The organism is Methylophilus glucosoxydans, from assembly GCF_042676145.1.
In the GTDB taxonomy this organism is placed as follows: Bacteria; Pseudomonadota; Gammaproteobacteria; order Burkholderiales; family Methylophilaceae; genus Methylophilus; species Methylophilus glucosoxydans.
In genome coordinates this window covers 115,343-576,715 of sequence record NZ_JBHTJW010000002.1, presented here as the reverse complement: position 1 = coordinate 576,715, position 461,373 = coordinate 115,343, and the positions used below count along the sequence as shown (strand labels likewise).

Genomic DNA, 461,373 nt, shown 5'->3' with positions numbered 1-461,373 from the left:
TTAATCTACCCTTTTGAGGTAACAGTGAGTATAAAACTTGAGTCGCGATTATACATTTTTCGCAGAAACAAGCCAAATTTATTTCAATAAGTCATTGATATTAATCAATTAAACAGGGTTACCCAACTCAACATAAACATGCTCCAAGCCATGCGTTTGTGCAAGCCACTGCCCAAGCGCCTGGACGCCATAACGCTCAGTGGCATGATGCCCGGCACTGAGGTAAGCCGTGCCTGATTCGCAGACGGTATGCCAGGTTTGCTCGGAGACTTCACCACTGATAAACAGGTCCATGCCAGCAGTGACCGCCTGTTGAATATAAGATTGGGCAGCGCCAGTACACCAGGAGACAGTGTGTACTAACTTATCAGGGGCCCCAAGCACTTGTGGCTGCCGCCCCAATCGTTGGGCAACATGCTCTGCCACCTGCGCCAGCGACATCGGTTGCGGCAAGGTGGTCACAGGCAGCATATTCTTATCATCGAGATAGCGTGTCACCGGCCAGCCGAACACCTGTCCCAGTTGCACATTGTTTCCCACCTGCGGATGTGCATCCAGCGGCAGGTGATACGCCAGCAGGCTGATATCATGTGTGAGCAAGCGCTTGAGGCGCTGACGCTTGAGCCCAGTCACCTCTGCTGGCTCGCCACGCCAGAAATAGCCATGATGCACTAGAATCGCATCCGCATTGGCGGCAATGGCCGCCTCAATCAGCGCCTGACTGGCAGTCACGCCACTGATAATGCGCCGCACTTGGGGCCGCCCCTCCACCTGCAAGCCGTTGGGGCAATAGTCCTGGAATTTGCTTACTTGCAAAAAATTAGCCAATTCACTAACAAGAAGATTCAATTCCATCTCTGAGTCTCATATACTAGTCGTTGTTAAAGACATTCACTTATTGCACATTTCTCTTTTGGCATCTATGCGACATCTCTGGTCTATCTTCTCACAAGCAGTCACCGTTTGTCTGGGCATTTTGTTTGTCTTAAAACTTTTTTATCCCACCCTGCTCACGCAACCCGTGAACAAAACCCTGGTGATCAAGGAAACGGCCGCCACTAGCCAGGCCATGGTCGCGAAGTCCGGCTACCGCAATGCCGTGAGCAAGGCCATGCCCTCAGTGGTGAATATTTTCACCACTGCCCGCATGAGCCAAGATCCACACCGCGCATTGAAGAATGACCCATTGTTTCGTCATTTTTTCGGTGATGAAATTGAAGAAGAGGATGAACAACCTGAAAACAGCCTCGGTAGCGGCGTGATTGTCAGTGCCGATGGCCTGATCCTGACCAATAACCATGTGATTAGCTCAGCCGATCAAATTGAAGTTGCGCTTAGCGATGGCAGCAAGTCCTCAGCCACAGTGGTCGGTACCGATCCCGAGACCGACCTGGCCGTGCTCAAAATAGACCGCAAACAACTCCCTGCCATCACATTCAGCAATAGTGACCAGATGAAGGTAGGGGATGTCGTCCTGGCGATTGGCAACCCGTTTGGCGTTGGACAAACCGTGACCCAAGGCATTATTAGCGCACTGGGACGCAACCATCTGGGCATCAATACATTTGAGAACTTTATTCAAACCGATGCCTCCATTAACCCTGGCAACTCCGGTGGCGCGCTGATCGACGTCAACGGCAACCTGATAGGCATCAATAGTGCCATTTATTCCCGCAATGGCGGCAGCATGGGGATAGGCTTTGCTATTCCGGTCAGCATCGCCAAACAGGTCATGGAACAAATTACTTTTAATGGGTCGGTGACGCGTGGCTGGATAGGCATAGAAGCGCAAGACATTACGCCAGAACTCGCGGAATCCTTTAACCTCAAGAACGTCAATGGCTCCTTGATTGCTGGTGTGTTGTTAGACAGTCCGGCTGATCGCGCCGGCTTGCGTCCTGGCGACATCCTCATTGCCATCGACAACAAACCTGTGTCTGACAGCCAGGCAATGCTAAATATAATCGCCATGCTCAAGCCACGTGACAAGGCAACATTGGCAATCTTGCGCGCAGGCAAGAAAATGGAGATCAGTCTGATCGTAGGTAAGCGCCCACTACCAAGCAAAGTAGCGCAATAAATAGAAAATGGAATTAAGTCGGCGTAGCACTGTCCGCTGGCGATTGCGGTAACCAGCGTACCACCAGCAGGCCCAGTTCATAGAGTAACCACAACGGGATGGCCAGCATGCATTGGGAGACAATGTCCGGGGGCGTAAAAATGGCGCCCAACACAAAAGCGCCTACGATTACATAAGAGCGCGCCTCCTTGAGTTGCGCCAAAGTCACCCACCCCATCAATGATAACAATATGACGGCGATGGGCACTTCAAACGCAAAACCAAACGCCAGAAACATGCCGATGACAAAGTCCAGATACTCAGCAATATCGGTCATCACCGCGACACCTGCTGGTGCGCTACCCACCAGAAAGCCAAACACAACCGGGAACACGGCAAAATAGGCAAAGGCCATGCCCATAAAGAATAACCCGATGGCCGCTGCAAGCAGGGGCCGAATCAATCGTTTTTCATGTGCGTATAACCCCGGTGCGATAAATGCCCAGCACTGATAAATCATCCATGGCAACGCGATTAAAAAAGCTGCCATCATGGTCACTTTCATCGGCACGAAGAAGGGCGTGGTGACTGCTGTCGCTATCATTTGCGCCCCTTGCGGCAACTTTGCCAGCAAGGGTGCCGCCAGCAAATGATAAATGCGATCAGCAAACGGAAATAAAGCCACAAAAATGACCAGCCAACCCGCAACCGCACGCAACAAACGGTTACGCAGCTCAATCAGGTGGGAAATAAAACTTTCAGTAGGCGTCATAATTTATAAAGCGCGATCAAACAACAAACGCTTAGAGGATGGGTTCATTCGGTGGCGTATCGTTTGCCGTCTTCGCCGCCTGCCGTGCGCGGCGCTGTCTCGGCTTTGCCGCAGGGGCTTCTGCAAATAACTCGGCTTGTGGCGCTGGCGCAGATTCAGAAACCACCAATGCGCTAGGCACTGCTGCTTCAGCAGGCTGCTCATCGTTCACCGGTGATGACTTGCGTTGACGTGGTTTGCGTGACGGTTTAACCGGCTCAACAACCTTCTCTGGCTGGACACTGGTTTCGGCGATCGAATTCTCAGGCAAAATATGCTGTGCCGCATCGTCATATACCGACTGCAAGCCCGATTTTACTTCGTCTTGCAGTTGTTGCAACTCGGCAAACCTGGCTTCACGATTAACCTCATCTTTTACCTGGCTGACAAAGCGTTGCATGCGCCCAAAAAAAGCGCCCGCAGTGCGGGCGACTTTAGGCAGTTTTTCCGGCCCGATCACCACCAAGGCAACCAGCGCAATCACCAGTAATTCTGAAAACGAAATATCAAACACAATCGGTCAGTACTCACTTACTTTTGTCAGAAATCTCATCAGGCTTAGAACCTTCTTTGCCGTCATTCATTGCTTTTTTAAACTCATTGACCGCGCCACCTACATCACCGCCAATATTACGCAGCTTTTTGGTACCAAACACCAGCACCACGATCAGTAACACGATCAGCCAATGCCATAAACTGAATGAACCCATTGCAATCTCCTTAACGCGTCAACTTTTAAGCGGCAGGCCCGCCACCAAAGACATGCAGATGGATATGGAACACTTCCTGGCCACCCTCACGCCCGACATTCATCACTGTTTTATAGCCAACCAACCCTTGCTCAGCAGCCAGCTTGGCACCCAGCAACATCATTTTACCAAGGAGCGCCTGATGCTCAGCAGTACATTCTTTAAGCGTTTCAATATGTGCTTTGGGGACAATCAGAAAATGCACCCGCGCCAGTGGCCGAATATCATGAAATGCGATGACCTCGTCATCTTCATACAGCAATTTCGCCGGAATAGTGCCAGCAACAATTTTACAAAAAATGCAGTCTGCACTCATTCTTTTCTGCTCGCTTTCTCAACGATGCCCGACAGCCCTTCACGCCGCGCAAGCTCATTAAGCACATCCTGCGCCTGCAAGCCGGCATGACTTAACATCACCAGGGTATGAAACCATAAATCGGCGGTTTCATAAATCAGCTCTTCCTTGTTGCCGCCTTTGGCCGCAATCACTGTTTCCGTCGCTTCTTCACCCACTTTTTTGAGGATGCTGTCCATGCCTTTGGCATAGAGTTTGGCGACATAGGAGCTGGCCGGATCGGCACTTTTACGCGCTTCCAGCAACTCAGACAAGCGGCTTAATACGTCATCACTCATGGTAAATCGCTTTCGGATCTTTGAGCACAGGCTCTACAGTCACCCAGGTATCGCCCTGTAATTGCTGAAAGAAACAGTTATGCCTACCTGTGTGACAGGCGATGCCACCCAATTGTTCGACCGTGATCAGCACGACATCATTATCGCAATCGAGACGAATGTCGTGCACGATTTGCGTGTGCCCAGACTCTTCACCTTTATGCCACAGTTTGTTGCGCGAGCGCGAATAGTAAACCGCATGACCAGAGTCCCTAGTCAATTGCAAGGCTTCGCGGTTCATCCAGGCAAACATGAGAATTTTACCTGTGTCTTTTTCCTGGGCGATGACCGGCACCAAGCCTTCTGCCGTCCAGGCCACTTGCTCCAGCCAGCTCATCGCACTTCTATCCCATGTTCACGCATATAGTCTTTCGCTTGCTGCACAGTGAATTCACCATAGTGAAAAATACTGGCAGCCAGAACAGCGTCGGCGCCACCAACGGTGACACCCTCCACCAGATGTTGTAGATTCCCCACGCCGCCGGAAGCAATCAATGGCACATCCACTGCTTCGCTGATCGCTTTGTTGAGCGGGTTATTAAATCCGATTTTGGTCCCATCGCGGTCCATGCTGGTGACCAGCAACTCACCGGCCCCCAGACTCACCATCTTTTGCGCCCATTTGACGGCATCGAGACCGGTCGGATTACGCCCGCCATGGGTGAACACTTCCCACTCAAACGGCTGGTTATCCACTTTTTTGGCATCAATCGCAACCACTATACATTGCGAACCAAAACGACCGGCAGCATCTTCAACCACTTGCGGATTAACCACGGCAGTGGTGTTGATGCTTACTTTATCGGCCCCCGCATTCAGCAGCCGACGCACATCTTCAACCTTGCGCACGCCGCCACCGACGGTTAACGGGATAAAGATCTGCTCGGCCACACGCTCAATAATGTGCAGAATCAAGTCACGATTGTCTGAGCTGGCGGTAATATCCAGAAACGTCAGTTCGTCCGCGCCCTGGTCGTTGTAGCGCTGTGCGATTTCCACCGGATCGCCTGCATCGCGCAATTCCAGAAAGTTCACGCCTTTGACGACACGACCGTCAGTCACATCCAGGCAAGGAATAATGCGTTTGGCGCAGCCCATTTTTATTGACCACTCAGCTGGTCAGCTAATGCTTGCGCAGCAGAAAAGTCCAGTGTACCTTCATAAATGGCGCGGCCGGTAATGGCACCCATGATGCCTTCATCCTGCACGGCGCACAAGTTGCGCACATCATCCAGATTGGTCACCCCGCCACTGGCGATCACCGGAATCGTTAATGCCTGCGCCAATGCTACAGTCGCTTCAATATTCACGCCGGTCAACATGCCATCCCGGCCGATATCCGTGTAGACAATACTTTCCACACCGTAATCTTCAAATTTCTTCGCCAGGTCAATCACGTCATGCCCCGTCAACTTGGACCAGCCATCCACGGCTACTTTGCCGTCTTTGGCATCCAGCCCCACCATGATCTGGCCTGGGAAAGCGTAGCAGGCCTCATGCAGAAAACCCGGATTCTTCACAGCGGCGGTCCCAATAATGACATAGCTGATACCATCATCCAGATAGCGCTCTATCGTATCCAGATCACGGATGCCACCGCCCAATTGAATAGGGATATCCCCACCTATTGCAGCCACAATAGACTTGATCGCACCTTCATTGACAGGCTTGCCCGCAAAGGCCCCATTCAAGTCCACCAGGTGTAAACGCTTACCGCCTTTATCTGCCCAATGTCTGGCCATCGCTGCAGGATTTTCGGAAAATACGGTGGACTCTTCCATCAGTCCCTGCTTCAAACGCACGCAGTGGCCATCTTTTAAATCAATTGCTGGAATGATTAACATGTTGTTTTCAGTAGATAAATAACGAGTAGTGACTAAAACGACTGTAGCCCGTCTTAGGGCTTCCAGTTTACAAAATTACGTAAAAGTTGCAAGCCTGCACTGGCGCTCTTTTCCGGGTGAAACTGCACGGCAAATACATTGTCACGTGCAATCGCGCCGGTAAAATCAAATGGATAGGCGGTGGTCGCAGCGGTCAATGCCGTCTCATCCGGGACCACATAGTAGCTATGCACGTAGTAAAAACGGGCCTGGTCAGGAATCTCCTGCCACAAGGCATGCGGCTGAGTCTGATGTACCTGGCTCCAGCCCATGTGCGGGACCTTGAGCTTTTCACCATGCACATCCACCATTTTTGCCTGAGGAAAGCGCTTGACCTCGCCGGCATACACGCCTAGCCCAGGCACATTGCCTTCTTCAGAATGCTGAAACAACATTTGCAAACCAATACATATGCCGAGGAAAGGCTTTTGCTGTGTTGCATCCATCACTGCCTGACGCAAACTGCGCGCATCCAATTCACGAATGCAATCCGGCATGGCGCCCTGCCCCGGAAACACTACCCGCTCCGCCTGGGCAATTTGCGCAGGATCGCTGGTGACTGCAACCGTGGTATCAGGCGCTACCGCTTTGAAAGCATTGGCAACTGAACGGAGGTTTCCCATGCCATAATCAACAATGGCGACTTGCAAACGATTCATCATAAACAATCGGGCTATAACGCACCTTTGGTTGATGGCATCAAGCCGGCCATGCGAGGATCCTGGGTGGCCGCCATACGCAAGGCACGGCCAAACGCTTTAAAAATCGTTTCCGCCTGGTGATGAGCGTTTTGGCCTTTGAGATTATCAATGTGCAGCGTGACCAGTGCATGATTGACAAAGCCCTGGAAAAATTCGTGAATCAGATCTACATCAAACTCACCGATCATGGCACGCGTAAAGGTGCAATCAAACGCCAAGCCCGGACGACCGGACAAGTCCAGCGCCACACGGCTCAAGGCTTCATCCAGCGGGACATAGCTATGCCCGTAGCGCGTCAAGCCTTTTTTGTCGCCCAACGCTTTGCTGAATGCCTGACCCAAGGTAATCCCGATATCTTCAACCGTATGGTGGGCATCAATATGCAAATCCCCCTTGGCATGCACTTTCAAATCTATCATGCCATGACGGGCGATTTGATCTAGCATGTGATCCAAAAAGCCCAGCCCACTGTCCAGTTCAGACTGCCCTGTACCATCGAGATTAATCGACACAGTAATTTGGGTTTCTAGCGTATTACGCGTAACTTCGGCTTGACGTGACATATGAGAGAGGAAGGTGATCACTGAGAGTTTGCAAGTATTACACGCATTTTACAGCAAGTCTTGGCAGACAGGCAAAACCAGTTGTGAAAAACAAAAAAGCAGCCCAATGGACTGCTTTTTTGAATCGTGCATTTATCAGAAATAAAAGCGGATTATTTTGCTTCTTCAGTCGCTGGTGCAGCTTCTGCAGCAGGCGCTTCAGCGGCTGGAGCAGCTTCTTCAGCAGCAGGTGCTTCGGCAGCAGGCGCCTCAGCAGCTGGGGCAGCCTCTTCAGCAGCTGGTGCTTCTGCAGCAGGCGCAGCTTCTTCAGATTTTTTACCCAACAAAGAGAATACCAATACTGCAGCAACTGCAGCAATAATCCATGGCAGCAACTTGTTACCACCTTTAGCAGCACCAGCACCTGCACCGTGTGCAATTTTGGTGATTTCTGTTGCAGCAGCAGCAGGATCAGCAGCACCGTAGATCGCTGCACCAGCAACGACGATATCAGCACCAGCGTCAACCACTTGTTTAGTCGTTGCAGCTTTTACACCACCAGCCACAGACACTTTAGCGCCTGTTTTCAGACCGGACACCAAGCCCAAGTCAGCGAATGGAGTTTGACCAGCCGCTTGTTGGTCCAAGCCAGTGTGCACGCCGATGATGTGTGCACCCAACTTAACAACTTCCAGCGTACGGGCTTTTTTGTCTTTTACGTTGATCAGGTCGATTTGCGCTTCTTTGCCATATTTGTTGGCAGCATCAATCACGCCTTTGATGGTACCGATGTCAGCAGTGCCCAAAACGGTACAAATGTCAGCACCTGCTTTGTAGAATGGCTCAGCTTCGTAGAAGCCAGCATCCATGGTTTTCAGGTCAACCAAAATTTTGTTGTTAGGGAATTTTGCACGCAGTGCTTTCAACAGTTCGATACCGTTGTGCTTGATGCAAGGGGTACCGATTTCCAAGATATCAACGTGTGGCGCCACTTTAGCTGCTAAAGCGATCGTCGCGTCAAAATCCAATGAGTCCAATGCCATCTGGGTTTGTGCCATTTTTCTTCCTCCGAGTTTGCTCTATTTTCAATCCAATGAATCTATGCGCAGCAATCATGCAAACGCAACCGTCACTGCACATTATGTACAATAGGGTGCATCATAACCGGATTTGCCACACAATGACAATATTCGCTGGATATTTTTATGTGCGATTACAATCAATTAACCGCGATTAGCCCGTAATTTAGTACAAATCCCGCGCTTTTGACGACATCAGGCTTGCACAAGCGCACGTATTGCCTGCATCAAGGCCTGATTTTGCGACTCGTTGCCGATGGTAATCCGTAAAAAATCGGAAATTCTAGCTGGTTTTTTGAAATGGCGGACGATCACGGCGCGTTCACGCAGCCCTGCGGCCAACTGCTCACCCACATACGCCGGGTGACGGGTAAAAATAAAGTTTGCCCCGGAAGGCAACACTTCAAATCCCAACGCTTCTAGTGCACTGACCAGGCTGGTACGCGACGTGATGACCTGTTGACGCGTTTGCTGAAAGTAAGCTTCATCCTGCAATGCCGCAATGGCACCCGCCTCGGCAAAACGATCAATCGGATATGAGTTAAAGCTGTCCTTGACCCGGATTAATGCCTCAATCAACGCGGCATTGCCCAACGCATAGCCCACGCGCAAGCCTGCTAACGAACGTGATTTCGAATAGGTATGCGTCACCAGCAGATTTGGGTAACGATGAATCAGTGCGACCGCGGACTCGGTGCCAAAGTCAACATAGGCCTCATCGACCACCACCACAGATTGCGTATTGTGGGCCAGCAAGCGCTCAATTTCGCTTAATGGCAGCGGAATGCCGGTTGGCGCGTTGGGGTTAGGGAAAATAATCCCGCCATTGGGGCGCAAATAATCGCCTATCGCCACTTCAAACTGCGCATTGAGCGCAACGGTTTCAAAGTGGATGCCGTACAAGCCGCAGTAGACCGGATAGAAACTGTAACTAATATCAGGAAACAACAAAGGCAAGTCGTGCTTGAGCAAGGCCTGAAACACGTGCGCTAACACCTCATCGGAACCGTTGCCGACAAACACCTGATTGGCTTGCAGCCCATGATATTCAGCCAACGCCGCCTTGAGGCGACTGGAATCCGGATCGGGATACAGGCGCAAACTGTCTGCAGCTTCTGCCTGCAAGGCAGCAATCACCTTGGGGCTGGGACCATAAGGATTTTCATTGGTATTAAGCTTGACCAGATTTTGCAACTTGGGCTGTTCGCCCGGCACATAAGGGGTCAACTCATGAACAATCTTGCTCCAATATTGACTCATGGCTGCCTCTTATTTCAAGCGATACTCAGCACTACGCGCGTGCGCCTGCAGGCCTTCGCCATACGCCAACGTCGCAGCAATCTTGCCCAGCGTTTGCGCCCCCGCAGACGACACCATAATCAGGCTGGAACGCTTCTGGAAATCGTAGACCCCCAACGGCGAACTGAATCGGGCGGTACGTGAAGTCGGCAGCACATGGTTGGGGCCGGCGCAATAATCGCCCAGCGCCTCACAGGTGTCACGCCCCATAAAGATCGCCCCGGCATGCTTGATCTGCTTACTAAAGGCCAAGGCATCGTCCATGGATAACTCCAGGTGTTCTGGCGCGATGTAGTTGCAAATATCGGCGGCCTCAGCCAGGTCCTTTACTTGTATCAGTGCACCCCGGTTTTGCAGCGAGGTACGAATAATCTCCTGGCGCGGCATGTCGACCACCTGACGGGCAATACTGGCCTCCACCTGATCCAGAAATTCTGCGTTTGGCGACAGCAATATCGCCTGTGCCAACTCGTCATGCTCCGCCTGACTGAACAGATCCATGGCTGTCCAGTCTGGATTGCTCTTGCCATCGCTGATGACCAGAATCTCAGAAGGGCCTGCCACCATATCAATGCCGACGACCCCGAACACCCGACGCTTGGCCGCAGCCACATAGGCATTGCCTGGCCCGACAATCTTGTCTACCTGTGGCACGGTTTCAGTGCCATATGCTAGCGCCCCCACGGCTTGTGCACCGCCAATACAGAACACGCGATCAACGCCACAGACCGCTGCCGCAGCCAGCACCAATGAATTTTTCTCGCCATTCGGCGTAGGCACAACCATCACCAACTCTTGCACACCCGCCACCTTGGCAGGGATCGAATTCATCAGCACAGAAGAGGGATAAGCCGCCTTACCGCCAGGCACATACAAGCCCACGCGATCCAGCGCCGTCACCTGTTGACCAAGCAAGGTGCCATCAGCCTCGGTATATTGCCAGGACTGCATGACTTGCTTTTCGTGGTAGCTACGCACCCGGTCAGCTGCTGCCTGCAAAGCCTCGCGCTGTGCCGCCGGCAGGCTGGTTAAGGCCGCTTGCAACTCCGCTTGAGGAATTTCCAATGCCGCCAGACTGGAGGCATTGGTTTTATCAAAGCGGTTGGTATATTCAAGCACAGCCGCATCACCGCGTGCCTTCACATCCTTGAGAATATTGGCAACCACCAGGTCTATGCTGTCATCTTGCGCGGTCTCAAAAGCCAGCAATGCCTTCAACTCGGCATCAAAGCCCTGATCCTGTGTATTTAAGCGTTTAATCTTCATCATTTTCTAAACATTAATCTTTGCGGACAGCGCCCGCAAAGCTATCAATAATCGGCTGCAACAAAGGCCGATTCACTTTGTAAGAGGCCTGATTGACCACCAGCCGTGAGCTAATAGCGCCAATCTCTTCTACTGCTTTGAGCTTGTTGGCGCGTAAAGTTCCGCCGGTACTGACCAGATCGACGATGGCATCTGCCAAACCCACCAGCGGGCCCAGTTCCATCGAACCATACAGCTTGATCAAATCGACATGCATGCCTTTGGCGGCAAAATGCTCGCGTGCGGTTTTCACATACTTGGTCACCACCTTGAGGCGCGCGCCCTGACGGATGCTGGCTTCATAATCGAAGTCATCACGCACCGCCACCATCATTTTGCAGCGCGCAATATTCAAGTCCAGCGGTTGATACAAGCCTTCACCACCGTGCTCATCCAACACATCCTTGCCGGCAATGCCAATATCTGCTGCACCATATTGCACATAGGTAGGCACATCGGTCGCACGGACAATCACCAACCGGACATCCTCACGGTTGGTCGGCAAAATCAGCTTGCGGGAAGACTCGGGGTCTTCTAATGCCTGAATCCCTGCTGCGGCCAACAATGGCGTGGTTTCCTCAAAAATACGCCCCTTGCTGAGTGCGATAGTAATCATGATTAATTCGATCTGCGCACTTTGGCGCCCAGTTGATTCAATTTTTCTTCGAGTTTTTCGTAGCCGCGATCCAGATGGTAAATCCGATCTATCACGGTTTCCCCCTCAGCGACCAGGCCAGCCAGAACCAAGCCGGCAGACGCACGCAAATCGGTGGCCATCACATTTGCGCCTTCCAGTACGGAGACACCTTTCACCAGTGCAGTATTGCCCTGCACATCAATATTGGCCCCCATGCGCTGCAACTCTTGCACATGCATAAAGCGGTTTTCAAAAATGGTTTCAATCACCGTAGATACGCCCTCTGCCACCGTATTCATGGCCATGAACTGCGCCTGCATATCAGTAGGAAAGGCAGGATGCGGCGCCGTACGCACATTGACGGCTTTAAGTTTGCCATCACTTTTGACCGTAATACTGTTCGCGTCATGACTGATTTGGGCACCGGCTTCACGCAGCTTTTCGATCACCGCCTCGAGCAAATCAGGACGTGCGTTTTTCAAGGTCACTTCACCACCGGTCATGGCAGCGGCTACCATATAGGTGCCGGCTTCAATACGATCACACACAATATGATGCTGTGCGCCAAGCAAACGCTCCACCCCTTCGATGGTAATCGTGTCTGTGCCAGCGCCTTTAATGTTGGCACCCATTTTATTCAGGCACTCGGCCAGATCAACCACCTCAGGCTCTTTGGCGGCGTTTTCCAGCACTGTCGTGCCCTGCGCCAGCGCAGCGGCCATCATAAGGTTTTCTGTGCCGGTGACAGTGACCAGATCCATATAATACTTAGCGCCTTGCAGGCGGCGGTTAGGCAAGTGCAAGGTGCTGGCCTGGATGTAGCCATGCGTGATGTGCATGGCAGCTCCCATGGCTTGCAGTCCTTTGATATGCAAATCGACAGGCCGCGAACCAATGGCGCATCCGCCGGGCAAAGACACGCGGGCAGTGCCAAAACGGGCCAGCAATGGCCCCAGTACCAGAATCGAGGCACGCATGGTTTTCACCATGTCATAGGTGGCTTCAAAAGAGGCGACATCGCTGGCATCCAGTATGACCTGATCCGCCTGTTTGCTGACCTTGACGCCCATAGTGTCCAGCAGCTTCAGCGTAGACGCCACGTCACGTAACTCAGGCACCCCCGTGAGCGTAAAAGGCGTTTCCGCCAGCAAGCCAGCGCACAAAATTGGCAACGCGGCATTCTTGGCGCCAGACACGACGACTTCGCCGTGCAGAGGCACGCCACCTTCAATAATCAGTTTATCCAAAATTACGCTTTCGCCAACAGTTCTTGCAATTCACCACTCTGGTACATGCTGCGCATAATGTCGGCACCGCCGATAAACTCCCCGCCTACATACAGTTGCGGAATAGTCGGCCAGTTAGCAAATTGTTTGATGCCTTCACGCACCTCCATGTCTTGCAACACATCTACCGCAACAAACTCGGCACCACAGGCGTTGAGGATTTGCGCAGCCACGCTTGAAAAACCGCATTGCGGAAACTTGGGGCTACCTTTCATATACAGCACCACCTTGTTACTGGTCACTGTCTCTTTGATTTTTGCTTGTACATCCATGATTCATCACTCCATCGTGTTAAGAACGCTTCAGGCCTGCAGTTGCTGCCATTGCGTCGGGGTATAGGTTTGCATAGACAACGCATGAATTTCCGCACGCATCCGGTCTCCCAGTGCGGCATAGACAAGCTGGTGCTGCTGCACCATGCGTTTACCTTCAAATGCCGGACTGACTATCACCGCATCAAAATGCGTGCCGTCATCGCCATTGACTTTCAGGTAATCGCACTCCAACCCGTTGCGGATATAAGCCTCTAATTGCGCTGCTGTTAACACAAAACCTCTCTTGTTCTACAAAATACAGTTGAATCTAGCCAGGGGTCTGACCAGCTAACTGCGTAATTTATAACCGGATTTTAACATCTTTAGGCATAGCCACGCCAATCCGAGCAAGAAGCTAGCCACCACTGCCAAACTCAGCCATGGCGACACGTCCCCCTGCCCGAAGAAGCCATAACGAAAACCGTCTATCATGTAAAAAAATGGATTCAATTGCGAGACCGCCTGCCAGAAAGAGGGGAGCGAGTGAATCGAATAGAAAACACCGGATAAAAACGTCAGCGGCATGATGACAAAGTTTTGAAAAGCGGCCATCTGGTCGAACTTGTCCGCCCAGATACCGGCAATCACACCAAACGTGCCCAGCAATGCGCTACCACAAAGTGCAAACGTGATAATCCACCCGGGATGCACCGTTGGTACCGACACAAAACACAACGCAACCAGATAAATACTCAACCCAACCACTAAACCACGGATCATGGATGCCGCCAGAAAAGCGATAAAAAACTCCATGGTCGTCAGCGGCGTGAGTAGCAGGAAGACAATGTTGCCCATCACTTTAGACTGGATCAGGCTCGATGAGCTATTGGCAAAGGCATTCTGCAACAAGGACATCATCATCAGGCCAGGCACCAGAAACGCGGTATAACTGACCTGATCGTAGACTTTGACGTGGGACTCCAGCACATGCGAAAAAATCAGCAGGTATAACAATGCTGTCAGAATGGGCGAAGCAATGGTTTGAAATGCCACGCGCCAAAAACGCAACAGCTCTTTTTTAAACAGCGTATAAACGCCGCGACGCTGCGGGCTGATTTTGTCATCCAGCCAAAAAAATGGATTCAGCCACTTCATGCCAGCACCCCTTGCTGATTCCCCACCAGGTTAAGAAAGACATCTTCCAGATCCGCCTCCTGCAGTTGCATGTCCAGCACCTGCACGCCCGCCTGACGCAACGCAGTCAGCACCGTTTCCACCTGCGTTAACTCCGTGATCGCCAGGACGACCTCCTCCCCGTTTTGCTGCTTGAGTAGCGGCTGTAACACAGCAGGCAAGGCCGCCGACAAGCGTAACGACAACTGCTTTGCGGCATGGCTCTTGAGCAAAGCGCGCGTGCTGTCTAGCGCCACAATGCGGCCTTGCTTCATCATTGCCACGCGCTGACACAAAGCCTCAGCCTCTTCGAGATAATGCGTGGTCAAAATAATCGTATGTCCTTGCTGATTCAGTTTTTGAATAAACGCCCACAGCATTTGCCGCAATTCGACATCCACCCCTGCGGTTGGCTCATCGAGCACGATGACGGGGGGCTTGTGCGCCAACGCCTGCGCAATCAGGGCCCGACGCTTCATGCCGCCTGACAGTTTTCGCATATTGGTATAGGCTTTGTCAGTGAGCCCCAACCCTTCGATAATCTCATCGACCCAGACATCATTTTCGGGGCCATGCCCGAAATAACCAGCCTGGAAACGCAGCATTTCACGCACATTGAAAAACGGATCAAATACCAGCTCTTGCGGCACCACGCCCAATGCCTGACGCGCACGCTGATAATCAGACTGCACATCGTGCCCCATGATGCGGATGCTGCCGCTCGTGGGTTGCAACAACCCCGCCATCAAATTGATCAGCGTGGACTTACCTGCCCCGTTAGGGCCAAGTAAGGCAAAAAACTCGCCTTGCTCAATCTGCAAATCCACGCCCCTTAGGGCTTCAAACTGACCAAACCGTTTGGTAATTCCTGTGATTTCTATGGCAGCGGCCACGTCTATCCTTTCGCTATCCCAAAAAAACGAAACCCCACCTCGTCTGAGCTGGGGCTGTTCGATTTTGTGAGTGGTTAATTCAACAAGAATCCATCGACACCGTATAGCTGCATTAAACTTCGCAGATTGTCTGGCACCCCGACGACTGACATGTTACCCGGGTGCGTATAGTCATGATTAAGTCTGCGCTGTATCTCAAGAATCATACTGATCGCCACCGTATCTACCTCTTTCACCCCTGAAAAGTCCAGGGTCAGTGGCGAGGCCAACTGCAATTTTTGCAAGTCAGCTAAAGTTTCGCTGACATTGGCAATCAGCAAATCACCTTTAAAGTGCAAACTATTTTGTTGTTGCGTCAGTTGAGCCACCCATTTCTCCCGATTTTTTCAGACCACGCAGTTATTTACCTGTGGCTGCCTTGTTCTTGTCCGCCAGTTTTTTCGTCAGGCTATCCAGCCCATTTTGGCGAATTTCTTGTGCAAACTGGCTACGGTAGTTGGTGACCAGACTCACGCCTTCAATGACGATATCAAACACTTTCCAGTCATCGCCTTTTTTACCCAACGTGTAATCAACGGCAATCGGATCGCCACCAGGCTGCTGTATCGCCGTTTTGACCGTTGCTGTATCCGCCCCGGACTCCATGCGGAAAGGCTTGTATTCAATTACCTGATTTTTATATTTAGACAATGCAGTAGCATAAGTGCGTAACAGCAGCGTCTTGAATTCCGCCTGGAAAGCTGTTTTCTGATCTGGGCTCGCATTGGTCCAGTTTTTACCTAACACCAGACGTGACACTTTCTCAAAATCAAAGTTTGGCAGTATCTTTTCTTCTGCCAGACTGAAAATCTTTTGCTGGTTGCCCGCTTGAATATCCTTATCGCTTTTGATGACTTCAATCACATCGTCGGCGGTCTTTTTCACCAGTTGATCGGGTGCCATTGCTGCCATTGCTACACCACTGACCAACCATATGGCTGCTGCCATCCACCACTTTTTCATCGCTATCCCTTTATATCGTTTGAGTTATTTGCCCACTTTATCAAGCGGGCTGGCATCTAACGCATCAACTGTACTTTCGGTTGATGCAGCTGCCGTTTTATTTCCATTGTCGTTACTTTCTGTCGCCTTGCTATACAAGAACTGACTAATCAGTTTTTCCAGCACAACCGCATCCTGGGTCTGTGTGATCTTGTCCCCATTTTTGAGGTTGATCTCGTCACCACCGGCTTCGAGCCCAACGTATTGCTCACCCAGCAAGCCTGCAGTGTAAATGTTGGCGAACGTATCTTTGGGGAATGCATAACGGGAATCAATATTGAGACTCACGACGGCCTCATAAGTTTTAGGATCAAACACAATATCATTGACGCGACCGACAACCACCCCTGCGCTTTTCACAGGGGCGCGAGGTTTGAGGCCGCCAATATTCTCAAAGTTCGCCGTCACGGTATAGGTCTGGCCGATATTGCTGGTGGTGAGATTGCCCACTTTCATGGCCAAGCCCAATAAAGCGGCCAATCCTAATGCCACAAAGATCCCTACCCATAAATCAATTGTTGTTCTTTCCATTGCTGCTCCCGCAAATATCTCGTACGTTGTCCTGCTAAACCGCGATCATGAACGAGGTTAATATAAAATCCAGTCCCAATACCGCCAGTGACGAACTCACCACTGTGCGTGTCGTGGCCCGGCTGACCCCCTCAGCGGTCGGCGGTGCATCATAGCCCTCAAACAAGGCAATCATGGTACAAGCCACGCCAAACACCAGGCTCTTCAACACGCCATTCAGGATGTCATACTGCCAGTCCACATTGGCTTGCATCTGTGACCAGAATGCGCCAGCGTCGACGCCAATCAAGGGCACTGCCACCAAATAGCCGCCCAAAATACCTACCATCGAGAACAAGGCCGCCAATATCGGCATGGCAATCACCCCCGCCCAGAAACGCGGGGCAATGACGCGTGCGATGGGACTGACCGCCATCATTTCCATGGCAGAAAGCTGCTCTGTCGCCTTCATCAACCCGATTTCAGCAGTAATGGCGGTACCGGCACGTCCCGCAAATAACAAGGCGGTAACCACCGGCCCCAACTCGCGCACCAGGGCCAACGAAACCAATACGCCAATCGCTTCCGACGAGCCGTATTTTTGCAACGTGTTATAGCCCTGTAACGCCAGCACCATGCCGACGAAAAACGCGGAGACCAGAATAATGATCAGCGAGAGGACGCCAGTAAAATAAACTTCGCGGATCGTGAGCCGAAAGCGGCGAAAACTCTCGCCGGAGGAAATCAGCGTTAACCACAACAAGCGACCACCCGCTCCCAGACGCCAGATTTTATTGATAAAGCCCGCCCCCAGCTTGGTCAGCAGCCGTTTGATTTTATGCACAATCATTAACGCGCCCCTCTTAACAAACTGGCATGATATTCAGGCGCCGCATAATGGAAAGGAACCGGACCGTCTTTTTCACCATGCACAAATTGATGGATAAACGGCAACTCGGACTGACGCAGCTCATCGGGCGTGCCCTCGGCAGCGACAATGCCGTCGGCGACGAAATAGACGTAGTCAGCAAACTGGAACGTCTCTTCAACATCATGCGTGACGATGATAGAAGTTGCCCCCAGCACGTCATTCAGGCTGCGAATGAGGTCGCAAATAACGGCCATGGAAATCGGATCCAGTCCGGCAAATGGCTCGTCATACATGATAATGCTGGGATCCAGGGCAATTGCGCGCGCCAGTGCAACACGTCTGGCCATACCGCCTGACAGCTCTGTAGGCATCAGGGCATGCGCACCCCGCAAACCAACCGCATTCAACTTCATCAGCACCAGGTCACGAATCATGCTTTCGGGCAAGCTGGTATGCTCACGCATCGGAAACGCAACATTTTCATACACGGATAAATCGGTGAACAAGGCACCATGTTGAAACAACATGCCCATTTTCCGGCGCAGTCGATAGATGCCTTCACGATCTTGCTCATGAACGACCTCACCAACCACTTTGACTTGCCCCTTGGTCGGCTTTAACTGCCCACCGATCAAGCGCAACAGGGTGGTTTTACCGCTTCCACTGCCGCCCATGATGGCAACCACCTTACCTTTGGGAAACGTCATGTTGATGCCTTTATGCAACAATCGGCCTTTGTAGCCGAAAGACAGGTCTTGAATTTCTACAATTGCGTTCGCCATAGGAAGTGGGAGTTGTAAATCGGCTCTTATTCTAAAACAGATTCAAATTGAAAAGATGTATGTAAACCTCATAATACAAAAAGCCTGAAAAACCAGGCTTTTTGTATCAGCAATCTGTTGTATTCTACACTAAAAACTCATGCACACTAAGTAAGCCGTGCCGGGTAGCGGGGCGGCAACACCGGCACTAGGTGTGCCATTTAGGACAACACGCATGGCGCCAGTATTGCCCACACCGTCATCCAGCATGGTATCCAATTGCGCCGCATAACGCCCTAAAATCGCATCGGAACACATGGCGTGCGCACTGCTAAACGCGCCTGCGGTGACCGCTGTTAAAGCGGTCACGTTGCTGACACCCAACTGCCCGCCTTCACTATTGCGCGGCACATATTGCGTACTGGTGGGGTCGGTTGATCCGATAGCCAAGCCCGCCAATCGCAGGTGTTGCCAGATTAAAAATGATTCATCCGTATCTGTGTTTGAATTCCAAGCACCTTGAATCAAGCCATTTTGTGTTTGCCCGTTCGTAGTCGCATTGGTGCCGTTGACATGGATATCCGCCGCATGATCATCCCCGGGTAAGACGCGAAAACGGTCTTGATAGCCATAAAAATAAGTGGGGATATTTCTAAAGTCACTGGCAAGGCTTTTCACCTTGGCGTTGGCAATCAATTCTTGCCCGCGCATCACCCCGGCCAATAGCAACCCGGCGATCACCAGCACAATCGCCAATTCAATCAAAGTAAACCCTTGTTGTGTTTTCATGTTAAATCCTCCTGATAGCTTAAACCTGTTGTTAAAAGCATGACCCGAGACGCTTCTGCACCGACGCCATGAATAGCCCGGCACAGCAATTACTTTAACATTAATTAAATATATTTAACAAATAAAACACCAGGAATCTAGCAAAAAGACTAAAGAAAACGGGCAGATGTTTACACATCTGCCCGTTGAAATGGCTACTTAAAATTAAAGCGTACCGTAAGAATGCAGCCCGCTTAAAAACATATTCACGCCCAAAAATGCAAACGTTGTCACCAGCAAACCGACCAGCGCCCACCAGGCCAACATGCTGCCGCGCAAGCCTTTCATGAGACGCAAATGCAGCCATGCCGCATAGTTTAGCCAGACAATCAGTGCCCAGGTTTCTTTAGGGTCCCATGACCAGTAGCCTCCCCAAGCCTCTGCGGCCCACATTGCCCCTAAAATCGTTGCAATCGTGAAAAATGCAAAACCGACCGCAATCGCTTTATACATCAAATCATCCAGCACATGCGGCGCGGGCAAGCGACTCGCCAGAATGCCCCGCTTTGCCAGCAGGTAAGCCCCGGCGACCATCGCCGCCAGCGAGAAGGAACCATAGCCAATAAAGTTGGCGGGTACATGAATCTTCATCCAGTAACTTTGCAAGGCAGGCACCAACGGCTGAATCTCGTTGGCATGACGATCAAAGGTATACCAGAGAATAAAGCCCACCGCCGCATTGATCACCACCAGCACAAAACCACCCAATTGGCGTGTTTTAAACAATTGCTCATAGTGCAAATACAACAAAGCCGTGATCAGGCAAAACAGGATAAACACTTCGTATAAATTGCTGATCGGAATATGGCCGATATCGGGTGCAATCAGGTAGGACTCATACCAGCGCACCATCAGGCCGACAAACCCAAACAAGGTCGCCGTCCACGTGAGGGCCGAGGCCACTTTGGCGGTGAACTCTGATTTTTGGAACATGGCCAGCCAATAGGTCAGCATAGCCAATACAAACAGCACATTCATCCACATGATGGCAGACTGGCTGGCCAACAGAAACTTGAGCAAGAAGCGTTGACCACCCTGACTCAAGTCGCCCTGATAAACGTAGACGCCAATCAGGCTCAGCACAGCCACACCCAAGACCAGGCGGGCAATGGCTGACCAGCGCCAGCCCAAATAACTAAATACCGCGACTGCCCCAAACAGAAAGCTGACCTCGTAAATATCCATGAAGCCTGCATAGCGCTGATACGAAAACACCGCACCCGCCAGCAATAGAATGGCATAGACCCAATCAAACTTGCTTAACGACTGCCAGAAGGATACTGGCTTGGATAACGTTGACGTATTCATCTTATTCCCCGATTCAATAACGCATTATGCTGAAGGTGCTTGCAACAGCGTTGAAAGTTGCTGGCGCGCACGCGCAAAATCCTGATCCAAGTCCATATTTTTACGGTTAGACGACATGGCCACCAGGACTTCATGCTGTGCAGGTTTGATCAATAACCACAAGCGACGTTCCTTAATATAGAACATGGCAAAAATACCCAGTACCAACATCACCGAACCCAGATATACCCAATTCTGCCCAGGCGAGCGCGTAAGTTGGAAACCACTGGCTTGTTTCAGCGTGTAATTCTTGAGCTGAAAATAATACGGTGTGCCATAAAAGAATAAGTCATTCATGGCATTCAGGCTATCCTGTATAAAGATGGCGCTGGTCTGATCCTCTGCGATAGGCTGCAAGTGACGTTGTGCACGGCTCATTTGATATGCCTGCATCGCTGCACGGTTCAACAATTTGAGATAAGTTTGTGCCGCTTGCTCGCGCTGGTCTTTGGGCACAGCGCTTTCAATAATGCGCGACAACTCACTGTAGCCGCCACGCTTGAAGGTCATCAGTAGCTGCTGCAAGCTTTGCTCAAACTGCGCTCGTAATGTGGGATTATTACCTGGCATTTGCGCGGCCACCTGCTGCGCGATCGCCTGAATAGACTTGTCATCGCGTAAGGTTTGGCGCAATCGCATAAAACCGGTGATTTCCATATCGTCATCTGCGGGAATGCGCAAGTACTTGAAGTCCTCCTGCACGGTCTCACGCATGCCAGAGACGAAATAAGCGCGGCCATCCAGCATCAGAGGCTGCATGTAATTGACATACTCACGGGCCTGGCCACTGGCATTGCGCAATTTGAACGTGGTGTTTGGCCCCACATTGTGCGGCTTACCTTTACCATCCGCCGACAGATTCAGGATATTAAACTGGCGAAACTCGTTGAATTCGACTGTCAGCTTTTGCGCGCCGTCACCGAGCGAGCCTTTTTGCAAGATCACGCCATCCACATCAAATCCATCCTGCTGGTTAGCGGCCAAATCCCAGAGTTTGAATTTGAGCTGTGAGCCACCATCCTGAAAGTCAGATTGGTAAATCGCAATCCCTTTGTAAATAAAAGGATGATTCACTCTGACCGTCGCCTCAATCGGTTGCTTCAGGTCTGAATCAGTGATGAGGATATCGCTTTCAAACGATTTCGGCATCCCGGTCGGGTAATGCTCGATACGAAAGTCCTTGAGCATTACCGTAAAAGGTAATTCTTGGACCAGATAGCCATCACGCACCCGCAAGAAAGACACGTTATCACGTTCGCCTTCCGGCAAGGTCATATTGGCGCGGAATGAAAGGTTGCCCACTCCCAGCCGACTCTCAGGCGGCACCTGGCGTGAAGGAATATCGCGCGTCTCAACCTTTTTATAACCCAGCAATTCCTGAATCTTGAACGGCAAATTGCCATCGAGCAGGCCACCAAAACAAATCACCACAATCGCGGCATGCGTAAAGATATAGCCCAAGCGCTGATGCGTCCCCAATTTGGCCGCAATCAGCACATCGCCATTACTTTGTGGCGTCGCCTTAAAAGTGTAACGCTCTGCCGTCAACCAGGCGGACAACTGTGAATGTAAGGCGGTTGCTGCCGAAGCCGTCGTCAGACTGGCCTGATGCTCAAATAAACGTAAGGATTTTTCAGTCGCATGCTCTTTATAGGTTTTCCATTCCTTGAGCATGAGCGGTGTATTCCGCAGCACGCACAAGGTGGTTGAAATCACCAAAAACAGTAAAATCACCAAAAACCACGCCGCATGATAGACATCCAGCAACCCCAGCAATTCGAACAATTCAAACCAGAATTGACCAAACTTGACGATGTAATTGGTATAGGGCTCATTCTGCTTGAGTACGGTACCAATAATCGACGCAACACCCAACAGCGTTAACAAGCTCACAGCAAAACGCATGGAACTCAGTAACTCATAAACACGCCGGGAAAATGAAGCTGGAGATTTCAAATCGTTCTCGTCAAAAAGATGGATAAGTTTGGTTGCTGGTCAGTCACGGTCTTAACGCAAGGCCCGCTGTTGTGGACGACACAAAACTGCAAAGGTTGCATACGGCTACAGTAAAAAAGGTGGCCAAAGCCACCTTTTTCGAGCAGTCAAAAATTAACGCAAACCTTGGATATAGTCTGCAACAGCCTGCATCTCGGCATCGCTCATTTTACCGGCGATGGTCATCATCATTGGTGCATTGGCGCGCTCACCCGTGCGGAAAGTACGCAGTTGCTGCAAGGTGTAATCTGCATGCTGCCCGGCCAAGCGCGGAAACTGCTTGGGCAACCCGGCACCCGTCGCGCCATGACAAGCTGCACAGGCAGGCACTTGCGTTGCAGCAATCCCGCCACGATAAATCTTCTCGCCCAGTGAGCCTTTGCCATTACTTTTCGCCTTGTTCAGCTTAATGCTTTGGGAAGAAAAGTATTTTGCCAAGCCTTCCATGTCTTCCTGACTTAAGGCACCGGCCATGCCGGACATCACTGCGTTGGCACGCGTGCCTTCTTTAAAATTAGTCAACTGCTTGACCAAGTACTCAGGATGCTGACCCGCCAACTTGGGGTTGGTCGTAATCACACTGTTACCATCTGCGCCATGACAAGCCGCACAGACGTTCTGCACGATTTTCTCAGGGCCATTGACCGCTGGTGCCGCCGCCGCAGGGGCCGCTTCCTCAGCAAAAACAGGCTGCAAGCCAGTTGCCAGCAATAAAAACAATCCCGCTTTAAAACTCTTTAACATATCTGAATGCCCCAACGTTTTTATTCTGCAGCATTTTATCAAACAAAGCCTGTTCGTGATAGCATGCAAGCCTGAATAGTCCACAAATCTTGAGTCAGCTCAACGCCATCATGCCTGTTTTCCAAAATGCCAGCTTTCACCTCTCTGCACACCACCTGCGGGACTTGCCCCCAGCCAGTGGCATTGAAGTAGCGTTTGCCGGCCGGTCTAACGCCGGAAAATCGAGCGCGCTGAACACTTTGGCCAACCACAACCGGCTCGCGTTTGTGAGCAAGCAACCAGGCCGCACACAGCTGATTAACTTTTTCACCCTAGGCGATGACAAGCACCTGGTTGACCTGCCTGGCTACGGTTACGCCAAGGTGCCTGAAGCCATGCGCATGCATTGGCAAAACGTGCTGTCCCGCTACCTGAGCGAACGCAGCAGCCTGGCCGGCCTGGTACTGGTCATGGATAGCCGTCACCCACTCACACCACTAGACCGGCAAATGCTGGACTGGTTCTGCCCCAGCGGCAAACCTGTGCACGTACTGCTGACCAAAAGCGACAAATTGTCGCGCAGCGAATCTACTATCACCTTAGGTAAAGTCCGCAAAGAGCTCCAAGCCAACTGGGGAAATGCCATCACCGTGCAACTCTTTTCCAGCCTGAAAAAGCAAGGGGTGGATGAAGCAGAAAAAGTGCTGGGCGAATGGTTTTTTGGCGGCGACACCCAAACGGAAGCGGTGGCGCCAGCCAGCGAATAAAAAAGGCAGACGCACAGTCTGCCTTTTTAGTGGGCCTTAAACGCGCCTGAATACCAAATCCCACACCCCGTGTCCCAACTTGAGACCCCGGTTTTCAAACTTGGTGAGCGGACGGTAGGCCGGTTTCTCGGCGTAATCTGCCGCAGTATTCTGCAACTGTGGCTCTGCGCGCAATACCTCAAGTACCCACTCGGCATACTCCTGCCAGTCAGTCGCCACATGAATGTAAGCGCCCGCTTTCAATTTTGAGCACAACAGTTTTACAAACTCAGCCTGGATCAATCGACGTTTGTGATGACGTTTTTTGTGCCAGGGATCGGGAAAGAAAATGTGTACGCCATCCAGCGAACCGTCTGCCAACATCTGCTGTAACACCTCAACCGCATCATGCTGAATAATACGGATATTCTGGATATCCCCCTCCTGCATCAACTTGAGCAGACTCCCCACGCCTGGAGTATGTACCTCGACTGCCAGAAAGTCATAGTCAGGCAAGGTTTGTGCAATCTTTGCCGTCGCATCCCCCATGCCAAAGCCGATCTCAAGGATTTTTTTGCTCTCGCTGCGCGCGAATGCCTGATCCAAATCGAGCGGCTGCGCTGCATACTCGATCCCGAATTGCGGCCAGGCCGTTTGTAATGCGCGCTCCTGGCCCTTGGTCAAGCGGCCCTGACGCAGCACAAAACTGCGGATACGGCGTTGATAAGGCGCTTCGTCAATCGGGAGGGTTTGGTCTAATTCACTCATGGGGCGCATTATACTTGAGAGGCATGATTTTGATTTTGTGATTTTTACGGTCTGTGCTTTCAGCTTCATTGCAACCAGTCGCGAGACAACAATGTGTCAATCAAGGTTGCGTGCACTCAAGCGCAAACATGGCTGATTCAAGCATATACGGCCTCCATCAACCAGCCCAAACTTAAAGCTGATGCCGCTTATCCCCTTGCAAAAAGCCCAGCAATGGCAACGAGATCCCTTTACTCAAAGCCAATACCTTGAATAATTCACCCATCTCCGCTGGTGACAACAGCTTTTGCACCGCAGCCACCTGCGGCAAATAATGGGCACTGTCTTCGGGATTGATCTGCTGTAGCAATTGCAGAATGCCGCAATTGATCAAAAACTGGGCTTGATTGGTGTATCCCGCGCAATCGAGTCCATGTGCCAATGCCGTTTCGGCCATGGCGGTAAAATCGACGTGGGCGGTGATGTCTTGCAAGCCGGGATACCGCAAGGGATCATCATGCGCATAGTGCTGATAATGACACATCAGTGTGCCCTGGTTGCGCTGCGGGTGATAGTACTCGCGGGCACTGAAGCCGTAATCAGGCAGCAAGATCAATCCTTGCTGCAACATCGCGGCGAGACTGGCGATCAATCCTTGTGCTGCAGGATTGATTTCGGTGAGATACCCTTCTGGCAACTGAGCGGCGTCGATGTGTGCGACGTCTGCTTCATTTTGCAAAGGGCGCGTTTGCCATACAAAACCATGTTCATAGCCAACCCCGCGCTCCAGCCAGCGGCCGCCATGCCACTCCACCAGCTGTACCGGGATTGCATCCAGCACTTCATTGCCAATCACCACGCCCGTGAATTGCTCAGGCAAACGATCCAGCCATTGCACCCGTGCATAAAGTTCGGCTGGCAAGCCTGCCTGCAAGCTTTCTTGCTGGCGCATCCGTAAGTTGGCACTTACCTCAAGGATGTAGTAGTGTGGGTGCAGCTGGTGCTGGGTATGCAGCGCCCGCAGCAAGCCTTGCGCCAATCTGCCAGTGCCTGCACCGAGCTCCAAAATAGCCCCCCCGGTTTCTAACAACACTGGAGCAAGCTGGTTGGCGATGGCGCGCGCAAAAAGTGGCGAAATCTGCGGGGCGGTCACAAAATCGCCGCCTATACCGAACTTATTGCCGCCGCCGCTGTAATATCCGAGGTGTGGCGTATACAAGGCTTGCTGCATGTAATCCGCAAAGGAAATCCAGCCGCCTTGTTGCTCAATATGCGCTTTGATCTGTTGGTGCAGGGCGTCGCTGTGCGCCTGCATCAGCGCATCCGGCACAGGCAAGCGGGAAGAAGTGGGTTGAACAGTCATTCAATCATTATAATGTGAGCCGTTTAGAAAAGAGTACAACGTGAAATTCAGCCCTAACAATAAAGTAGTATTGATTACTGGCGGTGCCAAGCGGGTAGGCGCAGCCATCACCCGCGCCTTGCACCAGCAAGGGGCCAATGTGATGTTGCACTACCACACCAGTCAGCAAGAAGCCGAAACACTGCAAGCAGAGCTCAACCAGACGCGTGCCGACAGTGTAGCGATCATGCAGGCCAACCTACTGCAAACGGCAGATTTACCCAAACTGATCCAAGCCACCTTGCAACAATTCGGCCGACTCGATGCACTGGTCAACAACGCTTCCAGCTATTATGCGACACCCCTCGGTGGCATTAGCGAAGCACAATGGGATGAACTCACCGGCAGCAACCTTAAAGCACCCTTATTTTTAAGCCAGGCCGCCGCCGATGCCCTGTTCGCCAGCCGGGGGTGCATTGTCAACATCACGGACATGCACATAGAGCGCCCGAAAAAGCATTACATCGTTTACAGTGCCGCCAAAGCCGGCCTGGTCAACCTGACCAAATCGCTGGCGCAGGAGTTGGCGCCCAATGTACGCGTCAATGCGGTTGCACCAGGGCCAGTGTTGTGGCCAGAAGACAATCAGGAGTTTGATGAAACCTACCGGCAACAGGTCGTCAACCAGACCCTGCTTAAGCGCACAGGCGAACCGGATGACATTGCCAAGGCGGTCAAGTTTCTGGTGTATGACGCGCCGTTTATCACCGGCCATGTGCTGGCCGTGGATGGCGGCCGCCATTTAAGTATTTAACTTAGCGATGCGGATTAAAGAGCAGACCATCACTATCCATGCTGCTGCGCCCCCCAAACCCGAATTGGGTGCAGCCTGTAATGGCTGTGGTGTCTGTTGTGCGGCCGAGCCCTGCCCGGTGAGTCTGACCCTGCTCTGGCCGCATCAAACCCCGTGCCGCGCCCTGATCTGGAGTGAAGTTGAAAAACGTTATTTTTGCGGCATGGTCAGTGCGCCGGCGCAATTTTTAAGCTGGCTACCGACCAGGCTCAACCGTGCGGCCAGCCGATTATTCAGACGCTGGATTGCTGCAGATACGCGATGCGATGCAGATGTTACGCTGGAATAAACAAAATCACCTCAAATAATCAAACACTTACCATTTTTACGCCCGGCTTTCCGCTATAATGCGCGCCTATGAAGATCAAACATTACCCTGACGATGTCAGCCAGAATTTTTTAAAGCTGCGCAACCAGTTGATTAGTGCCACCGGTAAAGCCATTGGTGACTACAACATGATTGAGGAAGGCGATACCGTGCTGGTGTGCATGAGTGGCGGCAAAGACAGCCATGCCATGCTCATGATTCTGCTGGCGCTGCAAGAACGCGCGCCAATCAACTTCAAACTGATTGCGATGAATCTGGACCAGAAGCAGCCGGGCTTTCCAGCCGACATTCTGCCGGCCTACTTTGAAAAACTGGGTGTGGAATATCGCATCGTCGAGGCCGACACCTATTCCATCGTCAAGGAAAAAATCCCTGAGGGTAAAACCACTTGCAGTCTGTGTTCACGCCTGCGTCGTGGCATTATCTACACCACGGCGCAGCAATTGGGTGCCAACAAGATTGCGCTGGGACACCATCGCGATGACATTGTGCAAACCTTGTTCTTAAACATGTTTTACGGGGCCAAGATGAAGGCGATGCCGCCCAAGCTGGCGACCAACCGTGGCGAATTCATGGTGATCCGCCCGCTGGCCTATTGTGCCGAAAAAGACATTGCCGCTTATGCACGCGGCATGCAGTTTCCGATTATTCCGTGTGATTTGTGCGGCAGCCAGGAAAACTTGCAGCGGCAAAAGGTAAAAGACATGCTTAACAACTGGGAGCGTGAACAACCCGGGCGCATCAATAATATTTTCCGTGCCATTGGTAATGTGGAGCCCTCACACTTGGCAGATTTTGACTTGTATGACTTCAAGCATTTGAGCCAGGCTAAAGAGGAGGATGAAGATCCCATGTTTGACCATGAGAAATTTTCGAGCAACGACATGGCGCTGACCATTGCCACGCAAGACGAAAAACATATTGCCTTTGCACGCAAACCGTTTCCAGTTGCGGTGTCCACTGAAGAATAAAACAACTATTTGAGGATGGCAGGTGTATAAAACGGCACTTTCTTGTATGGAAGGTTGTCTAGCCGTTGCAACGCTTGCTATTATCTAGCCAACGCTTAAACAGACTACGCAATGTCCAAACTACTGATTGTAGAATCCCCTTCCAAAGCCAAAACCCTAAAAAAGTATTTGGGCGGCGACTTTGAAGTCTTGGCCTCTTACGGGCATGTACGAGACCTGATTCCGAAAAATGGCGCCGTCGATCCAACCCAGCAATTTGCCATGAAGTACGGCATTATCGACCGCAACAGCAAGCACGTAGATGCGATTGCCAAAGCAGTCAAAAATGCAGACAGCATTTATCTGGCAACCGACCCGGATCGCGAAGGCGAGGCCATCTCCTGGCATATTGCCGAGATTCTGGCTGAGAAAAAGCTGATCAAGAACAAATTGCTCAAACGCGTTGAGTTTAACGAAATCACGCAAACCGCCGTCAAGTATGCGATTGATCATCCGCGCGACATTTCGATGGACTTGGTCAATGCGCAGCAGGCGCGCCGCGCGCTGGACTATCTGGTTGGCTTTAATTTATCGCCCCTACTATGGAAAAAGATCCGCCGCGGCCTCTCGGCTGGCCGCGTGCAGAGCCCGGCCTTGCGCCTGATTGTTGAACGCGAGCTCGAAATCGAAGCCTTTACCAGTCAGGAATACTGGAGCATCCATATGGGTGCGCTCAAGCATGCGCATGGTTTTGAAGCCAAGCTGGTGCAGCTCAATGGGGCAAAAGTCGAACAGTTCACCGTCATCAATCATGACCAGCAAGCCGATATCGTCGGCAAACTGCTGCTGGCGTCTGCCGGCAAAACAACGGTCACCCGCGTTGAGAAAAAACAACGCAGCCGGAGTCCGGCCGCCCCATTCACCACTTCAACCTTGCAACAAGAGGCCGTGCGCAAGCTGGGCTTTACCACCAGCCGCGCCATGCGTGTTGCACAACAACTGTATGAAGGGGTAGACGTGGGTAGCGGCACCGTCGGTTTGATTACCTACATGCGTACCGACTCATTCAGCCTGGCCACTGAAGCAGTCATGCAAATCCGCGACTACGTGAAAAAGCATTTTGACGCAGACTACCTGCCAAAAGCGCCCATCATGTACAAAACCAAAGCCAAGAATGCCCAAGAGGCACACGAGGCGATCCGCCCAACCGATATTACACGGACGCCAGCCAGTGTGCGTCAATATCTGAATGACGAGCAGTTCAAACTGTATGAAATGATCTGGAAGCGCACGCTGGCTTGTCAGATGACACAGGCCAAATATGACGCGGTCAGTGTTGATCTGGCCGTCGGCTCCGAGGCTAATCTGTTCCGTGCCAGTGGGCAAACGCTGGTCTTCCCTGGCTTTATTGCCGTCTATATGGAAGGCAAGGACGACGACAAAGACGACGAAGATGCCGAGGCCAAACTACCGCACCTGGAAACAGGCGAAGTGCTGAACGTTGAGCGTATTTATGGCGAGCAACATTTTACCGAGCCGCCGCCGCGTTACTCTGAGGCCAGCCTGGTCAAAGCACTGGAAGAATACGGTATTGGCCGCCCCTCGACGTATGCGAGCATTATCTCCACCTTGCAAGACCGCGAGTATGTGCTACTGGATAAGAAACGCTTTACCCCTACGGACGTAGGTCGTGTCGTCAACAAGTTTTTGACCGAGCACTTTACCCAGTATGTGGACTATGACTTTACCGCCAAACTCGAAAACGAGCTCGATGAAATTGCGGAGGGGAATTTAGACTGGGTGCCCGTCATGGACAAATTCTGGCAAGGGTTTAACCAGCAGATTCAGGTCAAGGCCGATGTCGAACGTCCGGGCAATGAGCTCATCGATGAACAATGTCCCAAATGTGGCCGCCAGTTGCAGAAACAACTGAGCCGCTATGGTAGCTTTATCGGTTGTACCGGCTACAACGCCACCCCCAAATGTGATTACAAACGCAGCCTGGATGGTGAAACCAATGCCGCCGCCGAACCGGTCGTCATCGGTCAGGACACGGAAACCCAAAAAGACATTTACCTGATGAACGGCCCTTATGGCCCCTATTTGCAGGTAGGTCAGCCCGTGGAAGGCGAAAAGAAAAAACCAAAACGCGTCAGCATCCCCAAAGAGATTCCCCTCAGCCAGATCAACATTGATACGGCGCACATGCTGCTCAGCCTGCCTCGGGACCTGGGCGCACACCCGGAAACCGGTAAAAAAATCGTCGCCAATATTGGCCGCTTTGGCCCCTACGTCAATCACGATGGCAAGTTCAAGTCCATCCCAAAAACTGAAAGCGTGTTCAGCATTACGCTGGAAGGCGCAGTCGCACTGTTGGCGGCTGCCGGGGGCCCGGCACCGCTGGCTGATTTGGGGGCGCACCCTTCAGGCGAGGGGCGTATTGAGGTATTCTCAGGACGTTATGGTCCTTATGTACAACATAGCGGGATCCGCGCCACACTGCCAAAGAGTGTGACGCCGGAAGAGTTAACCGTTGAGCAAGCGCTAGAGTTATTGGCCGAAAAAGCAGCGAAAGACGGCGGCACTAAAACTGGTAAAAAAACGACAGCTAAAAAAGCGCCTGCCAAAAAGACAACAACCAAGACAACCACCAGCAAACGCACAAAAAAAACCGAAGCAGAATAAATAAAGGGAGCTAAGCTCCCTTTATTTATTGTTGGTTGCTGCGATGGCGAGGACTAATGATTCGTCCATAAATGATCAATGTTGTCTACGCCCCAGGCTGCAGCGGACTCATTGCCTACAATCTCATCCATTCCCTTGGATAAATCTAATTCAACCACGGGAATACGCGTTTTGGATTTTGTGGAGAAAAACACCTTCACGACCGGCTTGAGTAAACTGTCAGGCGATTGCCTGACCACGACAGCCAAACGGCCAGACTTCAAAATTACCACAGTCCCCACAGGATAAATACCCAAGCTCTTGACGAAAGCCTTAAAGATGACCGGATCAAAATGCCCGGCCCAACTGGCCATACGTTTGAGTGCCATACCTGGCTCCCAAGCCGGTTTATATGAACGGGTCGACGTAACGGCGTCATACACGTCACAAATAGCGCCCATCTTGGCAAAAATACTAATGCGGTCTCCAGACAGTCGCTTGGGATAGCCGCTTCCGTCCACTTTCTCATGATGATGCAAACAAACATCGAGCGTGACTTCATCGGCAACATTCGCTTTAAGCAACATATCGTAGCCCAACTGCGGATGCTGGCGGACGATATCAAACTCCTGATCAGAGAGTGCGCCAGGTTTATTCAAAATATCCAGCGGAATCGCAGCTTTGCCCATATCATGCATTAATCCGGCCAATCCGGCTTTACGGATCTCTGCATCAGAAAGTTTGAGCTCTTTTGCCAGGGCCGCCATCAGTGCGCATACCGCCACCGAGTGCATATACGTGTAATCATCTACCGTTTTTAGCCGTACAAGACTAATCAGCGCATGCGAATTACGCGTAACAGAGGCAGAAATTTCTTCCACGATGGGCATCACTGCTTCCGCCTCTATTGCTTTACCCAGGCGCAAATCCTGAAACATTGAGTTAATGGCTTTGCGCGAAGAAGCAATGATCTTAACCGCTTGCTCTCGCTCAGCCTCCATCGTGGTCGGGGTGTGTCTATTCGGATCAGGTGAGGCGGGCGGTGGGGAAGGTGCCGGACCATCCAGCTCAAGCATGACCAGCTCCTTATCGGACAAGGCTGGCTGCGGAGGGGGTTCGGACAAAGTTTTTCTGACCTTAGCAATATCCAGGCCTTGGCTGACATCAATCACCACTTCTTGGATGCGGCTGGCAAGAAGCTTCTGCAAGTCTTCCGGGTCCTTGAGCACAAACTTGCTGCGCCAAAATGGATGATCCATCCACGGCCCCTTGAGCTCATGAATGTACATGCCTAGGCGCACGTCCTTCACTTTAATTGTTTTAAGCATCCCGTTTACAACCCCCATACAACTGCTAACAATTTTACAATTGATTCAGGTCAAATAGCCATAAAAAAAGAGGGCAAATGCCCTCTTCAAAATTACTTTTACGTGAATGTTGTTTACAATCCTGCCGCCGCGCGCAGTGCTGCCGCCTTGTCGGTATTTTCCCAGCTGAACTCAGGTTCATCGCGGCCAAAGTGACCATATGCTGCTGTTTTGCTGTAAATAGGTCGCAACAGGTCCAACATTTTGACAATGCCTTTTGGACGCAAGTCAAAATGCTCGCGTACCAATTGTGTCAGACGTTCATCAGACACCTTGCCGGTACCATAGGTCTCGACCATGATAGAGGTCGGTTGCGCCACGCCAATCGCATAGCTCACCTGTACCAGACACTTATCTGCCAAACCTGCAGCCACAATGTTTTTGGCGACATAACGACCTGCATAAGCGGCTGATCGGTCGACTTTGGAAGGATCTTTGCCTGAGAATGCGCCGCCACCATGGGGTGCAGCACCACCATAGGTATCCACAATAATTTTTCGGCCAGTGAGGCCGCAATCACCTTGCGGACCGCCTATGACAAAACGACCGGTCGGATTGACCAGATACTTGATCTCGCCTTTGATCAATTCTGCGGGCAAGGTCGGTTTGATAATTTCTTCAATGACAGCTTCACGAATGGCTTCTAAAGTCATCTCAGGGGCATGTTGGGTAGACACCAGCACGGTGTCAATTTTATGCGGTTTGCCATCGACATACTGGATTGTGACTTGTGATTTGGCATCTGGACGCAGCCAAGGCAAACGGCCATCTTTACGCAGTTGCGATTGACGCTCCATGACACGGTGGCTCAACCAGATGGGCAAAGGCATCAGTTGTGGCGTTTCGTTCACGGCATAGCCAAACATCAGACCCTGATCACCCGCGCCCTGATCCAGAGGATCATCATTGGCGTTATCGACGCCTTGCGCAATGTCCGGGGACTGTTTGTCATAAGCCACCAGTACCGCGCAACCTTTGTAGTCAATGCCGTAATCCGTATTGTCGTAGCCGATGCGTTTCACCGTATCGCGCGCGACTTTGATGTAATCAACATTGGCTGTCGTCGTAATCTCACCGGCCAACACAATCAGGCCGGTATTTGCCAGAGTTTCCGCCGCCACACGTGCTGTCGGATCTTGGGCGAGAATGGCATCGAGAATGCTGTCAGAAACTTGATCGGCCAGTTTGTCAGGATGACCTTCGGAAACGGATTCCGAAGTAAAAAGATATTCACTCATGTTTGACGCCTTGAAAAGTATAAAGAGTTGATAAAAGCGATCGACTAAAGGCTAAAGCCGACCGCAAAATTGGGAACGAAGATTCTACCCGAGTTTAACGGCAACAAGGAATAAATATGCGGACCATGGATGCCTTCAACGGCGTGATAAGGTATTATCTTGAGCTATGAAATTAAGATTCACCAAAATGCAGGGCGCCGGCAATGACTTTGTCGTCATTGATGCGACTCGCGCCCCAGTCAACCTCTCCCATGCCCAAATCCAGCACATCGCCAACCGCTATTTTGGCGTGGGTTGCGACCAGTTATTGATGGTCGAGTCGACGACCACGCCTGACGTGGACTTTCGTTACCGCATTTTTAATGCAGATGGTGGCGAAGTTGAGCAATGCGGCAATGGGGCCAGGTGTTTTGTGCGATTTGTCGTGGATAAAGGGCTCACAGACAAACACGAAATCAAAGTCGAAACCGCCAGTGGCGTGATTACGCTCAAATTACAAGAAGACGGACAAGTCACCGTGAATATGGGCGCGCCTCGTTTTACACCCGCGCAGATCCCTTTTGAGGCTGAGCAACAAGCAACCACTTATGAATTGCCATTGGCGAGCGAAACCATCACAGTCAGCGCAGTATCCATGGGCAACCCACATGCAGTCATGCTGGTAGACAATGTGCATACGGCCGAAGTCGCCAGCCTTGGTCCGCAAATAGAATCGCATCCTCAATTTCCGCAACGCGTGAATGCTGGTTTTATGCAGGTCCTGAACGAGCATGAGATCAATTTGCGTGTCTATGAACGCGGCAGTGGTGAAACGCTGGCTTGCGGCACTGGCGCATGCGCGGCAGCCGTCAGTGGCATCCAACTGGGTACACTACAAAGCCCGATCAAAGTCCATACCCGTGGCGGCATCCTCACCATCCAATGGGCAGGCGGAGAGTCGCCCGTCTTGATGACCGGGCCGGCAGAGATTGTATTTGACGGCGAAATTGAAATTTAAAACAAAGAACTTAAGATAAAGAACAGCAGTATCATGGAAGAAAGCATCAACGAAAACGACATCAAGCATTACCTCAAAGCACACCCTGACTTCTTTGAGCGTCATGCCCACTTACTGGCAGAGCTGTTCCTGCCCAGCCCACATGGCAAAGGCACCATTTCACTGGCAGAACGTCAGCAAATCGCCCAGCGCGACAAAATCCGCGTGCTGGAATCCAGATTCACCGAGCTGATTCTGACCGCAGAAGAAAACGAAACCACCGCCAACAAGGTGCACGAGCTAACTTTAGGCTTGCTGTATGCCAAAGACGTGCCAGCCTTGCATGCGCATCTGGTCGAGTTTTTGTCCAGCCAGTTTCAGTTGCCAAATACGCAACTCAAACTATGGGCCAATGACGCCCATGCGCCAGACAGCCTGTTTATTGCGGCAGAAGACTCGCTCAAAAACTGGGCCAAAGACTTGAGTCAACCTTACTGTGGCACGCTGCCGACCATGGATATTGCTGGCTGGTTTAGTGAAACCCCGGCTTCGCTGGCCGTGATTCCGATGCGCTACCAGGAAGTGACGTTTGGTTTGATGGCCATCCCCAGCGAGCAACGCAGCCGCTTTTATGCGGGCATGGGCACCCTGTTCCTTAACCGCATTGGTGAACTGGTCAGCGCCTCGCTGGCACGCTATATCGTATGAAAGCCCCCGCTGAGGTTTCCGCCAAGAGGGATTTTCTTGCGGCAATTGTCAGCGTAAATCAACCATGGCAACGCGGCCAGATTGCCGCGTTGGCTGTGACCCAGCGTCCGCATGAACAAGCATGGTCACTCCAACTGCGGCGGGCACTGGCTGCCGCTGACTCATCGTTAAAGTCCTGCGGATACTCGCATGCATGAATTGCTAGATGACTACCTCGATTTTCTGCATTTCGAGCGTGGTCTCAGTGAACACACCCGCAACAACTACCAGCGTGACCTCGAACAACTGCTGGCGCAACACGGGAACGCGCTGCAATCGATCACCCCGCAACACATCCGTCGAAGCATCGCCACCCTGCATAGCCAAGGCCTGAGTGGCCGCAGCATCGCGCGCATGCTCTCCAGCTGGCGCGGCTTCTTCCGTTATCTGGTCCTGCATCACCAATTCCCCTCCAATCCGGTCATCGGCTTGCGCGCACCCAAAGCCGCCAAAACGCTGCCACATGCCTTATCCATCGAGCAAACCATCAAACTGGTTGAACTGGAGGGCGATACCGCCATCGTTGTGCGCGACCGCGCCATGCTGGAACTGTTCTACTCCTCAGGCTTGCGACTGAGCGAACTGGTCGGCCTCAATCTGGACCGGCTGGATTTAAACGAAGGCATGGTCACCGTCACCGGCAAAGGCAATAAAACACGGATGGTCCCGCTGGGGAGCAAAGCCGTTGCTGCACTGAAGGCCTGGTTGGCCCAGCGACCACTGTGGCTGCTCAAACAGCCACAGCAACCCGCGGTCTTCATTAGCCAGCAAGGCCGCCGCCTCAATGGTCGCAGCATCCAAAAGCGCATTAGTGACTGGGCCATCAAGCAGGGCCTGCATAACCATGTGCATCCTCATATGCTGCGTCACAGCTTTGCCAGTCACGTACTCCAAAGTAGCGGTGACTTACGTGCCGTACAAGAAATGCTTGGGCACGCCAATATCAGCACCACCCAGGTGTATACACATCTGGATTTTCAGCATTTGAGCAAAGTGTATGACGCTGCACACCCGCGTGCCAAAAAAAAATAAATGGCTGAATCAATGGCCTAGCCTTTACCCTAGTCCTCACATGGTTTTGCAAGTGCATAAATTGTGGCAAAATAACCCTACTAAATTGGTAAACTTTCTACCAGTCTCGTGACTCTAAAGTCACATCGCCTGCGTTTAGTCATGACAGGCAGTTATTTCAATCAAACCTAAAAAAGGAAATTCCATGGAACACGTCTTACCAGCATTGCCTTTTGCAAAAAATGCATTAGCCCCACACATGTCTGAAGAAACTTTTGACTATCACTATGGCAAACACCACCAAGCCTACGTGACCAACCTCAACAACCTGATCAAAGGCACCGAGTTTGAAAATGCCAGCCTGGAAGAGATTGTAAAAAAATCTTCTGCTGGCATCTACAACAACTCTGCACAAATCTGGAACCATACCTTCTTCTGGAACTGCCTGTCTCCAAACGGTGGCGGTGAGCCAACCGGTGCATTGGCTGCAGCCATCAATGCCAAATGGGGCTCTTATGAAGAGTTCAAAAAAGCCTTCCAAGCTTCAGCAGTCGGCAATTTCGGTTCTGGCTGGACCTGGTTGGTGAAAAAAGCTGACGGCTCTGTAGACATCGTTAACATGGGCGCCGCGGGCACCCCATTGACCACAGGCGACACTGCATTGTTGACCATCGACGTTTGGGAACACGCCTACTACATCGACCACCGCAATGCCCGTCCTAAATTCGTTGAAACATTCCTCAATCACCTGGTTAACTGGGAATTTGCAGCAAAAAACTTTGCTTAATTCGCAGAGTCGTTATTTAATGATAAAAAATACGTAATCCGTATAAAAAATACGTAATCTTTTAAACACACTGTTTTAAAAAATACGTAATCCTAAGCCTCGATTTTCGAGGCTTTTTTTATGTATTCATTTTTGACTTGAAATCTGATGGCTCATTTGAATCTCCTAAATGAACCCGTGACTACACCCGTGATTTCAAACTCCATCTGATTTGTGATTAAGATAGGTGCATATTTACCTGAAGAGTTTTCTGGTAGAAGTTTAGGTAAGCCGTTGGGCTGTTTGGATAGAGTTTTGACGGTGAACTCACCATCAACCATCACAAGTACGATATCTCCCAATGAAGCTTGCTTGCCTTTAACGACGATAGCTTTATCACCAGGCATCAGACCGACTTCAATCATAGACTCACCCTGAATTGTGACAATAAATGTGTTTTCCGCTTCATCGATCATGAAGCCACTCACGTCGATAAAGCCCTCTAAGTGTTCATCCGCTGGAGACGGTAAGCCAGCTGGCACTTTAGATTCAAAAGCTGGCAGTTCTATAGGCGGAGAAGCCATCTTTGGACGAGTAATCAAGCCAACCGAGTCTAAGCTGTCCTTGATTTGGCTGAGTCGTAATTTTTTTGCGTGTGCTTTTACAAGGTCCCCCACCACTTCCTTCTGACTTTTAAAGATGCGGACAACCGTGGTCTCCTCCATATTGATACGGAATCCGACCTTACGGCCAGCACCTGGCCGTTTACCACCTTTCCTATTTAACTTTTCATCGCTCATTGATTAATTGTAACACTTAATCAATTTGATGTAAGCTTGCGACTGATCGCTAATACAAAAAAGTAATCGGCGGATTTTGCAACACAAGTATATAATATGTATATACAAATAATTTACATATAAAATATTTTGTATTGTAAATTGCTATACATTTTGTACAATTCAGATATGGCTAAACCCAAACAAAAGCTAAAGACTGTGCAGGTATCAATGCGTATGGAACCGTCCATCAAGGAAGTTGCAGACCGTGTAGCAAAAATTGAGCACAGAAACTTTTCCAACCTCATTGAGAAGTTGGTGCTTGATCATGGAAAAACTCTAGGTATAGAGCCAGACAACAAAGTTAGCAGGAGTGCAAAAAATGAAGCGGAAACAACCTAAGCAAGCTACGCCTGAAACGGAAAACGAGGCAGCGATTGTTCAAGTGCCGTCGAATGAAATTCATTTCTATCGTTCAAATGAAAAACCTTATGGGCCACTGAGTAATCTGTACAGATGTTCTGTTATGTTTGAGGGCATCATTTTCCCGACCTCAGAGCATGCATACCAAGCTGGTAAAGCCAGGAAGCCGGAAGTGCGCGATTGGTTACTCGCGGCCCCAAGTCCCGCATTGGTGGCAATGGCTGCCCATGGACTGTATGTGTGGGATGTGCACCCAGACTGGTCAAAAACAAAGTTTGACCGTATGAGGGGTGTTTTGTATGCCAAATTTACCCAGCATCCTAAACTCAAGGAGTTATTGCTTTCAACTGGCGATAAACGATTAGTAGAAGCAGCGACCGTAGATAATGCGGTGAACAGACTGTGGGGCGAGGTAGACGGCAAAGGCAAGAACATGCTCGGCGTGCTTTTAATGGAACTTAGAGATAAACTGCGCACTGAAAATATGGCAGTTGCATCCACCCAAATACAACAACCAGTTGCAACAACCCAGGGACAACGTGAACAGCAATATGCAGCTGTATAAGCTGCAATAAGGAAATGAATGACGCCTAGCCACTACGAAGAAGAGCTCTCAAAGCTTCGTGACACTTACACGCAGGCATTGTCCTCTGACATAGACGCACTAAAAGTAGCAATCGCAGGGGTAAGTGAATCCAGTATTATAGGTGTTGGCTCAGGTGGTTCCTACACAGTCGCTTCCCTGTTGTGTAGCTTGCACGAAGCATATACTGGTCGAGTATCACGACCGTCCACTCCACTGGAACTCATCTGCAACCCTAACCTGGCATCCGCCAGCCCAGTTTTTTTAATCTCAGCTGAAGGTAAGAATCCGGATATTTGTGAGGCTCTGGACAGAGCACGCCGTCAAAGCGCTAGAACGGTCCATGTATTGGTCAACCGGGAAAATTGCCCATTAGTTAAGAAAGCTGAAGAACTATTTGAAGTAAAGCGGCATGTCTTCGACCTACCTTACAAAGACGGTTATCTAGCCACCAATAGCCTACTGTATGACGCCATTCTGATTGCGCGTGCGTACAGTGAACTAGATGGCGTCCAGTCTCCGTTCCCTCAGTCATTTGATGATCTGAAGATTGGCGATAAAAGCATCATCGAATGGGCAGCCAGCATTGGAGACTTTGCTCAGCATGCAATCAAGGCAGGCGCAGTATTTGTCACCTATTCGCCCATACTAAAAGCAGTCGCAGCGGACCTGGAATCAAAATTGGCAGAAGCAGCATTACTGCACTGCCAGTTGGCGGATCTTAGGTCTTTTGCGCATGGTCGCCACTTGTGGCTGGCTGAACGCCCAGACGATTGCGTAATCTTGGCGCTCATCGACCCCTCACTTGAAGCGCTATGGTCACATACAACATCACTAATTCCCAAACCAGATAGTTGCCTTGCAGTGAATGTGGGCGGTTCGGCACCCGTGGATTTGGTCAAAGGTATTGTGACAGGAATGTACCTGGTGTCAGTCATCGCTAAATTGCTAGGTAAAGATCCTGCAAAACCAGTGGTGCAAAAATTCGGCCGGGACTTGTACTACGCAGACGTGAATAACTTGGTCGGCAAACCCGATGATGAAAACAATTTTGGGGTTCACTCAAAAGCAGAAGTATTGGGTGCACACTGGCCTGCAAAAACACAACGGGTTGCCATCACTCGCGCCATGGAAGCAGCCCGCGATGACATGCTGCAACAGCAGTTCAAAGCGATTATCTTTGATTACGATGGCACCCTTTGTCCCTCACAGCGCAAAGAAATCGCTCCCTCACGGGAAATCGCTGATCACATAATCGCATTAGTGAGAGCGGGTGTCGTTGTGGGAGTGGCATCTGGTCGTGGAGGCTCTATGCAAGATGCTCTCAAGGAGGTCATCCCTGAAGAGCTATGGCCTGAGATTCATTTGGGACTGTATAACGGTGGCCGCAGGACAAGACTCAATGGGGAGGTTCCCAAAGAGACAGCGTCCAGCGAATTTATCAGTCATGTCACGCGTATTGTCAGACGCCTGCAGTCCCTGGGTGCGCCAATTGTAGATATTCGATCCACGCCACCTTATCAGGTCAGTGTCCGTTTCCGTGAAGGGATTGCGACTGAACCGATGTGGTTTGTGCTGGCGGATGCTCTCCGTGAAGCAGGGCTTGACTTATATCGTATGGTCAGAAGCAAGCATTCGATTGATGTTCTTGAAGAGAAAGTAAATAAATCCTTATTGCTTGCCGACATAATCCAACAAAATAAGATAGAACCATATAAAATCTTAACAATGGGAGATCAGGGCGCTTGGCCTGGGAACGATGCTTCACTTCTCGAGCATAGATATTCGTTAAGTGTAGATATCCCATCAAGAAGGATGGATCGCGGCTGGAAATTTGCGCCAGATCATAAGCGTTATGTAGACGCAACCCTTTGGTATTTAAGTCACATCAGAATTGAGAACAACACTTTTAGAATTGATATATAAAACTAACTTACAAAAGCAATAAATATGAAAGACATTAATGCGCGGTCGTTATTGGTCAAAGTCATGGGTTGGAATAGCCAAGACGACTATTTAAGCCATGTCCCTGAATTATTATTGCTAGCAAATCAGAAGTACGACTTCTACCAGCGCTTTGGGCCTGGACAACGCTTCATAGAAAGCCTGGCCTTATGGCTTCAGCAATTCGATCCTCAAGACCGACAACAAGCCCTTGAATTAGTCAGAAGCAAACTTGTATTTGTCTCAGACGAAGAGTTCTCACACTTAGTACAAACCTCCTATCCTGACTGGATAGTACAAGAGCGCGTGCGGTTAGTCGCTGAAGAGTCTGGTATCCCGGACTATCAGGTAACCAAAATTTCTAAAACTGATAGGTTCAAGGAATTAGGCCTCAAGAGTTTATACCTGGGATTGAGTGATGGCGCACGCACCAACGAAGTTCGGCGTTCCAGTGAGGGTCAAATCGGTAACGAGCAAATCTGGCAGGCGTATGAGCTGAGTGACGAAAAAGCAGATGACATGGTCGAGGAATTAGCCGGCGCATTGAAAAAAAATGGGTTTACCAATAGTAAACCCCGGTTCAATCTGATCTGGCTGCTTGATGATTTCTCCGGAAGTGGCAACACATACATTCGCTTTGCAGATAACAAGTTCAAGGGCAAAATCAAAAAGATATATGAGCGGCTGACCCGTGGCGATTTGATTGATACGAACCACTATGAAATCTTCCTGCTTCTGTATATCGCTACTAGGCAAGCCCTTAATCACATAGAATACTGGTCTGAGCGGTTTACGTCTGAAAACGGATTTAAACCACTCAAAATTAAAGTGCTGCATATCATCGAAGAAAACACCTCATTATTATCAGCTTCCAATGCTAGTTTCCATGCACTGTTGGCCGAAGATAAATACTATGATCATGCCTACTTTGATAAGAACATCGAGGTTGGTGGTACGCTCGATGCGAAATACGGCTTTGCAAATTGTGCTTTGCCAATAGTGCTGTCACACAACACACCAAACAATTCAGTTTATATGCTGTGGGGGCCAGAGACATCTGATAAATTTCAGGGCCTATTCCCCAGGGCAAGTCGTCACCGAGAGTTTTAATGGCTGTATCCGGAAATCCATTCAAAGAAAGAGCGACCGAGCGAACTGCTTCGGACGATGCTTTTGTACGTATTTTCTCCCCCAAGATTTTAGAAAATTTAACCGAAGACGAATTCAAAGGTGGTGTACACCTGTTCGTCAGTCCGCCTGGAGGTGGGAAAACCACGCTTTGCAGGGCATTTACCCCGTCTGTTCTAAACTCATTCTGGAAAGCCAAAGACTTTCCTGACATGAAAGAATCTGCCAACGTATTAATTGAACTGGGCGTATTGGACGTTAATGAGGGCCCTAAACTGCTGGGAGTACAGTTAACCTGTTTGAGCGGATATGCTGATTTACCCACTGATGTTACTATCCAGCATGATGGGCTTTTCAGAGCACTAATGAACTGCCGTATTGTATTACGCGCTTTGCGAAGTCTGATGACTGTATTGAAGGTCAACTCCATTGATCAGCTCTCCAACATTACCTTAGTATATCCAGGCGAGTTACAGGAACTCTCCGCCATTCCTAAAGAAAGTTCACCCATCATATTAGCTGAGTGGGCAGAGAAATGTGAAAGAGAAGTCTATTCACACCTGGATGCTTTGAATGAGACCGATGCCACCGGAAAAATGCCTGCCCATGTGCGCTTTGAAGGCGTTCTCTGGTTACAAGGGGTTAAATTTATCCAGGATGGTACCGAGCTAATTCCACGCCGTTTACTCATGGTCGATGACTTGCAGGCACTTCGGCGCAAGCAACGAGACTTGCTAATCAGGGAATTGATGGATATGCGGCCTAAAGAACCAATATGGCTTGCGCAACGTACATCGGCTTTAAATGATACGGAGGTACTTTCCGCAGGCGCTAGGGAAGACAGGGACATCAGTATTCATTCAATTGACTCTCTTCTCAAAGGCAGGAATGGTTTTCCGTCATTTGCACAAAACGTGTTAGAACGCCGTTTTGAGACACAAACACTCTTTCCAGGTGCCAAGTTTGAGCAATTTTTGGAAAGCAACATTCCCCTCAAGGAATTAAAAGAGCCCTTCAATAAAGCGACAGAAAGTTTTAAAAAGAGTGTCGCTCGCATCAAGAATGTCAGTCAGTATCAGGAATGGATTGCTAAGGCAGAAAGTGTCTTTAACAAAAATACCCCGGTGCTTGAAGATATACGTACCCTGTATTCAACCAGGATTTTAATCTCACGAAATGAGAACAGCCGACAACTGTCTTTCATTCCGCTAGCGGCTGAAGAAATTGAAGAACGGGACAGCTCTGCATTGCAGGGAGCAGCAGACCTGTTTGCACATTATGAATCCAATCTGCCTTACTACTTCAGTATGGACACTCTGTGTGCAATGGCGACTAACAATATTGAAGAACTGATCGGCTTGGCTTCCAGACTTTATGACGGCATAGAAGCAAATCAGATGCTCAGGAGAACTGATCCTTCGCTGACCGTGATTGAGCAACAGAAGCTTTTTATAGAAGCTGCCCGTAAGAAGCGCGAGTTCATTCCGCGATCACATGCAGAAGGCACCCGTGCCCAATCATTGATCGATTCAATCGGTAGTTTCTGTACGGAAAAAACCATCTTGCCGAATGCACCTTATGCGCCTGGCGTCACCGGTATTCGCCTGTCGTTTTCAGAGCTAGACCGGTTGATGAACCCTCAAGGCGGCGCAGTGGATCAAATGAAAATGCTCAGAAGAGTATTGACTGAATGTGTCGCTGATAATCTTTTGTTTATCAAGCCAAGCCAAGCCACCACAGGCAGAGAAGGCGGACAAGTGTTCTACCTGAATAGAACATTGTGCGTGCATTATGGATTGCCATTAGCATTAGGTGGCTGGCAGGACATAAAAGTCAATCAGCTTATCGAGTGGGCACAAAAAGGTAGAAAACACTCTAGTAAAAGCCTTGAACTATGACTCAGATGATCTGGCAACAATATGTGTATAGACGGGGTAATGAAGTTCCGGAGTTATGGGACTCCCTGTTCAAAAAAAGAAAACCTAAGCTGCTATACATAGCAGGACAAGGCTTTGATGTCAGGGTCATCAAAGTTATGGAAAAATTTCTTTCAACACTAGATGAAGTGGGGATCGAAGTTGAAAATGCCAAATTATTGCTGATTGAAGTCAATGGCTATGAACTCAGTGATGAACTAAAGAAGCAAACTGAAGAGAACGGCAAGCAGCTTGAAGCGCTTTTCAGCTCAATTGGCAGCATCTCCAGACTGCCCATCGGCGCCCCTGAATCATCCGACGATGATGAGGAAAACGATGCCACGGCGACGCAGATACTGACTGCTGGCGTCCGTAGTGTAATTGCACAAATTGATCAGTACACAGACATCATTCTGGATGTCAGCTCACTTCCAAGAGTTGTTTACCTCAGCCTACTGGTGGGGATATTGGGTAAGTTAATCCCTGATAAAAACAAGCCTGATGCGTTGTATGCCAATGGAATCAACTTTCAGGTTCTGGTGGGTGAAGACCCCAATCTCGACGGGCAAATCAAGTCTGAGGACCCAAGTAACGAATTCATTAATATTCCTGGATTCTCCAGCGCTCTAAACCTTGAGAGTGCAAGGGACTGGCCGTTTGTCTGGTTCCCTGTCTTGGGTGAGAACAGATCTGGCCAACTGGACAAAATCATCTCAGAAAAAGTACAGGGTAATGCTGAGGTATGCCCGGTGCTACCGCATCCATCCAAAAACCCCAGACGCGCAGATAGTTTGATCCTTGAGTATAGAGAGACGCTATTTGAAAGAATGGGTGTTGCTACCACCAATGTTATGTACACACATGAGGCGCATCCGTTTGAAACATACCGGCAAATGTTCAAGGCGATGGAACGTTACCGCATCAGTTTTCAATTACTGGGGGGATGCAGGCTGGTAGTGACACCTCTTTCCAGCAAGTTGATGACCTTGGGTGTTGGCCTTGCTTGTTTCAATATGAAGCCTCAAGGCCAAGATGAAAATCATGTTCTGGCAATTCCTTACTCCGAGCCGCACCGCTACAGCGTGACTGGTGCAGAGCTAAAGGCATCCAAACCGGAAATCTTTTCCCTGCTGCTCACCGGCAGCGCTTATGAAGCATGATGGCTATGGTATTCACAGATTTACCACCACTTGAAACTGTCTTCGATTGGATCGAGTTACATAAAACCACGGTAGATCTGCTCAAATGGGCAATGCTTTTACTCGTCGCCTGGATAGCAGGCGTGTTCAAATTTCTACGGATGAGGTTGCGTAGACCAAGCATCGCTATCGTGGAAGATACTAGTCGTTGCCTGATTGAAGAGTTGAGCCAGTTAAACGGGTACAGCGATGTGCTGAGAGCTACGTTGCTGGTAGAGGTTGGTGTATTGAATCCCACCAATGAGCGTATCAATGTCAAAGGCTTCACACTTGCTGTTGCTCGTAGAAGATACTTTAAGCGTTGGAAACGTGAGCAGATAGCCTTATCTCTTCCAAGTCGCCCCAGATTTCAGACAGGCAGTGGAATGAAAATTTCACAAAACTGGTTCTCGAAGTTCCCTGATGAGTATCAAGAGGCGACCATTACCAGTGTGATTGAACCGAAAGAATTTCCATCAGGCTATTTATTGTTCGTTTTAGCAGCTACCGGCAACGCCAAGCCCAAAATTGAAGATGGGCACGTATTCGTAAAGGCTAGGGTTAATTTAACCACTGGAGAATCATTCAGGGTGTCTGGGAAAATTAAGATAGTCCTCGATTCAGATCTGTTTGAAAGCTGGTTGCCTGGTATTAATGATCATATCAGTCACGATTCTGTCCTTGGCTCATCAATTGAATGAAAAAGGCATCTGCGCCAAGAATGCATGCCAGAGTAATTGCCACCACTGCAACTGCATGTTTTACCACATGCATCATGCTTGTGAAATGTAAAACAAATTAAATTCCACGTGTATTACGGAAGATGATTTTGCTTCCCAAAATTGCCATTTTCAGACCCCATAAATGACTGAAAAAATCTCCCCAAATTTCTTTGACTATCAATGAAAAAATGGGATTGAAATTTGAGCAAAATTTGGCTGAAAAAATCAGTCATTTTTTGTCGAAAATTTAACTGATTCTAAGTAAATGTTAGCCCGGCCAGGTGTTTTCTAAATCGGTTATTTCGATTAGTATTTTTTTATGACTCCGTTCTCCATCGCCCTTAAAGAAATACGCTCAAGCAGAGATTTGAAGCAAAGAAAGTGCGCCGAAATTATTGGGTGGGAACCGAGTTACCTAAGTTCACTGGAAACAGGATATAGACCACCGCCACAAACTAAGGGTATTAATCACCTGGTAAAAAAACTAGGCTTGAGTATAGAAGAAGCCCAGATGATACGTGAGGCCGCTGACCGCTCTAGAGAGGTCCTGAAAATTCCCCGGCAAATTGACCTTAAAAAAAGAGAAGCGTTACTCAGGTTTGCTGAATACCTCCCGAGAATGACACAAGATGAGCTTGCCATTATCAGTCTCACTTTGAACATCTCAGCCAAGACACAGTGGGAGGAACACAAAATGTAAAAAGGCGAACCCTTGGGAGGCCCGCCTTTTTGGGAACAGATATCTGTCGCCGTGCAAAGCCAGTATCTTAGTTTTCCGATCAGCCGTCAAGCCCATCCCACACTCATCAATCGATAGAACAGCCGTTTTTACACGTCTGATGGTTAAGTTTTGCCAGCATTTCTATCTCCATAAAAAACAATAAATATCCTGTAATGCCATGAGCGATGCGCCTTGGCCGAGATTTGACGATGATGAATATTGAAGCCCACTGCTTCTCTTTGATCACTCTGGAAAAGTTTTTAATAGCTTTGAGAGGGATATCAGGGGAGCGCTATGCCTAGACCAAAAATTAAATGGGACTATTTGGCGAAAAAGATTGCGGACAAAGAAGGAACAGGCTTTGGAAATGATTATCGGCCATGGATCAAACTGGAGCGATGGAATACTTCGAAAGTATCTACGCAGTGCACGAAGTCCATTCCACCATTGTCAAGAGCATCGCATTTCCTAAGTTTGAGTGAATACAATTTGGCACTTGCATTTGCATGGGCTGGCGCGGAAATACGGGAGCAATTTCCGATTTGGCCGTGGGACCATCCGCATCCAGAGTGTGGTCGAAACGTTGCCATAGATCGCTTTCTTCCCCATGCCATGGGCACAAATAACATATGCGAAGTGATAGGGATCACTCCTGGCGTATATCCGGGGACAAACATCCCCTTCATCTGGAGCATGGACATGTGCCTACATCTGCCCTGGGTGAAAGATCCGCTTAAGTCGAGTGCAATGATCTCTGTTAAACCTGTCAGTCAGGTCAGCACAGATCAGGGGATTTCATTAAGTAGAGTGAGTGAAAAACTGGAAATTGAGCGCAATTACTGCAAAGTTATTGGCATGCATTATATCTGGGGCGACGATGACGCTTTTCCCAAAGCATTATTCGCCAATCTGGACAATTTTCGTGGCAGTGCAGTGATTCCTGTTCATCATCCCGCCAACAGGATCATGCAGGCATTTCTTGATAAGCATGCTCACAAGCTACAGGATGAGGCCATTGAGTTCACCCAACTCGTGCTCCAGCAAGACTACAAGTGCAATCAAGATACCAGCACTCTAATCCAAAATCATCTTCTCTGGCATCAAGTCATAGACGTCAATCTTGCGGAAACCCTGGTAGCCAGACGTATACCTAAAGCTGGTGGCCGAGAATTGATAGCCAAGATTCGTAGAATTCTGGAGGGCCATCACGGTGAAGAATAAACACAATATCTTTCCTGGCATGGCGATCAGCCCCGTTAATCAGTCGAGTAAGCTCATCAAGGGGCTAATGCGCATATTAATGCTTAATCTCGAATCTGGGACTGTGATTTGTATCCAGGCAACCCCACAGCAGAGACATAACCGTAATTACTACTTGCAACCAATAATAATTACCGTAGCAGCAATAAATGATGAAATTGATCAGAACAACATTGCTCTTCACCATCTTGGAATTAAAAGCCGAGCTGATGTTCTTTTGTCTGATGAGGAGCTGGATAGGAAATATGGTAGTAGTCCATGCCCTGCGGTCGTTGCCAGACGGGAGAGACTGGTTATTCTCAACGCGTTAGTCCCTGAAGGGATGGACTACTCTGTACTGCTAGACCCTCAACTGAGGAATGAGATTGTAGCGAATTACCTCACCAAGCATGGCAAAACACAAAATCAAAAGCAAGCTAAAGCAGCCGTTGTTCAGCTCATTTACCAATTTTTTGCCGAGGGCAGTACCCCCAATGCCCTGACACCATACTTCAGTCAAAGAGGCGGTAGAGGTAAGGAGAAAAAGCAAACAAAGAAATCTGGCGCACGCAATTCCCCTACAAAAAATGGCATCAAAGGTGTTGAAGGCTTCGTCATGACGCAAAGAGACAAAGAGATTTGTGGCTATTGCATGAAACACTATGCCCATGGCAAGAACTCTATAAATAAGGCATTGAGTGATATGTGGCGTCACTTTTATTCAACCCCGGTCCAGTCACCTAATGGACAGGTGACACCTGAACTCTATCCAAAATTCTTGCGACCTACAAAGTCTCAATTCGAAAGATGGGGGCAAAAATATAGTGGCCTGAACTTAATGACAAGGCATTTGAATTCACAACAATTGGCTCGGTTTGACCGCGCTTTACTTGGTACGGCTCAAGATGGCATCGTCGCTGTCGGACAAGTTGCCTCTATCGACTCGACATCCACTGATGTGCATTTTGTTTCTATGTTGAATCGACAGACGCGGATTGGCTTGATGAACAGGATACTCGTTGTAGACAGCTTGTATGGCTACATTGCAGGTTTCTACATGGGTACTGAGGCTTCTAGTACGGAGACTGTCAAACTTGCTATTTTGCATGCCGGTTCAGAGAAGTCAGACTGGCTGAAGTGGTTGGGACTTGAAGATGAAATTCCTTCTGAAGATTGGCTTGGGTTGAAATTTGACACGTTCAATGCAGATAACACCGAAGCCAGAACAATGGAAATTATAGACTCAATCACCGCACTTAATGGTGGTATGAGATATGTACCGGTTGCAAGATCCGACTTAAACTCTATAGTGGAGACTGCCCATCACTCGTTACACAGATCAGTAGACCACAAGGAACCAGGCACTACACGTGGCAAAAAAACGGATCGAGGGGATATAAAGCCTGAGTTAGAAGCGCGCATTACAATCATTGAGGGGATCAGGGACATTGCACGTGCAATACATGTTCATAACACCAAATCGTTGACCCATATCACCCCAAGTTTGAATATGCGGCAGGAAATACTGGATAAGGGATTGAAGTTGAGCCGGTTGAACCTGACACGCCTAGCCATGCGACAAGGCAGATTTAACAGTAATGGCATCCATTTTGATGACTTTGTCATCAAGTTCTCAATGCCGATTAAAGGCACATTTACAGCCAAGGGCGTAAAACTTCATAACCCTAAGGCCAATCGAAGAGAGTTTATTGGATCCTTACGTTTTGTATCAAATGACCCGATCATGGTGGAGAAATTCACGCGCGCCAAAACGGCCAGGAAAGGTTCGCCCGAAAACTTCGACGCCACCTTCTTTCACAACCCTTATTGCCTGGACAAGATTTTTTACCTGGATGTACAAACGGGTAAGACATACACGCTGTATCAGGTCGCTTGGGAGGAAGACTTCAAGGAATACACGCTGGATGATCACATGGATATGCAAAATCAGGACGCAGTGCGACATCACTTTGAAGACGAGGACAATGAGCAACTGGTCACTGTGTTGGATCATCGTATTGAGGTAACCGGCAACAATGCCAAGAAAGCTTATCAGGCGGATATAGCGGTCAATCCCCCTTTATCTAAATCACAAATTGCCAAGGGTAGGAATGAAAATCGACAAAAGGAAAGGCCGTTGCTGAAGCATGGCATAGTGATCCCTGTCGAAGCACTAGCAGATGTTGCTCCAGAAACTATGCCTTTGCCAGAGGTGGTTGCCAATCAACCACCTCTGATTAATCAGACACCACCTGTGTTGAATCCGTCACAGCGGTTGGATAGGGATTTTTCCAGTCGTAAGATGCGCAACCTCCTTAATGCCATTATTGCGGAGGATGATTAATGTTTGGTGAACCTAATCCGCTATTGGACCTTGTGCCCATGTTCAATGATCCGAAAGATCTCCATGCGGCACTGACCCATAATCCATTGAAGGATGTGGATGTTTCCAAATTGAATTTCATGCAAAAAAAGATACTCCTGGCAACGCCTCAAGTCATGCTCAAACCTACCACGCAAACTCTGATGGCTGCCCTGACTTGGTATTCAATGATGGTAGGTAGTTTGAGCAACCGTAACCCGTTGCGAGCAGAAAATCGCCGACTGTACTGGGAAGCGCTCAATGCAGACCCTAACAGAGACAAGCCATTCGAAAAGCCTCTTTTGACTGGTATTTCAGCCAATGTGTTCAAGGGGCCTGCCGGCACAGGAAAAACAGTCACATATCAACATTTTTCCAATTGTTTCCAGCAGGTCATTGAACATGGTAGAAATGATGCGGCGGGTTGGGTAAGTATCAAGCAACTGGTGTATTTTCATGTTGATATGTCTCATGACGGCAGTAGAAAAGGCTTCCTTACGGCCATATTGATGAAGCTGGATAGCCTGCTTGGTACAGACTATGGCACCACTCTTCCACGCGCACACAAAACTGTCGAAACGCTTGCAGTCGCCACCATACAACGCCTACTCGCACACTTTACCGGGATTATCTTCATCGATGAAATTCAGCTAAGAAATCTGGTTAAAAACAGTAGCGCTGATTTGATGCAAACCTTCTTGCTGTCATTAATCAATAGCGGAATTCCGATAGTGCTCACTGGAAATGAACGCGCCATGGATTGGGTTTCTTACTCGCAGGACATCACCAGGTTATTGATAACCAACCCGATACATGCGCATCCGATAGGCGCGTTAGACGAACCTGGCTGGGAAGCTGACTGGAACGCAATGTGTGACCGGGGTGTCATGAGGTTCTATCTTCTAGACGAACCGGTAGCAAATCCTGCTGCTTGCTCTGAAATGCTCTATCGCTGCAGTGGGGGTGTGGCCCGACTTGCGCACTCACTCTGGACCCAAGCCCAATCGCACTGCTTGATTACGGCAAAGCCAATGGTAGCCCCAGAAGATATAGAGGCGGTCTTCAACAGCATTCACTACGACTCCATCAGGAATTTCGTCAATGGCTTCCATTTCAAGAATGCTGATCTTTTAACGCTGTATCCGGATGTAGATTCGAATTTTTACAGGCGTCACTGGCAACCGAGCCTGATGCCATCAGACTCGCACATAGATACGATAACAGCAGTTGAACCCCCAACGACTAAAAAGAAGCCGCCTAGAACCCTCAGTGAACAATCTAAATTCAAAAGTCAGGAGACGCGTAAGAAGACGACTCAGGCGCATGCAGCCCATTTGAAGCGTACGCTATCGCCCGATGATATGCGCCGTGAAGGACATGTCCAGAATAACCTGAACCAGCTGATGAAGCTCAAGGACGCGGCAGAGTCATGAAATCGAATTCATTGATACTTCCCAGTCTTCACAAAGACATGACCTTCTTCTCGTGGATGAGCACAACGCAGGTTCTCAATGGAGCGATATCTGGATACAGGCTCAGTCAGGTGCTCATGCAAAATGGTTCTGCCGGTTGTCGCTTAGATTTCCCCTCACACCTCGATGCATTTTGCCGTTCAACGTCTTATGCTTTTGGTCATCCAGAGGATATCGCACTCGGACATACCTCCCTGCCATACTTTCTTGCTTTCCGCCGACAGTCTCTTACTGGAGAATGCATTCAGGTTATGCAGGGTGATTCCGTTGAAACCCTTAAATTCAAACTAGGGATTGCGCCAGCCCATTACAGGGACTCTTCAGATTTGAAGTTCTGCCCGGCGTGTAGGGATGAAGATATGGATACCCTGGGCTATTCGTATTGGCATCGAGAACATCAGCTACCTAGCGCGCATCTATGTCACAAGCATTCTACTGGGCTTTGGACGATTCCCTTCAGGTCTGTCGGACTTCAAAAAAATGCTTTCATCGTGCCCTCTCGTGCGGTAATCGAACAAGCCATCTCTCCATTGAATAAAGCCAGTGTGTTAAAAGCAATTACAGACATCTCAAACCATTTGTTGGTTGATCAGTTACCTGGTGGTTTTGATGCTCTGCAACTGCATTTCACATATCAACATGGATTGAGGGAACAGGGTTTACTGACCAAGGCTGGACGCATCAGGGTGGAGGATTTTTTAGAGAGGTTTGAACAGTATTTCAGACAGTTAAAACAGATCCCCCCTTATCAGCGCTTGTTACTTGCTGACAATATCCCTCACTTCCTAAAACTCATCAGAAAACCAAGGGGTCATCATTTAACGCTAGCGCATATTCTCTTGATTGAATTTCTGTTCGGCAATTGGGAACTCTTCAGTGCCACATATGCTTGGGAAAGCCAGTTCCAACTGGATCTTCAGATACGCGGTGAAGAAGAACATTCATTGCATGCAGTCGATGACAGGCTGATTGTCATCGCCCAGCAATACAACAATGGAGCATCGCTTAGAAGCCTAGCCAGTCAATATTGCTATGACATTCAAACCCTGATGAGGTTGTTAGAAAAATCCGGCTTGGCCCAAATAAAAAAACGACCCAAAGTGCTGACCTCTGAGAAAGTGGCTGAGGTGTTGAGGCTACTGGAGGCGGGCAAACCATTGGTCGAGGTGCAGTCCCTCACACAACTCTCAAAATCTTCTATCGACAGAATTTTAAACAGCCAACCCGACATTAAAACTGCTTGGCAGGAAAGCAAATTTAAGAATTCGCTTGAATTAAGGAGACAGCAGTTTTGTGAAGTAAGAAAGCAATATCCTGAATACAGTGCCAATGAAATCCGGGGTGAGATCCTCACCTCATATAAATGGCTACTTAAACATGACTTGTCATGGTTAAAGTCACAACTAGCACTACTCCCAAAAGGCAGGTTAGTTAGAACCAAAAGTCCAAGCAAAGACCGTATTGATTGGGTTAAGCGTGATCAGATATGCCTCTCCGCCTTGATGCAACTAGATGTATTTATCATAGATAGCTGGGAACGCCAGACGCCCAATATCTTTCTTCGCCGCCTTCCAACGCTGAACTTCACACCGAGATTAGAGAGGCTACCACTGTCAAAAAAGTGGATTTCAGAAAAACTAGTGATGCTGCAAACCAACTCAATTGAAAAGTTCGACTTGAGAGTAGGAGGTAGCGGATGATTGTTCCTGCCATACTACCTGATGAACTCATACACGGTTACTTGGTGAGATTGAGTTCAATCAATGGTTTAAAAATTAGTGACTTTCTACTTTATGTTAATGATGAGGTTAAGGCTTCAAAAAATAACCAGATACCTTCGGGCTTTAATGATGTGATTTCAAAAATAGTACGTATGCCTCAGGCGTATCTGCTGAAACACCATAGCTTAATTCATCTCCTAAGGCATAAGCATCAATTAAAAAATCCTACGAAGTTAGGGTATATATACTTTAATACCCCCTCCTTCTTCAAGGAGGAAAATTACTTTTGTAGATCATGCTGTCAAGAAGATGTTGAATATCATGGATACAGTTATTGGAGAGTGACACATCAGCTACATGGTTTAGAGTTTTGTTTAAAGCATAGGGAGCTTTTAATACAAGTGCGCCGGGATCGGTATTTCAGAACCATGCCGAATGTGATCCGTTCGGATGATTACATCTCAGCTGTAAACGTTGATGCCTCAATATTAAAGTGCTCTGCCGCGCTAAGATTTTTCGAGTTATGTGAAGACTTTCAGACTAACGAAATCTATTTGAACCGAAACACTCTTACTCCACATTTGAGGATGCTGGCGGGAGAGCTTAGCATCAACACTACAAAAAGAAATGGGAGTATTCATTTAAGCGAATATTTGGCTCAAACCTACCCAACGGTTTGGTTATGTAAATACTTTGATTACTGGCGAAAGAGGGAAAATCATTATTCCGACAGTAGAACTATGCGAGGTTTTCTAACCAGACATTACAGTCATCTCGATATTTTCAATTATTTGCTGGTCATAGCTGCAATAGATCCAAATATAAATTTGAAAGATTATGCGGTTTAAAGAAACGCACTTGTCTTGTAGATCCAAAGGTCACGGCAATAGGGCTAAACTCAATAAATAATCATGCAGAGAGTGAGAAATGATTTCAACACTTTGGACAAAACTCATCACTAAAATCAAGCTAAAGCTATCTAAGAGCAGTGCTGAGGCAGTCGAACTTAAGGCACTTATTTCCAAAATCACCGATAAGAACAAACATAATTTAATTTTTCCTAATGCCTACGAATCCCACCATACACACCATACAAAAAATGAAGATGAAACTTTTACCGTTCAAATTAGCGTAGAGTCATGTGAACAAGTTATGAAGCGTTGGGCTAAAGAAATGAAAGCTTTAGATGATGGAGTATTTCAGGAACCTTCTAAGCGGCTTAGCTTTGAAACATGGGAGGATTTTTATGATATTTTCTCAGACAAAGGTAAAGCAATGATTGAAGAACTCAGGAAAGACCATGAAGACCGTCCTTAACATTGGTGTTAAAACATGCTTACCCTTGCCTACATTATTCTTGTAATAACAATAATATCAACCATCGCAGCAATCACTGGTGCATACATACTTAGAAAAAGAAATATAAAGCGAAGACTTGAGTTGAGCAAAAAGCGTTGAAAGTTAAAAAAACCTACTTCTAGCATCTCTTGTGAAAGTGAAAGTATGAAGCAAAAATTATGTACTAGCTCAGACCTGATCTGACAGTTACCGAGTTTTAGTGGGTGTCTGTCAGGTTAGATTTGGTTCAGGTTTTTGCCATCCCAAATCAATTTCCCACTGAGCAAAGTTTCCATCGGCGTTCTGCCGTTGCAAATCTTGCCCTGATGAGTTCTTTCATTATTGTAATAATCCAGCCAATCGTCCAGATCTTTCTGCAAGCTATTAATATCCTCATAGAGCTTCTTGCGGAAGGTGATTTGGTAAAACTCCTGCAGTATTGTTTTATGGAAGCGTTCGCAGATACCGTTAGTTTGCGGTGACATGGCCTTGGTTTTGGTATGGTCGATGTCATTGATTGCCAGATAGAGCTGGTAATCATGCTGTTCTACTTTTCCGCAATACTCGGTACCACGGTCAGTCAGAATTCGCAGCATTGGCAGGCCTTGGCTGGTATAGAACGGCAGCACTTTGTCGTTGAGCAAGTCGGCAGATGTAATCGGCATTTTCGTAGTGTAGAGCTTGCAATGCACGACCTTGCTGTAATCTCAAACTAATTTTAAAGAGATGTCCCATTCCGGCTCTTCGTAATCAACAGTAGAGACGGCATCAAAACTACATTGGCCATCACCGCAAACAACAAACCACTGACAACAACCAAAGCCAACGGGTACTCAATTTCATATCCTGAAATTGGCCCTTTAAATATGATCGGCATTAAAGCCATGGTTGTTGCTAAACTTGTCATGGCGATTGCTCTAGTGCGGCTTGATATGGCGGATATTAGAATTTCCTTTGTTATCGCGGAATTCTGGGACTGTTGCTGAACATTTGAAATAATCAAAATGCCATTTCTAGCTGCAATCCCAATCACGGCGATTAATCCGATCATGGCGCCGAGAGATGTCACTCCCCCGGAAAACCATATTCCCAGAACACCACCAGCAATCGCAAAAGGAAGCATTGCAAACAACATCAGCGTTAATCGTACTGATTTAAGAGATGTTTTAATCAGTATAAAAACAACCAGAAGTGCCAAGGATGTGTATGCAATCAGCGTTTTAGTTGCAGTTCTCTGCTCTGCGTACTCGCCCATGAATTTAATGTAATAGCCATCTGGCAACTTGATATGTGAGAGCTTATTTTCAATAGACGAGGCAACGCCACCACTATCTTTTCCAGCCACATTGGCAGAGATGTCAATTTTTCGAGAAGCAGATTCTCGTTTCACCTCGTTTGGTGTTGGTTGAATATAGATATCAGCAACATCCGATAGCTGCACAACTGCCCCTGTTGGGCTTAATATTTGCAACTGTCTAAGTGACATCAAGTTATCACGTACTGGGTGATTGCTGATGAGACGCACATTAAATCTTGCCTGATCCATCAATATTTCGCCCTGAACTTTGCCTTGCGTCATCAAAGTCAGTGCCTGCTTGATCTCAGCTTCATTGATTCCATATTTTGCAGCGTGCGAATTTTTAATACGCACATGAATTTGTGGCACCAATACTTGCGATTCAACTTTCAGATCAATCACGCCAGGCTCTGTTGCTATTATTTGACGTATTTCTTCGGCTTTACTTCTAAGTGTCTCCAAGTCATCGCCAAATAATCTAATCACGATACTCGAACTGTTACCAGACATTACCTCCTTAGTGCGCTCCTTCAGATAGGTTTGTACATCCGTAAAAATGCCGGTGTACCCAGAGATTGTTTGATTGATTTTTTGCACCGTTTCTTCGTAAGGGACGTTTGGAGTAATGCTTACCCAGAGCTCACCAAAATTCGGACCGACCACTTCATCAGCGACTTCAGTGCGCCCGATATGTGCCCCCAAGTTTCTGACACCATCGATTTGCATCAACTCCTCACTGGCACGAACAGTCATTTTTTTCATCTGTTCAACGGATGTCGTTGGGCGCGAAACAAAGTGCATCAAAAAATCTCGCTCTTTAAAAGCCGGTATGAATTCGGAACCAAGAAATGGGATGCTACACATGATCAAACACAATCCAATCATCGCACCGAGCACGACTTTTTTTGGTTGTTCCAACATGCGAGATAACCATTTGTTCACAACGGTAAGCTCTGGTGAATTGGCGTGAGGAATATGCCGTGTGTTCTTCAATAGGCAATATGCCAGCGCGGGTGTCAATATGAGGGCTACCAGCAGTGAGGCTGAGATGGCTAACAAATAGCCATATGCAAGTGGTTTAAAGAATGCACCGGCAATGCCTTCAAGGAAAAAGACCGGAATGAATACTGACATCACAATAAGCGTGGCATAGATCACTGCGCCTCTCACTTCATAAGAGGCTTGAACAATCACTTTCAGAAGAGATTTAGGATGCTGGCTGTTTTGATTCTTTTCTACCGCACGCAGTATATTCTCCAAATCAATAATCGAATCATCGACGACCTCACCTAATGCAATCACCAGACCTGCAAGCACCATGGTATTAATTGATATTCCCAACCAGGTAAGAATTAAGATGGCGGTGACCAAAGATACCGGAATGGCAACCAGACTAATCACGGCTGGACCGGGCTTGCGTAAGAACCAGAATAAAATGATTGCAACTAACGCAATGCCAACCAGAATGGCTTGTTTTAGGTTGTCGATGGCTTGCTCAATAAACGATGCTGGCCTGAAGATGGTGGCATCCAATGTGACATCTTTTAAACCCGGCTTCAATTCTTTAAGCGCCCGATCAATGTCTGCGGTCACTTTCAGCGTGTTGGCATCAGGATGTTTTTCGACAATCAACAACAAACCGTCTCCACGATTGATGACGGCATCGCCAATAGGCATCGCATGATGCCACTCAACCTCAGCTACTTGCCCAAGCTTAATGGGGATGCCATTATTAATCCCCACTACCATGTCCATAAAATCTTCTTTTGAGATTGTGGGCCGGTCATAAGTGACAGCCAGTCTTTGCTGATCCGTATCGAGGTAACCTGATCCCTCGGAACTGATTGCAGACGTGACTTGTTGACCGACTTGGGAAACAGAGAGTTGGTATTGTGAAAGTTTGAGCGGGTTAAATTGAATATGCAGTTCAGGCTCGCGTAATCCCCAGATCGCAACATTGGCCACACCTGGAATAGACATCAAACGAGGTCGTATTGTCCACAATGCTTTCGTGCTTAACTGTTGGATGGATAGTTGACCTGAGGTTAAGCCAATTTTTAATACCCTGGAAAGCGAAGATAAGGGCGGTAGCATTACAGGTGTTTTAGCGGTTGCAGGCAATCGCTGGCTAACTAGCAATAGTCTCTCTTGTACAGCCTGTCTGGCCACGTCAATCTGGGTGTTGGGCTCAAACAGCATGACAACAGATGAAAGGCCAAGCACCGACTTTGAACGCAATGTTTTAAGATGCGGAATTCCATTCATGGCATGCTCAACAGGAATGGAGATCAGTTGTTCTGTTTCCAGACTCGATAGCCCTGGTGCTTCAGTTTGTATCTCCACTTTGACTGGAGAAAACTCAGGGAAGACATCCATCGGCGTTTCTGGAATCCACCGCAATCCCGCCAAAATAAGCATGATTGCCAGGGCAATTACAAGGTGGCGTAGCTGAATAGCCCGCGTCGTCAGTTTTTTCAACATATTCAGTTCTGCCCTAATGCGTGTAGCCTGTTTCAAGCGCAAATAATTCTTGAGCACCCTGAGACACAACAAATCGTCCTGTCAGATGTGGCTTCTTAACTACACAGGCGTTTGAGGTCTTGTCTGAGACAAACACTCGTTCACGCCGAAAATGCGTTTCATCCTCTTTGAGGTAAATCCATTCACCTCCATACATATCGACCACAATTGACGAACAGGGTATGCCCAATGCCATCAGTCTTGGTGCTCGCTCAAAAATGTTGACACTAAGTTTTTGCATGACGGCAAGCTCTTCTATATCCGAGGATATATACATCACCTTGCGCATCCCTGTTTGCGGATCTGCATCTAGGGGCAGCATCACTTTCTTTAAATGAATTTCTTTATCGCTTACCGTATCATCTGAAATCCAGGCATCGTTTAATTGCAAATTTTTAATCTGCTCTTGTGGAACGAAAACGGTGATCAGTAATTGATTGGTACTCACGATATCCAGCAATTTACTACCTCCGGCCAAGAGTTGGCCGGAAGTAAAATTGACACTAGCAATGACACCGTCTCTCGCTGCTTTAATCTCATATACGCCGCTTGCGCCCTCTGCGACGGCTTGTTTCAGCAGCGCGTGTTTCTGCTTGACGGTATTGAGATTGGTTTCTGCAATCGCTAAATTAGCTTGTGCATCATCGACACTCTTTTGACTGCCTACGTGCTGCATAAATAACTGCCTGGCTCTGTTAAATACCAAGCGATTCGCTTCTACTTGTTCCTGCGAGGATTTGAGTTGTCCTTCCGTATCTGAAAGGTTGGTTAGCAAACTCAGTCTAGTTTCTGGTGTCACCACGGGTTTGATTTTGAGTAGCAGTTGTCCTGCTTTGACCTTATCTCCCAAATGCAAATGAGCATTCAAGTCGACATACCCATTAAAAGGAGTAATGTAATTAGTGAGCGCTTGAGGCGCATAGCCGATTTGTGCTGGAAATAGTTTTGATGAAAGTGCTTTTACCGAGCGTATTTCTCTTACTTCCAATCCCAATTTCTTGATTGCACTGTTTGATAATTCGACCTGATTGAACTGATTTTCATTGGCAGTGATTGTTTCGGATAGAGCAAATAATGGGCACAGCATCAACAATCCTAACAGGCATGTTATAAAGCGATGTGATTTGATGACTATCATGTGGTGGTTGATCGACATGACTTCTCTTTCAATGATGATTAATCGTGAGACTTTGGGAGGTGCTGGTGCTGCGCATGAGGTCCGACCAACTCAGAATCATGTCTGCTTTCAGTTGGGTCTCTCGCAGTTTAAGATTGAGATATTTTCTGGTGCTTTCCAGCACACTTAAATAAGCAATCTCACCGTTCTGATAGGCGGTTTCAGCGTCATGAATGACTTGCACTGAATTGGGAAGTAACGCCGTCTGCAACTGTTGCCACTCTTGGCAATCACGCTGGTATTTGAATTGACTGACTTGAATATCAAGGGAGGCCTTCAGTTTGGTCGCCTCAGCCTCGTGCATGGTTTTTAGTAGCTCAGCATCAATACGTTCGACCTGTCCCTGGTTTTGATTGAAGATAGGCAAATTGAATCTAAGGGCGGGCGCCAGAACATGACCATTGGTTTGGCCACTGGTTGCATCTGCAATAGCAGCAGGCGCTAACCAGTTTAGCCCGTTCAAACGGCGCTTCTCTTTCACAGCCATGATCGCAGCTTCAGCAGCAAGGACATCTGCTCTGCTAGAGATCGCAGCAGTTTTTAATTGGCTAATGTCTTCCGCAGAACAGGAAGGTAACAGTGCATCGCTTAGTGATAACTTCCGTGTCTCATTTGCGTGATTAAGCATATGCATGAGTTGTGTATTCGCAATCCGTGCTTCAATCCATGCAGATTGCAAGTCTCGCTCGACTAATAACATTTCGTTTTCTGCAATCAGCGAATCTTGAGCGCTGGTATCCCCTAAATTCTCACGAGTTTTAGCTAATCGGGTGATCGTGTTGTTAACACTTAAAGCCTCCTCCAGTCTTTTAACTTTTTCCTGGCTAATAACGGCTTGTGCGTAAGCGACACGCGCGTCGCGCACAAGTGAGAATCCAGTTTGCATTAATTGGAGTTGCGTCTGTTTTGATTGAGCTTGCATTTGCTTAAGTCGTAACGGCCTGAGCAATAACGCCTCAAGTGGAAACTCTATGGCATACCGATAAGGTTTATTCGCTACTCCAAAAGCATAAAATACTGAAGGATTGCTGATTTGACTGGCGAGTTGCAAGTCTGCCTGCGCAATCTCCAGTTCTGTTAATTGCGCTTGAAAAGTAGGATTGTTACGCAAGGCGAGTATGACTGCAGCATACTCAGAAAGAAACTCATCTGTTTCATTAAGTTGCTCATGTTGCTTTGATTGCAATGACCGGTCTTGGGACACGATATTGGCAACGAGTTCTTTAGGTTTGATAGACTGTGGACCCTGACAGGCAGTCAGCAGCGCTACGAAGAACGACAAAGCAATCCTGGTGCAGATTATTCGGTTCATAAAGAGTGTGAAATTAATCATATTAGACGGCATCTTGCAGTGCTTTTCTTAAGGCAACCTTAAGATTGAGTGTTTAATCTGCTCGTAAATGTCATGGAGAGACGCAAAGTGAAACTTCTGCTGGTGGAAGACGACGCGATGATAGGCGAAGGATTGCAACAGGCTATGCGAGCGCACGCCGTATATTGGGCTAAGGATGCGATGCAGGCCGAACAGGCAATCATGCAAGAGGTATTCGATGCAATTTTGCTCGACATTGGATTACCCAAAAAAAACGGGATTGAATGGCTTACTGAATTCAGAAAGGCAGGTAATCAAACACCTGTGATCGTCATTACCGCCAGGGATGCAATAGAGCACCGAATTGAGGGGTTAGATGCCGGGGCAGATGACTATGTACTCAAGCCATTTGCAATTGAAGAACTGGAAGCCAGACTGAGGGCTATTTTCAGGCGCAAAGAAGAACGGCTCACCAATCAGATTGAAATTAATGGCGTGGTATTAAATACCGCAAATTACACGTTATCTGCTGGTGCTTTAAGTCACAGGCTTTCCAGTAAAGCATTCGCAATCATGTATCACCTGATGTCGCAGCCAGGAATGATTTTTTCTAAATCACAATTGGAAGAGAAGCTCTATGGCTGGGGTGAAGAGATCGACAGTAATGCGGTTGAAGTGCATGTGCATCATATCCGCAAGAAATTTGGCCCTGACATCATTCAGACCATTCGAGGCATAGGTTATGCCTTTCCTGACAAAAAGGAAAAGTAAATGCGTTCTATTAAGTTTGAACTGACTATTTATCTTTCTTTGGGCATCGTCTTCATTATTGGGCTGCTTTCTTTTTTATCCTATCACTCTGCAGAAGACGAGTTAGGGGAGCTATATGACGCGAATATGGAGCATTTAGCATCGGCTATGATTGAGAATTTTGCTGAAAATGCGGCACCTGAGGAGAACTTCATTTCCGGACTCAGAAAATCTAAGCTGCATGGAGAGCAAGATTATCTTATCCAGATTAAACAAAATAACCAGATTATTTACCAATCGCATCGAGGCGTCTTTGCAGCCAAAACCGACAAATCTGGTCTATTTACAGAATGGATAGATCACAAACGCTGGCGCATTTTTATCTTAAGCCAAGAGGGTCTGACTTGCGTAGTGGCTCAGGACTATAAATTACGCCAACGAACCATTCGAGATGTAGCCATCAAGCTGATTATTCCCCAATTGCTGGTGGTGCCCTTTTTAATTATTGTGACGTTGTTAATCATTCAAAAAACATTTAAGCCGCTGACTGTAATGTCAGAAGAAATGGCCAAAAGAAATGTGGATGAGCTGAATCTATTTAATGAAAATAAACAGCCAAATGAGTTGATTCCAATCATTCGATCTTTAAATGTTTGGATGAAAAATGCGAATGCATTTATTACGCTCAGAAAAAGATTTACCAGCGATGCAGCCCATGAACTAAGAACGCCAGTCACCGCTTTGAGGCTACAGCTCTCGTCATTAAATCATGCTAACCAAAAAGAACTGCAAGATCGACTACCGCGTGTTTTTGACAGTCTTAGTCGAATGGAACGTTTAGTAGAACAATTGTTGACCTTATCAAAGGTCGAACCTGATTCGCGACCAGGATCAGTTAGCAAAGTAGACTTGAACGCGCTCATCGTCAGGGTATTGAATGATCTTCGATCTATCTACATGGCAAAAAGACTGGATGTTGGCATGACTTACTCTGATGATGTTCATATTTTTGGAGTTGCTGATGAAATTGAGATTCTATTCAATAATCTTCTAGTGAACGCAATCAACTATTCCCCCGAAGATGGATTGATTAATATTCAAATAAGATCACAGCATCATGCCATTGAAATAGAAATTGAAGACTCAGGACCAGGTATTCATCCAGAGGATATTCACAAAGTGTTTGAGCGATTTTATCGCGCTCATAGTGACAAAGCATCTGGGTCTGGGCTAGGTCTTTCAATCGCTCAGGAGATCGCCCAGAAGCATCATGCTGAAATCATATTAATCAATAAACAACCTAAATCGACAGGGCTGATTGTTAAAGTGATTTTTAATACAGACCTCGAGTCTACTGTTGACCTCTAATTTCAATCTATGCGAACACTGTTACTCTCATCAGAGATAGCGTAGTTCTTTAAGTTCTTATTCTTGGTTAGCATTTTATTCTTGCCTCCACACATACCTGACTCTAACTCATATGCAATCATGACTGAACAGAATAAGTCATCGTGTGAAAGCGCTTGGTTTTTAAATGGTTTAATATCGTCAATGTTGTAATCAAAATTGTTCCCTGTCCATAAAATGGCAGGGACATGCTTTTGTTCTTTTGGGGCCAGCATGTATGGCGCTGCATGCAAGTAAAACCCATGCTCACCGAGTGACTCGCCGTGGTCTGCCACATATAGCATTGCAGTCTCGAATCTATCGTCATGTTTCTTTAGAAAGTTTATGACCTCTGATAAAAAGTAATCCGTATATAGAATACCGTTATCGTAAGCATTGTCAATTTCCTGCTTACTGCAATCTCTCAACTCACCAGTTTGGCAAGCTGGTTTAAATTTTTCGAATTCTTTGGGGTAGCGCCGATAATACTCAGGGCCATGGTTGCCCATTTGATGCAATACAATAAATATATCTTTGCCTTTATTCTGATTAATATAATCATCCAGTTTGTTTAACATACCAATATCTCTGCATTCTCCATGGCACACAGGATTAAGGGTTGGAGATTTAAAGTCTTCGTAACGAACACGAGTTGCAACCCCTTTTGAGTCAGAGTTGTTATCTCTCCACAAAACTGCTATTCCATGATCGTTTAGTACATCAAGGACATTCTTTTGAGCTAAAGCTTTTTCTTTTTCATAGTGTTCTCGCCCCAAAGACGAGAACATACAAGGAACTGACACTGATGTTGAGGTACCACACGAGGATACGTTACTGAAGCTAACTACATTTTCTTTTGATAGCCGAGGGTTAGTATCGCGTTTATAACCGTTAAGTGAGAAACGATCGGCCCTCGCCGTTTCACCGACAACCATAATGATCAGCTCTTTTTTACTATCTGCGAGGTCAAGGTTTTTTATATCGCCAGCAATATTGATTAAAGGCCCATTGTTTGTTTTTACACTCAACTTACTTGTTAAAAACTTAATCGATGAATAAGTGGCATAGGTTGGATTTGCATAAAACCTAACAATCTTGTGCTCGCGGATGAATGTCGCATAGTCGGCTGTAAACGGTACCACCAAAACAACGACACCTAAAATCAGAAACCCTATGGTTTTAAGTCTGGAAATTAATTCATTCTTAAAGTTGGTATTTTTGGGAAAATACTTAATCACACACCAAGCCGGAATTAAGCCAAAAATAAATGTCCTGCCAATTAAGCTGCTAGTTATTAAACCAGAGATTTCATTTCGGTTCGTTTGTATGATGTTATCAATCATTACTGTATCAATGATCACACCCAAGTGATCCATGTAATACGCAGCTTGAGAGGAAACAATTATTAAGAAGGCTAGGATCCAGCGTGCATATTTCCCCAAGCAAACAGAAAGAAAAAAGATTGCTGTTAAGAATGTGAAAAATAGGGAGATTGATACTAGAAAGGGGATGTTGTGTATCGTAAGTGGATATATTTTTGAAATGCCATGGAACAGTGAGTAATTCCCACTGACCATTATAAAAACAACCCACAGACTGATTGCTGTTACTTCTGACTTATCTGTTAAATATGAAAAATTTGATTTTATTATGTTTGCCATTAATATCTTCCTCTCTAGAGGAAGGACTGGCAATAATTATTCCAAATTATAAGATATTGATTATGAATGACTAATTTTATATTCGATTGAATTTTTCTGCAAAACTTGCATAAACTTGAAGTTTTGTATGCAAATTTTGCAGTTTACATAATTAATTTCTACACTTTAAATAGTTGTTACTTCACAAGCCCTTGACGCTTGATCTGACGACCCCATGGCGATCGTTTTATACCTGCTTATGTTTAATAATGATGCAGCTACTTGGATTGCTCTAAGAAACTCAAGCAACTTGCGTTAACATCGAGAACTGGGGTACGTATTTTTTAGCTCAACTTTAGTGATATTCAGCGAAAAAATCGACAGGATTACGTATACTCAGTATTAGTAATTAATATCACGTCTTAAGCGACCCATTGTTTTCTATATCTAGGATTACGTATTTTTTAATAACAAATAGTCGTTGGCGACAATAAACTAAAAGTCGCAAACATTAACCTGTATATTAAAAGCGTTGTTTGGTGATACCAAACACCTGCGCTAAAGCCCCGGACCTTCTGGGGCTTTATTTTTTCCTAGTTGATCAGTTTGAATAGAGACGCTTGGTAAGCATGCCTTTGTGAGGTGAGGCTGACTTTCTCTGAAAGTATTTTCTCTGTCATTTACAAGTGAATGATTGCATTTTTATCGTATTGCACGATTTTAATCACGCCCAAACTTGGACTTAACGCACTATCGAAGTGCATAAATATTGATCACTTTTATAGGAATTCCATTTAAAACAAGGATTTACTGACTGGCATATTAGTTGCTAGTTTAGTCATGTGGGGCAGCAGGTATGAACGCTGCATTACCTAATGGTTGGCTAGGGTTCCGACTTACGTGAGTGAGTGCTGGTCCGAGAGCTGACGACCTCCAAGAGGTTACACGGCGGGATAAAAGCCCGGGAGATAGCAACATTTTGAATGTTAGCTGCTCCCTTGCCGAATAATTTACTTGGAGTTCTCCTATGCTAGTTCGACGCTTTACAATCGCACTGACGCTGCTTTGCTTTTCTCTGTTCAATACCACAGCATTCGCTGCTGACTCAAAAAAACAATTCAATATTTGCTGGACCATTTATGCTGGATGGATGCCATGGGATTATGCGCAAGCAAAAGGCATCGTCGCCAAATGGGCAAAGAAATACGGCATCACGATTAAAGTTACTCAGTTGAACGATTATGCTGAGTCCATTAATCAATACACCGCGGGGCAGTTTGATGGTTGCAGTATGGCCAATCTGGATGCGTTGGTTGTGCCAGCGGCGGGTGGCGTTGACTCCACCGCATTAATTGTCGGCGACTATTCAAACGGTAACGACGGTATTGTCATTAAAGGCGCGAATAAACAGATCAAGGACCTCAAGGGGCAAAGCGTACACTTGGTTCAATATTCTGTATCGCATTACTTACTGGCAAGGGCTCTGGAACAGGCCGGACTCACCCAGAAGGACTTGAAGTTAGTCAATGTCTCAGATGCAGATGTTGTCGCCGCCTTTAGCACACCCTCTGTGAAAGCAATGGCAACCTGGAACCCTCAACTCTCTGAGTTAGCCGCGCTGCCAAATACCTCAAAAGCATTCACCTCCAGCCAGATTCCTGGCGAAATCATCGACTTGATGGTCGTCAATACAGACACTTTACGAAAAAACCCATCGCTAGGGAAAGCTTTAACGGGCGCATGGTTTGAAGTGATGGCACTCATGAAAGCAAAAGATAAAGAGGCGTTGCAATACATGGCAAAGCACTCTGGCACAACCCTGGATTCATACATGCAGCAAATTTCCACCACAGCCCTGTTTTATGAACCTGCTGCCTCACTGGCCTTTGTCAGGGACGCGAAACTGCCAACGGTGATGCAAAAGGTTTCTAGTTTTTCTTTCGAGAATGGTTTGCTAGGGCCTGCAGCAAAATCCGCAACCGCCATTGGCATTGAATATCCCAACGGCGTCGTCACCGGTAACAGCAAAAATATCAAGCTCAGATTCACTGACACGTATCTGCAAATGGCTGTGGATGGCAAGCTCTAAACAGGTCAATCATGAGATTAATTAATCAATACCCCAGCAGGGGGACGAGATGGATGCTTGCCGCCACACCAATGATCTTGATCATTGTTGTGTATTTGGTGAACTCACATCTTCGCCTGGTTGAAAATCCAGAGGACAAGCTCCTTCCTAGTGTTTCTCAAATGTGGGAAGCCCTGAAGCTGATGGCATTTACAGAAGATCCCTCCACTGGGACCTTTCTGATGCTGGATGACACCTTGTCCAGTTTGAAGCGACTAGGGATGAGCTTGGCCATTGTTGCATCGCTTGGGTTAACGCTCGGTATTTTATTAGGGTCGATCCCGTTGTTACGGGCATCACTCTCCCCCTTGGTCGCGATTATCTCCATGGTGCCGCCGCTGGCGATTCTTCCCATCCTGTTTATCGTGTTTGGCCTGGATGAGCTCTCTAAAGTCATGCTGATTGTGATCGGACTCACGCCCATGCTGGCGCGCGACCTGGAACAACGGGCACGAGAACTGCCCAAGGAAATCATCATTAAAGCGCAGACATTAGGCGCTAACTCATGGACGTTAATGATACGGGTGGTACTACCGCAATTACTGGCAAGATTGATGACTTCCCTGCGCTTACTGATGGGCTCAGCCTGGTTGTTTCTGATTTCTGCGGAAGCCATCTCATCCACAGAAGGCCTGGGATATCGCATCTTTCTAGTGCGTAGATATCTGGCAATGGATGTGATCTTGCCCTATGTTTTGTGGATCACCTTGCTCGCTTGGCTGACAGATTATGCCCTCAAAAAACTGCATCAAGTCTGCTTTCCTTGGGCTGAAGGAGCGGACGCATGAGTTTTATAGAGTTTAAGAATGTGTGGCGAAGCTACGGAGACCATGTCGTTTTAGAAGGCCTGAATCTGAAGGTTGAAGAAGGCGAGTTTTGCACGCTGGTAGGCGCTTCCGGATGCGGAAAATCTACATTCCTGCGCATGTTGCTGGGCCAGGAAACCCCCACCAAAGGTGAGATTCTTTTGGATGGGCAAAAACTTCGGGCAGAGCCAGACCCATCCCGCGGGGTGGTATTCCAAAAATACTCGGTGTTCCCGCACCTGACGGTTCTGGAAAATGTAGTCATAGGTATGGAGTTTTTAGCATCGCCTTTTTGGGGGCGCCTGTGGGGAGCTAAAAAGAAAGAAGCAAGACTGAGGGCCACGCAAATACTCACCCGTGTCGGTCTGGATCACCATTTACATCAATACCCTTCTGCGCTATCGGGCGGCATGCAGCAACGCCTCGCCATCGCGCAGGCATTGATTGCTCAACCTCGCATCCTGTTGCTGGACGAACCCTTTGGCGCGCTGGATCCCGGCATTCGCAAAGATATGCATGCACTCATGTTAGAACTATGCAAAGAGACAAAATTGACGGTCTTCATGGTCACCCATGACTTGTCCGAGGGCTTTCATTTGGGCACCCGATTGATGGTATTTGATAAGGTCCGAGTCGATCCACATGCGCCCAAAGCCTACGGTGCGCATATCACCTACGACATCAAGCTCAATCAGGACAGACTCCAGCAACAAGCACAGGTGGCGACATTGCCCACCCATGTGCTTAATCAAACGAATTAAAAGGTTTACCCATGAACAATGATACAAATACATCTAACATCCTCTACGAAGAGCTTGTTCCAGGGGGCGGTCACATCTCCTTCATCCTGAAAAAAGACCAGGTTTTGCGCATGACAGACGTCGAAGGTCACGCCAATGTCAGCCTCATGATGTTGAATGCACATCAACACAGCGAGCGACTGAACTTACCAGACACCTTAAAAGCACAACACACGGCCAAGCTCACAAAAGGACATTGCTTTTACTCGGACATGGGGAGAGTACTCGCCGCCATCACTGAGGACACATGCGGCTGGCATGACAGTTTGGGCGGGGTTTTGAACGCTCAAGAAGTTGAAACGAAATATGGCGTTGGCCGCTATCAGGAACTCAGAAATAATTTCTATCGCAATGGCACGGATAATCTGTTGGTGGAGATGGGTAAATGGAATCTTGATCTTCAAGACTTGCTCATGGTCGTCAACTTTTTTAGCAAAGTGACCGTGGATGACGAGGGATCCCTGTTCTTTGAGCCCAACCATTCTTGTGCAGGCAATTACGTGGAGTTGTATGCCCCAATGGACACCTTGGTGATTCTGACCGCCATTCAACATCCATTGGACCCCAATCCTGAGTATCACCCCCGCCCCGTGCAACTGTCATGGCGCAAGGCAGAGAGTGAAAGTATCAGTGAAGTGTGTCGACAGTCTAGGCCGGAAAACGGTCGTGCTTTCCATAACACTGAACGCTTCTACCTGTGAGGAAGGAATCAATATGAACATCATCTCAAGCCCATTAGTTACTGAAAATGCCTTTTTCCACCATGTCATTCCGGCTGGCGAACCTTATTTGTTTGAAGTCAAAGCAGGACAGACATTCAGGCTGTTAGACACTGAAGGTAACCAGGCTGTGGATACCCTTTTTTATAGCGCGAGCAATCCAAGAGAGCGTTATGACGCGCAACGGACCATGCGTAATCAGAATAAGGTTTACCTGACGACGGGTACAACGCTGTACTCAAACCTGGGCAACCCATTAGCCACGATTGTGGCAGATACCTGCGGTCGCCACGACACGCTGGGAGGCGCATGCGCCCAGGAAAGTAATACCGTACGTTATTCACTCGACAAGCGCTACATGCATAGTTGCAGAGACAATTTCATGTGCGCCTGTTTGCATGATGGCAGACTGAACAAGCGGGATATTGGCGCAAACATTAACTTCTTCATGAACGTTCCGGTCACTCCGGAGGGCGGCTTGACCTTTGCAGATGGCATTTCAGCGCCAGGCAAATATGTGGAATTAAAAGCGCACCAGGATTTAATTGTGTTGATCTCGAATTGCCCACAACTGAACAACCCATGTAATGGATGGAACCCAACCCAAGCGGAGGTATTTGTATGGAACTAACATTCAAAAAGAAGATGATACGCGTCTTTCGAAAAGTGCTTGATGCCTTGTATCAAGGCATGACAGCAAGAGCAGACTTCTCTAAATAGCGCGCTTTTAGCAAGTCACGCCGGCTACCCAAACGATCACCTAGCCAGTGGATCCCGCTGTGGACGACCTCAGCGTGGTTTCGTATATGCGGGACGACCCGCCCTCAGAAGATCATTTGTATGTTCAATAAACTACTGATTGCAAATCGAGGGGCAATTGCTTGCCGCATCCTCCGCACCCTAAAAGCCCTGAACGTGAAAGGGGTGGCGGTTTATTCAGAATCGGACATTGCCAGTTTACATATTCAGCAGGCCGACGAGGCGATTAGCCTTGGGGAAGGCCCCGCTGCAAATACGTATCTCAATGTAGCGCGAATACTTGAAGTCGCAAAAACCACCGGGGCGACTGCCATTCATCCTGGGTATGGTTTTTTATCTGAGAATGCAGCGTTCGCAGAAGCTTGTGAACAAGCGGGCATCGCCTTTATTGGCCCAACCCCGGAACAATTACGCGTATTCGGGCTTAAGCACACGGCAAGGGCGATTGCAAAAGCCCATCAGGTGCCCATGCTGGAGGGCACTGAGTTGTTGGAGAGCGTGCGCGAGGCGACCGCTGCAGCCAAGCAGGTAGGTTACCCGGTCATGCTGAAAAGCACCGCAGGGGGTGGTGGCATAGGCATGCGCGTGTGCTGGAACGAACGCGACCTTGCCGAAGCGTTTGAAGCCGTGAGGCGCCTGGGACAGAACAACTTTAGTGACTCTGGCGTGTTTATTGAAAAATACATTGAACGCGCCAGACATTTAGAGGTGCAGGTGTTTGGGGATGGCAAAGGCGAGGTCATTGCCTTGGGGGTGCGTGATTGCTCTGTGCAGCGCAGAAACCAAAAAGTATTAGAAGAAACCCCGGCGCCCAATTTGCCGGACGGCATGGCGCAGGCGTTGTGTGAAGCGGCGATTAAATTAGCAACAGCGGTTAATTACCGCAGTGCGGGCACCGTAGAATTTGTGTATGACAGCCTTGCCGAGCAATTTTATTTCCTGGAAGTGAATACCCGCTTACAGGTAGAGCATGGTGTTACCGAGCAAGTATGGGGCGTTGACCTGGTGCGTTGGATGATTGAATTGGCAGCTGGCGACTTACCGCCTTTGTCAGAAATTCGCCAAACACTGCAACCCCATGGCCACGCAATACAAGCCCGCCTGTATGCGGAAGATCCTGGAAAAGACTTTCAACCCAGCCCTGGTTTGTTGACCAATGTTGCGTTTCCAAATGCGGATGGAAAAGCATTGCGTGTAGACACATGGGTTGAGGCAGGCTGCGAAGTACCGCCCTATTTTGACCCTATGATTGCAAAAGTGATTAGCTGGTCAGCCACCAGGGAAGAGGCCAGAAAGCGTCTGGATGACGCGCTCGCAGAGACCGTGCTATACGGCGTAGAGACCAACCGTGACTACCTCAGACAAATATTATCCGACCAGCCATTTTCAGAAGGCCATCCCTGGACACGCTGTCTTGAGGGTTTAGCCTATCAATCTCACACATTTGAAGTCCTTGTTCCGGGCACGCAAACCACCATTCAGGATTATCCTGGTCGGCAGGGATATTGGGCAGTCGGTGTTCCACCCTCAGGCCCAATGGATAGCCTGGCTTTCCGTTTGGGGAACCGTTTGCTGGGGAACGAAGAACGTGCCGCCGGATTGGAAATCACCATGAGTGGTCCCACCTTGCGCTTCAATACGGATGCCGTTGTCGCTATCACGGGTGCAAACATCCCGGTAAAAGTGGATGGCGAGCAGGCGCCACAACATATCTCTCTCCACATCAAGCGAGGGTCAACGTTAACCTTAGGCAAAATTGCCGAAACAGGCGCCCGCAGCTATTTGCTTTTCAGGGGCGGCCTGGAGATTCCTGAATATTTGGGCAGTAAAAGTACGTTTACGCTGGGCCAATTCGGCGGGCATGCGGGGCGCGCTTTAAGGGCCGGGGATGTCATCCACCTGCCAGCATTAGAGGATGCTGCTGCGGGCATCGCGCTACCGCCAGACCTCTACCCTCCCCTTGCTGAGACCAGACAGATCCGAGTCATTTATGGGCCGCATGGCGCCCCGGAATATTTCACCCAGCGCTACATCGATCAGTTTTTAAACACAGATTGGGAAGTGCATTTCAACTCCAGCAGGACTGGTGTTCGCCTGATTGGACCGAAGCCTGAGTGGGTCAGAGAAAGCGGCGGTGAAGCGGGTTTACATCCTTCCAATATTCACGACAATCCCTATGCGATTGGTGCGGTTGATTTCACCGGTGACATGCCGGTGATTCTCGGGCCTGATGGGCCCAGCCTGGGTGGCTTTGTCTGCCCGGTGACGATGATTGAAGCAGATTTATGGCACTTGGGACAACTCAAGGCAGGTGACAAAGTTCGCTTTATCCCGGTGACCATCGCCGCCGCCAGAAAGGCTTTTAAAGAACAACAGCAACAAATCGCAGGCCTGAGTCCAATCACTGCATCTTGGCAGGCGGCAGAACTGCAGACCCCTATCGTGCTGGAAATTGGGGAAAAGGAGTCCAAGCTCGTCGCAAGACTATCTGGCGATACGCACTTGTTGATTGAGATCGGCGCGCCTGAGCTAGACCTTGTCTTACGATTCAAAGCGCATGCTTTGATGCAAGCCATCGAACAAAGTAATCCTGCAGGCATTATTGACCTCACCCCTGGCATACGCTCCTTGCAAGTGCATTACCAGCCTGAACAGCTGCCATTAAAAACATTATTGGCGTTGATCCAAGAAATTTGGGGCAAACTCAGTTCAACGCAAGACATTACCGTGCCATCCAGGGTAGTGCATTTGCCATTGTCCTGGGACGATCCCGCTTGCCAATTGGCGATCGAAAAATATATGACCACCGTGCGTAAAGATGCGCCTTGGTGCCCGAGCAACCTGGAGTTTATCCGCCGCATTAATGAATTGCCGGATATTCAAAAAGTGCAGGAAATCGTTTTTGACGCCAGTTACCTGGTCATGGGGCTGGGTGATGTTTACCTTGGCGCACCAGTCGCGACCCCTTTGGATCCAAGGCACAGATTAGTCACTACCAAATACAATCCGGCCAGAACCTGGACTGCAGAGAACTCCGTTGGGATTGGCGGCGCTTACATGTGCGTTTACGGTATGGAGGGCCCAGGGGGTTACCAGTTTGTGGGCCGCACCCTGCAAATGTGGAGTCGCTACAAAAATGTGGCTGCGTTTGAAGGAAAGCCATGGTTACTGAATTTCTTTGACCAGATTCGCTTTTACCCCGTGTCGGCCGAAGAATTACTTGTCATCCGGCGTGATTTTCCACTCGGTCGCTATCCATTAAAGATTGAAGAGACCAGCCTCAATCTTTCGCAATATCAGTCCTTCTTGGCGCGGGAAGCATCATCGATTCAAGCGTTCAGAACCCATCAAAAAAAGGCATTCGATGCGGAGCGTCAGCGCTGGATTGACACTGGGCAGGCGAATTTTGAAATAAATGAACAGTTAGCCAGTGACACGGAAGAATCCACCTTAGCCGAGGGGCAGGTTGGCGTGGAAAGTCACATTGCCGGCAATTTGTGGCAAGTCGTTGTGCAGATTGGGCAACAGGTGACCGCTGGCGAATCTTTAGTCATTCTTGAATCCATGAAAATGGAAATTGAAATCCAAGCACCTGTCGATGGTGTCGTGGCAGAGATACGGGTCTCCTCTGGCTCACCAGTCAACGCCGGGCAGTGTGTGGTCGTGATTAACGAAGCTTAAAGGACATTGAAATGAAACACCCATATAACCTGCAATTGGATGCCCTTAAAAGTGCGTATGCCAACCATGCATTCTCACCCCGTGAACTCATTCAAGCATTGCGCGAAAGAGCCCTCCAGTTAAATCCAGAATACAAGCTCTTCATCCACATTCTGACCGAAGAAGAGTTAGCGCCTTATCTGGCAAATCTAGAGGCGACCGGGCCGGAAAGCTTACCGCTGTATGGCGTCCCATTTGCGGTCAAGGATAACATCGACCTGGCCGGTGTCCCGACCACGGCGGCATGTCATGCGTTTAGTTACATCCCGGCAAAAAATGCCACCATTGTTGCGCAGTTGATCGCACTAGGCGCGATCCCCATCGGTAAAACGAATCTTGATCAGTTCGCGACTGGCCTGAACGGCACCCGCTCCCCCTATGGACTCTGCCGCAATAGCGTTCTTGCTGAATATCCCAGTGGCGGCTCCAGTGCAGGCTCCGCGCTGGCAGTGGCATTGGGACTGGCATCGTTTGCACTCGGGACGGATACCGCAGGCAGCGGGCGTGTTCCGGCAGCGCTCAACAACCTGATTGGATTGAAAGCCACCAAAGGCTTAATTTCAACAGCTGGTGTTGTACCAGCTTGCCGCACGCTGGATTGCACGACCTTTTTTACCGCGACCGCATTGGAAGCAAGCAAGCTGCTCGCACTCACTGCGCGCAAGGATCCAGAAGACGAATACAGCCGAGCCAATGTTGGCTGGAACACGGGCAGATCGTTTGGCATCCCCGCCAGCGGATTTAAGTTTGGCGTCCCTAAACAATTAGAGTTTCTAGGTTGCGCTGAAAGTCAGGCCCTCTTTGAGCGTTCAGTCTCCACCCTTGAGACCATGGGGGGCATCGCCATTGAAATAGACTTCAGTGCCTTTCTGGAGGCTGCGAAGCTTCTTTACGAAGGCCCATGGGTCGCTGAGAGATACAGCGTCGTTGGCGAGTTGATTGAGAACAATCCAGAAGCGGTACTGCCCGTCATCAGAGATGTGCTACAAAAAGCACCAACTGCCACAGCGGTGCAAGCGTTTAGAGCACAATACAAATTACAAGCCCTAAAAGTCAAGACGGATGCCATTCTTGCCAACCTGGATTTCATGATCACGCCGGCCTATCCGCGCCCGGTCACCTTGGCCGAGCTAGCGGCAGAGCCTGTGAAACGTAACTCTGATTTGGGGACTTACACCAACTTCATGAATCTGCTCGACTATGCGGCGGTAGCGGTTCCGGCTGGATTCATGCGGAATGGCCTGCCTTCAGGGGTGACTTTGTTTGGGCGGGCATTCTGTGACCAATATCTTTTAAGTATTGCGGACAGTTTTCAGCGCACCTCAAAACTACCGCTGATTGGTCAATTCGAATTCACGGCCGCGCCCCCTACCACCTTGGCAAAAAATGATCGCTCACAGCTGCTGGTGTGTGGCGCACATTTAGACGGTTTGCCCTTGAATTGGCAATTAAAAGATAAAGGCGGGCAATTGCTCAAAAAAACACAGACCTCCTCTGCTTACCAGTTTTATGCCTTGGCGGGCTCACCGCCCAAACGACCAGGGTTAAGAAGAGTTGCAACCGGTGGCCGGTCATTTGAGGTGGAAATCTGGGAAATCCCCACCCAAGAGCTAGGCGCCTTTCTAAATGATATTCCGGCGCCATTAGGACTGGGCAAGGTTGAACTGATAGATGGCTCATGGGTCACCGGATTTATTTGTGAGGATTACGCACTGGAAACTGCAGATCAAATCTCTCAGTTTTCTGGATGGCGAGATTACTTGCAACACCAATAGCTTTGCTGGGTCTGTCAGCGAACCGTTGACGTTTCCCTGATTCATTCAAAAATCTTTTTTGCTTTTAATAGGGATGTTGCACAAAAAGATGACTATCTTTAGCGCAGTGGGGAAGCCATCCAGCCATTGCGTTTTCACAGGACAGCTTGGCTTCACTTTAGGACAATTTATGGCTTGGTTACAACTTTTCGCCGCTGGCATTCTGGAAATCATCTTCGCTTACGCGATCAAAGAGTCTGATGGTTTTTCAAAACTGCTACCATCACTTATGACGCTGCTTACAGTGATAGGAAGCTTTTGGTTGCTGTCTTCAGCGATGCGCACGATCCCCATGGGCACTGCTTACACTGTTTGGACGGGGATTGGTGGCGTTGGTGCATTTATCGTTGGCATCACGGTGCTCTCTGAACCCATCACAATGTTGCGATTACTTGCGGCAACCTTAATCATTTCTGGGCTGATACTCATGAAAGTTGGCGGATCATAAGCCATGAAATGGCAACAGCACTCGCCCTAAAGGGGTCGTTCACTTAACGCTCACCTTGCGTGAGACGACGTATTTATTCTTTTAACAGCACGTCTGTGATCAAGCAGACTCTGCTGATGTAGCTTACTTCGTTGCAATTACCCAAGCTTGTACGATTCAAGCCCAACCTTAGGCAATCTATAGCGCGCAACCCATCATTGCGAAAATGGGATAGTTGAATTCACACGAAACTCGCATGATACGACCATGATTTTAATTGCTAGGGGAAGCTGTCATGAGCGTATCGTTAAAGCCAACGCTGAATGGTTGGCATTTATGGGGACTGGCCGTCGGGCTGGTGATTTCCGGCGAATATTTTGGCTGGAGTTATGGCTGGGATAAAGCGGGAACCTTGGGTTTTTTGGTGACCACGCTATTTATCGCGCTGATGTACACCACCTTTATTTTCAGTTTTACTGAACTGACTACTTCTATTCCGCATGCCGGTGGGCCGTTTGCTTACGCCAGACGGGCTTTTGGTCCTAAGATGGCGTATGTGGCCGGTTATGCCACCTTGATTGAGTTTTTATTCGCACCGCCGGCTATTGCGATGGCGATTGGCGCCTATCTGAATGTGCAATATCCGGGCATAGACCCCAAGCTTTTTGCCGTGGGTGCTTATATTGTATTTGTCAGTTTGAATATTGTTGGGGTGCATATCGCTGCCACCTTTGAACTGCTGGTCACCTTGCTCGCAATTATGGAGTTATTGGTGTTTATGGGCGTGGTTGCCCCCGGTTTCTCAATGACAAACTTTGTCGCACATGGCTGGGCAGGTAATGACGTTTTTAGTAGCGCAGCGATTCCAGGCATGGTGGCGGCGATTCCATTTGCCATTTGGTTTTTTCTCGCAATTGAAGGTGTTGCCATGGCTGCAGAAGAGGCCAAAGATCCGAGAAGAACGATCCCCAAAGCTTATATTGCCGGGATTCTGACGCTGGTGTTTCTGGCCATTGGCGTGATGTTATATGCAGGTGGCGTGGGCGACTGGAGAACCCTGGCCAATGTCAATGATCCTATTCCACAGGCAATGAAAGTGGTGGTGGGTGAGAACAGTGGCTGGTTACATATGCTGGTTTGGATTGGCTTGCTAGGATTGATCGCCTCTTTTCACGGAATTTTGCTTGGTTGCTCACGGCAGATTTTTGCCCTGGCACGCGCCGGATTTATGCCGAAATACTTTGAAGCCACGCATGCGCGCTTTAAAACCCCACATCGCGCGTTGATCGCTGGGGCCGTGGTCGGCCTGGCAGCTATTTTGAGTGATGACTTACAGTTTAATGGCATGACGCTCACGGCAAACTTGATCACGATGGCGGTATTCGGAGCCATCGTCATGTATATCGTTTCGATGCTGAGCTTTTTTGCGCTGAGAAAAAACGAGCCTGCGCTGGATCGCCCGTTCCGTACCATGGGTTATCCGCTGTTTCCGGCAATTGCCTTGAGCCTTGCCGTGATCAGTTTGCTGACCATGATCTACTACAATCAGGCATTGGCGCTGGTGTTTGCCGTGCTGATGGCAGTGGGCTATATTTATTTCAGCCTGACAAAAGGGCAACGCGACACAGCGACTGACCGTTAAACGCGGACAATCCATGCAAGGTACGTAAAGGAGTCCCCTGTTGATTCCTTGGAGAGTGAGAAAAAGATGGCTTACAGTTACAGCGTCGGAGTACATCAGTATCAGTTTAAAGACTTGAAAGAAGTGCTGGCAAAAGCCTCACCGCCGCGCTCTGGCGACTTTCTCGCAGGCGTGGCTGCAGAGACTTATGTCGAACGGATGGCCGCCAGAATGTGCCTCGCCAGTGTGCCGCTCAAACGCTTTTTAGAGGAGTTGCTGCTGCCTTATGAACAAGACGAAGTGACGCGCTTGATCATTGATACGCATGATGCGCAGGCATTTAGTGAGATCAGCCATTTAACCGTAGGCGATTTTCGAGACTGGCTGTTGCTGGATACCACGGATACCGCCACGCTGACGCGGGTTGCCAAAGGCATCACACCGGAAATGGCGGCTGCGGTCAGCAAGCTGATGCGCAACCAGGACTTGATCCTGGTTGCCAAAAAATGCCAAGTGACGACCGCATTTCGAAATACCATCGGCCTGCCAGGTCGTTTGTCTGTGCGCTTGCAGCCCAACCACCCGACCGACGATGCCCGCGGTATTGCCGCTTCTCTGCTAGACGGATTATTGTATGGCTCGGGGGATGCGGTGATCGGCATCAACCCGGCCACCGATAGCATTCCTGGCTTGATGAACTTATATTACCTGGTTGATGAAGTCATTAACCAATATGAGATTCCCACCCAGTCGTGCATCCTGACCCATGTCACCAACCAGATTCAACTGATTGAAAAAGGTGCGCCGATTGATTTGGTGTTTCAGTCGATTGCCGGCACCGAACAAGCCAATAAAACGTTTGGTATTAATCTTTCGATTCTGGATGAAGCGTATTCTGCAGCATTGTCACTGCAACGCGGCACGGTAGGCCAGAACGTTATGTATTTTGAAACAGGCCAAGGCTCGGCACTCTCGGCCAACGCCAATTTTGGCATGGACCAGCAAACCTGCGAGGCACGTGCCTATGCGGTTGCCCGCCACTTTTCGCCCTTACTCACCAATACGGTGGTGGGCTTTATCGGGCCTGAATACCTATACGATGGCAAACAAATTATCCGTGCCGGCCTGGAAGACCATTTCTGCGGTAAGTTGCTGGGCCTGCCGCTGGGGTGTGATGTCTGCTACACCAACCATGCCGAGGCAGATCAAGACGACATGGACACCTTGATGACCTTGCTGTCTGTGGCAGGCATTACCTTCATCATGGGCATTCCAGGGGCGGATGACATCATGCTTAATTATCAGACCACTTCCTTTCACGATGCGCTCTATTTGCGTAAAACACTCAACCTGAAGCCAGCACCGGAGTTTGAGCAGTGGCTACAACGCATGAACCTGATGGATCACACCGGCATGATCCGCCCGGTAGACAATAGCCATGCCTTGTTACAAAATAAACCCAAGCAATTAATGAGTGTCCCTTAATATGCATCAGCCTCCTGCAGCCCCTAGCACAGGCATCGTCAGCGAAGATCCCTGGTCACAGCTTAAAAGCTTTACGCAAGCGCGGATTGCCCTCGGCAGGGTAGGTAGCAGCCTGCCTACGCAAGAAGTCCTGGATTTCAGCTTGAGCCATGCATTGGCCAGGGATGCGGTTCATCTTGGCCTGGATACCCAGGCTTTGATGGCGCAAATTCAAGCGACATTGTCAGTCGATGTCCATCAGGTTCATAGCAAGGCACCAGACCGGGCTTCTTATTTATTAAGACCCGATTGGGGCCGTCAACTGAGTGAGGACAGCGGGCTACACCTCAAAGCTGCCAAACCAAAACAAGCGATTGATTTATTACTGGTGGTGGCGGATGGCTTGTCTTCACTGGCAATCAAAAATCACGCGCTGCCATTATTGCAAGAAATTCATGCGCAAGCCCCTGCGGAATGGCATCTGGGGCCGGTGGTGATTGCCTCCCAGGCCAGGGTTGCACTGGCCGATGAAGTGGGCGAAATGCTAGGCGCAAACATGGTGGCCATGCTGATTGGTGAACGGCCTGGACTCAGCTCGCCGGATAGCCTGGGGATTTATTTGACGCATCAGCCGCGGCGTGGCCGGAGTGATGCGGACAGAAACTGTATTTCCAATGTCAGGCCAGATGGCCTGGGTTATGCCGCCGCCGCAAAAAAATTGTTATGGCTGGCAAAAGAAGCCAACCGTTTAAAATTGTCAGGCGTTGCGCTCAAAGATGAAAGCGATGTCGTTATGATTCAAGACGCGCCTTCCGACCAATGACGCAAAACCGCCACCTCATCCATGAAAGCGCTTGAAGGTGGTAGAGGGAGCTTCACCAAACATCTTTTTATATTCCTGCGAAAAATGTCCAAAATGCCAGAAGCCCCATGAAGTGGCTGCCTCCGTCACAGAATTGGCGTGCCTCAGCATTTGGCGGACACCATTGAGCCGCTCGGTGCGCAGGTAGACGATCGGACTTTTCTCCAGGGTTCTTTGAAAATGATATTGCAAGGTGCGGTGGCTCATGGCCAAAGACTCGCACAACTCGACGACAGTGATAGGATCATCCTGGCGTTCACGCACGATTTTCCGGGTTTTGGTGACCACTTGCCATGATTGATGCTGATAATAAACCGTCCTTGGCGCCGAATCGTCACAGAGCAGTGTATCGGCCACCATTTGCAAAGCCATCATTTGTGTTTCTTGCACCAGCGTAGGGTATTGAATAAAGCCGGGCAATGCCTTTAGCGTCGCAAATACTGAACGTAAAAAGCGCACCAGGTTCAGATACTTCGTTTGGTTCAAATATAAAATCTTGGCACTCTTGCACTGCTGGTCCAGTCGCTCCTGATCGTCATCTGACAAGTACTGCATCAGAAATTTTCTCGAAATCACAATCAGGCCGATGGTGAGGTTTGCGGGCGAGACAAACTCAAAACCGTTTCTGCCAGAAAAAATATGCACTGCCTGCTGCTCGCAGAGGCTGCCACAAAACATGCCCTTTTCAATGCTATTCATCGGCACCCCGATGGAGATTTTCTCCTCATCCAGATAGCCTTGTTGATGGAGTTGCTGATTAGTAAACTCAAGGAATAATGACACCTCAGGCAAGTGCACATGGGTCAAAAAGCCATTAAAGTGCCCGGCCGAGAGCTGTGAGTAATCTTGATGCCAGCCTTGCAGGAACTGAGACTGCTCATCAAAATCCTGACTTTCCCTATGCAAATAGTTTGACTGTGGCAGCGTCAATAATGCCGCAGTGCGCGCGCAGTGTTCTAACATTATGGTATCCCTGAGTCTGCTTTATTATTGTGTGAGCTAACTGTAGTGCTGTGTTAGCAAATAACATTCCAACTCTCCTGTTTTAGCACACCGCCCAGCATTCAGCTTGCCATGCAGGTTTACAAAGCATTTCCTGCGCGCTTTTATTTCGTAGCATTGGTTACCCTCATCACAAAGTTATCAATCCAGGTGCAATTAGGCATGCTGCGCCTATTTTTAGTGCATTGCATGGGCGCAAAAAGCACTGTCTGCGCATCAGGCTGCTCACCTAATCCTCAAACCTCCCATCACCATTTTTATCTGCATCTTTGCCGATTTGGGATAGCCGCAGGGGACTGCAATCCGCAGAATGAGCTCACATTATTCATTAACAGGGACCCTATTTATGCGTAAATCTATCCTTTTTGCTCTTGCACTCGTCTCCGCAAGTTTCGTCTCCACGCTTAGCCAGGCAGAAGAAAAATCTGCCTGGACATTGTCCAGAAATGTGGCCTTTGTGTCGGACTACTACTCCCGCGGCATCTCTCAGTCATGGCACAAGCCTGCCGTTCAGGCCGGGATGGATCTTGCCCATGAGAGCGGCTTTTATGCAGGCGTTTGGGGGTCTAGTATCACGCCACAAACCTATGTCGACAGCACCACCGAGATTGATATTTACACGGGCTACAATGGCAGTTTCGCTGCAGTTGAAAAGCTCGCCTGGTCAGCTGGGCTGATTGGCTACCTCTATCCCGGCGGCAATTGGAACAAATGTAACTGTAAACGCAGCGACGGGGTTACCAGAGTGGGTAGCCAGCGCTTTGACACTTATGAAGCAAATGTTGCCCTCAGTTATGACTGGATTAGTGCAAAAGCCTCTGTCACGCTCACGGACTGGTTTGGCGCCAATAAGAGTACCGGTTTTGACAGCGATAGCCGTGGCTCCACTTACATCGAGTTAAATGCCAACTATCCGCTGCCGTTTTATGACCTGATTCTGGTGGGACACGTTGGTATGCTTGATGTAGCGGCCAAGGTAACACCACTCTCTTATGGTGACTACTCTGCTGGTAAAGGGAATCCAGACAACACTGACTACAAAATTGGATTGAGTAAAACGCTGGCAGTAGCGAATACGACTGGGCTGAACCTTGGCGTGTACTATGTGGGGGCGAATGACACTGGCTACTGGAGTCCCCAAGGTTACGGTGGCTCCAGTTTTAATGGCGGAAGCCGGTCCAAAGACCTGACAGATAATCGCTGGATAATCACGCTGAGTTCTACCTTCTGATCAACACCGCGTTTGATCCGTGGTCGCGCGTCAGTCTGATGCGACTGGCGCAGCCTGGAGCGCCACTCCAGGCCGTTAGCGACCAATCACAGTCCTCTCTCATACTCCCGGTTAACCGGGAGTTTTTTTATGTAAGGTGCGTGAGAGGCTGGCGCTGCTAAGCATCAGCCTGTCATGACAGACCGTCCGGTTGCGACTAAACGTTCAAAATCCTGCGTACGCTGCGGGACTGAGAAATAATAGCCTTGGAACGTATTACATCCCAAACGGGTGAGAAGGTCGAGCTGCGCCTCGGTCTCCACCCCTTCGGCCAATACGTCGAGTTGCAGGCTGATCCCTAGTGAAATAATGGCATTGACGATACTTTGGTGATCCTGCCCCTGTAACATGTCGCGTACAAACGACTGGTCAATTTTGAGCTGATCAAACGGGAAGCGCTTGAGATAAGACAGGGAAGAGTAGCCCGTGCCAAAATCATCCAGCGAGAAACTGACACCTGCTGCTTTGAGCGCGGTCATTTTGGCGATGATATCTTCCACATTGTCGATCAACATGCTTTCCGTCAACTCAAGTTGCAGTCGGCCCGGGGCAATATTGGCCTCGGTCAGCAATTGCTGCACCTCCGTGACAAATGCTGATTGCAGGTACTGCTTGGGGCTGACATTCACGGCCAGCACCATTTGACTGAGTTGCGGATGAAATGCCCACTGCTGCAATAAGGCACAGGCCTGCTGTAAGACCCAGCGTCCCAGGGCGACAATTTGTCCGCTAGACTCGGCGAGGGCAATAAACTCACCGGGCATGATCAGGCCACGTTCAGGATGTTGCCAGCGCAACAGTGCTTCTGCACCGACCATCTGGTGCTGTCTGTTATATTGTGGCTGCAAATGCAAGACAAACTCCTGTTTTTCTATGGCCTCATGCAACTCCGCCTCCAGCGCCACGCGCTGACGGAGCTCGATTTCCATCTGCGCATCAAAAAACCGGTAGCCATTTCTGCCGGCCTCTTTGGCTTTATACATGGCCATATCGGCGCGTCTGAGCAGCTCATCGGTCTGACTCATGTCAGGATCAAACAAGACGACGCCAATGCTGGGGGTCGTGTAATGCTGGTAGTGATTGAGTTTGAACGGCTTTTTAAAGGCGCCTACGATTTTTTCACAAATTTTGCGCGCCTGCTTTTCCGCTTGGTCCGCTGCGGATGCCAAACTATCGAGCACGACCACAAACTCGTCGCCGCCCAGGCGGCTAACCGTATCCTGCCGCCGCACAGAGTGTTTAATGCGTTTGGCGACCTCAATCAGCAAGGCATCACCTACCGCATGGCCATGCGTATCGTTGAGTGTTTTGAAGTTATCAATATCGATAAACATCAAGGCACCACCGGTTTTTTTAAGTTGGGATTTACGGATATGTGCCGCCAGCCTGTCTTGCAGCAACAGCCGGTTGGGGAGGCCGGTCATGGTGTCGTAGTACGCCAATTGGCGAATTTGCGCATCGGTGCGCTTGCGTTCACTGATGTCCCTGAGTACAGCCACCCAATGCGTCACACGGCCACGCTTGTCATGCAGCGGCAAGGCATCCATTTCCAATGAAATGCCGTTGCCTTGATGGTCGACAGTCACCACTTCCGTTTTAATCGGTAATTGCTGCTGCCAGGCTTCCTTAATGCGTTGCAAATCGTTGGCAGGCGTACTGTTTTTAAACAGCTCAAACGGCGAAAGATGATTGTACTGGTCCACGGCCAAGCCGGTGATACGTGTAAACGCTTCATTTAAAAACACAATTTTTTGCTGTAACGGGGTGTGTACCGGCGCCTCAGTGATCATCACCATATCATTCAGCCGTGACACACCGCTTTGTAACAGCTTCAATTGTTCGTCTGCCTGCTCGCGCTCAATCGCCAACCCCAGAATATGGGCATAACTCTCGACCATGTCCAGCTCGGCTGTCTCTGGCAGGTGGCGAGACTGACGATACATCGCCAGCATGCCAAGCACCCGTTGGCTGCGTGAGAAAATGGGCAAACTCCAGCAGGCACGCAAGCCATGTTTCAGCGCAAGGTCCGCATAGTCGGCCCATAGCGGATGCGTGCTGATGTCTTCGGCTATCACCCGGTTCTGTGTCAGACTGAGCATGCCATAGCCTGCAACAGGCAGCTGGCTCATCGCTTGTGCGTAGCTGGCTGGCAAGCGGTGCGAGGCAGCATGATGCAGATGCCGCCCATCCTGGTCCATCTGCAAAATCACACAATAGACCTCGGAAAAATGCGCCTCGATGAGCTGCACGGCCGCATGCAAAATCTCAGGTAACGGGATATCTGCCAGTAGCATCGCCTGTATTTTGTCTTGTCCCTGCTTGATCGCTTCGAGTTGTTTTTGTGCCGTAATATCCTGTAACGAGCCTTGCACCTGAACAATCCGGCCGTGCTCATCGCGCAACGCCTGTCCCATTGCGCGCACCCAGAACCGGCGACCATGCACGGTGACCTTTTCCAGCTCCAGATCGTAGGGGACTCCCTCCGACATGCATTTTTCAAGCGCGCTGGACATGATCGCCCGATAGGCTGGCACAAAAAGACCCATGCCTTCCTCAAGGCTGGGAGAGTATCCAGGTGGCAATTCATGTAAGGCCGCCACTTCGTCAGACCAGCGCATGCGCTTTGTGGGTAGGTCTATGACCCAGCCACCGATTTTTGCCACATTGCCCGCCACTTTGAGCAAATACTCAGTCTGGCGCCGCTGATCTATTTCCTCTTGCAAGGCCCGCGTTCGCTCAGAGACCTGCCTGCGCATTTGCAGGTTCCACAACACGGTGACAGCCACCACCAGCACGAGTGTAAACACCCCGCGTATTAGCCAGTTCACATAGGGGCGTTCTATAGAAACATCATGGTGGTAGATAAAGCCTTGTAGTTGCGCATTGGCAGGAACCAGCCCCAGCGCGGCATAGGTCTGGGCAATCGACTGCCAGCGCTCTTCATTCATATGTCCCCAGGGCACCACCTCAGACAACACATAAGGCGCCATTAAACGCGCCTCCTGCAACAGAGACTGTTGATTGATGTCGCGTTGCGCAACGCCAGGCATGCTGGCTATCGCATTGGCCATGGCCTCTTGATGATTGAACGCGTACTTCCAGCCTTTTTTGGTGGCGCGCAAAAAAGCCTCAACCCGTGCGGGATGTTGCAACAGCTCCTGTTCAGTCGTGAACAGTACATCGCCATAAAAATCTGCGCCATAGGCCTGGTTGCTAAGAATAGCGGGGGCATAGCCTCTTTGCTGTAATTGCATGGGCTCATCCATCGCATAGGCCATCATGGCGTCCACGCGCCCCTCAATCAAATCATCCAGATTTGAGCGATAAGGCAGAAGCGTCATTTGGTGAATATCCAGATGTTGCTTGAATAGCATGGCCTGAAATTGCAAACGGCCATGTTCACCCGAAAGCATAATACGTTTGCCGATCAGGTCTTGAGGCCGCTTGATTCCGCTGTTTTGCAAACTCAGTAACACATACGGGGAGTGCTGAAAAATGGCGGCCAGTGCGATTAGCGGCTGGCCAGACAAGCGTGAAATCAGAATTTCGGAATCGCCGATGGCGTAATCTGCTTGATCAGACAAGACCTGCTTTAAGGGATCGATGGACTGGTTACCCTCGATAATCTCGACCGCCAACCCTTCATCACGGTAGTAACCCTGTTGCAAGGCAGCGTAATAACCAGCGAATTGAAACTGGTGATGCCATTTGAGTTGTAAGCGGATAGGCTCAGCCGGGGGTGCCGCATAGGCGAATGCTGACCAAACCATGGCCAGCAGCGAGGTGCAGACTAAAACAATCCATCGGCGTGTCATGCGGATCCAGACAACATGAAAGATATCCTGACTGGATGCGAGGTGTTCTGTCAGGCCCAACTGCATTTATACGGCAGTGATATGCAAACAGATTGCAGAAATAAACACAGAATCCATGAGGTATCCGGAGAATTGATCTCATTAATGCTCCGGGTGTGAGTTAACAAGCCGGTTTAGACCGACATGCAGGCATTGCCTGTGATCTCAGTTGCTCGTGTAAAATAGCGGCAAATCAACGCCAGCACGGCTTGTTGCACTGAATTTAAGGGGAAGATGGTTGAAACTCGCTACTTGGAATGTTAACTCGCTGACCGTGCGTTTGCCGCATGTGCTGGACTGGCTCAGTGCAAATCAACCGGATGTACTGTGCTTGCAGGAAACCAAACAGGAAGATAGCAAGTTTCCGTATGCGGCGCTCAAAGAGGCTGGCTACAATGCCGTGCATAACGGCCAGAAAACCTATAATGGCGTGGCGATCCTAAGCCCGCATGCAATAGAGGCTGTTCACCTGGACTTGCCAAACTATGCCGACACGCAAAAACGCATTATTGCGGCCACCATACAAGGCATTCGGGTGATTTGCGCCTATGTCGTCAATGGCCAGGCAGTAGACTCGGACAAATACCATTACAAGCTGGCATGGCTTAATGGACTGCAAAGCTGGCTTCAAGCAGAACTGAGTCAACATGAAAAACTGGTAGTTCTTGGCGATTACAATATTGCACCAGACGACCGTGACTGCCACGACCCGCAGGCCTGGCTGGGCCAGGTGCTGGTAAGTCCGGCTGAGCGGGCCGCCTTTCAGCAATTGCTGGCCTTAGGCTTGCATGATAGCTTCAGGTTGTTTAATGATCAGGCAGGCGAGTTTAGCTGGTGGGATTACCGCATGGCCGCCTTCCGCCGCAATATGGGCATGCGGATTGATCACATTCTCGTCAGCAACGCCCTCAAACCACACTGCGAAAGCTGTGTGATAGATAAAACACCACGCAAGCTCGAACGCCCCAGCGACCATACGCCCGTGGTGCTGACCCTGGCCAACGCAAGCCCTTAAACCGTTGGCATCACAAACTTGATGCCCTGCAACACCTCCAGAATGCGTGACTTAAGCCGTTTGTTCATGTCGTCTTCCATCGCCTGCAGTTGCATCGCCACCAAGGCAGCGACTTTTTCTTGCATGCTGGCCGCATTGACCGACAAGTCGTCCTGCATGCCTTGCTTGAAGGCCTCCAGTTGTTGTGCAGACAGTTCGTTAAACACTTGCTGCAACGATTGTTTATAGTCTGCAGCCAGAGTCGCCGCAGCCAGCTCATGGCTGGCGGACAAACGAGACTTGGCTTGTTCCTGTAATTGCTGCAAATGCGTCTCCAACGCTGCTTCCAGTTGGCTACGCAATGCCAATACTCTGCTTTCGAGTTCGGTTTGCTGTTGCGCCAACAAACTGGCGAGCCGTTCATCCAACCATTGCTGGCTATTGGCCTCCAACCGCTCAAGCAGTGTTTGTTCGGTGGCGGCAAATGTGGCCTGCTGCGACGCATTCAGCTGTAACAGCTTATCTTCGACCGCCTGCAACTGTTGCTCGGACTGGCTTTCCAGCGCCTCGGTAAACGCTTGTTCCCGTTGTTGCATCTGAGCGAGCTGCCCCTCTGTCAGCGCGCTCAGGCGCGCCTCCAGACCCTCCACCTGTTGCTTGCTGACATTGCCCATCGCTTCACGAAAGGCTTGCTCAATCGACTGTATACTTTCGCCGATTTGGGTTTGCGCCTGTGATAACACGGTCTGTTGCAACGCGTTGGCATACTGGGTCAGCCCTTGCTGGTGCTGCGCGAGCGACTCACTGGACTGCTCGGCCAACTGCGTCGTGATGAGTTGCGTGATCTCAGGCAATAAAGCCTGTTTGAGCTGTGCCACCAGTTCGTTCATGTCTGGCATCACCACCTCGGCCACTGGCGCCGCAGATTTTTGAACAACTTTGGTTAACACCGGAATTTCTGAAGTTTCCACACACCCTCCCCGTTATGCTTGTGACTGCATGGACTTGATATGCTGAATCTCATAGCCCCGATCACGGTAAAACGCCCAGCGCTGGCGACCAGCCGCTTTTTCAGTTTCGTCTTGCCCAATGATTTCGAACACATGCCGAAAACGGCTAAAAAACTTGGGCAATGCTGTTTGGCAGTTAAACAATAAATCATCCTGCCGGATCTGCTCAGGCGCCCAGGCAATCTGCACAGGCGTCAGCGCTGCATGGTCGGCATCGGCGAGCACATGCGGTAAAAAGCCTTCAACCGGCTGCTGCCAAAGCTGAGTACTCAACTGCTCAGCCTGCTGACGATCTGACAAATAGACGGTGACACTGCGCTGCCTGGAAAACGCCTGCGATATTAAATGTTGCATCAATGCAGGCGTATCAGGCACATCCGTATAAAAACGAATTTTGGTCATGCCTTTTATTGTGCGGCTTGCGCCAACAGATAACTCATGAGCAAAGGCACTGGCCGGCCAGTGCCGCCTTTTTCCTTGCCTGATTTCCAGGCAGTGCCTGCGATATCCAGATGTGCCCAGTCATACTTTTTGGTATAGCGCGACAGGAAGCAGGCGGCTGTAATACTGCCCGCGGCGCGCCCGCCAATATTTGCCATGTCGGCAAAATTGCTGTCCAGTTGCGCTTGATAGTCATCCCACAAGGGCATTTGCCAGGCACGGTCACCGGCTTGCTCACCCGCCTCCAGCAACGCTTTGGCCAGCTGGTCATTATTGGCAAACAAGCCACTGACATGATGGCCGAGTGCAATCACGCAGGCACCGGTCAAGGTTGCAATATCAATCACCGCGGCAGGCTCAAAGCGCTCGGCATAGGTCAAGGCATCACACAGAATCAAACGGCCTTCGGCGTCGGTATTCAATACTTCTATTGTTTGGCCAGACATACTGGTCAAAATATCGCCAGGTTTGGTCGCGCGGCCGCTTGGCATATTCTCACAGGTCGGGATCAAGCCAACCACGTTGAGTGGCAGCTTCAACTCACCCAAGGCCTTGAACACGCCAAACACGGATGCCGCGCCGCACATGTCATACTTCATCTCATCCATCTCAGCGCCTGGCTTGAGTGAAATACCGCCAGTATCAAACGTAATGCCCTTACCCACCAGCACCACCGGTTTTTGCGATTTTTTACCGTGCAAATGCTGCATGACAATAAAGCGCGGCGGCTCTTCGCTGCCACGGGTCACGCCTAAAAATGAGCCCATATTCAGTTTTTCAATCGCAGCCTGATCCAGCACTTCGACCTTGAAGCCATATTCCTTGGCTAACTTTTCAGCCTGCTTGCCCAAATAGCTGGGCGTACAGATATTTGGTGGCAAATTGCCCAGATCCTTGGCCAACGCCACGCCCTGGCCAACGCTCTGCCCTTGTTTCAGCCCCAGCTCGGCCTCGGCTTGTGCGGATTTTTCAAGCAACACGCTGACGGATTGCAGCGGATGCGGCTCCACCGATTTCTCTTTGACCGCATTCACTTTGTAAGTGGCATCGAGCGCCACCTCAGCCAAAGCTGCCGTTTTTTGCTGCACACTGACTTTTTTCAACGCAAGCGCGGCAAAGTCGGTGGCGAGGTGATCTACGCCTGCTGGCAACGCTTTAATCGCGGCGCGGAAACTGGCACGCAATCCTTTGAGATTCAGCTCATCGGCTTTACCCAAGCCGACCAGCAGCACTCTGGGCGCCGCGACGCCTGCCAACTGGCGCAACATCAGAGTGGTACCAGCCTTACCTTCCATATCGCCAGACTTGACGGCCGCCGAGATGGCTTTCTCAGTGGCGCCATCCAGCAGCTTGGCTAAATCGCTGAGTTTACGGCCTTCAAAAATGCCCACCAGCAAGCAATCTGTACGCAATTTTTCCGGGGAAGTGCTTTTTATGCTAAATTCCATCTTTATCCTTTTTGGTTCCATGCAACTAGCTTAAGTGATGGTTGTATTATCTAGTGTTTTATGCTGATTTCAAAGCGGTGCATTTAAATTGAAAATTTTCAAACGTGCATTGTCTGCAGAGCTCATGTCTTCTGCCTCTGCCATCTTCCTGATTATCCTCGGCATCGTTGTCGCCCAGCGCGCTGGCAATATCGTACGCCAGGTCTCCAGAGGCATTTTACCTAACGATGCCATTGGCACCATCCTGACCTTTAGCCTGGTGCAATTCATGCCCATGATGATGTCGCTCGCCGTTTTTCTGGCCGTGCTATTGACGCTGACACGCTGGCACCGCGACTCGGAAATGGTGATCTGGATGTCCGCAGGGCTGAGTTTAAGACAATGGGTCTTGCCTATCATGCGGTTTCTGGCGCCGATTGTGCTCATCATCAGTCTGTTCAGCCTGATAATTATGCCTTGGGCCAGTGGCAAGGCTGACAGCTACCGCGAGCAGCTCAAAAAACGGGATGAACTGTCATCAATCAGCCCCGGGACCTTTAAGGAGTCGAGCGCGGGCGATCGCATTTACTTTATTGAGAGCTTTGACAAGCTTGGCTACGAAGTCAAAAACGTGTTCGTCCAATCCAAACAAAACGGCAAAATTGGCATTATTACTGCGAATCGTGGCAGCCGCTACAAAGCCAGCAACGGTGATAATTTTTTACGGCTGGAACATGGCCGGCGCTATGAAACCACGCCCAACAGTCTGGAGGTCATGACCACCGAGTTTGAGCGCTATGATATCCGGGTCGAAGCCAAAGAGACTGCGCCCGCCACCACCACCGCGCAGATTAAGTCCACGCAATCGCTGCTGAGCGATGCCAGCGCCGCAGACCATGCCGAGCTGCACTGGCGTATGGCGATTCCGATCTCAACCATCGTCATGGTCCTGCTTGCCATCCCGCTCAGTTTTGTCGATCCACGTGCAGGCCGCTCGCTCAACATCATGTTTGCGATCCTGATCTTTATCATCTACAACAACCTGCTCAGCATTTTTCAGGCCTGGATTACGCAAGGCAAAATTTCGGTACTGGTGGGATTGTGGCCCGTGCACCTAAGCTTTATCCTGCTCGGCTGGTATCTTTACCACCGACGCAAACATCTGAAACCGTTGATGCCGGGCTGGCTCAAACGCACCCCCAAAATCGCTAAGCCATGACCCTGACCCGTTTAAACCGTTATTTCTGGCAAGAGATCAGCTTCAGCATCATGCTGGTGCTGTTGGGCCTGCTTGCCATGTTTTCGTTCTTTGACCTGCTACAGGAGCTGGACAGCCTGGGACGAGGTCACTATGGCATCAACAGCATGCTCACCTATGTCGCCCTGAGTATCCCTGGCCATATATACGAGGTGGCACCAGTCGCCGTATTGCTGGGCATCGTCTACACATTGGGCGCGATGGCCGGGAACTCGGAGCTGATTGTCATGCGCACCAGCGGCATTTCGTTGCAATCCATTGCCATGATTCTGCTTAAAATCGGCCTAGTGTTTGCATTAGTGACCTTTCTGATTGGCGAGATCATTGCGCCCATCAGTGAAAAACTGGCGCAGCGCATCCGTATTCAAGCCACTGATTCCGTCGTCGCGCAGGACTTTCAATCCGGACTCTGGATTAAAGACGGCAGCAGTTTTGTCAATGTCAGCTCGGTCATGCCAGACACCAGCCTGGTCGATATCCGCATTTATGATTTCGACCCCCAGTTCAAGTTAAAGCACATCAGCTATGCAGAGAAAGGCTACTTTCAGGATGACCACTGGGTACTGTCTAACGTCACCCAGACCAATATCAATCACAGCAAACAGATTCAGGATAACTCGATCACCTCACAGTTTTTCAAGCAGACGCGCTGGGAGTCACTGATCCGGCCAGAACTGTTGAATGTGCTGCTGGTATTGCCAGAAAAAATGTCGGCCTGGAACCTGTATAGCTTCATTCAATACTTACATCAAAATGGACAACGCAGTACCCGCTATCAGGTCGCACTGTGGGCTAAGCTGGTCTATCCACTGGCCTGTTTGGTGATGGTGGTACTGGCCTTACCATTTGGCTTTTTGCAACAGCGTGCCGGTGGTATCAGCGCCAAAATCTTTGCCGGTATTTTTCTGGGCGTGGTCTACCAAATCATGAACCGCGTATTTGTGCACTTGGGTGTGCTCAATGACTGGCCACCGCTGGTGAGTGCCATCAGCCCGACGCTACTGTTTTTGCTGGTCGGCCTGGGCATGCTTTACTACGTAGAGCGGCGTTAAAACGCGCCTGACTCGTGCTTATGTGATGCGGATTATCCGCGTGCCAAGCAGCCGGTCATGCAAAAACTGCTGCTCGCGATCCAGTACTGCCCACCAAAATGTCAGCCCAGCCGGGAGCAACAACAGTGTTGCCACCCCATAGCGCAGCAAAGCCAGGCGCCAGTCCAGCAAACTGCCGTCGGCATCTATCACTTTCAGCTTCCAGGTCTGGCTGGCCAGCGTTTGGCCGGTCACCACCCAACAGCGCACAAAGTAAGCGCCTATCGACAGCCACAACAGCATCTGCAAGCCTATACGCCGCCAGCCATGACTGGCATCCCCCACCACCAGCACATAAGCGGCGGTCAGTGCCAGGGCCAAGGCCAGCATCAACAAGGCTTCATAAATCACGGCCAGATATCGTTTAATTAAATATTTCATTGCGCGTCTGCCCACTTTCGCCGGATAACAAAAACCCCGCACATGCGGGGCCTATTTCACACAGGATAAACAGGGGATCCTGACTTATTTCTGATCCCAGCTATCTTCCCACATGCAGTGCTTGATTTTGTGACGGTTAGCAATCAGCTCATCGATGCTAGGCTCGTCGTTCAATGCGCGCTTCAAGGCCAGCTTGATCGCTTCGTAGTTGTTTTTGTACAGATCGGCTTTGTCCAGATTGGCTTCTTTGGCACAGCCCGGATCAATCCACAGCAAGGCAATAATGCACAGATCATTGACCAGCTCTTTAGGAACAATGCCTTCGATCACTGCATCGGTAATGCCATCAGCCACACCGGCTTGCACCACACCACCGAACAATTCGATATTCAAGGAGTCTTTCAAGGTGACTTTTGGCACCATCATGGTCGCTGGACGCACCATCTGGTTGATGTCACGCACGGCAAACATGGCTGTGTGGCCTTTGGTTTGCGCCATCATGTTCGCGAAAGCCGTACCCACTGGGCCGTCCACGGCACCGATCACGATTTCTGGCATCGCGGCAGTCACGTCCTTGCCTTCGGAAAACACGGTAGCTTCACCCGCTTTAAATACGATTTTTGACATGAGAATTCCTTTGTATGTCTGGATGTTGGAGAAAATTCAAACCGTGATTATATCAGTTCAAGCTGCATATCGACATGCAGGATATTGGCATCCAGATACGGCTCGCTGCAAACAACAAACCCGGCTTGCTCATAAAAACCAATTGCATGCCTCTGCGCCGACAAGCGCACATCGCTGAGCTCCCATTGCCGACAGATCTGTATTGCCTGCAACAGCATGGCCTCGCCAATTCCTCGCCGCCGCCATGCGGGCAATACCGCCATGCGGCCTATATAGCCCCCGGGCAGAACGCGGGCGCACGCCACGGCATCATGCGCGTAATGCGCTAACAGATGCACTGCAGTGTCATCCGCAGCATCCCACTCCAGCGCTTCGGGCACCTGTTGTTCATCTATGAAGACCTGTTGCCGTATCCGGCTACAGTCTGCCCATAAAGGATCTTGCTTACTCAGTGTACTGATTCGGAGCTCAACGCGCTTTACAGACATGACAGTCTCCAGAGCAAATATTGCAATTGTCACAGCCCGCAGGCATCATACATCCTTTATTAAAACAGGATTTGAGGAAAAGTTATGTGTCGTTTTCAAACCGCAGCGGCCAGAATTTTACTGGGGCTGGTGTTTTTTGGGGTGGTGATTTTAAAGCTGATGGCCATTTTAAATACGCCTGATGGTTATCTGCAATACCAAATGATGTTAGGGCAATTTGGCCTGCCAGCCGTCTTTGCACCACTGCTGATTTTCATTCAGTTTGTGTTTGGCCTGTTGCTGATCGTGGGGTACAAAACCCAACTCTCTGCGCGCGTTTTAGGCGTGTTGGCGGTATTTATGGCACTGGTGCTGGGCCAGGCTTCGCTGGACGCGTTTTTTGCCTACCTGGGCATCGCCGGTGGCATGTGGTTGTTGAGTATTTATCCGCAAACTGCTTGCAGTCTGGATAACCGCAAAAAATAAACGATTCAGTCGTAAAAAGCCGGGTTAGCCCGGCTTTTTTTATCCCTTGATTTTGATCCCCAGCTGTTTGAGCTTGCGATAGAGGTGTGTCCGCTCCAGCCCCGAAATTTCTGACAACCGGCTCATATTATTTTTGACCAGCCGCATGTGGTACTGGAAGTAAAAACGCTCAAAGTCATCGCGCGCTTCACGCAAGGGCTGATCCAGATTAAGCGGCATATGCTGCTCGGACGACTCGCCGCGCTGTCCTTGAAAATTGGCCAGAACACGCTGCACATCGGTCTGGGTAATGCTTTCACCCAAACTCGTCATGAGCAGGTTCTGTACCACGGACTCCAGCTCGTCCAAATCACCTGGCCAGTCAGCATTGCGCAGCGCATTCAGCGCCGCCACATCAAACGCCTTGTAGTCAATCTTGCTGGCTTCAACCATCAGGGTCGCCATCGCATTGACCAGATCGGGAATATCCTCTTTGTGCTCATCCAGGCAAGGCACCTTCACCGCTGACCCGGCCAGCGTTTGCAGCAAGGCCTGCTCCAGCATGGCTTTTTCAATCAGTTGCGGCAAGCCATGCTCACTGGCGCAAATCACGCGTACCCCGTATTTTTCGGATTTATTGATGAGCAGGTGCAGGCCTTTTTGTTCGGTCTTGCCCAGTCTGGTGACTTCATCGACAAACACCACGCCTTCACGGGCCTGCTCGAGAATTTCCATCGGTGCGGTGACCAGCTTCTCATACTCGGTCAAGGCCACCCACGGCGTATTCTGCGGACGCAAAAACTTGGCGCACAATGGCACACTGCCGCCTTTTTTACCAATCAGGAACAAGGTGTTTTTATGGCGCGCCAGCTGCTCCAAGCGCTGCTTGAGCTCCTGAATGACGGCACTTTTGCCAAAGCTGGACAGGTTAATTTCGGTATGCGCCAGATGCTCGGTATGCTTGATCGCTGCGCCTACGGTTTTGAGCAGCTTTTGCAAGGCAATCGGTTTTTCGAGGAAGTCGAACGCCCCGAGGCGAGTGGCCTCGACCGCGGTATCTATGGTGCCATGCCCAGACATCATGATCACCGGCATGGTCAGCAAGCCGGCATTGGCCCATTCTTTAAGCAGACTGATGCCATCGCAATCAGGCATCCAGATGTCAAGCAACACCAGATCCGGTCGATGCTTGAGCCGCTCGTCCCTGGCAATTTGTGCATTTTCTGCCAGGCGCACGACGTGCCCCTCATCCCGCAAGATATCGCTTAATAACTCCCTGATGCCGATTTCATCATCGACGACCAAAATATTACGTGAAGCCATGGTACTTCCTTACACGATGCGCTCAACGCGCCGACGTTGTTGTTGTTTATCGACCGGCAAGCTGATGGTGACGCTGGCGCCCCCTTGTGGCAGATTATCAATGCGTATCTGTCCACGCTGCTCTTCTATCATTTTTTTGACAATGGCTAATCCCAACCCGGTACCGTGTGACTTGGTTGTGACGTAAGGTTCGAACACCCTCGCCATCACCTCGGTGGGAAAACCACTGCCGTTATCCGTCACTGACAATTTTATACGCTCGCCATCATAATCGGTCAAGATCACAATTTGCGGTTGTTCAGTTTGCACCAATGCATCCTGGGCATTTTGCAGCAGGTTATGCAGGATTTGGCGCATCATGGTGGCATCGGCATAAATCTCGGGCAGCTGCTCATGCAGGGACAGTACCAGCTTGACCACAGAGGCGTTATAAAGGCGGCTCACATCGCGGATCAAGGCATTCAAATCCAGCCTTACCAGTTGGGCGGCAGGCGTTCTGGCATACTCACTAAATTCGTTGACCATATTCTTCATCGCCTGCACCTGGTTGACGATGGTATCGGTAGACTTAAACAGCATCTCCGCATCCTTTTCTTCCAGTTTGTCGCGCAGCTTCAGCTGCAAGCGCTCGGCAGACAGCTGTATCGGTGTCAGCGGATTCTTGATTTCGTGCGCCAGCCGTCTGGCTACCTCGGCCCAGGCGGCATCGCGCTGGGCTTGCGCCATGGCGGTCACATCATCAAACACCACTACCAGGCCGTGCCCCGCCCCTTCCGGCAACCGCGTCACCCGCAGCATCAGCATCTGCTTGCCATGCACCCCTTCAATTTCGATCTGGCTGCTTAAATGCCGCTCATGGTGGTCAAATTGCAACGTGTCTTCATAGTGCTGCATCACCAACGCTGTAAAAGGCGTGAGGTAATCATTTTCGGCCGCAATGTCGGTAAAGACTTTGTTTTTAAAGCCCACCAGCGAAATCCCCAAAATATTGGTGGCAGCCAGATTGTAAACACGCAGCTCCGCCTGTTCATTAATGGTCATCACGCCTGAGCTTAGGTGCGACAAAATAGCTTCCAGGTAGGCACGTGCAGACTCCACATGCTGACGGCTCTGTTCGGAGGCATTTTTCGCTTCCTGCAACTGTCGCGTCATGCTGTTGAACGACTTCACCAGCACACTCAGCTCATCCTTGCCAAATGAGGGCAGCTGCTGCGAATAATCGCCACTGGCAATCAGCCGGGTCCCCTCCGCCAGTACCGTCAAGGGTTGCGCCATGCGCCGACTCAGTGCAAATGCGATGGTCAATGCGCCCAGCATGGACAGCAGCAAAATCATGGTCAGCGTAAGCATGAAAATGTCTTTGAGTGACTGCCGGCTGTACGACAAGGTCTGGTACTCGCGGTAGACCTCCTGCACCGATTCGGCAGTATTCGAGAGCGCCTTGGGCACCGGTTGCATCAATTGCAGAATCCGCATCTCGCCCGTGATCCCCAAGGACTCCACCGGAATCAGCACACGCATGTAGAGGCCTTTGCCGGGGATAGGCTCGATTTTGCCGTAGATACGGCTACGTGCCTGGCGCAACTGCGGCACAGAAGGCAGTTCGGGTAAAAAGCTGCTGGGGTCAGAGCTGCTGACAGCCAGAATCGCACCTTGCGGGGTCAGCAATGCCGCATCCTGAACGCCGGCTTTTTCACGCAGATCGTTCAGTTGTCCATAATGTGAGCGGGCCGTTTGCAGTGATAGCGAGACCGCCATGCTTTGCGCCTTTTCCTTGACGTCCTCCAGCATGATATCCAGCGCCCGTTGCCCCAGATTCAGCCCCCCATCCAGTGCGGATTCGACCTTAACGTTAAACCAAGACTCAATCGAGCGTGACAGGAAGTTCACGGAAACCAGATAGACGATCATGCCTGGAATCAACGCCATCAGGGCAAAAGACACCAGCAATCTGAAATTCAGCTTGCTGCCTACCTGTTTGGCTTTGGTGGTCTGGTAAAGATGGCGTAACTGATAGGCAATCACCCCCAGCAACAACACGGCGAGGCCAGCATTGATATACAGCAGGATCAGGTAATAATCCCCACTGATGGCGGTGTTGGCACTGGCGAGAGACAGCAGGTACAGCAGGGCTGCCGCCAGTAGAATGGACAAAATCAGGACATACCGCATAGGGCTAACGCTGGGTGTCCTTTACCCACCAGCTAAACGTCGGCGTGACCAGCTCCCAGTCACTTTCGCCCAGGGCATCCAGCTGCAAGGCTTTAGGCAGCTTGCTGGTATCCAGATGCATTTTGAGCGCCGCCTGATAGGGCTGATTTTTTTCTAGTGTGGCATGCGGCGTCAAGCGCCAGTCGCGGATCAGGCCCAACTCACGCCTGGCTTCAGCCAGGCTGTCGAATCCTTTTTGCTGTTGCGGATAATTAAGCAGATATTGCTTGGTCAGCGCGTGATAGTTGAGCGTGACGGCGCGACGCTCGGTCACCACCTCATCATCAAACCAGTACTTCATGGGTTTGATGATCTGGCATTCATACAAAAATGTCAGGGCGATGCCCTTACTCAAAGCTTCCTCAAGCGCGCGGCCAAAATGGATGTCCAGATCCGCATCCAGCGCCCAGGTATCTTCACGCAATACCAGCTCGGCACTTTTGACATGGGCATGATTGTTATTGGCAGCCAGTGCCAATGCTGTCATGGTCAGCAGAAAAAAAAGCGCCGAATAATATTTAATGTTTTTGTAAAAGCGCATAAAACAATCCGTCATGCGCGGCAGTGGGCAGCAATTGCCCGCCAATTGACTGCTGGCAAGGGAGGCCCGAGGCATCAAACTGCACTGGCAACCTGACCGCATCTGCATGCATGGTTAAAAACTGTTGAATCTGCATTTCATTTTCTTGTTGAAAAATCGAACAGGTGACGTACAGCAATTTACCGCCTTTTGCCAGCATATGCCACAAATTCAATAATATTTGCTGTTGCATCTGGGCAAATACCGTCAAATCCTGTGGCCGACGCAACCATTTCATATCGACATGCCTGCGCACGATGCCTGAGGCGCTACAGGGCACATCAGCCAGAATGCGGTCAAATAACTGACCATCAAACCAGTCGGCTTTTGCCGCATCGCCTGTCCTGACCTTGGCTTGCAAGCCCAGACGCTGCAGGTTGTCGTGGACACGGCGCAGGCGCTCTGCCTCCACATCCAGGGCAAGCAAGTCAATATCACTGGCTTCAAGCAAGTGACAAGTTTTACCGCCCGGCGCGCTACAGGCATCCAGCACGCGCATGCCTGCTTGCACATCCAGCAAAGGAACCGCCCACTGTGCGCCGGCATCCTGCACACTGAGCCAGCCTTGATCAAAATACGGCAGCTTGTGCACCGGCAACGGCTGCTGCAACTGAATCGCCGTACCGCCCAGCGCTTGCGCCGCAATCCCCGCATCATCCAGCGCCTGCATATAGCTGGCGACATCCGTTTTGCGCAGATTAATGCGCAACGTCATGGGGGGGTGGCTGTTGCCTATGGTCAGAATCGACTGCCAATGCTGAGGATATTGTTGTTTGAGGGTATCAATCCACCATTGCGGATAGTTAAATTGCACCGCTTCCGACTGACTCACTTGCGCCTGCAAGGCTGACCGTTGGCGCAAAAAATTACGCAATACCGCATTAACCAGCCCTTTTGCCCAGCGCAGCCCGGTTTTGCCCGCGGCTTCCACAGCCTGATTGACCACCGTAAAATCATCTTCGGCCCCATGCAACAGCTGCGACAGGGCAACCAGCAACAGCGCGTGTACACGTGCATCCGTCACGGGCTTGGCCGTCAGCGCCTGCAAATAAGCCGCGGCTTCGGCATACAAGCGCAAGGTGAGGTAACTGTAATCCTGTGCAGCCGCCTGCTGTTGCGGCGTCGCTGACTTGACCCTGCGCAATGCCTTGGGCATGGAAACAGTCAGGTTATGTCCGGCCAACACTTCGGCCACCGCAGATGCGGCTATGAGCTGGGCAACTTGCAAAAGAATACTCTGGTGAAAAAAAGACTATTCTACTTGATGCGCCCAAAATACACAGACAAAAACTCACGCAATAAAAAAGGCTTTCTTGCGAAAGCCTTTTTTGTCTGTTGAAATCGCGTTTAATACTGGTTAGCCAACGCCAGCAAACGGCGGATCCGCTCTTCGGTCTGCGGGTGGGTGCTGAACAACCCCGCCAGGTCTGCGCCTGATAAGGGGTTGATAATCATCATCTGCCCGGTTTCCGGGTGTTGCTCGGCAGTCATATTGGGAATCTGGTGCGCATAATTGTGGATTTTCTCCAGCGCGGCTGCCAAGGCTTTCGGGTCGCGGCTGATCTCAGCCCCCATGCGGTCTGCTTCATATTCGCGCGACCGTGAAATCGCCATCTGGATCAGCGAAGCGGCCAACGGTGCCAGAATCATAATCAAAATACCAATAATGGGATTGGGTCGGTCTTCGCCCTCCCGATGCCCGCCAAACATCAGGCCAAATTGCGCAATCGATGAAATGGCCCCGGCCACGGTGGCGGAGATAGTAGAGATCAAGGTATCGCGGTGTTTCACGTGCGCCAGCTCATGTGCCATCACACCGCGCAATTCGCGCTCACTCAAAATCTGCATGATGCCGGTAGTAGCTGCCACGGCAGCGTTCTCGGGGTTGCGGCCGGTCGCAAACGCATTCGGCTGGCTTTCATTGATCACGAACACACGCGGCATGGGTAATTGGGCCCGCTCGGCAAGCTCTTTGACCATGTTGTAATAGTTGCGGAACTGCCCATTGCCAAAATTATTTTCAGCATTGATCTCAACTGCGCCATACATTTTCAGCACCGCCTGGTCGCTAAACCAGTAGGCATAAAAGTTCATGCCGCCTGCCAGCAACAGCGCCAGCAACATGCCGCCCTGGCCACCCAGCGCGCCGCCCACCGCAACAAACAGGGCAGTAATCGCGGCCATCAACACAAAGGTTTTGGTCCAGTTACCTAACATAGTGACTCCTTCACAATTCGGTGAGTAATATCGACTTTAATATGCGGGGATGACAGGCATTTTTCAATGCCTGCACCAGATTGACTAGAAAAAGCGGTCGCCCACTTGCACATGCTGACCTTGCACAAACTGTTGTGCCGTTTGGCGCTTGCCACCCGGCATCTGCAACTCATGCAATTCTAATGCGCCGTCGCCACAAGCCACCTGCAGCGGATGTGTCTGCAACACAGTGCCTGGCTCGCCTTGACCAGCCACAGCTTGAGCAAACCACAGTTTGCAGACTTGATCATTAAATTTGGCTGTAGCCACCGGAAAGGGATTAAATGCACGAACCTGACGAGACAGTTGCTGTGCAGATTTCGTCCAGTCAATGGCAGACTCGGCTTTTTCCAGCTTGTGCGCATAGGTCACCAGCGTCTCGTCCTGTACTTCAGAGGCCAGGCAACCGGTATCTTGCAAGGTCTGCATCGCCTCAACCATCAAGCGCGCGCCTTCACGACTGATCGCATCATGCAAGGTCTGCGTGGTATCTGCCGCAGTAATCGCCACCGACCATTTACTGATCATATTGCCGGCATCCAGCTTGGGCACCACCTCCATGATGGTGACGCCCGTCTCGGTGTCCCCGGCCAGAATGGCCCGGTGGATGGGCGCAGCCCCGCGCCAGCGTGGCAGCAAGGAGCCATGGATGTTGTAACAGCCTCGCGTCGGGATGTTCAGCACCGCGGTCGGAATAATCAGGCCATAGGCCGCAACGATCAGCACTTCGGCGTTGACCGCTGCAATCTCGGACTGCACCTCGGCGGGCTTAAGGCTTTCTGGCTGAAAAACACGTAAGCCGTGTTGCAAGGCGAGCTGTTTGACCGGACTCGCTTTTAACTGCATGCCACGGCCCGCGGGGCGGTCTGGTTGCGTCAACACCATGACAATGTCATGGCCCGCGTCTATGAGTCCTTGCAAAGCCGGTACTGCAAACTCCGGGGTCCCGGCATAAATAATACGCATGCAACCTTCCTGACTTAATAACTGTTGCGCTCGATTTCGCGCGCATGCTTGACCATTCTGGTCCGGATACGGTTACGTTTGAGCGTGGAGAGATACTCCACAAACACCTTGCCCAGCAAATGATCCATTTCATGCTGGATACAGACGCTCAGCAATCCATCCGCATCCAACCTGAAAGTGTTGCCATGCACATCTTTCGCTTCGACGGTAATAAATTCAGCGCGCGTGACACTTTCATAGATGCCGGGCACTGACAGGCAACCCTCTTCATAATCCTGGCTACCTGACTGGGCAATGATTTTAGGATTGATCAGCACCAGCAAATCGTCTTTTTCCTTGCTCAAGTCAATCACGATCAACTGGATGTGCTGGTCGACCTGCGTAGCAGCCAAGCCTATGCCTGGCGCATCATACATGGTCTCAGCCATATCGCTGACCAGTTGCTGTAATGCCTCATCAAATACTTGCACCGGTTTGGCCACCGTATGCAGGCGTGGATCCGGATATTGCAAAATTGGAAGTAGTGCCATGCTCTACAAATCTTTCCATTCAAATAGTTTGTGCAAAAACAGGGCAAAACGCCTGCTTTTTCACCTTGATCAGAACTTTAAAGCCATGCTAGATTGGTTGATATTGCGCAGTGGCTGTGCGCAGGTACAGCCCATCCATTTGTGTCGCATAAAACAGAGACGCCACATGACGAAAATTGTTCAAATTATAACCTCGCTTGCGCTGGCTTGTAGCAGCTTATTGTTACAGGCAGAAGAAATTCCGTTGCGGCCGCAGCACCCCGACCGGCATGTCGTCGTCAAAGGCGATACCTTGTGGGATATTTCGGCCAAGTTTCTGAAAAATCCATGGCAATGGCCACAGATTTGGCAATTAAACCGGTCTAGCATTAAAGATCCGCACTGGATTTATCCGGGGGATGTCATCGTGCTCGACACCAGCAGCGGCCAACCCGTACTCAAACTGGTGCGAGAATCTGTCACCCTGGAGCCTGGCATGATCGTCACGCCAATCAAAGGCGATGCCATCCCCGCCATACAACCCAATATCATCCAGCCGTTTTTGACCAAGCCCATGCTGATTGCGCCAGAAGCGCTCAAGTCAGCGCCCAGAATTGTGGCGGCGCAGGAAGAACGTGAGATTCTGAGCCCAGGCACACGCATTTATGTGCAGGGCCTGCCAGACACTCCACGCAACGCCTGGGCAATCTACCGCGAGGGGGAGGCGATCAAAAACCCTGAAAATGGTGAGCTGCTGGGCACAGAAGCGCATTATCTGGGGGAGGCCAAACTGCTGCACGCAGGCCAGCCTGCCACCTTGACCGTAACCCAGGCCAAAGAGGAAATTGCGGTTAAAGACAAACTGATTGCGATGGAAGACTCCCTTAGCCCGCCTTATCTGCCACATGCGCCCGAAGGCCAGATTGAAGGCCAGATTGCACGCGTGAGCGAAGGCATCAACGAGACTGGCTATGGCCGCGTGGTGGTGCTCAATCGCGGCGAAGCGCAAGGCCTGGAGCGCGGTCACGTGCTTTCGGTGCTGCGCAAAGGCGCCAGCATGGTAGACCCCGAATCCGCAGACCCTAAACATCCGGTCATGATCCAGTTGCCGGATGAGCCTGTCGGCTTGGTGATGGTCTTCAAAACCTTTCCCAAGCTGTCATACGCGCTCGTCATGCAAGCCTCGCAACCTATCCATGTAGAAGACGTGGTGCGTACCCCCTGATCTCCGCACTGATGGTCACAGATCCTGAAGAGAGCGCAGCCTGGATTGCCTTAAGCATGGTCGAAGGGCTGGGCAGTGTCACCTATTGCCAGCTATTGCTGCACTTTAAAACCCCGCAGGCGATTCTGGCCGCCTCCTACAGCAGCTTGTGCGAACTGGTCAGCAAAGGCGTCGCCGAAGGGATACAAAAAGCGCCAGAAGACCCGCATATTGCCAAGACACTGGACTGGCTCTCACAACCAGATAACCACCTGATCACACTGGCGGATGCCTACTATCCGCAACGCCTGCTCAGCATAGACCAGCCGCCGCCCGTGCTCTATGCCAAAGGCAACCTGCAAATGCTCAAGCGGCCTGGCCTGGCCATTGTCGGCAGCCGCCACGCCACACCGCCGGGCGAGTCTACCGCCGAGCAGTTTGCCGAAAGCTTGTGCCGGGCCGGATTTGCCGTGGTCAGCGGGCTGGCATTAGGCATAGACGGCGCCGCACACAGAGGCGCGCTCAAAGCAGATGGTGCCACGATTGCCGTGGTCGGCACCGGGCTGGATATTGTCTATCCGGCACGGCATAAAGCCCTGGCCCACCAGATTGTGCAGTATGGCCTGTTGCTCTCCGAGTACCCGCTAGGGACGCCATCTTTGACGCACAACTTTCCCAGACGCAACCGTATTATCAGCGGCCTGTCTGAAGGCTGTCTGGTGGTAGAGGCCAATATTGATAGCGGCTCACTCATTACTGCTCGACTAGCGATCGAACAGGGCCGTGAAGTCTTCGCCATTCCGGGCTCTATTCACTCGCCGGTGTCCAAAGGGTGCCATGCGCTGATCAAACAAGGGGCAAAGCTTGTCGAGTCCACCGAGGACATTGTCAGCGAATTGAAGCATGTCCGCCTGCCCAACCCCGCACTTTCGATTAGCCCGAATGGGTCACTACCCGATTGGACTAATCTACCCGCCGAAGCCAGTCCTGTCCTGGCTTGCATGGGGTTTGACCCCATCTTTGCAGAGCTCATTGCGGCCCGCGCCGGGTTGACGCCCGAACAAGTTTCCACCATGCTAACACTACTTGAATTAGAAGGTGTGGTCAGCCATCTCGCCAACGGCCAATTCCAGCGATTGGTTTAAAGCTCGGTTCAGACCCACCCCAGTATCGCTGCTATTCACTACTAATAGCGGAGCAGCGTGTTTGAGGAGAATTTAGACATGTTGGAAGTACTGATATTTATCTATCAAAATTATTGGGATAAGCATGATGCGTTTGAGCTGAAAGAAACAGACGAAACCATCATGGCCTATGAGCTCTCCCAGGCCGGGTTTAACCACCAGGATATTTTACATGCCGTGGGCTGGGTGAAAGACCTGCGTCGCTCGGTGCAACAGCCGCAATACCAGCACGACCCGTTTGCGATTCGCGTCTATTGCGAGATGGAACGCAACAAGATCAGTGACGACAGTCTGAACTTTCTGGGCTTGCTACAAAGAAGCGACATCATCACAGCTTATGAGCGCGACCTGATTATTGATCGTGCCATGGTCTTGCCGCAAGAAACCTTGAGCATGGAAGATATCCGCTGGATCACCATGATGGTGCTGTGGGACGAAACGCGCAAGCAGGATTACCTGTTTGTTGAAGATGCCTTGTTTAACCCGCAAGGTTTGTCATTGCAATAACCCAACAGAGCGACACAAAAAAAGCGCGGCTGATTCAGTCCGCGCTTTTTTGTTTACCAGTATTTTTACGACTACAGTTGCCGGATAATCTGGCCAATAATGCCTGCCTGGTTCAGGGTGTAGAAGTGCATTTTATCTACGCCTGCCTCAATCAGTTTGGTACAGATATCAGTGACCACCTCCGCGCCAAAGGCGCGCAATGAAGCCATATCATCGCCATAGGCTTCCAGCCGCATACGCAGCCAGCGTGGAATCTCGGCACCACACACACTAGAGAAGCGCGCCAGTTGCGTGTAGTTATAAATCGGCATGATGCCGGGAATAATCGGTGCAGTGACACCCAGCTTCTGCGCCGCTTCTACAAAACGGAAATAGGCATCCACATTGTAAAAATACTGTGTAATGGCCGAATCTGCGCCAGCGTCGATTTTACGCTTGAAGTTTTCAAGGTCTTTTTGTGCTGAGCCGGCTTCCGGGTGAAACTCGGGGTAAGCCGCCACCTCCAGGTGAAACCAGTCGCCGGTCTCGGCGCGGATAAAACTCACCAGCTCATTGGCATATTTAAAGTCCCCCGCACTCACTTCGCCTGAAGGAATATCGCCACGCAAGGTCACCAGTCTGTTGATGCCTTTCGCCTGATAGGCTTGCAGCAATTCGCGGATTTCTTCTTTGCTGGAAGAAATACAGGAGATATGTGGGGCTGCACCATGGCCTTCAGCCTGGATTTCGAGCACACTTTCCATGGTACGGTCGCGGGTTGAGCCCCCCGCACCAAACGTGACGGAAAAAAACTCGGGAGAGAATACGGCCAGCTCTTTGCGTACTTGACGCAGGTTCGCCATGCCTTCCGCCGTTTTGGGCGGAAAAAACTCAAAACTGTAAGCGATTTTTTGATTCACTGTTTTCTCTTTTATTTCTAAACGCGTGATTTCAGGCAGATGCGGGGATGGTCAGGGGTCAGTCTTTTTCGTTGAACACAATCGCGCTCATGATCCAGGCAATCACGCTATACACCAGGGCGCCTATGACGCCAGTCATCACACTACTGACGACAAAGCCTTGCAACAGGTGGCCGACAAACCAGAATAGCAGGCCATTGATGACTAACAGAAACAATCCCAACGTCAGCAAGGTAATCGGCAAAGTCAAAAGCACCAGAATCGGCTTCACCAGCATATTGGCCAGACCAATCACGACAGCAGCCACCAGCGCAGCGCTGAAATTGGCCACTTGAATGCCTGGGACCAGATAAGCCACGGCCATCAGTGCCAATGCATTGAGTACCCAAACAACCAGTAGTTTAAACATACCGCCTCCTAGGATGAAAGATGAGGCAAAGTGTACACCAAATCTGCGCCAGAACATCTGGCGCAGGGGCGGCATGGTTTAGCGCACGCTGAAAAGCGCGTGATTAATAGCGATAATGCTCAGGCTTGAATGGGCCGGTTTTGCTCACGCCAATGTAGGCTGCTTGTGCATCGGTCAAGGTGGTCAATTGCGCATTGAGTTTCTTCAACTGCAAGATCGCCACTTTTTCATCCAGATGTTTAGGCAAGGTGTAAACGCCAACCGGATACTTGTCGGTCTGGGTAAACAATTCAATCTGCGCAATGGTCTGGTTGGCAAAGCTGGAGCTCATCACATAGCTTGGATGACCTGTGCCGCAGCCCAAATTGACCAGACGGCCCTTGGCCAGCAAGATGATGCGCTTGCCGTCCGGGAAAATCACGTGATCGACTTGTGGCTTGATCTCTTCCCACTGGTATTTTTCGATGCTGGCAACATCGATTTCATTGTCGAAGTGACCAATGTTACACACAATCGCCTGATCCTTCATTTTGGCCATGTGCTCATGCGTGATAACGTGGTAGTTACCCGTTGCTGTGACAAAAATGTCCGCATGTTCAGCGGCATAATCCATGGTCACAACGCGGTAGCCTTCCATCGCGGCTTGCAGGGCACAAATCGGGTCAATCTCGGTCACCCAAACCTGGGCTGACAAAGCACGCAACGCTTGTGCAGACCCTTTACCCACGTCACCGTAACCGGCAACAACGGCAATCTTGCCTGCGATCATGACATCGGTCGCACGCTTGATGCCATCCACCAGAGACTCACGGCAACCATACAAGTTATCAAACTTGGACTTGGTCACAGAGTCATTCACGTTAATCGCAGGGAAAGCCAGCTTGCCTTCTTTATGCATTTGATACAAACGGTGCACGCCCGTGGTGGTTTCTTCGGTCACGCCTTTAATCGCAGCCAAACGCACGGAGTACCAGGTCGGGTCTGTTTTCAGCTTGGCCTTGATGGCGTTAAACAGACAGATTTCTTCTTCTGAAGTGGGGTTCGCCACCACAGACAAATCTTTTTCGGCACGGCTACCCAAATGCAGCAACAGAGTCGCATCGCCACCATCATCCAAAATCATGTTGGAGTAACCACCATCCGTCCACTCAAAAATACGGTGGGTGTAATCCCAATACTCTTCCAGCGTTTCGCCTTTCACGGCAAACACGGCAGTGCCCGTCGCGGCAATCGCAGCGGCGGCATGGTCCTGGGTTGAGAAAATATTGCAAGAAGCCCAGCGCACTTCAGCACCCAAATCCTTCAGGGTTTCAATCAGTACAGCGGTCTGGATAGTCATATGCAGAGAGCCAGTAATGCGCGCGCCTTTCAGTGGCTGTTGCGCCGCGTACTCTTCGCGGATTGCCATCAGGCCAGGCATTTCAGTCTCTGCAATCGCAATTTCCTTGCGACCCCAGGCGGCCAGGCCCATGTCTGCGACTACATAATCTTTGATATCAGCTACAGTATTCATGTTTCAAATCCTTAAAAAAATGAAAACTGAGCAGGAAAAGTTCGATAAGAACCGGTGGCAACGTTGTTCACCTTTTTTCCGTGCTCGCACAGTGAAAAGTGAACGCCGTTGAGATGCTTTACAGCAAATGCTCTGAGCCTGGGAGTCGAGTGACTCTCGCAGCGTTCCTCAGAAGTTGCGAATTATACGCGAACCCAAGGATTTTACAAAAAACAAATCCTGAGCAATCAAAGAACAACCACTGAAAACCTGCTCAAATAGCTGCCTAGAAATACCCTCTATACCGATTCATTAAATTGACCGAATTACATGCTGCTACTCTGTCAAATCAGTTTCACCCGCCTGTGCCATGATGACATCACGTTCTCAAATATCCTCATTTAGTATAGAAAGGTGATTACTATGACCATGTATCAAGTAATGGATGAAGAAAATCATTGCATCGCAACCTTTCATCATTTTCAGGAAGCCATGTATACCGCACAAGACTTCACCCTGTGGGATGATGAACATTACTATCATGTCGAAGAGCTGGATCTGGCGGTCGCCTAAGCAAACCGTCCCGACATCAAAAGAAAAAAGCGCCAGTTAAGGCGCTTTTGTATTGGGGCTGACACAACACCGCCAGCCTCGCATCAAGGCAAGGTTTTCATCGCCACTTTGAGCTCTTCAGCCTTTTCGGCATCCAGCTGTGTCAGCGTATCCACATTGGCCAAGGCTTCGATATGTTTACCGTTGGACTCCGCAATCAGGCCCAGGTAATAAAAAGCCTGACTATGCTGATCGTTCATGCTGACGACACGGTGCAAGTGTTGCTCAGCCATGGTGAGATCCTTGGTTTCATATTCAGCTGCAGCCAGATAAAACCAGGCTTCTGTATTATGAGGCTCCTGAGTCGTCCATTGCTGGGCAATCGCTTTCAGGCCATCCCAGTCCTTGTGCAGGTAAGGAAACACCACTTTCATGAAATAAGGCCATTCAGCTGCTGGCTTGCCCCAGAAAGGCAGCTCGCTTTTTACCACAATCGGGCCCGCGGGCTGCGCGATCAAAGCCTGAACCCAGTCAATCGACATGTAATAGTAGTAGGCATCTTTACCAGGGCTCTTGAGCGTAATCAGGCCGACCAACGCGCCCGTCTCATCAAACAGACCACCACCACTGGCGCCTTGTCTGAAACTGCTGGTTGCCCGCACAATCACGGAGTCATCCATGGCAAACAGCCCCTTGACCACCCCTTGGCTGCTTACAGGCGCGGCGACAAAACTCGGATAGCCGATATTAAACACTGCCTGTTCGTATTTGAGATCGCGGCTGGACTTCATGGTGACTGGGCTAATCGGCAGGTCATCCATTTGCAGCATGCAAACATCATGCTTCCAGTCCGGTTTGACACCCACGGCATGGTAAGCCGCCCCGCCACTGACTACGCTGATACTGGTGGCATTGGCAACCACATGGCAGTTGGTCACAACCTGATTTTCAGCCACCACGACGCCTGAACCCAGCCCATATTGACCGTTTTTCAGGCCGACCTGCACACGTAGCACGCGGCTGTTCAACGCCTGCATGAGCTCGGCAGAAGGCTCTGCCATCAATGGGATTGCCAGGCAACCTAACAAACATCCGATCAACCATTTTGCCATGTCTTGCTCCAATCTGCGAAGGTAGGCAACAAGGAATGCACTACCTGTAATACGTTTTGGAAAGCTTCTTAAACTGTTTATAGCAAAACGTATTCCAAGCTGGAGAATGCGGGCTCACTTACCGCCAGACTATGGGGAGACCATGAGAAAGAAAGGAGAGATTTTATATTTACATTTAAAAATCAATGAGATACGTAAAAATAACTATCGTATCACTGTAGTCGCTCAGTCGACTGCTTGAGCGAGCGGCCAGAAGTGCCGCAACAGACCGCTCAGCATACGCACAGAATTAGTGCGCAAAATCAGTGCATGCACTACCGAGTCGCACACCTTATCGTTTTTGCAAACATCAGCAACGGGTGAAAGGCTAAAACTGCAGTGAAAGCTGGGGTGCTGCCAGGCTTTGTGCACTCACGGAAGCCGCACTCCGATTTGATTTTTTGCGGAGACTGCCACGGTCTACCTTGGGAAAATGGCGCGATTTGCGCGAAGCATGCCGCTGCAAAATATCTGCGACAGCATGCGCTGGCATGGTCTGCCTGATGGCAAACCAATCCTGCTTGGCTGTCTGGATGGCCTCGCCAATATCAACCATGGGCGCAGGATAGTCGCGGCCAATCAGGCAGCCATACCGCCGCTGTAAACTCGTAGGCATGCGCCAGGGTTCAAAAATCCAGCTGTCTGGCACCTGTCGCAAAACAGGCAGCCACTGGCGGACAAACACCCCCTGAGGGTCCTGAGTCAAGGCTTGTTTAACCGGATGGTAAATGCGCAATGTATTGATGCCGGTCGTGCCAGACTGCATTTGCACTTGCGGCCAATGAATCCCCGGCTCGTAATCAACAAAAGCTCTGGCCAGATGCAACCCGCTTGGCCGCCAGGGCAGTTGCAACAAATAACTGGCGGTACTCATGAGCATGGCGCGCATGCGAAAATTCAGCCACCCGCTTTGATTGAGCATCTGCATGCAGGCATCTACCAGTGGCCAGCCAGTCTGGGCAACCTGCCAGGCTTGTAAACGTAAGGCGACCGCGGCATCGGGTAACCGGGACTGTAGTGCCTCGAAGCCCCGGTAAAAACTCTGGTGTTCAATCCGCGGTTCGCTTTCAAGCTTTTGCATAAAATGGCAATGCCAGTGCAAGCGGCTTTCAAAACTGTGCAGCTGACGGCGCTGTTGCACGTTTTCAGTCTGCTGCGCACGGACCCGGGTAGCCTGTACCACGGTACGCAGGCTCACAGCGCCCCATGCCAGATAAGGTGACAGGCGGCTACAGGCCTGGACAGCACTGAGCGGGCTGGAAATCCCCCGCTGATAACCATGTACGCGGCGCGTCAAAAAATCCGCCATCACCGCCTCAGCCACCCCTATACCGCCAACCTGACGTTCCGCTTGCGCGTGGCCAGCCACTGCTGGCAACCGCTCCAAGCCATGATCCGGTAACCGAACAGCAAGCCCGGATGCAGGCACCGCAATGACAGGCGCCTGCATGCGTAACGCCCACTGCGCTTGCCACTGTTGCCGGTCTGACAGGCGTCTCACCACCCCATTCTGAGGCCATTCCTGCCAGACGATTCCTTGCATCCTGCACCACGCTTGCACCTGCCGGTCGATGGTGTAGGTGTGTTGATTCCCGGTTTCTTCATGGCTATACAGTCCGGCGATCCCGAATTTTGCATGCAGCCTCTGTAACAGCGTCAAGGGGTCGTGATGATAGACATGCAAATGCAATCCCAGCTGTTGCAAGGCATCTGCAAGGTCCTGCAAACAGTCGCGCACGAACATGGCCTGACTGAGGCTGGCATCCTCTGCCGACCACACTTGTGGAGCCCAGATAAAGAGCGGCAAAACCGGCCCAGCCTCACAGGCGGCAGACAGCGCGGCATGATCCGCGACACGTAAATCGCGCTTAAACCAGACCACATGCACATCACGCAGAGGCATGCTGGCCAATCCAGTCGCAAATATCTTGCAGCAATGGACTGTTGCCGCGCAGGGGTCTGGCCAGCTTGGCGACCATATCCACATGGTTGTAGTTGGCATAAGTCAGCAACTTGACCTCGCTGCCTTGCGCCTCAAGCGCACGCGCCAGATTGATCGAGTTTCTGGGCCAAACGGTTTGGTCTTTCAGGCCGGCCAGCAGTAGTAAAGGCGGATGTTGGCCGCTGACAAAATAGATAGGCTGTGATTGCCACTCCTGCTCAGCAGGTGCAAAAATCGCGCGTAACGTATCCGAGGTGAGCGGCAAAAAGTCATAAGGTCCGGCCAGACCTATGGTGCCTTTAATCGCGGTGGGTGATAATCCTACAGCCGCCAGATAGGCAGCATTCAAGGTCAGCATGACGGCCAGATGTGCGCCCGCAGAATGCCCCATCAAGAAGACACGCGACGCATCGCCTTGATACTCGGCCACGTGTTGCTTGACCCATTGCAATGCCAGCGCGGGGTCTTGCATCAATTGCGGAAACTTAAGTTCGGGATAGAGCCTGTAATCGGCAATCACAACCAGCATGCCTTGCGACGTCAACGCCTCTGCCACAAACAGGTAATCTTGCTTGCTGCCAGACTCCCAGCTACCGCCATAAAAAAACAACACCACAGGGCGTGGTGTTGCAGCATGGTCACGTGGCTGATAAATATCCAGGCGCTGCCTGCTGTGCGGCCCAAAAGCGATATCGCGATGGATGCGCATACCTTTATCGGGAATCACCGCGTTTAACAAAGTGACTGGCCGACAGGCCGAAAGCAGCAGACCGGCCAAGCCAGTCAACCAGCTACGCCGCGTCAATTGAGGATTTTGCAGATTCATAGGCATTGATGACCATGCCCAAGATAGAAAATTCCCGCCGCAATAATGATCGCTATCGTTAATGGTTGGCAATATAGACGCGGTTACGGCCCTGCTGCTTGGCCGTGTACAAAGCAAAGTCTGCCATTTTCATCAGCTGCGTCAAGCCATCTTGCGTCCCCAGTTGCGCGGTAGACACTAACCCAAAAGAGGCCGTGTAATGAATTTGCTCTCCTTGCTCGCTCATCACACTGTGATCAATTTCTGAGCGCAAGCGCTCAATCACATGTGCCGCTTCATGCAGGTCCGTCATCGGCATCAGAATGCCAAATTCTTCGCCCCCCAGACGCCCAACCATGTCGCTGGTACGCAAGGCACTCACGCAGCGCAGGCAGAAGTTCTGCAAAACCAGGTCGCCAGCATGATGTCCATATTGGTCATTAATCTTTTTAAAAAAATCGATGTCCACCATGGCAAATGAAAACGAGGAGCCGTAACGCTGATAGCGCCGGATTTCTGACTCCAACTCATGAATGAAGTGCCGCCGGTTGGCGATCCCGGTTAAAAAGTCAGTAAAGGCAAATTTGTCTGCTTCAAGATGCAAATGGTATATGCGGCCCCCAACAAAGAGGCCTACCAGCAAAAACAGGGTCACCAGCAGCGCTGCGTAAGTGATGCCTTGATGGGTGTGCCGCTCCATGCGCTTTTCACTTTCGGCCACATACTCGTTGGCGCGCAAGTCCGCATGCGCGAGGATGGCTTCGTTGAGTTTTGCCACCTTGGCAAAGCGCGCATTCCAGGCCGTCTCAATCAGGGTGCTTGCTTCGGTATACTGTCCCTCAGCCAATTGCTTGATTACCGAGGCTGTCATTTCGTCCAGTGCTTGAATATTCTGTTTGAGCAGCGGTAATGGCGCGCGATCTCCCGAATAATTACGTTCTATGCTGGCGATTTTTTGTTGGGCAGCAGCCTCATGCCCCTTAATCGCCGCCACGGTATTGATCAAATGCACGCTGTCTGCCTGAATCAGCGTGGCATAGAGCAAATCGCTTCGGATCTGATGCAGCTGAGACTCCAGCGCCTGCGCAGCGTTGGAAACCGTAAAAGACTGCTCATAGAAATTGCGAGTGGTCTGGTGCATCTCCCGCATACTGGAAAAATAAATCCAGAGGAACAGCAGCACACCGATCAGAACGATCATAAAACCGGCGACAAGGATATACAAGACTGCTTTTCTACGCCTGATACTCATATCATGTACGCCACCAAAGTCGCCAAAGAAAAGGTTAAGTGCTGAGCAGAGCCGTGATAAACGCCCACTCTTTGGGATCGACCGGGGTAATAGACAAGCGGTTCCCTTTTTGCAAGACACGCATGGTGGCCAGGGCAGGCGTTTCCCGCATCTCTTTCAAACTCAGCAATCGCGTTTTGCGCACGAGCTTGACATCTACGTTCACCCAGCGTGGACTTTCCGGTGTAGACTTGGGATCAAAATACTTGTGCCCTTGCACAAACTGAAAACGGTCGGGATAGGCCAAGGTGCTGACCTCGCAAATGCCGACGATGCCAGGCTCAGCACAATTGGAGTGATAAAACAACACGCCATCGCCCACCTTCATCTGGTCACGCATGAAATTTCGCGCCTGATAATTGCGTATCCCATACCAGTCTACAGTTTGATTGGGGAATCCCGCCAAATCATCAATGGAGACATCCGAGGGTTCGGATTTCATTAACCAGTAACGCGCCATGCCTGAAAACTTTCTTTACACATCCAAATGCCAGTATCATAAACCAAGTTAGAGCACAGTTGAAAATCATGACAAAAAACGTTTTAGGCACTCTTCTGATCCCTTGCAGTATGCAACCAGTCACAGGCTTTATGCGTGATGGTTGTTGCAGTCACCACCCGGAAGATTTAGGTAAACATACCGTCTGCGCAGAAATGACAGATGAGTTTCTGGCGTTTTCGCAAGCGCAAGGCAATGACTTGTCCACCCCCAGACCAGACTATGCATTTCCCGGGCTCAAGGCTGGTGATCGGTGGTGCCTGTGTGCGAGAAGATGGCTGGAAGCCAGTGAAGCCGGTTACGCGCCGCCAGTGATTCTGGAGTCTTGCCACGAAAACTGCCTGGAAATCATTAGCCTGGCGGACTTGAAATACCATGCCTTAAGATAACAAGACAAAGGTGCGAGAGGGGATGTGCTAAGGGGTTACCTGAGCCGCTAATCCTGAACCAAAAAAGTTCAGGTGGTAACAGCCTAAGGTACATTAGGTTCGCACGCCAAGGGCGTCTTAAAAGACCGCCCAACTTAGTGCGATCGCACCGCACCTGATGAGCCGAAACCTATAACAAAGACTAGTTCAAGGAATTTTGGACTCAGGCAACGCCTTAGCACACCACTTTTATGATACGTCATTTAATACTAATGACGGTTAAAATTTTGTGAAATGAAGCGGATTACAATAATTTGTGCTGGCCGGACAAAACATCATCGATCTGCTGCTGCATGGTAGAAATGCGCTTTTTCACATCGCCCACATCAACCCCGCCGCTGCGCGTATTCAACAACTCATGGGTAATGTTCAGCGCGGCCATGATCGCAATGCGCTCCACACTCACCATCTTGCCCACATCACGAATTTCGCGCATTTTACCATCAAGGTAACCCACCGCCTGCAATAAACTGTCGCGCTCTTCGTCGGTACAGGTCACGCTAAACGCGCGGCCCATGATCTCGATATCAATCGGCTGCTTGGCCATGACTAACGACCTTCCTCAGGCAATGCCGACAACAAGCGTTCCAGCTGCACACTGGCTTGCGTCATGTTCAGCTTTAGAGATTGTGACTCCTGATGCAAACGTGTGACCTCCTGACGTAACTCCACGTTTTCGTCACGCAGCTGGCTGCACAAAGCAATCAGCTTCGTCACACGTTCTTCAAGACTTTTCAAATCGGCATCCATCAGCCCATTATCTTTTAAAAAAACGAGTGTGGTCAATAGCTAAGCGCATTTTTTCAAAGTAAATTAAGAATTTGAAGCCCCTCGCAAGACACCATGCAACTGGTCAAAGTCACTGCTTTAGACTAGAATGCCGAACAGTTGTCAGGTGCCTGCGTCTGCGTTCTTGCAGACAAGGGTGAAACTGGGAAACAGGTGCGCGAACCTCGTTCGCAATGCCTGTGCTGCCCCCGCAACGGTAAGCAAGTGCGGGTCTATCCACACGCCACTGAGTAAAAACTTGGGAAGGCGATAGACCAAAACTTGCCAGCCCGGAGACCGGCCTTATAACTTAAATAAGCATGGAAATACCGCGGGGTGACGGTTTCAAAACGAATGACATTCTCAAGCTATTAAATGTCTCCATCAATGTCTTTGATGTTGAGCCTGTCTACCTTGCGTTTCCTTTTTACTTTTTGCATGCGGGGTCGCATGCATTATCGGAAACAATCATGAATAAAAAAATCATTTTGGGACTCATCGCCCTTTCTCCTACGCTTACTCAAGCGCAAGAAGTCTTTTCAAATAGTAGTAGTGAAATTGCTTCACTGTCTTTGGATGAAGTTACTGTAACGGCAGCCAGGGTTCCCGTTTCGACTAAAACAGCTACTGGAGATGTTACTGTCATTACTCACGATGAAATTGATCGTTTAAAAGGCAGTTCACTTCCTGACTTGCTCAGATTGCAACCGGGTTTACAAATTTCCACCAATGGAGGCATGGGAACCGCAAGCAATGTATTTTTACGTGGCACCAATGCGGAACAGGTTGTGATTTTAGTGGATGGCTTGCGCATTAATTCGGCAACATTGGGTACGACTGCGATTGAAAACCTGCCGCTTGCGTTGATAGATAGAATAGAAATTCTTCGTGGCCCAGCTTCCAGCCTGTATGGCGCAGATGCCATTGGCGGAGTTATTCAGATATTTACTCGGCGGGGGAAAACCGATCAAACAAGATTTTTTGGTAGCGTAGGCGCAGGTAGCTATGATACCTACACAGGTAGCGCAGGGTTTGGCAGCCGCTATCGTGCCTTGCAATTTGGGGGGCAAATAAACAGCTATGACACACGCGGCATATCTGCCAAGAAACACCCACCTCAAGCCATTGATCGCGATCGGGACGGCTATCGTAACTTGAGTGGAAGTGCCTATGCCGACTTAGAGTTCAGAGAGGGACACAGCCTGGGCGTCAACTTCATGGAATCTGATGGACGGAATGATTTTGACAATGCATATAACAACTACTCTACAACCAATCAGCAGGCCTATGGCGCAACGCTCAAAAATCAACTTACTGAACATTGGAACAGTACCTTAAAATATGGAATCGGTCGCGAGCGCTCGTTTAGCCTGAATAGCGCTACCAGTAATAGTAAATTCGACTCAAAGCAGACTCAGATCACATGGCAACACGATTACTCCCTAGCTGTTGGGACCTTAACATTTGCCTACGATAGACTCGAACAAGATGTAGATACTTTGTCAAATGGCATTCCAAGCATTAGCAGAACAAGAAATGATGACGGCTTTCTTGTGAGCTTTGTGGGAAACCGTGCTGCACACAGCACCCAGATGTCAGTGCGTGAAGACCATAACAGTCAATATGGCAACTACGTTACGGGCGGTTTTGGTTATGGTTATACATTTTCGCCAGAATGGAAAGTCACTGCTCAATATGGTTCTGCGTTTAGAGCACCTACATTTAACCAATTGTATTTCCCTAGCTTTGGTGATCCAACGCTCAAACCAGAAAAGTCTGATAACTTTGAAACGAGCCTGCGGTACCAAAACACCGCCATACAGGCCAAAATGACTGTATTTGAGAATCACATTCGCGACCTGATTCAGAACGTTGGGCCTGCAACCTCAGGATGTTCCTTTACAGGATTCTGCCCCGTCAATGCCGGTAAAGTTGTTATTCAAGGACTAACCATCGAGGGAGGTGCCATGCTGGACGATGAATGGCAACTCGCTGGAAACCTCACTATTCAGTCCCCAAGAAGCGATGATACAAATAAACTGCTGCCAAGAAGAAGTCAGCGCTATGGCAATTTGCAGTTGCTATATAAATCAGGCAATTGGAATGCTAGCACCGAACTCTCAGCATCATCAGCTCGTTACAACGACGCGGAAAATAATTTCAGATTAGGGGGCTACACTTTATTAAACGCTTCGCTTGGCTATCAGTTAGCTTCCCACTGGAAACTTCTCGCGCGGGCAAACAACCTTTTGAATAAAGATTATGTATTGGCAACCACCAAGAGCTCGTTTTCGCCCAACGCGCCTGATTACAACACCATGGGTACCAACGTCTTTATCAGCCTGAATTACGATATGAAGTAAACCGGGAACGGGGGATTTTGCCCAAGCCTGTGCGAATTGGGCTAAAATCCACGTCTTATAATTAACCTTAATTTTGGAGTCGTTGGCATGCCACGTAACCTTTCAACTCAGTCTCTGGCAATTGGCTTTCTCATTGCCTTGATGGTCATTATCACGCGTGGTCATCATTTTGCTTCGATTGATTTTTTACCGAGCGCTTCTTATGCAGCGTTTTTTATCGCGGGTTATTACCTGCGCTCAACGCTGGTGTTTGTGGCCTTGCTGGCATTGTGTGCTGCGCTGGATATGGCAGCCATCACCTGGGGCGGTGTGAGTAATTTCTGCGTGACCCCTGCTTATGGCTTTTTGTTGCCGGCTTATGGCAGCATGTGGCTGGCTGGCCGTTGGACTGCGTCGAACACTACCTGGCAATTTAGCAGTCTGTTCAAGTTGACAGGGGCAGTATTGCTGGGATCTGTGCTTGCTGAGCTGTTTTCCAGCGGCGGCTTCTACTTCTTTGGTGGCCGTTACCCTGACCCTACCGTGGTTGAATTTGGTGCACGCCTGATCAAATACTTCCCGAAACAGCTGGAAGCCATTGCATTCTGGGTAGTCGTCGCATTGATTGCACATCTGGCATTTGGCCTGACCAAGCGCTCCGTGCGCGAAAACGCTTAAGTATTACGCACCATGGAAACCAATGATCGCGACAGCCGCCATAAGGCGCGCATGATCCGCAAGAAAGCGGTCATTGATGAAAAAATCGAGCAGGCCAATCAGGAGAAAGGCCTGCTCCTTATCCTCACCGGCAACGGCAAAGGCAAAAGCTCTTCTGCCTTTGGCATGGTGGCCCGCTCCCTGGGCCACGGCATGCGTGTCGGTGTTGCCCAGTTTATCAAAGGCCGTTCTGATACTGGCGAAGAAGCCTTTTTTCGCCAGCACCCGGCTGTCACCTGGCATGTGCTGGGCGAAGGCTTTACCTGGAACACACAAGACCGCCAACGCGACACCGAAACCGCCATGCGTGGCTGGCAGATTGTGGCCGGGATGCTGCAAGACCCGGCCATTCAGCTGGTGGTGCTGGATGAGCTCACCTACACCTTCAAATATGGCTACCTCGATGAACAAATGGTGTTGGATGCCATCGCCAAACGCCCACCCATGCAACATGTGGTCATCACTGGCCGCGGCGCTTCCGAGGCATTGAGAAACGCTGCCGATACGGTGTCTGAACTGATGGATGTCAAGCATGCCTGGCGTGCAGGCATCAAGGCCCAGGCCGGGATAGATCTGTAATGCAAGCAACGGCGGCAAGCTGCCGAGCCATGTTAATGGCGGCCCCGGCGTCTGGGCAAGGCAAAACCATGGCTACCGCGGCATTGGCGCGCGTGTACCGCAACCGCGGCTTACGCGTGCAGGCGTTCAAATGCGGGCCGGACTTTATCGACGGCATGATTCTGCAAGTGGCAACTGGCAAGCCAGTGTATAACCTGGACCTTGGCATGTGTGGTGAAGCCGATGCACAACGGCTGCTGCACAAGGCCGCCCAAGACAATGACGTGATTCTGCTCGAAGGGGTGATGGGGCTATATGATGGCAAGCCTTCATGCGCCGATATTGCCGAGCGCTTTGGCATCCCTGTCGCACTGGTGCTTAATGCCAAAGCCATGGCACAGACCTGTGCCGCGGTTGCCTATGGTTTGTATGGCTTTCGGCCCGCCCTGCAGCGCGCCGGAGTGATTGCCAACCAGGTCGGCAGCGAGGGGCATGCCAATATGATTAAAGAAGCACTCCCCACGGACATCCCCTGGCTGGGTGCCATGAAATATGACACGCAACTGAGCTTGCCAGAGCGCCATCTGGGCTTGCATCTTGCTCAGGAAATCACGGACATAGACCAGCGCATAGAAGCCGCTGCGCAACTGCTGGGGCAAGACATGCCATTGCCGCCGAGCGTGCAGTTTGCCGCACCCGAACAGCAGGCGATAACACCATTATTGCAAGGCAAAACCATTGCCGTGGCTAAAGATGCTGCTTTCTGTTTTACCTATCAGGCCAATCTGGATCTGCTACAGACACTAGGCGCACAGATTGCATTTTTTTCACCCTTGCACGATACGCAATTACCGGCTGCGGATGCTTACTGGCTGCCGGGTGGCTACCCGGAATTGCATCTGGAGCGACTGCAACACAACCACAGCATGCGTGAAGGTTTACGCGCAGCCGCCGAATCAGGCAAACCCATATTGGCCGAATGTGGCGGCATGCTGGCACTCGGTGAAACACTAAATGGACAACCCGCCTTCGGCCTGCTCCCCGGCAGCGCCGCGCTTCAGCCCAAATTGCAAGGCCTGGGCACGCAGCATGCAACCTTTTCAGCGGCTGACAACAGCGCAACTGGCGATGACGCGACGACGATAGGCGCGCACACTTTTCACTATGCCCGCTTTGACACCGACTTGCCGGTCATTGCGCAAGGCAAAGGTAAATATGGCGCTGGCGAGCCGGTCTATCGCCATCAATCCATCACTGCCAGCTTTTTGCACTTTTACTTTCCGTCTAACCCGGCACTGGCCGCACAATTTTTCATGCCATGAGCTTTGCCTATTCAGATGCCGACAAAGCGGCGATATACAAGGTAATTACCGAGCGACGCGATATGCGGCATTTTTTGCCCACGCCTATCGCCCCCGAGTTATTGCAGAAATTACTGCAAGCCGCCCATCACGCGCCCAGTGTCGGCCTGATGCAGCCATGGCGGTTTATCCGCATCAGCGATGTCACATTGCGAAAAGCCATCCACACGCTGGTCGATGAAGAACGCAAACTCACGGCCCAGGCCATCGGCGAAGTTGAAGACACGGCGCGCATGGCCGAGTTTATGCGCCTCAAAGTGGAAGGCATTCTGGACTGTGGCGAGGTGCTGGTCGCCACCTTGTGCGACCAGCGTGAAAAACACATTTTTGGCCGTCGTACACTGCCGGAAATGGACCTGGCCTCGGTCAGCTGCGCCATCCAGAACCTTTGGCTGGCGGCGCGTGCCGAAGGCATAGGCATGGGCTGGGTCAGCCTGTTTGACCCACACCAACTGGCGCAATTATTGAATCTGCCCGAGGGCGCCAAACCAGTCGCCATTTTATGCCTAGGCTATGTGAATACGTTTTACAAATTGCCCATGCTGGTGGAAGAAGGCTGGACGACAGAAAAGCCGCTCGCTGACATGCTGATGGAAAATGGCTGGCAACCTCACGAAAGCACACGAACATGAAGCGCTGGCCACAACGCATTGTCTGCCTGACCACCGAAACGGTGGAGGTACTCTACTTGCTGGGTGAGCAGGACCGTATTGTCGGTATTTCCGGCTTTACCACGCGCCCGGCCATCGCCCGCAAAGAAAAACCCAAGATCAGTGCCTTTACCAGCGCCAATATTGAGAAAATCCTGGCGCTGCAGCCTGACCTGGTGCTGTGCTTCTCCAACTTGCAGGCAGAGATTGCCGCCTCACTGATCAAGGCCGGTTGCCAAGTGCATGTGTTTAACCAGCGCAGCCTGGATGAAACACTGCAGATGATACTCACCGTCGGTGATCTGGTCGGGGCCAGCGAAAAAGCAGAAGATTTAGTAGCACGCTACCAGGCACAATTGGGGGCAGCACGCCAGCAGGCAGCCAGTTGGCTGCGTAAACCCAAGGTCTATTTTGAAGAGTGGGATGAACCCATGATGTGCAGCATCCGCTGGGCGGCTGAGCTGATCGCTGCTGCCGGTGGGCAAGATTGCTTCCCTGAATTGAGCCAGTTTCACAGTGCCAGGGACCGCCAGGTCACCGCAGCGCAAGTGATTGCAGCACAACCGGATATCATCATCGGCTCCTGGTGCGGCAAGAAATTCCAGCCGGAAAAAGTCAAAGCCCGCCCAGGCTGGCAAGCGATTCCTGCCATCCAGCATGGGCATCTCTATGAAATCAAGTCGGTCGATATCTTGCAACCTGGTCCCGCGCTGTTTAGCGAAGGCCTGGTGCAATTGCAAACCATTATTCAACGCTGGCAACAACAAGGGGGTCACGCATGACTACGCACCTGATTTTAGGCGGGGCACGCAGCGGCAAAAGCGCCTATGCCGAGCGGCTGGCCTCGGCACTTGAATGCCCGGTCACCTATATCGCGACGGCCCAAGTCTACGATGACGAATTTGCCAAACGTGTGGAACATCACAAAACCCGCCGTCCGCCTTACTGGGGATTGGTCGAAGCGCCATTCAACCTCGGGCAGACCTTGCTAGACAACGACGCACCAGACTCCTGCCTGATTGTCGATTGTTTAACCCTGTGGCTGGCGCAATGCATCTGCCCGGACTGCGACAAACCGGAACGCTTGGACTGGCAGGTAGAAAAACAGGCACTGCTGGAGGCCTTGCCGAAATTGCAAGCACACGTATTTTTAGTGAGCAACGAGGTCGGCATGGGCATTGTGCCCTTGGGTGAAATCAACCGCCAGTTTCAGGATGAACAAGGCCGCCTCAACCAGCACGTGGCAGCAGTTGCAAACCACGTTAGTTTTATTGCCGCAGGCTTGCCATTAACGCTTAAATAACAAGAAAGACCTGTATGAAAAGATTGTCCCTCGCCCTGCTCGCTTTAGTCACTGCTTTGGTTGCAGAGGCGCATGTGCCCTTTTTAAAACCTAACCAGTTTAATGTGACCCATCACCGCCTGACCATTGAATCTGCGTTTACCGAGTTTCCATTCCAGGCCGACTTCGCCATGGACTCGCCTAACTTCACCATCACGTCCCCTGCCGGCGAAGTGACTGCTATCAAACCGATCGCCAAAACCAAAGCGGCGGTGTATCTGGAGCCCGAATTAAAAGAAGAAGGCAGCTACCGTATCAGCACCGGCCAGCGTGTCGGCCCGGTTTATAAAGCCGTCGAGACGCCGGATAAAAAACTGTATTTTGCGGCAGATATGAAACGGGTTAGTGGCAAGCCGACCACCATGAACTATTACAGTTATGCCGACACTTATATTTTCAAAGGACAACAGAAATACAAACCTGTGCCTTTAAACAAAGGCCTGGAAATTATCCCCTTGGCCTCGCCCAATGGTGTGCAATTAGGGGGTGAACTCAGCTTGCAAGTCCTCGAACATGGCAAGCCGGTGCCTAATGCACGCATTATCGTGGTCACCGATAACGAGCACTTTAGCAAGCGCCGCATGGAAGACCTTTATGATGTTGAAAACGTCAGGCCGTCCAACCTCCATGCCAATCAGCAAGGTGAGTTTACCTTCAAACCACAAAAAGCCGGCTTGAACTTCCTGTTTGTGACGGTGCATCACCAGCTCAATGAACACCTGTGGGAAAGCCTGAACGCTTCGCTGACGCTGGAAGTGAATTTACCGCCAGAGACGGCAAACAAGCCTTAAAATGACTGCTTTGAGGTATTGAAGGGAAACAGCATGCAAACGACGACTTTTGAACTGAGAGGCGAATACATCGCACTCTGTGACTTGCTCAAACTCGAAGGGGTGGCCGACAGTGGCGGTCAGGGTAAGTCCATGGTCGCGGAAGGATTGATCAAGGTCGATGGCGAAATTGAGCGCCGCAAAACCGCCAAAATCCGCGCCGGGCAAGTGGTGCAGGCGTTTGAACAGACCATCCAGGTCGTGGCTGCTTAATCTGGTTTAAAGTCTTGCGGCAGATAAGCCGCCAGCGCAGACCAGTTGAAGTGCTGCTGCACACTGTCTGCCAATTTTTCCAGGCTCTGCTCGCGCAATTGCGTGTAATCGTAAGCCACTTGCTCAGACAAACCAGCCCATTGTAACCAGGCAGCGCAAGCTTGCGGATGATCAAACAGGCCATGGATATAACTGCCTGCCACCTGCCCATCTTCGGATAACGCACCCTCTGCCTGGCCACTCACCAGATGCACCGGGCGTGCTAATGCCCGTCCGGTACTGACGCCCATATGAATTTCATAGCCTTGCAATTGGGCATTGGCAAACGCCAACTGACCTGACACCTGCTTGAGCTGTTTGTGCGCCTCAAGGGTGGTTTCCATTTCCAGCCAGCCCAAGCCGGCACTACTGCCTATCTCGCCCTCCAGCCCTAGTGGATCATGCAATTGCTGACCCAGCATCTGAAAGCCACCGCAAATGCCCAGCACTTTGCCACCGTAACGCAAATGGCGCGCTATCCGTGGCTCCCAGCCATGTTCACGCAAGGCCGCCAGGTCACCGCGTACATTTTTGCTACCAGGCAGGATTATAAGATCAGCCGCCGGCATCTCTTCACTCAACCGCACAAACCTGAGATCGACCTGCGGGTGCAAACGCAAGGCATCAAAATCAGTATGGTTGGCGATATGCGGCAATACGGGTACCACAACCGTCAGTTGTGTACCCACTTTTTTCGTGTCGCTCTTGGCAACCGCATCTTCGGCTTCCAGATGCAAGTCATGCAGATACGGCAATACGCCAATCACGGGCTTGCCAGTGCGTTGCTCCAGCCAATCCAGCCCCGGTTGCAGCAAGGCAAGATCGCCGCGGAATTTATTAATCACAAACCCGATCACCCTCGCCTGTTCGCTTTCAGATAACAACGCCAGCGTACCAACCAGGTGGGCAAATACGCCCCCCTTATCAATATCCGCCACCAGAATGACGGGGCAATCCACCGCCTCAGCAAAGCCCATATTGGCAATATCGTTGGCGCGCAGATTGATTTCAGCCGGGCTGCCCGCCCCTTCTACCACGATGCAGCCATATTGCTGCTGCAAGCGCTGGTAGGATTGCAGCACGGCTTGCATGGCGGTCTTTTTGTAGTCGTGGTAAGTACTCGCTTCCTGGTTACCCACGACCCGGCCATGAATGATCACCTGGCAGCCGGTATCCGAGTTAGGCTTGAGCAAGACCGGATTCATATCGGTATGCGGCGGCAATCCGCAGGCCATGGCCTGCACCGCTTGCGCACGGCCAATCTCGCCGCCGTCTTCAGTCACCGCCGCATTGAGCGCCATGTTTTGCGGCTTGAATGGCGCCACCGCCACCCCGCTGCGGTACAATACGCGGCACAATCCTGCCACCAGCGTACTTTTACCGGCATCCGACGTGGTGCCTTGAACCATTAATGTTTTCACTGCCTGCTTATCCATCCCCTGATTATCTCACACTCGCCGGGCTTGCCTGTGGCGCGGTGCTGCTCGATTTCTGGCTTGGCGAACCCAGGCGCTGGCACCCATTGGTCGGTTTTGGCTGGTTAGCGTCCAGGCTTGAAAAACGGTTGAATCCTTTATCTAGGCAACCGTTACGCGGCCAATATATCAGTGGTATCGTTGGTGTGCTCCTGCTGGTGTTACCAGTGCTGATTGCGGTGGTATTACTGATGCAAGTCTCCGTCTGGCTCGCGCTCGCATTGCATGTGTATTGCCTGTATTTTGCCATTGGTCAGCGCAGCTTGCGCCAGCATGGGCTGGCTGTTTATCAGGCCTTGCTGGCCGGGCAATTTAAGCAGGCACAGCTTGCCACCTCCTATATGGTCAGCCGCGATGTGGAGGCGATAGAGCCGGTCAGCGCAACCATAGAATCCGTGTTAGAAAATGGCAACGATAGTGTATTCGGCGCCCTGTTCTGGTTTTTTGTCGCGGGCGGCCCCGGCGCGCTGGCTTACCGCCTTGTGAATACGCTGGACGCCATGTGGGGCTATAAAACGCCACGTTATTTTTATTTTGGCTGGGCCGCCGCACGGCTGGATGATGTATTGAATTACATTCCGGCCCGCCTCACAGCCATCACCTATGCATTGCTCGGACACACCCGCCTTGCCTGGCAATCCTGGCGATCCCAGGCACCGTTATGGGATAGCCCGAACGCAGGCCCGGTCATGTCCGCAGGCGCAGGCGCACTCAACGTGCAGCTGGGCGGGCGCGCCCGCTATCATGGCGAATGGCATGAGCGCCCGCGTCTGGGCACCCACACGCCCCCTACTGCAGAGGATATCCCACGCGCCTTGCAACTGGTGCGCAATGGCATGCTGAGCTGGCTGATGGTGGCGCTATTGATTGGAGGGTTAGCCTATGCTTGAGCACGGCGGCAACCTGCAGCAAGCGGCGCAGCAATACGGCAGACCACTGGCCGACTGGCTGGATCTCTCGACCGGCATCAACCCGCAACATTACCCGATCGCCGCACTGCCTGCCGCCTTGTTTCATCGGCTGCCTGCTGCGGCATACAGTTTGCACGCCATGGCAAAAGCCTATTACGGCGCACCGCATGTGCTCGCCTGTGCGGGCTCACAAGCGGCCCTGCAAGTGTTGCCGCGTTTGCGCGCGCCTTGCCACGTCGCCATGCCGCGCACCATGTATCAGGAACACGCACATGCCTGGCAACAAGCTGGCCACCAAGTGCACTTTTTTGAACAGTCCCCAGACGACGTCCTGTTGCAACAATGCGAGGTGTTAGTGGTCTGCAACCCCAACAACCCGACCGGCCAGAAGTACGCCGCTAAGACACTGCTTGCCTGGCATGCCGCATTAGCGCGGCGGGGCGGCTGGCTGGTGGTGGATGAAGCGTTTATGGACAGCACGCCACAACACAGCCTCGCCAGCCAGAGCGGTCAGGCAGGGTTATGGGTGTTGCGTTCACTAGGCAAGTTTTTTGGACTGGCCGGGCTCAGGGTCGGCTTTTTACTGGGGGAGCCTACGGCCCTGGCGCAAGTGGCCGCTCTGCTTGGCCCCTGGACCCTTGCCGGCCCCAGCCAATACCTGGCCGAGTTGGCCCTGGCGGATCGGTCATGGCAGCAACAGATGCGTGCACAGTTGCCTGTGCAATCGGCGAACTTAGCGCAACTGCTTACGCAATATGGACTGCCCCCTTACGGCGGCACGGATTTATTTCAATATGTGCAACATCCTGGCGCGCACCAGTTTCACCAGTCTTTGGCCCAACATGGTGTGTGGACGCGTTATTTTTCTGCGCCACAAGCGCTGCGGTTTGGATTGCCCTCTGAGGTCGACTGGCCGCGGTTGGCGCAGGCGCTGGGATCACTTGCCGTTTAACCCATTCACCGCCTGCACAATGGCAGCCAGGTCCCTGGCATGCGACGCCTCACTTGCCTGCAAGCCCTGCCATACACCCTGCTGATTCTCCAGCGGCTGATTCTGGCTCACCTTCCATTTGCCAGTCAGTTGCGTGATTTCTATCGAAATGCCCACGGTCACCTGCATCATCTGCTCAATATCGTCAGCCGGTGCATCTTCAAGCTGCCACGGCTGTTCAAACTCGGCCTCATGCTGCGCAGTCAGCACCCGCAAATGCTCGCGCAACCAATCCGCCTCTTCAATCAACCGTAATTGACCTTGCACGTGGACCACCACGTAATTCCAGGTAGGCACCCCTTTTCCACGCTGCGTTTTGCTGGGGTACCAGGAGGGCGAAACATACGCATGCGGACCATGAAAAACCGCCATCACGACTTGCGCTGACGCATTCTGTTGCCAGTGTTGCCAAAGCGGATTGGCACGCGCCAAATGCCCGCATAAGCGACCGGCCTGTAAAGACAGCGGAAGGTGGTTCACCTCCAGTCCGGTCGGCAACGAGGCAATCAATGTCGCAAAAGGATAGCGATGGATCAATGCCAGCAGGGCTTCGTCACTCGGTGCAGAAAAATGTTTAGGGAGATACATTGGACTCATCCTGCGCCTGATTGGTGACAGGCGACAGCCACAACACCTGACCCCTGACCATCACAGCCGCCTGTCGCGTTTGGTTACCGGGGTCGCACCCCAGAGTGCGAGTCAGGTTTTGCAGGCATACCGGCGGCTGGCTGGGGGATAGCGCTTGTTGGTGAAAGGGATGTGCAGGGATCACACATGCAGCCAGTAGTGTCAGCACCAGCACACTGCTCAGAACCAAAGACATGATGACGCTCCTTCATGAAAGATAGCGTGATCGTAATCGCCAAAACCAGTACACTACATATACACTTTATGCATCAATCTACAAAACTGTACAGGCCCATCTACCATGCCAGTCACACAGCCGCTAATCACCATTAACCCGCTTGAACCGATACCACTGGTTGAGCAAATTGTCAGCGGGATCCAGCAACAGATCGCACAGCGGGTGCTACGCACCGGTGCGCGCCTGCCGTCTATCCGTGATTTTGCCGCGCAACATGGGGTCAGCCGCTTTACCGTGGTCGATGCTTACGACCGCCTGGTCGCGCTGGGCTACCTGCTGTCGCGGCGCGGTTCTGGCTTTTATGTGGCTCCCGTCACCCCTTTGCAAACGGCGGTAACAGATACGTCTTATCTGGAGCGGGCAGATGATGTATTGTGGCTGTTGCATAATACTTTCAGGGATGTGCCAGAGGCGATCCGGCCGGGCTGCGGCTGGCTACCCAAGGATTGGCTTGATCAGAAAGTCATTCAAAAAAGCCTGAATGAATTATCCAGAAAGTCTGGCGGTTTTTTAACCAGTTATGGCGACGTCAGCGGCTATTTACCGCTCAGGCAGTTGCTCGCCCAAAAAATCCTGGGCGAGATCGGTATCCACGCTGAAGCCTCGCAACTGCTCATCACCAACGGCGCTTCGCATGGGCTAGACCTGATCGCCAGACTGATGATCAAAGCGGGCGATGTGGTGCTGGTGGATGATCCCGGCTATTACACCTTATTTGGCCTGCTCAAATCCATGGGCGCCCAGATTGTTGGCGTGCCGCGCGGACTCCATGGTCCCGATATCGCACAGCTGGAGCAGCTGTTGCACATACACAAGCCCAAGCTGTTTTTCACCAACACCGTGCTGCATAACCCGACCGGCACCAGCACCAGCCTGGCGGTGGCACACCAGTTGTTACAGCTGGCAGAAAAATATGGTTTTTATCTGGTGGAAGACGATATTTATGGTGACTTTCACCCGCAAACGGCGGTCAGGCTCGCCGCCCTGGACCAGCTCAACCGCGTCATCTATGTCAGTAGTTACTCCAAAACCATTTCTGCCAGCCTGCGTGTGGGCTTTATCGCCTGCCAGGCAGAATTGGCGCGCAGGCTGCTAGACCTCAAGCTCCTGACAGGGCTGACCAGTTCTGAAATCAACCAGCGCGTGATGTACCAGATCCTGGTAGAAGGCAGGTATCGCAAGCATATGGAGAAAGTACGCAACCGACTGGCGGTCAAAAGAGGGCAAGTCATTCAGGCGCTGGAGCAATGCAGGCTGACGCTTTACACCGAACCGGCCGGAGGCATGTTCGTCTGGGCAAGCCTGGGCCATGGCAGACAGGCGGCCGAAATCGCCAGTCGGGCGACCAGACAGAACGTCATGCTGGCCCCTGGCAACTTGTTCAGACCGTATCAGGAGCCTTCATCGTGGTTGCGCTTTAACGTGGCGCATTGCGAGGGCGACAAGGTATTTGAGCTATTAAGCACCGCCTAGCATCTTAACGGGTTTACAAAACCGACCTTGGGAATCGCACCTGACACATCCAGGTGGCGATGCTGGCAACGTGACGCTGCTGTCGCTCAGGGTTAACAAGCGACCCAAGAGTAGGCGTCGACGTTAAGAGCACCCGGGCCGGTCAGGCAACTGGTGCTGTGCCTGATCTTCGATGACCACGCGCCGATTGGGTTGCAAACACAGAATCAGTGGCTCTCCATGTATGCCCTGACAGCTGACTTTGGGATCGGCCTCGCCTTTGCCTACACTTTTCATTCGGCCGGACGCTACGCCGGCCTGCACGAGATAGTCTTTGACCTGATTGGCTCTTTGTTCAGAAAGCCGCTGATTGTATTGTTGCCTGCCGATGCGGTCGCTGTAGCCGGTCACCATCACCAGCTCAAATTCAGGATGCGCGTTTAACTTGCTCACCACGTCATCCAGCAATGGTTTTGCGCCTTCACGCATCTGGGCTTTATCAAAATCAAACAGCTTTTCTGCCGACAGCGTAATTGTTTCAAACTGGGCTTTGCAATCAGGAGGCGACGCGGCGACCGGGAGAGTCGCAGTTGTTCTGGGCTCAGTTTGTGTGGCTGGTGGCATGGGGCGTGTGACCGGGGCATTGGGTGGCGGCATGTCGTTTGCAGCTAGGATGGCCGGTGACGGTGCGCCAAAACGCCACATGCCGCCGATATTGAACAGATCGTTAGCAATGGTGCCTGAGGTATCCACGCTGGTACCCGGTGCATGGGCATCAGACTTTGACCATTGCCGTCGCCAATCCACCTGAACGCCAAAGCGATCGCTGATGATCCATTGCGCGCCCAAACCGGCATTGCCCATCCAGGAGGTGCGCATTTCGTGATGCAAGCCAGGCAGATTGCTGTAATCCACATTATTACGTGCGACGCCGCCGCCTATCAGTAAAAATGGCCGTAGCGCCTGACGGCTGAACAGATATAACACGTCAGCACCCAGGGTGATTTGTTTGTAATGCCCGCCGACGCCGGCGATACCGGTATCTTCAGCCACGCGATTGTAAGTAAAACCGCCTTGCACATCCCAGTCAGGCGAGAGCTCCTTGCCCAGCTTGATAAAAAAGCCGCCGCCATGCTGTTTGGCATCCAGCTGGTCATCGGTGCGCAGGCTGCTGGCACCCGGTAACACATACCAGTCGCCCTGATACATCTGCCCGGCATGTACCATGCCGATGTTCAGGGATAGCAAGGTGGCTACAGCGATAGTTTTAAGCGGAACATTCATGACAGCAGGATGCATACGATGCCTTAAGTTAGTAAAAATGGGTTGCATGAACCAGTGCGCAAGCCTGGCCAAGCGACATGTTGTCAGTCAATTAAATCCGTCCGGTCAACAGCAAGATGAGCAACACCAGCAATATCACCCCCAGCCCGCCGCTGGGCAGATAGCCCCAGTTCTGGCTATGCGGCCAGCGCGGCAAGGCACCAATCAGCATCAATATAAAAACAAGGATCAAAATCTGTATCATGGTCATGGTCTTCTCCGTAGGCAGCGTCAGCAAGTGCGCTTATTGGTGCGTGATGTTGTCACGCAAGGCATCAATCTGGTCATGCGTGAGCGTGCACTCTGCCGCTGTATGGTTTCGAGTGATCTTCAATATGAACCCGGCGCATCTCCGCGCCTGAGTTTTGTCTCTGTTAAAAAACTACTGTATCTTCAATTGATTATCGATTTTGCTCACCTCGGGCATCGCTTGCACAATCTCCACGGCTTTATCGCGGCTGGCCAGCGAAGTGACCACCCCATTCAGAGTAACGACCCCGTTGAGGGTGCTGACCGCGATATCCATGCTGGCAATACTGGATTCGGCCAGAAACGCAGCTTTAACCTTAGTGGTAATAGCGGTATCAGAGAGCGCTTCCTTTGCGGCATCCGTCTTGTTTTCCAGTGGGTCTTGGGCCTGGCCCAGACGCTGCTCGGCACTTTCGACGGCCTGGTCGATCTCCTTACCCACATCCTGTGCGTTCTTGGGGTCATTGCAGGCGGTCACGGCGAGACCACACAGCCCGGCGATAAAAATATGCCTGATTGCTAAACGATTCATTCCCTGCTCCTCAATTTGTTAACTGCAGCCAGGTGACGATTGCATCACGCCTGCCCGGCCATGCTGAAAACACAAGCTGCGTGTTGATTGCTGCCATTATTGGAATGAATGCACCCGGGGTCTGTGCGTTAGCGCGCTTAGCGGGCAGCCACCGGAATCATGGTCAGCCACTGCATCTACAGCTAGCGCACAGACTGGGTGTAGATGCGGAGATAAGCTCTTTGTCTACGCTTACTCAACCCTGACTCAAGAAGTCTCAACATGAATACGATGAATCACAAAAGCAACAAGCTGCTGGCTGCCATATTGTTTATATTGCTGACAGGATGCAGTGGCATGGCCACACGAGATAAAAGTACAGCGATTGGCGCTGGCGTGGGCGGTGTGGCAGGTGCAGTGCTGACAGGGGGAGGTGCACTGGGTACGGTGGGTGGGGCAGCCGTTAGCGGCATCATTGGCAACCAGATTGGCAAAGACAAAAAATAAGCGGCTACGCATGCCGCAGCGTCCTCGGACGCTGTCGCCCCACACAAAAAAACATCCCCCGCGGCGGATGCCAACAAGAGATGCAAGACGAAGCGTTACTATCCTTTAGTTGGCCGATGCCGAGCTTTTCCAATCCTTCATGGCTTGCTCGCCAGAGCGATCTACCTGAATCTGATTGTTTTCTGTTGAAACGACCCAGCTCAGCGGGATAAAGTGGTGCTGGCCGCTTTTATCCTTCATTAATTTAATCGTTTGCTCACCTTCCATATGGTCGACCTTGGCAAACTCATTGTTTTGCGAACAGACCACCGACATATCCGGCTTGATGTCACTTGCTTTGACTGTATTCATTGTTCTCCATTCCACTTGTACCAAGTGTTTGCGTTTAGGGCCTTAGAGTGTCGCAGCCTTTTTAAGCCCAGACTGTACGCTAGCCCACGCTTGGTCAGACAGCGACGAAGCGGAATTCCCCTCCTGCCAATGGCAGAACAGACTGGTTTTTAGAGACGCATGCGTGGTGACCCACATGGAGAGCGTGCATGCAGATGATGCAAGCCTGATACTAACGATTCACAAACGTAATTTTGGGAATTTCCCCGAAAAACTCCATGCGGGTCAAACTGGCGTAATCGATATGCAACCGGAACAGGCCTTTGAGTTGCATATTCAGCACATGGGCAATCAGCGCGCGTATCATGCCGCCGTGGGTGACCACCAGCACATGTTCACCGGCATGGCGGGCTTGTATCTCTTGCAAAAAGTCCACACCGCGCGCCTGTAACTGGGCAAAGGTTTCGCCTTGTGGCGGCGAAAGTTCGGCATAGTTTTTGGCCCAGACATCAAATCGCTCACGCGGAATATCGTTCCAGGCCTGCATCTCCCATTCGCCAAAGTGCAGCTCCTTGAGGCGCACATCGGCCTGAATGTCTCCGGCATGCCCCAGGCCGTGTGCCAGACCCAGTGCGAGTTTGTGGCAGCGCTGCAAAGGGCTGGTATAGAGGGCGTGGAAAGCATCGGCTTGCAGCTTTTGCTGCACGCTGGCCAACTCGTGATGAAAGTTGGCCGAGACATCGACATCGCTTTGTCCGTAACAGATGCCTTCAGCGATTTGTAAACTGGTGTGTCTCACCAAGGTCAATTTCATGCCAAGCGCTCCCAGGCCAGCAGGCCCAAATAAAAAGCGACTTCAGTCAGTTGCTGTGTCGCACCCAGCGTATCGCCGGTATAGCCTTGAATCTGTCGTAACATCGTTTGCCGCCACATCTGCCAGACCACGAGCACAGGCAAGCTGGTGATCAGTAAAAAATATCCGGCAGCCATCAATGACTGATTGATGCCCAGCATCAGGGCGAAGCCCAGCCAGCACAGCATGCCGAAGACGCTGGCGCACAACACGTCCTGCCGGGTCAGCGTAGTGGCTAGCGGTTTGGCCTTGCCCGCAGTGCGCACATAGTTGGCCGTCGCCATCACATACACCGCCGCCAGTCGGCTCAGGGCATGGCTGGCAATCAGGGCAAACGGCAAGATAGCGGGCGCAAGCGCAGACAAAGCCTCAAACTTGAACAGCAAGATGCCCACCAGCGCAATGGCGCCGTAGCTGCCAAGGCGAGAGTCATGCATGATCTCCAGCTTGCGCTCGCGCGTCATGCCTCCGCCCAAGCCGTCCGCACTGTCCGCCAGGCCATCTTCATGAAAGGCGCCTGTGGCAAGGATGGTGGCAGCCATGCTGCACAACACGGCCAATGCCGGGTTGAATAGCCCATGCGCCAGCCACCAGACCATGGCGGCCAATAAGCCCACCAACAGGCCGACCAACGGGAAATAGCGGGCCGCCTGATTCAGATCACTTTCTTTAAAGTCAGGCAGTGCTGGCACCGGGATACGCGTAAAAAACCCCACGGCCAGCAAAAAGGAACGCCATTGCGATTTCACTGCACTTGCTCGCTGACGCCAGCACTCTCAAAGCTGGCCATTTCGGTGAGAAAGGCAACCGCAGACTGCAGCAAGGGATAAGCCAGTACGGCGCCGGTGCCTTCGCCCAGACGCAAAGACAAATGCAGCAAGGGCTGCGCCTTGAGGTGTGCCAGCATGATGCCATGGCCACTTTCGTCAGAGCAATGTGCAAAAACGCAATAGTCGACCACCTGCGGATACAGCTTGGCGGCCACCAGCAAGGCCGAGGTGGCAATAAAACCATCAATGAGCAAGATGACACGGGCTTCGGCAGCGGCAAGCAATGCCCCAACCATCATGGCGACTTCAAAGCCGCCAAAAACGGCCAATGCATGCAGAGGATCGCTGGCAGGCACATGATGCGCTTGCAAGGCGGAAGTGAGCACCGCCAGTTTGTGCTGCAACCCTTTGTCGCTGACACCGGTGCCACGCCCCACACATTGATGCATGGGTAAGCCACACAGCACACTCATGAGGCAACTGGCGCTGGAGGTATTGCCGATGCCCATCTCGCCCAGTGCCAGCACATTACAGCCCTGGGTAATGGCATCCCTGGCAATTTGCGAGCCGCGGTAAATCGCCTGTGCGCATTGCTCGGCCGTCATCGCCGGCTGATGCAGAAAACTGGCGGTGCCCATGCCCACCTTGGCATCAATCAACTTGGGGTGCGGGGAGAATACGGCATTGACGCCGCTATCCACCACATGCAGCTCAAAACCATGCTGGCGCGCAAACACATTGATGGCGGCGCCGCCATTTAAAAAGTTGAACACCATTTGCGCCGTCACCGCTTGCGGATAAGGGCTGACGCCTTCGGCGACGATGCCATGATCACCTGCAAACACCAGCATGGTGGGCTGTTGCAACACCGGATGTACGGTTTGCTGGATCAGCCCCAGTTGCATGGCCAGGGCTTCCAGCCGCCCAAGAGCGCCTAAGGGTTTAGTTTTTTGGTTGATCTGCTGGGCCAGCGCGGCTTGCAGGGTCTGGTCTTCGATGGGGGTGATTTGAAATGTTTGCATATTGTTATTTTACCGGGCAAAAAGGTCAGTCTGGCAGAATTGTTAAACGCTTTGGCGTCTACACCGCTGCCTGAATAAAAAAGCCCCGCAACTGCGGGGCAAATGGCTAAGGAAGCAACACGTGAATCAACCTATTTTAACGGGAACATAGAGTTTGCTGTCGCCACGCATGACCAGTAGCGCTACATTCTTGCTGTTTTGCGTTAGTTTATCCTGCAACTGGCTGACGCTTTTCACCTGATCGCCATTAACGGCCAGAATGACGTCACCTGGCTGGATGCCGGCATTGGCGGCAGGACCTTTGCCCACCTCTTCCACCAGCAAGCCCTGCTTAAGTTGCGTCTGCGCCAGCTCTTGCGAAGTGAGCGGGCGCACACTCACCCCTAATCTGGCTTGCTTGCTATCCATGCTGGCAGCAGGGTCTGCCTGCGCGGTTTGCATTTCATCAATACGCACAGTCAGTTTTTTGAGCTGTTTGTTGCGCCAGACTTCAACGCTGACCGTACTGCCCGGCTTGATACTGCCCACCATGGGCGGCAAGTCGCTGGAGCGGTCTATGCTCTGACCATTAAACTTCAAGATCACATCACCAGGTTCTAGGCCGGCTTTATCCGCAGGGCCATTTTTCTCGACATTGCTGACCAGGGCGCCATTGGGGGCCTGCAAGCCAAATGAAGAAGCTAAATCCTGGTTAATGGCTTGCACACCAATGCCCAGACGGCCACGGCTGACTTTGCCTTTTTCGAGCAACTGCTGCTCAATGCCCATGGCCACATCAATCGGGATCGCAAATGACAGGCCCTGATAGCCACCGCTACGGCTGTAAATTTGCGAGTTAATGCCAATGACCTCACCATTCAGGTTGAAGAGCGGCCCGCCAGAGTTACCGGGGTTAATGGCCACGTCAGTCTGCAGAAAAGGCACATAGCCTTCGTCTGGCAAGGCGCGGGATTTGGCCGAGATAATGCCTGCTGTCACCGTGTTGTCAAAGCCGAAGGGCGAGCCTATTGCCACGACCCAGTCCCCCACATTGCTGCTCTTGGTACTGCCAATACTGACAGTCGGCAAATCTTTGGCATCAATTTTCAGCACCGCCACATCGGTCAGCTTGTCCACGCCGACCACCTTGGCTTGGAACTCACGCTTGTCAGACAGTTTGACGGTCACCACATCGGCTTTATCCACCACGTGGGCATTGGTCAGGATCACGCCATCAGACTTGACGATAAAGCCTGAACCCAGGCCATTCATCGGCGTTTCGGTTTGTGGCATATTGGGCTGAAAACGGCGGAATAACTCAAACATGGGGTCGCTAGGATCCATGCCCGGAATCCCGGCGGTTTTCACGGTGCCACTGACGCTGATATTGACCACGGCAGCGCCCTGGGTAGAAGCGATACTGGCAAAGTTAGGCAGCGTGATATAAGCACTTGGCGCGGTCATGGTTTTGGCCGACACCGGCGCAGTCGCCTGCGCATGATTCACCAGCGTGTAGCCTTTCATCCAGTAGCCAGCACCAAACAGTGCTGCCACGGCCAACGGCACAGACACCCAATGCGTCAATTTTGATTGTAAGAACGATTGCATCACAGTTTCCTTTCTTCTGCATCAATCAAGTTGTGTCCTTTCTTGCAGGACCATTCAGCGCTTATGAGCTTTAAAACAGGGCCTAAGTTTCCGAATTTTTGTAACCGAATTGTATCGGGAGAAATTCCCGCTCATCGTCACACCAACATCACCTCTAAAAAGGGTCCGTGTTACACTGCGGTCTTTGCTTTTTTGAATTGGAATGGCAAACCTCGCCCGTTTTTTAAAGCCTTATTGGCCGCGGCGCATGACCGGGTCGTTGCGCGATTACGCACGGGCGGCGCTGGGCGCGGGCCTGGGGATTTTGCTCACTGGCGGGATGGCCGGCCTGGTCATCGCAGAAGCGCCAGCTGCAGACTGGCATACTGCTGTGTTCCTGATTGCGCCCATGGGGGCCTCCGCTGTCATTTTGTTTTGTTTGCCATCCAGCCCGCTGGCACAACCGTGGGCCTTGCTGGCAGGCAATACGCTTGCCGCCTTAAGCGGGGTATTGTTTGCGCAATGGTTGCCAGATTTTCCGGTCACCGCCGCAGCGCTTGCCATGCTGTCGGCCATTGCGTTGATGTTTGCCTTTCGTTGCCTGCATCCGCCTAGCGGCGCGGTGGCCCTGACTGCCGTGTTGGGCGGCGAACCAATCTGGCAACTCGGCTTTGGCTTTATCTGGTGGCCGGTGCTGGCAAACAGCCTGTTACTGGTACTCACAGCCTGGATTTACCATCGTCTGACCGGCTATCGATACCCGGTGGCGGATCATGACCATGCCGCAGCGACGCCCACGCATATGCGCTACCAGTTTGGATTCACGCCTGAAGATTTGCAGCAGGCACTGGGGCAGTCTCACGAAGTGCTGGACATTCACCATTCGCAATTACAACACCTGCTTGAGCAAACCGAATTGATTGCCTACCACCGTAAACTGGAGGCGATTACCTGCGAACAGATCATGCGGCCAGTGGAGACCACCTTTGAATATGGCGACCCTCTGGAAGCCGCCTGGCACACCATGCTGGCGCAGACCGAGCCTGCGGTGCCTGTAGTCAACAAGGCAAAGCTGGTGATAGGGATATTGAGCCTGTCAGACTTTGTGCGGCATGCCCAGGCGAGCAGTTATCGCGAAGTGGGGCCTGCCCTGCAGCGACTGATCCGCTGGTCACCCACCACGCATAGCGACAAAGCGGAAGTTGTCGGCCAAATCATGACCACGCCAGCCATCACCATCCAGGCCCAGATGCATCTCATGCATACCATTCCGCTCATGACCAGCCATCACTTGCAACTGTTGCCCGTGGTGGATGCCTCCAACAAACTGGTCGGCCTGCTGACACAAACCGACGTGATCCGCGCACTTTACCGCTAGGGCTTGCGCGCCGGTTTTTCCAATTGCTGATACGGCACGATCACTTCGCGTGAGGCAAGCACAATCTCGCGCAAGAAACACAGCAGTCCCAATATCAGTGACGCCATCGAGATAATAAACGACACCATCACTAGGTGCGGCAAGCGCAAGCCGGTTTCCACCGAAATAAACATGCTGGCGATGGAGACACAAATACACAAGGCGGCAAACGTGGCCAGGCCAATCGCCCGGCGCAGCCATTTGGTGCGCCTGACAATAATCTTGAGCTCATCCTTGAACCGCTCACGCTTCTCCTCCGGCGTATCGGTTAAAAACCTGGCACGGTCAATCGAGCGGCCCAGGCGGCCAATTAACACGCCGAGAATCGACCCGATGCCAGTGAGCAAAAACACGGGCGCCACCGCATCACGGATCGCTTCCGACACACTGTGGATTTCTATCATGGTATTAATCATGCGCTGGCGAACTCAGGAAAAAGGAAGGCCTATTTTGACATGAAAAACACCAGACACGCGTGCACCATTTTAGCCAACTGCGCACCAACACAAGGCATGCGCGCAAAGCAGGTAGCGTTTATTTGACCAATCACCAGCGAAATCATGTCCCTCAGGTTTTAATATTTAAATAAAAGCATTTTTCTTGCCATTGTTTTGCAATTCGACCCCGCTAAATGGGAACCATTCTTGCTATAAATAGGCGGAATTAATTGCAATCATGGAAGAACACTAGAAATATATGCACCCACAACCTTTGACTGAAGAGCTCGCCAGCCATTTTAAAAAGGTCAACGATTTCCGTTCACACATCTACCAGCTACAAAATGCCTGGGACAGTCTTGCTCTGATGGCGCAACTGTCCGGCACCGGCTCCGAAATGGAAGAAACACGCACCGCATTCAACAAAATCTCGAATGCCGTGTTACGCCACCTGTCAGAAGAAACCTTGCACAAAACGGCGGCACAGCTGACATCCAAGGCATTTGAGGTCATTAACCTGCTGATCCGCAACCTGTTTGAACGCACGGCGGATATCGGCTTTTTTGCCACCGACGATGATGTCAGGGGCTACCTTGAAAAACATGCGGCAGGCGCAGTCACGGCACATGAGCAATTGCGTATCACGCACCGCTTTCAGGAATATCAAAACAAATATACCGTCTACGAAAATATTGCCCTTTTTGACATGGCGGGCAACATGCTGCATCAGCTGGATGCCTCCCAGCAGACGCTGGTAGACCAACACGCAATTTTCAAGCTGGCAGCACAATCCAGTGCGCCTTATGTCGAGTATTTTTATGAAACGGAAATCAACGGCAAACCTTACCAATCCCTGATGTATGCGCATGAAGTGCGCAGCAGTGATGGCCTGCGGCCTTTAGGCGTCCTGTGCTTGTGCTTCAAGTTTGTGAACGAACTGCAAACCATTTTTCAAAACCTGATTTCTGGCTCGGACTGGACCATAGGCATCCTGCTGGATGAGCATCGTCACGTGATTGCCTCTAGCGATCCACACCAAATCCCCATTGGCATCACCCTCTGTGCAGACACGGACAAGGACTGGTTTGTGGCGCGATTTGCGGGCCGTGAATACCTGTGTGTCACCAAACAGGCCGAGAATTATCAAGGCTACTCAGGGCCAGGCTGGCTGGGACAAGCCATGATTCCGCTTGAGTATGCATTCAACCAGAGCATGCAGGGCATGATCAGCAATATTGATGCGGAAATCTTGCGCAAGGTGATGCGCAGCCCGCTGATTTTTTCTGAAAGCCTGCTGAATATTCCAAAACAGGCGGCCAACATCCAGAGCAAGCTGAACCAGTCGGTGTGGAACGGCAATATCTGGCAGAGCAACTACGTCAACACCCAGCAAAAGAACTTTTCCAAAAGCCTGCTCTCGGAGATCAGCAACACCGGACATAAAACCCAGCAAATTATTGAGGGCATGGTCTCTGAGCTGTATCAGACCGTGGTCTCGGTGATGCTCGAAAACTCCAGTTTTTATGCGCAGCTGGCGGTCGAGATCATGGACCGCAACCTGTACGAGCGAGCGAATGACGTCCGTTGGTGGGCACTCACCCACGTCTTCAGAGAGTGCCTGGGTAATGCCCAGCTCTCTGCGCAGGATAAAAACCAGATCAGCTCAATTCTGCGCTACATCAATGGCTTGTATACTGTTTACGACAACCTGATCGTCTTTGACCGGCAAGGCACGGTGATTGCCGTGTCCAACCCACGTTACAATGAGTTGATCGACAGCCAGCTCACCGAAGAATGGGTAGGCCGCACGCGCAGCTGCACTTCAAGCCAGGACTATGTGGTGTCGCAGTTTGAACCGACGCCCTTGTACAACCATCAGGCAACCTATATTTACGCAGCGCCGATCCGGCATTTGGATGGCAACAGTATTGTCGGTGGCATAGGCATTGTGTTTGACAGCAAGCCGCAATTCCAGGCCATGCTCCGTGATGTGATTCCACGCGACAAAACCGATACCCCGGTCAGCGGCAGCTTTACGCTGTTTGTCAACGAACAGCTCAAGGTGATCTCCAGCACGCATGCAGACTTTGCCACCGGCGATGACTTTGCGTTGATGCCGGAAATCAGCAATCTCGATGAAGGCCAGCGACTGTTTGATATTGCCATTTACCATCACACCTACTATGCGGTAGGGGTGCATGCGGCGTATGGTTATCGTGAATTCAAGGGGGCAGAAGACAACTACAGGAATAAAGTCTTTGCCTTGATCTTTACCCCGCTTGGCAATGTCAACGAAATCAACCAGCGCATCACGGCAGAGTCGCAGGTCATCCACAACAAATTTAACCCCAACCTGTTCCTGCAAAATGCTGAAGACAGCCAGGAGTACGCAACCTTTTATGTCGGCAACAGCTGGCTAGGGATAGAGGCCCGCTTTGTCCGCGAAGCGATTGACGAAGTGCAGTTACGCACGCTGCCAGAGTCGGCGCCCTTTATTGCGGGCATGCACCCCTATGGCGATCAGGTCATCCCTATTATTGACCTGGCGCGCATGCTGGGTCACGCGCACTACTTTACCGATTACCGGCAGATTGTGGTGATTGAAGACAAGGCAGCCGCACTCAAATTCGGAGTCTTTGTCTCGGCACTGGGCGAGATTCCTTACCTTGCCCCCAACCAGATTCAGCCCATGAATACTTTTTTCAAGGGGATTAGCAACAACCCCGGCATTGCCATTGCCAATCTCGCCCAGCAAAGCATGCTGACCCTGATGAATGCCCAAAGCCTGTGGGAAAAAGTCACTATCGGCCAGCAAAGGCAAACTGAACAGGCGATGCTGTAATGCGTGGCCAGATCAACTGGGACATGATGCAAACACAAATCGTCGATGCCTTAATGACCTCACAGCAACAACGGCTGTTGGATACGCTACTGGATAATCTGGATGGCATGATATACCGCTGCCTGTATGATGATCAGTGGACCATGATTTATGTCAGCAAAGGCTGTGAGTCGCTGACCGGCTATGCTCCGCAAGACTTGATCCTGAACAAGGTCAAGTCCTACGAACGGATCACGCACACTGAAGACCGTGCACAGGCGCGCAAAATCATTCATGAAGCGGTCAGTCGCAAACAACGGTTTGCACTTGAATACCGCATTGTGCGTGCCGATGGCGAAATCAGCTGGGTGGCCGAACGCGGCAGTGGCGTCTTTGATCCCGAGGGCAAACCCGTCGCCCTTGAAGGCATTATTCAAGACATCACTGAACGCAAACGCATTGAGCAGGCGCTCTACAGCACCGAGCAAAAATACCGCTCCATGTTTGAGAACTCGACGCTAGGCATGTTCCAAACCACAGAATCTGGCACCTACCTGAATGCCAACCTGGCGCTGGCCAAGCTCTATGGCTATGCCTCGCCGGCGGAGCTGATCAGCGACCTCAACAATATCAGCACGCAACTGTATGTAGAAGACAGCCGCCGTCACGACTTTACCGAAGCCATCCGCCTGCAGGGGCGTGTGCAGAATTTTGAGTCGCAAGTCTACCGGCTGAATGGCGAAACCATCTGGATCTCGGAAAACGCGCATGCCGTCTATGATGCACAAGGCAGTATTCTTTACTACGAGGGCACGGTCGAAGACATCACCGACCGTAAAAACTATGAGTTGCAAATCCGCCAACTGGCGGTGACAGACAACCTGACCGGGTTGTTAAACCGCCATGCCTTCAGTGGCAAACTGGCCAGCCTGATTGCGGAAGCCGACAAGTTTCACTACAAAATAGCGATTGCCTTTATTGACCTCGACCATTTCAAACTCATTAACGACACGCTGGGCCACCGTGCCGGTGACAAGCTGCTGGAGAACGTCGCGCAACGGCTGATTCAGAGTACACGCCCGACGGATGCCATTGTGCGGTTTGGCGGCGATGAGTTTGTCATGCTCTACCCCGGCATGCGCTCGGCAGAAGATGCCCAACCCTTGCTGTCACGCGTGATGGAAGCCATTTCGCAACCGATTGCCATTGGCGACTATGTGTTTAACATGACTTGTAGCGTTGGCGTCAGCATCTACCCGGACCATGCCCAAGATATTGATACCTTGCTGACGTGCGCCGACTCTGCACTGTATAGCGCGAAAAATGCCGGTAAAAATAAAGTGCAAATGTTTAGTGGCTCCCTGGCACAGCAACTGGGCGAACGTAACGAAATTGAATATGGCCTCGGACACGCCCTGCAACGGCAAGAACTCATGCTGTATTACCAGCCGCAAATCAATATGCAACACGGCAATATCAGCGCGCTGGAGGCCCTGATCCGCTGGCAACACCCGGAGCGCGGCCTGATTCCGCCTGACCAGTTTATTCCGGTGGCCGAAGAAACCGGTCATATTTTTGCCATTGGTGAGTGGGTCTTGCAGACTGCCTGCAAGAAAATCAAAGCCATGCAAACCGAATGGGGCTATCTGGTGCCGATTGCGGTCAATGTCTCTCCTATCCAGTTTTTGCGCGGCAACCTGGTGGAGACAGTGCAGCGGGTCTTACGGCAGGAACGCGTCCCGCCACACTTGATTACGCTGGAAGTGACGGAGAATGCACGCTTTAAGGATGAAGCCATGTTTACGCGGACACTGGAGCAACTCAAACGCCTGGGCGTTTGTATTGCCATTGATGACTTCGGCATCGGCTACTCCAATATGGCCTATCTGAAAAACTATCCGATTGACGAGCTCAAGATTGACAAAGCGTTTGTGCAGGACCTGGAACAAAGCGTGACCAATGGCAATATCCTGCTGGCATTGATCAATCTGGGTAAAAGCTTGCATAAATCAGTGACCGCAGAAGGCATAGAAAACGAGTACCAGCACCGCTTTTTATTGCACAGCGGCTGCGATGTCGGCCAGGGCTATTACTACAGCAAGCCCTTGTCGGATGAAGCGCTGGCACAGTTCATGCGCGAGCAACGGCCCAAATTTGACCATTTGCAGGTGAGCCGCTAGGCGGTCACCTGTGATGTCCAGCTTGCAACCGACTAAGCGTTGCTGCGCTCGATTTCAGGCAGCGCTTCGTGTTTAATGGCGGCTTCAAATGCGGTCAACCGTTTGTAAACCGACAGCAGCTCGACAATGGTGGTCCAGGAATTGACCAGATATTGAAACGAGTTACTCACTTGTGAGAACGCCGTCAGAATCTGCTGCAAAATACCAAACGTGATTTTACCCGCCGCAATGGTAGGCACCAGAATCAAGTAGGCAAAGATATTATCCGCCTGCAAATACAGGCTGCGCGCCACATTGAAATACATGTAGTGAAAATACAAGCGGAAGTAGTTTTTACGCACATCCAGAAACAAGGCTTTTAGCGTCTCGGGTTGCGCACGGGCCGGATCATCTTCGCCATACACCAGCTCTTTACGATACGCCGCTTCTACCCGCTGGTTTCTGAATTCCAGGCCTGGCAACTTAATCCCGACCGCAGCCAACAAAAAGGTACCGAACACAGACCAGGCAATTGCCGCCGTGAACAACGGCGCAGGCACCGCCCCAAACACGGGCAGCTCACTCACATACGCAGACAAGCTCCACAACACCGGCAAAAACGCAAACAAGGTCATCACCGCCTCCACCATAGACACGCCCAGGCCTTCCATGATGGTCGCAAAGCGCATGGTGTCTTCCTGCACCCGTTGCGATGCCCCTTCAATGTTACGCACCTGCGGCCACTGGCGGGTATAAAAATCGTTCATCGCCGTACGCCAGCGGAAAATATAGTGGCTGACAAAAAAGCGAGTCAGGACATAAATAAAAATGGCCACGAACGCGATTTCGGCAAACTGCAACATGAGGATATATAACTGCGCGGTCGTGACCTTGGAGTTGGGCGAAAGCGCCGCTTGCACCGCATCAAAGAAAGGCCGGCGCCAGTTATTGAGCGCCACCGAGACCTGCACAGAGTAATAGGTCGAGAACAAAATAAAGGCGCTACCGACAATCGACCACCACTGCCAGCGGCTAGGTTTAAGCTTGAACCACATCAGCGCAAAAATCGCGACACTCACCAGGTAATACAGATAAAACAGCTTGAACGGGTCAGTGACAAAATGCCCGAGTCCGATCACCGGCTCCTTCTCTACCATGGATAAACCCAATGCCGTACCAATGGCAGAGGAATACTCGAACCATACGCCGCAACAGACCATTGCCCACAGAATGACAGACGGCCAGAACCAGCGGGAGTCGGGGAAAAAGGATTTGAACATAGGCGATTGATATTCTTATTAACAAGTGTTCAGTGTATTGGCTCTTGCCCTGGCCTGCAACAAGGTCATGCAATCAGATTCATCAAGTTTTGCAGATCAAATAACGTACGGCAACAAAAAAGCCCCCATGTGGGAGCTTGAGTATTGTGCGGGCAAAATGTTCAAAATCTTTTACATAGCCGACTTTAAAACGGTCGTGTTAACTGTAATTGCCTCTAAAGCAGCACCCTAAAGGGGAGTTGCTTTGATAGCTGGCGCGTTGAAGCATAACTTTAGCCTTGGGTGAAGATTTGTGGCTGACCAGCCGGCGTTTTACCGGCGCTTTTCTTGCAGGCTCCACCTTACCGGGTGTGGCTTGAACTGGCGTGGCTTGTGCGGTATTAACCATAGCGTCACTAGCCTCAGCCAATTGCACGTGCTGCTCAGGCTCTGGCTTAGCCCCTTCACCTGCATTCACAGCTTTAAGAAAATACCGGTTATCGGCAGGCGCTTCATGTTCAAAGGTAATCATCATCAAGGCCAACATGTTGAGGAAAATCAGTTTGGGAAGCATGTAGGATTTGTGGGAATGCATTTTATGCTCAATATTTGAAGGTTGAGTCAGGCACCATCTTAATGGTAAGCGCCGCACTTAGACGTAGGCTGCCGCTGATTTGCCTGTCAGAAAATGCTTACTCGCACCGCCCCGAAAACGTTTTTGATCCTGACAGGTCTTACCGCTTAAGAATTTGTTACTTAAACATTCCGACAGACCTGAATAAAGAATAGAGGGGTTATGAAGTCAATCTTGCTCACCAGCTTGCTTTTGCTGACCAATGTTTTAAATGCTCAGCCCAGTATTGTTGATACGCTGGAACTCGGACACTCAATTGTCATGGTCACCACCGACTTGCCGGATGGCTCAAACGGCAGGGGCTCTGGTGTAGTGGTCAGCCCCGAATACGTGGCGACCAACTGTCATGTGATTGCCAATAGCAAAGGTGTGAATATCGCCAAATTTAGAGATGGTTATCAGCCGATAGGCCTGAAAGCCAACTGGAAGCGCGATGTCTGCCTGCTGAAATTTGACCCGCTGCCATTCAAACCCATCCCCATGCGAGACAGTCAAAGCCTGCAATATGAAGAAGAAGTCTTTAGCATGAGTTTTCCAGCCGGTGCGCCGGTGCCACAGCTGTCTTATGGCGCGATCAAGGGCATTTATCCGTTTGATGGCAGCCTGATTGTGCGCTCGAACGCCTCTTTTTACATGGGCTCTAGCGGCGGCGCCTTGTTTGACCAGCACTACAACCTGATCGGCCTGACCACGTTCAAAAGCCCGGGCCAACCAGCGTTTTATTACAGCCTGCCGGTCGAGTGGATCAAGGAGCTGATGGCGGCGCCTGAAACCACGTCACTCAAAACCAATGATGTCCCTTTCTGGGCGTTGCCGCTGGAACAACGGCCTTATTTCATGCAGGTGGTAATTCCCTACCAAAATGCAGACTGGCGTGATTTGAAAACCATTGCCGGACAATGGACGGGCCAAGAACCGGCTTCTGCCGATGCCTGGTATTTTTTGGGGCTGGCGGAAGAAGGCTTGCAGCATTATGTGCAGGCAGAGCAGGACCTGAAAAAAGCCTATGACCTTAACCAGCGCGATGTTGATGCCATGCTTGCGCTGTCCAGAGTCGCTTTTGTGCAAAAAGATCTGGCGACATTAGAGTCTATCCAGCCAGCGATTCAGGCGATAGACCCGGAACAAGGCGAAAAAGTCACGCAACAAATCCAGGCCTTAAAGCAAGCCAGTCCCTGAGCCGGTCAAATCTGACGCTGGCCTGGCTTTTAAAACTGCAACACCAGCATCGCGCACAAACACACTGTCACCAGCAGCGTGATTTGTGTGCGCAACTGGTAAAACCAGCGTTCAATCAGCCCCTCAGCCACCAGCTTGCGGTCTATCAGCCATAAAACGATAAAGGCGGCGATCTGCACCAGATATTGGGTGACCGGCACCACAAAAAACAGGGTAGCCCAGGCAAGTAGGGCCAGCAAATTGCTGGTGACCAGCAAATTCAGGCGGGTGTCTTGGGCATGGTTCAAAAACAAGCCCCAGTGTATCCCACATAAAAATGAGATAATAACGGCGCCATAGGTCAGCGCCAGATAGCCGGTATGATAATGCGCCATCCCCTGCATTTGCGCCACCACGGCGCCCGCAAAAGGCAGCGCGCCCATAAAGGTCAATGTTTTAGCCAGCTGAATATGTATAGGTCGCATGTGTTTTCTCCTCTTTGCAGCGATGTGACCATGGTCAATCATTTTGGTTTTGGGGCTGCAGACGAAAAAGCCTGTATGGCATGCGGGAACTAAATCAGCCGTTAAGCGCTCATGCCATCAACATAAAATAATATACGGATACACACCATGAACTTTCATCGCGCATTGCCCGTGGTTGGCACTTGTATGGCCATCACCTTCTTCAGTCCCCTTACGTCTGCCGAATCCCGCATAGACCGGCAAACAGAAACTGCCGTGCCCAGAGCACAAAACCTGTATGGGATTGGCGTTGGCGTCCTGCCAAAGACCTCTGGCTCGGATGAATACCGCGCGCTGGTCTTGCCGATTATTAACGCGAATTATGGCGACCGTTTTTTTATCAATGCCCTGCAAGCGGGCGCCTGGTTAGTGGATAGCGAGGATAAACGCTTACGCTTTGGCCTGTCTGCCGAGGCCAAGTTTGGCTGGGATGCCAGCAAGGGCGACCGTACGCGTGGCATGGATGACCGCGACTTTTCGATTTTTGTTGGGCCGCTGCTCCGCTGGCAAACCGACTATGGCACATTGAATGCGCAATGGACCACGGATGCCAGTGGCAACAGCAATGGCCAACAGTTTCAGGTGCAATACATCAAGAGCCTGTTAAGGTCGCCAAACTTGCGCCTGAATGGCCTGGTGGGGGCGACCTGGAACAGCCAGAAATTCAACAACTATTACTTTGGGGTGCGCAACAACGAAGTCAACGCCAGTCGGCCGTTTTACCGCGCGGGATCCGGCGTTGAATGGCAGGCAGGCATCAATGGCATGATGCCTGTGATGACCAATCACTCACTGCTGTTTGGTGCGTTCATCACCCGACTCAGTGATGAACAATACGACAGCCCGATTACAGAAACACGCATACAACCCATGGCTTACGTCGGCTATAGCATCCCGTTTTGAGACCGATCCCCCAATTGCGGCGGACATGCCAACGGAGGCTTAATGGCGGCCATTGGCATTGAAAAAGGTCCAGATCACGTCGTTGGCGTCAATCGCCGTTGATCCAGCCTCCCCACCACGGGGTTTGCTGCCCCCCGGCCAGGAATGTCCGCCGCTGTCGGTGACACAGAGCTGTACAGGCGCCAACCCGCCACGATGCACCTCACAATAGGCACCGCTGACTTCAAGGATACGCTCCGCCTGTGGATTGGCCTGGTTGAGCTTTACCCATTTCTGGATAGTGGCAGGCACCGAATTAAAACTGACATCTGTCATGGATTTCTCGCCCGGACCACCATTGAATGGGACATGGTCATCGTCTTTGGCGTGAATATGCAAAATCGCCACCGGTTTGCTGGGCAGACATTGCCTGGTATTGTCTGTCCCGGCGACAGCCGCAATCGCACTGATGGTGTCTGACAACTCGCAGGCCAGCCGATAAGACATCATGCCACCATTGGACATGCCATCGACAAAAATGCGGTTGGCATCAATGGCTGTCTTTTGCTGCATGGCTTGAATCATGGCCCGGATCACACCCACATCATCGCTTTGTTTTTTGAGCGCGGGACCACAACAGTTACCGGCATTCCAGGTGGCGAACTTGCCGCCCGGCAACCGGCTGTAGCCATTAGGAAACACGGCAATATAGCCATGTTTTTCGGCCGCAGAAATCTGGTGATAAAACCGCTCGGTGGCCTGCACCTGCATATTGCCCATTCCGCCATGCAGCACCAGCACCATGGGCACGGCCTGGCCTGCGCCGACCTGCTTGGGCACATGCACGAGATACTCGCGCGTCTCACCACCAACATTGACCTCAAAGGCATGATCGCCAGGGGCGAGAGTTGCCAGGCACAGGGCGGGCAAACAGGTTACACTGCACAGCAAATACATCATCAAGCGCCGAAACCAGGACATGAGGACCCCTTTCAACAGAACAGAATGTTGTCATGAACGCTCAAGTATACGATGGTGTTGACGTAGCGCTCTAGCTGAACCCACCGCCTTATGTTAGAAAAGCATTTTTTAGACGATCAGGCCCAGATGCATACGCCCTTTCCCTCTGACGCCCCCCCTGTAGGCCTGCTGTTAGCCGCTGGCTTCTCCCGCCGGTTTGGTGCGCAAAACAAACTCTTACAGCCCTTGCCTAATGGTGAGTGCATGGCAGTAGTGGCCGCCCGCAGCCTGATCACCGCCTTGCCGCACAGTGTCGCCGTGATACGCGCCAATGTGCCTGAGTTGAGTGCCGCACTCAAGGCCTTGGGATTGATAGTGGTCGAATGTGGCGAGCAGGAGCAGGTCATGGCCGATAGTCTCAAGCTGGGGTTGAACACCGTGTTAACGGCCTTTCCGCAGTACGCCGGCGTGGTGATCGCCTTGGCAGACATGCCCTTTATCCAGCCGCAGACCATACAGCATGTCGCGAATGCCTTGGCTCAGCATCCATTGGCACAACCGGTCATGGCAGGCAAAGCCGGTCATCCGGTGGGTTTCAGCCGTGCGCTGATTCCTGAATTACTTAGGGTGGAAGGCGACCAGGGCGCGCGTGAGGTGGTGCGCGCCCATCAGGCACAGAGCATACACATTGCGTGCGAGGACCCGGGCATCTTCAGGGATATTGATACCCCCGCCGACCTGAAATGATCAGGCCATCGCCAGCCTGTGCACCCGTGAGACCAGGCCCGTTTGCTGCAACTGTGCGCGTTCCTGAATCAACTCAGCCAGGATAGACACGGCAATTTCGGCCGGCGTGCGGCTGCTGATACGCAGACCGACCGGGCCATGCAGGCGGTTCACCTCTTGCTCGGTGAGGTCAAAACTGCGCAAGCGCTGTTTGCGTTTTTCCTGATTTTTGACGGAGCCCAAGGCGCCAATATAAAACGCGTCTGACTTGAGCGCTTCAAGCAACGCCATGTCGTCCAGTTTGGGATCATGGGTGACGGCCACAATCGCCGTGTGTGGATCAGGCGCCATCTCCAGCACCACATCATCCGGCATGCCGGGCAACCAGTCTGCGCCTTCCACATGCCATTCAGCACGCATTTCCTCACGCGGATCGCAGATCATGACGTGAAAATCCAGCGCTTGTGCCATGGCCGCCAACACTGAGCCTAGCTGGTTGGCGCCAATAATCAGCAAGCGCCATTGCGGGCCAAAATAACTGTGAAACCAGTCACTTTCCAGATAAGGCTGTCCTTCAGGCAGCACGTATTGATGCCGCACCTCACCACTGTGTAAATGGACGGAGCGCTTAAGCAAACGCCGTTGTGACAAGCTCTCCAGCATAGGCGCTAATTGCGCCGTTTGCGTGAGCGGCTCGGCAAAAATCTTGAGCTGGCCACCACAAGGGATGCCAAAACGCTGTGCTTCTGCCTGATTGACGCCATACTCCATGATCGCTGGCCGCGCGGGCAGTTGTTGATGGCGGGCTTTGTCTGCCAGATCATCTTCAATACAGCCGCCAGAGACAGAGCCGACCAGATGGCCATCTTCACGCACCACCAGAATGGCGCCCGGCAATCTGGGGGCCGAGCCCCAGGTCTGGATCACGGTAAACAGATGTGCGCCATAACCCTGGTCCAGCCAGTCACGGGCACGTTGTAACACTTCCCAATCAGAGGACTGCATAGGGCTTAAGCCAGCTGATCACCAATCGGCAACCGGCGGATACGCTTACCAGTCGCAGCAAAAATGGCGTTGGTCACGGCAGGTGCCAGCGGCGGCACGCCCGGCTCCCCCACCCCGCCCATTTTTTCGGTGCTGGGCACAATATGCACCTCCACTTTGGGCATATCTTTCATGCGTAACACCTGGTAGTTGTGGAAGTTGGATTGTTCTACCTGGCCGTCTTTGAAGCTCACCTCGCTACTGAGCGCGGCACCCAGCGCAAAGGCGACACAAGACTCCATCTGCGCTTTGACACCATCCGGGTTCACGGCCAGCCCGCAATCAATCGCCATCACCACGCGGTGCACTTTGACCTCGCCGTCTTTGACGGAGACTTCGGCCACCTGCGCCACATAACTGCCAAACGATTCGTGGACGGCAATGCCACGGAACACGCCAGTAGGCAACGGTTTGCCCCAGCCCGCTTTATCGGCCGCCAGATTGAGTGCCGCCAGATGACGGGGATGGTCTTTCAGCAACTGGCGGCGATACGCCAGCGGATCCTGTTTGCTGGCATGCGCCAGTTCATCAATCAGGCTTTCCATGACAAAGGCGGAATGGCTATGCCCGACCGATCGCCACCACAACACCGGCACATCACTTTGCACCGAGTGCAACTGCACCTCATGATGCGGAGTGCCTTTCACATAGGGCGAATCAGCCACGCCTTCCACCGAGGTGGCATCAATGCCGTCCTTGATCATGACGCCTTCAAAGGGCGTGCCTTTGATGATGGACTGTCCGACCAGCGTCTGCTGCCAGGCCAGCGGTTTGCCCTGTTTGTCGAGCGCGATACTGGCTTTGTGAACAAACATCGGCCGGTAGAACCCCCCCTTGATATCGTCTTCGCGGCTCCAAACCGTTTTCACCGGCATGCCTGCCGCTTTGGCCACTTCAACCGCTTCAGACACAAAGTCTGCACGGGGATTGGCGCGACGGCCAAAACCGCCCCCTAAAAACAGCGTGTGAATTTTCACTTGTTCTGGTTTCAGGCCCAGAATCTTGGCAGCTGACGCCTGGTCCGTGGTTTGCATTTGCGTCCCGGTCCAGATTTCACAGCCCTGATCAGAGATTTTGACGGCACAGTTCAAAGGTTCCATCGGTGCATGCGCCAGATAAGGCAACACATATTCCGCATGTATGGTTTGCTTGGCTTGCTTGCTGGCCGTGGCAACATCGCCCGCTTTCGCAGCCTGCAAGCCTGGCTTTTGCGCCAGCGCCTGATATTGCTTGAGCAAGGCGGGGGTATCCGGTTTGTCATGCCCGGCTAGCGCCCACTCCAGCTTGAGGGCCTCGCGCCCCTGCTTGGCGGCCCAGTAATGCTCGGCAATCACGGCAACCCCCGTGGGCACTTTGACCACCTTGATCACGCCCGGCACTTTGCGTGCAGCGGCATCATCCAGGCTTTTGAGTGTGGTGCCAAACACTGGCGCACGTGCCACCATGGCGACTTTGAGTCCTGCAAACTGCACATCCTGACCAAACTTGGCCGTGCCATTGATTTTTTCTGCGCTGTCCAGACGCTTGGTGGCCTTGCCGATCAATTTCCACTGCTCCGTTTTTTTAAGCGTGACGCTGGTCGGTGTCGGCAATTGACTGGCGGTCTCCACCAGCTTGCCATAACTGAGCTTTTGCGTGCCGTTGATGACAAAACCATTTTCGGTGCGCAAGCCAGCCACTGGCACCTTCCATTGCTTGGCCGCCGCCTCCAGCAACAGAACACGTGTCAATGCGCCCGCCTGGCGATAGCGGTCAAACTCTGACCAGGTGGTGGAAGAGCCGCCGGTAATCTGGATACCATAGGCGGTATGCACGTAAGCAGGCGCCGCAGGCGCATGCTCGACCTTGATCTTGCTCCAGTCGGCATCCAGCTCATCTGCAATCAGCATGGGCAAGGTGGTCCAAACACCCTGCCCCATTTCGCTATGCGCCAACATCACGGTAATACTGTCATCGGCGCCGATGCGCAAAAAGGCATTGGGCGCAGGCAGTGGCAGCGCTTCTGCCGCATTGGCTACCCCCATAAAGCGTTTGGCTTGCGGAATACTGAATGCCACCACAAGGCCGCCAGCGACCAGAACCGTACTTTTGATAAAACTGCGGCGGGAGAGGTTAATGAGATCATTCATGGGGTCTCTCCTTAAGCCAGTTTGGCAGCGGCTTCGTGGATTGCTGCCCGGATACGTTGATAAGTCCCGCAACGGCAAATATTGCCACTCATGGCCGCATCAATATCGGCGTCGCTGGGTTTAGGGTTTTGCTTGAGCAGTGAGGTCGCAGACATGATCTGGCCGGATTGGCAGTAGCCACACTGCACCACATCAATCTGTTGCCAGGCGGCTTGTACGGCCTGGCCCACCTTGTCGTCATGCATGGCTTCTATGGTGGTGATTTTTTTACCCGCGGCCGCACTGACCGGGGTCACACAAGAGCGAATGGCCTGACTATCCAGGTGCACAGTACAGGCTCCACATTGCGCCATGCCACAGCCAAACTTGGTGCCGGTCATGCCAGCCACATCGCGGATTGCCCATAAAAGAGGCATGTCATCGCTCACGTTGAGCTCGGTCTCTTTGCCATTGATATTGAGTTTCATCGTGTTTGTTCCTTTTTAAAATCTGATGCTGCAGTCGCAAAACCAATCTGAGGTTGGCTATCGTGAAAATATACTAACATACATGATTGTATGTATGGGCGTCCCGGAGCTGCATAAATTTAAATTTAATCGTGTTAAGTCTACAGTGTGCAGCCCGTGATTTAGCTGGTCGCACAGCCGCTTTACATCTGTCGATCCAATCAGGACGAGATCCTGAAACAGTCTTTACATTGGCTTCACTCCCGTCCGCCTGCTGATGCCGGGCGATTTACTTTGTCTGCAAGTCAGGGCAGAATCAACCGCTTACCGTGAACATTTATCCTTATAAATGCAATCCCCATGTCACGCTTGATTAGGAGAACGCCATGACGAAAGCCATTATTCTGCAACCGGGCGGCGGCTACCAAAATGTCACCGTCAGCACACGCGAAGCCCCTGCGCCAACTGCCGGGCAAATCACGGTCAGGCTGCATGCCAACTCGCTTAATTACCATGATTTTGCCGTGGTCAGCGGCATGTGGGGCCCCACCGAGCCGCGTATCCCGATGGCGGATGGCGCGGGTGAAGTAGTCGCGGTCGGCGCAGGCGTCACCGAATTCAAAGTAGGCGATGCCGTAGTCAGTACTTTTTTCCCCACCTGGCAAGCGGGTGAACCGCTGGTTGAAGGCTTTGCCACCGTGCCAGGCGATGGAGTGGATGGCTACGCGCGTGAAATCGTCACCGCCAGCGCGGAATCTTTTACGCTGGCCCCCAAAGGCTGGAGCCATATCGAATCTTCCACCTTGACTACCGCCGCCCTGACGGCCTGGCGTGCGCTGATGTCTGATGATCAGCTCACCCCTGGCGATACTGTGCTGGTGCAAGGCACGGGCGGCGTTTCCCTCTTTGCCTTACAATTTGCCAAGCTGGCAGGCGCAACCGTGATTGCCACCTCGTCCAGCGAAGCCAAGCTGGAAAAACTCAAGGCCATGGGTGCAGATCACCTGATCAATTACAAAACCACCCCGGCCTGGGGAACGCTGGTGCGCGAACTGACGGGCGGCCGTGGCGTCGATCACGTCGTCGAGGTGGGCGGTCCGGCCACCCTCGAACAGTCCATGCTGGCGGCGCGCGTCGGTGGCCACGTCTCTGTCATTGGTATCTTGACCGGCTTGGCGGGCGACTTCCCTCTGGTCACAGCCCTGATCAAGCAACTGCGCCTGCAAGGCGTGCTGGTGGGTAGCCGCAGCATGCAGCAAGCCATGATCAAGGCCATAGACGCGAATGGCCTGAAACCGGTGGTGGATAAGGTGTTTGCGCTGGAGGAAATGGTGCAGGCCTTCCAGTATCAGGAGACCAATCAGCACTTTGGCAAAATTTGCCTGCAGATTTAACGGAGTAAAGCCCCCTGCTGCCGAAAAGCACGGGGGGCGTCGCCAAACTGCTGCTTAAAGGCCCGGCTGAAATGTGCAAAATCGTTAAAGCCGCAAGCCAGCGCGATCTCGGAAATGCTTCGGTGCTGCCAGGCCGGTTGCTTGAGGTATTGCGCACTCAGCGCCAGCCGCTGTTGCCAGACATAGCGCATCAATGACGTCTGTTCATCGGCAAACAATTGATTGATATACCGGCTGGAAAATCCGGTGGCAGCGGCAATGGCGTCACTATCCAGGTCTGCATCCTGTAGATGCTTACTGAGCCACTGCTTGATTTGCAACAATGACAAACTGCGGCCAGGCGAACGCGGCAGCGCATGGTCTTGCAAGGTTTCAAGCGCATTGCCCAGCATGTCCAGCATAGGCGCCGCGCTGGCTTCAAATGCCTGCATGGAGAGTTGATTCAGCTGACGCGTGAGCTGTTGCAAAAACGGCGACAACATGGCGGTCATGCCGTGCTGCAATCGCATGGGCATCGCCGTCAGATGCCCGGCCTGCGGCAAACGCTGATGCAACAAGGTTCTTGGGATGGAAACAATCAGCTTGGAAAACGCCTCTGGACAATGGATATAGTGCGGCACCGTGGCATCATAAATAGTCATGTCGCCAGGGTGCAAAAACACTTCCCGCCCTTGCTGTTGCAGACAATACCGGCCTTGCAGCAACAGGACGGCAAAATAATTATCCAACTGCGGACGACTGATTTCTCGCGTCCCGCGCTGGATGGTCAGACTGTTGGAATGGATCACGGATAGTTGCAACGCCTGCCAAGGATAGAGCGTCATCTCGTTGTAAAGCGGGGCTGCCGTGGGCGGGACGATGTCCACCTCTGCATATTCACGTCCAATCACCTCACACAACCAAGCCTTGCGCTGACTGGGTGCGACCAGATCGGAGCTATATTTGCGACCTGTCGCTGCGACCACTGTCCTTGCTTGCTGCGCCATGACCCTCTCCTTTGCTGAGCGAAATTAAGTCACAAACAGCTAGATTTCGCAAGCGAGTCATCTCCGTTTCAGTCAAGCGTGAGCTCCGTCCAGATCAAGCAGGCCATGACAGATCGGCTATGCTGGGGACACGATATCCCCCAGGAGACTTTGATGCAATCGACCCCACAAGCCCACCAGATGTTATTGAAAGGGGCCGCATGCTGGCTGCTGATGGCGTTGTTACTGGCATGGTGTATGGTGGGCCTGAACTTTGGTGTGCCGCCACTCAAGGCCATTTTCGCGGGAAAATTCACGCGGCTGTTGCAAGCACATATCGATTTTCTGCTGATGACCGCACTCATTTTTGGCATTGCGGCCAGCCGGGTCTCGTTGCCATGGCATGTACGCTGGGCGATGGTGATAGGCGCATTTACCAACTCCAGCCTGTTTTTACTGATGGCCATTTTCCCGGCGCTGGACAATCCTGAGCTCCCGCCGCCCTTGCTGTTTCAGGGCTATTTGTTTGCCAGCCTCTTTACCACCAGCTATGGTTTTGGCAAAGCCTCTGTGCTGATTTTAAAGTCTGGGTTGCAAACACCCCCTCACCGAGAACCTTAGCGACGGTTAATCTTGAGCAAGGCATAAAGCGGGCACCACTGGATCAGCCCGGTCGCCAACGGCACCAGCCCAAACCAGCCCCAGGTGGGACCCTGGAAAAACAAGGTCCACATCAGCAATCCGGCGCCGATAATCACTCTTAAATACTGTTCCAATTGCCCGATATTATCTGCCATGCCAGCCTCCTATATTTAGCGGCGCTCAACGCCGTTAATGACAGGACAGCGCTGCATAAGCCTGATGTTGGGTCAGATAAATCTTGCCATTGAGCTGCTGCCTGAGTGGAGCATGTTGCAACATGTCCATCACCGGGCCTTTGACCTCGGACAAATGAAAGCCAATTCCCAATGCAGATAAATGGTGGTTGATGACCTCCAGCACCTCCAGGGCACTGCCATCTACCTCGTTGACGGCGGAGCACATCAGGATCACATGTTTCAATGCCGGGTTGTCGGCGACCACTTCGAGCACTTTTTGCTCGAGATAGCGCGCATTGGCAAAATACAAGCTCTCATCCACACGTAAAGTGATCACATCCGGGCACACACTGACCGCGTGCCGCGCCACGTTTCTAAAATGCTCGGTACCCGGCACCTGCCCGACAATGGCAATGTGCGGCCGACTGCTGCGGTATAGATGCATGGCCATGGACAGCAACACGCCTGCACTGATGCCATGTTCAATATCGACCAGCAAGGTGATCATAAAAGTCACCAGCAAGGCGGCAAAGTCACTGCGGTTACGCCGCCAGGTCTCGATAAACACGCGTCCGTCCACCAGGCTCATCACCGCAACGATAATCGTGCTGGCCAAAATAAATCTGGGTAACGCACTGAGCCACGAGGCCAGAAAAACCGTGGCCAGCCACATGCCCAATGCGGTAAACAAACCCGCTGCCGGTGTTTGCGCACCCGCATCCATATTCACCACTGAGCGCGACACGCCGCCGGTGACCGGCTGTCCCCCACTCAGGCTGGCCGCCAGATTGGCGCCGCCCAAGGCAATCAGCTCCTGGTCAGGATCTATGCGTTCGCGCCGCTTCATGGCCAGACTCTGCGCGACAGAAATCGACTCCACCGTGCCGATGATGGAAATCAGCAAGGCAGGGGCCAATAAAGACTGCCACATTGCCAGACTCCCATGCGGCAAGGCCAGCGCAGGCAGCCCGGCGGGAATCTGCCCCACGGTGCGCACCCCGGTGAGCAGGGCCCAACCGGCATGCATGGCAATCGTCCCGATCAACACCAGCAGCGCAGGCACTGCCCGCACCAACGCCTGCGCCCAAAACGGCGAGCAGCCCAGACTTAGCAACAGCGATTGCCCTTGCCGCCTGGCCAGCACCAGCAATAGCAGGGTGAGCACCGACAGCATGGCCGTCGCGAGATGAATCTGCGGCCATTGCCCCAGCATACTCTGCCAGAGCGCCAGCACATGACTGCCCTCGGCCTGGATGCCAAGCAAGGTGGGTAGCTGACTGCTGGCAATCACCAGGCTGGCGCCAGCAATAAAGCCGCTCATGACGGGGTGCGATAGAAAATTCGCCAGAAAGCCTAATTTGAACATCCCGGCCAGCACCAGAAACAGGCCAGACAAACACGCCAGGATCAGCGCCGCTTGCAGCCCCAGCGCGGGACTCTGTGCTGAATAAGGTGCCACTGCGGTCGCAGTCATCAGCGCCGCCACCGCCACCGGGCCTACAGCCAGCGTCGCACTGGTGCCTAACAAAGCATAGACGATTAACGGCAACAGGCTGGCATACAGGCCGACTTGTGGCGGCAAGCCCGCCAGGATGGCATAGGCCAGCGCCTGCGGAACCAGCATCAGGGTCACCGTCAGCGCCGCCATCAGGTCATGCATGGCCTGCTCGCGCCGATAATGCCGCCCCCAGCGGAGGGCGGGCACGTAATGGGCCAGCCGAGTCAACATCGCTGTGCTCATGCTGACTGCTTGATCACCACTTGCCCGCAAGCCTGGTTGGCTGGCAGAGCCACATCAATTTGCTTGGGATAAGCCAGCTTGAGATTGGCCATGATATTGATAAATTCAGCGCGGGAAGTTTGCCCGCCCAAGCGCTTGTTTTCACGCTTTTCATGGCCGACCGTGGAGACGGTCCTACCGTGATAATCGTGGCCGGGATAAATCAGCGTATCCTCAGGCAAGCTGAAAATTTTGGCATGTATGCTGTCATACAACTGCCCGGCATTGCCCTGCTGAAAGTCGGTGCGGCCACAGCCATCAATCAGCAAGGCATCGCCGGTAAAGATGCGGTCACCGACCAGATAACTGACACAGCCGTTGGTGTGCCCGGGGGTGTAACGGACCTCGATATCCAGCGTGCCAACTTGCAAGTGCACGCCATCGGTCACCAGCACATCGCCGCATTGCGCCCCCGCATCACGATGCACCACACTTTTACTGCCCAGACGCTCGCGCAAGGTGGCGGCAGCGGTGACATGATCGGCATGCACATGCGTTTCCAGGGTAAACACCAGCGTCAACCCATGCTGTTGCAAAGCCGCCACATACTTGTCTACCTCGCTGCCTACTGTATCAATCATCACGGCCTGCCGGGTCTCTTCACACCCTAGCAGATAGGTATAAGTGCTACTTTCAGGCTCAAAAAATTGCTTGAAAATCATCCGCGTGCTCCTTATCAAGATGGCGTAGATTCAGCAAAACCAGTGCCAATGTTTCAATAAAACTTTAAAAACAGTCAAATCAATGACTTATATAAAAATATCGCTTGCCTACCCCTGCCACAAATGTTTCAATGAAACACAAAACCACAATCATGAAACGTTTCAAATAAAAAATGGAACAAACTACCCCCGATTTTTTCAGCCAGCAGGCCGGTCTGAGCCGCGCACAGGGCGAATCGTTGGCCCGCATGATTTCATTGATCATGCCAGATGCCGCCGTGTTTACCGTCGATGCTCAAAAGCGGATCAGTTACTGGAGCCCGGGTGCCGAAAAACTGCTAGGCTTCACCCAGGCTGCGCTCTTGGGTGAAAACTGCCTGACCGCCAACCGCTGCGAACAGTGTATGCGCGGCTGTGGGCTCACCGAGTCTGGCAAGGTCGAGGGCGCCCCCCTGCTGCTGCACCGGTCTGATGGTGAACGACAGGCAGTGTTGAAATATGCCATGGCCTACCTGCCAGAAGATGGCGCGTTTGCGGGCGGCCTCGAAATCCTGCTGCCCCAGCAGGCCGACGCAGGCAAGACCGCAGGACAATCCTCGCTGGGTGAAAAATATGGCTTGATCAGCCATGCGCCGGAAATGCAAAAAGTGTTTGAAATGATACGCCGCGTGGCAGTGACAGATATCCCGGTGTTGATCCGCGGCGACTCCGGCACGGGCAAAGAGCTGGTGGCCCGCGCCATTCATGGCGAGAGTCCGCGTCAACGCGGCGCCTTCGTCGCCATCAACTGCGCCACGCTCAATGCGGGCATGCTGGAGAGTGAGCTGTTCGGCCACGTCAAGGGTGCCTTCACCGGTGCCATTCGTGATCATCAGGGCCTGTTTGGCCGGGCCGAGGGCGGCACGCTGTTTCTGGATGAAATCGCCGAACTGCCTTACGAATTACAGGCCAAACTGTTGCGCGTACTCGAAACCGGTGAATACCTGCCCGTCGGGGCCAGTCAGGCCATGCAAGCCAATGTCCGCATTGTTGCCGCCACACATAAAGCCTTGCGCGAAGAGGTTAAAGCCGGACGTTTCCGGCAGGACTTGTTGTTCCGCTTGCGCGTGGTGCCCATCTTCTTACCCAGCTTGCAGGCGCGCAAACAGGATATTCCGCTCATACTGCGACATCTGCTTAAACAGCAATTTACCGGGGAACTACTGCCCATAGTGAAGGCCGCCGCCATGGAGCAACTGATGGCCTATGACTGGCCGGGCAATGTGCGCGAACTGCGCAATGTGTTGAATTACGCACTGGTGATGTCGGATGGCAAACAGATAGCCACCGCAGACTTGCCGCCCGAACTGCAAACGATACCCGGGTCAACACAGGCAATGGCAGCTCCAGTCGCCAAACCAGGCCGCCAGGCACTTTCAGAAGCCGTCATCGTGCAAGCCGTCACTGACTGCCGGGGCAACCTGTCCCAGGCGGCCAAACAACTAGGGATTGGCCGCACCACACTGTGGCGTTACCGCAAACTATGGCAAAAAGACTGATACGGTCACAACCAGCCGCGACGCACCGCCAGCGTATGTACGGCCATTCCCGCCAGCATGCTGGCGACAAACAGCCAGACCGCCGGGCCACCCGTCAAGAGTGAGGCGATGGCTGGGCCGGGACAAAATCCGGCAATGCCCCAGCCGGTGCCAAAGATCACCGCCCCCAGCACCAGTTTGCGGTCAATCAGGCGCGTGCCTGGTAACTGCACAGGCAGGCCCAAGACACTGGTGGAGTGCCTGGCCGCAGACTTGAAGGCAAAAAAGCCTACCGCAATCGCACCCATCATCACAAATGCCAGTGACGGATCCCAGTCACCGGTCACATCCAGAAAGGCCAACACCTTGGCTGGATTGGTCATCCCGCCTACAATCAACCCCACACCGAAGATCAGCCCGGCGATCAATGCCATCATATTTGCCATCTTGCTTCTACCCTATCATCCACACATGGCGCCATAGCCAGACCACCAGCATCGCCACCAGCATAAACGTCAACGTCGCCACCAGCGAACGTGGCGACAGCCGTGACAAGCCGCAAACCCCATGACCACTGGTGCACCCCGACCCCAGGCGACTGCCGAAGCCCACCAGCAATCCCGCCACGATCAACCAGGGCGTGGACGCCTGAATCTCCACCATAGGCAACGGCCGTGCCAGCACATAAACCAATGGCGACAGCACCAGCCCCGCGACAAAAGCCAGGCGCCAGGCCTGGTCACCGGCGTCGGCCGACCAGACCTGACCCACAATGCCACTGATGCCAGTGACCTTGCCCAGCCAGCGGATCATCAGCAAGGTGGAAAAACCAATCAGCAATCCACCCATCAGTGATTGCCAGGGGGTAAAAGAAATCATGCTTTTTTCTACATCCTCAACAGCGTTTATGAACAGGTCTAGCCAGCGCCATCATCCCTCAATCAACTTCGTCGGCCATGTCCTCATGGGCGGGTTCCGCAAGCTGGTTACATTCAAAACCGGCATTTTCCAGCGCAACCCGATACTCGCAGCCGGGCAAATGCCCTTCCAGCTTGCCGTTGATATGGGTGGTTTCCTGCTTGCAATAGGCGCAACGGTAACGGTGGGCCTGGCCTTCAAAGTGCTCTTGCGGATAGTCGATATAAAACAGTCGTTTCATGTTAATTGCTCCTCATCACAGCACTAGACAAGACCTATGCTACGCTGTCGACAGGAGGCTGGCAATACACAAAAAATCGCCTTGAGCAAGATTTTTCATCAAATAATTTTAACGTGCAGATTTTAATCAGGTCTAATTTAACACATAAAATCAAATAGTTAAGACACTCACCCACAGCTCACCATAAAAGTTATCCACAAAAAATGTGGACAGGCGCCCTTAGCCACGGCTATGTAAGGCAGCGATTTCCTGAATGTCCAGATCACGTTCCATCAGATGCAGCAACTCGTCATGAATCTGCCCCGAGCGATGCAGTCTAAGCAGCTCTTCGCGACCGGCCGCCACGGCGGCCAGTACCACATTAAAATGCGCTTTGCGGAGGTCATCGGGCAGACTGTCTTCATGTTTATGTTTGTCTGACAGGCTTTGCCGGTAGCTGTACTGTTCCAGCAACCGCGGGTGCATTAATGCACCATGTTCGTTATAGGCCAGTTTGTTAACCACTGAAAACTGTGCCTGCTCAATCCGGGCCCACACCTGTGGCTCATTGAGGTAAATATGCTCATGCTTGCTCGCCTTCAGTTTAAATGCCCGGATCACCTGGCCTATCGTCGTCCCCTGCACCACCACCGTCACCAGGATCACGGCAAACGCGCACATCAGCATCAAGTCGCGTCCGGGCACCTGCGCGGGGACCGCCAGTGCCGCCGCCAGCGTGACCACGCCACGCATGCCTGCCCAGCTTTTGACAAAAGACTCGCCCCAGGTGCTGTGTCCATGCGCCGCATGCGGCTTGCGGATGAGTCTGGCCAGCCCATCAACCATGAAAATCCAGACAAAGCGTGACAAGATCACCACGGCCAGCACCAGCAACACTTCCAGTCCATAAGCCTCCAGGGACTTGTCGGCATGGGCGACACGCTCCCAGACGCCGCGCAAAGAGAGGCCGATAAAGATAAATACCAGCGACTCAAAGATAAAAATCATGATTTCCCAAAACGCGGCACCGCGCCGCCGCGCCGTGGCCGACATGATTTCATGCTGATGCCAGCCCAGCATCATGCCGTAGGTGACGGTGGCGATCACGCCTGAGACACCGATGTGCTCGCCCACAACATAACAAATCCACCCCGGCAAGGCCGAGGCCAGCACCATGAGCTCAGTGCCATGCAGATAGCGCAGGGTTTTAAACACCAGATAGCCCATAGCCGCGCCAAACAATACGCCCCCAACACTGAGCCAGGCAAAAGTTTCGAGCGCACCGCTCAGTGAAAACACGCCGGTCAGCAAGGCGACAATCGAAAACTTGTACAGCACCAGCCCGGTGGCGTCATTGAGCAAGCTCTCGCCTTCGAGCAACACCAGCAGCTTGCGTGGCAAGGCCACGCGTTGCAGCACGGCTTTGGCGGCAATCGCATCCGGCGGTGACACAATTGCGCCCAAGGCAAAACAGGCCGCCCACGGCAGGCTGGGATTGAAGCTATGCAAGGCCAGCCCGACCGCCAGCGTGGTGAACAGCACCGCACCAATCGCCAGCAGTAAAATGCCGCCCAGGTGCCGCCTGAACTCATGCCAGACCGTGAAATAGGCTCCCGCCATCAGCAACGGCGGTAAAAACACCTCCATGACCAGGGCAGGATCAATCTCAAACGCCGGTAATTCTGGCACCAGGGCAATCAGGGCACCACCCGCCAGCTGTGCTACCGCAGGCGGCCAGCGCAGCCGGTTGGCCAGGACTTCGAGTGCAATAATCGCCACCAGAAAAAACAGGATTAAATTGAAATAAAACGAATTACTCATGATAGACCGAGAGGGTCAGGCCCTCATGTAAACAGATGAAACCGCACCACTGAGGCGCGCCAGTGCCGCTAATCTAACACAGGCAGCTTGCGCCAGGCTTGCGTTAACAGGATTTGTCTGTTGTGAGTGTGCGGGGAAGCGCCTGTTTGACGCGGGCTTGAACTTGCATGCCCGCAATGGCTCAAACCAAAGAGTGCCCTTTTCAAAGATGAAGTGGCCGCACTGAATACCGTCAAGTTGGAGTAAGATGACGGCAGTCCGACACAGGATAAGGAGTAAACATGTTTAGCTTGAAAAAATGGATATGGCGGCAATGGCAGGCCTGGCGCGGTGCAGATCGGGCGTATGCCAAATATCTGGCGCATTTTCAGCATTACCAGTCGCAAGTGGTGGATCCCGCCTTGCAACAAAGTTTGCAACTGCAACCCATGAGCAAAGAAGCGTTTTTACAAGCCTGGCAACAAAAAGGCCTCAAGCCTGCGGGTAAATCCTGCGGCTGCAAACCCGGCTGCTGCGGCTAGGCCCTGATGGACATGATCAACACGCATGCCGGCAAGTTGCGGGCAATTGGCTATGATGCAGGCAAGCGGGCGTTGCGCGTGAGGCTGGAAGACGGCAGCACCCTCGAATATGCCAATGTCGGCGAAAGCGTCTGGCGTAGCTTCAAAAGCGCCAGTGCCCAATGGAGTTACTACCGCGATAACATTGAAGAAGCCTATCGTTGCCAACGGGTGAGCCCCTCAGTTACCTCGGCCCCGACCTTGGTCCGCAACCCGCTGGATGATTTGTTCCAGTCACCGCGAATACAGAGACGCATTCAAGCACAGCTTGCCGCAGATTGAGCAGCCGTTTGCCTGGCCTGTTGCAACCATAACAATATCGCCAGCACCGCCACCCCTGTTAGCAAGGTAAAACTCATGGCGTAGCCATAACGCTGCGCGACCCAGCCTGCCATGGCCGGACTCAAGGCTGCCCCCAGGCCCTGGATGGTCAACACAAATCCCAGCCCGACATTGAAGTGCCCACTGCCTTGCAACATCTTGGCCACCAGTCCTGGCAAAGCCACCCCTAACAGCCCCGCGCCGACGCCATCTAGTAACTGCACGGGCACCACCGCCCAGGGCGAGTTCCAGGTCGAAGCAATCACGCCGCGCACCGGCAAGGCAAGCAAGGCCAGCGTGACCAGCCGTTCGTAACTAAACTGCTCGGCATAACGCCCGGCCAGCAATGCCATGGGGATCATCACCAGTTGCGCAATCATCACCGTCAAAGCCGTAAACAGACTGGCGTTGACCAGACCTTGCGACACCATGGTTTGCCCCAGCAAAGGCAGCATGGCGGCATTGGCCAGATGAAACAGCATCATGATGCAAGCCAGCATCAATAAGGGGCGTGACTGCAGCAAGGCCTTCCATACGGCACGGCCAGAATCACTGACCGCAGCATGTGACTCCAGACCGCGCGCCGCATGGTAATCAATCTCTTGCGGGCGAATGCGGCGGATGCACAGCAGCGCCATCACCGCCATCACCGCCAGTAGCATAAAGACGGCAGACAAGCCCCAGAAATAGCCAAGGACGCCAGCCACGGAGACTGACACCAGGCTACCGGCATGACTCCAGGCCTCGTTCTGACCAAGCTGCCTGGACAAATATTTAGACCCGACCAGGCCCAGGCTGATACTGGCAATCGCGGGCCCGATCATGGCACGGACCACACCGGTAGCGGCTTGCGACAAGGCAATCGCCGCAAACGAGTGCCACAGCAACAACACCAGGCAACCGACCACCATCAGGATGGCGCACACGGACAGCCACAAGCGCTTGGCATGTGTGCGGTCCATCAGGGCACCCGCCGGGATTCCCGCCACCATGGTTGCCAACCCGCCTATGGTCATCACATAGCCAATCTCATCCGCCTGCCAGGATTGTGCCAACAAATACACGCCGAGAAAGGCGCCCAGCCCGTCGCGGACATCGGCCATGAAAAAATTCATCACCGCCAGCCATTGCCGTGAATCTGCAGGCATTTTGAATAGACGCATGCTTTTCTCCTTACACCACAGGGGCTTTAAAGATAAAAAAGGCGCCCAGACCAATGAGGGCAAAGCCGACAACATGGCTGGAGGTGAAATGCTCGCCGAGCGAATACACCGAAAACACGGCAAACACACTGAGCGAAATGACTTCTTGCATGGTTTTGAGCGCCGCCACCGAATACACGGTATGGCCGATCCGGTTGGCCGGCACCGCAAAACAATATTCAAACAGGGCAATCAGCCAGCTCACCACAATCACCACATACAGCGGCTTTTCGGTGAACTTGAGATGGCCATACCAGGCCACTGTCATAAACACATTGGAGATCAATAACAATAGAATAGGGGCTAATTTTGCAATCATGATGCATCCTGTCAAAAGAGTGAGTCCAGCGTGGGCGGCGGCCTTTTGGCAGCACCGCTGTTGCCCAAAGCGCTTTAAGCAACACCTAACTTGCTTAAAGCGCAGGCGACGCCGGATGAAGCGTTGGCCTGGGCTAAATCAGGGACTAGCACTGGCCGGCTACCGCAGCCGCTGGCTGGCAAGCTGGGGCCGCGGGCGCATAGAGTGGCTGCATCGTAGCGGCGGAGCTTCCCATGCGGATCGCCTCCAGCGACACACCATTGGCCGTCCTGGTCCCTAGACCAGCCACCGCAATACGCAGCCCTGGGCGCAATGGCATACTCAGGCTTTCAGGCGGAAAGTGAACAATGCTCTGGTTATCCAGGATGACACCATCGACTTCGCCACGCGGACCATTCAGGATCAAATCGACCTTGCCTTCCACCTGCAGCGGCTGCAATGACTGCGCCCGCAAATGTGGGGGTAACAATGGCAGGTTATTGGCGGGTGGCTGGTCCACCACAATATTGCCGGTGGTCACATTGATAATGGCATCGGCTTTAACAATGGCTGGCGTTTCAGCATGCCCGAGAATACGCACATGCTGGCCGGGTTGCACAGCGCCTAGCAAGGCCTGCGAACGGTGCGGGGGGAATTTGACAATCACGTCATTCGCCAAGCGCAAGCCATCCGCTTCCCCATACGGATTAAACAGGATGGACTTGACAGTCGCCTCAGCTACCGCGGGCAGCGCCGCCGTCGCCTGTAAATCCAGCGCGCCTGCAGGCGCAAGCGAAACGGGGACCATAGGCGCAGGCGCCAGTGGTGCTGATGCGCCTGGTCCCAGATTAAGTGGCGCAGGCGTCAGCGGAGAAGAATTCGCAGCTAAGGGCGGCAAGGCAAATGCTTGCAGGGTCATACTTAGGGTGGTGACGAGCAGCGCGGCGCGCAGAGGACGACTGCCGCGTGCAAGATGGCTGCTACGTGTACATACAGAAGAAGTTAACATGAAATGCTCCTTGTCATGGATAGAGGTTATCTCCTCTATTGCAAGGGGCATGCCAGATAAAAAGTTATTTTAAATCAATTGCTTGAAAATAAACCCTGGCGCACTTGTCCGCTTTGGTGACACAACACTGTCCGCTGGGCGGACAGCTGTCAGCGCTTATGTCAGGCCATGTTCTTCGAGCTTGCGGTAAAGTTGCTGACGGGACAACCCCAGTTTACGCGCCGCTTCACTGCGGTTGTCACCGCTCTCGCGCAATGCGCGCTCTATCATCTCGCGCTCGACTTGCTGCAGGGTCTCGGCCAGCGTGCCGGTGGCGGCGCCACGACCAGAAGCATCTGCCGCTTGAGGACGTGGCGTAAAAGAAATATGTTCAGCCTCGATCCAGGCATGATGACTCAAAATCTGCGCGCGCGCGATGGTGTTGCGGAGTTCGCGGATATTCCCCGGCCAGTCATGTTGTACCAGCTGTTGTGCGGCTTCAGCGGTCAGACGCTTGGGGGTACCCGCAGCTTCACTGGCCAAAAAATGCTGCGCCAGCAGCAACAGGTCTTCACCGCGCGCGCGTAGTGGTGGCAAGGCAATCGGCATCACCTGCAGCCGGTACCATAAATCTTCACGAAACTGCCCAGCGCGGACGGCGGCGGGCAAGTCTCTATGGGTGGCAGCAATGATACGCGCATCCAGCGCAAGCACCGTTTGTGCGCCAACCGGGCTAAACTCGCGCGCCTCCAGCACCCGCAAAATCTTGGCTTGCAGCGCCAGCGGCATATCGCCAATCTCGTCGAGGAACAGGGTGCCGCCAGTCGCTTGCCGCAAATAACCTTTACGGTCAGCCACCGCCCCTGTGAACGCGCCTTTGACATGCCCAAACAGCTCGCTTTCCATCAATTCTGCCGGGATGGCGGCACAGTTGACGGCGACAAAAGGGCCATGGGCGCGCAAGCTGTTACGGTGCAGTGCACGCGCCACCTCTTCCTTGCCGGTACCAGTCTCGCCCAAAATCAGCACGGTTGCCTCGGTCGCCGCAGCCAGGCCGATGTGTTTGAACACCTCGCGCATGCATTCACTGTTGCCTATCAAACGTTCCGCCGTTGGGTTATCTGCGGTCAGCGACGCGTCGGCCTCCGGGCGAGACTCGCGGTCAGCGCTGCGCTCGGGCAGTGCGCGTTGCAAGGTTTCCATCAGCTTCTGCCGTGAAACGGGCTTGGTCAAATGGTCAAACGCCCCCAGCCGCATGGCCTCAATCGTATTGCTGCCACTGGCGTAGGCGGTAAGCATGATGCATGGCACCGCCTTGATCGCCTGCGCCTGACGCAAAAACGACAAGCCGTCTTCCCCGGTGAGTTTGAGATCGGTGATCACCAGCTCTACCGGCGCCGTCCGCAAGCAGTGCAGGCCCGCCTGCACATGGCCGGCTTCCAGCACATGGTGCCCCAGGTCAGACAGCATTTCAGACAGGCTGCTTCTAAAGGCGGGATCATCGTCAATAATCAGGAGGTGTGCCATGGCAATTCAATCTCAAAACGGGCGCCCGCGGCAGTATCGGCCAGGCGTAGCTCGCCGCCATGCGCCTGGACAATTTCGCGCGCCAGGGCCAGGCCCAGGCCGGTACCACCACTGCGCGCCGTACTAAAAGGTTCAAACACCTGGGGGCGCAAATGCGCGGGCACGCCACTGCCATTGTCGGCCACCCACAATCGCAGGTGCCCCGAAGTGACGCTGTCCAGCCCCAACTCAATCTCGCCTCCCACGGGGATATGCGCCAGCGCATTCAGGATCAGATTGTCCATCACTTGCGCCATTTTATCTGGGTCGAGCACGGCCTGCGCTTGAGCACGTGTCACCACAGAATCACTCAGGCTTAACTTCCAGCATGCCTGCTGGGTAGTCATGGCCTCTTGATGCAAGCTGGTCAGGCTGGTCAGCCAGGCACGCAAATCCACTGATTGTTTGTGTATTTGCAAGGGATGGGTCAGTGCCAGCAAGCTGGAGATCAGGCTTTCGAGGCGCGAGGTTTGCGCCAGCACCGCCTCAAAGGCACTCTGGCTGCGTTGCTGATAACGCTCAGGGGCCGCGGCCATGGCATTTTCAACCTTCATGCGCATGGTGGCCAGCGGATTACGGATTTCATGTGCCAACCCGGCAGAAACCCGGCCCAGCGTCGCCATGCGCTCAGACTGCGCCAGCTGTTGCATCAGTGCAGCCATCTGGCGCTGCCAGCGCAGCAGCATCCAGGCCAGCCAAGCGCCAGACATCACGACCAGGCCTATCAGCAGCGCCAACGCCAGGCTCAAATGATTGAGTACCTCGGCCTGAATCAGCAACACGCGTTTCATCACCCAGGCAACAGACGTGCCGGGGGCTTGGGTCAGTGGGCAGGCAGCAAACACAATGGCTTCACGCAAGCCGGGGCGCACCTCCAGAATCAACTGATGGCTGCGGCTGGCCAGTTCGGCCGTGGCAGTGATTTTTTCAAGTTCGGCCACCGGTGGATCACGCTTGACGCCGGTGCCATCATAGGTGGGAAAGGCATACGCAAACACACCTTGGCCTGGCCGCCAAAAGCCGCCTTCACTGCCCGGCTCTTCGCGCAAGGCAAGATCTATCACCGCCTGCCAGCCTGCCTGCGCAGAAGCACTCTCCAGCCTCGCAAGGTGTACCCCATGTTGCATGGCCTGGCAGCTGGCAGCCGCATGCAGCCTGGCCTCAGCAATCTGCGAGGCCGCGCCCTGGCGGCTCAGTTCGATCAACAGCCAGACCAGCAAGGCCGAGACGGCCGCAATCACAGCCCAGAGCAGGAGCAGGTCTCGGCGCACCTTGTGGGTATGGGTCTGCATAAAAAGCCTGTGTAGAGTCGATGGTGTGAGTAAGAAGGTTAAAGCGGCAACCACACGGTAGCACATCACTCACAGCGCTTCAATCAGGCAGACGCTGACAAGCCTTGGCGGCTGACCAAGCGCAACGCAAGACTGGTCCCCGTGCGATTGTAAGCCCGCTGTAATCCAGCTTTGTTAGTCTGGCCATGGCTGTTAGTATTCCTGTTCCCCCTCACGTCTGGAGTCGATGATGACGGATGACGCATTGATCATTGATCAACGTTTTGGCCTGGGCGCACGCGCCGCGGCCACTACGCCCTCAAATAGTGTCTCGCAGGCATTGCTAGACGAATTTAGCCGTTACCAGGCCTTGCCGCCATTGTGGCAGCAATACCAGCAAGCGCTGCCGTCCATCGAGCAAGAGATGCAGGAAATGCGCATGATCAATCAGGCCGAATCGCCTGAGGACAAACTGCAGTTGCGCCGCCAGATGCGTAACGAAGCGCGGGACAGCTATACCGAGGCAGTGCAGGTACGCGCGCAAGTGGCGCAGCAGACCGATACCCCGTTTGTGGAAAGACTGGTGCATTTCTGGTCCAACCATTTTGCAATCTCGGCACAAAAATCGCAGGTCACACAACTGGCCGGATTGTTTGAACTGCAAGCCATCCGTCCGTTTGTACTGGGCACGTTTAAAGACATGTTGTTTGCGGTCGAGAAGCATCCGGCCATGTTGATCTACCTAGACCAGCAGCAATCACGCGGGCCACAAAGCGAAGCCGTACAACGGCAAATGCGCCGCCAGCCGGACAAGAAAAGTGGCCTCAATGAGAACCTTGCCCGCGAAATTCTGGAACTGCACACGCTGGGCGTACGTAGCGGTTATAGCCAACAGGACGTGACCGAGTTTGCACGCGCACTGACCGGCTGGACCCTGCCCGGCCCCAAACTCACAGGCGAGACCGATGCGCGCTATCCTGGCTTTGTCTTTAATGAGCGCGTGCACGAGCCTGATGTCCGTCAGTTACTCGGTAAAACCTATGCGCAACCGGGCGTACAACAAGCCGAAGCCATCCTCACTGACTTGGCCGCCGCCCCGGCCACGGCCACGCATGTAGCGACCAAACTGGCCTGCCATTTTGCTGGCGACCAGCCACCGCCCGCCCTGATTAACCGGCTACGCGACACCTATCTGCAAACCGGGGGCCAACTGCCTGCACTGTATCGCGTGCTGATGGAAGCGCCTGAGTGCCGCGTGCCCACGCCGGTCAAGTTTAAAACGCCGTGGGAGTGGCTGATTAGCAGTGTACGGGCGCTGGATATTGACCTTTCGCATGTCCGCGTCTCGCAAGTCATGACCCAGCTGGGACAACCGATCTGGAAACCAGGCTCCCCCGCCGGTTATGACGATGTGGCCGAAAGCTGGCTCGCCTCCAACGCCTTGTTGCGCCGGGTGGAGTATGCGCAGCGCCTGGCTTCGCTGACCAAGCTGAGCATGCCACCCGCGGTGCTGGCCAATACCGTCCTGCGCGGCAGACTCAGCCAGGAGACCTTGCAGCAAGTGAGCCGCGCCGAATCTGCGCACACCGGTTTTGCGCTTCTGCTGGTCAGCCCTGAATTTTTAAGGAGATAGCCATGCAGCGCAGACAATTTGTGAAATTATGCGGCGCCGGGCTGGCCGCCTTCTGGCTCCCCAGCTTGAGTTTTGCGGCGGCGGCGACCGAACAACGCTTTATTTTCATCATCCAGCGCGGCGCGGCCGATGGTTTGAACACCGTGATTCCGTATGCAGATCCCGATTACCAGCGCTTGCGTGGCGCCTTGGCCGTGCAAGACATCAATGACACCAAGTTGGACAGCCTATTTGCGCTACACCCGTCGCTGGTCACGGCCAAGGCGCTTTACCAGCAGCAACATGCACTGTTTGTACATGCGGTGGCCTCGGCCTACCGCGAGCGTTCCCATTTTGACGGGCAGAATGTGCTGGAAAGTGGGGGTACGCGTGCTTATCAGCTCAAAGATGGCTGGTTGAACCGCTTGCTCGGCCTGCTGCCGCCCGCCCAAAACGAGGCGATTGCATTTTCCCCCACCATTCCGCTGGCCTTGCGTGGCAACTATCAGGTCGATGCCTATGCCAGTGCCAAGCTGCCACAACCCTCCGATGATTTACTGTTAAGAGTCAGCCAGCTTTACCAGCAGGATGCCCAATTACATGCCGCCTGGGAAAGTGCGATGCAAGTCGAGAATATGGCGGACAAAGGCATGCAAGGACAAAACAGCCAGCAACCAGCAGCGCTGGGCAACATGGTCGGTGATTTTTTAAGCCGGCCAGACGGCCCGCGCATTGCCGTGCTGGAAACCGGCGGCTGGGATACCCATAGCGCCCAAAACAGCCGTCTGAGCAAACAGTTGTCCGACCTGGACACTCTGCTCGCCAGCCTGCAAACGCATCTGGGAAATCACTGGCAGCAAACGCTGATCATCGTCGCCACCGAATTTGGCCGCACCGCCGCCGCCAATGGAACAGGCGGCACCGACCACGGCACAGGGGCCGCCATGCTGGCGTTTGGGGGCGCCCTGCCCGCCATCACGGCAAGCAATCGAAGCTGGCCAGCCGGCAAAGTCATCGCCGACTGGCCCGGCCTCAAAGACAGCCAGCTGTATCAGGGGCGCGACTTGCATCCCACACTGGCGCTGGATAAGGCAATCACGGCATTGGTGAGCGCACACTATGGCTTGGAGCCAGGCAAGGTGGCCCGCACACTGTTTCCGGCATCCAGCTGATGTTTTTGCAGGGCGGCCCATAACAAATACACCCGGCAATCAAACTCATATTGCATGTAGTCGGGTTCCATATGCAGACAGAGCTGGTAAAACGCCTTGTCATGCTCGCGCTCTTTGAGATGTGCCAGTTCGTGTACCACGATCATGTTGAGAAATGCCAGCGGCGCCGTTTTAAAAAAAGCCGAAATCCGGATTTCTTTTTTGGCTTTGAGCTTGCCGCCCTGCACCCGCGAAATGGCGGCATTGAGCCCCAGTGTCTGCTTTTCTATGGTGAGCCGGTTGTCGAAATAGACCTTGTCGAGCAAGGGCGCGTTTTTCAAATAGCGCTGCTTGAGCGCATTACAAAAATCATACAGCGCCTTGTCACTTTGAATCGTGTGCGTCTCGGGATAACGCTGCTGCAGATAATTGCCCAGTTGGCCCTGGGCATGCAACTGGGCAATTTGCGCACGTAAATGCGCGGGATACCCCGGCAGAAATTGTTGAATCAAGGTCGCAGACATGCCGCCATTTTAAACGGCAACGGCCACAACATTCAAAAATCAGTTACATTGAAAAATCGGAAGACAAATCCATGGTGTTGGGACCAGTGTCCTCCTGATAGGTAGATGTCGTCACCGGCGGTGCTGACGCCCGTTTCCAGGCATCATATGCCTGTTGATCGACAGGACTCAGCTGCGCGATGGCCTCCGCATTCAGGCTCGCAAAAGGGCGGCCATCTTGCGTCGTCGCGCCCGCATCTGCCGCGCAGGCCACCCCGACCACTGCAGACAAGATCGTCGCCAATATCCATACATTAGTGAAAAGTCTCATTGTTGGCCTCTTGCATACCTATGACCGCATAGACTAAGCCAGCTGCCGCCAGGCCACAACGGGAAAGCTTCCTGTTAACAGCCGCTTAAACCAGTTCATCCTGCGTCAGGCCAATCAAACCATCACAGGCCGGCCAATTTTCTGCCTCATCTACCGTCGCGCATGCGCGGTATCCATCAAAAATGCCATGAACACTGCGTACGTGCAAAGACAATATAGATATCGCGTAAATATTGCAGTATGCTAATTACTCTGCTATGGACAATCGCACTTCGCCCTGGTCAACATTGGTAGCGCAAAAAACATCGCATGATCACGCATAAAAAGTTATTAACTCGCTTGACCGTTGTGCTCTGGATAGAACTTGTGCTCGCACTGTCTGTGCTTGGCGGCTTGATTGCGCTCAATATTTACCATGAGCATGCGCAAATTGAAGCGAATGAACGCGACCGCCTGATTACGCAAGCCAATGTCATTTCAAAAAACCTGGCCTTCCAGTTTCAAGGCGCCAATCAAGCCTTACTGGCCATTATTCAAGAAATCCCGGAGTGGAAACATCAACAGCAAGTCGCGACCAAACGCTTGACAACCATGGCGAGCACCATGCCAGGAATACGGGGATTTGACGTGTTTGATGCCGATGGAACACTGATATACACTAGTTTTCCAGAATATCTCGGCATGAACTTCAGTTACCGTGATTATTACCAGACCGCCCGGCGGGTTAGTGATCCCGACAGGCTTTACGTTTCCCCTCCTTTCACCGGCATGAGCGGTAACTATATACTCAACCTGACCCGGATCATTCCTGGCAAGCAAGGTGAATTTTCCGGGATTGTCACTGCCATCCTGGATCCCGAATACTTTAAACCGCTGCTAGCCTCTGTGTTATACACGCAGGATAGCCGCAGTTCCCTGATACACAGCAAAGGCGTGCTGTTCATGAGCGTGCCCGATAACGGGCTCAAGCCGGGCACAAATCTGGCAACCCCTGGTTCATTTTTTACCCGGCATATCCAAAGCGGCAAAGCGGTGACCGTATTTAGTGGTCAATTATATTCAACCCGGCAGCAGCGTATGGTGGCTCAAACCACACTGGCCCCCGGCGACCTCAAACTGCATAGCACACTCATGGTAGCGGTCAGCCGCGACCTTGAACGCATTTTTAGATACTGGTACGAAAATGCCATGATTCAGATCATCTGTTTCAGTATTTTTGCACTCTTTACATTCACTATGTTGTTTGTATTCCAACGCCGTGAAAGCAAACACGCGCGAATGGCGGCTGAACATTCACACGCCCTGTTTCAATCCGAAAAACTGTTTCGCTCAACCTATGACTCCGCAGCCATCGGCATGGCTTTGCTAGGCCTCGATGGCAGGTTTATGCAGGCAAATCGGGCCTTATGCCATATGCTGGGGGAAGATGAAGCGGCGTTATGCCAGAAAACCATCCAGCAGATCACCCACCCTGACGACCACCAACTTGACCATCTGCTGCTGGACTCGCTGCTCACTAGCCAGCGAGATAACTATCAGGTAGAAAAGCGCTTTTTTCATAGCCAAGGTCATACGCTTTGGGTATTGTTGACCTACTCCTCCATTAAAGATGAAGCCGGCCAGCTCCAGCACTTTGTCGTACAAATACAAGATATTACTGAGTACAAGGCGCTACAGGAAAAATTGCAGAAGCAAGCCAATCAAGACTTTTTAACCGGATTGCCCAATCGACGCCACTTTATCCAAGAGGCCAATATCGCGCTGGCAAGACTCAAACGCCGTGGCGGCGCCATCGCTTTATTGATGATAGACATCGATCATTTCAAGAAAATTAATGACAACTATGGCCACCAGGCTGGCGATGTTGTATTGCAAGCGTTTGCCCGGCAATGTCAGACGCAGCTGCGCGATATTGATTTGATCAGCCGCTACGGTGGCGAAGAGTTTGCGATCTTGTTGCCCGACACGCAGAAAGAACAAGCGATAGAAATCGCTGAGCGCTTGCGAACGACTGCAGCCAACACCGAAATGCACCTTGGAAATCACCGCGCTCTTCATCTGACAATTTCGATTGGCTTAGCTGCCACCTCTGATACCAGCACCAGCTTGGAAAAGCTGCTGGTCAAGGCAGATGCGGCCCTCTATCACGCCAAACAGTCAGGACGTAACGCCGTCAGTGTTGCGCAAGCAGACGCCCCCTGACAGCCCTGCTCCGCATGAAATAACCACCTCCGCAAGGGTAGTCACCCTTTTGGACTATCCCGGAGTCCGTCAGATGCGTGTAAAATTTAACGCATTACAAAAACAAAGCTTAGCCCGCTGCACGTTTAGATTTGCAGCAAAACCGGTGTCGCGACACGCAGATGACGCATGCCCCAAGTGAGTAATGAGTATCAATGATTAAAAACATAAATGCAGTCACCATGGGAGATTGGGTATGCATGATGAAAGTGGAGACGTTGCGCGTGCCAATCTGCGCTTCCGACAAGTAGTAGAAGCCGCCCCGACCGCCATGGTGATGGTAAACAGTCGCGGCCTGATCGAACTCGTCAATACACAGACAGAGCTCATTTTTGGCTACCCAAGAGAAGAGTTGCTGGGACAAAGCATAGACATTTTGTTACCTGAGCGCTTCCGCCAACAGCATCCGCATCATCGCGCCGCCTTTTTCTCAGACCTCAGACCTCGCGCTATGGGTAGCGGACGTGACTTGTATGGCCGCCGCAAGGATGGCACCGAGTTTCCTGTCGAGGTCGGGCTCAATCCCATCGAAACCGATGATGGCGTCAAAGTCTTGTCAGCCATTACCGACATTTCGGCACGCAAGCGCATGGAAGCGCGCTTTCGCCAGGTCGTCGAAGCCGCGCCCAATGCCATGGTGATGGTGAATAAAAATGGCTTGATCGAAATGGTCAATCCGCAAACAGAACGTATTTTTGGCTACCCGCGCGAGGAGCTGCTGGGGCAATCCATAGATATGTTGCTGCCCGAGCGCTTGCGCCATCAGCATGCCCATCACCGGGCCTTCTTTTTTTCCGAGCTGAGCCCGCGGGCGATGGGCACCGGGCGGGACTTATATGGCCGCCGCAAGGACGGCAGTGAGTTTCCTGTCGAGGTCGGGCTTAATCCGATAGAAACCGATGACGGCGTCAAGGTGCTGTCGGCCATTACGGACATTTCTGCCCGTGTTAAAGCCAGTGAAAAGCTGGCGCAACACCGTGACGAGCTGGAGCGCAGCAATAAAGAATTGGCCACTTTTGCCTATGTGGCCTCCCACGACCTCAAGTCCCCATTACGCGGCATTTTCCAAATTTCGCACTGGATCGAAGAAGATCTCAACCAGGGCAAAGTCGAGGCCATTAGTGGTCACATGTCTCTCTTGCGCGGACGGTTGCGCAGAATGGAACGCCTGCTGGATGATTTACTGGCCTATTCGCGCGCCGGACGTTTGGAAGGCAGCGTCAGCCAGGTCGACCTTGGCAAAGTAGCGCAGTCCATTTTTGAGATGCAAGCCCCGCCTGCAGGCTTTAGCCTGAAGATGGCAGACGATTTGCCCACGTTTTATACGCTGGCCACCCCGCTGGAACAGGTGCTGCGCAATCTGTTTAGCAACGCCATCAAACACCACGATCAAACACGCGGCAGCATTCAGTTGCAATGGCAGCAGGCCAACCCGCATTACTATGAGTTCAGCGTCATTGATGATGGGCCGGGTATCTCTCCAGAATACCAGGAGCGGGTTTATATCATGTTCCAGACCTTGAAGCCGCGCGATGAGGTTGAAGGCAGCGGCATGGGATTGGCGCTGGTTAAAAAAATCGTCGAAGCCTATGGGGGCAGTACCAGCATCCGCTCCGATGGTCAGCGAGGCTGTGCCATCACATTCACTTGGCCGATCAATATCGAAGAAAGGTTGATGCGTGCAAATCCCGCCCAAACATCGTTATAAGGAAATATCGTTGCTGATTGTTGACGATGACGACATTGATGCCATCTCGCTGGAGCGCGCATTACGCAAATTAAGACTGTTGAACACACTGTTTCGTGCCCGCGATGGCCGTGAAGCGCTGGAGTTGCTGCGTTCGGGCCAGATTCCTGCACCCTATATTATCCTGCTTGACCTGAATATGCCGCGCATGAATGGCCTCGAGTTTCTGGAAGCCTTACGCACGGATCCATTATTAACCCATGCTGTGGTGTTTGTGCTGACGACGTCAAAATCAGACGAGGACCTGGTCGCAGCCTACCGCAAACATGTCGCGGGCTATGTCTTCAAGCAGCACATGGACCGCGACTTTATGGAAGTCATGGGGCTAATTGAGCATTATTGGCGCATTGTTGAGCTGCCAGCCACGAAGGAGTAACCATGCGCCTGCTACTGGTAGATGATGATGAATTGGACCGCATGGCGGTGGTACGGGTGTTGCAAAACCCATCACTGGTGAAGGATATTGTGCATGCAAATACCGCGGTCAAGGCCTTGAAACTGTATGAAGAAAACGATTTTGATATCGTACTGCTCGACTACCGCCTGCCCGATATGGAATGCTTGGATGTGTTAAGCCAACTCGCACAGCACACCGAAAAACAGGCCGCCGTGGTGATCCTGACCGGCATGGAAGATAACGAGACCATAGAAAGAAATTGCATTTTCGCCGGGGCCCAGGATTTTTTACTCAAAAAAGAGCTGTCTGAGCGACACCTGACCAAAGCGCTGTTACATGCGCAAGCCCGCCATGCCCTGAACAACAAGTTGATTGAAACGCACAAGCGGCTCAAGTATCTGGCCGAAAATGACCCGATGACCGGGCTGTCGAACAGATATTATTTTGAAGAGCATTTGCGCAATGCCATGCAACGTGCGCATCGCCTCAACGTTCAACTCGGCTTAATTTATCTGGACATTGATAATTTTAAGTTGGTCAATGACAGCCTGGGGCATGACTCAGGCGACCACCTACTGAAACAAGTCGCACAGCGACTGCAGGAAGTGGTCCGGGAAGGGGACATTGTCTGCCGCCTGGGAGGGGACGAGTTTGCCATTATCGTGCCCGATCTGGAAAATGACACCGCCATCGGCGCCTTATCACAACGCATCCTCGAGCAGGTACGTGAGCCTTTTGCGCTGAATCAAACTGAACAATTTATCACCTGCAGCATAGGCATTGCCACCTTTCCGCGCTGCGCAAGCACGGCAGAAGACATGTTAAAGCGCGCCGACCTGGCCATGTATCATGCCAAGCGTGCAGGGCGAAATGGCTTTCACTTTTTCAGTGAAGTGCTGCAAGAGCAGATTATCCATCGCATGATGGTAGAGAACGAACTGCGTTCGCAACGCCTGCAAAACCAGTTGGTGCAGTACTACCAACCGGTATTGAATGCACAAGACTTTACCGTGTGCGGTGCAGAAATGCTCATGCGCTGGCAGCATCCTACGCAAGGTCTGCTGCCACCGGCGGTCTTTATCGATGTGGTGGAAGAGCTTGGCTTTTTTGCCGAGATTGACAGCAGAAACCGGCAACTGGCGTGTTTACAATTTGCACGCTGGCGTCAGAGCGGTCTGATTGCCGCGGACGGCGTACTTGCGGTGAATGCCAGCGCGCAATGGTTACAACATGACCACATGCTGACTGAGATTGAGCGTGATTTAAGCCAGATTGACCTTCCTGGCCGCTGTTTGTTACTGGAGGTCACCGAAAGTGCACTGGTGTCTGACTTTGACAAAACCTCGGCAAGACTCCGTCACCTCAAGCAGTTTGGGCTCAAGGTGGCACTGGATGATTTTGGCATAGGCTACTCGTCCATGACCTATTTGAAACACCTGCCTGCCTCTATCCTGAAAATAGACCGCAGCTTTGTGCAAAATGTGCCAGAGAATGAGGCGGATTGTCGCCTGCTCAAAGCCATGATCGTCATGGCCAAAAGTCTGGCTCTTGAAGTCATTGTCGAGGGCATAGAAACCCTGCCACAAGCCACCCTGTGCCGAGCACTGGGTGCAGACAAGCTGCAAGGATTCCTGTTTGCAAAACCCTTGTCGCCAGAGGACTTTGAACATTTTTTAAGCTCGCATCAGCCCGCCCGTTACCTGTCACTGTATGGCGAGCCAGACCAGGCAGGATGAGTTAACATTGATCAGGCAAGCGCCCAGCCATCAACACATCATTTTCAGCAGGCGCCACAAAACTTAGTCATCCGATTGATACTCGAACCAGACATACATAGATTGCAGCAGGCGCTCAAGCCTGTTCACCGCCCCCGACGATGATGGAGAATCCGCCATGACCCAAGACCTCAAAACATCCAAGCTCGAAGCGCACTTGCAAGCCATCGAGGCCCATAAAAGCCTGCTGGAGAAACTGCATTTACATGATAACCAACCGCTGGATGAGGTGAATGCCTCACTGCAAAGATTGACGCTGACGCTGGAGGAATATCTCAAGCTGGTCGGCCTGCCTTAAACCGTTGCGTGCTGAAAGCCCCTAGCATTCCTCCTAGAACCCGCCACGCGCAGACAACGCTTTGTACCCTTTTCCGGAACCGCCATGCCTATTTTAGACAGAATCCAACACTACAACGCAGGCCGCGACCCTGAGCGTCTGCAAATGAAACTGGCCGCCATGTGCAAAGACCCGTTTGTGTTTTTGCGCGGCACCTGCCATTTGTTTTATGAAGACTGGCACCCAGCCCTCGCAAAGCTAAAAAGCCCTGCCGCCTGGATTTGCGGCGACCTGCATCTGGAAAACTTTGGCAGCTACAAAGCCGAAAACGGCCTGGCCTATTTTGACCTCAACGACTTTGATGAAGCCGCCCTGGCGCCTTGCCTGTGGGAGCTGACGCGCTTGCTGACCAGCCTGCTGGTCGCCCAGGACACACTCAAGCTCAAACCCAAACAAACCACTGCACTGCTTGACATCATGGTGCAAAACTACGCGCAGGCACTGGCAGAAGGCAAACCCAAATGGGTAGAGCGCAAAACTGCCCGTGGCTCGATCAGGCATCTGTTGTCAGACTTGAGCAAGCGCAGCAACCAGGCCTTTATCGCAAGCCGGACCAATGCCAAAGCACCGGACACACTCCTGATAGACGGCAAACGTGCGCTGGCCTTGGACAAAGTGCAAAAACAAGCCGCTTTGGAAAAATACATGAAGGCCATGCAAGTGCAGGATAAAAAAGAATTCTTTTATCCGCTGGATATTGCGCGCCGCATTGCCGGCACTGGCAGCCTGGGCCTGGAACGCTATGTCGTGCTGGTGAACGGCAAAGGGCCAGAGCGCCGCGCACTTATAGACATGAAAGCCAGCAACCAGAGTGCACTGAGCCCTTACCTGAACACCGCAGCAATCAAACTCACGCAACCTGACTGGACACTGGAATCTCAACGCGTCGCGACCATACAGGCAGGCGCCCAAATCCTGCCGCCCGCCCTTCTCAAAGCCGTGTGCGTAGACAAACAGTCTTATTTGATCAAAGCGCTGCAACCCTCGCAAGACCGGGTAGACCTCACGCAGTGGGATGGCAAACTCAGCGTGCTGGATAATATTTTTGCCAGCATGGCCGCCCTCACCGCCTGGGCCCATTTGCGCAATGCCGGTTATCTGGGCGCCGCCAACCGCGAAGCCTTGATGGCATTTGGGGCGCAAGTCGCCGACTGGCGAGGCCCCGTGCTCACGCTGGCGAAACAGGTGGCCGATCAGACCATCCATCAATGGCAGGACTATGTGAGCGCCTACCAGGCCGCCTTCAAGAAATCCTCTTAAGGCTGAAGGATCAGCAACGCCCAAGGCCGCGTTGAATGCGGGTGCCGCCTGCTTTGTGCCATGCGTCATGGCCGCAGGTTTTTTAGTCTGCTGGCGAGCCGGGATGAGGTGCTTAAGTTTGTCTGCGTAGCTTCAAGCATGCGCTCCCATCCACCCAGAACCTTCGCCCAAGCAAACGGGTCATAGTGTTTGTCTGTTTCATCAAGGAACTGCCATGGACCATGATCCGATACAGGAAAACGACCTCGTAATGCTGAGCTATACCAGCATTGCCGACCACCTGATGTCCAGCCAGGAGCTGATCCAGCTACTCGCCATGGCGCGAGAGAACAACCGCCACCTGCACATCACCGGCATGCTGCTGTACATGGAAGGATGTTTCTTTCAAGTGCTGGAAGGGGAGCGGGCGGTGATCGATGCCCTCTATGAAAAAATCGCGCATGATCAGCGCCACCATCATGTGATGAAGCTGATTGAAGAACCCATTGATGCGCGCAGTTTTAACGACTGGAGTATGGGGTATCGCCATGTGACGCGTGAAGACTTGGCTCATGTGACTGGATTGACCGACTTCCTGGATAGGGATCAACCCGGTTTTGACGGCATGCACAGTGAGCGGGCGAAAACCCTGATCAACGCATTTAGACAGGGTCGCTGGCAGACCCGTAATACCCAACAATACCGCTATCAGCACGTCGCTTAAGTCTGCTGACTCATCTACGTGCACACCTCAACCTCACTTGCACAACACAGGTCTCCACATGGGCGGTGTTGCTTGGGTCAAACACTCCCGCAACGCTGCTCGGATTCGCGTCTAAGTAATGGCGTTTTGACTGAAAACCACGCCTGACCCTGCAGGAATCAGAATCGCTGCCGTAATAACTGTATCCTAAAAATTAGGGCGGTTCTGTGTCTGTTTTTGTTGCCTCAACCTGACTACGATAAACACCATCCGCAATCCGCACAACCCACTGACAGACAAGTTGAATCTCGCCTGTTGTCACTGTTAAACGTACTGACGCAATCTTACTGGAAACTATGTCGCAATCCAAAGCTGTGATTAAACCGTATCACCACCCGGCCGCTGGCTGGGGCGCGTTGAAGCAAGTGGCCGCCCAACTGGCGCTGCAAAAAATCCCGGTCAAAGGCGTGATGACGCTATTGTCACAAAACCAGCCCGATGGCTTTGACTGCCCAGGTTGTGCCTGGCCGGACAAAGAACACACCTCTACCTTTGAGTTTTGTGAAAACGGCGTGAAGGCGGTGGCCGCTGAGGCCACGGCCAAACGTGTCCCACCGGCTTTTTTTGCCCAACATACGGTGACGGAACTGATGGGCTGGAGCGACTTCGCCCTGGAAAATGAAGGCCGCCTGACCCACCCCATGCGTTATAACGCGGTCACCGACAAATATGAAGAAGTGTCCTGGGACGAGGCCTTTGCGCTGATGGCAACACAGCTTAACGGTCTGGATCATCCAGATGAGGCCGTATTTTACACCTCGGGCCGCGCCAGCAATGAAGCCGCCTTTCTCTACCAGCTGTTTGTGCGTGCATTTGGCACCAACAACTTTCCTGATTGCTCCAACCTGTGCCATGAATCCACCAGTATTGCCTTGCCTGCCACGGTGGGCATCGGCAAAGGCTCAGTGACCCTGCATGACTTTGAGCATGCCGATACGCTGCTGATTTTTGGCCAAAATCCGGCCACCAACCATCCGCGCATGCTGGGTGAGTTACGTGAAGCGGCTAAACGCGGCGCACGCATTGTCGCCATCAACCCGCTCAAAGAGCGTGGCCTGGAACGTTTTGCCGACCCGCAAAGCCCGTTTGACATGCTGAGCTTTAAAGGCAGCAAGATCAGCAGCCTGTTTATCCAGCCCAAGCTGGGCGGTGATCTGGCGCTGATCAAAGGCATGATCAAATTCGTCATCCAATGGGATGATGAAGCCATTCTGCATGGCACCGAGCGCGTGGTCGATGTCGATTTCATTGCCGAACACACCAACAACTTTGCCGAGATTGCCGCAGATGCGCGCCAGGAAAGCTGGGAGGTCATCGTTGAAGAATCCGGCGTCCCCTTGGCACAGATTGAGGAAATTGCCCGCATTTATGCTACCGGTGATCGCGTCATTGCGACCTGGGGCATGGGCATTACCCAGCACAAACATGGCGTCGCCACCATTAAAACCCTGGTCAACCTGATGCTGTTGCGCGGCAATATCGGCAAGGAAGGCGCAGGCCTATGCCCGGTACGCGGCCATAGCAATGTGCAGGGCAATCGCACGGTAGGCATTTATGAAAAAATGCCGCTGGAGTTTCTGCAACGGCTGGACCAGGTGTTTGACCTCAATGTCCCCAAAGCGCCAGGTTATGATGCGGTAGGCGCCATCGAAGCCATGATTGCAGGCAAAGTGAAATTCTTTTTTGGCCTGGGCGGTAACTTTTCAATCTCCACGCCAGATACTGACCGCACCTGGCAAGGCATGCGCAATTGCGAGATGACCGCGCATGTCACCACCAAGCTCAACCGCAGTCACCTGGTGCATGGCAAACAGGCCTTGATACTGCCCTGTTTGGGTCGCACCGAAATCGACACGCAAGCCACAGGCCCGCAAGGCGTGACGGTGGAAGACTCCATGAGCATGGTGCATATTTCTTATGGCATGAACAAACCTGCTTCCCCGCATCTGCTGTCAGAACCGGCGATTGTGGCGCGCCTGGCCGCAGCAACGCTCAAGGGAGGCAACATCCCCTGGCTGGCACTGATTGAGGATTACAGCAAAATCCGTGACCTGATTGAACAAACCCTGCCGGTGGCGTTTAAAGACTATAACGAGCGCATCAAACGCCCGGGCGGTTTCCGCCTGCCCGTGCCGTCTAGCGAGCGCATCTGGAATACTGCCTCTGGCAAGGCTGAGTTCACGCTGCAAGCCATCCCTAAAAACTCACCCATCCATCAGGCCCGTGAGCAATATGGCGATCAGTTATTTGTGCTGATGACCACCCGCTCACATGACCAGTACAACACTACCATTTATGGCATGGATGACCGCTACCGCGGCGTCTTTGGCGAGCGCCGTGTCATCTTCATGAATCCGGCCGATATTGCGCGCCAGGGTCTGCAAGCCGGGGACTGGATCAACCTGGTCAGCGTCTGGCAGGACGGCATCACACGCCGCGCAGACAAATTTTTGGTCGTGGCTTACGATATTCCAAGCGGCTGCCTGAGTGGGTATTACCCGGAAACCAATAACCTGGTCCCGCTGGAAAGCGTAGCCGACGATTCGCGCACCCCGACCTCCAAATCGATTCCGGTGATCATCGAGAAAACCACTGCCCCCGAGGTCGCCCATGCTGCTTGAACGTGACCACACCTTACAGTCCATGCTCGAGGCAGAGGTGACACTGCCCTCTGCGGTTGAAGACTCGCAGGCTCGGGAAGACAGTTCAATCAACCTGACGCCGCTGGACCCGAGTGCGGTCATGCTGCTCAGCATCCTCGAATGTCTGTATGCGGAACACAGCCAGGGCCGCGCGCACATGCCGCTGGCCGCGCTATGCAAACGTCTCGAGCTGCGCATGAGCACACTGCAGCGTCTGTTAACTGCGCTCGATGAACAGGCGCTGGTCAAGGTATGCGCACAAAAGGACCGGCTGGTAGCCAGTCTGACTGCCACTGGGGCTGAGGTTGCGCTGGCCTTGCAAACAGCCTGATCTTTTTTAACTCACCCAGGTGTTTTTAAACAGGGCAAGCGTGTTTAAACGCAGGCTGTTGTATCGTTGTTCTGGCAAATCCTCGCCCGCTGGCTTCACGTATAATGGTGAACATCTTGATACTCGCAAGCCTTGCCATCCATGAAGCTTTACGTCTCGCTCGCCGCCCGCATCCGCGCCATGATAGACGAAGGCGTCTTGCGGCCAGGTGAAAAAATCTTCTCGGTACGGCAAGCCAGCCAGCAATATGGCTTGAGTATCAGCACGGTGTTGCGTGCCTATTTATTGCTGGAGCAAGAAGGCGTCATCAGCAGCCATCCGCAATCCGGCTATTACGTCACCCCACGCAAACGCCTGCAGCAAAAGGCCGCCTCGCCGTTAGCCAAAGACCTCAACCTGGCCGAAGTCGATGCTAGCAAGTTAGTCCTCACTACGCTGAAATCCATCCGCGAATTTGGCACGGTGCCACTGGGCTCGCCGTTCCCTGATCCACAGCTATTCCCGCTCAAAAAAATCCACCAGTATGAAAAAGCCCTCACCGATGATCAGGGCGAATGGGGTGTCTTGAGTGATTTGCCCCCAGGCAACGAGTTATTACGCCAGCAGATTGCGCGGCGTTACCTGGCGCAAGGCATGGATGTGTCGCCTGATGATATTGTGATTACCCACGGCGCAACCGAGGCGATTACCCTGTGCCTGCAAGCCGTGGCCAAAGCGGGCGATACCATCGCACTCGAATCGCCCGGCTACTATGCGCTGGCACATACGGTAGAACGCCTGGGCATGAAAGTCGCCGAGCTACGCACCGACCCACTGACGGGCATAGACCTCGACGCCTTGCAGGCCGTGAGCAACAACGTGCGCATTGCCGCCGTGATCCTCACCACCAACTTCCAGAATCCGCTTGGCTTTGCCATGCCAGAAGCCAAAAAACAGGCACTGGTGAGCTTTCTGGCAGCGCAGCAAATCCCGCTCATTGAAGATGACGTGTACAGCGAGCTCTATTTCAGTGACGCGCCGCCCAAGCCGGCCAAAGCTTATGACCAGCAAGGCATGGTGTTGCATTGTTCGTCTTTCTCAAAATCACTGGCGCCTGGTTACCGCGTCGGCTGGACCGTGGCCGGGCGCTACCGTCAGGAGGTTGAGCGGCTCATGTTTCTCAACAGCCTGTCACTGCCTTCGCCACCACAAATTGCCATCGCCAAATTCATGCAACGCGACAGTTTTGAACAGCACCTCAAACAATTGCGCCACACCCTGCGCTCCAACTACGTGCTGATCCGCAACGTCATCGAGCAAAGTTTTCCGGCCGGCACCCAGCTGTCCGTGCCACAAGGCGGTTATGTGATCTGGGTCAAACTGCCACCCAGCATTGATGCGCTTGCCCTTTACCGTGCCGCGATTGATAACGGCATCACCGTCGCGCCAGGCACCATCTTCTCGCGCAAAAAAGAATTCACGCACTACATCCGCCTTAATTTCAGTCACTTGTGGACCCTGGCCATTGAACAGGCCGTGCGTGAAGTGGGTGCGCTGGCGAGTGCCATGCTGGTCAACGATTCATCCGCGCAGTGACCACCCCCGATGCTTGAGGGCAGTGCGCCAATGGCCGATGCACGGATGGACATTAATGCTTTTTGTAGTGCCGCTCCAGCCAATCATCCAGCGAAGCCTTGCCTGCACCACAAATCGCCAGCCAGGTAAACACGGCAAAGTAAGTCGCCTCCTCAAAGCCGAGCAAGGTTTCCAGCGAATCGATATCCGCCAGTTTTGCCGAAATAATCGCGACCACCATCACCACCGCCAGTGCCCCGCCACAAATACGCGTCATCAAGCCCAGAATCAGGCCTAACCCACCGAAAAACTCCCAGCCGGCCACAAATGGCGTCATGAATTCAGGGAAAGGGATGCCCCAGCTTTGAAAGTTCTCAATAATGGCGGGCAGGTTATTCAGCTTGCCCCAGCCCGTGAGCATAAAGGTGTAGCCCACCACCACGCGGGCGACCAAGGGGCCCAGCCATTCAAAATGCGCAGCCACTTTTTTCGGCCAAGCGATCAATCCCTCAAACAAGATATGCATGTGTTTCCTCCTTTTGCAGATGAGTGGTGTCAGCCGCGGTAGCGTCAATCGTCGCCGCCACCTGCGTTGCGGCCAGCAAGCCGTTTCTCATCCATTTTGAAAAATAGGCCATGACCTCGGGGCCTGCTGCGTCATCCAGCCCAGCTAACGCCTCGCCCACGGTCGCCCCGCCAAACAAGGTACTGAGCAATGCGAACTCCTGCGCCTCCAGCGTCATGCGCCAAACCACATCCTCATGGCGATACACCACCAGATACTCGTCAACGGCTTCGTCCATCGGCGTCGGCAGCTCGTCCATGACGGCCTGATAGTATGCATTCACACCGTGGCTAAAGTGCGCCAGTGATAACGCGGCCCTGGGCATGAGTTGCAAGTCCATCAATCCATCCGGCGTGAGCCCCTTTAGCTGCGAAGCTTCCAGCACAGGCGTTTCAGCCGGGTCCATCATTTGTGCGACCAGCGTTTCCAACTGGCAGAGCGCATGGGCAAAACCATGCTTAGGCAACGCAATTTGAATAAACGCAGGCAGCTTAAGTGCAAATCGGCCGATATTAAAATGCTCTGGTTGCACCGCCGCAATAAAATCCCACAGCAGCCGGTCAAAGACTGGCGGCGTTAAATAATGCGCCAACACCGGATAATCTTCGGCCACCACGTCAAACAAGCGGTAACGGTACGCCTCGGTATACACCGACAACTGTGCCTCTGGCACAAACTCGGCCTTGGCGCGTATCCACTCTGCCGGACGACTGTCCATGCGATCGCCCAGCACAATGGCTTGCTGTAAGTGGGTTTGCGCCTGCAGTAAAGACGGTTGCATGGCTGGGCTAGATGCCTCAACCGGCTTGGCTGTGTCTGGCAAGGCATAGGCGCTAGCCTGGCTAGCCACTTGCCGGGCTTTCTCCAGCTCCGCGGCCAACACCGGAAATTCCGGGATCTGGTCATCCCACTCAATCATGGTATTCGGCACGCGGCCAGCACGGTGCACCACATATTGGTACAGCCCCCACACAGCCTCCGTCACATGGTCATCGTGGGTATCGACGATGTGACTGCCTTTGTTGCGGTGCCCCGAAAGATGCACCTGAATCACCCGCTCCATTGGCAAGGCATCCAGATAGGCTTGTGCATCCAGCCGGTGGTTGTAGCTCGTCACATAGACATTATTCACATCGAGCAGCAAATGGCAGTCCGCCGCTTGCGCCATGGCCGCAATAAACTCGGCCTCTGGAATGGTGGAATGCTTGAACTCCAGATAGGTAGACGGATTTTCGAGCGCGATTCTGCGGCCCAGCCTGTCCTGCACCTGGCAGATACGCTGCACCATATGCTTGAGCGACTCTTCGGTGTAGGGCAGCGGCAGCAAATCATGGGTATTTTTATGTGCCACGCCAGTCCAGCACAGATGATCCGACACCCAGGCCGGTTGCACCCAGTCAATCAGCGCCTTGAGCTTGGTCAGGTATTCAGAATTCAATGCATCCACACTGCCGATAGACATCGACACACCATGCATGACGATCGGGTATTGCTCTTTGATACGCGCCAGGTTGCGCTTGGGCTTGCCGTCGGTATCCATAAAATTTTCCGAAATAATTTCGAACCAGTCCACCGGTGGCTGATGTTCAAAAATATACGGATAGTGCGTGGGCCTGAGGCCCAGTCCAAAGCCCAGATGGGGTAATGCATTGGGTAAGGGATTGGTCAGCGGCATGACAACTCACTCCTTGCAAAGCAGCAGGGCCACTGCCCCGCCACCTTGACATGATTCAAGAAAATGACCAGCTTACTTACTGCCGTCCGTGGCGCATGAACCATGCCCTTTACACGCATTCTTGCCATCACCGCCCTGGCCTTTACAGGAATTTTTGCCTTTGCATGCATGCTTCTCTTTACCGTCCGCAGTTTTGCAATTGGCTTTTTCCATCTTGGCGTTATCTTTGCCATTGCAGCCAGACTTGCCTTCATCCCCAGCAAATGCCGGGCTTGCACTCATCACCGTTGCAGTGAACAAACCTAACAATGCTGCGCTGGCCAATTTTTGAGTCGTTTTCATACTATCTCCTAAGGATTCAATTAAAAAGTTAAACAGAAAATGTGTTCTGTCACCCTTAGTCGAGGCAAGCAACGCGGCCTTACAGATTTTTTGAAAATAATTTAAAAATAGTTGAGTGCTTACAAAAGGCGGCCAGAGCGGCCTGGTTTTACTGAATGATCGTCTACCTCACGCTTAATGTCGTATTTTTCCAGACAGGGTCCTGCCAGCGTTGAAACGGGCCAAGTATTGTTGGGTCTGATGCCTGACGCTCAATGTTTAAAGCATCAAGATTCACTACTTCAAAATTGTGCTTATATTTACCTTCACCCCTACTCTCACGAGCAACCAGCATTTGTTTGCCACCGGGGACCCAGCCTGCAAATTCTATATAGCCTAATAGAGGACTAGTTGCCGCAGGCGGCAGCACACTCAGTACCCAGCCATGGTTTTCTTTGCGAAATACCCACATTTCGCGCCAACCTTGCATAGGTTGCACTGCAACAACGAGTGCATTTCGTTCGCGATTGATTGATACCGAGTTTTCCCATACCAATCCGTAAGTGCACTTTGCCGCCAGCGGTGTCTTAAGGTCATGTTGTCCATCTGTAAGTGATACACAGGTTTCGCCAGGTTGTCCGCCAGAGGTCAAGAGTGCCAGCGTGTTATGATCATGCTTATCAGCAACACTAAGAGGCTGGGCTGCCAGGCGGTTGGCATTGACCAGTATTGCCGTATCGTTATACAAAGGCAAATCATCATCCGGCAGTTCATTTTTATTCACACTGGCGAACGCACGGATGGATTGTTGTGCCAACGCTGCCGCAGCTGTATTAATACCAGAGAGTTTTAAGGCTTCCGGCGCCGTCTGCAGACGACTACGCGCATACGCCAAATTGCTCAATATCATTGCCCGACGCATCTCTACCCGATTCTTCAGAAATACGGGCAAATCTGTAGTATTCACATGGGCCAATACGTCCAGTCGCCACATATCCGTCTGAGTGCGTGCAATCGGTTGTAGACTGGGATCCATGCATTCAGGCTTGGTCAAGCTCAAAGCCGCGTTTGCAATCTGTAACGATGTTGCCTTCATGGCAAGCACTTGCCGATATGCTTCGCCGTCATAACAAATCTGTACCCCGTTTGCCAATTCGTAACTCTTAAACTTGATACCATACTGCGCAGCGACATCCAGTTGGGCAGATAACGTCGTCGCTGCAGATTTGCTCAATGTAGCCGCCGATGAAGCCCGACGGGCAAGCTTGTCTGCAAAATAGCCAATCGACTCCAGTACTTCCGTACCATGACTGCCATTCACTTCGTCAGCTGGCGCAGCCTTGATATAAGCTGCAGCAAGAGCAATGCCTAACGTTTCTGCGCCAGACACGTCATGAACATAACGGATCACGGATAGGAGTTCTGGCGCTTCAGCACTTTCAAACTTGGTCATTCTCACCTGATCAGCACGGATATAGCCTGCACGCTCACGTTTGTAATCATAGACCTGCAGGTAATCCATGCGCGTTCCCCGCACCTCTACGACCTCACCCTGCCACAAGGTTGCCTGTTGATTGGCAGAATCACGTGGTGCAGAGCGCAGTGCTACCGGATTCTGGGTAATAATCGCGCTGGAAAGCGCTGTCGCGGTTGCCAGTGATGCCAAGGTGGTGATTGCCATGATTACTCTGCCTCATTCTCAGACTGCATGTTTGTGACGACTGTTTGAGAGGATTGTGTACCTGTGCTTTGATGATTTCCACCTATCAACGCGCTACCGATAAAACCGCCATCGGCTGGGGGTGGCGCAATAATCACCTGTATGTTGTCAGACAACTTGTCTGCCAGTGCTTTCTGAATCAGGAGTGGATGCTTGGTCACCAATACGCCTTCACGCTCCATTTGTTCGGCATTCACCTTGCCTAACCGCTCCATGCGATAAGCCTCTGCATCTGCCAACTTCTCACGTGAATTCGCTTCACCAACCGCCTCAATTTCACGGGACTTGGCATTGCCCTCAGCGAGTCGAATCCGACTCTGTTTATCGGCTTCTGCCTCCAACTGCCTTTGTTCGATTTGGCGCTGTTTGAACGGAAGAATATGCTTCATCGCATCTTCCTGCGCTTTGGCCGCAATAATTTGCTCGTTGGCAGCGGCCTCAGCAGATTTTTCACGGCGTACTTTTTCTGCACTCGCTTCGAGCTCGGCCTCTTTCACACGCTTGTCTTTAAGCTCTAACGTATAGCGCATTTTTTCACTGGCCAACTCTTCAGCCAACAGAGACTCCATACCACGCCGATAATCTGCTGGAAGATCTATCTTGCCAATTTGAACTGACTTGAGCACGATGCCATCCGCAGCCAACTTTGGCTTGAGTTCGGCTTCAATCATTTTTTGAATCGTCTGTCGTTTGCTGGAAAAAATCTCTTTTACGGTGTACCCAGAGAATGTTTTATAGACGATGCCTTGAACCGCAGGCTCTACGATTTCCTGGCCAATGTTATCTGGTAACTTTTTAGCCATAGCATCAACCTTACCTGTATCTACGGCATAACGCACAGCGAGGTCTACACCCAAAGAAAGTCCTTCTAATGATTGTAACGGTGAAGGTCCGTCGGCATGACTCATATCTTTAGGTCGATAAGTTTGGTCGCGTAAGGAAAACACCCTCAAGTCATGAATCATTGGTAGGACAATTACGCCTCCGCTGCGAAAAACAGTGTCTTCGCCAGTTAAGCGATTGGTACGTACGCCGACCCCGCCTGCTGGCAGCCCTTGCATCAGTGGATGGGTGTAAAGCAGAAACCCCACAGCACCAGTTGCAGCTAGCACAAGCAGGGTGCCCCTGGTTTCCGAGAAAAAGTTTTCTGTAGATTTAAAAACAGTCCAGCCAGAGCCCGCCAAAGCTGCCCCTGAGTCTTGAGAAGACTGACTGAAAGCCTGGCGAATAGTATTTGTCATTTGTTTAATGCGATTCAACATGATGTCTCCCTTATGTAAAAATGGCTTTTTGAAATTTCGTCGGTGTTTTGATGACGAATCCATGGCTGCTATTTTTCACATTTCTCGCGGAAGACTCTATGCGTGCGTATGCCCAATCTACTCACAAAAGCGCTGTAAATCTTCATGTCGCGGAAGAAAAACTCACACCACTTTTATCGTTTAGCACGGATAATACCCAGCAATAGATGCGGATACCGCTATCCCTTCACCGTGATACACCTTGGGAGCTGTCAATGACCAAAGTTGCTGTAATTGAAGACGATGTACCCACGAGCAATCAGCTGGCGGGTTGGATCAAAGCAACGAAACCAGATATCCAGATTGACCAATGGTTTAATCGCGATGATGCTGAGGCCGCACTGGCCAAAGAGCGCTATGACGTCGTGCTTCTTGATATTGAGCTTGGGCGTGAGCGTAATGCAGGGGTTGCCATTATTAACTCCATCAATAAGCAATATCAGGGTACACCGGTACTTGTCGTCTCTGCCATGCCTGCCGCGATTTACCGCAGTATAATGAAAGCGCTGGACGCATGGGATTACCTACAAAAAACCACGTTCGAAGAATCCGACTTCGTCGAAACTTTTCTGGATATTTTACGCGTGGCCAAAAGTCAGAAGGAAAGCGCTCAAAAACAAGTTGCCGTGGCGCCAGACGAATTGGTCCTGGATCCACTGTGGCAACGCACGCCTATTTGGCGTGGGGAACGCATCAATCTACCGCTGACTGCACAACGCATTCTTGCCACGCTGTATCAGCAGCGTGGACAGGTAGTATCCTACGACCAGCTATTCGATGTGGTAAAGAGTGGTCGTAACCGCGACAATGTCCGCAAACACGTGAGCACTATCCGCGATGCTTTCCGGGACCTAGACCCTGACTTCAACGCTATTGAAAACATCCCCATGCGCGGATTCCGTTGGGTCAGCTAGCCATATGCTACTGAATATCATCAGGGCTAAAAGGTCGATATGCGATTAGATTTAAACAGCCTGTCAGTCCCCAAGTTAGGCGTCTCGTCCCTTCGTGGTCGTTTGCTACTACGTGGTGCATTTCTGTTCCTGATTATTGCCACCTTGTCGTTGGCGCTCGTGTTAATCAAAGAAGAGAAACTGCGTAGCCACCAAACCTATGCACAAGGGATGGAAAAAACCTTATCCGGAATCATCGCGCGCCTCCGCCACCCTTCTGGTCAGCTAGCATTGCTAAATCCAGGCAAGCAAAATAGAACCCTTACCCCGCTAAGCCCATTGTTACTACCTTATGCAGCACTTGATTTTGATGATCAGAATAAGGCGCAACAAGCAGTGGAAATTGCAGGCTGTCTGACACATTATCCCAATCAGGGCGATGTCTGTGTCGCCATCGGTAACAATCCCTATGCTGGCGGCTTTATCTATATTGTTGGTAATTTCATAAGTGGTGAACTGGTCGGGCATGAGCGTGGTGCGCTAAACCTTTCCAATGTACACCGGGCAAGGGTGACCCTCACAATGCGAGGTGAAACTATGCGATGGATTGCGCCGTATGAAGCCATTCAGCCAACAGATGCCAACCTAGTCAGGGGACGGTTGACCGGATTTGTTGACCATGGTGACTTGCTGACACCAAACGCAAAACCTGTTCGTGACTTTCGAGGCTGGCTGTGGCAGGGCAAACAATGCCTCCAGGAATCAAGTGACCATTGTCGCAAGGCCTCCTTTTTCTCTATCCGTTTACCAGTAGAGTCCTTTAGAAGGGGCCTGTTTGAAAAATCTCTACCTATCTGGCCTCCCAAAGACCTTGAACATATACTGGTAAGGGTGGAGATTTTACCGCCCGAATCTGAGCAGCCACTATTTGATAGCAATCGGGCTGGCGCAATTCCTCCCTTTGCATTAAATGATCTTGAAGACACACTGCATGCTGGCGAAACACTGCGCATACGCAGACTAGGCGAGGCCAATGACATTATTCATATCCGCGCAAAACTGGATCATATGGAACACTCATCTCACTGGATCACGCGCCTCATTCAACACTTGCCAATGAATAGAGCAGCGGGAGGGAAATCTGAAACTCCACCTGTCCTTACCGAAACCATACACACTTCAAGAGGAAGCTATGAGATTGTCCTCTCTGGTGATACCAGATTTATTGACCGCAGCCTGAGCGCTGTTGTTAGCAGACTTTCATGGTATGTAGGTGCCATGTTGAGTGCAATAGCCCTCGCATGGCTATTAATTGAAGTCAGTTTTTTACGGCGCATAGCCACCCTGACTAAACGTGCAGCAACCGTGTCCTATAACGTTCAGGATCATCAGAATGCACAAGTTGAGCAGCGTATTAGCATGCTGGACGTATCAGACCTCCGCGGCTCTGATGAGCTGGGCATTCTAGCCGGTGGTCTGTCAGATCTGTTGCAACGCGTCAAAGACGATGTACAGCGTGAACAAATACGTGCACAGCAGGAACGCGACATGTGGCATGCCGTCGGCCATGAAATCATGTCGCCGTTGCAATCATTAATGGTGCTACACCCAAATGCAGAGGATAACAGCCATCGCTACATCCAACGGATGCAACAGGCAATTCGTGTATTGTATGGTAGCGCCTCACCTAGCGAGGCCCTGGAAATCGCAAACCTGCACGTTGATGTCATAGACCTCAACGAATTTCTGACCAAAATTGCTGCTAACGCACATTTTGTCGAAGTAGCAGACGTTGTCTTCACGTCATTATCCGAAAGCGTTTTAGTTAGAGCCGACGAATTCTCACTGGAAGATGTTGTAACCCATATTCTTACCAACGCCAATCGCTACCGCAAAGCAGGCAGTCCTATTACCCTTAGTCTGGAGTTGACCGACACCAACGCCATTGTGAGTATTTCGAATCAAGGGAGCCATATTGCCCCTGACATGCTGGATCGCATCTTTGAATACGGTGTTTCTGATGCCTTATTAACTGAGCAAAATGAGCATCGTGGTCAAGGACTGTTTGTTGTTAAAACGTATATGGCGAAAATGGGCGGCACCGTAATTGCAACCAACCATACTGAAGGTGTCAGCTTCAAATTGAGCCTGCAGCGTGTCAACAGCTGAACAGATCACTGTCGGAAACCAACACACTATCATTTAGCGCACTTATGATTCAATACAACCCCAAAGACTGGCTGACCTTCATCTTTCGTTTTCACGAGTCAGATACCTTCCGCCAACTGATGCCGATGATGCTGCTGATTGGCGCCTATGCCGGAGGCGTCGCCTATCTTGAAATCGAATACTGGAAGCTGGCCGACAGCAGCCATGTCAAAAACCTGTCGCTGATACACACCACCGTCGGTTTTGTCTTGTCCTTGTTGCTGGCCTACCGCACCAATACCGCCTACGACCGCTGGTGGGAGGGCCGCAAAGCCTGGGGGTCGCTGGTCAATAACAGCCGCAATCTGGCAATCAAGCTATCGGCTTATCTGGGTGATGACCATGACCGTGATTTTTTTAGAAAAATTATCCCCACTTATGCCACCGTGCTTTCCCAACATTTGATGAATGCCGAGGTCAGCAAAATGCTGTTTGAAGGCCTGGATCTGGACATTGACCACCATGAGCACCACCCGAACCAGATCGCCAAGCGCATTTTTCAACAAGCCAACCTGCTTTATACCTCAGGCAAAATCAGCGGTGACCAGTTTTTTATCCTTCATGACGAACTCAAAGCCTTCACCGAAGTGTGCGGGGTGTGCGAACGCATCAAAAACACGCCCATCCCCTACTCTTATAGCGCGTTCATCAAAAAATTCATTTTCTTCTACGTGATGACGTTACCGTTCGGCTTTGTGTTTAGCCTGGGCTATTACGTGATCCCGGTGGTGGTGTTTATCTTTTACGTCTTAGCCAGTCTGGAGCTGATTGCCGAAGAAATTGAAGACCCGTTTGGCACCGACACCAATGATTTGCCTACCCCCAAAATGGCGGCAAATATCAAAAAGCACGTCGAAGAGCTACTTTAAACGTCATAACAAGTATTTATGCTCATCATATTTGTTATGATGTAAGTGCATTTTTGTTAAAGCCTGCGCTCATGAACTTAAGTTTAGTGCATCGCGCAAGCACCCACTCCCGGTAAACTGGCAGCGATACCTCCATGCTGAACGACCTGAAAAATATCCTCGCCTCCATCAAAATGACTGATGTGCATCTGTGGCTAGGCCGTCTGATCATCTGGTCGGCGGCCATCATCACCGGGCTGGTCATTGTGTTGTTTGCCCGTGCCACCGAGTATGCCATCGCCTGGTTTGATCAGATGCAATCGGCGCTCTGGTGGCTACCGCTCATCGTCATGCCAGTGGTAGGCATTTTTATAGTCTGGGCGACCAAGCGCTGGTTTGCCGGCGCTGCCGGCAGCGGCATCCCGCAGACCATGGCGGCGCTGTCGTACGCAGAACATCAGCCGATTGGCCATTTGGTATCGATTAAAATTGCGGTCTCCAAAATGGGGCTGGTCATCCTCGGCCTGGCCGCAGGCTTTTCCGCAGGCAGAGAAGGGCCTTCGGTACAGGTGGGGGCCAGCATCATGCATGCCTTTCGCCGCTTTTTGCCGCAAACCTTTCAAATCGACCCTAAACACCTGATTCTGGCCGGCGGAGCCGCGGGCATTTCGGCGGCGTTCAATACCCCGCTGGCAGGGATTATCTTTGCCATAGAAGAGCTCAGCCGCAAATTTGAGCAAAGAACCAATGGCGTGATGATTTCGGCCATTGTCTTGTCCGGGCTGGTTTCGATTTCATTGCAAGGCAACTACACCTATTTTGGCAGCCTCAGAGTGAGTCCGATTGATACGCAAATTTTGCTGCCCGTGCTGATTGGCGGACTGGTGTGTGGCGTGTTTGGTGGTATCTTCAGCAAAACCCTGATCGAACTCACAGAAAACCTGCCCGGCAGAATCACCCGCTTGCGTACCCGTCATCCGCTATACTGGACGGGCTTTTGTGCGCTGCTGGTAGCCGGTCTGGGCATCGTCAGTCATGGTGCCGCCAATGGCTCAGGGTATTCACTCACCAAAGCCATGCTCAATGGCTCCATCAATGAAACCTGGTACTACCCTGTGGTCAAATACCTCTCCACCATCTTCACCTATTTAAGCGGGATCCCCGGCGGCATTTTTGCCCCGGCACTCTCCATCGGCGCAGGCATAGGCTATGACTTAGCCAGCATTTTTCATTACCACCACCTCACCATTGCCTTTAGTGCCTTGTGCATGGCAGGCTTTCTGGCTGGCGTGACGCAAGCGCCCATCACCTCGTTTATTATTGTCATGGAGATGATAGACGGGCATGAAATGGTGATCAGCCTGATGGCGGTGTCACTGATTGCCACCGTCACTTCGCGCATCTTCAGCCGCCCGCTTTATTCGGTACTTGCTGGCCAGTTTACCGCGGGCCCGCCAGATCAAAAGCGGCTGGATCACCCCTGAGGCCAGGCAGCCGTCAGAGAACCACTAGCCGACCAAGTTTCGGCGTAGACTGGTGACCTCAATGACCGCGCAGGTAGGCAGGCGAATCGTTTGCCCGCCTCGCAGATGCCGTGCTTAGTCAACCCCACAACGTCAGGAGTCCGCCTTATGGAAGCGTCACTACACAGCCTCAACCATCTGTTTGCCCAACTCGGCTTGCCGAATAGCGATGCCGAGATTGAACAGTTTATCCACACGCATCGTCAACTGGCAGGCACCATTTCACTGGCGGATGCCCCGTATTGGACACCGGCGCAAGCCGCTTTTTTAAGAGAAGAAATATTGAAGGATGCGGACTGGGCAGAGGTCATCGACCAGCTAAATGCCAGGCTACATGCCAAATAAGGCAGGATGACTGTGCGGCTGACCCTGTACAGCCTCCCATAAAAAGCCGCACTAGGTGGCTTTTTATAAGGTGTGTTATGCCAGCGCGGACACAGTCTCTGGCTTGGCATGTCTGCCGTGCAAGGCCTGATACATCACCGGCAAAATAAATAACGAAATCACTGACGAGAAGAACAGCCCCCACACGATCACTGTCGCCAGCGGGCGTTGTACATCCGAGCCCAGCCCCGTCGCAAGCGAGGCGGGCAGCAAGCCCAATATCGCGACCAATGAGGCCATCATGACTGGCCGCATGCAAACGCTGGCGCCCTCAATAATCGCGGTATGCAAGGCCTGCCCCTGCGTTGAGTAGTTTTTAATGGTTTTAACCATGAGTACCCCGCTCATGATCGACACCCCAAACACGGCGGCAAAGCCAACCCCGGTAGACACATTCAGATGCATGCCGCGCATGAACAGCGCCAACAGCCCGCCCGCCAGCGCGGCGGGCAACACAGACAACACCACCAGCGTATCTCGATAGGATTTAAAAAAGAAAAACAGGATGGCAAAGATGATGGCCATGGTCAGCGGCACCAGCACCTTGAAGTGGTTGGCAGCACGGTCCAGATTTTCATACATGCCGATCCAGCTCATCCGGTAGCCGTTTGGAATCACCATTTTTTGTGCCAGCAACTGTTGCGCTTCGGCGACGAAGCCGCCCTGATCGCGGCCACGGATGTCGCTGCGCACCGTGATTCTATGCTTGCCATCGCCGCGGGCGATAATCGTTTGCCCATCTACCACACGGATGGCAGCGACCTGCGACAGCGGGATCGTCACGCCATCGGTGTTGGTCACCGGCAAGCGTTCTATGGCATTGACAGAGCTGATGGCCGCCTTGTCAAACTTGGCCACAATATCAAACCTGCGCTCGCCTTCGTAAATCACGCCCACGGGTGCACCGCCAATCGCATTATCAATAAACGCCGAAAGATCATGAATATTGACTTTGTAGCGCGCGCACAAGGCACGGTTGGGCGTAATCACCAGCTGCGGCTGCGGCCCCTCCTGCTCGATATTCACATCCACCGCACCGTCCACCGTTTTCAGCCAATCCTCGGACTGCCTGGCCAAGCCCAGTAACACATCAAGGTCTGGCCCGGAAAACTCCACCGCCATATCGGCCGAGGTGCCGTTGGAATCCTCGGTCACACTGTCGATGATGGGCTGGGTAAAATTGAATCGGGTAGTCGGAAATTCATTTCTGAATGCCTGTCCCAGGGCAACAATCAACTCGGCCTTGGTGGCAAACTGCTGCCAGCGCTCATGTGGTTGCGGCACAATCATCATCTCGATCCGGCTTGGCGGATACGGGTCGGTGCCGCTGTCATTGCGGCCGGTCTGAATGGTGGCATACTTCACCTCCGGGTACTGCAGTGCAATTTCACGCAAGCGCTTGCCAAACAGTGCGGTCTGCTCAAGCGACGTCCCCTCCGGGAAATTGGCGCGCACCCAGACCACGCCTTCATCCATATACGGTAAAAACTCGCTGCCGATTTTGGGCACTACCCACACCAGCAGCAAGACCAGGCTGGCAAACACCACCACCAGCGTTTTTGAGGCATGGCGCAACAAGTGCGTGATGCCACGGGTATACCACTGATTCACGCGCTCTAGAACTGGGTTGTGCCGCTCCTTGAATCCCTGTTTAAAGATCATCGTCGCCAGCACCGGCACCACAAAGAATGAGAATAAACTGGCACCTATCAGTGCAAAAATAATGGTCATGGCCATGGGCCGGAACAGCAAGCCCTCAATATGCGTCAGCGAGATCAGAGGCAAAAAGCCGCCAATAATCAGCAAAATTGAAACGAATACGGGTTTTTCCACCTCCAGCGTGGCATTGAGCACCGTGAGCTCCACCGATGACGGATCCGCAACATGATTGCGCTCATCCAGACGTCTGGCTATGTTTTCAGAAATGATGATCGCCCCGTCCACCAGCACACCGAAATCAATCGCACCCAAGGACAACAAGCCAATCGGGATATCGGTCAAATACATCACCAGCAAGGCAAACACCAACGCCACCGGAATGGTCAAGGCCACCAGAATGGCCAGCGAGGGCCGCCCAAAAAACAAGAACAGCACCAGCAACACCAGCGCAATACCTAACACCACGCTATGCGTCACCGTATTCAAGGTGCTGTTGATCAGCTCACTGCGGTCATAAAACGGCACCAGCTGGACGCCCTTGGGCAGCATGCCGTCGTTCAGCTCCTGTATCGCCTGTTTGACCCTGGCCAGCACCTCGGACGGGTTTTCGCCTTTTCTGAGCAAGACGATGCCTTCGACGGACTCATCCACCGTATTCTTGCTAAAAATCCCGGCCGGAATCTTTTTGTTGATTTGCACACTGGCCACATCGCGCACGTAAATGGGCTGGCCATCGATATTCTTGAGAAAACTATCCTCAATATTTTTTTTGCTCTTGATCGCACCTTCACCACGAATGACAAACGACATACTGCCTCGCGACAGCAGGCTGCCGCCGGAGTTGGCATTGTTTAATTGCACCGCCTCAATCACATCATTCACCGACACATCGTAGCGACGCAATTGCGAGGGATTCAGAATAATGCCGTACTGTTTCTCATAGCCGCCGAAATTGGTGACCTCGGCCACCCCATCCGCCCGCAACAACCTGGGGATCACCACCCAGTCATTCAAGGTACGCAACTGCACCAGGTCGCTGCCCTCACCGCCGGTCAGCTGATAGCGCACCATCTCCCCATACGCCGTCGCCAGTGGCCCCAGCTCAGCCTCAGCCCCCGGCGGCAACGTAAACAGTGACAGTTTTTCCTGCACGCGCTGCCGGGCCCAGTAGCTTTCGGTGCCTTCCTTGAAAATAAGCTGAATCACCGACAACCCAAAGATGGTTCGCGAGCGGACGGTCTCCACATTGGGGACATTTTTCATCAGGATTTCGAGCGGCACCGTGACCTGGCGCTCGACATCCTCGGGTGCCTTGCCCGGAAACACCGTAATGATCTGCACCATTTGCGATGAAATATCCGGATAGGCATCGATTTTCATGCGCGACAGGGAATACAGACTCAACAGACTCAGCGCCACCAGCAAGCCGATGACGATCCATTTGTACTGCAATGCCTGGCGAATCAATTTCGCCATCATGATGCAGCACTCTCGTCCGCATTCACAATCTCTACCGCCTTGATGGCCAAGGGCTTGAGCAAAATGGCGCCATGCGCAATGATGGTGTCGTGTTCTCGCAGCCCGGACAGGATTTCAACCGATTTACGATCAAAATTATCGCCGATGGTCACTTCCACCAGCTTCCAGGTATTCGGCTGGCTCAAGACAAAGACATAATCTTTTTTATTGAGATGAATCAGGGCCTCATTCGACACCAGCATTTTTTTGCGCTGCTCAGTGCCTAACTGGATATCGGCAAACATGCCGGGCCTGAGCTGATGCAGACTGTCCTGCAGCGCATAGTAAATGCGTAAGGAACGCTTCTCAAATGACACCAGCGGAGAAATGCTCGCCAGCTTGCCCGCAAACGGTTTATCCGCATTGCCGTAAAACACGGTGGTCAGGGCCTGGCCCGCATACACCTTGCCAGCATTCATTTCCGGCACATCGCCCGCCACCAGCACTTCATCCGCCTTCAGGCGGATCAGTAAATCAATGTCTATGCCCTGCTGAAACAGCTGACGTTCCGCATCCGCACGGTTGTTTCTTGCCTGGTTTAAAGCGCTCTGAATATCAAATAGTGCTTTCTGCCCTTCCAGCTGCGCCTGCAGCAAGTTGGCTTCCGACAGGCTCAAGTCTCTGGCAGCTTCTGTGCCGATATCCACCAGTTTTTTCAGGCGCTCCACCTCTATCCGTTGCGAGTGCAACTTGGCCTCGTTCAGCTCGGCAGTTTTCTTGTACTGCTTGCTCAAAAACTCGATTTCATTGCCATCGTTTTTCCAGTTGGCATACAAACTGGAGATTTGCTGATTGATGAACTCATACTGCTCATCGTCGGCCGCGCTGGTCGGTTTTCGTTTGGCAATAATGCTGCCGGTCACGGTCAAGTCTGGCAAACTGACGGCTTGCAGTTGCAGCTGCTCGCGCAGAATCTTGCGATTAAAGGTTGAAGCCGGATCAATCAGGATTTGCCCGTTCCGCAACAGCGTCACTGCCTGCCCCTGCTGGGCCGGGGCCGACGCGACCGCCGGCTTGACCGAGCGTGCGGCCATATAATAAAGCCCGGCACCTACCATCCCCAATAGCACCAGTGCAACCAGGGCGCCCTTTTTTTGTAATTGACTCATTTTAAAACCTGCTTCCCAATGGCTGCATTCAAGGCGTAGAGCGAATGCCAATAGTTGGATAACGTCATAATGTGTACGCGATTGGTTTCGCGGTAGTTTCTTTGCGCATCCAATAACTCGAACAGACTCTTGCCGCCCAGCGCGTAAGCCGCTTTCATCTTGTCACGGATCACTTTAGAAACACCCAGCTTGGTGTCGGCCTCATTGACCAGCACCAGATACGAAGCGTCATAGACGTGGTAATTACGCTCAATTTCAGACCTGAGCTCAATCAGCTGCGTGTCCAGATCCAGCTCACTCTGCCTTTTGAGTGATTTGGCCTTGGCAATATTGCCCTGGTTGTGGTCAAATACTGGCAACGAAACATCCACGCCTATGCCCCAGGCATTCTGATCCGGGAAACCAATCGCCTCTTTCTGAAACTGGCGGGTCACCCCCACATGGGTCACCACTGAGGGATAAGCCTTGACCTCTTCGAGCTCGATATTGCCGACTGACTGTTCGATTTGCCGCTTTAGCATGGCGATATCCGGCCGGTTTTCCTCGGCCATCTGGATCAAATACTCAGGATCACTGATCGGCTGCGGATGCTCAATCTCCAGGCTGCCAACCACGTGGATGACTTTGTTCTTTTGCATGCCAAGAAAGGCCTTCAGGCGGCTGATGGCATTTTCCACAGCCACCCGTTTGGCGCGCAACTCGGTTTGGCTGGAGAGCAAAGACAAATTCACTCTATCCAGCTCGATAGACCCGGCCCCGCCGATTAACACCCGTTTTTCCGTCAACGCTTTCAGGGCCGCCAGCTCGGTGAAATCCTCCTGCGCCAGCGCTTGCAGATTTTGCGCCTCCAGCACATCGTAAAAAGCTGCAATCGCCCCAGCAATGCGCAACCGGATAGTGTCATTCACACTCGCCCTGGCCACCTCCACCCCGAGTTGGGCAGCACGCATCTCAGCCGCACGCTTGCCAAACACAAACCAATCAATCGGATATGCCACCCCGAGATCAAACTGCGGAGGGCCGCCTTGGCGATTGACGTTAAAAGACTGATTCAGCGGCATCAAGGTATTGGAGACGTTCATCACCGGGTTAGGCGGCAACTTGGCCGTGACAAGGTCCGCCTCGGCCTGATAAATGCCTTCCACCGCAGACTTGATTTGCGGGTCTGCCTGAAGTGCGAGATAGATGGTTTTGTTGAGATCGAGCGCCGTGTCTTCCAGCTGCTCAGCAGCCAGCGGTGAATGATTTTGATCGGGTAACCGGGCGGAGAGGCCGTCTTTGACAAAAGCGGGCGGCGCAATAACCTCCGCTGCAAAAGCAGGCATCTGCACGGCTGCCAACAGGAGCAGTAACAGCGGTCGGAGATGCGGAAACAATGACTTCATAAAGGCGGCATTTCAAATGTCGTCCATCATGAATCCATTTTGTGAAGGATTTATTACAACCGCCTAAAATGCCTGGTTTTCATGCCTAAAGCGCCTTTGCATGCCAGCCAGCATCGTAGCGAGATTGCAAGCCTGCAGCACTCATACCATCAGTGCGCTGACACCCTTGCAGAAAAACGGTTGAATGCTCACTTGTACCACACTTAAAATAGGTCACTATGATCGCCCGCTACGACTACAATCTACCCCCAGCACACAGCATCGTAAGGTTGCAAAACTTAAGCGTGACCGAGCAATCCCGGCTGCTGCCGCAAGTGTTTACCCTTGCCCGCGAGCAATACCCGGAATGGCCCGCAGAGCAGTTGCCTAATTGGCTGGCTGCCTTGGCGGATGGCAATGCCAACGGCACCAAAATGGCCGTGTCGGTAGTGCTGGATGCGCAGGGTGAAGTCGCTGCCGCCAGTGCGCTGGAGCTGTATCGCAACGGCACCGCCATGATCAACTACAGCCTGGCCCGAAAAAATGCCGAGCGTGATAGTGCCAAGCGTGGTAGTGCTGAACAGAGCGCCGCGCTGATTTACGCCGCGACCAAAGACATGGCGGCGGGTATTCAAGCGTTGCAGGCACAAGGCGAACCCATCCACTTTGTCGGCAAAGAGCATCATTTGCAAAGCCTGCGTGCGATTGCGGGCTATTATGCGGTGGGCCAGGTACCGATTGACGGCCCGACCTCTTTGCTCACGCGTGCGGTGAAATATTACGAGGTCGCCTATGGTGACCCGAAAGAAGTTGAAACTCAGGCTAGAATAGACCATGCGATGATGCTGGCTGACCCTAAAGCAGGCTACTCCCAAGAGGAGAATGTGCACCTGTGGCTGCTGGGTGACTTTATCCCCAGCGCGCCCAACAAGCCCTTGGCCGAATCGCTGCGAGCGCTGGCAGACACCTATGCCCAAGAGCACAGCATCTTCCGCGAAAAAGACATACGCTTAGACCCTGGCTACAGATCGCTACACCAGCTGGCTGACCATTTGCCAGCGACGGCCACCTATCAACAAGCCGTGCAGGCCTCGGCGGTGGGCGCGGCGCAATGGCTGGGTTGGATTGCATAACAGCCTTGCCACCGTTTGCTGCGCACCCTATCCATCGCTACGACACCAATGAGTATCGTGCATTCAAATTGAACCAATCATTTCAAATGCTATTCAATAAACAAGCGCTGCCTGGGGATTTGCATTCCCCTCTGTGTGCGTTTACTTTCCAATCTCTAAAGATGCGCTTGATAGACAGGCCACGAAACCGATCACTACAGACATGACCAAACCTCCTCATCGCAGCCTTCTACTCAGCCAGGATCACACATCGCTCACCCGTGAGCAGATACGGGCTTATTTTCATGAGACCTCAGATGTCTATGAAGCCTTATTTACGCTGCTTAGCAACGAGCAAGCGTACTACGTGAAACCCATTGCGCTGAGACATCCGCTGATTTTTTACTACGGCCATACCCATACCTTTTTTATCAACAAGCTGATTCTGGCCGGGCTCATCACCGAACGCGTGAATCCCAGGTTTGAGTCCATGTTTGCGGTCGGCGTCGATGAAATGGGCTGGGATGACGTGAACGAAGCCCACTACCAATGGCCAACGCCAGCGGAGGTGAAAGCCTACCGTGCACAGGTGCGCGAAGTGGTTGACCAACTGATCACGCGCCTGCCTTTTGAGCTGCCGATTGATTGGGAGAGCCCGTGGTGGCCGATTCTGATGGGCATTGAGCATGAGCGCATCCATCTGGAAACCAGCTCGGTACTGATCCGGCAACATGCCTTACAGTATGTTCGCCCCTCCCCCGCATGGGCACCCTCTGCTGCGCGGGATGTGGTCGCCCCTGAAAATCGCTTGGTGCCTATCCCGGCGCGTGAAATTGTGTTGCGCAAGTCAGACACGTATTACGGCTGGGATAACGAATACGGTCAATTTCACGGCCACTGCCCAGCCTTTGAGGCGGCCCAATACCTGACCTCTAATGCCGAGTTTTTAAGCTTTGTGGAAGCGGGCGGCTACCAGGCAGAGGCCTACTGGCAAGAAGAAGGCTGGGCCTGGCGCACCTATACGCAAGCCGAGCATCCTACGTTTTGGATCAAACAAGCCTCTGGCTGGCAACTGCGCCTGCTGACGGAAGAAATCGACATGCCATGGAGCTGGCCGGTAGAAGTCAATTACCATGAGGCCAAAGCGTTTTGCAATTGGCTGTCTGCACAGCTAGGCAAACCAGTGCGTCTGCCCAGCGAGCTGGAGTGGTATAGTCTGTATGAACATGCTGGCTTGTCCGACGCCCAGGTCGCCAACGGCCATCATGCCAATCTGTTTTTAGAACAGGGTGCGTCTTCTTGCCCGGTCAATCAGTTTGCGCATGGTGAGCTGTATGATGTGGTGGGCAATGTCTGGCAATGGACAGAAACACCCATTTTTCCGTTTGATGGCTTTAAAGTACACCCGTTGTACGATGACTTTACCACCCCGACCTATGATGGCCGCCATAATCTCATCAAGGGCGGCTCCTGGATCTCAACGGGCAACGAGGCGATTAAAAGTGCGCGCTACGCCTTTCGCCGACATTTTTTTCAACATGCAGGATTCCGCTATATTGTGACTGATACCCCCGTAGAAAATAACAGCTCGTATTACGAATCTGACAAGCAGCTGTCCGAGTATGCCGAATTCCATTATGGTGACAGCTATTTTGGCGTACCCAACTTCCCCAAAGCGCTGAGCGATTATGCCCTGCAGCATTTGCAAGCCAAACCAAAACGCAAAGCGCTCGATTTAGGCTGTGCCACCGGCCGTGCCACTTTTGAGCTGGCCACACAGTTTGATCACGTCACCGGCATAGACTTTTCTGCCCGCTTTATTGGCTTGGCGTTACAAGCGGCCGAACAGGGCGTGTTGCGTTACACCATGGTCAATGAAGGCGACTTGGTCAGCTACCAGGAGCGCACACTGAGTGCCTTAGGCTTAGACCAGGTGGTCGACAAGGTGGAATTCTGGCAGGGCGATGCCTGCAACCTCAAGCCTCAATTCACCGGCTACGACTTTATTCTGGCCGCCAATTTAATTGACCGGCTCTACCGCCCACGCCAGTTTTTGAGCACCATTCATGAGCGCTTGAATATCGGTGGCGTACTCATGATCACCTCGCCGTATACCTGGCTGGAAGAGCACACCCCGCGTGAGGAATGGATAGGCGGCTACAAGCAAGATGGCGAAAATGTGACCACGCTGGATGGCCTGAAAGCGCTGCTAAGCCCACACTTCAAACTCATGCAAGCCCCGGTAGAGATTCCGTTTGTGATTCGTGAAACCCGCCACAAATTCCAGCATACACTGTCAGAAGTGACGCTATGGGAGCGCGTGCGTTGAGCAGCCGCTTTGACCAGCCCATCGCGCGTGAAGGTAGCGGCGCATTAAAATACGATGGCCGCCAGCAGACCTTCGGCACCACCGAGGTCATGCCCATGTGGGTGGCCGATATGGATTTTGCCGTGCCCGCAGCGGTGACCGAGGCGCTGCAAGCGCGCATCGCCCATCCGGTGTTTGGTTATTCCCTGGCACCCGATAGCCTGTATCAAGCGCTGATTGATTGGCTACAAATCAAGCACGGTTGGCCAGTCCAGCGCGAATGGATTGTGCTCACACCCGGCGTGGTGCCCTCGCTCAACCTGGTCGTCGCTGCCCTCACCGCCCCAGACGAAGGCGTGATCGTGCAACCACCCGTGTATTTTCCGTTTTTTTCAGCGGTCACCGGGCAGCAGCGGCACTTGCTTGAAAACCCCTTAAGCCTGACCACCGATCACGCAAACCAGTCGCAATACCAGATGGATATGGATCACCTGACGGCGTGCGCGCAACAGGGGCGCATGCTGCTGCTATGCTCACCGCATAATCCGGTAGGTCGGGTGTGGCAAACGGCAGAAATGGAAGCCATTTTAAGCATCGCTAACCAGCACGACTTAGTTGTGCTCTCCGACGAAATCCATGCCGATTTAGTCTATGCAGAAGCGCAACACCAGCCCTTAAGCCGCCTGGCCATGCAAGCCGAAACCGCCGAGCAAACCGCGTTGTCCCACCGCGTGATTACCGCCGTCTCGCCCAGCAAAACCTTCAATATTCCAGGCCTGGGTCTCTCAGCCTTGATTGTGCCAAACACCGCGCATCGGCAAGCCATTCAACGCCAGCTCAACACGCTAGGCCTCTCAGTGACCAACCCACTCAACATGGCCGCCTTTGAAGCGGCCTATCGCGGCGGCGGCAACTGGCTAAATGAGCTGATGCCTTATCTGCAAGCTACGCGCGATGCGGCAGTGGCGTATATTCAGGCAGAGCTGCCCAGTATCAAAGTCATCGCTCCGCAAGCCACTTATCTGCTATGGCTGGATTGCCGCGCCCTCAATCTGCATGACGCCGCATTAAAACGCTTTTTTATTGAAGAAGCACAACTCGGCCTCTCGCCCGGTGCGATGTTTGGTCATGGCGGCGAAGGCTTTATGCGCATGAACATAGGCACACCCCAAGCCAACGTGCTCGCGGCGCTGGCGCGATTAAAAGCCGCCTGCAGCCGTCACGGTCTCTCAACTTAAATACTTCCCTCACCACACGCTAGGAACAGCCATGACGCAAGCAGCTAAAACGATGTTGGCACAGTTATTCAGCAAAGCAATCTCCACCGCATTGATGCTGTGCGCGCTGTGTGCAGCCAGCCTCACGCAGGCAAACACGCTAGAAGAAGCTAAACAAAAGCTACTGCAAAAAGACTATGCCGCTGCCCACGCCATTTATCTGTCTCTCGCCAGTCAAAACGATGCCAAAGCCTGCTACAACCTGGGCCTGATGTCGCAGAACGGCGATGGCGTGCCCAAAAGCATGGACGAAGCGGTCAAGTGGTACACAAAATCGGCCGAGTTGAATTACAAAGAGGCGCAGTACACGCTGGGTTCACTGGTGTTTCAGCGCCAGATTCAAAGCATCAGCTACCCGCAAGCGGTGGCCTATTACGAGCAAGCAGCCAAGCAAGGTCATGTGAAATCGCAGCTCAATTTAGGCATGCTGTATTTGCGGGGCGAAGTGATTACGCAAGACATGCCCGCCGCCGTGCACTGGTTAAGCCTGGCCGCCAGCAACAACAATAGTGAAGCCCAGGGCTACCTAGCCGAGCTTTACCAGCAAGGGGCCGGCGTTGAACAAAGTACCCTCAAAGCGGCGATGTGGTTGATATTGGCAACCCAAAACGAAGAAAAACGCCTGGTGAATCGCCACAACAAAATGCTGAATTATCTTTATGCGCAAATGAGCGAAGAGCAAAAAGCCGCGGCCACCCAATTGGCCACGCAATGTAAAAGCCAGCAACTGCAAGGCTGTTAAACAAGGATCACACGATGCCAATCACCCCCCTTCAACGTGCAGACCGGATGCGCGGCGCCCTCTGGGGGATGTTTATTGGCGATGCGCTGGCCATGCCCGTGCACTGGTATTACAACATCGCCGCCCTCTGGCAAGACTTTGGTCAAATTCGCGACTATCAAGCGCCCAAAGCCAGCCACCCCAGCTCCATCATGCCCCTGGCCAGCACAGGCAAGGCAGGCCGCGGCACACAAGCGGGCGATATTGTCGGCAGTGTGATTTTAAAAGGCAAAAAACAATTCTGGGGCCTGCCCAATGGGCATTATCATCAAGGCATGCAGGCAGGCGACAACACGCTTAACCTGCTGTGCGCCCGTGTGTTGCTGCGCTCGCTTATCGCCCAGGGCCAGCATGCCCCTGCTGACTTTTTGCAAGCCTATGTGCGCTTTATGACCGAGCCCGATCAGCACAACGACACTTATGCTGAGTCCTACCACCGTGATTTTTTTGCCAACTATGCCAAAGGCGTGGCCCCGGAAAAGTGTGCGGGCAACGAAGGCCATGACACGGCCTCGATTGGCGGCCTGGTGAATATCCCCATGGTGGTCATGGCCAGCGTCAAGGCGAACGACCTGGCCGCCTGCAACCAAGCCGCCTTAACGCAACAAAACCTCACCCACCGCTCAACCGAGTTAGAGCGCCATACGCTGGCACTGAGCCAACTCTTGTTTGAAATTTTCAACTCGCCGTACCCTGACAACGAACAACTCGCCAGCGCTGCGGCCAGCCAGTTAGGATTCCCGGCCGCCAAAGTGGTGGCGCAAGTGCGTGCCAACCAAAAATCTGACCTCGACGTGATTGGTGGCCTACTCAGCCCCGCCTGCTACATAGACCAGTCGTTTCCATCTGTGCTCTACCTCGCCACCCGCTACCATGATGACTTTGAAAACGCCTTAATCGCCAACACCAATGTCGGCGGGGATAACTGCCACCGCGGTGCGGTGCTGGGCGCGATTTTGGGTGCCTCGTTAGGGTTGGAGGCGATTCCGCCACGCTGGATCAAAGGCCTCACCGCGCACGATGCCATTCACCACGAAGTTGAGCAGTTTGTGGCGCAGTTTGCCTAAACATTTTGACTAATCAGGCGGTGAAAACCATGCTTACAAAAATATTAGCAATCCTCTTTATGATGAACTGCAGCGTTGCCTTTGCTGCCAATGACTTAAGCTTTATGACTGAAGGCAAACCATACAACGAGGTCAAGCAAACGCTGATTGATCAAGGTTGGGCGCCGATTAAAAACACCAAGATTGATCGGGCTAGTCTATACGCGCAAGAAATCTACAACATGGGCATGACAGAGGTCACCGACTGCATCTCGATGGAAATTGACGGCTGCACATTCCTCTACCGAAAAGGTAAGCAAACACTGGAAATCAAAACCATCACCAGGCAGTTGAGTGTGGAGTCTTTCCGTATGTATAAAAAAAATACGCGGTGAATGCTTAAGGCAATTGTTTTTATGTAGCTCCCGCGCATGATGCGTTGTATTTGAAATGAACCATGCGGCGCACTGAAAGCGAGTCCGCCCTACCGCGTTGGCATAAAATCATCGCTCACCGTCAAGTTAGCATTAAAAAAGCTATCCCAGGTTTCAGCAATCGGCGTGATAATGCGCTCGTTACCAAGTGCACGCACGTTCACCAGTTTCACATCCTCTGGCAAGCGCATTTCAGCAGGCAGGCGTACAGCTTGCGTGCGATTATTAATAAACACAGTGTTTATAGCCATCGTTCATCCCTCTCGTCAACACGCATGTAGCATTAGCGTATAGCACGAAAAATATCATTGCAAACCTGCTTGGGAGCCGCATGAAAGAATAGCGACCTGATCACGTCGCATGCGTCTTTAAGGTAATAAAAACGCGGAGATGTGGCTTGGCTTACAAGAGTGTGAGACCTGCTTAATTCAAAGCGCATTAAACTGTGCGGCAGTCAAAATAGAGATGCCTTGAAAAGGATGCAACACCAACAAGTCAGCATCGCCCGTGATGATCATCGATGCACCACCATTCACGGCGACTTCTAAAAATTGATTGTCTTTTGGGTCACGGCAGGCATTCACGGGATAGACAATATTCACACGTTCATACATGCGACTAAACAGTCTAAAAAAAGCTTGCCTGTCTTCAAGCGAAATATAGCGGTCAAACTTTGGGCGAGATAATACGTCCGCCAGTTCATTGAGCGTAGACTCAGACACCAGCAATACACCTTGCTCAAAAGCTTTACGCACGGCAATTGACGACACGCTGTTCGGTAACAGCAAATAACTGATCAAAGTATTGGTGTCACAGACTACCCGTAACGCCTCACTCATTGGTCAGCAACTCGGCTAATTTGTCCTCGGTTAAGCCGTTTGCCATCGCTTGTTGCCCGACACGGTCACAAAATGATTGAAACTCAGCCAGATTCAGCCCGCGCAAGCGTTGATATTCAGCGGGAGAAAGCACAATCGCCACATCACGGTTTTGACGACGAATCGTCACTGGTTCGCGCTGTGCCGTATCAATTAAAGCCGCCATATTTTGTTTAGCATCTGTTGCAGAAACATATTGCATAATCAACTCTCCTGTTTGCCCAATCATAGTACAAAATGTCTATTTTGTACATTTTGTACAACCCATCACATTTAGCCTTGAAACTGCGTCGGAGAACAAATACGTGTAAGGCATCAACAAGTCACACGACCAATCCACTCCAGCCAATTGATGGAGTCTCGTCATGAAAAAACAACCTCTGCTAACCGCTTTATGCGCCATCGTGTTTGCGTCAAACGCCACCGCGCAACAACAATGCAGTGCCGTCAGCGGACCGCAAACCAATGCCCTGGTGGAGCTATATACCTCAGAAGGCTGTAGCAGTTGCCCACCCGCTGACCAGTGGTTAACGCGCCTAAAAACGCAAGGCAACCAGTTGGGCAATATCGTGCCCATGGCCCTGCATGTGGATTATTGGGATTACATCGGCTGGAAAGACAACTTTGCCAACCCTGCCTTTGCCAGGCGGCAGCGTGAAATGGCCGCCTCAGGACATGCTCGCGGTGTGTATACGCCACAAATTGCCATCAACGGGCAGGATACCCGCAGTTGGGTAAGTGAATCGCGCTTTAAGAATGAAATTGCCAGCATCAATCGTATGCCCGCCAAAGCTGAAATTCGCTTGGCAGTGAATTCCCACACACTAAAATCAGCACAAGTATCCACAAGCATCAAAACCGCAGAGGCAGGTCCGCTGGTGTATTACCTCGCGCTACAAGAAAATAACCTGCAATCCACCGTCAATGCTGGTGAAAACCGTGGCGAGATGTTGCGCCATGATTATGTCGTGCGCCAGTGGTTAGGGCCGTTTAAGGTGGGGGCGGATGGCAAAACAAATGAAAGTCATGAAATCCACTTTCAACAAGCTTGGAAGCAGCGTGATCTTAGCGTGGTGGCGTTTGTGCAGAACTCAGCAACGGGAGAGGTTTTGCAGGCGTTGACGCTAGGATTATGCAAAGATTAACTTCTCTGATCCCAATTATTTTCCAGGAAATTGATTGGCCTTTCCCCAATGGCGAACGCAGGCAGTATAAGGTATTGGAAGTGAGCTTTAGCCTTTGAGGAGCATCGATCAAAAAGTGGTACAAACATTGGCGCGTGCTGCTGAAAAATGGATAGGGTTCGGTTAAGAATGCATCACTCGCCTAGTGGTCATTAGCCAAAATAAATCCCGCCGAAGCAGGTTTTATTTAATTCATTGATATCTTAGCTCTTCTGGCGACGGGCTCGAATACCCAGCAAGCCTAAACCGGCCAACAACATTCCGTAAGTGTCCGCCTCTGGCACCGGGGTGATTGAAAAAAACAGGTTATCTGCATAACCATCATTGGCAGAGCCTTGCAGACGATTCATTTCAAGCAAAAACTCGATCTTTGTTGTACCTACCGGAGTGACCCCTGATATTTCTTTAAAAATAAGGCCGGTGAGATTATTTCGCTCTGCAGGCGTCGCCTCACCTAGCACTGCATACCCAATAGTGGATGAAAATTCATCCAAAAATTTGATCGTCAGCTGTGAATAGTCAGTTTGAGAGCTAAAGCCACCAAAGTAGCCTGAAGCATAAAATGCAGCACCACCCGCATTATCCAGCACGTCAGTCACTTGGTATGCAGCAGAGTAACTATCATTCGTGCCGCCGGTAAAGTAATTCAACCCACGATCAACCGGGCCTGGATCAATTGCCGATGGGTAGCCCCCACCTGCATTCCATTTAATGACGGTAAAACCACCTGTCACGCCAGTCCAATCAGGGACGGGGACTACTTCTGAATTACCCCCTAAACCGGCCTCAGCATCTCCGTTTTTAATCAGGTTGACGGTGGCATGCGCGCTGCTCATAAACGCGAGTGTTGATAAGACTGTGACCAAGCCCTTTATAACCATGAGTCTCTCCTCAGTAATTTGGATTCATTTTGTGCATCTGGCCTGATAGTTTAGTTGGATGCAAACACATGTCCACCCCGCATACAGGGGGGATTCATTAGCAGTCTCTGCGGCTTCGGTGGTCAGCGGAAAAGCTAAAATTTAGGGGGGAAGTCTTGCAAAACGACATCTAAGAAAACATATGTAGCTGAAGTTTTGTACCTAATATATCCCAGCCTAAGGAGTAACCCGGTTTCCACGCCGCGTTGCTTCTTCTAAGCGTGGCGTTGTAGTCTTGATTGGCGATGGTAAATTGTTTGGCTTCGTCCCAGAGCATCTAAATAGAGATGGGCAAAAACATTATTCTTTTGTTGGGTTGGCGGCAGGGCAATATACAAAATGTTGGGTTGCAAGACTTGACCCCTATCTTTTCTCACTCTTGCTTTTGAATTCTCTTCGATTCTGCTTTTGGCTTGCGATGTTTAAGTTGCTGATGCACCATAGTGCCCAGCAGTTTTAGGTCAGTTTAGTACCAGATTACATGCAAAATAAATTAGAAGGAATGTGTAATGGAAAATAAAAAATCAAGAAACTCCATAAAATCAAACTTGGTAAGTCAGTTAGGGCCAAGGGAGTAATAAATGCAATTTGTGTCTAATGGTCCAGACATTCCGGATGCATTGCTTCAAGCGCATGAAGAAGGTCGCGTAGTATTTTTCTGTGGTGCGGGAATATCCTACCCAGCGGGGCTTCCTGGGTTCGGCGGTCTTGTTGAAAGTATTTATGAAAAGGTTGGCACAGTTTTCACCGACATCGAAAAGCAAGCCTTCAAAAACTATCAATATGACGCTACATTAAATATACTCGAAGACCGATTGCCCGGTCAGCGGACAGGGTTGCAAATGCGCAAAGCATTAGCTGATGTATTAAAGCCAAAACTACGTAAGAAAGGGGCAACGGAAACTCACAAAGCTTTACTGCAACTGGCTAGAAACCGTGATGGAAAATTGCGACTGGTGACGACCAACTTTGATCGCGTTTTCGAACACTTAGCCAAACATGAAGCTTTACCAGTTATGCCATACGTGGCACCTCTGCTCCCTATACCAAAAAATAGCCGCTGGGATGGACTGATCTATTTGCATGGTCTACTTTCTAAAAAAGCAGATGACAACGCACTTAATCGCTTGGTTGTAACTAGTGGTGACTTCGGACTTGCCTACCTCACCGAGCGCTGGGCGGCACGCTTTGTCAGCGAACTGTTCCGAAACTACGTGGTTTGCTTCGTTGGGTATAGCATCAATGACCCTGTGATGAGGTACATGATGGATGCACTTGCTGCAGACCGTATGCTGGGTGAGGTAACACCTCAGGCTTGGGCTCTTGGAGATGTTAAGCCTGGAGAAGAAATCACCAAGACGATTGAGTGGAAGGCAAAAGGAGTTACTCCCATTCTCTACGAGGTCCCTGCCGGAGATAAAGCACACTCAGCATTGCACGGGACTCTGATAGCTTGGGCGGAAACCTATCGAGATGGAGTTAACGGAAAATCGGCGATAGTCACACGACACGCTCTTACTCGGCCTTCAGCAAGCACAAAGCAGGATAATTTCGTTGGCCGCATGCTTTGGGCATTAACAGACAAGTCTGGCACTCCTGCCGAGAAATTTGCCGACTTCAACCCTGTTCCTTCACTAGACTGGTTAGAGGCCTTTACAGATAATCGATTTCGACATGCTGATCTACCTCGCTTCAATGTACAGCCATCCATTGAAGAGGATACCAAGCTTACTTTTAATCTAGTCGCACGACCGACGCCATATCATCTCGCACCTAGGATGTCACTTGTTTCAGGGAGGCTGAATTTAGGCTGGGATGATGTAATGCATCATATTGCTCGATGGTTAACAAGGCATCTGAACGATCCAACCCTTGTACTCTGGTTTAGCAATCGGGGAGGACAACTTGCCGAACAATGTAAATGGCTGCTAGAACGCAAATTAGACGAAATTTATGGACTTGAACGTGATGGAAAAACAACAGAGCTGGATGCAATTAAGGCTGATGCACCGAATGCAATACCTAGCCCACTCATGCGCAAAGTTTGGCGTTTACTTCTTGCTGGCAGGGTAAAAACGCATAGTACAGACATAGACTTTTACACATGGCTACAAAGATTGAAGCGTGATGGTTTTAGTGCAAGCTTACGTCTTGAATTAAGAGATATTCTTTCTCCTCAAATCCTTTTTAGTAAACCTATGTCTTGGGGAGAAGAAACTAGCTCATTGGAAACTCCGACTCGTATTAGACAGTTGGTTGGTTGGGAGCTTGTGTTAGCAGCAGATAATGTGCACTCGACACTGCATGACCTGTCCTCTGATGCATTAAGTGAGGCATTGCCCAAGTTGTTTGACGATTTACAAATTTTACTGGTGGATGCATTAGATTTACTTGGAGAGCTAGAAGAGGCCGATGAAGAGTCGGATCGCTCTTTCTGGGATATGCCCTCAATATCGGATCATTGGCAAAACAGAGGCTTCCGTGACTGGGTTGCATTGATTGAATTACTTCGTGATGCTTGGCTTGAGACAAAGAAAATTGACCCCCTGTATGCAACAAAACTCGCTCACTCCTGGTTCACAAAAGGGTATCCAACGTTCAAACGTCTAGCTTTCTTTGCAGCAAGCTATGACAACATCATAGAACCTGACGTTTGGGTCAACTGGCTGAATGAAGATGAAGCTTGGTGGCTATGGTCAATTGAAACTCAGCGAGAGGTACTTGCGCTACTTCGTCTACAAGGCCCTAACCTAACTAATAGCGCTAAAGTTCGTTTGGAAAAAGCCATTTTAGAAGGTGCTCCCAGAAATAAATACCGAGAAGATATTACTTCGGAAGAATGGCGTGCTTTGAACGATCGCTCCATTTGGCTTAGATTGGCAAAGCTTCGAGCCGTTGGAGTAACTCTTAGCTCTAAAGCTGCATCGAGACTGGATAAGCTATCTAAACAATATCCACTATGGAAACTTGCAATCGATGAGAAAGATGAGTTCTCACATTGGATGTCAGGTAGTGGTGATCCCGACTACAAACGAGACATTGTTGTTGATCAAGCGCCAACCAAAGCAGATGACTTGGTGATTTGGCTCAAGAAGGCCAAAGTAGATAACCCATTTCCCCATGAGGATACTTGGCGACATGTTTGCCGCAAGCATATGTTTAACAGCCTATGCGCATTACAACAGTTAGCAAATGAGAATATTTGGCTAGATCATCGCTGGCGCGAGGCTCTTCAGGCCTGGAGTGAAACTAGCAGTACAAAGAGAAAGTGGATATACGTAGCTAAAATAGTAGAAGCAATGTCAGATAGCGTTTTACTTACGCTAATCAACCCTGTTAGTTGGTGGCTGAAAGAGATATCAAATACGAACACTTCCGAATTTCTTAAATTGATTCAGCTATGTAGACGAATAATGGAGCTACCCATCGACCCTAATACGGGCATCCAGCTGAATGGGCAACCAATAAATCAGCCTGTAGCTGAGGCAATCAATCATTCAATCGGTCATATTACTCAGGCCTTATTCAACCAATGGTTCCAAAGTGAACCGAACGATAACGACGGATTGCCTGATGATCTGAAAGCTATATTTACCAGTCTCAGTAATACACAAATCGAACGATACCGACATGGCCGTGTAATTCTCAGCGCTAACCTCATATCCCTATTTCGCATTGATCGGGATTGGACAGAGCACTATCTTTTACCACTATTTGACTGGGAAAATAGCAAGCTTGAGGCTCGGTCAGCATGGGAGGGATTTCTTTGGTCTCCACGACTTTATCTGCCATTACTTACGGCCTTCAAATCTGCTTTTCTCAATACAGCAGACCATTACGATGAACTCAGCAAACATGGCCGCCAGTTTGCAGCATTCATGACCTATGCTGCCCTTGAACCCCTCGATGGTTACAGAATTACAGATTACCAAGATGCATTTAGAGTACTTCCTATCGAAGGATTGCGTGAGGCCGCGAGAGCTTTGTCACAGGCCATGGAGGGTGCTGGAGAGCAACGAGAAGAGTATTGGAAGAACCGAGTATGGCCGCTTTGGCAGGCAATATGGCCAAAATCACGTGATCTTATCTCTCCAGGAATAGCATCACACCTAGCGCAGATGGTAATCGCTACAGGCAATCAGTTTCCAGTAGCGCTGGATGCAATTGAGCCTTGGCTTACTCCGATTGAGCATCCAAGCCACCTTGTGAGTCTGCTTAAGAAGTCTGGTCATTGTCTCAAGTTTGGAGAAGCATCATTGAAACTTCTCTCTGCCATTATGCCGAATCAACTATGGCTCCGGGATGAGTTAACTAATTGTTTGGCGGAGATTTTAAGCTGCTCTCCTGAGCTTATAAACGACCCGAGAAACCAACGGCTTCAAGAACTCGCCCATCAAAAAACGAGGTAGTCTCTCTGGATACAAACTAATATTGGTTTAGAGATTTAGATGGCAGTCTCCTGAGCAATAACTACAGCTGAGTTTGACCTCTCTGCAATCAACAGACACGTTACTAGCCCAACAAATGTGCCTACCTCCATAAGGAGCTACTAATCAACACTTAGTATCAAATACTTAGTACCTGCTCAAACATCAGATATCGCAACAAAATGATGCCATTAATTGCAGTTCCATCTAGGCATCTTACACATAAGTTGCAACTGATTTATTTAATAGTCTTGAAAACGATTTTATCCTCTAAATATCAATGGGTATACTATCCTGAAGACAAAACGACTCGGCTTGCACCGACTTCATAAATGTATTCTAGTCATGAGCACGCAGAGCAAGAAGTATTAAAAATTTCAACGAAGCATTTAACAAGTAACTCATCTAATTTAAATTTTAGGGGATCAATTATGGCAAGGTATCAAGTTGAAGCTGTGGCTTATGATAAGGATGGTCGCAGGCTAAATGGTAATACTCACTCGATTGATGCAGACAGTGCATCAGAGGCTGAAAGAATTGCTGCAAGCAGACAGAAATCCCAAGTCGGAACCGCAAAGGTCGAAACAAAGATTCTTCACAAATCAGACAAATAGCTAAACACGATGGGTTTAATTTCGGAGGTGTCAATGAGCCGTGTAGAGGAAATGCGAGCACAAATTTCACTCGGAAAGCTACTCGGGAAATGAAGCCCACGCATCATTAAACCCGGCCACGTTTGTAAATTTCTTCGTTGCTCTCGTGATGAAGTTGGTATTGATAATTGGGCCTCCTAATGCTTCCTGATTTTGTTCTACCTCAATAGTCCTGCACTACTGCTGAAAATTTGTAACCCTTTGCGGCTGTTGGCAGTGTTCAAGTATCGCATTGAGAAAATTATCACTGTTCGAATCTGGGAATAGATCTTGAGTTGATAGTCGCTCTGCCTTGGGTAATTCAAAGTCAATATGAATGGCCGCAACCAAATAAAGTCCCGCAAGATTGAGTGCATAAGGACCTGATCGACAGATCACACAAGACTGCCGCCTGGGTCGAAGTGGTTCAAGTTCATGCAGAACACGGTCATGTGCATATTCCGCCATTTCTGCCTTGTTCTCTCCAAATACATACAGAATAGATTTAGACTCATTATTCCCTACGTATCTGTATTCTGATGAGTACTCGCCAGGGGTAAATTTGTGACTCGAAAAAAATAATGCCACTGCAAGATCGCTGCTTAAATCTAAATATGGGGAATCCAGACCATAGTGTTGCAGAAGCGTGTTCAGAATGTCTGCCAAGTTGTAATTCATCCCCATTGAGAGATCGAGTCGAACTTTCCCAAACAAACTCAACAATGGATCATCTGAGTCTTCCATGTCTTGAGCGGAATACATCCACTCACCTCGATCAAGTTGCGCTTTGACACGCAAATCTATCTCACTCATGTCGAATTGCGAATATATTATCTTTGACCATTCCAATAGGCTTAATCCATGAAAGTCATGAAAAGCATTTGGCTTTCGTCTTATAAGGTTTCGCCAAAGGGATGGGAGAAAAGATGCCTCCCCAAGACCATCGATTAGCATAGCAGGGTTTTTTATAAGGCGAGTTGTCTGATAATGCATTGTTTGCCCACGGAATAATAATCGCCTTTTTAACTTGGTCTCCAATTGTGAAATTTGCGCCTCTAGGTCGCTAAGCGACGTTGCAATGCTGACCTGAGCTGATCGCTGATGCAACAACGTTTCTTTGTCTTTTGCTGCACGATACCAGTCTAGAAATTGGTTTTTGTGTATGCGAGTAACGCCATCCGAACTCATGAGAGCGCCGCCATAATATCTATCAATAATTGTGTCGCCATGAATGTTGACGAATCCTGATGCTATCAATGCTTCAACTTCCATAGTAGGAATGTTCAACTCGGCATATATCTTTCGCGTAGCCTTGAGGTTTGGTTTAATAAATCCGTCTGGCCAATCAAATTCATCGTTGTAGTATTCCCAGTAACCGCGATCTGGACGCATGTCAGTCCCCTTGATCAATATAAATATAGGTTTCTGAACTAATGGGATGCCAATCAGGTAAGATTGAGCGCAGTTGACCATCATCTTCAAGGAAATGATGCGCCGCATTTGGAAACATTTCTACAGGAAGAGGATGTAATGCATGCGGATTATGATAAATATCTAAACCTTCTATCCAGCTTTCGCGATAGCCTGGGGAATGCACTTCTGAAGTAAAAGACTTTGGAACTGATGCATTAGGATTGGTATCAGGAATCCATCCTTTCCGAATCATTCGTACACGTTTAGATCCGAAACCCGCAACCATCCCCATTCGATTAAATTTAGAGATAGTCGCGCTAGTGTTACCAAAAATCGCGCTAATATTTTCTGCACCTTCAAATCGGAAAAAACCAGACTCAATACTTTTAGCCCCCCATTGATGAGAATCAATTTTACGGGGTTTAATGATCAGAGTCCCATCTTGTGCATGTTCCCAATCATGAATATATCCATATAAATATATTGGAAGGGAAGTTCTACTATGTGTCATAGACATAGGAGCATGGAAGTCTTGTATGGCAAGTGCTAATGGGCGACCTTTAACGTTTTCTCTTTCCCAGTATCGCTTATTAAGCTTGGCTGTTAGGGGGCCTGCAAATTTAATAGGGAAATACTGACGGATAATTTCAAGCATATCATTATCATTATTTGCTTCTGGTGGCGGGACAATTAGTCCAGATCTATCACGTGTGGGATTCACAGTTGTGGCTTCGATGCAAAGCTCACCAAAAAGCCCTTTAGCATTAAAGTCGGGAATGGCAGAGTCTTTATCTACGCTATATCCAGTTTCAACAAGCATTGCAAAAAGATATAACTCCCACATCCTGGCATCGAAACCATTACTTTGGAACTGCTCAATAAAATTACCATCGACATCTTCATACCATCTCATCATCGGGATAATTAGCTCTTTGGCTGGCGAATAACCTTCAGAAGAATTAAGTAATGAAAAGTGAGGGTGTAGCTTCTCTAAAGTGACTACAGGATTGAAGAAATCAACAGGTTTACCCTTTTCATCACCTTGCTCTCTTTGATTGTCGAGATTTAATAATGCACTTTCGAGCACAGGGCCCGTAGCAGTCAATGCTTCCTCAGGAACCTCAAAAAATGCTGTCATGTTGATCCATCTATATCGAAGCTTAAGATCACGCGCAAGCAGCATGGCAGAAAATTCCTGATCAATAAGGTCCTTAATAACAACAATGAGCACATCCTCATTCCTAGCTTGGAACCATTGGACCTCTTCCGAGTAAAGAGAGGTTTCGGGTCGTCGACAAAAGCCAGCAAGAGCTTCAAATCGAACTTTGGTAATCTTTTCCATCGCCACTTATCAAAAAATTAATTAGAAATTAAAGACTAAAATATAAACTTTGATCATCTATATTTTTATATCAAATAATGACTGCAGACGTTGAGGTTAATCTAAAACGCTTCAAATCAATATTCATCCGTTTGAAAGCGTCATTAATATCACTGGCGATTGCTTTACCTTCAGGTAGTACGATTATTCTTTTACAATCAGGATTTTTCCCGTGAACCATCAATTGTCCAATAGCTGCATAAATGTGCTGCCTGGCCGTGCTCATTTTCACTTCGTAAACCTCTATTAAGTTTTGGTCTATCGCGACGCCTAAATCGATTAAGATATTTTTAGTGATACGAGCGTCTTTTGGTAACTTTGAATTTTCTTTTCGCCAAGTATTCAAAGCATCAACCACATCAGCATGACGAGTGATGTACTCAAATTCAGCCGATCTCAATCCCTTTCTTAAGCCTCTGGATTCGGCATAGTAGCTTTCTAAGGCATAAAGTCTTTGCTTAAACTCATTAGTGTCCATTTCACCATTACGAACGGCTTTCTTGAATGCCACAATAAGATCAACATACCGTATTGCAGCCTCAAGCGCAGCTTCACCTTTAATAGGCATTACCAGCAAACCTTCTCGGCATTTCCCCTTAGAATCCCAAGCTTCAATTGGACGTTGATTACTCCAGGCAATGAATGCAGACTTGCCAACACCGCGTTTCCCCCCACCAACCCTACCAGAATGAAAAAGGTATATTTCTCCGGTTATATTATGCCGCGCAAAGAAACCCGCCACTCGGTCATCTCGCCCTTCATGAGGCACATTTATCTCGACAGTAATATTCAAACCAGGGGTGGTTTTATATTTCCCAAGCCAATTCAAACGCCTAGATTTTTTAACTTTCTTGTTATAAAAGTCATTTGAATAAAACCAATATTTTTCGTCTGTGCGGACGTCTCCGCGAGTCGTACCTCCTGGATAACCAATATTTCTTGTTACCTCTCGCTCTAATCCAAAGTTGAAGGTAGCCTCAAGATATTTTTGGGCTTGTTCAATTTCGCTTTTTGACTCGATCAAAGAAAACATAGCACTCCTCTACAACCATGACAAAAATGCCATATGGTTTGGTTTAGTTTCTGAATCGCCACTAACTTTGAAAAGCAGTTCAATCAATCGGCTGAACAGTGTCTACAAAGTTAGTGGCGATTCAAATTTCACTTTCAATAGAGTCTTTTATAAACTGAAATTGCTGTCTTAATAAATGATTTTTTTCTTTATTCGAACTGATATTACATACAGTGCAAATCATTTTTGCAGACAAAAGGCTAAGTAAAGCTGCCGCACTACCTGACCCTGGAGCAGCTCGCCCCGCACCAAAGTCATTCAAAAGCTGATTTGCTGGACGCGATAACAAAATACCTTCATTAGATATAAGCTCCGCTTGTTTCAAATGGTCTCCCCAATGAATAGTTTTTTAGCCTGCATCTTATGAAGACAAAAGTTGCATCTTATGAGGACAAACTTGCAACTTATGCTGCCCCTCACAACAAAAAAGGAGCTTAAGCTCCTTTTTTGTTAACCGCACTTACTATCACCACAATTCAAGCAAGTCATACATCCATCCATCAGAATGCTTGCTTTGGTATTACACTTTTTACAAAGCTGTGCACCTTTTGGGAAACCTTCATCGTTTGACTCTTCACCTGACTTGGCGTGTTTTTCCAGGTATTCCGCTTTTTTCTCTTCTACCAGTTTTTGCTGGTGTTCGTCTAAACCTGGCTTTTTCAGCATACCGATTTCTTGCAGGTGTTTTTCTACCACTTCACCAATTTCGGCCACCAGGCTGGGCACAAACTTGCCGCCTTTTTTGAAGTAGCCGCCGCTAGGCTCAAACACGCTTTTCAGTTCTTCAACCAAAAAGGTGACATCGCCACCTTTGCGGAACACGGCGGACATGACGCGGGTCAGCGCGACGATCCACTGGAAGTGCTCCATGTTTTTAGAGTTGATGAAAATCTCAAACGGGCGGCGGTGCTCTTGGGGCGTGCCTTCGTTCATGATGACGTCGTTGATGGTGATGTAGAGCGCGTGCTCGGTCACCGGGGTTTTGATCTTGTAGGTGTTACCCACAAGCATATCTGGGCGGCTTAATGGTTCGCCCATTTGGATAACATTCGTGACAGGCGCTGCTGCGGCCTCGGCTGCTTTTTTGTCTTCATCGGTCACCAGTTTGTAGGCGGTGATTTTTTTGTCGATCTTAATTGCCATGTTGTTCTCCCTATTGGAGTAATCAGTTCTTTATAAATTCAATCATTAAAAATAGTGCAATTTAGACAGAGTCAAACGAAGCGAGTGAAGTTAAGACTAGGCGCGTTTGGATTTTTAACCGGAGTGTACAAGTAGTACATGAGGATTAAAAATTCAAACGCAACAACGTATTAACGAACGCAGTCGTTTGAAATGGCTAAATTTAGAATTTGCCGTAATATCCTTCTTTAAACGCATCAAACAGGTTAGCCGCTGTGTGAATCTCACCGTCGTACTCAATCTCTTCATTACCTTTGGCTTCAATCTCGGTGCCATCTTCCAGCGTGAACTTGTACGTGGTGCTCTCTAAATCTTTCTCGGTCACCAGCACGCCCTGGAATGCTTCAGGGTTGAAACGGAAGGTAGTACAACCTTTGAGGCCCTTGTCATACGCGTAGAGGTAGATGTCTTTGAAATCCTCGAAGTCGTAATCGGTGGGCACGTTAATGGTCTTGGAGATGGAGCTATCAATCCATTTTTGCGCCGCGGCCTGAATATCGACATGGGCTTTGGCCATGATGGTGGATGAATCGAGGAAGTAATCCGGCAATTGTTCTTCTGGCTTGTCGCTGAACGGCATGGCGTTCGGGTTCACCAGTTCGCGGTAAGCCAGCAGCTCGTAGCTGAATACGTCCACTTTCTCTTTAGACTTTTTGCCTTCACGGATCACGTTACGTGCATAGTGGTGGGCAAAGCTCGGCTCGATACCGTTGCTGGCGTTGTTGGCCAATGACAGTGAAATCGTACCCGTTGGTGCGATAGAGCTGTGGTGTGTAAAACGTACACCTTTGGTGGCGATCTGGTTACGCAGGCCTTCTGGGAACTGCTGCATGTAGCGGCTGTATTTACCCAGCAATACTTTACCTGCCAGTTTTTGGCCGACCTTGATGCCATCGGCCGCCATTTCAGGGCGCACGCGCAGCATATCGGCAGTGACTTCAAACTTCTCGTCCATGATCGGGGCGGGGCCTTTTTCTTCAGCCAGTTGCACGCCGATTTCCCAGCCCACTTCAGCCATGATGCGGGTGACTTCTTCTGTGAACTTCACTGAGTCTTCTTCACCGTATTTCATTTTGAGCATGGTCAGTGTGGAGCCCAGGCCCAGGTAGCCCATGCCGTGGCGGCGTTTACGGGCGATTTCCTGGCGTTGCTGCTCGAGTGGCAAACCGTTGATTTCGACCACGTTGTCGAGCATGCGGGTGAACACGGCCACCACTTCGCGGTATTCGTCCCAGTCAAAATGCGCGTTGTCAGTGAATGGTTCGCGTACAAACTTGGTCAGGTTGACTGAGCCCAGCAGGCAGGCGCCATAAGGCGGCAGTGGTTGCTCACCACAGGGGTTGGTCGCGCGGATGTTTTCGCAGAACCAGTTGTTGTTCATCTCGTTGACGCGGTCGATCAAAATAAAGCCAGGCTCGGCAAAGTCGTAGGTGGAAGACATGATCACATCCCACAGACGGCGTGCCTTGATGGTTTTGTAGATGCGGCAAGCCACTTTACCGGCCTCTGGGCCTTCGGTTTTAGTCAGGTATTTGTTTTTGATTGGCCAGTCGCGCCACACCACTTGTGACTCGTCGTTGACGTTGAGGCCGTCAATAATGGCTTCTTTTTCAGTCACCGGGAACGCCAACCGCCATTCGGCATCGGCTTTCACGGCTTCCATAAACTCTTTGGTGATGAGGCAGCTCAGGTTGAACTGGCGCAAACGGCCGTTTTCACGCTTGGCCTTGATAAAGTCAGTCACGTCTGGATGCGAAATATCAAAGGTCGCCATTTGCGCGCCACGGCGGCCACCGGCGCTGGACACGGTGAAACACATTTTGTCGTAGATATCCATAAAGCTTAACGGGCCAGAGGTGTAAGCACCCGCGCCAGCCACAAACGCGCCTTTTGGACGCAGGGTGGAGAACTCGTAACCGATACCGCAACCAGCTTTGAGCGTCAGGCCGGCTTCGTGAACTTTGCCTAAAATATCGTCCATGCTGTCAGCAATCACCCCAGACACGGTGCAGTTGATGGTAGAGGTGGCTGGTTTGTGTTCTAACGCGCCCGCATTAGAAGTAATGCGGCCTGCCGGAATCGCACCACGACGCAACGCCCACAAAAACTTTTCGTGCCATTCATTTTTCTTTTCTTCGGTGGTCTCGACGTCTGCCAGCGCGCGCGCAACGCGGCGATAAGAATCGTCCATGTCCTGATCCACATGTTCGCCCGACTTGGTTTTGAGACGGTATTTCTTGTCCCAAATATCGAGTGAGACGGGCTGCACTGGAATCTCCACGGCAACGCCTTCTGACTGGACTTTCTTTTGTTCAACAGCTTTTAACATCGAGTTCTCCCACACCTTGGTGATTCTTATTGGTTTGACAAACAGGGTTATTACAACAAACATCCGCCACAAGCTTGGCAACGGCTGGGGCGGGATGCGTTTTGGAACGGGGCCAGGGTATGACAAGCTTTGTTGTGTATTTATGCCGCTTGCCCGGCCTGCACATCGACATGGGTGCGGGCCCTGACCAAACACAATATCTTGTGTTGCTGGCGATAATTTATGCCTATAGCTAGTTGCCGTCAACCGATTTTTTGCGCTTTTTTTGATGCTTTTTTGCGTGCAACATCTTGCATTTTTTTAAGCGTGATAGAAACAGGCGCTACGGCATAGGTGAGTCATCACTCACCTGCTTTTGCTGGTGTCGGCAATACGCAACAGGTCAGTGTTGGGCAAATATGCGAAAATAGCGCCATGCCTAGATTTGTCTATACCCTGCTCATGACCGTGGTCGCCGTCCTGCTGCCGCTCAAGCTGTTCTGGCGCGGCCTCAAGCAGCCGGAATACCGCCAGCATGTGGCTGAGCGCTACGGCTTTTACCGCCAATCGGTGCAAAGTCCGCTGATCTGGGTGCATTGTGTCTCGGTGGGTGAAACACGTGCCACTCAACCGCTGATTCACGCCTTGCTGAGCACCTATCCGCAACACCAGCTGCTGATCACGCACGGCACACCGACCGGCCGCGCGACCAGCAGCCAGTTATTCAGCGCCGAGATTGCCAGTGGCCGTGTCCTGCAAGCCTACCTGCCAGTAGACACGCCCGGCGCAGCCAGGCGCTTTCTCACCCACTTTAAACCGGTATTCGGCGTGCTGATGGAAACCGAGCTCTGGTTTCATTTAATTGACCAGGCCTGCCGCCAGCACATCCCCATGGCCTTGCTCAGCGCCCGCCTCTCGGAAAAATCCGCACGCGGCTATGCCAAACTCGGCAGCCTCAGCCGCCAAGGCTTGCAGCAACTCACCCTCATCGCCGCCCAAACCCAGGCCGATGCCGAACGCCTGCACGCCCTGGGCGCCGCCCAGCCGATGATTTGCGGCAACCTCAAGTTTGATGTCACGCCCCCCGCAGACAGCACCGACAAAGGGACGGCCTTGCGCCAGCAACTAGGCCCACAGCGCACGGTATGCATGGCCGCCAGCACACGCGAAGGCGAAGAATCGCTGATTCTCGACGCCGTGCAAGGCCTAAATGTGCTCACCCTGCTGGTGCCCCGCCATCCACAACGCTTTGCCGAGGTGGAAGCGCTGCTCAAAGCCCGTGGCTTGCGCTACGTGTTGCGCACCGAACTGGTCCAGCCGTTGCCTGCCGATGTGCAAGTCGTGCTGGGCAACAGCATGGGCGAAATGTACACCTATTACGCCGCCAGCGACTTTGCCGTGATGGGCGGCAGCCTGCAGCCGCTGGGCGGGCAGAACCTGATTGAAGCCGCCGCCATGGGCGTGCCGACCATACTAGGGCCGCATATGTTTAACTTTGAGCAAGTGGCGCAAGCGGCGGTCATGGCGGATGCGGCGGTACAGCTAAAGGATGTAAGTGAGTTGCATGGGATGATTGCGGCACTGGCAGCGGATAAAGTGAAAGTGCGTACGATGGCGGAAGCAGCGAAGGGGTTTACCTTGCAGCATAGAGGGACAACGGAAAGACTGATGATGGCGATAGCGCCATTGTTAAAAAAGTAGTTCTCTTTACGGATATAAAAAGAAGACTGGCAGCTTCTCAGTACGCAAATCACGTTTGATTTCGCCTTTAGGCGACCGTTCTTTCTTATGCTTGTCCATAAGAAAGAAGGCAAAGAACAAGACACCCTAGCTTCCGCTTGTTTCCTGCGTTGCTCATCATCGTGGGCGTCCAGCGAAACTCGCCCTAGCGGCTTGCACAGTGCGCAAGCCACCGCGGAACTCGGACAGCCGCTGGCCGAATACTCCCACGCTGATTGCGCTACTCGGCGCGGCAAATAGGGGCCCGAAAACCCATGAGCGCCATCAGTTGTTTATTGAATAGAAGGAATTTGGTTTTTGTATCATCCAAAATTCTACGCTGTGCGTTTGGTGAGACAAATCCCATTCATCACGCTGAGTAGCGGAAACAAAGTAAGGAAGAAGGGAGCGGCTGTCTGAGCTCCGCAACAAGCCACGAAGTGTGTGGCTTGTCAGGGCGAGTTTCGTGACCGCTTATTTTGTTGAGCAACGCAAGGCAGCCGTCAGGCCGTGATGGCTGGGGGCCCTCCTCTTTGCTTACTTTCTGTGGGGCAAGCAACAGAAAGTAACTCGCCTAGAGGCGAAAGAGTACGTAACAAACCATCACCCAGCACCCGCGTGGGCATGCATGCCCACCCTACCTCCTGCGCTACTCAGCGCGGGAGATAGGGGCCCGAAAACCATGAGCGTCCCCCTTAGTGGATTAAAAAAAGAATTTGAGTTTTTGAACGGTCCAAGCTTCAACAGTGAGCGTTTGGCGAGATGAATCCCATCCCATCACGCTTGATTTCATTGCTTGGCAGGCGGAATAAGGTTGCAGCTTGTTTGAATCCCGCAGCAGCTTACGTTTTGTGTAAGCTGCCAGGTTGAGTTCTGCAACCGCGACTGACGAGTAATGAAATCAAGGGAGCCTTTAGGCCGTGATGGCTGGGGGCCCTCCTCTTTGGTTACTTTCTGTGGGGCAAGCAACAGAAAGTAACTCGCCTAGAGGCGAAATAAAACCTAACAAATAAACACCAATCCTCCGCGAGGGCATACCGCTTTGCGACCATAGCAAGCAACAAAAAAGGCGTACTTTTCAGTACACCTTTTTCAATCACACATCAGCTAGCCCAGATTTGGCGCTAACCATCTCTCCAACCAAGCCTTATCCACATTCCTTCTCTGTGCCATATCCTCCACCTGATCATTGCCAATCTTATCGACACTGAAATAGCGCGACTCAGGGTGCGCGAGGTAGAAGCCACTGACAGCCGCCGCCGGAATCATGGCGTAGCTGTCGGTGAGTTGCATGTCAATTTCTTCTGCCTGCAACACCTTGAACATCTCGGACTTCACGGTGTGGTCCGGGCAGGCCGGGTAGCCAGGCGCAGGGCGGATGCCGCGGTATTGCTCTTTGATCAGCGCTTCGTTGCTCAAGTCTTCATCGGCGGCATAGCCCCAGAAATCGGTACGCACACGCTCGTGCATGTATTCGGCAAAAGCTTCAGCCAAACGGTCGGCCAGTGACTTGAACATGATGGCGTTGTAGTCATCGTGGTTTTTCTCAAACTCGGCCAGGCGTTTTTCCATGCCCAGACCCGCGGTGACGGCAAACAGGCCAATGTAATCGTCGACCCCTTTAGGCGCAATAAAGTCGGCCATGCACTGGTTGGGGCGGGCAACACCGTCGATTACCGGTTTTTGCGTTTGCTGGCGCATGCCATACCAGGTCAAGGCGACCTGGCTGCGGCTGTCGTCGGTGTAGATTTCGATATCGTCCGTATTCACCTGGTTGGCAGGCAGCAAGGCGATCACGCCATTGGCGCTAAGCCAGCGGCCATCGATGATGCGTTTGAGCATGATTTGCGCTTCAGCGAACACTTTGGTGGCGGCTTCGCCGACGATTTCGTCTTTTAAAATCGCGGGGTAAAAACCGGCCAGGTCCCAGGTTTGGAAGAAGGGGCCCCAGTCTATATATTGCGCGATGAGGGCGAGGTCGATATTTTTGAACACGCGGCGGCCGATAAACTTGGGTTTCAGTGGCGCATAGTCACCAGTGAAAGTGAGTTGCGCGGCATTGGCGCGTGCTTCAGCCAGGCTTAGCATGGGCACGCCTTTTTTATTGGCGTGCTGCTGGCGGGCTTTTTCATAGTCGGCCTGAATCTCGGCCAGGTAAGCTCCGCGCGTTTCTGGCGTGAGCAGGTTTTGCATGACGCTGACCGAGCGTGAGGCATCAGGCACATAAATGACCGGGCCGGTGTAGTTGGGCGCAATTTTCACCGCGGTGTGCGCACGTGAGGTCGTCGCACCGCCAATCAGCAAGGGGGTTTGCTGCTCAACAAAGTGCGGGTCACGCTGCATCTCTTTGGCGATATAGGCCATTTCTTCGAGCGACGGTGTGATCAGGCCAGATAAACCGATAATGTCAGCGTTTTCGCGCTTGGCCATTTCCAGAATTTCAGCGGCGGGCACCATGACGCCCATGTTCACCACCTCGAAGTTGTTGCACTGCAACACCACTGAGACGATGTTTTTGCCAATATCGTGCACATCGCCTTTGACTGTGGCAATCACCACTTTGCCCTTGGGCTTGGCGACCATGCCGGTACGGCGCTCTTCAGCGGCTTTTTCTTCTTCAATAAACGGGATCAGGTGCGCCACGGCGGATTTCATGACGCGCGCGGATTTCACCACTTGCGGCAGGAACATCTTGCCCTGGCCGAACAGGTCACCCACCACGTTCATGCCATCCATGAGTGGGCCTTCAATGACATGAATCGGGCGGCCGCCCTTGCTCATGATGTCCTGACGCACTTCTTCAGTGTCGGCGACGATAAAGTCGGTAATCCCATGCACCAGCGCATATTCCAGGCGCTTGGTGGCAAGCACCGGATTCTCAGGTGTGCCGCGCCAGGCCAGCGTCGCTTCGGTTTTTTTGCCGCCAGCGACCAGCGTGCCCGCAATCTCAATCATGCGTTCAGTGGCCGCTAATGGATTCTCAGAGTCCACCACGCGGTTAAGCACCACGTCTTCGACGCGCTCACGCAATTCCGGATCAATATCGTCATAGACACCGACCATGCCCGCATTGACGATGCCCATGGTCATGCCTGCTTTAATCGCATGGTAGAGGAACACGGTATGAATGGCTTCACGCGCAGGCTCATTGCCGCGGAAGCTGAAGCTCACATTAGACACGCCGCCGGAGATACGTGCATATGGCAGGTTCTGCTTGATCCAGCGTGTGGCCTCGATAAAGTCCACCGCGTAGTTGTTGTGTTCTTCAATGCCGGTGGCAATGGCGAAGATATTGGGGTCGAAAATAATATCTTCAGGCGGAAAGCCAGTGCTCACTAACAAATCATAAGCGCGTTTACAGATTTCGATTTTGCGTTCAAAAGTATCAGCCTGGCCTTTTTCGTCAAACGCCATGACGATGACGGAAGCGCCGTAGCGGCGGCACAATTTGGCCTGGCGCAAAAACTCGGCTTCGCCTTCTTTCATTGAGATGGAATTGACGATGGCTTTGCCCTGCACACACTTGAGGCCAGCCTCAATCACGCTCCATTTGGAGGAGTCGATCATGATGGGCACGCGGGCAATGTCCGGCTCGGAGGCGACCAGGTTGAGGAAATGCGTCATGGCCTTGACCGCATCCAGCATGCCTTCGTCCATGTTGATATCAATGACCTGGGCGCCGTTTTCCACCTGTTGGCGCGCCACGCTGAGCGCTTCTTCGTATTGCTCGTTGATGATCATGCGTGCAAACGCTTTGGAACCCGTCACATTGGTACGCTCACCCACGTTCACAAACAGCGATTGCTCATCAATCACAAACGGTTCCAGGCCTGACAGCTTGGTCGTCACCGGTAAGGTTGGCACCTGGCGTGGTGGCAGGTCTTTAATCGCGTTATAAATGGCGTTGATATGCGGTGGTGTGGTCCCGCAGCAGCCACCGGCAATATTGATAAAGCCGCTTTGTGCAAACTCTTTGACCAGGCTGGCGGTGATGTCGGGCGTCTCATCAAAGCCGGTATCAGACATCGGGTTGGGCAGGCCCGCATTCGGGTAGATACAGACAAAGGTATCGGCGACCTTGCTCAGCTCTTCGGCATACGGGCGCATCAGGGTCGCACCCAGTGCACAGTTGAGGCCGACGGTCAGCGGTTTGGCGTGGCGTACCGAATGCCAGAAGGCAGTGACGGTCTGGCCGGAGAGGATACGGCCAGATGCATCAGTCACGGTGCCCGAGATCATGATCGGCCAGGTCTTGCCCTGTTCTTCAAAAAAACTGTCGATGGCAAACAGTGCGGCCTTGCAGTTAAGCGTATCAAAAATGGTTTCCACCATGAGGATATCTGCCCCGCCTTCGACCAGGCCACGAATTTGCTCCAGGTAAGAGGTCACCAGCTGGTCAAAGCTGACGTTACGGGCCGCGGGGTCGTTCACGTCGGGTGAAATCGAAGCGGTTTTGGGCGTGGGCCCCAGGGCGCCCGCGACAAAACGTGGCTTGTCCTGCGTGCTGTATTTGACGCAGGCGGCCTTGGCCAGCTTGGCCGCTTCGACGTTCATCTCGTACACCAGATGCGCCATATGGTAATCGTCTTGCGCGACGCTGGTGGCACCAAAGGTGTTGGTTTCAATGATGTCGGCGCCCGCGGCCAGGTATTGCTCGTGGATTTCCTGGATCACCTGCGGTTGCGTGAGGGTCAGCAGCTCGTTGTTGCCTTTGACAAACAGCTCGCGTTCGCCTGCCGGGCCCTGAAAATCCTTGAAGCGCTCGCCACGGTAATCGGCCTCGGTCAACTTGTAGCGCTGGATCATGGTACCCATGGCACCATCCAGAATCAGGATGCGTTGGGAAAGCGCCTCACGGAGCCATTGTTCAGTCGCGGAAACCGGCAGTTGCGTCATGCGTATCAACTTGAAAACAAAAGTAATATTTTATCACAAGCACAAGGCGGCTCCTTGCCTGTCGGCGCAAGGCGTAATCTGGAGCATTGGGTGGAAATCCCGAGCTCGCCTAAACCGGATAGGCGAAATAAAAAAATGCATTTAACATAGCGCTGATTCAAGGGCGTATGGCTTTATCCATCACGCAGGGACCACACAGACAAACGGATTCACAGATGATTTCAGGCTTGGTACAACTTTTTTTATGGCAGGGGCTGGGCGAACTGCTCAGTAAATTCTTTTTACCCGGCATCCCCGGACCGGTGCTAGGCCTGCTGCTCTTGCTGGTGTTTTTATGTGCCCGTGGGCAGGTGAATGCCGACCTCGGCCTGGTGGCCGACAGTTTCCGCCAGCATCTGGGATTGTTATTTGTACCCGCCTCGGTCGGCGTGCTGCTGTTTCTGCCTGAGCTGCAAACACACGCCCTGGCGGTAGGCACCGCCCTGCTGGTGAGCGTGATTCTGACCATCGCCGTCACCGCCATTGTGCTAAAACTATTCTGGTATGTTTCACTCAAGCGCAATAAGGGGCACCGCCATGAGTAAGCGCCTGCCAATTGCCGAAATTTGGGTCTACCTGTCGGGTGACCCACTGTTTGCGCTGATTATTACGTTGGCCAGTTATCAGCTCGGCTACCTGTTGTATGTGCGCGCCAAGCGTCATCCGCTGGTCAACCCGGTCGCCATTTCGGTGCTGCTCACCTGCCTGACCATAGACCTGCTGGACATGCCGTATGAAAAATACTTTGAAGGGGCGCAATTTGTGCACTTTTTGCTGGGCACGGCCACCGTCGCCCTGGCAGTGCCGATTTACAACGGCTTCAAGCGCATGCAAGGCAAGATTTTTCATATCTGGGTGGCGCTCACCGTGGGCAGTACGGTGTCTATTGCCAGCGCGGTGGCCATTGCCAAGCTGATGGGCGCGACCGACAACATTGTGGGCAGCATGTATGCCAAATCGGTGACGGCGCCAATTGCCATGGGCATTGCCGAGCGCCTGAACGTGTCGCCGACGCTGACGGCGGTGTTTACCGTGATCACCGGCATGCTGGGGGCGATTCTGGCCCCGTATATCCTCAATGCGGTCAAAGTTCAGCAGTGGTGGATACGCGGCACGGCGATTGGGGTGGGCGCGCATGGTCTGGGCATTACACGCGCGTTTAGTGTCAATGAAGAAGCCGGGGTGTTTGCCAGCATGGCGATGGGGCTCAATGGCGTGATCAGTGCCATCGGCCTGCCCATCGTATTGACCTATTTACGGCCACATTTGGGCTTCTAGCTGACACCCAGCTTACAAACGGCCATTTTGGCCGAACTTGGCGCAAAATCGTATTGTCATTCCAAACGTAAAAGGGTTTAATGTAAGCATTGTAAATCCCATTTACGGCGATCAATGTGTGAAAGCGTCACCTGGCTGATCAAAACGATTAGCCAGTGAAAACAGTGCCTTATCACAGCAATAAACCGTAAACATACACCCCATACTAACAACTATTGATGATAGCCATTCACTGATATATGGATAAACCTCTGAATACAGCCGCATACAAGCTCAGACTGTGGGTCGTCACAGTGCTGCTGGCTGTGCTCGGGGTGGCCCTGGTGGCAGAGTTCTCTGACCACTCCAGCTACCGTGATGATGTGGTGCGCGTGCGGATTGCCGAGATTAGCGAACCTTCCGCCGATGGTGAATCGCCGTTTCCCTCATTATTGCCTTTGATTAACCTGCCCGCAAGCTTCGTCATTGCCTGCGTGATTCCGTTTGCGCTACTGGCTTTGCCACGTCAGCGCCTGATCAAACACCGCACGGTGGTTCGCCACCTGCACTCACGGGCTCCCCCCGCATCTGTTTAGGACACTCTGTGCCCATGCGCATGCTGTTACTCCCCGATTCAAGTTGATAGTGTTTGTAACCGATGCGCCCACCCTGTCCTGCATCATGCCCGGTGACATGGTACTGGCGCCCAGAGTCCAACGGTGGGTGAACATTCCCTGGCGGCATACGCCTACAAGATGCCAGATGGCTGTTTAACCAGTATTCCTCTTCAATTTAATTAAGATAAGAACACACTTATGATGAAACAGCACTTAATCGTTTTAGGCTTGCTTGGCTCCCTGCTAGGCGCTTGTCATAAAGAAGAAGCGCCCAAGGAAGAGCTTCCCAAACTGGAAGTCACCACCCCGATGCGCAAAGACACCACGCTGATTAAAGAGTATGTCTGCCAGATCCATGCCATCCGGCATATTGAAATGCGCGCGCTGGAGCGTGGCTATTTGCAGGATATCTTTGTCGACGAAGGCAAATATGTCAAAGCTGGCCAGCCCATGTTCAAGATCATGCCAAATATCTACCAGGCGGAATTGATGCGCGCCAAGGCTGAGGCCAATGCCATTCAGATTGAATACGAAAACACCAAGGCGCTGGCCGAAAAAAATGTTGTGTCGCTAAACGAGCTGGCGATTGCCAAAGCCAAACTCGACAAGGCGCTGGCTGAAGTGAACCTGCATCAGACACACTTGAACTTTACCGACATCAATGCCCCGTTTGACGGCATCATGGACCACCTGTTTGTGCGGAAAGGTAGCCTGATGCAAGAGGGTGACTTGCTGACCACACTGTCTGACATCAGCAAAATGTGGGTCTACTTTAACGTGCCAGAATCCGAGTATCTGGACTTTAAAGCCCGTCATGAAGATGAAAAGCAGGTCAAGGTGCATCTGCGCATGGCCAATGGCCAGGTGTTTAATCAACAGGGGGTCATCGAAACCATCGAAGCCGACTTTGACAACAAAACCGGTAACATCGAGTTCCGGGCGGGCTTCATGAACCCTGAGCGTCTGTTACGTCATGGCGAGACCGGTAACATCATGATGGATATCCCTTACAAAAACGCCATGCTGATTCCACAAAAAGCGATTTTTGAAATTCTCGACCAGCAGTATGTGTTCGTGGTGGGCAAGGATCACAAACTGGAACAACGACTGGTTAAAGTGGCGGCTGACATTCAAGACATGTCCATCATCGAGAGCGGCCTGCAAGACACCGATCATGTGTTGATTGAAGGCCTGCGCCGCGTCACCAAAGGTGACAAGATCATTGAGGACTTTAAAACACCCGACAAGGTTGTTCCTGAACTGAAGCTGTACGCAGAATAACGAAACATCAGGTGAACACATATGCTTAACATATTCCTCAAACGCCCAGTACTGGCCATCGTACTGTCCCTGCTCCTGACGTTTACTGGCTTCTTGTCCATTAAAAGTCTGCCGGTCGAGCAGTTTCCAGACATTGCGCCACCGCGCGTATTGATCTTCCTGGCTTATCCTGGCTCCAGCGCCAGCGTGCTGGTGCAGTCGTCACTGATTACACTGGAGCGCGCCATTAACGGTGTGCCCGGCATGAAATACATCGTGTCCGACGCGACCAGTGCGGGTGAAGCCACCATCCAGGTCTATTTTGACCAGGGGGTAGACCCGAACGAAGCGATGGTCAACACCAAGGTCAGGCTGGACCAGGTCATAAACCGTCTGCCACAGCTGGTACAACTGGAAGGGGTGATCCTGAACAAGGTACAGCCTAGCATGTTGATGTACGTGAACATGTACAGTACCGATAAAAACGCGGACCAGAAATTCCTCTACAACTACTCGCAAATTAACGTGATTCCTGAAATCCAGCGCGTGAACGGCATTGCCTGGGCGCAGATTTTGGGTAGCCGCCAATATGCCATGCGGGTGTATTTAAACCCGGACCGCATGCGGGCTTACAACGTGTCTTCCAAAGAAGTCATGGATGCGATGTCCAACCAGAGTTTGATTGGTCGTCCCGGCCGTTTGGGGCAAAGCTCGGGCCTGCAGGCGCAAGCTAAAGAATACACCCTGGTGTATAGCGCCAGCCGCTATGAAAAGCCTGAGCAATATGAAAATATTGTGATCCGCTCCACCCCCTCAGGTGAGATTCTGCGCCTGAAAGACATTGCCAAAGTCATGCTGGGCAGTGAGTTCTACGACATTTACTCCAACAAAGACGGTTATCCTTCTGCCTCGATTGTGTTGAAGCAAAACTACAACACCAACGCGAAAGAAGTGATTGAAAACGTCAAGAAAACGCTGGAAGAGCTCAAACCCACCTTCCCGGCTGGCATGACCTATGAAATCAACTACGACGTGTCACGCTTTGTAGATGCTTCTATCCACAAGGTCTTGCATACGCTGGTTGAAGCGTTTGTGCTGGTATCGCTGGTGGTGTTCATTTTCCTCGGTGACTGGCGCTCTACCCTGATTCCGTTGATCGCGGTGCCCATCTCGCTGATCGGGGCGTTTGCCGTGATGAGCTCGTTCGGCTTGAGTATCAACCTGATTACGCTGTTTGCCATGGTGCTGGCGATCGGGGTGGTCGTGGACGATGCGATTGTGGTGGTGGAAGCGGTGCACGCCAAAATGGCTTCTGACCATGTCGGCCCTTACGCCGCGGTACAACGTGTATTGGGTGAAATCGGCGGCGCGGTGGTCGCGATCACCTTGCTGATGACCTCGGTATTTGTGCCGATCACCTTCCTGCCAGGTCCGGTGGGTGTGTTCTACCGCCAGTTTGCGATCACCATGGCGTCCTCCATCGTGTTGTCAGGCATTATTGCGCTGACCCTGACCCCCGTGCTGTGCGCGATGATCTTGAAGAATACGCATGGCCAGCCCAGAAGCCGTAACCCGATCAACCTGTTTTTGGATATATTCAACAAGGGCTTTGACAAGGTGACTGATTATTACACGGCCTTCCTTGAAAAACTGGTGACTCAGCGCACGATCACCTTTCTGGTGATTGGGCTGTTCTCTTTCGGGATTGTTTCGATTGTTAAAATCATTCCAGAGGGCTTCATTCCCGGTGAAGACCAGGGCATGATTTATGCAATTATCCAGACCCCTCCAGGCTCAACACTGGAAACCACCTATCAGGTGTCTCAAGAGCTGCAAAAAGTAGCGAAGAAAATTCCTGCAGTGCAGTCTGTGACCGCCTTGGCGGGTTACGAGGTGCTGACCGAAGGGCGCGGTTCTAACGCGGGTACTTGTATTATCAACCTCAAGGACTGGGAGGAACGTAAAGAGACCGTGGCTGACGTACTCAAGTTGCTCGAAAAAGCCACCGAAAACTTTGGCGCGCGGATTGAATACTTTGAACCGCCTGCAGTGCCTGGTTATGGTACCGCGTCAGGTCTGGCCTTCCGCTTGTTGGATAAAACCGGCTCGCTGGATTACCAGAAGTTTGATGACATCAACAAAGACTTCATGAAGGCCCTGGCAAAACGCAAAGAATTAACCGGTTTGTTTACCTTCTATGCGGCCAACTATCCACAGTACGACTTGATCATTGATCCGCAACGTGCCATGCAGAAAAAAGTCACGATTGCCGATGCGATGGACAACCTCGACGTGCTGGTGGGCAGTACCTTTGAGCTGGCATTCATCCGCTTTAACTACTACTTCCGGGTGTATACCCAGGCTGCACCTGAGTTCCGCCGCTTCCCTAGCGACATCCTGAACTACTATGTACGCAATGAAGATGGCGAGATGGTGCCTTACTCAGCCTTTATGACGATGAAGAAACAACAGGGTCCTAACGAAATTACCCGTTACAACCTGTTTAACTCTGCAGCGCTGCGTGCCGAGCCTGCTGAAGGCTACACCACCGCCTCTGCAATCAATGCCATCAAAGAAGCCGCTAAATCTCTGCCTAAAGGCTACTCAGTGGGCTGGGAAGGCTTGAGCTTTGACGAAGAACGCCGTGGCAATGAAAACATCATTATTTTCATGGTGGTGCTGGTATTCGTTTACATGGTGCTGGCCGCACAATATGAAAGCTTCATTATTCCGTTTGCGGTCATGCTGTCGTTGCCAGTTGGTATTTTCGGTAGCTTCCTGTTGCTGAAAATGGCCGGGTTGGCCAATGACGTGTATGCGCAGATTGGCTTGATCATGCTGGTGGGCTTGCTTGGTAAGAACGCAGTGCTGATTGTAGAGTTTGCGGTACAAGCGCGTGAAAAAGGTGCCTCTATCAAAGAAGCCGCCATCGCCGGGGCAAAAGCACGTTTCAGACCAATCCTGATGACCTCGTTTGCCTTTATTGCCGGCCTGATTCCATTGACGGTCGCGACCGGGGCCGGTGCGATTGGTAACCGGACCATCGGTACCTCGGCCTTGGGCGGCATGTTATTCGGGACGCTCTTTGGTGTGGTCGTGATTCCTGGCCTTTACTATATATTCGCCAGCTTGGCGGACGGTAAAACGCTGATCCGCAAGGAAGATCAGAACCCACTGACTGAGTCCTACGAGTACAACAGACATGAAGAAGAAGACGAACATGACCACTAATAAATATCTGTATTGGCTGGTAAGCGGTGCAGTTGCAGCCATGCTGCAGTCCTGTGCGATCCCCAACATCATGACCAAGGAGGCCGACACCGCCTTACCCGCGCAATATAGTGGTAAAGCGGCCGCGGCCGACACACAAAGCAGTGCCAGTGTGAGCTGGAAAGAGTTCTTCCAGGACCAGAATCTGGTCTCTCTGATTGATACGGCCGTGGCCAACAATAAAGAGATCCAGATGATGGCGCAGCGTATCTCGATGGCGCAGAACGAAATTCAGGCTAGACGCGGTGCTTATCTGCCTTTTGTGAATGCCGGTGGTGGCATCAATTATGAAAAAACCAGCAAGTTTACCCGGCTGGGTGCGGTCGAAGATGGCCTCAAGATTCATAATCAATCCTTCCCGACCTTTCTTGGCGACTACCAGTTTGGGCTGGTAGCCTCCTGGGAAGTCGACATCTGGCACAAACTGCGCAATGCACAACAAGTTGCCGTGCTCGACTACATGGCGACCACAGAAGGCAAAAGCTTCCTGGTCACCAATTTGGTGGCTGAGGTGGCCAACAGCTACTACGAGCTGGTCGCGCTGGATAACCAGTTGCTGACGCTGCAAAAAAACATTGAGATTCAGCAGAATGCGCTCAATGTGATTCGTGAACTGCAGAAATACGCGCGCTCAACCTCACTTGCGGTCAAACGGTTTGAAGCCGAAGTGAAAAAGAACCAGAGCAAGCAGTACGTGATCAAGCAGCAAATTACCGAGGCTGAGAACCGCATCAATATGCTGCTGGGTCGCACCTCGCAACCAATTGCACGCAACAGCGATGGCTTCATGGAACTACAGCCTAAAGCAGTCGAGACTGGCCTGCCTTCACAAATGCTGGCCAACCGCCCGGATATCCGTCGCTCCGAGCTCGAACTCGCAGCGGCCAAGCTGAATATTGACGTGGCCAGAGCCAACTTCTATCCCTCGTTCACCATGAACGCCGGACTGGGGTTTCAGGCCTTCAAGCCGCAGTATTTGCTGAATATCCCAGATGCACTGGGCGCTTCACTGGGCGCGGGCTTGATGGGGCCATTGATCAACCGGAACGCGATCATTGCCGAGTATAAAAATGCCAGTGCCTCGCAAATTGAAAAAGCTTACGAGTATGAGCAAACCATCATCAATGCTTATATGGAAGTGGCGAATCAAATTGCCAACGTCGATAACCTGAGCAAAAACTTCAGCCTGAAAACCGACCAGGTTAACCAGTTGACGCAGTCGATTGACGTGGCCAACCAGCTGTTTAAAAATGCCCGCGCGGATTACGGTGAAGTGCTGCTGACGCAACGTGATGCGCTGGATGCCAAAATGGAGTTGATAGACACCAAGCAGCAACAGATGTCTGCCATGATCAATCTCTATCGCTCTTTGGGCGGTGGCTGGCGTTAAGCGTTACCCAAACCAAGCCTAAGCAGATCGCCCAGTCTAAAGCAGGCGATCTGACAAAACAAAGGGATTCCGAAAAATGGAATCCCTTTGTTTTTGCTGCCCTGCAACATCCATTCCCGCGCCTCCAACCATCCCTTTTGTCTAATTCACCTAGACCACCAGAGCGTAGCAATGCTTGAGAGCACTCAATCGACCTCGGCACGCAAGTAGGCTACACAACGCGCTACTGGCACATGTGCTGCCTTAGCGACACATATGGCACACAGCCTAAGTTGAATAACGAGTAAACACCACTCACCCAATCCGCACAAAAGCGACCCTCCCCATAGCAAATACCCTTGCTGCAGGATGAAGGCATCCCTGTTTAAACAGTCGTGTGCGCAACGAGCGCTGTGGCAGAGCGCCGGAGGGAGGAGTCGTGAAGAGATGCGCCGTATATTGCGTGAGGCTGACAAGCACTCACCCGTGCCTAACCAAACAGGCTAGCCACGGGCAAGTTATTAGAATGGGGCTTATTTGCCGAGCAGGTTATCCAGCGAGCGCTGGTCCAGTGCGCCCAAATAGGTCGGGCATTGCTGGTTGATGACGGCGACCCAAGCTGCACAACCGTCCAAAGGTTGCTGGCTGGCTGGCACGGTCAAACCAAAATCTGCTGGTTTGCGCGGCGGGACTGATTTGTTGCCAAACCACATGACGCGCTTGTCCTTAGACAACGCGAAACAGCTCTTGGCCGCTTCACGCAAAGCCTCGCGCGCATCGCTCAGGCTGCCGCAAGCCGAACTGCCATCGACTTCCATCAACTGCGCGCCGACTTCATAGCGGGTTTGGTCCACAGTCAATATCGTACCGGCAGGCTTGTATTCATTCATGACCGCATAAAAGCCAAACAGAAAAATCAGCATGCCCAGGGAAAGGCCACGATGCTGCTTCTCAAACACCTCAATGCCAAAATAATTCACCGCCAGCGCCATCAGCGTCAAGGCAAATGCGGCCATAGCCACCATCTTGTGCGGAATCTGTATCTCATAAATCCCCCAGGCAAACGCAATTACCGCTATGGCAAGGGTGACAATCCGCATCATTTTTTTATTCATTGCAACACACGCTCCACTAACTAAAGATAGAGGCAGTAATGGCCCTCGCCACCGCCCACCCACGCGCAACATCTTAACCGATTTGCCTGAATGATTGATATTGATGCAGCCCGAATGTTCGCAAAGACGGTTCCAAATTAAGCTTGCTGTAAGTTTGCCGCCAGCCAATGCTCAATCACCACCACCAGATACGCCTGTTCCTCCAGGGTCAGCGCTCGGCCAGCAGGAATCTGGTGCCATTTGGATAAACATCCCCGGCAACATGTAGCGGTAGCATGTTGCGCGACAAACACCGGATGTCCGCGCATCGGCGTTTGCTGACCATCATTGGCCGGAGTAGCCGGGGCCAGCCGCTCGGCAATAAATTTTTCTGCATGGTCTAGCACCACCGCCAACCCTTTTTGTTGCAAATAGTGCTGGTCTTTAGGGTTTAATTTGAACCGTGCGCGAAAATCGGAGCGTTGCAGGGCTTGAAACAAGGCTTCGAGATCGCGCATGGCCTACACACCACAATCAGTGCAACTGCGAAAGGTGCAGATCTCGCAGTTTTGGCGCCTTGAACGCCGTCACCCCTACCACTGCCAGCGTCATGCAGCCCCCAAACACCACCGAGGGCACCAACCCCATGAGTCTGGCGGTGAGCCCGGACTCGAACGCACCTAGCTCATTGGAAGAACCGATAAAAATGCCGTTGATGGCCGAGACGCGGCCGCGCATGCCATCGGGCGTGGCCAGTTGCAGAATGGTTTGCCGTAACACCACCGAGACGCCGTCCATCATGCCGGAGATGGCCAGGATCAGCATGGCTAATTCAAAATTGGTGCACAAGCCAAATGCAATCATGCACGCACCAAAACCGGCCACGGCAAACAGCAGCCAGCGGCCACTGTGCTCATGAATCGGGTGTTTGGCAAGCCAGATGCCGGACACAATGGCGCCCAGTGCGGGGGCGGCACGTAATAACCCCAGGCCTTCGGGGCCCATCTGGTAGATATCGTGCACAAAGGCAGGCAGCATGGCGACAGCACCGCCAAATAGCACGGCGAACATATCGAGCAGTTGCGCGGCGAGCACCACTTGCGTACGGCGGACAAAGCGCAAGCCTTCAGCGATGCTGGCAAAGACTTTCATTGGCTCATGGCTATGGTGCTCGGTCACGCGCAAGGCCAGCGCAGCCACACAGGCGGCCAGTGCCAGCAGTGCAGACAGCCCATAAGCGATAGATTTGTCAGCAAACCCAATCAGCAAACCGCCGATGGCGGGACCGACAATGAGCCCAATCTGAAACATGGAGCTGCCGATGCCAGAGGCCTTGGCGATGGAGGCACGCGGGATAATCAGGGCAAATAGCGTGTTATAGCTGGGGGAGATCAACGCACGTGCAAAGCCGGTCAGGCAGACCGTGCCATAGATCCACCAGGCAGTATGTGCTGGCTGTTGTTGCGTAATCATCACCAGTAACCCGGCGTTCACCGCCAGAAAAAAAGCCGACACGGCGGCAAAACCGCGGCGCGAGAAGTAATGATCCACGGCATGCCCCGCAAACAGCGCGCTACCCATGTAAGGGACCACTTCTGCCAGGCCGACCAGCCCCAAGGACCAGGGATCGTGTGTCAACTCGTAGATATGCCAGCCGATGGCAACCATCATCATCTGGTACGACAGCACCATGAGGATGCGGTAGGCAAGCAACTTGGGGAATGCATAGCCCTGATGGGCAAGAATCTGGCGGATGGACAAAGACATAGGCAAGATTATACGCTATCGCTTCACATGGCTGCGGCGTGCAAAATCGCCTACAATCTGCAAGCGGGTGCGGTGAATCAGGCAGTAGGCGGTAACGCTGATGAGCCGTCGTTGACTCCGTGCGACTCTGCCGATATAGATGGGGCGCACCCGCAAGTCTTAAGCAACCGATTAAATGCGGCAAGATTTAATCGGGTAAGATGCCGGCCTGCTATCGCAAGCAGTCTGCCCCTTAACTAAAGGTTTATTTTCATGACATCACGTATTTCAGTATTCAGTTTGTGTTTTCTCTGGTTTGTGACGCTTTGCGCACATGCAGAGGAAAGTTTCGTCACCAAAGAGCCATTCAGGCAACCGGCAAAAATGCCTTCGGCCATCGTGACTTTGCTGGCGCAAGAGCCGTCGGTGGCCAATAGTGCCAGTTGCGGGGAATCCAAGCCTGCCGCTTTACTGGAAACGCAAGTGTTACGCCTGAGCAAAACGGCAAAAGCTTATTTGGTGAAACCAGCACATGCTTGCCTGTGCCGCGATGCCGCTTGCCCGGTGTGGTTGTTTCAAATGAGAGGGGCGGCGGCCAAGCTCATTTGGCATACCCCTGCCGCAATCAAGGTGGCCGTATTAGACAAAAAATTTGATGGCTACCAAAAACTGGGCGAAACCGACGGCGATGCAGCGGCAGGGAGTGAGACGCACTGGTCTTGGGACAATACGCGTTATAAACAAACCTATAAAAATACCTGGACCATGGACGCCGACAATAAATGCCGCTTGGGCGAGGAAACGATCCATCTGGTGGATGGAAACATTGTGAACCATACCATCAAGTGTCCCCAGGACTAACCCACGAGAAGCTCATGCGAGGCTAAGATGCGCATCGTGATCCAGAGACTGTTGCTGGGACTGGCATTACTGCTGACATCCCCCGCAATGGCGGCGGACACCATGCAACTCTGGATCACCGTCGATTGGGAAGGCTTGTCGCTGGATGAAGACAATCTACAGGCCATGCAACGCTTTCGGCAGCAGTTTCCAGACATTCCGATGTTGCATTTGGTCAATCCGGTCTATTTTATCCAGCCTGGGGTCCATCGCGCCCAGGTAGGCAGCCTGATTCGCAGCACGTTTTTACCGCAAGACACGGTGGGATTGCATCTGCACCCCATGCGCACATTGGTTGAGTATTGTGGGCTCACCTATCAGGCCACGCCCTCGATTTCTGGCCGCGATGAACATTGCAGACAGGCCAGTTGCGGTCATTCTGTCAGCCTGGAGTTTGCTTACAGCGAGACCGAGCTGACGCGGCTGGTGCATTGCAGCAGTGATTTGATGGTGCAAAACGGCTTTAACCGTCCCCGGCATTTCCGCGCCGGCGCCTGGCAACTGGGGCCCAAGTTGCAAGCCGCACTGGTTGCGAATGGCTTTTATTGGGATAGCTCGCGCATTGATGCGCGTTTGCTGACCACGCGCTGGCCCAGCGACAGTCCCCTGATCAAGGGATTGCAACAGCTGCATGCGGGCAGCACACCGCTGGAACAACCGTATGCTTTGTCTTATCAATTGATGGAATACCCGGATAACGCCGCCCTGGCGGATTACACCAACACGCAACAACTGTTGCGCCTGTTTGAAGCTTTATTGAACCAGGCCCCTGCCGTCATGGTCTTGGGATTTCATCAGGAATCGGCTGCAGACTACCTGTTGCAACTGGAGCGCGCCATTCCCCACATGCAGCGGCTGGCAAAACAGAAAAATGTCACGTTGGTGTGGATGCCCTAATCGCCGCGAGAACGCATGGACTTATTTGCACAAGACACCCCCTCTAAAGTGATGCTGGCCCCGGGTGCCTGCTGGCTATCCGGCTTTGCGCTGCCCTGCATGCCAGTGCTTTGGTCTTGTCTGGCACAGCATCTGTCTGCCCATCCACCCCGGCAGATGATGACGCCCATGGGTTACCCGATGTCAGTGCGCACCAGCAGCATGGGTGATTGGGGCTGGGTAGGCAGTGCGGCTGGCTATGGTTACCAGGCGGCTGACCCCGCCAACCATCAACCCTGGCCAGCGATGCCGGAGGTGATTTTACAGCTGGCTGCGACCGCCGCGCAGCAGGCAGGGTATGCCGACTTTGTGCCCGACAGCTGTTTGATCAACGTGTATGCTCCCGGCAGCAAAATGGGCTTGCATCAAGATAAAGATGAGCAGGATTTTACGCAGCCGATTGTGTCAGTGTCGCTCGGGCTGCCAGCCACGTTTCTATTTGGTGGCGCCAGGCGGACGGACAAGCCGGTGAAAATCCCGCTGGTGCATGGTGATGTGGTGGTCTGGGGCGGCGCCAGCAGGCGCTTTTATCATGGCGTGGCGCCAGTCCAGCCTGGGCAGCATCCGCTCATTGGCCCGCAACGCATTAACCTCACCTTGAGAAAAGCGCGTTAGCATCTCGCCCTGACAACGCCTTAACAATAGCCGCATAAACGCTGATGAAGATCAAAAACCCCGCTCACTTCCGGGTTGCATCTGTTTTTCAAAAGAGTAAACTGAAACTGTCTTATCTATCCAACATTTGCTGAATGATCCAGCAAACACTCGATAAGACCCTTTCCGAAAACAAGGAGTTTGTCATGAATTTACAACTTACAGGACACCATTTAGAAATCACTCCAGCACTGCGCGAGTACGTATCATCCAAGTTCTCGCGTATCAGCAATCACTTTGATCATGTGATTGATGTCAAAGTCACCATGTCTGTTGAAAAGCTTGCCCAAAAGGTTGAAGCGACATTGCATGTGCCAGGCAACGACTTACACGCCGCCTGCTCAGACGAAAACATGTACAGTGCCATCGACATGCTGACCGACAAACTTGACCGCCAGGTCGTGAAACACAAGGAAAAAAATGGCGACCACCACAAATCCGGTGGCGCTGTGAAACACCAGTTAAGCTCATAAGCCTTAACGCCATTCTCTACCCGACCGGGTAGAGAATTCACCCCGCCCCCGCTACTTTTACGCCGTTTCACGCCACCCGAATCAATTCAGTTGTAAAATGAGTCCAACACTTTGTTGATGCGTTAACAACTTATGGCTCAAATCTCCGTAGCCGATTTATACAAGCAGATTCGCAGCAAACTCAAATTGAAATGGGTAGCAGGCGAGTCTGGCGGTCAGAAAGTCCTCAATTCAGGCACCGTAACCAAGCCTTCGCTGGCCCTGGTCGGGCATTTAAATTTTGTGCACCCCAACCGGGTGCAAGTGTTGGGCTGTGCCGAAATGGACTACCTCGGTGGGCTCAGCATTCTGGCCATGCAACAGGCGGTAAGCAACCTGTTTTCAACCGACCTGGCCATGGTCGTGGTCGCCAATGGCGAAAAAGTACCCTCGGTCATGCTGGAAGCCGCACAACAATCGCAAACCCCCTTATTCACGACGCCCATGATCAGCCCGCAACTGATGGAATTACTCAGCCATTATCTGGCGGTGGCGACGGCAGAAACCACCAGCCTGCATGGCGTGTTTATGGAAGTACAAGGCTTTGGCGTGCTGATTACCGGCAGTGCGGCGATTGGTAAAAGCGAGCTGGCGCTCGAGCTGATTTCACGGGGCCATCGGCTGGTGGCAGATGATATTGTGGATTTTTACCGGGTCTCGCCCGAGCGTATTGAAGGCCGCTGCCCAGAGCTGTTGCAAGACTTTCTGGAGGTGCGCGGTCTCGGCATTTTGAATATCCGCGCACTCTATGGCGATAATGCAGTCAAACCAACCAAGCCGCTGGATATGATGATACAGCTGGAGCTGGCCGACGAATTGAAGCCGCAGGACCTGGACCGGCTCAGTGCCAACCGGCAGACGCAACAAGTGCTGGATGTAGAGATCAGCAAGGTGATTATCCCGATTGCCGCCGGGCGCAACATTGCGGTACTGGTAGAAGCCGCCGTACGCAATCACATGTTGCTGTTGCGTGGTGTCAATGCCACCAAACAACTGACACAGCGGCAAAAACAGATCATGCTCAGAGAAAGCAAATTACGATGACATCCACAGGGTTAAGCACATGCAACTGGTGATTGTGACTGGGCTCTCCGGCTCGGGTAAAACCATTGCCTTGCGCGTGTTTGAAGACAGCGGCTATTACTGCATTGATAACCTGCCGGCCACCTTGCTGCCGCATATCCAGAGCCATGTGGCCAACCGTGATGCGGCCAAAGTGGCGGTGAGTATTGATAGCCGCAGCATTGCGATTGAGTCTTTACCCGACATCCTGAAAACCCTCAAGAGCCAGGGCATTGCCGCGCATCTGCTGTTTCTGGATGCCAGCCTGGAGACGCTGGTCAAGCGTTTCTCTGAAACCCGGCGCAAACACCCGCTCAGCACGCCAGATCAAGCGCTGGCCGAGAGCATTAAACATGAGCGTGATTTGCTGTCTGGCCTGAATAATCTGGGCCACCATGTGGATACCAGCAACCTGTCATCCAATGCCTTGCGCAACCACACCCGGGACTGGATGCTGCAAATTGAACAAAGTTATTTGCCCGCCCGCTCGCATTCGCTGGTGCTGTCGTTTATCTCGTTTGGCTTTAAACATGGCATTCCACTCGATGCCGACTTTGTGTTTGACGTGCGCAGCCTGCCCAACCCGCATTACGATCCGATTTTGCGACCCTACAATGGCACGCAGGCGCCGATACAGCAGTTTTTGCAAAATGAAGCACAGGTGCTTGAAATGCAGCAAGACATTCAGCACTATATCGAAAAATGGCTACCAAGCTTTTATCACGACCATCGCAGCTATGTCACGGTAGGCATCGGCTGCACCGGGGGGCAACACCGTTCCGTCTATCTGGTGGAACAATTGGGGGCGTATTTCAAGCAACAGCATCAAGTCATGATTCGCCACCGCGAACTGCAGGATGCCGCCGCGATCGCTACCCCGTAACGAGACTCTGAAAGTACATTTATGATTGGTGTTTTGATTATTGCGCACGGTAGCCTGGGACCCAGCCTGATTGACTGCGCCACGCATGTGATGGGCAACCGCCCGGCACAGCTGGATTATCTGGAAATTTCAAAAAATGATGACCCGGCAACGGTACTGCCCAAGGCGCAGGCACTGGTGCAAAGCCTGGACAGTGGCCAGGGGGTGCTGGTGTTGTCAGATATTTATGGCGCAACCCCGTGCAACATCGTCACCAAACTGCTGACACCAGACGAGACCGAGGGGGTAGCTGGCGTGAACCTGCCCATGCTGGTGCGCGTGCTCAACTACCGTCACGAGGGTTTGCACTCCTGCATCCAGAAGGCCCTCAGCGGTGGCCGCGACGGCGTTGTCCACTTTACCAAAACCACTTGTCATCACGCACAATAACCACATAAAACATGGCCAAACTTTCTTTAGAAATCATCAATAAACTCGGCTTGCACGCACGCGCCTCCACCAAATTCACCCAAACTGCCAGCCAGTTCAAGAGCGAAGTCTGGGTGGAAAAGAATGGCCGTCGAGTCAATGCCAAAAGCATTATGGGCGTGATGATGCTGGCCGCCGCCAAGGGCAGCACCATTGACATTGAAGCCACCGGCCCGGATGAAGATCAGGCGCTGGCCGCACTCGAAGCACTGGTTAACGACTATTTTGGCGAGGGTGAATAATTGACCAGCTTTAGCATGCATGGCGTCGGGGTATCGAGTGGCATTGCCATCGGCCATGCACACCTGATTTCGCATGCCCTGCTCGAAGTCGTGCACTTCAAAATTGAGGCGTCTGCCATCGACGAGGAAATTGCCCGCTTTGAACGCGCCATCGGTCTGGTCAAGCACGACCTGGAACAGCTCAAAGCACAACTGCCCAAAAATGCCCCGGCTGAACTGAGTGCCTTTATCAATACCCACTTAGCCATGCTGACTGACAAATCATTGTCAGAAGCGCCTAAAGCCATTATCCGTAATGAGCTGTGCAACGCCGAATGGGCGCTCAAACAGCAAATGGATGATATCGTCGCCCAGTTTGACGCGATTGAAGACGCCTATTTGCGTGAGCGCAAGCAGGATGTGGTGCAGGTGGTCGAGCGTGTGATCAAGGTCTTGTTGGGCCGCGACCAACTCGCCGCCAGCGAGAAAAAACTGCAAGCCAGACAAGAGCGCGCCATGATTCTGGTGGCGCATGATGTCTCCCCGGCAGATGCCATCCAGTTCAAACATCACCAGTTTGCAGCCTTTATCACCGATGTCGGCGGTGTCACGTCGCATACGGCGATTCTGGCCCGCAGCCTGAATATTCCATCCATCGTTGCCTTGCAGCGCGCCCGTGACCTGATCAATGACGGCGAACTGATGATCGTCGATGGCAGCGAGGGCGTGGTCATTGTCAATCCTGACCCTGAGGTGCTGGCGGAATACCAACTCAAGCAAAACCAGTGGCAACTTGCCCAGCAAAAGCTGCAACGGATTAAAACGACCAAGGCCGTCACCGTGGATGGGGTGGCGATTGACTTGCTGGCCAATATTGAAGTGCCGGACGATGTGGTTGCTGCCAAAGCCTCGGGCGCCGTCGGCGTAGGCTTATACCGGACCGAGTTCCTGTTTATGAATCGCACCGAAATGCCCGATGAGCAGGAGCAGTTTGAAGCCTACAAACATGTGGCGGAGGCCATGAAAGGCCAGCCGGTCACCATCCGCACGCTGGATATTGGCGCCGACAAGCAACTGAACCCGGATGAAGTGGTAACGGCCATCAACCCGGCGCTGGGCTTACGTGCCGTGCGCTATTGCCTGGCCGAGCCGCATATTTTTCACAGCCAGTTCCGCGCCCTGTTGCGTGCCTCGCACTATGGCCAGGTGAAAATCCTGATTCCCATGCTGTCCAACCTGGCAGAACTGCGACAAACCAAACTGCTGTTCGCCCGTGCCAAAGAATCGCTGCGCCAGCAAGGCATCCCGTTTGACGAGCAAGTGCCTATCGGCGGCATGATCGAAGTACCGGCCGCCGCCATCAATGCTGACGCCTTTGCGCAGGAGCTGGACTTTTTGTCCATAGGCACCAATGACCTGATTCAATATACGCTGGCGATTGACCGTGCCGACGATGCGGTGGCGCATTTGTATAACCCTTTGCATCCAGCCGTCTTGCGCTTGATCCAGATGACGATTGCCGCCGCCGCCAAATATGACAAGCCGGTCTCTGTCTGCGGCGAAATGGCGGGTGACATCAAACTGACGCGCTTGCTGGTCGGCATGGGCATGCGTCAGCTATCCATGCATCCGGCGCATATCCTGAGCGTGAAGTCGCAAATCCTGCAGAGCGAAGAAAACGTGCTGGCCAAACAAGCCAGAAAAATTCTGTCTCTCAATGATCTGGAGAAAATTGACCCGCTGATTAAAAAATTAAATGGCGAAGTGCACTAACGCTGCACGGATGCCCTTGTATTAAACAAAACTCATCACCATCATCAATATATACAATGAGCCAAATGCGAACATTTGGCGAATAATACGCCTCTATCATCTATCGCATTCAACAAAGGATTTGCTGTGAGCACCAACCCATTACTTGCTTTTAGTGGCCTGCCCAAATTTAACGATATCCGTCCAGAGCACGTCTCACCCGCCATTGACCAGTTACTGGCAGAAGGCCGCGCCCTGGTAGAGCGCCTGGCTACTGCCAGCGAGACGCCCGACTGGCAAAACTTTGTGCAGCCGATTGAAGACTACTCAGAAAGACTGTCACGCAGCTGGGGACCGGTCGGGCACATGAATGCCGTGGTCAACACGCCAGAACTGCGTGAAGCCTATAATGAAAACCTGGCCAAACTGACCGATTTTTACAGCGACCTGTCACAGGATGAGCGCTTGTACGCCAAGTACAAAGCCATCCAGGCCAGCGCGGGTTACGCACAATTGAGCCGGGCACAACGCAAGATTATCGACAACGAAGTGCGTGGCTTCAAACTGGGCGGTGCCGAACTGCCGCCAGCCGAAAAAGTACGCTTCAAGGAAATCGCCGAACAACTGTCCAAACTGGGCAGCAAGTTTGAAGAAAATATCCTCGATACCACCAACGACTTCAAGCATCTGGTGACAGACGCAGCCGAACTCACAGGGCTGCCTGAAGACGCGCTGCAAGCGGCCGCCGAAGCCGCAAAAGCCGAGGAGAAAACCGGCTATCTGTTTACGCTGCACTTCCCGTCTTACATGCCGGTCATGCAATACTGCGACAACCGCGCCCTGCGTGAAACGCTCTATCGGGCCTATGCCACGCGCGCCTCAGAATTCAGTAAACCCGAATGGGATAACACCGCCCTGATCGCTGACCTGCTCACACTCAAGCAGGAAGAAGCGCAACTGTTAGGCTTTAAAAACTATGCTGAACTGTCGCTGGCGACCAAGATGGCAGATACGCCAGCACAGGTGATTGAATTTCTGGACACCCTGGCCAAGCGGGCCAAACCCTATGCCGAAAAAGACATGGCCGAACTCAAGGCCTATGCCGAAAAGCTGGGCTTTAGCGACATGCAGGCCTGGGATGTGTCCTACATCAGCGAAAAACTGCGCCAGGACAAATACGCGTTTTCCGATCAGGAAGTCAAACAATACTTCCCCGAAGACAAGGTGCTGGCAGGCCTGTTTAAAGTGGTGGAAACCATTTTTGGCGTGCAGGTGCGCAAAACCGATGCGCCGTTATGGCATAAGGATGCGGGTTTTTATGAGATCAGCGACCAGCAGCGCCAGCCGATTGCCTATTTCTATCTGGACTTGTATGCGCGGCAAGGCAAACGCGGGGGCGCCTGGATGGATGAGTGCATTACCCGCCGCAAAATTGCCAATGGCATAGAGCTGCCGGTTGCCTACCTGACCTGTAACTTCTCGGCACCCGTTGGCGACAAACCTGCGCTGTTCACCCATGACGAAGTGATCACGCTGTTCCATGAATTTGGTCACGGCCTGCACCACATGCTAACCCAGGTCGAGGAATACAGTGTTTCCGGCATTAAGGGCGTGGAATGGGACGCGGTCGAACTCCCCAGCCAGTTTATGGAAAACTTTTGCTGGGAATGGGACGTGCTGCGCCATATGACGGCGCATGTCGACACTGGTGAGCAACTGCCGCGCGCACTGTTCGACAAAATGGTCGCCGCCAAAAACTTCCAGGCCGGCATGCAAACCGTGCGCCAGATCGAGTTTTCATTGTTTGATATGCGTTTGCACAGCAGCTTTGACCCGGCAGGCAAGCAGACGGCACTCGACGTGCTCGAACAGGTGCGTGATGAAGTGGCCGTGTTGCGTCCGCCGAAATGGAACCGTTTCCCCAATAGCTTTAGCCATATTTTTGCAGGCGGTTATGCCGCAGGCTACTACAGCTACAAATGGGCAGAAGTGCTATCTGCGGATGCCTATAGCCTATTTGAAGAGCTGGGCGTGTTGTCTGCCGAGGCAGGCAGCCGCTTTAAAAACGAGGTGCTGGCACAAGGTGGCGCACGTCCGGCCATGGAGTCTTTTGTTGCCTTTAGAGGTCGCGAACCGAGTATGGATGCGTTGTTACGCCACAACGGCATGGCAAGTTAATCACTTTGTACATCTAGCCAAGTGTCTGACACTTGGCTTTTTTACACGCACCCGCTATGCTAGCCAGATCATTTTAAGGATTAAAAATGTCTCGTCTGCCCCTCTCTGTGTTACTGATTGCCTTGTTGCCGGCGGTGGCGTTTGCCGCCAAAGAAGAAGCAGATGATATTCAAGCCAAAACCGCGAATGGCGATGAAGTGGTGCTGCACGCTAATGGCTACTGGGAGTTTAAGGATGCCAAAAAAGCCGAGGAAGCCAAAGTCAAAGTCGAGCAATTTGAGCGGAGTAATAGCTGTCCCTTGGGTATGCGGCCCAGCTTTTTGGGCGTCGGTCGTTGCATCGCGTTTGACGATCCCATCCTCAAGCGGGGTTCACTGAGCGGCAAGGGCCGCTAATTTGCGGCCACGCGAACCTCAGACAAGCACTAAAACAGGGCAGCCATCGCTGCCCTGTGTCATTTTCAAATATCCCGCGCACAGCCCGTGCAGTGCACGGGCCGCAAGCGCAAGCCATTGTGCGCAATATTTAGCCAACGTCCCCCAGCAGGAACGCCACTTGCTTATTTCAGGTTTTAGATGCATTGATGGAGCCTCATGATTAATTCTCTCGATTTTGCCCGCCACGGCGACAAACAAAACTCCGCCTTTTTTGAAGAGTATTTGCAAAAGCTGCTCGAAGAGCGCGACCAGCTCGGGCTGACCGACATGATTCAGGAAATCGATGCGCTGATGATTACGGTAGACCCTGATCATTCGATCCAGTACATCGCCGAACTGTCTTTAATGACCTCTTACCATTATCTGGTGACACTGGAGAGTGAGAAGCACTGGACGCATATTCTGCGCATAGACCTCGACTCGCCGGATTTACTGGTCCGAGAGGTGAAAGACCCTAACTTAAGGGGGATTTTCCGCGCACTCAACGAGATCTATCCTGTTGGGGCGCGCAAACCAAATAGCCGCTACATGGGTGAAATCATCCGCGTTACCAATATGCACGAGGTGGTGAAGTTACAGGAAGAACGCGAATTCCGCTTTTTTACCCAGGACGAAGTGCGCAAACTGGAATTGCCGGGCAATGTGGCGATCAGCAAACCTTCGCCCTACACGCATAATATCGTTGGCTATATGAAACGCGAGCCGGATGAATTACGCGTGTATGCGCTTGGTATCAGTACCATCCGCGCCGATGTGCAAGCCGCGTATGAAGAGGCTAAAAACCTTCAGGCCAAGCTGCGCATAGACGATTTGATTTTGCCAGTGGATCACCTGGCCACCCGCGTTTATAGCCAAAACCGTGAGGTGGCGATTCTCGAATACCTGTCTTGGTCTAGCTACTTTTTCTGGGGCGCCTATAACATCTGGGATCAGAACTCCTCCACCAATGTCACCAAGAGCGTGCATGGGTTCCCCGAAACCAAGAGCCCGGCCAAAGTGTTTACCGCTAACAATACGCCTTATTTTGTGAACCACCTGGAAAAACTGCCCTCGCCGACCGAGACCTTTGTGCGTAACTACGGCCCGCGCTTGCACCATATTGCCTTGTCGGTCAAAGATGGCACCCGGGACGGTAAGGAAAACATTGAGTTTGTCGTCGATGCCATTGCCAGCCAGGGCAAAGGCTTTCTGCTTGATGTGATTGGCTCCAAGGAAGAAGGCCTGAAACAGATTTTCTCCAATGCCTCGGAACATTCCTCGCTGATTATTGAATACGTACAACGCTATGACGGCTTTGACGGCTTTTTCACCCGGGATAATGTGGCCAAGCTAACCGAAGCCGCCGGGGTGGAAGAAGGCGTGCTGGAGCAACAGGCAAGATTGAGTCAGCGCGCTGGGAAATAACGGACGTGCACAGGTTGATCTATACTTAGGCTCTTTACTCTCAGGCCCAGGCCTAGACCAGGGATTTTGTATGGATCACGCATTCTGGCACAGTCGCTGGCAAAACCAGCAAATTGGCTTTCATCTCGACCAAGCCAACCCGCTGCTGGTCAGCCACTTTCATCATTTGGCATTAACGGCCGGGCAGTGTATTTTTGTGCCCTTGTGCGGAAAATCGCTGGATATCCCCTGGCTGTTAGACCAAGGGCTACAAGTGGTGGGCATAGAACTGAGCCCACTCGCGGTGAAAGCGTTGTTCCAAGAGCTGGCGCTGACGCCAGAAGTAGAAGAGATGGGGGCGATCACCTGTTACCGTGCCGGGCCACTGACTGTGTTTAATGGCGACTTTTTTGCCCTCAGCCAGACACAACTGAAGCAGGCGCAAGTAGGTCAGATAGATGCAGCCTATGACCGCGCCGCACTGGTGGCCCTGCCCGCTGACATGCGCCCACGCTACAGCCAGCATTTGACCGCCTTGACCGCACACGCCAAACAATTGCTGGTGAGTTTTGACTATGACCAATCACTACAAGCCGGACCACCGTTTAGTGTCGATTCCCAAGCAGTGCAACAACTGTACGGCAAGGACTTTAAATTAAGCCTGTTGGCCGATGTGCCGCTGGCGGGTGGCCTTAAGGGCAAATGCCCGGCACAAGAACAAGTCTGGTTGTTGCAGGCCTTATCGTAAAATGCTGCTAATGATTGAATAATTAAATATCAAGACATACTAAAGTAATATGAGTCTTTGGCGAACCTCCAGATTGTATGTACTACCATTTTTATGTTTTTTTTCTTTCATCCTACATGCAGAAGAGGATAGTAACTGGTGTAATACTGCCAATACAGATTATGTTATTGAATGGGATGTAACAAACTCAAAAGATTTATTCGAAAGAACTTTGCTGGTAAAAAATAAATCATCCGGCAATATTTTTGCCACTTTAAATGGTGAAGCTAGTCCCACTCCGGAAATTAGCCAGAGTTTTTATCTTGATGATTATAACTTTGATGGATGCCAAGATATTTCATGGGTAAGCGGAATGAATGCAAGAGGCGATGTCACTTATACGGTTTTTTTATACAGTCAACCCACCCGCAAATTTATTTATTCTGACGACCTGTCAGCAATATCCAATCTGAAAATTAGCCAACAGCCTAATTGCTTGTCTGAATCTGAGGCGAATACCTATGAAGACTTTTATGGTGGCACTAGCTCAACTTATTGTTGGATCAAAGGTAAACTTGTGGAGACAGAACGCTCTGAATTATCACTAGACTCTGAACACAAATGCGCAAAATTTCGACAATTTAGGGTTAATAATGATGGTTTTTTAAGTCTCACCGGGGAGTCTTGTGAGCGTTTTGTGCCCTAGCTGATTCGAAAGCTTCACGTCAAACAATTTATGAACGTCTCGTGATTCTGATGCCAGTGCAGCAAGCTTTCCACCACATGAAACGCCTGTGCCCGCACCAGGTCGCCCGGCTGTTTTAAATCCGGCACCACAATCACGCGCAAGCCTGCAGCAATAGCGGCTTGTGCGCCGAGCTCACTGTCTTCAAACGCAATGCATTCGTCCGCTTGCAAGCCCAGTTTTTCCAGGGCCAGCAGGTAGATGTCCGGGTTGGGCTTGCCGCGCTGCACCTCCTGGCCACTAGTGACGTGGTCAAAGTAATCCAGCACGCCCGTATGGCTCAGACGGTGGGTAATATGCGGGATGGGGGAAGAAGAAGCGACACTGCAGGTGATGCCTGCGTCACGGTAAAACTGTAATAGCTCAAGCACACCCGTTTTGAGCGGGAACACATGGTTGCGTGCATCAAGATAGGTGTTCAGGCCAGCAATCACCTGCTGCATATGATGTTCGCCGTTGAGTTGCTCTGCCATGATCCGGCTGGAGTCTGACCAGATCCGCCCCACCAGTTGCACATATTGCTGCTCGGTATAGGTAATGCCTATGCTGGCGGCGGCTTCAATACAACCTTGCATGATGATACGTTCAGAATCGATCAGCAGACCGTCCATGTCAAAAATTGCGGCTTTAATCACTGGCAAACCCGTTAGGCGAACAAAGCGTTATTTTATCGCGACTAACACAACATCCAACAAACAATTACAGAGTACCAATTTGTCACAATACTCTTAATGATCTCACCACATGCTGCAACTCACCATGCATATAGTTAGCAGCAGAATATAATCTATTACTACTAGATGATGGGAAAAGCTATGAAACTATATAAATACAGAAAGTTACCAGATCCCAAGAAAGTAACAATTCATCAACTTCTATCAGAATCACATGACTTATCGAACTTATTTGAAAGACAAGGTTGGCTATCATCTAGAGCAGAGTTCAATGATCCTTTTGACTCGCATATAAATCTATTGAAACCTTCTGTCAGAGAACTTAGATCCTTGTATACACAGCTGTCTGGCAAGAATAAGCGCTTGGTGAAGTCTTGGTACGCTGATGGCCATTTGACCGAAACCTTCCATCACGAATGGATCGTTAGAACTCAATCGTTTTCTGAAATGATTGATACATATCCCATGTACTGCTTTGCAAAAGAACCCAATAACAACATTCTTTGGTCACATTACTCAAATAACCACTCTGGATTTTGTATCGAATTTGAGCATCCAGCATTTGAATACTGTGAGGTGAAATATCAACAAAAGCTACCTGAAGTTTCTGGGATAGAATTTTTAAAAGTGGAGTTTGACATGCCCTCTAATATAGGCGAGCTCATTCTTTCAGGCTTATCAACTAAGCTCGACCATTGGCAAGTTGAACAAGAGCTGCGCCACTTTAGCAAGAGCAGACTCAAAAAACATCAAAAAGGAATACTAATTGATTATCCTGAAGGTTCTATCACCGGAATCATTTTTGGAGAAAAAACAGAGCCTGAGTACCGTAAATTTATTATGAAAAACATTCCATATAAAGTCAGCTTCAAAGAAGCAAGAATTGATAGGAAAAATTCTTTAATACAGATAGAAAATATTAATTAACTATCAATGCTTCTTACTTTATTTTTGGATATCACGCTTGCTCGGCGTAGGCCAACGGCGTGACGGTGACACTGACCTTGAGTTGTTGCTGACCGCCACCCAGCACCACGCCACGCATAGGTGAGACATCACCAAAATCGCGGCCCCAGGCCACGGTAATGTGCTCTTGCTGGACCAGACAATTATTGGTCGGATCAAAGTCTACCCAGCCATAGACTGGGCAATAGACAGACACCCAGGCGTGCGATGCATCGGCGCCGACCAGGCGCGGCTGGCCTGCGGGTGGATGGGTAAGGATATAACCGCTGACATAACGGCAGGACAAGCCGATAGAGCGTAGCGCGCCTATCATCAGATGAGCAAAGTCCTGGCAAACGCCGCGGCGGCCTTTGAGCACCGTATCCAGAGGGGTGGAGACATCGGTGGCTTGTGGATCAAATTCAAACTCGGTATAAATTTTTTGCGTCAGCGCCATGGCGGCTTCCAGCAGCGGTCGCTGCGGGGTAAAGCAGCTCAGGGCGAAACTGGCCAGCGCTTCGCTACAGGTCACGCGCCTGGTGGCATACACATAAGGCGCAGCATCCAGGTGGTGTGTGTCCTGATCTTTTAACAAAGTCTGCACCTGCTCCCAGGGCGGGCTTTGCACAAGCTCACCCATCTTTGGCCGTGGCTGGATATCGACCTGGAATCTGGAAGTGACTTCGAGTGACTGGTGCGGTGTCAGTAGCGTGAAGTAGTCATTGTGATTGCCGAAGAAATCCAGCCGCCGCGACTGTTCCGCCGGCTGCGGCTCGCAGGCCAGCGTATAAGAAACGCATTGCTGAAATGCGGTTTGCCGGGGCATTAAATGCAGTAATTGCTGCGATTGAATCACAGGCACATCGTAGCGATAAATGGTTTGGTGTTCGACCTGATAGCGCATGCGGGTCCTTAATGCCCAGAGATGACGACCGGACTGGCATAGCTGAAAAAGCGCAGGCTGAGGCGGTCAGACAGCGTTAAAGTCACCTCGTAGGTGTGATTGAGCCAGGCTGACAACTCTGGACTGCCTTGCATAAAGCAGGTGTCCGGGTCCAGTTGCAGCAAGGCTTGCCAGCAGGCTTTCAGCTCGGCGGCAATGCCGCCTGCATTATCATGGGCATCCATTTCTTCGAGATATTTCACCAAACCCTTGATTTGAAAAACAATGGCATTGGGATTATTGCCATCCATCAACAGTAAATCCAGCACAGGCAACCATTCGGGTTGCGAGGCGTAGCGGGCTCGGTAAGTGACCAGGTTATTGGTCACTTGTAGCAACCACTCAAGATTACTATGTTGTGGCATTTGCAAGGCACGGCTTAATAACACACACATAAACTGCAAGCGCTCAATCCGCCGTCCGAGCGACATAAACCGCCAGCCCAGATCACGCGTCATCCAGTCCATGGCAAAGCCGGTCAAGGTGACAAAATGATTCACGGCCTGCTCGATATACGACATCGCATCCTGCAAGGTGGCATGCGCGTGCCGGGTAATAAACTGCCGTGACAATACGTTCACGGTCCGCCAGTGGTCATTGGAGATGCGCTCACGCAGGTTGAACGCCTGTTGATACAACTGCTGCACGCTGGTGGCCAGACTGCCGGACTGCTGCGAGAACACGGCCTGTACCAGCAACGGCTCAATATCATCATCACTGTAAGGTTGCCATTTCGCCCATTCTTCATCATCTTTAGGCGAGGGCAACAGGTCAAACCACTGACACAAGCCCTGCATGGTCGGCCACTCGCCTTCGCGCGATTCTGGTGTGTATTCAAGCAAGGCACGCAAGGTGGCGCGTAACATCATGGCTTTTTGCAGGTTGCGCACTGAATAGCGGCCATACCAGAACATGTTTTCTGCCATACGGCTGGAGAGCGAGGTATTTTCACGCACCAGGTCCTGACTGGAGGTGGTTTTGCGCAACAAACTGAACGCCGACTGTGTAAACTCCGAAAGCACCCAGGTGTCTTTGCTGGTGCCGCCACGCTGCATGGTCACCACGCGGCTATCTTTGCCGCTGGCGACGCGGGAAAGCCCGCCTGGCATCACCGCATAGCCATTGGGGGTGGCAAAGGCATAGACACGCAAACTCACCGCCAAGCTGCCCATTTGTGGCTGGTGATGATGATTGCTCAGCACAGGCGCATGTGAAATATCCACTTGCTCCTGGGCAATATAATGGCCGGGCTGCGCACGCAGTCTGGCAATCAGCGCTTCTTTTTGCGTGGCATTGAGATCCTCACCAAAAATGGGCGAAGATTGCATTTGCGGGTAAGCCGGTTTGATCACCAGATCATCCAGATGCTGGATCACATATTCAAGCGCCGCAGATTCACCACACCACCAGGTCGCTACCGAAGGCATGTGCAACGACTCACCTAGCAGCGACTGGCACAAGTTGGGCAAAAAGCCCAGCAAAGCCCCAGATTGCAACAAGTTGGCGCCCAGCGCATTGGCAATCAGCACATTGCCCAGTCGGGCGGCCTGGGTCAACCCGGCCACGCCTAACAGCGACTCGGCGTTGAGTTCCAGCGGGTCACAATAATCATCGTCAATGCGGCGCAAAATGGCGTGCACAGGCTTGAGCCCGGCGATGGTTTTGAGCCAGACCACGCCGTTGCGCACCGTCAGGTCGTTGCCTTGCACCAGAGGATAGCCCAGATAACCAGCTAAAAATGACTGCTCGTGGTAGGTTTCGTTATACGGTCCCGGCGTCAAAATCACCACCAGTGGCGGCTCCCCCTGACTCAGTGGCGCGATGCCAGGAACAGTCTGTGCCTGATTTTGTGCAACGCGGTGCCCCCAATGTGCCAGACTGTCACGCATGCTGGCAAAAAAGCCGCTCAAGCGCTCAATATTGAGGTCGCGGAACATTTCGGGGAACACACTGGAAATAATGGTGCGGTTTTCCAGCGCATAGCCAGCCCCGGTGGGCGACTGGGTCCGGTCAGACACCACCCACCACTGCCCGTTGGGCGAGCGCGCAATATCCACGGCATAGTTATGCAGGGCAATATTGTCGTAATGCGGGATGCCGACACAAGAAGGCAAAAAGCCGTTATGGCCGTAAATCAGCGCCGGCGGCAGTTGACCACTGGCAAACAGGCGCTGTTCACCATATACGTCCAGTAACACCTGATTGAGCAAGGTGGCCCGCTGCGCCACGGCAGCAGCGATATGCTGCCACTCGTGCGAGGGAATAATCAGCGGCAAGACATCCAGATCCCAGGGCCGCTGCACGCCATGCGTGTCTGCATAGACGTTATACGTCACGCCATTATCACGAATCTGGCGTTGCACAGCCTCCATGCGCTTGCGCATGACGGCAGGCTCTTCACTCTCCAGCTGAGAAACCAGGGCCTGCCAGTGCGGACGTGGCTGGCCCCTGCCATCCAACAGTTCGTTATAGCGGTCAGAAAAATAAAGTTGATTAAGCACTGGTTGCATGCGTGGTTAAGCGAGGATCATGGTGCGACTCAAACGCGCGGCCTCTTAAACAAGACCTTGAGTGTAACAGGATGTTCACACATTCGGCTGCCATCGCAGGTCCAGCGTAAATGGAAAACGTGGATTCGGTGGTTCTTTTACCACAGTCACCTTGCCCGCCGTATGGCCATGCGCCCAGAATCGTGCAAAACGCCGTGCCTCAGCTTCATTGGCATTCACCGGGAACGTATTGTAATTGCGCCCCCCTGGGTGCGAGACATGGTAGGTGCATCCTCCCAGGGACTTTTCACTCCAGGTATCCACCAGATCAAACACCAGCGGCGCTTGCACCGGAATGGTCGGATGCAGCGCTGACCACGGACTCCAGGCACGGAAGCGGATGCCAGCCACATATTCCCCGGCATGGCCGGTTGGTTGCAGCGGCAAGGGTCGGCCATTACAGGTCACCACATGGCGGCCATCGGTCAGGCCCCGCACACGCAACTGCATGCGCTCGACGGAAGAGTCCACGTAACGCGCGGTGCCACCACCCGCCATTTCTTCACCCAGTACATTCCAAGGCTCTATGGCCTGGCGCAATTCCAACTCCACGCCATGATAGGCCGCGGTGCCATAGCGCGGAAAACGGAACTCGACAAAGGGCTCAAACCAGCGCTGTTCAAAGGCATAACCTGCATCGCGCAAATCGGCCACGACATCGGCGATGTCTTGCGTCACGAAGTGCGGCAACATCCAGCGGTCATGCAGCTCGGTGCCCCAGTGCACCAGTTTGCCGGTATATGGCGTTTTCCAGAAGCGGGCCACCAGCGCACGCAGTAACAGGCTTTGCAGCAAACTCATGCGCGCATGCGGCGGCATTTCAAAAGCACGGAATTCCACCAGCCCGAGGCGGCCAGTCGGGCCATCCGGCGAATAGAGTTTGTCGATGGAAAACTCCGAGCGGTGCGTGTTACCGGTTAAATCCACCAGCAAATTGCGCAGTAGCCGGTCAACCAGCCACGGCTGCTCGCTTTCTTTGCCTGCGGGTAAGGCTTGTTCCATCTGCTGAAAAGCAATCGCCAACTCATACAAATTGTCATCTCTGGCCTCATCCACGCGCGGTGCCTGACTGGTCGGGCCAATAAAGGTCCCTGAAAACAGATAAGACAAGGCGGGGTGATTTTGCCAGTAGGTAATCAGGCTACGTAATACATCCGGGCGCCGCAACATGGGGCTATCCGCCGGCGTTTCCCCACCCAGCGTGACATGGTTACCGCCACCGGTGCCGGTGTGGCGGCCGTCCAGCATGAATTTCTCAGTGCCGAGCCGACACAGACGCGCCTCGTCGTACAAGACGTTGATGTTTGTCACCAGCTCTTTCCAGGTTTTCGCCGGGTGGATATTCACTTCGATGACGCCGGGGTCCGGCGTCACGCTGAGCAACTTGAGCCTGCTGTCGCGCGGCGGGGGATACCCTTCCAGCCACAGCTTGAGTTTCAAATCGGCCGTAGTTTGCTCAATGGCACTTAGTAAATCCAGATAGTCTTCCAGTCGGCTGACTGGCGGCATAAACACATACAGCCGGCCATTGCGCACCTGTACGCATAATGCGGTATGGACCACTTCCCGGGCCAGCGGCTGCACTGTTTTGTGCTTGATCCGCACCGTGGGTGATTTGGCGGTCGCCAACGCTGCCTGTGGCTCAAACGGGTCCAGGGGAAATTCTGGCTCCATCTCTGCAGGCAACTGCCATGGCAGCGAGGACAAGGGCAAGCGCAAGCCCATGGGCGAGTCACCACCCAGCAGATACAAATGTTCGCGGCGCAACGGCCACTTGCTGGTCAGCCATGCCCCGGCAGACTGGCTCTCGTCCGGCTTGAGCGGCATAACATAACCAACCACTTGCCCCAAGCCCTGGTTGAGCAAATCTGCCAGCCGTTTGCGCTCTGTAGCATCCTGCAAATCCAGCTTGAGCGGATCGAGATTCACCGGTAACTGCTGCTCTTGTTGCGCGAGACTCATCACATCTTCATATGCGGCAATCACACAAGCTTTGGGAAAGCCCAACATGTCGGCCAGATGCCGGGAAAAAGCTTCTGCCTGCGCTACGCCATAGCCGTCATTATGACCTTCGGCTGAAAACAGGCTGGCATCGCGCCACACCGGCTTGCCATCCGGGCGCCAGTAAATATTGATGGCCCAGCGCGGCAAAGGCTCACCGGGATACCACTTGCCCTGGCCATAATGCAAAAAGCCATCCGGGGCAAAGTGCGCTTTCAGACGCAAAGCCAGGTCACCGGCCAGCTGGCGCTTGTGATCTCCCAGTGCAAGAGTGTTCCATTGTGCGCCATCCATATCATCAATCGACACAAAAGTCGGTTCGCCGCCTTGCGTCAGCCGCACATCGTGCTTCTTGAGCTCAACATCCACCTTGTCACCCAGCTTGAGGATGGCCTGCCAGTCCGCTTCGCTGTAAGGCTTGGTCACGCGCGGGTCTTCGTGAATGCGCGTTACTGTCATCTCATGCGTGAACGTGACCTCGGCGATATCGGTAAAGCCAGTCACTGGCGCTGCCGAGGAAGGAATCGCCGTACACGCCAACGGAATATGCCCCTCTCCGGCCATCAGTCCAGAGGTAGGATCTAACCCAACCCATCCTGCGCCGGGGATAAACACCTCGGTCCAGGCATGCAAATCGGTAAAATCCTTGTCGGTGCCACTGGGGCCATCCAGCGCCGCAACGTCGGCCTTGAGCTGAATCAGGTAGCCGGAAACAAAGCGTGCGGCCAAGCCCAGGTGGCGCATAATTTGCACCAGCAACCAGGCGGAGTCCCGGCAAGACCCTGTGCGCTTCTGCAGAGACTCTTCCGGGGTTTGTATGCCCGGCTCCATGCGCACGGTATAGCCGATTTCAGCCTGCAAACGCTGATTGACGGCCACCAGAAAGTCGACAATGCCGACTTCGGGTTTGATCACGGCTTGCCGCATTTCCGTCATCCACGCCTGCAACAAGGGCCCGACCGGATCGGGCTGCAAATAGGCGGTCAGCTCGAACGCCTGCTGCGCGGTATAGTTAAAGGGGTAATGCTCGGCATATTTCTCGACAAAAAAATCAAACGGATTGATGACGGTCATATCTGCCACCAAATCGACCGTAAAGTCGAGCTCACGCACCATTTCGGGGAATACGTAACGGGCAATGTAGTTGCCGTAGGGGTCTTGCTGCCAGTTGATAAAATGCTGCTGAGGATTAACCGTCAGAGAATACGACAAAATCGGCGTGCGCGCGTGGGCAGCGGGCTTGAGGCGGACTTCGTGTGGCGAAAGATTGACCAGGCGGTCAAATTGATAGCGGGTGCGGTGATGTAAAGCGACGCGTATAGCCACTGCTGATCCTCAATAATATTATGATTTTAAGCAGTGTGATGCAGGAAATATGCCAGCCACGCCAAAACCCAGCGCGTGGTGGCAATTAAACGCTACCCCTGATCGACTTACTTGCTGCCGCCTACCAGATTTTTGACCGCGCTCACCACATCGCCTGGCAGCACAACAATTTTGCTATTGTTGGAGTCGGCCATTTTTTGCATTGATTGAATATAACGGTCCCCCAGCAAAAAGGTGGCGGAGGTATTGTTTTCCTTGACCGCCTCGGCAATCATTTTAATCGCCGCTGCTGAGGCTTGAGCCCCCACCATTTGCGCCTCTGCGTCTTTACGCGCGGCTTCCAGCCGGGCTTCTGCATTCAAGATCAACGACTGCTTGGCGCCTTCGGCTTCGGTCACCACCGCCACACGCTCCCGCTCGGCCGCTGCCTGACGCTCCATCGCATCCTGCATATTGGCAGAGGGTTTGATGTCCTGAATCTCCACACTTTTCACGGTGAGGCCCCAGTCCAGCGCCTCATCGGCAATCGCTTCTTTAAGCTCAGCCTTGATCCGGTCACGCGAGGTCAGCGCATGATTGAGGTCCATGCCACCGATGATAGAACGCAAACTGGTTTGCACCATATTGCGCATGGCTTCACGAAAATTTTCGATGCCGTAGACCGCACGCTCGATATTGGTCACTTTGATAAACGCCACCGCATTGGCCAGAATCACCGCGTTATCACGGGTGATCACCTCCTGCTCTGGGACATCGAGAATGATGTCTTTGGTGGTCACCTTGTAACTGACATTACTGAATACCGGGTTGATCACATTGAGGCCTGGCTTGAGAATGCCGGCAAATTTACCGAGCCGCTCGACCACCCATTCTTCGCCCTGCGGCACAATACGTACCCCTTTCACGATGGCGATCACTACCAGTACGATGACAATGACACTGACTTCGGTCATAACGACTCCCCTCAATAATTAAAACGATTAACCGTGGTGGGCAGGCGCCACACGCAGGCTGTTGCCTTCCACGGCGACAATGATTGCCGCTTGTTGCACAGCCATGGCCGTATCGGCATACGCTACCCATTCGCGGCTACCCAACACCCCTTGGGCAAACCGGATCTTGCCCGGTTGCATGGGAGAAATAGCCTCAATCACCACGCCTTCACGACCGATTTCCTCGCCCTGCGCCTGTCCAACCCGCAAGTCAGGCTTGCGTTTCTCCAGCTTGCGCATGATGGTCAAGGCCAGTGCCGCCAGCACGGCATAATTCAGGGCTTGCAAGGCCAATGACATCTCAGGCCAAACCAGGGTGAGCGCTGCCATTGCCAGTGCGGCAATGCCTAGCCATAATAAGTACAAGGTGCCGAGCAGCATTTCCGAGCATAACAGCACCAGACCCAATCCGCACCACCACCATCCTGTCTGCATAACCCGCCCCCCAAACCACGATGAATAAACGACCACGAATCTTTGAGCGCATGGTATCACTACTTGTGTCAAAATGGGGGAATGACTCAACCGCCTGTCCGCCTTACGCTTGCGACTGACCGCCGGGAACGGCTGGCACAAATCCGCACCTGCTTTCCGCAGGCCAGCGGACCAGATTTGGACGACCGCTGGCAAGGCGGCCGCGTCACGGCATTGCAGCGACTGGCGACCATTGATGCCGATGCGTATCACCAGACCCGGAATCATCTGGATGGCGCAGCCACCCGGCTTTCGCCTTACTTGCGCCATGGCTGTCTGTCTTTGCAAGAGACGGTGAACAGCGTCCGCCAAAGCGCTGGTAAGCGCGGTGTCAAACTGATTGCCGAGCTTAGCTACCGCGACTACTTCAGGCAGGTCTGGTACCGTTTTGGTGAGGCAATCAAACAACCCATGGAGTCACCTAAAGTGGCCCTGGGCACACAACCCTTGCCAGACTTTATTGCACAAGGATTCACCGGGCTGGTATGCATGGATGAAATTGTGCGTCAGCTGCGGCAAGAGGGTTACGTACACAACCATGCCCGCATGTGGTTTGCAGCCTATGTATTGCACTGGTTAAAAGTAGACTGGCGCCAGGCGGCAGACTGGTTTGAACAAAACCTGCTGGATGGTGACCTAGCTTCCAATCACCTCTCATGGCAATGGATAGGCGCCAGCTTTAGCCATAAACCTTATTTCTTCAACAAAGAGAATATCGTCAAATTCGGCGGCGGACACTGGTGCCAGCAATGTCCTGTGCGTTGCCCGTTCGATGCCAGCTACGAAACATTGCATCAACAATTGTTTGGCGCCCCTCCGCCGCAAACAGGTGATGAGGCTGCTGCCAGCCACAGCGCGTATTTGCCTGTGGAAATAACAGCGCAGCATTTGCCCCTTCGTGACGACAGTGCTGTGGTTTGGCTTCATGACGAAATGTTATCGCCAGAGCATGCTCTACTAAAGAGTAAGGCCCCTCGCGTCTTTGTATTTGACCCTGCACTTTATGGGCAATGGCCCCTGAAACGCCTGCAATTCATGGCCGATTGCCTGAGCGAAATCCCAGAGACAGACATATGGCTTGGCAGCACAGCACAAGTACTGGCAAGCTATTCGCAGAGGCACACCATCAGCCAAAACACTCCGAACGCGCGGCTCAAAGCAGCGGCTGACGATGCACGACTTACTTGGCTACAAGAACCCAGCCTCTATGACACCCACTTCAGCGACCATGAGCTGATGCGGTTTAGCCGCTACTGGAAAAAAGTTGAGCCGCTGGTGTTTGCCAACGACGATGAACGATTTTCAAACGATCCAGCCGCATAAAAAAAGCCGCCCTGCAAAGGCGGCTTTTTACACTCAACGCCTAGCTTAGCGCTGACGACGACGTTGCAACCAACCCATCAGAAACAGGCCAGAAATCAGCATCGAAACATTGGCTGGCTCAGGCACGGCACTGACAGACAATGCCTGGTTCACAAATTTGCTGCCATTCAAGTCTGCATCGGTAAACTTGAACACGAAGAACTTGTTGTCCCCTGCAATGCCTGGCACAAAGTCATTATCATTGGCCACGTACAGGGTGTGATACAGCACGCCACCCTCCATGATGTCCTCGCCAAAAGTCATGCCTTCGAGCTTGGCAGGAATGTTAGTATTGGTAATCCCGGCATTGATGAGCGCCGCTTTCAGGTCAAGGAACAAGCTTTTTTGCACAGCATAGCTCTGCAGGTTATTTTGGCCACTGATGCCAGCACCACTGTTCAATGAGCCAATATCTACCGCTTGGTCACCCACGACGCCATCGCCATTTGCATCATTCAGGTCGATTTTGTAGATACGTTTCACATCCGCCTTGGAACCATCGCCCGCGCCCTTGCCATCACGCTCAAGCACAAAGAAGGTATGGTCATTGACCGCCAGAATCTCGCTACTGTTGTAGGTCTTGTTTTTATCAGAGAGGAAGTTGTCATAGACATACTGCTTGGTAGCACCCGTTTTCGTATCAATCGTCACGATACGGTTGGTACGACCACCATCGCCACCATCCTGAATCAGCGGGCTTTGCTCAAAACCAACCAGTGTTTTGCCATCAGGCGTAATGGCCAGGCCTTCCATGCCTTTGTTGGCCACACGGCCGCTGGTATTGCCACTGATTTCATTCGCACCCTGGCTGCTCAAATTTTGCGCAGTAAATGCTGAAGGCAAGTTGTAGACATTGGTTCTGGCGCCGGTCGCGCGGTCAAACTGATAGACATAAGGGCCATATTCATCGCTGATATAAACGCTTTTGCCATCGTTAGAAACGCGGATGGCCTCTGGGTCGAAACGGCCATTATTCGAGTTGCTGGAGTTGGTACCCGCCAAAAAGTTATCTGAACGGCCATTAAAATAATATTTACCTGCATTTACCGTCGCGCCACTGCCCAATGTGTAGTTTTGGCCGCCCAGGCTACCTGTGCCAGCGGCCCCGGTGCCGTAGTTAAGTGGCGTATTGCTGTATAACAGCGTGGTGCCAGTTAATGTCGGGGTCAGGTTATAACTGTAGCTCGAACCATTGTAAGTTTGTTGCAAACTGAGGTTGAGCGTTTGAAAGCGCGAAATGTAAGAGGTGGTATTGTCTACCAGCGGGTTATACTCGGTAGCATTCGGGCCACGGTCTGGCAACGCCAGGAAAGTACTACCACCTGCCCAAGCCAGGCCAGAACCCATGCCACCCAATACATTCTGATGATCCACACCATTTTCCAACATGCCAGTGAAACTGGACAAGTCCGTGGTCCCGGACAAACTGCCCATCGCGATCAATGAAGGGGTTGCATTTGCCAAGGTAGGCAATGCCAGTGAAATCGCCACGGTCATGGCGGCTAGTTTAAAAGTCATGTCAAAACTCCAGAATTAAAAAATTTTGACTAAATTAATCGCTGACAGTGAATTTAATATGACAGGACTAGCGCGACATGGCGGCAAGCACCAGATCAACCAAGCGGCTGTGGTAAAATCACGCGCATGACTACTTCTACTCAAAACGCACAAACACCTCGCGAACTCGCTAAATCCTTTGATCCGAAAACCATTGAAAGCCAGTGGTATGCTTTTTGGGAAGGCAAAGGCTATTACGCCGCCGGCATGAACCCGGAGGTCAAAGATAATTTCTGCATTTTGCTGCCGCCACCCAACGTGACCGGCACGCTGCACATGGGCCACGGTTTTAACCAGACCATCATGGATGCGCTGACCCGCTATCACCGTATGCGCGGGGATAACACCTTGTGGCAACCAGGCACCGACCACGCAGGCATTGCCACGCAGATTGTGGTCGAGCGCCAGCTCGATGCGCAAGGCGTGAGCCGCCACGACCTCGGCCGCGAAAAATTCCTCGAAAAAGTCTGGGAATGGAAAGAGTACTCAGGCGGCACCATCACCAAACAAATGCGCCGCCTCGGCACTTCGCCTGACTGGAGCCGTGAGCGTTTCACCATGGATGCAGGCCTCAACAAGGTCGTCACCGAGAGCTTTGTCCGTCTGTATAACGAAGGCCTGATTTACCGCGGCAAACGCCTGGTGAACTGGGATGTGAAACTGGGCACTGCCGTTTCTGACCTAGAAGTCGTTCAGGAAGAAGAAGACGGCTCGATGTGGCATATCAACTATCCGCTGGCGGATGGTTCCGGCCATTTAACCGTAGCGACCACCCGCCCGGAAACCATGTTGGGCGATGTGGCGGTGATGGTGCACCCTGAGGATGAGCGTTATGCGCATTTGATCGGTAAAAACGTGATTCTTCCGTTGTGCAACCGCGAAATTCCGATTATCGCGGATGATTACGTGGATAAGGAGTTTGGTACTGGTGTTGTGAAAGTGACGCCTGCACATGACTTTAACGACAATATGGTCGGCCAGCGCCAGGGCTTGGATAAAGTTGTGATCCTGAACCTGCAAGGCTTCGTGCCAGAAGTTGCAGAAGTCTATGCCGCTGATGGCAGTGTCAAACCTGCGATTGCTTTACCCGCCCACTTGGTAGGATTGGAGCGCTTTGCCGCGCGCAAACAAGTGGTGGCCGACCTGGAAACTGGTGGTTTCCTGGTCAAAGTTGAAAAACACAAACTCAAAGTGCCACGGGGCGACCGTACCAATGTCGTGATTGAACCCATGCTCACCGACCAGTGGTTTGTGGCGATGAGCAAGCCGGGCGAAGATGGCAAAAGTATCACCGAAAAAGCGCTAGAAGTGGTAGCGGATGGCCAGATCAAGTTTTACCCGGAAAACTGGGTCAACACCTATAACCAGTGGCTGAACAATATTCAGGATTGGTGTATTTCTCGCCAGCTATGGTGGGGGCATCAAATACCGGCTTGGTATGGTGAAAACGGCGAAGTGTTTGTCGCGCATGATGAAGCAGAAGCTACCGAGATGGCGGCCAAAGCAGGTTACACCGGTAATTTAAAGCGCGATGATGACGTGTTAGATACCTGGTACTCCTCTGCCCTGTGGCCATTTTCCACCTTAGACTGGACCGGCGACGAGCCACTGGACGCGCAGAATCAGGCCTTGCAGCAATACCTGCCCTCCTCAGTACTGGTCACTGGTTTTGACATTATCTTTTTCTGGGTGGCGCGTATGGTCATGATGACCAAACACCTGACCGGCAAAATCCCGTTCAAGCATGTGTATGTGCACGGCCTGATCCGCGATGCTGAAGGCCAGAAAATGTCCAAGTCCAAGGGCAATGTGCTGGACCCGATTGATTTGATTGATGGCATTGATCTGGAATCGCTGCTGAAAAAACGCACCACCGGCCTGATGAACCCGAAAGATGCGGAAAAAATCGAGAAACGTACCCGCAAGGAATTCCCGGAAGGCATTGCAGCGTATGGTACGGATGCTTTAAGGTTTACTTTTGCCAGCCTGGCTTCACCTGGCCGTGACATCAAGTTTGACCTGCAACGTTGTGAAGGTTACCGTAACTTCTGCAACAAGCTGTGGAACGCCACCCGCTTTGTGCTGATGAATACAGAAGGCAAAGATAATGGCTTTGGCGCCGAGAGTTGCGAAGCCGGTGGCCGCAAATTCAGCCAGGCCGACCGCTGGATTGTGAGCTTGTTGCAACGCACCGAAGCCGAAGTGGAACGCGCTTTTAACGACTACCGCTTTGACCTCGCTGCCAAGGCGATCTACGAGTTTGTCTGGGACCAGTATTGCGACTGGTATCTGGAAATTGCCAAAGTGCAGTTACAAGGTGGCACTGAAGCCGAACAGCGCGCGACCCGTCGTACCTTGTTAAGAGTGTTGGAAACCATCTTGCGGCTGGCACACCCGATTATTCCGTTTATCACCGAAGAGATCTGGCAGACGGTGGCACCGATGACCGAACTCAAGGACAAGTCGCGTGGCACTGAGAGCATTATGTTGCAGGTCTACCCGAAAGCCGATCTGGAAAAAATCGACGAACAGGCTGAAGCCTGGGTAGCCACGCTCAAAACTGCAGTGGAAGCCTGCCGCAGCCTGCGTGGCGAAATGAGCATTTCACCTGCGGCCAAAGTGCCACTCATTGCCGCGGGCGATGCCGAGGCACTGACCGCCTATGCGCCTTACCTCAAGTCGCTGGCCAAGCTGGAAAGTGTAGATATCGTTGCCGATCTGCCAGAAGCCGATGCACCGGTGATGCTGGCGGGTGACTTCAAATTGATGCTCAAGGTGGAAATTGATGTTGCCGCCGAGAAAGAGCGTTTAGGCAAAGAGATCGCCAGACTGCAAGGTGAAATCACCAAAGCCAATGGCAAACTGGGCAACGAAAGCTTTGTCGCCCGCGCGCCGGCTGCCGTGGTTGAGCAGGAAAAAGCCCGCCTGACAGAATTTAGCGCCAACCTGGAAAAACTACAGGCGCAACTGGCCAAACTCAAGTAATGGTCTAGCGTGCGTATCGCATGTATACGCACGCATTACCGGCTTGTATTAAAGCGGGTGGTCATTTGGTAATCATTGATGCCCTGCAGTCAGAGGGCGGCCGATGCGCTTTTAAAAACCTGTGAAATAAACCAATCGCTTTATTGTTGGTCTAGGTTGCAATACACAGGTGGATTGAGAGTGGCTGCCGAATATGGCGGCGCTGAGGAACAAAAGGAATAATGGCTGACTTGCTTGAAAACGATCCCAGAGAGGTGCTATGCAGTTGCAGCGGCACCACGCGCGGCCTGATTATCGAGCTAGTCAGGCAAGGTAAAGATCTGGATGGCATCTCGCGCTATTCTGGCGCGCTGTCAGGCTGCGCTGGCTGCGAATGGGAGATTACGGAGTTGGTGACCTCGTTACAGTCTCAGTCCACAGATTCCGCCTGACCACACAGCGCGCAGGAAGGGTCTTTTTTGAGGCGTATGGTGCGCCATTCTGCACTGAGCGCATCCAGCAATAGCAACCTGCCTTCCATGCTCTGGCCCATATTGAGCAACACCTTAATGGCTTCAGCAGCTTGCGCTGTGCCTATCATACCGACCAGCGGAGCAAATACGCCGTTGTCTGCACAACGCAAGGCCTGGTCATCGCCGACGTCTGGATACAAGCAGTGGTAGCAAGGGCTGTCAGCATGGCGGAAATCAAACACGCTCAATTGCCCTTCAAAGCGGATGGCCGCCCCCGAGACCAGAGGCTTTTTACTCTCAAAACAAAGCTGGTTGAGCAAGTAGCGCGTAGCAAAGTTATCCGAGCAATCAATCACCACATCTGCCGCCAAGACCCGTGCGGCAAGCGCCTCGTCATTGAGCCGTGTCGTTTCGACATGGACGTTGACTTCAGGATTGAGGGCCGCAATCGTAGCCTGGGCTGACATGGCCTTGTTTTGCCCAACCGATGCCGTGGTATGAATAATTTGACGTTGCAGATTGGTGAGGTCTACCTGATCAAAATCACAAATGGTCAGCGTGCCTACGCCGGCTGCGGCCAGATACATCGCCACCGGGGCCCCCAAGCCGCCAGCTCCCACGATCAGGGCATGACTTTGCGTGAGCTTTTCTTGCCCTGCATATTCAATTTGCGGCAACATGATGTGCCGACTGTAGCGTAACAACAACTCGTCTTGCATGTATTTTCCAATTATTCATGGCAGGCGTTGCGCTTGTACCATTTGCTGAATCAACACCTTGGGCGACAGCATGATCAGCCGGTCATCAAACACGGCCGTACCGGTTTGTTGTTGTGCCTGATCAACAAAGGCCAGGTCGCCATCTGCATTTTCGCGCTCATCCGCGTGCTCGGGTGCGGGCATGGCATAGGCGCCGCCGCCAGACACGGATTGTATGCCACCCAGCCCGTTTTCGCCATGTGAAAGGATAATCGCCGCCGGTCGGCTAGGCCCGCTGGTGGCCGGGCCAGTCTCACTGCTGACTTGAATATTGCTGGCACCTTCGGCCGCGGCTACCGAGAACCACTGGCTGTGATGAGTAAACGTGCTGTCTGCGCGATAGCGAAAGAAACGGCCCCAGGCATCGGTGGCGACTACCCCTAATTGCTGCGATGGCAACCAGCCCTCATCACTGGCGCAGGTCTGGTTGGATAATACATTTTCCCACCCATCGGGTGGCTGGTCGGTATCAGGACACGGCAGGTAATGATAAATCAGGGCATGGCCAAGCAAGGCCTGTTGCGCCGTATTCAGCCGCTGTTCGGTTTGCTGATATTTTTGCAATCCGTATTGCACCTTGAGGGGCATCATGAGCCAGCCCATCATCAGGCTTAAAATCACCAAGGCGATCGCCATTTCAAGCAGGCTGAAGCCATACAGAGAGGATTGCGATCGAGGAGAATATGCAGTAATGCTCTTCATCTGGCGATTTGCTCCAGTTGATCATTACTGGGTGCAGCCCACGCGGTAACGCCGGTCAGACCCAACAAAGCGACTGTCGACATCTCGATAAAATTGGCATACTCACTTTTTTGCGTAGCCGTCTGTCGTAATTGCCCGGGTAACATCTCGCCGGACACAATTAAGAGCACTTGCGAGGACCGCGGCAGATAAAACACCTGCTCCCGCCAGCCATTTTGCTGAAACCAGTGATGCATGGCCTGACCATCCAGCATGGCTTGATTTGCAAGTGGGCCATGCAGGTCGCTATCGACCGGCAAGCGGCCCAGCGTCGTTGTTTGAGCAGACATACATTGGCCGGCTTGCAATGATTGTGCGCCTAAACAACTTGCGTCTGAAATGGATGCTGGCACAGGTAAAGGTGGACATGGCCTGGACTTGCAAGTAAATGCTCGCTTAAGCTCTGATAACACCTGCTTTTGCATGACCTGATGCATGCGGCTGGCAGAGATTGGCCAGACCACGTCATTAAATTGTGTAGTCGGAGGCGACATGACAAAGCCGTGATCGCTGTACTCTGTCGGGTTGGCATTATCCAAGGTCCCCTCAATATCCAGATACTCCTTGGCACCATCGTCAGGCTGCAAGCGGCGTTGCTGCCAGCCATCCTGCCTCAACAGCGGCTGCATGGGAGCAATTACCACAGCCACAACGCCATTGCCCACACTGGCATCCCAAGTCGGCCCATTGTTGGCCATCACGCTCCAGCTGCCCTGCGTGTCCAGATTCAAAGGTAGCAAGCGCTTATTGTTTTTATAGCGCTCTGACACTGCGTACCACAAGCGCTCGCCACTACCATCACGCAAGTCGCCTAAACCCAGTGTTTTCCAGGGTAACCTGCCCAAGCGGGCGGAGTTACTGCATGAGGTTTCGGCAATGCCGTCGTTATTGCGGTCTGGGCAAGGCAAATCGCCCGGGCGTGGGCAATTCAACTCACAAGGCGTGGTGCCCAAGGGTTGCTGCGCATAGGCAAGCAAGGCCTGCTCGGCCTTGGCCAAGGCCGTCATGGTTTTGTGCAACGACGCCTGACTGGAAAACTCATGGCCCACCAAGGGATAAACCAGCATGCCCGCCATGCCGGACAACAACAGTAAAAGCGCCCAGATCGCAATTCCTCTTTGAAAATGTGAACAAACAATCATGGCTGCACAGGCGACGGATTGGGAAACACGTCAGGGAAATTAAACAGATGAAGCTCACATTGCGCATCAATCTGAACAAATGAAGGCGTCACTGTCCAGACACAATGATGGACTTTAATCGCACCTGCATATTGTTTGGCCAACGCTTGTAACCATGCCAGCATATCTGCTTCATGCTTGACCGACCATGCGAGCTGTAGACGGCTAAGCATCACTTTGATGTCGGCTTGCTGGCCAGAAGATGCTTGCGGCAAACACAGGGCAAGGTCACAAGGAGTGGTCGGCAAGAACTCATAGCGAAGATGACTCAAGCCAGATGCCTGTTGCATTTCGGCAAGGGACTTTTCCCATGCAGGCACATTCAAGGGCGACATCACCCCGATGTTTTGCCATTGCTCGCGAAGCGCCAAATAGGTAGCGATCTCTGCAGCAAAATGCTGCTGATAAGCCGCTTGTTGTTGGCGTTGCTGCCACTGTGCCTCTAGTTGAGACAAGACTTGTTCGGCTTCTTCACGTCTTTGATACTGCAACAGGGTACACACCACTAACAAGCTCATCACGCCTAACCAAAACAAGAAGGTTTGTTTTAATGGCGCCCACACTTGCAGAACCATCACCACCCCTCCTGTTGCACGGCTGCCCAAGTCAGCGTGAGCATCGGCTGCAACCCCAGCATGGCTAGCGGATCTGTACTGCCCTGGCGACCATTCGTCGTGCTTTGCTGACTGGAGTTCTCTGTTTGCAGCTGCTTGACTGATGGCAACTGATTTAAACGCTGCATCAACTGTTGCCATTCAAGTACGGCACGCGTGTGCTGACTTGTTTCTCGTTGTTGAAAAGTCATTTTCAACAACTGAGTTTGATGCGCATCAGGGTCTGCTGATTCAGGAGGCTCTGCCTGCCATTCGAGTCGGATCAGTTGCCAATCACGCAAACCACTGAGTATCGGCTGCAAGTCATGCAAGGCTTGATCGGGCAATCGGGCGGAGGCGCTGATCGCTTGCATCGTGCGGGTTAAGGCATGAATCGCTGGCAATTGTTCAGCGCGCAGTCCCCCGGCGAATGGCATCGCCTCTGGCTCATCCAGCTGGGCCTTGACCAGCCCGGCTTGCGTATTCAGTTGCTGAGTTGCCAGCGCATTGAAGCCGGCTAGCAGCGCCAATAGCAACGCAAGCCCCACGCCTGCCACGTGGATATTTCGTTGTAACCGCTTGAGTTTCTCTGGCAAGAGACTGGCCTCAGGGGCCAAGTTAGGGAGCACCTGGTCTGCCAATATCGCATGCATGGCGACCCACTCGACCGCGCGGAGACCGGTAGGGAGCGAGCCTTGACCCACGGCCGCAATGAGCGCGGCCTCAGTCAGAGGTTGATATTGAAAAGGGGCGGGTAAGGTGAGCCTCTCAGCCTGCTGTATTTCTGCGATGATGCAAAACACCGGCAGACTTGCAGATTCGGATAAGCCAAACTGGCTGAACAGCTCACGATGCAACTGAGTCAGCGCCGGGATCACAGAAGCCACATCCTGCATCCCTTGTGTTGGCATTGAAAGGCGGCGCCTTAAACACAACCGTTGATGCTTGAAATAACTCAAGCACAGGGTCGTGTGCTCCGCGTGCACACAGATGCAATCACTCAGGCGTTGAGCGTTTGCAGGCAAGCAATATGGCAACAATATTGCTTGCGTATAAATGCCTTGCAGGCTGAGTGCTGCCGCTTGCAGCGCGTGCAAGCAGTGAATCAGTGGTGGGGAAAACAGCCCGGCAAACAAAAAGCGGTTTTCTAAACGGCTCGTCTTGATCGTTTCCAGTAGAAAGGCGGTATGCAAGCCTTGTGCATGTGGCCAAGCCGCCAGCTTGCGCTTGAGTAGTGCACGACCAGCCGCCCCTCGCACCACAGGCATCAGCTCAAGGTGATAGTGCTCCTCTGGCAGATCGGTTAACACCGCCACACGCGCGCCTGGGAAAGTTTGCAGCCACTCTAACATGGCCGCTAGCCCTGCCTCATCCGGACCAAATGAACGCAGCTCGCAATACTGATTGCGCTTAAATAAGACCAGCCGCCATGCTTGCGCATCGATCAGGAGAATGAAACGCTGGCCGGACATCTTTAGTACCTGATGGTTGAAAAACTGTCATAGACCGGCAACATGACGGCGGCCATCAAAAACAGCAACATCAAACCCAGTGAAATGGTCAGCGCGGGCTCCAACATACGCAATAGCGACTGGATCCGCACTTGCACGTCCCGGTCATAATAGTCAGCCAACTGAAACAACATGCGATCCAGTCCACCTGTGGTTTCACCCACCTTGAGCAGGTGTAGCATCAGTGGCGGAAACTGCCCGGTAGCCGCAAAGCTGGCGGTGAGGCTTTCACCGGCCTGTACGCGCGCAGACACATCCTCAAGTGCGCGGGCCATGACACGCTGCGTCAGCAAGGGCTGGCACCATTGCAATGCCTGTAACAGCGGAATCCCGGCCTGGTACATCAATCCAAGAAACCTGCACAGCCGCGTGATCACCCATGCTCTTAGCAAGCGGCCAAACACCGGCAATCGCAACATCATGCTATCCCATTTATAAGCCCATTTTTCCGAGTGCCGCACGATTAGAGTCACACTCACCAGGGACAGCAATATCGCCAATAGCAGATAAGCCCCATAGTGCATGACACCCTCTGACAGGGCTAACAAACATCGTGTACTCCATGGCAGAGACTGCCCCAGGCTTTGCAAAAAACCTGCCATTTGCGGCACCAGAAAGGTCAGCATCACGTATGCGGCAATCATCACCATCACGCATAACACAGCGGGATAGCTCAGTCCCCGCTTGATTTGCGCACTCAGCTCAAATTGCCACGTGAGGGTGGCCTTCAATTGGCCAAATGTTTCAGGGAGCTGACCCGTCCGTTCACCAGCATTGACCAGTTGATAAAACAAGGCTGGGAAGACCTTGGGCTGCGCTTGCAACGCTTGTGAAAGTAATTTGCCCGCCTCAAGATCGCGCAACAAACCACGTAAGGCCTCGGCCATCACCGCCTGTTCGGCTTGTTCTGCCGAGACCGCAATGGCCTGACAGAGAGGCAAGCCGGCTTGCAATAGCTGCTCCAGCTGCACACAAAACACGATCAACATTTTGGGGTGCACGCGTGGCTGTCGCCAGCGCAATGGCTCACCCAGCTTCACCGTCAGCAATTCCAAGCCTTGCTGCTGCAGGGATGCAGCCAGCGCCTCTTCAGAGTCGGAGGTGCCATAGCCCCGTGTTAAGTGGCCCGTCTTATCAATCGCGGTGTATCGGTAGCTTGTCATCGTTTTAAACAGGCCTGCTTACATCCAGCACATTGGCCTCAAGCACACTTAAATCGACCACTCTTTTTAATTCTTGCAGACTAGTTTCGCCTGCCATCACTAATCGCACCCCCTCCTCGGCCAGCGTGGTGTAACCATATGATCGTGCGTTCTGCTGTAACCTTGGCAGCGAGAGTGGCGTGAGCGCCTCCTCCAAGCCAGAATGCATGGACAAAATTTCCATCACCACAGTCCGGCCTTGATAACCACTTTGTCGACAATGCTGACAACCAACCGCTTCAAAACACGTGAAACTTTCAGGAATGCACGCTGAATCGATGTATTGAAACATGGCTAAAAGGTGTGGGTCCGGGGAAGCTTGGCGCTTGCAGTGTTGACATAAGCGTCGCAATAAGCGCTGGGCAATCACCCCAACTAGGCAACCGGCCAGGGTATGCGGCTGAATCCCCAAATCCTGCAAGCGTAAAAAGGCAGCTGCAGCATGATTGGTATGCAAGGTGGTCATCACCAGATGTCCGGTCATGGCGGCGCGCACCGCCATAGCGGCCGTGGCTTCATCTCTGACCTCGCCAATCAGCATAATGTCGGGGTCTTGTCGCAAAATGGCGCGCACACCAGTGACAAAATCCACCTTATTGGCTTCGTTGACGGAGGTTTGCCGCATTAAATGGTGCGGATACTCAACCGGATCTTCCAGGGTCATGATATTCACCCCGGTCTGATTGAGATGCCCAAGCATGGAATACAGTGTGGTGGTTTTACCGCTCCCGGTCGGGCCCGTCACGATTAACAAGCCCTCCGGTTTTGCCAGCATGGCTTTTAAAGACGCCAACTGCGCGCAGCGTATACCCATCTGCGACAGCGGAATAATGGATTTATGCCTGTCCAGCACGCGCAGCACCAAGTTTTCACCATGCAGGGTAGGATGACTGGAGACCCTGAAATCGACCTCGCGCCCGCACAAGAACAGATTCACGCGGCCGTCTTGCGGCATACGCTGCTCAGCGATATCCATGCCAGCCAAGACTTTGAGGCGCACACACATGGCGGGCCAATAGCGATCGTGCAAACAGCGGATCTGCCAAAGCACGCCATCAATGCGGTAGCGTATCCTGACAAACGCCTGTTCAGGCTCGAAGTGGATATCCGAGGCGCCTTGTTTGACGGCATCGACCAAGATGGCATCCACCAGCCGGATCACGGGATGAGAGGCGGAAGCCACCGGCGAAAGACTAACTGCAGCCTCTTGCTGCTCGATTTCCTGCAACAAGCGCTCTAGCGACAGGCTATGTCCATAACACCGATCCAGCGCCTGCTCTATCTGGACTTCGGTCGCCAGAACAGGCGTCAGTGTAATGCCACCACCTAATAAATGTTTCAGTGCTTCAATCGCGTGTGCGTTCTGGTGATCCTGTACCGCAATCCGCAACGATTGCTGATCTGGTGTCAGATCAAGCGGTAACAAGCGATGTTGCCTGGCAAAGGTTTCTGGCACTTTGGCAATCCACACCGGGTCGGGCATCACATGCTGCAAATCCACACTCTCTTGCACATGCAGTTGCGCCAGCACATCTCTCACCATGGCGTCGGTGACAAAGTGCAGCCTAACCAACTGCTGGCCAAGCAACAATTGCTGCTTGCGTTGCTCGATCAGTGCAATATCGAGCTGATCGCTAGTAATCATGCCTTTCGTCAGCATCCACTCTCCGATCCGCATCACTCTTGCTCCAGTAGTTGCGCAAATAAAGCAGCATTGGCTTCGACCCCTGGCATCAGTTGCCGAACGCGCAGCCAATAGTGCTCATATTGCGCCTGATCACCCAGCCCTTGACTGATATACAGCATGCCGACCAATGCCTCGAGTTGATGCGGATCTTGCGCCAACAGTTGCGCATAAAGAGGCTGCGCATTTTGCAGTTTCTCCTGCTGTAATGCCGTACGCGCCTGCGCCAGAAGACTGATGGAGGACAAGCTCGGCAATGGTCCACGCTGTACCTGCATGACCCAACGAGGCGGGGTATTTTGACGGGGTGAGGGTGATGGGCTCTGCGCAGGCTCACTCTGACTGGGTGTGGCTACGGAAGGTTGCTCAGCCTTTGCTGGCGCATGTAAAGCAAATACGCTAGGTTCCTCCTGCAATCGAGACTTTTGCTCACCGATTGGTGACGGCTTAACCGGAGTGACGAATGGCTTTGCATCTACCCATCTGGGCGCAGCATGATTGTCCAGCGCGGATGCCGCTGAAAAGATATCCCAGCCTTGTCGCACTACGCAGCAAGACGCAATGATCAGCATCAGCCACAACAATCCCATGATACGCCGCTCAAGCTGCTGCCAATCGGTGATCATCAGCGATTTTGCATATGCATTTTTATTTAAGCGCAAGGGGCGTTTTGAATCAGCCAGCCATGCTCGAACATCCATCATGATGGCTCCTCGACATTCATTTCAAATGCATCAGCAGGCAAAGCGTCTGGCAGCAAGGGTTGAAACGATCGCAAATCGCCCGTGTTAACATCGGCCCGACCAATCACAGTGGGCCGCAAAAACACAATCAGCTCGGTCTTTTTGGCGGCCTGATTTTTGCCAATAAATGCCTGACCGATGACAGGCAGTCGCGAGAGGCCAGGCACGCGGTCACTAAATTCACGCTGATCATCCTGCATCAGGCCGCCTAAAACAGCGATATGGCCGCTGGCAACATTGAGCACAGACTCCATTTCCCTTACCTGGATTTCGGGCACGCTACTCACAATCCGACTGCTGCCACTGCCTAATTGCGGATTGGGGTCTTCGACATAGCGCAGCACCTTGGACACCGTCGGCCTGACATTTAAATTGACGCGCTGGCGACTATTGATTTGTGCCGTGACAGCCATGACCAAGCCTACCGGCACCGTATTGGCCGTGGTCGTCACTGCTTGCAAATTAGCACCGCTATTACTACTGCTTTGCGAAATTTGCGACTGGATGGTGAAGTAGACCAAGTTATCGACCACCTTGAGAATGGCCGTCTGATTATTGAGCACCATGAGCTTGGGACTGGAGAGGACACGCGTTTTGCCAAACTGCTCAAGCAAGGTGACACTGGCACTTAAATTACCAAAGCGGCTGAGAGGATTTAAGTAGCTCAACATAAACGCCACGTTGCCATTGTTCTGGCCCAAGGCATTTTTACTGTTATTGCTCTCCCACTGACCAGTGGTGCGGTTAAACTGGGCCGCATCGCTGCCCAAAGATTGCGAAAGCAGCCAGCCCCGTTGTTGCGCCGAGGCTGACAGGCGACTCCAGTCTATGCCCATCTGAAAACTTTTATTGAGCTCAACTTCTACAATGGTAGCTTCAATCAAGACCTGCCTGGCGGCAACCTGCATCACAGATTCCAGATAGGCTTTGACTTGCGCCTGCTGACTCTGCGAGGCACGTATGGTCAAGATGCCGGTTTCGGCGTTTGCAATCAGTTTGGAAGCCCGCCAACGGCGTTGCGCTTGCTGCGACTTTTCTTGCAATGGTGATGGTAAGACGGATTCTGCTGTGGTTTTGAGTTCACTGACTGCGGCGCTACCTGGCGCGCTATCAGTACCGCTCGCTGGCATGATCACGGTTGCGGGCAGGTGATCCATCACTTCTGCCCGAGCACTACCGGCTTTATCTGTTTCATCCAGCAGAAGCTGCACATTGTCTACCACGCTCTCCCACAGGTGATAGCGGGATTGAGAGGTGACTGCGGTTCTGGAACTATTACTACTGCCGCCTTGTGCCGGCAATGCTTGCACCTGCGCATTACTGTTACTGGCTGCGGCCATGCCGCCACGGCCAGCGCCATTGATTTCACTGGCCACGCCAATATAGCCATAGGTATCGCGGCTCATGTTCACATAATTGAGTTTGTAGCTACGAATCACCGGCGTGTCCGGTGTCACCAGCCACACCCCGTCTGACCATTCATAATACATATCGACTTGCCTGGCCATGCGCGCAAGAATGGCGGCCACCGACTGCTGCTGGGCATTTAAAGTGACTTTACCGCTCAAGGCTGGATGCACATCAAAATTCAGGCCGCTTTCTTGGGCCAGCGCAAACAGGACCTCCTGTACGGGTGCTTCGCGGACGACCAGATTGATCAAGACGGTGGGTATAGCAGACTTGAGCGCGGGGGGCTTGATGGCTGGGGTAGAAACAATGTCTGCCGTATCAATTTCCGGGAAGCTAGCCGAACCGTTGTCGGCCTGAGGGGTTGAAGGGGTTGAGGGTAAATGCAACTGCGCATGCGTAGCGCTGCCCGGGGGCTGGCTTTTACAGGCAGCGAGTCCAATCACCAACCACAGGATGAGCGCAATACGCATCAACCCCCTCCAAATGATTATTGACATTTTTTAACATATATTAAATATAAGCAATGTTAACTGTCAATCCATCCGGCGCAATCTGGTCAACCAGTGCGAGAGAGGGTGTTTAAAAAAGCTCGATTTCGCCGCTAATGATGCTGTAGTTGAGTAAGCCTTGCTCAACCAGGGATTCGTAGCAGCAGACCTGGTCTCTGCCATGCTCTTTGGCATAATAGAGTGCTTCATCTGCCCGCTCTAGCACAGTGTTCGGCAGCAAATGCGGTGACATTTTGGAATAACCGATACTGATGGTAACTCGCCCGACTTGCGGGAAACGATATTCAGCAAGGGCTTGCTGGAAGCGCTCTAGCAGCATGACGATGTCATCTTTATCAGCACATGAAAATACGCCCACAAATTCTTCACCACCAAAGCGGAACAGCAAATCGCCATCACGAAAGGTTTCCTGCATGAGGCGGGATAAAAGCAGTAACACTTCATCACCAATCAAATGACCATAGCTGTCATTGATCTTTTTAAAGAAATCGATATCAAAAATCACCAGATAATGGTGTAACGGAAACCGGAATTCTGGCTTGTAGTCATTGAGCAAAATCTTGCTCACACACTTATCAAAGGTTTTGCGGTTAAGCAACCCAGTCAGTGCATCCCGCTCGTTTTCAATAATCAAGCCGGCATAGTGATTAAATACCTGCAAACAGTGTTCGACCAGCGCGATCGCTTCTGCGGTTAACTGCGCATGCTGAATCAACAGTATGGCATTTTTATGGGCAACACTTTGTTTGAGCGGAAAAATGTGCAACTTGCCCGCTGCAGTGTCCAGGCAAACAGATTGCCGAGTTTCCTGATCCAGGTAATTTAAAAGCAACGCATAAACATCGCTAGGCCACGCTTCAAAAGCAGGATCCATCTCATCTTGAGAGTCCATCACCGAGACCAACTGCCGACGCGACAATACCTGCATCCGGATCGGCTTTTCCTCGGCAGCAAAAATACACATCCAGTGCTGCATCAACGAAAGCAGCGCTGGATCCAATGCAAGGCTCTCCCTGACCTGTGTCAGGCCGATCAGGCTTTGCATAAATTTTTTCAAATTTAAATGACTAGGCATGTGTTCGACAGATGTTGTTTCGAACACTTTAACAAAGGGAAGAATGATTCTTAATTAGGAAAAGAACCGATTTGTAGGACTAAATTGTGAGGTTGAAGCAGAAAAGTGAAAATGGGGTGGCTAATCGGGCTCGAACCGACGACAACCGGAATCACAATCCGGGGCTCTACCAACTGAGCTATAGCCACCACTGAGAGAAATTGGCTGAAATTTTGGCCTGCCCGACAGGAATCGAACCTGTAACCCCCAGCTTAGAAGGCTGGTGCTCTATCCAGTTGAGCTACGAGCAGATAAAGTAGTTACATGCCGATCAGGCAATCCAGAGAAAACTGGTCGGCGTGGAGAGATTCGAACTCCCGACATCCTGCTCCCAAAGCAGGCGCGCTACCAGACTACGCTACACGCCGAAAGCAGAAATATAACCGATTTCACGAATTTGTGTCAATCTCGATGTGATAAAATTATCTTTTTTACGACAAATTTTTTGCTCATGAGCGCTCAGATTATTGATGGCAAGCAAATTGCGAATCAACTATTAGAAGAAATCAAATCCAAAATCGACCAACGGCTAGTTGATGGCAAACGTGCTCCTTGCCTGGCCGTTGTCCTGGTCGGTGATGATCCGGCTTCGGCCATTTATGTGCGCAACAAGCGTCTGGCTTGCGAAAAAGTAGGGATCGTCTCAATTGCGCATAACCTGCCAGCCAACACCACGCAAGAGGCCTTATTCGCGCTCATTCAAACACTGAATGCCGACCCTGACACTGACGGCATTCTGGTGCAATCCCCGCTCCCCCATCATATTGATGAGTCTGCCATTCTGGCGCTGATAGATCCGGGCAAAGATGTGGATGGGTTTCACCCCTACAATATAGGCCGCCTGGCGGTACGCCAGCCCTTATTACGTTCCTGCACGCCTTACGGTGTCATCAAGATGCTGCAAGCCAGCGGGATCGCGATCAAGGGGCTGGACGCCGTTGTCGTTGGCGTATCTAACCACGTTGGGCGCCCCATGGGCCTGGAGCTTCTGTTGGCCGGGTGCACCGTCACCAGCTGTCACCGGCACACCAAAGACTTACAAAGCCATATTAGTCGTGCCGATCTCATTGTATCCGCGGTGGGCAAGCCTGGCTTGGTCAAGGGTGAGTGGATTAAACCTGGCGCTATTGTGGTCGATATTGGGATTAATCGCCTGCCTGATGGCAAGATCACCGGCGACGTTGACTTTGCGATTGCCAGCCAGCGTGCCAGCCATATTACGCCGGTGCCTGGTGGCGTCGGCCCAATGACTGTAGCCACGCTGATGGAAAATACCTTGAAGGCGCTGGAACTCAGTGAGCAAGCTTAAGCCGAAGCAGTCTTGCCCTTGCGAATAGGCTTTGCAGGGGTTTGAAACTGGTGTAAACTCGCGCGATTGTTGATTGACGTAATGCAATAAACCATGCCGCTACAGGCATTCACTATTCGAAGTTTCGTTCGTTGGAACCATCATGGCAGATACCGTTAACAAATCCTTTACCCCTTACCAGCCCGCCGCCGGTGAGGAATACATGAATAAAAAGCAGCAGGATCACTTCCGCAAAATCCTGAATGACTGGAAAGCAGAATTGAGTCACGATATTGATCGTACCGTGCATACCATGCAGGACGAAGTGACCAGCTTTGCTGACCCGAATGACCGTGCCAGCCAGGAATCTGACATGGCGCTAGAACTGCGCAACCGTGACCGTGAGCGCAAACTGATCAAGAAAATCGACGAAACCTTGCGTAACATTGACAGCGGTGACTACGGCTACTGCGAAGGCTGCGGGATCGAAATTGGCCTCAAGCGCCTGGAAGCACGCCCAACCGCCACCTTGTGCATAGACTGCAAAACGCTGGATGAAATGCGCGAGAAACAAGTCGCCAAATAAGGCTAAAGCTATCAAGCAATAAAAAAGCTGCCTAAGGGCAGCTTTTTTATTGCACTTGTTTTATTGCATCGCAATGCATCCACGCACTACCAGTGCTCCTCAACCGCAAACAAGCGTTTGTGCTCACGGATGGCATAACGGTCAGTCATGCCGGCAATGTAATCAGCCACCGCCCGCGCCTGATCCTGCTTGGCTGCCAATTGGTGCTCGTCAGGCATCAAGGCCGGATTATCCATAAAGGTCTTAAATAACTCTTCAATAATCCGCCTGGCCTTGGCACTCATGCGATTTACCCGGTAGTGCTGATAGAGGTGCTTGCGCAAAAACTGTTTTAATTCGTGATTCTTTTGCACGACCGGCTGGCTAAAGCCGACTAGGTAGGCGGGTGCTTTGCGCACATCGTCTACGCTGCCCGGATTCAACTGCGCAATCGCTTGCTGGCTATGCTGACATAAATCAACCACCAGCACATTGATCATGCGGCGGATGGTTTCATGGATGAGCCGTTTTTCCTCAATCTCGCCATATTGCTTTTTAACCTCATGCATATTTTCGGCAAATAGCTGGATATTGGATAGCTGTTGGATGGTGATGAGGCCGGAACGTAAGCCGTCATCCACGTCATGATTGTTATAGGCAATTTCGTCAGCAAAGTTGGTGACTTGGGCCTCAAGGCTGGGCGACTCACCGCGCAAGAAACGTTCACCGACATCGCCTAGAAGTTGCGCATTTTTGCGCGAGCAATGTTTGAGGATACCTTCACGGACTTCGAAAGTGAGGTTTAAGCCATCAAAACTGGCATAGCGGTTTTCCAGCAGATCGACCACGCGCAAGGACTGCAGGTTGTGCTCAAAACCGCCATAGTCTTTCATGCAATGATTGAGCGCATCTTGTCCGGCATGGCCAAACGGGGTGTGCCCAAGATCATGCGCCAGCGCGATAGCCTCGGCCAAATCTTCGTGCAAGCCCAAGGTGCGCGCGATACCGCGTGTCAGTTGCGCGACCTCGATACTATGCGTCAGACGCGTGCGAAACAGGTCACCTTCATGGTTTACAAATACCTGCGTTTTGTATTCGAGCCGCCTAAAGGCTGTGGAATGAATAATCCGGTCGCGGTCACGCTGAAAAACATTGCGCAACGGTGACTCCTGCTCGCCGACCTTGCGGCCACGAGACTGTTCTGGATGGGCAGCAAAAACGGCGAGTGTCATCATGGGCTTTCTGAATCAGGCCGCCAGCGACAGCGTCTGTTTAAGTTTATCTGCATCGTAATCAGCCGTGATCACGGCTTTGCCTATCGCCTGTTGCAGAATCAGGCGAATGCGGCCATCGGCCACTTTCTTGTCCAGTTGCATCAAACGCAAATACTCATCCGCGCCTAAATCAGGGGCAGTCACCGGCAGGCTGGCGGCTTGCATGATGGTTTTGATACGCGCGACTTGTGCCGCATCCAGCCAACCCATGCGTTGCGATAAGTCAGCCGCCATCACGGTACCCGCCGCCACTGCCTCGCCATGCAGCCAGACACCGTAACCCATGGCGTTTTCGATGGCATGACCAAACGTATGGCCCAGATTGAGCAAGGCACGCTCGCCTTGCTCATGCTCATCCGCAGCCACCACTTCGGCCTTGTTCTGACATGAACGGTAAATAGCATAGCTGGCTACGGCATGATCCAGCGCCATCAGGGCGGGCATATTGGTTTCCAGCCAATTAAAAAAATCAGCATCCCGAATCAGCCCGTACTTGATGACCTCAGCCACGCCGGCAGACAACTCGCGTTGCGGCAAGGTTCTCAAGGTATCAATATCCGCCAGTACCAGCTTGGGCTGATAAAACGCACCTATCATGTTTTTACCGAGCGGATGGTTGATGCCGGTTTTACCACCGACACTGGAGTCCACCTGTGAGAGCAGAGTCGTAGGCACCTGAATAAAAGGCACGCCCCGCAAATAGGTTGCCGCAGCATAGCCGGTCAAATCGCCAATCACCCCTCCACCCAACGCAATCAGCGTGGTATTCCGCTCGCAGCGGTGTTGCAACAGATGATCATAAATCGTTTGCAAGGTCTCATTATTTTTATAGGCCTCGCCATCCGGCAAAATGATTTCAATCACACTCACGCCTGCCTCTCGCAGCGGTTGGGCAATGCTCTGCATATACAAAGGCGCGACCGTTGTATTGCTGACAATCGCCACCTGCTTACGCTTGAGGTGGGGCAAAATCAGGTCTGCCTGATGTAACAGGCCATTCCCAATATGGATAGGATAGCTACGGTCAGCCAGGCTGACGGTTAAGGTTTGCATGACGGCTCCAACGCTTTCAGGGCGCTCTCAATTTTTTGGATAATCACTGCGACTGGCTGATGACCGGTATCGACGATCAGGTGTGCAGTCTCGGTATAGAGTGGATTGCGGGCATGGAACAATTGTTCCAGCTTGGCTTTGACATCGACATTCTGTAGCAGCGGTCGGTTTTTATCATTGCGCGTGCGTAAATACAGCTCATTCACATTTGCACGCAAATAAATCACATAGCCATATTTTTTGAGAATTTCGCGGTTTTCCGGGGCGATGATGGCACCACCGCCGGTGGCCAGCACGATATTTTCCTGCTGCGCAAACTCCTCTAGCGTGGCGGTCTCGCGCTTGCGGAAGCCAGCTTCGCCTTCCAGCTCGAAGATGGTCGGGATTTTAACGCCCGTGCGCTGCTCAATGACATGATCCGTGTCGTAGAAGGTCTTGCCCAGACTTTTGGCAATCAATTTGCCAACTGTGGTCTTGCCTGCCCCCATCAACCCGATCAAAAAAATGTTATTTGGTATTTGCGTACCCATAAAAATGCCCAACTGTTCAGTTGGGCATTTTAAGGCAAAGCCTGTCTGCTGTCAGTAATCGTTCAGCAAGCCATGCAATGATCAGTTCAAGGCCAGCGTCTCGTCCATGACTTTAGGCGTGATAAAGATCAGCAACTCCGTTTTATCTTCCTGTCTGGTATTGCGCTTGAAGGCATACCCCACCACAGGCAAGTCACCAAAAAATGGCACCTTGTCCGTAGATTTACGCGACACTTGCTCATAAATCCCACCTAATACCACGGTCTCACCGTTACCCACCAGCACTTGCGTTTGCACGTTTTGCGTGTTGATCGCGACACCGCCTGGGGTATCCTCACCCTTACTATCCTTGCGCACATCGAGATCCATAATAATTTTCTGGTCTGGTGTAATTTGTGGCGTCACCTCCAGGCTCAACTCGGCCTTTTTAAAGCTGACGGCTGTCGCCCCACTGCTGGTCGCAGTTTGGTATGGAATCTCCACGCCTTGTGCAATACGGGCTTTTTGCTGATTGGCTGTGGTTACGCGCGGACTTGAAATCACTTTGCCGCGTGCGTCGGCTTCCAGTGCAGACAATTCCAGATTCAGCAGCAAGTTAGCCGAGAGCTTGAGCAAACTGAGCGCGATGCCGCCATAAGCATTGGTGACCGGCAAATTGGACATGAGATCAGGCTGACCATTGGAGCTAATAATATAGTTGCCTATCGTGGCACTTTGCACCGTGCCTCCTTGAGCACCCAAGGTATAGGTCCCGTTACTACCCGCCGTCGTCGGTGCCGTGAATGCGGTTGCCTTGTTCCCCAAGCCTCCGCCGATAGAAAGATTGGTATTGCTACCCGGTGTACCGGTTTGTGAAATACCAAACCGTGCGCCCAACGCTTTGGAGAAGGTGTTTGAGGCAATCACCATGCGTGACTCAATCATCACCTGCTTCACAGGCACATCCACCTTATTAATAATGGCTTGCACCTCATCCAGTTTTCTCGGCGTGTCCTGCACAAATATCGTGTTTGTCCTGGCATCAAAGGTCACACTGCCACGTTGAGACAAGATACGGTTCATCCGTCCGCCTGAAGAGCCGCCAGCACCACCACTCATAGACAAGCTGGCACCACCACTGCTTCCGGTGGTGCCCGTACCACCCCCCAGCAGCATATTTCTGAAATCCATGGCTTTCTGATATTTGAGCGAAAAGACTTCTGTACGTAATGCTTCCAGAGTCTCGCGCTCGGCTTCTGCGGTCAGCTGTGCCTTCTCTTTCGCGGCAAACTCCTCGGCCGGCGCAATCGAGATCACGCTGCCATTGACGCGCATGTCCAACCCTTTGCTTTTCATGATCACATCCAGCGCCTGATCCCAGGGCACATCTTTCAGACCAATGGTCACGCTGCCCGAAACCGCATCGCTGACCACAATATTTTTACCGGTGAAGTCAGCGATCACTTTCAACACATCCCTCACATCAACGCGCTGGAAGTTAAGCGATAACTTCTCCCCGGCATAGCCCTGCTTGGAGCCTTGAATCAGCTTGTTCGGGTCTTTTGCCAACGGACGGATATCCACCACCAACCGTTTATCGGTCTGATAAGCCGATTGCTCCCAATCGCCTTGCGGTTCAATCACGATTTGCGCTTGATGCGCGTGACGTAATGCATCCACATACAACACGGGGGTATTAAAGTTAATCACATTTAAACGGCGTTGCAGCGCTTCGGGTAACTCGGTATCGGCGAAGTCAATCACCACGGTTTTACCGGCATTACGCACATTCACGCCCACCCGGCTATCCGACAAATCAACCAGTATCCGGCCTTCACCATTTCTGCCACGCACAAAATCAATGTGCTCAATTTTATGTGCTGCACCCGACGCTTGCTCCGAAAAGCGTTTCGCTGCAGCCGCAGCGACTGGCACCTCCTGAGCCTCCTGAATCAACCCGACCATCAGGGATGCACCCTGTAATTGCAATTGGTGCTGTACAGATTTGGTTAAATTCAACACCACACGACTACGGTCATTGCTTTGCGCGATCTGTACCGATTTCAATACCCCCTGATTGATCGGGATCACATTTTTCCCTGTCGCATTGATGGCATTCGGCAGATCAAAAACCACTCTGGGCGGATTACTTAAGGTGAAGCTAACAGGCGCGCTTGCCAATGGTTGCGACAACTGCAACTGCACATTCAGCTTGGCTCCGGGTTGCAAGGTAGCTTCAACGGCCTGCAGCTGGGTTTTTCCGTCTGTTGGTTCTGCTGCCACAAAACCAATCTGGGCAGCCATGGCGATCAGCAATGCCAATCGGACAATATGATTAGGAAATATTTTCATCATTGATGTTCCTGCAGTTCCAACGTTGTCATTTGCTCAGACCATTCACCGCTAACCGGGTCTTGAATCGTCTCTTTTACCTTCAGTTCATATTTCAGGCTTTGCCGGTTCTCACCCAAAGCCGTGACCACACCAAACCGCTCTCCCAAATGAGACCCCGGCCTGACCTGGTAAATAAGGTTATCCGGCGTTTGGATGGTGGCAAACATAATACTTTTCTTGCTCATCACGCCGACAAACTTCAGACTTTCGAGCGGATAGGCTTCCAGCGGCTCTTTAGGCCGTTTCAAGTCAGGCTGATTCGTGTTGTGTACCGCGGCCTTGCGGGGCACAAACGGATCATGCAACACACCGTCTGCGTTATATTGTTTGGGCGCAAACCCTTGTACCTGTGGCAATGCTTCTATCGGCGCCACCATGGTCTGGTTTGCTTCATTCATAAACTGGGTGAGATCATCATCCTGCTTACTACCGCATGCGGTCAGCAGGAGCGCCAATCCAACCGGGATCCATTGCAGATTGATCGTCATTTTTTAGCCGCCTTGCTTTCCAGTGCCTTACGCGCCGCCACTTCCTCGGCATCGAGATAGCGATATGTTTTGGCAACGGCCTCCATCACCAGCATGTCTTTATGCGGCTGTTTGTCATCTTTGCCTGCAGGCTGAATATGCAAGTTATGCAAGGTCACGATGCGTGACAGCTTGGCGACCTCTGTCACAAAGGCGCCCAGATCATGGTAATGCCCCAACACCTTGATATTGATGGGCTTCTCGGCATAAAACTCGGCAAATATTTCAGGCAAAGGCACAAAGCCTTCAAATGAAAGTCCCTGGCTTAATCCAGCCTGATTGATATCGGTCAGCAAGCCATCCATTTCGGATTTATCCGGCAATTGTTTCAACAGCGTGCCAAAGGTATGCTGAATCTCGACCACCTGTTGCTCATAGGCACTCATTCTCAAGGCCTGGACTTTCTTGGCCAGGTATTCATCACGCAGCCCCTGCTCTTTTTCCTTTTCTGCTTTTAATTCCTTGAGATTAGGATTGAGCAGAAACAAGTAGCCAAGTAACAGCAAGGCAGCAGCCAGTATTGCCAGCAAGGCCGCCTTCATTGGCACCGGCAAGTTACCGGCATTTTTTAAATCAATATTGTTAAAGTCAGACAATTGCATACGAGGTCATCCTTTAGCCGGCACCGGGGTTTGCTTGTCCGCCGTAGGGGGAGCATCCCGCTTCAAGGTCACGCGCAAGACAAACTCATACTCCTTGATTGCTTGTGCGTTGGTGATGGCTTTGATTTCAACCAGGTTAGGGCTGTGCATAATAGTTGAGCTAGCCAGGTTATGCACCAGCGTCGCCACTCGGGCATTGGTATCGGCCACACCTTTGAGCTCAATTTCATCCTCAAGCTGTTTTACGCTCTTGAGATAGACACCTTCGGGTTGTTGTCTGGCCAATTCATCCAAAATGAGCACCGCCTGGTTACGGTCACTTTGCAAGCCCTCAACAATCTGCTTGCGCTCCAAAACATGCTTGATCTGGTCCTTCAGTTTGCCAATATTGGCAATTTCGGTATCCAGCCTTGCCATTTCGTCTTGCAGCCGCTGATTCCGTGCTTGCTGTGCCTGGATTTTGCTGTGGATATAGCTCCAGCTCACAAATAAAATGGCTGCGGCCGCGACGGCCACCAATGCCGCCATCAAGCCAAACTCACGTTGACGCTCGGCACGCCGGATCTGACGATGCGGCAGCAAATTGACTTTAATCATGCATCCACCCCGCGTAACGCTAGACCACAGGCAATCATGAGTGCTGGGGCATCTGTCTCAAGCTGGGAAGGTTTAATCTTGCTGGCCAGCGCCATGCCCTGAAAAGCATTCGCCACCAAGCTATGCACGCCGGTTTTTTCTTCAATAAGTGCCGCCAAGCCATCGGTTGCCGCCACGCCACCGGCCAACAACAGATGATCAACTTTGTTGTATTGGGTGGAGTTAGTGAAAAATGAAACGGCTCTGGCAGCCTCGGCCGCCAGATTTTGTAAAAACGGCTGCAACACTTCCTGCGCATAAGAAGCTGGCAATCCGCCTTGACGCTTGGCGATTTCGCTTTCTTCAGGCGACAAGCCAAACCGGCGCTGAATCTCTTGCGACAAGGTCGCCCCACCAAAGGCTTGCTCTCGTGCATAGACGGAGTGTGTGCCTACCATCACATTGATATGGGTAACAAAGGCACCGATATCCAGAATCATGGTCACAGTTTTTTTACTGTGATCAGGCAAATGTCTCAAAATCTGACGGTAAGCCGTTTCTGTCGCATAGGCCTCAACATCCATGATCTGCACCTTGAGCCCGGCTTCTTCAGCCACGGCCACCCGGTCATCGATTTTTTCTTTCTTGGCCGCCACAATCAGCACCTCCACTTCATCGGTGCTTTTCCCCATCGGGCCCAAGATCTGAAAGTCCAAATTCATTTCGTCGAGCGGGAACGGGATGTACTGATTTGCCTCAGACTCGACTTGCAGCTCCATGTCTTCTTCGCGCAATCCGGCAGGCATAATCACGCGCTTGGAAATCACCGCCGCAGTTGGCAAGGCCAAGACTACCTGACGTGCACGCGAACCCAGCAATCGCCAGGCGGCACGCATGCTCTCAGCCACCTGGGTGAGATCATTGATATTGCCGTCACTGATTGCGCCTTTAGGCAACGTGACATTGGCATAGCCATCCAGCCGGAATTGCTGCTTGCCAATGGCACTGAGCTCCACCATCTTGACGGCGGTTGCACTGACATCCACACCAATAAAACTGGTTTTTTTGCGCTGTAAAAAGCCCAGACTCAACGGTATTGCCCTTCATAAATAGTTACATGCCCGACTTGCTATGCATCATCCATGCCAACTCATGCATTCGAGTGGGTAAACAATGGCTTACATGTATTTTTGCGAGTCAGGGAAATCCTGATTATTTGCATGATTCCATAATTAACTGCCTATGAATCAGCAAAAAAAGATTACAATTCATAGGTAATTCTCTCGATGGCAGCAAGACGCATGAATTCAAGAACCTGGTTGCAGTCCCTTCTTTTCCTCTTCATTACTGGCAGTTTGATCGTCGCAGCCTTGCTGGTATTGATGATCAGCATCCTCTATCCTTCCCTGCCTTCGATTGATGCACTGACGGATTACCATCCCAAATTGCCCCTGCGGGTCTATGACGCCGATGGCGGCTTGATGGCTGAATTTGGTCAGGAACGCCGCGCATTCGTACCGATTGAACAAACGCCCAAAGTCATGAAAGACGCCATTCTGGCGATTGAAGACCGTCGCTTTTACCAGCACAACGGCATTGATACCACAGGCATTTTGCGGGCGATTCGTAACAACCTGACCGGACGCGGGCACGAAGGCGCCAGCACCATCACCATGCAGGTGGCTAAAAACTTTTTCAGCAATCCAGATACGCCACGCAATCTATGGACCAAGATTAAAGAGGCCTTGCTGGCGATCAAAATTGAACATGCCATTAGCAAAGACAAGATTCTGGAGCTCTATCTCAACCAGATTTACCTCGGTGAGCGCGCCTATGGTTTTGCGACCGCCGCCAAAACCTACTATGACAAAGACTTGAAACAACTGAACCTGGCCGAAGCCGCGTTACTGGCAGGCTTGCCCAAAGCGCCGAGCAAATACGATCCCTACATTCATCCTGACTACGCCATCAACCGTCAGCACGAAGTACTCCGCGACATGCACCGCTATGGCATGATCTCTGATCAAGCCTATCAAGAAGCATTAAAGGCACCGCTTAAATTCCAGTCATCCAGACGCCAAATCCAGGCACTGGGCGGGGAATACGTGGCCGAGATCGTCAGGGCAAGCTTGTATAAACGCTATGGTGAAAAGGCTTATACCAGCGGTTTGCGTGTTTATACCACCATCAATAGCAAACACCAGGCTGCTGCCAATACGGCCATGATTCAAGGCATCATCAATTTTGAGTTGCGGCACGGGTTCCGTGGCGCAGAGCAAGTGTTGCCATTACCGGCAACACTCAGGGCGTCGGAAGCCGCTGATTTATTGCGTGATTTTGTCACTTACAACCAATTTGTGCCCGCCTTGGTCACCAAGGTGGAACCCAACCTGCTCACTTTGGTCACCAAGCGCGGCCAGGTGCTCAAGCTGCAGGACAAATCATTGCTGCTGGTCAAAAACCATATGCCGCCCGCCAAACCCACCCCCTTGTCACTCAAGCCGGGTGCGGTCATTCGCGTATATCAAAACGGTGAAGAATGGTCGGTAGTACAACTGCCAGAAGTGGAAAGTGGCTTTATGGCACTCAATCCTGAAACCGGACAGGTACAAGCGCTGATCGGTGGCTTCAGTTTCCAGCGCAACAAATATAACCATGTCACCCAGGGTCGCCGTCAACCCGGCTCCAGCTTTAAACCATTTATTTATTCTGCCGCGCTTGAAAAAGGCTATTCCCCTGCCAGTGTGTTTGAAGACGCACCGATCAGTTTCACCTCCACCGAGACAGGCAGCAACAGTAGCTGGGAGCCGCGCAACTACGATGAAAAATATGCTGGCCCGATGCGTTTGCGTGAAGCACTGGCGCAATCCAAAAACACCATTTCAATCCGGCTTATGAATGCGATTGGCGCGCGTTATGCCCAAAACTACCTGCGCAAATTTGGCTTTGACCCCAAGGATCACCCGGCCTATTTGTCTACCGCCTTGGGCGCGGGCTCAACCACGGTCTGGCAGCTGACGGCCGCGTATGCCACCTTTGCCAATAGTGGCTATCAGGTGCATCCTTACCTGATCGAAAAGATCACGGACAGCCGCGGCAAGGTGATTCAGGCCGTGCAACCAGGCAAACATGTCTCCGCCGAGCGGGTGATTGACCAGCGCAACGCTTTCATCATTACCACCATGCTACAAGACGTGGTGAGAGATGGGACTGCGCGCGCAGCACTGTCATTGCGCCGCCCCGACATTGCCGGTAAAACTGGCACCACCAACGACCAGTTTGATGCCTGGTTTGCTGGCTACCACCCAAAAGAGGTGGCAGTCGCGTGGGTGGGTTATGACAACCCGCACAACCTGGGCCGAGGCGAAACCGGTGGCCGCGCAGCTTTACCTATCTGGATACGCTATATGCAGCAAACCCTGTCAGGTCAGCCGATTTATCAATACAAAGTGCCTGAGGGCGTCTTGCAATTGAAAGTAGATGCTTACACCGGAGCGCAGATCAGCGAAGACGATGCGGGCATTTATGAGTATTTTTATGAAGAGCACTTGCCACAATCCAAACCCGAAACACTGCCTGGCTTGTTTGACCCGGAGGGTGAACATGCGCCCGAAGAGGAAGAGCCCTCCTTTTTGGAGCGCCTGATCGGCGAACACAGTGGCAACAATGAGGATAGAAAACTGCCAGCCAATCCGGCAGCCAAGCTGCTGAGCCCGAATTAGCAATCAATCTACGAAAAGCCTAAAGTATGTTTGATGATTTTACGAGTGACTTGAGGCAAGAAATTGCCCAATCTGCCGCGCGCCTGATGTTTGAAGAAGGCATCAGTGACTATGCGCGCGCCAAACGCAAAGCCATCAAAGCCATGGGCATCACGCAAGATGCGCCCTTGCCGACCAACGGCGAAATTGATGCGGCCTTGCGTGAATATCACGCGCTTTACGCAGATGAAAGCGATGCCGCTCACCTGCTGGAACTGCGGCAGGCCGCGCTGCATACCATGCGGCTATTGCAGAAATTCCAGCCCTACCTGACCGGCGCCGTCATGGAAGGTACCGCCGGGCCCCATGCCGATACCGAAATCCATGTCTTTGCCGAGAGCGCCAAAGAACTGGAAATCTACCTGCTCAACCAGAATATCCCCTACCACCTCGACGAACAGCACTACCGCATGTCAGACCGTCCGAGCAAACAAAAGCACGAACTGCTACGCAAACGGGTGCCGGTGGTACTGGTAGAAACCCGGTACGGTACGCAACGCATCAGTATTTTTGAAGCCGACGACCTGCGTACTGCCCCGCGTAAACACGGGGAAAAGGCGGGAATCCACCGGATGACGCTTGCGCAGGTGGAAGCGCTGCTTAAACCAGTCCTGACCGAGTAATCGGATTGCCGCAGCTCGACAGCGCGTGACATCCCTCATTTAACAACTCAACCTGTTTGCAGAGATTCCCGTGCTCTTGCCTGAGTAATGCCTTCAAGTGCTGCTCTCTTCACCTCAACTGCATATTGAACGTATCGTCTACTAGGGGCATTCATCGACAGCGGACTTCTGGGATGACCAACCACAAGCTGCGTATGTGTGAGGCTTGCAAGGGGAAGCAGAACTGGCATTTGAAGAAGGCATCCTCAGCCTGAAAGCCGTAGATTGTTTAATATCGCCGCTAAACACCGGTTGAAATGGACCTAGCCAAACAGAGACCCTCTGACTAGCCGTGTTTTATGAAGGATAAGCGTTACTGGCCAGGTTGTTAGGCAGCATAGAAAATCGTTGGGTAGGGAGGCATGCCTGCACAGTAAACAATGCGTGTTTTCTTCTGATAGCCAATCCCATCGCAACAAGAATCTAAAGTGTGCGATCACTTTGATGCTTGTCCTCAGAGAATCCTGAGAAAAACCTGAATAAACGTCTGAGTTTTTCCGATCCAGGCATCCGCACCGCTTCTTAAATCACTCAGCGCGCAGATTTGATCAAGTAGCCTCATCTGCCGTGCACCTCGTCCTGGGCCACCTTACTGCATGCTAATCTGCGTATACCCCAACACCGTTCCGGTGGCAAAGGTCAGGTCTATCAGGGCAATCTGATAGTCATTAATGGCGCGAATTTCCTTGATTTGCGCCTCGCCTAGCCGGGTCAGTGTTTCCAGCACTTCGGTCATGGTACGCAAGCCTTCATTAAACTGCTTGAGTTCGGCTTCGTAGTTATAGCCGGCGATCATCACCTGCTGGCGTGCCGCGAGGATGCGCTGCCAGTTTTGCTCAAGCTTATCCAGGGCGTCGTGAATTTCGCGTTTGACGGTCAGCGCTTGCAGCGTTTTGTTAGTCATGCGCTGCATACGCTGGGCAATGGCTTTATCCAGCTTGGCTTTGCGCGCTTCATTGCTCACTGGCATTTCAAACTTCAGGCCCACGGACCAGTCATTGTATTGACCATTCAGCAAGTCCTGACCGATATTACCTGCCCGGTTGGCAGAACTGGACAGGGCGCCGTATTGGTAATCCAGCGTAAACATCGGCAGGGTCTGATTTTGCAGATAATCAATTTGTAATTGATCTGCGCTCAGTTTGAGCTCCTGATCGAGTAGCTCGATGCGGCTATCCAACGCATCTTTGAGCAGTTTTTCACGGTCAAACTCAAACTTTACCAGATTGGGCGTGGTAGAAGGTACCCACGGCAAACTAGTCATGCCTTGCTCCGGCAGTTCGTTGAGCAGGAACTGTAACTGGCGCTGGGCCAGCTTGAGGTTGGTTTCGGCAATAATCAGCGCTTCCATGCGATCCGCGACACCAATTTCAGCACGGTTGACTTCAATCGCGGCGGTGAGACCCTCCTGCACGCGGCGTTTGACCATGGCCAGATTTTGGCTGGCATATTCGTACTGGTTGCGGCGCACATCCAGGGCCGCCCAAGCCTCGTATAAATCCCAGTAGGCTTTATCCACCATGGTGACTATGCGGATGCTTTGCAACCGCGTTCTGAGCTGGGCGCTATCCTGATCAAGTGCTGCAATGCGGATACTGGCCTCGTTCACCTGTCGCCCGGCATTACGCAACAACGGCTGGCTGAAAGAGAAGCGCAATGCACTGCGGTATTGGTCACTGGGCAGACTGCCCTTGCTCTGGTAGTTTTCCAGTGGCGCACTCAGGGTAACGCTACCACCCGTTCTTAACGGCACTTTGATGCCCGTTTCCAACTCCCAAAACTCCTTGTTTTGGGCTGCCGGATTCAGTTTGACCAGCTCGCTATCCAGCGCAGGATTATCCGACTTGAAAATCACTTTGTCGCCCGCCATCGCAGGCAAGTCTTTCTGGCCATATTTGGCGTAGGCAAAAATGACCTGGTCAAACTTGGCCTGCTCTTCACGCAACGATTGCGCGGCAATGGTCGGGTCGATTTTGGCCACTTGCAAATTAAGATTATTTTGCAACGCCTTCTGCCGCACATCCGCAATACTCAGTTGCGGCCCTTGCTTGGGCGCATTGCTGAGCATATTTGCAGTTTCTGGCGAGTCAAACGGTTGCAGCGCACTTTTCAGGTCTATCACTACCGACTTATTGCGTTGTTGCTGCTGCTGTTTGACCGCATCATGCAGCGGCACACCCTTGCCCTTGGCATATGGCTCCAGGCCGCGGCCTTCTGTGTTCTGCAATCGCTGGCGCGCCCGGCTGTCACTCAATGACTCATCCGCACCGACAACTGTGGCCAATAGCATACTGGCCAGACCAAACAGCCTGGTCAAAACCGGTATTTGCACACCACGCTTCATTTGCTTACCCCAACGCCAGCCGGTAGATTGAGTGGTGTCGGCTCATGCGGGATTCTGGGCGGGAAGCCATTGAGCAGGCGCCACAATTCATAGCCTATCGTCACTTTCTCCAACAATACCCAACCCTTGGCACTGATACCCTGACGCAAAAAGCGGGCTTCTGGCCATTGCGGCGTGCCTTCTTTATGGATCACCATGATACGGAAATGCCCGGTGCCATTGTCAGTCGGGTCGACGAAAGCAATTTTTCCCTCAAAAGTGCCCACACCGACTTGGGCCCAGCCAGGCACCTGAATCGCAGGCCACCCCTCAAATTCGAGACGCACAACACTGTCGCGAGTAATCAGTGGCGCATCGCGGCCATCAACCCATAACTCCACGGCACGCTGAGAGGTATGTGGCACAATAATCAGCAAGGGATCACCTTGCTTGATTATCTGGGATTGTGAATTGACCGGTAAACGGAAAATCGTGCCATCGCGGGGCGCGATGATTTTCTGCATGTTTTGCCGCGCCAGTGAAATCTCGGAGCTGTGCAGGCTGTTTTCAGCATCTGAGACCTCGCCTTTGATTTTGTTGATATTGGCCGTCACCGAATCCAGATATGCTTGCGTATCGGCACGCACCTGACGGATTTCTGCCTGTGCCGACTGCGCCTCGGCCATAGCCGATTGCAGTTGAGCCTGCACGCTATTCAAGTTACGGCTGGCAATCGTATGGTCACGCTCAGCCACCTCGGTGTCTCGCTTGGAAACCAGGCCATCGCCCAGTAGGCGTTGCATACGCTTGACCTGCATCGTGGCAGCATCCAGCGTCGCTTGAGCAGAGTTCACCGCTTCACGCGCACTGAGAATTTTTTGGTTAGCGACATCCAACTTGTATTGGGCGGCGGTGATTTTGGCATCGCGGCCGGCGGCCAGGTTGTCACGCTGCACCGAGTAAGCTGATAACTCGCTTTGCTTGGAAGCGAGTTTGTCCTCCAGGTTATCGCGCTGCGCTTGCAGGCGCTGCCTGAAGTTAGGATCAGTATCGCTAATTTCCAGCAATACATCGCCTTGCTTCACTTGCGAGCCTTCTTGCACATACCAGTGCTGGATGAGCCCGCTCACGGGGGCATCGACGGTTTGCACCCGCTCGGAGGGAGAGTAGGCCGTGACCTTGCCCAGCGCGGTCACGTTTTGTTGCCATGGCAGAGGCAAAAAAGCAAGGGGCAGCACAACAAGCAGCCAGGCCATCCGTTTGATCCAAACCCTTAAATGCTCAGGGGTTTGTACGCTTTGTGTCAGCATACTTTCAACCGTATTACTCATGCTGACCTCCTGCCACGTCTGTCGCCGCTTGGCTTTGCAGATGAATGACTTGCTTGCATTGCTGGGCGATATGCTGATATCGCGTGGTGATCAACACCATCCAGTCCTGCTGGTGACGCTTAAGCAACATCAGCACCTGATCCAGCTCATGTTGCGCCAGTTGATCCAGCAGGCCATCAATGATTAATACATCCGGTTGACCCAGCATCGCACGGGCAAGCATTAATCGTTGTAACTGTGTATGCGTCATCGGTGCGCCAAAGTCAGTCAACACCGTTTCTACCCCATTGGGCAGCTTGCTGATTTCTTGCCACAACCCAAGCACTTGCAGTAACTCAATCACCTGATCAAGTGTCACCTCTGGCCGTTGCAACCTCAGATTATCCAGAATAGAGCCATGCTGCCACTCGACTTTGTTCGCCACGCCAATCCGGTCACGCAAATGTGCCAGGTCAAGCTGGCGCACATCAATGTCGTTGTAGCTGACATGTCCTTGCAGCGGCTGCCTCATACCGGTGATCAGCTCCAGCAACGTCGTTTTACCGCTGCCTAAGCCACCGATTAACGCCAGGCTCTCACCACGTTGCAAGTGAAAACTCAGGTTGCTGACCAAAGCGGCTTGATCCGCGTGTTGAAAAGTCAGCTGATGCACCTTTAGGGTAGTGTAGCCTTCCTGACCTGACTGATGCTCCCCAGAGCGCTCTACAGGCAAGGTTTCCAGCACACCAAGTTTATCGACCGCCGCAAGCAGATCATAGAAATACTCCAGCTTGGTCACAAATCGCACAAACGCAGAAAGCACCCCAAAAATAATCAGCTCTGCGGCAACAAACTGGCCCAGATTGATCTGGCCTTTAATCACCAGTGTCCCGCCTAATATCAGCATGCCCGTACCAATCAACGCATAGAGGCCCACCGCGCCTATCAGTTGCATCATGAGTACTTTAAAGTGCTTGGTCCTGACTTGCAGATAGCCTTCTGCAAGCTGCGCGGTATTCGCCGTGTTGCGCTGAGTCGCACCGTAAAACTTTGAGAGCCATTTATTGCGGGCAATGGTTTCCAGCCAGGCCGCCATTTCATATTTGGCTTTAGACTCTTTGATCGATGTCTCTTCGGCCTGTTTACCCAGGCCAAAAATAATCACCCACAACACAATCAGCATGAGGATGACCAAAATGCCAAAATACAGACTATAAAAAAGCAGCACAATGCTGCCGATGATGCCTTGCAACAAGGCGGTCAAGCCAACCGTGAGCAAAGTCGCCATCGATTTCTGCACCGTTTGAATATCAAAATAACGATTCACCAGTTCTACCGGATTGAATTTGTCATACACAGAAATATGAATTTGCCCGGTATTTTGCGCAATCTGTAAGCTATACCGTACAAAAAGCCGTCGTTGAATCATCTCAACCAGAAAACTCTCAATGGCATAAATCGCACCAGACAACGCCAGCAAACAAAACAGGATAAAGCCCACTACGTACAGCGGCTGCAATACGCCGCCCATGGTGACGATATTCACCATCGCCTGCACGGCAACAGGGGTCGCGATACCCAGCACACCATAAGCTGCAGTTAAATAAAACAGCAGCAAAATGTCCTGTTTTTCAAATGAGAGTAATTTGACGACTCTTTGAAAAGGGCTGAGAGATGTTGTATGAATGTTTGCCATAATAAGAATTGTTGTTAACTAGGCCCTGTAAATGGATAACAACCGTTTATATTAGTTCCCAAAAAAAAACGGCTCTAACTAGAGCCGTTTCTTTATACCACACAACGATTACAAGCTGTAAGCACGCTCGCCATGTTCAGTCGTGTCCAGACCTTCGCGCTCATATTCTTCACTCACACGCAGACCGACAACCGCATCTACCACTTTGTAAAGAATGACGCTCACAATACCTGTCCAGATCAAGGTCACGACCACTGCGATGATCTGAGTAGAGACCTGACCACCCATCGTCACACCTTCTGCGTAACCAACACCACCCAAACCTGGTGACATCAATACGCCAGTGCCAACAGCACCCCAGATACCGGCCAAGCCGTGCACACCGAACACATCCAGTGAGTCATCGTAGCCCAGTGCACCTTTCAGTTTAGTCACGCCCCACAGGCTGATAAAGCTGGCAGTGAAGCCAAGGATGATCGAACCCATCGGGCCGATAAAGCCGCAAGCAGGGGTAATCGCAACCAAACCAGCCACTGCACCAGAAGCGGCACCCAGCATGCTTGGCTTACCTCTGAACAACCATTCAGCAAAAATCCAGCCCAGTACAGCAGAACCTGTTGCCAATTGTGTATTGATCAGCACCATACCGGCAATGCCATCAGCAGCCAGTTCACTACCGACGTTAAAGCCAAACCAACCTACCCACAGCAAGGAAGCACCAATCATGGTCATCACCAGGTTGTGCGGAGGCATGGCTTCTTTACCGTAACCAATACGTTTGCCCAACATGATGGCACCAATCAAGGCAGCGATACCAGCGTTGATATGTACGACAGTACCACCAGCAAAGTCTTTGGCACCCAGCTCTGCCAGGTAACCACCACCCCATACCATGTGTGCGATTGGGATGTAGGCAAAAGTCACCCACAATGCCGTGAACAACAATACAGCAGAGAACTTCATACGCTCAGCAAAACCACCAACAATCAACCCCGGTGTAATGGCAGCAAATGTCAGCTGGAAGGTCAAGAATACATACTCTGGAATCGTGCCAGACAAACTAGCTGGTGTAATACCCGCCAGAAACGCCTTGCTTAATCCACCGACAATCATGTTACCTTCGCTGAAAGCCATGCTGTAACCATACGCAGCCCACAATACAGAAATCATAGAGAAGACAACAAACACTTGCATCAGCACTGACAACATATTTTTCTGACGCACCAAACCGCCGTAGAACAACGCCAGGCCAGGAATCGTCATCAAAATCACCAGCACAGTGGCAACAATCATAAACGCGGTATTACCCACATCCAGCGTTGGGGCTGGTGCTGCTTCAGCAGCAGGGGCAGCTTCGGCCGCTGCAGGCGCTTCGGCCGCAGGTGCCGCATCAGTAGAAACGGTTTCTTGTACTGTGATGGTTTCGGTCACAGTTTCTTCTGCATAACTGACTGGGCTTGCCGCCAGACCCATCACGGCGACCAGCGATAATATGGAAAGAATTTTCTTCATAACAGAAGCCCTTTCTTATAGCGCATCCGGACCGGTTTCGCCGGTACGTATACGGTAAACTTGTTCCAAATCGAAGACAAAGACTTTGCCATCGCCGATTTTGCCTGTTGCGGCTGCTTTTTCAATCGCGTCTACGACCTGATCCAGCATGTCATCTTTGATCGCAACTTCGAGTTTAACTTTAGGCAAAAAATCTACGACATATTCAGCACCACGATACAACTCAGTGTGCCCTTTTTGACGGCCAAATCCTTTGACTTCAGTGACAGTGATGCCTTGTACGCCAATATTGGACAAAGCCTCACGCACCTCATCAAGCTTGAATGGCTTGATTATTGCGGATACAAATTTCATTTGCTTCTCCCGTTGTTAACTCTGGCAGGCACATGCCCGCCAGATCTAAAACTTGCTTAGTTAGAATGTACGACCCAAAGTCAGCACAAAACGACCATCGCTCAGGTTTTTAGTTTGTGTACTCCCGTTAAAGCTAGAGCCACCATAGCCTTTGTCACTCCAGTAGCTATCGTTGCTTGAATCCACCCAGTACACACCAGCATTCCAACCTTCTGTGGCACCGATCTTGAAAGCCTTACTTAAACCAATTTTCCAGTCAGTGTAGTCGGGGGTAGTTCTTTCAGTAGTGGCTGAAGGCTGCTGTCCAGAACTTGAGATATAATCTGTGTTTAGACGACCATTAACATCAAGTGCGCCTACGTGTGCAATCAGAGTTAAGTCCCACCATGGCAACGGATATGCAGCGTTAATTTCAATATAAGTAGACCCTTTTGTACTACCAGTCCAACCAGTTTTTCTATCTGCGCCAAACCAGTCAGTCAATGTATAAGAAAGTTTTGCGCTAATCCAGTCATATGAGATACCCGCATTAAATTCATATGTATCCCAACGCCCACCTTGAGGTGTTTGTTGGGCTTGACTGTTGTCAGGATTGTTGGCACCAGTGAATCTATATTTTTTCCAAGAACCGCCCGGATACATGTATCCATAAATACCAACCGTATAACCCAGTTTTTCCACTGCTGGTATCGTACCGTTAAAACCTGCGTAAACATCAATTTCAGTGTTTGCATCAGGATAGGTATTTGGTGTTACACCAGAACCCCAGACACCGGCATAGAAACCGCTAGAATGCGTAATATCCATACCGCCTTGTACAGTCGGCTTATGCCAGGATTGTGAAATACCACGGAAGTAGTAGTCAGATACCACACCGATGTTACCTGTGGCAGTCCAATCGGAACTACTTTGTTTTTCTTCCATGTATGGTGCTTTTGCCTCTTTAAGCTCTTCATGCAAAACCTGTGGCTCATCGGCATGTGCGAAATTAGCGAAAGACAGTGTCGCAAGTACAGCTGTAATTAACTTAGATTGGCGCATTTATTTAGTCCTCTCTCTGTGAAAATCTTGATCGAATTGTTGTAAACGAGAATGAAACAACATTGACCTAAAAGCAAAGCACGTGCCAACCTATATAATCATTAAAAATCAATAAATTAATGAAATGATTTAATCAAAAAAGTTAAATTAATAGCGCAACAGTCTGTTATTTATTAAAAACATATAAAAATCAACTATTTGCATACACTTTTTTGATGTGCTTACATGCTAAAATAGCCTCACAAGGAGAGCCTGCCATGCTATTTTCAAACGAAAAAATTAAAGAATTATCTTTTAAAATCAAACAACTAATTGATTCAAGCCCCATTTCAGAGCTTGAAACCAACTTGCATGCACTAATTCAGGGCATGCTCCCCAAAATGGAACTTGTTTCGCGCGAGGAATTTGATATTCAGGCCGCTTTGCTGGCACGCACGCAGCAACAATTAAAACAGCTTGAAGAAAAAATCAGCCAGCTAGAACAAGCCAACGCCGCCAGAAAGTAAAATTTAATTTACAATTGTTAGCATTCTTTGGTGCGGGAGTGCTACATGAGTTTGGCCGTGTTATACAGTCGGGCCCTAAGTGGGATGGATGCACCAGAAGTGGTGGTAGAAGTGCATCTCGCCAATGGCCTGCCCAGCTTCACTATCGTCGGGCTGCCAGAAACCGAAGTGAAAGAGAGCAAAGACCGGGTTAGGGCGGCGATTCAAACCGCACAGTTTGAATTCCCGGCGCGGCGGATTACAGTCAATCTGGCACCGGCAGATCTGCCCAAAGAGGGTGGCCGTTACGATTTGCCGATTGCGCTTGGGATTTTGGCAGCCTCCGGGCAATTACCTAAACAAGCGCTGACCAACTATGTCATCGCTGGCGAGCTGGCACTGACAGGCGAGTTAAGGCCGATACGCGGCGCCCTGGCGATGACTTACCAACTGATTCAGGGCCCGGCGCATAAAAGGGCGGCGATTTTGCCCCAGGAGAGTGCGCATGAGGCAAGCCTGGTTGAGGGATGTTCCATTTTTGCCGCGAATAGCCTGCTTGAAGTCTGTGCCCATCTGTCTGGTAAACAATCGCTACCCCCTCACCCGCTGGTGCTGACAGAATCCTCGTTAAGCTTTCCGGATTACCTCGAAGTCAAAGGTCAATTACGCGCCAAGCGCGCGCTGGAAATTGCCGCGGCAGGCCAACATAGTTTATTGATGAGCGGCCCGCCAGGCACAGGCAAAAGCATGCTGGCGAACCGGTTTAATAGCATTCTGCCAGACATGACTACGCAGGAAGCGCTGGAAAGTGCGGCAATTTTGTCACTGACCGGCCAGTTTCCGGCCAGCCAGTGGAAAAAGCGGCCATTCAGGGCGCCACATCACACCGCCTCTGCCGTGGCACTGGTGGGTGGTGGCAGTGTGCCCAGACCCGGAGAAATCAGCCTCGCCCATCACGGCGTGTTATTTTTGGATGAGCTGCCTGAGTTCGACAGGAAAGTGCTGGAGGTGCTCCGCGAGCCGCTGGAAAGTGGCAATATCACCATTTCTCGCGCAGCCAGACAAGCAACTTTCCCGGCCCAGTTTCAACTGCTTGCAGCGATGAATCCTTGTCCATGTGGCTATTACGGGCACTATACCCAACGCTGCCGCTGTACGCCTGAGCAAATTCTGCGCTATAAAAATAAACTTTCCGGCCCGCTGCTGGACAGGATAGACATGAATATTGATGTGCCAGCACTCAAGCCAGAAGAGTTGTCACATGACCATCATGGTGAGCAGAGTGCGGCCATTCGTGCACGCGTGATTCAGGCGCGAGAGCGTCAACTGACCCGCCAACAGAAACCGAATGCAGCCTTGGGTGCGCTCGAAATTTCCACCCATTGTCAGTTGGGTGACCAGGCGAATCACTTACTGCAAATGGCGGTGCAAAAGTTTTCACTGTCTGCCCGCAGCTATCATCGCATCCTCAAGGTCGCCAGAACCATCGCTGACCTGGCCCAGGCCGAACACATTCTGGATAAGCACATTGCAGAGGCGCTACAATATCGGCGTCATGACTATTGAAAGCGTATTCCACATGCAACTTTATGATGCCAGTATCGCCCCGCTGATTCGCAACCTGCAAAATCTCGAGCACATCCTGCGGCAAGGGGAAGCCTATGCAGAACAGAAAAAAGTCGCACCAGAAGTGCTACTGAATAGCCGCTTGTATGTGGACATGTACCCATTAATCAAACAGGTGCAACTGGTGAGTGACATGAGCAAAGGGGCGGGTGGACGACTCGCTGGCATAGACATTCCGCAATATGCGGATGATGAAGCGAGTTTTGAACAGCTCTACGCCAGAATCGCCAAGACAGTCGCGTTTCTCGAAGCCATCAAGCCTTCACAGCTGGAAGGCGCCGAGCATAAAGAAGTGGTGTTAACCATACGTAAAGTGGATCTGACCTTCTCCGGCTTGGATTATCTCGAAAAATGGGTCATGCCCAATGTCTATTTTCATGTCACCACGGCATACAACATTTTGCGCCATCTTGGGGTGCCACTGGGCAAAACCGACTACCTGGGTCAAAAGCGCTGATGCCTCAAGGCCGTTTGCGCCAGTAGCCCGGTTGCTGGTCTGACTGCAACATGGCTTTACGGCGCAATGTCTCATAGGCTTCGCTGTCTGAAATTCCTTGGGCAGAGGCCATCGCTTTCGCCTGCTTGTTCGCGGCAACCACCCAGTCAGGATTTTCCTGATAGCCCCGGTCTTGCATGCAATGTTCCAACACGCGTGACTGTCTAGCCGCTTTTTCCAGCTTCTGGAAGGGTAGTTGCTCTGGTAACGCGGCCGCTGCCTTACTGGAAATCAAATCACACTCATTGATAGTATGAGCCAGCGCACTTTGCGCAGGTGAAGACGCTGGCAACTGCAGCGATTGCCAATACCAATACCCCACCGCCGCCAGCATCGCCATCAACACAACCCACATAAACCGACTCGCACGCATGCATCCGACTCCTTTTTGTTGTTCAACCCTGCCAATATTTTAAGCCAAACCGGCCGACAGCCCTTATAAAAGCTGGATTGGTTCATTAAAGCGTCATACAAGACCATTAACATAGATTTAAATGATCGCATGAACAAATTAATTCAAGAATGGAAACCTGATGACGTTAATACAAGTATACATAAACAGAACTAAAGGACGCCCCATGAAAGACTTGCAACAAGACGAGCCGCTGACTTATACCGCCAGCATGCCAGAATTGATGACGGCGCAGGACATTATGTATCTGGCTGAAGATATCACTGCAGACAGCAACATTCAGGCAATTTACAAACCTGCTGAGCTGACGCTGGAAGTCGTGTAAAACACACCGGCAGTTTGCCTCACACCGCTACGCAGTTCATAGCGTGGCATAGAATCGCATGTTGCTTGCCCAGACACCCAACTGGTCCAGCCCTCAACTGATAGACACCCGCCTGACGTTTGCCTACAATAAAACTTCTCTTCAAACGGACGAGAAGGAGGCAACCATGTTTTTAGGCGCAGCAGGCATCTACACACTGATTGGGATCGTCGTCGCAATTTGCCTGATATTGTATGTATTTTCAAAAAAGGTAAAGTAATCCGTATCACATAAAAAAGCCCCGTTTACGGGGCTTTTTTATTGCACACCTCAGATTGGTTACTGGGATTGGTTACTGGATCAATTCACGCCAGCTTTGCTTGGTGCCATAACTACCATTGCTTTTTTGCTTGAAAATCACCGTGGCCTTGCTGGATCCCGACAACCCAAATATCTGGTCATCCAGGCTTAATTGCTGCGGGGTAGGGTCATTACTGCCAGTCACCACAACATGCGGCACGCCATTCCCGTCATAGACAATATTAAACCCAACGGCGGGTGTGGTCATAGGCTCAGAAATGGCACCGCTAGGCAACAAAGAGCCGCCTTTTTTATAGTTAAAGAAGTTAAACCAGCCATAGCCGGCACCACTACAAGCCTCACTACTTGGCACGAGCGTTGGCATCATCAGGGCGCCATTCAGCAGCAATGGATCCAGATTGACACGTTCCCCTGCAGGAAAATCCAGCACCCAGCCATAGCCAGAATCAAAATTCACCGTGCCAGTGGAGGTCACCGTACGATCCCCGCTTAACACTTGCGTCGTTAACTGACTACGGCCAATTGGCGTGGTCTGGCCGCCATCCTTAAACACATAGACAGAGTTCTGAGGCGTATTGGTTAAATCGGCAGGCTCCAGAAACTTGCCGGTACCCACCATGACCACCATATTTTTATCGACCTTGCCCAACTCTGGCTGGGTAGTCACTTTTTGTGCAGTACCGCCACCCGCAGTCAAGCTCGCAATTTTATTGACGGTATTGGTATTGATATTAAAACGCCAGATATTGCCATTTAAATCGCCACCATACACATTTAATACCGTGTTGTTCTCAAACATTTGCTCAGCGTAGCCGGAAATTTTTGCCAAGCCGCTAGGGTTGGCAGCATCCCCCTCGCCAGTCGTCAATGTTTTTAACAGGCTGCCTGTTCTTGCATCGAGGACATACAAATAGCCACGGCCATCGCCGACCGGATTGTTTGCAACAAAGGTGCCGTCGTTGAGTTTGCGAGCATTGGTGCCGTTGTTGTAACCAGAAGTCAGAAGCACCACCCAGCGCCCATCCAGCATTTTAGTCACCATCGGATTACCAAAGCTGTAGCCTAGCGTATTGTTTATGCCATCTGGCTGAGCATAAAACTCCCAAAGGACTTGTGGGTTTTCCGGTGTGGTCACATCCAGCGCAAAATAGCCACGCCCGCCCCCGTTAAGCCCGGAAACCAAAATCGTACGCCACTCCGCATTGTCCCCGGTGCAAGCTGAGATACAGATATCCGTGACCACCGGGCTGCCATTGACATAATTGGTATGGTAATTGGCACCATATTCCTTATCTGCCAGATTGGCCAGATTCGGAATGACTGGAGATGGGATAAAAGCCCATAGCTCTGTGCCGTCATTGGCATTGAACGCATGTAGCATGCCATCGTTAGCCCCGACATAGACGGCGGCTGTGCGTGTTTTAGCCCAAGTTTTGTAAGCCTTATAGCCAGGATCGAGATAATCAACGTTCGAAGCCCTGAAATAACTGGGGCGAGATTGTGAGATATCGCCCAGTGTTGCCTGCCGCTCTCTGAATAAGCGGTTGGCAGGCACTGTATTCATACTGTTGTCTTCATAGGTCTTATTCCCAATCAGGTAATCAACCAGCTTGTCGGCTTTTTGAGTATCTGTCATTTTCGGATCGGTGGCAGGCAAGGCTTTCATCTGGCTTAAAGCGTTATAACCTTCTTCCAGTTTAGTTCTATACGCTGCCGGTAAATTACCAGGTTTAAAGTCAGCACGTGCATTGTTATTGTTAAAGTAAATTTTACGTTGCCCAATTTGCGTTTTGAGCTTGCCATCACAGCTTCGGGCAATGGGCACATAGCATGCTGTTGCGTCACCAAAATTCAGCACTGATCCCAGAGAACCGTTAGCGTTGCTACAAGTTGAATCGCTGGAGTTGCTGGTTTTGCAATACAAGTTACTGTCTGGTCCGGTATAGGCTGTGGCTGGAGAGGTACAGGCCTCAGCCGCCACATTTTCCACGCACCAAACTGCAGTTTCAGAGGTCTGCAAGGAGTTGGTATTGACCGTCCGCGCTTCAAGGTTACCCGTCCATTTTACTGACTGATAACTGGCCACATACTGGAAGTTATCGCCATTGGTCGGCGCAAGGCTACTGGCCGCAGCCGCGGCACTCGCACCCTGGATGGATTTAATCTCTGACAAGCCCTTGGCCAAGGACTCGCGCAACAGCTTGGGGTTGCTGGCACTATAGTAGGTGCCGCCGGCATTCACAGCCGCATGCCATAAATCATCAATACGGGTGCCATTTTCCGCCAGGGTGGGATCAGGCCAGTTTTTGCGCATGGGCGTCGCGCTTAAGTCTTTAAAGTCGCCCATGGTCTGCGTTTTATAATCATCGGTATAAAGCAGGGTCCCAGCAATGCCCAGGCCCAAGGTCAAGGTGACCATGTTTTGCTTGGGGTAATCCGTCGCCGTGCCACAAACGGATGAACCCAAAGATCCCGTGCAATTGGAGAGCGTGCTGTCACGGATATCCGTGTCATAAAAATACTTGGCCGTATCCGCCAAGGTATTGGATTTGTTACTGCTATCAAACTGTGGCGCAGGCGTACTGCCGCCATCCTGATTACCTATCGCAGTTGAACCATTAATGCGTGTAGGATTGCCGCTATCGTTCCAATAGCCGTCTGTGGTCAACAAGGTAAAGTTGGATTGGCAGGCATACTGTATCGGATCATCGGTTCCTAACGTCTTTTTGCCAGCATAGTGTTTGCCCACATTGGCAAGGGCAGTGCGCAACGGCGTCCCGCCACCAGGATTGACTGCAAACAATTTATCGTACCAGGATTGCTTTTGCGAGCTGTCAAAAGGAGCCAGCGGCAGATAATTAGAAGATGAATTATTAATCGTCACAAATCCCACCCTATACCTGGAATCCAGGGCTTTAAACGCCTGGCTGGCGGCAGTTTTCATCGAGAGCATGCGTGTACGATAATAGGTGACCCAATTAGCATAATTGGTAAACTCTTCGCTATAGGTGCAAGTAGCCGCAGCACAATCGGTTCGCTCGGCGCCTTTGCTGGTCGCCCCCGGCGCGCTATAACTGGTTTGGGCAGTCGTAATTTCCTGATATATCAGGCTGCCGGGAATATCCGTGTTATTCGTGGATAACTGTGTGGCCGTATAGCTGCCTCCCGACCCGGAAAAAGTCACTTGTATCGGACTGGCCGGGTTGAGGGCATCCCCGGCAAAGGTACTAAAATCAAAACTACTGCCATTGTTGCTGATGACAACATTGCCTGCCAATTTGCAAGCGCCTGTCATGGAGGAGTTACAGAGATTATTTTGTACGCGGCTAGAGACTGTCGAGGCGTTGGAACTCGAGGTGGTCGCGGCAGACAGCAACTCAATATTATTGATTTTGACGCTGGTCACTCTCACCGAACCACTGATACTAAAACTCAGCCGATACCGCGCGCTTGGTTCCCTCAAGTAAACATAGGTATTGCTATCATTCACTGTAGAGACATTATTGCGGATGCCCTGGCAACGGTCTTGCGTCCCACCACTGGAATCGAGTGTTCTTTTTTTAGAGGCAGCATCCGAGTTACACCAGCGCAAGGTGGCCGGATAATTATAGGCAACGCCATTCACCGTGGTTTTAGTTTTTGAAACTACACAACTGGTCAATGCAGGCGTGGTACAAAACTCACCCGGCACATAAGCGTAGTAATAGGCTGATGAGCCTCGCGTAATATTGCCATACACTGTGGTGACGTTTTCAGAAAAACCACTGAACGAGGTTTTATTGGCAAGGCTCGTCCCCAAGTAATTGAGCGGTGTACTGTAGGTCACTTCAGGGTTATAAAACTGTGTATTGTAGGCCGAGTTACTAAATAACCAGTCGGCGGCATCATAGGTATACCAGGACCAGCCGCTGGAATAGGAACGGCCATCAGGATCATCCGCGGCCCAGTCAGGGGTATAGTTGAAGCCCATACTGCCGGAGTTATCCAGCACAAACATCAGATTGGGTTTTACATCCGAGCTCCCGGAAGTTTGCAGCGGCATGGTGGCCAAGTCGAGAAACTCCGCCATGACCAAACCAGGCAATGCCAGTATCAGGAAAACAATTGTATGAAGGCAACGTGTTGATTTCATCATTCCACCTGTTTAGTTGGAGATAAATGACTGCATATAAGTCACCGTATTTTTAGGGCCAGCGATACGCAAAGTAACGCGGTAGAGTGGCGAGTCCGAACTTGAGACGCAACGTTTGAACAGCTCCATGTTGTTGATATTGTGTGAGCAGTTTTCACCATTGTTGGGCGAGCTGGCCATCATGCAGCGCGAGGCATTGGTGGCTGCACTGCCTGCATTGATTTCGGCATTGCTGAAGTTACACATGCGCTCAATGACAAAGCGAATCTGATTACCCTGACGGTCCATGCCATTACGAATTTCGTCATTGCCGTCGGTCTGGTTAGGGACCTGGCTACTGTTGCTGTCATCCCAGGTCATGGTAGTGAGCTGCTTGCCATCACAAATTTGTGCATCCGGATTAGTATCAAATTGACTGCAGTTTGCGTAATAGCCAAGCTGCGGATGATGGGTAGTACTGACCTCAAGCACAACGTTTTTGGCAATATATTCAGTAATTCCTTCTAGCACGACATTGGCCGTGGTCGTCGCGGATTGGCGATAGACGAGGTTGCCGGACACCAGCGCATTGGTATCTACGCTACGGATCAAGGCAACGGCGGCAATAGACATCACTGCCAGCGCCAGCAAGGCAAAAAACAAGACGATCCCTCGCTGCGCTAAGGGCAGCCGGGCTTGATTGGAAGGGGTATACGGATCAGAGCGCATCACGATTCCAAAGAATATTTCTGAGAGGAATGTTGGCCTCAAAGGTCCGGTAGCGATACTGTTGCCATTGAGGCAGCGCTGTTAAATCGACATTGGCAGGATTGGCATCTGCCTGCCAGACACAGACCTTGGCGAGCCCGGCAACGGAACCATTACATGCCTGGCTAACGGCTTTTTTCTGTAGATTGCCATCCCTGGTCACCACCGCAATGCGGATGGCACGGATACGGTTTCTGTCGATGAGCGAAATCGTGTCGCCAAAGATGCCGGTAGCATCCACCCAGCGGTCAACCCGGTTTAAAAAGCCGGCAGCCGTGGCCGAGGGCGACGTAGGATCAATGGTGTCAGAGATGCCATATTGCGCCTGCAAGCTCACTATGTCACTGGCGACAGGGATCGCAGCGGCATTGGGGAAAGGATCTGTCCCTGGCGTGCCGCCGCTCCTGGTCAACTCCAAGGTGCCACTAACACGGTACTCATACTGGTTCCAGGCGCCCAGGCAAGAGAATCGTACCCAGTCAGCCCCGTTCAAAATTGTTACCGGGCTGGCGGTGGGTGGCGTATTGAGCTCGCTCAGCGTATTGATGGTCCGGTCAGCGTTTAACTTTTTCAGCCTGGCCAGACTACAGTTGGGACTGCTCGGCGTTTGGTGATAGAGCACCACATCGTTTTCCTGGCAGCCAATCAGGCGGCCATCCAGGGTAGGCGTAGTAATCGTGCCCGTCGCACGCAGTGACGCACCTCCGCTGGCCGGATTACCATAGCGAATGCGCACAATATCACTGCCTGCGCCGCCATCCACAATCACCACGGGTGATAAATTGATGACGACGCCCCCTTGATTGATGGATGTCTCTATCGGGCACAACAACGGGGATGGGTCTGAGCTGTTATAAAGCGGCAGTCCATATCCGGCATTCTGAGCATCACGCTGCATGTAGTACATGGCCAGCACGCCATTCGACTGAGCATCGCTACCGCCGGTAATGGCACGTTTTCTTGCTTCAAAACCGGTAAACAGGTTGCTGATCGCCAAAGTAGCCACCAGGCCAATCAGCAACCCGACCAGGAGCTCTACCAGGCTAAAGCCTGACTGCAACCGCTGTGATTTTGTGCCTACCCTATTCATCTGCTGGCCTTTGCTCAGGGTGTGACATCAAACAAATAGCTGGACGCATTAACTAAATGGCGCGTGCCGCCCGGTACTTGCCAGCCCACCGTGACGGTGATCATGCTGTTGGTGATGGCAGAAAAACTCAGGGTGCCGTTGGGTAACTGGGTTTTAATACTTTCCGTATCCACCTGGCTGACATAAGTCGCAGCATCACCGCCATAGGCCATCAGATTGGCAATATGGGTCTGTGCAATCAGCTGTGCCTCGGCACGGTAACGATTGTCACTGCTATTCTTGATCATGGCGCTTTGCAAGCCAACCAGGGCCAGCACCCCCATGCTAAAAATCACGACCGCCACCATCGCCTCAATCAATACAGATCCGGCTTGCTGGCCCAACGTGCGTCGCGCCCTGTTAATGGATGTTTTTAACATGCGCGGGTATCCCCAACCGTGGTCACCGCAGGGTCGCAAACCTTGACGTTGCCGCCTGCCGCCAATGTCACTCTCAATGCTTTACGTTCTTCTGCCTTGACCTGGCTGTTACTCACATTCACCATGGTCAGCGCATCCGGGCTGGCCGGGTCGCGCGTACCAAAACTGCTAAACACCGCGGTATAGTTATCTGCAGTCACGGTGACATTGCTGGATGCGCCTTCGGTGGCACTTTTCTGGGTGATGACCGCTGGGCAGGCTGGCGTGATGGCAACGCAGCCAATTTGCCAGGCACTGTTGGTTTGCAAAGTGAATTTCACTCGACTATTACGCTTGATCGCTTCGGCACGTGATTGCTGCAAACCGTTCCTGACAGACTCGGCCACGGTTCTGATTTGCGAATTGCCAATCGCCGTCTGAAAAGCCGGGATGGCAATACTGGAGACCGCCACCATCACAACCACGGTGACGACCAGCTCAATCAAGGTAAAGCCTTGCTGCTGCATTAGCAACTTCCTGAGGATGAAGTCAGCCAGCAAGTGGCGCCAGTGGTGCCGTCGTAAATAGAGGTCTTGGCGTTATCCTGGTTGACGGTAAATGAAAAATTACCCATGTTCTGCGCTGATTTGCCTGTCGCTTTCAGGGTGTAAGTCGTTGCTGACTGGTTATCAATCGAGTAATCGAAATACTTGGCATCACTTGGGTTGCAGACAAAGCCCACGTAGGTAAAGTTATCCTGGTAAAACTGTTCGACCTGCACACGGCAATTGGCCAGATTGGCAGGTGCCTCCGCCGCGTTGCCACTTTTGACATAATCCTGGTAACCCGGCACGGCAATGCTGGCGAGCAAGCCGATAATGGCCACCACCACCATGACTTCAATCAGACTAAAGCCTTGTTGTAAAAGACGCTTCATGAATATCCCCTTTTTGCACAGCCTTATCATGCAAACAGCGATTCTTCCTGTCTAGCAGTAGCCGACTAGCGGTTAACCCTGGCCGACAAACGGTAGCCTTGCCCCGAGCGAGCGCGACCAGGCATGGGCCTGCGCAGCTTTAGTGGTAAAATCTGGCTTTATTTTGATTGGACGCCAGGATCATGTTTGCCAGCTCTACAAAATTAATAGCACTTGCGCTGCTGTTATGCACACTGAGTGCTTGTGGCCTCAAAGGCAATTTGTATCTTCCTGAGCGTCAGTATCCTCAACCACAACCGCCATCAGACAAGTCGCCATCGTGATCCCGTTTTCAACCCAACAAGGCCTGCTACATGCCGAAAATGTAGCCTTGCGTGATATTGCGCAAACCCACCAAACCCCCACCTACGTCTATTCGCGGGCGGCACTCACCCAGGCGTTTGAGCGTTTTGCTGCCGGGCTGCGTGGGCATGACCATTTGGTCTGTTTTGCCGTGAAGGCCAACCCTAGCCTGGCGATACTGAATCTGTTTGCCCGCCTGGGTGCCGGCTTTGATATTGTGTCTGGCGGAGAGCTGGCCCGTGTAATTGCAGCTGGCGGTGATCCGAAAAAAGTCGTGTTCTCTGGCGTTGGAAAATCCCACGCTGAAATTGAGGCCGCCCTTGAAGCAGGGATCTATTGCTTTAACGTAGAGTCTATCAATGAGCTGGACCGTATCCAGCAAGTGGCGGCTCGCTTGGGTAAACAGGCCCCGGTTTCGTTGCGGGTCAATCCAAATGTGGACGCAAAAACCCACCCTTATATCTCTACCGGCCTTAAAAATAACAAGTTTGGCGTGGCGTTTGAAGATGCACTGGCTTTGTATGAAAAAGCGGCGCAATTGCCCAACATTGCCGTGCATGGCGTCGATTGCCATATTGGCTCGCAGATTACCGAGCTATCGCCGTTTCTAGATGCGCTGGATAAAGTCCTCGGTTTAGTAGATGCGCTGGCGGCCAAAGGCATCCCTATTCAGCATATTGATGTCGGCGGCGGCGTAGGCATTACCTACAGTGACGAAACCCCGCCGGACTTTGCCGCCTATACGGCAGCCATCCTGCAAAAACTGGCAGGCAGAAACGTCAAGGTACTGTTTGAACCCGGCCGCGCGCTGGTCGGCAATGCAGGCGTATTACTGACCAAAGTCGAATACCTCAAGCCAGGTGAGACCAAAAACTTCGCCATCGTCGATGCCGCCATGAACGACCTCATGCGCCCCGCCTTGTACGACGCTTTTCACAATATCACGACCATTGCCCCGTCTACGGCACCGACTGCAGTCTATGAAATCGTAGGCCCCGTCTGCGAAAGTGGTGACTTTTTGGGCCATGACCGGACACTGGCAATTGCAGAAGGCGATTATCTGGCCATACACTCTGCCGGTGCTTATGGCATGAGCATGGCCAGCAACTACAACACGCGTGCACGTGCCGCAGAGGTGCTAGTAGACGGCGATCAGGTGCATGTGATTCGCGAGCGCGAGCAGATTGCTGATCTGTTTAAACTGGAGCGCGTCTTGCCGTAACATTGGCCGTCATTGCAATTTTCAGCAGTAAACAATAAAAAACCGAAGCATTTGATTGCTTCGGTTTTTTATTGTTAAAGATACGTGTTAATCAAAAATCACGGTTTTGTTCGCATAAAGCAAAATACGATGCTCAATATGCCAGCGTACCGCTTTGGAGAGCACAACCCGTTCCAGATCACGGCCTTTCTGAATCAGGTCCTCCACCTGGTCACGGTGAGAAATACGCGCCAGATCCTGCTCAATAATAGGGCCCTCATCCAATACCTCAGTCACATAATGGCTGGTCGCACCAATCAGCTTCACACCGCGCTCAAAGGCACGGTGATAGGGGCGCGCACCGATAAAGGCTGGCAAAAATGAATGGTGGATATTGATAATCCGCTGAGGATAGCGCGCGACAAACTCGGGGGACAGAATCTGCATGTATCTTGCCAGCACAATCAGGTCAATCTTGTGTTGATCAAACAAGGCAAACTGCTGTGCTTCAACCTCAGCCTTGGTTTCCTTGGTCATCGGCAAATAGTGAAACGGGATGCCATAGAACTGCGCCAGTTTTTCCGTATCTTTATGATTACTGATAATGAGCGGAATCTCGCAGGCCAGCTCGCCACTATGATGACGGTGCAGCAGGTCTACCAGGCAATGATCATATTGCGACACCATGATCGCCATGCGCGTTTTTTGCTCAGACAATTTGAGTTGCCAGGTCATGGCAAAGCGTTGCGCCACAGGGCCGAACGCCTGCTCGAAATCGGCCACCGCCACATTGAAATTGGTCAGGTCCCACTCGACGCGCATCAAAAACAGATTATTTTCCGCATCCTGATGCTGGTCTGCGTGTAAAATATTGGCATTGTGCTCATACAAAAATTGCGCAATCGCCGCCACAATCCCTTTGGTATCCGGGCAGGTAATCAGCAAGGTAGCAGTGTTTTTCATAACATGGGCTTTAAGCGAGCAACAAAAATGCAGATTATACCTGATGCCTGCCAGCCCTTGTGGTTGACCTTGGCACTTGCAGGCGCAGACAGCAGCAGACTCTTGACGGAATTCATTATGCAAACAGAAGTGACACCTGAGATCGTATTGGCCAACCCGCGTGGCTTTTGTGCGGGCGTAGACCGTGCCATTATTATTGTCGAACAGGCACTCGAAAAATTCGGCGCGCCGATTTATGTGCGCAATGAAGTGGTTCACAACAAATTTGTCGTGGGTCAATTGCGCGACAAAGGCGCCATTTTTGTCGATGATCTGGAAAAAATTCCGGCAGGCAGCATTGTGATTTTTAGTGCGCATGGCGTTTCCAAAGCGGTGCGCGCAGAGGCAGAGTCGCGCGGCCTGACGGCGTTTGACGCCACTTGTCCGCTGGTGACCAAGGTGCATATCGAGGTCGCCAAAATGCGTAAAGATGGTCTGGAGATCATTATGATCGGCCACAAAGGCCATCCAGAAGTCGAAGGCACCATGGGCCAGTCCGAGGCTGGCATGTATCTGGTGGAAACCCCGGAAGAGGTGACCGCCCTCACCGTCACCGACCCTGACAAACTGGCCTATGTGACACAAACCACCTTATCGGTGGATGACGCCACTCAGGTCATCAACGCCCTCAAAACACGCTTCCCCAACATTAAGGCACCCAAAAGCGATGATATTTGCTATGCCACGCAAAATCGGCAGGACGCGGTGAAAATCATGGCCAAAGACTGTGATCTGGTGATTATTGTCGGCTCACCCAATAGCTCTAACTCAAACCGTTTGCGTGAAGTTGCCAAAAACCAGGGCGTAGAAGCTTATATGGTCGATAATGCCAGCCACCTGCAAGCAGGCTGGTTACAAGGTAAAAAGAAAATCGGCATTTCTGCCGGTGCCTCAGCCCCTGAGGTGTTAGTACAGGAAGTGATTGCTGCTTTGAAAAACATGGGGGCTAACCAGGTGGAAGAGTTGCAAGGGGTAGTGGAAAACGTCGTGTTCCAGCTGCCCAAAAACCTGGTCAATGCAGAGAAGCGCAGCACGGTTTAAACGCTTGCCGCATTGATTGGCTGGCCGTCCCTTGCTAAGATTGGCAAACAATGTTCGCCTTGTTTGCCGGTGTAGCTCAGTTGGTAGAGCGGTTCATTCGTAATGAAAAGGTCGGGGGTTCGATTCCCTTCTCCGGCACCATCCACACATCAAAAAATTCCGACCGGCCACCGGCAAAAAAAAGCCCAAGCCATTTCAGCTTGGGACAAGCAATATCCTCGGGAAAGGATAGTCGGGAAACTCGCATGTGATTGTTGTTAACTGCCATTGCGATTAAATTCCACTACACTTATTCACGTATGCATGATTTGTGCCAAATCATTTAAACAGTCCAGGCACTTGATTTTAATTGAATAAATCTAGACATTGGGCGCACTCGCCCACAAGAACTGATTGATATCAACCACCAATCTGGTTTCATTGAACCAAATTGGTGGTTATGCAGCGCGCGGACGGCGCAGGTCGGAAAACAGCGGGAACAACAAAGGCAACAACAACAGTGTGAACAAGGTCGCGGTAATTAAACCACCGACAATCACCACCGCAAACGGCCGCTGGGTTTCGGAGCCAATGCCATGCGAGAGCGCCGCTGGCATCAAGCCCAACCCGGCCATCAAGGCCGTCATCAATATCGGGCGCAAGCGGGCAACCGCCCCTTCAATCACCGACTCTGACAGTTCTCTGCCTTCGCGCATCAAACTCTTGATCTGCTCGACCATGATCACCCCGTTTTGCACCGAAATGCCGGCCAGCGCAATAAAACCGACGGCGGCAGACACGGACAAATGCAGTCCGGCCACGGCCAGTCCGGCCAGGCCGCCCACCAGCGTAAATGGAATCATCAGCAACACTAGCAAAGCATTTTTGACCGACTTGAATGCCCAAAACAGCAAGATAAAAATCAACAACACAGACAAGGGCACAATTACCATCAGCCGCTTCATGGCCCGTTGCTGGTTTTCAAATTGCCCGCCCCAGGTCATGCTGTAGCCAGGCGGTAGCTTGACCTGTGCCTTGACCTGTTGCATGGCTTCTTGCACAAAGCTGCCCTGATCGCGGTCTGTAATATTGGCTTTGATCGAGACAATACGGGAGCCTGATTCGCGGCTGACACGTGAAGCCCCTTCCTTGATGGTCACCTCGGCTACCTCGCTGAGCGGGATGCTGCCGTTTCCATTTGGCAAGGCAATCGGTAACTCGTCAATATCATCCACAGAATCGCGGAAAGGCCTGTCCAGCCTTAAAGTGACATCAAAATGCCGGTCGCCATCGTAAAATGTGTTCGCCGGATTGCCAGCCAACGCGGTTTGTACCGTATTGTTAACATCGCCCGCCATCAGGCCATAGCGCGATAATTGGGCACGATTAAGCGTGATATCTAGCTCAGAGTTGCCTGAAATGCGGACTGCCGCCACATCGGTTGCGCCACGCACGTGATTAATGACATCGACCACCTCTGCCGCTTTCTGCTCGAGAATCGTTAAATCCGGGCCGAAAATCTTGACTGCAATTTCACCTTTCACGCCAGACAACGCCTCTTCCACACTGTCCTGAATCACTTGCGAAAAGTTGGTGGGCACGCCCGGAATCTCGTGGATACGGCGCGACATATCCTTGATCAGCGATTCCTTATCGGCAAACTTCCATTCGCTGTGCGGCTTGAGATCAGCCAGAATCTCCATGTGATAAGGCCCCTTAGGGTCGGTGCCGTCATCTGGCCGTCCGACATGCGACACCACCAACCTCACCTCTTGGTAGCTATTCAGAATCTTGCGGATTTCTCGCTCGATCTCTTTGGTTTTTTCCAGGCCAGCCGAGGGTGGCAAATCAACGGTGAGCCAGATATTGCCTTCATCCAGCTTGGGGAGGAATTCCGAGCCTAACATGGGCGCAGAGAGCACGGATATAACCAAAATGCCCCCGGATAAAATGACTACCCATGCGCGGCATTTGCGGGTTTTAAGCAAAATATGACGATAGGCATTTTGCAAGCTTTGCATCCAGTGGCTGTGCTTTTCCGCCATATCCTCACGCTTCATGGTGTATGACAACAAGGCTGGCACCAGCGTCAAAGTCAGGATAATGGCGCCCAGCAAGGCAAAACTCAAGGTGAATGCCATCGGCGAGAAAATTTTTCCTTCTACGCGTTGAAAGGTAAAAATCGGCAAAAAGGCAGTGATGATGATGGCTTTGGAGAACAGAATCGGGTGCCCCATATCAATCGCCGTGCTTTTAAGCGTCTGCATGCGCCAGGCCAGCCCCATATTGCCTTGTGTTTTATCCACCTCAGCCACCGCCAGGCGCACCATCAGCGCCTCTACCAGCACCACTGCACTGTCAATAATAATGCCAAAGTCTACCGCCCCGAGCGAGATCAGGTTAGCGGAGACACCGCGTAAATCCATGACAATAAAGGCAAATAACAGGGATAACGGAATCACCGAAGCCACAATCAGGGCGGCGCGCCAGTTGCGCAAAAACACTACCAAAATCGTCACCACCAGCAATGCGCCGACAATCAGGTTTTCTGCCACGGTATGCACGGTGTGGTGAACCAGGCCGGTGCGGTCATAAAAAGGCACGATTTTGACGCCGGGCGGCAGGGTCTGATTGACCAGATCCACCTTCTCGCGCAAGGCGTCGATCACTTTGGCGGCATTCTGGCCCTTGGTCATCAGCACGATGCCTTCAATAATGTCATCCTGCTGATTAAAGGAAACGATGCCCGAACGGGGGCGGTCACCAATCACCACCTGACCAAGGTCGCTGACCAGAATCGGCTTGCCATCCCGCGTATCCACGACGGATTGCGCAATATCATCCAGACTGCGAAACAGGCCTATGCCACGCACCACCAGCGACTCGTCGCCTCTGTGCATGAGTCCGCCACCCACGTTACTGCTGTTGTTGCTGACCGCCTGGTTAACCTGATCAATACTCACATCAAACTTTTTCAAGCGGTAAGGATCCAGCTTGATTTGGTATTCCTTGACCGTCCCGCCAAAACTGGTGATATCGGCCACCCCTGGCACCATGCGCAATTGCGGGATAATTTTCCAGTCCTGGATAGCGCGGATTTCGCGTTGCGGCATCTCTGCCGGTGCTTCAACCAAATAGCGGTAAACCTCCCCCACCGCCGTCGTCAGCGGTGCCAGCGTGGGTTGCAAGCCGATGGGCAAGCTCACCCCTTGTAAACGCTCTAACACCTGCTGCCGCGCAAAATAATCTTGCGTGCGCTCGGCAAAAGTGAGGGTGACCACGGAGAGCCCGGTAATAGACACCGAACGGATTTGTGCCAGTCCCGGCACCCCGCTCATCCCATGCTCAATCGGCAGTGAAACGACGCGCTCGACCTCTTCTGGCGCCATGCCCGGCGATTGTGTCACGATAATCACGTGCACATCTTCAACATCGGGGAACGCTTCAATTGGCAGGTTTTGCACCGCAAACCAGCCAAAAATCATGAGCACAACCGCGCCAATCAGCAGAAATACACGCTGTTGCAGTGAGAAGGTGATCAAGCCTTTTAACATCGCCTATTTACTCACGGACAAATCTGAATTGAGCAGAATGGCGCCGCTGGTCACGATGCGCTCACCCGGGTTTAAGCCGGTTTTCACGGTGGCATATTCCCGCCGTTGTAAATCCAGCACGACTTTACGCTTGCTAAAATGCAAGGGCTGCTCTTCTACAAAGACATAGCTGTAGAGTCCCTCGGTAATCAGGGCACTGTTGGGCACGCGGATGACGCGATGCTGGCTGGTATCCAGCGGCGTGATGCGCGCATACATTTCTGGTTTGAGCTTGCCTTTGCTGTCGAGCAGGCAACGCACAGGAATCCGGCGCGTGGTCGGGTCTACCATGATGCCTATTGTTTTAATTTCGCCGTCAAACACCTCGTCAGGATAGGCATCCACCTGGACACTGAGCTTTTGCCCTTGAGAAATCCGGCTCAAGTCCCGCTCTGGCAAATCGATACTGGCCCAGACGTGGCTGGGGTCCGTGATCAAAAACAAAGGATCTGCCGCATCGGGGCGGACCTCGCTACCGGGATTCACTTTCCGGTCAACCACCACCCCCGCGATTGGCGAGCGCACGACATAGCGATCACTTGCCCCGGTCGAGACCCGCAGGTTTTTCAACCTCGCCATCGCGCGCTCATGTTCTGCACGCGCACTCGCCCAGTCCGCCTGTGCGACTTCCATGTCTTTTCTGGCCAGCACCCCGCCTTCAACCAGCATGCGGCTACGCTCCAGCGACTGTTGTTTGAGTCCCAAATCTGCCTGTGCTTTGCGCACATCCGCGACCGCCGCCCCCACATCCGGCGAGTCCATCACCAGCAAGGGCTGACCGGCTTTCACGGCTTCGCCGACTTGTGCCTGAATATTCAGCGCTCGTCCGGCCACTGGCGAATACACCCGTGCTGTCCGGTTTTCATCAAACACAATCTTGCCGTTGAGGGGCTCGGTCACCGGCACCGGGATCTCGGTGACGGGTTCAATTTTGAGACTGTTTAATTGTGGCGAACCCGACGTCAGTACAATCTGGTTGGCTGGTTGCGCGGGCACTCGGGCATTTTTGTCTGCAGCCATGGCTGAAGCCATGCAAATCCCTATCGCGCACAAGATAAATACGATCTGGCGCATCGCCTTGACGGTAGCAGGGGGGGAAGCCATGGAAGTGAATGAGCGCATCATAAAATTATTCTTGATAGACAAATGCCTGGCGGGTGGCCGCTAACCAGGCGGATAAGGACTTGGCATAATCAGCTTTGACGCTGACTGCCTCCAGTTGGAGCGTGCGTAAAATACGTCTGGCATCGAGCAAATCCATGACATTCATGGCGCCATGCTTGTAAGCAAACTCTGCCGCATCTGCTGCGTTTTGCGCTTCACGCAGAATGCTCTGGTCAAAACGTCGATTTTTATCAATCGCGGCATCCAAATCTGCTTTGGCCTGCCTCATTTCGGCAATCGCCGCCGCCTGCACACGCTCTCTGGCCTCGATTGCACTGGTATAGCCAACTTCAGCCCGTGCGGCCTCGCCCTCATACTGATAATTGGTAAACAAAGGAATACTCAATGAAGCGCCTATGGTATCTGGTGCCGATCCAGGCTCCTGCCCGGGAAAATGCTGGTAAGCAAACGACCAGGTAAAATCTCTGACCTTGAGCGACTCCGCAAGCTTTCTGGTCTGCTGGGCCTGCTCCATGCGCGCTTCAGCAGCCTTCACATCCGGACGTTGTGGTAACCAGCCAGTGTCTTTCTCAGCCGCTGGATTGGCCGAGGGCTCTGTAATCAGGGCGGGCCAGGGGTCCGTCACACGGAGCTTACTCGCATCCTGATCCTTGCCAAGCAAGTAAGCCAGCATGGCTTGCGCTTTTTGCACAGTCGCCTCAGCCTGGCGCAAATCATTGCTGGCCCGCAGGGCATCTACCCGGATGCGCGCTACATCGGCCGACGCCACATCGCCTGCTTTCAGACGCAATTGCGCTGCCTGCAGTGTTTTCTCGTAACTACTGACATTCGCCTGCTGAATGAGCAGACTTTCCTGGGCAAGTTTGAGATCAAAATAGGCATTGGCCATGGCCAACGCCTGTTGACGATAGGTTTCCCCCAGGTCGAGCCGGCTCGCTTTGACCGCACTTTCCGCCACGGCAGAACGCAGTGCCCGCTTGTCACCACGCTCATACAACTGAGTGACCTGCACCGCCGAGTTATAGGTTTGATCCAACAGGTCTCGTTTGCCGTTTTGGTTTTTATTGCCTTGGCCGCGATTGAGGTTGAGACTGGAAAGGCCGAGTGACAAGACCGGGTTTGGTTTTTGGCCAGCAATCAGGGTATCGGCTTCTGCACTTTCAATCGCCCGCTTGGCAGCGAGCAGATCACGGTTATTGCCTGCAAACACAAGTTCCGCCTGTTGCAGGCTGAGCTGGTCCCATGCAACTGCTGGAGCGACACCGGAATCCGCAACCGCCTCAAAACAGACCATCAGCAACACGCAAAGCCAGCCCTGCTGACGCCTCAACATAACACCTATCCCTGTGCTCATCACTTAAATTTTTATGGTATACACCTGATTATCCTTATCATAGTAGGCTTATCTGCTTACGACAATCTTTCACTGAACGCATCCTGACAAAAAAGAGTCTATTGTAAACACCGACAGCCATGGACAAGGCCGCGGGCTTTATAGACAATCCTCCTTATGACACAACATTTCAAGATTCCCGTTTCCGCATTGGTGTTGATTCATACGCCAGATTTGCAAGTACTGTTGATGGAGCGTACGGACAAACCGGGATACTGGCAGTCAGTGACCGGGAGCATAGAAGCAGAAGAATCGCCCTATCAGGCAGCGATCCGCGAAGTGCGGGAAGAAACCGGCCTGGACGCGCTGGCTTACGACTTTGAAGATTGGCACGCCAGCAATGTGTATGAAATCTATCCGCATTGGCGTCACCGATATGCGCCCGGCGTCATGCAAAACACCGAGCACCTGTTTGGCTTGTGTCTGCCAGAGCCTCAGCCAGTCACGCTGGCGCCAGACGAACACACGCGCTATGAATGGGTGGACTGGCGGCAAGCGGCTAAAAAAGTCTTCAGCTGGACCAATGTGGATGCCCTTAAACGGCTGGGCGAAAAACACCGTTTAACACTGTAATTGCCAGCTTTGCAATTGGGATAAATCCACATCGGTTGTAAAATAGCGTTTTACCCTCAACTAATGGCTATGACCATGCAAACCGCCACTATCAAATTTGAAAAGTTCCAGTCGGCCAAAGACGATGACTGTCAGGCCCGTATTCTGGCTGCCCGCGAAAAGCTGGGTAAGCGACTGGTGATTCTGGGCCACCATTACCAGCACGAGAGTGTTTACCGCCATGCGGATTACTCTGGTGACTCACTGAAACTGTCTAAATATTGTGACAGCCTGGATGCAGAATACATCGTCTTTCTGGGTGTGCATTTCATGGCCGAGGTGGCTGACATCTTGAGCCGCCCGGATCAGGTCGTGATCTTGCCAGACTTGGCCGCAGGCTGCTCCATGGCAGACATGGCCAATCTGGCCAAGGTTGAGCGTAGCTATCGCGAACTCAGCAAAGTCCTTGATTTTGATGAAACCATCACACCGGTCACGTATATCAACTCCGCGGCGGACCTGAAAGCCTTCTGTGGTGAACATGGCGGCATTGTGTGCACCAGCACCAATGCCCCCAAAATCCTGGAGTGGGGCTTCAGCCAGCGCGAAAAAATCCTGTTCTTCCCGGATCAGCATCTGGGCCGTTGGAGCGGCTACAAAATGGGTATCCCATTAGAGCAAATGCCTGTCTGGGATCCAGATCTGCCCATGGGCGGCTTGACCGAACAGCAAATCAAAGACGCAAAAATCCTGCTGTGGAAAGGTCATTGCTCAGTACACCAGATGTTCCGCAAACAGAATATCGACCAGTTCCGTGCCCAGCATCCAGATGGCAAAGTCATCTCTCACCCGGAAACGGCGTTTGAGGTCTGCATTAACTCAGATTATGTTGGCTCTACAGAATACATCTTGCGTACCGTGAGTGAAGCCGAGCCTGGGACGAAATGGCTGGTAGGCACCGAATTGAACCTAGTCACACGCCTGGCCGAAGAAATGAAACCGCAAAACAAGCTGGTTCAGTTCATGAGCCATGTGGTTTGCGAATGCTCAACTATGGCACGTATTGACCCGCAACACCTGGCCTGGTGCCTGGAAAACCTGGCCGAAGGTAATGTGGTCAACCAGATTAAAGTGCCCGCGCATGAAGCCAAACTGGCCAAACTCACACTGGATAGAATGCTGGCCGTTTCCTGATGCGTGATTGCCCGCTGTGCCAACCAACCCCCTACGACTTGCTATGGCAGGATGATTTTTGCCGGGTAGTGTTATTGCACGACGCAGATTACCCTGCCTATTGCCGGGTGGAATTAATTGCACACGTCAAAGAAATGACCGACCTGCCTCCCGCAGCGCGAGCACGCACCATGAAAGTCGTGTTTGCTGTCGAAACAGCGCTGCGGGAAGTCATACAACCGGATAAAATCAACCTGGCTAGCCTGGGTAATAAAACGCCGCATATGCACTGGCATGTGTTGCCAAGATTCGAGAGTGACAAACACTTTCCGAATAGCCACTGGGGCAGCGCTATGCGGGATTCCGAGAGTCAGCCTATGAGACAGGATGTTCGGGATCACCTACAACGCGTTGTAACTATGCGAGTGGAATGTGCGCTCAATAGCTAAAGCTTAAAGAGCTCCTCGATATTTAGGAGTTAGTGTTGCAACAGCTGTTGTAACGCATACCCACCCTCATCACTATCGTAATCACCATTTCGTGCGGGTGCACTAAGCATGCTTCTTAAGCCAGCTGCTTACGCCCCTCAACCATCCCAGTAAATCATCCACGTAGGTGTACAGCACCGGGATCACCACCAGACTCAGCACGGTTGAAGTAATTAATCCGCCAATCACCGTAATCGCCATTGGCGCGCGGAAGCTAGGATCCGCACTCCAGCCCAGTGCAATCGGCAGCATACCGGCAGCCATGGCAATGGTGGTCATGACAATCGGCCGCGCACGTTTATGGCACCCATCGATAATCGCATCAAACCGGCTTAACTGGCGCTCTTTTCTGGCCATGATGGTGTACTCCACCAGCAAGATCGAGTTTTTGGTCACCACACCCATCAACATCAACAACCCAATCACACTCGGCATGGAGAAGCTGTTGTGGGTGACCAGCAGGGCAAAGAAGGCCCCACCCAGTGACAAGGGCAGCGCCCCCAAGATGGTCACTGGTTGCAGAAAGTCGCCAAACAGCAAGACCAGCACCACATAGATGCACATCACGCCGATGACCATGGCGCCGCCAAAGCTGGCAAACAACTCGTTCATGCGTTTGGCGTCACCTGACTCCAGCTGCTTCACGCTGGGCGGCAGCGATTGCATGGCGGGCAGCTGCTGTACTTCACGCATGACCTCACCAATCTGACGCTTGTTGAGTTCGATATCGAAGGTCACATTACGCATGCGGTCCATACGGTCAATTTGCTGCGGCCCACTGCCCATGCGAACGGTGGCCACGGTTTCCAGGCTAACACTGCCGTTGCGTGCGGGTACCCGCAGTTGGGCAATTTCTTGCAAACTGGTGCGTACACTGGAACCCAATCGCACCCGGATTGGCACCTGGCGCTGAGGCAAATTGAGCTTGGGCATGGTATTGGAGAAGTCGCCAGAGGTAGCAATGCGAATCACCTGTGCAATCGACTCTACCGTCACCCCCAGCTCGGCGGCCTTGTCGATATCGGGGATGATCTGCACCTCTGGCCGTTGCAGGCTGGCACTGGATGTGATGTTGCCGACACCGCTCAAGGTACGCAATTGTTGCTCCAGCTGTTGGCTGGCATTACCCAGCGCAATGCCATCATCGCTGGCCAGTGTGATCTGCAGTTTTTCACCGGATTCCCCAATGCCGACGTTGACACGTGCGCCAGGCAAGGCCTTGAGTCGCTCACGTAACTCGGCTTCAATTTCGGATTGCTTCTGATGCCGCTCACTACGATCCGTCAGACTAATCACCAGGCTGCCCTTGCGCACATCCGTACTATTCTGCGAAGCATTGGGGCCACCCCCACCGGTACTGGCCGTGCCCGCGGCGCTAAACACCGCTTTCACTTCCGGGTGCTGCTTGACGATCTGCTCTGCCAGACTAACCACTTCGCGCGTCTGTTCCAGCGCGGTCCCCGGCTGCAACTCAATATTGACCTTGGTTTGGCTACTGTCAGAGGAAGGCACAAAGCCTTTAGGCAACAGTGGCATCAAACTCAATGAGCCGACAATGAACAATACAAATGCCAGCACCACGGTTTTGCGGTGGCGCAAACACCACTCCACACTGCGTAAGTAAGCGCGCATAAAGCCAGAAATTTGCTCTTCCTTGACTGGGTGCGGTTTTAACAAATAGGCTGACATCATCGGCGTCAACAAGCGGGCGACGACCAGCGAGCCCATGATCGCAATGGCCGCCGTAATGCCAAACTGCTTGAAGAATTTACCCGGAATACCGCCCATAAATGCGGTGGGTAGAAAAATCGCCACCAGCGTAAATGTGGTGGCAATCACCGCAAAGCCGATTTCATCAGCGGCCTCCATGGCGGCCTGATAAGGGGATTTGCCCATGCGCAGGTGGCGGACAATGTTTTCGATTTCCACAATGGCATCATCGACCAGAATCCCCACCACCAGCGCCATGGCAAGCAAAGTAAGAATATTGAGCGAGAAGCCGAAATATTGCATAAATGCAAAGGTCGGGATCATGGATAAAGGCAGAGCGACGGCGGCAATAATGGTGGCGCGCCAGTCGCGCAAAAACCACCACACCACCAGAATAGCGAGCAATGCCCCCTCGTACAGCAATTGCATGGAGCCGTGATAGTTATCTTCTACCGGCTTGACCATGTTAAAGGCCTCCACAATCTTCACTTGTGGATGCAAGACCCTGAATTTTTCCAGCGCGGCACGCACATCTTTGGCCACCGTCACCTCACTGGTGCCTTTGCTACGCGTAATTTCAAACCGGATGACTGGCTTGCTATCATAGCTCGCATAGGTGGTGCGCTCGGCATAGGTATCAATCACCTCCGCCACTTGCGACAACTTGATGTGGCGACCATCGCCGATGGGAATATCCAGATTGCGGACTTCATCCGCACTATGCAAGGCGCCCAGGGTGCGTACCGACTGAATATTGTCGCCAATATCCCCTCGCCCGCCCGAGGCATCCTGCTGTACGCGTTTGAGCTGTGCAGACACATCGCTGACATTGACGCCCAAACCCGCCATCAAGGTCGGATCAAGATTAACCTGCACTTCGCGGTCTACGCCACCGGTACGCGTAATCTTGCCCACGCCATTCACTGCCAGCATGGCCTTGCTCACTTCGTTGTCAACAAACCACGATAGCTCGCCTTCATCCATATTGTCAGCCGAGGCGACGAAAGTGAGGATCGCGCTGCCGGAGGTCGTCACTTTAGACACGGTAGGCGTCAGTACCGCAGCGGGCAACTCCGAGCGGGCGCTATCAACCGCATTGCGTACCAGATTCAGCGCCTCTTCACTGTTGGTATCTATAGTGAACTGCACACTGATGCTGACACTGCCATCGGTGATTTTGGTGGTCATGTGCTCGATCCCACCAATGGTCGCAATCTTGTCTTCAATCTTGCGGGCCACTTCGGTTTCCAGCTGTGGCGGGGCCGCGCCCTCCAGCGTCGCACTGACCGAAATCACCGGCAGCTCAATATCCGGAAAGTTCTGTTTGCCTAATTGATTAAGTGATTTGAGACCAAGAAAGCTCAACACCACGAACAGCAGAATGGCGGGAACCGGATTGCGGATAGACCAGGCTGAAAAATTCATTTTGCAGCCTCAGGTTTGGTCACCGTCACGATTTTGACCCTATCCCCATCGTTGAGAAAAGCGCCACCACTGAGCACCAGCGAGGCCCCTGCCTCCACGCCACCAAGCAACTCTATCAGCTGCTCGCGGGTACGGCCGGTTTGTACCTTGCGCTGTGCGACCTGGCTGATACCGTCAGCCCCGGATGGCGCCAGTTCAAACACATAGGCAAAGCCATCGCGGTAGGTGACGGCACTCAGTGGGACCGCCAACCCTTGCTGCTGGCCGATATCCACCTGTCCCTGCACATACATGCCAGGCTTGGCACTGCCTTTGGGGATATCCACATACACCAGCGCATTACGGGTATTGTTGTCGACGGTCGGCGAAATCAACCGCACGGTCCCGGCTACCTTCTTGCCGCCCGGCAAACTCAGGTTGACCGCTTGTCCGGCATGCAAAGCATTTTGCTGATCCGCATTCACCTCACCGCGCCACTCAATACGACTTTGCCGCACCAGTCTGAATAACTCCGCCCCGGCCGACACCACATTCCCCAAATTGGCAGAACGTGATGAAATGACCCCATCGTCAGGCGCCACCACTTTGGTCTGGCGCAAGCGGATTTTCTGGTTCTCCAGCTCCGCCTCGGACAAGGCGAGATTGGCCCGTGCCGTCTGCTCGGCAATCATGTATTCATTGATTTTTTGCGCCGATAGCGCGCCACTGTCCTTGATTTCACGCGCACGGTCTGCATTACTCTTTGCTTCAGCCAGCGCGGCCTTGTCTTTTTCAACCGTGGCGAGCTGTTTTTGCAAATCCGCCTTGACGGTTTCATCGGCCAAGACAACCAGCAACTGTCCCTTGCTCACTTGCGCGCCGACATCGGCCAGCACTTGCTGTATGCGCAATCCAGCTATTTCCGCACTGACCAGGGCCTCTTGCCAGGGATAGACGCTGCCATTTAGCATCAGAGTCGTCTGCCATTGCACCTTCACGGGCCGGGTGACCTCCACGCTCAAGGCGGCTTTGCCCTTGCCCGCTGACTGCGGCGCATGTTCTGTTTCAGTTTGATTGACGGCCGCGCGGTTAGCACGTTTTTCTGCCAGCTCGGCCTGATGCCGCGGATGTTGCCAGAACCAGGCACTCACACCCACCAGCACGGCCGCAATGATTAAGAATTTGGTTTTTTTTGTCAGTCTGCTCGCCATTTTTATTTACCTTTTTTCCATGGGCTTGAGGATGATGGGTTTCACCGTCGCCTGTGTTTCCAGCCAGTCACCACCAAATGCCTTGTATAGCGCAATCCACTGCAACACACGGTTTTTTTGCTGGGTGATAACGTTCAGCTCGGCATTAATTTTTTGCCTGCGGGCATCTTCGAGTGACAATAAATCCAGCCCGCCTGATTTCCAGTTGATCTCGGCGGCCTTGAAATATTGCTGATATTGCTGGGCACTGGCCTGCTCGGAGGTAGCGCGGCGGGTAGCACTTTCCAGATTCACCAAAGCCTGCTCTACTTCTTTGACAGCATTACGCACATCCTGCTGATAGGTTGCCAGCAAGCTATCGTAATTGGCACGCGCTTCTGCCAGATCCGCACGCAAAGTGCCTCCATCAAAAATCGGCAACTTGAGAGAAGGGCCATACGACCAGGAGTCGGTGCGTGTCACCGTGCCATTAAAGTTGGTGCGGCGATAGCCGATCGATCCGGTCAGGGTCAGGCTAGGGTACATCTGGGCTTTGGAGACGCCGATATTGGCACTGGCTTCCGCCAAGTTGCGCTCATCAATGGCCAGGTCTGGGCGCCGGGTCAGTAAACTGGCCGGCAAGGCCTGCACGTCAAACATGGCAGGCTCTGGCAAGCTTTTGCCTTTCGCCAACCATTGACGCAACTCAGGCTCAGGCAAATTGGTCAACGCCACCAGCGCTTTTACCAGTCCATCACATTCGGCTTGCTGCCCATCCAGCGTAGACTCACTGGCGCGTGTCGCTGCCTCTGCGAGTGCCAGGTCTGACGGAGCGGAGAAACCAGCCTTGGCAGAAATGCCTGTCAAACGCGCGGTCTCTTTACGAGAGTCATAGGCCTGTTGCAGGGCGTCTACCGATGCCTGGCAGGCACGGTAATTCACATAATTATTTGCTACCTCGGCGGCCAGGCTCAAGCGTGCATCGTGCCAGGCAATTTTCTTGGACTCCAGTTGCGCTTTGGCTGCCTGCTTGGCGGCTTTCACCTTGCCAAACAAATCCACTTCCCAGCTGGCATCCAGTGAAATCGAATCAACTTCAATGGTACTGGCCGGAAACGCGCCACCACCACCGCCTTTACTCTTGGTGGCACTGCCGGTGCTGGTTAAATCAGGGATCCCTTGCGCACGGGCAGACAAGACATTGGCGCGCGACACACGGATATTGGCCAGCGCAATTTCAAGCGAGGGACTTTCTTTCTGTGCCTCAGTGAGCAGATGGTCAAGCACAGGATCGTTGAATTGCCCCCACCAATTGTTCAGCGACGCCAGATTGCCGCCATGCGGCAACGGCGCTTGCCATTCTGTAGCTACCTTGGGTTTTGGGCGGATATATTCATCCATCACCGAGCAACTCGCCAGCGGCAAACACACGACAGCCAACCATAGCGGCAGGCGACGCAGGTTTACCGCAACCTTTAAGACAGGCTGCTTCATTTTTGTTCCATCCCGTGTAATCCTCTCAAGAATAACTGCACCACAAATGCAATGTGTGCTTCTGCATCCCAATCTGCTTCTTGCACCCCGAATAATGCTTTATGGCGAGGGCCGGCGATCAGTAGCTCGCAATAAGACTCAGCCGCCCGCATAAAATTCAGTTGTGGCAACTCGCCTTTATCCGCATACGTTTTAAAGATATTTGCCAACATTTGATAGATGCGCTCCGGCCCCACTTCTTTGACTGCCCTCGCCAACTCCGGTAAATGTGATACTTCTGAAATCGCAATTCTAAAAAAGGACACCATGCGCGGTTCAAGGACTTTTTTCAACATCAGTCGCCCGATATGCGTGAGCACCGTGGCCAGCGACGGGTCGGCTAACTGCTCAAGATTGGTCATGGCACGCACATCCTGCTCCACCATGTGCTTGAGCGCCGCGATCAATAACGCATCCTTGTTGCTGTAACGCTCATAGATGGTTCGCGTCGAGACGCCACAGGTTGCGGCAATCCGCGCAATACTGGTCCGTGCCACACCCTCGGTCATAAACAGTTCGAGGGCCTGCGCCAGAAATTGGGCGTGCCGCTCCTGTGTTGTCCCGGTTTTTGGCCGCCCCACCTTAGGTTTGGCAGCGGCTGTGCGTGTAGAAGGCATGTCGTCCTGCGTATCCATAAAATAAAAATAAAACGTTTTATTTTCAATTTTATGAAGATTCTAAAAAAGCGCAAGCAGTTTGTTGTATCTGGCTGGCTACAAAGCGCTTAAGAGCATAGTTTAGTTTGTTATACTCGCTGCACTTTTTAATCGCAGGCAGTCGCCATGGCTCTCAAATCCACCATTTATAAAATCAATCTCAATATTGCGGATATGGACAGGCATTACTATCAGACGCATATGCTGACCTTGGCCAAGCACCCCTCGGAAACAGAAGAGCGACTGATGGTCAGACTGCTGGCGTTTGTGCTCTATGCGGATGAAGCCTTGCAATTTGGCAAAGGCCTGAGTGACGACGATGAGCCGGATCTCTGGCAAAAAGACCTTACCGGGGCAATAGAACGCTGGATAGGCGTCGGCCTGCCTGACGAGCGTGAGATTCGCAAAGCCTGCGGAAAAGCCAAGCAAGTGGTGCAAGTGCTTTATGGTGGCAGAAGTGCAGAGATGTGGTGGGAGCAACACCAAAAAGCCATGCTTAAACTGGATAATGTCACGGTGCTTAACCTGCCGGAAACCCAGGCACTCACAGCCGCTGCCTCACGCAGCCTGAGCATGAGCGTCACCATACAAGATCAGCAATTATTAGTGAGTCATGACAACGGGAGTTTTGAGCTCTCTCCCGTCATCCTCAAGGCCTAGCATCCTTCTTCCGCCTTGGAAACTGTCGAGCACAGGCTCAAAAACAAAACCCTCCATGGATCACATGAAGGGTTTTTGTTGCACCGGCACAGCCGGCGCTCAACAGCACTCAATTAAATTCAGTCTGCCGGTGAGCCCATGTAAGGGCGCTTGCCAATAAAGTTCAGGCGCATTTGCTGGTGCTTGTCCAGGCCTTTATCCGGGTTATCTGTGATCAAGCCTGTGCCTTCCCATTTATCTTCTGGGCTTTGCTGTTTTGCCTGCGGGGCTTTACTGTAAGGCCGCTTGCCGAGGAAGTGGTTCTGATGCAGATTGTGTACACCACTCTCAGCGTCAGAGGTATCGCCTGCTTGAACATTCGCCATGAAGCCAAATGTTACCAGTACTGCTAATAACAATTTACTCATTTTACGCTCCTTAAATCGCTCATTCTTTAATAGTTTTTACCGTTAGGGTGAGTAACGGTCAGGTTTATGGTGGCATAGTTACCTGACAACTACCTGACTAAAACGCACGTTTGGACAATTGATGCATTTTCATCACTTGCTGCGCTTGTGCGGATGCAGGATTTACAACCAAAGTCGCACCTACCCAGGCTTGATCAGCCGCTGCGCTAGCCACCACGGCAGGTGTGGCATAAGGCCGTTTGCTTAAAAAATGCTGTGTATGCGCGGTTTTTTGAATATTTTTCTCACTTTCAAATGCCACGGCCGTTGAGGCCACGAACAAACTTGAAACCATAAAACCCACAGAAATAAATTTACGCATCATGTGTCTCCTTATACGGTTAATGTGATTCATGTCTTCTCGTTTACATGTTTACTCAATCACGATGGTTTGCATTTTGCCAGCCAGCAGACAAGAAAGAATCTCTCGATATACGTAGTTTGGTATATACCTAACGGCATACATCATTATTTAGATGGCTATTGAAAGTAAGTGCCTAGGCAACCAATGCGCTGAGATTGCTCGCCAGGTGAATGCCAGCAAACCAGAGGTATGCTCAAGGAAACAAGCGATGCTCGGCGGGCCAAACACCGCCATACAAGGCTTCAGGATGGCGTAGCATCAGGCGCTGCCTGATCTCGCGTAACCTGCGCAATGGGACGGATACAACCATGAGGATATTGCCTTGCTCCAGCTGTTGACTGTGGGCACGCAAGCGATACCCGGGTGCCGCAGTCGCGATGGCCGCTGCCCACGCAGCACAGGCGAGTGCTCCAATGACCATGCAATACGGAATCACGGTGAAAGCAACTTCGCCAAACCACCACGGGAAAAAGCAGGCGAGTAAGCCGCTTAACAAGCCTACGATTGCGCCAAAGACAAACCCGGCCATCGCACTATAAAGAACATCGGATTTTTCTACGGCACCGGCTTTTGGTAATTGCGCTAGCAAATGTTCATGCCGGGCATGAAAATGGATGTGATTTTCATCAATACGATCAAGCAGTAATTCATTCATCACGGCCTGAGCACTGTGAAGATTGGGTAAAACAAAATAGAGTCTGCGTCTCATCGTGTTCTCCTATCCATATTGTCATCAATATATTGATGGATAGAAGAATGCGTTGAAGATTCACTTTTTAACACCTGTATGGCTGAAACAGGCTCACGCCAACAGAATCACTAACGGTCCTCTAATTGACCGCTCCATACACGCGCCAGTTTTGATAATTTATAGCGCATGCCTGTGCTCTCATTAGAAAGCGCATCCAGAAACAATGACAGCCGACGCGATTTAATCACAGTATAAAAAGTAAGCAGGCTGACAGGCACAAAGACGATACCAAAATATGCCAGCTTCTCCAGCAGACTGGTTTGGGTCAGGTCGATTAAATTCATGCCCAGCAAGCCACTGGTCATGGTGCCGATGAGGCCCAGAATAGTGACCACGGTAAGGCGGACGACCGTATCCGCCTGCCGCTTGATTTCTTCGCCTTCCAGATATTCGGCCATATCCATAATGCGGCGGCGAGTTTTCTCAAACAGGCTGACCGAATCCAGTTGCTTGAGCATCAAGGCAAACAGGTCTTTGGCGACGGCCTGATCAGACACATTTTCAAACCAGTAGCGGTGGGTAAAACGCAGAAACACGGCCGTGACATGACGGATGTTGCTGCGGAAAGATTTGACCGAGTCCTCACTCTGCATATTCAGACGGCTGATGGCTTGCACCATGCGGTCTGACAGCATCAGCAAGGCCGCTTTTTGAAAATGGGCGATTAAGAACAATAGAAAATACTGGTTTTGGTAATGGCGCTTGATGCCGTTTTTGTCATTGCTGAACACGCGGTGCTGATGACTGCCGACCACGACAAAATTCTGGCCGGTACACATTATGCGCGTGGTGCTCCAGGGGTCTTGGCGGACCTCATCCCAGTAGCGGTCATAGCAATGCTGTTGCTCAAAGTCTTGCAAAAACTGCTCACTAAACGGCAAGGTATCTGAATGCCAGGGCTGGCAAACCAGACCCAGCCGGATCAAGTCTCCGCGCGACAGTGTACTCACATCGTCAAACGCCAGATAAGCCATCAAGGGCATGCGCTGATATTCAATTTCACGGTAACGCAACTCGCCAGACTGGCCGGAGTAATGTTGCACGAGCGGCGACATCAGTGCTGACCAGTGCAATGAGACACAAGGGACGTGATTCTCTTTCACAAAGGCCAGGTAGCGGGCCTTGTCTTCATAATCAGAGGCAGCAATGACCTGATCGTGCTGATCCAGCCACTCCACCCGTTTTGCGCAATGCCCGCCCTCGCCGGTATCATCCCAGTAATTGGGATAGGTGCGGCCCAGACGGTAGAGGATTTCCATAGCGTCGTTGAGCGCGAGATCACTGGCAGTGACTTCAAGCGCCAGCATGGCAACATCAATATCAAAAAAGAAATATAGCTCGATATGCGCAACGCGCAAAGTAAGCGGGGTCGCATGCTCTGGCAAGGTGATACGGACGGCACGGATATCCTGACGACTAAAAATATGCAGTGGCGATTCGCCATAGCCGCCAGCTGCATGGCCATGCTTGCCCTCGCCATACAAAAAACGCTGGGCAAAAGGCATAAAGGTGACGAATTCTTGATAGCGCGTTTCACTTAAGTGCGGGGCGCTGTGTAAAAAATCGTCCTCAATTTCTACCCAGGGCGAATCCTTGATGGCATTGAGCGTTTCCCAGGGCGCATCTACGGCACCGGGGACAAGATGATCAGTCATCAATTGCACGGGCCACAGCAAAGTTTGCCGAAAATCCCTGACGATACTGGTGTGCAGATTGTCTGGCATGTGCAGTCTCCTGACCGCGATTGTGATGGCAAACTATAGCGCGTTTGACCATGGCGACATGGCGCAAAAAACAGTCATTTTGTGGACTAAATGACAAGATTGCTGGCCATAAAAAAACCGGCACGAGGCCGGTTTTTAAAAGCTTAAGGCACCAAAAAATTACACTTTTTGATAAACCTCAGCGCCTTTTTTCACAAACTCGATGGCTTTTTCCTGCATGCCTTTTTCCAGCGCCACCTGTTCATCCACCCCCAGTTTATCGGCGTAGTCGCGCACATCCTGTGTAATTTTCATTGAACAGAAGTGCGGGCCACACATGGAGCAGAAGTGTGCCTGTTTGGCGCCTTCTTGCGGCAAGGTTTCATCGTGGAATTCCTTGGCTTTTTCAGGATCAAGCCCGAGGTTAAACTGGTCTTCCCAGCGGAATTCGAAACGCGCCTTGGACAAGGCATTGTCCCGGATCTGGGCGCCAGGATGGCCTTTGGCCAGGTCAGCGGCATGCGCCGCAATCTTGTAGGTGATGATGCCTACGCGGACGTCTTCCTTGTCCGGCAAGCCCAGATGCTCTTTCGGGGTCACATAGCACAGCATGGCGCAGCCGTACCAGCCGATCATGGCCGCACCGATACCGGAAGTGATGTGGTCATAGCCAGGCGCAATGTCGGTGGTCAATGGGCCCAGCGTGTAGAACGGGGCTTCGCCACAGTGCTCCAGTTGCAGGTCCATGTTTTCCTTGATCAGGTGCATAGGCACATGACCCGGGCCTTCGATCATGCACTGCACATCGTGCTTCCAGGCAATCTGGGTCAACTCACCTAAGGTCTTCAGCTCGGCAAATTGGGCTTCGTCGTTGGCATCGTAGATAGAGCCTGGACGCAAGCCGTCACCCAGCGAGAATGACACGTCATACTGCTTCATGATCTCGCAGATTTCTTCAAAGTGCGTATACAGGAAAGACTCTTTATGATGCGCCAGACACCATTTGGCCATAATAGAGCCGCCACGTGACACGATACCGGTCATGCGTTTGGCGGTCATTGGAATGTAAGCGAGGCGCACACCAGCGTGAATCGTAAAATAGTCTACGCCCTGCTCTGCCTGTTCAATCAGCGTGTCGCGGAAGATTTCCCAGGTCAGGTCTTCGGCCTTGCCGTTCACTTTTTCCAGCGCCTGGTAGATAGGCACAGTACCAATCGGCACGGGTGAGTTACGGATAATCCACTCACGGGTTTCATGGATGTTTTTACCAGTGGACAGATCCATCACGGTATCGCCACCCCAACGGGTGCCCCATACCATTTTTTCCACTTCCTCAGAGATGGAAGAACCCAGCGCCGAGTTACCGATATTGGCATTGATTTTGACCAAAAAGTTACGGCCAATAATCATGGGCTCGATTTCTGGGTGGTTGATGTTGGCAGGGATAATGGCACGGCCACGCGCCACTTCGTCACGCACAAATTCTGGCGTGATCACAGGGGGAATACTGGCACCGTAGTTCTGGCCAGGGTGTTGCGTTTGCAGCAGCTCGCTCATGTTTTCACGGCGCTGGTTTTCACGGATGGCGATGAACTCCATCTCGGGTGTGATGATGCCTTGCCGCGCATAATGCATCTGGCTGACATTTTTACCCGCTTTGGCACGCAGCGGTTTGCGATGCAGGTTAAAGCGCATTTGTGACAATTCTGGATCGACCAGGCGCTGATGTCCGAATTCAGAAGTCGGGCCATCCAGCTGCTCTACATCACCCCGCTCCATAATCCATTGCGCACGCAAGGCTGGCAGACCGTTACGGATATCGATCTCTACATTCGGGTCAGTGTAAGGGCCGGAAGTGTCATACACAACCACAGGTGGATTGGTATCCCCACCAAAGCTGGAAGGGGTATCACTCAGTGAAATTTCACGAAATGGCACACGGATATCAGGGCGTGAACCTTCAACGTAAATTTTGCGCGATTTGGCAAACGGTTTGGTAGCAGCTTCGTCAACTTTGGCATCCGCGTTGACGAATTTGATGTTCTTATCAATAGCGTTCATTAGGCATCCTTAAAAGAAAAGACGTAAGGATGCGAAGACTTGCATTCCCTACGGCGGTATGACCCGCATCAGGTTCGAAGGGTAACTCTCACTGCAAAAACCTCACAAAATGAAGTATTTACAGACCCCTAGCAACGGACGAATTGTGCGGGAAAACGCCTGATAACGCAAGTAAAACAAAGTTTTGCGTCTGCCTGCGCTTGACAAGTAGACAGACCTGTCTACAATTCACCTGCCCGACCCAAAAAACATCACGGGTTAATTTTTTAATAGGCTCAGGAGAGAAAATATGAACGTGTTATTAATAGGTGCAGTGGCTTGTATCACTGCGTTGATTTTGTCTGCATGGCTGATGACTTTTGCCCGCTGGTTTCCGATCAAGGGTATAGATGGCGAGTTTTTGGTGGACTATAAAACCATGATACGCGCCCATGTCGACTACGCCCTTATGGCCCTGTTTGGACTGGGATTTTATGGCGCAGCCAAGGCCGCAGGCATAGAGTTGCATTATTTTGCCTGTGTGTGCGTGGCTATCGGCGGCTTTACCAACCCGACCGTGTTTGTGATTGCAGCATTTGATCCCGACTTCTGGAACAAAACCAAATGGAAAGTTTATTCTGCCATCAGCTTCGTGCTCACCACCATCGGCTTTATGACCATTTCATGGCAGCTGATTTGCCATGCCTTGGGCCAATAGTAAATAGATGAACTGAGGGGGCTAATCCGAGTTTATCCAGTTTTAGTTTGATGCTTGCCAGCCGATAATCAGTTATGCGTGTGACGGTCGTCATGCGCAGGCAGCAAATGACTTTACACTTGAAATGCTAACAGGAGATCAGAATGAAAAAATTCGCAGCTTTAGTATTGGTAATGATGGCCGTATTCTCAAATGTTTCTTTTGCAGATGAGCATTGCAAAGACCATCACGACAAAGAGCATTGCAAGTAATCCTGAGCCACCAAGCTTAGAGAGTCGTGTCAAAAAAACAAACCCCGCCAAAAGCGGGGTTTGTTTTTTTATCCAACTGCCAATTAAGGGACTAACCCAACATCTTCTTGAGAAGCTCATTGACCTGCGCCGGATTCGCCTTGCCTTTAGAGGCTTTCATACACTGGCCTACCAGCGCATTAAAGGCTTTCTCCTTGCCAGATTTGTACTCATCGACCATGGCCTGGTTCGCCGCCAGCACCTCTTTGATGATGGCCTCAATCGCGCCTGTATCAGACACTTGCTTGAGTCCTTTGGCTTCGATAATGGCATCTACTTCACCCGCGCCTGCCCACAAGCCTTCAAACACCTGTTTGGCAGCGTTGTTGGAAATCGTATTGTCTGCAATACGCTTGAGCAAGGCAGCCAACTGCTGGGCAGAGACGGGACTGTCAGCAATCGTTTTTTCTTCCGCATTGAGCTTGGCAGAAAGCGCGCCCATCACCCAGTTAGCCGCCTGTTTGGGCTCGGCACCTGCTTGTACCGTGGCCATAAAATAATCAGCCATGCTGCGTGAAGCCGTCAATGTGCTGGCATCATAAGCAGAGAGTTGGTACTCGCTGACCAACCGCGCCTGCAAGGCTTGTGGCAACTCTGGCATCTCGGCACGCACGCGTGCTTTATCGGCCTCAGTCACTTCCAGCGGCAGCAAATCCGGGTCAGGAAAATAGCGATAATCATTGGCTTCTTCCTTGGTGCGCATGGCACGCGTTTCACCGGTGTCCGGATTAAACAGGACAGTCGCTTGCTGGATGGTGCCGCCATCCTCCAGCGTTTCGATTTGCCACTGGGTCTCATACTCAATGGCTTGCTGCATGAACTTGAACGAGTTCAGGTTTTTGATCTCGCGGCGGGTACCGAACTTTTCAGTTCCCTTGGGGCGCACCGAGACGTTGACGTCGCAACGGAAAGATCCTTCCTGCATATTGCCGTCGCAAATGCCTATCCACTGCACCAGTTCATGTAACTTCTTGGCATAAGCGACCGCTTCGGCGGCACTGCGCATATCGGGCTCGGTGACGATTTCCAACAAAGGTGTCCCCGCACGGTTCAAATCTATGCCGGACATGCCTTCGACGGCACCGTGCACAGACTTACCCGCATCTTCTTCAAGGTGCGCACGCGTGATATTGATCACCTTCTCATAGGCCTCGGTATTTTTGCCCGCTGGGACCTGAATGGTCAGCTGACCTTTACCCACTACCGGCAGCTCAAACTGGCTGATCTGGTAGCCCTTGGGCAAATCGGGATAAAAATAATTCTTACGTGAGAATACGCTGCGTGGCGCCATTTCGGCATCAATCGCCAGGCCAAATTTAATCGCGCATTCCACGGCTTTTTTGTTGAGCACAGGCAACACGCCTGGCAGCGCAATACTCACCTCACAGGCTTGCGTATTTGGCGCCGCCCCATAAGTGGTGGAGGCCCCGCTAAACTGTTTGGAATTAGTTTGTAACTGTACGTGGGTTTCCAACCCGATCACGACTTCCCACTGCATGTTAGATGTTCTCCAAACCAGCTGGCATGCGTGTATGCCAGTCTGTGACTTGTTGATAGGCATGGCCAACATTGAGCATGCGCGCCTCATCAAAATAATTGCCAATAATCTGCAAACCAACCGGCAAAGCCTTGCCCTCACTGCTGGTGGTAAACCCGGCCGGAATGCTCATGCCTGGCAAGCCCGCCAGGTTCACGGCAATGGTGTATAAGTCTTCGAGGTACATGGCGACAGGGTCGCTGGTTTTTTCACCGGCTTTAAAAGCCGCTGAAGGCGCGGCCGGGCCCATGATCACATCACATTGCTTGAAAGCTTCCACAAAGTCCTGGGCAATCAGGCGGCGGATTTGCTGGGCCTTGAGGTAGTAGGCATCGTAATAACCGGCACTGAGCACATAGGTACCAATCAGGATACGGCGCTTGACCTCGGCACCAAAACCTTCTGCGCGCGACTTCATGTACATGTCGAGCAGGTCATTGTATTCCGCCGCACGGTGACCATAACGGACGCCGTCATAGCGTGACAGATTGCTCGATGCCTCGGCTGGAGCGAGCACGTAATACACCGGAATCGACAGATTGTTGTTTGGCAAGCTGATCTCGACAATCTCTGCACCCAGCTTTTTGTATTCTGCAATCGCCGTTTCAATCACTTTAGCCACGTCAGCATTCAAGCCTTCGGCAAAATATTCTTTGGGCAGGCCAATCCGCAAGCCTTTGAGTGGCTGCGTGCCTTGCATGGCGCTCAAGCCACGCGTGTAATCTTCTTGCTCGCGCTGCACGCTGGTGGAGTCACGCTCGTCAAACCCGGCCATGACATTCAGCATCAACGCACAGTCTTCAGCCGACTTGGCCATGGGGCCTGCCTGGTCCAGCGACGAAGCAAAAGCGATCATGCCGTAACGGGAGACCAGGCCATAAGTTGGTTTAAGGCCGGTAAAGCCGCACAATGAAGCGGGTTGACGGATGGAGCCGCCCGTATCTGTCCCGGTGGCCGCTGCACACAAGCGGGCGGCCACAGCCGCCGCGGAACCGCCAGAGCTACCGCCAGGCACACGATCAAAGTCCCATGGGTTTTTGACGCCGCCAAAATAACTGGTTTCGTTGGAGGAGCCCATGGCGAACTCATCCATATTGGTTTTGCCCAGATTGACCGCACCGGCCGCATCAAACTGGCTGATCACATGCGCGTCATAGGGGGCAATGAAGTTTTCCAGCATTTTGGAGCTACAGGTGGTGCGCCAGCCCTGAGCACAAAAAATATCTTTTTGCGCGATGGGGATGCCAGTGAGCGGGCCGGCTGTACCGGCGGCGATACGTGCATCTGCCGCTTGCGCCTGCGCCAGGGTTTTTTGTTCGTCTATGGTGACATAGGCATTGATGCTGGGGTTGAGTTTGGCCATCCGTTGCAAATAGGCCTGCGTCAACTCCACGCTGGAAACTTGTTTGCTGGCCAACTGCTGGCCCAGCTGTTTTAAACTACTGTTTATCATAATGGAAACCGTAAAAATGAACCGTCAAAGCAGGGGCTGGCAAGCGCTTATTCAATGACTTTGGGCACCAGGTATAAGCCATCTTGCGTGGCTGGTGCAATGGATTGAAACAGTTCGCGCTGGTTGGTTTTAGTCACCACGTCTTCACGCAGACGCTGTGTCACGTCTTGCGAGTGCGACATGGGGGTGATGCCGGTGGTGTCCACCGCCTGCATTTGCTCAATCAGCCCCAGAATACCGGAAAGTTTGCTTAGGGTTTCTTGCGCTTCACTGTCGCTGACCTCGATGCGGGCCAGGTGCGCGATACGCTTGATATCATCTAGATTCAGTGCCATGTGTGGTTAATTGTCTATAAGATTTTGAAAACACATCTTAATTTCATGTGCGTTTTGCGCTATTATACCTTGATTTTATGCCGCACCCAGCGGGCAGCACCAAAGTCAGAATTTTCACAGGATAAAACATGTTCGGTTCAATCAACAGCTACTTCTCCAATGACCTTGCCATTGACCTTGGCACCGCCAACACGCTGATTTACGTACGCGGCAAAGGGGTGGTGCTGGATGAGCCCTCAGTGGTGGCGATTCGTACCGAAGGCGGCCCCAACGGCAAAAAAGTGTTGCTGGCTGTCGGCTCTGATGCAAAAAGCATGCTGGGCCGCGCGCCAGCCAACATTCAGGCCATCCGCCCGATGAAAGACGGTGTGATCGCCGACTTCACCATCACCGAGCAAATGCTCAAATTCTTTATCCGCAAGGTACACGAATCCCGCTGGTTCTCACCCAGCCCACGCATCATCATCTGCGTCCCTGTAGGTTCCACCCAGGTAGAACGCCGTGCCATTAAAGAATCTGCCGAGCGCGCAGGTGCTAAACAGGTGTTCCTGATTGAAGAACCGATGGCCGCTGCGATTGGTGCCGATATGCCTGTGGCGGAAGCCACCGGCTCCATGGTCGTCGATATTGGTGGCGGCACGACTGAAGTTGGCGTGATTTCACTGGGCGGCATTGTCTACGCCAAGTCCGAGCGCGTCGGTGGTGACAAGTTTGACCAGGCGATTATTGACTACATCCGCCGTAACTACGGCATGCAAATCTCCGAGCCCACCGCTGAAGCGATCAAGAAAAAAATCGGCTCCGCCTTCCCGGGCTCTGAAGTGCTTGAAATGGAAGTGACTGGCCGCAACCTGGCTGAAGGCTTGCCACGCAAATTCACCATCTCCAGCAACGAGATTCTTGAAGCCTTGACTGAACCACTGAATGCCATCGTCGGTGCAGTGAAATCCGCACTTGAACAAACGCCGCCAGAGCTGGGCGCAGACATTGCCGAAAAAGGCATGGTGTTGACCGGTGGTGGTGCTTTGTTGCGCGACCTGGACCGTTTGCTGGTAGAAGAAACCGGCTTGCCAGTCATCGTGGCTGAAGATCCACTGACCTGTGTCGCCCGTGGCTGTGGCCGCGCACTTGAGGAAATGGACAAGCTGGGCAACGTATTCGCTAGCGAATAAATCCGCACCCAGTTGGCGCGACCCTGACTATGCTTAAAGGCATCCACCAACAGCTTGATCCGCAAGAGTCGCCGGCCTTTTTTATCCAGGGGCCCAAGCCTTTCTCGCGCCTGATGTTTTTTTGTACGCTGTCTTTGGTCATGATGGCGGTCGATGCACGCTTTGATTATTTGAGCCAGGTAAGGCAATGGTTCAGTACCGCCCTGCACCCGCTTGAAGTGATCGCTAGCGCCCCTAACGAATGGGGGCGCAACATCAACACCTACTTTACCTCGCATAACCAGCTGATTCAGGATAACTTCAAGCTCAAACAGCAGGCGCTGATCGATCATGCAGCCTTGCAGCGCCTGGCCACTGTCGATGCCGAAAATGCGCATTTACGCACATTGCTGGCCGGGGATGCACCGATTATCCCGGAAGCCACACTGGGTGAAGTCATGCATATGGGGCGCGACCCATTTAGCAACATCATCACGCTGAACCGCGGCAGTCACCACCACATCACCCCCGGGCAAGCGGTGGTTGATGAACAGGGCGTGGTGGGTCAGATCACCCGGGTGTATCCGTTCACCAGCGAAGTCACGCTGATCACGGATAAAAAACTGTCGATTCCTATTCAGATCGAGCGCAACCAATTACGCGCAATTGCCTTTGGGGAGGGCAAACGCAACACGCTGGACATCCCCTACCTGCCCACCAGCGTCGACATCAAGGTTGGTGACAAACTGGTAACCTCGGGCATTGACGGCGTCTATCCCGCAGGTTTGGCAGTGGCCATCGTCACCCAGATCAAGCAAAGCCAGGATTCGCCGTTTGCCAAGATCATCAGCCGCCCGATTGCCGGCGTGAATAACCACAAGCATGTGCTGATCCTCAAAGTACCAGAGTCTCCGGCCACCAATCCGATGTCCGAAAGCCGCCCCATGTTGCAACGCAACAACGCGCAGCACCTGGATCAATCCGTGGTGGATGTCTTGCAAAAGAACAACGCACTGGTTGACCCCAACCCGGTCACCACACCGCCCGTACTGGATGCCGGACAGCCGCCAGACACCGAAATGACCGCACAACCAGACAGCGCAGCGCCTACTGACCCAGTGGTGGCGCCCACTGCACCCAACACACCGGAGCGTCGATGAAACCGGTTAAGTTCAGCACGTTCTTTTTCACCTTGCTGGTCGGGTTGATTTTTCAACTTTACCCCTGGTCAAATGCGGGCATTATTGTGCGGCCGGATTTTCTGCTGGTCATCATGCTGTATTGGCTGTTGCAAGCCCCCTACCACTGCAATATTGGCTGGGTGTGGTTTGCTGGCTTGCTGGTGGACTTATCCACGGGCAGCCTTCTCGGACAACATGCCCTGACATTTGCAATCACCGCCTTTCTCGGCCTGATCTATCAACGCAGGCTGGTGCTGTTCAATCGCTGGCAGCTCTATTTATATGTGTTGTTTTTGTTTGGCGTAGAGCGCGGGCTGATTTTGCTGCTCAAGCTGTTTGCCGGCGGCGAATTGCCCGACTGGACCTACGCCTTCCCCATCGTGTCTGACCTGATACTGTGGCAATTCATGATTATCTGGTTTGGCGAACTGACCCGCCCGAAGAAATTGTAAGCACATGGGGTATAGCACTGAACTCAAAAACCATCAAAACGAACAGCACAAGTTCCGGGTTCGTCTGGTTTTTCTGGTACTGTTGGTTTTGGCAGCGTTTTCTGCGCTGCTGGGCCGCTTTTATTTTCTGCAAGTCTTTCGCTATGACTATTATCAAACACTGGCAGAAAACAACCGGATTTCGATTGTCCCCATCACTCCGAACCGTGGCCTGATTTCTGACCGTAACGGCATTATTCTGGCGCATAACTTTTTTGTGTATACGCTGGAAATCACGCCCTCCAAAACCGAAGACTTGCAGGACACAATTGCCGAGCTGGGCAAACTGGTCGAGATTTCGCCAACGGATCTCAAGCGCTTTAAAAAACTGCGGGCGCAAAGCCATACGTTTGAAAGCATTCCGATCCGCACCCACCTTAATGAATACGAAGCCGCCAAGTTTGCCGTGAACCGCTTCCGGTTTCCTGGCGTTGAGCTCAAATCGCGCCTGTTCCGCCATTACCCCTATGGCACCCTGGGCACGCATGGTATCGGCTATATCAGCCGGATCAATGAACATGATCTCAAGCAGCTCAAGGAAAACAACCAGCTCTCCAACTACAAAGGCACTGAGCATATTGGCAAGGCGGGCGTCGAGCAGGCCTATGAAACCGAGCTGCATGGCGTCACCGGCTTTCAGCAGGTAGAGATTGATGCAGATGGCCGGGCTGTGCGCGTCCTCTCCAGCGCCTCGCCCACCTCGGGCAACAACGTGGTGCTGTCCATGGACGCCAAAATGCAAGAAATCGCCGAGCAGGAATTTGCCGGACGTCGCGGCGCGTTGGTAGCGATCCAACCCAAAACAGGGGAAGTCCTGGCCATGGCCAGCATGCCTTCATTTGATGCCAACCTGTTTGTGGATGGCATTGATTTTGATAACTGGAACCTGTTGAACAATTCGCTGGATAAACCGCTGATCAACCGCACCTTGAAGGGGATTTACCCACCTGGTTCCACCTTCAAGCCCTTTGTCGCGCTGGCCGGGCTGGAATCAGGCAAGCGGCAACCGCCGTTTACCATCAGCGACCCAGGCTACTACATGCTGCCCAACAGCCATCACCGCTACCGTGACTGGAAACCATCCGGCCATGGTTCGGTCGATATGCGCAAGGCGATTACCGTGTCTTGCGATACGTTTTTTTATGGGCTGGCCGTCGAGCTTGGTATAGACCGGCTGACCGACTTTGTCAGACATTTTGGTTTTGGTGAAAAAACCAATATTGATATCCAGGGCGAACTGGCGGGCTTGCTGCCGACGCCGGGCTGGAAGCAAAGACGCTTCAAACAGCCCTGGTATATGGGTGAAACTGTCATTGTAGGCATTGGTCAGGGGTATACGCTGGTCACGCCCATGCAATTGGCCTACGCCACGGCCACGCTGGCCAATAGTGGCAAGGCCATCCAGCCGCATCTGGTCAATGCGATTGTGAATGCCAAAACCAACGAGGTCAGGATGTTGCCGCATAAAGTGGCGGACCAGTTGAACCTCAGCCCGGAGAATCTGGAGATTGTGAAACTGGGCATGATGGATGTGACACGCCCGGGAGGCACAGCCGCGTCAGTAGGCGCCAATGCAGGCTATGACATCGCTGCCAAAACCGGTACGGCGCAAGTGGTAGGTATCAAGCAAAATGAAAAATATAACGAAAAAGCCACGGCAGAACGCCATCGCGACCACGCCTGGTTTATTGCTTACGCACCGGCTGAAGACCCCAAAATTGCCGTGGCCGTCATTGTGGAAAACGGTGGCCACGGTGGCTCGGCGGCGGGGCCGATTGCACGCAAAGTAATGGACTATTACCTGCTGGGCAAAATACCCGCAGTGGCAGCCCCTGCGGTGCCCGCCGAAACACAAGCACAGAACCCACCCCCAGTCGTTGAGGAGGAAGAGCATGATTAAACAGTGGATCGGCCATTTTATCCGCCATATTGACTCCATCTTGCTGGCCACCGTCCTCATGGTGCTGGTGGTTGCGCTTATGGTGCTCTATAGCGCCTCTGGGCAGTCCCTGCTCAAGGTTAATGCACAGCTGATTAATATCCTGGTGATGATGGGCGTGATGTTTCTGGTTGCAAACACACAGCCGCAACACATTGAACGCATTGCCCTGCCCGCCTATTTGTTCGGGCTGGCATTGTTGATTGCGGTAGCGCTGGTCGGCGATATTAGCCATGGCGCCAGGCGCTGGCTCAATCTGGGCGTGACCAAAATCCAGCCCTCGGAACTCATGAAATTGGCGGTGCCAATTATGCTGTCCTGGTATTTTTCAAAACGTGAATCCTTGTTACGCACCACGGACTATGTCGTCGCCGGGGTCATTTTGCTGGTGCCGGTCTTGCTGATTGCCAAGCAGCCCGACCTCGGGACCGCCACCCTGGTCTTTGCCGCCGGTTTTTATGTGATTTTTCTGGCCGGTCTGAGCTGGAAATTTATTTTTGGCAGCGCGATTGCCTTTGGCGCGGCGCTGCCCATTTTATGGTCCATGCTGCATGACTATCAGCGGCGTCGGGTGGAAATTCTCATCGACCCTAGCCAGGACCCGCTTGGCGCGGGTTATCACATTATTCAGGCCACCATTGCCATTGGCTCTGGCGGCATGACCGGCAAAGGCTGGCTCAACGGCACCCAGTCACAGTTAGACTTTGTGCCAGAACGCACCACAGACTTTATTTTTGCCGTGTTTGCAGAAGAGTTTGGCCTGGTAGGCTGCAGCCTGTTATTGCTGCTGTTCGCCATTATTATTGGCCGAGCGTTCATCATCGCGTCACAAGCCAAGAGTACTTTTTCCCGCTTATTGGCAGGCAGCATTGCCGCCACCTTTTTTACCTATTGCTTCGTCAACATGGGCATGGTGAGCGGCATTCTGCCTGTGGTCGGCATTCCCTTGCCGCTGGTCAGTTATGGCGGCACCTCACTCTTGACCTTAGGGCTAAGCCTGGGTTTGCTGATGAGCGTGCAGTCGCATAAACGGCTGGTAGCCACCGATTAACGTGGCCAGAAACCACTGAAGGACCTCGATGTCATTGTCCCTACAAAGACTCTTTATCGTGCTGCTGGCTGCCGGGCTGGTTGCCTGCGAAAGCAGCATGCCGTCACGTCCAACGGCGCCTGCGCCAATAAAACCCGTGCCCACGCCACGCCCTGCCGCGCCCGCAGCCTCGCCTGCGCCGCCTGCGGTATTGCCGGGCAGCAGTGCGCCGCTAGGTGCACCCAAAGTCATTAATATTGACCCCAAACCCGAGAGCTCTGGCAATGCCACCGAAGGCATTGATCCAAACATTCCACTGGAAACCTCGGTGACGCCCAAGTTGGAGCCCATCGTGAAAGGGACCACCAAGCCTTATATCGTGAATGGGGAACTGGTGTCGCCAATGTCGGAAATTACAACGCCATTTACGCAAACCGGACACGCTTCCTGGTATGGTAAAAAATTTCATGGCCGCCGTACCGCCAGTGGTGAGCCTTATAACATGTATAAACTCAGCGCCGCCCACCGCACACTGCCAATTCCAAGTTATGTGCGCGTCACCAACCTGAGCAATGGCAAAAACCTGATTGCCAGGGTCAATGACCGCGGCCCTTTTGGCCGCGACCGCATCATCGATTTATCCTATGCCGCGGCCAAACAACTCGATATCACCCAGCATGGCTCGGCCCAGGTAGAGATCACTTTAATTGACCCCAACCAGCCGGAGATAGCTGCGGCCCCGAGCAGTGCAGGCGTCGCCAGAGACATTGCGCCGGCAAGCATGCCCAAAGCATCGGCAAAACCAGCTGCCTCACTCGACAACACCGGGGTGTATGTACAGGTCGGCGCCTTTGGCGTTGAAGAAAATGCCGACCGCCTGCAGCAGCGCATTTCCAATGCGGTACCCGAGACACAAAGCCTGCTGAACAAAGTGTATAATGGCAAGATGTTCCAGGTTGTTCTGGGCCCATATCCTGATCACGCCATGGCCGCGCAAGCAGCCAATCAGATGCGTGACCAATTGCAGTTGCCAGCGCTTGTTTTTTCCCGCTAGCACCGTTTTCTCGTTAAGTATTTTTTCTCGTTAAATGATGACCATGTGGCGTTCTTGTATTGCTTTTCTACTTTCCATTCCTTTAATGACGGTGGCGGCTGAAGCCATTACCGGCAATGTACCTGTACCCACGCTGGCGGCCAAAGCCTTTGTGCTGCGCGATGCCAATACCGGCAATCTGCTGGCTGCGAACAACCCCGATATGCCGGTGGAACCTGCGTCACTGACCAAAGTAATGACCGCTTACCTGACCTTTGAAGCGGTCAAGCAAAAGCGCTTGTCACTGACACAGACCTTGCCCGTGAGTCAAAAAGCCTGGAAGGTCGAAGGCTCAAAAATGTTTATCGACACGACGATGACCGTCACTGTGGATGAGTTGCTTCATGGCCTGATTATTCAGTCAGGCAATGATGCGGCAATTACCCTGGCCGAAGGCATTGCGGGCAGTGAAGAATTGTTCGCCACGCTGATGAACAAAAAAGCGGCCGCGCTGGGCATGAAAAACAGCCACTTTATGAATGCGACAGGCTTGCCAGACCCGGCCCATGTCACCACCGCACGTGACTTGTCCATTTTGGCCAATGCGCTGATTCGGGACTTTCCGCAAGACTACGCGCGCTTGTATTCGCAAAAGTCTTACACCTATAACAACATCACCCAGCCTAACCGCAACCGCTTGCTGTTTATAGACCCCACGGTTGATGGCATGAAAACCGGCCATACCGAATCCGCCGGTTACTGCCTGATTTCTTCGGCCAAACGCAATGACTTCCGCTTGATTTCTGTGGTACTTGGCACCACCTCTGACAATGTACGCGCCGCTGAGAGTCAAAAATTACTGAATTTTGGCTTCCAGTTTTATGAATCCAGACTGATTTATGCGGCGGACAAAGCGATTACGCGGCAAAAGGTATGGAAAGGGACAGAAAACCAGGTTGACCTCACAGTGGTAAAACCGGTTTACCTGACGCTGCCCCAGGGTGAATATGCCAATATGAAAGCGAATCTACGCGTGCCCAAACCGCTTGAAGCGCCGTTAAAAGCACATCAAACGGTTGGTGCGGTGGATTTCAGCCTCAATGGCAAGGTGGTGCATAGCGTGCCGCTGGTCACCATGCAGGCAGTCGAGGCCAGCAATATCTTTTCACGCATGATCGATCAGGTCCGCTTGTATTTGCAATAAACAGGCTGACCGTCACTCACTGTTTAAAAGGTAGGTAACATATGACCAAGTTCGAGCAATTACCGGAAATAGAAGAGACCCTGATTGAGTTTCCCACCAATTTCCCGATCAAGGTCATGGGTGAAACGCATGATGATTTCGCCAGCGAAATTACCCGCACCATCCAGTTGCACTGGCCAGACTTTGATACACACCTGATTGAAATGCGTGGCAGCAGCAATGGCAAATACCTGAGCCTGACCTGTCTGGTGTATGTCACCTCCAAGCCACAACTGGATGATATTTACCGCAGCCTGACCGCTCACCCCATGGTCAAGGTTGTGCTATAAGCCTTTTTCGATCATGCCTGCCTTGGAAATCCGCCAGTTGGGGCTGACTGATTATGCAGCCACGCTGGCTGCCATGCAGGCATACACTGCCCAACGCACGACCAGTACTCCTGACCAGCTCTGGGTCACCGAACATCCGCCTGTGTATACGCTAGGCCTCAACCGCCGCGGCGTGCGCCTGCCACAGAATGCAATTCCGGTGGTGAATGTAGACCGCGGTGGCAAAATCACTTACCACGGCCCGGGCCAACTCATTATTTATTGCCTGATCGATCTGGCACGCGGCCACTTGAATGTGCGGCAACTTGTCTCCATCTTGGAAGACAGCCTGATAGAATGGCTGGCCGCACAAGGCGTGGTGGCTGTGGCCCGCGCGGATGCCCCTGGCGTGTATGTAGACGGCAAAAAAATTGCCTCGCTGGGGCTACGCCTGAAAAACCAGTGCTGCTACCATGGCCTGAGTTTGAATATAGACATGGATTTACAGCCGTTTGCCGATATAGACCCGTGTGGTTATGCCGGCATGCAAATGACGCAAACCCGGGAATTAAATATTGCGCTGCAAATGCCTGACATTGCCGCCGATTTAACCCACCGATTGAAAGAGAAACTGACGCATGTCAGATAATTCGACCCCAATAGATGCAAGCAGCCGCCCGGCCAAGAAAGTGGCTGGCGTGAAAGAAATAGACGCAGCAAAAACCTCGCGTATCCCGATCAAGATCGTGCCGCAACCCATGCTGCGCAAGCCCGAATGGATACGCATGAAAGTGCCGGATTCGGCACGGTTCCAGGAAATCAAGCAAGTCCTGCGCGACAACAACCTGCATACCGTCTGTGAAGAAGCCAGCTGCCCCAATATTGGCGAATGCTTTAGTGGCGGCACGGCGACCTTTATGATTCTGGGGGATATCTGCACCCGCCGTTGCCCGTTTTGTGATGTGGCGCATGGCAAACCCTTGCCGCCTGATCCCAATGAGCCAGAAAACCTCGCCCGCACCATCGCACAGATGAAACTGCGTTATGTGGTCGTCACCTCAGTAGACCGCGATGATTTGCCTGACGGTGGCGCGCAGCATTTTGTCGACTGCATCCGCGCCATTCGCGCCCAATCCCCAGCCATTAAAATTGAAATCCTGGTGCCAGATTTTAGGGGCCGCCTCGATATCTCGCTCAAAATTCTGCGTGAAGCACCGCCAGATGTCATGAACCATAACCTGGAAACGGTGCCGCGTTTGTATAAACAGGCGCGCCCTGGTTCTGACTACCAGCATTCGCTGGATTTGCTCAAACAGTTTGGTGAACTGTACCCAACGGTGCCGACCAAATCTGGCTTGATGCTGGGCCTGGGTGAAACGGATGAAGAAATTTTAGAGGTCATGCGTGACTTGCGCGCACATGGCGTCAGCATGCTTACCCTGGGGCAATACTTGCAACCCAGCGTCCATCACTTGCCGGTGTTGAGATATGTCACGCCAGAGCGTTTTGAATGGTTTAAACAACAAGCCGATGCCATGGGCTTTGACAATTCGGCCAGCGGGCCCATGGTGCGCAGCAGCTATCATGCCGACCAGCAGGCGCATGCGGTCATCGCCTAATCATTGCATCAGCAGTGCCGGGTAACCGGTGAATAAAATAACAAGCACAGGAGCAACCATGGTTCCACACTTAACCACGGCTTTAAGCGGCCCTCTCTATACACTGGAAAAACGCGTTTTGCAAGCCATGCCAGATATTGAGCACTGGTTCCGCACCAAATGGCAGGAGATTCCCGCCCCGTTTTATGCCAGCGTGGACCTGCGCAATGCCGGCTTCAAGATTGCCCCGGTGGATACCAACCTGTTTCCAGGCGGCTTTAATAACCTTAATCCCGAATTTTTGAGCCTGGCTGTGCAAGCCGCACAAATGGCGGTCGAGAAAATCTGCCCAGATGCACGCCGTTTACTTCTGATCCCCGAAAACCATACCCGCAACACTTACTACTTGCGTAATGTAGTTGAGCTCTGTCACATTCTCAAAACCGCCGGCATGGAAGTCCGTGTCGGCAGCTTGTCGCCAGAAATTACCGAGATCACCAAACTAGAAACCCATGATGGCTTGCCGCTGGTACTGGAACCGCTGGTGCGCGTAAAAAACCGCCTGCAACTGAAGGCGGCAACGTTTGAAGGCGTGGAATACCCGGCCTTTGACAGCTGTGCCATTCTGCTCAATAACGATTTGTCCGGTGGCGTGCCCGACCTGCTGCAAGGCCTGGAGCAAACCCTGATTCCACCGTTACATGCAGGCTGGTTCAGCCGACGCAAATCGCAGCACTTTAGCGCGTATAACACTGTTGTCGATGAATTCTCGCAATTGCTGCAAATTGATCCCTGGTTGCTAAATCCCTACTTTGATACCGCCAGCGGCCTGGACTTTCACGCCCGGGTAGGTGAAGACCTGCTGGCCGATAAGGTCGAAGCCATCCTGAAAAAAACGCAGGCTAAATACGACGAATATGGCATCACGCAGCCACCGTTTGCGATTGTCAAAGCCGATGCAGGTACCTATGGCATGGGCATTATGAGCGTGAAATCTGCTGACGAGGTACGCGACCTCAACCGCAAGGCACGGAATAAAATGTCGGTGATCAAAGAAGGCATGCAAGTGTCTGAAGTGATGATCCAGGAAGGCGTTTATACCTTTGAAAGCATCAATGACGCGGTAGCCGAGCCAGTGGTGTATATGATGGATCACTTTGTGATTGGCGGTTTTTACCGTGTGCACACCGGCCGTGGCGTCGATGAGAACCTGAATGCGCCCGGCATGCACTTTGCCCCGCTCGCGTTTGAAAAACCCTGTACCCTACCCGACTGTGCCGGCGCCCCCGATGCGCCACCCAACCGCTTCTATGCTTATGGCGTGGTCGCAAGACTGGCCCTGTTAGCGGCTGGCCTCGAGCTGCAAGCGCGGGACCTGCCGGAAAACGACCTGCTCACCGCATAGCAAAGGTTCATCATGAAACTGCTGTTTATTCTTGATCCGCTGGCCTCACTCAAAAGTTACAAAGACACCAGCCTTGCCATCATGCGCGCGGCGCAAGCGCGTGGACACGTGCTATGGGTCTGCGAACAACACGACTGGCACTTGCAGCAAGCCGAGGTCAAGGTGGATGCGCAGACATTTGCGTTTAATGCAGACGAGCACTGGCAAACCGGTGACAAAACCACACAAGCCCCCGCAAGTTTTGATGCGGTGCTGATGCGTAAAGACCCGCCGTTTGATAACGAATACCTGTATAGCACCTATTTGCTTGAGCTGGCGCAACAGCAAGGGGCACGTATCTTTAACGACCCGTCATCCATTCGCGGCTGGAACGAAAAACTATCTGTCGCGCGCTTTCCGCAATTTGCCCCGCCGTTTATCGTCACCAGCCTGCAAAGCAAAATTCTGGCCTTTCTGGCCGAACATCAGGACATCATCGTCAAACCGCTGGATGGCATGGGTGGCAGCGGCATTTTCCGCTTGCGTCAGGACGACCCCAATATTTACGCCATCCTGGAAACGCTGACCCGATTTGAAGCACAAACCATCATGGTCCAGCGCTATATTCCAGAGATCGTCAAAGGTGACAAGCGCATCCTGATCATCAACGGTGACCCCCTGCCCTACGCCCTCGCCCGCATCCCAAAAACCGGCGAAACCCGTGGCAACCTGGCCGCCGGCGGCAAAGGCGTGGCCCAACCCCTGACTGCCCGTGACAAAGAAATTGCCGAGACCGTCGGCAGTGTGCTGAAACAACACGGCCTGTTTTTAGTCGGGCTGGACGTGATTGGCGACTACCTGACCGAAGTGAATGTCACCAGTCCGACTGGCATGGTAGAAATTGCGGCACAAACAGACTGTGATCCGGCCAGAGTGATGCTAGAGGCACTGGAAAAGCAGATAGCCTGACCGCCCGTCTCAACCTTAACGCGATCATATTCCCCCTGCTGACAGCCGATTTTGTTAACATCATCCAGTGCGAGTAAGTCCATCATGACTGCCTCACTATCGTTGCAGGAGTGTCATCATGCGGGTCTTAGTGCTGGGTTCCGGGGTGATAGGCGTGACAAGCGCTTATTATCTGGCGTTAAAAGGCTTTGAAGTCACGGTCATAGACCGTCAACCAGCGGTCGCCCTGGAGACCAGTTTTGCCAATGCAGGGCAAATTTCACCGGGTTATTCCGCCCCTTGGGCCAGCCCGGATGTGCCCCTCAAGGCGCTTAAATGGCTGTTTCAGCGCCATGCGCCACTCTCACTCAAACCGGATTTCACGCGTTGGCAATGTCAATGGATTGCACAGTTTTTAAGCAATTGCTCCTTCGAACGTTATGAATTGAATAAATCGCGCATGGTGCGTCTGGCTGAGTATAGCCGCGATTGTCTGCGTCGTTTGCGTGCAGAGACGGGCTTGCATTATGAGCAACGCAGTCAAGGGACCTTACAGGTATTCCGCACCAAAAAACAACTCGCCGCCGAAGCCAAGGATATTGCCGTACTTGAACGCATGGGCGTGCCGTTTGAGCATTTGGATGCGGCAGGCTGTGTACGCATTGAACCTGCCCTGATTCACGTACAAGATGCGTTGCTGGGTGGGTTGTATCTGCCTGGGGATGAAACCGGGGATTGCCAGCTATTTACCACGCAACTGGCAGCCAAGGCGCAAGCGCTTGGGGTGAAGTTCAGACAAGAAACACAAATACACCGCTTACTGACACAGCAAAGCCAGTTGCTTGGCGTAGAGGTGCAAACGGCAAGTGGCGTAGAAGTATTGCAGGCAGACCATTATGTGGTCGCCCTTGGCAGCTACTCGCGCCAACTTTCGCAGGCGTTGGGACTCAATCTGCCGGTCTATCCCGTAAAAGGCTATTCTTTGACCGTGCCCCTGATCAACGCTGCAGCCGCCCCCGTGTCCACCGTGATGGATGAGACTTACAAGGTAGCCATTACGCGCTTTGATCAGCGCATCCGGGTGGGCGGGATGGCGGAATTGCATGGGTTTGATTTAAGCCTCAACCCAAGCCGCAGGGCCACGCTGGAATTTGTATTCAACGGCTTGTTCCCGTATGCCGGGGATGTCGCACAAGCGCAATTCTGGACGGGGCTGCGCCCCATGACCCCGGATGGCACGCCGCTGATCGGCCAGGCAAGCGCGGCTTACCCCAATGTGTGGCTCAATACTGGGCACGGCACGCTGGGTTGGACCATGGCTTGCGGCTCCGGGCAAGTACTGGCCGATTTGATGGCGCAGGAGACACCGGCCATCGAGACGCAAGACCTGCAACTTTCCCGCTATCTCTAGCAGCGGTCACCCAATCCATCGCTGCTACTGAGTAAAATCACTCAGTAGAGAAATCGTCTGTGCACTTACATCAGTACAAACTCTTTGGCGGTCGGCAACGCGGGCAAATCACTTTGCCCCAAGGCTTCCATGAGCTCAATGTCTATGACTTCAGTCAGCGCGTTGATCGGCAGCGCATTGGCAATCGGGGCAAAAGGCTCTTCGAGTTCATTACCGAGGGCATCGAGTCCAAACAGGGTATAAGCTGCCAATGCAGTCACAAACGGCGTGGCCCAGCCCAGGGTATTGGCAAAACAAAAGGGCATCAAAAAACAAAAAGTATAGGCGGTGCGGTGCAACAATAAGGTGTAGCCAAACGGAATCGGCGTGTTCTGGATCCGTTCACAGGCGGCTTGCGTTGCCGCCAGCTTCTGAATCAATTCTTCGAGCAAATTAAACTGTATAGGCTGGATGCGGCCCTCCGCCAATGCCTGAATCAGGATGCGCTCCATGGCACGTAAAATGACTTCTGGCGGATTTTTGCTCTGCAAGTATGCTTCTGCCACGGGCTCGGCTAACAGTTGCTTGATCCGTGGCAGTTGATCCCCTGGACGCAGCTGCTTCAGCAACGCGTGCGCGTAAGCAATATTGCATTCCAGCAATTGCTTGCGGGCGGCACTGAGTTCACCCTGGGTATCCAGTATCTGGCTCAAGCGTGCCAGGTTTCTCGCGGTGAGCATCAACTCACCCCACACCTTTCTCGCCTCCCACCAGCGCTCATAGCAGGCGTTGTTTCTAAAGGCGAGAAAAATAGACAGCGTGATGCCAAGCAAGGCGAACGGCCCGCCATCAAACTTGGGTAACCAGTCGGGCTTTAAGGTATAAATCGAGACCACGATGGCTGACAGTGTTGCTACAAATGTCAGCAGCGGCATGATCTTGAGCACGATAGAACCTTTGATGATAAAAAACAGTTCAAACAAGTGCGGTCTTGGTCTAACAATCAAGGCATGTCTCCCATCTGGTGAACTATCACACCAGTGATATACTCGATAGTTTGTAGTTTATCTGTCAGTGCTGGCAGCAAATGTGGCGATAAGACATGGAAATGCATGATTTAACGCCGTTTTCCCAGTGCTAAACAAGATGAGAACCTTCAACAGTAACAAGTCACCGGGTTGGAAATTGATGGATGGATACCATGCTTAAATGGAAAGATATACTTAAACTCTCGCGCGAAGGGAATCTGCCCCCAGAACGCAAATTGCAAAAATCCGTGCGTGCCTGGCGAGAGATTTTGGATGAAGAGGTGTTTGCCATTACACGTTTAAGTGCCACCGAGCGGCCGTTTTCATCAGAAATGTGTGTGGCGTTTACGCCAGGGCGCTATGCCTGCGCCTGTTGCGCGCAAACGCTGTTTGATTCTAGCCAAAAGTTTGACTCTGCCTCAGGTTGGCCTTCCTTTGACCAGCCCCTTGCAAAGAATGCGATTGCTTATTACGCCGACGATAGCCATGGCATGCAACGCGTAGAAGTGAAGTGCAATGTGTGTGATGCGCATTTGGGCCACGTCTTCCCCGATGGCAAAACAGAGAGTGGACTGCGCTATTGCATTAATGGCAAAGCGATTGCATTTGTCGCCCAGTAGTTGGCCGGCGTTAAAAGCAAACGGCGCGGTTTGCTCACGCAAACAACGCCGTTTCAGATTCAGCTCGCCATGCTTTGCTGAATAAGCTTAATGCGCCAATCTTCTGCCATAACTGACGGCATAAGCCGCTGGTCTGGCCAGCAAAATAGGATCTTTGCTAGGCGCAATGCCGTCTGTCAGCTGTAGCGGATTGAACATGATGGGCTTTTCAGCCGCTTTACTGTCTGCCACAGCCTTATTCAAGGTCAGTGTTCCTAACTCAATCACCTTGCGGCTGTCCGGCCAAACGACGGTCGCATTGTTGACTTCATCCCCGGCTTCAGCCAGTTGCAGCAATAATTTATATTGCACCGCGCCTGTTTTTACACGCTCGACAATATCGGTCATCAGGTAGTCAGGTGCAGCTTTGTCAGCCGCTTCCTGGCTCAAAAATTTGGCGCCGGCCACGGGCACAATCTGGTACCGGCCAAAGACGGTTTTACCTGCAGCATTGGTAAACTCAAACGCGTTCACGCCATAAAAAGGTTGCGTCGCAAAACTCACAGGCGCCGGTTTGGGTGTGGTCACAAATTTGAGTGCAGCTGGATGGCTGCCTAAAAACTGCTCGACTGGGCTAGGCTTGGCCGTACTGCCCTGAGAGTCACGCACGGCATTGAGCAAGCCCAGAAAGTCTTCTGGCGTCGCCGTTGGAAAAGCATTTACCGAGATACTGACGATATCCGTTGCGGTGCCATCCGGTAATTGAAAGCGGATCGCAATGCCTTTAGGAAACGCATTGCCATTGGCATCCGGAATATTTGGCACGCCGGTGGCATTCGAGTAGCGGACCAACACCGGCGTTGCCTTTTGGAAGTGTGTTGCTTTACTGACCGAAGCCGCCTGTGCAGAAGGGGTAAATGTCCCCTCCACCATCACGCCTTTGGCATGGTTGGCGCGGTAGCCGGCATGGGGGCCGCCGGATAAAGTGGTCAAGGTGTCCACCAATTGTTCGGTCACCGGTTTTTCCTCTGCAAATACCGACGGGCTGGAGACAGTCAATGCTGTGGCAAATAACACGGCAACTAACGCTTGTATCTTCATGTTGAATCCTTTCTATGAAAATTCATATTGTTTAAAATTAAATCGCACACTACTTAAAACACCATAAACCATTTGTTTATGTTTACTACGCTTGATGCTGAATCAAATGGTTGCGCAGCGCGTTTAAGCGCTCGCGTAACTCACCGACCTCTTGCAATGAACAGCCCATGGCACACAACATGTCATCCATAATCCCGGCGGCCTTCAGCCTCAGCTGACGGCCGGTCTGCGTCAGGCAGATAATCACTTGCCTTTCATCTTCGGTCGAGCGCACACGCTGCAAAAATTCAGCAGCTTCCAGCCTTTTCAACAAAGGGGTCAGCGTTGCCGAATCCAGAAACAACTGCTCACCAATATCACTGACGGTACGCTGATCGCTCTCCCATAACACCATCATGACCAAATACTGCGGATAGGTTAATTCCAATGTCTTGAGCAGTGGGCGATATACTTTGTTAATCGCCAGCGACAGCGAATACACAGAGAAACATAACTGCTCATTAAGCAATGGCGTTTGGGTTGATGCAGAATTATTCATATGCTGCGATTATAAATCGCGTGCTATTATATTTTCAACAACTTTTTAATCTTATTTGTTCAGCCACTGCATCATGTAGTGAATGATGAAGTTGGCTTTCTTGTGCATTCTGATTTGGCTCATCTTGCGCTCCTTTAATGTATGAAGTGCATGATAAAACGCTTTTATTTTTAAATAAAATTGAATTATTTTATTTAATTAATAAATAATTCTTATAGACAGGCCAATTGCCTTGAAATCAAGGCCTGGTGCACAGCATTGAATTAATTGAGGTTATCCAGCGTGTAGGGGTCTTGAGGCGCCGGCTCGATATCGAGCGGATTGACGGCATAGTTAAAATCATCGCCGATATCAATGTCTATGTCGTTTTGACCTTGCCAGCGCTCGAGCCAGATCGAAAAGTCTTTTTCTGGCATGGGCTTGCCAATAAAGTAGCCTTGCCCCTCATTGCAACCGAGCTTGGCCAACTGGTTGAGCACCAGTTCGTTTTCTATGCCTTCGGCCACCACGATCAAGCCCAGGTTGTGCGCCAGATCGATGGTCGATTTCACGATGCTGGCATCGCCGGCGTTTTTATCCATAAACATGACAAATGAGCGGTCAATTTTAAGTTCTTGCACCGGCAGTTGACGCAAATAAGCCAGCGAGGAGTAGCCAGTACCAAAATCATCAATGGCCAGATGCAGCCCCATGGCAGCCAGTTTGCGCACCACAATTTCCGCCCGCTCTGGATCCTGCATCAAGCTGCCTTCGGTGATTTCAAGCTTGAGTGATTTGGTGGTCAAGCCATGCGCAGCCAACAGATCGGCAATCTGTTGCGGCAACTCCATATTGTTGAGGTCCCGGGTAGACAGATTCACCGCCAGGCTGATATGCAAGCCTTGTTTTTTAAAGTCTGCCAGCGCTTCGCAGGCGCGGCGCAACATCCATTGCGTGAGGTCACTGATAATACCGGTCTGTTCGGCAAACGGAATAAACTGGTCAGGGAAAATCATGCCTTTTTGCGGATGCACCCAACGGATCAGGGCTTCACCGCCCAGCGCACGGCGGGTCGAAACATCGACCTTGGGCTGGATGTAGAGCAATAACTGGTTTTGCTGGATGGCTTCCTTGAGGTCAGAGATCAGGGTCAATGTCTCGGACTGGTCAATTTCCAGCGAGGTATTGTAGACAATCCAGGGCGTCTTTTTGAGTCTGGATTCTTGCAGTGCCGTCTCGGCGTGGTTGAGTAAAGACTCTTCGTCCATGCCATGTTCGGGATACAGCGCAATCCCCATGCCCGCCTGTACATCAATGGCTTGGCCCTGCACCTGCACCGGTTGCTCAAATACCTGTTGGATGGCATCTGCAAACCGGGTGGCTTGCGCCTGATCGGCATGTTGTAACAACACAGCAAATTCATCAGCATCGAGGCGCGCCACCATGTCTTGCTCACTCAATACATGCTGTTTGAGCACCTGACCGACGTGCCGCAGCAAATCATCGCCAAAATCCCGACCTAGCGTTTGGTTGATGGGCTTGAAGCGGTGAATATTAATGACCAGAATACTCAGCTTGGCATTGGTCTGGGCATGGACCAGCATGGCCTGATGCACGCCTTGGGTAAACGCCAGCCGGTTCGAAAGACCCGTCAACTCATCATTAAATGCCAGACGCTGGATGCGCAAGCTGCGTTGCAACACCGCTTCACGCATGCTGTTGAGGGCGGTTGCCAGCAAGCCGATCTCATCCGTACTGGTCACCTGAATTGGCTTGTCATAATTGCCCATGGCAATGTCATCGGCATTTTTAACCAGCGTCGCAATCGGTTCTGTGGTTTTGCGCGAGACATACCAGATCAAGGCGGCAAAAATGACCACACCAAGCAAGGTCAGGAAAATCATCACTTTAAACAGCGTGTTCAAATCCTGCAGGTAAGGTTCTACCGAGCCCTGCAGCACCACCAGCAAAGCTTCATCCTTGGTTTCATGCAAGGAACGTATTTTAAGATGGTAGGTAATGCCATCCAGGTCGACCTTGTGTAAAGACAGCTTCTGCGCATACACATCGGAAACGGTTTTGACCAGCAGGTTTGAAAGTTCGTGGTTGGCAGTCCCCGTAACCAGCGCCCAATCGTGCTGATGGGTTTTTTGTACAAAGGTGACATCCAGGTGCGTCAGTTGCTTGATTTGCGCGGCCAGGCGGTTATCCACGGCAAACCCCATCACTACCCAGCCGATCACTTCGGGTGCTTTAACCGGCACGGCAATCAACTGATAAGGTTTGCCATCCACCAATTCAAACTTGAGTGTGCCGGTTTGATTCTCGATAATGGCCTGTACAAACTCCTGATGGGCCGCACTGCCAGAAATGGCAGACTCGCTTTCCTGGGTGCCGATGACCATCGCTTCATCTTGACTGACGAAATAGGCGACCTGAGCATGGATGCGGCCCTGGTAGCTTTCCAGTGCGGAGGCAATCGTTTCCGCATCGTTGGTGGCAACGGCTTCCCTAAAGGCATAATCCGCGGCCAACACTTGCGTCGCCTGTTTGAGACTTTGCGTGTTGTGTTGCAGCAAATTGACAAATACCCGTTCGCCGACCTCCATCTGCTCTTCGGCCAGGCGGTTGGCATGTTTTACCAGGGCGTATTTAAGCGGAACCAGACCTGCCAACTGAATGGCAATGACCACGGTTAAGAATGTAAAAGCAATTCGCGAACGAATGTGTTTGAACTGGATCATGCAGTGAGAATGTTAGGGAAGCGCAATTTTCAGCTCGGTTGCGGCCCCTTCAATATTTACCTTTTGTTCTGTGCCAGGTTTATTTTGTCCTGGTAGCCAGGCTTGATAACTGTATTGACCATCACTGAGCTTGATCATGGCCTTGCCTTGGTCGTCCGTTTTGACAAAAAACGGGGTATCGACGACATAAATATACCCTACCATAGAATCATGAATGTTGCATCCTAATGTCACCAATCCCGCCTGATCAAACAACACGGGGTCCGTTGGCACGCCGGAATACAACTTCAGCTCGAATTTTTTGGCAGGTGAAAATGAGTAGACATGGTGCCTCACCGTATCTTCATTCGGAAAATTCACCTTGGTACCGGTCTGGATTACGGTTACCTTGGGGTTAAACATTTTGTTTTTTTGCACGATCTTGCCAGGGGCTGGACTGATTGCCGGGGTTTTCTTGTCATAAAACGCGACGACCGCATCGGTGACCAGCCGGCCCGCAGCATCCGTCACAATGAGCGTCACTTCCGCGGCGTGCGCTGACAGCCCCAGACAGAGTAACCAGAGTCCTGCGCCAAGCAGCGGCCTGCTCAAAAAACGCATCTTCTTATCCTTTGCAAGCTTAATCACTGACCACGTCCCGCTTCATGGGCGCCAGTATCTTCAACAGCTCATTCTTTTCTTTGGTGCCTACGCCATTGATATCCATGCGCTCCCGCAATACCTCAACCATAATTTCGAATTCTGCCATGGTGATATGGGCATCGGCATGCGCATTTTTCATGGTTTCGCCCTCATACTCACATTGCCCGCCAGTTTTAACACATAAAAAATTGGTCAGACTCTGTTTAAGCGTGACCATTTTCACCCCTTCAAATGAGCGGGCTGTACGTGGATCCTTGCTGACAATATCCAAAGTTTGATTCGACAAGCGGCTCAGCATCGGCAGGCCACCGATACGGCTGAACAAGCTTGCATCAGGCTTGGGCTGGGCGGTACACCCCGCCATGCACAGCAACAAGCCAATCCAGATCAACCTTCGCATTTCTTCCTCCGTTAAATTGCCACACTATCAGCATATTACGTGAGCTTAAAAAGTTTGAAACCATGAAAAAGCCAATCAAATCAATCGCTATTTTCGCAATGATTCTTATCGCGAAAACGAGATAATGATGCTATTCGATCAAATTTTGAAAGCGTTACCATGCATTCTTCTCCCCTTCTGATCGGCTGCATTGCAGTGGCAACAGCAATGACCTTGCCTTTCGTAGCCAACGCAGGCGATCGCCTGTTAGCGACCGGTGGCGTCACCCAGATTGAGGGGGCGGCAGGCGGTGGCTTGATGCCTTGGGCTGTGATTAGCGGTTATGGCACAGACAAACAAATTGGCGGCTCGGCGTTTTATACGCATGCACAAACCAAGGGCGACTTTAAATTAAATACCTCTGGGATCGCGATTGGTGCTTTCAATCGCATCGAACTCAGTGCCAGCCAGGCGCGGTTCGGCTTGAGCGATACGGTGCCTGGCGAGGAAGTCCGCCTGAACACATTAGGCATAAAATTACGCCTGATAGGCGACGCCGTCTATGAACAGGACAGCTGGCTGCCACAAATCTCGGTGGGGGCCCAATACAAATATAACGAGGACTACCACTTTGTGCCCAAGGCGCTGGGCGCCAAAGATCGCGATGGCATTGATTATTATGTGGCCACCAGTAAGTTATTTTTGGGTGCGATGAATGGCTACAACTTGCTCATCAATGCCAATCTGCATGCCAGTAAAGCCAACCAGTTTGGCCTCTTGGGATTTGGCGGTGACCGGCATGACCGCTATCGTATCCTGCCAGCCGCCTCGGCAGCGATCATGCTTTCGGATAACTGGCTCATCGGCACTGAATATCGCGGAAAACCAAATAACCTGTCGGTATACAAAGAAAACAGTGCGCACGATATTTTCATGACCTGGTTTCCGCACCGCAACGTGTCTATCACTGGCGCCTATATTGATTTGGGCAGAATCGCCAACAAGGACGACCAGACCGGTTGGTACTTCTCAGGCCAGTTAAATTACTAAGTGAACCCACAAGTCATTATTTGAGCGTCTGCAGACCGCAAGTCGCCTGCAAGGCTTTGTCCAGTTGCTTGTAAGCCGCACCATTGCCGGTCGCAAAAGCATATGGATTGATCAAAAGATAGTGGTTGTAACGCACTTGCCGGTAACTATACTTTTGCGCAAGACCGAGTGCATAGCAGTCGCAGGCCTGCGTCATATCGTCGGCATGGTAGCGCTGCTGGCAAGTCTGCTTCAGTGCCTGCTGATCCGCACCCGTCCAGGGCTTGGGCGTGGATACTGCATCAGCCCTGGCCTGGGTCAACATCGCATACATGAGTTCCACGCTGGCGCGCAATTTACCCAGTGGCGCAGTCTGCAAGGTATCGCGATGCAGCGGCTGCAAGCTGGCCGCATCTAGACTAAAATCAGCCTGATTGTCTGTCGTCTCAGGCACTTGATAGCCTTGTGCAGCCAACATGATTTGCTTGGCCGGATCGGCTTGCAACAAGGCGTGTGCTTCGGCGAGGTCTGCCGCTGGCAGTTGCAACTGCCAGTGGATCTGACAAGGTTGCGTCGTGGTGACGGACATGCTGCCACTGACCTGCTGATCAGCCACTGCATCCGCAAATGCAGGTGGGATACGCTGCAGCATGTATTGCATTTCCTTGTCTGCCAGACTTTTTAAAGACTGCTCATCCAGACAGGCAATGACGGTGGCATGGACCATCCATAACACCAGGGCGGAGCTGATTTGAGTCAGGCATTTCGTAAGGCCAGGCATAGTGAATTCTCTCAAATGATTCTGGCATTTGAGCAGGCTTGACCAGAAAAGTTTTGTGCGGCATCTTTTATCAAGATAACAGAGTAGCCGGAAATGAAAACGGGCGCTAAAGCGCCCGTTCATGCCATCAGGAACAAATTATTTGTTCATAACGTACATAGTTACTTCAAAGCCGAAACGCATTTCGGTAGCAGCTGGTTTAGTCCACATAGTCATTTCTCCTTTATCCTAAATTCGTCTTAGCAGTTGCTATCAACGTGTGACCATATTAAAACTAGGCTAAAAGATTGTCGTGATTAAACTGCGCAACATGCGTTCATGATTTTCATGAGTATCGCCTGATATACCCCTTAATCCGCCCGCGACTTGATCTGGCGCAACAATTTGCTGATGCCTTTGCGGCCGATGGTGCGCTTGAGGCTCACCTTGAAGTCATAGACGTAAAACGGCCATAAAAACTGCCAGCTCAGGCGGCGACCGCTCATGCCGAGATATATTTGCAAAAACTGCTTGCGGCCTTCCCAATGCAGTTTGTTCAAGGCGCGCGTCAAGTCGGCCAGACGATTTGACATCGGCGTCGCTCTCGGCGTCGCATGCAAGCGGGCGGTGTCTATCAGCACAAACTGTAACTGATCCCCTTCACGCTGCACCAGAATATTACCCCCGGAAAAGTCGCGGAAATAAATCCCCGAATGGTGCATATGCAGGCAAAACCGGGCAAAGGCCTGATACAAATGCTCGGCAGTCAGGCCCTCGTATTCGGTCGCGCCCTCGCGAAAAGCCAAAAACGCCTTGGAAATGGCAAACTGATGCGGCACAAAATCACAGATATAAAAATTGCGGCGCAACGTGGTGTCATGCGTATGCTCGATGAATGCGACAGGCATGGCAGTACCCACGCCTCGCCGCAACAATTCCATCGCCCCGTTCCAGCTGCGCTTGGCTTTGCTGGGTTTAAATCTGTCCAGTAGCGTTTTATGCCAATACATGCGCACCGGTTTTTTCACAGTCACTTGCTGACCGGGAGTTCTCGGATCAGGCAAGGACCAAATCGCATTTCTGGCATGGCGCAACGCCTGCTGTTTGGCAGGCGGAGTCAGCGTTTCCGGATGCCAGGCCTGCCATAATTGTCTGGCTTCTTCGGCATCCTTGGCAAGAATCAAGCCGCGCCAATCGCCTTCATGTACCGGAAAATACTGCTTGCCGCCTATATGCGCATGAATCACCGTGCCACTCAAGGCAGGTTGCGCCGTACGCAGCAGCATCTGGTCCGGCTCTGGCCACACCAGATACACCGGTGACTCGGTCACTAATTGCCGGTCTGGTGCCGGCCGGCCGTCACGGTCAAAGATTTGCGCGAGCTGCAAGCAATGCGGGGAATAGACTTGGTCGAGCACTGCACATTGACCGTTGACGGTCCAGGCGATATGCACGGTTTTCCCATGCTGCTGTAATTCGTGGATTTCGAGTCCATGGCCGGTACTCACAGGCGCAATATAGTGCGCCCCGTTCAGCCAGTCGCATGCCGTTTTAAATGCCGCAAAACTGGGTCTGTGCTGATAGTGTTCGCGCTGGCCATCGGCCGATTTGTAATAGGCGACGCGCTCCAGTGCCGGATACTCTGCATCTTTGAGGCCATCATCAATCAAGCCTTCACGGTGACAAATGAAGGCGCCCCAGTTTGCGTGCTGCAAAGCGCCAGAGGCGGCCAACAAAGTAAAGTAGCGTGCCACGTAATCGGCCTGTTTTTGCGCGCCATCCGGCAAGTGGCGTTTGATGCGGTAAATTGCCCAGAAGGCCACCGGCGACACCAGCGCAGGCACACCAAAATCTTCCCCCACTTTTTGCAACAAACGGGCTTTTTTGATCAGGTTAAACTTGAGGTGTCGGGTCCACTGATATTTGAAAATACGCTCATCGGACAGCTCGGGCTCAATCACGCGTTCCACAAACAGGTTGTTGCTGTGCACATCGGGCAAGCGCCGGGTCTGAGCCAGCGTTTTCAGCAGACTGACGTTATACAGCGGCTCAAAATCCTGCACATTCGGGCCCACCACCCGCACCTGATATTGTCTGGCCAGATCGTAAGCCAGCTGCCAGGCCAACATAAAGCCAGGCATGTCATAGCCCGCCCATTTTTTGCGGTTGACCGTGTTACCAATCTCCAGCGCCGCAATGCGTCCCGCATAGGCTTGCAATAGCTCAGACACAAAAGTTGCCCACGCTTGCTGCACACTGGCGTCGCGCATATTTCTTGCCGCGGCAAATGGCTGCACCACATGCAAGGTCACCGAGAGGCCAGCCGCTAACAAACGGCGCAAAAAACGCTCTTGATGGGGGCGTGCATCATCATCGCTGATATCCAGCCGTACCCTGGTCACACCCAGCATCTGCAATTGCGTCAAGACGTAATCATCTGTGGCAGGATCCTGATTACTCGCGACACAGATCCCGATAAAGTCGTCAGGGATGGCATGGTCGAGTTTTGGTAAGTGGCTGTGTTTGAGCCAGAAACCACCTGTGGCCAGATATTTCAAGCCATCAAGAATGACCTGTCGGGTCAGCATGGAGGGTTGTTTTTTCAAAGTCAGCCCTTACTCTGGCAAGCGATAACGCTGCTCTTGATACAACAAGGCAGGCAACAGGCTGTTAGCTAGGGCGCGTTCAGCCAATGCCGCGGCATCCGCTGGCGGTGCGGTATTCTGCAACTGCTTACTGAGTGGATTGTAGTGACCAAAGGCAGGCGCCTTGCCCTCACGCAACACCACCACTTCGTTATCTGCGACCGTTGGGCCAGTTTGCTGCATCCAGCCAAAGTTGTAGTTGTACTGCATCATGGCGCGACCACGATAGTCAGCGCTCACATTGGACAAATCATGCCCGGTCATCGGATGCTTGGCCTCTATGCCCATCAGTGACAACACGGTCACCGGCAGGTCAATCTGGCTGGCAATTGCTTCAACGGTTTTAGGTTGCACCGCCCCGCCCAGAATCAACGCCGGGATATGAAAGTGTTCGATCGGCACCAGCGAATCGCCACGCACGCGAATGTCATGGTCGGCCACAATCAAAAACACGGTATCGTTCCAATAAGGGCTGGCTTTGGCTTTTTTAAAGAACTCGCCGATGGCGTAGTCGGCATATTTCACTGCATTGTTGTCAGTCGCCTTGGGCTGCTCATACAGCTCGATACGCCCATCCGGGAACTCAAAGGGTGCGTGGTTAGACGAGCTGAACGCAAGTGTAAAAAACGGGTTGCCGCTGGCGTGGTGTGCCATCAGCTGCTCATGCGTTTTGTTGAGCAAATCTTCGTCAGAAGCCCCCCAGCTGGCAACAAACACCGGATTGATGAAATCCGGTTGGTCCGTGATCTGCTGAAAACCATTGCCCATGAAAAAACTGCGCATATTGTCAAAATGGGATTCCCCCCCGTAAATAAACTCGGTCAGGTAACCACGTTTGGACAATAGCGAAGCCAGCGTAAAAAAGTTCTTCTGGCTCAAGTCCAGCTTGACGGTACTGTCTGACGGCGTCGGCTGAAAACCGGTAACGACCGCCTCAATCCCGCGCACCGAGCGCGTCCCGGTCGCATACAGATGCGTAAACCAGATGCCCTCAGCTTTGAGCTTTTCCAGATTTGGCGTCACCGGCTTGCCGCCCAGAGATTCGACAAAGCCTGCGCCCAGACTCTCTTGCAGCAAAATCACCAGGTTCAATGGTTTGTCTCGCTGCACACTGGGTGTCAGCGTGGTCAGGGTCGGGATATCGGTATCTTGCGCACCGGTCAAGGCAAAGATTTTTTCGCGCGGCAGTTTGCCGTAAATGGCACTGGATTTTGCCTCATGCTGCAAACTGTAGGCGGCATAAAATACCGAATAGCTTGAGTTTAAAATCAGGCTGTTGACCATGCTGTCCTGGGTAATGGCAAACAAGGCCGGATTGGCCGGGCGGTGGCCCAGGCTAGAGCGGATGCCGAAAATCGTCAACACCAGCAATAATGGCCAGACCAGCCATACCGCCAAATTATTCCATTTAGGCTCGGCTTGACGCCAGGGTTTCAATAAACGCGCAACCAGTGCAACAGCCACCAAGCTCATGGCCAAGCCAAAAAACAGTTCGACTTTAAAGCCTTGCCACAACATGCCAAACACTTCATGCGGATACTTGAGATATTCGACAAAGATGCGGTTGGGGCGGACATCATACTCAAGAATAAATCCTGGCGTGGCCGCCTCTAAAAACACCAACAACACCAATGAGAGCAACACCCACCAAAAGGTGAATCGGCGCCAAAACTTGAACAGGCCACGGGTCGCCAGCACCGGCGACACTAACACCGGGATCAAGGCCAGCAAACCAAGCTGAATGACATCCACACGCACGCCCTGCAACAAGATCTGACAAAGTTCACCGGTCGCCTGTACGCGCTCCCACTTCCAGATCACCAGCCCCAGGCGCGTGAGAGAAAGCAAGACCAGCCCACTGATAAACATGACAATCAGCGGTGCATAAGGGCCAAACCAGTGGGCAAATCTCCACAGTTTTGAGGACGGGCGTGGCGTGCCGAAATAGATAGGTTGCATAAAGGCTTAATCTGTTTGAATCAAGCTTGGAATTATAACGGGTTATCTCGTTTATGGCCCTACCGGCAAGCATCCGCCTGCAGATGTGCGATTAAAAGGATTTTTTACGTAAATCGAGGTAGACCATCGACAGCAGAGCGACTGGGATCACAAAGCCCACCAGCAAAGGCACTAAATCCACCAGCATATCCACCATGCCGGTCTGGCTGGTGAACAGGCTCCAGCCTTTAGCCAACAAGGGTACGACCGTGAATAACAGCGTGGGAATCAGAAACCAGACCGTGCTGCTCGCGCCGCGTTTGGCCAAACGCGCGCAAAAAAATGTGACCAGCGCCACAATAATGGCAGCCCCGGCACCCCAGATAGCCCCGGCAACGATCGTAATCCAGGTCCCTACCTGATACAGCAATAAACAAATGATGGCGGTTAGTATCAGCTTGCGGTTCATCGCAACTTGCATGTCACACTCCTCTGAATGAATGGCTTGTTTTAATGATAAGTGTGACAACGGAGGCGTTAAAAGTTGCAAACCGTCCGGTGTGCTTGAGTATGCTGATCCAGAGAGCCCGCCTCCGCTCAGCCAGGAATTCAAGTTCGCCAGCCAGGCCCATGGCCTATATACGCATTAGCCAGGCCATCTGCCCTTTGATGCCTTAACGTTTTCTGTGTTTTAGCCATCTCACCATCTGCATGCCCAACAGCACCAAGACCCCGATCACACTAAGCAAACATAGGATTGCAGGCAATGGAATCAGACTCACAGCTTGCGGCTGACGCGCAAGCCCCTGTTTTAAAGGCGCCGGCAACCGGTTTGGCGTCACTGCAATCACTTTCCATTGGCTGCGATCCGCTGGCGCTTGTTGCAGATACTGGGCAAAGCTATATACAGGCGCGAGACCAAACTCACGGCTGGATGGAATTTGCGGAATACGTACAAAGTAAATCGCTTCAAGCTGATCGGCCAGAGGCGCCATACGCGGTGAAGTTAATGTGGACCGGTCACCAGTTTGAGCCATATTGAGCAGGTCATGCCCGATGGCGTCAAATGCTACCGCAGGAAACAGCCGAGTCATTTCAGTATTCAGGTAATCATAAATGGCACGGCCTTTTTGCAGACTCTGCTGCGTGGCAGCCACATACCAGTAAGCGGCACTGGCCTTGAGCAGGCTCTCGACTCCACGCCGGGGCACTTGCCAGCCCAGTTGGCGTAAAGTATCTATGCTGATGCCAGCACAGTTATCCCTGGCGTGATCATAGACAAAGTCATTGTGGTAAAAATGCTGCATGACCCGGTTATTCAATGCCTGGACTTGCAGGGGAATCATCGGCTGGCTGAACACCGCGACCAGCATATAGGATGGCCGGTAAAATGCTTGCCCACTATTGAGGTCGCCCATGTATTTATCAAAAGGCGTGACCCCGGCAATGACGCCTTTCTCACTATTGATGGCCAGGTTATAGTAGTTATTAACCAGCCAGTTTGCATATTCGCCTTGCGCAGCGACGATCCCGGTAGCCAGGGCAAAGTGACCGCCATGGGCCTCATCATCATCGCCCTGGGCACCATTGAGCAAAATACCGACGGCTGCTTTGCCTGACGACTGTTGCGCCAGGCCTGGCGACTTCTCCCATAACAGCCTGCTTTGATAAGGGCTGCGGGCACCCCCGTTGGCAAACTGTACCAAGGATTGCAAGGTTTCATCCTTTTGCAACGGTTGCGGGTCAGCGGTTAAATCAAGCTTAAACGCATGTGGCCATACGGTGCGCGCCGTCAAGGTCTCGCCCTCTAACTCACCGCGTATCCACAGTTTGGACTGGCTGAAATAAGCACTCGTATCCGCATTCCAGTAAGATCGGTTACTGGCAAGTTTGGGCACCAATTTAAAATGGAAGCGCTCGCCTGTTGCGGTTGAGACCGAACTGCCTGCAGCGGTTAACGTCATTTCTGACCAGCGTTGAGTTGCGCCGGTCCAGACCAGTGACGGTAAAGCCACAGGATTGAGTGCCGCACTATCCTCGACTCCACGCATCTGGGTGTCGATGCGTGTTACTGGCTCGCCATCAGCCGGGACAGAAAACGTCTCATGGCGGAAATACCATAAGGTTTGCGGCAACGTCTGGCAGTGCTGGCAAGCCCCCCGCATCGTTTGAAATTGCGTGTTGGCATAGGGTCCTAATTTATCCACTTCGGACTCCGCATGAACAAACGACGACATCAAGCCGATGCCGAATCCAAATCCGACCCCAACCATACGCCGCATGCTATCGCCCCCAAACACGCAAGTAATTGCACACACTGACCCAATATTCCGGCTGGCGCCAGCACAAATAAATTGCCACCAGCACATTGAGCATGGCCGTGATACCAAACAACTGCGGGATGCTGACGCCCATACCAAACAGCATGACCGAGAATCCGGCAGAGAGCACCATAAACAGTGCATTCATGATGTTGTTAGACGCAATCACACGGGATTGATAGCCCGGTTGCGCGCGACTCTGTAGCAACACGTACAAGGGCACAATATACAAGCCGCCACAAATGCCGAGCAAGGCCACATCCAGCAACATGCGGTCATCGCTCCAGCCAGGCAAGCGATGCAAAGTCAGGCCCGGATGTGCCAATAACTGTTGCTGGATATCACCAGTCACCTGGGCAAAATCCCAGCCAAACACAGACATGCCAGCCGCCCCCAGCATGACCAAGCCTAGCTCCTGTTTGCCTTTGGAGAGCTTTTCACACCAGACAGAACCAATGCCTACCCCCACCGAAAAGATCGATAACAGACTGATAAAGTCACGCTCCGTGCCCTGCAATACATGCTTGGCCAGGTTGGGAAATTGCGCCAGCAAGGTCGCGCCAAAAAACCAGAACCAGGAGATCGCAACAATCGCGACCCACAACGTTTGCTACGCCCAAAAGGTCCGTACGTTCTTGATGGTCTCGGTCACGGGGTTCCAGTTCACCTGGATCTCGGGCACAGGCGGCGGAGAAAGCGGAATGCTGCGGCTCAAGTGATAGCCGGAAATCGCAATCAACAGCACACTCAAGCTGGTGAACAAGGCATGTTGCTCCAAACTGCCTAACCACGCCCCCAATACCTGCCCCAGCAAAATGGCGACAAAACTGCCCATCTCGACCAGGCCATTGCCCGCGGTCAACTCGTTCACTTGCAAATGTTGCGGCAGGTAGGAGTATTTCACCGGACCAAACAGGGTTGAATGTACCCCCATTAAAAGCAGGGCCAGGGCCAACATGACCAGGCTGCGGCTTAAAAAGCCGATGCCCGCAAACAGCATGATGCCGATCTCCAATAGTTTTACCCAGCGGATCAACTGCGACTTTTCGTATTTATCTGCCAATTGCCCGGCCGACGCCGAAAACAGGAAAAACGGCAGAATAAACAGGCCGGGCAACAAAGTCGCCAGCATCTTGCCATCCAGGGTGGTCAGGCTGGCCGTATTAAACGCCACCTGGGTAATCAATGCGGTTTTAAACACATTGTCATTAAACGCCCCCAGACCCTGCGTCCAGAAAAAAGGGCCAAACCGTTGCTGGCTTAGTAATTGGAAAGGACTCTTCATGCCGCTTTTTCCGCCATTTGTTTGAGGGTGACGTAGTCAGTTTTACCCGTACCCAATACCGGAATCTGCTCCACCACCACCAATTTACGGGCAATGGCGATTTCTGGGGAGCCAAGGTTTTTGGCCACAATCTGCAAATCCTCACGCTTGAGTCTGGCATCGGTGGTGAACAGCACGATATTCTCGCCACGGCTGGCATCGGCGACCGTCGTCGCGGCATGCTGATGCTCGGGTGCGGCGGTATGGGCGATTTTCTCGACGACTTCGAGCGAGACCATTTCACCGGCCACTTTGGCAAAGCGTTTCACCCGGCCCTTGATGTGGATAAACCCCTCGGTATCGACCTCTACCACATCGCCGGTTTCATACCAGCCATCCTTGGGCGAAACCAGAACGCCAGGCTGGTCATACAGATAGTAGCCCTGCATGATGTTGTCGCCCTTTACATAGAGCAAGCCACCTTTGTCGATGCCTGGCACCGGCTCCAAACGGTATTCGATCCCCGGGAAAAACTGGCCTACCGTGCCATGGCGGTTCGCCATGGGCGTATTGGCCGCAAGTACTGGGGCACATTCGGTCGTGCCATAGCCTTCGAGGATGCGGATGCCAAATTTTTCGTGATAGATTTTGCGCACTTCTTCATTGAGTTTTTCAGCACCGGCAAACACCACGCGCAACTTGTAAAAATCATAGGGGTGCGCAAACTTCGCATAATTGCCCAGAAAGGTGCTGGTAGAGAAAAACACGGTGCAGCCCTTGTCATAAATGACTTCCGGGATCAATTTATATTGCAACGGCGACGGGAACAGCAAAATCGGGATGCCATTCAGGAAAGGCAACAAGGTGCCGGTAAAGCCAAAGGCATGAAACAGTGGCAATGCCATCATGAATTTATCAGTAGGATTGAAATCCAGCATGGCCAGAATCTGGTGCGTATTCGCCACAATACTTTTATGGTTATGCACCACGCCTTTGGGCTTGCCCTCGGAGCCGGAAGTAAACAGGATGACTGCGGTGTCGTTTTCTGTCGCGGGCTCCATGGCGGCACGCGGATAATGCAAGGCATAGCCCATGAGCCAGGCGCGATCCAGCATGCCAAACTGGGCACGCAAGTCTTCAAGATACACAATATTCAGATCACGCATTTTAGCGATGGTGTCTTCAAGTTTGGCGGCTTCAATAAACTTGCGCGAACTGATAATGGTGCGGACATTGGCGGCAATACAGGCGTTACGCATGCCCTCTGCCCCTGCGGTGTAATTGAGCATGGCCGGGACACGCCTAAACGCGGTCATCCCTAATAGCAAAGCCAGCGTATTGGTGATATTCGGCATCAACACGCCAACCGCCTCATCCCGCTGACTGACTTTGGTGGCAATGCGGCCCAGCGCCAGGCTGCGTTTGAGCACTTCCTGATACGTCTCTTCGACCTGGTTCATGTCTTCGATGATGCGCGTTTTGGCACCATATTTATCCATGGCATCCAGCATGGCTTCAAACAGCGTGGTGCTGCGCTGCGTCTTGAACAGCATGTGCTGCATGATATTGCGCATGGCTTCACCAGCTATGCGGCGGCGCTGCTTGGCCGTCAACGGCGCATGATGCCCGTGCAGCTCAATCTGAATCTGGGTGGGCGGTAAAATGGTCAAGGTGACTTTAGGCAACAGCTTGCGTGGATGCGCATCTGACAAGCGGCCAAAATATGACTGCGCCGCCCCCTCTACCCTCACTGGCAAAATCTTGACACCGGTTTTTGCCGCGACAAAACCAGGGCCGTCATACACTTTCATCAAGGCCCCCGTCAGCGTGATGCGGCCTTCAGGAAAAATCACCACATTTTCACCGGCATTCAGCCGCTGAATGACTTTTTTCATCGCCAGCGGGCTGGCAGGGTCCACCGACAAATGCGGTGTCATCTTGAGCCATAGCCGGAAGAAAAAGTGCTTTAGAACCCCGGTATGCACGACAAAAGTGGCCCGCTTGGGTAGAAACAGGCCAAGCAACAGGCCGTCCAGAAAAGATTCGTGGTTGGCAATAATCAACAACCGGTCTTCGTTTGGTACATTTGCCAGGCCGGTAACACGCACCCTGAACAATAAACGACAGACACCCCTTAATAAACTGACTAGCATATTCACTTCCTACCCTTTTATATTTCGTTTTTTATATAGTCCAGCACATTTCCCAGTGCTTGTTGCATGAACGCTTTATTGACCCAGAAAAAGACTTCGCGCCCGATTTTTTCACTCTGTAACGCGCCACCACGCTCCAGTACCTTGAGATGGTGGGTGACGGCTGTGCGGCTTAATTGAGAGCTTTCCACAATCTGCAGGATGGTCAACCGCTCGTTTTTTTCAAACGATAGCAAAATCCGTTGTCTGTGCGCATCCCCCAGCGCCTCAAAGAGGGCCGAAATGTCTGTCCAGGCTTCTGGAATGTGAGTGACTGTTTTCATATAACTAAATAATTAGTTATTTAGTTTATTTTGTCAAGCGCTGACCGCAAAATATTTAGTCCCCGCCCTAATCCGGTTTTCATTAAATCATCATTTACCGCAAAACAGAGGCCATTACACTATGTTAAAACATTTAAACATAAATAATTCAGGGAATAAAAATGGGACGATACGCCGCACTTTTTTCATTGATGGCAGCACTACCTGTGGCGGCGCATGCCAATACCGTGATCAACCTTGCCAGCACTAGCTGCAGTGGTGCGTTGTCGATTTCATCACTCGCTGGCGCCTCGCTCAGCTGTGCAGGCAATTTGACTCTAAATGGCGGCTGGATAAACTCTGACGACAGTATCTTTATTCGCGCAGACGGCGATTTACTGCTTGAAAACCTAAATCTGAATGCACCAGAGATTTCGTTTTCGACGATCCAAGGCGGCATTCAGGTTGCGAGCACAGTGTCCATTAAAGCTGTTCAAAACGATGGCAGCGGTGGTGGGCAAATTGAGATCAATGCAGGTAACAACCGTCTCTTCCCGACAACCCCCATCATTCATTGGCAAGCTTTTTACCCGTCATTCAATGCCGGTGGCACCGTGTATTTCAATATGCCATCCACACACACAAGTGCGCCCTCAGGCGTGATTGCAGTTGGAGGGCAAGTCGTGATCAAACCAGGCGGCGCGATTCAAATCTCATCGAGTCAAATTTCGTCACCTCTGATCAACATCCCGCTCACGGCTTCTGTTTCGGCTGTGCCAGAGGCAAATCGAGCGGCGATGCTGTGGCTGGGTTTGGGGTTGCTGGCGTTTAGACGCAGGCTGCTTTGACGACTACGAAAGCTGACCTTGCAATAAATTCAGCATGGCGCTATCCCCGGAAACACCGCTGCAGTAAACCGTCAAACCCGCCGTGCTCGCTTGCTCGGCGATACGGGCATGGTTAACAAACAAAGGCGTGGCTTGCAGCCAGGCTGCATCCTGCGCCAGGTCGAGCAAAAAGCGCAAAGCCTCACTGCTAGTCACGACGATACCCTGCAATTTGCCTTCATCATAAGCCTGCGCCAGCACTTGTGTACTGCTTTGCGGATTGACGCGGCGGTAACATTCACCAAACACGACCTCCGCCCCGCGCTGTTTCAAGGTCTCGGCCAGGACTTCGCGTCCGCCCACCCCGCGCACAATCAACACACGCTGCCCTTGCATCACCTGCAATGGCTCCAGTGCCAATAGAGACTCACTATCAAACCGGTCTTGCGGGGTCAGCACCTGTGTAATGCCAAACGCCTGCAAACTGGCGGCCGTGGTCGGGCCAATCGCGGCAAACTTGAGGCTTGGTGGGATGCCTGCCAGCTGCAGTAAAGGCATGCCATGTTGCACGGCATTGCTACTGATAAAAATGACCCAGTCAAACTGGGCCAAGGGCGTGATGGCTTGATCAAAGCCACTGAGATCAGGCAACGCCTGAATATCCAGCAGCGGAAACGAGATCACCGCACCGCCGGCGGCCTCAATGGCGGCCGTTAGCTTGGTCGCTTGCTCGGGGGGGCGCGTGACGGCAATCCAGCGTCCGGCCAACGGCAGGGTCATTTTATGCCATCCAGCAATGCCAGAATCTTGTCTGCACCGCGCGCCACCAATTGCAGGGCCAGTTGCTGACCCAGTTTTTCAGCCTCTGCTGCGGATCCCGTGACGGTCTCTTTCAGCATTTGCTGGCCATCCACGCTAGCGACAAATCCCTGCATGGTGATAGTGTCATTTTGCTTGGTGGCATAAGCGCCCAGCGGCACCGTGCAACTCCCCGCCAATGCGCGGCTAAAGCCACGCTCGGCCAGCACGCAAAGCTCGGTGTCGGGGTGATTAAGCGGTGCCAGAATGGTTTTCAAATCCGTCCGCGCGGCATTGATCTCAATGCCCAAGGCACCCTGACCCACTGCCGGAATGCTCTCTTGCGGAGAAATAAACTGGCGGATGCGATGACCCAATTCGAGACGGATCAATCCAGCCGCCGCCAGAATAATCGCGGCATATTGGCCTTCGTCCAGCTTGCGTAACCTGGTTTGCAGATTACCGCGCAAGGATTCAATCTTAAGCGTGGGAAAACGCGCCTGTAACTGGCTTTGTCTGCGCAAACTGGAGGTGCCCACCACACTGCCAGCGGGCAGATCTTCCAGACGGGCATAATCATTGGACACAAACGCATCGCGCGGGTCCTCGCGCTCGCCCGTTGCCACCAGCGTAAAGCCCTCTGGCAAGTGCATGGGCACATCTTTCATGCTGTGCACAGCCAAATCGGCACGGCCATCTGCCAGCGCGTTTTCAAGCTCTTTGACAAACAGGCCTTTACCGCCAATTCTCGATAACGGCGAATCCAGAATCTGATCTCCCATGGTCGTCATGCCCAAAATACTGACGTCACATTGTGGATACAAGGCCTGTAATCTGGCCTGGATGTGCTTGGCCTGCCACATGGCAAGTGCGCTTTCGCGGGAGGCAATGACCAACTTGGCGGGAGAGTTCAGTGTGCTCAAAATGAATAACCTGTGATGAAGTTAGCTGGATTAAGCTGCGCATTTTAACACGGCATGTCCAGATAGCCGCGCAAGCAGCGGAGATGAACCTTTGAGCCACAAGGGAGTCGGATTGAGTTATGCTGAGCATTCGGCAAACACCTCAAGTGGCGATAAAAGTCATGCTTTTAAACATAAAGAGGAGGACTACTCATGCAGTACCAAATCGAAATTTTTCTTTCTTCTCTCAATCAATTCTGGATCGAACTCGTACATTTTGTGCCCAAATTACTGGCAGCCATGGTGATCCTGTTTTTTGGCTGGCTGGTAGCCAAAGCAGTCCGGTTGGGCGTAAAGCGCATTCTGGAACTCTCGCATTTTGATACCTTTGCGCAAAAGTCAGGCCTGGAAGCCTTTATGCGTAGCGCCAATTACAAAGTGAGCCTGAGCGGCATTATCAGCCAGGTGGTGTATTGGCTGGTGATTCTGCTGTTTGTCATTACCGGTGCCAATTCGCTGGGCCTGAGCGAAGTGGCCGCCCTGTTAAAAGAACTGGCCAGCTATCTGCCACACATCATTGTGGCGATTTTGGTCGTGATCTTTGGGACGCTATTTGCCCGCTTTATCAATCGCCTGGTGTTTGCCTGGCTGCACAGCATCAAATTTGACCAGGCGCTAGTGATCAGCACTTCGGCCGAGTATTGCATCCAGATCCTGGCGATTTTCATCGCACTGGAGCAATTAGGCATCGGCATGCAGCTGATACATTCATTATTTGTGATTGTGTTTGGCGCGGTGTTTTTAGCGCTAGCCATCGCCTTTGGTCTGGGTGGCCGTGATTGGGCCGCAAAAGTGATAGACCAGGCGCAACAGAAGAAAAAATAGCGGCATAGGGCCACTACTTAAGTGGCCTTAATAATGTGCTGGTGACGGCGACTGACCATCAGGGTCTCGGGAATACCCTTAAGCAAGACCACCCATGCCGCCTCGCCCGCCTCATCGCCCTCGGTCATGCGTTGTTTTTCAAAGCCGCTGATGGCTGCGCGTGCCACCAGTGCGTTTCGGTGTATACGGACGAACAGATCGGGATAACTTTGCTCCAGCTGTGTGAGCGAGCCCTCGAGTAAATAACTTTTTTCGCGCGTGCGCACGGTGATGTATTTAAGCTCAGCGCGCAAATAAAGCACCTCGGCGATGGGCACCAACATGATTTTGCCACGTTCGTGGATGCTTAAATGATCATGGGTTTGCTGCAAAGGCTGCAATGCTTGTGACTGCGCCGCTGGCAAAGGCTGCGCTTTGGCCAAGGCCGTTGCCAGGCGCTCACTTCGAATCGGTTTCAGCAAATAATCAATCGCATTGAGATCAAAGGCTTGCACCGCATAATGGTCATAAGCCGTGGTAAAAATCAGTTTGGGCGGCGTTGCCAGGCCACGCAAATGCTGGGCCAGCTCAATGCCATCCATCACGGGCATGCGAATATCCACCAGCACAATCTCGGCAGCGTGTTGCTGCAACAGGGATAATGCCTCCACGCCATTGGCTGCCTCACCAACGATCTCATAACCACCGATATCCCCCACCAGGTCGCGCAAGCGCTGCCTGGCCAAGGGCTCATCGTCTACAATCAACAGACGCTGGCTAGCCATGCACCACCTCGGACAAAGGCCGGGTCGGGATGACGATTTCAACGATATACCGTTGATCCGCTTCGTACTGACGCAATTGCGCCTCAAGGTCGTAATGCAAGCGCAGGCGTTCACGAATGTTTTTGAGCGCCATTTTATTGCCACTCGCCCGGTTGCTTGGCGGGGGGAGCGGGTTGCTTATCCTTAACAGCAAGCTTTTGCCGCTGGGTTTGATCTCAATATGCACCACGCCGCCTTGCGGCTGCGGCTCAATGCCATGATAAATGGCATTCTCAAGCAAAGGCTGCAAAATCAGCGGCGGAATCATCATCTCCGGTGGCAGCTCAGACAATTGCCAGTCACATTGCAGCCGTTCATCCAGACGCAGTTTTTCGATATTGAGGTATTGGTGACACAAGGCAATTTCTTGCGACAACGGCACCAGGTCACGGTTATCCGCCATTAGCACGCGGAATAGTTCAGCCATATCCTCCAGCGCCGTTTCAGCACGCTGCGGCTGGCTGCGGATCAATGACAAAGCTGCATTCAGGCTATTAAACAAAAAATGCGGGCGAATGCGCGCCTGCAAGGCCTGCAACCGGGCCTCGGCGATGGCGGGTGAATATGCACGCTGCAGCAGGTCGAGGTAATACAGGCACAGCAGCACATCGGCAGCAGAGAGCAACAGCACCTGACACCATTGCGCGGCACGCAAAGGCACAATCCAGACATGGTAACCTTCCGTGGCCAATGCGGTCAGGCCAACCGCCAGCAGCACAATCCCTGCCAGGGCCGGGCGATATGCCCAGCGGCTCATCCACGGATAAGCCAGGGTCAGCGCCCCCATCACCAGCAACAATGGCGGCAGCCACTGGCTACTGATCTGCGTCAGTGCGTTTACCCAGGCGCTAATACTTGCGTCCGGCTGTCCATCGTAGACCACCAGCAACGCCAGCAAACACAGATGCAGCAACAGCACACGTAAGTGTATGCCCAGATTGCGGAAATTGGGAATGCGGCTAGTTTTACGCACAGCGTGATGTTCATTTATAATGTGGCTCCAGCATCATAAGTATTCAGCGCCTCTCGCGCAAGCCAGCCTTATTGGCAGAAAGAATTTGTTTTGACCGCACCCAAACCGACAACCCAGTCTTCTTTGCATCAAAAAGACCAAGCCTGGTCCGGCCGCTTCAATGAGCCGGTCGCCGAACTGGTTAAACGTTATACGGCCTCGGTCGACTTTGACAAACGTCTGGCCAGGTTTGATATTGAAGGCTCGATTGCCCACGCCACCATGCTCGGCGCACAAGGCATCATTTCGGCGCAAGATGTAGAAGAGATCAAACGCGGCCTGGGCGAAATTCTGGCAGAGATTGAAGCAGGCCAATTTGAATGGCTGCTTGATCTTGAAGACGTACACCTGAATATCGAAAAACGCCTGACCGAGAAAATCGGCGATGCTGGCAAACGCCTGCACACCGGCCGTTCACGCAATGACCAGGTAGCCACCGATGTGCGGCTGTGGTTGCGTAGCGTGGTCGATGACGCGATTGCTGGTATCCGCGCCCTGCAAACCTCCTTGCTGGATTTGGCCGAACAGAACGCTGCCACCATCATGCCTGGCTTTACCCATCTGCAAGTCGCGCAACCGGTGACCTTTGGCCACCACCTGATGGCCTATTTTGAAATGCTCAACCGCGATGCCGAGCGCTTTGCCGATGCCCGCAAGCGGATCAACCGCCTGCCCTTGGGCGCGGCCGCACTGGCGGGCACCAGCTACCCGATCAAGCGCGAGCTGGTGGCCGAACTGCTGGGGTTTGACAGCGTATGCCAGAACTCGCTCGATGCCGTGTCTGACCGCGACTTCGCCATCGAATTTAATGCCGCTGCCTCGTTGCTCATGATGCACTTGTCGCGCTTCTCCGAAGAGCTGATTCTATGGATGAGTCCAAGATTCGGCTTTATTGATATTGCCGACCGCTTCTGTACCGGCTCGTCTATCATGCCGCAGAAGAAAAACCCGGATGTGCCAGAACTGGTGCGTGGCAAAACCGGCCGCGTCTATGGCCATTTAATCGGGCTGTTGACTCTGATGAAAGGCCAGCCACTGGCCTACAACAAAGACAACCAGGAAGACAAAGAGCCTTTGTTTGACGTGGCCGACACCTTGCTGGTGACCTTGCAGATTTATGCCGATATGCTGCGCGGCATCACCGTCAAGGCCGACAATATGCGCCAGGCGGCATTGGAAGGTTTTGCCACCGCCACCGACCTCGCCGATTACCTGGTGAAAAAAGGCATGCCGTTCCGCGATGCGCACGAAGTCGTCGCGCATGCCGTCAAAGCGGGTGTGGAGTCTGGCCGCGACCTGGCCGAATTCAGCCTGTCTGAGTTACAAGCATTTAGCAGCACCATCAGCGACGACGTGTTTGAAGTGCTGACGCTCGAAGGCTCCGTCGCCAGCCGCAACCACACCGGCGGCACCGCCCCAGAACAAGTGCGCCGTGCCATTGCGCAAGCCAGAGTACAGTTAGGGCGCTGATGATCCTCCGCCACCCTCACCAATGGAATCTCAGATCATACTTGGTGATGATGGCGGGCTTGATGATTGTCATCGGCGTGATGCTCCGGCTATTTAACCATCCCGTGCAGGCCGCGTTTGGCATAGCCAATCCCAAGCAAGAGCAATCCATGCTCTGGCCCTTGCTGCCCGGTGAAAGCGTCAACAGTCTCGCCGCCAAACTTTACCCGCAAAGCCCCGTCCTCCAGCAACGCTTTGTGCAGCAATCACTCACGCTGAGCCGCAGCCGCGGCATCCTGCTCAAGGCCGACCAAGCGGCCAAGTATGCGCAATTAATCGCTGTGCCCAATGCACAAACCCTGCACACCATCACCCACCGCATCAAAAAAGCCGATGAAGTCGATCCGCAAACCTTTGTCACACCCGGCCTGGTAATGAGTGTGCAACTCTCGCAAGGCGCCCAGCAAAGCTCGGGGTGGCATTTGCCAAAGCTTTCGCTGCCAACCGTGCACCTGCCAGAATTACCGGCACTTAAAGGCTATTCCTTCTCGGTGGATCATTTAACGCGCCGTGTCATGGCCGTGAGAACGCATGTGGTAGACACCTACCAGGCTAATGCAACAGCGATTGCTAACACCCCGCTCAACAAGCTTTATCAAACACCGCAATTGGCGGTGATTGTATTGAGTGCGCTCTTGTTGCTGGTGTTGAGTTTGGTTTGGGGTGTTTTGGAAGAGCGGCGGCCTAAGCGTTAACCTTTGCATTACATTCTTTTTCGCCTTGATGGCGAGTTACTTTCTGTTGCTTGCCCCACAGAAAGTAACCAAAGAAGACGGCACCCAGCCATCACGGCCTGACGGCTGCCTTGCGTTGCTCAACAAAGTGGGCGTCCATCGAAACTCGCCCTAGCAGCTTGCACACTACGCAAGCTGCCGCGGAACTCGAACAGCCGATGGTCGACATCACCCACTTCGTCTCCGCTACTCAGCGTGATGGGATGGGATTGATCTCGTCAAAGTCACACTGTTGAAGTTTGGACGGTTGGAAAACACCAATTCTTTTATTCAATCCGCCAACGGTGGCAGTCGCATGGTGTTCCGGGGCCCCTATCTGACGCGCCGAGTAGCGCAGGCAAAACAAGAATAAAGGGAGCGACTGTTCGAGTCCCGCAGCAGCTCACGTATTTTGTGAGCTGCCAGGTCGAGTTTCGTGACCGCTTGTTTTGGTGAGCAACGCAGGAAACAAGCGTAAGCTAGGGTGCACTTTCTTTTGGTTACTTTATCTTTGTGCAAGCAAAGAAAAGTGACTCGCCGAGGGGCGACAGAGAGTGTGACAACCAATCACCGATCACACGCGTGGGCATACATGCCCACCCTACCACTTTCAAACTCCTGCTTGTGTCAGGTATTACGGTAAAAACATCCCCAATAACTCATTCAAAAACCGCTGACCTTTCAATGTCGGTGCAATCACCCCACTCTGCTCTGCCAACAACCCCTGTTGCTGCGCCGCCTGCAAGGTCGACTGAATAGTCCTTAATGGTAATCCCGTCCGTTGCTGAAACAAACTAGCCTCTACCCCATCCACCAGCCTTAACGCATTCATCATAAATTCAAACGCCAGGTCTTCACGCCCAATCTGCCATTCACTATCCACCATCTGTCCAGTAACGATAGACTCGAGATACTTTTTCGGATGCTTGTGACGACTTTGGCGAATGATCTTGTCATGAAAACTCAGCTTTGAATGCGCGCCTGCGCCGATGCCCAGGTAATCGCCAAACGTCCAGTAATTGAGGTTGTGCTGGCACTGCTGGCCAGGCTGGGCAAAAGCTGAGGTTTCGTAATGTTGATACCCACTCCCAGCAAGTATTTTCTCGATTTCTTCCTGCATGGTGGCGCTGGTATCGTCGTCGGGCAAGCTCGGTGGCGTGCGGTGAAACGGTGTGTTGGGTTCCAGCGTCAGGTGATAGAACGACAGATGCGCGGGCTTGATCTGGCAGGCAGTTTCAGCATCTAGCAATGCATCTTCCAGGCTCTGTTCCGGCAATGCATACATCACATCCAGATTCACCTTTTCAAAGGTATTCAGCGCCAACTCGGCGGCGGCCAGGGCTTGGTCGCGGTCATGAATGCGGCCTAGCGATTTTAGATATTGCGGCTGAAAACTCTGAATGCCGAGCGACACACGATTCACGCCTGCGTCACGGTAACCCTTGAAGTTGGCGATATCCACTGTGCCCGGGTTGGCTTCAAGTGTGACTTCAGCGCCATATTCCAGCGGCGTGAGCATGCGCACATGGCTCAAAATCTTATCAATCGATTCGGCAGAGAAAATGCTGGGCGTGCCGCCGCCAAAAAACACGCTGCGGATTTTACGGCCCCACACCAGTGGCGTGGCTTGTTCGAGGTCAGCAATCAAGGCATCGACATACGCGGCTTCCGGGACTTCCTGCCGTGCTTCGTGCGAATTAAAGTCGCAATAAGGGCATTTGCGCACGCACCACGGGATATGGATATACAACGAAAGTGGCGGCGGATTGGAGAGTCCGCTCAGCGTGATGTCGCCTTGAAGCGGCGCATCTTTCAGGCTATTGGCAGGATAAATCGGAATCATGCGCGTATTTTAACCTGTATCCATCCAGGCACAGGGACTTAAACACTTTGCAACAAGACTCTGGGCGGCTGGTTAAACTGGTTGCGCGCCACCAGCCAGGCCGACAAGGGCACCAGCACCATCGCCGCCAGCAAGGCCTGAGTGGTCAGCCAGACGTTGAACTGATAATCCATCTCCAGCACCCGCGTCGCCAGGGCATAAGCGGCAATATTGGTAAAAATATTGGCAACGATACTGGCCAATAGGCCTATGCATAAAAACTCCACCAGCATGGCCAGCACCACCTGCTTTCTGGAAGCGCCCAGCACCCGCATCAAGGTGCTTTCGCGCACCCGCTCTTCACGAGTCGCCATCAGCGCAGCATACAACACGGCCAGGCCCGCCAGCAGGCTAAAACCAAACACGAATTCAATCGCATAGCTCATTTTGCTGATCAGGCTTTGAATCTGCTCCAGCACCGCTGCCACATTGATGATGGTTAAATTGGGGAATGTTTTGACCAGTTGATTCAGGGCGTCTTCTTTGCCCGCTGGCAGGTGAAAGCTGGTGAGGTAATTGGCGGCGTAATTATCCAGCACTTTCGGTGGCGTCACCGCGAAGAAATTCACATGCATGCTGTTCCACTCCACCTTGCGCAAACTGGTGATGGTGAGCTCTAGCTGGGTGCCGGCCACATCGTAAGACAATTTATCGCCCAGCTTTAAATTGAGTGTTTCAGCCAACCCTTGCTCTAACGACAACAGCGGTTTACCAGCATCCTCGGCGCGCCACCACTGCCCTGCCACCAGTGCGTTATCGGCCTGCATTTCTGTAGCCCAAGATAAATTAAACTCCCGCTCAGCCAGACGCTTGGCGCGGTCATCTTTGTACGCTTCAATATTAAGCGGCTTACCATTTACAGAGATCAGCCTGGCGCGCACCATGGGAAAAATATCCGCATGCTGAATAGCATGCGCACTTAATAGCGCATTGATGCCGGGAATCTGGTCGGCCTGGATATTGATGACAAAACGGTTAGGCGCATCTGCGGGTAACGAGGTCTGCCAGTTTTTCAGCAGGTCATTACGCACAAATGCCAGCAGCAAGATCGCCATCAGGCCCATGCTTAAGCCAACCACCTGGGCGATGGTCAACATCGGTCGGCGCCTTAAGCCCATGAAACCGAGCTTGATCACACCGAAATTTCGCACGCTGAACGTCTGTACGAAACGCATGCCCGCATAAGCCAGCAAACCAGCCACCACGACCAATCCAAATAACGCAGCCAATACAATCCCGGCCAGCTTGATATCCCCCGCATGCCAGAACACCAGCCCGGCCAATACCAGCAATGCGGGTAAAAACATCAGACCATGGCTGCGCGCATTGCCTTCTAAATCCTGACGCAAAATACGCAGTGCAGGCACCGCCCGTAAACGCTGTAATTGCGGCCACACCACCGTCAGCAAAGTAGCAAAGCCAGTGGCGAAACCCAACAAGACCGGCATCCAGCCCGGGGCTGGCAACGTTTCGAGAAACAGGCGGCCAGCAAGTATCGCCAAGCCATATTGCGCGGCAAAGCCCAGCACACACCCGATCACGCTACCCACCAATGCCAACAGCAAGGTCTGGTAGAGCAAAATCTGCGTAATCAGCTTTTTGGTCGCGCCAAAACAGCGCATCAACGCATAGGCATCCAGGCTTTTTTGCACATAGGGGATGCTAGCCAGTAACATCGCCACCATCGCCAGAATCACGCCGACCATGGAGGCAATGCCGAGAAACTGTTGCGCCTTGTTTAGCGCACTGCGCATTTCCGGGCGGGCGCTGCGGATATCATCTACGCGCTCACCTCGGGCTAGTTGCGGCTTCAGCCAATCGGCGTAATCTTCCATAGCCTGATTCACCGCTGCGCCATCGGTATTGGCGGCGACCAGCAACTGGTATTTCACCCGGCTACCAAACTGGACCAAGCCGGTCGCAGGCACATCGGCGCTATTCATAAACAGGCGCGGCGCAATGCTAAACATATCTCCGCCACGCGACGGCTCCTGCAATACCAATGCCGCGAGGGTAAACTGGCTTTCACCTACGCTGACCTCGTCCCCTATCTTCAATGCGAGTTTTTGCGCCAGTCTCGGCTCCATCCACACTGTTCCGCGGGCAGGGATCTCTGTTGAAAGAGGTTCTTTCGGCGCAGTTACTGACTGCCTGCTAATGGTCAAATGACCACGTAGCGGAAACCCCGCTTCCACCGCCTTGATTTCGGCCAGCTCACTACTGTCGTCTTTCAACACCATACTGGAAAACTCCAGCGCCTGCGTGGTCTGGTATTGGCGCCGCTGTGCCTCGGCAAGATATTTTTCCGGGAGAACATGGTCTGAGTTCACTACCAGATCCGCCCCCAGCAGCACATTGCCCTGGGTTTGCATGCTGGCTTTGATACGGTCAGTGAAAAAGCTGACTGAGGTGGTTGCCGTCACCGCCAGGATTAGCGCAAACAGCAATACGCGGATTTCACCCGAAGACCACAGGCTGCGGCACTGACGCCAAGCAATGGAGAAGGCCAGCATTAATGCGCCCCTGCCTGCGTGTCGGCTATCGTGATCTCACTGAGCACCCCACCCTGCAAATTCAACACGCGCTGGCAACGCCTCGCCAGATTCATATCGTGCGTGACCAGCACCAGCGTGGTGCCGCTCTTGGCGTTTAAATCGAATAACAATTTGATAATCGCCTCGCCGGTCGCCACATCCAGGTTACCGGTTGGCTCATCAGCGAATAAAATCGAAGGCTTGGCTGCAAACGCCCTGGCGATCGCCACCCGCTGCTGCTCGCCACCCGACAATTGTTTTGGGTAATGCGTGGCCCGTGCTGCCAGACCTACACTGTCGAGAGCAGCGATGGCGATCGCCTGCGCATCCCGCTGTCCCGCCAGCTGCAATGGCAGCATCACGTTTTCCAACGCGGTCAGTGAACCCAGCAACTGGAATGATTGAAAGACAAAGCCCATGTATCTGGCACGCATCGCCGCACGGCCATCTTCATCCATCTGGCCGATATCTTCACCGGCAATCAGGACTTTTCCGCTGGTTGCCGTGTCCAATCCAGCCAGTAATCCCAGCAATGTCGATTTACCCGACCCCGAGCTGCCAATAATTGCCAGCCGCTCCCCCTGGGGCACGGCCAGATTCAAACCAGCCAAAATGGGGAGTGTTGTATCATTGCTGACAACCGATTTACTTAACGATACCGCTTCAACGGCATAAGGGCTTTGCATTAATGATGTTCCGATTTCTTCATTTATTGATCGTGTTACCTGCTTTGTTGTTTAGCCACTTGGCCATGGCAGAGACAACTTCCAAACAAACAATACTGGTATTTGGAGACAGCCTATCCGCCGCCTATGGCATCCCTAAAGAGCAAGGCTGGGTGAATCTGGTCGCGCAACGTTTAAAAGACAACCAATTGCCCTACGAAGTTGCCAACGCCAGTGTTAGCGGTGAAACCACCGCTGGCGGACTCAGCAGATTACCTGCGGCACTTCAACAGTTTAAACCCAGTATCGTCGTGATAGAACTAGGCGCCAATGATGGCCTGCGCGGCTTACCACTGGATGCAATGAAGAGTAACCTTGAAAAGATGATTCACGCCAGCAAGCAGATCAATGCGCAGGTGGTCTTGCTAGGGATGTTTATTCCACCGAATTATGGCCCGAAATACACCAATGGTTTTAAGGCGGTTTACCTGGATTTATCAGAAAAATATAAAACGCCTTTTATCCCGTTTTTTCTGGATGGCATCAGCGGGCATAGCGATCTGGTGCTGGAGGATGGGTTACATCCTAATGTGAATGCGCAACGCAAGATATTGGAGAATGTTTGGCCGACTTTGAGAAGTCTATTAGCAAAGTCTAGATAATCAATACACCTCGACTTTGCTAACAATCCTTTAGTGAAGTCAAGAAAGCATCGAAGATAAAACTGGTAATAATGGTGCCATTGCTGGTCCAAGCACTTGCATATGATCGGCAAGAATACTCATGAATGTTTGATAGTGCTTCGTAAAGGTTGAAGTGCCTTTTGTAGACTCCAATTCAGCAACAACTTTTTCAAGTGATTCAGTTACTCTTGGATCCAAAGGTGTATCTTGAATGGCCTTAAGTAACTTAGAGAAGAACTCCTCATCACTCTTTTCTATATATTTTGCAGTTTGAGTAACATGACTACTTCCAGGCGCCAGATTTTGCACATTACCAGTAATGTAGGTATTAAATATCTGGTGAACTTTATCCACAGGCACAGGATTAGAATTTGGCTCGGCCTCACCAGCATTGGGATTTTGACTCTCTATCTCTAGTACAAAATTCAAAACTCTTGTTCTCACAGTGTCAACAATGGCTACTATTGCAACTGCAGGTATTACTTTCCATGCTTGCAGGCAATTCATATTTTGATAAATGCCTTGCCCAAAACGGGCCACAATATCTGGATTCCATGGCTCATGAAAAACGCTAGAATCCGTATCCTTTAACAAAGCTTCTATTGATGCAATAGGCTTCATTAGGTACGAGTGGCTTAAAACTTCACGCAACTCTTTTGGCACAGTTGAAAGCGGTATATCGGCATTACGTAATCCTGAACCGAATGCGCCACTGAAGTGACCTTTTGAATTAACGCTTAAGATACGATAATCAGGCAGCGACTCTTTAACACTATATCCTGATAGCTCAAACTCAATCCACTGCTTAAACTCAGAGCTATCTAACCTCGCCGCGAGTACTTTGCATTTTCTTAGCAATGTAGGTAAATCTACAGATCTGTCAATTGCAGCATTTTGAATTTGTCTTAATAGAGTCATGTCAATCTACTTTTAATGCTATAAATCACCCAAGTTTGTTTAGTTGTTAAGATTCGAGTTTTAAGCCGCTTAATGTCATGCAGAGAGGAATTCTTGCCCTTCGCTCTTCTTAAGTAATCAATAAATTCAAAGGCTATAGGGTTAGGTCTGATAAAACAACATTTTTAAGCTAAACCAACCCTATAGCCGCGCCAATCACAAATCTGAAAAATTCTGAATCTTGACTGAGCCCTCTGGAAATCTCGCCACAATTTCCAACTCCCCGCCCATGGCCTGGATATGGCTGCGTAGGGTTGATAAATACATGTCGGTGCGTTTTTCAATTTTTGCCACAGCAGGTTGCTGAATATGCAGTGCTTCTGCCATCATTTTTTGCGACAGGCCGCGCGCCTGACGCAACTCGTGCAAAGGCATTTCTTGCAGCATTTGCTCCGTTTTTTGAGTCACTTTGGATTGCGCTTCTGGCGAGAGCGCGGCTTTAAGTGCACTAAAGTTTTTTGCCATCTATCAATCCTTCCTTTATCAATGCCTTGATATGTTCATCGTAGAGTTGATCAGCGACTGGAATATATTTTTCATACCATCGACCATCACCTGTCTTATCGCCGCCAATCAGCAAAATGGCAGCTCTGCGAGGATCAAATGCATACAGTGTCCTTAATGGACGGCCATCGTGCTGTGTTCTCAATTCACGCATGTGGCAATGCCGTGACTGGTTAATTGCTGATGAATGTGGAAAAGGTAACTGGGTGCCCAACGATTCCAGCAACCCAACAGAAGCGGCAATAGATACTTGCTCATCTTCATTCAGAGAATGCCACCAAGCTTCGAACTCATCAGTATATTCAACCAACCATGCCATCGTAGCCCCCCTAAAACATTCCGTCAATGGAATATTTTGTGTTCATATCTTAAATTAAATTATTAAAATATGTTAACAAAATGAGGGGCTAAAAAGTACAGTTGATTTTTACGCGTTGTAGAACTGAGATTTTAATGCGTATGAGTTTTTTAGATTTAAGCCATTTCTTCCAGCACCTGTAAAAAGGCATCCCCATATTTCTGCAATTTTGCCTGTCCTATTCCGCTAATCCGCCCCATTTCATCCAGGGTCTGTGGTTTGCGGTTATGAATCTCCAACAGCGTACTATCGTGAAAAATCACATACGGTGGCACGCCCTGCTCTCTTGCCAGTTCCAGACGTTTGGCTTTAAGTGCTTGCCAAAGTGGATCGTCATTTGCACCTTCAAATGCTTCCTTGGCACGGGCGCTGCGTTCGGCTTTGCTCATGCGTTTTTCGGGTTCGGCATCGCGGCGTAACCAGACTTCTTGCTCGCCTTTTAATACTGGCCTTGCAGCCTCAGTGAGTTTCAAGCCGCCATAGGCAGCCATGTCTGCTTCCAGTAACCCGGCCGCAATCAGCTGGCGATAAACACCGCTCCACTGGTTTTGATTGAGTGTTTTACCGATGCCAAAGGTGCTGACTTTCTCGTGACCAAAGCGCTCGACTTGTGGCGTGACTTTGCCTATCAGCACATCAATTAGATGGCCGACGCCGAATCTTTGACCGGTGCGGTAGACACAGGAAAGCGCCATTTGCGCGACCTGGGTGGCTTGCCAGGTTTCGACCGGGTGCAGGCAGTTATCGCATTGGCCGCAGGCACCTGGGTGGCTCTCGCCAAAATAACGCAGAATACTTTGGTGACGGCAGGCGGTGGATTCGCAGTAGCCTAGCAAGGCATCCAGTTTTAAGCGCTCCAGCCGTTTGCGTTCTTCTGAGGCTTCGCCGCTATCGAGCATTTGCCGCATGGAGACGACATCGCCCATGCCGTAGACCATCCAGGCATTTGCTTGCAGGCCATCGCGCCCGGCGCGTCCGGTTTCCTGGTAGTAGCCTTCCATGCTTTTTGGCAAATCTAAATGTGCGACAAAGCGGACATTGGGTTTATCGATGCCCATGCCGAATGCGATGGTTGCCACCATAATGATGCCCTCTTCTCGCAAAAAACGTCGCTGATGTAGCTCTCGCAATTGCGCAGGTAAACCGGCGTGGTAAGGCAAGGCTGACCAGCCTTTTTCAACCAGCCAGGCGGCGGTTTCTTCGACTTTTTTGCGTGACAGGCAGTAGATGATGCCGGCGTCGTTGGGGTGTTCGCGCTCCAGGAAGGCCTGCAATTGCTGGCGGGCATTGTTTTTAATACCGACGTGATAACGGATATTCGGGCGGTCAAAACTGGAGACGAACTGGCGGGCGTTTTCCAGATTCAATTGGCTGATAATTTCAGCACGGGTCGGGGCATCGGCCGTGGCGGTGAGCGCGATACGGGGCACATCTGGGAAGCGGTTGTGCAGTACGGTGAGCTGGCGATATTCGGGCCGGAAATCATGCCCCCATTGCGAGACGCAATGGGCTTCATCAATAGCAAACAGGGCGAGGCCCGTGTGCTGCTGCACTTCATCGAGCAGGCTTAAAAAGCTGCCGACCATCAGGCGCTCGGGGGCGACGTATAACAGTTTGATTTCGCCAGCGACCACCTGGCGGGTGATGCGGGCATTATCTTCTGCGCTTAAACTGGAGTTTAAAAAAGCAGCGTTAACGCCCAGTTGTTGCAGGGCTTCAACCTGGTCTTGCATCAGGGCAATTAAGGGCGATACAACAATCGCCAGGCCATCACGCGCCAAGGCTGGAATCTGGTAGCAAAGCGATTTACCGCCGCCGGTGGGCATGAGCACCAGCGCATCCTGCCCGGCAATCACATGCTCGACGATGGCTTGTTGCTGGTGGCGAAACTGGTTGTAACCGAAGACGGTTTGGAGGATGTGTTGCGGTGAGAGGCTTGCCATTTGGCAGGCCTAAATCTTGTTATAAGGATTAACTAAGGCGTCGACAAGCTCGTGCAACGCTTTACGCATTTGCTCTTCGCTCACTTCCATCAGCAAGCCATCTTCCAGCGCGTCCTGGGCAATTTGTTTCAGCTCGTCAAAATTTTCGGCCATGACTTTGACTTTTTCGGTGCAGGACACCACCGAACCGTCATCGCGTACCCATTTTGGCCATTCATTACTCATGGTCTTGTTTACTCATCTTGTTTGTTTAATGACTGAGTGTTTTCAGTTGTTGCAGCAGTTTGGCCATCGCTTGACCGCGGTGACTCAGCTGACTTTTGATCTCAAGCGGTAATTCTGCCACGGTTTTGCCCGTCTGCGTATCCAGAAACAGTGGGTCGTAACCAAAGCCTTCGGTACCGCGGAACTCACGCAGGATTTCACCGCGCCATAGGCCATCGGCAATGATCGGTTGCGGATCTTGCGGATGGCGCACCAGCACAACCACGCTGTAAAAATAGGCACGGCGGTCGGCAATGCGTTCCATGGCTGTGAGCAATTTATCGTTATTGCGCTCGTCTTGTGTGAGCAGGCTTTTGGCTGGCTGTGGGCCAGCATAGCGTGCCGAAATCACACCCGGTGCGCCTTGCAAGGCATCGACACACAGGCCGGAATCATCGGCCAGCGCGGGCAAGCCGGTATGCTCGCTGGCATGGCGCGCCTTGGCCAGAGCGTTTTCAATAAAGGTGCCATACGGCTCGGGGCATTCTGGCACATTAAACTCGGATTGCGGCAGCACCTCGATATTCAAGGGTGCCAGCAAATGGGTGATTTCACGGAGTTTGCCTTTGTTGCCAGAGGCAATCACCAGTTTGTCAAACGGCAAGGCCATATTAAGCAGCCAGTGCGGTTTGCTGAATCACGGCAATTTCGCTGATGCCCTTGGCGGCAAGATCCAACATCTGGTTCATGGTTTCGCGGGCAAAGGGCTCGCCTTCGGCGGTGCCCTGAATCTCGACAAAGCCACCGTTGCCGGTCATGACCACGTTCATGTCTGTATCGCAGTCAGAGTCTTCGATATAGTCCAAATCCAGCACGGGTGTGCCTTGGTAAACGCCGACGGAAATGGCGGCCACAGAGTCTTTGACAGGTGTTTCAGTCAGTAGGCCTTTTTGCAGCAAGGTAGATACGGCATCGACCATGGCAACATAGGCGCCGGTGATGCTGGCGGTGCGGGTGCCGCCATCTGCCTGAATCACGTCACAGTCAAAGTGGATGGTGCGTTCACCGAGTTTTTCGAGGTCGATGATGGCGCGCAGACTGCGGCCGATCAGGCGCTGAATCTCTTGCGTGCGGCCAGTTTGCTTGCCGCGCGCGGCCTCACGGTCCATGCGGGAACCGGTAGAACGTGGCAGCATGCCGTATTCTGCCGTCACCCAACCCTGGCCTTTACCTTTTAAAAAGCCTGGGACTTTTTCTTCTACGCTGGCAGTACAAATCACCTGGGTATCGCCAAATTTAACCAGTACTGAGCCTTCTGCATGCTTGGTGTAATGGCGAATGATTTCGATGGCACGCAACTGGTCGTTGGCGCGCTGGCTGGGTCTGGTCATGGTTACTTTCTCTTATTTAATCAATTGCCGGGTTCTGCCCAGCGCTTCTTGTATCTCGGCAATCGCCTTTTCGATTTCTTCGTCAGTCAGATCTAACGCATACGGACTGGGCGTGGCCGGGCTTTCATTCATCATGGTGGTGGTGACGTCTAGCGGTAAATCCAGCGTTGAAATCGTCAGCGGGGTGACAATGCGTTCGCCCCACTGCAGCGCAATGGCGCTCATGTTATCACCAACGGTAATACTGGCGGCATCGGCATCGTCGAGCAAACGCGTGACACCATCATGGATATCCGCCGCCAGCATGTGTTGCGCCATGCTGATCTCGGACACCACGTTCCAGACGCCATCCGAGCACAGCAACACCACATCGCCCTCCCGCAACGGAATCGGCGCAGTCAGTTCGACCTGCGGTTCACGATCCCCGCCGACGCAATTATAAATTTTATTGCGGTGCGGGTGATGGTTAACCTCGTCAGCGCGGATTTTACCCTCGCGCAACAAGGATTGCACCACAGAATGATCTTGGGTTTGAAACTCGACCAGGCCGTTGCGGTAGAGGTAGGCGCGGGAATCGCCGACATGGGCGCAAAACAGTTTGTTGTGTTGAATCAAAGCCACGACGATGGTGGTCCGCGGGGACTCTTGCAGACGCTTTTGCAGGCGGACGTTTTCGATCACCTCATGCACCTGTGCAATCTGCTCGCGCAAAAATTGCGCGGGTTGCGCAATCATGGGCTTTGATTCGCGCTGAAAGGCATCGATCATTGTTTTGACCGCGATTTCGGCCGCCACATCGCCATGCTGGTGCCCGCCCATGCCGTCTGCCAACACCATGAAAATGGCATGCCGATGATAAGAGTAGGCCAGCCGGTCCTGATTATAGGGTCGCGGCCCCTGGCGACTGCCTTGTGCAATGGTGAATTTCATAGGATGAATTTCATAGTGGCTTGGTCAACACTTTAATAATTTTATCCACCAGCGAGCCACGCGGATCTTCAGCCACATGGATGCCGATCATTTTTTTTTGCAATGAAAACACACTTTGCGGTCTGAGCATGTAGTCCAGCTGCATGCACTCATCAATAATCGCCAGCAATTTTTCAGAGTAGATCTGTTGCCCCAACTCCACGGCCGGCACCAGCGTATCGTGCTTGAGGCGCTGGTTGGCCGCGATCGGCGAGGCCCGGTGCAGACAGGCATACATACTGGCGCCTATGCTGTAAATATCGCTCCAGGGGCCCAGGTGTTTGCGGTCTATATATTGCTCAGGCGGGGCATAGCCAGGCGTGTAAGTGGGCGCCAGCGTCACCTCGGACAAAGCCTGGCGCGCCGAACCGAAGTCCAGCAGCACTGGCGAGCCATCCAGGCGGATATAGATATTGGCGGGTTTGATATCAAGGTGCAGCAATTTGCGTGAGTGCACCTCACGCAACCCGTTGAGCAACTCAACGAACATGCGGATCAGAAAATTCTCGGGCACAGGCTGCGCTAACGCCATGATGTAGTCTTGCAGCGATTTGCCACGCTCATATTTCATGACCATATAGACGGTGCTGTTGGCGCGGAAGAAGTTTTTCACGCGCACGATGTTTTTGTGCTCGATATTGGCCAGCGCCAGACCTTCTTCAAAAAAGCACTTCATGCCATGTTTGTAGGCGGCTTCATTTTTGCCATTAGAGCGGATATGCGTGTCGCCCTCGCGCTCGGCTAAAGTCACCGGCATGTATTCCTTGATAGCAACCGTGGTTTTCTGCGCATCTTGCGCCAGATAGACGAAGCTGAACCCGCCCAGACTCAGCACCTTGGTAATGGTGTAGTCATGCAGCACAGTGCCTACCGGCAAGGCAAAATCGTATTTATGAGCGAGCTTCACTAGCGCTTTAACGTCACAATCATGGCTTTTATTAAGGGCATGGCATCAGCAGAGGTTGTGATTTGTTCTGCGCGCCGCCTTGTTTGTACCATTTTCGCATAACGATACCGCATTTGATACAATCAGTGAGTTTGCCAGGAGCCAGATGATGACGATAAAAAATTCCCCCGCTAGCCAACCGATGTTGAGCATGACCGGCTTTGCGGCCACCGAAAGCCGCTTTACTGGCGGGCTGCTGCTGATTGAGCTGCGAGCAGTCAACCACCGTTATCTCGAGCTCAATGTCAAAATCGATGACAACTTGCGCCAGTTTGAGGCGCAAGTACGTGAATTGCTGCAGTCCCGCCTGGGACGTGGCAAAGTTGAATGCCGCATCAATCTCAAAAGCGATGCCGCGGTGGCTAACCTGACGCTCAACCCTGAGATGGTCGGGCAGATCGCGCAAACCCTGGCCGCGTTACAGCAACATTTTCCGCAGGCGCAACCCGTCAATCTGGTTGAAGTGCTCAAGCTGCCCGGTGTTTGCCAAACGGAGAGTATCGATACCGAGGCCATGGCGCAGAGCCTGCTCAATGGCTTGTCGCAGGCCATTGATGAGCTGATTGCCGCCCGCCAGCGCGAAGGTGAAAAACTCAAGCAAGTGCTGCTCGACCGTCTGCAAGGCGTCCGTGAGCAGATCAGCATCGTCAAACCGCTGTTACCTGCCCTGATCAGCCAATATCAGGATAAACTGACCACCAAACTGCGTGAAGCCATGCAGGCAGAGGATGACCGCGTACGTCAGGAAATCGTGCTCTATGCCCAACGGATTGATGTCGATGAAGAGCTGGCGCGGCTCAATGCCCACATTGTTGAAATGGACCGTATCCTTACGGCTGGCGGCACCATGGGCAAAAAGCTGGACTTTTTGATGCAGGAAATGAACCGGGAAGCCAACACACTAGGCTCCAAATCGGTGGCGATTGAAACGACACAAGTCTCTATGCAACTGAAAGTGTTGATCGAACAGATGCGTGAACAGATTCAGAATATTGAATAAGCCCTATTTAACACACGGTTTGCACCAAAACCGTGATTCGAGAGTGCACCATTTAGGTGCGCTTTCTTTCTGAAACCCGCTCATATAAAACATAAACTCATGATTTAAATGGGTTTTACAGGCTGGCACACGGCTTGCTCTTGTTTAAATGAATTTTACAAGTAAGGCAAAGGTCCAGCACGATGACGCAAACGGCCAAACAGTTTTTTGATGAAATGCAGGGCTATGGGGGCAATGTAAGGGCGATTTACCAGGCCTATAACCGCTGGTTGGCGAATGTGCCTACCCAGCAACTGGCGGCCAAACGCGCAGAAGCAGAAGTCCTGTTCCGCCGCGTCGGCATCACGTTTAACGTGTATGGTGAAGAAGATGGTGCCGAGCGCCTGATTCCATTTGATGTGATTCCACGCATGATTTCGGCCAGTGAATGGGCGCATTTGTCCAAAGGTGCCGTCCAGCGCGTACGCGCCCTCAATATGTTTCTGCATGATATTTATCATGATCAGGAAATCATCAAGGCCGGCATTGTCCCGCACAGCATCCTGACCAATTCCCAATACCGCCCGGAAATGGTGGGTGTGACTGTGCCTAACCAGGTGTATGCGCATGTGGCAGGGATAGACCTGGTCCGCACCAGCGAGTCGCAGTTTTACGTGCTGGAGGACAACCTGCGTACCCCTTCCGGCGTGTCTTATATGCTCGAAGACCGCAAGATGATGATGCGGCTGTTCCCGGATTTGTTTAAAAAATACCCGATTGCCCCGGTGGAGCATTACCCCAGTGTACTGCTGAACAACCTGCGCTCGGTCGCCCAGACCGGCGTCACTGACCCGACCGTGGTATTGCTCTCACCTGGCGCTTACAACAGCGCTTACTTTGAACATGCCTTCCTCGCCCAGCAAATGGGCATAGAACTGGTGGAAGGCCAGGATTTGTTTGTCCGTAATAACGCCGTCTATATGCGCACCACGCAAGGCCCGCAAAGGGTGGACGTGATCTACCGCCGCATTGACGACGACTTCCTCGACCCTCTGGTGTTCAAGCCCGATTCCCTGTTGGGCGTGCCAGGTCTGCTCTCCGTTTACCGCAATGGTGGCGTCACATTGGCCAACGCTGTAGGCACCGGCGTGGCCGATGACAAGGCGACGTATATTTACGTGCCGGAGATGATCAAGTTCTACTTGGGTGAATCCCCCATCTTGCAGAACGTGCCTACGTATCAACTCAGCAAGGAAGATGATCTGGCCTATGTGCTGGATCATCTGCCCGAGCTGGTCGTCAAGGAAGTGCAGGGCTCTGGCGGCTACGGCATGCTGGTAGGCCCCACAGCCAGCAAACAGGAAATTGAAGAATTCCGTTTACGCATCGTCTCCAAACCCGCTAACTACATCGCGCAGCCGACGCTGGCGCTGTCAACCTGCCCGACGCTGGTCGACCAGGGCATTGCACCGCGTCATGTGGATTTACGGCCATTTGTGCTGTCTGGCAAAACGGTCAGCGTGGTGCCGGGTGGCCTGTCGCGCGTAGCGCTCAAAGAAGGGTCACTGGTGGTGAACTCCTCGCAAGGGGGCGGCACCAAGGATACCTGGGTGCTGGAGCGGGACGATGTCAGTGCAGAAACCGTGCAGTCGCAAATGGCTGCCCAACAAGCAACGCAAGAGGCCGTCATATGTTAAGCCGTACCGCAGATCATTTATATTGGATGGCACGTTATATCGAGCGTACTGAAAACGTGGCCCGTGTGCTGGACGTGACTTATAACATGTCCCTGTTGCCTTCAGACAGCAGCAACGAAGCCGAACTCTGGGATGCCGTGCTTGAAATTGCCGGGATCCGCGACATTTATGACAGCAATTACAAAGAGCTGTCGGCCGCCAACGTCATCAAGCATCTGGTCATGGATAGCCAGAACCCGTCCAGCATTTACAGCTCATTACGCAGTGCGCGTGAAAACGCCCGTGCCGTGCGTGTGGCCATGACCACCGAGACCTGGGAAAACATGAACACACTGTGGATTGAGTTTGGGCAATATATCAAACAGGACCTGACCCAATCCGGCTTGAGCGAATTTTGCGAATGGGTAAAAAGCCGTTCGCACCTGTTCCGTGGTGTCTGTTTTGGCACCATGTTGCGTGACGAGGCCTTTAGCTTTGTGCGCCTGGGCACGTTTATGGAACGCGCAGACAATACGGCCCGCCTGCTGGATGTGAAGTATGAGTACTTGATGCCCATGCAAGAAGCCAATGACGGCGCGGTAGATTACTACGAATGGAGTGCGGTCTTGCGCTCGGTCTCGGCATTTCAGGCTTACCAAAAAGTCTACCGCGATGCCATTGAACCGACCAAGGTGTCTGAATTATTGATTCTGCGTGAAGACATGCCGCGGTCTCTGCATGCCTGTTATGCCGAGATCATGCCGATTTTGCGCCAGGTCGCCGGCAGCCGACACACCGAAGCCGAGCGGCTGGCTGGCCAGATGCATGCCAGACTGCATTACGGCCGCATGCTGGATATTTTAAAAGATGGCGTACACCATTTTCTGGATGAATTTATTCTGGCCAACCGCAAACTGGGCGAGGAAATACAACGTAATTTTTTAAGCGCCACGGCCTGACGCCTGACACACGATTGCCATGAACCCCTCATGCGCAGATTGCTCTAAGACAGCACTGCGCTTTTTTATTTGGGAAGCGACATGCGGTTAACCATCGAACATCAAACCCAATATGTGTACAGCGAAATGGTGCCATACACCATACAGCAACTGCGCCTGACACCCCGCACCGACCCGCGCCAGCAAGTCAGACATTGGGAGATCAAGGCAGCCGGGCAGCTGACCCCGTTTGCAGATGCGTTTGGCAACCTGGCGCACACACTGGTCGTCGACCAGCCGCACCAGGCTTTATTGATCACGGTGAGCGGTGAGGTCGAAACGGGCGCCGCGACCAGCGCAGCCACGGCAAGCTTGCCAGTGACTGTTTTTTTGCGAGACACGCCACTCACCCAGCCCGATGATGCCATCATGGCCTTTGCCAAAGACTTTGCCCATGCGCCCGCGCAAGCGCTGATGCAGGCCTTGCGCGACCGCATGCAATACAGCAAGGGCGCCACCGAAGTGAACACCCCCGCCGCCCTCGCCTTTGAACTGGGCAAGGGCGTCTGCCAGGACCATGCGCATGCTTTTATCGCTTGCTGCCGCAGCCTGGGCTGGCCCGCTCGTTATGTGAGTGGTTACCTGTTTACCGAGGATGGCAGCCTGATGCAAACCCATGCCTGGGTAGAAGTTTGGCAACAAGAGACATGGCTGGGGCTGGATGTCTCCAATGGTATTCCGGTGGATGAAACCCATGTCAAACTGGCGGTCGGTCTCGACTACCGCAGTGCCAGTCCGGTGACTGGCTCACGTATGGGTGGCGGCCAGGAAGGCATGGCCAGCATGGTAAGCGTCAACCGCCAGACAGCGCTGAGCGAAGCGCAACGGCAGGCACACTTACAGCAATTACGTGAGCAGGCACAAGCCGCCCAGCAATAGCAAGTACTCGCATGCTATGATATTTGTTAACTTGATAAATGACTGACTTGAGATGACTTACTGTGTAGGAATCCTGCTTGAACAAGGTCTGGTATTGGCCTCAGACACGCGCACCAATGCCGGGGTGGACCAGGTGGCGATTGCACCCAAGATGCATGTGTTTGAAGTGCCGGGCGAACGTATGATTGTGCTGCTGACCGCAGGCAATCTGGCGATCACGCAATCCGTGGTCAACCTGTGCCGCGAACAACTCAAGTCGGCAGAAGGCCATGCCAACCTGCACAATGTGCACTCGATGTTTGAAGCCGCCAGCGTGGTGGGTGCAGCCATGCGCAGCGTGCATCAGCGTGACGGCAAAGCACTCAAGGAGCACGGCATAGACTTTAGTGCCAGCGTGCTGGTCGCAGGGCAAATCAAGGGCGAAAAGCCACGCCTGTTTAATGTGTATGCCGCCGGTAATTTTATCGAAGCGACCCCGGATACGCCTTACCTGCAAATCGGCGAAACCAAATACGGCAAGCCGATCATTGATCGCGTGATCAAACATCAAACCAATGTCGCAGATGCGGTAAAATGCGTGCTGATTTCTTTTGACTCCACCATCCGCAGTAATATTTCTGTGGCCTTACCGATTGATTTGATGATATACCGAACTGATACTTTAAGCGCCGGCAAACGGCAACGCCTGACTGAAGATGACCCTTGTTATGCCAGCATCCGTAAAGGCTGGAGCGAGGGCCTGAAAGCCGTGTTCTCTTCCTTGCCTGACCCTGAATGGTGTGCATGATGAGTCACGGCCATTTATTTATTATCTCTGCCGCCTCTGGCGCCGGTAAAACCAGCCTGGTGCGCGCCATGCTGGCGCAAGACCCGATCCTGAAACTGTCTGTTTCGCACACCACGCGTGCACCGCGTCCGGGTGAAGAAGACGGCATCCACTATCATTTTGTTTCAGAGCCCGCATTTCTGGAGATTCTAGACGCCGGCGGTTTTCTGGAAAGCGCACATGTGCACAGCGCCCGCTATGGCACCGCGCAAAGCGAAGTCGAAGGCGCCCTGGCTGCCGGCCGCGATGTGATCCTCGAAATCGACTGGCAAGGCGCACAGCAGATCAGAACCTTATTCCCCAACGCGACCTCTATTTTTATTCTGCCGCCTTCCATCGAAGCGCTGGCGCACCGCCTCAACAGCCGCGGCCAGGACAGCGAAGCCGTGATTGCACAACGGCTATCCGCCGCGCGTGAGGAGATGCGTCACGTGCATGAGTTTGATTATGTTACAATTAATGATAATTTTGACGTGGCCTTGCAGGATCTGATGGCGATTGTTCGCGCCCAGCGCTTGCAGTTAAACCGCCAGGTAGCCTGCCACGCGTCATTGATTCAATCCCTTACCTAAGCCGGCGCACGCCGCACTTCAGGTTCACACAGATAGAGGTTTTTATGGCACGTATTACTGTCGATGATTGCTTGGACAACATCCCTAACCGTTTTCAACTGACGCTGGTCGCGGCTTATCGCGCCAGACAATTGGCCAATGGTTCCGATCCACTCGTCAGTGGTTATTCACAAAAAGACAAACCGACCGTGATTGCCTTGCGTGAAATTGCTGCCGGTAAAATCGGTGTAGAGATCTTAGAGAAAAAGGGCCACGCTTAAGCAGCCATGCCCCACACCCAAGGCGACCATGCCCATCGCAAGTCCAAACCGCCGCTGAGCGAAGCGGACTTGCTCCCCGCTGACCGTGAGGATTCCCCCCTTACCCAGCTGATCCGCAAGTATCTCAACGAAGAAGAAGTGCAACTGGTCTGGCAAGCGTATCGCTATGCCGACCAGGCGCATGCGGGACAAACCCGCAAAACCGGTGAACCGTATATCTCGCACCCGGTGGCGGTGACCTGTATTCTGGCCAAACTGCACCTGGATCTGCCTACCCTGCTGGCCGCATTGCTGCATGATGTGGTCGAGGATACCGAAGTCGACAGTGCCGCCATTGCCGAGCGCTTTGGCAAACAAGTGGCTGACCTGGTAGACGGCCTGACCAAACTGGATAAGGTCGAGTTGCAAACTGCCATGCAGGCACAAGCGGAAAACTTCCGCAAAATGCTGTTGGCCATGAGCCAGGATGTCCGCGTGATCCTGGTCAAGCTGGCTGACCGGCTGCATAACATGCAAACACTGGACGCCATGCGGCCAGAAAAGCAAAAGCGCATCGCCCGTGAAACGCTGGATATTTATGCGCCAATTGCCAACCGGCTGGGCCTGAACCCGATTTACCATGAGCTGGAAGACCTGAGCCTCAAGTATTTATACCCCAACCGCTACCACGTGATCGACAAAGCGATCCGGCTGGCACGCGGTAACCGTAAAGAAGTGATCAGCAAGATCCTGGAGGCCATCCAGAACCAGCTATTGCAATACGGCATTGAGTACGATGTACAGGGCCGCGAAAAGCATCTGTTCAGTATTTACAAAAAGATGAGCGAAAAGTCGATGAAATTGTCGCAAATTAACGACATTTACGGTTTTCGCGTCATCGTCAAGGACAACGCCGCCTGCTATCTGGCGTTAGGGGCGCTGCATGCGCTTTACAAACCTATTCCCGGCCGCTTCAAGGACTACATTGCCATCCCCAAGGCCAACGGTTATCAATCGTTGCACACCACCCTGTTTGGCCCGTTTGGCACGCCGATTGAGGTACAAATCCGCAGCCAGGAGATGCACAACATTGCCGATGCCGGGGTGGCCGCGCACTGGCTGTATAAAACCACCGATGCCCATCTGACCAAGCTGCAACAACAAACCCACCAGTGGCTGCAACGCTTGGTGGAAATCCAGACCGAAAGCGACGATAGCCACGAATTTCTGGAGAACTTCAAGGTCGACCTGTTCCCGGACGAGGTCTATGTGTTTACGCCCAAAGGCAACATCATGGCCTTGCCACGTGGCTCGACGGCGGTGGATTTTGCCTATGCCGTCCACTCTGATGTGGGCAATAGCTGTGTCGCGGTCAAGATCAATAATGAGCTGGCACCGCTACGCAGTGAAATGCGCAATGGCGACCATGTGGAAATCATTACTGCCCCGCTGGCCAAGCCCAATCCGGCCTGGCTCAATTATGTGGTGACCGGCAAGGCACGCTCGCATATCCGCCATTACCTGAAAACGGTCAAGGTGGAAGAGTCGGCACAACTGGGCGAGCGTATGCTTAATGTGGCGTTACGCGCCATGCATATCGAGCCGGGTGACATTAGCGACAAACAATGGCAAAAAGTCATGAATGACTATGGCAGCAAAACGCGCCAGGCCATTCTGACCGATATCGGCCTCGGCAAACGTAACAGCCTGATGGTAGCGCACCAGCTGCTGGCCCATCCAGCCGAAACCGAAGATAAAACCGGCAAGGTACTCGATACGATTACCATCCGTGGCTCCGAGGGGATGGCTGTTCAGTTTGCGCCCTGCTGCCGCCCGATTCCAGGCGACCCGATTCTGGGCTTTATCAATAAAGATAAAGGCCTGGTCATTCACACGCATGATTGCCCCGCCATCCGTAAATTCCGGCTGGATCCGGAAAAATGGCTGGATGTGGAATGGGATGCGGACCCGAAAAAACTGTTCAGTGTCAACTTGCGCATCACGGTGGTGGATGAACGCGGCATGCTGGCCAAGATTGCGGCCACCATTTCCAATGCAGAAGCCAACATTGACAATGTGAGTGTGGAGACCAGCGACGGCAGCCAGTACTCCAACGTCAACTTTACCTTGCAGGTCCACAACCGCGTGCATCTGGCTACCTTGATCCGCAACCTGCGCAAGATCCAGCAGATCGTGCGTATCAACCGCGTCAAAGGCAACCAGGTGGAGCAGCGCATCCAGTAAGCCTGACTTGACCGCATGCGTCCCTTGAGCGAAATCAAAGGTCTGTCGCCTGCCCTGCGCAGCCAGTTGGGTAAACTGGGGATTACCTCGGCCGAAGCCTTACTGCTGCACTTGCCCTTGCGTTATCTGGATGAAACACGCATTACCGCCATCCGCGATTTGCGTCTGGGTGAACAAACGCAAGTTGAAGGTGTGGTGGTGCATCAGGAGGTCAGCTACAAACCGCGCAAAGCGCTCAATGTCAGCCTGCAAGATGACACTGGCATCCTGCATTTGCGCTTTTTACATTTTTATCCCAGCCAGATCGCCCTCATGCAACCAGGCCAGCGCTTGCGCGTGTTTGGTGAAGTGCGTGGCGGCTTTTTTGGCTATGAAATGGTGCACCCCACCCAACGCAAAGTCAGTGAAGAAACGCCCGTCAATCAGGCACTGACGCCCGTCTACCCCACCACCGCAGGTTTGAGCCAGAATAGTCTGCGCAAAGCAGTCAATCTAGTATTGCAGCCAGCATTGTTAACCGAAACCCTGCCCGCCTGGGTATATGCCTCCCTGGCCCTGCCAGATTTTGCCAGCAGCATGCACTTGCTGCACCAACCCTCGCCAGACAGCCCGCTCCCCAGCCTGGAAGACCGCAGCCATCCGGCCTGGCAACGCCTGGCTTATGACGAGTTGCTGGCGCAACAGTTATCCATGCGCCAGCATTATGCCCGGCGCAAACGCGCCACGGCCCCCGCTATTGCAGACACCCATGCGCTGGCTGACCGCCTGCTTGCCATGCTGCCGTTTGAGCTCACCGCAGCGCAGCAAAAAGTGGTGAAAGAAATCCGCCAGGACCTGGGCCAACCCTACCCCATGCAGCGCTTGCTGCAAGGCGATGTTGGCAGTGGCAAAACCATCGTCGCTTGCCTGGCCGCGCTACAACTGATCGAACACGGCTGGCAAGTGGCGATGATGGCGCCGACCGAAATCCTGGCCGAACAACATTACAAGAAACTCAGTAGCTGGTTACAGCCCTTGGGCATCACACTGGCCTGGCTGACAGGTAGCCAGCCGAAAAGGGAACGTGAGCAGTCACTGTCAATGATTGCCAATGGTGAAGCCATGTTAGCCGTAGGTACACATGCGCTGTTTCAGGACGAAGTGCAGTTCAAGCAACTGGGGTTGGCGATTGTGGATGAGCAGCACCGCTTTGGTGTCGGCCAGCGGCTGGCCCTTAGAAAAAAAGGCGCGACCAGCGGACAAGCCACGGCGCTGGAACCGCACCAGCTCATGATGTCGGCCACGCCGATTCCACGCACCTTGTCCATGAGCTACTACGCCGACCTCGATGTGTCGGTGATAGACGAACTACCGCCGGGCCGGACCCCTATCGTCACCAAACTGGTGGCGGATGACAGACGTGAAGAGATTTTGCAGCGCGTCTATGAGGCATGCACGCAAGGGCATCAAGCTTACTGGGTGTGTCCGCTAATTGAAGAGTCTGAAGCCTTGCAATTACAAACCGCCAATGACACGTTTGCCTATATGCAAAAGGTGTTTCCAACGCTTAAGGTCGGGCTGGTGCATGGCCGCATGAAACCGGCAGAGAAGCAGGCCGTCATGCAAGCATTTGCGGACAATGAGATTCAGTTGCTGGTAGCCACCACCGTGATTGAGGTCGGCGTGGATGTACCGAATGCGAGTTTAATGGTGATTGAACACGCCGAACGCATGGGCCTGAGCCAGTTGCACCAGTTACGTGGACGCGTCGGCCGCGGCGCTGCAAAAAGTACCTGCATCCTGCTATATAGTAAACAGCAATGCTCACAAATTGGCCGCCAACGGCTGAAAGTGATTTATGAGAGCAATGATGGCTTTGCCATTGCGCAAGCCGACTTGCATATTCGCGGCCCGGGCGAGCTGCTAGGCACGCGTCAGAGCGGCGTGCCCATGCTCAAAATTGCCGACCTGGAACGGGACGAGCACCTGCTTGACGCGGCGAAGCCCGTGGCCGAAAAACTGCTGCAGACAGACCCTGCAGCGGTGAGCGCACATTTGCAACGCTGGTTAAGTCAGGCGGAAGAGTGGATCAAGGTTTAATAGAGGCCAGTCTGCAATCTGGCCAAAGCCTCAGGCTGCGTCAGAATCGCCTGCAAGCAGGCTTCAAACTCGGCCAGTGGCACCGGTTTGCTAAATAAATAGCCCTGAAAACGCTGGCAGCCCATTTGCTGCAACATGGTCATCTGCTGCTGTAACTCCACGCCTTCGGCAATCACAGAGTGACTCAGATTTTTGCCCATATTGATGATGGTTTGCACAATGAATGAATCGTAGTTGTTATGTGCAATATCTTTAATAAAGCTGCGGTCGATCTTGAGTTCATCCAGCGGCAAACGTCTTAATACCGACAATGAAGACTGGCCTATGCCAAAATCATCCAGCGAGAAGGTGATGCCCAGCGCTTTGAGCGCCTTGATCTTGCCAATCACCTCATCAATGTTTTTCACAATCAGACTCTCGGTCAACTCCAGGCACAGGTGGCGCGCATCACAGCCACTGGCCAGCACAATCTCTGTCACCTGCCGCACAAAGTCGGGCTGACTAAACTGCTTGGCACTGACATTGACGGATAGTTTAAGTCCAGCCGTGTGTGCAGAATCTGCCCAATGCTTGAGTTGCTGGCAGGCCTGGGCCAGCACCCAATGCCCGATGGGCACAATGTCGCCCGTCTCCTCTGCAATCGGGATAAACTGGTCGGGCGGAATCATGCCCAGTGTCGGATGTTGCCAGCGTAACAAGACTTCGGCACCAATGGGTTGCTGATCCGCATTCACCTGCACCTGGTAATACAACAACAGTTGATTGGCCTGCAAGGCAAATGCCAGCTCATTCTCAAGCGACGCACGTTGCTCAATGGCGGGATGGAGCGTCTCGTCATACATCTGGATACTGTTGAGCTTGTCCGATTTTTTGGCCTGATACATGGCAATATCTGAGCGACGCAACACCTCGGCTTCGTCGAAGTGATCCCCCATAAACAGGCAAATACCGATACTGGGCGAGGTGCGGTACAAACTGTCTTGCAGCTCAAACGGCGCAGAAAATACCGCCATCATATTTTCAGCCGCCCGATGCGCTGCGACCACCGCCTCAGCCTTATCTTTAGAGAGGTCATCCAGCACGGCAATAAATTCGTCGCCGCCCATGCGTGCAATCGTATCGCGTTTGCGCAAGCTCAAGGATAAGCGCGCCGCCACCTGCTGTAGCAATTCATCGCCAGCCTGATGGCCTTTGCTGTCATTGAGGCCCTTAAAATTATTCAGGTCCAGGCAGATGACCGCACCATAACTTTTGTGCCGTGCACAGCGTGCAAATGACTGGTTGAGCCTATCCGTTAACAAACGGCGGTTAGGCAGCCCGGTTAAAAAATCATAATAGGCCAATTGGTGGACTTTTTTATTGTCCAGGTTAGAGGCGATGCGCAGCATGATATTGTCACGCAAACTGCTGGCCAGGCTGCGGCCAGCCACCGTCACATAAATCACATAGACTATAAATAGCACCGCCAGCGCCAGCGACAACTGTGTGCCATGTAGCACAAAGCGTGGAATCATGAACAACAAAATCCCACCCGTGAACAGATTACTCGTCGTGGTATCCACCGAATAAATGACGATGCCTGCCCCGCAGACACCCACCAGCGCAAAGATTAAAAAGGCCTGATGTTCGGTATCGCTCTCGGGAAACAGCAGGATCCCCGCAAGACCCCAGGCGATGCCGCAAAACAGAGAGGTGGCGCGAAACCACTGCAACCATTGCCGGGTATGTGCCTCACGCACCGGGTCTTTGGCATATTGGTAGGTTAAAAAGGCACGTGCGCCATAGGCCAGCAGAAAAAGTACACTCCAAATCAGCAGAATCGGTGAGGCGATCAAATGCCGTTGCACGAGCAGCAACGCAGCCATGACAATAAACGCAGCCAGTAATGACCTGCGGTTATTGCCATACAGCATATCCACAATTTCAATGTGTAGCGCTGATGATTCTGCCGTGGTGTTGTTCAACGCACGCATCCCCCTGCCTATAATTGTTAATGTCTTAACAACGGTTAAAAGCGGCTGATACTTTAATTGCTTATCTTGGTATCATGCGCCAAAAAACGCAAAATGACAGCAGCCAAGCCACGATTTTTAGCTGAAGAATGGCAAAAAAATACTAAGAAATGTCAGTGATGCAAGCGTAACTTCAGTCGCCCCGGGTCACGGGAGCATCAACAGCGCCTATAGAAATAAAGTGAGGCCCCTCAAGGGATTGCGGGAGGCAGTCTTTAGAATTCGTGTCCGGCTAGGCCACAAACAATGGCTTCAGGGCAGTCACTGCCAGGTCAATAAACCCGCGTAGCTTGGGTGGCATAAAGCGCTGCTTAGGATACACCAGGTGCACCGCATCAGCTTGGCCACGCCACTCTGGCAACAGACGTTGCAAGCCACCCTGCCGCACCGCCGCCTGACAAATAAAGGTTGGCAACAAAGCCACCCCCTGCCCGCTCTCGACCATGGTTTTGACAACACCGATATTATTGACCAACACCTGACCCGGCAAGGGCACCCTGATCTCATTGGCGCCCCGCTGCAACTCCCAATGATGCCGCCCCATGGGCGTAAACTGCACACAGGGATGCTGTGCCAGCTCGGCCGGAGAGTTGATAGGCGCGGCCTGCTGCAAATAAGCCGGGCTGGCAAATAATGCCCATTGTATGGTTCCCAGCGATTTGGCAATCAGGCTGGAGTCGCGTAACTCCCCCATGCGGATCGCTACGTCCACGCCTTCTGCGACCAAATCGACATACCGCTCGGTCAACCACAGCTCCAGTGACAATGCCGGATACCGTGCCTGCGTTTCGGCTAGCAAATGTCCCAACAGCGCATCGCCCAAATCCGCCGGAGCCGTCATTTTCAATGTCCCTTGCGGCTGTTGCCTGGCCTCATCAAGTGCGGCCTCTGCCTCCATTAAATACCCCAGCCCGGTCGAAGCATGTTCAAAATACAGGCTGCCCGCCTCGGTCAGGTGCAAACGGCGCGTGGTGCGTTGCAGCAAGGTCACACCCAGCCGCCGCTCCAGTCTTGCCACCCGCGTGCTCACTGTCGACGTCGGTAATCCCAGTTGACGGGCGGCCGCGCTAAAGCTGCCGGCCTGCACCACCCTGACAAACACCGCCGCTTCGTTAAAGTCCATGATTATTCAATTAAATGAAAAGTAATTTCACATTTAACCATCTAGTCACCCGATTGTCATCTGTCTATAGTGTGATCCATGCAATCACGCACACCCCTAAGCAAGGAGCAAACCATGAAAAAACTGGCATTTATCAAACGCAGTAACGGCAACCACTGGGTCGGTGACGGCTTTCCGGTACAAAGCATTTTTTCTTACCGCGATATCGCCAGTGATATTTCACCCTTTTTGCTGATGGACTATGCAGGCCCCACTAGCTTTGAGCCAACAGCACATAGACGCGGCGTCGGCCAACACCCGCACCGTGGCTTTGAGACGGTCACCATCGTCTACGATGGCCAAGTCTCGCACCATGACTCCACCAACGCGGGCGGCACCATTGGCCCAGGTGAAGTCCAGTGGATGACCGCGGGCTCAGGCATTATTCACGAGGAGTATCACGGCGATGACTATGCACGCACAGGCGGTCCGTTTGAAATGATCCAGTTATGGGTCAACCTGCCTGCCAAGGACAAAATGACCGCGCCAGGCTATCAAGGCATTACCCATGCCCAGATTCCTGAGGTCACTCTGCCGCAAGAGGCAGGCAAGGTACGTGTCATTGCCGGTGCATATGACGGCAACCCAGGCCCGGCAAAGACCTTCACGGCAATGAATGTGTGGGATGTACGCCTCAATGCAGGCACGCGCACCACCTTCACCTTGCCAGAAGGCCACACCACCGCCATTTTTGTATTGCATGGCGCAGTGAAAACCGGTGAAGTGCATACCATCCGCCCTAGTGAACTGGCCGTGATGCAGCGTGAAGGGACTGAACTGGTATTGCAGGCCCAGCAAGACACCACGTTGCTATTGCTCAATGGTGAGCCGCTCAATGAGCCGGTGATCGGGCATGGTCCTTTTGTCATGAATAGCTGGGAGGAAATCGACCAGGCCATTAATGACTACAACCAGGGCCGTTTTGCCACGGCTTAAGGGCCAGGCATCTTTATCACATTAAAACAGCAGGCACCGCCGTCAACCAGCAGTACTGTCGGCGGTGACCCAGCCAACCACATCTCGAGAGGATTACATTATGAAAAATACACCCTACACCCGTCTGGACCGTGACAACGCTGCCGTATTGTTGGTAGACCACCAAGCTGGCTTATTATCACTGGTACGCGATATCGAGCCAGACCGCTTTAAAAACAATGTGCTTGCATTGGCCGATGCCGCCAAATTTTTTAACCTGCCCACCATCCTAACCACCAGCTTTGAAACCGGCCCCAACGGCCCGCTTATGCCAGAGCTCAAGACACTGTTTCCCGATGCGCCCTACATCGCTCGCCCCGGCCAGATTAATGCCTGGGATAACCCGGACTTTGTACAGGCCATCAAGGCGACAGGTAAGAAGCAGCTCATTATTGCTGGCGTCGTCACCGAGGTTTGTGTCGCTTTTGTCGCACTCTCAGCCATTGAAGCCGGTTTTGAAGTATTTGTGGTCGCCGATGCCTCAGGCACTTTTAACGCCCTCACCCGCGATGCCGCCTGGCTACGCATGCAAGCCGCCGGGGTACACATGATGACCTGGTTTGGCGTGGCCTGTGAACTGCAGCGCGACTGGCGCCACGATATTGAAGGCCTGGGTGCCCTTTGTGCCAACCATATTCCAGATTACCGCAACTTGATGACGTCTTACCATGCTTTGTCTGCCGCCAACCCTTAAGGCTTTGCAAGCGTAAAGAATCCCGGTTTAAGGATTTTTTTAGCCTAAATGCGTTCAAAAGCTTATGACTGGCAACCCGTGGCATAAAGCGCTTCCTACAGTCGCTTAAGCCTGAACCGGATGCCCTACCGCCAATTACCCGCGTAATCTGCAATTGTCGCGTTTGAAAATGAAGGTTGAATGAATTTTCGACTTCAGTTTGATAACAAGACAATACGGCAGCCATAACGGCTGCCGTTTGCACTCACGCAAAAGGAGGTGTGACATGCCCAGAGGTTCCAGCCCGAAACGGGAACGTGAATATGAAAAACTCAAAGAGGAATTTAAAAAGGATCACCGCTATCCTGGCCGCGAAGAAGAAGTCGCTGCACGTATTGTGAATAAACAACGCAAAGAAGCCGGTGAGACCAAAGAGTAATACCAGAGTGGGCGGTACCCCGCCCTCTAGAAATCAATGTGCTTGGCACTGACCCGATAAACCCAATTGCAAAAGGGGGTTGTGATGCAGCAAACAGATCAATTTGTAGTCTCGCCCCTAAGTTACCAGCCCGATTACGAGGTGGTAGCCACCACCGAACGCACCTGCCAGCAGCACCTGCAGCAAACTCTGCACAAGCTCTCAGAAATCAGCAGCCAGGCCGCTACCCATGCTGCACGCAGTGTGCACCTGAAAAGCCACGGCCTGCTCACAGCAGAAATGCAAATCTATGACCAACTGCCGCCTGCCTATGCACAAGGCCTGTTTGCACGCCCGCAAACCCTGCCGCTGATTATGCGCTTTTCCACTGTCCCTGGTGACATCCTGCACGACAAACCCGGTACGCCCCGCAGCCTCGCGCTGAAGGTGGTAGGTGTAGAAGGCGAGCGCCTGCCAGGCAGTGAAGACGCCATCACGCAAAATTTTTTATTTGTAAACGGCGCCAGTTTTTTATCCTCCAGCGTGCAGGTGTTTTTAAACAACCTCAAACACTTAGCGTGTTCGCCCAACACCAGTACAGAACTCCGGCATTTCCTCGCGCAATTGTTCCGTTCTACCGCACATTTGGTCGAGTCGCTCAAATATGGCCAGCAATCGCAGCTTAACCACCTCTACCAGTCGCAAGAAACTAACTTGCTCGGTGAAACCTACATCAGCCAGGACCCGATCATGTATGGTGACTACATGGCTAAAATCGCGGTTGTCCCCATCGCCCACGACCTCATCGCCCTCAGCAACAAACCCATAGACCTATTCGCCTCAGACGGCCTCAGAAAATCCATCGTCGATTTTTTTATCAAGCGCACCGCCGTTTGGGAGCTACGCGTACAACTCTGCACCGATCTCCAAACCATGCCCATCGAAGACGCCACCATCATCTGGCCAGAAGAGCACTCCCCTTATATCCCGGTCGCCCGCATCACCGCCAAACCACAAATCGCCTGGAGTCCTTACCGTTCAAGGCTAATCGATGACGGCATGCTGTTCTCTCCCTGGCAAGGTCTGGCCTCGCACCGGCCGTTAGGCTCAGTCACACGCCTCAGAAAAATGAACTACGAAATGGCAAAAAATCTGCATGCACTGCAGGAAAATGGCCGCATCTGCGAGCCAAAACATCTGGATGATTTGTGTTAAACAAGTATCAGCGATCGCTAATGCTTAAAAGTGCAGCTTTTAATTCAGCAGGTTCAATATCCCTGACCAAGCGCGCCACTTCCACGCCCGCTTTCATAAAAATCAGCGTCGGCCATAGTTTCACGTGAAACGACCGCCCCAACCTGCGGCCTTTACCATCTTCAATTTTAAGGTGGCGGATATGCGGGAACTGGATGAGTTCAGCGCTGATTGTAGATTGCGCCGCCTTGCAGTAACCGCACCAGCTGGCGCCAAACTCTAGCAGCGTAGCGCCAGTCAGGGTGTTAATTTGTTCAAGGGTGGGTTCGGGAGATTGCATCGGGTTTACAAAGCATTCGCGATTGCTCTAAAACTACTCAATCCGGCTTCTATATTTTGAATAATCTCATCGGCCAATATATCTGGCTCAGGCAAGTTATCCAGGTCAGCCAGACTTTTATCTTTGAGCCAGAAAATATCCAGGCTGGTTTTGTCACGTGCAATCACTTGCTCGTAACTAAACTTACGCCAACGCCCTTCAGGGTTATTTTCGTGCCAAGTTTCTTGTCTTACATGGCGATTTTGCGGGTTGTAGCAGCCAATAAACTCAGCCAGATCTTCAAAGCGCAAAGGTTTTTTCTTTAAGGTGTGATGAATATTGGTGCGGTAATCGTAATACCAAATTTCTTTGGTCCAAGGGTCTTTGCTGGCTTCGCGGTTATCAAAAAACAGCACATTCGCTTTTACGCCATTGGCATAAAAAATCCCTGTTGGTAGCCGCAAAATCGTGTGTAACTCTGTAGATTCCAGCAAGCGCTTGCGCACGGTTTCACCCGCCCCACCCTCAAACAGCACATTGTCTGGCACCACCACTGCCGCTCGGCCTGTTGTTTTAAGCATGGTGCGGATATGCTGTACAAAGTTGAGTTGTTTGTTAGAGGTGGTGGCCCAAAAGTCCTGACGGTTATAGGTGAGGTCGTCTTTTTCCTGCTCGCCTTCTTCGTTAGTAAAACTCATGGAGCTTTTTTTACCAAACGGCGGATTAGCCAACACATAGTCATAACGCCGCCCGTCATCCGCCACCAGCGCATCATTGGGTGACACCATGCTTTCGCCATCAATCTCTCCAATGTTGTGCAAAAACATATTCATCAAACACATGCGGCGTGTACCCGCCACAATCTCGTTCCCAAAAAACGTCTCGTGTTTTAAAAACGCCTTTTGCGGCTTATCCATGGCAGGATAGCTCTGTACCAAAAAGTCATACGCGGCCAAAAAGAAACCACCAGTGCCGCAGGCCGGATCGGCGATGCTTTTATTAGGCTCTGGCCGCACACATTCCACCATGGCCTTAATCAAGGCACGCGGCGTAAAGTATTGCCCAGCGCCAGACTTGGTGTCCTCAGCGTTACGCTCCAGCAAGCCTTCGTAGATGTCACCCTTCACATCCGCGCCCATGGTTACCCAGTCGGTTTCGTTAATCATCTCAATCAGGCGCGATAACTTTGCCGGGTCTTGAATCTTGTTTTGTGCTTTGGTGAAAATCTGCCCCAGCATGCCAGCCTTGTTCGCCAACTCGCGTAGCAGGGTCACATAGTGCACCTCCAGCTCCGCACCACGCTTGGCCTTGAGGCTTTGCCAGCTATATTCGGGCGGAATACCTACCTTGCGATTGTGCGGCGGCTGGCTATATTCATCCGCCATTTTTAAAAAGATCAGGTAAGTCAGCTGCTCCAGATAGTCGCCATAACCCACGCCGTCATCACGCAGCGTATTACAAAAACTCCAGACTTTGGAGACAATAGAAGCAGTTGCATTCATAACAAACTAGATACTTTCAATGTTAGGCTTTTAATTTTAATAAGCTACTTCGATTTGCGATGAAATAAGAATTCTTATAAAAATCATCATGTTATTTATCTTTACGGTTTATTTCATCAATAGCTTTGAAATAAAAAAGAGACCTTCTGTGTCACAACCACAATCTATTCATGGGCACGGCAAAGCAATCTGCTTGTTTTAACGGTAAACAACTTGCTCCCGTATAAAGCAATATGCCACCTTTAAAGTGGGTGCCTGCTTGCGCAGCCAATTTAGCTAAACCTGCACCATCTTTTTCATTAAAACTACTGGCGCGTTTAACTTCTACGCCCCAAACCTCTCTACCGCGCTCAATCACTAAATCCACTTCCACTTGGTCTTTATCCCGGTAATGCGAGAACCTTAAATCCGCATCCACCCAACCGGCCTGACAAATCAACTGTTGCACTACAAAGCTTTCCAGCAAAGGGCCAAACTCATCGCTATGGCTATGCCACTGCTCAGCATTTAAGTTATTCAAAACTGCCGCCAAACCGCTATCCACCACATGTACTTTTGGCGCTTTGATTAACCGGCTAGCATTGTTGCGATGCCAGGCAGGTAATACCCTGACCAGAAACAAGCGCTCCAATACGTTCAGATATTTTTCAATGGTGATACGGCTCATGCCTAAATCATTAGCCATACCATTCACATTCAACAAATTGGCCGTGCGGTAAGCCAACATCTGCATCAGCTTTGCTACATCGTCTGTATCTTTAATGGCCGCAATATCACGTACATCGCGTTGCATCACTGCATTTAAATATTGCCGAAACCACTGTCGTGCTCGCACTGGGGTACGCGTAAGCGGCTCTGGGTAGCCCCCACTGCAAATGGCTTCTGATACGCCTTCCACCACACCATCAGGACTAATCAAGGTACTCAGTTTGTTTTCGATAAAATCCTGCAACAAACAGCGTGTACTCCCATGTTTTTCCATCTCTGAGAGTGGCTGCAAAAGCACCACCTCCATCCGGCCTGCAAGTGACTCTTGCACGTTAGGCAGCAATAATAGATTGGCCGAGCCCGTGAGTAAAAAACGCCCAGCGGTTCTATTTTTATCCACTTCTGCTTTAATTGCCGGAAACAATCCAGGCACACGTTGCACTTCATCTAATACAACCGCTTCAGGTAGACCACGCACAAATCCTAAAGGATCATTCAGCGCAGCAGTTACCAAGTTCTGGTCATCAAAACTGATATATGGCCTATCTGGCGTCACCCATTTTGCCAGCGTGGTTTTGCCCACCTGCCGTGGCCCCAGCAAACAAACCACCGGCGTATCTGCCAGTGCGGCCTGTAATGCTGTCATCATGTATCGATTGTATGTGCCCACTGTTTTTATAAACTTATCAGAATATTCGTCCAATTGTATATTAATAGCACGTCTATTTGTATATTACAAATTCGTCCAATTGTATATTTTATTATCGTCTGACTGTATATTATATTGGTTAACCTGTAGGCAATATAAACATTGACTGGCTTTTATGACGCACTTGGCTGAGATTTACTCAAAACTTATTCGCACCCTCTTCTGGGTCCCATATGATGTTTGAGTCTGTTAACTTTTTGGGTACATTTCTTTGACTTTTCTTAGCCACAAAAGCACCACGCCCCAGTGGCACCAAGCCATGCTTGCGCATCCAGATCAGGCAACGAGAAAATCGCTCTTTTCTGATTTTAAGTTTATCCTCGTGCCAACGCTCCCTAGCCTCTAGCACGATCTCCTCATCATTCGGTTTATGGGCAGACAACAACAAATTGTTCCATGCCGCAAACAAGGTAGCCACAATTTCTGAGCTGGTCGTATCCAGGTTCACAAATAATTTAATCAATGCATTCACCTTTTCAAGATGCTTACCTAGCGCCTTCTCTGTTCTTTGAATCAATGCATCAAAACCGGATAGCTTGATTAGAAAATATCGCCCATTAGCGTGCTTTCTCACATCAAACCATTGCTTCTGACGAGCAAGCGACTCCACCTCAAGCAACCTTTTAAAATCATTTGGCCCAGCAGCATCTTGAATAGGCATACGCTCAAGATCAATTCCAATGAATGATTCGATCATATGCGAGATTTTTTCTGCCTTTACATGGCCAAAATACCACGACGTTTTATGCTGCTCATGACAACGATAAGCCAATGCCATCAATCCGGCATGCAACTCAGTTGTGTCAATCGTTGGCACTTTGGTTGGGAACGGCACCACATTATCTTTCGGTGGTTTTGCTTTTTTCGATCTGGCTTTAGCAGTGGATGTTTGTTGGAGTGCTTTTTCAGCCTTAATCTTTTCCAACAATATTGAAGCAGGCTCATCCTCAATATTTTGCGGCACCAGCTCTCCCGAAAACGCTTTTTTGAGGATAGATTGGCGTAAGGCTTCGGCTTGTTGCAGTGAGGTGGTGATGGTTTGATTGAGTTGGTCTATTTCGGAAATACGCTCATCTAATAGAGCTTCTAAAAAAGTTTGTTCTTCTTTTGCAAAAATTGGAATTATTGTTTCTCGGCATATTTCCAGCGTAAGGTTAAATTGTCCAGCTGTCGCTTTAGACTTGTCCATCATTGAATTAACGATTCGCTCATCAGATAAATAAATTGATAAAAGTTTAGGTGAAATATGTTCGCTTCTAAAAATAGCAATAGCTTGATTAATATTCCACTCTGGGTATGTGTCAGGAACAATTGAAACTTTTCCAAGCGGTGGGCCTACGATATTCATTAAAACATCACCTGGATAAACTTTGGAACGATTTAAAAAGCCATTATGTGTTTCATGGCTTACAAAAGTCGGTTCAATAGTGAAGTCAAGTTTGCCTGTTTTTGTCAGGTTATAAACTTTAATAAATGGAACGTCACCAGTATTTTCGAATAACTTTTCTTTGCTTGGTGTAGTTCCCTTAGTTATAAAGTCACAAAGCTCTTCAGCATAAAAGTAACTCCACCCCTCTGGTAATTCAGGCAACTCCGCCAGTTCTTCTGCCGTGAGCGGTGCTATTGGTTTAGGCGCTTTGGGTTTGGTTCCTTTTTTTCCATTAGCTTGCCATTCGGCTAACTGTTGTTGGTAGCGTTGTTCGCGGGCGTGCTGGATGCGTTGTTGCAGTGCGCTGGCGCTTTCGAGTTTGTCGGGGTTTTGGGCGCGCCATTCGGCGGTGAGTTTGCCTTCAAAGGCGTGTTTGAGCAGGGCTTGGCGATAGACCTTGAGCTGCGTTTGCGCCGTTTTGAGGTTCTCTATGCCTTGGTCTAGCTCAGAAAATAATTCTTCAATTTTGGCGACGATACGGTGTTGCTCGTTCAATGGTGCCAACGGTACCACTAACTCTGAAAATCTAGCATGTGTTAAGTTAAGTCCACTGTCATTAATCCCCGTTTTCATTTGATCAATAGACTTTTGCGCATCATGTGATGTAATAAATGCCTCAAGATATTGTGGATTTAGAATTTTTATATTCGGTCTGAACCTATACATTTTCCCAGACATAAGTAATTTATCTCTGGTGCTTTTGATAAAGCAAACAACCCCACATCTATTTCTTGGGCCAGCGCATGTCATTAATATATCGCCTACCTTTACTTCTAAGTGTGTTTTAGGCGATAAATTTTTTGGTAAAGCCTTATTCTCTTGCTCTAAAAAAGCACCTTGTTGAATTGCTGTTGTTTTTAAAACGCCCCACTTATCTTCAGCTGCTGGATAGCTTTCACATTGTGGGCTCCAGCCCTGTTGAAAAGGCTTACCGTTTTCATTCAATGTTAATAACTCAGCTATTTTAGCTGTATGCCAATTTTCTGGTAATTCCATCACGCTACCAACACTTCATTCAATTCATCCAACAAGCTATCCATCTGCTGCCCAAACAATTGGTACATTTTGCCCAAGCCGCCTTGCGCGTCAAACGGGGCCATATCTAAATCATCGCGCTCAATATGAAACGAGCTGGCCACGTGGTCGCGCACCATGCGTAGCCATTGCATTTGCGCTTCGTTAAATTTTTGGCTGTCGCCCGAGTGGTGTTGCATGATCCAGCTTTGAAAGTTACGGCGCACAGTGGCGTCAAAGGGCGCGAGTGTAGCATCTAAGCCGCAGACACGGCGGATTAAGGCGACTAAGGCGGTGAGTTCGCTCACAGGTTGCTCACCTTTGTAGTCATCGAGCTGGCTGTAGGCTTGCCAGATGCGCATGGGGGCGAGTTTGGGTTTGTCGGCTTTAAGCTTATCCAGCACCTGGCGTATCATGTCAAAACTGAGTTCACGCCTGCGGTAAGGCTGACTAAAAAAGATGGTGAGCGCGGTGATGCTGTCTTGCTGTTGGGTGAGGTATTCGGCAAATTCAGTGACCATGGTTTGGGCGTGGTCGGCGGCTTCTTTATCCCAGCCTGCATAGGTCACGGTATCCAGATTTTCGTGGTCTATGGTTTGCTCGTGGTCGCGGCGTATGCTGTCGATGAGGTCAATTAACTCGCCAGTGAATACGTTGGCGCTTTGCGCGACTAGCTGCTCTTGCGCTTTGGCGCGGTTAATATCACCCGGGTCTGTGCCTATAGGTTGGCCTGCGATTTCTAATGCTTTAGCTTCTACCATATCTGCATCAATGGCATTAAACAGGCTGCCGATGATATGCGTCAGCTCAATGCCGCCGGTTTTGGCTTTAATCTGTTGTTGTTCGTCTTTACTAAGTTGTTTATTCAGCCGCGCCAGCCTCGCTGCAAGCGAGCTGACGGTGTCTTCGTCATGCGCCCCCATCATCACCCCCATGGCGAGGTCTTTAAGCGGCACGGTGGGTTTGGTGATCAGCGGTTGGCTGGCGGTTTTGAGTGATTTGGTCACGCCGATGGCATCGACAATCACATAATGTGTTTTGGCGCTGGTGGCCGAGGGTGTGACTTTGCGCAGGTCGTCTAAATCGAGCGTACGGGTGCCACGGCCTTTCATTTGCTCGAAGTAGTTGCGGCTTTTGACATCGCGCATAAACAACAAACATTCGAGTGGTTTGACGTCTGTTCCGGTGGCGATCATGTCTACCGTGACAGCGATACGTGGATGGTATTCGTTTCGGAACTGCGCCAGCACAGATTTTGGGTCTTCATCAATTTTGTAGGTGAGTTTTTTGCAAAACTTGTTTTCCTCGCCAAACTCTTCACGCACGATTTGAATAATGTCATCGGCATGGCTATCGGTTTTGGCAAAAATCAGCGTTTTTGGCACTTCTTTGCGGCCGGGGAATATCTCGGGCCAGCGTTCTTTAAAGGTGCGAATAATGGTGCGGATTTGGTCTGGGTTAACCACTTTGCGGTCTAGCTGAGTGGCTGAATAAGCTTCGTCTTCATCGGCCAGCTCCCAGCGTTTTTTGCGTGTGAGTTTTTCACGGCGCTCAACCAGTTGATTGGCCGATAACTTGCCACCTTGCTGGCTCACTTCAGTATTGATCAGATAGACTTCGTTACCCACATTGACACCATCGGCCACCGCTTTTTCGTGACTATAATCACTCACGACATTTTTCTTAAAAAAGCCGTAGGTACGGTTGTCCGGCGTGGCGGTCAGCCCGATTAAACTGGCATCAAAATAATCGAGCACTTGCAGCCACAGGTTATAAATCGAGCGGTGACATTCGTCGATGAAAATAAAATCAAAAAATTCGGGCGGGATCTTTTCGTTATACACCACCGGCATAGGTGCCTTACCATGCACCAACTCTGCCGGGTTAATCTCCTCAGTGGCCTCGTCCAGCTCTTTGTCTTTGAGTATGGAGTACAGCCGCTGAATCGTACTGATACACACATGTGCACCCTTATCGACGAAGCTCGATTTTAGACGCTGTACCGTATATAGCTCGGTAAATTTGCGGTTATCGTCTATGGGCAGGTATGACATCATCTCCTGCTCGGCTTGCTCCCCCAGGTTTTTGGTATCGACCAAAAACAAGATACGTTTGCCTTCTGCATATTTTAATAATCGGTAAATCGAGGTAATCGCAGTGTAGGTTTTACCAGCGCCCGTCGCCATTTGAATCAAGGCGCGAGGCTTATCTGCTTTAAATGAAAGTTCAAGATTGCTGATCGCGGTTTCCTGGCAATCCCTTAAACGCAATTCGATGGCTGGTTTATGCTCTGGATTGAGCGGGGGAATATCTTGCAAACGACCACGCAGACTCTTAGTCTGACTTAACCACTCTTTGAGTGTCTCAGGGCGGTGAAAATTAAAGATCTCTCGTGAGCGTGGCTTAGGATCACGGCTATCTGTAAAACGGGTGATCACCCCTGTGCTTTCATATAGAAATGGCAAAGGCGCTTGGCTGTTTACCCATTTAAGCTTTGCTTTTGCATAACCTTCAGTTTGTTGCTCGACCGAAGTGATGTTTTGTGCCAAGTCCTCACGCTTGGCCTCAATCACACCAACCGCCTTTTTATCTATAAACAACACGTAATCAGCAGGGCCGATATCGGTTAAATACTCTCTAATGGCAATGCCAACCCCACAAGAAAAATCTATTTTCTTATTATGCTGAACAATCCAACCCGCTTGTTCTAGCAAAGCATCAATTTGATCTCTCGCTTTTTGCTCAGGATTTTGGTTTTCAGTCATTTCGTTGAAATATATTGGTTTTCAGTGATTCTAATCTAAACCCCGAATACCAAGGTAATACTGTTTTAGAACCGCACAAATCACTCTTTGTGTGATGCCTGGTACAACACAAACACGCCCTTAAACCTCGACGTGACTTTGGATTCGCTAACGATCTGTGCCGTCACGTTGATTCTAGCCCGGCCCTTTTCCTGATAAGTCTTTTTAAAACTGTCCCAATCATCAGCTGATTGAAAGCTCGCCACACATTCAAAGTCTGTTTTCACTGGCAATAGATAATCAATCTCTTGCCGCTTGATGACCAGGCTGCCTTTAAGCCCGGCTTGTTCAATTTTGGACTGCACCAGTGACCAGGCCGTGGTAATCGAAATAGCAGCGATGCTGCCACCAAACACGATATCGAGGTGGTTTTTGTTGGGCAAAAAATCGCCGTGGGCGGTGAGTTGGTGTTCCTCCATTTTGGCAATGTGTATCCCCAGGTTTTTAGTTTGGGGGATGCGTTGAAACAAGGTTTCTTCAAAATTTTGTTCGCGTTGGCTCATTTTGCTTCCTATTCACTAGGCGATTTCAGTTAACTGGTTTTTTGCAGTAAACGACACCCTTCAAACAACTCTGCCACCCACTCGATAAATGCCCGCACTTTGGATGAGAGGTGACGATTTTGTGGATAGAGTGCGTTAATCGGCAAACTCCCGGCCGGAAAATCGGCCAAGACCTTTTCTAATTTACCCTCAGTTAAATACCCTTGCACCATGAATGCGGGCAGCTGACTGATGCCTAGCCCTGCCAGCGCAGCGGCGACGATAGCATCACCATTGTTGATGGCGAGTTTACGCATGGCGGGGATTTCTTGCTCGGTGCCTGCATGCGTGAGCATAAAGGGGCGGATTTTGCCGGTTTTGGAGGAAAAAAAGTGTACGCCCTGGTGGTGTTGCAACGCCTCAGGGTACATAGGCCTGCCATAAGTGTTGAGGTATTGCGGGGCGGCGACCAGTAAAAACTGCATGGTGCCTACGCGCCTGGCAACCAGGCTGGCGTCTTGCGGATTGCCGACGCGGATCACGCAATCGACGCCCTCCTCCAGTAAATCAATTGGCCTGTCGTCACAGCCGATCTCAAGCTGGATCTCGGGATAGCGTTTAAAAAACTCGGCCAGGGCAGGAATAATCACTAACCGCCCCAAAGGCGTGGGCACGTCTACGCGCAAGCGCCCTTTTGCGCTGGCGGTGGACTGCGTGAGTGCGGCTTCGGTTTCTTCGAGCTCGTTTAAAAGCCGAATGGCGCGCTCGTAATAGGCAGCGCCATCCGTAGTCACGCTGATGCGTCTGGTAGTCCGGTGCAACAGTTTGACGCGCAAGCGTTTTTCCAGCGCCAGCACCTGGGCCGAGACCGTGGTTTTGGGCAGGTTGAGCGACATGGCGGCTTTGGTGAAGCTCTCTAGCTCGACCACCCTAGTAAAGGCCAGCATGGTGTCAAAACGGTCCATATCCATCCTTGTTTGACTTGATTGTGCAATAAATTAGCACAGTGATTGCATTTTTAGGTGATTTATCTGGGGTTTTTATTTATTTATAGTGGTCACCAGTTTTAAACCACTTTATTAATTGAGGAGTATCAAGATGAGCAAGAAACTGGAAGGAAAAGTCGCTGTAGTCACTGGGGCCTCTAAAGGCATAGGGGCAGAAATTGCCAAACGCTTTGCCCGCGAGGGTGCAGCGGTGGTGGTGAATTATTTATCGAGCAAGGCTGGGGCTGACAAAGTAGTGGCCGAGATTACACAAGCGGGTGGCAAGGCGGTAGCGGTGGGCGGCAATGTGAGTGAGGTGGCTGATGCACACGCGCTGGTAGACGCAGCGATCACTCACTTTGGTAAGCTGGATATTTTGGTCAATAACTCCGGGGTGTATGAATTTGCCACCCTAGAAGAAATCACGCCTGACCATTTTCACAAGCAATTCAACATTAATGTGCTGGGCCTGTTGCTCACCTCGCAAGCCGCGGTCAAACACTTGCCTGAGGGCGGCAGCATTATCAATATTGGTTCGGTAGTGAGCCGTTTAACCCCCCCTGCGAGTGCCGTGTATACCGGTACCAAAGGCGCAGTGGATGCCATCACCGGCGTGCTGGCCAGAGAGTTGGGCCCACGCAAGATTCGCGTCAACGCCTTGAACCCTGGCCTGGTGGAAACAGAAGGCACGCATACCGCCGGGGTGATCGGTTCAGAAATGGAGTCCGCCTATGTGGCACAGACGCCACTGGGGCGCAGTGGGCAACCGAATGATATTGCCTCTGTCGCAGTGTTTCTGGCCTCTGAGGATGCTTATTGGCTGACAGGTGAGCAATTGCTGGTGGGGGGCGGTTTGCGCTAGTGGATGCCCAAATGCAGGCACGCAGTGCCTGCCTTATCGTTTGCATCAACCCTACACCATGATGTGGACTACTGCCTTTGAATATGCCGCCACTGGCAAAAGTATCAGACTGCAGGTGTTTGGCCGCCACCACTGCCATAAGCGAGGGCCAGCACTGCTGTATTTTCATGATGGCCTGTTTAATCAGGGCCAGATTGAGAGCGCGCATGCACTGGCTGAAGCCCTCTCAGATGGCTGTGTCGTGGTATGTGTAGATTATCCGCTGGCGCCGGGTGTGCAGTTTCCACACAGTATAGAAGTCGCCTACCAGGCCTTGCAGTGGCTCAGTGAACATGCAAAAGTATTAGGGGCAGATGCGAAGCTGCTATTTGTAGGTGGCGAGCGCGCTGGCGGCAATCTGGCTGCCGTCACCGCCCTGCTTTACAGAGACCGCGGGCTGCGTGCACCTGCGCAACTGCAAGGGCAAGTCTTGATTAACCCCATGCTGGATGCCTTGCAAACCTCGCCGTCGCTCGCTAGCCTGACCGAGAGTCCCTGCCGGGCGGCATGGGCTGACTATGCGCCCTGCCCCAGTTTGGCCTGGCATCCTTATGTTTCGCCTGTCCAGTCATGCCGACTGGCGGGGCTGGTTAATGCGCTCATCATTAGCGAACAAGGCCATCCGCTTGTGGATGAAGCAGCCGCCTATGCGAAAAAATTATTATTGGCGGGCGGGCAAGTACAACACTGGTGTGTAAGCGAGAAAGGTTGGACGCAACATGCGCCGCTGATCCGGCAGTGGATGACTCTCTAAAACGCAAAGGCCGTCTTAAACGGCGTTATGCGTAGGAGAGCTCATCCCAAGCCGAGGGGTCGTTAGCCGTGAGCGGTTCATCAAAGCTGTTTTGATGAAAGCGCTGCATTTTGTCTTGAACAGACAGGGTGAGCTCAAACTTGCTGACACCAGGCAGGCGGCGGAAAGGGCCGGAGGGGTCAAACGAGCGGTAATGCAGGCTGATGAAAATCTCGGGGGAGACTTCCAGGTCAAAGCGCTGGGCGTAGGCAAAATCACTGGAGACATCGGTTTGGTTAAAGCCAAACGCGAGGGCATCGCGGCTGACGTTAAACCACTCTTTTTCATGGCAGGCTAAGTCAATCGAAAAACTTAATACATCAAAAATCTGATCAGCAAATTCTTTAGGCGTCTGCATAGCGGTTAATTCTTTAAAATGGCGTTTATGAATGGCTGATAGACACTTTAAACAAGCGCTTGTCAGTAATATATTGGTAGCAATCTGATAGTTATGTCAGATTTATCTGGCAAAGCATTTTTAGCAGCCGTTATTTCAATCTTTATTTCTCTTAAGGGCATCATGCATTCCACTTCTGACTTTCTGGTGCAAGCGGCTATTTACCTGTCTTTCGCCATTATTCTGGTGCCATTGTTCAAGCGGCTCGGCCTGGGTTCGGTGCTGGGTTATTTGATCGCCGGGATTTTGCTGGGCCCTTATGCCTTGAAGTTGATTGCCGACCCCGAGCAAGTGCTGCACTTTGCCGAGTTTGGCGTGGTATTGATGTTGTTTTTAATTGGTCTGGAGCTGGAATCGCAAAAAGTATGGGAGTTGCGCAAGCTGTTGTTTGGCCTGGGAGGCTTGCAGGTAACACTGACCATCACCGTGGTTGGCAGCATCGCCTACTTAATGCACTTTTCATGGCAGGAGGCGCTGATTATCGGCATGGGCGTGGCGATGTCATCGACCGCCATTGGACTGACAGCACTGATTGAGAAAAAGCAGTTACACACGCCGGGCGGACAAGCGGCCTTTGCCACCCTGCTGTTTCAGGATTTATCAGTGATCCCGCTGTTTATGGTCCTGGCCTTGATTGCCCCGCATCACGCCAGCACCGGGTTTGATGTGATGGCGGTAGGCAAGGCCATTGCCGTGATTGTTGCCATTATTTTTGCCAGCCGCACGCTGTTGCCCCCGGTCATGCGCGTGATTGCCCAAACCGGCTTGCGCGAAATGTTCGTCGCTTTTTCATTGTTACTGGTGATCGGGGTCTCTCTGGCCATGCAATCGGTCGGCTTGTCGATGGCCCTCGGTACCTTTCTGGCGGGCGTGTTGCTCGCAGGCTCTGAGTACCGCTATGAACTCAGGCTGGATATTGAACCAGTCAAGGGTCTGCTGTTAGGGCTGTTTTTCATTTCGGTCGGCATGACCGTAGATATCTCACTGGTCACACAACAGCCTGGATTGATTTTTGGCTTTGCCCTGCTCATTGTGGCGATCAAAATGGTCTTATTGATGGGCCTGGGCCAGGTTTTCAAGTACTCGTTACGCGACAAACTGTTATTGGGCCTGTCTATTTCGCAAATTGGCGAGTTTGCGTTTGTGATTTTTGGCTTGGCGTTAAGCCAGGAATCCTTGTCTCGCGGCAGCTATAACACCCTCAATGCCATCGTCGCCGTGTCTATGCTCATCACCCCGCTGCTGCTGTTATTGTATGACCGCTTTTTAACCCTGCAATGCGGAGAACGTCCACGCGATGCCATCCCTGAAAATAATAACGTCATCATTGCCGGGTTTGGCCGCTTTGGCCAGATTGTTGGCCGTGTACTGTTAGCCAAAGGCATCAGCGCCACCCTGATTGATAACGACCCCAACCAGGTTGATTTAACCCGCCAGTTTGGCTGGCGATGCTACTACGGTGATGCGTCACGATTGGATGTGCTTGAGGAAGCAGGCATAGGCTCGGCAAAATTGCTAGTCATTGCTTTGAATGACACCCATGCCACACTAGAAATGGCCCGCTTGGTCAAGGAGCGCTGGCCACAAGTCGATATTGTGGTCAGAGCCAGAAGCCGGACCGATGCGTTTGATTTGCGCGAGCTGGATTTGCAACCCATCCGCGAGACGTTTTACTCCTCACTCGAAGCCGCCAGACAAGCCTTATTGGTCATTGGTGAAACAGCCACAGCGGCGAATCACATCATTCAGCAATTTGAAAAGCATGATGTGGAACAACTGGAAACCACGCTCAAAATCCGCCATGACAGAAAAGCCTTGTCGACCGTCATGGCGCAAGGGCGTGAGGATCTTAAAGCCCTGCTTGAATCAGAAAGCAGTCTGATAGATAAAACCTAAGCTTAAAACTGGCGGCTTTACTGCAGCGTTTCATAAATTTATGACAAATAAAAAAGGCTCCCTCAGGAGCCTTTTTAGTGAAACACTGATGCGCTTAAATATCCAGTGAACTGACGCTTAAGGCATTGCTTTCGATAAAAGCGCGGCGCGGTTCCACGTTATCACCCATCAAGGTAGTGAAGATTTCATCGGCACCGATGGCATCTTCAATCTGTACTTTGAGCAAGCGACGTACGGTCGGATCCATGGTTGTTTCCCACAGTTGTTCAGGGTTCATTTCGCCCAGCCCTTTGTACCGCTGAATATTAAGGTTATGTTTGGCTTCGCCTAGCAACCAATCCAGCGCCTGTTTAAAGGTGCTGACTTTTTGCTCTTTTTCACCGCGCTTGATCATGGCGCCTTCACCAAGCAGGTTATTCACCATTTGTGAAGTGCGGTTGATCTGGCGGTAATCGCCGCTGCCTACAAACTCGGCATCAATGACGCAACTTTGCAGGTTACCATGCACGTATTTGTTCACTTCCAGACGATAGGCGCTGGTCTCTGTATCTTGTGACACAATCACTTCTGAGCCGACTGCACCGAGGATAGGACGCAGTTTTTCTGCCACATTGTTAGCGGCGGCCTCTGTGCTCAGGTCAACCTCGCCCACATCCTGAATGGCGCGCAAAACGCTTTCGTCATACAGATTAGCAATGCGGCGGATTACGGCTTCGGTCAGCACCATTTGTTTGGCGATGCTAGTCAAGGCTTCATCTTTCAGAATCTCGCCACCCTCTTTGGTCACTAGTATGGCATCGCGCAAGGCTGAATTAAGCAGGTATTCATCGAGCTCATGCTCATCTTTGAGGTAACGCTCGTCACGGCCTTGTTTGACTTTGTATAGCGGTGGCTGTGCGATGTAGATATGGCCATTTTCAACCAACTCTGGCATCTGGCGATAGAAGAATGTCAGTAACAAGGTACGGATGTGCGCACCATCAACGTCCGCATCGGTCATGATGATGATGCGGTGATAGCGCAATTTTTCCAGGTTAAAGTCATCTTTACCAATGCCGGTGCCCATGGCCGTAATCAGTGTGGCAATTTCGGCAGAGCCCAGCAGCTTGTCAAAACGTGCTTTTTCCACGTTTAAAATCTTACCCTTGAGTGGCAAAATGGCTTGGAATTTACGGTCACGGCCTTGTTTGGCAGAACCACCCGCAGAGTCCCCCTCGACCAGATAGAGTTCGCAGAGCGCCGGATTTTTTTCCTGGCAATCTGCCAGTTTGCCTGGCAGGCCCATGGTGTCCATCACGCCTTTACGGCGGGTAATTTCGCGGGCTTTACGGGCTGCTTCACGTGCGCGCGCAGCTTCGACAATCTTGCCACATACGATTTTGGCATCAATCGGGTTTTCTTCTAGAAACTCAGCCAGTTTAGCGGACACAATTTCGGAGACCACTGGTTGCACTTCACTGGATACCAGTTTGTCTTTGGTTTGGGATGAAAACTTGGGATCTGGCACTTTGACCGAAAGGACACAAGTAATGCCTTCACGCATATCGTCACCGGTGGTTTCGACCTTGGCTTTTTTAGCAAACTCGTTTTGCTCGATATACTGGTTTAGCGTCCGTGTCATGGCGGTGCGCAAACCGGTCAAATGGGTGCCACCATCACGTTGCGGAATATTGTTGGTGAAACATTGCACGGTTTCTGAGTAGCTGTCATTCCACTGCATGGCTACTTCTATCGTGATGTTGTCTTTTTCACCAATGGCATAAAACACTTTAGGGTGCAAAACCGTTTTGCTGCGGTTCATGTACTCCACAAACCCTTTTACACCACCACTGAAGGCAAAGTTTTCTGACTTGCCGGTACGTTGATCAATTAATTCAATCTTGACGCCGTTGTTCAAGAAGGACAATTCGCGAATACGCTTGGCGAGGATTTCAAAGTGATATTCAACCAGCACAAACGTGTCTACAGAAGCCAGAAAATGTACTTCTGTCCCGGTTTTATCTGTGGTTCCAGTCACGGCCAATGGCGCTTGCGGTACGCCACGATGGAACTCCATCTGATGTACCTTACCTTTACGGTAAATCTTAAGTTTTAACCAGTCTGACAGCGCATTAACGACAGACACACCGACACCGTGCAGACCGCCAGAGACCTTGTAAGAGTTCTGGTCAAACTTGCCGCCGGCATGCAACTCGGTCATCACGATTTCAGCCGCTGAGCGTTTGGGCTCATGTTTATCGTCATCTTTGACATCGGTCGGAATGCCGCGACCGTTATCAGAAATACTGATGGAATTATCCGGGTGGATAATCACTTTAATATCGTCACAATGCCCGGCTAGTGCTTCGTCAATGGCGTTATCCAGCACTTCGAATACCATGTGGTGCAAACCAGAACCGTCTGACGTGTCACCGATGTACATGCCAGGACGCTTACGTACAGCGTCCAAACCTTCCAAAATCTTGATACTGTCTGAGTTATATTCTTGTGGCTGTGCCATAACAAAAGTTTCTTTAATTGAGAGTTAAAAGACCATCACCCTAACATTGGCCGTGTTTCACGTGAAACACGGGCTACCCGCATTATATGCGCATTGGCATCACAACATATTTATAGTTGGCATCGCTGCTTGCGGTGATCAGGCAACTGCTGTTGGCGTCTGCGAACGCAAATTGAATTTGTTCATCACTCAGATTGTTAAGCACATCAATCAGGTAAGTGACATTAAAGCCAATATCCAGTGCGGCATTGCTGTAGTCGATATCAAGTTCTTCTTCTGCTTCTTCTTGCTCGGTGTTGGTGCTAATCAGTTTGAGCTGATTATTGGTGATGACCATGCGGATACTGCGATATTTTTCATTCGACAGAATAGACGCACGTTGCAAGGCGCTCAGGATTTGTGTGCGATTGACCAGAAAAGTATTTTGATGACCATTGGGAATGACACGGTTGTAATCCGGAAACTTGCCATCAATCACTTTACTGATCAGTTGGATATCACCAAATTCAAAGCTGACTTGTCCGTTCAAGACTTCAATCACGACAGGCGAATCTGACTGCTCATCCAGTAACTTCGTCAATTCCAGCACTGTTTTACGCGGCAAGATCACTTCTGTTTTTTCAAAGCTTTGCGCCAGGGTGGTATTGGTATAGCTTAAACGGTGTCCATCTGTACCCACCACGTGCAACTGGTTGCCGTTTACTTCCAGCAACAGGCCATTCAAGTAATAGCGGATATCTTGTTGCGCCATGGCGAATTCGACTTGTTTAAGCAAGCGTTTGAACTCTGATTGCGCCAGACTGAAACTGATGTTTTGGCCACTGGCTTTGCTCATCAAAGGATAATCTGCTGCAGGCAGTGTTTGCAGGTTAAAACGGCTCTTGCCTGCTTTCAGTGTAATGCGATTATCCTGATTATTCATTTCTATCGTGGTGCTGTCAGGCAATGAACGGCAGATATCCAGCAGTTTTTTTGCTGAAATCGTTGTACTCAATTCGCCTTCAATGCCGCCATGTACTTTCAGAGAAATCTGCATTTCGAGGTCGGTGGCGGTCAAATGCATTTCATCCTGTTTGATATTAACCAACAGGTTAGAAAGGATAGGTAATGTATGCCGACGCTCTACGATGCCAGTCACACTATTGAGTGGTTTAAGCAAAACCTCACGGTTAATTTTGATTTGCATGGCCTGACCTAATTAATAACTTTATTTCAATATATAAAAGATAAGAATAATAGTAATGTTACGTTTTTTTGTGGGTAAGTCTAAAAATATAAATAATTCAATGACTTATCCGAATATTGCCTTGTGCATAAATTGCGGTTTAAACCTGCATCGTTTGTGGCTGATATTGTAAACTGATTTTATTCAGTCTATACGCAATATTTAAGCACACGTCATTCTCAACTTATCCACAGCATGACTTGCTTGTTTTAATCCCTGATCACTTGTGTGAGTAAACCAATATCACGTGCCAGCGTCTGGTCATTCAAGCGTAATTGTTCAATTTCTTCGCAGGCATGCATCACTGTTGTGTGGTGACGTCCGCCAAAAGCTTCCCCAATTTCTGGAAAGCTATGATTGGTAAGCTCACGCGCCAAAGACATGGCCACCTGGCGCGGTCTGGCGACATTGCGTGAGCGTTTTTTGCTAAACATATCGCTGACTTTGATTTTGTAATAGTCAGCCACTGTCTTTTGAATGTTTTCGATGGTGATCTGGCGGCCGCGCACGGCAATCAGGTCTCGTAGTGCGTCTTTGGCCAAATGCACATCAATGGCATGACCGGTAAAGTTAGCCATGGCAATAATACGATTCAAGGCGCCTTCAAGTTCTCGCACGCTAGAGCGTATCTGTTTGGCAACAAAAAAGGCCACATCTTCATGCAGATCTATATTCAGGTTTTCAGCCTTTTTGCGCAGAATGGCTACCCGCATTTCCAGCTCTGGTGGCTCCACCGCGACGGTAAGCCCCCAGCTGAAGCGAGTACGTAGCCGTTCATCCATGTCTGCGATTTCTTTAGGATAGGTATCGCAAGTGATGACTATTTGTTTTTTTTCTTCAATCAGCGTGTTAAATGCGTAGAAGAACTCTTCCTGGGTGCGTGTTTTTTTGGCGAAAAACTGAATATCATCAATTAGCAATAGATCCAGCGAATGATAAAGTTGTTTGAATTCATCAAACGCCTTGTTTTCATAAGCCTTTACCACATCGGAGACATAACGTTCTGCGTGTAGGTAACGGATATTCGCTTCTGGCTTAATTTTCTTTAATTCGTTGCCGATGGCTTGCAGCAAATGTGTTTTGCCCAAGCCGACGCCGCCATAAATAAACAGTGGGTTATATGCCTGACCAGGATTGCCTGCCACCTGTATTGCCGCTGCGCGTGCCAGCTGGTTTGCACGGCCAGTGACATAGTTATCAAACAAGAAACTGTCATTCAGCCCACTACTCTTCTCGTTTTTAACCGGTTTTGCGCTTGCTCTTTGAATGGGGGGCCGATTTGGTTTGGTGACGGTTTTTGTCGGTGCTGTTGCAATGGCGGTTTCAACCGGATTTTCGCTCACACTGGCTGCCTTGTTAACCACGGGTGCTGCCGGTGCCAAGGATTCACTACTGTCAACAATCAGTTCAAGAATGGCTGTTGGAGAGAGTTCGGTCGCGATCGTCTCTATGCGTGAAAAAAACTTGCTTTTGACCCATTGCATGACAAATTTGTTGGGCGCAACAATTTGCACGGATTCCCCATTGATGCGTGCTTTCAGGGGTTTGATCCAGGTGTTGTATTGTTGTGCTGACAGCTCTTGCTCGAACTTTAACAAACAATAGGCCCAAAAATTTTCCATTGCTCCAGTGCTTTTTTAAAAGTAATTGCAACACATTGATCGCGAAGACGGATCAGCGTGTTGAATATTTATTCGTTATAATTGCCAGGAAAGAGTGGCAGAAGAAGTGGTCTTGTCTTGGTTGTTGTCATGACCATCTGTAGAGTATTCTAAACGTTTTAACGTGAGTTATCCACAGCCCGCCATCATAAAAATTTAAAAAAAATCATTGACATAAACTCTGAATTTGATGTTTAATTAAGGGTTTTCGAAATCGGCAAATATTGAGCGTAATAATCAAGCTTGCCGGATTAGAGTTTAATTGCCATTTTTGGCTGGAGTTTAATAATGAAACGTACCTATCAACCATCTAAAACCCGTCGTGCACGTACCCATGGCTTTCTGGTACGTATGAAAACCAAAGGTGGCCGCGCAGTGATTGCTGCTCGTCGCGCTAAAGGTCGTAAACGTTTGGGTTTGTAATCCCTGACGATGCATTGCGGATACTCAATGCATGACATTGTATAAGCTAAAAAAAACGGATGAATTTTCATCCGTTTTTAGTTTCAGGAAGCGGTTTTACGGTGAATGGTTATTTGCCAATATCAAACCAAATGAGCTTTCACATCACCGCTACGGTTTGGTTGTTTCAAAAAAAGTGTCCAAACTGGCGGTCAGACGCAATTACATGAAACGGGTGTTGCGAGAAGTCCTGCGTGCTCACCCACCAATGGCGCCTGTTTGTTTTGATGTGGTAGTGCAAGTGCGTAAGCCGTTCAAACAAGGTGAATTTGCTCAAGTGCGTCAAGATGTAGAGACTTTGCTACGCCGTTTAAGCAAATCCGTGCATGTGCATGCTTCCTGATGAATCCTTGCCGATGAAGACGTTGTTGATATTCTTGATCAAGTGTTACCAATGGGGACTCAGTCCCTGGTTGGGAAGACAATGTCGTTTTCACCCTACCTGTTCACACTATGCCATTGAGGCCTTGCAACGCTATGGTGCGTGGCGTGGGAGTGTGTTAGCCTTACGCCGCATTGGTCGTTGTCATCCCTGGCATCCAGGTGGTGTAGACCCCCTACCCTGACTTTTAAACGAAATCTTATGGATACTCGCCGTCTAATTCTGTTCGTGATTTTTTCTTTTTCCATCATGTTGCTGTGGGATGCCTGGCAACAAGACCATTCACCACAACCAACTGCCGAGCAAGTGGCACAAGCGCTGCCTGTAACTGCTGATAAACCGCAGGTAGATGGCTTTCATTTAAACAAAGGTACACGTATCGCCGTCACAACCGATCGTTATGCGGCGGTGATTGACACTGCCGGCGGTGATTTACGTCAATTATCCTTGTTAGAACATAAAGCAGATAATGGCGCTGGCCCTTATGAGTTGATGAGTGATAGCAGTAAAGACAAATTATATGTTGCGCAAACCGGCCTCAAGGGTGAAGGCTTGCCTACGCATTATGAAAACTTTACCGCTGAGGCTAGCAGCTACCAAATGCAAGCGGATCAACAAACGTTGGATATCCGTTTAACTGCCCCGGAGAAGAATGGAATTGCAGTAGACAAGATTTACCGCTTTCATCGTGGTGAATATGTCATTGATGTGTTGTATGAAATTAAGAATAACAGCGAAAAAGCCATTTCGCCTTCGGTGTATTACCAAATCATTCACGATAATGAATCCAATCAGGGTTCTAAAATGATGCCAACCTTTACTGGCGGCGCTTATTTCACCGAAGCAGACAAATACAACAAGGTGAAATTTGATGAAATGGCCAAAAAGGATGTTTCTATCAATGCTAAAGATGGTTGGATTGGCTTGGTTCAACATTACTTTGTCAGCGCCTGGATTCCGCAATCAAAAGCTGAACGCAAGTTTTACACGACAAAACTCAGTGAGCATGACTTCTCGATTGGTACCATTTCGCCTGTAGGCGAAATTGCACCAGGGACAAGTAAAACAGTAGACGCGAAACTATTCAGCGGACCGCAAGTTCAACAAGCCTTGGAAGCGACGGCGCCTGGTTTGGAATATGTGGTCGATTATGGCATTTTGACCGTGATTGCTAAACCTTTAATGTGGTTGTTGAGTCATATCCACGATCTGGTGAAAAACTGGGGTGTGTCGATTATTGTGCTGACCATCCTCATCAAAGCAGCTTTCTTTAAGCTGTCAGCTTCTGGCTACCGCAATATGGCGCATTTGCGCGAAATTGCCCCACGTATGCAAGCACTTAAAGACAAGTTTGGCGACGACAAGCAAAAGCTGCAGCAAGCCATGATGGAAATGTATCGCACCGAAAAAATTAACCCGATGGGTGGTTGCTTGCCCATATTGGTACAAATCCCGGTGTTTATTTCCTTGTATTGGGTCTTGTTGGGCTCTGTAGAATTACGGCATGCCCCATTTTTTGGCTGGATACAGGATCTTTCCGCCACCGATCCCTATTTTGTGTTGCCCATATTGATGGGTGCCACCATGATTATCCAAACCTTCTTGAATCCACCACCTACTGATCCGATTCAAGCCAAAGTGATGAAGATTATGCCTGTGTTGTTCAGCGTATTCTTCTTCTTCTTTCCTGCTGGCTTGGTGTTGTACTGGCTGGTCAACAATATCCTGTCTATCTGGCAACAATGGGCGATTAATCGCATGATCCACGCCGAAGCGCTGGCGAAAAAAGGACATGGCAAATAATCTTCCGATTGCCAACGATACCATTGCCGCGATTGCAACCGCCCCCGGTGCAGGCGGCATTGGCGTCGTCCGGGTCTCCGGCCCGTTAGCAGCCAGTATTGCTGCTCAAATTCTCGGGCACTGCCCTCCCCCGCGTCACGCAGCGTATCTTTCTTTTCTACAAGCCGACGGTGTATTGATAGATCGTGGCATTGCGATTTATTTCCCCAATCCTCATTCGTATACAGGTGAAGATGTGCTTGAGCTACAGGCACATGGCGGGACTGCGTTGATGCAAATCTTGCTTGCGCGTTGCATCGAATGCGGTGCACGCCACGCCGTGGCCGGCGAGTTTACACAACGCGCATATTTGAATGACAAACTGGATCTCGCCCAAGCTGAAGCAGTGGCTGATCTGATCAATGCCTCGACTGAGGAAGCAGCCCGCAGTGCAGTTAGATCGTTGTCTGGTGAGTTTTCTAATGCCGTACAGGACTTATTGCATCAATTGATTGATTTGCGCATGTATGTCGAGGCTTGCCTGGACTTTCCTGAGGAAGAGATTGATTTCATCACGCAAGGGCGAGTGTTGGAAAAGCTTCAACAAAATCAGGGCACCTTGCAAAGAATTTTCCACCAGGCAAAACAGGGTGCTTTGCTGCGCGAAGGCATGAACGTGGTGTTGATTGGACAGCCTAATGTTGGCAAGTCCAGTTTATTAAATGCGTTATCTGGTGAAGAGGTGGCGATTGTGACACCGATAGCAGGTACGACACGTGACACCATCAAAAACGTCATTCAAATCCAGGGTGTGCCTCTGCATATCATTGATACTGCAGGTTTGCGTGAGACCGAAGATACCGTGGAGCAATTTGGCATAGCCCGGACTTGGAAAGCGATTGCAAGTGCGCATGTGGCCTTGTTGCTAGTGGATAGTCAGCATGGCATTGGTGTATTTGAAAAGTCCATTCTTGAAAAGTTACCGAGTCAGGTCAAAAAAGTTTGGGTGCATAACAAGATAGATGTTTCACGTGAAACATCGCGCACTGATATTATTGATCATGAGCAGCACGTGTTTTTATCAGCCAAGACAGGTCTAGGTATTCCTTTGTTGCAAAAAACTTTGCTGGAGATGATTGGTTATCAACCTGGCGGAGAAGGTGTGTTTATGGCAAGGGCTAGACACTTGCAGGCGTTGCAAGCCGTATCAGAGCACTTAAGTTATGCGGTGAGCCAAATGAATGCTGCGGAGCTCATTGCAGAAGAGTTGCGTTGCGCACAAGAGGCGTTGGGTAGTATCACTGGCGAGTTTACGCCGGATGATTTGCTTGGGGAAATATTCAGTCGTTTTTGTATAGGTAAATAAAAACCCGCATCAGCGGGTTTTTTTTCGGGGGAACGGTGTGTTTTTTTGGTCAAACCGTTCTTCAATACTGCATACGCGTTTACACCCTGTAATCATCGCCCAGATCAGGTTATCACGATTGATGATGCTTTCAAAAATCACACCGAAGACATGGACCACCACCACACCCAGCCATGTCCAAGTCACATAGTGATGTAAGGTTTTGGCCATTTCATCATCAATAAAGTCCCAGCCATTGTTATAAACAATGCAGCCGGAACCTACCGTCAGGATGCCTAGGCCCAGCATCGCATAAATTGCTATCGCACCTGTAGGGTTGTGGCCGATATAGTGCTTGGCTGTTCCATGGATAAGCTTGTAGAGATGCTTCAGCGCCCACACCGGGTTCAGCGGGAAGCTATGAAAGTTGGCATAACCTGTGGAAATAATGCCCCAGATAATGCGCGCCACGATCAGAGTGCCGGCCACATAACCCGCATAAGCATGATGTAGCCGATCCCACATCGAGTCGTGCGTATAAAAGGCATAAGCAAACGCCGCGACCAGTGACCAATGGAAGATCCGTATAAACGGATCCCATACGTAACGTAGCATTGATTATTTGCTAGGTTTTGTTTCGGTTAACAGATAAGCGATAAAGTTTGCCTTTTCTGAAGGTGAGCAGTCTGCACCCAAAATATCATTGCAGTGCTTGGTGAACTCTTCTTCTACTTTATCAATATCGGTAAAGCGCTTGGTATTCACGCGTGGTGCCAGTGGAGGGATTTCTTTGCCAGTGACGATGTTCTTGCCAACGTTTGCAGGGTTGTTAGTGTGGCAAGAGGCACATGCCGCTTCTTTACCACTAGGTGTTTTGAATTTGCGGTTAAAGAAAATTTTACCATCAGTAATGGAGGGGGCTTCGTACATGGAGTTTGCAGAGTGTGCAATGTTGGTATATTTGTATACCAGTTTTTCTGCATTGGTGACATCAGCCAATGCGTGCGCAGAAAAAAGAACCCCGAATACGGCAATGATTGTTTTGATTTTCATGGTAATAGCTCCTTGGTTGTTTTAGGAAAAATTCTATTCTTGTTATGTTAAGCAAATATGGCCTGCTTGTTATTGATTTGTATTAAACCGTAAATACATTGTATTAAATCATAGTTTAGGTGTAACAATGCAGTGATTTAAATGACCATTTAGTAAGTTTAAGCTAAAATCATAAATCTTTTTAAATCAAACAGTTCAAGATTCTTTATGATGGACTTTCCTGATCGATTCGATGTCATTGTGGTGGGTGGTGGACATGCCGGCACCGAGGCTGCGCTGGCGGCTGCCCGTATGGGTCAAAAAACCCTCTTGTTGAGCCACAACATTGAAACTCTGGGGCAAATGTCCTGTAACCCTTCTATTGGTGGCATAGGCAAGGGTCACCTGGTCAAAGAGGTTGATGCCCTCGGTGGCGCCATGGCGGCCGCCACTGATGAGGGAGGTATCCAGTTTCGTATCTTGAATTCTAGTAAAGGCCCGGCTGTGCGTGCCACGCGTGCGCAAGCCGATCGCATTTTGTACAAGGCGGCCATTCGACGCCGTCTGGAGAACCAGCAAAATTTGTGGCTGTTTCAGCAGGCTGTAGACGATATCATTCTTGAGAATCATCGCGCTGCGGGAGTGGTAACGCAGATTGGTTTGCGTTTCTATGCAAAGTCGGTGGTGCTCACTGCAGGGACATTTTTGGGTGGCTTGGTGCATGTGGGTTTGCAAAGTTATAGCGCCGGGCGCGCCGGAGACCCGCCCGCAATCTCCCTGGCGGCTAGGCTAAGAGAAATTGGTCTCCCGGCTGGCCGGCTAAAAACTGGAACACCACCACGTATTGATGGTAGAACCATTGATTACAGTGTGATGACTGAGCAGCCTGGTGATACACCAGTGCCGGTGTTCTCCTTTTTGGGTAATATAGCCCAGCATCCGCAACAGTTACCTTGCTGGATTACGCATACCAATCAGCAGACGCATGACATTATCCGCAGTGGATTGGATCGTTCGCCGATGTACACGGGTGTGATTGAAGGTGTGGGCCCGCGTTATTGCCCCTCTGTTGAAGACAAAATTCATCGCTTTGCCGACAAAGAGTCTCATCAGGTATTTCTTGAGCCTGAGGGGTTGACCACCCATGAGATCTATCCGAACGGCATTTCCACCAGTTTGCCATTTGACATTCAGTTATCGTTGGTGCGTTCGATTCGCGGGCTGGAGCAGGCGCATATCTTGCGCCCCGGATACGCCATTGAATACGACTATTACGATCCAAGAGGATTAAAATCGACTCTCGAAACCAAGGCTGTGCAAGGCTTGTTTTTTGCCGGACAGATCAATGGGACAACCGGCTACGAAGAGGCGGCAGCACAAGGGTTGTTAGCGGGCGCAAATGCCGCACTTTATGCGCAGGATAAAGACGGTTGGTGCCCCTCCCGTGAACAAGCCTATTTGGGTGTGTTGGTGGATGATTTGATTACAACGGGGGTGAATGAGCCATACCGGATGTTTACTAGTCGTGCAGAGTACCGTTTGCAGTTGCGGGAAGATAATGCAGATATGCGCTTGACCGAAGTCGGTCGTCAACTGGGGTTGGTTGATGATGTGCGCTGGGCGGCCTTCTGTAAAAAACAGGAAGCGATCACGCGTGAGCAAGCAAGATTGAAGCGCACGTTTTTACAGCCTGACCAAGGTCAACCCCTGGGCAATAGCCAAAATAAAATTGTTTCACGTGAAACACAAACGTTGATTTTTGGTAAAGCTTTGGAGCATGAGTATTCGTTATTTGAATTATTACGGCGTCCAGAGGTGAGTTATCAATCATTGCTGGAGATTGTTCCCTCCTCTGAAGTGTTGGCCGAAGATGTGATGGAGCAAGTAGAAATTGCTGCCAAGTATCAAGGCTATATTGATCGCCAAAATGAGGAAATTTCACGCCAAAAAAATAGTGAGCACGTCAAGTTGGGCGATACTATCGATTATAATGATGTGCATGGCTTGAGTATTGAAGCGCGGCAAAAACTGCTGGCACAGAAACCGGAAACAATTGGCCAAGCCAGTCGCATCCAGGGGATTACCCCTGCCACAATTTCTTTGTTGATGGTTTATCTCAAGCGTAAACAGAAAAAGCAGAGCCAGTCTGGCGATATTGCAGCAGCATGATGGACTTGGCTTCAAAGTTAGCGGCCGGTGTCGAGGTGCTCGGTTTGCAGGCGATGGTTACGCCTGAAATGCAGGAGAAGTGTCTCGCTTATATGGCGCTGATGCAAAAGTGGAACAAGGTCTATAACCTGACTGCGGTCCGTGATTCAGAAGAGATGCTGGTGCTACATGTGCTGGATAGTTTGAGCGTTCTGCCTTTTGTAGAGGCCGGTAATGTGCTGGACGTAGGCAGTGGTGGAGGCTTGCCGGGGTTGATAATCGCAATTACGCGTCCCGAGGTCGAAGTCACCACGATTGATACTGTACAAAAAAAAGCTATCTTTATGCGGCAGGTCAAGGCTGAGCTGGGATTGTCCAACGCGCAAGTGGTGCATGGCCGGGTTGAAGCGTATGCGCCCCCTACTCGCTTTTCACAAGTGATCTCGAGAGCCTTTTCCGATATTGCTTTGTTTAAGCAGTTGACTGCACATTTAATTGCGCCACAGGGGCGATGGTTAGCCATGAAGGGAGTGGTGCCAAGCGATGAGTTGGCGCAGGCAAAGGTCATCCCCAAAGAAGTGATCCGTCTTCATGTGCCCTACTTGCAGGCCGAAAGACATTTAATCGTGTTTGAGAATACATAATGAAAATAATTGCCATCACCAACCAAAAAGGGGGCGTCGGTAAAACCACCACTTGCGTCAATCTGGCTGCCAGTTTGGCCGAGCACGGAAAAAAAGTCTTGTTAGTCGATCTGGATCCACAGGGTAATGCCAGTACTGGCAGTGGCATTGATAAATCACATTTAAAAGACAGTATTTATCAGGTGCTGATTGGTAACAAGACACTGCAGGAGGTGGTGATTCATGCTGAAGCTGCTAAGTATGATGTGGCGGCTTCTAATCGCGACCTTGCTGGGGCTGAGGTGGAATTGGTCAATGAAATGGCACGTGAAACGCGGTTGAAAAATGCAATTCTCAAGTTGGGTGACGATCGCTACGATTTTGTCTTGCTGGACTGTCCGCCTTCATTAAATCTGGTGACCGTTAACGCATTAACTGCAGCACACTCAGTCATGATCCCGATGCAATGTGAGTATTATGCCTTGGAAGGCTTGTCTGATCTGGTCAATACTGTCAAGAAAGTGCGCGCTCACTTAAATCCTGTTCTGGAGATAGAGGGTTTGCTGCGTACCATGTTTGATAACCGCAATATGCTGGCACAGCAAGTGTCAGCCCAGCTGGTCAATCACTTTGGCAAAAAGGTGTATCAAACCATTATTCCGCGCAATGTCAGACTGGCTGAGGCGCCTAGTTACGGCATGCCTGTTTTGCTGTATGACCGTTCTTCCAAGGGTGCGCAGGCTTATCTTGAATTGGCGCAAGAAATCATTCAAAAAAATTAATTATTCATCCATTTCATTTCAGACATAAATTTATAAGGAAGTAGCAGCATGGTGAAGCCCAAGGGACTCGGTCGCGGACTCGACGCATTGTTATCAGGGGATGCGGAAACAATTGCCCAGTCAGACATGTTGCGCACATTGCCTGTAGGGCAGTTGCAGCCAGGCAAATATCAGCCGCGTTCCTATATGAACGAGGAAGCCCTGCAAACATTGGCTGACTCGATCGCGGCACAAGGCATTATGCAGCCGATTCTGGTACGTGAAATTGCCCCGGAAAAATTTGAGATTATCGCCGGTGAACGTCGCTGGCGTGCTTCGCAAAAGGCGGGCCTGACCGAAGTGCCCGTGCTAGTGCGGGAAATTGCCGACGAAGCGGCGCTGGCGATGGCGCTGATTGAAAACATTCAGCGTGAAAACCTGAATCCACTCGAAGAAGCCATGGGCATTAAGCGCCTGATTGACGAATTTGAGATGACGCACGAAAAAGCGGCACAAGCCGTGGGTCGCTCGAGAGTGGCGGTGTCCAACTTGTTGCGCCTGCTGACACTGACCCCTATGGTGCAGGATATGTTGCTGGATAACCAGATTGACATGGGCCATGCGCGTGCGTTGGTGGGGATAGAGCCGGCCCAGCAAATCTTGTTGGCAAACAAGGTGGTTCAGGATGGCTTATCTGTGCGTGAAGTGGAGCGCATGATTCAATCGGAGCCGGCGAGTGGCAAAAAAGCCAAGCCTGCCGTGCATCCAGATGTGGCGACTTTGCAAAACCAACTCAGTGAGCAGTTGGGGGCTGAGGTCAGTATTAGCAGTAAGGCGAACGGCGCGGGTGTCTTGAAACTGAGTTTTGCAAATCTGGATCAGCTTGATGATTGGATAGCGAAACTGACCGACAATCACCTAAAATCGTAAGCAAAATGACGTAGCCAACCTGCAGGCCTCGATTTTTCCAGCTCATTCAGGCAGTTATGGCTAGTTTGGTGCTTGACTTCGTCGGGTGAATAATTCAAAATCTCGCGTCTTTGTAGTATTTTGTCTTGAATTTTTGCGGGCTAACCCCATGAGTGGTCTCGAAACCCAAGCGGCTGGCATGTCGCTTTACCGTAACATGCTGCGCTGGCAACTCATGGCGACAGCGGCAGTGACCATAGCAGCATTTGCATTGGCAGGGATCAATGCAGCATTATCAGCCTTGATGGGCGGCATTTCCGTTGTGATCGGTGCCTGGTTTGCTGCAAGAATTGCAGCCAAAGGTCAGCTGAAAACAGATCCCACGGCGGTATTACTCAATTTACTCAAGGCAGAAGCAGTAAAAATATTAATCATCGCGATTATCCTGTTTGTGGTTTTCAAGCTGTTTCATGCATTGGTGCCTTTTGCATTGATTGCAGGCTTGGCAGCCGCTGCGCTTTTTTCTGGCGCTGCGCTCGCAAAATCACAAGCAAATGTGTAGACCAGTTAACTTAAAAATAGTTTGAACATATGACAACCGAACACGCACAACACGCAGAACTGACTCCTTCTGAATATATCGCGCACCACCTGAGCTTTAATGCACAAGGTGTGAATGGCAATGCCACCTCTGAAGGCTTTTGGGTATTGCACTATGACACCCTGCTGACTTCAGTCGTGCTGGGTTTGCTGGTAATGGGGCTGATCTGGTGGGTGGCACGCGGAGCGACCGCTGGCGTACCGACTAAGCGTCAGGCGTTTGTTGAGTTGTTATTCGGTTTTGTCGATGACCAGGTTAAAAACATTTTCCACGGTAACCGTCATTCCTTTATTGCGCCGGCTGCACTGACCGTGTTTGTTTGGGTGCTGGTCATGAACGCGATGGACTTCCTGCCGGTAGACCACGTAGCAAATGTGGCATCAGCAATTGGTGGCGAGCATACCAAATGGCGTATCGTCCCGACTTCTGACATTAACACCACGTTTGCTTTGGCATTGGCGGTGTGGTTCCTGATGATTTTCTTCTCTATCAAAGCCAAAGGCCTGGGTGGCTGGATTCACGAATTGTTCTGTGCGCCATTTGGTAGCAATCCTTTGGTATGGCCTGCCAACTTCTTGTTTAACCTGATTGAATACGTTTCAAAACCACTTTCTCACTCATTGCGTCTGTTCGGTAACATGTACGCTGGTGAAATCATCTTCTTGCTGTTGGGTATGTGGGCTGCCACTGGCCTGACTGGTACTGTTGCCGGTGCTGTACTGGGTGCTGGATGGTCTATCTTCCACATCCTGATTGTGGCCTTGCAAGCGTTTATTTTCATGATGTTGACTGTGGTCTACCTGGCCATGGCGCATGAATCACACTAGTTTTAACTTTGTAGTTGTTTTTAATTCTTTATAAGAGAGGGTATTAAATGGAAGCATTAGCATTGATTCAAGCCTACACAGGCGTTGGTATTGGTTTGATCATTGGTTTGGGTGCCGCTGGCGCTTGTATCGGTATTGGTATCATGTGTGCAAGTTTCCTGGAAGGCGCTGCTCGTCAACCAGAAATGATCCCTGCCCTGCAAGGTAAAGTATTCCTGCTGTTGGGTTTGATCGACGCTTCTTTCATTATCGGTGTTGGTCTGGCAATGATGTTTGCATTCGCAAACCCATTGTTGAGCGTTGTTGCCAAGTAATTTTTACTCGGTAATCACCGCCCGGTAGGGTTTAAGTAGTGACTTAAACCTTTCAACCAATCAGTATGATGGATCCAACATGAATATTAATTTCACACTCATCGCGCAAGCTATCGCATTTGCAGTGTTGATCTGGTTCACAGTGAAATTCGTTTGGCCGCCGCTGTTAAAAGCGATCGAAACACGCCAAAAGGAAATCGCAGATGGTTTGGCTGCTGCCCAAGAGGGCAAGAGCGCCCTGGAAGTGGCTGCCAAAAAATCTGAAGCAACATTGAACGAGGCCAAACAAAAAGCAAGTGAGATTATTGGGCAAGCCGAAAAACGCGCCGCTCAAATCATTGATGAAGCCAAAGCAAACGCCAAGGCTGAAGGTGATCGCATTATTGCCGGTGCCAAAGCTGAAATCGATCAGGAAGTGAACCGTGCCAAAGAGGGTCTGCGTGCACAGGTTTCAACACTGGCCGTGGCTGGTGCAGAAAAAATCCTGCGCAAAGAGATTGATGCCAAAGCACATAGCGAAATGTTGTCTAAACTCGCTGCGGAACTATAAGGTTAAAGGGATAAAACATGGCTGAACTCTCAACCATTGCAAGGCCTTATGCTGTCGCTGCCTACAAGTTGGGCAAAGAGAAAAATGCATTGGCAACATGGTCTGATATGTTGGCATTGGCAGCCGGAGTGGCTTCTAATGACCAAATGAAAACCCTGATTGATAACCCCAAACTGAATGCGGCAGATGTTGAAGGCGCATTCCTCAAAGTCTGTGGCGACAATCTTAACGAGCATGGTCAAAATTTGATCAAGACTTTGGTTGAATATGGCCGTTTATCCTTATTGCCTGCCATTGCTGAAGCCTTTGAGGCTTTAAAAGCGCAAGATGAAGGCACCTTGGACGCACAAATCATTGCCGCTGCCAAAATCACGGCAACGCAAACCAAAGATTTGGTCAAGCGTCTGGAAGCCAAGTTCGGCAAGAAAATTGAAGCAAGCGTTTCCGTTGATCCGGAAATCATCGGCGGCATCAAAATTATTGTTGGCGACACCGTTATCGACGCGTCTGTCCAAGGTCAGTTACAAAATTTAGCCTATACGCTCACAGCATAAGGCATAGGAGAATTAAATGCAGTTATCTACATCAGAGATTAGCGAGCTTATTAAGAGCCGTTTGGAAAACTTCTCTACCGCCGCAGAAGCACGTACCCAGGGTACTGTGATTTCTGTGACAGACGGCATTGTGCGCATTCACGGCCTGTCTAACGTCATGGCTGGTGAGATGATCGAGTTTCCAGGCAACACATTCGGTCTGGCATTAAACCTGGAGCGTGACTCCGTGGGTGCCGTGGTGCTGGGTGAGTATGAACACATCACTGAAGGCGACGTCTGTAAATGTACAGGCCGTATTCTGGAAGTGCCAGTGGGCCCCGAGCTGATTGGCCGTGTGGTGAACGCGTTGGGTCAGCCGATTGATGGCAAGGGTCCAGTCAACACCAAGCTGACAGACAAAATTGAAAAAATCGCCCCAGGCGTGATTGCACGTAAATCCGTGTCACAGCCTGTACAAACTGGTTTGAAGTCTATTGACTCCATGGTGCCAGTGGGTCGTGGTCAGCGTGAATTGATCATTGGTGACCGTCAGACAGGTAAAACAGCGGTTGCTGTCGATGCGATCATTAACCAAAAAGGTCAGAACATGACCTGTATCTACGTTGCGATTGGTCAGAAAGCTTCTACCATTGCTAACGTGGTACGCAAACTTGAAGAGCACGGCGCGATGGCCTATACCATCGTGGTGGCGGCAACTGCTTCTGACTCGGCTGCCCTGCAATTCCTGGCACCCTATGCCGGTTGTACCATGGGTGAATACTTCCGTGACCGTGGTGAAGATGCATTGATTGTCTACGATGACTTGTCCAAACAAGCCGTGGCTTACCGTCAGATTTCCCTGTTGCTGCGTCGTCCACCAGGCCGTGAAGCTTACCCAGGTGACGTGTTCTACATCCACTCCCGTCTGCTGGAGCGTGCTGCGCGCGTCAATGAAGAATATGTTGAAAAATTCACCAACGGTGAAGTTAAAGGCAAAACAGGTTCATTGACTGCCTTGCCAGTGATTGAAACACAAGCTGGTGACGTGTCTGCATTCGTTCCAACCAACGTGATTTCGATTACAGATGGTCAGATCTTCCTGGAAAGTGACCTGTTTAACGCTGGTGTCCGTCCTGCGATCAACGCCGGTATTTCCGTGTCTCGCGTGGGTGGTGCAGCGCAAACTAAAGTGATCAAAAAACTGGGCGGTGGTGTCCGTCTGGCTTTGGCGCAGTATCGTGAATTGGCTGCGTTTGCACAGTTTGCTTCCGACTTGGACGAAGCGACCCGCAAACAGCTGGACCGCGGTCGTATGTTTACTGAGTTGATGAAGCAAGCTCAATACGCACCTTTGAGTGTGGCGAATATGGGTATCAGCCTGTTTGCTGCTAACAAAGGTTACTTTGATGATGTGCCAACCAACAAAGTCTTGGCCTTTGAAAACGCATTGCACGGTTTCCTGAGCTCCAAGTACAAAAATATCGTTGATACGATCGAATCCAGCAAGGATTTGAGCGGTGATAACGAAAAAGCACTGGAAGCAGCAATTCAGGACTTCAAAGCGACCAACGCTTATTAATCTCTGACACTTCGACTTAGGAAACGCATATGGCAGGAAGTAAAGAGATTAGAACCAAGATCAAGAGTGTAGAAAATACACGCAAGATCACCAAGGCGATGGAGATGGTGGCCGCCTCTAAAATGCGCAAGGCGCAGGATAGAATGCGTGCCTCCCGCCCTTATGCGGAAAAAATCCGCAATGTGGCGGCTCACCTTTCCTTTGCACAATCAGAATATCGTCATCCGTTTTTGATTAAACGTGACGTGGTGAAAAACGTGGGTCTGATTGTCGTCAGCTCGGACAAAGGGTTGTGCGGTGGCTTGAATACCAACGTACTGCGCATGTCGGTGAACCAGATGAAAACCTGGGAAAGCGAAGGCAAAGGTATTAGCGTCAGCGCCATTGGTAACAAAGGCTATGGCTTCATGAACCGGGTGGGCGCACAAGTGAAATCCCATATCACCGGTTTGGGCGATACTCCGCATCTGGAAAAACTCATCGGCACCATCAAGGTGATGCTCGATGCGTACATTGCCGGTGAAATTGATCAGCTTTACATCTGCTATACCAAATTCATCAATACCATGAAGCAAGTGCCAACCATGCAACAATTGTTGCCTTTGACTGGCGAGCAACTGGGCAGTCCTAATGGTCATTGGGATTACATCTATGAGCCAGAAGCAAAACCGGTCGTAGATGAATTGATGATGCGTTACATTGAGTCATTGATTTATAACGCAGTGGCTGAAAACATGGCGTCTGAGCAATCTGCCCGTATGGTAGCGATGAAATCAGCCTCGGATAACGCTAAGAGCGTGATTGGTGAACTGAAACTGGTCTACAACAAGGCGCGTCAGGCTGCCATTACCAAAGAGATTTCTGAAATCGTCGGCGGTGCAGCTGCGGTTTCGTCCTAAGGGTGCGTTTTAGGGCAGCAAGTTTAAGAATTCAATTAGATCTGACTCATACAGTTAGGAAAAGAAAATGGCAAAGGCAAATCAAGCAGTAACAGGTAAAGTAGTGCAGTGTATCGGCGCTGTGGTTGACGTGGAGTTTCCACGCGATCAAATGCCTAAAGTATTCGATGCATTGATTATTGATGACAAAGATTCCAAAGCTGAGACTGGCTTGACTTTGGAAGTGCAACAACAATTGGGCGACGGCATTGTCCGTACCATCGCCATGGGTTCCTCCGATGGTTTGGCACGTGGCACTGCGTTCAAAAACACAGGTGCAGCGATCTCTGTGCCAGTCGGTGAAGGCACATTGGGCCGTATCATGGACGTATTGGGCCGTCCAATTGACGAAGTCGGTCCTATCGACTCACAAGAGTTCCGTTCTATCCACCAGAAAGCGCCAGCGTTTGAAGAGCTGTCTCCTTCTGTTGACCTGCTCGAAACAGGCATCAAGGTGATTGACCTGGTGTGCCCGTTTGCTAAAGGCGGTAAAGTGGGTCTGTTCGGTGGTGCGGGTGTAGGTAAAACCGTGAACATGCTGGAACTGATTAACAACATTGCTAAACAGCACTCCGGTTTGTCCGTATTTGCCGGTGTAGGTGAGCGTACCCGTGAAGGTAACGACTTCTACCACGAGATGGCAGAAGCTGGCGTGATCAAGCTGGACAACATGAAAGAGTCCAAAGTGGCGATGGTGTTCGGTCAGATGAACGAGCCTCCTGGTAACCGTTTGCGCGTCGCGTTGTCCGGGTTGACCATGGCTGAAAAATTCCGTGACGAAGGCCGTGACGTGTTGTTCTTCGTAGATAACATTTACCGTTACACACTGGCCGGTACAGAAGTATCTGCGTTGCTGGGCCGTATGCCATCTGCCGTAGGTTACCAACCTACCCTGGCTGATGAAATGGGCCGTCTGCAAGAGCGTATTACTTCAACCAAAGTCGGTTCTATTACATCTATCCAGGCCGTTTACGTACCTGCGGATGACTTGACTGACCCATCCCCAGCAACCACATTCCAGCATTTGGACTCCACCGTGGTTCTGTCTCGTGACATTGCTTCATTGGGTATTTACCCAGCGGTTGACCCACTGGATTCAACTTCACGTCAGCTGGATCCACAAATTGTGGGTGAAGAGCACTACTCTGTTGCACGTGCGGTGCAGTCTACACTGCAACGTTATAAAGAGCTGCGCGACATTATTGCGATTCTGGGCATGGACGAGCTGTCACCTGAAGATAAACTGGTGGTTGGCCGTGCACGTAAGATCCAACGTTTCTTGTCACAGCCTTTCCACGTGGCAGAAGTGTTTACCGGTGCGCCTGGTAAATATGTACCACTGAAAGAAACCATTAAAGGCTTTAAAGCGATTGTAAATGGTGAGTATGACCACTTGCCAGAACAAGCCTTCTACATGGTAGGTGGCATTGAAGAGGCTGTTGAAAAGGCTAAAACACTGAACTAATAGATATGACTACAGGCAGATGGGTGCCATCTGCCTGTTTATTTCAGTGATATAGAAAAGAGAACATTATGGCAAATACAGTGCATGTCGATGTGGTGAGTGCCGAAGAATCTATCTTCTCCGGCGAAGCCGAATTTGTCGTGGCCCCGGCAGGTGCAGGTGAAGTGGGTATTTACCCAAATCACGCACCAATGATTACCACGATCAAGCCCGGTGCATTGCGTATCAAGCAATCTGCAGAACAGGAAGAAACCCTGATCTTTATTTCTGGCGGCATGCTGGAAGTGCAACCAGGCATGATTACCGTACTGGCGGATACAGCCATTCGTGGGCAGGATCTGGACGAAGCCAAGGCTATTGCAGCTAAGGAAGCGGCCGAAGAAGCATTGAAAAACCGTTCTTCGGAGATTGACTATGCCGCAGCGCAAGCTGAGTTGGCAGAGGCTGTTGCACAAATCCAGGCAATTCAGAAATTGCGTAAATCAGTCCACTAGTTGTTGCATTAGCGTTTAACATTAAATTTAATGCAGACAATGACAAATGAGGCGGCTTTCAAGCCGCCTTTTTTGTTTCTGAGATAAAATAATCGCATGACTGATTTGAATATTGTAATTCTGGCGGCAGGCAAAGGCACCCGTATGCGCTCAGATCTGCCTAAGGTACTGCATGCCATTGGCGGCACACCGATACTGCATCATGTGATCAACGCCGCACGCAAACTCAATCCTCAAAAAATCATTGTGGTCTATGGTTTTGGGGGTGAACAGGTCCAGCAACAAACCCCGGGCGAGGATTTGGTGTGGGTTTTACAAGCCGAGCAACTGGGGACCGGACATGCCGTTCAGCAAGCCCTCCCCCATCTGCCTGCGCAAGGAAAAACACTGATTCTGCTTGGCGATGTGCCGCTGGTCGATGTTGAGGCCTGTCGCGACATGCTGTCACAGGCAGATGCACATCTGGTTGTGCAAACGTTTATCAAGGATGATCCGACCGGTTATGGCCGTATCGTGCGCAATGCACAAAATCAGGTTGTGGCCATTGTTGAGCATAAGGATGCCAGTGAAGCACAACGAGCCCTTCAGGAAGTGAATACCGGCATTATGGCCATGCCTAATGCAGCGCTGAAGCATTGGCTGGCTCAACTGCAAAACAACAATGCGCAGCAAGAGTATTATCTGACAGATATCATTGCAATGTCTGTGAACGAAGGACGGGCGGTACTACCACATGTGGTCGCCGATGCCTGGTCTGTTACGGGCATCAATTCCAAGCTGGATTTACAACAGATGGAGCGTGAATATCAACACAGACAGGCGCTCAACTTGATGACGCAAGGCGTCACCCTCATGGATGCACAGCGAATTGATATTCGAGGTCACCTGAACTGCGGCCGTGATGTGCGTATTGATGTGAACTGTGTCTTTGAAGGGGAAGTCACCTTGGAAGATGGTGTTGATGTCGGTCCAAATTGTGTGATCAAAAATGCTGTGATTGCACGCAATACCACATTAGCTGCATTTACCCATATAGAAGAGGCCAGGGTCGGACAGGATAGTAAAGTTGGCCCATTTGCGCGTTTGCGGCCAGGCACGCACCTGGCTGCCGAGACCCATGTGGGTAACTTCGTCGAACTTAAAAATGCCAGCGTTGGCCTGGGTAGCAAGGTCAACCACTTGAGTTATGTGGGAGACGCCACTGTCGGGGCAAACGTCAATATTGGTGCGGGAACGATTACTTGCAATTATGATGGGGCCAATAAACATCAGACTGTGATAGAAGATGATGTGTTTGTGGGTTCTGACAGTCAATTGGTCGCTCCTGTGACCATAGGCAAAGGGGCGACGATTGCCGCAGGCTCCACCATCACTAAAGATGTGCCTGCAGAGACATTAACGCTCTGTCGTGCACGTGAGCAACGTTCAATTCAAGGATGGAAACGTCCGCAAAAGGTGAAAAAATAAACATATGTGTGGCATTGTCGGTGCAGTTTCAAACCGTAATATTGTTCCCTTGTTAATTGAAGGCCTTAGCCGGCTGGAATATCGCGGCTATGACTCAGCGGGGATTGCTGTACTCAACCAGTCCATCGTACGTGTGCGTGCGGTCGGCCGCGTCTCTGAATTAGAGCGCAAAGCACAGGGCTTAACCAGCCAGATCGGCATAGGCCACACGCGTTGGGCAACGCACGGTGGCGTCACCGAACAAAATGCACACCCGCATGTTTCGCCTACGCAAGACCAGGCTGGAATCGCCGTGGTACATAACGGCATTATCGAAAACCACGATGAACAGCGTGACCGTTTACAAGCCTTGGGTTATCACTTTACTTCACAAACTGATACCGAAGTGATTGCCCATCTGGTGCATTATTATTACCAGCAGAGCAAAGACCTGCTGGTGGCTGTCAGACAAGCGATCAGTGAGCTGACCGGGGCGTATGCGATCAGTGTGATCGCCCTGGCCCAGCCACAAACCATGATTGTTGCCCGCTTGGGCTGCCCACTGTTGATTGGCTATGGAGAAGGCGAAAATTTCGTTGCTTCCGATGTGTCTGCGGTGCTGTCAGCCACGCGTAAAGTGGTTTATCTGGAAGATGGCGATGTCGCCACCTTGCAAACCGATCGCGTGACGATTATCGATAAGCAAGGTGAAACCGTGCAGCGCAAAGTGCACATGAGTGATGTCTCTCTGGCCTCATTGGAATTGGGCCCATATAGCCATTTCATGCAAAAAGAGATTCATGAGCAACCACGCGCGATTAGCGATACCATTGAGGCGCTTATTGATGATGGCGCTTTCAGGTGTGAATTGTTTGGTGCGACAGCAGCTGACATTTTCAAACAGATTGATAGCGTATTGATTTTAGCGGCGGGGACCAGCTATTACGCGGGCATGACCGCCAAATACTGGCTGGAAAGCATCGCAAAGATTCCAACCTCAGTCGAAATCGCCAGCGAATACCGGTATCGTGATTCGGTGCCTAATCCCAAGCAGCTGATCGTCACCATTTCGCAATCCGGTGAAACGTTGGATACGATGGAAGCGCTCAAACATGCCCAAAAACTGGGGCATCCTTTCAGTCTTGCCATCTGCAACGTGCAAGAAAGCGCCATCCCACGGGCATCATCCCTGATTTACTACACACGTGCTGGTGCAGAAATCGGTGTGGCCAGTACCAAGGCATTTACCACGCAATTGATTGCATTGTTTGTCCTGTCCGTTACCTTGAGCAAAGTACGCGGTCTCTTGACCGATGCGCAAGAGCAACAATACCTGGCCGAGCTGCGCCAACTGACCGGCAGCGTGCAAATTGCGCTGAATCTGGAGCCTCAGATTCGCGAATGGGCACATCGCTTTGGCGATAAGGAACATGCCTTGTTCCTCGGCCGTGGCATCCACTTCCCGATTGCGATGGAAGGCGCGCTCAAGCTTAAAGAGATTTCCTATATCCATGCCGAAGCCTATCCTGCCGGTGAGTTAAAACATGGCCCCTTGGCGCTGGTTGATAGCAATATGCCTGTGGTGGTGATTGCCCCCAACGATGCCTTGCTTGAAAAGGTCAAATCCAACATGCAGGAAGTCCGGGCACGCGGTGGCGAGTTGTTTGTGTTTGCGGATGCAGACAGCCACTTTCATGCGTCTGAAGGCGTACAGGTCATCCGCACGCCGCGCCATGTCGGCGCGCTCTCCCCGGTGTTGCATGTGATTCCTGTGCAGCTGCTGGCTTATCACGCCGCCTTGTTTAAAGGCACAGATGTAGACAAACCACGTAACCTGGCCAAGAGTGTGACCGTCGAATAATCATAAACCCCAGAAAAGCCCCGAGATTCGGGGCTTTTTTTTCAATACAAAATGGCGATGACTGCCATAAACTGGTATTCGGTGCTAATCAGGAATGCAGTCATGACCACGTCACAACACAGTATTATCGGTCGCCAGCCGGTTGTTAATGATCAACAACAAATCATAGGCTACGAGTTTTTCTTCCGTAATGAGACGGATGGCAGCAACACGCCATTTGAGGAAGATATTCAAACCTGCGCGCGTATCCTGAATACCACCATGGACGAAATGCATGAGAGCTGGTTACTCGGCCAGCAGCTGGCATTCATCAACGTCGATCATGTCATGCTCAATAGCGTGTTTCTGGAATTGATGCCGGCAGAAAAAACCGTGCTCGAAGTGGTGCATCACCTTCAGGTCACCCCAGAAATCCTGGCGCGTTGCCAGGAGTTGAAACAACTCAAATTCCGTATCGCATTGGATAATCCGCAACACTATCCGCATTTGGAAGCCTTGTTGCCTTATGCCGACTTTATCAAGATCGATATGCGCAATGTGGACATTGCACAAGCTAAACAATGGCTAAAAAAATACCAGCACGATCAATGTTCCCTCATCGCAGAAAAGGTGGAGGAAAATAACCAGTTTCAGGACCTGCTGGATGCGGGTTACCACCAGTTCCAAGGCTATTTTTATGCCAAGCCAGAAAATATCAGCAGCAAGGTCATTAATCCAAGCTTTGATGGCGTGTTGCATTTGTTGAACCTGGTCAGCCAGGAGGCAGAAAACAAGGACATCGAAAATGGGTTTAAACGTGATACCACGCTGAGCTATAAACTGCTGCGCTATATCAATTCCGTGGGCTTTGGCTTGTCATGCGAAGTGCAATCCATCGGTCATGCTTTGACCATCTTGGGGCGCAACCAGCTTTATCGCTGGCTGACTTTACTTATGGTCACGGCGGGTAACAACAGCAGCTCCCCTGCCCTGATGAAAACCTCAATTACACGTGGCCGCTTGACCGAGTTATTGGGCGAACCGTTTTTTGAAAAGCGCGACCGTGACAATCTGTTTGTGGTGGGCGTATTTTCGCTGCTGGATGTGATGCTTAAAGTGCCGATGGAAAATATCCTCGAGAAACTACAATTACCTGAGACGATCGTCGATGCACTCGTTGAGCGCCAGGGTATTTTTGGCCCTTTCCTCAAGCTCACCGAAGCTTGCGAAGATGCCAACAATGAAGAAATTTTAGAGATGGCTGCCATGCTGCAACTCAAGCCGGAAAAAGTTAATCAGTGCCATATGGAGGCGCTGGCCTGGACCGAGGCCCTGGGGATATAAATCAATACCTGACCCTCTTGAAAAGATAAAGCGCATACCCATTTACACGATACAGATGCTTGAAGTTTGAGGTCTGTGAATCATGTTAATCGCTTATTTTTGAAAGGATCAACGTATGCGTAGTTATGACTTAACCCCCTTCTACAGAACCGCAATTGGCTTTGACCGTTTGGCTAAAATGCTCAACGAAAGCCAGCGCAGTGAAAACGAAATCAGCTATCCACCTTACAACATCGAACTGGTAGACGAAAACGCCTACAAAATCGTGATGGCAGTGGCTGGCTTCCAGCAAGATGAACTGGAGATTGAAACTGAACACCAGGCATTGCGTGTGACTGGCCGCAAAGCCAAAAAAGAACAGGAAACCACCTATTTGCACCGTGGTATTGCCACCCGGGACTTTGAGCACAAGTTCCAGTTGGCCGATCATGTGAAAGTGACCGGGGCACAGCTCGAAAATGGCTTGTTGACGATTGCTTTGGTGCGTGAGATTCCTGAGGCACTCAAGCCACGCAAAATTGAAATTGGCACCGCAGTCCCAAATGCAAGCGCTACCTTGATCGAGCAAAAAGCAGCTTAAGCTTAGGGTGTAAAAAAGGGCCAGTTGGCCCTTTTTTCATATTTAGCTGCAGAATAGAAATCTGTTTAGTTGCTGAGCAAAGGCATACAGTCAACCGCCTTGCATGCGCATGTCACTGTCCGCATTCCACGCTCATCCGCGGTTATCTAACGCTAAAGAATTCCTTGTTTATCCCCGCTCTGCGTTAAAATAGCCGCTTCCAACCATACTCTGGATGTAATACAAATGGCGCAATATGTGATGTCCATGCTCCGCGTGAGCAAAATCGTGCCGCCCAAACGGCAAATCATCAAAAATATTTCCCTTTCATTTTTCCCGGGCGCAAAAATTGGCTTGCTGGGCTTAAACGGCTCAGGCAAGTCGACCGTGCTGCGCATCATGGCGGGCGCGGATAAAGAGTTTGAAGGCGAAGTGCAATGGCAACCGAATATTTCGATTGGCTATCTGCCGCAAGAGCCACAGCTGGATGCCGAAAAAACCGTGCGTCAGGAGGTCGAAGCCGGCTTGGGCGCTATCATGGAAGCCAAGCAAAAGCTGGAAGAAATTTATGCCGCCTATGCTGAACCTGATGCCGATTTTGACAAACTGGCCGAAGAGCAGGCCAAGTACGAAAATATCCTGGCCGCCAGCGGCAGTGACGTCGAGCAGCAATTAGAGATTGCCGCCGATGCACTGCGCTTGCCACCCTGGGACGCAAAAATCGGCCCGTTGTCAGGCGGTGAAAAACGCCGCGTGGCCTTGTGCAAATTATTACTGTCAAAACCTGACATGCTGTTGCTGGACGAGCCGACCAACCATTTGGATGCGGAATCCGTCGAGTGGCTGGAACAGTTTCTGGTGCGCTTCCCCGGCACCGTGGTGGCTGTCACCCACGACCGCTACTTCCTGGATAATGCCGCTGAATGGATTCTGGAACTGGACCGCGGTGAGGGTATTCCGTGGAAAGGTAACTACTCCAGCTGGCTGGAACAAAAAGAAGACCGCTTAGCGCTGGAGCAAAAACAGGAAGACGCCCACCGCAAAGCCATGAAGCAAGAGCTGGAATGGGTGCGCCAAGGGGCTAAAGCGCGTCAGAGCAAGAGCAAGGCGCGCTTGGCACGTTATGAAGAAATGTCCAGCGTAGAATACCAGCGCCGCAACGAGACGCAGGAAATCTTTATCCCGCCCGGTGACCGTCTTGGCAATCAGGTGATTGAGTTTAGCAACGTCTCCAAAGGCTTTGGGGATCGCTTGTTGATTGATAACCTCTCATTCACCATTCCGCCTGGCGCGATTGTTGGCGTCATCGGCCCCAACGGTGCCGGTAAGTCCACGCTGTTCCGCATGCTGCAAGGCAAGGAGCAGCCTGATAGTGGTGAAATCATCACCGGCCCAACGGTTAAACTGGCTGCAGTCGACCAGACCCGTGATGGCCTGGACAACGATAAAACCGTATTCGAAGCGATTTCTGGCGGGCTGGATGTGCTCAGCGTCGGCAAATTTGAAATGCCTAGCCGAGCTTATATTGGCCGCTTTAACTTTAAAGGTGGGGACCAGCAAAAAATCGTTGGTCAACTCTCGGGTGGTGAACGTGGTCGCTTGCACTTGGCCAAGACCCTGATTTCCGGGGCTAACGTCTTGCTGCTGGATGAACCCTCGAATGACCTTGATGTGGAAACCCTGCGAGCGCTCGAAGATGCCTTGCTTGAGTTTTCAGGTTGCGTACTGGTCACCTCGCACGATCGCTGGTTCCTGGACCGAATTGCCACGCACATTCTGGCCGCCGAAGGCGACTCGCAATGGACGTTTTTCAACGGCAACTATCAGGAATACGAAGCTGACAAGAAAAAACGCCTGGGTGAAGAAGGTGCCAAACCCAAACGTATCCGCTATAAACCGATTACGCGATAAAAGACAGCCCACCCGCAAGGTGGGCTTTTTTATGTGGATCGTGTTACTGTGGAGCGCACTTCAGAGCAACTTGTTCACAGGATCCTATTCACATGCAAGCAACCAATTTCAAACTGCAAGATTATTTCAACCGCATAGGCTATGTCGGACAGCCTGACACCAATATCGAGACCTTGCGTGCACTCATGCGCTGTCAACTATTCAGTGTGCCGTTTGAAAATCTGGATGTACAGGCTGGCAAGGTGGTTTCCATGGTGCCAGAGGAGATAGTCGAGAAAGTTATTTATCGGCAACGCGGGGGATATTGCTACGAAGTGAATGGGGTCTTTGCCATTGCATTACAGGCGCTGGGCTTTCGCTTTCAGCTGGTCGCGGCGCGACCAATGTTTTATCCGGTGCGCAGACCCAAAACGCATATGGCAATTGTGGTGCATCTCGAGCAACAAGCCTGGTTATGTGATTTGGGTTTTGGCAGCTATGGTATCCGCGCACCACTGGCCTTAAATAGGCTGGATACGGAAATCATGCAGGACCATGATTGCTTTATGTTGCGTACCCAGGGCGAGCGCGAGTTTTTAGTACAGGCACGCGTCGATGAGGGCTGGCAAAACCAGTTTGCGTTTGACCTGCATCCCTGGGAGTGGATTGATTTTTATCCGGCAAATTTTATGAACTCCACTCACCCTGAGGCGATTTTTGTGCAGAGATTGCTGGTTGTATTACATCAGCCGGCAGGCAGGATGATTTTATTCGGCGACACCTTGAAAACCATCACCGATGGCGTGGTGACAAAAAGGATCATACCGAAGAGTGAGCGTAGCGATACGCTTAAAACCCTCTTTGGGTTGTCGACGTAAAAACCTTTGCCCCATGCATCCTTACCTGGCAGGACGTCGCAGAGGCTGGTTTGACTAGCGTGGAGCAGATTGCTCTTTGTTCACCAGTTTACGTATCAGCCGGTTGGCATTAATGGCTGCCAGCGTGGCACCGAATTCGTAATCGTCAAAGCGGGAAGCTTCAATATAAGGCAAGGCAACCAGCTTGCCGTTAATCAGGCAGATGCGGCATTGGTCTTGCCAGACCTCGTGTGCTTGTGGCTGTAGAGGGCGTTGGCGGGGTTGGGTGTTGTCCATACTTCTCTTAAAACAAGGTGGGTTTATTTGATTATCTCCAACTGAAATATCTACTCAATAGCCTGTTCGGGCTAATCGACCTTGATGGCGGCTAAATTTAATCGGGTAGCCTGGCTTTATGCGGTGCTTTTTTCATGATCCAGTCCCACAGGCCGGGCGGGATCAGGCGGAGCAGGCGTGCGACGATACCCATTTGCCAGGGGATGACACTAAAGCGGCGTTGTTGGGCAATCACGCGCATGGCTTTGCGGGCGAAGACATCGGCATCCATCAGAAAGGGCATCGGGTAGGTGTTGATGTCGGTCATGGGCGTGCGGATGTAGCCGGGGGCGATGGTGGTGACGGTAATCGCATATTGCTGCATTTCGACGCGCAGGCTTTCGAGGTAGGTAATGGCCGCTGCTTTACTCGCGCTGTAAGCGCCGGCGCCAGGCAAGCCGCGAATCCCGGCCACACTGGCGATGCCAACTAGTTGCGCCATCTTGCCCTGCACTGTTGCCTGTTTCATGGCCTCGATAAACGGTTGAAAGGTGTGCACCAGTCCCATGACGTTGGTATCAAACACGGCTTGAAAGGCGGGGATGTCGTCCTGGTATTCGGTGAGGGTGCCACGGCTGACGCCGGCGTTGCCGATGACGATATGCGGGGTGCCATATTGCTGGATGGCGGCTTGCGCCATGGCTTGCATCTGGTCTGCCTGTCTTACATCGACGGTGTAAGTTGTACAGGCAACCTGATATTGGCTGCTCAGCTGACTGGCAAGCGCTTGCAGTGCGCCCGTATTGCGACCGCACAGACTTAGTTGCAACTGTTGCCGATAATGTTGGGCATAGGCCGTGGCCATGGCGGCGCCTAGGCCACTGGAGGCACCGGTAATCACAATATGCAGGCAGTAAGAATTGGTTTTCGCCATAAAATACATTGCAGTAAACAAATTTTAATCGGGTAGAATGCCATAAAACACTGGTCGGGGAAACGTAGATGAATTTAGAAAAAGTGATTTTTGGCTTTTTTATTATTCTAGCCATGACACTTAACTTTGGATTTTTTGTTGGTGATATTGATAACCCGCAACATCACTTGCATTACGAGTTGTATGTCGCCATTGTGGTGAATTTGATCGCCACCGTACTTAAATTTGGTGACCGGACGCAGATTGGCGCGATCCACCTGGCTACCAGCCTGGTCGCTGATTTACAGTTGATTGCCGCAGCAATTATCTGGACCGTTGCTGGTAGCAACGGCGCGGATACTGAGGTGATTGTCGGGGTGGTTTCTTTGTCTGGTGGTGCATTTCTCGCCAATATCACGTCGGTCATTTTGCTGATTTATGAAACCGTGACCTTGCGGCGCTAAGCACGTAGTCAGCATGACGCTCAATCAAATTGTGTTCTGGATTTTGCGGCGCATGCGTGCGCCGCTGCTGATGTTGATTGTCAGCTATGCCATTGCGATGATCGGCTTTGTGTTGATCCCCGGGGTGAATGACCGCGGCCAAGCCTATCATCTGAATTTCTTCGATGCTTTTTATATTCTGAGTTATACCGCGACCACTATCGGTTTTGGTGAGCTCCCCTACCCGTTTACCACGCCACAGCGCTTGTGGATGACTTTTTCGATTTATGTGACGGTGATCTCCTGGTTTTACGCCATCGGGGCGATTATCGGGTTGTTTCAGGAGGGCGCACTCAAGCAGGCGTTTAAAACTGCGATTTTCCAGCGCGATGTCAAAAACCTGATGGAGCCGTTTTACCTGATTTGTGGCTATGGGGAAACCGGCGGCGAGCTGGTCAGGGCGCTGGATAGAAATGAGTTGCGGGTGGTGGTGCTTGAGCGCTCGCCAGAACGCGTGAATGAACTTGAGCTGACGAATTACCAGTTTCATATTCCGCACTTATGCGCAGATGCAAAGTTATCCGAGGTGTTGCTCTACGCCGGCATTAAAAATCCCATGTGCCGCGGGGTGGCGGCGCTGACCGATGATGACCATGCCAACCTGGCAATCTCGGTGGCGGTGAAGCTGATCAAGCCTGGATTGCCGGTGCTGGCGCGTGTACAGGATGATGTCATCGCCGCCAATATGGCCTCGTTTGGCACAGACCGCATTATTAATCCTTACCATATTTTTGGGGAACACTTGGCCATGCGGCTCAACGCATTGGGCACTTACCTGCTGCATGAGTGGTTGACGCGTGCACCGGGCGATGCGATTGAAACCCCGGCCGCCATTCCGCAAGGCCACTGGATTGCTTGTGGCTTTGGTCGCTTTGGCAAGTCCGTCGTCAAAAGCCTGCAAAATGAGGCCATGCATGTCACGATCATCGAGGCAGATCCGGCAGGCACGCAATGTGAGCAATGCATTATCGGCAGCGGTGTGGAGTCGCACATCTTGAAACAGGCCGGGATTGAGCAGGCGGTGGGTATTGTAGCGGGCACCGACAATGACATTAATAACTTGTCTATCGTCATGACGGCATTGGAACTCAACCCTAATCTGTTTGTGATCATCCGCAAGAACAAGCGCCATAACGAGCCGCTGTTTCAACATTTTGATGCCGACATCACCATGCAGCCCAGTGATGTGATTGCACACACCTGTTTGTCTTATATGGTTTCACCCATGTTGGCCGAGTTTCTTGCCACGGCGCGGCATCAGGGCAATGCCTGGGCCAATGCCGTGATTGCGCAA

At 51.8% G+C, this 461,373-nt stretch carries 420 protein-coding genes, 4 tRNA genes, 2 pseudogenes and 4 riboswitches (1 of these 430 running past the window's edge); of the genes and pseudogenes, 201 read left to right on the top strand and 225 right to left on the bottom strand.

The genetic code is table 11. From position 1 onward, the window contains the following. Positions 1-108: 108 nt before the first annotated feature. The gene (locus ACFQ1T_RS05215) at positions 109-855 is read right to left on the bottom strand and encodes a Nif3-like dinuclear metal center hexameric protein (RefSeq protein ID WP_379074595.1); all 747 of its coding nucleotides are present in this window, start codon (positions 853-855) and stop codon (positions 109-111) included. A gap of 67 nt (positions 856-922) precedes the next feature. Here ACFQ1T_RS05215 and ACFQ1T_RS05210 point away from each other — a divergent pair, with 67 nt between their 5' ends. Further along, positions 923-2,080: a S1C family serine protease gene (locus ACFQ1T_RS05210; protein ID WP_194748751.1), complete on the top strand. Its 1,158-nt coding sequence runs from the start codon at positions 923-925 to the stop codon at positions 2,078-2,080. A gap of 13 nt (positions 2,081-2,093) precedes the next feature. Here ACFQ1T_RS05210 and tatC read toward each other — a convergent pair whose 3' ends face one another. The 28 genes from tatC to ACFQ1T_RS05070 all read right to left on the bottom strand — a co-directional run bounded on the left by tatC (position 2,094) and on the right by ACFQ1T_RS05070 (position 23,440). After that, a complete protein-coding gene (tatC, locus tag ACFQ1T_RS05205; RefSeq protein ID WP_194748752.1) occupies positions 2,094-2,831 on the bottom strand; it encodes a twin-arginine translocase subunit TatC in 738 nt (245 codons plus the stop codon). 31 nt (positions 2,832-2,862) lie between these two features. Beyond that, positions 2,863-3,384, bottom strand: a complete 522-nt coding sequence (gene tatB, locus ACFQ1T_RS05200; RefSeq protein ID WP_194748753.1) for a Sec-independent protein translocase protein TatB — start codon at positions 3,382-3,384, stop codon at positions 2,863-2,865. Positions 3,385-3,397: 13 nt separating this feature from the next. After that, complete coding sequence (gene tatA / locus ACFQ1T_RS05195; RefSeq protein WP_194748754.1) at positions 3,398-3,580, bottom strand: Sec-independent protein translocase subunit TatA; 183 nt, start codon at positions 3,578-3,580, stop codon at positions 3,398-3,400. 25 nt (positions 3,581-3,605) lie between these two features. Continuing rightward, positions 3,606-3,935: a histidine triad nucleotide-binding protein gene (locus tag ACFQ1T_RS05190; protein ID WP_194748755.1), complete on the bottom strand. Its 330-nt coding sequence runs from the start codon at positions 3,933-3,935 to the stop codon at positions 3,606-3,608. Further along, the gene (locus ACFQ1T_RS05185) at positions 3,932-4,252 is read right to left on the bottom strand and encodes a phosphoribosyl-ATP diphosphatase (protein WP_194748756.1); all 321 of its coding nucleotides are present in this window, start codon (positions 4,250-4,252) and stop codon (positions 3,932-3,934) included. The genes ACFQ1T_RS05190 and ACFQ1T_RS05185 overlap by 4 nt, the downstream gene beginning before the upstream one ends. Then, positions 4,245-4,628 (bottom strand): phosphoribosyl-AMP cyclohydrolase, encoded by a 384-nt coding sequence (hisI, locus tag ACFQ1T_RS05180; RefSeq protein WP_194748757.1) that lies wholly within the window; start codon positions 4,626-4,628, stop codon positions 4,245-4,247. The genes ACFQ1T_RS05185 and hisI overlap by 8 nt, the downstream gene beginning before the upstream one ends. After that, positions 4,625-5,389, bottom strand: coding sequence for an imidazole glycerol phosphate synthase subunit HisF (gene hisF / locus ACFQ1T_RS05175; protein ID WP_338655434.1), 765 nt, complete (start codon positions 5,387-5,389; stop codon positions 4,625-4,627). Before hisF ends, hisI begins: the two co-directional genes overlap by 4 nt. Before the next feature lie 2 nt (positions 5,390-5,391). Further along, positions 5,392-6,135 carry a 1-(5-phosphoribosyl)-5-[(5-phosphoribosylamino)methylideneamino]imidazole-4-carboxamide isomerase gene (gene hisA, locus ACFQ1T_RS05170; protein ID WP_379074587.1) on the bottom strand — a complete coding sequence of 248 codons (744 nt, stop codon included), beginning with the start codon at positions 6,133-6,135 and terminating at the stop codon, positions 5,392-5,394. Between the two features lie 53 nt (positions 6,136-6,188). Continuing rightward, complete coding sequence (gene hisH, locus ACFQ1T_RS05165) at positions 6,189-6,833, bottom strand: imidazole glycerol phosphate synthase subunit HisH (protein WP_338657607.1); 645 nt, start codon at positions 6,831-6,833, stop codon at positions 6,189-6,191. Between the two features lie 14 nt (positions 6,834-6,847). Further along, positions 6,848-7,438: an imidazoleglycerol-phosphate dehydratase HisB gene (gene hisB / locus ACFQ1T_RS05160; RefSeq protein WP_194748760.1), complete on the bottom strand. Its 591-nt coding sequence runs from the start codon at positions 7,436-7,438 to the stop codon at positions 6,848-6,850. A 152-nt stretch (positions 7,439-7,590) separates the two neighbouring features. Then, positions 7,591-8,475 (bottom strand): 3-hexulose-6-phosphate synthase, encoded by an 885-nt coding sequence (gene hxlA / locus ACFQ1T_RS05155; RefSeq protein WP_194748761.1) that lies wholly within the window; start codon positions 8,473-8,475, stop codon positions 7,591-7,593. A 216-nt stretch (positions 8,476-8,691) separates the two neighbouring features. Beyond that, a complete protein-coding gene (gene hisC / locus ACFQ1T_RS05150; protein WP_379074582.1) occupies positions 8,692-9,756 on the bottom strand; it encodes a histidinol-phosphate transaminase in 1,065 nt (354 codons plus the stop codon). 9 nt (positions 9,757-9,765) lie between these two features. Then, positions 9,766-11,061 (bottom strand): histidinol dehydrogenase, encoded by a 1,296-nt coding sequence (gene hisD, locus ACFQ1T_RS05145; protein ID WP_379076858.1) that lies wholly within the window; start codon positions 11,059-11,061, stop codon positions 9,766-9,768. A gap of 13 nt (positions 11,062-11,074) precedes the next feature. After that, complete coding sequence (gene hisG, locus ACFQ1T_RS05140; RefSeq protein WP_275357652.1) at positions 11,075-11,716, bottom strand: ATP phosphoribosyltransferase; 642 nt, start codon at positions 11,714-11,716, stop codon at positions 11,075-11,077. Positions 11,717-11,718: 2 nt separating this feature from the next. Further along, entirely contained in the window at positions 11,719-12,984 is a 1,266-nt protein-coding gene (gene murA, locus ACFQ1T_RS05135) for a UDP-N-acetylglucosamine 1-carboxyvinyltransferase (RefSeq protein ID WP_275357654.1), read from the bottom strand. A gap of 2 nt (positions 12,985-12,986) precedes the next feature. Continuing rightward, on the bottom strand, positions 12,987-13,295 hold the full coding sequence (grxD, locus tag ACFQ1T_RS05130; RefSeq protein ID WP_194748765.1) for a Grx4 family monothiol glutaredoxin: 309 nt from the start codon (positions 13,293-13,295) through the stop codon (positions 12,987-12,989). Positions 13,296-13,325: 30 nt separating this feature from the next. After that, entirely contained in the window at positions 13,326-13,571 is a 246-nt protein-coding gene (locus ACFQ1T_RS05125) for a BolA family protein (RefSeq protein WP_194748766.1), read from the bottom strand. A gap of 54 nt (positions 13,572-13,625) precedes the next feature. After that, positions 13,626-14,432, bottom strand: a complete 807-nt coding sequence (locus tag ACFQ1T_RS05120; RefSeq protein ID WP_379074577.1) for an ABC transporter permease — start codon at positions 14,430-14,432, stop codon at positions 13,626-13,628. Beyond that, positions 14,429-15,343, bottom strand: a complete 915-nt coding sequence (locus ACFQ1T_RS05115; RefSeq protein WP_379074574.1) for an ABC transporter ATP-binding protein — start codon at positions 15,341-15,343, stop codon at positions 14,429-14,431. The genes ACFQ1T_RS05120 and ACFQ1T_RS05115 overlap by 4 nt, the downstream gene beginning before the upstream one ends. A 74-nt stretch (positions 15,344-15,417) precedes the next feature. After that, entirely contained in the window at positions 15,418-15,711 is a 294-nt protein-coding gene (locus tag ACFQ1T_RS05110) for an STAS domain-containing protein (protein WP_313985385.1), read from the bottom strand. Positions 15,712-15,742: 31 nt separating this feature from the next. Then, positions 15,743-16,345, bottom strand: a complete 603-nt coding sequence (locus ACFQ1T_RS05105; RefSeq protein WP_275357659.1) for an MlaC/ttg2D family ABC transporter substrate-binding protein — start codon at positions 16,343-16,345, stop codon at positions 15,743-15,745. Positions 16,346-16,369: 24 nt separating this feature from the next. Next, positions 16,370-16,915 carry an outer membrane lipid asymmetry maintenance protein MlaD gene (gene mlaD, locus ACFQ1T_RS05100; protein WP_338655445.1) on the bottom strand — a complete coding sequence of 182 codons (546 nt, stop codon included), beginning with the start codon at positions 16,913-16,915 and terminating at the stop codon, positions 16,370-16,372. Between the two features lie 34 nt (positions 16,916-16,949). Next, positions 16,950-17,744, bottom strand: a complete 795-nt coding sequence (mlaE, locus tag ACFQ1T_RS05095) for a lipid asymmetry maintenance ABC transporter permease subunit MlaE (protein ID WP_194748771.1) — start codon at positions 17,742-17,744, stop codon at positions 16,950-16,952. After that, the gene (locus tag ACFQ1T_RS05090) at positions 17,744-18,547 is read right to left on the bottom strand and encodes an ABC transporter ATP-binding protein (RefSeq protein WP_194748772.1); all 804 of its coding nucleotides are present in this window, start codon (positions 18,545-18,547) and stop codon (positions 17,744-17,746) included. Before ACFQ1T_RS05090 ends, mlaE begins: the two co-directional genes overlap by 1 nt. Before the next feature lie 129 nt (positions 18,548-18,676). After that, positions 18,677-19,315 carry a type II secretion system protein gene (locus ACFQ1T_RS05085; protein ID WP_379074568.1) on the bottom strand — a complete coding sequence of 213 codons (639 nt, stop codon included), beginning with the start codon at positions 19,313-19,315 and terminating at the stop codon, positions 18,677-18,679. A 204-nt stretch (positions 19,316-19,519) separates the two neighbouring features. Then, positions 19,520-20,662 carry a c-type cytochrome biogenesis protein CcsB gene (gene ccsB, locus ACFQ1T_RS05080; protein ID WP_379074565.1) on the bottom strand — a complete coding sequence of 381 codons (1,143 nt, stop codon included), beginning with the start codon at positions 20,660-20,662 and terminating at the stop codon, positions 19,520-19,522. A gap of 24 nt (positions 20,663-20,686) precedes the next feature. Beyond that, positions 20,687-22,606, bottom strand: coding sequence for a cytochrome c biogenesis protein ResB (locus ACFQ1T_RS05075; protein ID WP_379074561.1), 1,920 nt, complete (start codon positions 22,604-22,606; stop codon positions 20,687-20,689). Between the two features lie 204 nt (positions 22,607-22,810). After that, positions 22,811-23,440 (bottom strand): c-type cytochrome, encoded by a 630-nt coding sequence (locus ACFQ1T_RS05070; RefSeq protein ID WP_379074558.1) that lies wholly within the window; start codon positions 23,438-23,440, stop codon positions 22,811-22,813. Between the two features lie 110 nt (positions 23,441-23,550). Between ACFQ1T_RS05070 and yihA the strand changes: the two genes are divergently transcribed. After that, positions 23,551-24,186, top strand: a complete 636-nt coding sequence (yihA, locus tag ACFQ1T_RS05065) for a ribosome biogenesis GTP-binding protein YihA/YsxC (protein ID WP_313985370.1) — start codon at positions 23,551-23,553, stop codon at positions 24,184-24,186. Between the two features lie 36 nt (positions 24,187-24,222). On the opposite strand, the gene trmB is transcribed toward yihA, so the two are convergent. Next, positions 24,223-24,933, bottom strand: coding sequence for a tRNA (guanosine(46)-N7)-methyltransferase TrmB (trmB, locus tag ACFQ1T_RS05060; RefSeq protein ID WP_379074554.1), 711 nt, complete (start codon positions 24,931-24,933; stop codon positions 24,223-24,225). A gap of 172 nt (positions 24,934-25,105) precedes the next feature. Next, positions 25,106-26,275 carry a class I SAM-dependent methyltransferase gene (locus tag ACFQ1T_RS05055; RefSeq protein WP_194748779.1) on the bottom strand — a complete coding sequence of 390 codons (1,170 nt, stop codon included), beginning with the start codon at positions 26,273-26,275 and terminating at the stop codon, positions 25,106-25,108. 40 nt (positions 26,276-26,315) lie between these two features. On the opposite strand from ACFQ1T_RS05055, the gene ACFQ1T_RS05050 reads away from it, so the two are divergent. From ACFQ1T_RS05050 to topA, 4 genes are all read left to right on the top strand, one after another. Further along, entirely contained in the window at positions 26,316-27,068 is a 753-nt protein-coding gene (locus ACFQ1T_RS05050) for a pteridine reductase (RefSeq protein WP_379074551.1), read from the top strand. Positions 27,069-27,075: 7 nt separating this feature from the next. Next, the gene (locus tag ACFQ1T_RS05045; protein WP_379074548.1) at positions 27,076-27,396 is read left to right on the top strand and encodes a hypothetical protein; all 321 of its coding nucleotides are present in this window, start codon (positions 27,076-27,078) and stop codon (positions 27,394-27,396) included. A gap of 68 nt (positions 27,397-27,464) precedes the next feature. Continuing rightward, positions 27,465-28,406, top strand: coding sequence for a tRNA 2-thiocytidine(32) synthetase TtcA (gene ttcA, locus ACFQ1T_RS05040; RefSeq protein WP_275357675.1), 942 nt, complete (start codon positions 27,465-27,467; stop codon positions 28,404-28,406). 111 nt (positions 28,407-28,517) lie between these two features. Further along, positions 28,518-31,070 carry a type I DNA topoisomerase gene (topA, locus tag ACFQ1T_RS05035; protein WP_338655455.1) on the top strand — a complete coding sequence of 851 codons (2,553 nt, stop codon included), beginning with the start codon at positions 28,518-28,520 and terminating at the stop codon, positions 31,068-31,070. 53 nt (positions 31,071-31,123) lie between these two features. Here the strand turns inward: topA and ACFQ1T_RS05030 are convergent, their stop codons facing one another. Further along, positions 31,124-32,377, bottom strand: a complete 1,254-nt coding sequence (locus tag ACFQ1T_RS05030) for an HD-GYP domain-containing protein (protein WP_379074544.1) — start codon at positions 32,375-32,377, stop codon at positions 31,124-31,126. A 113-nt stretch (positions 32,378-32,490) separates the two neighbouring features. Beyond that, positions 32,491-33,654, bottom strand: coding sequence for a methionine adenosyltransferase (metK, locus tag ACFQ1T_RS05025; RefSeq protein ID WP_379074541.1), 1,164 nt, complete (start codon positions 33,652-33,654; stop codon positions 32,491-32,493). Between the two features lie 166 nt (positions 33,655-33,820). Between metK and dapF the strand changes: the two genes are divergently transcribed. The 4 genes from dapF to ACFQ1T_RS05005 all read left to right on the top strand — a co-directional run bounded on the left by dapF (position 33,821) and on the right by ACFQ1T_RS05005 (position 37,175). Then, positions 33,821-34,651 carry a diaminopimelate epimerase gene (gene dapF, locus ACFQ1T_RS05020; RefSeq protein ID WP_194748786.1) on the top strand — a complete coding sequence of 277 codons (831 nt, stop codon included), beginning with the start codon at positions 33,821-33,823 and terminating at the stop codon, positions 34,649-34,651. 33 nt (positions 34,652-34,684) lie between these two features. Continuing rightward, complete coding sequence (locus ACFQ1T_RS05015; protein ID WP_194748787.1) at positions 34,685-35,338, top strand: DUF484 family protein; 654 nt, start codon at positions 34,685-34,687, stop codon at positions 35,336-35,338. Between the two features lie 189 nt (positions 35,339-35,527). Further along, on the top strand, positions 35,528-36,409 hold the full coding sequence (xerC, locus tag ACFQ1T_RS05010; protein ID WP_379074537.1) for a tyrosine recombinase XerC: 882 nt from the start codon (positions 35,528-35,530) through the stop codon (positions 36,407-36,409). Between the two features lie 184 nt (positions 36,410-36,593). Next, positions 36,594-37,175 (top strand): superoxide dismutase, encoded by a 582-nt coding sequence (locus ACFQ1T_RS05005; protein WP_194748789.1) that lies wholly within the window; start codon positions 36,594-36,596, stop codon positions 37,173-37,175. A gap of 152 nt (positions 37,176-37,327) precedes the next feature. Here ACFQ1T_RS05005 and ACFQ1T_RS05000 read toward each other — a convergent pair whose 3' ends face one another. After that, positions 37,328-37,954: a LexA family protein gene (locus ACFQ1T_RS05000; RefSeq protein ID WP_379074534.1), complete on the bottom strand. Its 627-nt coding sequence runs from the start codon at positions 37,952-37,954 to the stop codon at positions 37,328-37,330. 168 nt (positions 37,955-38,122) lie between these two features. Here ACFQ1T_RS05000 and ACFQ1T_RS04995 point away from each other — a divergent pair, with 168 nt between their 5' ends. The 14 genes from ACFQ1T_RS04995 to ACFQ1T_RS04930 all read left to right on the top strand — a co-directional run bounded on the left by ACFQ1T_RS04995 (position 38,123) and on the right by ACFQ1T_RS04930 (position 54,659). After that, positions 38,123-38,335 (top strand): hypothetical protein, encoded by a 213-nt coding sequence (locus ACFQ1T_RS04995; RefSeq protein ID WP_379074532.1) that lies wholly within the window; start codon positions 38,123-38,125, stop codon positions 38,333-38,335. Then, positions 38,316-38,921, top strand: coding sequence for an NADAR family protein (locus tag ACFQ1T_RS04990; RefSeq protein WP_379074529.1), 606 nt, complete (start codon positions 38,316-38,318; stop codon positions 38,919-38,921). The genes ACFQ1T_RS04995 and ACFQ1T_RS04990 overlap by 20 nt, the downstream gene beginning before the upstream one ends. An 18-nt stretch (positions 38,922-38,939) precedes the next feature. Next, complete coding sequence (locus tag ACFQ1T_RS04985; protein WP_379074526.1) at positions 38,940-40,865, top strand: hypothetical protein; 1,926 nt, start codon at positions 38,940-38,942, stop codon at positions 40,863-40,865. Between the two features lie 24 nt (positions 40,866-40,889). After that, complete coding sequence (locus ACFQ1T_RS04980) at positions 40,890-41,993, top strand: phosphoribosyltransferase-like protein (protein WP_379074523.1); 1,104 nt, start codon at positions 40,890-40,892, stop codon at positions 41,991-41,993. Then, the gene (locus ACFQ1T_RS04975; RefSeq protein ID WP_379074520.1) at positions 41,993-43,909 is read left to right on the top strand and encodes an ORC-CDC6 family AAA ATPase; all 1,917 of its coding nucleotides are present in this window, start codon (positions 41,993-41,995) and stop codon (positions 43,907-43,909) included. Before ACFQ1T_RS04980 ends, ACFQ1T_RS04975 begins: the two co-directional genes overlap by 1 nt. Continuing rightward, on the top strand, positions 43,906-45,087 hold the full coding sequence (locus tag ACFQ1T_RS04970; RefSeq protein WP_379074517.1) for a hypothetical protein: 1,182 nt from the start codon (positions 43,906-43,908) through the stop codon (positions 45,085-45,087). The genes ACFQ1T_RS04975 and ACFQ1T_RS04970 overlap by 4 nt, the downstream gene beginning before the upstream one ends. After that, on the top strand, positions 45,084-45,806 hold the full coding sequence (locus ACFQ1T_RS04965) for a hypothetical protein (RefSeq protein WP_379074514.1): 723 nt from the start codon (positions 45,084-45,086) through the stop codon (positions 45,804-45,806). The genes ACFQ1T_RS04970 and ACFQ1T_RS04965 overlap by 4 nt, the downstream gene beginning before the upstream one ends. A gap of 340 nt (positions 45,807-46,146) precedes the next feature. Beyond that, positions 46,147-46,527, top strand: coding sequence for a helix-turn-helix domain-containing protein (locus ACFQ1T_RS04960; RefSeq protein WP_379074511.1), 381 nt, complete (start codon positions 46,147-46,149; stop codon positions 46,525-46,527). A 315-nt stretch (positions 46,528-46,842) separates the two neighbouring features. Next, complete coding sequence (locus ACFQ1T_RS04955; protein WP_379074508.1) at positions 46,843-47,769, top strand: hypothetical protein; 927 nt, start codon at positions 46,843-46,845, stop codon at positions 47,767-47,769. Continuing rightward, entirely contained in the window at positions 47,759-50,131 is a 2,373-nt protein-coding gene (locus tag ACFQ1T_RS04950) for a hypothetical protein (RefSeq protein ID WP_379074505.1), read from the top strand. Before ACFQ1T_RS04955 ends, ACFQ1T_RS04950 begins: the two co-directional genes overlap by 11 nt. Further along, a complete protein-coding gene (locus ACFQ1T_RS04945; protein WP_379074502.1) occupies positions 50,131-51,582 on the top strand; it encodes an ATP-binding protein in 1,452 nt (483 codons plus the stop codon). Before ACFQ1T_RS04950 ends, ACFQ1T_RS04945 begins: the two co-directional genes overlap by 1 nt. After that, positions 51,579-53,321, top strand: a complete 1,743-nt coding sequence (locus ACFQ1T_RS04940) for a TnsD family Tn7-like transposition protein (RefSeq protein WP_379074499.1) — start codon at positions 51,579-51,581, stop codon at positions 53,319-53,321. The genes ACFQ1T_RS04945 and ACFQ1T_RS04940 overlap by 4 nt, the downstream gene beginning before the upstream one ends. Then, complete coding sequence (locus tag ACFQ1T_RS04935; protein ID WP_379074496.1) at positions 53,318-54,190, top strand: TniQ family protein; 873 nt, start codon at positions 53,318-53,320, stop codon at positions 54,188-54,190. The genes ACFQ1T_RS04940 and ACFQ1T_RS04935 overlap by 4 nt, the downstream gene beginning before the upstream one ends. 79 nt (positions 54,191-54,269) lie before the next feature. Further along, on the top strand, positions 54,270-54,659 hold the full coding sequence (locus ACFQ1T_RS04930) for a hypothetical protein (RefSeq protein WP_379074493.1): 390 nt from the start codon (positions 54,270-54,272) through the stop codon (positions 54,657-54,659). Positions 54,660-54,916: 257 nt separating this feature from the next. Here ACFQ1T_RS04930 and ACFQ1T_RS04925 read toward each other — a convergent pair. The 4 genes and pseudogenes from ACFQ1T_RS04925 to ACFQ1T_RS04910 form a co-directional block, all read right to left on the bottom strand. Beyond that, positions 54,917-55,384: pseudogene (locus tag ACFQ1T_RS04925) on the bottom strand (integrase core domain-containing protein); the annotation flags it as partial. 14 nt (positions 55,385-55,398) lie between these two features. Beyond that, positions 55,399-58,458, bottom strand: coding sequence for an efflux RND transporter permease subunit (locus ACFQ1T_RS04920; RefSeq protein ID WP_379074490.1), 3,060 nt, complete (start codon positions 58,456-58,458; stop codon positions 55,399-55,401). Positions 58,459-58,471: 13 nt separating this feature from the next. Then, positions 58,472-59,653 (bottom strand): efflux RND transporter periplasmic adaptor subunit, encoded by a 1,182-nt coding sequence (locus ACFQ1T_RS04915; protein WP_379074487.1) that lies wholly within the window; start codon positions 59,651-59,653, stop codon positions 58,472-58,474. Between the two features lie 10 nt (positions 59,654-59,663). Next, positions 59,664-61,007 carry a TolC family protein gene (locus ACFQ1T_RS04910; protein ID WP_379074484.1) on the bottom strand — a complete coding sequence of 448 codons (1,344 nt, stop codon included), beginning with the start codon at positions 61,005-61,007 and terminating at the stop codon, positions 59,664-59,666. 87 nt (positions 61,008-61,094) lie between these two features. Here ACFQ1T_RS04910 and ACFQ1T_RS04905 point away from each other — a divergent pair, with 87 nt between their 5' ends. Then, on the top strand, positions 61,095-61,757 hold the full coding sequence (locus tag ACFQ1T_RS04905) for a response regulator (protein ID WP_379074481.1): 663 nt from the start codon (positions 61,095-61,097) through the stop codon (positions 61,755-61,757). Next, positions 61,758-63,104 (top strand): sensor histidine kinase, encoded by a 1,347-nt coding sequence (locus ACFQ1T_RS04900; protein WP_379074478.1) that lies wholly within the window; start codon positions 61,758-61,760, stop codon positions 63,102-63,104. 2 nt (positions 63,105-63,106) lie between these two features. On the opposite strand, the gene ACFQ1T_RS04895 is transcribed toward ACFQ1T_RS04900, so the two are convergent. Continuing rightward, positions 63,107-64,783, bottom strand: coding sequence for a phosphoethanolamine transferase (locus tag ACFQ1T_RS04895; protein WP_379074475.1), 1,677 nt, complete (start codon positions 64,781-64,783; stop codon positions 63,107-63,109). Between the two features lie 851 nt (positions 64,784-65,634). Then, positions 65,635-65,732: riboswitch (guanidine-I (ykkC/yxkD leader) on the top strand. Positions 65,733-65,789: 57 nt separating this feature from the next. On the opposite strand from ACFQ1T_RS04895, the gene ACFQ1T_RS04890 reads away from it, so the two are divergent. The 11 genes from ACFQ1T_RS04890 to eutC all read left to right on the top strand — a co-directional run bounded on the left by ACFQ1T_RS04890 (position 65,790) and on the right by eutC (position 79,843). Further along, positions 65,790-66,851 (top strand): putative urea ABC transporter substrate-binding protein, encoded by a 1,062-nt coding sequence (locus ACFQ1T_RS04890; protein WP_275357681.1) that lies wholly within the window; start codon positions 65,790-65,792, stop codon positions 66,849-66,851. Between the two features lie 182 nt (positions 66,852-67,033). Further along, the gene (locus ACFQ1T_RS04885; RefSeq protein ID WP_379074471.1) at positions 67,034-67,678 is read left to right on the top strand and encodes an ABC transporter permease; all 645 of its coding nucleotides are present in this window, start codon (positions 67,034-67,036) and stop codon (positions 67,676-67,678) included. Next, positions 67,675-68,457, top strand: coding sequence for an ABC transporter ATP-binding protein (locus ACFQ1T_RS04880; protein WP_379074468.1), 783 nt, complete (start codon positions 67,675-67,677; stop codon positions 68,455-68,457). Before ACFQ1T_RS04885 ends, ACFQ1T_RS04880 begins: the two co-directional genes overlap by 4 nt. Before the next feature lie 11 nt (positions 68,458-68,468). Next, positions 68,469-69,197, top strand: a complete 729-nt coding sequence (locus tag ACFQ1T_RS04875) for an urea amidolyase associated protein UAAP1 (protein WP_379074465.1) — start codon at positions 68,469-68,471, stop codon at positions 69,195-69,197. Positions 69,198-69,210: 13 nt separating this feature from the next. Next, the gene (locus ACFQ1T_RS04870; RefSeq protein WP_379074462.1) at positions 69,211-69,846 is read left to right on the top strand and encodes an urea amidolyase associated protein UAAP2; all 636 of its coding nucleotides are present in this window, start codon (positions 69,211-69,213) and stop codon (positions 69,844-69,846) included. Positions 69,847-70,055: 209 nt separating this feature from the next. Then, a complete protein-coding gene (gene uca / locus ACFQ1T_RS04865; RefSeq protein WP_379074459.1) occupies positions 70,056-73,655 on the top strand; it encodes an urea carboxylase in 3,600 nt (1,199 codons plus the stop codon). A gap of 11 nt (positions 73,656-73,666) precedes the next feature. Then, positions 73,667-75,469 (top strand): allophanate hydrolase, encoded by a 1,803-nt coding sequence (gene atzF, locus ACFQ1T_RS04860; protein ID WP_379074456.1) that lies wholly within the window; start codon positions 73,667-73,669, stop codon positions 75,467-75,469. A 169-nt stretch (positions 75,470-75,638) separates the two neighbouring features. Beyond that, positions 75,639-75,956, top strand: a complete 318-nt coding sequence (locus ACFQ1T_RS04855; protein WP_194748797.1) for a DMT family transporter — start codon at positions 75,639-75,641, stop codon at positions 75,954-75,956. 274 nt (positions 75,957-76,230) lie between these two features. Continuing rightward, on the top strand, positions 76,231-77,577 hold the full coding sequence (gene eat / locus ACFQ1T_RS04850; protein WP_379074453.1) for an ethanolamine permease: 1,347 nt from the start codon (positions 76,231-76,233) through the stop codon (positions 77,575-77,577). A gap of 66 nt (positions 77,578-77,643) precedes the next feature. Beyond that, the gene (locus tag ACFQ1T_RS04845; protein ID WP_379074451.1) at positions 77,644-79,041 is read left to right on the top strand and encodes an ethanolamine ammonia-lyase subunit EutB; all 1,398 of its coding nucleotides are present in this window, start codon (positions 77,644-77,646) and stop codon (positions 79,039-79,041) included. A gap of 1 nt (position 79,042) precedes the next feature. Then, positions 79,043-79,843 carry an ethanolamine ammonia-lyase subunit EutC gene (eutC, locus tag ACFQ1T_RS04840; protein WP_379074448.1) on the top strand — a complete coding sequence of 267 codons (801 nt, stop codon included), beginning with the start codon at positions 79,043-79,045 and terminating at the stop codon, positions 79,841-79,843. Positions 79,844-79,858: 15 nt separating this feature from the next. Here eutC and ACFQ1T_RS04835 read toward each other — a convergent pair whose 3' ends face one another. Further along, a complete protein-coding gene (locus tag ACFQ1T_RS04835) occupies positions 79,859-80,845 on the bottom strand; it encodes a helix-turn-helix domain-containing protein (RefSeq protein ID WP_379074445.1) in 987 nt (328 codons plus the stop codon). A gap of 385 nt (positions 80,846-81,230) precedes the next feature. Here ACFQ1T_RS04835 and ACFQ1T_RS04830 point away from each other — a divergent pair, with 385 nt between their 5' ends. Beyond that, complete coding sequence (locus tag ACFQ1T_RS04830; protein ID WP_194748802.1) at positions 81,231-82,115, top strand: TorF family putative porin; 885 nt, start codon at positions 81,231-81,233, stop codon at positions 82,113-82,115. 164 nt (positions 82,116-82,279) lie between these two features. Here the strand turns inward: ACFQ1T_RS04830 and ACFQ1T_RS04825 are convergent, their stop codons facing one another. Further along, complete coding sequence (locus ACFQ1T_RS04825) at positions 82,280-85,969, bottom strand: EAL domain-containing protein (RefSeq protein WP_379074442.1); 3,690 nt, start codon at positions 85,967-85,969, stop codon at positions 82,280-82,282. A gap of 277 nt (positions 85,970-86,246) precedes the next feature. Between ACFQ1T_RS04825 and xth the strand changes: the two genes are divergently transcribed. Continuing rightward, complete coding sequence (xth, locus tag ACFQ1T_RS04820) at positions 86,247-87,023, top strand: exodeoxyribonuclease III (protein WP_379074439.1); 777 nt, start codon at positions 86,247-86,249, stop codon at positions 87,021-87,023. Here xth and ACFQ1T_RS04815 read toward each other — a convergent pair. Genes ACFQ1T_RS04815 through ACFQ1T_RS04805 form a run of 3 tightly spaced genes read right to left on the bottom strand, consistent with a single transcriptional unit; the run spans position 87,020 to position 89,901 of the window. After that, on the bottom strand, positions 87,020-87,973 hold the full coding sequence (locus ACFQ1T_RS04815; RefSeq protein ID WP_379074436.1) for a hypothetical protein: 954 nt from the start codon (positions 87,971-87,973) through the stop codon (positions 87,020-87,022). The two genes, xth and ACFQ1T_RS04815, sit on opposite strands and share 4 nt — an antisense overlap. Before the next feature lie 12 nt (positions 87,974-87,985). Further along, a complete protein-coding gene (locus ACFQ1T_RS04810) occupies positions 87,986-88,414 on the bottom strand; it encodes a DNA polymerase III subunit chi (protein ID WP_194748806.1) in 429 nt (142 codons plus the stop codon). 5 nt (positions 88,415-88,419) lie between these two features. After that, positions 88,420-89,901, bottom strand: coding sequence for a leucyl aminopeptidase (locus ACFQ1T_RS04805; protein WP_194748807.1), 1,482 nt, complete (start codon positions 89,899-89,901; stop codon positions 88,420-88,422). 88 nt (positions 89,902-89,989) lie between these two features. Between ACFQ1T_RS04805 and lptF the strand changes: the two genes are divergently transcribed. After that, positions 89,990-91,099 (top strand): LPS export ABC transporter permease LptF, encoded by a 1,110-nt coding sequence (lptF, locus tag ACFQ1T_RS04800; protein WP_194748808.1) that lies wholly within the window; start codon positions 89,990-89,992, stop codon positions 91,097-91,099. Then, entirely contained in the window at positions 91,096-92,190 is a 1,095-nt protein-coding gene (gene lptG, locus ACFQ1T_RS04795) for an LPS export ABC transporter permease LptG (protein ID WP_379074431.1), read from the top strand. The genes lptF and lptG overlap by 4 nt, the downstream gene beginning before the upstream one ends. 18 nt (positions 92,191-92,208) lie before the next feature. Here the strand turns inward: lptG and ACFQ1T_RS04790 are convergent, their stop codons facing one another. The 3 genes from ACFQ1T_RS04790 to ACFQ1T_RS04780 form a co-directional block, all read right to left on the bottom strand. Next, a complete protein-coding gene (locus ACFQ1T_RS04790) occupies positions 92,209-92,610 on the bottom strand; it encodes an RDD family protein (RefSeq protein ID WP_379074428.1) in 402 nt (133 codons plus the stop codon). Between the two features lie 84 nt (positions 92,611-92,694). Beyond that, positions 92,695-93,237: a formaldehyde-activating enzyme gene (gene fae, locus ACFQ1T_RS04785; RefSeq protein WP_313985285.1), complete on the bottom strand. Its 543-nt coding sequence runs from the start codon at positions 93,235-93,237 to the stop codon at positions 92,695-92,697. 47 nt (positions 93,238-93,284) lie between these two features. Next, positions 93,285-93,725, bottom strand: coding sequence for a GNAT family N-acetyltransferase (locus tag ACFQ1T_RS04780; protein WP_338655489.1), 441 nt, complete (start codon positions 93,723-93,725; stop codon positions 93,285-93,287). Between the two features lie 84 nt (positions 93,726-93,809). Between ACFQ1T_RS04780 and ACFQ1T_RS04775 the strand changes: the two genes are divergently transcribed. Further along, a complete protein-coding gene (locus ACFQ1T_RS04775) occupies positions 93,810-94,190 on the top strand; it encodes a DoxX family membrane protein (protein ID WP_338655491.1) in 381 nt (126 codons plus the stop codon). Positions 94,191-94,229: 39 nt separating this feature from the next. On the opposite strand, the gene ACFQ1T_RS04770 is transcribed toward ACFQ1T_RS04775, so the two are convergent. The 7 genes from ACFQ1T_RS04770 to def form a co-directional block, all read right to left on the bottom strand. Continuing rightward, complete coding sequence (locus ACFQ1T_RS04770; RefSeq protein WP_379074423.1) at positions 94,230-95,492, bottom strand: sigma-54-dependent transcriptional regulator; 1,263 nt, start codon at positions 95,490-95,492, stop codon at positions 94,230-94,232. 9 nt (positions 95,493-95,501) lie between these two features. Beyond that, positions 95,502-97,664, bottom strand: coding sequence for a sensor histidine kinase (locus ACFQ1T_RS04765; protein WP_313985275.1), 2,163 nt, complete (start codon positions 97,662-97,664; stop codon positions 95,502-95,504). A 4-nt stretch (positions 97,665-97,668) separates the two neighbouring features. Beyond that, positions 97,669-98,244 (bottom strand): DUF4390 domain-containing protein, encoded by a 576-nt coding sequence (locus ACFQ1T_RS04760; protein ID WP_194748820.1) that lies wholly within the window; start codon positions 98,242-98,244, stop codon positions 97,669-97,671. Beyond that, positions 98,222-99,511: a 16S rRNA (cytosine(967)-C(5))-methyltransferase RsmB gene (gene rsmB, locus ACFQ1T_RS04755; RefSeq protein WP_379074419.1), complete on the bottom strand. Its 1,290-nt coding sequence runs from the start codon at positions 99,509-99,511 to the stop codon at positions 98,222-98,224. Before rsmB ends, ACFQ1T_RS04760 begins: the two co-directional genes overlap by 23 nt. Before the next feature lie 119 nt (positions 99,512-99,630). Next, complete coding sequence (gene htpX / locus ACFQ1T_RS04750; RefSeq protein ID WP_194748822.1) at positions 99,631-100,500, bottom strand: zinc metalloprotease HtpX; 870 nt, start codon at positions 100,498-100,500, stop codon at positions 99,631-99,633. An 84-nt stretch (positions 100,501-100,584) separates the two neighbouring features. Beyond that, positions 100,585-101,505, bottom strand: coding sequence for a methionyl-tRNA formyltransferase (gene fmt, locus ACFQ1T_RS04745; RefSeq protein WP_379074416.1), 921 nt, complete (start codon positions 101,503-101,505; stop codon positions 100,585-100,587). Positions 101,506-101,519: 14 nt separating this feature from the next. Beyond that, on the bottom strand, positions 101,520-102,035 hold the full coding sequence (gene def, locus ACFQ1T_RS04740) for a peptide deformylase (RefSeq protein WP_194748824.1): 516 nt from the start codon (positions 102,033-102,035) through the stop codon (positions 101,520-101,522). 166 nt (positions 102,036-102,201) lie between these two features. On the opposite strand from def, the gene ACFQ1T_RS04735 reads away from it, so the two are divergent. The 3 genes from ACFQ1T_RS04735 (at position 102,202) to ACFQ1T_RS04725 (ending at position 104,909) form a co-directional block, all read left to right on the top strand. Beyond that, positions 102,202-103,239, top strand: a complete 1,038-nt coding sequence (locus tag ACFQ1T_RS04735; protein WP_379074412.1) for a LysM peptidoglycan-binding domain-containing protein — start codon at positions 102,202-102,204, stop codon at positions 103,237-103,239. A gap of 11 nt (positions 103,240-103,250) precedes the next feature. Next, positions 103,251-104,363: a DNA-processing protein DprA gene (gene dprA / locus ACFQ1T_RS04730; protein ID WP_379074409.1), complete on the top strand. Its 1,113-nt coding sequence runs from the start codon at positions 103,251-103,253 to the stop codon at positions 104,361-104,363. Between the two features lie 78 nt (positions 104,364-104,441). After that, positions 104,442-104,909 carry a DUF494 family protein gene (locus tag ACFQ1T_RS04725; protein ID WP_275357717.1) on the top strand — a complete coding sequence of 156 codons (468 nt, stop codon included), beginning with the start codon at positions 104,442-104,444 and terminating at the stop codon, positions 104,907-104,909. A 71-nt stretch (positions 104,910-104,980) separates the two neighbouring features. Here the strand turns inward: ACFQ1T_RS04725 and metF are convergent, their stop codons facing one another. The 3 genes from metF to ahcY all read right to left on the bottom strand — a co-directional run bounded on the left by metF (position 104,981) and on the right by ahcY (position 107,730). Beyond that, positions 104,981-105,808 carry a methylenetetrahydrofolate reductase [NAD(P)H] gene (gene metF / locus ACFQ1T_RS04720; RefSeq protein ID WP_379074406.1) on the bottom strand — a complete coding sequence of 276 codons (828 nt, stop codon included), beginning with the start codon at positions 105,806-105,808 and terminating at the stop codon, positions 104,981-104,983. A gap of 58 nt (positions 105,809-105,866) precedes the next feature. Further along, positions 105,867-106,217 (bottom strand): phage holin family protein, encoded by a 351-nt coding sequence (locus ACFQ1T_RS04715; RefSeq protein ID WP_379074403.1) that lies wholly within the window; start codon positions 106,215-106,217, stop codon positions 105,867-105,869. Positions 106,218-106,320: 103 nt separating this feature from the next. Next, positions 106,321-107,730 (bottom strand): adenosylhomocysteinase, encoded by a 1,410-nt coding sequence (gene ahcY / locus ACFQ1T_RS04710; protein WP_194748830.1) that lies wholly within the window; start codon positions 107,728-107,730, stop codon positions 106,321-106,323. Positions 107,731-107,823: 93 nt separating this feature from the next. Beyond that, positions 107,824-107,906: riboswitch (S-adenosyl-L-homocysteine riboswitch) on the bottom strand. A 226-nt stretch (positions 107,907-108,132) separates the two neighbouring features. Between ahcY and ACFQ1T_RS04705 the strand changes: the two genes are divergently transcribed. Continuing rightward, positions 108,133-108,282: a hypothetical protein gene (locus ACFQ1T_RS04705; protein ID WP_194749138.1), complete on the top strand. Its 150-nt coding sequence runs from the start codon at positions 108,133-108,135 to the stop codon at positions 108,280-108,282. Between the two features lie 83 nt (positions 108,283-108,365). Here the strand turns inward: ACFQ1T_RS04705 and ACFQ1T_RS04700 are convergent, their stop codons facing one another. The 5 genes from ACFQ1T_RS04700 to ACFQ1T_RS04680 form a co-directional block, all read right to left on the bottom strand. Then, positions 108,366-109,373 carry a S1 family peptidase gene (locus ACFQ1T_RS04700; protein ID WP_228518842.1) on the bottom strand — a complete coding sequence of 336 codons (1,008 nt, stop codon included), beginning with the start codon at positions 109,371-109,373 and terminating at the stop codon, positions 108,366-108,368. Positions 109,374-109,740: 367 nt separating this feature from the next. Next, a complete protein-coding gene (locus tag ACFQ1T_RS04695; RefSeq protein ID WP_379074398.1) occupies positions 109,741-111,315 on the bottom strand; it encodes an FAD-binding domain-containing protein in 1,575 nt (524 codons plus the stop codon). Next, positions 111,302-112,180 (bottom strand): alpha/beta hydrolase, encoded by an 879-nt coding sequence (locus ACFQ1T_RS04690; RefSeq protein WP_379074395.1) that lies wholly within the window; start codon positions 112,178-112,180, stop codon positions 111,302-111,304. Before ACFQ1T_RS04690 ends, ACFQ1T_RS04695 begins: the two co-directional genes overlap by 14 nt. 58 nt (positions 112,181-112,238) lie before the next feature. Continuing rightward, the gene (locus tag ACFQ1T_RS04685; protein WP_379074392.1) at positions 112,239-113,360 is read right to left on the bottom strand and encodes a GGDEF domain-containing protein; all 1,122 of its coding nucleotides are present in this window, start codon (positions 113,358-113,360) and stop codon (positions 112,239-112,241) included. An 85-nt stretch (positions 113,361-113,445) separates the two neighbouring features. After that, the gene (locus ACFQ1T_RS04680; RefSeq protein ID WP_194748834.1) at positions 113,446-113,910 is read right to left on the bottom strand and encodes an EVE domain-containing protein; all 465 of its coding nucleotides are present in this window, start codon (positions 113,908-113,910) and stop codon (positions 113,446-113,448) included. A 68-nt stretch (positions 113,911-113,978) separates the two neighbouring features. Here ACFQ1T_RS04680 and ACFQ1T_RS04675 point away from each other — a divergent pair, with 68 nt between their 5' ends. Beyond that, on the top strand, positions 113,979-114,338 hold the full coding sequence (locus ACFQ1T_RS04675; protein WP_275357727.1) for a DUF2237 family protein: 360 nt from the start codon (positions 113,979-113,981) through the stop codon (positions 114,336-114,338). Positions 114,339-114,621: 283 nt separating this feature from the next. On the opposite strand, the gene ACFQ1T_RS04670 is transcribed toward ACFQ1T_RS04675, so the two are convergent. After that, the gene (locus ACFQ1T_RS04670; protein ID WP_194748836.1) at positions 114,622-114,924 is read right to left on the bottom strand and encodes a cell division protein ZapA; all 303 of its coding nucleotides are present in this window, start codon (positions 114,922-114,924) and stop codon (positions 114,622-114,624) included. 2 nt (positions 114,925-114,926) lie between these two features. Continuing rightward, on the bottom strand, positions 114,927-115,163 hold the full coding sequence (locus tag ACFQ1T_RS04665; RefSeq protein ID WP_194748837.1) for a hypothetical protein: 237 nt from the start codon (positions 115,161-115,163) through the stop codon (positions 114,927-114,929). 90 nt (positions 115,164-115,253) lie between these two features. Beyond that, a riboswitch (cobalamin riboswitch) is annotated at positions 115,254-115,465 on the top strand. Here ACFQ1T_RS04665 and ACFQ1T_RS04660 point away from each other — a divergent pair. The 9 genes from ACFQ1T_RS04660 to ACFQ1T_RS04620 all read left to right on the top strand — a co-directional run bounded on the left by ACFQ1T_RS04660 (position 115,466) and on the right by ACFQ1T_RS04620 (position 123,158). After that, entirely contained in the window at positions 115,466-117,508 is a 2,043-nt protein-coding gene (locus ACFQ1T_RS04660; protein WP_313985239.1) for a TonB-dependent receptor domain-containing protein, read from the top strand. It abuts the riboswitch before it with no gap. Between the two features lie 87 nt (positions 117,509-117,595). After that, positions 117,596-118,165, top strand: a complete 570-nt coding sequence (locus ACFQ1T_RS04655) for a hypothetical protein (RefSeq protein WP_379074385.1) — start codon at positions 117,596-117,598, stop codon at positions 118,163-118,165. 12 nt (positions 118,166-118,177) lie between these two features. Then, positions 118,178-118,783: a cob(I)yrinic acid a,c-diamide adenosyltransferase gene (gene cobO, locus ACFQ1T_RS04650; RefSeq protein WP_194748840.1), complete on the top strand. Its 606-nt coding sequence runs from the start codon at positions 118,178-118,180 to the stop codon at positions 118,781-118,783. After that, the gene (locus ACFQ1T_RS04645) at positions 118,783-120,084 is read left to right on the top strand and encodes a cobyrinate a,c-diamide synthase (RefSeq protein ID WP_379074381.1); all 1,302 of its coding nucleotides are present in this window, start codon (positions 118,783-118,785) and stop codon (positions 120,082-120,084) included. The genes cobO and ACFQ1T_RS04645 overlap by 1 nt, the downstream gene beginning before the upstream one ends. Further along, positions 120,081-120,755 (top strand): 5,6-dimethylbenzimidazole synthase, encoded by a 675-nt coding sequence (bluB, locus tag ACFQ1T_RS04640; protein ID WP_379074378.1) that lies wholly within the window; start codon positions 120,081-120,083, stop codon positions 120,753-120,755. Before ACFQ1T_RS04645 ends, bluB begins: the two co-directional genes overlap by 4 nt. Further along, a complete protein-coding gene (locus ACFQ1T_RS04635; RefSeq protein ID WP_379074375.1) occupies positions 120,752-121,555 on the top strand; it encodes a cobalamin-binding protein in 804 nt (267 codons plus the stop codon). Before bluB ends, ACFQ1T_RS04635 begins: the two co-directional genes overlap by 4 nt. Then, positions 121,552-122,076 (top strand): bifunctional adenosylcobinamide kinase/adenosylcobinamide-phosphate guanylyltransferase, encoded by a 525-nt coding sequence (gene cobU, locus ACFQ1T_RS04630; protein WP_379074372.1) that lies wholly within the window; start codon positions 121,552-121,554, stop codon positions 122,074-122,076. The genes ACFQ1T_RS04635 and cobU overlap by 4 nt, the downstream gene beginning before the upstream one ends. A gap of 14 nt (positions 122,077-122,090) precedes the next feature. Continuing rightward, entirely contained in the window at positions 122,091-122,906 is an 816-nt protein-coding gene (locus ACFQ1T_RS04625) for a DUF4198 domain-containing protein (protein ID WP_379074369.1), read from the top strand. Between the two features lie 33 nt (positions 122,907-122,939). Further along, positions 122,940-123,158 carry an RNA-binding S4 domain-containing protein gene (locus tag ACFQ1T_RS04620; RefSeq protein ID WP_194748846.1) on the top strand — a complete coding sequence of 73 codons (219 nt, stop codon included), beginning with the start codon at positions 122,940-122,942 and terminating at the stop codon, positions 123,156-123,158. On the opposite strand, the gene ACFQ1T_RS04615 is transcribed toward ACFQ1T_RS04620, so the two are convergent. Further along, complete coding sequence (locus ACFQ1T_RS04615; RefSeq protein WP_379074366.1) at positions 123,155-124,606, bottom strand: cobyric acid synthase; 1,452 nt, start codon at positions 124,604-124,606, stop codon at positions 123,155-123,157. The genes ACFQ1T_RS04620 and ACFQ1T_RS04615 overlap by 4 nt on opposite strands. Positions 124,607-124,608: 2 nt before the next feature. Between ACFQ1T_RS04615 and cbiB the strand changes: the two genes are divergently transcribed. Next, positions 124,609-125,562: an adenosylcobinamide-phosphate synthase CbiB gene (gene cbiB / locus ACFQ1T_RS04610; RefSeq protein ID WP_379074363.1), complete on the top strand. Its 954-nt coding sequence runs from the start codon at positions 124,609-124,611 to the stop codon at positions 125,560-125,562. Beyond that, positions 125,555-126,535 (top strand): threonine-phosphate decarboxylase CobD, encoded by a 981-nt coding sequence (cobD, locus tag ACFQ1T_RS04605; protein ID WP_379074360.1) that lies wholly within the window; start codon positions 125,555-125,557, stop codon positions 126,533-126,535. The genes cbiB and cobD overlap by 8 nt, the downstream gene beginning before the upstream one ends. Here cobD and ACFQ1T_RS04600 read toward each other — a convergent pair. Then, a complete protein-coding gene (locus ACFQ1T_RS04600; RefSeq protein ID WP_379074357.1) occupies positions 126,521-127,162 on the bottom strand; it encodes an FMN-binding negative transcriptional regulator in 642 nt (213 codons plus the stop codon). The two genes, cobD and ACFQ1T_RS04600, sit on opposite strands and share 15 nt — an antisense overlap. Further along, a complete protein-coding gene (locus ACFQ1T_RS04595) occupies positions 127,149-127,397 on the bottom strand; it encodes a hypothetical protein (RefSeq protein ID WP_379074354.1) in 249 nt (82 codons plus the stop codon). Before ACFQ1T_RS04595 ends, ACFQ1T_RS04600 begins: the two co-directional genes overlap by 14 nt. 105 nt (positions 127,398-127,502) lie before the next feature. Between ACFQ1T_RS04595 and ACFQ1T_RS04590 the strand changes: the two genes are divergently transcribed. After that, the gene (locus ACFQ1T_RS04590; protein WP_379074351.1) at positions 127,503-128,912 is read left to right on the top strand and encodes an aminotransferase-like domain-containing protein; all 1,410 of its coding nucleotides are present in this window, start codon (positions 127,503-127,505) and stop codon (positions 128,910-128,912) included. Between the two features lie 123 nt (positions 128,913-129,035). Here the strand turns inward: ACFQ1T_RS04590 and ACFQ1T_RS04585 are convergent, their stop codons facing one another. The 3 genes from ACFQ1T_RS04585 to ACFQ1T_RS04575 form a co-directional block, all read right to left on the bottom strand. Beyond that, positions 129,036-130,190, bottom strand: coding sequence for an OmpA family protein (locus ACFQ1T_RS04585; RefSeq protein WP_379074348.1), 1,155 nt, complete (start codon positions 130,188-130,190; stop codon positions 129,036-129,038). A 76-nt stretch (positions 130,191-130,266) separates the two neighbouring features. Continuing rightward, a complete protein-coding gene (locus tag ACFQ1T_RS04580; RefSeq protein WP_275357757.1) occupies positions 130,267-130,425 on the bottom strand; it encodes a DUF3309 family protein in 159 nt (52 codons plus the stop codon). Between the two features lie 171 nt (positions 130,426-130,596). Next, positions 130,597-130,995 (bottom strand): BON domain-containing protein, encoded by a 399-nt coding sequence (locus ACFQ1T_RS04575; RefSeq protein ID WP_379074345.1) that lies wholly within the window; start codon positions 130,993-130,995, stop codon positions 130,597-130,599. Positions 130,996-131,256: 261 nt separating this feature from the next. On the opposite strand from ACFQ1T_RS04575, the gene ACFQ1T_RS04570 reads away from it, so the two are divergent. Beyond that, complete coding sequence (locus ACFQ1T_RS04570) at positions 131,257-131,481, top strand: glycine zipper 2TM domain-containing protein (RefSeq protein WP_379074342.1); 225 nt, start codon at positions 131,257-131,259, stop codon at positions 131,479-131,481. A 105-nt stretch (positions 131,482-131,586) separates the two neighbouring features. On the opposite strand, the gene ACFQ1T_RS04565 is transcribed toward ACFQ1T_RS04570, so the two are convergent. From ACFQ1T_RS04565 to ACFQ1T_RS04545, 5 genes are all read right to left on the bottom strand, one after another. Further along, positions 131,587-131,832 (bottom strand): DUF2171 domain-containing protein, encoded by a 246-nt coding sequence (locus ACFQ1T_RS04565; protein ID WP_194748856.1) that lies wholly within the window; start codon positions 131,830-131,832, stop codon positions 131,587-131,589. Between the two features lie 211 nt (positions 131,833-132,043). After that, positions 132,044-132,625, bottom strand: a complete 582-nt coding sequence (gene cobC, locus ACFQ1T_RS04560) for an alpha-ribazole phosphatase (RefSeq protein ID WP_275357761.1) — start codon at positions 132,623-132,625, stop codon at positions 132,044-132,046. Then, on the bottom strand, positions 132,622-133,413 hold the full coding sequence (locus ACFQ1T_RS04555; protein ID WP_275357763.1) for an adenosylcobinamide-GDP ribazoletransferase: 792 nt from the start codon (positions 133,411-133,413) through the stop codon (positions 132,622-132,624). The genes cobC and ACFQ1T_RS04555 overlap by 4 nt, the downstream gene beginning before the upstream one ends. Further along, entirely contained in the window at positions 133,410-134,456 is a 1,047-nt protein-coding gene (gene cobT / locus ACFQ1T_RS04550) for a nicotinate-nucleotide--dimethylbenzimidazole phosphoribosyltransferase (RefSeq protein WP_379074337.1), read from the bottom strand. The genes ACFQ1T_RS04555 and cobT overlap by 4 nt, the downstream gene beginning before the upstream one ends. Positions 134,457-134,582: 126 nt before the next feature. Further along, positions 134,583-136,043, bottom strand: a complete 1,461-nt coding sequence (locus ACFQ1T_RS04545) for a DegQ family serine endoprotease (RefSeq protein ID WP_379074334.1) — start codon at positions 136,041-136,043, stop codon at positions 134,583-134,585. Positions 136,044-136,290: 247 nt separating this feature from the next. Between ACFQ1T_RS04545 and ACFQ1T_RS04540 the strand changes: the two genes are divergently transcribed. After that, positions 136,291-137,400 (top strand): HPP family protein, encoded by a 1,110-nt coding sequence (locus tag ACFQ1T_RS04540; RefSeq protein WP_379074331.1) that lies wholly within the window; start codon positions 136,291-136,293, stop codon positions 137,398-137,400. Here the strand turns inward: ACFQ1T_RS04540 and ACFQ1T_RS04535 are convergent. Beyond that, positions 137,397-137,843 (bottom strand): DUF2721 domain-containing protein, encoded by a 447-nt coding sequence (locus ACFQ1T_RS04535; RefSeq protein WP_379074328.1) that lies wholly within the window; start codon positions 137,841-137,843, stop codon positions 137,397-137,399. The genes ACFQ1T_RS04540 and ACFQ1T_RS04535 overlap by 4 nt on opposite strands. A 292-nt stretch (positions 137,844-138,135) precedes the next feature. Between ACFQ1T_RS04535 and ACFQ1T_RS04530 the strand changes: the two genes are divergently transcribed. Together ACFQ1T_RS04530 and ACFQ1T_RS04525 are read left to right on the top strand one after the other, a co-directional pair. Continuing rightward, complete coding sequence (locus tag ACFQ1T_RS04530; RefSeq protein WP_379074325.1) at positions 138,136-140,718, top strand: chemotaxis protein CheW; 2,583 nt, start codon at positions 138,136-138,138, stop codon at positions 140,716-140,718. Then, positions 140,718-142,877: a sensor domain-containing protein gene (locus ACFQ1T_RS04525; RefSeq protein WP_275357770.1), complete on the top strand. Its 2,160-nt coding sequence runs from the start codon at positions 140,718-140,720 to the stop codon at positions 142,875-142,877. The genes ACFQ1T_RS04530 and ACFQ1T_RS04525 overlap by 1 nt, the downstream gene beginning before the upstream one ends. A gap of 32 nt (positions 142,878-142,909) precedes the next feature. Here the strand turns inward: ACFQ1T_RS04525 and sbmA are convergent, their stop codons facing one another. Both sbmA and ACFQ1T_RS04515 read right to left on the bottom strand, forming a co-directional pair. After that, on the bottom strand, positions 142,910-144,136 hold the full coding sequence (sbmA, locus tag ACFQ1T_RS04520; protein WP_379074322.1) for a peptide antibiotic transporter SbmA: 1,227 nt from the start codon (positions 144,134-144,136) through the stop codon (positions 142,910-142,912). Positions 144,137-144,335: 199 nt separating this feature from the next. Next, a complete protein-coding gene (locus tag ACFQ1T_RS04515) occupies positions 144,336-144,710 on the bottom strand; it encodes a hypothetical protein (RefSeq protein WP_379074319.1) in 375 nt (124 codons plus the stop codon). A gap of 201 nt (positions 144,711-144,911) precedes the next feature. On the opposite strand from ACFQ1T_RS04515, the gene ACFQ1T_RS04510 reads away from it, so the two are divergent. After that, positions 144,912-145,928 carry a trypsin-like peptidase domain-containing protein gene (locus tag ACFQ1T_RS04510; RefSeq protein WP_313985173.1) on the top strand — a complete coding sequence of 339 codons (1,017 nt, stop codon included), beginning with the start codon at positions 144,912-144,914 and terminating at the stop codon, positions 145,926-145,928. Positions 145,929-145,957: 29 nt separating this feature from the next. Here ACFQ1T_RS04510 and ACFQ1T_RS04505 read toward each other — a convergent pair whose 3' ends face one another. Beyond that, a complete protein-coding gene (locus tag ACFQ1T_RS04505) occupies positions 145,958-146,392 on the bottom strand; it encodes a DUF3429 domain-containing protein (RefSeq protein ID WP_194748867.1) in 435 nt (144 codons plus the stop codon). A 147-nt stretch (positions 146,393-146,539) separates the two neighbouring features. Between ACFQ1T_RS04505 and ACFQ1T_RS04500 the strand changes: the two genes are divergently transcribed. Next, entirely contained in the window at positions 146,540-147,334 is a 795-nt protein-coding gene (locus ACFQ1T_RS04500) for a MipA/OmpV family protein (RefSeq protein ID WP_379074314.1), read from the top strand. Between the two features lie 39 nt (positions 147,335-147,373). Here the strand turns inward: ACFQ1T_RS04500 and ACFQ1T_RS04495 are convergent, their stop codons facing one another. Continuing rightward, positions 147,374-148,294 carry an alpha/beta hydrolase family esterase gene (locus ACFQ1T_RS04495; RefSeq protein ID WP_379074311.1) on the bottom strand — a complete coding sequence of 307 codons (921 nt, stop codon included), beginning with the start codon at positions 148,292-148,294 and terminating at the stop codon, positions 147,374-147,376. Positions 148,295-148,420: 126 nt separating this feature from the next. On the opposite strand from ACFQ1T_RS04495, the gene ACFQ1T_RS04490 reads away from it, so the two are divergent. Continuing rightward, entirely contained in the window at positions 148,421-149,020 is a 600-nt protein-coding gene (locus ACFQ1T_RS04490; protein ID WP_379074308.1) for a nucleotidyltransferase family protein, read from the top strand. Here ACFQ1T_RS04490 and ACFQ1T_RS04485 read toward each other — a convergent pair whose 3' ends face one another. The 3 genes from ACFQ1T_RS04485 to ACFQ1T_RS04475 are packed head-to-tail and all read right to left on the bottom strand — an operon-like array spanning position 149,021 to position 152,639. Next, on the bottom strand, positions 149,021-150,004 hold the full coding sequence (locus ACFQ1T_RS04485) for an XdhC family protein (protein ID WP_379074305.1): 984 nt from the start codon (positions 150,002-150,004) through the stop codon (positions 149,021-149,023). 5 nt (positions 150,005-150,009) lie between these two features. Further along, entirely contained in the window at positions 150,010-152,172 is a 2,163-nt protein-coding gene (locus ACFQ1T_RS04480) for a xanthine dehydrogenase family protein molybdopterin-binding subunit (protein ID WP_379074302.1), read from the bottom strand. An 11-nt stretch (positions 152,173-152,183) separates the two neighbouring features. Further along, on the bottom strand, positions 152,184-152,639 hold the full coding sequence (locus tag ACFQ1T_RS04475) for a (2Fe-2S)-binding protein (RefSeq protein ID WP_379074299.1): 456 nt from the start codon (positions 152,637-152,639) through the stop codon (positions 152,184-152,186). 365 nt (positions 152,640-153,004) lie between these two features. Here ACFQ1T_RS04475 and ACFQ1T_RS04470 point away from each other — a divergent pair, with 365 nt between their 5' ends. After that, positions 153,005-154,012: a zinc-dependent alcohol dehydrogenase family protein gene (locus tag ACFQ1T_RS04470; protein ID WP_379074296.1), complete on the top strand. Its 1,008-nt coding sequence runs from the start codon at positions 153,005-153,007 to the stop codon at positions 154,010-154,012. Here the strand turns inward: ACFQ1T_RS04470 and ACFQ1T_RS04465 are convergent. Beyond that, a complete protein-coding gene (locus ACFQ1T_RS04465; RefSeq protein WP_379074293.1) occupies positions 154,009-154,998 on the bottom strand; it encodes an AraC-like ligand-binding domain-containing protein in 990 nt (329 codons plus the stop codon). The two genes, ACFQ1T_RS04470 and ACFQ1T_RS04465, sit on opposite strands and share 4 nt — an antisense overlap. Positions 154,999-155,151: 153 nt before the next feature. On the opposite strand from ACFQ1T_RS04465, the gene ACFQ1T_RS04460 reads away from it, so the two are divergent. After that, positions 155,152-155,598, top strand: coding sequence for a hypothetical protein (locus ACFQ1T_RS04460; protein WP_275357784.1), 447 nt, complete (start codon positions 155,152-155,154; stop codon positions 155,596-155,598). Here the strand turns inward: ACFQ1T_RS04460 and ACFQ1T_RS04455 are convergent. Genes ACFQ1T_RS04455 through ACFQ1T_RS04445 form a run of 3 tightly spaced genes read right to left on the bottom strand, consistent with a single transcriptional unit; the run spans position 155,595 to position 158,237 of the window. After that, positions 155,595-155,774 carry a YgaP family membrane protein gene (locus ACFQ1T_RS04455; protein ID WP_194748877.1) on the bottom strand — a complete coding sequence of 60 codons (180 nt, stop codon included), beginning with the start codon at positions 155,772-155,774 and terminating at the stop codon, positions 155,595-155,597. The two genes, ACFQ1T_RS04460 and ACFQ1T_RS04455, sit on opposite strands and share 4 nt — an antisense overlap. 34 nt (positions 155,775-155,808) lie before the next feature. Beyond that, positions 155,809-157,536, bottom strand: coding sequence for a SulP family inorganic anion transporter (locus ACFQ1T_RS04450; RefSeq protein WP_379074288.1), 1,728 nt, complete (start codon positions 157,534-157,536; stop codon positions 155,809-155,811). Beyond that, complete coding sequence (locus tag ACFQ1T_RS04445) at positions 157,533-158,237, bottom strand: MBL fold metallo-hydrolase (RefSeq protein ID WP_194748878.1); 705 nt, start codon at positions 158,235-158,237, stop codon at positions 157,533-157,535. Before ACFQ1T_RS04445 ends, ACFQ1T_RS04450 begins: the two co-directional genes overlap by 4 nt. A gap of 173 nt (positions 158,238-158,410) precedes the next feature. Between ACFQ1T_RS04445 and ACFQ1T_RS04440 the strand changes: the two genes are divergently transcribed. Beyond that, positions 158,411-159,775 carry a sigma-54 interaction domain-containing protein gene (locus ACFQ1T_RS04440; protein ID WP_379074285.1) on the top strand — a complete coding sequence of 455 codons (1,365 nt, stop codon included), beginning with the start codon at positions 158,411-158,413 and terminating at the stop codon, positions 159,773-159,775. Between the two features lie 5 nt (positions 159,776-159,780). Here ACFQ1T_RS04440 and ACFQ1T_RS04435 read toward each other — a convergent pair whose 3' ends face one another. The 4 genes from ACFQ1T_RS04435 to ACFQ1T_RS04420 form a co-directional block, all read right to left on the bottom strand. Continuing rightward, positions 159,781-160,200, bottom strand: a complete 420-nt coding sequence (locus ACFQ1T_RS04435; RefSeq protein WP_379074282.1) for a DUF6691 family protein — start codon at positions 160,198-160,200, stop codon at positions 159,781-159,783. A 7-nt stretch (positions 160,201-160,207) separates the two neighbouring features. Then, the gene (locus tag ACFQ1T_RS04430) at positions 160,208-160,633 is read right to left on the bottom strand and encodes a YeeE/YedE family protein (RefSeq protein ID WP_379074279.1); all 426 of its coding nucleotides are present in this window, start codon (positions 160,631-160,633) and stop codon (positions 160,208-160,210) included. Between the two features lie 58 nt (positions 160,634-160,691). Beyond that, on the bottom strand, positions 160,692-160,913 hold the full coding sequence (locus tag ACFQ1T_RS04425) for a hypothetical protein (protein WP_275357796.1): 222 nt from the start codon (positions 160,911-160,913) through the stop codon (positions 160,692-160,694). A 219-nt stretch (positions 160,914-161,132) separates the two neighbouring features. Continuing rightward, positions 161,133-162,713, bottom strand: a complete 1,581-nt coding sequence (locus ACFQ1T_RS04420; RefSeq protein ID WP_379074276.1) for a Na+/H+ antiporter — start codon at positions 162,711-162,713, stop codon at positions 161,133-161,135. Positions 162,714-162,994: 281 nt separating this feature from the next. Here ACFQ1T_RS04420 and ACFQ1T_RS04415 point away from each other — a divergent pair, with 281 nt between their 5' ends. Both ACFQ1T_RS04415 and ACFQ1T_RS04410 read left to right on the top strand, forming a co-directional pair. Then, positions 162,995-163,234: a hypothetical protein gene (locus ACFQ1T_RS04415; protein WP_194748884.1), complete on the top strand. Its 240-nt coding sequence runs from the start codon at positions 162,995-162,997 to the stop codon at positions 163,232-163,234. Between the two features lie 6 nt (positions 163,235-163,240). Then, complete coding sequence (locus ACFQ1T_RS04410) at positions 163,241-163,555, top strand: KTSC domain-containing protein (RefSeq protein WP_379074273.1); 315 nt, start codon at positions 163,241-163,243, stop codon at positions 163,553-163,555. Here the strand turns inward: ACFQ1T_RS04410 and ACFQ1T_RS04405 are convergent. The 5 genes from ACFQ1T_RS04405 to ACFQ1T_RS04385 form a co-directional block, all read right to left on the bottom strand. Continuing rightward, positions 163,531-164,757, bottom strand: coding sequence for an MFS transporter (locus ACFQ1T_RS04405; protein ID WP_379074270.1), 1,227 nt, complete (start codon positions 164,755-164,757; stop codon positions 163,531-163,533). The two genes, ACFQ1T_RS04410 and ACFQ1T_RS04405, sit on opposite strands and share 25 nt — an antisense overlap. A gap of 10 nt (positions 164,758-164,767) precedes the next feature. Then, entirely contained in the window at positions 164,768-165,115 is a 348-nt protein-coding gene (locus ACFQ1T_RS04400; protein ID WP_194748886.1) for a DMT family protein, read from the bottom strand. Positions 165,116-165,260: 145 nt separating this feature from the next. Next, positions 165,261-166,103 (bottom strand): hypothetical protein, encoded by an 843-nt coding sequence (locus ACFQ1T_RS04395; RefSeq protein WP_379074267.1) that lies wholly within the window; start codon positions 166,101-166,103, stop codon positions 165,261-165,263. A gap of 156 nt (positions 166,104-166,259) precedes the next feature. Then, the gene (locus ACFQ1T_RS04390; protein WP_379074264.1) at positions 166,260-167,609 is read right to left on the bottom strand and encodes a sigma-54-dependent transcriptional regulator; all 1,350 of its coding nucleotides are present in this window, start codon (positions 167,607-167,609) and stop codon (positions 166,260-166,262) included. After that, positions 167,594-168,940 carry a sensor histidine kinase gene (locus tag ACFQ1T_RS04385; RefSeq protein WP_379074262.1) on the bottom strand — a complete coding sequence of 449 codons (1,347 nt, stop codon included), beginning with the start codon at positions 168,938-168,940 and terminating at the stop codon, positions 167,594-167,596. Before ACFQ1T_RS04385 ends, ACFQ1T_RS04390 begins: the two co-directional genes overlap by 16 nt. Positions 168,941-169,166: 226 nt before the next feature. Between ACFQ1T_RS04385 and ACFQ1T_RS04380 the strand changes: the two genes are divergently transcribed. Continuing rightward, the gene (locus tag ACFQ1T_RS04380; RefSeq protein WP_379074259.1) at positions 169,167-170,552 is read left to right on the top strand and encodes a DUF1800 domain-containing protein; all 1,386 of its coding nucleotides are present in this window, start codon (positions 169,167-169,169) and stop codon (positions 170,550-170,552) included. 2 nt (positions 170,553-170,554) lie between these two features. Next, on the top strand, positions 170,555-171,703 hold the full coding sequence (locus tag ACFQ1T_RS04375) for a DUF1501 domain-containing protein (protein ID WP_379074256.1): 1,149 nt from the start codon (positions 170,555-170,557) through the stop codon (positions 171,701-171,703). Here the strand turns inward: ACFQ1T_RS04375 and ACFQ1T_RS04370 are convergent. Continuing rightward, on the bottom strand, positions 171,649-172,206 hold the full coding sequence (locus ACFQ1T_RS04370; protein ID WP_379074253.1) for a YgjP-like metallopeptidase domain-containing protein: 558 nt from the start codon (positions 172,204-172,206) through the stop codon (positions 171,649-171,651). The two genes, ACFQ1T_RS04375 and ACFQ1T_RS04370, sit on opposite strands and share 55 nt — an antisense overlap. Positions 172,207-172,249: 43 nt before the next feature. Then, positions 172,250-172,516: a hypothetical protein gene (locus ACFQ1T_RS04365; protein WP_379074250.1), complete on the bottom strand. Its 267-nt coding sequence runs from the start codon at positions 172,514-172,516 to the stop codon at positions 172,250-172,252. 309 nt (positions 172,517-172,825) lie between these two features. Here ACFQ1T_RS04365 and ACFQ1T_RS04360 point away from each other — a divergent pair, with 309 nt between their 5' ends. The 10 genes from ACFQ1T_RS04360 to ACFQ1T_RS04315 all read left to right on the top strand — a co-directional run bounded on the left by ACFQ1T_RS04360 (position 172,826) and on the right by ACFQ1T_RS04315 (position 185,563). Further along, positions 172,826-174,718, top strand: a complete 1,893-nt coding sequence (locus ACFQ1T_RS04360) for a sensor domain-containing diguanylate cyclase (protein WP_379074247.1) — start codon at positions 172,826-172,828, stop codon at positions 174,716-174,718. A gap of 235 nt (positions 174,719-174,953) precedes the next feature. Further along, complete coding sequence (locus tag ACFQ1T_RS04355; protein WP_379074245.1) at positions 174,954-176,465, top strand: sensor histidine kinase; 1,512 nt, start codon at positions 174,954-174,956, stop codon at positions 176,463-176,465. A gap of 10 nt (positions 176,466-176,475) precedes the next feature. Then, positions 176,476-176,880 (top strand): response regulator, encoded by a 405-nt coding sequence (locus ACFQ1T_RS04350; protein WP_275357820.1) that lies wholly within the window; start codon positions 176,476-176,478, stop codon positions 176,878-176,880. 2 nt (positions 176,881-176,882) lie between these two features. After that, complete coding sequence (locus ACFQ1T_RS04345; RefSeq protein WP_379074240.1) at positions 176,883-178,637, top strand: putative bifunctional diguanylate cyclase/phosphodiesterase; 1,755 nt, start codon at positions 176,883-176,885, stop codon at positions 178,635-178,637. A 157-nt stretch (positions 178,638-178,794) separates the two neighbouring features. Then, positions 178,795-178,974, top strand: a complete 180-nt coding sequence (locus ACFQ1T_RS04340; RefSeq protein ID WP_275357824.1) for a hypothetical protein — start codon at positions 178,795-178,797, stop codon at positions 178,972-178,974. An 84-nt stretch (positions 178,975-179,058) separates the two neighbouring features. Further along, on the top strand, positions 179,059-180,273 hold the full coding sequence (locus tag ACFQ1T_RS04335; RefSeq protein WP_379074237.1) for a DUF2252 domain-containing protein: 1,215 nt from the start codon (positions 179,059-179,061) through the stop codon (positions 180,271-180,273). A gap of 214 nt (positions 180,274-180,487) precedes the next feature. Beyond that, the gene (locus ACFQ1T_RS04330; protein WP_275357828.1) at positions 180,488-180,976 is read left to right on the top strand and encodes a BLUF domain-containing protein; all 489 of its coding nucleotides are present in this window, start codon (positions 180,488-180,490) and stop codon (positions 180,974-180,976) included. A gap of 335 nt (positions 180,977-181,311) precedes the next feature. After that, on the top strand, positions 181,312-183,636 hold the full coding sequence (locus tag ACFQ1T_RS04325; protein ID WP_379074234.1) for an FdhF/YdeP family oxidoreductase: 2,325 nt from the start codon (positions 181,312-181,314) through the stop codon (positions 183,634-183,636). After that, positions 183,626-183,988 (top strand): hypothetical protein, encoded by a 363-nt coding sequence (locus ACFQ1T_RS04320; RefSeq protein ID WP_379074231.1) that lies wholly within the window; start codon positions 183,626-183,628, stop codon positions 183,986-183,988. The genes ACFQ1T_RS04325 and ACFQ1T_RS04320 overlap by 11 nt, the downstream gene beginning before the upstream one ends. Before the next feature lie 141 nt (positions 183,989-184,129). Then, on the top strand, positions 184,130-185,563 hold the full coding sequence (locus ACFQ1T_RS04315) for an aminotransferase-like domain-containing protein (protein WP_379074228.1): 1,434 nt from the start codon (positions 184,130-184,132) through the stop codon (positions 185,561-185,563). A gap of 52 nt (positions 185,564-185,615) precedes the next feature. Here the strand turns inward: ACFQ1T_RS04315 and ACFQ1T_RS04310 are convergent, their stop codons facing one another. The 5 genes from ACFQ1T_RS04310 to ACFQ1T_RS04290 all read right to left on the bottom strand — a co-directional run bounded on the left by ACFQ1T_RS04310 (position 185,616) and on the right by ACFQ1T_RS04290 (position 191,148). Further along, positions 185,616-186,068, bottom strand: a complete 453-nt coding sequence (locus ACFQ1T_RS04310; RefSeq protein WP_379074225.1) for a DoxX family protein — start codon at positions 186,066-186,068, stop codon at positions 185,616-185,618. Beyond that, the gene (bufB, locus tag ACFQ1T_RS04305) at positions 186,052-187,782 is read right to left on the bottom strand and encodes an MNIO family bufferin maturase (RefSeq protein WP_379074222.1); all 1,731 of its coding nucleotides are present in this window, start codon (positions 187,780-187,782) and stop codon (positions 186,052-186,054) included. The genes ACFQ1T_RS04310 and bufB overlap by 17 nt, the downstream gene beginning before the upstream one ends. A 72-nt stretch (positions 187,783-187,854) precedes the next feature. After that, on the bottom strand, positions 187,855-188,124 hold the full coding sequence (locus tag ACFQ1T_RS04300; RefSeq protein WP_194748904.1) for a hypothetical protein: 270 nt from the start codon (positions 188,122-188,124) through the stop codon (positions 187,855-187,857). A gap of 163 nt (positions 188,125-188,287) precedes the next feature. Further along, positions 188,288-189,784: a hypothetical protein gene (locus ACFQ1T_RS04295; RefSeq protein ID WP_379074218.1), complete on the bottom strand. Its 1,497-nt coding sequence runs from the start codon at positions 189,782-189,784 to the stop codon at positions 188,288-188,290. Positions 189,785-189,786: 2 nt separating this feature from the next. After that, positions 189,787-191,148: a prohibitin family protein gene (locus ACFQ1T_RS04290; RefSeq protein WP_379074215.1), complete on the bottom strand. Its 1,362-nt coding sequence runs from the start codon at positions 191,146-191,148 to the stop codon at positions 189,787-189,789. Positions 191,149-191,339: 191 nt separating this feature from the next. Between ACFQ1T_RS04290 and ACFQ1T_RS04285 the strand changes: the two genes are divergently transcribed. The 5 genes from ACFQ1T_RS04285 (at position 191,340) to ACFQ1T_RS04265 (ending at position 196,941) form a co-directional block, all read left to right on the top strand. Further along, positions 191,340-192,038 carry a response regulator transcription factor gene (locus ACFQ1T_RS04285; RefSeq protein ID WP_194748906.1) on the top strand — a complete coding sequence of 233 codons (699 nt, stop codon included), beginning with the start codon at positions 191,340-191,342 and terminating at the stop codon, positions 192,036-192,038. Between the two features lie 39 nt (positions 192,039-192,077). Then, the gene (locus ACFQ1T_RS04280) at positions 192,078-194,186 is read left to right on the top strand and encodes a sensor histidine kinase (protein ID WP_194748907.1); all 2,109 of its coding nucleotides are present in this window, start codon (positions 192,078-192,080) and stop codon (positions 194,184-194,186) included. A 44-nt stretch (positions 194,187-194,230) separates the two neighbouring features. Then, positions 194,231-195,094 (top strand): bestrophin family protein, encoded by an 864-nt coding sequence (locus tag ACFQ1T_RS04275; RefSeq protein ID WP_275357838.1) that lies wholly within the window; start codon positions 194,231-194,233, stop codon positions 195,092-195,094. Between the two features lie 134 nt (positions 195,095-195,228). Then, positions 195,229-196,557 carry a chloride channel protein gene (locus ACFQ1T_RS04270; protein WP_379074210.1) on the top strand — a complete coding sequence of 443 codons (1,329 nt, stop codon included), beginning with the start codon at positions 195,229-195,231 and terminating at the stop codon, positions 196,555-196,557. Between the two features lie 147 nt (positions 196,558-196,704). Continuing rightward, complete coding sequence (locus tag ACFQ1T_RS04265; protein WP_379074207.1) at positions 196,705-196,941, top strand: DUF2789 domain-containing protein; 237 nt, start codon at positions 196,705-196,707, stop codon at positions 196,939-196,941. A gap of 75 nt (positions 196,942-197,016) precedes the next feature. Here the strand turns inward: ACFQ1T_RS04265 and ACFQ1T_RS04260 are convergent, their stop codons facing one another. Genes ACFQ1T_RS04260 through ACFQ1T_RS04250 form a run of 3 tightly spaced genes read right to left on the bottom strand, consistent with a single transcriptional unit; the run spans position 197,017 to position 202,651 of the window. Then, a complete protein-coding gene (locus ACFQ1T_RS04260; RefSeq protein ID WP_379074204.1) occupies positions 197,017-200,118 on the bottom strand; it encodes an efflux RND transporter permease subunit in 3,102 nt (1,033 codons plus the stop codon). Next, on the bottom strand, positions 200,115-201,266 hold the full coding sequence (locus ACFQ1T_RS04255; protein ID WP_379074201.1) for an efflux RND transporter periplasmic adaptor subunit: 1,152 nt from the start codon (positions 201,264-201,266) through the stop codon (positions 200,115-200,117). The genes ACFQ1T_RS04260 and ACFQ1T_RS04255 overlap by 4 nt, the downstream gene beginning before the upstream one ends. Further along, the gene (locus ACFQ1T_RS04250; RefSeq protein ID WP_379074198.1) at positions 201,263-202,651 is read right to left on the bottom strand and encodes a TolC family protein; all 1,389 of its coding nucleotides are present in this window, start codon (positions 202,649-202,651) and stop codon (positions 201,263-201,265) included. Before ACFQ1T_RS04250 ends, ACFQ1T_RS04255 begins: the two co-directional genes overlap by 4 nt. A 218-nt stretch (positions 202,652-202,869) precedes the next feature. Between ACFQ1T_RS04250 and ACFQ1T_RS04245 the strand changes: the two genes are divergently transcribed. From ACFQ1T_RS04245 to ACFQ1T_RS04220, 6 genes are all read left to right on the top strand, one after another. Beyond that, entirely contained in the window at positions 202,870-203,763 is an 894-nt protein-coding gene (locus ACFQ1T_RS04245) for a hypothetical protein (protein WP_379074195.1), read from the top strand. A gap of 202 nt (positions 203,764-203,965) precedes the next feature. Then, the gene (gene ovoA / locus ACFQ1T_RS04240) at positions 203,966-206,071 is read left to right on the top strand and encodes a 5-histidylcysteine sulfoxide synthase (protein WP_379074192.1); all 2,106 of its coding nucleotides are present in this window, start codon (positions 203,966-203,968) and stop codon (positions 206,069-206,071) included. After that, the gene (locus ACFQ1T_RS04235) at positions 206,053-207,288 is read left to right on the top strand and encodes a MalY/PatB family protein (RefSeq protein ID WP_379074189.1); all 1,236 of its coding nucleotides are present in this window, start codon (positions 206,053-206,055) and stop codon (positions 207,286-207,288) included. The genes ovoA and ACFQ1T_RS04235 overlap by 19 nt, the downstream gene beginning before the upstream one ends. A gap of 31 nt (positions 207,289-207,319) precedes the next feature. Beyond that, a complete protein-coding gene (locus ACFQ1T_RS04230; protein WP_379074187.1) occupies positions 207,320-208,069 on the top strand; it encodes a tetratricopeptide repeat protein in 750 nt (249 codons plus the stop codon). Between the two features lie 14 nt (positions 208,070-208,083). Continuing rightward, positions 208,084-209,175, top strand: coding sequence for an ADP-ribosylglycohydrolase family protein (locus tag ACFQ1T_RS04225; protein ID WP_379074184.1), 1,092 nt, complete (start codon positions 208,084-208,086; stop codon positions 209,173-209,175). 59 nt (positions 209,176-209,234) lie between these two features. After that, complete coding sequence (locus ACFQ1T_RS04220; RefSeq protein WP_379074181.1) at positions 209,235-209,549, top strand: hypothetical protein; 315 nt, start codon at positions 209,235-209,237, stop codon at positions 209,547-209,549. An 89-nt stretch (positions 209,550-209,638) separates the two neighbouring features. On the opposite strand, the gene vapB is transcribed toward ACFQ1T_RS04220, so the two are convergent. The 3 genes from vapB to ACFQ1T_RS04205 form a co-directional block, all read right to left on the bottom strand. Continuing rightward, positions 209,639-209,839, bottom strand: coding sequence for a type II toxin-antitoxin system VapB family antitoxin (vapB, locus tag ACFQ1T_RS04215; protein WP_379074178.1), 201 nt, complete (start codon positions 209,837-209,839; stop codon positions 209,639-209,641). 177 nt (positions 209,840-210,016) lie between these two features. Continuing rightward, positions 210,017-210,427, bottom strand: coding sequence for a putative toxin-antitoxin system toxin component, PIN family (locus ACFQ1T_RS04210; protein ID WP_275357861.1), 411 nt, complete (start codon positions 210,425-210,427; stop codon positions 210,017-210,019). Then, on the bottom strand, positions 210,420-210,668 hold the full coding sequence (locus tag ACFQ1T_RS04205; protein ID WP_379074175.1) for a type II toxin-antitoxin system Phd/YefM family antitoxin: 249 nt from the start codon (positions 210,666-210,668) through the stop codon (positions 210,420-210,422). The genes ACFQ1T_RS04210 and ACFQ1T_RS04205 overlap by 8 nt, the downstream gene beginning before the upstream one ends. Before the next feature lie 163 nt (positions 210,669-210,831). Here ACFQ1T_RS04205 and ACFQ1T_RS04200 point away from each other — a divergent pair, with 163 nt between their 5' ends. Beyond that, positions 210,832-211,611 carry a DUF1223 domain-containing protein gene (locus ACFQ1T_RS04200; protein ID WP_379074172.1) on the top strand — a complete coding sequence of 260 codons (780 nt, stop codon included), beginning with the start codon at positions 210,832-210,834 and terminating at the stop codon, positions 211,609-211,611. Positions 211,612-211,853: 242 nt separating this feature from the next. On the opposite strand, the gene ACFQ1T_RS04195 is transcribed toward ACFQ1T_RS04200, so the two are convergent. Continuing rightward, complete coding sequence (locus ACFQ1T_RS04195) at positions 211,854-212,531, bottom strand: PEP-CTERM sorting domain-containing protein (protein WP_379074170.1); 678 nt, start codon at positions 212,529-212,531, stop codon at positions 211,854-211,856. A gap of 620 nt (positions 212,532-213,151) precedes the next feature. Here ACFQ1T_RS04195 and dsr1 point away from each other — a divergent pair. Continuing rightward, positions 213,152-216,979: an anti-phage defense-associated sirtuin Dsr1 gene (gene dsr1, locus ACFQ1T_RS04190; protein ID WP_379074167.1), complete on the top strand. Its 3,828-nt coding sequence runs from the start codon at positions 213,152-213,154 to the stop codon at positions 216,977-216,979. A 350-nt stretch (positions 216,980-217,329) separates the two neighbouring features. After that, the gene (locus tag ACFQ1T_RS04185; protein ID WP_379074164.1) at positions 217,330-217,611 is read left to right on the top strand and encodes a hypothetical protein; all 282 of its coding nucleotides are present in this window, start codon (positions 217,330-217,332) and stop codon (positions 217,609-217,611) included. 216 nt (positions 217,612-217,827) lie between these two features. On the opposite strand, the gene ACFQ1T_RS04180 is transcribed toward ACFQ1T_RS04185, so the two are convergent. The 6 genes from ACFQ1T_RS04180 to ACFQ1T_RS04155 form a co-directional block, all read right to left on the bottom strand. Continuing rightward, entirely contained in the window at positions 217,828-219,021 is a 1,194-nt protein-coding gene (locus ACFQ1T_RS04180) for an FRG domain-containing protein (RefSeq protein ID WP_379074162.1), read from the bottom strand. A gap of 1 nt (position 219,022) precedes the next feature. Beyond that, positions 219,023-220,384: a hypothetical protein gene (locus ACFQ1T_RS04175; RefSeq protein WP_379074159.1), complete on the bottom strand. Its 1,362-nt coding sequence runs from the start codon at positions 220,382-220,384 to the stop codon at positions 219,023-219,025. Positions 220,385-220,454: 70 nt separating this feature from the next. Next, on the bottom strand, positions 220,455-221,456 hold the full coding sequence (locus tag ACFQ1T_RS04170) for a hypothetical protein (protein ID WP_379074156.1): 1,002 nt from the start codon (positions 221,454-221,456) through the stop codon (positions 220,455-220,457). A 121-nt stretch (positions 221,457-221,577) separates the two neighbouring features. After that, a complete protein-coding gene (locus ACFQ1T_RS04165; RefSeq protein WP_379074153.1) occupies positions 221,578-221,820 on the bottom strand; it encodes a cyclodeaminase/cyclohydrolase family protein in 243 nt (80 codons plus the stop codon). A 125-nt stretch (positions 221,821-221,945) separates the two neighbouring features. Further along, positions 221,946-222,638: a TSCPD domain-containing protein gene (locus ACFQ1T_RS04160; protein WP_018986866.1), complete on the bottom strand. Its 693-nt coding sequence runs from the start codon at positions 222,636-222,638 to the stop codon at positions 221,946-221,948. A 202-nt stretch (positions 222,639-222,840) separates the two neighbouring features. After that, complete coding sequence (locus tag ACFQ1T_RS04155) at positions 222,841-225,006, bottom strand: adenosylcobalamin-dependent ribonucleoside-diphosphate reductase (RefSeq protein ID WP_379074150.1); 2,166 nt, start codon at positions 225,004-225,006, stop codon at positions 222,841-222,843. Between the two features lie 414 nt (positions 225,007-225,420). On the opposite strand from ACFQ1T_RS04155, the gene waaA reads away from it, so the two are divergent. Continuing rightward, positions 225,421-226,686: a lipid IV(A) 3-deoxy-D-manno-octulosonic acid transferase gene (waaA, locus tag ACFQ1T_RS04150; RefSeq protein ID WP_379076855.1), complete on the top strand. Its 1,266-nt coding sequence runs from the start codon at positions 225,421-225,423 to the stop codon at positions 226,684-226,686. Positions 226,687-227,811: 1,125 nt separating this feature from the next. Here waaA and metH read toward each other — a convergent pair. Then, positions 227,812-231,600, bottom strand: a complete 3,789-nt coding sequence (metH, locus tag ACFQ1T_RS04145; protein WP_379074148.1) for a methionine synthase — start codon at positions 231,598-231,600, stop codon at positions 227,812-227,814. 215 nt (positions 231,601-231,815) lie between these two features. Between metH and ACFQ1T_RS04140 the strand changes: the two genes are divergently transcribed. The 6 genes from ACFQ1T_RS04140 to ACFQ1T_RS04115 all read left to right on the top strand — a co-directional run bounded on the left by ACFQ1T_RS04140 (position 231,816) and on the right by ACFQ1T_RS04115 (position 239,433). Continuing rightward, complete coding sequence (locus ACFQ1T_RS04140) at positions 231,816-232,184, top strand: CidA/LrgA family protein (protein WP_194748945.1); 369 nt, start codon at positions 231,816-231,818, stop codon at positions 232,182-232,184. Then, on the top strand, positions 232,177-232,917 hold the full coding sequence (locus tag ACFQ1T_RS04135) for an LrgB family protein (RefSeq protein WP_194748946.1): 741 nt from the start codon (positions 232,177-232,179) through the stop codon (positions 232,915-232,917). The genes ACFQ1T_RS04140 and ACFQ1T_RS04135 overlap by 8 nt, the downstream gene beginning before the upstream one ends. A gap of 239 nt (positions 232,918-233,156) precedes the next feature. Then, positions 233,157-233,492, top strand: coding sequence for a hypothetical protein (locus ACFQ1T_RS04130; RefSeq protein WP_313984976.1), 336 nt, complete (start codon positions 233,157-233,159; stop codon positions 233,490-233,492). Between the two features lie 219 nt (positions 233,493-233,711). Continuing rightward, the gene (locus ACFQ1T_RS04125; protein WP_275357881.1) at positions 233,712-234,794 is read left to right on the top strand and encodes an efflux RND transporter periplasmic adaptor subunit; all 1,083 of its coding nucleotides are present in this window, start codon (positions 233,712-233,714) and stop codon (positions 234,792-234,794) included. A gap of 21 nt (positions 234,795-234,815) precedes the next feature. Then, positions 234,816-238,004, top strand: a complete 3,189-nt coding sequence (locus ACFQ1T_RS04120; RefSeq protein ID WP_379074143.1) for an efflux RND transporter permease subunit — start codon at positions 234,816-234,818, stop codon at positions 238,002-238,004. Continuing rightward, entirely contained in the window at positions 237,994-239,433 is a 1,440-nt protein-coding gene (locus ACFQ1T_RS04115; RefSeq protein ID WP_228518856.1) for a TolC family protein, read from the top strand. Before ACFQ1T_RS04120 ends, ACFQ1T_RS04115 begins: the two co-directional genes overlap by 11 nt. A 512-nt stretch (positions 239,434-239,945) precedes the next feature. Here the strand turns inward: ACFQ1T_RS04115 and ACFQ1T_RS04110 are convergent. The 3 genes from ACFQ1T_RS04110 to ACFQ1T_RS04100 form a co-directional block, all read right to left on the bottom strand. Further along, positions 239,946-240,527 (bottom strand): hypothetical protein, encoded by a 582-nt coding sequence (locus ACFQ1T_RS04110; protein WP_379074140.1) that lies wholly within the window; start codon positions 240,525-240,527, stop codon positions 239,946-239,948. A gap of 137 nt (positions 240,528-240,664) precedes the next feature. Next, on the bottom strand, positions 240,665-241,024 hold the full coding sequence (locus tag ACFQ1T_RS04105; RefSeq protein ID WP_194748951.1) for a DUF4186 domain-containing protein: 360 nt from the start codon (positions 241,022-241,024) through the stop codon (positions 240,665-240,667). A 16-nt stretch (positions 241,025-241,040) separates the two neighbouring features. Beyond that, positions 241,041-242,273: an MFS transporter gene (locus tag ACFQ1T_RS04100; RefSeq protein WP_275357888.1), complete on the bottom strand. Its 1,233-nt coding sequence runs from the start codon at positions 242,271-242,273 to the stop codon at positions 241,041-241,043. 252 nt (positions 242,274-242,525) lie between these two features. Between ACFQ1T_RS04100 and ACFQ1T_RS04095 the strand changes: the two genes are divergently transcribed. The 14 genes from ACFQ1T_RS04095 to ACFQ1T_RS04030 all read left to right on the top strand — a co-directional run bounded on the left by ACFQ1T_RS04095 (position 242,526) and on the right by ACFQ1T_RS04030 (position 255,071). Continuing rightward, the gene (locus ACFQ1T_RS04095) at positions 242,526-243,113 is read left to right on the top strand and encodes a hypothetical protein (RefSeq protein ID WP_379074137.1); all 588 of its coding nucleotides are present in this window, start codon (positions 242,526-242,528) and stop codon (positions 243,111-243,113) included. 27 nt (positions 243,114-243,140) lie between these two features. Further along, entirely contained in the window at positions 243,141-244,049 is a 909-nt protein-coding gene (locus ACFQ1T_RS04090; RefSeq protein ID WP_275357891.1) for a hypothetical protein, read from the top strand. A 15-nt stretch (positions 244,050-244,064) separates the two neighbouring features. After that, a complete protein-coding gene (gene alkB / locus ACFQ1T_RS04085; protein WP_379074135.1) occupies positions 244,065-244,703 on the top strand; it encodes a DNA oxidative demethylase AlkB in 639 nt (212 codons plus the stop codon). A 185-nt stretch (positions 244,704-244,888) separates the two neighbouring features. Continuing rightward, positions 244,889-245,215: a ribosome hibernation-promoting factor, HPF/YfiA family gene (hpf, locus tag ACFQ1T_RS04080; RefSeq protein ID WP_194748955.1), complete on the top strand. Its 327-nt coding sequence runs from the start codon at positions 244,889-244,891 to the stop codon at positions 245,213-245,215. 132 nt (positions 245,216-245,347) lie between these two features. Next, complete coding sequence (gene hprK / locus ACFQ1T_RS04075; RefSeq protein ID WP_379074133.1) at positions 245,348-246,298, top strand: HPr(Ser) kinase/phosphatase; 951 nt, start codon at positions 245,348-245,350, stop codon at positions 246,296-246,298. Between the two features lie 19 nt (positions 246,299-246,317). Further along, complete coding sequence (gene rapZ, locus ACFQ1T_RS04070) at positions 246,318-247,199, top strand: RNase adapter RapZ (RefSeq protein ID WP_338655754.1); 882 nt, start codon at positions 246,318-246,320, stop codon at positions 247,197-247,199. A 21-nt stretch (positions 247,200-247,220) separates the two neighbouring features. Then, on the top strand, positions 247,221-247,628 hold the full coding sequence (locus ACFQ1T_RS04065) for a PTS sugar transporter subunit IIA (protein WP_194748958.1): 408 nt from the start codon (positions 247,221-247,223) through the stop codon (positions 247,626-247,628). Between the two features lie 11 nt (positions 247,629-247,639). After that, complete coding sequence (locus tag ACFQ1T_RS04060) at positions 247,640-247,909, top strand: HPr family phosphocarrier protein (RefSeq protein WP_275357897.1); 270 nt, start codon at positions 247,640-247,642, stop codon at positions 247,907-247,909. Further along, on the top strand, positions 247,910-249,661 hold the full coding sequence (gene ptsP / locus ACFQ1T_RS04055; RefSeq protein WP_313984942.1) for a phosphoenolpyruvate--protein phosphotransferase: 1,752 nt from the start codon (positions 247,910-247,912) through the stop codon (positions 249,659-249,661). 126 nt (positions 249,662-249,787) lie between these two features. After that, positions 249,788-251,818, top strand: a complete 2,031-nt coding sequence (locus ACFQ1T_RS04050) for a M3 family metallopeptidase (RefSeq protein ID WP_379074129.1) — start codon at positions 249,788-249,790, stop codon at positions 251,816-251,818. Between the two features lie 86 nt (positions 251,819-251,904). Beyond that, positions 251,905-252,213, top strand: coding sequence for a hypothetical protein (locus tag ACFQ1T_RS04045; RefSeq protein WP_379074127.1), 309 nt, complete (start codon positions 251,905-251,907; stop codon positions 252,211-252,213). Between the two features lie 198 nt (positions 252,214-252,411). Beyond that, complete coding sequence (locus ACFQ1T_RS04040; RefSeq protein WP_379074125.1) at positions 252,412-253,659, top strand: hypothetical protein; 1,248 nt, start codon at positions 252,412-252,414, stop codon at positions 253,657-253,659. Positions 253,660-253,729: 70 nt separating this feature from the next. Next, positions 253,730-254,386 (top strand): thiopurine S-methyltransferase, encoded by a 657-nt coding sequence (tmpT, locus tag ACFQ1T_RS04035; RefSeq protein WP_379074123.1) that lies wholly within the window; start codon positions 253,730-253,732, stop codon positions 254,384-254,386. 73 nt (positions 254,387-254,459) lie between these two features. Then, on the top strand, positions 254,460-255,071 hold the full coding sequence (locus tag ACFQ1T_RS04030) for an XAC2610-related protein (protein WP_379074121.1): 612 nt from the start codon (positions 254,460-254,462) through the stop codon (positions 255,069-255,071). 14 nt (positions 255,072-255,085) lie between these two features. Here the strand turns inward: ACFQ1T_RS04030 and ACFQ1T_RS04025 are convergent, their stop codons facing one another. After that, entirely contained in the window at positions 255,086-255,745 is a 660-nt protein-coding gene (locus ACFQ1T_RS04025) for an HAD family hydrolase (protein WP_379074119.1), read from the bottom strand. Positions 255,746-255,925: 180 nt separating this feature from the next. Here ACFQ1T_RS04025 and ACFQ1T_RS04020 point away from each other — a divergent pair, with 180 nt between their 5' ends. Then, positions 255,926-256,711, top strand: a complete 786-nt coding sequence (locus ACFQ1T_RS04020; RefSeq protein ID WP_379074117.1) for a DUF2971 domain-containing protein — start codon at positions 255,926-255,928, stop codon at positions 256,709-256,711. 31 nt (positions 256,712-256,742) lie between these two features. Here ACFQ1T_RS04020 and ACFQ1T_RS04015 read toward each other — a convergent pair whose 3' ends face one another. From ACFQ1T_RS04015 to ACFQ1T_RS03995, 5 genes are all read right to left on the bottom strand, one after another. Then, positions 256,743-257,633 (bottom strand): transglutaminase family protein, encoded by an 891-nt coding sequence (locus ACFQ1T_RS04015; protein WP_379074115.1) that lies wholly within the window; start codon positions 257,631-257,633, stop codon positions 256,743-256,745. 8 nt (positions 257,634-257,641) lie between these two features. Next, on the bottom strand, positions 257,642-260,182 hold the full coding sequence (locus ACFQ1T_RS04010; protein ID WP_379074113.1) for a circularly permuted type 2 ATP-grasp protein: 2,541 nt from the start codon (positions 260,180-260,182) through the stop codon (positions 257,642-257,644). Positions 260,183-260,257: 75 nt separating this feature from the next. Continuing rightward, entirely contained in the window at positions 260,258-263,548 is a 3,291-nt protein-coding gene (locus tag ACFQ1T_RS04005; RefSeq protein ID WP_379074111.1) for a transglutaminase family protein, read from the bottom strand. Positions 263,549-263,655: 107 nt separating this feature from the next. Continuing rightward, the gene (locus ACFQ1T_RS04000; RefSeq protein ID WP_194748970.1) at positions 263,656-264,501 is read right to left on the bottom strand and encodes an SPFH domain-containing protein; all 846 of its coding nucleotides are present in this window, start codon (positions 264,499-264,501) and stop codon (positions 263,656-263,658) included. Positions 264,502-264,528: 27 nt separating this feature from the next. Next, positions 264,529-264,975, bottom strand: coding sequence for an NfeD family protein (locus ACFQ1T_RS03995; RefSeq protein WP_275357914.1), 447 nt, complete (start codon positions 264,973-264,975; stop codon positions 264,529-264,531). Between the two features lie 81 nt (positions 264,976-265,056). Here ACFQ1T_RS03995 and ACFQ1T_RS03990 point away from each other — a divergent pair, with 81 nt between their 5' ends. Then, on the top strand, positions 265,057-266,337 hold the full coding sequence (locus ACFQ1T_RS03990) for an FAD-binding domain-containing protein (RefSeq protein WP_379074108.1): 1,281 nt from the start codon (positions 265,057-265,059) through the stop codon (positions 266,335-266,337). A gap of 45 nt (positions 266,338-266,382) precedes the next feature. Here ACFQ1T_RS03990 and ACFQ1T_RS03985 read toward each other — a convergent pair whose 3' ends face one another. Then, positions 266,383-267,894: an esterase-like activity of phytase family protein gene (locus ACFQ1T_RS03985; RefSeq protein WP_379074106.1), complete on the bottom strand. Its 1,512-nt coding sequence runs from the start codon at positions 267,892-267,894 to the stop codon at positions 266,383-266,385. Positions 267,895-268,020: 126 nt separating this feature from the next. Here ACFQ1T_RS03985 and ACFQ1T_RS03980 point away from each other — a divergent pair, with 126 nt between their 5' ends. Then, positions 268,021-270,918 (top strand): valine--tRNA ligase, encoded by a 2,898-nt coding sequence (locus ACFQ1T_RS03980; protein ID WP_379074104.1) that lies wholly within the window; start codon positions 268,021-268,023, stop codon positions 270,916-270,918. Between the two features lie 221 nt (positions 270,919-271,139). Then, positions 271,140-271,349 carry a (2Fe-2S)-binding protein gene (locus ACFQ1T_RS03975; protein ID WP_338655775.1) on the top strand — a complete coding sequence of 70 codons (210 nt, stop codon included), beginning with the start codon at positions 271,140-271,142 and terminating at the stop codon, positions 271,347-271,349. Here ACFQ1T_RS03975 and ACFQ1T_RS03970 read toward each other — a convergent pair. From ACFQ1T_RS03970 to ACFQ1T_RS03910, 13 genes are all read right to left on the bottom strand, one after another. Further along, positions 271,328-272,089, bottom strand: a complete 762-nt coding sequence (locus tag ACFQ1T_RS03970) for a HesA/MoeB/ThiF family protein (RefSeq protein ID WP_379074102.1) — start codon at positions 272,087-272,089, stop codon at positions 271,328-271,330. The genes ACFQ1T_RS03975 and ACFQ1T_RS03970 overlap by 22 nt on opposite strands. A 15-nt stretch (positions 272,090-272,104) precedes the next feature. Further along, positions 272,105-272,830, bottom strand: a complete 726-nt coding sequence (locus ACFQ1T_RS03965; protein WP_379074100.1) for a type II secretion system protein — start codon at positions 272,828-272,830, stop codon at positions 272,105-272,107. Further along, positions 272,827-274,011: a hypothetical protein gene (locus tag ACFQ1T_RS03960; protein WP_379074098.1), complete on the bottom strand. Its 1,185-nt coding sequence runs from the start codon at positions 274,009-274,011 to the stop codon at positions 272,827-272,829. The genes ACFQ1T_RS03965 and ACFQ1T_RS03960 overlap by 4 nt, the downstream gene beginning before the upstream one ends. Next, the gene (locus ACFQ1T_RS03955) at positions 274,008-274,628 is read right to left on the bottom strand and encodes a hypothetical protein (RefSeq protein WP_379074096.1); all 621 of its coding nucleotides are present in this window, start codon (positions 274,626-274,628) and stop codon (positions 274,008-274,010) included. The genes ACFQ1T_RS03960 and ACFQ1T_RS03955 overlap by 4 nt, the downstream gene beginning before the upstream one ends. Continuing rightward, positions 274,625-275,995: a hypothetical protein gene (locus tag ACFQ1T_RS03950; RefSeq protein ID WP_379074094.1), complete on the bottom strand. Its 1,371-nt coding sequence runs from the start codon at positions 275,993-275,995 to the stop codon at positions 274,625-274,627. Before ACFQ1T_RS03950 ends, ACFQ1T_RS03955 begins: the two co-directional genes overlap by 4 nt. A 122-nt stretch (positions 275,996-276,117) precedes the next feature. After that, the gene (locus tag ACFQ1T_RS03945) at positions 276,118-277,317 is read right to left on the bottom strand and encodes a type II secretion system F family protein (RefSeq protein ID WP_379074092.1); all 1,200 of its coding nucleotides are present in this window, start codon (positions 277,315-277,317) and stop codon (positions 276,118-276,120) included. Positions 277,318-277,321: 4 nt separating this feature from the next. Further along, entirely contained in the window at positions 277,322-279,016 is a 1,695-nt protein-coding gene (locus ACFQ1T_RS03940; protein WP_379074090.1) for a GspE/PulE family protein, read from the bottom strand. A 17-nt stretch (positions 279,017-279,033) separates the two neighbouring features. Further along, positions 279,034-279,744, bottom strand: a complete 711-nt coding sequence (locus tag ACFQ1T_RS03935; RefSeq protein WP_379074088.1) for a tetratricopeptide repeat protein — start codon at positions 279,742-279,744, stop codon at positions 279,034-279,036. Continuing rightward, positions 279,741-281,663 (bottom strand): type II secretion system protein GspD, encoded by a 1,923-nt coding sequence (locus ACFQ1T_RS03930; protein WP_379074086.1) that lies wholly within the window; start codon positions 281,661-281,663, stop codon positions 279,741-279,743. The genes ACFQ1T_RS03935 and ACFQ1T_RS03930 overlap by 4 nt, the downstream gene beginning before the upstream one ends. Positions 281,664-281,772: 109 nt before the next feature. Further along, positions 281,773-282,747 carry a GGDEF domain-containing protein gene (locus tag ACFQ1T_RS03925; protein ID WP_379074084.1) on the bottom strand — a complete coding sequence of 325 codons (975 nt, stop codon included), beginning with the start codon at positions 282,745-282,747 and terminating at the stop codon, positions 281,773-281,775. A gap of 142 nt (positions 282,748-282,889) precedes the next feature. Further along, positions 282,890-282,965 (bottom strand) — tRNA-His (locus tag ACFQ1T_RS03920). A gap of 25 nt (positions 282,966-282,990) precedes the next feature. After that, positions 282,991-283,067, bottom strand: a tRNA-Arg gene (locus tag ACFQ1T_RS03915). A 40-nt stretch (positions 283,068-283,107) separates the two neighbouring features. Continuing rightward, a tRNA-Pro gene (locus ACFQ1T_RS03910) sits at positions 283,108-283,184 on the bottom strand. A gap of 83 nt (positions 283,185-283,267) precedes the next feature. Here ACFQ1T_RS03910 and folD point away from each other — a divergent pair. Both folD and dksA read left to right on the top strand, forming a co-directional pair. Further along, on the top strand, positions 283,268-284,125 hold the full coding sequence (gene folD, locus ACFQ1T_RS03905; RefSeq protein WP_338655789.1) for a bifunctional methylenetetrahydrofolate dehydrogenase/methenyltetrahydrofolate cyclohydrolase FolD: 858 nt from the start codon (positions 283,268-283,270) through the stop codon (positions 284,123-284,125). Positions 284,126-284,267: 142 nt separating this feature from the next. Next, positions 284,268-284,690: an RNA polymerase-binding protein DksA gene (dksA, locus tag ACFQ1T_RS03900; protein ID WP_018986915.1), complete on the top strand. Its 423-nt coding sequence runs from the start codon at positions 284,268-284,270 to the stop codon at positions 284,688-284,690. Between the two features lie 86 nt (positions 284,691-284,776). Here the strand turns inward: dksA and ACFQ1T_RS03895 are convergent, their stop codons facing one another. From ACFQ1T_RS03895 to ACFQ1T_RS03860, 8 genes are all read right to left on the bottom strand, one after another. Then, on the bottom strand, positions 284,777-285,904 hold the full coding sequence (locus tag ACFQ1T_RS03895; RefSeq protein ID WP_194748985.1) for a deoxyguanosinetriphosphate triphosphohydrolase: 1,128 nt from the start codon (positions 285,902-285,904) through the stop codon (positions 284,777-284,779). Between the two features lie 12 nt (positions 285,905-285,916). Continuing rightward, a complete protein-coding gene (gene aroB, locus ACFQ1T_RS03890) occupies positions 285,917-286,996 on the bottom strand; it encodes a 3-dehydroquinate synthase (RefSeq protein ID WP_313984869.1) in 1,080 nt (359 codons plus the stop codon). Beyond that, positions 286,984-287,526 (bottom strand): shikimate kinase, encoded by a 543-nt coding sequence (locus ACFQ1T_RS03885; RefSeq protein WP_194748987.1) that lies wholly within the window; start codon positions 287,524-287,526, stop codon positions 286,984-286,986. Before ACFQ1T_RS03885 ends, aroB begins: the two co-directional genes overlap by 13 nt. Positions 287,527-287,607: 81 nt before the next feature. Beyond that, on the bottom strand, positions 287,608-289,860 hold the full coding sequence (pilQ, locus tag ACFQ1T_RS03880; RefSeq protein WP_379074080.1) for a type IV pilus secretin PilQ: 2,253 nt from the start codon (positions 289,858-289,860) through the stop codon (positions 287,608-287,610). After that, the gene (locus ACFQ1T_RS03875; RefSeq protein ID WP_379074078.1) at positions 289,857-290,387 is read right to left on the bottom strand and encodes a pilus assembly protein PilP; all 531 of its coding nucleotides are present in this window, start codon (positions 290,385-290,387) and stop codon (positions 289,857-289,859) included. The genes pilQ and ACFQ1T_RS03875 overlap by 4 nt, the downstream gene beginning before the upstream one ends. Further along, on the bottom strand, positions 290,384-291,028 hold the full coding sequence (gene pilO / locus ACFQ1T_RS03870; protein ID WP_379074076.1) for a type IV pilus inner membrane component PilO: 645 nt from the start codon (positions 291,026-291,028) through the stop codon (positions 290,384-290,386). Before pilO ends, ACFQ1T_RS03875 begins: the two co-directional genes overlap by 4 nt. Positions 291,029-291,034: 6 nt before the next feature. Then, positions 291,035-291,625: a PilN domain-containing protein gene (locus ACFQ1T_RS03865; protein WP_194748991.1), complete on the bottom strand. Its 591-nt coding sequence runs from the start codon at positions 291,623-291,625 to the stop codon at positions 291,035-291,037. After that, on the bottom strand, positions 291,622-292,695 hold the full coding sequence (locus ACFQ1T_RS03860) for a pilus assembly protein PilM (RefSeq protein WP_194748992.1): 1,074 nt from the start codon (positions 292,693-292,695) through the stop codon (positions 291,622-291,624). Before ACFQ1T_RS03860 ends, ACFQ1T_RS03865 begins: the two co-directional genes overlap by 4 nt. Before the next feature lie 210 nt (positions 292,696-292,905). Between ACFQ1T_RS03860 and ACFQ1T_RS03855 the strand changes: the two genes are divergently transcribed. Together ACFQ1T_RS03855 and ACFQ1T_RS03850 are read left to right on the top strand one after the other, a co-directional pair. After that, the gene (locus tag ACFQ1T_RS03855; protein WP_194748993.1) at positions 292,906-295,326 is read left to right on the top strand and encodes a penicillin-binding protein 1A; all 2,421 of its coding nucleotides are present in this window, start codon (positions 292,906-292,908) and stop codon (positions 295,324-295,326) included. Positions 295,327-295,352: 26 nt separating this feature from the next. Next, entirely contained in the window at positions 295,353-295,988 is a 636-nt protein-coding gene (locus ACFQ1T_RS03850) for a hypothetical protein (RefSeq protein ID WP_379074073.1), read from the top strand. A gap of 628 nt (positions 295,989-296,616) precedes the next feature. Here the strand turns inward: ACFQ1T_RS03850 and ACFQ1T_RS03845 are convergent. The 6 genes from ACFQ1T_RS03845 to ACFQ1T_RS03820 form a co-directional block, all read right to left on the bottom strand. Continuing rightward, positions 296,617-298,359: a TolC family protein gene (locus ACFQ1T_RS03845; RefSeq protein ID WP_379074071.1), complete on the bottom strand. Its 1,743-nt coding sequence runs from the start codon at positions 298,357-298,359 to the stop codon at positions 296,617-296,619. Between the two features lie 8 nt (positions 298,360-298,367). Continuing rightward, on the bottom strand, positions 298,368-299,681 hold the full coding sequence (locus ACFQ1T_RS03840; RefSeq protein ID WP_194748996.1) for an HlyD family secretion protein: 1,314 nt from the start codon (positions 299,679-299,681) through the stop codon (positions 298,368-298,370). Beyond that, complete coding sequence (locus ACFQ1T_RS03835) at positions 299,674-301,356, bottom strand: peptidase domain-containing ABC transporter (RefSeq protein WP_194748997.1); 1,683 nt, start codon at positions 301,354-301,356, stop codon at positions 299,674-299,676. The genes ACFQ1T_RS03840 and ACFQ1T_RS03835 overlap by 8 nt, the downstream gene beginning before the upstream one ends. A gap of 108 nt (positions 301,357-301,464) precedes the next feature. Continuing rightward, on the bottom strand, positions 301,465-302,868 hold the full coding sequence (locus ACFQ1T_RS03830) for an ammonium transporter (RefSeq protein ID WP_379074068.1): 1,404 nt from the start codon (positions 302,866-302,868) through the stop codon (positions 301,465-301,467). A gap of 15 nt (positions 302,869-302,883) precedes the next feature. Continuing rightward, the gene (glnK, locus tag ACFQ1T_RS03825) at positions 302,884-303,222 is read right to left on the bottom strand and encodes a P-II family nitrogen regulator (protein ID WP_018986930.1); all 339 of its coding nucleotides are present in this window, start codon (positions 303,220-303,222) and stop codon (positions 302,884-302,886) included. Positions 303,223-303,282: 60 nt separating this feature from the next. Then, complete coding sequence (locus ACFQ1T_RS03820) at positions 303,283-304,263, bottom strand: TorF family putative porin (RefSeq protein WP_379074066.1); 981 nt, start codon at positions 304,261-304,263, stop codon at positions 303,283-303,285. A gap of 257 nt (positions 304,264-304,520) precedes the next feature. Between ACFQ1T_RS03820 and ACFQ1T_RS03815 the strand changes: the two genes are divergently transcribed. Genes ACFQ1T_RS03815 through ACFQ1T_RS03805 form a run of 3 tightly spaced genes read left to right on the top strand, consistent with a single transcriptional unit; the run spans position 304,521 to position 306,831 of the window. Further along, positions 304,521-304,769 carry an accessory factor UbiK family protein gene (locus tag ACFQ1T_RS03815; RefSeq protein ID WP_379074064.1) on the top strand — a complete coding sequence of 83 codons (249 nt, stop codon included), beginning with the start codon at positions 304,521-304,523 and terminating at the stop codon, positions 304,767-304,769. Positions 304,770-304,814: 45 nt separating this feature from the next. Then, a complete protein-coding gene (locus ACFQ1T_RS03810; RefSeq protein ID WP_379074062.1) occupies positions 304,815-306,314 on the top strand; it encodes a YifB family Mg chelatase-like AAA ATPase in 1,500 nt (499 codons plus the stop codon). A 13-nt stretch (positions 306,315-306,327) separates the two neighbouring features. Beyond that, a complete protein-coding gene (locus tag ACFQ1T_RS03805) occupies positions 306,328-306,831 on the top strand; it encodes a DUF1993 domain-containing protein (RefSeq protein WP_379074060.1) in 504 nt (167 codons plus the stop codon). A gap of 4 nt (positions 306,832-306,835) precedes the next feature. Here ACFQ1T_RS03805 and ACFQ1T_RS03800 read toward each other — a convergent pair whose 3' ends face one another. Further along, positions 306,836-307,243, bottom strand: coding sequence for a hypothetical protein (locus ACFQ1T_RS03800; protein ID WP_379074058.1), 408 nt, complete (start codon positions 307,241-307,243; stop codon positions 306,836-306,838). A gap of 205 nt (positions 307,244-307,448) precedes the next feature. Here ACFQ1T_RS03800 and ACFQ1T_RS03795 point away from each other — a divergent pair, with 205 nt between their 5' ends. After that, a complete protein-coding gene (locus ACFQ1T_RS03795; protein ID WP_194749004.1) occupies positions 307,449-307,607 on the top strand; it encodes a hypothetical protein in 159 nt (52 codons plus the stop codon). A 331-nt stretch (positions 307,608-307,938) separates the two neighbouring features. Here ACFQ1T_RS03795 and ACFQ1T_RS03790 read toward each other — a convergent pair whose 3' ends face one another. The 6 genes from ACFQ1T_RS03790 to ACFQ1T_RS03765 form a co-directional block, all read right to left on the bottom strand. Next, positions 307,939-311,976: a PilC/PilY family type IV pilus protein gene (locus tag ACFQ1T_RS03790; protein ID WP_379074056.1), complete on the bottom strand. Its 4,038-nt coding sequence runs from the start codon at positions 311,974-311,976 to the stop codon at positions 307,939-307,941. 75 nt (positions 311,977-312,051) lie between these two features. Continuing rightward, positions 312,052-312,747 carry a pilus assembly PilX family protein gene (locus ACFQ1T_RS03785; RefSeq protein ID WP_379074054.1) on the bottom strand — a complete coding sequence of 232 codons (696 nt, stop codon included), beginning with the start codon at positions 312,745-312,747 and terminating at the stop codon, positions 312,052-312,054. Then, entirely contained in the window at positions 312,737-313,876 is a 1,140-nt protein-coding gene (locus tag ACFQ1T_RS03780; protein WP_379074052.1) for a PilW family protein, read from the bottom strand. Before ACFQ1T_RS03780 ends, ACFQ1T_RS03785 begins: the two co-directional genes overlap by 11 nt. 14 nt (positions 313,877-313,890) lie before the next feature. Then, positions 313,891-314,295, bottom strand: a complete 405-nt coding sequence (locus tag ACFQ1T_RS03775; RefSeq protein WP_194749008.1) for a type IV pilus modification PilV family protein — start codon at positions 314,293-314,295, stop codon at positions 313,891-313,893. Further along, positions 314,289-314,801: a GspH/FimT family pseudopilin gene (locus ACFQ1T_RS03770; protein ID WP_194749009.1), complete on the bottom strand. Its 513-nt coding sequence runs from the start codon at positions 314,799-314,801 to the stop codon at positions 314,289-314,291. The genes ACFQ1T_RS03775 and ACFQ1T_RS03770 overlap by 7 nt, the downstream gene beginning before the upstream one ends. Next, on the bottom strand, positions 314,801-315,211 hold the full coding sequence (locus ACFQ1T_RS03765) for a type IV pilin protein (protein WP_194749010.1): 411 nt from the start codon (positions 315,209-315,211) through the stop codon (positions 314,801-314,803). The genes ACFQ1T_RS03770 and ACFQ1T_RS03765 overlap by 1 nt, the downstream gene beginning before the upstream one ends. Before the next feature lie 182 nt (positions 315,212-315,393). On the opposite strand from ACFQ1T_RS03765, the gene lptM reads away from it, so the two are divergent. Together lptM and lysA are read left to right on the top strand one after the other, a co-directional pair. Beyond that, positions 315,394-315,534: an LPS translocon maturation chaperone LptM gene (gene lptM / locus ACFQ1T_RS03760; protein ID WP_379074049.1), complete on the top strand. Its 141-nt coding sequence runs from the start codon at positions 315,394-315,396 to the stop codon at positions 315,532-315,534. Further along, positions 315,531-316,775, top strand: coding sequence for a diaminopimelate decarboxylase (gene lysA, locus ACFQ1T_RS03755; RefSeq protein ID WP_379074047.1), 1,245 nt, complete (start codon positions 315,531-315,533; stop codon positions 316,773-316,775). The genes lptM and lysA overlap by 4 nt, the downstream gene beginning before the upstream one ends. 87 nt (positions 316,776-316,862) lie before the next feature. On the opposite strand, the gene purU is transcribed toward lysA, so the two are convergent. Continuing rightward, on the bottom strand, positions 316,863-317,717 hold the full coding sequence (gene purU / locus ACFQ1T_RS03750; RefSeq protein WP_379074045.1) for a formyltetrahydrofolate deformylase: 855 nt from the start codon (positions 317,715-317,717) through the stop codon (positions 316,863-316,865). A gap of 117 nt (positions 317,718-317,834) precedes the next feature. Here purU and ispH point away from each other — a divergent pair, with 117 nt between their 5' ends. Together ispH and ACFQ1T_RS03740 are read left to right on the top strand one after the other, a co-directional pair. Continuing rightward, on the top strand, positions 317,835-318,797 hold the full coding sequence (gene ispH / locus ACFQ1T_RS03745) for a 4-hydroxy-3-methylbut-2-enyl diphosphate reductase (protein ID WP_313985792.1): 963 nt from the start codon (positions 317,835-317,837) through the stop codon (positions 318,795-318,797). A 65-nt stretch (positions 318,798-318,862) separates the two neighbouring features. Further along, a tRNA-Thr gene (locus ACFQ1T_RS03740) sits at positions 318,863-318,938 on the top strand. Between the two features lie 296 nt (positions 318,939-319,234). Here ACFQ1T_RS03740 and ACFQ1T_RS03735 read toward each other — a convergent pair. Genes ACFQ1T_RS03735 through ACFQ1T_RS03725 form a run of 3 tightly spaced genes read right to left on the bottom strand, consistent with a single transcriptional unit; the run spans position 319,235 to position 324,827 of the window. Continuing rightward, complete coding sequence (locus ACFQ1T_RS03735; protein WP_379074043.1) at positions 319,235-322,330, bottom strand: efflux RND transporter permease subunit; 3,096 nt, start codon at positions 322,328-322,330, stop codon at positions 319,235-319,237. 3 nt (positions 322,331-322,333) lie between these two features. Further along, the gene (locus tag ACFQ1T_RS03730) at positions 322,334-323,494 is read right to left on the bottom strand and encodes an efflux RND transporter periplasmic adaptor subunit (protein WP_379074041.1); all 1,161 of its coding nucleotides are present in this window, start codon (positions 323,492-323,494) and stop codon (positions 322,334-322,336) included. A gap of 4 nt (positions 323,495-323,498) precedes the next feature. Beyond that, positions 323,499-324,827 carry a TolC family protein gene (locus ACFQ1T_RS03725; protein WP_379074039.1) on the bottom strand — a complete coding sequence of 443 codons (1,329 nt, stop codon included), beginning with the start codon at positions 324,825-324,827 and terminating at the stop codon, positions 323,499-323,501. Between the two features lie 177 nt (positions 324,828-325,004). Between ACFQ1T_RS03725 and nudB the strand changes: the two genes are divergently transcribed. The 3 genes from nudB to ACFQ1T_RS03710 all read left to right on the top strand — a co-directional run bounded on the left by nudB (position 325,005) and on the right by ACFQ1T_RS03710 (position 327,061). Further along, complete coding sequence (gene nudB / locus ACFQ1T_RS03720) at positions 325,005-325,460, top strand: dihydroneopterin triphosphate diphosphatase (protein WP_338655834.1); 456 nt, start codon at positions 325,005-325,007, stop codon at positions 325,458-325,460. A gap of 75 nt (positions 325,461-325,535) precedes the next feature. Next, positions 325,536-326,633 carry a quinolinate synthase NadA gene (gene nadA, locus ACFQ1T_RS03715; protein WP_379074037.1) on the top strand — a complete coding sequence of 366 codons (1,098 nt, stop codon included), beginning with the start codon at positions 325,536-325,538 and terminating at the stop codon, positions 326,631-326,633. After that, positions 326,633-327,061, top strand: coding sequence for an HIT family protein (locus ACFQ1T_RS03710; protein ID WP_379074035.1), 429 nt, complete (start codon positions 326,633-326,635; stop codon positions 327,059-327,061). The genes nadA and ACFQ1T_RS03710 overlap by 1 nt, the downstream gene beginning before the upstream one ends. Before the next feature lie 102 nt (positions 327,062-327,163). Here the strand turns inward: ACFQ1T_RS03710 and ACFQ1T_RS03705 are convergent, their stop codons facing one another. The 4 genes from ACFQ1T_RS03705 to ACFQ1T_RS03690 are packed head-to-tail and all read right to left on the bottom strand — an operon-like array spanning position 327,164 to position 333,554. Further along, entirely contained in the window at positions 327,164-330,235 is a 3,072-nt protein-coding gene (locus tag ACFQ1T_RS03705; protein ID WP_379074033.1) for an efflux RND transporter permease subunit, read from the bottom strand. After that, a complete protein-coding gene (locus ACFQ1T_RS03700; RefSeq protein ID WP_379074031.1) occupies positions 330,232-331,425 on the bottom strand; it encodes an efflux RND transporter periplasmic adaptor subunit in 1,194 nt (397 codons plus the stop codon). Before ACFQ1T_RS03700 ends, ACFQ1T_RS03705 begins: the two co-directional genes overlap by 4 nt. Before the next feature lie 6 nt (positions 331,426-331,431). Then, on the bottom strand, positions 331,432-332,898 hold the full coding sequence (locus tag ACFQ1T_RS03695) for an efflux transporter outer membrane subunit (protein ID WP_194749020.1): 1,467 nt from the start codon (positions 332,896-332,898) through the stop codon (positions 331,432-331,434). Continuing rightward, on the bottom strand, positions 332,895-333,554 hold the full coding sequence (locus ACFQ1T_RS03690) for a TetR/AcrR family transcriptional regulator (protein ID WP_194749021.1): 660 nt from the start codon (positions 333,552-333,554) through the stop codon (positions 332,895-332,897). Before ACFQ1T_RS03690 ends, ACFQ1T_RS03695 begins: the two co-directional genes overlap by 4 nt. A gap of 165 nt (positions 333,555-333,719) precedes the next feature. On the opposite strand from ACFQ1T_RS03690, the gene ACFQ1T_RS03685 reads away from it, so the two are divergent. Further along, positions 333,720-334,253 (top strand): YaeQ family protein, encoded by a 534-nt coding sequence (locus tag ACFQ1T_RS03685; protein WP_313984451.1) that lies wholly within the window; start codon positions 333,720-333,722, stop codon positions 334,251-334,253. Positions 334,254-334,372: 119 nt separating this feature from the next. Here the strand turns inward: ACFQ1T_RS03685 and ACFQ1T_RS03680 are convergent, their stop codons facing one another. From ACFQ1T_RS03680 to thiC, 5 genes are all read right to left on the bottom strand, one after another. Continuing rightward, positions 334,373-334,660: a hypothetical protein gene (locus tag ACFQ1T_RS03680; RefSeq protein ID WP_194749024.1), complete on the bottom strand. Its 288-nt coding sequence runs from the start codon at positions 334,658-334,660 to the stop codon at positions 334,373-334,375. A gap of 97 nt (positions 334,661-334,757) precedes the next feature. Then, the gene (locus tag ACFQ1T_RS03675) at positions 334,758-335,024 is read right to left on the bottom strand and encodes a hypothetical protein (protein WP_379074028.1); all 267 of its coding nucleotides are present in this window, start codon (positions 335,022-335,024) and stop codon (positions 334,758-334,760) included. 232 nt (positions 335,025-335,256) lie between these two features. Further along, the gene (locus ACFQ1T_RS03670; protein WP_379074026.1) at positions 335,257-335,772 is read right to left on the bottom strand and encodes a hypothetical protein; all 516 of its coding nucleotides are present in this window, start codon (positions 335,770-335,772) and stop codon (positions 335,257-335,259) included. A 110-nt stretch (positions 335,773-335,882) separates the two neighbouring features. Further along, the gene (locus tag ACFQ1T_RS03665; protein WP_379074024.1) at positions 335,883-337,538 is read right to left on the bottom strand and encodes a hypothetical protein; all 1,656 of its coding nucleotides are present in this window, start codon (positions 337,536-337,538) and stop codon (positions 335,883-335,885) included. A 159-nt stretch (positions 337,539-337,697) separates the two neighbouring features. After that, positions 337,698-339,578: a phosphomethylpyrimidine synthase ThiC gene (thiC, locus tag ACFQ1T_RS03660; protein ID WP_228518868.1), complete on the bottom strand. Its 1,881-nt coding sequence runs from the start codon at positions 339,576-339,578 to the stop codon at positions 337,698-337,700. A 27-nt stretch (positions 339,579-339,605) separates the two neighbouring features. After that, positions 339,606-339,718: riboswitch (TPP riboswitch) on the bottom strand. Positions 339,719-339,867: 149 nt separating this feature from the next. On the opposite strand from thiC, the gene ACFQ1T_RS03655 reads away from it, so the two are divergent. Beyond that, the gene (locus tag ACFQ1T_RS03655) at positions 339,868-340,275 is read left to right on the top strand and encodes a hypothetical protein (RefSeq protein WP_194749029.1); all 408 of its coding nucleotides are present in this window, start codon (positions 339,868-339,870) and stop codon (positions 340,273-340,275) included. A 342-nt stretch (positions 340,276-340,617) separates the two neighbouring features. On the opposite strand, the gene gatB is transcribed toward ACFQ1T_RS03655, so the two are convergent. The 3 genes from gatB to gatC are packed head-to-tail and all read right to left on the bottom strand — an operon-like array spanning position 340,618 to position 343,890. Beyond that, a complete protein-coding gene (gatB, locus tag ACFQ1T_RS03650) occupies positions 340,618-342,063 on the bottom strand; it encodes an Asp-tRNA(Asn)/Glu-tRNA(Gln) amidotransferase subunit GatB (RefSeq protein ID WP_379074022.1) in 1,446 nt (481 codons plus the stop codon). 1 nt (position 342,064) lies between these two features. Continuing rightward, positions 342,065-343,555 (bottom strand): Asp-tRNA(Asn)/Glu-tRNA(Gln) amidotransferase subunit GatA, encoded by a 1,491-nt coding sequence (gene gatA, locus ACFQ1T_RS03645; protein ID WP_379074020.1) that lies wholly within the window; start codon positions 343,553-343,555, stop codon positions 342,065-342,067. Positions 343,556-343,602: 47 nt separating this feature from the next. Beyond that, positions 343,603-343,890, bottom strand: coding sequence for an Asp-tRNA(Asn)/Glu-tRNA(Gln) amidotransferase subunit GatC (gene gatC / locus ACFQ1T_RS03640; RefSeq protein ID WP_194749033.1), 288 nt, complete (start codon positions 343,888-343,890; stop codon positions 343,603-343,605). 128 nt (positions 343,891-344,018) lie between these two features. Here gatC and ACFQ1T_RS03635 point away from each other — a divergent pair, with 128 nt between their 5' ends. From ACFQ1T_RS03635 to ACFQ1T_RS03575, 13 genes are all read left to right on the top strand, one after another. Beyond that, positions 344,019-345,062, top strand: a complete 1,044-nt coding sequence (locus ACFQ1T_RS03635) for a rod shape-determining protein (protein ID WP_194749035.1) — start codon at positions 344,019-344,021, stop codon at positions 345,060-345,062. Positions 345,063-345,091: 29 nt separating this feature from the next. Beyond that, positions 345,092-346,201, top strand: coding sequence for a rod shape-determining protein MreC (mreC, locus tag ACFQ1T_RS03630; RefSeq protein WP_379074017.1), 1,110 nt, complete (start codon positions 345,092-345,094; stop codon positions 346,199-346,201). After that, positions 346,198-346,674: a rod shape-determining protein MreD gene (gene mreD / locus ACFQ1T_RS03625; protein WP_194749038.1), complete on the top strand. Its 477-nt coding sequence runs from the start codon at positions 346,198-346,200 to the stop codon at positions 346,672-346,674. Before mreC ends, mreD begins: the two co-directional genes overlap by 4 nt. Positions 346,675-346,678: 4 nt before the next feature. Beyond that, the gene (gene mrdA / locus ACFQ1T_RS03620; protein WP_275357360.1) at positions 346,679-348,613 is read left to right on the top strand and encodes a penicillin-binding protein 2; all 1,935 of its coding nucleotides are present in this window, start codon (positions 346,679-346,681) and stop codon (positions 348,611-348,613) included. Continuing rightward, positions 348,606-349,703, top strand: coding sequence for a rod shape-determining protein RodA (gene rodA / locus ACFQ1T_RS03615; RefSeq protein WP_194749041.1), 1,098 nt, complete (start codon positions 348,606-348,608; stop codon positions 349,701-349,703). The genes mrdA and rodA overlap by 8 nt, the downstream gene beginning before the upstream one ends. A gap of 28 nt (positions 349,704-349,731) precedes the next feature. After that, positions 349,732-350,736 (top strand): septal ring lytic transglycosylase RlpA family protein, encoded by a 1,005-nt coding sequence (locus ACFQ1T_RS03610; protein WP_379074014.1) that lies wholly within the window; start codon positions 349,732-349,734, stop codon positions 350,734-350,736. An 85-nt stretch (positions 350,737-350,821) separates the two neighbouring features. Next, positions 350,822-351,919, top strand: coding sequence for a D-alanyl-D-alanine carboxypeptidase family protein (locus ACFQ1T_RS03605; RefSeq protein WP_313985768.1), 1,098 nt, complete (start codon positions 350,822-350,824; stop codon positions 351,917-351,919). A 41-nt stretch (positions 351,920-351,960) separates the two neighbouring features. Then, positions 351,961-352,248, top strand: coding sequence for an HP0495 family protein (locus tag ACFQ1T_RS03600; RefSeq protein WP_194749045.1), 288 nt, complete (start codon positions 351,961-351,963; stop codon positions 352,246-352,248). Between the two features lie 13 nt (positions 352,249-352,261). Beyond that, complete coding sequence (gene lipB / locus ACFQ1T_RS03595) at positions 352,262-352,876, top strand: lipoyl(octanoyl) transferase LipB (RefSeq protein WP_313984480.1); 615 nt, start codon at positions 352,262-352,264, stop codon at positions 352,874-352,876. Beyond that, a complete protein-coding gene (gene lipA, locus ACFQ1T_RS03590) occupies positions 352,866-353,846 on the top strand; it encodes a lipoyl synthase (RefSeq protein WP_379074012.1) in 981 nt (326 codons plus the stop codon). The genes lipB and lipA overlap by 11 nt, the downstream gene beginning before the upstream one ends. Positions 353,847-353,904: 58 nt before the next feature. Continuing rightward, on the top strand, positions 353,905-355,230 hold the full coding sequence (gene gshA / locus ACFQ1T_RS03585) for a glutamate--cysteine ligase (protein WP_313984485.1): 1,326 nt from the start codon (positions 353,905-353,907) through the stop codon (positions 355,228-355,230). Between the two features lie 12 nt (positions 355,231-355,242). Then, positions 355,243-356,178, top strand: coding sequence for a glutathione synthase (gene gshB, locus ACFQ1T_RS03580; protein ID WP_313984487.1), 936 nt, complete (start codon positions 355,243-355,245; stop codon positions 356,176-356,178). A 118-nt stretch (positions 356,179-356,296) separates the two neighbouring features. Next, positions 356,297-357,568, top strand: a complete 1,272-nt coding sequence (locus ACFQ1T_RS03575; RefSeq protein WP_379074009.1) for a D-amino acid dehydrogenase — start codon at positions 356,297-356,299, stop codon at positions 357,566-357,568. Between the two features lie 65 nt (positions 357,569-357,633). Here ACFQ1T_RS03575 and ACFQ1T_RS03570 read toward each other — a convergent pair whose 3' ends face one another. Further along, the gene (locus ACFQ1T_RS03570; RefSeq protein WP_379074007.1) at positions 357,634-358,554 is read right to left on the bottom strand and encodes a bestrophin family protein; all 921 of its coding nucleotides are present in this window, start codon (positions 358,552-358,554) and stop codon (positions 357,634-357,636) included. Between the two features lie 194 nt (positions 358,555-358,748). On the opposite strand from ACFQ1T_RS03570, the gene msrB reads away from it, so the two are divergent. Next, entirely contained in the window at positions 358,749-359,195 is a 447-nt protein-coding gene (msrB, locus tag ACFQ1T_RS03565) for a peptide-methionine (R)-S-oxide reductase MsrB (RefSeq protein ID WP_379074005.1), read from the top strand. Positions 359,196-359,282: 87 nt separating this feature from the next. On the opposite strand, the gene ACFQ1T_RS03560 is transcribed toward msrB, so the two are convergent. The 5 genes from ACFQ1T_RS03560 to ACFQ1T_RS03540 all read right to left on the bottom strand — a co-directional run bounded on the left by ACFQ1T_RS03560 (position 359,283) and on the right by ACFQ1T_RS03540 (position 364,578). Continuing rightward, the gene (locus tag ACFQ1T_RS03560; RefSeq protein ID WP_379074003.1) at positions 359,283-360,275 is read right to left on the bottom strand and encodes a catalase family peroxidase; all 993 of its coding nucleotides are present in this window, start codon (positions 360,273-360,275) and stop codon (positions 359,283-359,285) included. A gap of 85 nt (positions 360,276-360,360) precedes the next feature. Next, positions 360,361-360,813, bottom strand: a complete 453-nt coding sequence (locus tag ACFQ1T_RS03555; protein WP_194749059.1) for a MarR family winged helix-turn-helix transcriptional regulator — start codon at positions 360,811-360,813, stop codon at positions 360,361-360,363. 263 nt (positions 360,814-361,076) lie between these two features. After that, the gene (locus ACFQ1T_RS03550; protein WP_379074001.1) at positions 361,077-363,536 is read right to left on the bottom strand and encodes an EAL domain-containing protein; all 2,460 of its coding nucleotides are present in this window, start codon (positions 363,534-363,536) and stop codon (positions 361,077-361,079) included. Positions 363,537-363,548: 12 nt separating this feature from the next. Continuing rightward, complete coding sequence (locus ACFQ1T_RS03545; RefSeq protein WP_379073999.1) at positions 363,549-364,136, bottom strand: methylamine utilization protein; 588 nt, start codon at positions 364,134-364,136, stop codon at positions 363,549-363,551. Between the two features lie 19 nt (positions 364,137-364,155). Beyond that, complete coding sequence (locus ACFQ1T_RS03540; RefSeq protein ID WP_379073997.1) at positions 364,156-364,578, bottom strand: group I truncated hemoglobin; 423 nt, start codon at positions 364,576-364,578, stop codon at positions 364,156-364,158. Positions 364,579-364,785: 207 nt separating this feature from the next. On the opposite strand from ACFQ1T_RS03540, the gene ACFQ1T_RS03535 reads away from it, so the two are divergent. After that, on the top strand, positions 364,786-365,607 hold the full coding sequence (locus ACFQ1T_RS03535; RefSeq protein WP_379076852.1) for a DUF3034 family protein: 822 nt from the start codon (positions 364,786-364,788) through the stop codon (positions 365,605-365,607). A 16-nt stretch (positions 365,608-365,623) separates the two neighbouring features. Here ACFQ1T_RS03535 and ACFQ1T_RS03530 read toward each other — a convergent pair whose 3' ends face one another. The 9 genes and pseudogenes from ACFQ1T_RS03530 to ACFQ1T_RS03490 all read right to left on the bottom strand — a co-directional run bounded on the left by ACFQ1T_RS03530 (position 365,624) and on the right by ACFQ1T_RS03490 (position 376,990). After that, complete coding sequence (locus tag ACFQ1T_RS03530; protein WP_379073995.1) at positions 365,624-366,367, bottom strand: hypothetical protein; 744 nt, start codon at positions 366,365-366,367, stop codon at positions 365,624-365,626. A gap of 138 nt (positions 366,368-366,505) precedes the next feature. After that, positions 366,506-366,577, bottom strand: coding sequence for a pyrroloquinoline quinone precursor peptide PqqA (gene pqqA, locus ACFQ1T_RS03525; RefSeq protein WP_081624291.1), 72 nt, complete (start codon positions 366,575-366,577; stop codon positions 366,506-366,508). 140 nt (positions 366,578-366,717) lie between these two features. Beyond that, entirely contained in the window at positions 366,718-368,952 is a 2,235-nt protein-coding gene (locus ACFQ1T_RS03520) for a lipopolysaccharide kinase InaA family protein (RefSeq protein ID WP_379073993.1), read from the bottom strand. Between the two features lie 9 nt (positions 368,953-368,961). Continuing rightward, positions 368,962-370,950, bottom strand: a complete 1,989-nt coding sequence (locus ACFQ1T_RS03515; protein ID WP_379073991.1) for an LTA synthase family protein — start codon at positions 370,948-370,950, stop codon at positions 368,962-368,964. Between the two features lie 91 nt (positions 370,951-371,041). Next, positions 371,042-371,410, bottom strand: coding sequence for a hypothetical protein (locus ACFQ1T_RS03510; protein ID WP_194749066.1), 369 nt, complete (start codon positions 371,408-371,410; stop codon positions 371,042-371,044). Positions 371,411-371,603: 193 nt separating this feature from the next. Next, on the bottom strand, positions 371,604-373,211 hold the full coding sequence (locus tag ACFQ1T_RS03505; protein ID WP_379073989.1) for a hypothetical protein: 1,608 nt from the start codon (positions 373,209-373,211) through the stop codon (positions 371,604-371,606). Between the two features lies 1 nt (position 373,212). Beyond that, a pseudogene (locus ACFQ1T_RS03500) lies at positions 373,213-374,535 on the bottom strand (MFS transporter). Then, complete coding sequence (gene aas, locus ACFQ1T_RS03495; RefSeq protein WP_379073988.1) at positions 374,532-376,667, bottom strand: bifunctional acyl-ACP--phospholipid O-acyltransferase/long-chain-fatty-acid--ACP ligase; 2,136 nt, start codon at positions 376,665-376,667, stop codon at positions 374,532-374,534. The pseudogene ACFQ1T_RS03500 and the gene aas overlap by 4 nt, the downstream one beginning before the upstream one ends. Before the next feature lie 17 nt (positions 376,668-376,684). Continuing rightward, entirely contained in the window at positions 376,685-376,990 is a 306-nt protein-coding gene (locus ACFQ1T_RS03490) for an ArsR/SmtB family transcription factor (RefSeq protein WP_379073986.1), read from the bottom strand. A gap of 161 nt (positions 376,991-377,151) precedes the next feature. Here ACFQ1T_RS03490 and ACFQ1T_RS03485 point away from each other — a divergent pair, with 161 nt between their 5' ends. Continuing rightward, positions 377,152-377,817, top strand: a complete 666-nt coding sequence (locus tag ACFQ1T_RS03485) for a hypothetical protein (RefSeq protein WP_379073984.1) — start codon at positions 377,152-377,154, stop codon at positions 377,815-377,817. Between the two features lie 3 nt (positions 377,818-377,820). Here the strand turns inward: ACFQ1T_RS03485 and ACFQ1T_RS03480 are convergent, their stop codons facing one another. Together ACFQ1T_RS03480 and hemC are read right to left on the bottom strand one after the other, a co-directional pair. Beyond that, positions 377,821-378,576 (bottom strand): uroporphyrinogen-III synthase, encoded by a 756-nt coding sequence (locus tag ACFQ1T_RS03480; protein WP_379073982.1) that lies wholly within the window; start codon positions 378,574-378,576, stop codon positions 377,821-377,823. Continuing rightward, entirely contained in the window at positions 378,573-379,508 is a 936-nt protein-coding gene (hemC, locus tag ACFQ1T_RS03475; RefSeq protein ID WP_313985773.1) for a hydroxymethylbilane synthase, read from the bottom strand. The genes ACFQ1T_RS03480 and hemC overlap by 4 nt, the downstream gene beginning before the upstream one ends. A 201-nt stretch (positions 379,509-379,709) precedes the next feature. Between hemC and ACFQ1T_RS03470 the strand changes: the two genes are divergently transcribed. Then, the gene (locus ACFQ1T_RS03470) at positions 379,710-380,381 is read left to right on the top strand and encodes a mechanosensitive ion channel family protein (protein ID WP_194749073.1); all 672 of its coding nucleotides are present in this window, start codon (positions 379,710-379,712) and stop codon (positions 380,379-380,381) included. A 17-nt stretch (positions 380,382-380,398) separates the two neighbouring features. Here ACFQ1T_RS03470 and ACFQ1T_RS03465 read toward each other — a convergent pair whose 3' ends face one another. Next, entirely contained in the window at positions 380,399-381,145 is a 747-nt protein-coding gene (locus tag ACFQ1T_RS03465; protein ID WP_338655956.1) for a LytR/AlgR family response regulator transcription factor, read from the bottom strand. Beyond that, a complete protein-coding gene (locus ACFQ1T_RS03460; protein ID WP_194749075.1) occupies positions 381,138-382,157 on the bottom strand; it encodes a sensor histidine kinase in 1,020 nt (339 codons plus the stop codon). The genes ACFQ1T_RS03465 and ACFQ1T_RS03460 overlap by 8 nt, the downstream gene beginning before the upstream one ends. 90 nt (positions 382,158-382,247) lie before the next feature. On the opposite strand from ACFQ1T_RS03460, the gene argH reads away from it, so the two are divergent. After that, positions 382,248-383,666, top strand: coding sequence for an argininosuccinate lyase (argH, locus tag ACFQ1T_RS03455; RefSeq protein ID WP_379073979.1), 1,419 nt, complete (start codon positions 382,248-382,250; stop codon positions 383,664-383,666). A gap of 62 nt (positions 383,667-383,728) precedes the next feature. Further along, on the top strand, positions 383,729-384,400 hold the full coding sequence (locus ACFQ1T_RS03450) for a hypothetical protein (protein ID WP_313985775.1): 672 nt from the start codon (positions 383,729-383,731) through the stop codon (positions 384,398-384,400). Positions 384,401-385,052: 652 nt separating this feature from the next. Here the strand turns inward: ACFQ1T_RS03450 and hemW are convergent. From hemW to ACFQ1T_RS03435, 3 genes are read right to left on the bottom strand one after another with little or no spacing between them, the layout of a single operon-like run. Further along, positions 385,053-386,261, bottom strand: a complete 1,209-nt coding sequence (hemW, locus tag ACFQ1T_RS03445) for a radical SAM family heme chaperone HemW (RefSeq protein WP_379073977.1) — start codon at positions 386,259-386,261, stop codon at positions 385,053-385,055. A 38-nt stretch (positions 386,262-386,299) separates the two neighbouring features. After that, positions 386,300-388,813: an ABC transporter permease gene (locus ACFQ1T_RS03440; protein ID WP_379073975.1), complete on the bottom strand. Its 2,514-nt coding sequence runs from the start codon at positions 388,811-388,813 to the stop codon at positions 386,300-386,302. Next, entirely contained in the window at positions 388,813-389,520 is a 708-nt protein-coding gene (locus ACFQ1T_RS03435) for an ABC transporter ATP-binding protein (protein WP_379073973.1), read from the bottom strand. The genes ACFQ1T_RS03440 and ACFQ1T_RS03435 overlap by 1 nt, the downstream gene beginning before the upstream one ends. 65 nt (positions 389,521-389,585) lie before the next feature. Between ACFQ1T_RS03435 and ACFQ1T_RS03430 the strand changes: the two genes are divergently transcribed. After that, positions 389,586-390,161: an arylesterase gene (locus tag ACFQ1T_RS03430; protein WP_275357399.1), complete on the top strand. Its 576-nt coding sequence runs from the start codon at positions 389,586-389,588 to the stop codon at positions 390,159-390,161. Between the two features lie 39 nt (positions 390,162-390,200). Here the strand turns inward: ACFQ1T_RS03430 and ACFQ1T_RS03425 are convergent, their stop codons facing one another. The 9 genes from ACFQ1T_RS03425 to ACFQ1T_RS03385 form a co-directional block, all read right to left on the bottom strand. Next, a complete protein-coding gene (locus ACFQ1T_RS03425) occupies positions 390,201-391,100 on the bottom strand; it encodes an AbiTii domain-containing protein (RefSeq protein ID WP_275357401.1) in 900 nt (299 codons plus the stop codon). A gap of 195 nt (positions 391,101-391,295) precedes the next feature. Continuing rightward, positions 391,296-391,604, bottom strand: a complete 309-nt coding sequence (locus ACFQ1T_RS03420; RefSeq protein WP_275357403.1) for an XRE family transcriptional regulator — start codon at positions 391,602-391,604, stop codon at positions 391,296-391,298. Beyond that, a complete protein-coding gene (locus ACFQ1T_RS03415) occupies positions 391,588-391,962 on the bottom strand; it encodes a type II toxin-antitoxin system RelE/ParE family toxin (RefSeq protein WP_313984557.1) in 375 nt (124 codons plus the stop codon). Before ACFQ1T_RS03415 ends, ACFQ1T_RS03420 begins: the two co-directional genes overlap by 17 nt. Positions 391,963-392,117: 155 nt before the next feature. Then, positions 392,118-393,944, bottom strand: coding sequence for a DNA helicase RecQ (recQ, locus tag ACFQ1T_RS03410; RefSeq protein ID WP_379073970.1), 1,827 nt, complete (start codon positions 393,942-393,944; stop codon positions 392,118-392,120). A gap of 9 nt (positions 393,945-393,953) precedes the next feature. Beyond that, positions 393,954-394,169, bottom strand: a complete 216-nt coding sequence (locus tag ACFQ1T_RS03405; protein WP_124552468.1) for a hypothetical protein — start codon at positions 394,167-394,169, stop codon at positions 393,954-393,956. A gap of 25 nt (positions 394,170-394,194) precedes the next feature. Next, entirely contained in the window at positions 394,195-394,818 is a 624-nt protein-coding gene (rdgB, locus tag ACFQ1T_RS03400) for an RdgB/HAM1 family non-canonical purine NTP pyrophosphatase (RefSeq protein WP_379073968.1), read from the bottom strand. 1 nt (position 394,819) lies between these two features. After that, positions 394,820-395,539, bottom strand: a complete 720-nt coding sequence (gene rph, locus ACFQ1T_RS03395) for a ribonuclease PH (protein WP_379073966.1) — start codon at positions 395,537-395,539, stop codon at positions 394,820-394,822. A gap of 12 nt (positions 395,540-395,551) precedes the next feature. Beyond that, a complete protein-coding gene (locus ACFQ1T_RS03390) occupies positions 395,552-396,469 on the bottom strand; it encodes a PP2C family protein-serine/threonine phosphatase (RefSeq protein ID WP_379073964.1) in 918 nt (305 codons plus the stop codon). A 10-nt stretch (positions 396,470-396,479) separates the two neighbouring features. Beyond that, positions 396,480-397,415, bottom strand: coding sequence for a serine/threonine protein kinase (locus tag ACFQ1T_RS03385; protein ID WP_275357412.1), 936 nt, complete (start codon positions 397,413-397,415; stop codon positions 396,480-396,482). A gap of 145 nt (positions 397,416-397,560) precedes the next feature. Between ACFQ1T_RS03385 and ACFQ1T_RS03380 the strand changes: the two genes are divergently transcribed. The 9 genes from ACFQ1T_RS03380 to recG all read left to right on the top strand — a co-directional run bounded on the left by ACFQ1T_RS03380 (position 397,561) and on the right by recG (position 407,946). Then, positions 397,561-398,454 (top strand): YicC/YloC family endoribonuclease, encoded by an 894-nt coding sequence (locus ACFQ1T_RS03380; RefSeq protein WP_228518950.1) that lies wholly within the window; start codon positions 397,561-397,563, stop codon positions 398,452-398,454. 182 nt (positions 398,455-398,636) lie between these two features. After that, the gene (locus ACFQ1T_RS03375) at positions 398,637-400,130 is read left to right on the top strand and encodes a circularly permuted type 2 ATP-grasp protein (protein WP_194749631.1); all 1,494 of its coding nucleotides are present in this window, start codon (positions 398,637-398,639) and stop codon (positions 400,128-400,130) included. Continuing rightward, the gene (locus tag ACFQ1T_RS03370; RefSeq protein ID WP_379073961.1) at positions 400,124-401,068 is read left to right on the top strand and encodes an alpha-E domain-containing protein; all 945 of its coding nucleotides are present in this window, start codon (positions 400,124-400,126) and stop codon (positions 401,066-401,068) included. The genes ACFQ1T_RS03375 and ACFQ1T_RS03370 overlap by 7 nt, the downstream gene beginning before the upstream one ends. An 81-nt stretch (positions 401,069-401,149) precedes the next feature. Beyond that, complete coding sequence (locus ACFQ1T_RS03365) at positions 401,150-401,986, top strand: transglutaminase family protein (RefSeq protein ID WP_379073959.1); 837 nt, start codon at positions 401,150-401,152, stop codon at positions 401,984-401,986. A gap of 52 nt (positions 401,987-402,038) precedes the next feature. Further along, positions 402,039-402,773 (top strand): peptidase, encoded by a 735-nt coding sequence (locus tag ACFQ1T_RS03360; protein ID WP_379073957.1) that lies wholly within the window; start codon positions 402,039-402,041, stop codon positions 402,771-402,773. Next, entirely contained in the window at positions 402,773-403,384 is a 612-nt protein-coding gene (gene gmk / locus ACFQ1T_RS03355; protein ID WP_379076847.1) for a guanylate kinase, read from the top strand. The genes ACFQ1T_RS03360 and gmk overlap by 1 nt, the downstream gene beginning before the upstream one ends. A gap of 44 nt (positions 403,385-403,428) precedes the next feature. Beyond that, the gene (rpoZ, locus tag ACFQ1T_RS03350; RefSeq protein ID WP_194749635.1) at positions 403,429-403,644 is read left to right on the top strand and encodes a DNA-directed RNA polymerase subunit omega; all 216 of its coding nucleotides are present in this window, start codon (positions 403,429-403,431) and stop codon (positions 403,642-403,644) included. 6 nt (positions 403,645-403,650) lie between these two features. Continuing rightward, positions 403,651-405,867 carry a RelA/SpoT family protein gene (locus ACFQ1T_RS03345; protein ID WP_194749636.1) on the top strand — a complete coding sequence of 739 codons (2,217 nt, stop codon included), beginning with the start codon at positions 403,651-403,653 and terminating at the stop codon, positions 405,865-405,867. A 15-nt stretch (positions 405,868-405,882) separates the two neighbouring features. Then, positions 405,883-407,946, top strand: coding sequence for an ATP-dependent DNA helicase RecG (gene recG / locus ACFQ1T_RS03340; protein ID WP_379073954.1), 2,064 nt, complete (start codon positions 405,883-405,885; stop codon positions 407,944-407,946). On the opposite strand, the gene ACFQ1T_RS03335 is transcribed toward recG, so the two are convergent. Then, the gene (locus tag ACFQ1T_RS03335; protein WP_379073952.1) at positions 407,943-409,919 is read right to left on the bottom strand and encodes a putative bifunctional diguanylate cyclase/phosphodiesterase; all 1,977 of its coding nucleotides are present in this window, start codon (positions 409,917-409,919) and stop codon (positions 407,943-407,945) included. The genes recG and ACFQ1T_RS03335 overlap by 4 nt on opposite strands. Before the next feature lie 271 nt (positions 409,920-410,190). After that, complete coding sequence (locus ACFQ1T_RS03330) at positions 410,191-411,081, bottom strand: LysR family transcriptional regulator (protein WP_379073950.1); 891 nt, start codon at positions 411,079-411,081, stop codon at positions 410,191-410,193. A gap of 114 nt (positions 411,082-411,195) precedes the next feature. On the opposite strand from ACFQ1T_RS03330, the gene ACFQ1T_RS03325 reads away from it, so the two are divergent. The 4 genes from ACFQ1T_RS03325 (at position 411,196) to ACFQ1T_RS03310 (ending at position 414,401) form a co-directional block, all read left to right on the top strand. Continuing rightward, positions 411,196-412,056: a pirin family protein gene (locus ACFQ1T_RS03325; protein ID WP_194749640.1), complete on the top strand. Its 861-nt coding sequence runs from the start codon at positions 411,196-411,198 to the stop codon at positions 412,054-412,056. 100 nt (positions 412,057-412,156) lie between these two features. Then, positions 412,157-412,789, top strand: a complete 633-nt coding sequence (ycaC, locus tag ACFQ1T_RS03320; RefSeq protein WP_338655925.1) for an isochorismate family cysteine hydrolase YcaC — start codon at positions 412,157-412,159, stop codon at positions 412,787-412,789. A 265-nt stretch (positions 412,790-413,054) separates the two neighbouring features. Then, positions 413,055-413,207 (top strand): hypothetical protein, encoded by a 153-nt coding sequence (locus ACFQ1T_RS03315; RefSeq protein ID WP_313984608.1) that lies wholly within the window; start codon positions 413,055-413,057, stop codon positions 413,205-413,207. 84 nt (positions 413,208-413,291) lie between these two features. Beyond that, positions 413,292-414,401, top strand: coding sequence for a catalase family protein (locus ACFQ1T_RS03310; RefSeq protein WP_379073947.1), 1,110 nt, complete (start codon positions 413,292-413,294; stop codon positions 414,399-414,401). A gap of 7 nt (positions 414,402-414,408) precedes the next feature. Here ACFQ1T_RS03310 and ACFQ1T_RS03305 read toward each other — a convergent pair whose 3' ends face one another. From ACFQ1T_RS03305 to ACFQ1T_RS03275, 7 genes are all read right to left on the bottom strand, one after another. After that, positions 414,409-414,720: a thioredoxin family protein gene (locus tag ACFQ1T_RS03305; protein WP_379073945.1), complete on the bottom strand. Its 312-nt coding sequence runs from the start codon at positions 414,718-414,720 to the stop codon at positions 414,409-414,411. Between the two features lie 5 nt (positions 414,721-414,725). Beyond that, positions 414,726-416,201: a type I restriction-modification system subunit M gene (locus tag ACFQ1T_RS03300; RefSeq protein ID WP_379073943.1), complete on the bottom strand. Its 1,476-nt coding sequence runs from the start codon at positions 416,199-416,201 to the stop codon at positions 414,726-414,728. A 151-nt stretch (positions 416,202-416,352) separates the two neighbouring features. Further along, complete coding sequence (locus ACFQ1T_RS03295) at positions 416,353-417,558, bottom strand: ATP-binding protein (RefSeq protein WP_379073941.1); 1,206 nt, start codon at positions 417,556-417,558, stop codon at positions 416,353-416,355. Positions 417,559-417,757: 199 nt separating this feature from the next. Continuing rightward, entirely contained in the window at positions 417,758-420,043 is a 2,286-nt protein-coding gene (locus tag ACFQ1T_RS03290; RefSeq protein WP_379073939.1) for a restriction endonuclease subunit S, read from the bottom strand. Continuing rightward, the gene (locus tag ACFQ1T_RS03285) at positions 420,043-422,826 is read right to left on the bottom strand and encodes a type I restriction endonuclease subunit R (RefSeq protein ID WP_379073937.1); all 2,784 of its coding nucleotides are present in this window, start codon (positions 422,824-422,826) and stop codon (positions 420,043-420,045) included. Before ACFQ1T_RS03285 ends, ACFQ1T_RS03290 begins: the two co-directional genes overlap by 1 nt. Before the next feature lie 80 nt (positions 422,827-422,906). Continuing rightward, positions 422,907-423,368, bottom strand: coding sequence for a YiiD C-terminal domain-containing protein (locus tag ACFQ1T_RS03280; RefSeq protein ID WP_379073935.1), 462 nt, complete (start codon positions 423,366-423,368; stop codon positions 422,907-422,909). 29 nt (positions 423,369-423,397) lie between these two features. Further along, the gene (locus tag ACFQ1T_RS03275) at positions 423,398-424,312 is read right to left on the bottom strand and encodes a LysR family transcriptional regulator (RefSeq protein WP_379073933.1); all 915 of its coding nucleotides are present in this window, start codon (positions 424,310-424,312) and stop codon (positions 423,398-423,400) included. 133 nt (positions 424,313-424,445) lie between these two features. Between ACFQ1T_RS03275 and ACFQ1T_RS03270 the strand changes: the two genes are divergently transcribed. Beyond that, positions 424,446-425,195 carry a glucose 1-dehydrogenase gene (locus tag ACFQ1T_RS03270; RefSeq protein ID WP_379073931.1) on the top strand — a complete coding sequence of 250 codons (750 nt, stop codon included), beginning with the start codon at positions 424,446-424,448 and terminating at the stop codon, positions 425,193-425,195. A 58-nt stretch (positions 425,196-425,253) separates the two neighbouring features. Next, the gene (locus ACFQ1T_RS03265; RefSeq protein ID WP_379073929.1) at positions 425,254-425,988 is read left to right on the top strand and encodes an alpha/beta hydrolase fold domain-containing protein; all 735 of its coding nucleotides are present in this window, start codon (positions 425,254-425,256) and stop codon (positions 425,986-425,988) included. Between the two features lie 25 nt (positions 425,989-426,013). On the opposite strand, the gene ACFQ1T_RS03260 is transcribed toward ACFQ1T_RS03265, so the two are convergent. Further along, the gene (locus ACFQ1T_RS03260) at positions 426,014-426,385 is read right to left on the bottom strand and encodes a hypothetical protein (RefSeq protein ID WP_379073927.1); all 372 of its coding nucleotides are present in this window, start codon (positions 426,383-426,385) and stop codon (positions 426,014-426,016) included. Positions 426,386-426,547: 162 nt separating this feature from the next. Here ACFQ1T_RS03260 and ACFQ1T_RS03255 point away from each other — a divergent pair, with 162 nt between their 5' ends. After that, entirely contained in the window at positions 426,548-428,320 is a 1,773-nt protein-coding gene (locus tag ACFQ1T_RS03255) for a monovalent cation:proton antiporter-2 (CPA2) family protein (RefSeq protein WP_379073925.1), read from the top strand. Positions 428,321-428,414: 94 nt separating this feature from the next. Here the strand turns inward: ACFQ1T_RS03255 and gyrB are convergent, their stop codons facing one another. From gyrB to dnaA, 3 genes are all read right to left on the bottom strand, one after another. Next, on the bottom strand, positions 428,415-430,820 hold the full coding sequence (gene gyrB / locus ACFQ1T_RS03250; protein ID WP_194749655.1) for a DNA topoisomerase (ATP-hydrolyzing) subunit B: 2,406 nt from the start codon (positions 430,818-430,820) through the stop codon (positions 428,415-428,417). An 82-nt stretch (positions 430,821-430,902) separates the two neighbouring features. Next, complete coding sequence (gene dnaN / locus ACFQ1T_RS03245; protein WP_194749656.1) at positions 430,903-432,006, bottom strand: DNA polymerase III subunit beta; 1,104 nt, start codon at positions 432,004-432,006, stop codon at positions 430,903-430,905. 248 nt (positions 432,007-432,254) lie between these two features. Then, a complete protein-coding gene (dnaA, locus tag ACFQ1T_RS03240; protein WP_379073922.1) occupies positions 432,255-433,667 on the bottom strand; it encodes a chromosomal replication initiator protein DnaA in 1,413 nt (470 codons plus the stop codon). A gap of 327 nt (positions 433,668-433,994) precedes the next feature. Between dnaA and rpmH the strand changes: the two genes are divergently transcribed. Genes rpmH through mnmE form a run of 5 tightly spaced genes read left to right on the top strand, consistent with a single transcriptional unit; the run spans position 433,995 to position 437,698 of the window. Continuing rightward, positions 433,995-434,129: a 50S ribosomal protein L34 gene (gene rpmH / locus ACFQ1T_RS03235; RefSeq protein ID WP_018987191.1), complete on the top strand. Its 135-nt coding sequence runs from the start codon at positions 433,995-433,997 to the stop codon at positions 434,127-434,129. 31 nt (positions 434,130-434,160) lie between these two features. Beyond that, positions 434,161-434,511: a ribonuclease P protein component gene (gene rnpA / locus ACFQ1T_RS03230; protein WP_379073920.1), complete on the top strand. Its 351-nt coding sequence runs from the start codon at positions 434,161-434,163 to the stop codon at positions 434,509-434,511. Beyond that, entirely contained in the window at positions 434,495-434,734 is a 240-nt protein-coding gene (gene yidD, locus ACFQ1T_RS03225) for a membrane protein insertion efficiency factor YidD (RefSeq protein ID WP_379073918.1), read from the top strand. The genes rnpA and yidD overlap by 17 nt, the downstream gene beginning before the upstream one ends. Positions 434,735-434,751: 17 nt before the next feature. Next, the gene (gene yidC / locus ACFQ1T_RS03220; RefSeq protein ID WP_379073916.1) at positions 434,752-436,353 is read left to right on the top strand and encodes a membrane protein insertase YidC; all 1,602 of its coding nucleotides are present in this window, start codon (positions 434,752-434,754) and stop codon (positions 436,351-436,353) included. Next, complete coding sequence (gene mnmE / locus ACFQ1T_RS03215) at positions 436,343-437,698, top strand: tRNA uridine-5-carboxymethylaminomethyl(34) synthesis GTPase MnmE (RefSeq protein WP_379073914.1); 1,356 nt, start codon at positions 436,343-436,345, stop codon at positions 437,696-437,698. Before yidC ends, mnmE begins: the two co-directional genes overlap by 11 nt. A 9-nt stretch (positions 437,699-437,707) precedes the next feature. Here the strand turns inward: mnmE and ACFQ1T_RS03210 are convergent, their stop codons facing one another. Both ACFQ1T_RS03210 and cycA read right to left on the bottom strand, forming a co-directional pair. After that, entirely contained in the window at positions 437,708-438,292 is a 585-nt protein-coding gene (locus tag ACFQ1T_RS03210; RefSeq protein WP_194749661.1) for a cytochrome b/b6 domain-containing protein, read from the bottom strand. A 3-nt stretch (positions 438,293-438,295) separates the two neighbouring features. Next, positions 438,296-438,730 carry a cytochrome c'' gene (cycA, locus tag ACFQ1T_RS03205; RefSeq protein ID WP_194749662.1) on the bottom strand — a complete coding sequence of 145 codons (435 nt, stop codon included), beginning with the start codon at positions 438,728-438,730 and terminating at the stop codon, positions 438,296-438,298. Between the two features lie 210 nt (positions 438,731-438,940). Between cycA and mnmG the strand changes: the two genes are divergently transcribed. From mnmG to ACFQ1T_RS03110, 19 genes are all read left to right on the top strand, one after another. Continuing rightward, positions 438,941-440,878, top strand: coding sequence for a tRNA uridine-5-carboxymethylaminomethyl(34) synthesis enzyme MnmG (mnmG, locus tag ACFQ1T_RS03200; RefSeq protein WP_379076844.1), 1,938 nt, complete (start codon positions 438,941-438,943; stop codon positions 440,876-440,878). Next, complete coding sequence (gene rsmG, locus ACFQ1T_RS03195) at positions 440,878-441,501, top strand: 16S rRNA (guanine(527)-N(7))-methyltransferase RsmG (protein WP_275357624.1); 624 nt, start codon at positions 440,878-440,880, stop codon at positions 441,499-441,501. The genes mnmG and rsmG overlap by 1 nt, the downstream gene beginning before the upstream one ends. Then, positions 441,501-442,262, top strand: a complete 762-nt coding sequence (locus ACFQ1T_RS03190) for a ParA family protein (protein ID WP_228518953.1) — start codon at positions 441,501-441,503, stop codon at positions 442,260-442,262. The genes rsmG and ACFQ1T_RS03190 overlap by 1 nt, the downstream gene beginning before the upstream one ends. 48 nt (positions 442,263-442,310) lie before the next feature. Further along, positions 442,311-443,171, top strand: coding sequence for a ParB/RepB/Spo0J family partition protein (locus ACFQ1T_RS03185; protein WP_194749664.1), 861 nt, complete (start codon positions 442,311-442,313; stop codon positions 443,169-443,171). A gap of 148 nt (positions 443,172-443,319) precedes the next feature. Further along, a complete protein-coding gene (locus tag ACFQ1T_RS03180; RefSeq protein WP_194749665.1) occupies positions 443,320-443,712 on the top strand; it encodes an ATP synthase subunit I in 393 nt (130 codons plus the stop codon). Between the two features lie 29 nt (positions 443,713-443,741). Next, on the top strand, positions 443,742-444,578 hold the full coding sequence (atpB, locus tag ACFQ1T_RS03175; RefSeq protein WP_124552423.1) for a F0F1 ATP synthase subunit A: 837 nt from the start codon (positions 443,742-443,744) through the stop codon (positions 444,576-444,578). Positions 444,579-444,625: 47 nt separating this feature from the next. Then, positions 444,626-444,892: a F0F1 ATP synthase subunit C gene (gene atpE, locus ACFQ1T_RS03170; RefSeq protein ID WP_018987204.1), complete on the top strand. Its 267-nt coding sequence runs from the start codon at positions 444,626-444,628 to the stop codon at positions 444,890-444,892. A 79-nt stretch (positions 444,893-444,971) separates the two neighbouring features. Then, a complete protein-coding gene (locus ACFQ1T_RS03165; protein ID WP_194749667.1) occupies positions 444,972-445,442 on the top strand; it encodes a F0F1 ATP synthase subunit B in 471 nt (156 codons plus the stop codon). Between the two features lie 17 nt (positions 445,443-445,459). After that, positions 445,460-445,996, top strand: a complete 537-nt coding sequence (locus ACFQ1T_RS03160) for a F0F1 ATP synthase subunit delta (protein WP_194749668.1) — start codon at positions 445,460-445,462, stop codon at positions 445,994-445,996. 16 nt (positions 445,997-446,012) lie between these two features. Further along, positions 446,013-447,554, top strand: a complete 1,542-nt coding sequence (gene atpA / locus ACFQ1T_RS03155) for a F0F1 ATP synthase subunit alpha (protein ID WP_194749669.1) — start codon at positions 446,013-446,015, stop codon at positions 447,552-447,554. Between the two features lie 29 nt (positions 447,555-447,583). Next, positions 447,584-448,453 carry a F0F1 ATP synthase subunit gamma gene (atpG, locus tag ACFQ1T_RS03150; protein WP_275357504.1) on the top strand — a complete coding sequence of 290 codons (870 nt, stop codon included), beginning with the start codon at positions 447,584-447,586 and terminating at the stop codon, positions 448,451-448,453. Positions 448,454-448,520: 67 nt separating this feature from the next. Beyond that, entirely contained in the window at positions 448,521-449,957 is a 1,437-nt protein-coding gene (gene atpD, locus ACFQ1T_RS03145) for a F0F1 ATP synthase subunit beta (RefSeq protein WP_194749671.1), read from the top strand. A gap of 68 nt (positions 449,958-450,025) precedes the next feature. After that, positions 450,026-450,451 carry a F0F1 ATP synthase subunit epsilon gene (locus tag ACFQ1T_RS03140; protein WP_194749672.1) on the top strand — a complete coding sequence of 142 codons (426 nt, stop codon included), beginning with the start codon at positions 450,026-450,028 and terminating at the stop codon, positions 450,449-450,451. Between the two features lie 96 nt (positions 450,452-450,547). Further along, complete coding sequence (glmU, locus tag ACFQ1T_RS03135) at positions 450,548-451,918, top strand: bifunctional UDP-N-acetylglucosamine diphosphorylase/glucosamine-1-phosphate N-acetyltransferase GlmU (protein WP_275357508.1); 1,371 nt, start codon at positions 450,548-450,550, stop codon at positions 451,916-451,918. Positions 451,919-451,922: 4 nt separating this feature from the next. Beyond that, positions 451,923-453,758: a glutamine--fructose-6-phosphate transaminase (isomerizing) gene (gene glmS / locus ACFQ1T_RS03130; RefSeq protein WP_379073908.1), complete on the top strand. Its 1,836-nt coding sequence runs from the start codon at positions 451,923-451,925 to the stop codon at positions 453,756-453,758. Between the two features lie 102 nt (positions 453,759-453,860). Continuing rightward, on the top strand, positions 453,861-455,081 hold the full coding sequence (locus tag ACFQ1T_RS03125; RefSeq protein ID WP_275357511.1) for an EAL and HDOD domain-containing protein: 1,221 nt from the start codon (positions 453,861-453,863) through the stop codon (positions 455,079-455,081). A 115-nt stretch (positions 455,082-455,196) separates the two neighbouring features. Further along, positions 455,197-455,661 (top strand): Hsp20 family protein, encoded by a 465-nt coding sequence (locus ACFQ1T_RS03120; protein WP_194749676.1) that lies wholly within the window; start codon positions 455,197-455,199, stop codon positions 455,659-455,661. Positions 455,662-455,886: 225 nt separating this feature from the next. Beyond that, positions 455,887-457,551 (top strand): energy-dependent translational throttle protein EttA, encoded by a 1,665-nt coding sequence (gene ettA / locus ACFQ1T_RS03115; protein ID WP_379073905.1) that lies wholly within the window; start codon positions 455,887-455,889, stop codon positions 457,549-457,551. Between the two features lie 92 nt (positions 457,552-457,643). After that, the gene (locus ACFQ1T_RS03110) at positions 457,644-458,408 is read left to right on the top strand and encodes an arylamine N-acetyltransferase family protein (RefSeq protein ID WP_379073903.1); all 765 of its coding nucleotides are present in this window, start codon (positions 457,644-457,646) and stop codon (positions 458,406-458,408) included. Positions 458,409-458,462: 54 nt separating this feature from the next. Here the strand turns inward: ACFQ1T_RS03110 and ACFQ1T_RS03105 are convergent, their stop codons facing one another. Together ACFQ1T_RS03105 and ACFQ1T_RS03100 are read right to left on the bottom strand one after the other, a co-directional pair. Then, positions 458,463-458,684 carry a hypothetical protein gene (locus ACFQ1T_RS03105; RefSeq protein WP_379073901.1) on the bottom strand — a complete coding sequence of 74 codons (222 nt, stop codon included), beginning with the start codon at positions 458,682-458,684 and terminating at the stop codon, positions 458,463-458,465. 97 nt (positions 458,685-458,781) lie between these two features. Next, complete coding sequence (locus ACFQ1T_RS03100) at positions 458,782-459,606, bottom strand: SDR family oxidoreductase (protein WP_379073899.1); 825 nt, start codon at positions 459,604-459,606, stop codon at positions 458,782-458,784. A gap of 59 nt (positions 459,607-459,665) precedes the next feature. Between ACFQ1T_RS03100 and ACFQ1T_RS03095 the strand changes: the two genes are divergently transcribed. Then, the gene (locus ACFQ1T_RS03095; RefSeq protein ID WP_313984707.1) at positions 459,666-460,040 is read left to right on the top strand and encodes a DUF6394 family protein; all 375 of its coding nucleotides are present in this window, start codon (positions 459,666-459,668) and stop codon (positions 460,038-460,040) included. A gap of 13 nt (positions 460,041-460,053) precedes the next feature. Further along, positions 460,054-461,373, top strand: the 5' portion of a protein-coding gene (locus ACFQ1T_RS03090; RefSeq protein WP_379073897.1) for a potassium channel family protein. The gene runs 372 nt beyond the window's last position; only the first 1,320 of its 1,692 coding nucleotides appear in the window; its start codon is at positions 460,054-460,056; its stop codon lies beyond the right edge, outside the window.

Excerpts from the sequence above, each read along its gene's own strand:
- ACFQ1T_RS05215 (WP_379074595.1), bottom strand. The coding sequence starts at position 855 with ATGGAATTGAATCTTCTTGTTAGTGAATTGGCTAATTTTTTGCAAGTA.
- ACFQ1T_RS05210 (WP_194748751.1), top strand. The coding sequence starts at position 923 with ATGCGACATCTCTGGTCTATCTTCTCACAAGCAGTCACCGTTTGTCTG.
- tatC (WP_194748752.1), bottom strand. The coding sequence starts at position 2,831 with ATGACGCCTACTGAAAGTTTTATTTCCCACCTGATTGAGCTGCGTAAC.
- tatA (WP_194748754.1), bottom strand. The coding sequence starts at position 3,580 with ATGGGTTCATTCAGTTTATGGCATTGGCTGATCGTGTTACTGATCGTG.
- ACFQ1T_RS05190 (WP_194748755.1), bottom strand. The coding sequence starts at position 3,935 with ATGAGTGCAGACTGCATTTTTTGTAAAATTGTTGCTGGCACTATTCCG.
- ACFQ1T_RS05185 (WP_194748756.1), bottom strand. The coding sequence starts at position 4,252 with ATGAGTGATGACGTATTAAGCCGCTTGTCTGAGTTGCTGGAAGCGCGT.
- hisI (WP_194748757.1), bottom strand. The coding sequence starts at position 4,628 with ATGAGCTGGCTGGAGCAAGTGGCCTGGACGGCAGAAGGCTTGGTGCCG.
- hisF (WP_338655434.1), bottom strand. The coding sequence starts at position 5,389 with ATGGGCTGCGCCAAACGCATTATTCCTTGCCTGGATGTGACTGACGGT.
- hisA (WP_379074587.1), bottom strand. The coding sequence starts at position 6,135 with ATGTTAATCATTCCAGCAATTGATTTAAAAGATGGCCACTGCGTGCGT.
- hisH (WP_338657607.1), bottom strand. The coding sequence starts at position 6,833 with ATGAATCGTTTGCAAGTCGCCATTGTTGATTATGGCATGGGAAACCTC.
- hisB (WP_194748760.1), bottom strand. The coding sequence starts at position 7,438 with ATGTCACGTCAAGCCGAAGTTACGCGTAATACGCTAGAAACCCAAATT.
- hxlA (WP_194748761.1), bottom strand. The coding sequence starts at position 8,475 with ATGGCACAAACCCAGATGGCATTGGACTCATTGGATTTTGACGCGACG.
- hisC (WP_379074582.1), bottom strand. The coding sequence starts at position 9,756 with ATGAGTCAATATTGGAGCAAGATTGTTCATGAGTTGACCCCTTATGTG.
- hisD (WP_379076858.1), bottom strand. The coding sequence starts at position 11,061 with ATGAAGATTAAACGCTTAAATACACAGGATCAGGGCTTTGATGCCGAG.
- hisG (WP_275357652.1), bottom strand. The coding sequence starts at position 11,716 with ATGATTACTATCGCACTCAGCAAGGGGCGTATTTTTGAGGAAACCACG.
- grxD (WP_194748765.1), bottom strand. The coding sequence starts at position 13,295 with ATGGATGTACAAGCAAAAATCAAAGAGACAGTGACCAGTAACAAGGTG.
- ACFQ1T_RS05120 (WP_379074577.1), bottom strand. The coding sequence starts at position 14,432 with ATGAAGTGGCTGAATCCATTTTTTTGGCTGGATGACAAAATCAGCCCG.
- ACFQ1T_RS05105 (WP_275357659.1), bottom strand. The coding sequence starts at position 16,345 with ATGAAAAAGTGGTGGATGGCAGCAGCCATATGGTTGGTCAGTGGTGTA.
- mlaD (WP_338655445.1), bottom strand. The coding sequence starts at position 16,915 with ATGGAAAGAACAACAATTGATTTATGGGTAGGGATCTTTGTGGCATTA.
- mlaE (WP_194748771.1), bottom strand. The coding sequence starts at position 17,744 with ATGATTGTGCATAAAATCAAACGGCTGCTGACCAAGCTGGGGGCGGGC.
- ACFQ1T_RS05090 (WP_194748772.1), bottom strand. The coding sequence starts at position 18,547 with ATGGCGAACGCAATTGTAGAAATTCAAGACCTGTCTTTCGGCTACAAA.
- ACFQ1T_RS05085 (WP_379074568.1), bottom strand. The coding sequence starts at position 19,315 with ATGAAAACACAACAAGGGTTTACTTTGATTGAATTGGCGATTGTGCTG.
- ccsB (WP_379074565.1), bottom strand. The coding sequence starts at position 20,662 with ATGAATACGTCAACGTTATCCAAGCCAGTATCCTTCTGGCAGTCGTTA.
- ACFQ1T_RS05075 (WP_379074561.1), bottom strand. The coding sequence starts at position 22,606 with ATGCGTTTTGCTGTGAGCTTGTTAACGCTGTTGGGTGTTGCGTCGATT.
- ACFQ1T_RS05070 (WP_379074558.1), bottom strand. The coding sequence starts at position 23,440 with ATGTTAAAGAGTTTTAAAGCGGGATTGTTTTTATTGCTGGCAACTGGC.
- yihA (WP_313985370.1), top strand. The coding sequence starts at position 23,551 with ATGCCTGTTTTCCAAAATGCCAGCTTTCACCTCTCTGCACACCACCTG.
- trmB (WP_379074554.1), bottom strand. The coding sequence starts at position 24,933 with ATGAGTGAATTAGACCAAACCCTCCCGATTGACGAAGCGCCTTATCAA.
- ACFQ1T_RS05055 (WP_194748779.1), bottom strand. The coding sequence starts at position 26,275 with ATGACTGTTCAACCCACTTCTTCCCGCTTGCCTGTGCCGGATGCGCTG.
- ACFQ1T_RS05045 (WP_379074548.1), top strand. The coding sequence starts at position 27,076 with ATGCGGATTAAAGAGCAGACCATCACTATCCATGCTGCTGCGCCCCCC.
- ttcA (WP_275357675.1), top strand. The coding sequence starts at position 27,465 with ATGAAGATCAAACATTACCCTGACGATGTCAGCCAGAATTTTTTAAAG.
- topA (WP_338655455.1), top strand. The coding sequence starts at position 28,518 with ATGTCCAAACTACTGATTGTAGAATCCCCTTCCAAAGCCAAAACCCTA.
- ACFQ1T_RS05030 (WP_379074544.1), bottom strand. The coding sequence starts at position 32,377 with ATGCTTAAAACAATTAAAGTGAAGGACGTGCGCCTAGGCATGTACATT.
- metK (WP_379074541.1), bottom strand. The coding sequence starts at position 33,654 with ATGAGTGAATATCTTTTTACTTCGGAATCCGTTTCCGAAGGTCATCCT.
- dapF (WP_194748786.1), top strand. The coding sequence starts at position 33,821 with ATGAAATTAAGATTCACCAAAATGCAGGGCGCCGGCAATGACTTTGTC.
- ACFQ1T_RS05015 (WP_194748787.1), top strand. The coding sequence starts at position 34,685 with ATGGAAGAAAGCATCAACGAAAACGACATCAAGCATTACCTCAAAGCA.
- xerC (WP_379074537.1), top strand. The coding sequence starts at position 35,528 with ATGCATGAATTGCTAGATGACTACCTCGATTTTCTGCATTTCGAGCGT.
- ACFQ1T_RS05005 (WP_194748789.1), top strand. The coding sequence starts at position 36,594 with ATGGAACACGTCTTACCAGCATTGCCTTTTGCAAAAAATGCATTAGCC.
- ACFQ1T_RS05000 (WP_379074534.1), bottom strand. The coding sequence starts at position 37,954 with ATGAGCGATGAAAAGTTAAATAGGAAAGGTGGTAAACGGCCAGGTGCT.
- ACFQ1T_RS04995 (WP_379074532.1), top strand. The coding sequence starts at position 38,123 with ATGGCTAAACCCAAACAAAAGCTAAAGACTGTGCAGGTATCAATGCGT.
- ACFQ1T_RS04990 (WP_379074529.1), top strand. The coding sequence starts at position 38,316 with ATGAAGCGGAAACAACCTAAGCAAGCTACGCCTGAAACGGAAAACGAG.
- ACFQ1T_RS04985 (WP_379074526.1), top strand. The coding sequence starts at position 38,940 with ATGACGCCTAGCCACTACGAAGAAGAGCTCTCAAAGCTTCGTGACACT.
- ACFQ1T_RS04980 (WP_379074523.1), top strand. The coding sequence starts at position 40,890 with ATGAAAGACATTAATGCGCGGTCGTTATTGGTCAAAGTCATGGGTTGG.
- ACFQ1T_RS04975 (WP_379074520.1), top strand. The coding sequence starts at position 41,993 with ATGGCTGTATCCGGAAATCCATTCAAAGAAAGAGCGACCGAGCGAACT.
- ACFQ1T_RS04970 (WP_379074517.1), top strand. The coding sequence starts at position 43,906 with ATGACTCAGATGATCTGGCAACAATATGTGTATAGACGGGGTAATGAA.
- ACFQ1T_RS04965 (WP_379074514.1), top strand. The coding sequence starts at position 45,084 with ATGATGGCTATGGTATTCACAGATTTACCACCACTTGAAACTGTCTTC.
- ACFQ1T_RS04960 (WP_379074511.1), top strand. The coding sequence starts at position 46,147 with ATGACTCCGTTCTCCATCGCCCTTAAAGAAATACGCTCAAGCAGAGAT.
- ACFQ1T_RS04955 (WP_379074508.1), top strand. The coding sequence starts at position 46,843 with ATGCCTAGACCAAAAATTAAATGGGACTATTTGGCGAAAAAGATTGCG.
- ACFQ1T_RS04945 (WP_379074502.1), top strand. The coding sequence starts at position 50,131 with ATGTTTGGTGAACCTAATCCGCTATTGGACCTTGTGCCCATGTTCAAT.
- ACFQ1T_RS04940 (WP_379074499.1), top strand. The coding sequence starts at position 51,579 with ATGAAATCGAATTCATTGATACTTCCCAGTCTTCACAAAGACATGACC.
- ACFQ1T_RS04935 (WP_379074496.1), top strand. The coding sequence starts at position 53,318 with ATGATTGTTCCTGCCATACTACCTGATGAACTCATACACGGTTACTTG.
- ACFQ1T_RS04930 (WP_379074493.1), top strand. The coding sequence starts at position 54,270 with ATGATTTCAACACTTTGGACAAAACTCATCACTAAAATCAAGCTAAAG.
- ACFQ1T_RS04920 (WP_379074490.1), bottom strand. The coding sequence starts at position 58,458 with ATGTTGAAAAAACTGACGACGCGGGCTATTCAGCTACGCCACCTTGTA.
- ACFQ1T_RS04915 (WP_379074487.1), bottom strand. The coding sequence starts at position 59,653 with ATGTCGATCAACCACCACATGATAGTCATCAAATCACATCGCTTTATA.
- ACFQ1T_RS04910 (WP_379074484.1), bottom strand. The coding sequence starts at position 61,007 with ATGATTAATTTCACACTCTTTATGAACCGAATAATCTGCACCAGGATT.
- ACFQ1T_RS04900 (WP_379074478.1), top strand. The coding sequence starts at position 61,758 with ATGCGTTCTATTAAGTTTGAACTGACTATTTATCTTTCTTTGGGCATC.
- ACFQ1T_RS04895 (WP_379074475.1), bottom strand. The coding sequence starts at position 64,783 with ATGGCAAACATAATAAAATCAAATTTTTCATATTTAACAGATAAGTCA.
- ACFQ1T_RS04890 (WP_275357681.1), top strand. The coding sequence starts at position 65,790 with ATGCTAGTTCGACGCTTTACAATCGCACTGACGCTGCTTTGCTTTTCT.
- ACFQ1T_RS04885 (WP_379074471.1), top strand. The coding sequence starts at position 67,034 with ATGGCATTTACAGAAGATCCCTCCACTGGGACCTTTCTGATGCTGGAT.
- ACFQ1T_RS04880 (WP_379074468.1), top strand. The coding sequence starts at position 67,675 with ATGAGTTTTATAGAGTTTAAGAATGTGTGGCGAAGCTACGGAGACCAT.
- ACFQ1T_RS04875 (WP_379074465.1), top strand. The coding sequence starts at position 68,469 with ATGAACAATGATACAAATACATCTAACATCCTCTACGAAGAGCTTGTT.
- ACFQ1T_RS04870 (WP_379074462.1), top strand. The coding sequence starts at position 69,211 with ATGAACATCATCTCAAGCCCATTAGTTACTGAAAATGCCTTTTTCCAC.
- uca (WP_379074459.1), top strand. The coding sequence starts at position 70,056 with ATGTTCAATAAACTACTGATTGCAAATCGAGGGGCAATTGCTTGCCGC.
- atzF (WP_379074456.1), top strand. The coding sequence starts at position 73,667 with ATGAAACACCCATATAACCTGCAATTGGATGCCCTTAAAAGTGCGTAT.
- ACFQ1T_RS04855 (WP_194748797.1), top strand. The coding sequence starts at position 75,639 with ATGGCTTGGTTACAACTTTTCGCCGCTGGCATTCTGGAAATCATCTTC.
- eat (WP_379074453.1), top strand. The coding sequence starts at position 76,231 with ATGAGCGTATCGTTAAAGCCAACGCTGAATGGTTGGCATTTATGGGGA.
- ACFQ1T_RS04845 (WP_379074451.1), top strand. The coding sequence starts at position 77,644 with ATGGCTTACAGTTACAGCGTCGGAGTACATCAGTATCAGTTTAAAGAC.
- eutC (WP_379074448.1), top strand. The coding sequence starts at position 79,043 with ATGCATCAGCCTCCTGCAGCCCCTAGCACAGGCATCGTCAGCGAAGAT.
- ACFQ1T_RS04835 (WP_379074445.1), bottom strand. The coding sequence starts at position 80,845 with ATGTTAGAACACTGCGCGCGCACTGCGGCATTATTGACGCTGCCACAG.
- ACFQ1T_RS04830 (WP_194748802.1), top strand. The coding sequence starts at position 81,231 with ATGCGTAAATCTATCCTTTTTGCTCTTGCACTCGTCTCCGCAAGTTTC.
- ACFQ1T_RS04825 (WP_379074442.1), bottom strand. The coding sequence starts at position 85,969 with ATGACACGCCGATGGATTGTTTTAGTCTGCACCTCGCTGCTGGCCATG.
- ACFQ1T_RS04810 (WP_194748806.1), bottom strand. The coding sequence starts at position 88,414 with ATGACCAAAATTCGTTTTTATACGGATGTGCCTGATACGCCTGCATTG.
- ACFQ1T_RS04805 (WP_194748807.1), bottom strand. The coding sequence starts at position 89,901 with ATGGAATTTAGCATAAAAAGCACTTCCCCGGAAAAATTGCGTACAGAT.
- lptG (WP_379074431.1), top strand. The coding sequence starts at position 91,096 with ATGACCCTGACCCGTTTAAACCGTTATTTCTGGCAAGAGATCAGCTTC.
- ACFQ1T_RS04790 (WP_379074428.1), bottom strand. The coding sequence starts at position 92,610 with ATGAAATATTTAATTAAACGATATCTGGCCGTGATTTATGAAGCCTTG.
- fae (WP_313985285.1), bottom strand. The coding sequence starts at position 93,237 with ATGTCAAAAATCGTATTTAAAGCGGGTGAAGCTACCGTGTTTTCCGAA.
- ACFQ1T_RS04780 (WP_338655489.1), bottom strand. The coding sequence starts at position 93,725 with ATGTCTGTAAAGCGCGTTGAGCTCCGAATCAGTACACTGAGTAAGCAA.
- ACFQ1T_RS04775 (WP_338655491.1), top strand. The coding sequence starts at position 93,810 with ATGTGTCGTTTTCAAACCGCAGCGGCCAGAATTTTACTGGGGCTGGTG.
- ACFQ1T_RS04770 (WP_379074423.1), bottom strand. The coding sequence starts at position 95,492 with ATGGCTTCACGTAATATTTTGGTCGTCGATGATGAAATCGGCATCAGG.
- ACFQ1T_RS04765 (WP_313985275.1), bottom strand. The coding sequence starts at position 97,664 with ATGCGGTATGTCCTGATTTTGTCCATTCTACTGGCGGCAGCCCTGCTG.
- ACFQ1T_RS04760 (WP_194748820.1), bottom strand. The coding sequence starts at position 98,244 with ATGCGCTTTTACAAAAACATTAAATATTATTCGGCGCTTTTTTTTCTG.
- htpX (WP_194748822.1), bottom strand. The coding sequence starts at position 100,500 with ATGTTAGGTAACTGGACCAAAACCTTTGTGTTGATGGCCGCGATTACT.
- fmt (WP_379074416.1), bottom strand. The coding sequence starts at position 101,505 with ATGCGTATTATTTATGCCGGGACCCCGGAGTTTGCAGTACCGGCTTTG.
- def (WP_194748824.1), bottom strand. The coding sequence starts at position 102,035 with ATGGCACTACTTCCAATTTTGCAATATCCGGATCCACGCCTGCATACG.
- ACFQ1T_RS04735 (WP_379074412.1), top strand. The coding sequence starts at position 102,202 with ATGACGAAAATTGTTCAAATTATAACCTCGCTTGCGCTGGCTTGTAGC.
- dprA (WP_379074409.1), top strand. The coding sequence starts at position 103,251 with ATGGTCACAGATCCTGAAGAGAGCGCAGCCTGGATTGCCTTAAGCATG.
- ACFQ1T_RS04725 (WP_275357717.1), top strand. The coding sequence starts at position 104,442 with ATGTTGGAAGTACTGATATTTATCTATCAAAATTATTGGGATAAGCAT.
- ACFQ1T_RS04715 (WP_379074403.1), bottom strand. The coding sequence starts at position 106,217 with ATGTTTAAACTACTGGTTGTTTGGGTACTCAATGCATTGGCACTGATG.
- ahcY (WP_194748830.1), bottom strand. The coding sequence starts at position 107,730 with ATGAATACTGTAGCTGATATCAAAGATTATGTAGTCGCAGACATGGGC.
- ACFQ1T_RS04705 (WP_194749138.1), top strand. The coding sequence starts at position 108,133 with ATGACCATGTATCAAGTAATGGATGAAGAAAATCATTGCATCGCAACC.
- ACFQ1T_RS04700 (WP_228518842.1), bottom strand. The coding sequence starts at position 109,373 with ATGGCAAAATGGTTGATCGGATGTTTGTTAGGTTGCCTGGCAATCCCA.
- ACFQ1T_RS04695 (WP_379074398.1), bottom strand. The coding sequence starts at position 111,315 with ATGCCTCTGCGTGATGTGCATGTGGTCTGGTTTAAGCGCGATTTACGT.
- ACFQ1T_RS04690 (WP_379074395.1), bottom strand. The coding sequence starts at position 112,180 with ATGAATCTGCAAAATCCTCAATTGACGCGGCGTAGCTGGTTGACTGGC.
- ACFQ1T_RS04685 (WP_379074392.1), bottom strand. The coding sequence starts at position 113,360 with ATGATCGTTCTGATCGGTGTGCTGCTGTTCCTCTGGATTTATTTTTCC.
- ACFQ1T_RS04680 (WP_194748834.1), bottom strand. The coding sequence starts at position 113,910 with ATGGCGCGTTACTGGTTAATGAAATCCGAACCCTCGGATGTCTCCATT.
- ACFQ1T_RS04675 (WP_275357727.1), top strand. The coding sequence starts at position 113,979 with ATGACAAAAAACGTTTTAGGCACTCTTCTGATCCCTTGCAGTATGCAA.
- ACFQ1T_RS04670 (WP_194748836.1), bottom strand. The coding sequence starts at position 114,924 with ATGGCCAAGCAGCCGATTGATATCGAGATCATGGGCCGCGCGTTTAGC.
- ACFQ1T_RS04660 (WP_313985239.1), top strand. The coding sequence starts at position 115,466 with ATGGAAATACCGCGGGGTGACGGTTTCAAAACGAATGACATTCTCAAG.
- ACFQ1T_RS04655 (WP_379074385.1), top strand. The coding sequence starts at position 117,596 with ATGCCACGTAACCTTTCAACTCAGTCTCTGGCAATTGGCTTTCTCATT.
- cobO (WP_194748840.1), top strand. The coding sequence starts at position 118,178 with ATGGAAACCAATGATCGCGACAGCCGCCATAAGGCGCGCATGATCCGC.
- ACFQ1T_RS04645 (WP_379074381.1), top strand. The coding sequence starts at position 118,783 with ATGCAAGCAACGGCGGCAAGCTGCCGAGCCATGTTAATGGCGGCCCCG.
- bluB (WP_379074378.1), top strand. The coding sequence starts at position 120,081 with ATGAGCTTTGCCTATTCAGATGCCGACAAAGCGGCGATATACAAGGTA.
- ACFQ1T_RS04635 (WP_379074375.1), top strand. The coding sequence starts at position 120,752 with ATGAAGCGCTGGCCACAACGCATTGTCTGCCTGACCACCGAAACGGTG.
- cobU (WP_379074372.1), top strand. The coding sequence starts at position 121,552 with ATGACTACGCACCTGATTTTAGGCGGGGCACGCAGCGGCAAAAGCGCC.
- ACFQ1T_RS04625 (WP_379074369.1), top strand. The coding sequence starts at position 122,091 with ATGAAAAGATTGTCCCTCGCCCTGCTCGCTTTAGTCACTGCTTTGGTT.
- ACFQ1T_RS04620 (WP_194748846.1), top strand. The coding sequence starts at position 122,940 with ATGCAAACGACGACTTTTGAACTGAGAGGCGAATACATCGCACTCTGT.
- ACFQ1T_RS04615 (WP_379074366.1), bottom strand. The coding sequence starts at position 124,606 with ATGGTTCAAGGCACCACGTCGGATGCCGGTAAAAGTACGCTGGTGGCA.
- cbiB (WP_379074363.1), top strand. The coding sequence starts at position 124,609 with ATGTTTTCACTGCCTGCTTATCCATCCCCTGATTATCTCACACTCGCC.
- cobD (WP_379074360.1), top strand. The coding sequence starts at position 125,555 with ATGCTTGAGCACGGCGGCAACCTGCAGCAAGCGGCGCAGCAATACGGC.
- ACFQ1T_RS04600 (WP_379074357.1), bottom strand. The coding sequence starts at position 127,162 with ATGTATCTCCCTAAACATTTTTCTGCACCGAGTGACGAAGCCCTGCTG.
- ACFQ1T_RS04595 (WP_379074354.1), bottom strand. The coding sequence starts at position 127,397 with ATGTCTTTGGTTCTGAGCAGTGTGCTGGTGCTGACACTACTGGCTGCA.
- ACFQ1T_RS04590 (WP_379074351.1), top strand. The coding sequence starts at position 127,503 with ATGCCAGTCACACAGCCGCTAATCACCATTAACCCGCTTGAACCGATA.
- ACFQ1T_RS04585 (WP_379074348.1), bottom strand. The coding sequence starts at position 130,190 with ATGCATCCTGCTGTCATGAATGTTCCGCTTAAAACTATCGCTGTAGCC.
- ACFQ1T_RS04580 (WP_275357757.1), bottom strand. The coding sequence starts at position 130,425 with ATGACCATGATACAGATTTTGATCCTTGTTTTTATATTGATGCTGATT.
- ACFQ1T_RS04575 (WP_379074345.1), bottom strand. The coding sequence starts at position 130,995 with ATGAATCGTTTAGCAATCAGGCATATTTTTATCGCCGGGCTGTGTGGT.
- ACFQ1T_RS04570 (WP_379074342.1), top strand. The coding sequence starts at position 131,257 with ATGAATACGATGAATCACAAAAGCAACAAGCTGCTGGCTGCCATATTG.
- ACFQ1T_RS04565 (WP_194748856.1), bottom strand. The coding sequence starts at position 131,832 with ATGAATACAGTCAAAGCAAGTGACATCAAGCCGGATATGTCGGTGGTC.
- cobC (WP_275357761.1), bottom strand. The coding sequence starts at position 132,625 with ATGAAATTGACCTTGGTGAGACACACCAGTTTACAAATCGCTGAAGGC.
- cobT (WP_379074337.1), bottom strand. The coding sequence starts at position 134,456 with ATGCAAACATTTCAAATCACCCCCATCGAAGACCAGACCCTGCAAGCC.
- ACFQ1T_RS04545 (WP_379074334.1), bottom strand. The coding sequence starts at position 136,043 with ATGCAATCGTTCTTACAATCAAAATTGACGCATTGGGTGTCTGTGCCG.
- ACFQ1T_RS04540 (WP_379074331.1), top strand. The coding sequence starts at position 136,291 with ATGACCGGGTCGTTGCGCGATTACGCACGGGCGGCGCTGGGCGCGGGC.
- ACFQ1T_RS04535 (WP_379074328.1), bottom strand. The coding sequence starts at position 137,843 with ATGATAGAAATCCACAGTGTGTCGGAAGCGATCCGTGATGCGGTGGCG.
- ACFQ1T_RS04530 (WP_379074325.1), top strand. The coding sequence starts at position 138,136 with ATGCACCCACAACCTTTGACTGAAGAGCTCGCCAGCCATTTTAAAAAG.
- ACFQ1T_RS04525 (WP_275357770.1), top strand. The coding sequence starts at position 140,718 with ATGCGTGGCCAGATCAACTGGGACATGATGCAAACACAAATCGTCGAT.
- sbmA (WP_379074322.1), bottom strand. The coding sequence starts at position 144,136 with ATGTTCAAATCCTTTTTCCCCGACTCCCGCTGGTTCTGGCCGTCTGTC.
- ACFQ1T_RS04515 (WP_379074319.1), bottom strand. The coding sequence starts at position 144,710 with ATGCATTCCCACAAATCCTACATGCTTCCCAAACTGATTTTCCTCAAC.
- ACFQ1T_RS04510 (WP_313985173.1), top strand. The coding sequence starts at position 144,912 with ATGAAGTCAATCTTGCTCACCAGCTTGCTTTTGCTGACCAATGTTTTA.
- ACFQ1T_RS04505 (WP_194748867.1), bottom strand. The coding sequence starts at position 146,392 with ATGCGACCTATACATATTCAGCTGGCTAAAACATTGACCTTTATGGGC.
- ACFQ1T_RS04500 (WP_379074314.1), top strand. The coding sequence starts at position 146,540 with ATGAACTTTCATCGCGCATTGCCCGTGGTTGGCACTTGTATGGCCATC.
- ACFQ1T_RS04495 (WP_379074311.1), bottom strand. The coding sequence starts at position 148,294 with ATGTCCTGGTTTCGGCGCTTGATGATGTATTTGCTGTGCAGTGTAACC.
- ACFQ1T_RS04490 (WP_379074308.1), top strand. The coding sequence starts at position 148,421 with ATGCATACGCCCTTTCCCTCTGACGCCCCCCCTGTAGGCCTGCTGTTA.
- ACFQ1T_RS04485 (WP_379074305.1), bottom strand. The coding sequence starts at position 150,004 with ATGCAGTCCTCTGATTGGGAAGTGTTACAACGTGCCCGTGACTGGCTG.
- ACFQ1T_RS04480 (WP_379074302.1), bottom strand. The coding sequence starts at position 152,172 with ATGAATGATCTCATTAACCTCTCCCGCCGCAGTTTTATCAAAAGTACG.
- ACFQ1T_RS04475 (WP_379074299.1), bottom strand. The coding sequence starts at position 152,639 with ATGAAACTCAATATCAATGGCAAAGAGACCGAGCTCAACGTGAGCGAT.
- ACFQ1T_RS04470 (WP_379074296.1), top strand. The coding sequence starts at position 153,005 with ATGACGAAAGCCATTATTCTGCAACCGGGCGGCGGCTACCAAAATGTC.
- ACFQ1T_RS04465 (WP_379074293.1), bottom strand. The coding sequence starts at position 154,998 with ATGGCGCAGCAAGCAAGGACAGTGGTCGCAGCGACAGGTCGCAAATAT.
- ACFQ1T_RS04460 (WP_275357784.1), top strand. The coding sequence starts at position 155,152 with ATGCAATCGACCCCACAAGCCCACCAGATGTTATTGAAAGGGGCCGCA.
- ACFQ1T_RS04455 (WP_194748877.1), bottom strand. The coding sequence starts at position 155,774 with ATGGCAGATAATATCGGGCAATTGGAACAGTATTTAAGAGTGATTATC.
- ACFQ1T_RS04450 (WP_379074288.1), bottom strand. The coding sequence starts at position 157,536 with ATGAGCACAGCGATGTTGACTCGGCTGGCCCATTACGTGCCCGCCCTC.
- ACFQ1T_RS04445 (WP_194748878.1), bottom strand. The coding sequence starts at position 158,237 with ATGATTTTCAAGCAATTTTTTGAGCCTGAAAGTAGCACTTATACCTAT.
- ACFQ1T_RS04440 (WP_379074285.1), top strand. The coding sequence starts at position 158,411 with ATGGAACAAACTACCCCCGATTTTTTCAGCCAGCAGGCCGGTCTGAGC.
- ACFQ1T_RS04435 (WP_379074282.1), bottom strand. The coding sequence starts at position 160,200 with ATGGCAAATATGATGGCATTGATCGCCGGGCTGATCTTCGGTGTGGGG.
- ACFQ1T_RS04430 (WP_379074279.1), bottom strand. The coding sequence starts at position 160,633 with ATGATTTCTTTTACCCCCTGGCAATCACTGATGGGTGGATTGCTGATT.
- ACFQ1T_RS04425 (WP_275357796.1), bottom strand. The coding sequence starts at position 160,913 with ATGAAACGACTGTTTTATATCGACTATCCGCAAGAGCACTTTGAAGGC.
- ACFQ1T_RS04420 (WP_379074276.1), bottom strand. The coding sequence starts at position 162,713 with ATGAGTAATTCGTTTTATTTCAATTTAATCCTGTTTTTTCTGGTGGCG.
- ACFQ1T_RS04415 (WP_194748884.1), top strand. The coding sequence starts at position 162,995 with ATGTTTAGCTTGAAAAAATGGATATGGCGGCAATGGCAGGCCTGGCGC.
- ACFQ1T_RS04410 (WP_379074273.1), top strand. The coding sequence starts at position 163,241 with ATGGACATGATCAACACGCATGCCGGCAAGTTGCGGGCAATTGGCTAT.
- ACFQ1T_RS04405 (WP_379074270.1), bottom strand. The coding sequence starts at position 164,757 with ATGCGTCTATTCAAAATGCCTGCAGATTCACGGCAATGGCTGGCGGTG.
- ACFQ1T_RS04400 (WP_194748886.1), bottom strand. The coding sequence starts at position 165,115 with ATGATTGCAAAATTAGCCCCTATTCTATTGTTATTGATCTCCAATGTG.
- ACFQ1T_RS04395 (WP_379074267.1), bottom strand. The coding sequence starts at position 166,103 with ATGTTAACTTCTTCTGTATGTACACGTAGCAGCCATCTTGCACGCGGC.
- ACFQ1T_RS04390 (WP_379074264.1), bottom strand. The coding sequence starts at position 167,609 with ATGGCACACCTCCTGATTATTGACGATGATCCCGCCTTTAGAAGCAGC.
- ACFQ1T_RS04385 (WP_379074262.1), bottom strand. The coding sequence starts at position 168,940 with ATGCAGACCCATACCCACAAGGTGCGCCGAGACCTGCTCCTGCTCTGG.
- ACFQ1T_RS04380 (WP_379074259.1), top strand. The coding sequence starts at position 169,167 with ATGATGACGGATGACGCATTGATCATTGATCAACGTTTTGGCCTGGGC.
- ACFQ1T_RS04375 (WP_379074256.1), top strand. The coding sequence starts at position 170,555 with ATGCAGCGCAGACAATTTGTGAAATTATGCGGCGCCGGGCTGGCCGCC.
- ACFQ1T_RS04370 (WP_379074253.1), bottom strand. The coding sequence starts at position 172,206 with ATGTCTGCGACCTTGATTCAACAATTTCTGCCGGGGTATCCCGCGCAT.
- ACFQ1T_RS04365 (WP_379074250.1), bottom strand. The coding sequence starts at position 172,516 with ATGAGACTTTTCACTAATGTATGGATATTGGCGACGATCTTGTCTGCA.
- ACFQ1T_RS04360 (WP_379074247.1), top strand. The coding sequence starts at position 172,826 with ATGATCACGCATAAAAAGTTATTAACTCGCTTGACCGTTGTGCTCTGG.
- ACFQ1T_RS04355 (WP_379074245.1), top strand. The coding sequence starts at position 174,954 with ATGCATGATGAAAGTGGAGACGTTGCGCGTGCCAATCTGCGCTTCCGA.
- ACFQ1T_RS04345 (WP_379074240.1), top strand. The coding sequence starts at position 176,883 with ATGCGCCTGCTACTGGTAGATGATGATGAATTGGACCGCATGGCGGTG.
- ACFQ1T_RS04340 (WP_275357824.1), top strand. The coding sequence starts at position 178,795 with ATGACCCAAGACCTCAAAACATCCAAGCTCGAAGCGCACTTGCAAGCC.
- ACFQ1T_RS04335 (WP_379074237.1), top strand. The coding sequence starts at position 179,059 with ATGCCTATTTTAGACAGAATCCAACACTACAACGCAGGCCGCGACCCT.
- ACFQ1T_RS04330 (WP_275357828.1), top strand. The coding sequence starts at position 180,488 with ATGGACCATGATCCGATACAGGAAAACGACCTCGTAATGCTGAGCTAT.
- ACFQ1T_RS04325 (WP_379074234.1), top strand. The coding sequence starts at position 181,312 with ATGTCGCAATCCAAAGCTGTGATTAAACCGTATCACCACCCGGCCGCT.
- ACFQ1T_RS04320 (WP_379074231.1), top strand. The coding sequence starts at position 183,626 with ATGCTGCTTGAACGTGACCACACCTTACAGTCCATGCTCGAGGCAGAG.
- ACFQ1T_RS04315 (WP_379074228.1), top strand. The coding sequence starts at position 184,130 with ATGAAGCTTTACGTCTCGCTCGCCGCCCGCATCCGCGCCATGATAGAC.
- ACFQ1T_RS04310 (WP_379074225.1), bottom strand. The coding sequence starts at position 186,068 with ATGCATATCTTGTTTGAGGGATTGATCGCTTGGCCGAAAAAAGTGGCT.
- bufB (WP_379074222.1), bottom strand. The coding sequence starts at position 187,782 with ATGCCGCTGACCAATCCCTTACCCAATGCATTACCCCATCTGGGCTTT.
- ACFQ1T_RS04300 (WP_194748904.1), bottom strand. The coding sequence starts at position 188,124 with ATGAAAACGACTCAAAAATTGGCCAGCGCAGCATTGTTAGGTTTGTTC.
- ACFQ1T_RS04295 (WP_379074218.1), bottom strand. The coding sequence starts at position 189,784 with ATGGCAATCACCACCTTGGCATCACTGGCAACCGCGACAGCGCTTTCC.
- ACFQ1T_RS04290 (WP_379074215.1), bottom strand. The coding sequence starts at position 191,148 with ATGGATTCGTCATCAAAACACCGACGAAATTTCAAAAAGCCATTTTTA.
- ACFQ1T_RS04285 (WP_194748906.1), top strand. The coding sequence starts at position 191,340 with ATGACCAAAGTTGCTGTAATTGAAGACGATGTACCCACGAGCAATCAG.
- ACFQ1T_RS04280 (WP_194748907.1), top strand. The coding sequence starts at position 192,078 with ATGCGATTAGATTTAAACAGCCTGTCAGTCCCCAAGTTAGGCGTCTCG.
- ACFQ1T_RS04275 (WP_275357838.1), top strand. The coding sequence starts at position 194,231 with ATGATTCAATACAACCCCAAAGACTGGCTGACCTTCATCTTTCGTTTT.
- ACFQ1T_RS04270 (WP_379074210.1), top strand. The coding sequence starts at position 195,229 with ATGCTGAACGACCTGAAAAATATCCTCGCCTCCATCAAAATGACTGAT.
- ACFQ1T_RS04265 (WP_379074207.1), top strand. The coding sequence starts at position 196,705 with ATGGAAGCGTCACTACACAGCCTCAACCATCTGTTTGCCCAACTCGGC.
- ACFQ1T_RS04260 (WP_379074204.1), bottom strand. The coding sequence starts at position 200,118 with ATGATGGCGAAATTGATTCGCCAGGCATTGCAGTACAAATGGATCGTC.
- ACFQ1T_RS04255 (WP_379074201.1), bottom strand. The coding sequence starts at position 201,266 with ATGAGTCAATTACAAAAAAAGGGCGCCCTGGTTGCACTGGTGCTATTG.
- ACFQ1T_RS04250 (WP_379074198.1), bottom strand. The coding sequence starts at position 202,651 with ATGAAGTCATTGTTTCCGCATCTCCGACCGCTGTTACTGCTCCTGTTG.
- ACFQ1T_RS04245 (WP_379074195.1), top strand. The coding sequence starts at position 202,870 with ATGATCGCCCGCTACGACTACAATCTACCCCCAGCACACAGCATCGTA.
- ovoA (WP_379074192.1), top strand. The coding sequence starts at position 203,966 with ATGACCAAACCTCCTCATCGCAGCCTTCTACTCAGCCAGGATCACACA.
- ACFQ1T_RS04235 (WP_379074189.1), top strand. The coding sequence starts at position 206,053 with ATGGGAGCGCGTGCGTTGAGCAGCCGCTTTGACCAGCCCATCGCGCGT.
- ACFQ1T_RS04230 (WP_379074187.1), top strand. The coding sequence starts at position 207,320 with ATGACGCAAGCAGCTAAAACGATGTTGGCACAGTTATTCAGCAAAGCA.
- ACFQ1T_RS04225 (WP_379074184.1), top strand. The coding sequence starts at position 208,084 with ATGCCAATCACCCCCCTTCAACGTGCAGACCGGATGCGCGGCGCCCTC.
- ACFQ1T_RS04220 (WP_379074181.1), top strand. The coding sequence starts at position 209,235 with ATGATGAACTGCAGCGTTGCCTTTGCTGCCAATGACTTAAGCTTTATG.
- vapB (WP_379074178.1), bottom strand. The coding sequence starts at position 209,839 with ATGGCTATAAACACTGTGTTTATTAATAATCGCACGCAAGCTGTACGC.
- ACFQ1T_RS04210 (WP_275357861.1), bottom strand. The coding sequence starts at position 210,427 with ATGAGTGAGGCGTTACGGGTAGTCTGTGACACCAATACTTTGATCAGT.
- ACFQ1T_RS04205 (WP_379074175.1), bottom strand. The coding sequence starts at position 210,668 with ATGCAATATGTTTCTGCAACAGATGCTAAACAAAATATGGCGGCTTTA.
- ACFQ1T_RS04200 (WP_379074172.1), top strand. The coding sequence starts at position 210,832 with ATGAAAAAACAACCTCTGCTAACCGCTTTATGCGCCATCGTGTTTGCG.
- ACFQ1T_RS04195 (WP_379074170.1), bottom strand. The coding sequence starts at position 212,531 with ATGGTTATAAAGGGCTTGGTCACAGTCTTATCAACACTCGCGTTTATG.
- dsr1 (WP_379074167.1), top strand. The coding sequence starts at position 213,152 with ATGCAATTTGTGTCTAATGGTCCAGACATTCCGGATGCATTGCTTCAA.
- ACFQ1T_RS04185 (WP_379074164.1), top strand. The coding sequence starts at position 217,330 with ATGTATTCTAGTCATGAGCACGCAGAGCAAGAAGTATTAAAAATTTCA.
- ACFQ1T_RS04180 (WP_379074162.1), bottom strand. The coding sequence starts at position 219,021 with ATGCGTCCAGATCGCGGTTACTGGGAATACTACAACGATGAATTTGAT.
- ACFQ1T_RS04175 (WP_379074159.1), bottom strand. The coding sequence starts at position 220,384 with ATGGAAAAGATTACCAAAGTTCGATTTGAAGCTCTTGCTGGCTTTTGT.
- ACFQ1T_RS04170 (WP_379074156.1), bottom strand. The coding sequence starts at position 221,456 with ATGTTTTCTTTGATCGAGTCAAAAAGCGAAATTGAACAAGCCCAAAAA.
- ACFQ1T_RS04160 (WP_018986866.1), bottom strand. The coding sequence starts at position 222,638 with ATGGCAATTAAGATCGACAAAAAAATCACCGCCTACAAACTGGTGACC.
- ACFQ1T_RS04155 (WP_379074150.1), bottom strand. The coding sequence starts at position 225,006 with ATGTTAAAAGCTGTTGAACAAAAGAAAGTCCAGTCAGAAGGCGTTGCC.
- waaA (WP_379076855.1), top strand. The coding sequence starts at position 225,421 with ATGCCTAGATTTGTCTATACCCTGCTCATGACCGTGGTCGCCGTCCTG.
- metH (WP_379074148.1), bottom strand. The coding sequence starts at position 231,600 with ATGACGCAACTGCCGGTTTCCGCGACTGAACAATGGCTCCGTGAGGCG.
- ACFQ1T_RS04140 (WP_194748945.1), top strand. The coding sequence starts at position 231,816 with ATGATTTCAGGCTTGGTACAACTTTTTTTATGGCAGGGGCTGGGCGAA.
- ACFQ1T_RS04135 (WP_194748946.1), top strand. The coding sequence starts at position 232,177 with ATGAGTAAGCGCCTGCCAATTGCCGAAATTTGGGTCTACCTGTCGGGT.
- ACFQ1T_RS04130 (WP_313984976.1), top strand. The coding sequence starts at position 233,157 with ATGGATAAACCTCTGAATACAGCCGCATACAAGCTCAGACTGTGGGTC.
- ACFQ1T_RS04125 (WP_275357881.1), top strand. The coding sequence starts at position 233,712 with ATGATGAAACAGCACTTAATCGTTTTAGGCTTGCTTGGCTCCCTGCTA.
- ACFQ1T_RS04120 (WP_379074143.1), top strand. The coding sequence starts at position 234,816 with ATGCTTAACATATTCCTCAAACGCCCAGTACTGGCCATCGTACTGTCC.
- ACFQ1T_RS04115 (WP_228518856.1), top strand. The coding sequence starts at position 237,994 with ATGACCACTAATAAATATCTGTATTGGCTGGTAAGCGGTGCAGTTGCA.
- ACFQ1T_RS04110 (WP_379074140.1), bottom strand. The coding sequence starts at position 240,527 with ATGAATAAAAAAATGATGCGGATTGTCACCCTTGCCATAGCGGTAATT.
- ACFQ1T_RS04105 (WP_194748951.1), bottom strand. The coding sequence starts at position 241,024 with ATGCGCGATCTCGAAGCCTTGTTTCAAGCCCTGCAACGCTCCGATTTT.
- ACFQ1T_RS04100 (WP_275357888.1), bottom strand. The coding sequence starts at position 242,273 with ATGTCTTTGTCCATCCGCCAGATTCTTGCCCATCAGGGCTATGCATTC.
- ACFQ1T_RS04095 (WP_379074137.1), top strand. The coding sequence starts at position 242,526 with ATGACATCACGTATTTCAGTATTCAGTTTGTGTTTTCTCTGGTTTGTG.
- ACFQ1T_RS04090 (WP_275357891.1), top strand. The coding sequence starts at position 243,141 with ATGCGCATCGTGATCCAGAGACTGTTGCTGGGACTGGCATTACTGCTG.
- alkB (WP_379074135.1), top strand. The coding sequence starts at position 244,065 with ATGGACTTATTTGCACAAGACACCCCCTCTAAAGTGATGCTGGCCCCG.
- hpf (WP_194748955.1), top strand. The coding sequence starts at position 244,889 with ATGAATTTACAACTTACAGGACACCATTTAGAAATCACTCCAGCACTG.
- hprK (WP_379074133.1), top strand. The coding sequence starts at position 245,348 with ATGGCTCAAATCTCCGTAGCCGATTTATACAAGCAGATTCGCAGCAAA.
- rapZ (WP_338655754.1), top strand. The coding sequence starts at position 246,318 with ATGCAACTGGTGATTGTGACTGGGCTCTCCGGCTCGGGTAAAACCATT.
- ACFQ1T_RS04065 (WP_194748958.1), top strand. The coding sequence starts at position 247,221 with ATGATTGGTGTTTTGATTATTGCGCACGGTAGCCTGGGACCCAGCCTG.
- ACFQ1T_RS04060 (WP_275357897.1), top strand. The coding sequence starts at position 247,640 with ATGGCCAAACTTTCTTTAGAAATCATCAATAAACTCGGCTTGCACGCA.
- ACFQ1T_RS04045 (WP_379074127.1), top strand. The coding sequence starts at position 251,905 with ATGTCTCGTCTGCCCCTCTCTGTGTTACTGATTGCCTTGTTGCCGGCG.
- ACFQ1T_RS04040 (WP_379074125.1), top strand. The coding sequence starts at position 252,412 with ATGATTAATTCTCTCGATTTTGCCCGCCACGGCGACAAACAAAACTCC.
- tmpT (WP_379074123.1), top strand. The coding sequence starts at position 253,730 with ATGGATCACGCATTCTGGCACAGTCGCTGGCAAAACCAGCAAATTGGC.
- ACFQ1T_RS04020 (WP_379074117.1), top strand. The coding sequence starts at position 255,926 with ATGAAACTATATAAATACAGAAAGTTACCAGATCCCAAGAAAGTAACA.
- ACFQ1T_RS04015 (WP_379074115.1), bottom strand. The coding sequence starts at position 257,633 with ATGCGCTATCAGGTCGAACACCAAACCATTTATCGCTACGATGTGCCT.
- ACFQ1T_RS04010 (WP_379074113.1), bottom strand. The coding sequence starts at position 260,182 with ATGCAACCAGTGCTTAATCAACTTTATTTTTCTGACCGCTATAACGAA.
- ACFQ1T_RS04000 (WP_194748970.1), bottom strand. The coding sequence starts at position 264,501 with ATGACCGAAGTCAGTGTCATTGTCATCGTACTGGTAGTGATCGCCATC.
- ACFQ1T_RS03995 (WP_275357914.1), bottom strand. The coding sequence starts at position 264,975 with ATGCAGACAGGATGGTGGTGGTGCGGATTGGGTCTGGTGCTGTTATGC.
- ACFQ1T_RS03990 (WP_379074108.1), top strand. The coding sequence starts at position 265,057 with ATGACTCAACCGCCTGTCCGCCTTACGCTTGCGACTGACCGCCGGGAA.
- ACFQ1T_RS03985 (WP_379074106.1), bottom strand. The coding sequence starts at position 267,894 with ATGACTTTTAAACTAGCCGCCATGACCGTGGCGATTTCACTGGCATTG.
- ACFQ1T_RS03980 (WP_379074104.1), top strand. The coding sequence starts at position 268,021 with ATGACTACTTCTACTCAAAACGCACAAACACCTCGCGAACTCGCTAAA.
- ACFQ1T_RS03975 (WP_338655775.1), top strand. The coding sequence starts at position 271,140 with ATGGCTGACTTGCTTGAAAACGATCCCAGAGAGGTGCTATGCAGTTGC.
- ACFQ1T_RS03970 (WP_379074102.1), bottom strand. The coding sequence starts at position 272,089 with ATGCAAGACGAGTTGTTGTTACGCTACAGTCGGCACATCATGTTGCCG.
- ACFQ1T_RS03965 (WP_379074100.1), bottom strand. The coding sequence starts at position 272,830 with ATGAAGAGCATTACTGCATATTCTCCTCGATCGCAATCCTCTCTGTAT.
- ACFQ1T_RS03960 (WP_379074098.1), bottom strand. The coding sequence starts at position 274,011 with ATGATTGTTTGTTCACATTTTCAAAGAGGAATTGCGATCTGGGCGCTT.
- ACFQ1T_RS03950 (WP_379074094.1), bottom strand. The coding sequence starts at position 275,995 with ATGTTAGAGTGGCTGCAAACTTTCCCAGGCGCGCGTGTGGCGGTGTTA.
- ACFQ1T_RS03945 (WP_379074092.1), bottom strand. The coding sequence starts at position 277,317 with ATGACAAGCTACCGATACACCGCGATTGATAAGACGGGCCACTTAACA.
- ACFQ1T_RS03940 (WP_379074090.1), bottom strand. The coding sequence starts at position 279,016 with ATGCTGACGAAAGGCATGATTACTAGCGATCAGCTCGATATTGCACTG.
- ACFQ1T_RS03935 (WP_379074088.1), bottom strand. The coding sequence starts at position 279,744 with ATGATGGATGTTCGAGCATGGCTGGCTGATTCAAAACGCCCCTTGCGC.
- ACFQ1T_RS03930 (WP_379074086.1), bottom strand. The coding sequence starts at position 281,663 with ATGCGTATTGCGCTCATCCTGTGGTTGGTGATTGGACTCGCTGCCTGT.
- ACFQ1T_RS03925 (WP_379074084.1), bottom strand. The coding sequence starts at position 282,747 with ATGCAAAGCCTGATCGGCCTGACACAGGTCAGGGAGAGCCTTGCATTG.
- folD (WP_338655789.1), top strand. The coding sequence starts at position 283,268 with ATGAGCGCTCAGATTATTGATGGCAAGCAAATTGCGAATCAACTATTA.
- dksA (WP_018986915.1), top strand. The coding sequence starts at position 284,268 with ATGGCAGATACCGTTAACAAATCCTTTACCCCTTACCAGCCCGCCGCC.
- ACFQ1T_RS03895 (WP_194748985.1), bottom strand. The coding sequence starts at position 285,904 with ATGATGACACTCGCCGTTTTTGCTGCCCATCCAGAACAGTCTCGTGGC.
- aroB (WP_313984869.1), bottom strand. The coding sequence starts at position 286,996 with ATGCAAACCTTAACCGTCAGCCTGGCTGACCGTAGCTATCCTATCCAT.
- ACFQ1T_RS03885 (WP_194748987.1), bottom strand. The coding sequence starts at position 287,526 with ATGGGTACGCAAATACCAAATAACATTTTTTTGATCGGGTTGATGGGG.
- pilQ (WP_379074080.1), bottom strand. The coding sequence starts at position 289,860 with ATGATGAAAATATTTCCTAATCATATTGTCCGATTGGCATTGCTGATC.
- ACFQ1T_RS03875 (WP_379074078.1), bottom strand. The coding sequence starts at position 290,387 with ATGACGATCAATCTGCAATGGATCCCGGTTGGATTGGCGCTCCTGCTG.
- pilO (WP_379074076.1), bottom strand. The coding sequence starts at position 291,028 with ATGCAATTGTCTGACTTTAACAATATTGATTTAAAAAATGCCGGTAAC.
- ACFQ1T_RS03865 (WP_194748991.1), bottom strand. The coding sequence starts at position 291,625 with ATGATTAAAGTCAATTTGCTGCCGCATCGTCAGATCCGGCGTGCCGAG.
- ACFQ1T_RS03855 (WP_194748993.1), top strand. The coding sequence starts at position 292,906 with ATGAATTCAAGAACCTGGTTGCAGTCCCTTCTTTTCCTCTTCATTACT.
- ACFQ1T_RS03850 (WP_379074073.1), top strand. The coding sequence starts at position 295,353 with ATGTTTGATGATTTTACGAGTGACTTGAGGCAAGAAATTGCCCAATCT.
- ACFQ1T_RS03840 (WP_194748996.1), bottom strand. The coding sequence starts at position 299,681 with ATGAGTAATACGGTTGAAAGTATGCTGACACAAAGCGTACAAACCCCT.
- ACFQ1T_RS03835 (WP_194748997.1), bottom strand. The coding sequence starts at position 301,356 with ATGGCAAACATTCATACAACATCTCTCAGCCCTTTTCAAAGAGTCGTC.
- ACFQ1T_RS03830 (WP_379074068.1), bottom strand. The coding sequence starts at position 302,868 with ATGAAGAAAATTCTTTCCATATTATCGCTGGTCGCCGTGATGGGTCTG.
- glnK (WP_018986930.1), bottom strand. The coding sequence starts at position 303,222 with ATGAAATTTGTATCCGCAATAATCAAGCCATTCAAGCTTGATGAGGTG.
- ACFQ1T_RS03820 (WP_379074066.1), bottom strand. The coding sequence starts at position 304,263 with ATGCGCCAATCTAAGTTAATTACAGCTGTACTTGCGACACTGTCTTTC.
- ACFQ1T_RS03815 (WP_379074064.1), top strand. The coding sequence starts at position 304,521 with ATGCTATTTTCAAACGAAAAAATTAAAGAATTATCTTTTAAAATCAAA.
- ACFQ1T_RS03810 (WP_379074062.1), top strand. The coding sequence starts at position 304,815 with ATGAGTTTGGCCGTGTTATACAGTCGGGCCCTAAGTGGGATGGATGCA.
- ACFQ1T_RS03805 (WP_379074060.1), top strand. The coding sequence starts at position 306,328 with ATGCAACTTTATGATGCCAGTATCGCCCCGCTGATTCGCAACCTGCAA.
- ACFQ1T_RS03800 (WP_379074058.1), bottom strand. The coding sequence starts at position 307,243 with ATGCGTGCGAGTCGGTTTATGTGGGTTGTGTTGATGGCGATGCTGGCG.
- ACFQ1T_RS03795 (WP_194749004.1), top strand. The coding sequence starts at position 307,449 with ATGAAAGACTTGCAACAAGACGAGCCGCTGACTTATACCGCCAGCATG.
- ACFQ1T_RS03790 (WP_379074056.1), bottom strand. The coding sequence starts at position 311,976 with ATGGCGGAGTTTCTCGACTTGGCCACCATGCCGCTGCAAACTTCCGGG.
- ACFQ1T_RS03785 (WP_379074054.1), bottom strand. The coding sequence starts at position 312,747 with ATGCGCTCTGATCCGTATACCCCTTCCAATCAAGCCCGGCTGCCCTTA.
- ACFQ1T_RS03780 (WP_379074052.1), bottom strand. The coding sequence starts at position 313,876 with ATGAATAGGGTAGGCACAAAATCACAGCGGTTGCAGTCAGGCTTTAGC.
- ACFQ1T_RS03775 (WP_194749008.1), bottom strand. The coding sequence starts at position 314,295 with ATGTTAAAAACATCCATTAACAGGGCGCGACGCACGTTGGGCCAGCAA.
- ACFQ1T_RS03770 (WP_194749009.1), bottom strand. The coding sequence starts at position 314,801 with ATGCAGCAGCAAGGCTTTACCTTGATTGAGCTGGTCGTCACCGTGGTT.
- ACFQ1T_RS03765 (WP_194749010.1), bottom strand. The coding sequence starts at position 315,211 with ATGAAGCGTCTTTTACAACAAGGCTTTAGTCTGATTGAAGTCATGGTG.
- lptM (WP_379074049.1), top strand. The coding sequence starts at position 315,394 with ATGTTTGCCAGCTCTACAAAATTAATAGCACTTGCGCTGCTGTTATGC.
- purU (WP_379074045.1), bottom strand. The coding sequence starts at position 317,717 with ATGAAAAACACTGCTACCTTGCTGATTACCTGCCCGGATACCAAAGGG.
- ispH (WP_313985792.1), top strand. The coding sequence starts at position 317,835 with ATGCAAACAGAAGTGACACCTGAGATCGTATTGGCCAACCCGCGTGGC.
- ACFQ1T_RS03735 (WP_379074043.1), bottom strand. The coding sequence starts at position 322,330 with ATGTTAAAAGGCTTGATCACCTTCTCACTGCAACAGCGTGTATTTCTG.
- ACFQ1T_RS03730 (WP_379074041.1), bottom strand. The coding sequence starts at position 323,494 with ATGATGCGCTCATTCACTTCCATGGCTTCCCCCCCTGCTACCGTCAAG.
- ACFQ1T_RS03725 (WP_379074039.1), bottom strand. The coding sequence starts at position 324,827 with ATGTTGAGGCGTCAGCAGGGCTGGCTTTGCGTGTTGCTGATGGTCTGT.
- nudB (WP_338655834.1), top strand. The coding sequence starts at position 325,005 with ATGACACAACATTTCAAGATTCCCGTTTCCGCATTGGTGTTGATTCAT.
- nadA (WP_379074037.1), top strand. The coding sequence starts at position 325,536 with ATGCAAACCGCCACTATCAAATTTGAAAAGTTCCAGTCGGCCAAAGAC.
- ACFQ1T_RS03710 (WP_379074035.1), top strand. The coding sequence starts at position 326,633 with ATGCGTGATTGCCCGCTGTGCCAACCAACCCCCTACGACTTGCTATGG.
- ACFQ1T_RS03705 (WP_379074033.1), bottom strand. The coding sequence starts at position 330,235 with ATGAATTTTTCAGCCTGGTCTATCCGCAATCCGGTTCCCGCCATTCTG.
- ACFQ1T_RS03700 (WP_379074031.1), bottom strand. The coding sequence starts at position 331,425 with ATGGCGAGCAGACTGACAAAAAAAACCAAATTCTTAATCATTGCGGCC.
- ACFQ1T_RS03695 (WP_194749020.1), bottom strand. The coding sequence starts at position 332,898 with ATGAAGCAGCCTGTCTTAAAGGTTGCGGTAAACCTGCGTCGCCTGCCG.
- ACFQ1T_RS03690 (WP_194749021.1), bottom strand. The coding sequence starts at position 333,554 with ATGCCTTCTACACGCACAGCCGCTGCCAAACCTAAGGTGGGGCGGCCA.
- ACFQ1T_RS03685 (WP_313984451.1), top strand. The coding sequence starts at position 333,720 with ATGGCTCTCAAATCCACCATTTATAAAATCAATCTCAATATTGCGGAT.
- ACFQ1T_RS03680 (WP_194749024.1), bottom strand. The coding sequence starts at position 334,660 with ATGAGTAAATTGTTATTAGCAGTACTGGTAACATTTGGCTTCATGGCG.
- ACFQ1T_RS03675 (WP_379074028.1), bottom strand. The coding sequence starts at position 335,024 with ATGATGCGTAAATTTATTTCTGTGGGTTTTATGGTTTCAAGTTTGTTC.
- ACFQ1T_RS03670 (WP_379074026.1), bottom strand. The coding sequence starts at position 335,772 with ATGAGACGCAGACTCTATTTTGTTTTACCCAATCTTCACAGTGCTCAG.
- ACFQ1T_RS03665 (WP_379074024.1), bottom strand. The coding sequence starts at position 337,538 with ATGCCAGACAATCTGCACACCAGTATCGTCAGGGATTTTCGGCAAACT.
- thiC (WP_228518868.1), bottom strand. The coding sequence starts at position 339,578 with ATGAACGCTATTGATAAGAACATCAAATTCGTCAACGCGGATGCCAAA.
- ACFQ1T_RS03655 (WP_194749029.1), top strand. The coding sequence starts at position 339,868 with ATGAACGTGTTATTAATAGGTGCAGTGGCTTGTATCACTGCGTTGATT.
- gatB (WP_379074022.1), bottom strand. The coding sequence starts at position 342,063 with ATGCAGTGGGAAGTCGTGATCGGGTTGGAAACCCACGTACAGTTACAA.
- gatA (WP_379074020.1), bottom strand. The coding sequence starts at position 343,555 with ATGATAAACAGTAGTTTAAAACAGCTGGGCCAGCAGTTGGCCAGCAAA.
- gatC (WP_194749033.1), bottom strand. The coding sequence starts at position 343,890 with ATGGCACTGAATCTAGATGATATCAAGCGTATCGCGCACCTGGCCCGC.
- ACFQ1T_RS03635 (WP_194749035.1), top strand. The coding sequence starts at position 344,019 with ATGTTCGGTTCAATCAACAGCTACTTCTCCAATGACCTTGCCATTGAC.
- mreC (WP_379074017.1), top strand. The coding sequence starts at position 345,092 with ATGCTTAAAGGCATCCACCAACAGCTTGATCCGCAAGAGTCGCCGGCC.
- mreD (WP_194749038.1), top strand. The coding sequence starts at position 346,198 with ATGAAACCGGTTAAGTTCAGCACGTTCTTTTTCACCTTGCTGGTCGGG.
- mrdA (WP_275357360.1), top strand. The coding sequence starts at position 346,679 with ATGGGGTATAGCACTGAACTCAAAAACCATCAAAACGAACAGCACAAG.
- rodA (WP_194749041.1), top strand. The coding sequence starts at position 348,606 with ATGATTAAACAGTGGATCGGCCATTTTATCCGCCATATTGACTCCATC.
- ACFQ1T_RS03610 (WP_379074014.1), top strand. The coding sequence starts at position 349,732 with ATGTCATTGTCCCTACAAAGACTCTTTATCGTGCTGCTGGCTGCCGGG.
- ACFQ1T_RS03605 (WP_313985768.1), top strand. The coding sequence starts at position 350,822 with ATGACGGTGGCGGCTGAAGCCATTACCGGCAATGTACCTGTACCCACG.
- ACFQ1T_RS03600 (WP_194749045.1), top strand. The coding sequence starts at position 351,961 with ATGACCAAGTTCGAGCAATTACCGGAAATAGAAGAGACCCTGATTGAG.
- lipB (WP_313984480.1), top strand. The coding sequence starts at position 352,262 with ATGCCTGCCTTGGAAATCCGCCAGTTGGGGCTGACTGATTATGCAGCC.
- lipA (WP_379074012.1), top strand. The coding sequence starts at position 352,866 with ATGTCAGATAATTCGACCCCAATAGATGCAAGCAGCCGCCCGGCCAAG.
- gshA (WP_313984485.1), top strand. The coding sequence starts at position 353,905 with ATGGTTCCACACTTAACCACGGCTTTAAGCGGCCCTCTCTATACACTG.
- gshB (WP_313984487.1), top strand. The coding sequence starts at position 355,243 with ATGAAACTGCTGTTTATTCTTGATCCGCTGGCCTCACTCAAAAGTTAC.
- ACFQ1T_RS03575 (WP_379074009.1), top strand. The coding sequence starts at position 356,297 with ATGCGGGTCTTAGTGCTGGGTTCCGGGGTGATAGGCGTGACAAGCGCT.
- msrB (WP_379074005.1), top strand. The coding sequence starts at position 358,749 with ATGCTTAAATGGAAAGATATACTTAAACTCTCGCGCGAAGGGAATCTG.
- ACFQ1T_RS03560 (WP_379074003.1), bottom strand. The coding sequence starts at position 360,275 with ATGAAGATACAAGCGTTAGTTGCCGTGTTATTTGCCACAGCATTGACT.
- ACFQ1T_RS03555 (WP_194749059.1), bottom strand. The coding sequence starts at position 360,813 with ATGAATAATTCTGCATCAACCCAAACGCCATTGCTTAATGAGCAGTTA.
- ACFQ1T_RS03550 (WP_379074001.1), bottom strand. The coding sequence starts at position 363,536 with ATGATCCAGTTCAAACACATTCGTTCGCGAATTGCTTTTACATTCTTA.
- ACFQ1T_RS03545 (WP_379073999.1), bottom strand. The coding sequence starts at position 364,136 with ATGCGTTTTTTGAGCAGGCCGCTGCTTGGCGCAGGACTCTGGTTACTC.
- ACFQ1T_RS03540 (WP_379073997.1), bottom strand. The coding sequence starts at position 364,578 with ATGCGAAGGTTGATCTGGATTGGCTTGTTGCTGTGCATGGCGGGGTGT.
- ACFQ1T_RS03535 (WP_379076852.1), top strand. The coding sequence starts at position 364,786 with ATGACCTTGCCTTTCGTAGCCAACGCAGGCGATCGCCTGTTAGCGACC.
- ACFQ1T_RS03530 (WP_379073995.1), bottom strand. The coding sequence starts at position 366,367 with ATGCCTGGCCTTACGAAATGCCTGACTCAAATCAGCTCCGCCCTGGTG.
- ACFQ1T_RS03515 (WP_379073991.1), bottom strand. The coding sequence starts at position 370,950 with ATGCAACCTATCTATTTCGGCACGCCACGCCCGTCCTCAAAACTGTGG.
- ACFQ1T_RS03510 (WP_194749066.1), bottom strand. The coding sequence starts at position 371,410 with ATGCAAGTTGCGATGAACCGCAAGCTGATACTAACCGCCATCATTTGT.
- ACFQ1T_RS03505 (WP_379073989.1), bottom strand. The coding sequence starts at position 373,211 with ATGCGGCGTATGGTTGGGGTCGGATTTGGATTCGGCATCGGCTTGATG.
- aas (WP_379073988.1), bottom strand. The coding sequence starts at position 376,667 with ATGCTAGTCAGTTTATTAAGGGGTGTCTGTCGTTTATTGTTCAGGGTG.
- ACFQ1T_RS03490 (WP_379073986.1), bottom strand. The coding sequence starts at position 376,990 with ATGAAAACAGTCACTCACATTCCAGAAGCCTGGACAGACATTTCGGCC.
- ACFQ1T_RS03485 (WP_379073984.1), top strand. The coding sequence starts at position 377,152 with ATGGGACGATACGCCGCACTTTTTTCATTGATGGCAGCACTACCTGTG.
- ACFQ1T_RS03480 (WP_379073982.1), bottom strand. The coding sequence starts at position 378,576 with ATGACCCTGCCGTTGGCCGGACGCTGGATTGCCGTCACGCGCCCCCCC.
- ACFQ1T_RS03470 (WP_194749073.1), top strand. The coding sequence starts at position 379,710 with ATGCAGTACCAAATCGAAATTTTTCTTTCTTCTCTCAATCAATTCTGG.
- ACFQ1T_RS03465 (WP_338655956.1), bottom strand. The coding sequence starts at position 381,145 with ATGGCTAGCCAGCGTCTGTTGATTGTAGACGATGAGCCCTTGGCCAGG.
- ACFQ1T_RS03450 (WP_313985775.1), top strand. The coding sequence starts at position 383,729 with ATGATTGTCATCGGCGTGATGCTCCGGCTATTTAACCATCCCGTGCAG.
- hemW (WP_379073977.1), bottom strand. The coding sequence starts at position 386,261 with ATGATTCCGATTTATCCTGCCAATAGCCTGAAAGATGCGCCGCTTCAA.
- ACFQ1T_RS03440 (WP_379073975.1), bottom strand. The coding sequence starts at position 388,813 with ATGCTGGCCTTCTCCATTGCTTGGCGTCAGTGCCGCAGCCTGTGGTCT.
- ACFQ1T_RS03435 (WP_379073973.1), bottom strand. The coding sequence starts at position 389,520 with ATGCAAAGCCCTTATGCCGTTGAAGCGGTATCGTTAAGTAAATCGGTT.
- ACFQ1T_RS03430 (WP_275357399.1), top strand. The coding sequence starts at position 389,586 with ATGGCAGAGACAACTTCCAAACAAACAATACTGGTATTTGGAGACAGC.
- ACFQ1T_RS03425 (WP_275357401.1), bottom strand. The coding sequence starts at position 391,100 with ATGACTCTATTAAGACAAATTCAAAATGCTGCAATTGACAGATCTGTA.
- ACFQ1T_RS03420 (WP_275357403.1), bottom strand. The coding sequence starts at position 391,604 with ATGGCAAAAAACTTTAGTGCACTTAAAGCCGCGCTCTCGCCAGAAGCG.
- ACFQ1T_RS03415 (WP_313984557.1), bottom strand. The coding sequence starts at position 391,962 with ATGGCATGGTTGGTTGAATATACTGATGAGTTCGAAGCTTGGTGGCAT.
- recQ (WP_379073970.1), bottom strand. The coding sequence starts at position 393,944 with ATGGCAAGCCTCTCACCGCAACACATCCTCCAAACCGTCTTCGGTTAC.
- ACFQ1T_RS03405 (WP_124552468.1), bottom strand. The coding sequence starts at position 394,169 with ATGAGTAATGAATGGCCAAAATGGGTACGCGATGACGGTTCGGTGGTG.
- rdgB (WP_379073968.1), bottom strand. The coding sequence starts at position 394,818 with ATGGCCTTGCCGTTTGACAAACTGGTGATTGCCTCTGGCAACAAAGGC.
- rph (WP_379073966.1), bottom strand. The coding sequence starts at position 395,539 with ATGACCAGACCCAGCCAGCGCGCCAACGACCAGTTGCGTGCCATCGAA.
- ACFQ1T_RS03390 (WP_379073964.1), bottom strand. The coding sequence starts at position 396,469 with ATGAAATTCACCATTGCACAAGGCAGTCGCCAGGGGCCGCGACCCTAT.
- ACFQ1T_RS03380 (WP_228518950.1), top strand. The coding sequence starts at position 397,561 with ATGATGACGATAAAAAATTCCCCCGCTAGCCAACCGATGTTGAGCATG.
- ACFQ1T_RS03375 (WP_194749631.1), top strand. The coding sequence starts at position 398,637 with ATGACGCAAACGGCCAAACAGTTTTTTGATGAAATGCAGGGCTATGGG.
- ACFQ1T_RS03370 (WP_379073961.1), top strand. The coding sequence starts at position 400,124 with ATGTTAAGCCGTACCGCAGATCATTTATATTGGATGGCACGTTATATC.
- ACFQ1T_RS03365 (WP_379073959.1), top strand. The coding sequence starts at position 401,150 with ATGCGGTTAACCATCGAACATCAAACCCAATATGTGTACAGCGAAATG.
- ACFQ1T_RS03360 (WP_379073957.1), top strand. The coding sequence starts at position 402,039 with ATGACTTACTGTGTAGGAATCCTGCTTGAACAAGGTCTGGTATTGGCC.
- gmk (WP_379076847.1), top strand. The coding sequence starts at position 402,773 with ATGAGTCACGGCCATTTATTTATTATCTCTGCCGCCTCTGGCGCCGGT.
- rpoZ (WP_194749635.1), top strand. The coding sequence starts at position 403,429 with ATGGCACGTATTACTGTCGATGATTGCTTGGACAACATCCCTAACCGT.
- ACFQ1T_RS03345 (WP_194749636.1), top strand. The coding sequence starts at position 403,651 with ATGCCCCACACCCAAGGCGACCATGCCCATCGCAAGTCCAAACCGCCG.
- recG (WP_379073954.1), top strand. The coding sequence starts at position 405,883 with ATGCGTCCCTTGAGCGAAATCAAAGGTCTGTCGCCTGCCCTGCGCAGC.
- ACFQ1T_RS03335 (WP_379073952.1), bottom strand. The coding sequence starts at position 409,919 with ATGCGTGCGTTGAACAACACCACGGCAGAATCATCAGCGCTACACATT.
- ACFQ1T_RS03330 (WP_379073950.1), bottom strand. The coding sequence starts at position 411,081 with ATGGACTTTAACGAAGCGGCGGTGTTTGTCAGGGTGGTGCAGGCCGGC.
- ACFQ1T_RS03325 (WP_194749640.1), top strand. The coding sequence starts at position 411,196 with ATGAAAAAACTGGCATTTATCAAACGCAGTAACGGCAACCACTGGGTC.
- ycaC (WP_338655925.1), top strand. The coding sequence starts at position 412,157 with ATGAAAAATACACCCTACACCCGTCTGGACCGTGACAACGCTGCCGTA.
- ACFQ1T_RS03315 (WP_313984608.1), top strand. The coding sequence starts at position 413,055 with ATGCCCAGAGGTTCCAGCCCGAAACGGGAACGTGAATATGAAAAACTC.
- ACFQ1T_RS03310 (WP_379073947.1), top strand. The coding sequence starts at position 413,292 with ATGCAGCAAACAGATCAATTTGTAGTCTCGCCCCTAAGTTACCAGCCC.
- ACFQ1T_RS03305 (WP_379073945.1), bottom strand. The coding sequence starts at position 414,720 with ATGCAATCTCCCGAACCCACCCTTGAACAAATTAACACCCTGACTGGC.
- ACFQ1T_RS03300 (WP_379073943.1), bottom strand. The coding sequence starts at position 416,201 with ATGAATGCAACTGCTTCTATTGTCTCCAAAGTCTGGAGTTTTTGTAAT.
- ACFQ1T_RS03295 (WP_379073941.1), bottom strand. The coding sequence starts at position 417,558 with ATGATGACAGCATTACAGGCCGCACTGGCAGATACGCCGGTGGTTTGT.
- ACFQ1T_RS03290 (WP_379073939.1), bottom strand. The coding sequence starts at position 420,043 with ATGGAATTACCAGAAAATTGGCATACAGCTAAAATAGCTGAGTTATTA.
- ACFQ1T_RS03285 (WP_379073937.1), bottom strand. The coding sequence starts at position 422,826 with ATGACTGAAAACCAAAATCCTGAGCAAAAAGCGAGAGATCAAATTGAT.
- ACFQ1T_RS03280 (WP_379073935.1), bottom strand. The coding sequence starts at position 423,368 with ATGAGCCAACGCGAACAAAATTTTGAAGAAACCTTGTTTCAACGCATC.
- ACFQ1T_RS03275 (WP_379073933.1), bottom strand. The coding sequence starts at position 424,312 with ATGGACCGTTTTGACACCATGCTGGCCTTTACTAGGGTGGTCGAGCTA.
- ACFQ1T_RS03270 (WP_379073931.1), top strand. The coding sequence starts at position 424,446 with ATGAGCAAGAAACTGGAAGGAAAAGTCGCTGTAGTCACTGGGGCCTCT.
- ACFQ1T_RS03265 (WP_379073929.1), top strand. The coding sequence starts at position 425,254 with ATGATGTGGACTACTGCCTTTGAATATGCCGCCACTGGCAAAAGTATC.
- ACFQ1T_RS03260 (WP_379073927.1), bottom strand. The coding sequence starts at position 426,385 with ATGCAGACGCCTAAAGAATTTGCTGATCAGATTTTTGATGTATTAAGT.
- ACFQ1T_RS03255 (WP_379073925.1), top strand. The coding sequence starts at position 426,548 with ATGCATTCCACTTCTGACTTTCTGGTGCAAGCGGCTATTTACCTGTCT.
- gyrB (WP_194749655.1), bottom strand. The coding sequence starts at position 430,820 with ATGGCACAGCCACAAGAATATAACTCAGACAGTATCAAGATTTTGGAA.
- dnaN (WP_194749656.1), bottom strand. The coding sequence starts at position 432,006 with ATGCAAATCAAAATTAACCGTGAGGTTTTGCTTAAACCACTCAATAGT.
- dnaA (WP_379073922.1), bottom strand. The coding sequence starts at position 433,667 with ATGGAAAATTTTTGGGCCTATTGTTTGTTAAAGTTCGAGCAAGAGCTG.
- rpmH (WP_018987191.1), top strand. The coding sequence starts at position 433,995 with ATGAAACGTACCTATCAACCATCTAAAACCCGTCGTGCACGTACCCAT.
- rnpA (WP_379073920.1), top strand. The coding sequence starts at position 434,161 with ATGACATTGTATAAGCTAAAAAAAACGGATGAATTTTCATCCGTTTTT.
- yidD (WP_379073918.1), top strand. The coding sequence starts at position 434,495 with ATGTGCATGCTTCCTGATGAATCCTTGCCGATGAAGACGTTGTTGATA.
- yidC (WP_379073916.1), top strand. The coding sequence starts at position 434,752 with ATGGATACTCGCCGTCTAATTCTGTTCGTGATTTTTTCTTTTTCCATC.
- mnmE (WP_379073914.1), top strand. The coding sequence starts at position 436,343 with ATGGCAAATAATCTTCCGATTGCCAACGATACCATTGCCGCGATTGCA.
- ACFQ1T_RS03210 (WP_194749661.1), bottom strand. The coding sequence starts at position 438,292 with ATGCTACGTTACGTATGGGATCCGTTTATACGGATCTTCCATTGGTCA.
- cycA (WP_194749662.1), bottom strand. The coding sequence starts at position 438,730 with ATGAAAATCAAAACAATCATTGCCGTATTCGGGGTTCTTTTTTCTGCG.
- mnmG (WP_379076844.1), top strand. The coding sequence starts at position 438,941 with ATGGACTTTCCTGATCGATTCGATGTCATTGTGGTGGGTGGTGGACAT.
- rsmG (WP_275357624.1), top strand. The coding sequence starts at position 440,878 with ATGGACTTGGCTTCAAAGTTAGCGGCCGGTGTCGAGGTGCTCGGTTTG.
- ACFQ1T_RS03190 (WP_228518953.1), top strand. The coding sequence starts at position 441,501 with ATGAAAATAATTGCCATCACCAACCAAAAAGGGGGCGTCGGTAAAACC.
- ACFQ1T_RS03185 (WP_194749664.1), top strand. The coding sequence starts at position 442,311 with ATGGTGAAGCCCAAGGGACTCGGTCGCGGACTCGACGCATTGTTATCA.
- ACFQ1T_RS03180 (WP_194749665.1), top strand. The coding sequence starts at position 443,320 with ATGAGTGGTCTCGAAACCCAAGCGGCTGGCATGTCGCTTTACCGTAAC.
- atpB (WP_124552423.1), top strand. The coding sequence starts at position 443,742 with ATGACAACCGAACACGCACAACACGCAGAACTGACTCCTTCTGAATAT.
- atpE (WP_018987204.1), top strand. The coding sequence starts at position 444,626 with ATGGAAGCATTAGCATTGATTCAAGCCTACACAGGCGTTGGTATTGGT.
- ACFQ1T_RS03165 (WP_194749667.1), top strand. The coding sequence starts at position 444,972 with ATGAATATTAATTTCACACTCATCGCGCAAGCTATCGCATTTGCAGTG.
- ACFQ1T_RS03160 (WP_194749668.1), top strand. The coding sequence starts at position 445,460 with ATGGCTGAACTCTCAACCATTGCAAGGCCTTATGCTGTCGCTGCCTAC.
- atpA (WP_194749669.1), top strand. The coding sequence starts at position 446,013 with ATGCAGTTATCTACATCAGAGATTAGCGAGCTTATTAAGAGCCGTTTG.
- atpG (WP_275357504.1), top strand. The coding sequence starts at position 447,584 with ATGGCAGGAAGTAAAGAGATTAGAACCAAGATCAAGAGTGTAGAAAAT.
- atpD (WP_194749671.1), top strand. The coding sequence starts at position 448,521 with ATGGCAAAGGCAAATCAAGCAGTAACAGGTAAAGTAGTGCAGTGTATC.
- ACFQ1T_RS03140 (WP_194749672.1), top strand. The coding sequence starts at position 450,026 with ATGGCAAATACAGTGCATGTCGATGTGGTGAGTGCCGAAGAATCTATC.
- glmU (WP_275357508.1), top strand. The coding sequence starts at position 450,548 with ATGACTGATTTGAATATTGTAATTCTGGCGGCAGGCAAAGGCACCCGT.
- glmS (WP_379073908.1), top strand. The coding sequence starts at position 451,923 with ATGTGTGGCATTGTCGGTGCAGTTTCAAACCGTAATATTGTTCCCTTG.
- ACFQ1T_RS03125 (WP_275357511.1), top strand. The coding sequence starts at position 453,861 with ATGACCACGTCACAACACAGTATTATCGGTCGCCAGCCGGTTGTTAAT.
- ACFQ1T_RS03120 (WP_194749676.1), top strand. The coding sequence starts at position 455,197 with ATGCGTAGTTATGACTTAACCCCCTTCTACAGAACCGCAATTGGCTTT.
- ettA (WP_379073905.1), top strand. The coding sequence starts at position 455,887 with ATGGCGCAATATGTGATGTCCATGCTCCGCGTGAGCAAAATCGTGCCG.
- ACFQ1T_RS03110 (WP_379073903.1), top strand. The coding sequence starts at position 457,644 with ATGCAAGCAACCAATTTCAAACTGCAAGATTATTTCAACCGCATAGGC.
- ACFQ1T_RS03105 (WP_379073901.1), bottom strand. The coding sequence starts at position 458,684 with ATGGACAACACCCAACCCCGCCAACGCCCTCTACAGCCACAAGCACAC.
- ACFQ1T_RS03100 (WP_379073899.1), bottom strand. The coding sequence starts at position 459,606 with ATGTATTTTATGGCGAAAACCAATTCTTACTGCCTGCATATTGTGATT.
- ACFQ1T_RS03095 (WP_313984707.1), top strand. The coding sequence starts at position 459,666 with ATGAATTTAGAAAAAGTGATTTTTGGCTTTTTTATTATTCTAGCCATG.